Raw genomic sequence first — 461,373 nt, 5'->3', positions numbered from 1 at the left:
GAAAGGTTATTTTGTCATATTTTTAATATTTTTCAAAAATAAATAGGTATTATGTTTTTTTTAGAGACTATTTTTTAATAATTCGAAAAAAAAATTAACGCAACCGATTGTGTGTTGTTGTTTTTTATATATATTTGTTTCAATAAAGGCTTATAAATCGTTACTATTCAATAAAGAAAAAAAACGAAATAAGTTAAAAAAAACAAAAACTAACTAAACCATACTATTAACTAATTAAACCAATTATTTATGACTAACTTTTTAATTACTAAAAGCAAATCGAAATACTTTAAAAATCTGGGTTACTTGATTTTCATGTTAGTATTTTCTGCTGCGGTAAATGCTCAAACAACTGTTTCAGGAACAGTTTCAGATAGTAGTGGACCAATACCGGGAGTAAATATTATTGTAAAAGGCAGTAACATTAATACGGTTTCAAATTTTGATGGAACGTATACTATTAAAGCACCGGCAAGTGGTATTTTGGTCTATAGCTTTATAGGCTACAAAGCAAAAGAAATACCTGTTAGCAATAAAAGTAAAATTGATGTACTGCTTGAAGAAGACTTAAACAATTTGAAGGAGGTTGTAGTAGTTGGATACGGTACAATGAAAAGAGGAGATTTAACCGGAGCCGTTTCATCTATTAATAGTGCAGCCGTTTCTCAATCTGTTTCAACTACGATCGATCAGGTTTTACAAGGTCGTGCAGCAGGGGTAAACATTCAGCAAAATAATGGTGCTCCAGGTGCCAGTTCTTCAGTCCGTATTCGTGGTATTAGTTCTATTACAGGAAGTAATGAACCTATTTATGTAATTGATGGTGTTGTAATTGATGGGAATACGGGTTCTATGAATTCGAATCCATTGGCAGGTATTAACCCTGCAGATGTACTTTCTGTAGATGTTTTAAAAGATGCCTCAGCAACTGCTATCTACGGATCAAGAGCTGCAAATGGTGTAATCATGATTACTACTAAAACTGGAAAAAAAGGAGATCTAACTTTAAGTTTTGATAGTTACGTAGGTTGGCAGGAAATTCCAAAGCAACTGCAAGTTCTTAATTTAAGAGAGTATGCAACGCTTAAAAATACCAGAGCAGATCTTGGAATTGTACAACGTGACAATGCTTTTATACGACCAGATTTATTAGGCGAAGGAACAAACTGGCAAAATGAATTGTTTACAACAGCCATGATGCAGAGTTACAATTTATCTGCTTCGGGCGGAACGGATAATACTACGTATGCTTTAGGAATTGGTTACTTAGATCAGGATGGTATTGCTGTTGGATCTTCATTTAATCGTTTCAATCTTAGAGGAGTGATCGATTCTCAGGTAAAAAGCTTCTTAAAAGTAGGAGTAAATATGGCTTTAAATAAGTCTGAGCAAGTAACAACATTTAATGACGGAGCTTTAATATTAACAGCACTTAAGCAAACGCCTAATGTTGCTGCACGTAATGCTGATGGTACTTTCGATGGGCCGGATACAACAGAATTCGTTCAGAACAATCCGCTTGGTTTGGCTTTAATGAGAGACAATCACAGTGAGAATTATGGAGTGAGAGCAAATACTTATGCTGAAATTAGTTTTTCAAAAGCATTAAAATTTAAGTCACAATATTCAATCGATTATAATTTTGGAAACAATTACACATTCAATCCTTCTTATACATTTGGAGCACTTGTAAATGATGTACGTGAAGGAACCAGAACAAAATCTTTAAGTGACAACTGGATCTGGAATAATTTATTGACTTATAATAAATCATTTGGAAAACATACTGTTAATGCAATGTTAGGAGAGGAAATGCAAGAACAGCATTGGGAAAATTTATACGGATATCGCTCCGGTTATATCACAAATGGAGCTACAGATTTGAATGCGGGTGATCCTACAACTGCAAGAAACTCAAATGCAAGTATTACAAGATCGCTTAGTTCTTATTTCGGAAGAGTATTTTATTCTTTTGATGACAAATACCTTTTAACCGCAACTTTAAGAAGAGATGGTTCGTCTCAGTTTGCCAAAGACAATCGTTGGGATTGGTTTCCGTCAGCAGCTTTAGCGTGGAAAGTTTCTAATGAGAATTTCTTGAAAAATAATGAAACAATCAACAACTTGAAATTGCGCTTAGGCTGGGGTGTAGTTGGTAATCAAAGTGTTCCTGATTATGCTTATACATCTGTATACGGTACATCTGCAACCAATTGGGGAAGCGGACAAATTGCGACAAATACTGCTAATCCTAATTTAGGATGGGAAAAAACAAAATCGAGCAACATTGGTATTGATCTTGGTCTTTTTAAAAACAGAATCGAACTTGTTGCCGATGTTTATTACAAAAAAACAGATGGATTATTGCTTGATTTAGCACTTCCTGCTTATGCCGGAACATCTGGGCAAGGTTCTACTGCACCGCCAACATACAATATTGGATCTCTTGAAAATAAAGGTATCGAGTTTACGCTAAACACGATTAATATGCAAAGAAATGACTTTACATGGAAATCGAGTTTCATTTTCTCAATGAATAGAAATAAAGTGTTATCACTTAATACAGAATCGGGGGTTTATGATAGAACGCTTCAACAAGGTTCAGATGTTACTGTTGTGACAAGAACAGCAGTTGGACAGCCTATAGGACAATTTTATGGGTATAAAGTAATTGGACGTTTTGAAAAAGCAACTGATTTTTATTATAAAGACAAAGAAGGAACTGTAAAACCAACCGCTTTACCAGAAGGAATGGTAATTGGAGAAAACGGAGTTTGGATTGGCGATTATATGTTTGAAGATGTAAATAAAGATGGTATTATCAACGAAAAAGATTTAGGTTATATTGGAAATCCGAATCCTGATTTTAATTTCGGTATTAACAATTCATTCTCATTTAAAGGATTTGATATCAATATTTTGCTAACAGGTTCTTATGGTAACGAAGTAATGAATTACCAAAGACGCTGGTTAGAAAATCCTCGTGAGAATACCAATTTATTAAAATCAGCATTAGGATATGCGCAACTAGATCTTATTGATCCAAATGGACCAAATGATTACAGAAACGTACAAATTGTTGGAGGTGATCCTTATATGCCTAGAATTGGAGCTTCATCTGCTTCATCTGCTTCAAATTTTCGTTTAAGCAATCGTTTTGTAGAAGATGGGTCTTATGTAAGAGTTAAGAACATTTCTATTGCTTATAATTTGCCTAAAAGTTTATATGCTAAATGGGGAATTTCGAACATCAAAGTATATTCAAATGCGCAAAATGTATTGACATTCACAAAGTACAAGGGTTATGATCCTGAAGTAGGATCTATTAATCAAAATGCTCTTTTAACGGGCATTGATAATGGACGCTACCCGTCACCAATCATTACAACTCTTGGATTAAATGTTAATTTCTAAATCGTACAAACAATGAAAACAAAAAATATATTTCACAGAGTTCTTTTGATCACATTGCCATTTATTTGGGGAAGTTGTAGTGATTTTTTAGAAAATGAACCACAAGATAGAATTACAAAGGAGAATTTCTATAAATCTGAATCTGATTTTCAGGCAGCAACAGGGCCACTTTACAATAAAGTATGGTTCGATTTTAATGATAAATTTTATTATGGTTTAGGCGACGGACGTTCAGATAATTTGTATGCACCTTATTCTGACTATGTTTATCCATTTACAGATTTAACAGAAACCGGATTAACAGGACCGTTAGTTTCGGCTTGGGGATCATTATATAATGTAGTGCAACAATCTAATAATGTGATTATAGGTATTACAGATAGTCAGGTTAGCGCCACTGTTAAAAATAAATACATTGCTGAGGCAAGATTTATGAGAGGAACAGCCTATTGGTATTTAGCGTCACTTTGGGGAGATGTAATTATTTCTACAGATCCAAGAGAACTGGTTAAAAACCCAATTGTAAACAAAAATCCATTAAAAGATGTTTACGAATTTGCAATGCGCGATTTAGAATATGCAGCAAAATATCTTCCTGAAACAGCTGGACAATCAGGACGTTTGACAAAATACAGTGCATTCGGAATGTTATCACGTGTTTATCTATCGTATTCAGGAATTAGCGACAATCCGAACAGCGGAACTAGAAATCAGGAATATCTTGATTTGGCAAAAAAAGCAGCCGAAAAAGTAATCACTGCCGGACCTTACAAATTGATGGACAATTATGCAGATTTATTCAAAATTGATAACAATAACAATTCAGAATCTATGTTTGCGTTACAATGGGTTCCAAATGGGGATTATGGAGTAAATAATACGCAACAAGCCTATTTTGCAATAGGATCTGATGTAACCGGTGACGATGCTGCTTGGGGATATTGGACAAGAGCTTCATATAATGTTTTACAAGAGTACGAATCTAAAGATGCCCGCCGTAAAGCAACCTGGATGGGAGATGATGATTTTTATCCGGAAATCAACAAATCAAACGGAGGATATACTGTAGATCACAGTAAAGATTTCTTAACAGTAAAAAAAGGAGTTGTAGGATCAACAAAAGACAATCCTAAAACCACCCGTATGAATTCAGGGTTAAATACCTATATGTTACGTTTAGGCGAAGTATACTTAAATTATGCAGAAGCAGCTTTAGGAAATAACGCTACAACTGCCGATGCCGGTGCAATAACAGCAATAAATGCACTTCGTTTACGTGCAGGACTTGGAGCCAAAGCAACATTAACATACGCAGATATTATTCACGAAAGAAGAGTAGAGTTGTGTATGGAAGGTCAATATTGGTACGATTTAATTCGTAGAGCTTACTACAAACAACAAGAAGTTATTAACTATGTAACCGCTCAAAATAGAGGAGTTATTACGCCAATTTTGTATGATTCTGCTACAAATGCAGTTTCTGTAGATGCTTCAAAAAGTACCAGTGCACGTGCTATTGGAGTAATTGATGCAACGATTTTTACCTTGCCTTATCCTGAATCAGAACTTGTTCAGAATCCTTTATTGAGAGAGAATCCGGTTCCTTATCAGTTTACTGAGGAAAGAATAAAAGACTTATTCTAGTAGTATTAAAATAATAAATCTAAAAGAAAGATTAATATGAAATATATTTTAAATAAAAAGTATTGGGCACCCATCGCATTTCTTGGAATGATGGTTTTTAGCATGCTATTTACTGCTTGTGATAATAACGATTCTAGTGGAAAAACGATAACAATCAGTAAAGTGTTTTTAGAAGATGTAAATTCATCAGTTCCGGACAGAGAAGTAAATTTTGCCCGATTAGGACAAACGTTACGTATTGAAGGTTCAGGGTTTACAGGCTTAAAGAAAGTCTTCATTAACGGATATTCAACTTATTTTAATGTTGTTTATGTATCAGATAATTCAATGATAATCAGTGTTTCTTCAGATACACCTACAATTGAAGCAGATCCTTCAGTTCGAAACACCATTCGATTTGTAAACGATAGCAACGAAACCACTTTTACTTTTGAAATTCGATCAGGACGACCTGTTATTAATGGGATTTCAAATACGATGCCTAATGTTGGAGAAAAAATTCTTGTTGTAGGTTCTGGTTTAACTGAAGTTAAAAAAGTAGTTTTTCCCGGAAATGTTGCTGTAACAACCGGAATCACTTCTGACCCTGATGGTGAGTTTTTTACAGTAACAATGCCTAGCGGAGTTTCAGACATTGGAGGATCATTATTTGTTGAGAGTTCAAACGGAGGAGTTTATTCGCCAGCTTGTTTCAATTTCAAAAAAGGACTATTACTAAATTTCGACGGACAAGGACAACACGGATATTGGGGAACAAGTACAAGTATGATTCAACCTGCAGATTTAGAATCAACAACAATTGGAGTTGGAAATATTTCACAAGGAAAATATGTTCCGCATCGCCCGGCTCGTATTGCTTCTTTTGATCCTGCTAAAAATCGTTGCACAGAAGTTTGGACAGCAGGAAACGGAGTTGATAACTGGAGAGCACAACTAACACCTTACATTCCAGCAAATACACCACTGGATAAAGTAGCGCTTCAATTTGAAATTTATGTTCCACAAGCATGGAAAGATTCAGGATTCTTGAAGATCTGTTTAATCAATAATTTTAACGGAGGAGAATGGACAGGAGCTTGTTACAATTATGTTCCATGGATTGTTGACGGGAAATCAGTAGCTTTTCAAGCATCAAGCTGGACAACAGTTACAATTCCGTTAAATAAATTATACACGTGGTCTAAAGAAGCCTTTACATTCGAAGCTGTATTGGCGTATCGAGAAGCGGCAACGTATCAAAATTTTGGTATGTATTTCGAAAATTCTGATGTCAAATTAAAAGATGTTACAGGAGCAGCAAGCGAAGTAGAATTTCCTTCAAAAGCAACTTCAGTAAAAGTTTACACAGATAATTGGAGAATAGTTTCGTTGAATACACCGGTTTATAATGATTTTTCTAACTAAAAAAACATCAAAATGAAATTTAAATATATATTCCCTTTAATCGCTTCATCTCTATTGGTTTTGTCATCCTGCGATGATAATTTGATGGAATGGGGAAAAGACCCTGATCATGGAGCAGTAACAGGAGCAGAGCTTCCGTTAGAATTAGTTGAAAAAATTAGCCGATACGAGCCATTAAAAAACTACACCAATTTTGTTTTAGGAAACGGAATTGGAGCTGATTTGTACATGAGCGATGCAGCGTATAGAAAAATAGTAAACGAGAACTTTGATGAGGTTACTCCGGGTTATGCGATGAAACATGGCGCAATGGTAAATGCCAAAGGCGAAATAAATTTTGCAACTATTGATGCTTTTATAGCAGAAACAAAAAAAGCAGGACTAAAAGTTTTTGGACATACTTTAGTTTGGCATTCCAACCAAAATGCAAGTTATTTAAACGGTCTTATTGCTCCAACTGTAATTCCAGGTTCTAGCGGAACTAACATATTGGATGTAGCAGGTTTAAAAAGCGGAGCCTTTACCAACTGGGCAAGAAATAATCCAGGAAAAGGAATCACTGTAATCGATAATACAGGATTAGCAAGCGCCACAAAAGCAATTCAATTGGCTTCAAGTGCAACATCAGCACAACCTTATAGTTTACAATTAACATCGCCAAATGTACCAATTGTAACGGGACATAATTATGAAATTTCTTTTTACATTAAATCAGATGTAGCAGGAAAAGGACGTCTTTCTTTTGGTTCGACATTGACAAATCAATATCCATACAAAGATTGGTATAATACCGGAGGTAGTTTTACCGAAGCTTTTGCTACAACATCAGCATGGCAACAAGTTAAAATTAAACTGGCTCCTGGAGATTTTAAAGCAGGAAGCACAACTTTTCAGTTTAATTTAGATTTAGGATATCTTCCAAATGTTACCTATTTAATCGATGTAAACACAATAGCCGTTGTCGATCTTGATGCAGCTACAGGCGTTGTAAATTTAGTTTCAAACGGAACTTTTAATTCAGGAATTACTGGCTGGACAAAAGCTAACGGAGCAACAGATGCATTAAGTGCTGCAACTTCAGCAAATGCTTACGAAGGAGCTGGCGCGATGAAAGTTGTAAATGCAGTTTCTGATGCTGCAAATCAATGGAAAACACAAATTAATGCTCTTTTCACTTCGACGATGACATCTGGAAAAGATTATACAATTTCGTATATGATTAAATCTGATGCAACTGGTTCTGTAAGATGTTCAACAACAGGAACAACAGCTCACTATCAAGGAGATCAGGCTACATCGACAACATGGAAATTGGTTGAATGGAAGTTTACCGGAAATGGTACTGAAACTGGTTTGAACTTCGATTTAGGAGGAACTGCAGGAACATATTATATTGACAATGTAGTAGTAACTTCTGGCGCAGTGGCCGGAGGAGGAGCAACAGCGCCAATTACTATAGACAAAACCGATGCTGAAAAAACAAAATTGATCGGCATTGCAATGGAAGACTGGATTTCTAAAATGATGACACATTACAAAACCAGCGTTTTTGCTTGGGATGTTGTAAATGAGCCAATGAAAGAAGACGGAACATTGAGAAATGGTACAGAAGGCGATACAGCAACAGATTATTTTTCTTGGATAAAATACTTAGGAAAAGATTACGCGGTAACAGCCTTTAAATTGGCTCGTCAGTACGGAAATACAACTGATAAATTGTTTATTAATGATTATAATTTAGAGTCCAGATTAGATAAATGCGACGGAATAATCAATTACGTAGCTTATATCGAAAGTCAAGGTGCTAAAGTTGACGGAATTGGAACTCAGATGCATATTGGTTTAACCACAGATAAAGATAAAATTGCTCAGATGTTTCAAAAACTGGCAGCATCAGGAAAATTGATTAAAATTTCTGAATTAGATGTGAGATTGGGAACAAAAACGCCAACAGTAGCGCAACAAGCTGCTCAGGCTGATATGTATCAATATGTTGTAGATACTTATAAAAAATACATTCCGGCAGCACAACAATACGGGATTACAATTTGGGGTGTTTCGGATAGTGTAAAAGAGCATGAATTTTGGCTTCCTGACGAATCTCCAAACCTTTGGGATGCCAACTATGTTCGTAAGCATGCTTATAAAGGAACAGCAGATGGTCTTGCAGGAAAAGATGTAAGTAAAGACTTTTCAGGAGAATTAGTAAAAAAATAATTTTTACCCACAAATAAATCCGTAGTAGGAATCTAGAAATAGATTTGTACTATGGATTATTTATTTTCTTAACTTTTGCAATCTCATTTAATGCTTTGCAAAGAGTAAAACGGATTTTTAATATTAAAATAATTAAGAATGTTTGATTTTCGAAAGAACACATTTCTTTTACTGCTATTACTGGTTGCACAGTTTGGATATTCGCAGGAAAAAATACCAAGCCTTCAGAAAAAAGGAAACAAAACACAATTAATAGTCAACGGAAAACCTTTTATAATACTTGGCGGCGAATTAGGAAACTCTTCGGCAACAAGTATGGAAAGTATGGAGCCTATTTGGTCAAAGTTGACCGATATGAATCTGAATACCGTTTTAACGCCTATTTATTGGGAATTAATAGAAGCGGAAGAAGGTAAATTTGATTTTTCTTTAGTGGATGATTTAATTCTGAAAGCAAGAAAAGAAAAACTAAAACTGGTATTTCTTTGGTTTGGATCCTGGAAAAACAGTATGTCAAGTCATGCACCGGAATGGGTAAAATTAAACCAGAAAAAATATCCAAGAGTAAAAGACGATAAAGGTAAAAGTCATGAAATATTATGCCCTTTTAGCGAAGATAATCTGCAAGCCGATTTAAATGCATTTCAAAAATTGATGTTGCACATAAAAGATTTTGATCAAAAAGAGCAAACCGTCATTATGGTTCAGGTCGAAAATGAAATTGGAATGCTGCCAACCGCCAGAGATTATCACCCGTTAGCAAATACTGCTTTCAAAAAAGAAGTGCCACAGGAATTACTAAAATATTTGCAGAAAAATAAAGAACAATTAGTTCCTGAGTTTTTAGAAATATGGAAAAAAAACGGTTTTAAAACTTCAGGAAATTGGGAACAAATTTTCGGAAAAGGATTGGCTACCGATGAAATTTTTATGGCGTGGTATTTTGCAAAATTTACCAATAAAGTAGCTAAAGCAGGAAAAGACAATTATGCAATACCAATGTTTGTAAACGCAGCCTTAAACGCAGCCGAGAAAAAACCGGGAGAATATCCAAGTGCGGGCCCGTTACCACATGTAATGGATATTTGGAAAGCAGCAGGAACTTCAATAGATTTTCTTTCTCCGGATTTTTACAATCCATTATTTAAACATTGGAATGACTTGTTTACACGTCAGGGAGATCCGTTATTTATACCGGAACATCGTTTTGATGCCAGTGCACCATTCAAAGGTTTATATGCGATTGGGCATTATGAGGCAATTGGTTTTTCGCCTTTTTCTATAGAATCAGTCTCTGATGCTAAAAAAGAGCCGCTGGGTAAAATTTATGATGTAGTAAAACAACTTACGCCTGTTATTGAAGCTAATAAAGGTCAGGGTAAAATTGATGGAGTTTTGTTAGACAAAGAAAATCAATTGCAAATAATTCAATTAGGCAATTACGAATTTACCTTTAAACACGATTACACCTTAAATTGGTCAGACGGCGCAAAAGAAGAAGTTTGGCCAATGTCAAGTGCGATTATTATTCAAATAGGAACAGATGAATTTTACATTGCCGGCTCTGGAATTGTAGTCACTTTTAAACCTATAAAAAACACCAATCTTAATGTTGGAATTTTAAAAACCGATCAGGGAAATTTTGAAAACGGAGTTTGGAAAACCATCCGACATTTTAATGGAGATCAAACTCATCAGGGCAGACATATTAGAATTTCAGTAGGCGATTACGAAATTCAAAAAGTAAAATTATATATTTATGAATAGGGCTATTCTAACAGTCCCGAAGCCTCAGGATAAAACCTGTTAGGTATGATTTTTTGTTCGCCACGAATTACGCGAATGAACACGAATTATATTTTATTGAAGAAAAAGGAATCTGCTTAATCTGCCAAATCTACGAGAAAAAAACAGGGATAGATATAATTATAAAAATCAGCGTAAATCTGTTTTATCTGTTTAACCAGTGGGCAAAAAAATATATCAAATCAAATGAAAAAAAAAATAATATTAGTTACATTACTTTTGAGTATTAGCGTAAATGCTCAAATAAAACTCCCACGTTTAATAAGCGATGGAATGATTTTGCAACGCGATACTAAAGTAAAAATTTGGGGTTGGGCTTCTCCAAAAGAAAAAATTCAACTCGATTTCAATCATAAAACATACAAGACCGAAACTAACGCGGAAGGAAAATGGACGATTGTTCTTCCTTCTCAAAAAGCGGGAGGTCCGTATAAATTGACTTTAAAAGGAAGCAACACAATTGTACTCAAAAATATTCTTTTTGGAGACGTTTGGGTTTGTTCAGGACAATCGAATATGGAGCTCCCGATGGATCGTTTAAAAGATAAATATAAAGAAGTTATTGCTAAAGCAGAAAATCCAAACATCAGACAATTTTTAGTACCCGATCAATATTATTTTGCCAATGAAAAAGAAGATTTTATTTCGGGAGAATGGGTTTCGGCAAATTCAGTAAGCGTTTTGCAATTTTCTGGTGTTGCTTATTTCTTCGCTTTAGAAATTTATGAAAAGTATAAAATTCCGATAGGTTTAATCAATTCGGCTTTAGGAGGTTCTCCGGCAGAATCTTGGATTAGCGAGGAAAGTGTAAAGAAATTTCCGGATTATTATCAGGAATATTTGAAGTATAAAGATGGAAAATTAGAAGTTCAAATCGACCAAAAAGATAAAAAAGTAAGTAACGATTGGTACAAATTGGCCAACAATTCGGATCTCGGATTAAAAAACAATTGGTCAAATCCGGAGTTTAATGATACCGATTGGAAAACAATGAATGTTCCGGGATATTGGGCAGATAATCAGTTAGGAAACATAAATGGAGTAGTTTGGTTTAGAAAAGAATTTTTGCTTCCGAAAGTTAAAGAAAACACAGCGAAACTTATTTTAGGACGTATTGTCGATGCAGATTCGGTTTATGTAAACGGACAATTTGTGGGTACAACTTCATATCAATATCCGCCAAGAATATATTCTTTTAATGCCAATATTTTAAAAGAAGGTAAAAATGAAATTGCTGTTCGAGTAATCAACAATTCCGGAAAAGGAGGTTTTGTTTTAGACAAACCTTACGAACTTGTTTTAGGAAAAGACACATTAGATTTAAAAGGATTATGGAAATATGAATTAGGAGCAAAAATGCTGCCTTTGCCAGGACAGACTTTTGTACGATGGAAACCCGTTGGACTTTATAATGCGATGATTGCGCCTTTAAAAAATTATTCAATAAAAGGTGTACTTTGGTATCAGGGAGAGTCAAGTACGAAAAAGCCATCAGAATATTTTTCATTAATGGAAACTTTAATTGCAAATTGGAGCACACAATGGCAACAGCCTAAATTGCCTTTTTTGGTAGTGCAACTTACCAATTTTATGGATCCTAAAACAGAACCTGTCGAAAGTAGTTGGGCGGCGTTAAGACAACAGCAATTAAACATTTTAGCGATACCCAACACAGGATTGGCGGTAACAATCGATCTTGGAGAATGGAACGATATTCACCCATTAAATAAATATGATGTAGGGAAAAGACTCTCTTTGCAAGCAAGAAAAATAGTATATGGCGAGAAAAATTTAGTTGCTTCTGGACCGCTTTTTAAATCAATGGAGCAAAAAGGGAATAAGCTAATTTTAAGTTTTACAGATATAGGATCAGGTTTATTAGCGAAAGATAATGCCGCTTTAAAAGGTTTTGCGATTGCCAATAATGACGGAAAGTTTGTGTGGGCAAATGCAACAATCGAAGGTGATAAAATTGTAGTTTGGAATGACGCAATCAGCAATCCGTCAAAAGTGAGATATGCTTGGGCAGATAATCCTGTAGAAGCTAATTTGTACAACAAAGAAAACTTACCGGCTTCACCTTTTGAATCGGATTTAAGCAAGAAAAAATAGTTGAGGTTTTATAAATAAATAAAAAAAGGGGAAATCTCATCGTTTTGAGATTTCCCCTTTTTAATTGGAGTTTAGAATTTAAAGTTTTATATATTAATTTATTCCTCCTCCTAAAGCTTTGTAAAGTAAAACTTGTGAATCGGCATTTTTTAATTGAATGTCAACAAAATCTAATTCAGCCTGAAGTTTGTTTTTTTGAGCACTAATTATCTCCAGATAATTGGCATATCCACTCAAATACAAATCATTCGAAACATTCACAGCTATTTCAAGATGTTCAATTTCTTTCGATTTATACGCTAAAACATCTTGGAAAGCTTCAGTTCGATGTAACAACGCACTTAGCTCATTATAAGCAGTAGTAACCGTATTTTGATACTGAAGAAAAGAAATTTGTTGCTTTTTGTTCGCAATAAAAAATTCCTGTTTAATTAAGCCTTTATTAAAAATCGGAGCTGAAAGACCGCCAAGCAATTGCCACGCGAGAGATTCACTGTTAAAAAATGTAGAGAACGAAAAAGAGTTAAGTCCGCCATAAGCACCCAGATTCAAAGTTGGAAAAAAAGCAGCACGAGCAGCCTTCGCATCCGCATTTGTAGCTGCTAACTCATAATAAGCTTCAGACACATCAGGTCTCTTATGAATGATAGAATCCACACTTATCTTCTGATTTAAAACTTCAAGATGTCCAGATAGAAATGTTGAACTTCTTTCAACATTTCCGCCATATTCACCTAAAAGATTCAATAATGCTTTTTCGGTTTGATCAATGCTTAAATCTAATTGTTTCGCTTCGGCAAGAATGTTGTTGTTTTGAGCGTTAAATTGCTGTACAGCCAATTCAGTAGCTTTTCCCACCGATCTTTGTGCTGAAATAATATCAAGAGCACGCTGCTGAGTAACTAGATTTTTTTTATAAATAAGAGCTTGATTATCAAGTGCAATAAGTTTGTAATAAAGCGATGCAATATCACTAAGCAGTCTTGTTTGCAACAATCTCATTCCTTCTTGCGATGCAAAAAAACGTTCGCGAGCCGCCTTTTTTCGATTGCTTAATTTCCCCCATATATCAGCTTCCCAAGATAGCTTTCCAGCCAGAAATAAATTTGGAGTTACATCAGTAGCAATTCTTTGTTTGTCTTTTATATTTTGTGACAAGTTAGTGTCAAAATTCCCTACACCTTCCATGGTATATTTACCATAATGTGTTCCAGAAGCATCTGTCTGAATTTCAAAAGACGGTAACAAGGCAAGTTTTGCCACTTTTAGATGAGAATTGGCAATTGCTATTCTTTCCTGCATGATCAAATAGTCCGGATTTTGAGCAATCGCTTTGTCTAATAATTTCTCTAATAAAGGATCTTTAAAGTAAGTATCGGTTTTTAAAGGAATAAAAGCGTCAAGATTTTCTGCTGATTTTTTTCGTTTAGCATCAAAATTCTCAGGTAATGTTTTTGCTTTTTGCTGTTCTGCCACCTTAGGGGCAGAACAAGCTGATAATACAACAACAAAAGCTATTATTAGAATAGAATTTGAGTTGTTTCTCATAAAATTCCATAAAGAATTTACGATTTTAGGAGATTTATTGAGTGATTTTTTCATTGTTTAAAGTTATTTTTTCATTGCTTTTTCAAGTTTTGCAAAAAGGATATAAAGGCCGGGAATAATTATAAGTCCAAAAATGGTACCTATCAACATTCCTCCGGCAGCAGCGGTACCAATAGATCGGTTACCAATTGCACCGGCTCCTGAGGCAATACACAAAGGAATAAGTCCTGATATAAAAGCAAATGAAGTCATTAAAATAGGCCTGAAACGAAGTCTTGCGCCTTCGATTGCTGCTTCGGTAATATCTTGTCCTAGTTTGTTTTGAGCCATGGCAAATTCTACAATCAGAATGGCATTTTTGGCTAGCAGTCCTATAAGCATGACTAAAGCAACCTGAGCATAAATATTATTGTCTAACCCCACAGCAAGAAGCGCAAGATAAGAGCCAAAAACACCAACAGGAAGTGATAGAAGTACTGGAAAAGGAAGCAGTAAACTTTCATATTGAGCAGCAAGCAATAAGTAAACAAACAGCAAGCATAGGGCAAAAATGTAGATCGTTTGATTTCCAGATAGAATTTCCTCACGCGTCATACCAGACCATTCAAGTTCAAACTTGTTAGGAAGCTTTTCGGCCGCAAGTTTCTCTACAGCTGCGATGGCTTCACCAGAGCTGTAACCTGCAGCAGGTTCTCCGTTAATCATTGCTGACATGTACATATTATAACGTGTTAGCACTTCAGGACCGTATACGCGTTCTAATTTTACAAATGTTGAAAACGGAACCATTTCGCCAGCGTCATTTTTAAGATACATATCTAAGATGCTTTCAGGATTCTTTCTAAACTCTGGTCCTGCTTGTACCATTACTTTATACATTTGAGAAAAACGAATAAAGTTTGTAGCATAAAAAGATCCCAACATCGTTTGTAGCGTAGACATGGCATTCTCTACAGAAACTCCTTTTTTTGCTGCCATATCGTAATCAATATGGATTAAATACTGAGGGAAAGTAGCATCAAAACTAGTGAATGAATTTTGTATTTCAGGTGAAGCATTTAATTCTTTTATAAAGTTTTTAGTAACTTCATCCGTATTACTTATCGGACCTCCAGATTTATCAAGAATACGCAATTCAAAACCGCTGGTATTACCAAATCCAGGAACAGTTGGCGGTGCGAAAATCTCAATCTGAGCATCTGAAATGCCTTTTGTTTTTTGAGTTAATTGTGTAATGAATTCATTAACAGATATATTCCGATCGCTCCAGTCTTTCAGATTTATCATCCCCATTCCATACGAAGCTCCGGCGATTTCAGTTACAATACTATAACCTGCAAGTGTAGTAACATTATCAACACCTTCAATTTGTTTCGCAATGCGAGTAACTTCGTCAAGCACTTTTTCAGTTCGTTCTACAGTTGCACCTTGTGGCGTTGTAACACTAACATATACCATTCCCTGATCCTCCGATGGAATAAATCCTGAAGGTAAAAATCGAGACGTTCCCCACGTAAGAATACAAAATAGAACCAAAAGACCTACAGTTATAGAGCTTCGATCTGCAAATTTTGAAAGTACTCTGATATATTTTGAAGTGATATTATCAAACCATTTATTGAATCCGGCAAAGAAACGATCTAATAACGAAGTCTTCTTTTTGTTAGGATCGTGCGGTCTTAGCATAATAGCACATAAAGCAGGAGTAAGGGTAAGCGCGTTGATACCTGAGATTACAATACTAATTGCCATCGTTAGTGAGAACTGCCTGTAGAAAACCCCGACAGGCCCGCTCAGGAAAGCTACAGGTATAAACACGGCAGCCATTACAATGGTAATCGCAATAACGGCACCAGTGATTTCTTTCATGGCACTTATAGTTGCCGGTAGAGGATCCATATGTTCTTCAGTAATTTTGACGTGCACGGCTTCGACGACTACAATGGCGTTATCGACGACAATTCCGATCGATAATACCAAGGCAAAAAGAGTCAGCAGGTTTATAGAGAAACCCATCATAGACATAAAAGTAAAAGAGCCAATAAGCGCGACAGGTACTGCCAACACTGGAATAAGAGTAGAGCGCCAGTCTTGAAGAAATATAAAAACAACAAAAGCGACAAGAATAAAAGCCTCTATAAGTGTTTTTAAAACCTCGTCGATTGATGCATCCAGAAAACGAGAAACGTCATAAGCGATATTGTAATTCATCCCGGGAGGAAAAGATGTTCCTTTTAGCTCTGCCATTTTTTCTTTTACGCTGGCAATTACTTCGGAAGCATTAGAGCCCGGACGTTGTTTCAACATAATCGAAGCCGATGGTTTTCCGTCTGTTTTCGAAACCATTCCGTAGCTCATAGATCCCAATTCTATTTTTGAGATATCTTTTAATTTTAGAATCGTTCCATCAGGATTTGCTCTAATTGGGATTTCTTCATATTGTTTAGGTTCAAAAAATTTCCCGCCATACTTTATAACATATTGTAATTGGCTGTCCAGTTGTCCGGATCCTTCACCAACTTTACCCGGAGCGGCCGAAATGTTTTGCTTTTGCAACGAACTAATCACTTCGTTTGCTGCAATGTTGTACGAAAGCATCTTTTGCGGATCAAGCCATACTCTCATCGAGTACTCTTTTTGTCCCATAATTTCAGCACGCCCTACACCGTCAATACGTTTTAGTTCCTGAAGAATATTAATATCAGTAAAATTGAAAATAAACTGTTCGTCCTGAATTTTATCCGTACTGGTAACGTTAAGATACATCAACATACTATTGACTTCTTTTTCAGTAGTTACACCGGCCCGAATTACCTCTTCGGGAAGTTCGTCAAGTATTGTTGTAACACGATTTTGTACGTTAACAGCAGCTAAATCGGGATCGGTTCCTACTTCAAAGAAAACCTGAATAAGTGTTAATCCATCGTTTGATGTTACGGTCGACATATAGGTCATTCCAGGTACACCATTTATAGCACGTTCTAAAGGGAGCGCGACGGCATTGGCGGAAACCTCTGCGTTCGCACCTGTATATTTGGCTGTAACGGTTACAGATGGCGGAACAATATCGGGAAATTGGGTTATGGGAAGCTGGAACAAAGCCAGTAATCCCAAAAGAACTATCATAACCGAGATGATTAATGACAATATTTTTCTTTTGATAAATAACTCTATCATTATATTTTTTTTAGATCAATAATTAAATAATTGTTTGCAGGTTTAAAATCTATATCTGTTTGATGTTGATTTTATCGCCGTCTCTCAATGATTGTGTACCTTCTTGTACAATTAGGTCATTGCTTTTTAGACCGTCGTTTAAGATATAGACATCATCAAGAGTGCTTCCAATTGTAATATTGGTCATTTTAACTATTCCATCTTTTTTTACCACAAATACATATTGTTTGTCCTGAATCGAAAAAACAGCTTTCTGCGGAATTAAAATCGCATTGGTTTTAGGTTCTGAAATAATTAATTTTCCAGAAGTTCCATGTTTTATAAAACCTTGTGGATTGTGAAATTTTGCTTTGTATTGAATAGACCCCGTTTGTCTGTCAATTTCTCCATCAGCGGTTCTTAGTTCTCCCTTTTTGTCGTAAACCATTCCGTTTGGCAATACGAGTTTAATATCACCTTGTGCGTTAAGAGTTTTATCTTCCATCATTTGGAAATAAGTATTCTCAGGAATAGAGAAATAAGCGTAAACGTCGTCTAGTTGAGAAACAGTTGTCAAAAGCGAACCATTTTCGACCAAACTTCCTTCTTTAAATGGAATTCTGTCCACCGTTCCGTCAAATGGTGCACGAATTGTGGTAAAACTAATTTGCTGATTAATTGCTTTTCTTTCTGCAGCAGCGTGAGCCAATTTCGCAGCAGCGGCATCATTTTTCGCTTTAGATAATTCTAATTCTTTATCAGCAATTACTTTTTTATTGAAAAGGGTTTGAGCTTGTTCCAATTCTACAGTTGCAATTCTTAAATCGGCTTTTGCACTTTTGTAAACGGCTTCAGCTTTTAAAAGTTGTATTTGAAGTTCGACGTCGCTTATTTTGAATAAGATTTGTCCTTTTGTTACTTTCTGTCCTTCGCTTACATACACTTTTTCAAGTAATCCCGGAATTCTAACGTGAATTTCTACATTGTTTTTAGCGTGTACATCGGCAACAAATTTGCTCGAAACGATGGTGTCTTTTAAGGTAACTTTATAGACAGGAAGTGTTTTTATGTTGCTGGAATCCTTTTTGGATTTATCGCCACACGAGACTAAAACGAACAACGATAAAGCGAGTAACAGGAATTTATTTTTATAAATATTCATGATGAGGTTTTAAAATTTTGAATAAATAGATCATCTCCCTAATACTGAATACTGGGAGTTTGAATCTTGAATTTGTTTCTGATTACGATCAGAATGAAAAATGATAATGTATTAGGATGCTTCATTTTGAATGAAGAACCGTTTTGGAAAATGTTTTTATATTTAAGATTAATTCATGTAGTATAGGTGCATGAAAATTTTCTCAGAGATTATCTGAAAAAAATAAAAACAACGAAATTCTGTAATCTAGAAAAGTTGGTACAAATGCAAGTGAGTGTGCCTTTGAACCTGATATAGTGAAGCTATACCATATATTAAGCTTTTTTTATAAAGCTTAAAATTTACTAAGTTGCTAAAATAGGGAGCTTTGATCGTACTTTGTTCTAAAGTAGTCGCTCTGGCTTTTATTTTCTTTTTGAGTTTGTAATGAATCTCTAGATTTTTAGAAGAAGAAAAATCTGAAGAATGGATAAGTAGGTCATCAGCAGCAACGCTGTCAAGAGTAATACAACTACTAAAATGTATAGGTTGCTGATACGTTTCGGTGCCCTTAAAAAAAGAAAGCAGCGATAGTAAAATGATATATACGAACTTAGTAGGTTTCATTGACAGTACGGCAGGATTATATTTGTTATCCCAAAAACAAGATTTATAATCGTGATAACGCGCCAAATATAGTAATTGAGAAATTATTGTATCTTAAATTTTCTTTAAAAAAATGTTTTGATTACTCTTATTTAAAGATTGATTTAGTTCAGAGCATTTTATATTTTCTTTAATTTATTAAATATGTCTTGCTTTGTGATATTGATTTCTGGTAAAAAAGATATTGAGTAATGAATGTCGTCATTCTGCTTTAACTATTTTGACATGGAGCTAGATGTTCCAGTAGTATCTTTTAATTCAAAATTAGGGTCGTTTTGAACTTAATACAGAACGGTGCTTAATCTCGCTCCATTCTTGTTGGGATTGTTTTTTATGTCTAACCTCTTTATTTGGAAGTTTTACAGATAAACATTGAGATGTAAAACGACAAAACCCCTAACATTTGTTAGGGGTTTTGAGTTTAGCGGAGAAAGAGGTTCCGTTGTTTTTATGTCAATCCCAGTAAATACAAGGGCTACTATAATATTAATTAAAAGAGGGTCACCTATAGGGTCACTTAACTTTCAGCGTATAAATCATTACGATGTAAAGATAGGAATATCTTTTTAAATGAGTAATTTACAATACTCATTTTGTAAAGATTTGGAAGTCTTAATGAGGCTTACCTAGTTTTTAAAATTAGTTGTACCAACTATTTTTTGATGAAGATGAGGCAGTACTTAAGCACTTCATAACCCATTTATCGTTTCTTGAAAACATAAAATAGTTCAAGTTAATTATCAATCTCCTAATACAAAATTAGAACAGATTAACTAAAGATTTAAAGGGACTAAAACTAAATAGTATATAAAGTGATTATCTATGTCTTATAATTGACAACTTATATAAAGAAGGTATAATGGCAAAAAAAAGAAAGATAATTGGTTCGATTTTTCCTGAAAAGCTAACTTTTGACAAATAGAATATCGAACCACAAGAAGTAATGAAGTACTTAGAGTTATGGTGTTATTTTATAACTAATCATATGTTTTCTGACTTGTACCAAGATGTGACCTTCTTGGTACAAAATTGGAACCTTTTGCTAGAAGATTTCATAATTTTAAGCGACTTGACACAGGTTTGAAAAGAAAACATTTGATTTCTAATGTTCACAAAATAAAATTCAACCTTATTAAAACAGTTTATACAGGAGAACTATAAACTTAAACGAATCAACTATAAAAATCATTCGGATTTTTTGAATTTTCAAGATTTTGAATGAAATATTGAAGGTTTAAAGAAATGATTAAATGGCACCACTTTATTTCCTTACTCTTCTACATTTTTCATTTTCATTAATAAAGAATAAGCTCCTTTTATCACTATTGTTACTGTTTTTAAATCGTTGGAAACAATTTCAGTTAATCCATTTTCTGAATTTCTAATTGCCACTTCCTTCATTTCAAATTGTTTATTTTCGGTGTTCTCAAATTATAGAAATATCAAAACTTGCAGTTAAATTACATCAACTAATGGTAAATTCAAAGTTTTGCCATACAAAATTCAATAATTTAAAATAAAACCTGCGCCAAAGCCCATATCGCTATCATAGTGAGAGGATAGAGAACCCCATCTGGTAATTATATAGCGCAACCCTGCCATATATTCCTTGTCTGTATTCCACATTAAATTCATTCGAAGTCTTTTAGAAACTGGGATGTCCTTACGTTCAAACTGTAATCTGACTTTACCATCTGTGAAAACCTCTGCCTGTGCTACTATTAACATTGGAAGGGTATAGTTGACCCCTAGACTTACTACTGCACGTTTATCTTTAGTATTTTTTTGTCCAAAGAGATTTTTTTCCTGTTCATCTTCTCCCATTTTTCGATATCTCCAGTCAAATCCTATAAATGGCATTAACCATTGCATTTTTCCAATATATCGACCAATGTGTGTTTCAGTTTCATAACCATGCATATCATTGTATCCTAATCTCCATTCGGTTCCAATACTCCAGCGCGTACTTTGATACATTGCTTCACCATCATTTCCATTGGTTGCAAAATCATTCTCTGCCATAAAATGAAATTTCCTGTCGTCTGCAAAGAGTTTTCGTTGTGCTAATTTTGGGTCTGGAATTTCAGGGTTGGCAGGTTGGTTTTCGTAGGTAAAAACCCTTCCCATTCCGCTCATCATATGGTATAAAATATGGCAGTGAAAAAACCAGTCCCCATCTACGTTGGCATTAAATTCCAGCGTATCTGTTTCCATCGGCATTATATCAATCACATTTTTTAACGGTGCATACTCTCCTTGGCCATTAAGGACTCTGAAGTCATGACCATGTAAGTGCATTGGATGGCGCATCATTGAATTATTATGTAAAACGATGCGTACATTTTCGCCTTTTTTAATTAATATTTTATCAGATTCAGAAACTACCTTATTGTCCAAACTCCAGACATATCGATTCATGTTACCGGTAAGTTCAAATTTTAGTTCTTTAATTGGGGCGTTTTCAGGAAGTGTTGTTTTGGTAGGCGATTTAAGCATTGCATAATTTAGAGTTGTAATATCTGAAAGCGCATTGGCATTGTATTGCTCAGCATCCATTTTCATACCATCCATCTTTGTATTGGTTTTAGGCTTGGTTTCACCCGTGATTTCGGGATACATCACTACATTCATATCCATTTTATTAAGGCTCATGCTCATGCCCATATCATCCAGATCTCCATTCATTTTCATCATACCGTTCATCATCTTCATTCCTTCGAAATATTTAAGCTTTGGCAGGGGTGCCGCTAATTGCTTAGCCCCGCTGCCAATGTACAGGGAGGTAGATTTTGTGCGGTCTTCCGGTGTTGCCAAAAACTCATAAGCTGTTTTGTCAGCTGGAACGGTTACAATTATGTCATAGGTTTCAGAAACTGCAATAATTAATCGATCGACCTCAACTGGTTCTACGTCATTTCCATCATTGGCCACAACCGTAATTTTCCCACCGGCATAGGTAAGCCAAAAGTAGGTTGATGCACCTCCATTGGAAACCCGTAGCCGGACTTTATCACCTGCTTTAAATTGAGAAAGCTGATTTTCATTTTTTCCGTTGATTAAAAATTTGTCGTAATAAACATCACTGACATCCATCGCATTCATTCGCTTCCATTCATTTTTTATTTTGTCCTTAAAATACCCTTGCTTTATAGCTTCAGCATAACTTTGTGTGGTCCCTTTTTTAATAGCAAACCAGTCCGATGCATTGTGCAGCAGTCGGTGTACATTTTCAGGTTTCATATCTGTCCATTCACTCAATACTATGGGAACAGAAGGCAGATCATCGATTCCTTTACGGAAAGTTGGATCATCTGTTCTTTTATTCATTATAAAAGAGCCGTACATGCCTATCTGTTCTTGTAGTTCCGTATGGCTGTGGTACCAATGTGTGCCATGCTGAATAATGGGAAAAGTATATAGATGCGTGGTATGGGGTTTAATTGGCATTTGAGTTAGATTTGGCACACCATCATATTGATTAGGTAAGAATAAGCCATGCCAATGCAGGGAAGTATCTTCATCAAGCTCATTGTGAACATAGATTTCAGCGATATCTCCTTCTGTAAAAGTCAGGGTAGGCATGGGTATTTGTCCATTCACGGCTATAGCCCTTTTTGTTTTTCCTGTAAAATTTACAATTGTATCTCTGATATACAGGTCATATCGAACCACACGTGGCTGTGCGTTATTTTCTTCAGGTTTTTTTTGAGCAATTGTACTATTATTGTTGTCCTGTATTGCTGTATTTCCGTGGTCAGTTTGTTTCTTGGGAATGTCTTTATGCTGCGATATTTTTGTTTGCTTTTTTGTTTTTTCCGGAACTAGTTTCATACCGCACTTTGGGCAGTTTCCCGGTTTGGATTCATGAATATCAGGATGCATTGGACAAGTATAGGTAGTAGGATTTGACTCTTCTTTCGCTGGCTTTTTATCCATTTCCATTGTTTTCATATCCTGCGCCTGAATTAGGACAGGAAGCATGATAGATACGAGTATTGTCAGTATATTTTTCATATTGCTTTTTTAAAGAATAGTGTTCTGTTATTTTTTTTTCATCTCTTTCAACTTGGCTTTCATCTGTGTAATTTCAGCCTGTTGCGCTTTTATAATGTCTTGGGCAAGTTGACTTATTTCTGGATCGTGAAGAGAAGCCTCCTGAGCCATGAGAATTGCCGCCGCATGGTGTGGTATCATTGATTTTAAGAATTGTTTATCATCAACAGCTGCTTGCTGTCTGATGCAGGAAAAAAAAATGATTGCGGCAAGGCTGCCTGTTATAATTAACATTATGTTCCATTTTTTATTCATATACATACTACCCATTACAATAATCTCAATTACGAGCATTGGCATTGTCATTAGTCCTGCCATGTAAAATTGGTTTACATTGGGAATGACATTAGCAAAAATATCGACCATCGAATACATTAGTATGTACATAGAAATAAATGACAATACGATCATAAGGGCTAATTTTTTGTACATTTTGGAGTCTGCCTCTTTAGAATGCTGCTGTGTTGCGTGTTCCATTTTCATATTTTTAGCTTTAAAAGTTATTTTGATTTATCTATTTCCCTGAACAAAACAAGTCTAATGTTATTATAACACTATATCGGCTTAAATGGCAAGGATTTTTTTATGCTCCTGTAGTTTTCAATGTGATATTGTAATACTTATTATTTATTTACTTTTAAGTAATAATTGTAACTCTTCAATCTGATTTTTTAATTTTTCAGTACCCTTCATTTTTTTCTGTTCTGCAATTGTTAAGGCTTTTTTTGCTGCCTCAATAGCATTGGGATAATCCTTCAGTTCTAAAGATACTTTCTGTCTTAAAGTGGGATAATAAAAATTTTCGGGATCCAATTTTTCAGCCTCAGCTAACCAGGATACTGCTTGGTTATTTGCTCTTCCCGTGGTTGAATAATAATTTGCTGCCTGAAACAATAAAGTAGCATTTTGACTTTTCTCTTTAATAATATATTTGTCAATTAGGGCTAAAATTTCTTTGTCAGCTTTGCTTTTCATTGGTATTTTAACCATAGTATTTTCCCATTCTATTTTAAGGAAACCTTCCCCTTTACTATTGATATCGTTTAATTCGATAGTAAAAGTTTCGTAAAAATTAGTCGTTTTTTCTGTGGGAACGCTAAAACGCATAACATCTTTTTTCTCATCATAGCCAGTTTCTCCATGTAAAGTAATATCACTATTTATGATGATAGTCCACTCATTTTCAGAAGGAATTGAAAATATAGAATAGGTTCCTGTTTTTAAAATATTTTCTCCAAAGGTGATGTCCTCATTAGTACTGATGGTCGTGCAGTCACTGGCACCTGTTCGCCATAGTTTACCAAAGGGCACCAATTCACCAAATATTTTTCGTTCTCTTGCCAAGGGTCTGCTATAGGCCATTTTAATTGTTGAACTTCCGATTTCTTGTTGAAATGATGCCGAAGGACTTGCAGGAGTGAGTTTAATTTGAACTTTTTCTTGTGCAAAAATTAATAATGATTGCATAATAATGAAGCTCAGTAGAATTATTTTTTTCATAATTTTTTAATTTTAATTTTAAATTGATTTTGATATTTTTTCCATTATTGAATGGTCTGTTCCAAACTTGCAAATCGCATCGCAATTAGCTCTTAGTTCAGAAAACAGGATGTATTTTATATTCATTTTAGAATTTTTTATAACAGGTCTATTTAGCTGCAGAACTACATCCTTTTCACGGTTATTTGGAATAATAATATAAAAAACTTCTTGACCGCTTGATAGGGTGAAGTATAGGTCAGATAACCGCAGTATGCCTGAGTAGATACTGGTGCTCTTTTCCACTTCAAAGGCTCCTATAATTTTATTTGTACCTTTTTTGAACCAGAGTACATCAATAAGCTTGATCGTATTTTGAGTATCCTTGTCTGTAGGCAGCTCAGGGAATTTTCCAAGTGAAATAAAGGAGAAATTTTGTCCATTAAATGATTTGTTTTTATCATTGCTTGCCGGGGTAACATCGAACCCCAGAGAAATGCCTATTTTTAGCAGATGGTATTGCATCTCACTATGCAGATTTTCCTCCAGTTTTTCTTCGAGTATTTCTTTTTGACGCTTGTGTACGTTTTTTTCGAATCTTGAACGTTCTGCCTCGCTTAAATACTCATCGTTACCGATTAGCATTTTCTGAGTTCCAATTTCAAAACACAATCCTGCAATGGCACCCAAATCATTTGACAGCTGAGATTTATGCAAAGTGTTAGTTTCCATCAAAGTTTCTCTTATTTTAAGATATTCTGTCCAACTTCCCAATTTTTTTTTGTCTTTAAAAAGAAAATTAAAACCATTGAGAATAGCAGTGTTGAATGGCGGGAACCAGGTTGGGTGTATGAAATACAAAATACTGGCAACCGCAGGCCCTAATCCTTTAATTTTTAATTCATCGAGTTTTATGATTTCTTTTACAACCTGCTCTTCAGACTTGGCATTGATACAATTTTCAAGGAATTGACCGAAAGCCAATTTATTGTTTTGATTTTCATAGATATCGGGAATGCGCAATTTGGGTTTCCAATAAAACGGATGGGAAACACCTGCAAAGACTTGTTTTTGTTCAGCAATGCAACTCAGAACAAATTCTAAGCTGCTTTCTTTAAAATCATTAGGAAAGGTTTTCTTTTTAATATCCTCAATGACTTGTAAAACACCGCGTCTTATAGTCCGAAATGCCTTTAACCGTTGGTTGTTATCTATAAACCAGGTATTATAGACACTTTCGTTATCGTTTTTATACTGCAGAATAATTTGTCCTAGATTGGTCATTTGTTTTTATAATAAATTATTATTCTTTAGAGTTTTAAGCTTCTCAATCGCAATGCATTGACAATAACAGATACCGAGCTAAAACTCATTGCCAGGGCAGCAATCATAGGAGAAAGTAATATTCCGAAAAACGGATATAAAACTCCCGCAGCTACTGGTACGCCTAAGACATTATAAATAAAAGCAAAGAATAGGTTTTGCTTGATGTTGCGCATTACAGCGTGGCTCAGATTTTTTGCTTTTACAATTCCTTGCAAATCTCCTTTTACCAAAGTAATCTTGGCACTTTCTATCGCAACATCTGTTCCTGTTCCCATCGCAATGCCAATGTCCGATTGTGCCAAAGCTGGCGCATCGTTAATACCATCTCCTGCCATAGCCACAACTTTTCCTTCAGCTTGTAATTTTTCTATTACTTTTAATTTGTCTTCCGGTAAACAACCTGCTTGGAAAGAGGTTAAATGCAACTCGTCAGCAACAGCTTTGGCAGTATTTACATTATCTCCCGTAAGCATAATTACTTCAACTCCTTGACGCATTAATTCTTTTATAGCAGCAGCACTGGTTTCTTTTATAGCATCGGTTATCGTTACAAATCCCACTACGTTCTTATCTACAGCGATATAAGAAACTGTTTTTCCTAATTTTTGTTCGGCAATAATTTTCTCTTCAATTGTGGCAGATATAGCTGCGCCTACTTGCTCCATTAATTTTTTATTCCCTAATGCGATCTTTTTATCAATAGCAGTTCCAATAACTCCTTTTCCTGCAATATTTTCAAAATCATCGACTTTCGTTAAAGAGACATTCTTTGCTTTTGCAAATTTTACTACTGCTTGTGCTAAAGGATGTTCGCTATACTGATTTAAAGAAGCAATGTATTGCAACAGTTCATCTTCTGAATATTGAAATGCAACAATTTTTTCTACCGAAGGTTTCCCTTCTGTAATTGTTCCTGTTTTATCAGTAATCAGAACATTTACCTTATCCATTTTTTCTAAAGCTTCAGCATTTTTTATCAGAATTCCCGATTGAGCGCCTTTTCCAACTCCTACCATTACAGACATGGGCGTTGCCAATCCTAAAGCACAAGGACAGGCAATAATTAATACCGCAATGGCATTTATAAACCCATAGACCAATGCCGGTTCGGGACCAAATTTTGCCCAAATGAAAAAGGTAAGAATGGAAATTACAACAACAATTGGTACAAAATATTTAGCAATACTATCGGCTAGTTTTTGAATTGGTGCTCTGGAACGACTTGCATTATTAACCATCTGTATAATTTGCGAAAGCAAGGTTTCCGAACCAACTTTTTCGGCAATCATGATAAATGATTTGTTTCCGTTTATAGTTCCTGAAGACACCATATCGCCTATTTTTTTATCTACAGGAATTGGTTCACCGGTAATCATCGATTCGTCTATTGTACTTTCACCATCGGTTATTTTCCCATCCACAGGAATTTTATCTCCGGGTTTTACCCGTAATAAATTACCTTTTTTTATATCATGGATTGAGATTACTTTATCACCGCCATCAATTACCAAAGTAGCTTCGGTAGGAGCCAATTTTAATAATTCTTTTATAGCACCACTGGTTTGACTGTGCGCTCTGGCTTCAAGCAATTGTCCTAATAAAACCAAAGTCAGAATAACTGTTGTGGCCTCGAAGTACAATAGTACTGTTCCGTGCTGGGTCTTAAATTCACTTGGAAAAATGTCTGGAAAAAACATTCCAACTAAACTAAATAAAAATGCCACTCCTGTACCAATTCCGATAAGGGTAAACATATTTAAATTCCATGTGATTATTGATTTCCATGCTCGTACAAAAAATACCCAGCAGGCATAAAAGACAACAGGAAGTGATAAAATAAGCTGTACCCAATTCCATTTAGCCGCATCCATTAGTTGAAGTAGAGGATTGTTGTGTGCCATTTCTATCATGGCAATGGCGAAAACAGGAACTGTAAATACAACCGCTATTTTCATTTTCTTAACCAAACCCTTATAAATCCTTTGTTCTTCGCTTTCGCTTGGTTCCATTGGTACTAGATCCATCCCGCAAATAGGACATGATCCTGGCGCATTGGTTATAATTTCCGGATGCATAGAGCATGTGTATTGCTGAACCTGAACAACGGCTGGTTCTTGTACCAAATGCATTCCGCATACAGGACAATCTCCCGGTTTATCATACATTTTATCGCCTTCACAATGCATCGGGCAATAGTATTTTCCACCCGCATCATTATGAGGCGCAGCTAACTTTTTATGATCACGATCGTTAGCAGTACTACAGCATGATTTCTCTGCTGTTTTTTCTTGCGAATGAGTCGTGTGGGTCATTTCAATGGTGTACTTTCCAACCGCAGTCAATGCTTCCTGCAGTTGCTCGGTCGCAATATGTTTTTCCATTATAATGGTTGCCAATGGGGGATCTAGAGTGACATTTGCCTTTACTCCCTCCACAGCATTTAATGTTTTTTCTACTTTCGTACGACATCCATCGCAAGTCATTCCCGATATTGTATAGGTGTGTGTCATAAGGTTATTTTTTTTACAGTTTAGAAGCGTTATTTACTTAATATATAGAAAGTTAGTGTTTTTTTTTTAGTAAACGTGTGATTTCAATTTACTTAAAATGACTTGTTGTTCATCAGCTGTTACAGCTTATTGTAAAACACTGAAAAATAATTACAAATAGTTATGTATTTAGATTCTAATTATTTAATTATTTCTTTCACCTCACCACACTTGAGCATTTTTTCTCCAAAGTAAGGATTACGCACTTCTTTGGTAGGACTAATCCATACGGCTCCTTTATTGTCGAAAGCCATTGGACAATATTCCACGTATAGTTCAGCCTCGGCCATTCCTGCTTTTTTTAGCAAGGCAACCATTTCATTGCTTAGTTTAGAATAAGCAGCCCGCTGCTTTTCAATATCAGGAGCTGAAACGATTGATGCAGCGCTTGCTGCAAGATTACTGCTGTTGCTAATTTCCCGTGCTCCCGCTTCAATCGCATTGGCTGCCAGTTTTGCTTCCCCGAGATTATCTTGGGTAAGGGCTACTGTTAAATGGGCATACTGGCTGTATATCGCATTTAAGACATCATCATTTATCCTGATTTCGGCTTCCTTTGAAATTGGGACAGAAGTTTCACTATCCTTAGGATTCTCTTGCTTTTTGTTTTCATTATTACCGCAGGCAATAAGTAAGAAGATTGATAATATTTGGATTCCTATTTTGATTATTTTTTTCATCGTCTGTTGTGAGATTGGTTATTACATTTTCATTCCTGACATTGGGTTTTTACCTTTCTTTAATATAAATTCACTGTACAGGAGATAGGCGCCAGATGCAACAACGACATCACCTTTTTTTAATCCGCTAGTAATTTCGACTTCATCGAAGGTTTCCGAACCAATCGCCACCATTCTAGGCTGATATTTGCCTTTTCCAATTTCAATCCAAACATGTGTGCCGCTTCCGTCTCTTATAACAGCATCCACAGGTATGGTCAATTTCATTTTCTGTTCTGAGGAAGGCAGTAAAACAATTGCCTGCTGACCTGCCTGCCATTGATTGTTTGGATTGGCAATAGTACCACGCAGCTGTATTATCTGCTTACTTGTTTGCAGGGCAGGATTTATAAAATCTACGGTCATTGTTTGGGGCTGATCTTCATAACCCGAGACTATAACTTTAACCTTTTGGCCGGTTTTAATTTTACCTGCATCGGCTGGATAAACATCAGCTTCGACCCATAAACGATTGTAATCTTCTAATTTCATAATAGAGGCTCCTTCTGCTACATATTGGCCTTCTGTAATGGAAAGTTCTGCAACTATTCCTGAGTTTGGAGAATAATAATCAACATAAGGGGATGCTTTTTGTTTTTTGAATAATTCATTAAGCTGGGCTTCGGACTGACCGTACAATAATAGTTTTTGTTTTGCAGCACTTTTTATTTGGGCAAAGCGTTTATCCTCGGCAAAGCTTGTGGCCTGTGCTGTGGCGATGAGGTACTCCTGTTGCAGGGCTGATAGCTGCTCTGAATATATTCTGTATAAAGGCTGGCCTTTTTGAACGGGAACACCAGTTTCTTTTACATACAACTCTTCAATCCTTCCTGCCACTCGGCTTGAGATGTAAATAGTTTGCTCAGGGTCAGTAACCAAACGTCCATTGAGACGGGAAGAATTTGAAAATTCATTTTCTCCGGCAGTTATTGTAGTCAAATTGGCTAGAGCTTGCTGGCTTGGCCCCAAGGTTAGAAAGTCCTGTGAGTTGTTTTTTTCGAAGGGCACTAAATCCATTCCACAGATTGGGCATGAGCCAGGACTATCTTTTACAATTTGCGGATGCATGGGACAGGTATAGGTTTGAACTTTTTCCTGACTGACTTTTTTTTCTTCTTTTTGGGCACATGCTGTAAATAGAAGTGGAAAAACCATTGCAATGAGCAAAATAGTACGAATTATTGATTTACTGTTCATGACTTAATTTTTTAATTTATTTTCTGAAGCTATCTTGATAAAACTCTCACTGTCTATCATATAGGCCGCATTGCCAGCAATACCCCAATCACTGATGTCTTGATCTATTAGGACCATTCCATCAGCATTGTTTTTCGTTTTAACTTCTCTGGGAACAAAGACGTCTTTTTCTTTTTTGAAAACGATGGATTTATTTCCTAGATTGAGAACGGCACTTTGCGGGAGCCACCAGCCTTTGCTGACAATAGGAATGGTTGCAGTTACTAATTTTCCAGTTTGAAATTTATTATCCTGCAAATAAATCCTTGCTATAGTAAAGTTGCTTCCCTCTTTAAAGACGGGCTGAATGAGTCCGACAGTACCAGTATATACGGTTTGCTTATCTGATGGTTCATAAAACACCAGTTTTTGTCCTTTTTTAATCTGGGGTGATACCGATGGATCAAAAGCAAACTCAGCGATAAGGTTTTTGTTGGTATAGATTGTAAAGAGTGATTGTCCAGCACCGATATATTGCCCTTCTCTTAGCATAATAGCAGAGGCAGCAGGGGTAGATGCGCTATTATTTGATGCTGCATTGCCACTTGAGCCCATAGCGCCCATGCCATCATCTGACACCGAGCTTTGAGGTGAAGCCGAAGGAGCTGCTGCAGAAGCGTTTGCTGTCGCAGTATTGTCTAAGATGTACCCGGTGGCATTACTGTAAACAGGAATGCGATAGGAAATTTTACCTGTCTTTAATACCTGTTGTATTTGTTTCTGCTGCATACCTAGCAGAGACAGTCTCTCTTTTGCTTTTTGAAGCATCGGATTGTTTGCATCAGATTGATAAATAAACAACAATTCTCTTTGCGCGGCAGCAAGGTCAGGTGAATAGATTTCCATGATTAGCTGTCCTTTTTTTATGGGCTGGTAATTGTACTTAATCAGCAGGCGCTCAATCCTTCCGCTTACCCTGCTGGAAATGCTGGTCTGCTCACGGGTATCGTAGGTAATAATTCCTTGTACCTGCAGAGAGAATATTTTAGTACCTCCCTGAGGTTTTATGACAGATATATTAGAAACGACCTGTTCATTGACGGGTTTTAAAAGGTGTTTCAGGCTGCTGTCTATAGCTGTTTCCGTACCAGGGGTATGTCTTGGAACCAATTCCATACCGCATATTGGGCAGCTGCCGGGCTTATCCTGAATAACTTCAGGATGCATCGGACAGGTATATTCCTGATTTGTAACATGCTGATGTGATGGCTTACTGTTATACTCGGTTTTCTTGTTACAGGCTGTCAATAATAATATCGAAACGAATAACAATGCGACTAACTTAGCGATAGAGTTCTTTTTCATAATCGACAATCATTTGATATAGTTTTAATTTTTCATCTAATAAGTTATTCTGCAGCATATTTAAAGCTTCCCAGGAGTCAATTACTACAGGAATCTGCAGTTTGTTTTCCTGATAGTTCAGAAAGTTTACATCCAGGGACTTTTGCATAGAAGGGATTATTTTTGTTTCGAGTCCCTGAATCCTTTTTTGCATGGTCAGTATTTCGTATTGCATACCATATAACATACCTTGGGTTTCCTGCAGCATGGCGGATTTCTCTTTCTCCATAGCCTGTACATTGTATTGCATTGCTTTGACATCTGATTTATACATTTTTGAAGACCAGGGAGCAATAGGAATAGACATCATTGCCATTACCGAATAGGCTTTGGGCATCATTTTATCAAAAGAATTCATATGATCAAACTGGATTTTAAAAGAGGGATTTTTTTCTGCTTTCATGGCCTCAATACTAAGCTGCATCGATTCAATTCCAGCATCCATCTTCTTGATATCTCCACGTACCCCTGCAAGGCTTGTGGTGTCGTGTAAAGCTGGGTTGAAGACAGGATTAATACTCGTGTCTATGGCAAAATCAGCATTGCCGGGCTGGTTCATCAAGCTGTTGAGCCATGCTCTTGCTTTTGCAATTTCACCTTCCTGCATGCGGACCATATTTTTGTTTTCTTCAATCCTTGCGTCGATCTTGTATACATTACCCAATTGCGACTGGTTGTAGGGATAGCGCACTTCCTCAATCTTTTTCATGGTCAGCATTATCTTTTCGTTCTGATCCAAAACTTTCATTCGCTGTTCGGCCACCATCCAGCTGTAGTAGAGCTGTTTGGCCTTCGATTTATAGTCGTTAAGGGTAACGGCACGGGTAGCGTTCTCAATGTTTCCTTGGGACTGGATGAATTTTTTCTTCTTGTTTAGCTTTCCTACATTGGGGATGTCCTGTTCAATTCTGAACATTAAAGATCCTTTGTCGCGGTCATCCATAACCTCCTGAAAGGGATAGGGGGTCATAAAAGTTCCCACACCCACCATTGGTGCCATCCATGCCGTTGCGGCATCGCCAGTGTACTTGTATCCTTCTGCCTTTAAACTATAGCTTTGCAGGAGCACATTTTTTTTATCAATCCTTTGAAGGATTGTATCAAGAGACAAGACCTGTTTGGTCTGGCTCCATAGCTGTATGGGCAGTAAAAGCAATAGTACTGCCAGTATTTTAATGTTTGACATCATGTACTTCGAGTTTGCCATATTTTCTTAGTTCATATTCTTTGGACATTAGGAAAATAAGCGGGGTTACTAATAAGATATGCACGGCAGAGGTAAATACACCGCCAATCATAGGCAATACAATTGGTTTCATTACATCCATTCCAACACCATTGGACCACAGGACAGGTACTAATCCGAATAATGAGACGCAAACGGTCATTAGTTTTGGGCGCAATCGTTTTGCGGCGCCGTGTACCACATATTCCCTGAGATCTTCTTTAGTGATGGTTTCCCTTGAGTTTCCTTTGGCCCGGATAAGTTGCTCCATGGCATCATTGAGATAGATAACCATCACAATTCCGGTTTCCACGGCAATTCCAAAAAGGGCAATAAAACCTACTGCTACCGCCACTGATAGATTGACATCCCAGAAAAAAATGATATAGGCACCTCCAATTAAAGCAAAAGGAACTGTTATAAGGCTTAAAAAGGCTTCCCTAAGGGAATTAAAGGCAAAATAGAGGGCGAAGAAAATAATAAGCAATACTAGCGGCGCAATGACTTTAAGGGTCTTTTCTCCGCTGATCAGGTTCTCATATTGTCCGCTCCATTCTATAAAGTACCCCTCAGGAAGTATGTTTTTGGCGCTTTCCAATTTTTTCATGGCTTCCTGTACGGTTCCTCCCATATCACGATCACGTATATTGAACATGACTGCTCCGCGAAGGAGTGCATTTTCAGAACTGATCATTGGCGGTCCGTCTACGAATTTAATATCAGCAACGGCAGATAATGGCACTTCTCCAAAGGCAGGAGACTGTAAGGGAATGCGTTTAATGCGTTCCACGCTATTTCTATAATCCTGGGCCATACGCACACTTATTGAAAAACGTCTTCGTCCTTCAACAGTATTGCCAATGGATGCACCACCTAAAGCAAATTCCACGGTTTGGTTCACATCATCCACGGTTAGGCCATATCGGGCCAATTCCTGGCGATTAACATCAACATCAAGGTATTTGCCTCCGGTAATAGGATCCACAAATAAATCAGATACTCCCGGAGTTCCTTCTAAAGCCATTTTCACCCTTTCAGATACACGAGCAATGGTGTCGAGATTTTGTCCGTAGACTTTAATTCCTACATCGGTACGAATTCCTGTTGCCAGCATATTGATTCGGTTGATAATGGGCTGTGTCCAGCCGTTTACTACACCAGGTATCTGGAGTTTGGTATCGAGTTCCTTAATAATATCTTTTTTATCTATTCCTTCACGCCACTGTGATTTTGGTTTTAGCATGATAATGGTCTCAATCATGCTCATTGGGGAATTATCCGTAGCTGTGTTAGCTCGCCCTGCCTTACCCAAAACACTTTCTACTTCAGGAACCGATTTGATTATTTTATCCTGTACCTGCAAAATGCGTTTGATTTCTCCATTAGATACATCAGGGAGGGTAACAGGCATAAATAAAATACTCTGTTCATCCAATGGAGGCATGAACTCCGTTCCGAGCCGCATCAATAATGGAATAGAAATCAATAATGCCAGAATATTGACTGCAAGAGTTGTTTTTCTCCATTTCAGAACCCAGCGTATAATTGGCTCATAACCTCTTTCCAAAAAGCGATTTACTGGATGTGCATCGGTTGGACGGAATTTTCCTTTCATAAAAAAAGAAATCAGTACCGGAGCTAATGTAAGTACCAACAGGGCATCCACAATCAGTATGAATGTTTTTGTAAAGGCTAAAGGATGGAATAGTTTTCCTTCCTGTCCGGTAAGCATAAACACAGGCAAGAAAGAGGTAATTATAATTACAGTGGCAAAGAACACCCCACGGGAAACCTGCTTGCTGCTTTTCTCAATTATTTTGAGTCTTTCCTCTTCGGATATCCACTGTGGTTTTTTGCGAAATATATTTTTAATTCTTTTCATCAGAGTTTGTTTCATTTTTTTGTTCAGATTCCCATTGTGCATACCGTTGCGAGAGATGCTGGTAGGCGTTTTCACTCATAATAATACCGTTGTCAACTATTACTCCAATGGCAAGTGCTATACCGGTAAGGGACATAATATTGGAGGATATGTCAAAGGCATTGAGCAGTATGAAACTTGCTGCAATGGTAATTGGTATCTGGATGATAATACTCAGTGCACTGCGCCAGTGAAAAAGAAAAATAATAACGATAAGCGACACTACAAGCATTTCTTCAATTAAGGTACGCTTAACCGAATCAATAGATTCTTTAATCAGATGTCCCCGGTCATATACAATATTGAATTTTACCCCTTTTGGGAGCCCTTTAGCAACTTCCTTCATTTTTTCTTTCACATTATCAATTACAGCATCTGCGTTTTCACCATAACGCATCACTACTATACCGCCAACGACTTCGCCTGTGCCATTATGATCAAAGATTCCCAATCGGGTTTCCCCGCTCATCTGGACAGTTCCTATATCGCTGACTTTTATAGGAATGCCATTTTGGTTTTTCAGTGGGATATCCTCAATCTCTTTGATGGATTTCAGATAACCGGATGTCTTAATGATATAACCAATATCACTCATGTCGAATTTTCTTCCGCCGCTTTCATTATTATTGGCACGTACAGCACTTATAACCTCCGGGACAGACAGCTTATAATATAGCAGTTTGTTTGGATCAATGGTAACCTGGTATTCTTTTTGAAATCCTCCAAAAGAAGCAATTTCACTCACTCCGGGAACATTTTGCAAAGCAAACTTGACGTACCAGTCCTGTAGGGCTCTTTGTTCGCCAAGGTCAACACCGGGTGCCTCCAAAGTATACCAGAGTATATGCCCAACCCCAGTTCCATCGGGTCCTAATTGCGGGGCAACTCCTTTGGGCAAGGTGCTGCTAATAGTACTGAGCCTTTCCAGTACTCTTGATCTTGCCCAGTATACATCAACATCATCTTCAAAAATGACATAAATAAAACTCATACCAAACATGGAAGCAGCTCTTACATATTTAATTTTGGGCAATCCCTGAAGGTTGGTAACCAAGGGATAGGTGATCTGGTCTTCAACGAGCTGTGGAGCACGTCCCATCCATTCTGTAAAAACGATTACCTGATTTTCAGATAAATCGGGAATAGCATCAATAGGATTTTTTTGAATAGAGATGATACCCCATACAAATATTCCTGCTGATAATAGTAAAACGATATAACGGTTGCGCAGCGACCATTCTATTAATTTGTGTACCATAGATTTAATTTATTTGTGCAAGACTATCGCTTACTTTTTCAATCCAATTGAGCAGTTGTTCTTTCTGAACAGTATTCAGCACTGCATTTTTATGGATCAGCGTATAGGAAGCCAAAGGCATTTCGTTAGCTTTTATCTGCTTGGCAATTCGGTCTAATTTATTTTCCTGTTTTCGTTTGGAATAACTTCCCCATTGGCTAAAATTCAAATTTTCTTTACCCTTAGTAATATGCCCCTCCATGAAAGTACGTGCCGGCTGTATGTAGGAGTACCATGGATATTGCGTGTTGCTGCTGTGACAATCATAACAGGAAGTCTGAAGAATCGTTTGTACATTTTTGGGAATGGGATAGACTCTCGAAATGTGAATTGGTAAAACCTGCCCGTAATCGGAATTTCGGGCAGGCTGATACAATTGCATCAGTAGAAAAATAATTAACCCAATAAAAAGAATCTTTCTGATGAATCGTTTCATTTTACAATTGTTTTTTCATTGAACCGCAGGTAAGCATTTTGGAACCATAGTAAGGGTTTTTTATCTCTTTTGTTTCACTAATCCAGATAGCTCCTTTTCCTCCATCATACATAGGACAAGAATCCTGGTATAGTGTTTTTGGAGCTCCAAAAGTCTTGATCAAATCATTTACGTCTTTACTCAGTAGGGCAAAATGCTCTCTTTGATGCTCAATATTGCCACCATTAGCCCCAATATGTTCTGCATGCTCTTTGGCGTCGTCAGCTATATCAAGATATGCTGCTTTGGATTTTGGATCTATCGATTTTACATTTACGCTTTTGAAAGTCGCATACAATGCTTTTCCAGCTTTAGCAGCTCCGTTGGTGTCATCTTTTGCAAGTGCATTTTTTAATGCTAAATAATTTGCTACAATTTGTTCAGTTGAAAATTTAGTTTCTGTTTTTTTGCTTTGTGCATTACCTGAAACCATTACAAATACCATAACTATGGCTGAAAGAATTACATTTTTCATTTTTATTAAATTTTAATTGTTAAAAAAAAGGGTACTATTGATGTTTCTGAAAATATGTCTATCAACTTACTTACATGAAAAGACATATCATAAGTGACTATTTGGTTAAAGAACGGATCAAAGGGCAGTCTAAAAAATTAGATGCATTTTTTCCATTTCAATAAATTCGGAACATCAATAGTCACCGTAACATTGAGTGGTCATTATGTAAATAACCCGATATATTTAGAAGTAGTTAACTGCTTTACAGTTCTTTTTTCATAGAACCACAGGTTAACATTTTTTTACCTTGATATGGATTTTTGATTTCCTTGGTTTCGCTTATCCAAATAGCTCCTTTACCACCATCATACATAGGGCAAAAATCTTGATACAATTTTTGCTCTGATTTGAAAGATTTTATCAAATCATTCATGTCTTTACTTAACATGGCAAAATGCTCTCTTTGGTGTTCGATATTTCCACCGTTAGCTCCAATATGTTCTGCGTGTTCTTTAGCATCATCAGCAATATCAAGATATTCTGTCTTTAATTTCGCATCTATTGAATTGGGATTTACATTATTAAAAATTGCATACAATGCTTGTCCGGCATTTGCAGCTCCTTTTGTATCATCTTTGGTTAATGCATTTTTTAAAGTCAGATAATTGCTCACAATTTCGTTTATAGAAAATGTTGCTTGAGCAGCTTGAGTTGTTTTTACCTCTGCGCTTTTTTCAGTAGTTTCCTTTACTGGCTCGGTTAATTCCATTCCGCATTTGGAACATTTGTCTCCTTTTTTTCCTGTAACTTCAGGATGCATGGAACAGGCATACAATTGTGAATCACTCTGAGTTGTCCCGGAAGCAGCTTCAGGAGCTGTAGTTTCCTTGTTTTTTGAATTACAGGCTGTAAGTACAACTGCCATTATAAGGGTCGAGAAAATTATTTTTTTCATTTTTTTTAGTTTTTGATCTCTTATAAATGTTGTTTTGTCCAACATTCTTTTATTTGAGTGTTATACGAATTATTCTTTTTTTGATTGTGCAAATTCAATCTCCAATTGGCATTTCGAATACCTTTTAGGATAGGATTTACATTTTGAGCACCAACCCATTGGGTTTTCGTCCTACATTAATAGTTTTAGAGACAGTGTGATTTGATACGTTAACTACAGAGACTGTATTAGCTGTCTGATTGGTCACATATGCTGTATTGCCATCCGCTGTAAATGTTATTGCATGGGCACCGGCGCCAGTAATAAATACACCTCCATGCATCCACATCATCATGGTCTGGTCCCAAGTCCAATAATGTACTTTTGCATTAACAGGATCGCTTACCCAAAGTTCTTTCTTATTGCCATTGTGAGACGCTATACCGGGCATAAATCCTAAATCAATGGTTTGATCTACAGCATCCGTTGCCACATTGATTACCGAGATAGATTGCCCGTCTTCATTATCAACATACATTCGGGCATCGCTTCCTGTCCAAGCACCCACAGGGTTTAACCCTACAGCAACAGTGGCTGTAACTTGTTTGGTTGTCGAATTTATAACTGACACAGTATTATCATCTCCATTAGCAACATAAGCCTTAGTGCCGTCAGAAGAAAAGGTAAGCTCAGCAGGCATCATGCCCACTCCAATGGTGTTTTTCAATGTATATGTTAAGGCATCATAAACCAGAACTTTTCCATTCATGTCCATTTGAGGCACCCAAATTTCTAAACCATTTGGACTATAGATCGTGTTATGGTTCATCATTGGCAGGTTAATGTTTTTTACAGTTGTTCCATTGACGGCATCAATTACTAGGAGTTTACCAGTCATTCCTTCCATGCCGACAGTATGACCGGCAGAGAAGTCCATTCCGGGTACACCAATGGCCAGGTGATTAGAATGTAAAGAAATGTGGTGAGGCCACATGATCATATCAGTGCCGGTTCCCATAAGGCTGACGGTCTCTGTAACTTCATTGGTTGCCAATTTGATTACTGAAATTGTGCCGTCCTGACCATTGACCACATATGCGGCAGGATAGTTTATATTCAATTTTGGATCGGACATATTCATATCATCCGATTTACTGCAAGAAGACAGCCATAGGGTTCCTAAGATTAATGCTCCAAGAATTGAAGTACCTGTAATTATATTTTTCATTTTTTGATTTGGGATTATTTGATTGTTTCTATAGTTGAGCCACAGCTTAGCATCTGGGAACCGTAATACGGATTCTTGATACCACTTTCTTTACTGAGCCAATTCGCATCAACCATTGGGCAATGATTATAATAAACAGGTTGTGGCTGATTGGTAGTTTTTATAAGATCGTAAGTGTTTTTAGATAAGCTTTTAAAGGATTCTCTTTGTTTCTTAATATCTTGGGTTTCAGAAATGTTTTTTGCATCTGTAGCTAAACTTTTCATTACGTTCATCCATGCAGTATGTTCTTTTGGTTTTAGGTTGTCCATTTTAACGGCATTGATTGCAGTGAGAAGCTCTTTAGATTTGATTGCAGTAGTCTTGGAATCTGTTTTCACTAAAGCATCTTTTAGCTCAAAGTAGTTGTCGAAAATTGTTTTAAATGGACTATCTTGTTGTGCATCTGGACGAACTGCGGTTGTATGCTGGGAATGATCCATTTTCTCCATATCCATTTTTGATTCTTTCATTGGGACAGCCACCTTATTTGTTCTTTCATATTGGCAGCATTTTGGAAGTTTTGCATAGGCATCGGCAGGAGCTAAAAATTGCTCGCTGTCATATCCCGCTAAGGCAATCCGTTTTAGGATCTCATCTTGATTTGTTTTCTTCTGGTTGTAGGTAATTGCCGCAATTTTGGTATTTTCATCCCAGTTTACCGAAACGATATTTTTGATGTTTCCTGCTTTTTCAATAGTAGTTTTGCACATTTCACAATTACCATAAATTTTTGCGTTTATAACTTTTGCGTTTTTTATAGGTGCGGCGAAGCTTACGATAGATAGCAATATAGTAATTGCCATCAATCCTTTTTGAATTGATTTCATTTTAATATGTATTTGAAGTGAATGAAGGCTTTGAGAATTAAGCATATACCCCGAGGCATATAGACTATGATTCTATAAAAAGCGAAAAATAAAAATGATGAAGCGTAGAACTGCTTCCTTTTTTGACACACTTATGGCTATCAAAAAAGGTGTTTAGCTTATTTTAGGGATAAGCCAAATGGAATAGAAACCCGATAAAATTGAGGTTTCTGAATTGTAGAATTTTTGTTTTTGAGAAAAAAGACTCAACGTATTGTTTTTGAATTCTAGTTCGCTCAAAAGGGAAATACTTCCATTACATACTGAAGCACAACCACACATTGAATGTCCGCATTTTCCGCCACAACCATCATGATTTTTGTCACCTGAATGATTTGTTTTAGAACAACAATCATCTTTATCAGGTTTAGAAGTTTCTTTTGTGCAAGAATGATCGACCACAATTTTTTCACAAGCAAAACTATTTGTTGGCATTAGGAATAAGCCAAGCATAACAATTAATATGATGTGAAATCGGTTCATATGAAAGTACTAGTAAAGACAAAGTTACTTATATTTTTTTAATTTTAACAAAAAAAATGTTAAAACCGCTATTACAATCAAAGTTTGACTAAAATGCAAAATTAATTACTTTAGATTTCTCTGAACTTGACAACTAAAATAGCTCCAAACAAAACATTGATTAATATGATTCTTAAAGTTTTGAAACTTTACCCGAGTTGGAACATCTTAAACAAAAAATAAGTAACTTACCTCATTTTATCATTAGGAAATTAAAATTGAAATCGTAGAACAATACGTGCCTCTTTCGATACGTATTCTTTTGAAAGAGTATATCTTGCATATTCTAAAACTTCATCTTTTGTATTCATACGGCATTTAATATGGACAAAAAAGATACTCCACACATCTGCTATCGCCGCTTCCCAGAGCGTAGCAAGACCACTGGCATCAGGAATTAAAACAATTCCCTTTATTACAAAAGTCAACGCTATATTTTGCCAGACGATTTTTTTAGTTTTCTTTCCTAATATGAATGGTAATCGAAGTTTACTTAACCTGTCATCCTGAATTACTACATCAGCGGTTTCAATTTAGGCATCGCAGACCACATTGTAAAATTTTCATGGATGATATTGGAGAGCCTATAAAAAAGCATTCGATTTTTTTTTAAATTTTCTATTGACTCCATACAATTAATTGTATACTTTTATAATGTGAAATTTCTGAACTTCATATTAACAATCTATCTGCTAAGCCTGCCGTGTTTTACCTGCGCCGATACGCAGACGCCAATTCTTGTTTCATCATGCCCTGGAATAGTACAACATCTCAATTTTAGCAAGGATACGACCTCACACAACTCAAAAAATGATTTATGCTCACCTTTATGCTGTTGTGCCTGCTGCGGTATTCATGTTGTAACTGTTGTAGAAAATCAGCCTATTGATTTTCCTATTATCTCTCATGAAATTTTGCCTCAGATTTCCCTCTACCAATCACTTTTAACGTCAAGCTTCTTTGGAAGCATTTGGCAGCCTCCACAGATTATCTCATAAAATTATCTATTGTGGCAACTCTACTTCAGTAATGTGTATCGTTATAATTATGTAATATTATTAATTATACAAGCCACACAATTAATTTGAGTAAATATGTTTTTACCGCGAATAACACCAGCATCATTTTGATTTCGTTGAATTGGAGCTTTTAAAGTGCTTAGATAAAAAATGACATCATTGACCTTAGCAGTTGAGATTTCAGGATCAATTTCTAAATTAGAATAATGATCAATGGGATTAAAGACTGATGTAATTCCCATATCCTGATTGTAGGCATTGACTGTTTGATGCAATAAATCATAAGCGGAGGCTTTTTTGCCATACCTTCCAATATATTTTCCATTTTGAGATATCGTATTTGCACCAGTAATAGAATAATTGGGAATACTAATCCAATTTACGGTACCCGAAATTCCGTCGTTATCTGAGTCTCCAGGATCTGTCATAGCCAATATGTCCGCGTCTGAAACATATTGTAAAAAACCAAGTCCGGTAATGGCAGGAGGGGTAAACCTTGAAAAAGTAGCACCTGCAGGAATCTCTTCAGGCAGAAAACCCGGCAAAGCACGATTTTGAAGCTGAGGACCTCCCTGATCCAGAAACTTGTTACCGGTGTCATCCACTTGTCCGAAACGAACCAGACTTGTAAACAGATGTCCTTTGCCGTCTCCGGCATGACACTTAATACAGCTTGTGCCAACAAACGTTGATCCTAAGCCCGTAGCCCTGGTAAAAACTTCCTTGACTGCGATATCACCGCGTAAAAATTGCGAAGCTTCCGACGCAGATAATCCGTCAATTGGGCCGTCTAATAAATCATCATCAGCAGGAAGGTCGACATACGATGCTTCGCATGATAATAACATTAAGGATGATATTATCAGTAACAAAGATTTGTTTAAAAATAAATTTATATAGTACATCTTTTGATTTTTAGACAAATCTAAATATTTTTTTAATCAAACAATATTTTATGTATGAATATTTGTAAAAAAATTAGAAAGCTAATTATCTTATAGAAAAAGTGCCTAAAAATATTTTAATTTGTAACTTTTGCTATATATTGAGAATGCTTACTTTCTTTAAAAATTAAATTGTAGCTGGTTTAGAATAACAATCTAAGATCTTAATTTTTTGTTATTTATTAAATCTTAGTTTAATCTTAAGGAACCACTTTGAATTATGACGTAAATTAGTATAAATGAATACAGGTGCCGTTTAGTAATTGATTTTCAGGTATTTGTAAGGCTAATTTATTAATTAAATATATACATTATGAACACAGAAAAAAAAGAGGGGCATGTACATCCGGAACATGACAAACATAAGGAACATCACCAGCATCCGGAACATCATGAAGGAGAACAGGGAAAAAATCATCCGGAACATCATGATGAATTAGAACACCACGATGAAAAAGAACATCATAAAGAAGGTGAGCATCATAAACAAAGCAAATAAAAGTAGAGAATGCCAAAAAGTCCCCTTATAGTCTTTTGATTAAAGGGGCTTTTTTTATCTGCTTATATTATTAAATTTCCGGATTTTATAAAATATAAATTACTTTTCTTTTTCTTTTTTTTGTAAATTTACAATAATGACTTATCAGAAATCTATTTTCGTAATCTTGTTGGCGGTACATTTACTGACCGTACTTTTCATTCCCTGCATCGATATGGAAATTTCTAGCAGTGGCGGGAGGACAGTAGTTTCCGAACAAAGAAGTGCTGGCTGTGATAGTAATAAAGAATTATGCTGTTCAGTCTGCCACTGTATTACCTGTAAGTGTGATATTTCTCTTCCAATCAACAGTATGCTAGTTTTTCCCATTAGCATTGTGATTACCGATACTAATTTAATAGTATATCAATCCTTGAGGTCTGATTACCTTAGTTCAATATGGCAGCCACCGCAAGAGCGGGGTGAGGCATAGCCAAAATGTCTTTCACTTACAGGACACAATCCCTTGGGGAGAATTGTCTGCATATTGATACAATACATGCTTGGTTAGCTTATTGAATCAGTATGTCAGCACAATTTATCTATATACTGTGCCATCTATCTTTATTTTTCTGTTTATTAAAATGAATTGCGGATTATGTTCGCAAGTTATTTTAGGGTCGCTGAATAAAATGCACAAACATTTGGCAGGTTTTCAGATAAACACTTTTAAAATCAGGGAGCCCTAAATCTCCAACAATTAATTACCGTCTTAAAAATGAATATTCTAATAATTGATGACCAACCAAAATTTGTAAACTTCCTGCGCATTGGACTCGAGGAAGCAGGACATTTTGTCCATACCGCTGAGGATGGTAAGGAAGGGGTTCTTAGAGCAGCTACAAGAAACTATGACTTGATTCTTCTGAACTGGATTCTTCCTACGGTTGCGGGGATAGAAGTATGCCAGGCAATCCGTGTATCCGATACCCAGACGCCTATAATTTTTCTCACCACAAAAGATACACTCGAGGACACCATCGTTGCCCTGGAGCATGGAGCTAATGATTATATAAAAAAGCCGTTTAGTCTTGAGGAATTAATTTCAAGAATTATGGCATATGAAAGAAAAGCACAAAATTCAGAGCGCGAATACTGGCTTTCAGATATAAATATAAAAATGAATACTTATAAAGTTTTTAAATCAGGTCGAGAGGTTCTACTGACGCGTAAAGAATTTCTGCTGCTGGCTTATCTGCTGCGGCATAAAGGACAAGTATGTTCTCGCGTAGATATTATTAAGGAGGTATGGAGTTCAGACTATGAGTATGACGCAGGCATTATTGATGTTTTTATGAGTAATATAAGAAAAAAACTCCGGATCTCTGCTACCGATGAAAGACTTCGGACTGTAAGAGGTGTCGGTTTTATTGCTAATGAATCTTAAAATAATCAATCAATATTCTACGGGAGTTGATTAAATAATTTAAATTAAATATTTTGAAATCAAAGATAATTTGGATGAGCAAGATTGACAGTAACCTTCGATTATATATATCATTATCCATTGGTGCTGCTATGTTTTTTATGTTGGAAAATACTGAAAAAGCATCCGTACATTGGATGGCTTCATGGCTTGCTTTCTCTGGCGCCTATCTTCTTTTATGCTGGATGACAATTTTAAGCTGTCATCCTAAAGATTTGCATAAAATTGCAGAGAAGCAGGATTCAGGTCGCTCTTTAATTATGATACTGATTTTGATGGCTTCCATAATTAGTTTGATTGCTATTGTTTTGTTTTATAGGACTTCAGGTGAAATGAAAGGAACTGAATTGCTTATTCATATTTTACTTACGGTTTTCTCAGCCATATTGGCCTGGTGGCTGGTTCACACGACTTTTACATTTAAATACGCACATTTATACTATGCTGTGGGAGAAGAAAAAGCTGGGAGGCGTGTATTTGGAGGTCTGAATTTTCCTGAAGACAATACGCCGGATTATTTAGATTTTTGTTATTTTTCGTTTGTTCTGGGAACCACATTTCAGGTATCCGATGTTAGTATCACGGCAAGGCATATCAGGAGAATAGTTTTACTGCATGGTATGCTTTCCTTTTTTTTTAATACTATTATTTTGGCCCTAAGTATTAACATAATAGGCGGTTTGATCCAAAAGTAGTCCTATTCTTAGATATAAAAGGATCAAATAATGACTTTTTTATAAAGATGGAATTCATAATTAAAATTAATACTGAAAACTTTACGGTAAATGGCTATCTCAAATATAAAGTATGAATCGTATAGCAAAGGTTTTTGAGTAACTATTTTTGAGAGGCTTTAGAGTAATTTATCATTGGCCTTACCTTAATCTAGCATCAAACAGTTTTATTTGTAAAAGAACAGATATGGTTTAATTTATTGCCAATTTGTGCGGGCTGTCTAACAGTATTTCAAAAAAAAGATTGTAGTAATCTGAAAATAATATACTGGGGAATTATTTTTTATCAAATATAGGACCCCTCTGGATGCATTAATGGCTTTATGCATCCAGATATGGCACTATTATATTGGACAATACATATTCCCGGATAATTTCAATGATAATGTAATATTTATGAATATTTAATCATTTTGTAAATAATAATATCCATTTAGAGATTTCTTCGGATTTAATTCTATTTACACTCTTACCTCATTTTTACAATTAATCTCCGGAAAAAGGAAATTATGGATTTCAAGTTTTCAAAGATATAAATAATACCGAAGATCAAACTTATTATAAGTGATACAAAATTATAGTTGCTTTTTCCTTGCATTAACTGACAGGAAATTTCAAACACAAAGAAAATAAAAAATGTACTGCAGAGACGCCCGGTTTCACTCTTTCTTATTTTTTTCCAGTTAAAAGGTGAGTGTGACTTTTTATACAGCCAGACATTAGGAAGTATTGCAGGTACTTTTTCAGCCCAGCGAGAGTATTTAAAACCAAACGTACTTTTTAATTGCCTTTCTTTTGCCATCATTATTCTTTCAAGATATATAAAATATAAAAGTGCAAAGGCAAAGATGAACCAAAAGTCACCAGTGATGACAATCATTCCAAGCCATATTATAAAATTGCCTAAATACAAAGGATGCCTGACCATCGAATAAGTACCAGAGCTATAATGATTAGATGCACTTGTTTTTTTATGTTCATGTGTTGGAATACTGGGAGTGTAACCTACGGTGAGTATTCTAATGGTGCATCCTAGAAGGCTTATTGCCAGGCATAAATATTCAAATAAGCTTTCAAAAGGTGATTGTCTTAAGATTAACCCATTTGGATTTTTTTCAGACTTAAGCAGTAATAAATAACCTATAAGAAGCATAATGTGGGGAAATGTTTTCCCGTATTTAAGCAGCCATATACTTTGTTTCTCGAATTCTTCCTGAAGTGCCATAATTATTAGTATTACAAGAATTGATATAGGAATGTAAGCAAGTGATGATATAGAAATTTGCATTGCTGAAAATTAGTTTGTAAGGCTAGAGTATGTTTTATCTGCCTAATTTTTAAGATAATAATGGTATAAATACATCATCGATATAACGATGCCTGCAATAATTACCAGAATAGCAAAAAATATAGCAAGATCCCGCAATCTTTTCATGGACTTGGAAGTTTTCCTGCTGTAGCGGGAATGACTCTTGTATACCGGCTGTTTTCCTTTTTTCATTTGTAAAATTTTTAAAGTTATACATTCTTGATATAGGTTATCTTAAAGTAATTTCTCTTATGGCTCTGGACCAATTGGATGGGATTTGGTGAAGAATCATAGTAATAGACGAAAAAAACTGCATTAGGTGTGTACTGGTACTTTTTTTTCTGCAATTAATTTGTAATTAGAATTATTTCAATAATTTATTGGTAAAAAAATGATCTGCCGTCTGATACCATGCAATCGTTTCTTTTAGAAAAACCCTGTCCATGGGTATTTCCAATAGACTGTTGTCTTCTTTTTTCCATTTGTAAAACGACTGTCTTTTTTGATCGGATAGGATCATTACTTTATTTCTCTTCATCAAGGCTAGTTTTCGGTACGTTCCCAAAAAAGCACGTTGTTCAAATGAATTCTTTAAGACGTCTTTACCAAAAAAATTGGTCTGATAGCTCCAGTTCATAACGCCAAAAAGAGTAGGAAAGATGTCTATTTGCGAACACAATTTTGGAATCTTTTGGTTTTGAGATGCTGGAAGATTTATAATTATGGCTGGAATATGGTAGTTGGCTACATCAATGGCATCTTTTCCTGCACTGCTGGCACAGTGATCACCGATTATGACAAAAATGGTATTTTTATACCATTCTTTTTTGGAAGCTTTTTTAAATAATTCCCGAAGTGCAAAATCAGTATATTTTACGGCTCCTTCACGGCTTGTTCCCGAAGGTATGTCAATTTTTCCTGAGGGATATGTATAAGGTCTGTGGTTGGAGGTTGTCATGATAAAATTAAAGAATGGAACACCTTTTGTATATTGTTTGTCGGCAACACTTAACATTTTATTATAGATATCCTCATCGCAAATACCCCAGGCATTTTCAAATGTAATTTCATGGTCCTCAATATTATTTCTGACGGTTCTAATCTGGTCACTTAGCACACTTCCACGTCCACGGTCATAAATAGTAAAACCATTACCGCCGAAATAGGAATTCATATTGTCAAAATAGCCATCCCCGCCGTAAAAGAAATTACAATCGTATTGTTTTTCCTTAAAGACGCTGGCGACAGTAAAGAGATTTTGGTTTTCAGGTCTTTTTACAATACTTTGCCCAGGAGTTGGAGGGATTGATAATGTCACAGCTTCCATTCCGCGGACAGTTCTTGTCCCGGTGGCAAAAATATTTTCAAAAAAAATGCTTTTTTGAGCCAGACTGTCCATAAAGGGTGTGATATCCTTCTCATTTCCAAATTCTTTAAGAAAACTGGCACTAAGGCTCTCCACCAGGATAAAAACAACATTTCTTTTTGATGATAATTTCAGAGAGTCATTAATCTTTCTATGTATTGAAGGATATTTACCCGTAAAGCTGGCATTTGAATCTGACAGTTTACTTCGAACCAATTTAAAAGCCTTGTCATCATCAATTGAAGTATAAAATTCATCATACTTCATTTGATTGTTGCGAAAGGCCGCAAAGAAAGAATAAATTCCAGATTTTGAAATTTCAGAATTATAACGGTTAGCAGACCACTCTGCCTGTGCATTTGAAATGTAAGAAGTAAAGAATGCCATAATAACTACAGTTATGGATAAAAAGGCTATTCTAGTGGAAGGTTTGGCGATAAACTCAAAAGTTTTTCGAAATGATTCCCGCCATTTAAAGATCAAAATGATGATCAAGGAGATTAGAACGGTTCCTCCAATTAAGAGTGGCATCGGATATGACTCTTCGATATTGGCCACTACCTCATGGGTATAGATCAGGTAGTCAACAGCAATAAAATTGAATCTAGTTCTGAATTCGTCCCAAAATGTAATTTCGGCAAAAAAAACTAATACCAATATAAATACGATAAGAAATGTGAAGAGCCAGATTAGGATTTTATCAGTATATGTTCCAATCCATTTATTAGGCATAACTGCATAGTATAGCACTGCTGGAAATATAAGAAAGGAAATTGCTCCTATATCATAAAAAAGTCCGGTAAAAAGTGTTCGAAGCAGGTCCAATATCTTCCATGAAACTTCCTGATACTGCCATATAAAAAATAAGAGCCGCAAAAGAAATGAAGCAGATATAAAAAATAAGATTAAATCCCTTATAAGGGCGTATCTTGGTGATAAAAATTGTTTATAAAACATATGATGTATCTTTTTAATTAAAAATTAGAGTTCTATTCGTATGTACTAAAAATTGTACAACAATATTTACTGTCGCTAAAAGACATTGTAAGGCAATTCAAAAAATAGCAATCGGCATACAAGCAACTTTTTTAGTGCTTTTTATTTATTGAGGCTTGGACTTAAAAATAATGGGAGTGCTTTACATTATGCCCAAATCACAATTTTTCAAAAGCCATTTTTTTTTGAATCTCAATGTTGTAGACGTAGATTAATAATATCATAATCGAATCAGGTATTTAATTTAGTATGCAACAAAGTTTGTATGATTTTTTTCTGATCTTAAAACCTCGGTGTGAAGTGCCATACACTTAAACTTTTCTTGTCTTAGTCTAATTCAAATGCATTCTTATGAATCAAAGTGAGCAGAAATTAAAAATAATTAAGCCGCAAGATCAAATCATCCTAAAAAAATAGATTCAACCTTAAGGAAGTTTTCGTAAAGGCAGAATTTCTCTCCAAAAAACAAGCAGTACAAATACATGTCAGCCGCCAGATATTGTTATAATAATCAATGTTGCATCAATTTGTTTAATTACATCAGTTCATCATACCCAGTATTAAAAATAACAGGAAACCAAGAAAAAAACAGGCTGTCTGGATTGGCGACTCTTTTTCTTCATGAGCCTCAGTCAGCAGTTCTTCTGTTACAAGAAACAGCAAGGCCGCTAAACCAAATGAAAGCAGTAATTCTAATAATTCCTGAGACAGGTGAGAAAGTAAAGTTATTCCCAAGAGCGCTCCAATAAAGAAGGTCAGGCCAAGTCCTGCCAAAATCAAAAAGTTTTCTGACTTTGAAAAGCTGCTTTTGCGACAGGCTATCACTACGGCCAGCCCTAAAGAAAATGTTTCCAAACCCAGCGCAACAGAAAGCAGTATTCCTTCCTTCTTGCCAGCGGCAAACCCAATACCAAGCAAAAGCCCATCAATAATTAAATCAATGATTAGAGCACTAAGCAGGCCGAATGGCAGCCGATCTTTATTTTCATTTAGCGCATTTTCTGTTTTTTGGTTTCTTTCTGTAAAATACTTTACAAAAAGCATTAAAACAATCCCCATGCTAAAACCTATTCCAACCTCAATAGGCAGATGATTTTTAACAATATCAGGTAAAAGTTCCACAGCTACTACAGAAAAAACAACACCCGCAGCAAAATGTAAAATGGAACTGCGAATTACACCGCCAGGATTTTTGTAAAGTCCGACAGCCCCTCCAGCGATTATGGTTATTACGGGTAAAAATGCATATCCTAAAATTTCAGAAAGTATTTCCACTGCTGTATATTTTATTTAATATTAACATATCTGTTTCCAGTTGCACTAAATTTGCCTTCCAGGCCTGCTGATCATGATTTGTCGCTTTTTGATCAGCTTACATCCCAGTTGGTTTGATCATCTTTTGTATTTGTCCTTTTACTATTCTCTTAAAGACCGCTTATTTATCCTCTTCATGGTTATTTGTTTAAGATAAAACAGTCTGCAGGACAAATGTTTGTCACTACGGCCACTAGCAAAACTAATGGCAGTATATGACAATTTAGACCAGCTCGGAATTCTGAGCTTATAAAGAACTGTGTATCGGGCGGGGTGTTAATCTTCTTCGCCGCTGTTTTTCATTTTCGACAGTAAATCATAAGCGCCATTAATAACTATTTTAAGGTTTTTATAATCAGTCTGTTCATCAAAAATGATTTCAGTATAGTTCAATTCTGAGATTCCTGTTTTAACTTTCATTAATTTAAAACGGTTTACATTACCATGCTTATCTTTTGTCTGGCCATCTGCTACAAAGATATATTTACTTCCTTCGAATTCCACAACAGCTTTTGAAACTACTGCAGGGGCCTGTGAGCTCCCGCTCTCAACGAGGGCTTTAAGATACATACCGGGCAAGAGATTCTTATCATTCTGATCTAATTTACAGTGGATCTGCACCGTTCTTTCTGCACTGATTTCTCTACCGATTAAAGTTACAGTAGCGGTTCTTTCTTTCGTTTCATTTGCAAGTGTGAACCTTACTTTTTGACCTATTTGAAGTTTTGGAACATCTTTTTCAAATACGGTAAGTTCAGCGTGAAGATTTCCCGTGTCGGCAATTTTAAAGAGAACATCTTCAGAATTTACAAAAGCGCCAATATTTGTATTTACTTGGGTCACATACCCATTTATCGGTGAATATAATGGAATTGAGCTTTGTATAGTTCCCTTTTCAAGGCTTGAAATATTGACATTCATTAACTGCAGTTTTGATTTAAGCCCTGCAACGCGTGCGCGGACACTCTCATATTCTGATTTGGATTTCTGTAATGTTTTTAACGCATTAACATTTTCTTTCGACAATTGCAGCTGACGATCATAATCCTGTTTCAAATAGTTCAACTGGCTTTTAAGATCGATATAATCCTGCTGAGGCTGTATATAATCAGGGTTTTGCATCATGGCCACGAGCTGGCCTTTGCTTACTTTCATTCCCTGTAACAATGTTGTACTCTTCACAAAGCCTCCAAACGGTGTAGATATGGAAACAAGATTCTGCGGAGGAACATCAAGTATGCCATTTACCTTGGTAGTGCCACTTAGCGCTTTTGATTCAATGGAGCCGAGTTCGATAGCTGCTGAATTATATTGCTCTGCGGTAATCTCTACAATGTCTGCCTGTGCTGCAGGTTTTGCCTCAGCTGCAGCAGGCTCTGATTCCTTGGTCTTATCGCCGCATGCTGTAAACAGAGTTACAGCTAAAAATAACATAGATGTTTTATATAGAATATTCATATTTTTTGATTTTATCTTGATAATTGGTTTGTTCCTGAAAGGTATTCCAACAGGGAAATACTCAGGTTGTATTGTAAAATTGCTGACAAATAATTCTCCTGGATTCCTGTGGCGGTCCTTAAATTAAAAAGATTTTCGGCATAACTGATATCACCATTTTTGTATGCGCTTTCACTTTTGTTTAAGAGTAGTTCAGCATTTGGCAAGCCAGATGTTAGATAGTAATCAATACTTGTTTTATTTTTCATGTATTCCTGCGAGGCCTGCTCAAACTGTCCTTTTATCGTTATCTGTTGACTCTCCAGTGTTTTAGAAGCTACCTGAGTATTAATTTCGGCCGCTTTTACTCTTGAACTGTATGAGCCAAAGAAAATTGGTAAAGAGATACCGGCCTGAAACCCCTGAAACCTGTCGCCTGAACGGGCGAGCTCGGTTCCCGAAGCATTAAGAGGAGAACCTATAAGGGATTGATTAAAATAACCAAAGGTTAGATCGGGCAGTGCTTTTGTTTTCTGTACTCTTTTTTGAAGTTTTGCAACCTCGATCTGTTGCTGTATAAATGCCAATGAAGGATTTGAAGATGCAAGTGCAGCATTATCCACCGCTGTATAATCGGAGAGTACTAAAGTTTTATCTGCAATAGCTATACGCTCGCTGCTTCCCAGTAATGCTTGAAGCTGAGAAAGATAAATTTCAATATTTGCCTCGTCCTGTCTTAAAACATTCCGTGTCTCGTTTAGTTGTGTCTCAGCAGTGCTTTGTTCCAAGAGGGTACTTTCCCCTGTTTCGAAGCGCAGTTTTGCTGATTTAAGGAAGCCGGAAAATATACTGTCCTGCTTTCTCAGAAGGGCCTGCCTAGCATACAAATACTGTAAATTTGTATATGTGTTTCTGATACGGTAGATTAGTTCATTTTTAGTGATATTGGTTCTTAACTCACTACTTTTTACCAACGCATTTCCTAATGCTGCATTTGCTCCAAAGACAGTAGGAAAAGGAATAGTCTGGGATACAGCAAAATTTTTATCGTTTTTTACATAGCTGTTGTATTGTCCAAATTGACCTGAAATTTCAGTTTTTGGGATTTCTACAGCAGATTTTTTCAGCTGTTGCTGATAGTTAATATCCAATTGTGAGATGAGTACTTCGCGGTTGTTTCGCAATCCCTCTTCGATAGACTGTTCTAAGGTTAAGGTCTTATTTTGTGCTGTAGCAAAATTAGCTGTAAGCACCAAAACAATAATGGCTACTGTTGGATTTATCTTCATAGCTTTCTTATTAAATTTTTCAAACCATATATAAAGTATTGGCAGGACCAATAAAGTAAGCAGCGTTGCAGTAAATAAACCGCCTATTACAACTGTCGCCAGAGGTTTTTGCACTTCTCCTCCACTACCATGGGATAGAGCCATTGGCAAAAATCCAAGTGAAGCCACAAGGGCTGTCATTACTACGGGCCTTAGCCTGACAGAAGTTCCCTTTATAACGATTTGTTTCAGGTCATCCATACCTTCTCTCTTCAGGAGATTAAATTCGGCAATCAGTACGATACCATTTAATACTGCAACACCAAAGAGAGCGATAAACCCGACTCCAGCGGAAATACTAAACGGCATGCCTCGCATCCATAAGGCAAATATACCTCCAATGGCTGATAAAGGAATGGCAGTAAATATTAGCAATGCCTGCTTAACGGAACCAAAAGCAAAGAACAATAATAAAAATATCAGCATAAGCGATGCAGGTACAGCAATAGTCAGACGTTCTTTTGCAGCCTGCAGATTTTCAAATGTACCTCCATAAGTAGGATAATAACCTGATTCGAATTTAACCTGTGTGTCTATTTTTTTCTGAATTTCAGCAACAACACTCTCTACATCCCTTCCACGCACATTAAAGCCGACAATAATTCTTCTTTTGGCATCTTCTCTCTGTATCTGGTTTGGACCTTCTTTAAAACTAACATTGGCAAGCTGATCTAAAGGAATCTGATTTCCATTAGGGGCAGTAATAAAGAGGTTTTTTATATCATCGATCGACTGTCGATTTTCTTTTCCAAGTCTTACTACCAGACTGAATCTTTTCTCGCCTTCAAAAACCAGTCCTGCGGCTTCACCGGCAAAGGCCGAGCGAATCGCTGTATTTACGTCTTCTACATTTAGACCAAACTGTGCTATTTTATCTCTTTGAAAGCCAATTACAATTTGTGGCAGCCCCGAAACCTGCTCCACATAAATGTCCTCTGCACCATTGATTTTACCCGCTATTGAACCTATTTGTTTAGCGTATTTGGATAGTTTATCTAAATCTTCACCAAATATTTTAATGGCCACGTCCTGTTTTACACCTGAAATTAATTCATTGGAACGCATTTGAATCGGCTGTTGGAATCCAAAAGTGGCTCCTGCTATATTTTCTTCAAGTTTTTTCTGCATCAATTCTGCGAGTTCGGCTGAATTGTCAGCACTTGTCCACTCACTTTTATCTTTTAAGATAACCATCATATCACATGCTTCTACAGGCATGGGGTCGGTAGGAATCTCAGAAGAACCAATCTTACCAATAACTTCCTTTACTTCAGGAAAATTATCTTTAAGTACCTTAGCTGTTTTTTGTGTTGTTTCAATGGTCTGAGAAAGGCTGCTGCCGGTCAGAACTCTAAGTTCTACAGCAAAATCGCCTTCTTCGAGAGTCGGAATAAATTCGGCTCCGAGATAAGTAAACACGATCATGCTTAATACCAGCATTCCAACGGCAATCCCCACTATAATAGCTTTGGAGCGAAGTGCAAAAGCCAAAATCGGTGTATAAGCCCTTTGTATAGCATTAACAATCCGATCTGAAATGTTTTCCTTTACAGCTACTTTTTTGCTTAAAAATAGCGCACTCATAACAGGCACGTAAGTCAATGAAAGTATAAAAGCTCCCAATATTGCAAAAGATACTGTTTGTGCCATAGGCCTGAACATTTTGCCTTCTACGCCTACCAATACCAGAATTGGTAGATATACGATAAGAATCACGATTTGACCAAAGGCAGCAGAACTCATCATTTTACGCGCATTACTCATAACGCTGTGATCCATCTGTTCTTGTGTAAGGACCTGACCCTTATGTTTGACATGCAGATAATGCATTGTGGCCTCTATAATAATGACGGCTCCATCTACAATTAATCCAAAATCAATTGCACCCAGGCTCATCAAATTGCCATCGACACCAAAGAGATTCATAAGGCATATAGCAAATAGCATAGCCAGTGGGATTACAGATGCCACAATAAGTCCGGCTCTCAAATTTCCTAAAAGCAATACCAAGACAAATATTACAATAAGGGCTCCTTCTGCAAGATTTTTGGTAACTGTGCCGATAGCATTGTCAACCAATTTAGTCCTGTCTAAGAAAGGTTCTATAGTAACACCTTCCGGCAACGTTTTTTTAATCTGCTCCATTCGGGTTTTTACATTCCCAATTACTTTGGATGCATTGGCCCCTTTTAGCATCAAAACAATTCCGCCGACCACTTCACCTTCATCGTTTCTTGTCATTGCACCATACCGGGTAGCTGCCCCAATATTAACCTCGGCGACATTTCGAATTAAAACAGGAGTACTGTTAGCATTGGTTTTAACGACAATGTTTTCAATATCATCAACATTATTGATTAAACCCTCGCTTCGAATGAAGTAGGCATTTGGTTTTTTATCAATATAGGCTCCGCCCGTATTTTGGTTGTTTTTCTCAAGTGCTTGAAAGACATCATTTATACTGATGTTCATACTACGCAGTTTGTCAGGATTAAGGGTTATTTCATATTGTTTAAGAAAACCTCCAAAGCTGCTGACATCAGCGATACCGTCAACTCCTAAGAGCTGTCTTCGCACAATCCAGTCCTGAATGGTACGAAGCTCTGTGGCATTATACTTTTTTTCCTGTCCTTTTTTAGGATGCAGTACGTATTGGTAGATCTCACCTAAGCCGGTTGAAACGGGAGCCATCTGCGGCAATCCCATACCAGGAGGAATTTGTTCGCTTGCTTCGCTAAGACGTTCTGCAACTTGCTGTCTTGCCCAGTAGATATCAATATTTTCCTTAAAAACAACAGTAACAACTGACAAGCCGAAACGGCTGAAAGAGCGAACTTCCTCTATGTCTTTAATAGTTGCCATTGTCTGTTCCACAGGAAAGGTGACAAAGCGTTCAATATCTTCTGCTCCGTTGCTTGGAGAACTGGTTAGGATTTGTACCTGATTGTTTGTAATGTCAGGGACAGCATCAATAGGTAGCTGTCTGACGGAATAAATTCCCCAGATTATTAAGGCTAAGACCATAAGCCCAATAATCAATTTGTTCTTTATAGAGAACTGGATGATTTTGTTTAACATGAATGAAAATTTAGTTAAATGACGATAAATAGTATGGCATGATGCCACAACGAATCACTTCGATCAGATCGAAAATACAAAAGTCATTTAACTAATTTTGGGCGGTTGCCAGATGGAACCGTGAAAACGGGAGTAAGCTACTGAAACGTAGCTTTGTTGTTTTTTTCTTATAGGTGAACTTGCGATCACTTCTTTTGCGATCTGGCTATCAAAATCCAAACAAAGAATGGTTCTGCAGCAATTACAGGTGCAAAACGGAGAACAATCATCTTTACTTTGTTTTTTATGTGAAGAAGAATCTAAGAAGGAAACATGTGAAGTACTCAAGGCATTACTCTGACTATCGGCACATGGAATGGCCGAAAGGGTGATGAAAATCAGAGTTAATATGGTGCATATGTATTTCACGAAAGCAAAAATACATAATTATATAATATGGATGCAGATAATTGTTTTTTTTTATTATAAGCAGGAATCCATTTTAAATTATACAGTTCAACTTTCTACATTTTTTCCAGATTAAGCACAATAACTTAATACAGGTGACAACAGATAATTTAGAAAATAATGTAGCAGCAGTATCCGATTTAGAACACATTTATAAAAAAATTATGGATCCATACTATTTGTATGAACCCATAATTTTTAAAATTCCGTAATCTTTTTGCATTTGTTTACTGAAAATAGTAAGATGCCATTTTTTATATCAAGCTAGTTCTCTCAGATCAATAAAATTTTCAGTAATAAATGTTAGATTTTTAATCTTTGGATCCTAACGGCATTAAGTATAGCTAAGAGCGATACCCCAACATCAGCAATAACAGCTTCCCAAAGGGTAGCAACCCCCCCGGCGCCTAATGCCAACACTATTACCTTTACGACCATTGCCAGGATAATATTCTGCCAAACAATTTTTTTTGTAAGTTTTCCAATTTTTATGGACGTAACGATCTTAGAGGGCTGGTCATTTTGTATGACAATGTCAGCAGTTTCGATTGTGGCATCACTGCCCAGTCCACCCATGGCAATTCCGGCATCTGCCAATGCTACAACAGGAGCATCATTGACGCCGTCACCGACAAAAGCAATTTTCTTTCCTTCATTTTTCAGCGCTGTAACTTTTTCTACTTTTCCTTCCGGCAGCAAATCTCCGTACGCATTGTCAATGCCCAGGTTTCTGGCAACTTCATCGACAACGGTTTGCTTATCACCGGAAAGCATTACAGTTTGTATTTTTAATTCATGTAAATCTTTGATGGCCTGTAAGGCATCTTCTTTTATTTTATCTGCGATCGTTATATGTCCTGCATACTTTTTATCAAGGGAGAGTACTACAATAGTATATACTATCGCATCAATTTCGGCAGGATATTCGATACCAAATTTTTTCATGAGTTTTGTATTTCCGGCAAGGACTTCCTTGCCGGCTATGGTTCCTTTGAGTCCATGGCCGGATATTTCTTCCACGTTGGAAATTTCTATACCTTTAATTGAATCCTTCCCGGCATGTTCCACAACGGCAAGTCCAATAGGGTGTGTGGACTGGCTTTCAATAGCTGCGGCATATTTAAGAAGCTCCTCCTGGGGAATTTCTTTTGATTTGATATCCTGCACTTTAAATATACCTTCAGTAAGAGTGCCTGTTTTATCCATGACAACTACATTAATTTCAGTCATTACATCAAGAAAATTTGAACCTTTAAAAAGTATGCCATTTCTTGATGCCAGTCCGATTCCACCGAAATACCCAAGTGGTATCGAAACCACAAGAGCACAAGGACAGCTTATGACCAAGAACACTAAGGCTCTGTAAAACCATACATTGAAAACATAAGGATCTACGAAGAAAAAAGGAACAAAACACACTGCGAGCGCCAGGGTAAAAACAATAGGAGTATAAATTTTGGCAAACCTGCTGATGAATAACTGTGTTTGCGATTTGCGCGATGTGGCATCCTGAACCATTTCCAAAATTTTACTTAGCTTGCTATCCTGAAAAAGTGAGGTTACCTTGATTTGGGAAACGGTATTTAAATTGATCATACCAGCGTATATCTTTTCTCCTTTATTTTTGGTGTCAGGTTTGCTTTCTCCTGTGAGTGCTGCTGTGTTAAATGAAGCTTTTTCAGAAAGCAGTTCGCCATCCAAAGCCACTTTTTCACCAGGCTTTATTTGTATAATCTCTTCTGGTTTTACTTCTTTGGGATCCACGACTACAAAACTGCCATCTCTTTGAACAGCAACCTTATCAGGCCTGATGTCCAGAAGTGCCTGAATGCTTCTTTTGGCGCGGTTAACTGCAGCATCCTGAAACCACTCGCCTACCGAATAAAACGCCATCACAGCAACACCTTCACTATAAGACCCAATTGCAAATGCCCCAATCGTGGCAACGCTCATCAGGAAAAATTCGTTAAAAAAATCAAATCGTTTAGCTTTTCTGTAAGCCATATAAAGTACATTGTAGCCTGAAAGGAGATAAGCGGCAGAAAAAATTATAAGGTTGGCAGGGAATGGCGGGACAAACTCAAAGCCAAATTCAAGTACTAACATTGCCACCAGTATTATAATGGCAAGTAACAGCTGCCAGTGGCTTTTCCATCCCGAATCCGTATCAGTTGCATTATGGTCGTGACCATCATCATCTGTATGTATTGTTTGTTGCTTTTCCGGAGCTGCTTTATCGTGCTCAGCATGATTGCTAAGTTGGTCTCCGGCCTGAAAATCTGAATTATTGCTGTTTTCAATCATAATATCTGTTTTTAAATAGTGTGAAATTCATTTCACAATGTTAATCTAAGTTAATTAATGTAATAATAATTGTCTGGTGCCAGCGGCGGTATGGCAGTATCACTGCATATTTCTTTGATGTTATTTTCAATCACGGAGCTTAATGCACTCATGGGTACATCGGTTGGACTGTTTTCGAATGGGTCCTGCATAATGATTGCAGTTTTTTCTACTCCTATGAGCATTGAGGCTACAACTATGGTTAGAAAAATTTCAAGGATAGGAAAGTTATCTTCAAGTCCAAAAGGAAGTATGGAGATTAAGACGTAAATTAGAAAGTGAATCAGTAAGCTGTATGACTTTGGAAATACGGTATTTTTAATTCTTTCACATTTTCCCATTGCATCGTTCAGACGTGCAATGGTCGTGTCGATCTGTACCTGCTTGTTATCGTTTATCTGGTAGGTTTTGCAGATTAAGGCAAGCTGGTCTGCGTGCCTGTTGAGAAGTTCGGCGGGAATATTATTGGCCGTAATTTTATGTTGTTCTAAATAGTGCAGCACTTTCTCAGAGAAAGGGATCTTTCTCAGGCTCTCTGACAAGGCATAGCACCAAATAGTCTGTCTTTGTGCAAATTCTTTAAGTTCTCTCTGATATTCCAGCTCAGGTAAAAACTGCTTGATCTGTCGAAGAAGTGTTCTGGAATCATTTACAATTTCTCCCCATACTTTCCGTGCCTCCCACCAGCGCTCATAGGATTGCGCCGTCCTGAAAGCCAGAAGTAATGCCACTATAGTGCCCATTATGCCGGTTATAGGGAGAGGTATGGCAATCTGCCTGAGTATGGTCACGTGATCCAGTGTGCCTATTAAAACCGCATAGATCACTATGGCAGTAATATCAAGCCAGATGGATCTGAAAAAATAGATTATTGAATCTTTATTGTTTTTAACTAACATAGTATGAACTTTCTTTAATGATTAATTCATGTAGGTATTTCAGATGAAGATTCTGTCCAAAGTTTTCCTGACTACCTTATTATTTATTATAGTAGTATATTTTAAGGATGACCTATAAGTTTTCATCATGGTTATATTTTATCTTTTTTTTCCATCTTACATACCATTTTTGATGATGCAGTGAGAGCAGGTAGTATAAAGCAGCGGAACTTGCCACAGCAATAAGGTACATGTTAAGGCCCACAGCTACGCCTACAGCAGAAGTACACCAAACTGTAGCGGCTGTTGTTAGTCCATGTGACGAATTGGCATGATTGTTCCTGTATATGATTCCTGCACCAAGGAACCCCACACCGGTAACAATATTGGCTATTACCCTTGACGCGGCTGCAGGATCATTGGCTAAATGAACCGTGATGGAGGTAAACAGAGTAGCTCCAATGCAGACTGCTGCATAAGTTCGTACTCCTGCATCATGGTCATGTCGCTCTCTGTCCAGACCAATCAGAAATCCTAAAATAAACGAAACAATTATTTTGATAAGTATTGCAAGTTCTGTGTTAATATCCATATGTATCTAAATTAAGAATTAATTTCCAGCTATAAAAATTTCTTTCATTCCTTTGGAAACCAAATACTGATAAAGTTTATCTGGTCGTGTAACCAATTTTCTCAGAGCATTTTGATTGTTGAAAATGTACGACGATTTTAATGTGGCAAACCAGGTACCGCCCTTTTATTTATATGTTTTTCTTTTCACAACCCTGTCATAGGCAAGTGAATTTATGTCTTCGCCACGATTCTTTTCCCCTGTTTCTGAAGTATCGAAAGCTTATCCTTGTTGTTTCTGAGGCAAATTGTTAACAGGCATATATTTAAACAAAGTAATGCAGCTTTTATTTTCATTTTTAGCAGTGATTGTGCCGTTGTCATCTAAAGGTGCGAGTACATAATGTTTTGCTTAGTTTTGCATATTGAATATCATCGTACTTCTATTTTAGGCTTTCTAATATGTAATTTAAAGATACTGTCTTTGCATCACGGCTACATCAAATAACAGTGTAATGAAATAATATCCTTCGATTATATTATGTGCGACAGAGAAATGACGTATTCTTGTGCTACTTGTAAAAAAGAATAAAATAGAAATCATCACGATAAAATAATTTAGAAAAGGGCAAAGGGTTATCTTTTTACTTTCTTTGGATACAGTAGATTTGAATCGGTTATTTCCCGTGTACACCCTTTTTTTGATACTGTCCAAATATAATTATTATAACATAATTATACACCTTCCTGACCTAGAGTCGCCATAATAAATTAATATTATGAAATAATCTGTGGAGGCTGCCAAATGCTTCCAAAGAAGCTTGACGTTAAAAGCGATTGGTAGTTGGAAACCTGAGGTGAAATTTTATGAAGTACAATAGTAAAATCAATAGGCTCCTTTTCTACAGCACTAACAATGCCACAACAGGCACAACAGCATAAGGGCGAGCATAAATCATTTTTTGTGTTGTGTGAAGTTGTATCCTTGCTAAAATTGAGCTGTTTCACTATTCCAGAGGATGATGAAACAACAATTTGCATCTGCGTATCTGCGCAGGTAAAACACGGCAGGCTTAGCAGATAGATTGTTAATATGAAGTTGAGAAATTTCACATTATAAAAGTATACAATTAATTTTATTGAGTCAATAGAAAACTAGAAAAAAACCCTAGTACCTATTTTTTATCGTGACTTGATCTTATTTTGAACTGCTTTTTCCGTTATGATGAGATTATGTTTGATTAGTAAACGCTTAAAGTTGTTATGTTTGATGTTGTTTCTTAGATGATAGCATAAATGTTCCACTTATATATGCCGGGGGAATTTAGAATGCGAGAATTTGATGATAAGAAACTAACATATGTATAAAACCTAGAGACGTGTTAATAGATTATTAAAGATGTCTGAAAATAAAAATATTAAAACGGAACAACATCATTAGCTATATTGCGATTGCGTAATGAGCAATATAGCTAATGATGTTGTTCCGTTTTAAAGCGCCCCGCAATTGCCCGACCAGAGGAAGCCCAATTGCGGGGCGGCGGGCATTAGCCTACCGCTATAGGTTCTAACCTAAAAGTGCCAAGATTCAGAAAAAATCCTCTCTGAGCAGTCATTCCTTCACGAAATAATTTCCATAGTAGTGATGCCCCCATACTGGCAAGTGTCGCATTAATAAATAAATCCTGTTTTTCAAGTGCCTCGGCAAGCGAACAACTCGGCTCATTGTTATCGCTCTGTACTTGCAGTAATTCCTTAAATTCATCGGTTACCATCGGAAGACTCGGTACAGTCCTGTATAGTTTGGAATCAGGCTGTTGGATTTCCGTGATTGTTGAGAGTATCGCCTGTCCTGTATTTTGAGCGTTGCCGAGATCAAGCCAATAGAGGGATTTGGTACGCTCAAAATCGCTGTTCCCATTACTATTCAGCAGGAAATCTGCAATATCAAAACGTGCCGATACGGTATCAACACAACTAATGTAAATATTTGCCCTGCCACGATTGGGCAGGGATTTCAGATTAGCTGTTGAAAATTGCTCTGTTACGGCTTTCCAATTCGTTCCAAAAAAGCGATTGATACGATTTATAAGTGCTACTGCTTTGGGAAGCCCAACCTCAGCATCTGCAAAAAGCTGTCGTCCCTGATTGGCATTAGTGACTACATCATCATCGAACAAATTAACCTGTAGTCCAGGATGTCCCAAGGCTATAAGGCTGTGGTTCATTCTTGCGAGTTCAGTGAGCATCCTGCTTCCTGTTCCTCCTGCTCCAATAAGATTTACCGTTATGGGATTGGCTGGGTTTATCAGGTAATTGTGCCCGTAATGTATGGCGCTTTGTGTATTCATGATAGTAATTTTTTAAGAGTTAAACCATTTTTGATTAGGGATTTTATGGGAAACGGTTTACCGCTACCCACCAATTTCTGCCAAAGCTGTATGATGTTTCCTTTTACAGGACTTGTATTTCCAATGAGATGACTGAAATAGCTTTTAAAGAAATACTGCTCCCATGACTGCATGAAATCTTGTAAATGACAATCTGCTTTTATATCAACTTTCACTGTACCCATGCATACCCTTCCATCATTATATAAATTAAAAAAGGGTGCATGATACAGTGCTGTCTGTTCGTTTATTATTTTGTCTGCAACCATTGCATAGATATACAGGGTGTTTTTGGAGGCTTTCCATAATAAAGGCGGTACAAATGCTTCTGCGTTTGGGATTGCTAAACTCTCCACAAAAAACAAACTGACTTTTTGGGCAGGGGTGTACCAAATAGCAGAACCATCATGGTCGGGATTCAAATGCAGTACATTTTTTGGAAGCAGTCCTGATGGTTTTAGAAATTTACGTGTGAGTTCTTCTGAAGTATCAAGGGCACTGGCAAGCTGTGTGCTTTCTTTAAGGCTTAAGGGATGGGCGTTTATGGGACAGCCATTTTTATCCATATCATAGGCTTCCACATAAATGGATTTTTCAGCGGAGTTTTTCTGATAGACCACAAAGGCTTTTACAGGATTGTATAATGTCCCGAATTGTTGAGTTATATCTTTCATGGCATATTATTTAAAAGGGTGCATAAATCATTTAAAAGAGGAAACAGCCTACACTCGAAATCGAGCGCTTTATGGGTTAACTCGTTTTGGGTATCATAGATTTGCAGGAGTGAAGGCTCTTCTATTTCGGAGCATTCGTTCAATTCATCATTGATTACCCGTGCAATATTCTCATAGAGTTGTCCATCAGTCTCTGCTATAAAGGAAATGTACTCTTCTGCTCTTATAATTCCTTCTTCACTTTCAAACACCTCATTGGAGGTATTTTGAAAAATTGTACCCGAAGGATATTCGAGCATTAGTGCCAATGCTTGTTTGGCAACACTCAGGCAGTCTTTTTCGAAACTGTTATTGAATTTATAACTGCCTATGCGTTTTTCAAAGACACTCAAATGATAGGGATTGTAGATTTTACGGTGCATAACATCTCCATAGTATGAAGCCGTGTTTAATTCTGAAATCATACTATTTCCGTTTTCAGACTCTTCATCTTCCAATTCATCAATCAATCATTCTTCCATACATTCATAGTGGTAATAAAGATAACTATTGTCTTCCCTGTAATAGGGAATCCCTGCAATATGGTAGAGATAGGCAAAAACAGAGAGCAGTAATTCTGCAGTTTGTTTCTGTTTCCTGTCCTGCAATAGCTTATATAAAGGCAGTACAGGAATATAGTACAGCGTATTGCACGTGTTATAAATATGCTTGGTTGCTAATTTTACACAGCCATTATTACACTGCATAATGGACAATTCAATATCGCGACCCAAACTGTTCAACTGCTTCTGAGCATGGCAATGTGCTAATAATATATTATAGGGATAGGATTTGCCTGTAGTATCCAAAACCTCAAAACCATACAATCCTGTCAGGAGAGCAAGAGAATTAAAAAAATCATTTTCTACCTGAAATTGGTCGGGTATTTTTTTACCCATTTCGAACAAGGGCAGAAAAGAATGTCTTAAAAAACCATCGGCAGGAGTTCGAGCGGAGCGGAACTGTTCGGGTTCTTTTTTACTTGGTGTGCATCGGGCAGTCGGTCTGTATTTTCTGCGAATTCCCCTAACTGTCTGTATAGTCTGCATAACTTTTTGTTTTTGGGCAGTTTGATATTGCCTGTTATCGTTTGTGTTTTCATGGTTTATCCTTTTGTACCTATTTGTGATATGAATTTGTACTGCAGGGCATCGTCATTTATAACAGGTCCCTCTATGGATGCCGTGGTTAAAATCGGATAGGTCTGGGCATAAAAATTGAGTACCGCTTCGGGACTGAATGAGGGGGATGGGTCGGCGAGTTTAATCTCCTGATCTTTATCCCTGAAGATAAAGATGCGCTCTAGGGTCGTAGCTGTTAACATGGCTGTTCGGTTTTAGGGTCATTGAAAAGGTCTATGGGGAACTTATCGGAAAGCTCTGCTTTTCGGGCATAAATGATGTCCTTGTACTCGGGATACAGGTCAGCAGACGGCACTTTCATCCACGCTTCTTTAAATTTTCCTGCGGTTTCAAGTTCCTCTGCTTTTTTCATGGCTGATTCGTACTGTTTCTGCATTTCTGCTTTTTCTTTGCCCATTTTCAGAATGTTGTCTTTTTCCATCTGTGAACTCACTTTTGCTTGTTCCTTTTCTTTGAGGAACTGTTCCATATTGGCAAAAAGCTGTGCCGTATCTTGTACAGGCTCTGTAATCGCTTCAAAAAATCCGTTGTCGAGTTCCTCCGCCGTGCCTTTTAGTAAAATAGGTGGTACTTTTTTTCGGGCATCATCGCCAATGTCATCGTTAAAAAACAATACCGATACAATGAGTCTGTCCGTTTCTTCCCTTGCTATGTTTATTTTCCAATTCCCTGCGACCTGCAGGGAAAGGATTGATTTGAAAAAATTGGTTTCCATTGCTTTACTCTTTAGTTTGTTCTACATCTAAATCACTAATTTTCATTAGCTTCTCATACATATCCTGCCAATAGGCTTGCCGTTTTTCATCAAACTTTTCAAAGAGTTTGTCTTCATGGGCAAAATTCCTGAAGTAGTCTGCCTGTTTTATCGCTTCGGATAAATTGGTAACCTCAAATTTTTCTCCGTTTTTATCTTCTATCTGTATCATGATATCAGGGTTTAAAAGGACAGGCAGGAACTGCCTGTCCTGATTAGCTAATTCAGAATCAAGGCGTCCGAGCCTTTATTTGCAAAATCCACACAAAGGTTAAAAGCAGACTGTGTGCGAATCTGTCCTGTACCACCCATCAAAAGGGAAGTTAATTTAGCCTCTTCATCTTTGTAATTTCTAACATTCTGAAAATATCCTGTGATTGCATTGTAAGCCCCAAAGACAGTTCCTTTGGTGGTCTTCATCAGTTGTGTGGGGTTGCTCATGGCATATTCAAATGCGCTATCGACCATATTGGTAAAACAAGTAGATAATTCGTCTTCCCTGCCATTTTGTATAGTTTTGAGCACTTCTTTACTCGGAACAAGGGCGGACTGTATCAGTTTTTTCACTTCATTGTCCGTTATTCGGATTTTTGTCCAATGGTTAAAAATGGATTCCATTTGCGAAGCCAGCATATCTGATATACCCATTACTTTGTGCGCCTGTTCCAAACGCTGTTTGGCATTTGAGGTATGGCGAATACGCACGGTATTGGTCTTATTGTTCATAGCGGCATTCAGGGTATTGTTGCATACGATACGGATAGGGGTGAATGCTGCGGTTATGCTTCCGCTTCCGTCATGGGAAGTCGTTAAGAACAAGTATTTCTCAATCAAATCATCGTTACCCACCCTTATATAATCGGGCAGTTTAGCTGTTATAAAGATTCGTTCCCCTTTTCCGAGCGCCCCTGCGGTTTCGTATAGGATACCGTCACCGCCAACAATGCTGTCAAAAAAAGAAAAGGCGTCCCTGTTTTGTACGATTTGGTAGTCTTTGCCCACTACACCGAGTACGGCATCATTATCGGTGCGCACCGTACTGAAGTAATTTGGTACTTCTATATTATTATGAACGATTTCATTATCCAAAATAATTTCGGCAGAACCGGCTGTGAAAATCTTACGTTTTTCTATTTCATAATCCAAACCTGCGTGCTGAATTGCCTCGGCGCTCGTGGGGTAATCGGTAATGATCTGCCCCAAATTGTGCCATGCTTTTTGCTTAGTGCTGAAAAAACTGTGTTTTCCTGTGTGTTCGTTGTAATTAATATTGTGTGCCATGATATTATATTTTAAGTGATTGTGATAGAATTAAAAAGGTACGTCCTGTGCTTTTTTTGATTTCTTTTCCTTTACTGCTGAATTGGCATGGGAGGTATCTTCTTTTTTGGGAAAAACCAAAATTTTAATGTTATTGGTGTGAAAAGTCAGCGTTCCTACCGCCACGCCTTCGCTGTTATTGTATACATTGATGCCAATACGCCCAAAGAGCTGTACAAGGGTTCCTTTTTTAAGCCACTGTGCTGTTTTAGCATTCAGCCAATAGGAGCAATTGATATAGGTAACTACTTCCTTTACTTCGGTACTGCCCTTAGGTTTGTAATTGTCATTGATGGCAATGCTGAAATTGACCACTTGTTTTTCGCTGTTCACTTTTTGAACTACTGCATCTGCTGTTAATCGTCCTGTGATTTCCATAATTTTAATTTTTAAAGATTACTACTGTTTTAGTTTCTCTCTAATCCTGCTCCCACAAAAATTGTTTTCAAAACGAAAAAACGGGAAAAAAGAAAGCAAGATGTAAGTGGCTTAAGGATGGGTAAGTGCTATAAGTCCCGAAGGGTGGCAAGGGGAGCGCCGCCATTATGCGCACGAGGCATGCTTAAGTCACTATCTTAGCTGCCCTTTTAGTCCGTTTCGAGTGAAAGCTATAAGTTAAAACTTTGAAGTATCTTTAAAAGAAAGTTTAAATCGAAAGACAAAAGCCGGATGAAAGCTAAAAAAAAAAGAGGCAGTCTATTTTTAGACTGCCTCTTTGTGTATTAATTAAATGTTGTTTTTCTACTCGTCTTTAAAAGAGAGCCAAAGTATTGTTTTGATAATCATATTTTTAGACTACCAATATTATTCACTAACCAAGTTAGTCAATTCTTTACAAACTGATTTCAAAAGTTCTACAACCTTTATTTCATTGGATAAAGCATAACTATAAAAATTAAATTTTGGATCCCAGGTAAGTTTATGGTTTTCCAATATTTCTCCAATGCTTGTATCATAATCAGATTGCTTTTTATCTCCTTTTGATTTATTAAAAACTATAAAATATTTATTTGAATCATGTGATTTATAGATCTCAAATTGATACTGTTTTCTCTTATAGACCCAATCATAAAGATGAATACCTGAGATATCATCTGTACTTTTTATTTCCATATGAGTAACAAAACGAAAAGGAGTAAAATGCTGAAGCTCCGGCTCAATGTATTTTAAATACAAATTATAAGTGAACATTTCCTTATGTCTATGATTTCTTTGCGAATGCATGAGAAGGTAAATCTCTTCATCAGATTTAAAATCTATATATCCCTGAGAACAATACGTAATTAAATCTTCATTTGTTATAAAGTTTTTTCTCCAATCTTTTGGAACTGCCTTTACAATACTGCTCAATGCTTTTTCTACATCCGTCGTGTTGAATTTTACATCATCAAACAATTCTTTCACATAATTTCTCTTGGCTTTCCAATGTTTTTTTTCCTCTTCTTTTGAGTTAACCGGCGGTAAACGAAGTAATCTTTTCCAACTGTAATCTCTTAAATTCTTATTTGTGCTCAAAAAATTATAACGCGAGTAGGAATTTATTAAGTAATCGCCTTTGGTCAGCACTGCTCTTTCCAGTTTAAAATCACTATTTTTATCTGTATGTAAAAGATTAAAAAGACTTAAAGATTTGTTTTTATAATTTACAAATTCTGTTAAATATTTATTATCATCATGTTCTGCCCAATTGCAGCTTTCCATTTCTTCATAATACTCCAAAACACCAGCAAATTCAAACATAAAAGCTATTTGTCCTGCAAAATATTTATGCTGTTCAGCACTTTCAATCTCTTGTTTCCAAAGGTCTGATTTTAGTATTAAATGTGCCTTTATTTTTTCTTCCTGAACCTGACGACCAAGAAAGAAGTCTATTTTATTATCATTCGAGGTTAAAAATTTTAGAATATCATTACTGAAAGGCACTATTTTTTCGATTGATTTTATAGCAGTGCCAACATCTTCAGCTTTGTCAAAATTCGTGTTTTCTGTTAAATTAAAGATTACTCTCATCCATTGAAATAATCCCGACAAATCGTCTTTATTGAGAATTAGAAATCTTAAGTAAGCATGAAACTGAACTATTTGAGGTAATTTCAAATTGAATTGTAAAACGTCTTCAAAGTTTTTTGCTTCATTAAAATAAAAATTATCTCCTAGATGTTCCTTTATTTTATGATTGCCATTTTCTAAGGTATTAAAAGCATCTATCAAATATTTGATCGCTTCACCAGAGAGAACGTCAAAGCTTTTGTATTTGTAAAATGAAATAGTATCTGAATAGTCATCACGTTTTTTAGCAACACTAGTTCCTATTAAATATTCTAATACTTCACTGTTGTTATTTGCTGTATCAATTGCAAATTGGGATAACATAATGGTCCTAATGAAATTCATCAGTTCGTCATCAAAAGTATGGATGTCGCCTTTTAAATCCCGGTACTGCCAAAATAAATTTGCCCAGGCTGTATCAATTTTAAACGAAAAGTATTCTTTAGGAGTTACATCAGTTAGTTTATCCTTAAAAGATAGTTGATATTGCTTATCCAAATTCAATTTTGAACCTGCTATGTGCTGCTCGAATTTGGCTTTAAAATTCTCATAAGATGTCAATGTTTTACCCCTGGAATTCATCTTTATGTATAAATCTTCAGTGAGCTTAAATTCTCCCAAATCAAGATACAAAAAAGTAATAATAGGCTTTTCAATATTTATTAGTCTATCATAGAAATATTCTTTATTTTGAAATTTATCATGGATAGCATCAAGCATCACCAGCATTGATTGGATAGTAGGGTCATAAGACCAAGAAAGAAAGTACCAACCGCAATCTTTTATCGTTTTAGATAAACTGTTTTTTAACCCTTTATCTGGTTTTAACAGATTTGAAAGATCTATTGGGTTTTCTAATAAAGCATCACAAAATTCAGCGGAACTGGTACGTGTTAAATAAGAAAACCTTGATTTATTTTTATGTTTTATTACTTCTTTAAATTCTTCAATATTTTTAGAAGCTACAGCCAAATACCAATGCAACAAAAACAAAGTCGTTAGTCTCTGCTGACCATCTAATGGAATAAATTTTTGAATGTTCCCTTCTATTTCGGTGCTTCCATATACGAAATCTAAATCCCTGTTTGGAATATCGTCTTCTAAATAATCATGTAATGCCTGAAGAAAAAGTTCTCTTACTTCAAAAGTAGATTTTCTGCCCTGTGCGTAATCTCGTTGAATAATAGGGATTTCTATATTATAATTATTCCCTATAAATAACTGAACAAAGGATAATCTTTTACCTTGTAATAATGTATCATTTTGACTCATCTTCTATTCTTTAACCGTTAAATAATCCCCTAATATTTCTTTTATAGTTTCCAAATAATCAATGGCATCTTTTTGATTCCAGTACATATTATTATCAGAGTGCCTGGTGTAGTATTTTAGAAACACATTTTTAGTACAAATCGGCACAAAGATTCCATTTTTATCATTTTCAATAATTCGTTTTCTTTTAATGAAAAACATAGCATTCCCATAACTTCGGTTTGTTACATCATCGAGTAAAGTAAGGTTGGAAATGTTATCAATCTGACCGTTTTCTTTTTCTATGTAAAGTTCAAGAACCTCTTCGTAGACTTCCTGAAAAAGTTCGTCGTTTACGTGTTCGCTCTCTAAAATAGTTACTAATTTATTTGCGATTGTTTTTGTGATATCTTTTAATATTTCTATTTTTTCTTTTTGAGCATTTATCTGGGATATTCCTCTTTCATTAAAAACATCCGAAGCATATCCATACAAACCTGTATAAAACTCTAAAATATCAATAGCCCAAGATTTTCGGTCTTTGGGGCTTATTGTTTTATCTGATTGTGAATTGATGTGTTCAATATCCCAATTGTCTGATTTGTATTTGTCGAACGGAAAACGCATATCGGCTTCTTTAGTCGCTAAAATGGTTTGGATGTTAAACAGTAATAATATCATTCTGATTTCATAAGGATTTTGACCATACTCCAAAGATTCGATCTGGATGCTGCTTAGTCTGTCTTTTATTTCTGTTTTAAGATGTTCTTTAAACACCGTTTTGCTAAGTTTATCAGATGTTTTTTTGAGTTCGTTTATGTCTGCCTTATATTCTATCAAGAATCCTATTAAATGATATAAATCCCGTTCGCTGTACCATTCTTCGATGGTTAGGAAATATTTCTTGACTTTGAGCCAAAGTCCATCCACATCCAGAATACCTTTGTTTCGTATTTTATCAGCGGTAAATTCATCTTGAAATTTATTGAATGTAAAATGGTCTTCGTTCTCTTTTTTCTTTTCGTGAATTAAATCAAAAATGTATTCAATTCGGTTTTCATACTGCATGTTATTTTTTGTACTGTATATAAAATGCCAAAATGAATCGTTTTGCAGCTTTTTTTCCATTGCATCCCATTCTGAAGCTATTTGAAGTTGTTTAAGTGTAGCTTTATCTTCAAAATTGTCTTTTTGAAGGAATAATGCTTTTACTAACTCTGCATTGGTTAATGGAATTTTTCCAATGTTGATACGTGTAAAAATATCAATAGAATCAGTACTATCATCATTTACTTCATACCAGATTACTTTGGTATTATTGAGTAGAATAGATTCGAAATCGTTGATGAAATTTTGCTTTCCTTTAAACCATTCTCTTATGGCTGAATAGGCTTCATGAATGAAATAGTAGTCGATATTATCATTTTTTTCGGCATCGTTAATATCAGCTAAGTATTTTTTACTGTCGGTTCTTGTTTGATATTCCAGCGAGAAAACGGGGTTTCTAAACTCTTCGGAAAAGCGTTTATTAAAAAAACTTAAGATAATATAGATGGTTGTTAGTCTTTGCTGTCCATCAATAAGTTCCCACGCAATAGCGGAGCTATTGTCCGGCTTTGTAACAACCACAGGCTGTAAACAATAAAACTCTTCCTTTTTAGGGTCTTTATTTCTAAAATCCCAAATATCTGCAAGCAAAGCTTTGACTTGAATATCAGTCCATCTATAGCCTCTTTGATAAGAAGGAATATAGAACTCTTCATTTAGAAGTTCAAAAATTGATTTTAATTTTAAGGTATTATTGTTCATAAATATTTTATTTTTATTATTGCTTTGATAGATTTTAAAGACTTCTTAATTATTCAATCATTTTAAGTTTTAAAACGGTAAAGACTCATAAAATACAATTTTTAAAAGCCCGTTTATGATGCACTGCTTTTACATTTGCTAATGTAAAGAATGTTCAAACAATAAAAGAAGGAAAACCGTAATGCATTGTATTATTAGCTGACTAACTTGCTGCTTTTGTGCTAAAATATAATTAGTTAACAACTTAGACCTATTTTTTTTAAGTAAAAAAAGAGTTTGTTTAATTCGATTGTAAACATTAATCGATTAACCAGCAATATATGTGAAATATGAATGAAAATTTAATTGAAGAATTGGTAAAAATTGAAAACAAATATCTTCCAATCATTAAAATCTTAGAAATAAATCCTGTTTATAAAAAATTATATAGAGGTTTTATAACCATTCAAAGTAAAATCAATCATAATCCGGAACTATTATTACTTGGGATAAATCCAGGTGATGGTGCTTTTAAGGAACTTAAATCCAAAGAGGGTTTTCCAAAAAGAATAATAAGTGATCCCGTTTACTTAAAAAGCTTAAACCTAGACTGGTTTAAAAAGGGCAATGCCAGAGGAGAGTTTATAGAAAAGAAGTGGTATGGGTATCATTGGTTTGAAAAAACAAAAAAAATAAACAATTCATTCCCATCACGTATGATTGATATTTTATATTCTTATAGTGAAAAATTACATCCTGATAAAAAGCATGATATCAGAAAACTTAATGATTTAATTGAAAATGACGTCCATAATAAAATCGTCTATACGAATATCTGTCCAATTGCTACTGTATCTATAAAAGAACTAAAGGAAATTTTCAATCTACTTTCAAAAGAAAAAAACATTGCAGAAATAATAGGAACTAAAGATAAAGTTACATCAGGTATGGTAAAAAATTTCTTCAGACAAAGAATGATTGATACTATCAATGTTATAAAACCAAAGGCTATTGTTTTATTAGGATACTCCGCCTATCAAGATTTGACACTTCTAAATGATTACAAAGGACAAAATGTATTCATAAACGAAGTTAAATTGAGAAAAAATGATCAAACTAAATATAGAATTATCAGCTTTTCCAGACAAGGAAATTGGTCACCTTTGATAGATGAGATAACTAACGCGATTATAGAACAGATAAAATAGGATTAAGGATAAGATCTTACTTTAGCTTTGGATCCTATCTTGTAATTGCTTGGGTAATATAAAATTATTCATTCGGATATTCCTTGATATTGCGCTCAACTCTCTTTTCATTTTGGAACCATCCGAATTGTAAAGCTAAAGCTTGCAAATATTTTTCTGCACCAAGAGTCATTTCGGTAGCCTGAAATAATCCAAATTTCCATTGCTTCATTCCCCTGGAAGCAGCAAGCATCACGATTTTATTATCTTTTTTGAAGTAGGAATATAGTTGCTGGGCACTAAACAATATTGCATCAATTTCTTTTTCATCCCTTTCTTTGGGATAGTATACAAAAAGAAACCCTATGCCATTGAATACTGTATATCTTCTAGCCAAAACATCTTGGTTGCCTTCATACTTGTTTACGAGTTCAAATAAACTATTTGCCATGATTCTTCTCTCAAACCGGCTCATGGTCATAAATTCTTTTGCTAATAGTTCTCCATTTTCCAGTGGTAATACATCAGTATTTACTAAGCGATCGATAAAATAGCTGTTCTCTTCTTCTATTTTTTTTAAAATCACGTCTTTGTTAGCATGATATCTTTGCCATTTTCCTTGTAATGATTTTGTGAAATTTTCAAAATCTTTTAGTAATTCCTCGGGAAACTCCCTTGCATTCATCAGGTACTGTGCTATTAAATCTTTTTCGCTGCAATTACAACAAAGCCCCTTATTGGCAATAAGCAATTCTTCTCGTGCTATTAAATATTCCGTCAGATCTTTGATTGTATCGAATTCAAAAATGATAGTTTCAAAGGTTTGTCGATTGAATATGTTAACGGTACCCTTGACTTGATCATGGTCAATAAAGTCATAGTTTTCAAAATCTTCGCCAACACTAACAGTGATTTTGAATATATTCTTATAGTCATTAGGTTCAAATTTTCTATCACCTTGCAGAACATGCTGCAAGACTATTTCTTTAGAGCCAAACAATTTTCTCTGTGCTCCGAACAATTGTTTAGATGATTTTTCAACAACTCTTTTTAAGAATCGTTCGTAATTGCCATTAACATTATAGTTTTTAACCGAAATAATAATCGCCGTATCAAAAAATAGAATAAGTAAGTCACAAATCTCTTTTTTGTCACCAGTCATATCCATCGGATTGGGGTAACACCAATATTTTAGATAAGATGTTTCTGCAAGTTTTGTTACGAAATTCTCACCTTCAATGCCTTTATCTATGATTTCTTCTGATTCCATTTTATTGATTTTAATTCACTATTTCTGTTTTTGTTTCATTCTTATAAACCTTTCGCTATCTGCAAATGGATTACTATTTACAACAATATTCTGTATCAATTAAAAAAAGATTTTTTTTGCTATAAAAATAGAAAACTAAATTTTACAGTATTATTCTTTATAGGTTTCCAAATACTTAATTGTATTTGCCAGTATTTCCTGAACTCTAGGATGGTCAAAAGTTTTATTATCACTTTTAAAGGTTGCTTCTATTCCTTTTTTAGTATTCTCAAAAGCTTCTTGATTTAACTTCCCTTTATTTATGTGAAGGGCATATTCTTCTCCAATATCTGGGTAAGGCTTTTTATAAGGTACCTTATAAAGCTTTGCAAATGGCTCTAAGAATTTTACAATATCAGTTTGATCAGAGATATTTTCAATTACAGTGTGATCAATGACGGAACCTGACCAACTTAAATTATCACCTTTAATGTGAGCATTCGCTAATCCTTTTCCATAAATCATGTTAGCACTATAAATTGAGCCAACAGTATTTGTCTTTTTCCCAGAAATCATTTCCAACTCGTCACAATATATCACTCCTCTTATTGGGAAATTATAGAGAATCTCCTGCCAGTTAAATCGGTGAGCTACGATTAACAATTCTTCAAGGCTTTCAATACTATCATCGTTAGTCCAGAAAATGACTGTATCCGAAATATTTAAGCAGTTAATTCTTGTTTGGCTCGTGTCAGATAAAATTCGGCCATTCTCAGGCTCATGGTATTTTCCTTGGCCTAACGCCATTTCTATATCTCTTAATATATGTATTACCCGCCCTTTTAAATATGTACTATCGTTATTAAGAATAAACTCTTTATAACCCAGGAAGTCAAAATATGCAATGTATCTTTTCATATCGTCTTGTTTCTTATTATTGATTTTTTTTAAATTATAGATAACTTTTCTAACAAATTTAACTATACTTTACATGTAAAAAGACAATAAATCCAATTCCTAAATAAAAAAAATTCGAAGGAAACGAATTAGGCGAATTTTTAAAAGAATTCGATCTTTTTCTAAATATGAACCTAAAAATCTTTACCATAATTTGAGTATGCTTTTAAGAAGTATTGATGAATTTATTAATCTACAATACGAAATAGATGATGACGTTACATGTGAAGAATTTATTGAGCGTAAATTTCTTAATTCAAAAAATATAAATGTTAAAATAAATCGTGTAGTTTCTGCTTAAGCAAATACTTATCTGGTAGTTGAATCTTATATTCAGCTACCATGGTAGGAGATAGACTTCTACTTAAAGCATATTCTACCACTGCATGGTCTTGGTCTTTGCATAATAAAATACCAATACTTGGGTTTTCATTCTGCTTTTTCACATCCCGGTCTAATGCTTCTAGATAAAAATTTAACTGCCCAAGATGTTCCGGTTTAAACTTATCTGATTTTAATTCAAATGCTACCAGACATTGTAAGCCTCTGTGATAAAAAACCAGATCAATATAAAAATCACTATGTCCCACCTGCACTTTATACTCTTCTGCGATAAATAGAAAATCCTTACCGAGTTCAAGTATAAAATTTTTCATCTGATTAATCAGGCCTTTTTGCAAGTCACTCTCAGTATAGGTTTCAGAAAGGTTTAAAAAATCAAATATATAGCTGTCCTTAAATGTATTTGTGATATCAGGATGTAATTCTCTCATCACTGATGAGACTTTTGAATTTCCAATCATTGTTCTTTCAAAAACACCGCTGTTTATCTGCCTTTCCAATTCCCGCGAACTAAATTTTTCCTGACTTGAGAGACGCAGGTAAAATTCCTGTTCTTCGATTGACTTGGTCCTATTTAAAATGATGAGATTATTGGTCCAGCTAATTTCTCTCAGCAGTGCTGAGAGTTTTGGAAAAGCTTTATAAGTCTGATAAAACTGCTTCATTCTCCAAAGATTCTTATCCGAAAATCCCTTTAAATCCGGTTCGCTTTTCTGCAGAAAATCGGCCAGTTCTTTCACAACTGATTTTCCCCATTCTTCAGTTTCAATACGATTTTGGATATACTGTCCAATATTCCAATACAGATTAATCATTTCAGTGTTAACTGCTGTAATAGCATTTGATCTGGATTGTTTTATTAATTGGATTATATCGGTAAATTGTTCCTGTATCATTATTTCTGATTTTAATTTATTATCACTTCTTAATTACTAAATGACTTAGTTCAATATCATTTAATAGTCTTTCCTTTTCTGAATAAATAATATCCTTGATGTCCTTTTTTATCTGTAGATAATTGCGCTGTACCATTGCATTATCAACTTTGCGAATAATAGGAATATCAACATATTGATCCTGTTCTTTTTTTAATGCTTCATGGTCATTTACTATTTCAGAATGAAATGTTTTGAGTTCAATTTTACAATCAGGATCATCCGCTACCATACCCACGAATTCACCAGAACTAAGTCCGGAAATTTTGGATGGAGGCACTGCCGATTCCAATTGTTTGGATCGGCTTATAGAAGTATCTCCGCTATTAATGGAAAGGCTTTCCCTGTCCTGCATAATTTTTCCGAAACGCTCGGATAATTGTTTGGCTGTATCTCCAGTAACCTGTCCGCTGATGAGGTTTCCAACAATATTCATAATCACATCCGCCTGTTCTCGTCCATAATCTTTACGCAACTGGCTAAAATCCTGAATACCCAAACAAGTTGCTACTTTATTGCTCCGAGCTGTGGCAATCAAACTGTCCATATTGTTTAGATAAATGGTTGGAAATTCATCAAATATCAGACTGCTTTTTTGTTTCTTTTTTTGATTCACTTGCTTTACCAATCGGTTAACATATAGTGATAATACAGCTCCATATATTTGGATTTTTTGCGGATTATTGCCCATGCATACGATCTTAGGATCGTCCGGATTATTGATGTCCAATGTGAAGTCACTACCCGATAAAACATAATACAATTGTGGAGAGGAAAGCCGTGCCATGGCAATTTTTGCAGAAGCAATTTGCCCCTCTAATTGGTCCATAACATTATTTAGGTAGGCATTCACAAAGGGATTAATGAGTACTTCGATTTCTTTTTCAGTCCTAAGCAGGGTAAAGAGACTATCATAATCTTCCTGCATGAGTTCAATTACATGGGGAAGGGTGCAGAATTCGCCGTCTTTATATTTTCGTAAATACCATATTATGGCTGATAGAAAATTAATCGGTGATTCCACAAAAAAATCACCTTGTCTTTTGATCCATTCCCTGTTGAGTCCCAGCAAAATAGTGCGTGCTGATTCTGAAGCATCCGTAATATCACTCATACCTGATGGCTCTAAAGGATTACACCGATTGGTTCGGGTCAAATCGTCAAAATTAATGACATAAAACTGAGGTAATTTCGGATATTGATGTTTGTATTTAAGCCAGCTATTATAGACAATTCTGGTCAGGTCATCAAACTTGAAATCATAGACAAACATGGTGAATTGTTTACGGATGTGCTGGGTAATGACATGGCGTATGACGAAATAAGATTTCCCAGATCCTGGTGTGCCTGAAACCAGCAGTCCCCTAAAAGGATTAATAATATTTATCCAGCTGTCCCTTATCTTATCCTTTAAATGATATTTGGCAGGCAGATTAATAGAATATTCATTCTCCAGAAGTCTTTCTTCCTGAGGAAAGGTTTCATTTTCTTTATTAAAAACATCCTTGCTGTTGAGCCTGTTTTTTAAAATACGTGATAATAATGTACCACCGGAAAGCATTAGAAGAAAGCCACTGGAGGTTATGGTCATGTAGGCAATTGCTGCCAGCAAAAGTTCAATTTTCAGGTATAATGAAAGATAACTTATAAAGTAAATCAGAATCCCCGTAATGATGTAGGCGAAAGCTGTTTTGTAATTCAGTTTTTCATCTTTTCGCCCTTTAGCTCCAATTAGTGAGATTATTAAAAATCCCAGTGCAAAGAGTTTGGATTTATGAAAATTATTGAATAATCCCGTATGATAAATATTGCCCATAATTTTATCACTAAAGCCGCTGACAAGATGCCACTGCTGAAAGGCAGCATAGCAGTAATAATAAAAATGGATTGTTAAAATAATGATGCTGATAAGTCTTGTCATATCCAAGATTTTTCTCAGCGCCTGTTCGTTTTCTCCTGTCTGCATAGCCATGATTTCAAGTTTTATCGATTATTAGACTGTCCTCTTCTTTTTTTCTTTTTGTTTCTCAGTTCGTATGGAAGGTAATTAGCCGTCTGTTCTGATTGAGTGAGCATCTCTGCTAACTGCCCCATTATTGTACTGGATCCCATGTATTTGTTATCCCTAAAATCATCACCAAACAGTGTTGCAATGATTTCCGACTTTGGTGCTTCAAATGTTATTTCGTGTAATTTTTCACTAACCAAATTTGTCATTTTTGGCTCGGTCACATTAATGGAGCCACAGCGTTCCTGTATTGCTTTTGCACTGTATTGTTTACCTAGTGTACTGCCATTAAAAACACATTTTGTGGTATGGTCCACATAGGTAATTCCATAAAGTAATCCTTCTTCGTTTTTCCTTAAAACAGTATTAATTCCATCTTTTTGCAGTACTTGAACTAGCTCAGTTAGCGATATTTTACTCCTCAAAAATGCCATATCAATGGCATTTTTTACCCTTCTTATATCTGAGGCTTCATTTGTTTTATTAGACGCAAATTTTTCTTCTAAAAATTTCAGTGTCGGCTTGTTGTAAAAGAGACTGGCTTTTATAGGGACTCCGATAGGTTTACCGTCATCATCAAGTATTCTATACATCAGTCCTTTTGCTCTAAACATTTTTGAATCTTCATTGCCCCGGTCTGCTAAAACATTGTATTGTTTGAGCACTGCATTTAGTTCTGGAAAGCTGGCGTACTTATACGATGAAAGCACCTGACCCAGTACATTTGTAATAGCCTTTTTCGATTCGCTCCGCCCGTATTGAATCTTTTGTGAGTTGATTGGCTTAAGCGTAAAATCAGTACTGTTTTTATTCCCTTGCGCCTTAACAAGTCTAAAGTGTTCTTCGATTTCTTTTCTTGCCGGTTCAGATCGGTTTTTACCAATATTTTGCATGTCAATTCTTTTACCATCCCTTCGCACATTTATGGATATTAGATGGATGTGCGGATGTCCGGAATCATGATGCTGATATACCAGATAAGGCTGCTGGCCAAATCCGATTTTTTCCATATAAGTATCCGCGATAGCCATTAATTTTTCCTTGGAATGATTTTCAGACGGATCAAAGTTGATTGAAATATGCACACTGTTTCGCTTTACATTTTCATTTAGTTCCAGCTGTTTTAAAAAGCGGTTCAGTTTTACGTTAAATCCCATTTTATCAATATCAATGGGATAATTTCCGGCACCTATACACTCTGCCACATTTTCTTTTACTTTGCTTTCATTGTAATAGAAAACCTTTTCGATAGAGTATCCTGTTTTTATGATCGCAACCATTTTTCCGAGATTTTCCGGATGTAATTTTTGATTTCATCAATCTTATCAAAAAGGATTTTTTTATCCAGTTCAGCACTTATAATCCATATTTTAAATTCCGGAATTTGATTTAGTGTATGTAGTTTTTTTACTGCCTGATTGAAGTTGTTTCCAATGCCGTTTAATTGCTTAAATAACTGAATCATTTCATGGATCATTTCATCTAAAGACTGATTCCTGTAAATGGTGGTTATAGGTTTCTCAAATAGGTGTCTGCGAATGTAATCACTTAGCTTGCGGCAAGTACTGGCTTTCCATTTTTTCTCTATTTTCGCATACTCTTCAGGTGTAAAGCGTAACCCGACAATGCGTGTTCTGTTTGAATTTTCTCTTTTCATCATCTCTCTTTTTCATTATCATCAAACTCTTTTGATCCTTCCCCTATAACTGCTCACGAGTTCCGAGTGTAGAGCAGCAAGAAGGCTGTTGTTTAACAACAGGACATCTTGCCGATTGCAGGAACGTTGCAATCTTGCTGATACTTTAAGATGTTCTTTAGACATTCTAATATTTCTAAAACACTCAAAACTTAAATTTATCTTTTTACAAAATATTTTTATATTATGTTGATGTATTAATTCTAGTATTCCGGAAATTCAATGACCTATACATTAAGTAATTAAAGTTTCAATATCGTTTTATAAAATCTGTTTCATTTTATTTTAGAACTCAAGGAAAGTGCACACTGCATAAAATTCAGAACTATTATAACTGGGTAGCAATTATGCAAATTTATTTTCCGAATTTTAGATTGAAAACGTGCTCTTTCAAAGCAATAAACCAATTCTAAAACAACAAAATCCTGACTGTTTTAAGGAAGGTTTTTGATTGCTCATTTTGATCTTTATTGTTTGTTTCAGAGACAAAATTAAGTAAGCGAAATGGATTTTACCTATGATGGACATATTATGTCCATGAGACTTTAATACTGGCTTTATACCTTTGTATAAATAAATTATTAATTAAAACGTGAAGATTATGACAACAAATGATGTGGCCAAGGTTTTTGATACTGTGCTTAGTATCCCTGGTATGAATGATGCAGTGAAGATTGATATGAAAATTTCACGAAAAAATGTATTGCTATTAAACCATATTATTGAACGAGGATTATCTGCTAAGGACAATGATAAACCATCCATTCTTATGACTAGTATTCAGGAAGAAAATCTTCAGGAGTTAAAACTATTTGGAGAGGAATGTTTACAAAAAGCCGGGCTGATTGAACTCAGTGAAAAACTAAGAGTACTTGGCGATATAATAAAGTAGCGATAGTTAAAAAAAACAGCAAATTACTTTGATGCCAATAGAAATTATTTTTCTAATGGCATCTTTTTTATTATAAACTACACCTTATCCTTTTTTTAACTACGATTGAATGTTATTGAAAAATCTTGGCAGGTTTTTGATAATAATTTATATCAGCAAGTGATTTAATTTTGTCCATATTATTGTAAATCAATTTTTTAATTACAAATTATTAATTGATGTTCCAATAAAAATTATTTGTTCCTGTAAATAGGTTTTTAAATAAACCTCACCTAAAGAATTGAGATTATTTTAAAATAGGATTAATTATTTATCAATATCAAATGAAAACAAATACAAACTTTAAGAAACTAATTTTGGATACAATTTGTTTATTGTTTGCACTTCTTTTTACGTATGCCGCAGCAAGTAAACTATTTGATTTTGAAAATTTTAGAATACAATTAGGGCAATCGCCATTATTGAGCTCTTTTGCAGATTGGATCTCTATAACTGTACCTGTGTCAGAATTTATCATAGCGTTTGTGTTACTTCTTAAAAGGTTCAGATTAGCAGGTCTTTATGCGGCTTATATGCTTATGATAATGTTTACAGCTTACATTTATATTATTTTGAATTTCAGCTCTTTTGTACCGTGTTCCTGTGGCGGAATACTGGAAAAAATGACATGGGAAGAACATCTGATTTTCAATATTTGTTTTGTCATTTTAGCAGTAATTGGTATTGCATTTAATCCTGAAAAGAGCATTTTAATAATTGACAAATCTGGAATCATGGGCTATAAATTAAAAATTATTATTTTACTGATTTGCACTGTCTTTGGCTGTGGTATTGTTGTTTTATTGTTTAATCGTTCCGAGCATATGATTCATTATGAAAATAAGTTTATTCGACGATTTCCACAGCATGCTGCCCAAGAAATACATCAGGCTGATTTAATCTATAATTCCTATTATTTTGCAGGAAGCAGTAACGGTAAAATATATCTGGGTAATTATACAGCACCTTTGCAGATAATGGAGCTTGATTCTGCATTGAAGACAAGAAAAATTTACCGCATAGAATTAAAACAGCAGCAGCTTGATTTTAGTTCCCCGCAAATAAGAGTAAAAGACCAGAACTTTTATGTTTTTGAAGGCGTTGTTCCTTATATATTTAAAGGAAATACAGCCAGCTGGAAAGCTTCTTTACGAATAAACAGCGGATACTATTTTTCACACTTAGAGCCAATGGATTCTGTGAATATGGCTATTCGTTATATGAAACCAAAAAAAGGAGAAAGTCTTATGGGAACTTTAAACTTATCTGATACTACAAAGGTAAAATATGCACCATTGTTATTGCAAAAACAGTTTGACGGCATATTCGATACCGATGGGAGTTTTCATTTCAGTGGTCAGCTCAATAAAATAGTGTATGTCTATCTCTACCGGAACCAGTACATTGTTTCAGACAAAGATCTTAATTTAGATTACAGAGGCAATACTATTGATACTGTAAGCCACGCTCAGATCAAATTAGAAAAGCTTAAAAACAGCAACATGAAAACCTTTTCCAAACCGCCACTCATAGTGAATAAATTGAGTGCTGTGGAAGGTAATCTATTGTATGTGAATTCCGCTTTACCGGGTTTGTATGAGTCAGAAGATATTTGGAAAACAGCGAGTATCATAGACGTATATGATCTTACCAATAAAACATACCGTTCGAGTTTTCCAATCTACAATATTGGTAAAAAAACAATAAGAAGTATATATGTGTCAAACAATTATTTTTATGCACTTATTGGTGAAAAAATAGTATGTTACAAACTTCGTGAACATCTTAAGCAGAGCAGTCCTGTGATTAAATAAAGTGAAATGGTAATGATTAAAAATATATCGCGCGATGTCAGGGGCAAGATCGAAAACCTGTAAAAAAGAGTAGGTCATAATGATTTAATATTTTTTATTATGAAAAGAAATTTTTTAAAAGGAATCATGATGCCGGCGGCAGTCGTGATTCTAGGTGTGGGTGGTGCATTTGCGACTACCTCAATGAGCAGTACAAAAGGAATTGCCGATGTACAGGGCTATAGATATGTCTCACAAGCTGAGCCATGTCGCGCTGAAGTGATGTGTAGTAATGTTTTCAATTCTACCATCTGTACATCAGGCAGTAATCAGTTGTTTGGTAAACCTACCCCAAATGCAGCAAATTGTGATCTTCCTTTGTATAAAATCCCTAACTAACTAATAATTAGTATTGGGATTATTTTTAAAATGCAATGCAGTTCTAACATATTGTAGAACTGCATTGTTCTTTAATTTCTTTTTATTGGTTTTCCTTATTCTGGCTCAAACCATTGTGGTTTTTTATTACCCTTCATATAATATCCAAACCACTCTGACATTTTTTGTGTTAAATCTATTTGATTTTCTTGTCCTCGTATAACATGACTTTCTTTTGGATAAAGCAGCATAATATGCTCTTTTTGGAGTCTTCTCAGCGCCAGATAAAATTCCATTGTCTGATATGGATTAACTTGTGAATCCTCTGCTCCTGTATAGGACAATAATGGAGTATTCACATTTGATGCAAAATGTATAGGTGAATTTTTCTGATAGGCTTTATAATCTTCAAAAAGTGTTTTTCTCATGCGAAACTGCTGGTATTCATAACGCCAACTGTTCATGTTTTTATGTCCCCAATTTACTGACAAATAACTACTGGTTAAATCTGAGACACCGGAACCGGCTACGGCAGCTGCAAAAATATTTGTTTGGGTGATAATAAAAAAGGCTTCATAACCGCCGTAAGAATGCCCAATCAATCCCATTTTAGTTTTATCAATTGAGGCTGTTGCTATCGCACTATTGGCAGCAGCAACTACGCAATCTGTAGCAGAATATCCAGGATTTCCCATTTGGTATACAATATCCGGTAATAAAACAAAATAGCCCAAGCTTGTAAAATAAGTCACATTAAATGCAGAACCATTCATTAGGGTAGGATTTACATAACTATGAAGTGCTTTTGTCTGCTTTTGATATATGCTTACAAGCATCGGATATTTTTGCTGTGGATTATAATCAAAAGGATAAAACAATACCCCTTTTAAATGAATTCCATTAGTATTTTTATAAGTGATAAGCTGTGATTTCCCCCAGCCATAATCATTATGTTGCGGATTGCTTTTATAAATAATCTTTGGCTGAGTATTGCCATTTTTGATAAACAGGGTCGGCGGCTCATTGAAATCTTCCTGAACATATATAAAAGAATTGATTGCATTTGCTTTATATAGTGAACTGATCAATTTTGGCTTATAAATTATGGATCGTAATTTTTTATTTTTATCTAAGATGAAATACCCAGATTTGTTATTGTTAATTGTTTGTACTTTGAATATTAAATCCGAATAAATATCTATCATTTTGCCTTTGGATGCGATATGATTTATATTCCCTTTATCAGTATCGACTAGTCTGAGAACCTGATCATTTTCCCTGCCCAAGGTTATTTTTTTTGCAGATTCTCCAGTAGTTTTAAATTGCCAGAGATCAAATTCATCATACAGCAAGACGAATTCATCATTGGCAGTGAATCCAGCATATCCATACGGATTCGGTTCGTCGGGTTCATCATTGGAATTGTCATAAAAAGAAATATTCGTTTTTAATGTCATGTTGGTATGGATACCTGTTTCAATAGAATAAATCCACCAATTACACTCCTTAAAATAAACTATAAATTTGCCGGAAGGGGAAAAATATAACTTCCCTGACGTAGATGACTGCTGTGTTAAAAATGGTGTCTTGATATTCTTTTTTAAATCCAAAAGATAATAGTCCCTATCAGCTTCCTGTTTAAAGGTAGGTTTATTACTATCTGGATTATAGACAAGAGCAAATTCCTGGTTTGTACCCAATATCACAACAGAATGCCTGTCATCTGCAATTTCTGAAAAATGCCTGTTTTGAGGTTCCCAGCAAACAAGCCTTGGATTATCCTGAACTGTACCATAACTGTGTCTAAAAGGAAATAACTCTTTGTCGGCTGCATTCCAAACCTGTACATCCAAATCATTTTTCACAGCATTTTGATCGTGTCTTTTTTTAATCATAAAAAAGACTCTAGTCCCATCATCTGAAATCCCTAGTGATGAAGTATAATTGGCATCCAGAATTTGACCTTCCCTCCAGTTTTTTTCAACTGTAGTGTTATATTGAAAAAGCTGTTTGTCTTCAATTTTGTAAAACAAAACGGTATCGGCTGTAAATGATTTTGCTGTAACTAAACGGCCAACAAAGGCAATCGATTTTCCCTGTGCCTGCCAGATTATATTTTCAAATTGTCTTTCCTTATTTTGGACTACTGTAGTTTTGGTTATTTCTTTTCCCAATGTAAGCAGACCAACTGTATTTTTGTCTGATTCCGAACTGCAATAGCCTAACATATTGTAATTGGGATTCATACTATATGAATTTACATTATCGATATTCTCAATTACATTTCCACTGAGATCTTTAATAATAATTTTCGTTTTACCTTCCGTTTCGTTACAATACAGGATTACATAATAACCATTATTTGAGAAAGTAAAATCCTGTACATTACTGGTATGTTGAATTTTACCAGTTTTTAAATCAATAAGTTGAAATAGGTTCTCAGCTGTCAAACATCCAAACCAATCCTCAGCTATAAACTTTCCACTGTAGCCTTTTGCAAAAGCAAAGGTCTTTTCAGTTTTGGTATTTTTAACGAAAAGTGTATCTAATCCCGATTCATATCCAAGCGAATAGCTCACCCAATTGCCATGATCTGAAATAGCCTCCGCTTTAAGGGTACTCCATAAATGAAAGTCTGCCTCGGTGAGCTGTATTGTTTTTTGAACCTGTCCGTTTACCGGACAGGTCATCAAAAACAAAATAATACTAATCCAAATTATTCTGCTGTTGTAAATAATTGTACTCATCAGTATCCTGAATTTTGTGGTTTTAAATTTGGGTTGAGATTCAGTTCTACTTCAGGAATTGGAAATAATGCATCATGTGTATCCCAGCCGGTTTTTACCACTGATAAAACAGACTGAATTTTGTTAAAGCGTTTTAAGTCAAAAAAACGGTGTCCGAATTCGGTAAATAATTCCAACTGTCTTTCCTGCAATATCGCATCAAGGATTTCAGCTTGGGTAATTGCTGTGGTATCTAGCAGTCCTGCTTTTTTTCTTATCTTATTCAAGTCTTCTTTGGCTCCTATTAAATCGCCTGACTGTGCCCTTGCTTCGGCACGTATCAGATATATTTCTGCAAGACGAAAAATGATGGAATACTCTTTTGATGAATCAGTCCCGGTATATTTGTATTTAAAAGGATGATACCAGGTCGTTGTACCATCGGTAACTGCTTTTACCCAATGTGTTTTTCGAAGGTCATTTACAGTAAACGCCGACATAAAACCATCGGTAAGTGCGGACAAAGGCGGTGGGCCGATGGTAAAATTAAATGTAACACTCTCTAGTGTATTGCCTCCGCTAAAACCTGGTGCCAACTGCCAAATAGTGGATGTACTCTCTTTGAGAAAAATTTCATCAAGATCATCTTCGTAAATATACAGTCCCGTATTGTTCATTACAGCCGATGCCTCATTAGAGGCTTCATCCCATAATCCTGCATACAGATCCACTCGCGCTAATAAAGCATGGGCAGCATATCTATTAGGCCGCACTCGGTCTTGCGAAATATAACTTTCAGGCAGAAGCTGTATTGCCTGTTCTAAATCGTTTTTAACGCTGGTATAGACATTATTTACAGACATCTTCTTTGCATTACGATTTTGCACATAATCCGTAAAGGTAATGTATGGGACATCGCCAAATAAATTGGTGAGATAAAAGTGAAGCAGTGCTCGTACAAAAAGCGCTTCGCCTTTTAATTGTTTTTTGTCAGTTTCAGGTAAATGAACAGATTTCTCTATACCTTCTATAACGGCATTGGCAGCATAAATTTGATTGTAACTGCTATCCCACAATCCTTTTACTTGTGTATTGGAGGCAATCAGCGAATTGTTGTAGAAGGCAACGGTACTATTTTGCGGATCTCCGTAAAATTTAAATTCATCAGTATAGTTTCCAAGTAAATGAGAGAGCCCTGATGCTGAGCCTGTGAGTAAACTGGCATCCCTTATTTTGGAATAAATATCAGTCATTGCAGCATTGGCAGTCGCTTTTTCCTCAAAAACAGCATTGGCAGTAAGCTGTGAGCCCGGCAAATCGACTTCTACAAAATTATCACAAGAACTTATCATCATCAGAGATACGATCAGACATGATGGCGAAAAAATAGATTTCCAAAGGTTAGGAATAAAATTTCCTGCATGTAAATTATTTATATTGAAATTTTTCATGGTTTTTATTTTAAGTTAAAAACTAAACTGAATTCCTGCAGAAAGGACTTGCAGTGGTGGTAAATAACCTGAAGATTTGAACTCAGGGTCAGCACCGTCATATTTTGTAAAAGTCAATACATTCTGTCCCTCAAAGAATACTTTGCATTGCAATTCTTTCAATGGCAATTCATAGGACAATGAAATGTTTTTCAGACGAACAAAAGAGGCATCACTGATTACCCCGTCACTTTCAAAATGTTTGTAGTAGGCATCCACAGCGGCGCTGTTTGTTCCATCAGTATAGATTGGAAAGGGCGTACTATCGCCAACTTGTTGCCAATGGTTTAGTGCTGCTTTAGGTTGATTTGCCGAAGAACCCGGAACTCCAAAATAAATGGATTCGTTGTAATTAATTTGTTTTACAAACTGGAAAAGAAAATCCAATTGCAAGCGTTTGTATCTAAGGGTATTTTGCAACCCGCCATAGTACTGGGGGCTAAAATCTTTTATCGTTTTTTTATCTTCTCTTCCTGATAGCTGTCCGTCACCATTTACATCTTCATAAGTATAAATGCCTGTTTGTTTGTCCACTCCTGTAAAGTGATAGACTTTCTGAATGTTAAGTGACTGACCAATTATATATTGATTTGCGTAAGTAGAACTTTCCAGATCCGGGAATTTTAGCAGTTTATTCTGGGCTACGGTAAGATTAATATTGGTACTCCAGTTAAAGTCTTTTCTTTGAAAGTTCACTGTGCGCAGTGTCAATTCTATTCCTCTGTTTTGCACTGTGGCATCAAGATTGGCTTGTAAGGTGGAAAAACCAGTTGTACCGGGCAGTGGTATTCCTGTTAATTGGTTGGAAGATTTGTTGTTGTACCAAGATGCAGTCAGGAACAACCGATCATTAAGAAAACCTGTTTCGAGTGCAACTTCAAATTTTCTATTGGTTTCCCATCCAAATTTAGGATTGAAGAGTCTGGTAGGTTGTAGTCCAACAGTACCTCCGTAATTAATTCCTGTAGAAGCATAGGTGTCAAGATATTGGTAATCTCCAATTTGGTCATTACCGGTAATTCCATAACTTGCCCTTAGTTTTCCAAAACTTAAAAATGTACTGTTTTTAAATACGTTTTCTTTGGAAAATAGCCATGCAGCACCAACTGCTCCAAATGTTGCAAATTGATCCCCTGGACCAAATCGGCTTGATCCATCCCTTCTCCCGGTAAGATTCAGGATATATTTTTCACGCCAGTTATAGTTTGCTCTTGCAAAAAAAGCTTGATATTTATACTCGGTTTCATCACTTACCATAGTAAAAATATTGGATGCTGAGGAGAGGTTATAAATCAGACTATTGCTGGAAAATCCCGAAGCATACTGTACCAGTTGATTGCTTTGTTGTGCTTGGAATGTACTTCCTACTAGTATATCAAGTTTTCCTTGTCCAATGGTTTTATTCCAATTCAGCTGAGGTTCAATAATCCATGATTTGCGATCTGCACCACTTGCAATCAGTGTTGAGAATTCAGGACCTAATCCAAAAGCGGGATTGTATCTTGTAGATGGATTGGCGGTGTTTTCTGAATTATCAAGTGTAGTATATCCAAAACTTGATTTAAGCTCCAGATTATCGGTTAACTTATAAGATAACATCGCATTTGCAATCAAGTCATTGGTGTTGGATTCGTATTTTCCTTCAAGATTTCTAAGTGGATTGTTAAAAGTGTTGTTTTCCCAATTCAGGGTGCCATCGACATTATAAAGTGATGGTGCATTAGGTGACATGTTTACGGCTTCCCGCATTAAATCCAGTCGGGGCTGGTTATTATTTTGCATGGTATAACCTACTGAGGCATTGACTCTGAATTTTTTATTTTCAGATTCATGGTTTACGTTCAGATGCAGATTTCCTTTTTTATAATTAAAATTGCCTGGGAAAACGGTGGTTTGTTTATTAAGATTCCCGCTTAATAATAATTGCGTCTGATCAGAACCTCCAGAAAGGGATGTTTGAATATCGGTGATTACAGCTGTACCGCCAAGCAGTTCTTTTTGCCAGTCTATATTTCGGTTTTGGTCCCATGTCCCATTTACATCGTAAGCATAATCAGGAATTGGAGAAATCCCGTCATTGGCAAATGCTTCTTTTCGCATATTGAGATACTCTTGGGTATTCATAAGATCCATAAAGCGTGTTACGGTTCCTGTGCCAGTGGAAAGCCTGGCCGCAAATTTGGTTTTTCCTGATTTACCTTTTTTGGTGGTAACAAGCACCACGCCGTTTGCACCACGAGAACCGTAGATAGACGTTGCATCGGCATCTTTGAGTACCTCTATACTTTCGATTTGGTCGGGATTTATACTGTTCAGTGGACTTGGCTGTGTGGGTAGTACCGCCGAATTTATTCCCGTACCAATAGGATCTGAAGAATAGGGGACTCCATCAATAATGTATAGTGGATTGTTTCCATTAGTCCGTAAACTGTTCTGTCCGCGTATCTGAATGTCAAATCCCCCTCCAGGAACCCCTGTAGTCTGAACAATACTTACTCCTGCCATTCGTCCCTGCATGGTCGCCAGTACATTGGTAACGGGTTGGTTCTCTATATCTTTGGAAGTTATTTTGGCTATACTTCCGGTACGTTCACTTTGTTTTACAGAATAATACCCTGCATTCACACGAACTTCCTGTAAGGTTGTAGTGTCATAAATCAATTGGACATCTACTGTTTTACGCCCGCTTATTGGTACGCCCACAGTTTTAAAACCTATAAACGAAACCATTAAGGTATCGGCAGCTGAGGCAGAAATGCTATACTGACCGCTGTAATCTGAAATTGCAGAAACACCTGTTTTATTTTTAACAGCAATAGTTACCCCGGGCAAAGGATTCCTGCCATCGGTGACGGTTCCCTGAATTTGGTTTTGCTGAAAAACAGAAATGATTTTCCGATTGTACGATTTGGCAAAAAGAGATGAGAAAGACAAACAAAGCCATATAAAAAACAGGCAATAAAAAGCTTTCCCATCCTTGTAAAATGAAAAAATATTCATAATATTGGATTGGTTAGTTAAACGAAGATTTGATTAGCTACGGTCCTCTATACTAGTTTGATCGCCTGATAGAGGGCCATTTTTTATGCATTAAGTAAACGGCTTAATAGGCATAATGAAGATTTTGTTTAATACACAGGCAATGATAGTTTTAAAAAGTTCGATTTTCTTGTTGCGAAACTTTTAAAAATTAAGAAGAGTGATTTGCTATGAATAATAAGAGAGTTATAACCATAAAAAAGGCGCGGAACTCAACTTAAACGCTTTCAAGGTACTGGTATACCCTACGCACGAATAAGTGAGCCCACGCCATAAGACGTGAGCATCTTACTTATCATCTCGAGCGTTTAAAAATTACCAGTTTTTGAAAACGAGATTCAAAGCGAATGCTTCAAATATTTTTATATGAAGAGTCGCAAATATAATTTATTATGAACAAATATAACAAAATATTTCATAATTCGGATTTAAATCCGAATTATTTTATCCTCTTGGGATTTACTTTGTTAAGATGAAGAGTACAAACCGTATTATTGTTGACTATATAAAGGATGAATGGGTTAGCAAAGCTAAGTCCCAGAGTTCTTTTGCTGTAGAACATAATCTTGATGAAAAAACTGTCAGAAGTATAAAAAATGATCCAAATTACAATATAAGTTTTGAAACGATAAATAAGATCTGTGAGGCAAAAAATTTGAAACTATCAGAATTTTTTAAATTAACGGGATTATAAAAAATATGAAGATGCTCTAAGCATCTTTTTTTATGCCGAATTGAATTTAAAAACAGGTATTTATACGGTAGTCATTTCAATAGCAAAAGAATTATTTTGCGACTTATTAATCTATCGGATTACGGAAAGCCTTAAATAAGTAAAGGATATTATACGGCGACAGTGCCGATCTAGAAACATTTATATCAGTTAAACAATAAGACTTAAAAGCTACATTGTGCTAATATCGGTTTGTCAGTAGAAAATGAGAAGTTAAGCTATATAAAAGTTAACAATAAAGAACATTTAACTTTAAATTTTATAAATATGAGCAATCAAAGACCACCAAACGGACCAAGTACAACAGGCAATTCTTCTGGAAAAGGAAGAGGAAATAATCCTCCAAGTAAACCTTCTAAACCTTCAACACCTAAAACTTCTAAATAAATTTAGAGTAAAATCAACTAACAAACATTGGTTCAAAGAAATATCAGTAAAGTAAAAAGATGCCAAATTGGTATCTTTTTTTATGCTTAATAAAAATTTAAAACAGGTATTTATACTGTATAATTTTATTTCTTAAATAAGTATTTTTATGCTAAAAATAAGTGGATTAACAAAAAATGTAAGTCAAAATAAATTTTAGTATAATTATTATTTAAGAGTATTTTTTGCTAATCTAGATAACGATTAATCATAAAATCAATTATATGGACAATCCCTTTTATATGCAGCCAGAACTTCGATATGGTGCTCCGGTTTGCGATGAGATTTTAACTGGTAGGTTTTTTACCATTGGATATTCTTGGTACTTTAGACAAGCAAAATGGACATTGGAAATTATAAACAGAAATAGTTATCTTGTAGACACTGTGCTTACACCAGTTGAAAGACTAGATAATTTTAGAGCGGATATAAGAATTCCAAAACGATTTAGGGCAGGTTTGGATGAATATAGAGGCAGTGGATATGATAGAGGGCATCTTGTGTCAAGTGCAAATCAAATTAATCAAGCAATTCAAAATAGTGAAACCTTCTTACTATCCAATATGACTCCTCAAAAAAAAGAGTTAAATCGAGTCATGTGGAGCAAATTAGAAGAAAAAGTAAGAGTACTTAATGCTAAACCAGAAATTTTAGAAACGTATGTTCTATCAGCACCGGTATTCTATTTTCAAAGACCGATCGAAACAATAGGAACACCTGATGATTTAGGAATAGATATTCCTATACCTCATGCTTTTATTAAAAGTATTCTTGCCGAAGATGTTAAGGGTAGATTGTCTCTATGGACTTTCTTAATGGAAAATAAAGAATTAACTGGAAAAATTGAAGATTATTTAGTAAAAACTTATGATGCAGAACAACTTGTAGGTGGACGTTTTTGGGATAGAATAGGTGGTACTGACATGCACGATCAAAAGAGAATAATAACAGCGATTTGGGATTATTAAAAGATTTTTTTAAGATTAGGAAAACAAAAAAGATTAAAAAAGGTTTTGTATGTTTGATATTGGTATTAATCAAGGTTTAAAACAAATCTATAAGTTAAGTCAGTTAAATCCATTCTATATTATTTATAGTAGTCTGCAAAAAAAAAATTAAAAAAACACTTATGTCAGGAATTAGAGCGTATACATTTAGAGAAGGAGATAGATCAGAATACTTAGCAAATTATCTATTGTCTGGATTAGGTATAGTTACTCCAGTACCGAGACAAGAAGATACGGGATTTGATTTCTATTGTCAACTTGCTGATCAAGAAAATGGAAATTTAAGCTTTGGTTTTCCTTTTATTTTACAAACAAAAAGTGACACAAGTTCAATAACTCATGGAAATGAAGATCCAAAAACCTGGAAAAAAGAGAATATTGAATGGCTGAATCGCTTAAAACTACCTTTATTCTTTGGTGTTGTAAATAAAAAAGATATGGTAATTAATATATATAATTGCTCAGCCTTGCGCTTTATTTTTATTGAAAATCCTGATGCATCAGTTATTGAATTTAAACCAAGAGATAAATATTCAACAGATGATGTATCAAGACCAGCAAGGACAAAATTAGATAAATTTCCTGATGATAATTCAAAAGGTGATGGATATAAATATACAGTTGATTTAGGTAATCCATTAATTTCAATAAGTAATGAAGATATTTATGATAAAAATATACTTAAGTTTAAAAAAGATATTTTAAGAAATATGATAGCAATGGAACAGCTTAACGACTTATATAAAAATCTTGCGGTACCTCATTTCCATTGGTCATTAAATATTGAAACGAATATTAGCTTTAAAGCAGGTTGGATATATTTGACAAGTGATAATCCAACCTCAATTCAAAATCATTTTAGAACTTTAGGTCCTGCATTAATTTCTTTAGCACTAAATTCTTTTACTTGTGGCCAACAAGAATTAATTGATAACTTAAAACCATTAATAAAACAAATTCCTGAAGAATATATAACTCAAGCGCTTAAAGATAAAAATCCAGACATTTTTATATAAGCTATAACTAACAGGAGCTAATCTCTAAACGGATAACTTTTAAACAGAATTAGGTTTTGCGAAACGATAATTCATGGTCATTTGCTAAATAAGCTAATAAGTTAATTCCTCATTAAATCGAACATTGTAATAATCTTCTAAAAAATCATCTATAATATTCTTATCGGGTTCGTTGATAAGAAAATGGATCTCATTTTTAGTAAAATTTGGAATTCCAAAATTATTTATATAATTTCCATTTAAAGAATAATAATTTGCAGAATATGGTTTACTTGTGGTTTTTATATAGAACCAAAATAAACGCGATTCTAATATCTTTTTGATTAATTGCATTTCTTCATTGGAATGTCCTACAATTGCTTGACCATTATAAAATAACAAATCATCATCACCACTTATAAGATAACTAGGTGTTATGTCGGAAAACTTGGGAAAAAATAATTTATTACCGACTTTTTCTAAAGATTGTGTTCTTCCAAAGGCAAACCATTTTTCATAGTTTCCTTTTCCTTTATCTCTTTTTGATAATTCTTCTTTCTTTTTCTTCAAATATTGATATGCATAGGGAAATGTATCTTGCAAGAACTCTTCTTGTAAAGCCTTTGGTTTCCTTTCATTGTCATAGGGAAATAATACTTTTTCCCTTACCTCATCAAAATTAATACTTCTACTTAATTTGTTTGAGTTAAGAATATCTTTGCATATCCCTTTTTCGATAGGATATAAATTTCCATTCTGAAGGTATAAGAATTCATCATCTTCCGCAACGGGTTTAAAAATATAAAGATCATTCCGTAATGTAGCAATACCATGTCTTGTCTTATAAATTTCTCCGAATGGAGTCCCTACAGATTCTATGCGAGATATAACTTCATTATTATTTAGATTCCAACCTTTTTTTGCATCTAAATTTCTATAATTAACTCTAGAGTATAGACTCCTATTTCCTGGTAATTCCTTTTTAATTGATTTGTAATATTCAACAAAATTTTGCTCATTGTTTTCTAAAAAGCATATACATGTGTAAGTACTTTTCGATTTAAATATCTGAAGTGTACCAAAATCAATGATTCTAATAGAAGCTCTATTATCTTCAAAATACTTTCTTAAAGCTCTTCCATTTAAGCTTTTAAAAAATGAATTCATTGTAATATAGCCTAGAATTCCATCAACGGCAAGATTTTCATAACCAATCTGAAAGAATGGAATATACAGATCTGGATTACCAGAATTACAAACGGACCAATTCTGTAGATTTTCCTTTATTACATCTTCCAAATTTCTTGCACAAACATAAGGAGGATTTCCAAGTATGACTTGAAATCCTTGAAAATCATTATATAGGTCCTGCCATTTAAAAGTTAACGCATCTCCTTCATATAAATTAAACTTAAACTCATCAACATCTTCTCCCTCTGACAATGCTAATAAACACAATAAAATTTTACTACGAGTTATAGAATATTTCTGAATATCAAGTCCAAAAATTTGATTTTGAAAAATAACCTGATAATTATGGCCTGTTCGTCTTTTAATCTCTTTTGCTGCATTATATAAAAATCCACTACAACCACATGAAATATCCGCAATTTTAGCATTGATAAGTTGGTTGCCTACTTTTTTGAAAGTTTGTGAAATGATATAAGAACGAATTTCTAAAGGTGTATAAATTGCACCATTTACAATTCTATCAGATGGAGAAATAACAAATTCAAAAAGCTCAATTAAATCTTCAAGTTCAAACTTTAATATTTCTTGATTGACTATTGAAACAAATTTGTTTAGGCTAGAATATTCCTCAGTATTAGCCTCTAAAATTTCATACTGTTTCAAAAAAATATTATTATTAATTCTTAAATTATTGACTTTTATAAAAGTGGAAACAATAAGTCTATCTACTTCTAATGGAAGAGTAGAATATGATTTTAAAAATTTTAAGACTTGTTGTTTCATTAATTATTGATTTGTTTTTAAATAATCAAGATAAATAGTAAATTCCTCTGCTAATTCACTATGGATTATTCTTAAATCATTTTTTATTTTAATGTTATTGGGATTATTAATTGCAACTCGTAATTTATTCAACCTATTAAGAATTTCATCAAGTTTCCATATTATCCTATATCTAGAAAGACCTAATTTTAGTTTATCAAACATATAGTTAGCTTCTTTAGAATTTGCCTTAGCTGCAATTGAACCATCTGCATTTCTTTCAAAATGTTCATTAAAGTCAATATTGCAAGGATCTAAATAATCCCCTTCATCATCAGATTTCAAAATGTTTACATATGAGCAACAATAGACTAAATTACCATAATCCGTTTCTAATGCTGGATTTTTTGAAAATGGTTTAAAATGGTCAATATGAAAAGTATTTTTTCCACCAAACCAAAAATCTCTACAATCTGTATAACCACATTTTGAACTAAAATCTTCTGCTAAATATTTTTTAAAACTTCTATAATTAGCATAAGTTTTTGTACAAGTACGTACCGGTGTATGTTCTCTAAATCTAATTACTGCCATCATCTAACTTTTTAAGAAGTTCATCCACTTTGTCAAGCATACTATCTAATTTTTCTGAATTAGAAAATGATTTGAATTCAGATGGTATAATATTCTGTGCGTCAATTGATCTTTCTAAAAAATCATCAAGTTCAATAATTCTTCGTTCAATATCAAAATTAGCATTACCGTTTTTCCTAGCTTCAATTAATTCAGCTAATTCACTTTGAGCATTTTGAATTCTTGATTTATAATGTTCAATCTGTTTAACAAGTCTATCTGTAAATTTAACTTTTGCCTTTGTATCCTCAATTTCAGTAGTCATTAGACTTTTTGTGTAAACTAAGTTTACATCTTCACTGTCACTCACCGCATCTTGATCTTTCGCTGTCAATACAAAACATGGAAACTTATTCCTAATAGAAAGAAAATCTTCAACTAATTCTACACCATTATAAGGGACATTATATCCTAACGCACCAATATTTTCATTAAGCAAAAAATCACTAACTATTACATCAGGATTGATTTTAATTATTTTATCAATCATTTCTTCTTTATCACCTAAAGGTAATTGAGTGATAACTTCAAAAATGTTGTTACTATTAGTATCATCAATATAATTCAAGAAGTTTTCTATTTGTTCTTGATCTTCATCGATATAAAGTAATCTATACATAATCTTTTTATTTATTATATTTAATTGGGAAAGTTATTCTTAGACCGAAACCAACTTCCGGATATAGAAGTCTAATATTACCATCGTTTTCATTAACAATAGATTTAATTAACCACATACCTAGACCTGTTCCTTCTTCCTCACCGGTATACAGATTTCTTCTAGTTGTAAACAAAGGCTCGAAAATCTTTTCAGGTTCAGTTATATCCTTTGAAAGACCTGGTCCATTATCGATATAATCAATAACTATATTTTTTTCATTTTGATTTATTTTTACTTTAATTTGCCTTGGTCTATTCTCTTTTGAGATTATGAAAGCATCTATAGAATTCACTAATAAATTATTAAAAATGCTATCTAAGTCAATTTCAAAAACCCTCATATTTACTTCTTCAACTTCTGAGAGATCGTAATTAATTCCTTTCTCGTTTAATACAGTAAGCCAATCATTCTTATAATTTGTGAAATATGGTTTAAAAGAAAGTTGTCTTCTTGTCCTTTTGTCTTTTCTTGTCGCTCCTAATGAAAAATTAAGCCAATTTTGAATTTTAACATCCTGAAGTTTAATACGTTCTATTAGCTTAAAAGGATTCTTTCTATCTTCAATGTTATCATAATCACTTTCAACTATTTTACTTACTAAAAGGTTTTTCAAACGATCTGTTCTTACTGCCAACATGTCATTTAATTTACTCAAATCATGACTAAAAGATGCTAGAACTATTCCACTACTTGCTAAAGCTCTCAGCATTTTTTGCTCTTCTTTTAATTTTTCTATTTCTTCTTCTTTTCTATCTAATTCACTTGCAAGAATTTCTTTCTCCTTTTCTGATTCAGTTTCTTGTGAATTACTAGTTTCATTTAATGGCGTCGGATTATTTGCTGACGCTTCTTTTTTAGCTCTACTTTTTGCTAATATTTCATTTTTAAGTTTTTCTGCTTTTTCCCGATCTCTTTCAGGACCATACTTTATATCGTCATAATCTGACATCTCTCTGGCTATGTAAGCTCTGTCTTTTTCGAATTCTGCTATGATTTGAGTTAATAAAAGCGTAAAAATTCGAAAGGTTTTATTTTCTTGTAAACCTTCACGACTTGACTTATCTTCAAAATCAACATTTGTTAAACGAGATATATTTACAGCTCCGGCAACATTATCAGGTTCAACTTTGTATCCACCTTCTTTCTTTGCTACACTTGCAGGACTTTGTGTCTTTCGACTCCCTAAACCTAACCAGTCAAAGGCAACATTATTTACTTCACCGTATGGTCTTACTCTAAAATTATCTCTTACAAGTTTAACTCCTCCGAATTTGTTCAGCCAATCCTTTCTGTTATTTGACATGAAACCTCTTGTAAAGAATTTTTTTGTATCAATAGAATTGGACTGTCTTTTTAAGAAATAAAATGAAAATCTAAATAATCCTATATTCTTGAAAGTATTATCTTCATCTATATCTTTATAACCTTTTAATAATTCCGCGAAAGTTGTTGATTTTTCCCAATATCCTTTAATGAAATCACTCTTACGGTAATTTTCTTTTTGTAATGCCGCTCTTTCGAAAAAATCATTAGGAATTAATTCTACCGCATATTCATTTCTAAATATTTTTATTTTTACGTTTTGGTTGTCATCAGCTACGGCAACTAACTTATAATCAAAATCATCACAAACTGAGCCTAAAACTTCACCATATTTTGATTTAGTCAAAGAACTAAAAAGAAATATTTCAAAATCTCCAACCTCTTTTGGAGGTACTAATACTTCTAAGTCATTGAATACTTGTTCAACAAAATAGTCGTCCCAATTATCTCTTAAGTTTGTTATTTTTAGAATTGTTCCAAATTTAAACTCTTTTTCAGATTCTATCTTTGACAAATCAATATCTGGTATCTTTTTTATTAGTTCTTCCTTAATAGAAATTGATTGTAATCCAGTTAATATTGCTCCAACTTTATCAATAGTCTTAAAATCACCTTCGAAATCTTCCCAATTAACTAGCCAATTATAACCTGTAAAATTTGTCAAGGTTTCATTAATATCAGTATCTGGTTTATGAACATTAGGATTTGAATTAAAAATAGTTGTCATTTCACATTTACCTCCCAATTTGTCTAATGCAAACCTGCCAATACCTTTAGCTCCTGATTTTACTCTGCCTTTTTTTGTAAAGATATCATTAGCTTTATTATCTGTACCAATTGTCATCCAATGTTCTCTTATTATATTTTGAGTCATTCCTTCACCAAAATCAATAATGTAGAGTGCTGAGAATTCTGAAATGATATTTTTAAAAGCTAGTTTCTTTTCTTCATCTAATTCAGTATCTATTATATAATCACCTTCTTCGTTTCTCTTATAAACTTCGTTTAGTTGCTCGTCAGAAACCCCTAAATTCAAAAGCCCATTAAAGTGCTCTTCATCAATTTCGTTTAAAATGGAAGAATATTTATTATCAAAATAAACTATACAAACTTTACTATCAGCATCATAAGCATTTTTTACAAGTTCGATAATTGCTCCTTTCGAAGTAGCAACATTCTCTCTACCTATAAGCCTTGCAGTCCTAGCAGAAACTCTAAACGGAATAACGATATTTTCTGGATTAAGATTTTCCATCAATTATTTATCATTTATTAATTCAAAAATATTAATTTTTAATAATTCAGAGATTTTAACCAATGTATTTAAGTTTGGCTATACGTCATTTGTACACCATCGAGAAATAGTAGCTTCATTTTTCCCTAATTGCTCAGCTAATCATTTACTAGTTAAGTTTTTTTCTGCTAACACAGCCTTTAGTCTATGTAATTGCTTTTTTACTCATGAAAATTGCATATTATGCAAATGTATTCAATGTTGAACAATTACCATATTAATATTTTACATTAAATTATTTTATAAGTTTTTTAGTTATACCAAATGTAAATACAATATCTTTTCCATTACTTTCAATGATAGTGAATAATTGAACTGTCGATGATGACATATTGACAAGGATAATTAATTATTGATATTTATATTAATTATTTTCAAGTTTCTTTTTGAAAGCAAAATCAATTTTGAAATGTGAAGTAATCTTTTTTTACCTAAAATATAAGTTCGGCAAAAAAAGAATTAATTGCCAATGTTATATAGTTGTCTTAAAATAAAACTTGCAATGAAACATACATAAAGTATTGTAATTAAAATTAAAAACAGGTATTTATACTGGACAATTTTATTAATGAAAAGAATTAATTTGCTAATAAAAAATACTGTTATGGAAAACCGTAAAAGATAGATTTTTCCAATTATTACTTTTATAAAAATTTTAATTAAAAATAATTAATTATGAAGAGATTTACTGTTAGAGTGCAACTACATACTAAAGAGGGTAAGCAATATGAATTAGACTCTGATACTTATAAAGTCTTACATGCTGCAATGGAAGATTTAGGCTTTACTAAAACAATACAATCAACTACTGGGAAAACCCATGATTTACCTTCAGCAGAATACAATTATATATCAAGCGATGATTCTATCACAAAACATGACATATTGGGAGCAGCTAAAAAAGCTGGTAAGGCTACTGGACAAAATTTTTCAATTTTAGTAAATCCTATTGCGGATGTTGGCAGATGCTGGTACAACCTCGATGAAACCGAAGAAAGTGAAGATTAGTTCTAATACAATGTGGCGCAGAATTTGCTTAAATAACAAGCTAAACGACTAAAAGGTAAAAGTTTCAGACTTCAAAAATTTAAAAAAGGGCTGCGTTTATAAAACTATAAAACAGCCCTTTACAGTAAGAATGAATTATTTTTTAGATTCTTCGATAGAAATTTTTCTAAACTCTTTTAAAAGTTTTTCAATTTCTAAAGTTGATTTACGAGCTCTAGCTCCCGCTGCTTTAACACCTTTATCAATTAATGATTCAGATTCTATTTTAAATGTTTCGATTTCGGCGTTTATTTTTGCTACTAAATCTTTCATGATATTTTTTTTAAATTTAAGATGGCAAAAGTAAAGTTTTGCTTTTTTATAAAGCAACTTTACGACAAAAATTAGAAAAATTTTAATTCGTATTTCCTGAATTACTGAACCTCATTTTCTTGTGACATCTTATTTAGTTCTTCAATAAAATAAGACGTTGGACACCCGGCTTCTGCAAAAAAAGCCTGAGTAAATGTTTTAGTACTGCTAAAGCCAACTTCTTCAGCCAATGCACTATTGGAATATTTTCTTATTCTACTATCCTCTTTTAACAACTTTATTAGATAATTGATTTTAAGATCAGCAATGTATCTCACAAATTTCTTTCCTCTGTATTGATAAATTATCTGTGATAAATATTTTGGATTGGAATTGAAGATAGCCGCAAGCTTTGCGGAAGTTAGGTCTTTTACTAGAAATTTTTTATCCTTTTCAAATTTTTCCAATTGCTTAAGTATATCTGCAATAGTATCTTTATTTATATTTCCAATTCCCTTACTTACATTTTTGACTTCCACTTTAGAAACGGACTCATTTTTTGCCATCAATTCCTCAAATTTTTGCCTGTAAACATTCTTATTTCTGATATGCCTGTAAGCAATGAATGATACGATTAAAAATAATACTAATACGATACCAGTAAAAATGAAATCATTATACTTCCTCTGATTAAACAAATCTTCAATATCCTGCTTATCTTTTAGTAATACTTTCGTGTCATACACTTTGTGAACTCTGCCGGAAAGATAGATGAACTTGTTGTCTAATATACTGTCTGCCTTTAATAACTTATCCGTATAGTAGAGCTGTTTATGAAGATCTTTTTTAGATTTATAATACTTTAATAGTAACTCGTAGTTCTGCCGTAGATCCGGGCGTATATACTCTTTATCATCAAAAATCTTGTCAACTTTAAAAAAATATGGCAAAGCCATTTCAGGTTTGTGAAGATTCCAGTAGCTTTTACCAATATAAAAATATCCAACAGACTCATTACCAAAATCTTTATTTTTCTTTATAGATGGAATTGCATAATTAATTTTTTTTATAGCTTCTGCATAGTTGTTTTTAAAGTACTGATTGATGCCTTCTGAATGAATGAAGTAATCTTTAACTTCATTATTGTCTAATCTTATTCCTTCCTGAATACCTTTTTCATTTATTTCAGAACATAAGCCGTAATTACCAATTCTGTTATAACACAAACCGAGTAAATGCAATGAATTTAAGTATGCTCTTGAATTCTTTTCATTAAAATAATCAATGCATTCAGTATAGAGAGAAATTGCCTCATCATAGAATCCGAGATAGTACTTTACACCAGCAATATTATATTTAACCTTATAAGTCAGATACTTGTCGCTGGTTTTCGAAATATAATTATCGGCTACAAGATAATTATCAAGAGCATGTTTATGTTTTTTCTGTCCATAGTAAACAATTCCTTTTGAAAGATAAGCAGAGCCAATAAGAGCATTATCATTGGCTTTTTTAGCAGTATAAATCATACTGTCAGCATATACTAATTTTAATTTTTCAGGAGAATAGAATAAATAATTTTTATATCCATTTACAATTTCCTTGGAATTTTTATCCGTTTTTGCCTTGTTCAAAAAGTATTGAAGATAATATGCTTGTTTTATTTTATCCTCAGCCGTAGCTTCTATACATTCAAAAAGGTAATCATAACTTTTTCTTTTAAGCGTATCGAAAATTTTCGATTCCATTTCCTGCGCATACAATTGATTTCCAAAGCAAAGAATTACTAATAATATATAATTTTTAATCATAAGTTAAAGTAAAAAATGAGACATTATTTGATGTGAAAATGCATTTTTATCAGCGAAAAACACTATTTGGTAAAAATAATATTGTGTTTTGTTCAAAACAGTATCAGTAATAACGCAATGCATTGATAATTAGTGTGTTTTTGATTAAAAAAGGTGTGTCGATTTTCGGAAAATCGATACCCTAAATTCGGAAAATCCACATACAACGTTTTGCAAATCAAAAAATCTACTTCTAGATTTGTTTCGAATTCAATAGCAAAAAACATTTGGCATCGTGCCGGATTAAAGTTCTGCTAACCCGGGTGAAATGAACTGACTGAAAAAAAACAGTCTTTACATTTAACACTTTTAATCATGAAAAATCTTTTATTATTGCTAGTTGTATTAGCATCACTACTTGTTTCTTGTACCAGTGAGAGTATTGATAATACTAAAATTTTAGATGATGGTCTTATTGAAAATAAATTTAAAAAAACAGTAAAGCTACTTCAGACACTAAGTCCTGAAAATCCGGCTAATGAATATGACATAGCAGGTAAAATACATAATGACATCCTTGATGTTTACTTGTCTGGAAATTATAATTTCAATACGATTGCTCAAATCAGCCAAAAAGTAGATTCTATCTCGGTTCTGAATAACGATCTATTAAATATGGCAACAAGTCTTCCCTGCAACTTTCAGGAAATTCAAGAAATTGTCGATGATCCTCAAATAAAATTAGAGCAGGCGATTGCATATTCCTCAATGACAAATGCCGCTAAAATTTCTCTTTCCAACTTTATGGATTCCATACTGTTATGGGAAACTAATGAATATGCTATCATTCATCAATCCATAGTCTCATTCGAGGCTTCCGTTATATCCAACACACAGTTTAGCAATGAGGATAAGAGAATCATTCTCACGACTTCCTCTATAGCAAGATATTCATCGTATTATGCTAAAGAACGCAAAGATAAGGATTGGGAGACTTCTGTTGGAAATCGTGTTGGAGCGGTACAAGGTGCAGTAGCAAATTCTTCAACTGCGATTAATAAATCAATAGTGACAGGACTCATAATTCAAAATCTCCAAACAGAATAGTTATGTATATAACTGAGTCGATTGAAAAACAATTGCAATATGTGTATTGCGTGTTTTTGATTCTTTTCAATATTGTGAGCCTTTATTTCATCATAGATCTTTTATCCTATGATGAAATAATAGGCTATTTAACCGATGGCGGGATAAAAACTGATTCTCCCCGAAAATTGGCATATCTATTTTTTGTAAACGGCATTTCAAATTTATTTTTCGTTTGCGTTTCATTGATGGCCAGATTATTTGATAAGTAATACTTTCTAGTACAATTAAACATTTTAAAGCGCTTATTTTGGCATCTCTAAAATCAAAATATAACCCATCAGGCTTACAAGTCTACATCTTCGAAACGTTCTCCTCCAGAATTGCTTTTAAAGAATCAATTATGTTGAATCGATTTACCGTTTTGATTATAAATTCCGGAGCAGTATGCCTGTTGGTCAACAGTAAAAAGATTCATTTATTTATCAACGAACTAATCGTTATTCCAAAAAAGTCTATTTGTGAAGTTTTAATAATGAGCAATCAATTGCAGATTTGCCAGCTTTCATTCTCTTCGGAGTTTGCTTTTACTAATAGTATAAGATGGCCGCACATAGGATATTTTGAATTTTTTATTGCAAAAAATACTTCCAAGATTTTTCTCAAAAATAAAGAAATTGGATTACTTGTAGATTTACTTAAATTAATCAATAGTAAGGTCAGAAGTTCAAATAAGAATATTTTGAAAAAAGAAACATTGCTTTTGAGTTTTAATCTTTTCCTTTACGAACTGGCTGGAACATATTATCGATCATCCTGGTATGATAATGTCAAACATACCGGTAATGAAAAAATAGTTATCCATTTTTTTAGGTTATTAGAACTAAACTGTAGAAAAGAACACAGTGTGAAATTCTATGCAAATAGCCTAAATGTTTCTACAGGACATCTTACTAAAACTGTCAAACGGATTACGGAAATCACAGCGAAACAATGCATAGAAAATGCAATCATTCTGGAGGCCAAAATCCTGCTTCAAAATAATGATTTAACCATTTTATATATTTCAGAAGAACTGAAATTTGCCAATACTTCTTTTTTCAGTACTTTTTTTAAGAAGCATACTTCCCTGTCTCCTTCCGAATACCGTTTACAATTAAATTTCAATTAAATACTAATATAATAAATGTTTTGACTGGGTTAAGAATGTTCTATAAGTAATGATTTAGAGTACTGTCGATTGCAAGTCGAGAGAAATATTTACTAAATAAAAGTAAAAGAAATGACTCAAACCTATCTTTTAGAATGGATGGACTTAACGGTGACTTCAACCCTTAATCCTAACAAAACCGATCTTACTATGATTTCTCCAATTCAATCAAGAGAGATTATTGAAAAAGCAAATGAACAAACATTTTTTATTCAATCACAGTTTACTGTACAGGTTTTTTCACTTACTAAGGAGAAACAGATAAAAATTTTAGTTGGAAATTATTATTCCACATTACTATTTCTTTTAGACAAAATCACAGAAATAAATAATAGTAGCGATTTACAGAGAGATAATCTAAAAGAAGTAACAACTACTTTAATATCCTGTTTGAATGAATTAATAATTTTTGTAGAATCAAGATTCTCAAACTATTTAACTGCCCCTTTTCAAATTGTTGAAAGGAAGACAACTAGTCCGATAGTAGTGAATGCCCTTTCTGGTAAAGTTTTATGTAAACTTTCAACCGATCAAACAGCCTTAATATTAAGGGCATCCGATGAATTAAAAATTCTTATTTCAAAATCAATGAATCATTTATTTAAAACAATAGTTCCTTTTTTATCCACTCCAAACAAAGTAGATCTGTCTTATAATGCCATGCGGAGCAAAGCTTATGTTTTTGAAGAAAGGGATAAGCAAATAGCAATTGAAACATTGGAACGCATGATCAAACAGATCAAAGAATATTAATAATTTAAAATTTAAAAACATGAAAAAGCTATCTTATATTTTAACTACAGTGATTTTAATAATCACAAGCTGTGAGCCTAAAAAGCTGGATGAGAAATTGGCTACTGCTCTTATTTTGGAAAAAAAACATTTTCCTACTATTGTAAGCCATGATATTTTCTGCGGTGATCCGACGCATGCTTATACCATTTTCAAATCCGGACTCGTAGAAAAAGGATTTGTAAAAGTACTTCAAACCAGAAAATTTGGTGATACAACTTCGTTTGTGAGTTTTACTCCTGCAGCAAAACCGTATTTACTACATACACCAGCAGATGATAAAATGAGTAAAATACAGCGCGTAAAAGTAGCTGATGAAGAATTTGGAGCAATCAAAGAAATAAGGATGATGAGCACTGGTAATAAGGCAATTGTAGAATACACTACAATTCGAAGAAAGAATATTTTTGCTGCTGCCATTAAAAATGGTTTGAAAGACACACTCAATCATGAAGTATATTTTATACTAACAGATGATGGCTGGAAGCTCATGGATAAAAAATCGGAAATTGAGTTTTTATCTTATTAAGATAGAAATTACGATCCTAAAACGATTTATTTTATCATCAATTTGGCCTCCCACTTGGGAGGCTTTTTCATTTTTTAGTTTTTTTTTAGTTTTTTTCTCCTTGATTTTACTAGGGGTTCAACGGGGTACAACGGGGGTACAACAAAAAGTTGTACTTGTGGCAATTTCATCTGTATCGTTTCTTTGCCTTGTAATGATGAAGATCCGGAATTGGAATTGTCCATTTACTAGGATCGAAACTAATGTAGAACGATAAAATGATGAGGTATGTTTACAAACATTTCATGGGGTAATTACATAGTTGTAGTTATTCTGCTATTGGCAAGCTGGTATTTATTTGTTGTATTTCGATTTTATTTTGATGAACTCAAAGAAATTATAACAGGAAAGCGGAAACTTCAATTCCGTGGATTTGAAAATGCAATCTACCAAGATATTGAACCCAAATTAAAGGATCATGATTCTCCTGAACTGACTTCAAACCAAACTTCTTTTGGAGAATTTGACACCACTTTTCAGGACGTTGATGTTTTGGTGGCAAGATTAAAAACTTTTATTGCAGATGCTGCAAAGAAAAAATTAGTCAAAAAAGAATTTACCTATTATCTGCAGCTTCTCCTAAGAGAATTTCCTTCAGTGAAAAATTCCCCTTTTAATTCTTCGATAAGCGAATTGATAGTCTCAGAATGTGAGAAACTCGAATCAATTACTTTAACCCAGAAGGAAGCAGAAGCCCTTTGGGAATAAACTATAAAACAACATAACGGAGGAATCGCCCCTGTCCATCCCGGCGCAGTAGGACAGATGTAACAGGAAAGTGGAACTGTGACAGCGGCTACACCTCCGTTTTTTATCTGATTTTTTAAACTTTAAAATAAATGTGCGATGAAAAAATGGAACTGGAATTTTAAAAAGTTTATTGAGCAAAAAACAAAAGGTATCTGTATGCTTCTGGCACAATTGCTTTTTGTAATAAGTTATGAAACCTATGCCCAGGATGGCCTGGCAGGAATTAACGAAGCCAACCAACAAGTTCGAAGTTACTTTGATGCAGGAACGGAACTAATGTATGCAGTAGGAGCGTTACTCGGATTAATAGGTGCTGTGAAAGTATATCAAAAATGGAATGCAGGTGATCCCGATACCGGAAAAGTAGCGGCAGCCTGGTTTGGAAGTTGTGTTTTTCTGGTGGTAGTGGCTACCGTAATCAAATCCTTCTTTGGGATTTAAAACATATCGCTATGGAAGATTTACTCAAAGAAAAGTTATGGTTTTATATTATCCATAACAATCCCGATTTGATGTTTACACTACAGGAAGATTATAGTGTATTGGATTATCTCAATGAGAAAATAAGTAGTGTAAAATTCATATTAGAGGATATGTTATCTGATGGTACACCTCAATATATCATCGAAGAAATCTGTCTCAATGTACTTACCGAAGATCTGAAACCTTCCCGGTTTTTATATATCCGCTCCCTGCTTTCAGATGAGTTTTATAAAACCTATGCCGCTTTTCAGGAATCAGGTATCCTGACCTATGAGGTAATCAACCTTATGGAAAGCTGCAGGCCTATTTTTGAAACCATTGGTTTTACTAAAGAAAATGAAGAAGATCCCACTTTGAGAAATGCCCTTATTGGTCAGATTGCTGACTATCTGAATTGAGCTATTTATAGCATGTAGTATGAAAAGGAGTAATTATGGCTTACAATCTATCCCAAAAACTAAGTGCCAATATCAAGGCGATTACCATTGCAATGCAATGGCAGCAAGGTGATGCTTTATCGGCAGAAGCAGTTGACGCGCTTAAGGCATATGCCGGCTTCGGAGGTATCAAGGCTGTATTATACCCAAATGGCACTACCGAAGACTGGATAAAATCCGGCGCTACTAAAGAAGATCTGAAGCTGCATCCGGAAATGACACGTCTACATGCAATACTGCAGGAACACTATTCTGAAAAAGATTATAATTCAGTTGTTTCTTCACTTCGTAATAGTGTCCTTACCGCATTTTATACACCGGAAATAGTACCGAGCACCTTGTACACTGCTTTGGAAGAACAAGGTATTAATCCTAAAAGATTATACGAGCCATCAGCAGGATCAGGCATTTTTATCACTGAAGCAGACAGTGCATTTTCAAGTTTGGAACAAATTACTGCTGTGGAAAAAGACCAATTAAGCGGACTGGTACTTTCAGCATTAAACAGTACACTTTCAACCCAAAATACCACTCATGTAATAGGACTGGAAGAAGCTCCAACAAATGATAACGGCAGTTATGATCTTGTGGTCAGCAATATTCCTTTTGGTAATTTTTCTGTGTATGACGAAACCTATCCCGATAAAACGATTTCAGGAAAAATCCACAATTACTTCTTTGCTAAAGGACTGGACAAACTGGCTGATGGTGGTCTTATGGCATACATAACTACAGACGGTTTTTTGAACAGTCCTTCCAATCAGAGTGTACGAGCATATCTTTTTCAAAAAGCAGATTTTGTGAGTGTCGCAGTTATGCCTGACAACCTAATGAAAGAAACAGGAAACACCGATGCTCCAAATCATTTGCTTATCGTCCAAAAAAATGGAAACAAAGAAAGGCTGTCAGACAATGAAAATGAACTGCTGCAAACCGTTGAACTCGAAAATGAATTTGGAAAATACAGTATTAATAAATATCTGCACAATAGAGAAGAGCTCATAATTGGGAATGAAATACAAGCCGGTAAAAACCAATACGGACAGGCGCACCAAAGCGTGAGACAAAACGGTGATATTAATTCTATTGGAAACCGTCTTGTAGAAAATATTACCAAAGGATTAAAAGAAAACTTTAACCCGGAACGCTTTGAACAGGCTCAAAAAACAGAGATAGTTCAGCCCGCTGAAGCAATCGGGCAAAAATTCTCTTATCTACCCATGCCTGAGAGTAAAGCAAGCGGTATTTCAGTGCAGCTTGGCTTGTTTGATACTGTGCCTGCAGAGAATATCAACCGTGCTATGGATTACATCAATCCTCTCGATGAAACTGTAGTGGATAAAAAAACAGCACGAATACTCAGTACCATACGCACTAATGATAATCCCTCGCATGAAAATGTAGTGCTTATCGCTGCTAAACAAAACAAGTCCAATCGGTATTTGTATAAATTATATTCGAATGTAAAAGAAATAGATGGCTTTTCAGCGAATTGGATGAATGGCGGATTACTGCCGCATGAGTTATTGGCTTTATCCAATACCCTTCAATACTATAATCACAAGTATATTTATGAAGGAGATAAAACCCTTGAACCTGCTTTTAACCTTGAAAAAAGACTTTATGAAGAAGTTGCTTCATTGAAATCTTTTTATACAGAAGGTACTCTGGTTAGAGTTGGAGAATCCGTTGGAATTATCAGTAATATCAATGAGCAGCACAAACAAGCCTTTTTCCAACCATTAGTATCACAAGGTAATCTGAAATTCTATGATTCCTATATTGCTATTCGGGATCATTATCTGGAATTGTTTGAGAAAGAGCAATCAGATAAAGCTGGCAGTGAACAGGTTCGGAAAAATCTGGATGAGCAGTATACCAAATTTGTTTCCCACTATGGTATTTTGAACGGTGCTGAGAATCGCAGGTTAATCATGCATGATTCCGCTTTCGGTTTCACCATTCTTTCTTCATTGGAACGTAAAGAAGGCGAACGTTATGTGAAGTCGGATATTTTAATAGAATCTGTAGTAAAACAGCAAGAGCGCTATTATACAGATGATCCTGTTGAAGCGCTGGCCCGAAGTCTGAATGAAAAAGGAGCTGTTGACTTAGGATTTATAACTGCTGCAACAGGACTTGAACAAAACGAGGTTATAGAACGTCTGAACCATCATATCTATTTGAATCCTACAGATCAGAATTGGGAAACTTCAGACCTCTATTTAAGCGGCAATGTTGTAGAAAAGTTACAACAGGCTAAACAGGCTGTGCAGCTATATCCTGAAAACACGCAATATTACAAAGGATTGAAGGCACTTGAAAAAGTACAGCCAGAGCTTATCCCTTTTGAATTACTCGATTTCAATCTTGGCGAGCGATGGATTCCGAACCGATACTATGAAAGTTTTGCCGGAAAATTATTTGACCAGCCAACTGAAATTAATTATTTCCCATCACTGGATACCTTTAAAGTAAGTACAGGTCAAAATACCAAAATAGACAGAGAATTTTCGGTGACTCCAAAAAGCGGCAGAACCACTTATGGCTACACAATATTGGAGCACGCCCTCGAAAATACGGCTCCTTTTTTTACCTATGAAGTTGAGGGAGCAGGTGGCAAACCCATTCGACTGCCCGATAATGAAGCTATTCAGCTTGCCCATCAAAAAATTGAAAACATCCGTAATGGTTTTATTGAGTGGCTGCAGGAATTGCCAATAAATGACAAAAATGAATTGGAAAATCTCTATAACAATACGTTTAATTGTTACGTATTGCGAGAATATAATGGAAGTCATTTGAGCTTTCCGGGTTTGGATAAAAAAGCCCTGGAGATTGAAGACTTGTACAGTTCTCAGAAAAATGCAGCATGGCGTATCATTCAGAACCGTGGCGCTTTAATCGATCATGAGGTTGGACTTGGAAAAACATTAACCATGATTGTGGCTGCCAATGAAATGAAACGATTAGGGATTATTCATAAACCTGCAATACTGGCATTGAATGCCAATGTAAATCAAATTGCAGCAACCTATCGAAAGGCTTATCCCAATGCACGAATATTGGCACCTGGTGAAAATGATTTTACCCCGGCCAAAAGAATGAGACTCTTCCATGAGATTAAAAATAACAATTGGGACTGTATCATTTTAACCCACGATCAGTTTGGTAAAATTCCGCAGTCACCCGAAATACAAAAAGAGATCTTACAAAATGAGTTGGATAATATAGAACGGGACCTTGATACAGCCAGAGATCTGGGAGGCGATATCTCCAAGAAAATATTAAAGGGTCTTGAAATACGAAAAAATAATCTGGACGGCAGACTAAAAACACTGCTAAAAGATATAGAAGATAAAAAGGACAGCGGCATCAACTTTAAAGAAATGGGTATCGATCATTTGTTTGTAGATGAATCTCACAAATTCAAAAACCTGACTTTCACTACCCGTCATGACCGTGTTGCCGGAATTGGAAATATGCAGGGAAGCCAAAAGGCACTTAATATGTTATTTGCGGTACGCACGCTTCAGGAAAAATTCGATTCGGATCTGTGTGTAACCTTTCTTTCCGGCACTCCAATATCCAATAGTCTGACAGAAATGTACCTGCTTTTCAAATACCTGCGCCCTAAAGAAATGGAACGCCAGCATATTGAAAACTTTGACGGGTGGGCAGCTGTTTTTGCCAGAAAAACGACTGATTTTGAATTTTCTGTCACCAATGAGATTATTGCCAAGGAGCGTTTTCGCCATTTTATTAAAGTTCCGGAACTGGCACTGTTTTATAATGAGATTACCGATTACAAAACAGCCAAACATATTGATCTGGACAAACCTGACATTGAGGAACGGCTTATCAATATCAGCCCTACACCTGAGCAAAGTGAGTTTATTACCCAGCTCATGCAGTTTGCCAAAACAGGTAATGCGACACTTATCGGCAGGGCACCCCTTACCACGCAGGAAGATAAAGGCAGGATGCTTATAGCTACTAATTACGCTAAAAAAATGGCCGCCGATATGAGGCTGATAAATGAAGGATATGGTGATCATCCGAATAATAAAGTGAATACATGCGCCAGAAATGTGGCTGAAATTTATCAGGCTTCCATCGAGCATAAAGGTACTCAGATTATTTTTTCGGATATCGGGACACCCAAGCCGGATGACTTTAATATGTACGATGCCCTTAAAGAAAAACTGGTAAGGGATTTTAATATCCCGGCTCACGAGATTACCTATATACACGACTGGACTGATAAGAAGAAGCCAGAGTTGTTTTCTAAAATGAATACCGGTGAGATACGTATTCTTTTGGGCAGTACAGAAAAAGCAGGTACCGGGCTTAATGTGCAGAAGCGTGTTGTGGCAATGCATCATATGGATATTCCCTGGAGACCATCAGATCTGGGACAACGCAACGGCCGGGGCAGCAGGCAAGGTAATGAAGTCGCCAAACAGCATTATGGGAATAAAGTAAAAAATTTCATCTATGCAACAGAGCAATCCCTGGACAATTACAAATTCAATCTACTCAAGAACAAACAGACTTTTATCAGTCAGATGAAAAACTGTGAACTTAATGTGAGGACTATTGATGAGGGGGCCATGGATGAGCAAAGTGGAATGAACTTTTCAGAATATATCGCAGTATTATCAGGTGATACTTCATTACTGGAAAAATCAAAATTGGAGAAAAAAGTAACGGTAATGGAAAGCCTTAAAAAAGCACATTACAAGGAGATTTCCAGAACTAAATATCAGGTTGAATACCTAATGGAGGAAAAAGGAATCACCTCTAGAACACTGGACAAACTAACTGCAGATCACAGTTTTTACAAAAACAATCTGAAGTATGAGCCTGATGGTTCCAAAGCAAATCCTATAGAGTTGTATGACTGCAAGACAGCAGATCCTGAAAGTATCGGCAAAGAAATTATCCTGCTCTATAAAAACTGGAAACCTCCCGAAGGAGAAAACCAGGCCAAACAAATTGGGAAGTTATATGATTTTGGACTCTATATAAAAAGAGAACGTGAAGCCTATCAAAATGATGGTTTGTACCAGTACCGTTACTCCAACAGCTTTTATGCACAACGTTTGGAAGATGGTATTAAATATACTTCCAATGGAGGAACTCCAAATGTGGATAATCCTAAATTGGCAGCCCGTCATTTTCTAAATGCTATTGATAAGGTGGAACACCTCACGGCAAAATACCAAAAGTCCCTGAATGATATTGAAAACCAACTGCCGGAATTACAAAAATTAACCACAAGAGTATTTAGTCAGGAAGATGAGCTGCAAAAAATGAAAAGCGACCTCTTTAGTCTGGAAAGGGAAATTGCCCTGAAAATTCAGGAGAACCAATTGAAAGAAGCCAATCCTCAAGAGGCTAGTCTCAGTAATGAAACAAAATTAACGGTTACAGCCCCGGTAATTCAACTGCCAATAAAGAACAGTGAGGAATCACAAGGTCTCAAAGTGGCAGAAAGTAATACTGATAAATGGCAGGAGCGCTCATTTTCAGAAATGAGACGCAGCAGCAGGATGAAATTTTAAAATAAATACCATGTCAAACAGTGTGTATCAAATCAACAAAGGAATTAACCAGAGCATCGAGTTCAAAGGTTTAAAGGCACAATACATCTGGTATTTGGGTGGTGGCGTAATTGTGCTTATGATACTGTTTGCAATTATGTACATAGCCGGATTACCCTCTTTAATCTGTATCGGAATTATTGGTATTTCAGGAACATTGTGGGTTTTGAAAATATATAAAATGAGCCATCAATACGGTCAATATGGAATGATGAAAGCTTTAGCGAAACGACAGATTCCAAAAGCTGTGAAATCGCAAAGCAGAAAAATATTTATGATGAAGAAATAGAATTTGCTCAGCATTAGCTGAGCGGTAAAAAAAAGGATGATGGAAAAGATGATAGATGATATTTTACCAATTATGGATGTAGAGCACGATTGCATCCTGTCCAAACAAGGCGATGTGACAGTAGTGTTTAAAGCAGAACTGCCCGAAATATTTACCTTGTCGGATCAGGAATACGAAGCATTTCATCAGGCGTGGCTTAAAGCAATAAAGCTGCTTCCGAAATTTAGTGTATTCCATAAACAGGACTGGTTTATAGACAGCAAGTTTGAGCCCGATTTTACAAGCGAAGACTCCAGTTTTCTTACCCGAAGCAGTGAACGCTTTTTTAACGAACGTCCCTTTCTGGATCATTCCTGTTACATTTTTTTAACCAAAAAACCGGTAGGAAGAAAAACGTCAAGTTCCCTATTTTCAAATTTATTGAGAGCTTCTATTGTTCCTGAAGAAACATTAAAAGCACAGTTGCGCCAAGAATTTATTGACAGTACCGGACAATTCAGACGCATACTGGAAGACAGTGGTTTTGTCAAATTGACCCGCCTTGGTAATGATGAACTTAAAAGCCACAGCAGAAAAATCGGTATCATTGAACAATATTGTTTTTTGTCTGAAAAACAAAACTCATTTGTTTTTAAAGACATTGCTTTTGATGATGGCCTGCAGGTAGGAGACAAACACTGCCAGATTTATACTTTGGGGGATGCAGCTGATCTACCGGCATTATGTGGTTCCCGAATTAACTACGATAGATATTCAACCGACAAAACCAAGTTCAGTATTGGATTTGCTTCGACTCTGGGGCAATTACTTTCCTGCAACCATATTTACAATCAATATATTTTCATAGAGGATTTCCAGAAAACACTGCAAAAACTCGAAAGTAAAAGACTGCGATTACAATCTTTATCAGCCTACAGCAGGGAGAACCTGATTGCCCGTGATGCTACCAATGATTTTCTTAATGAGGCTATCAGCCAGCAGCGACTGCCTGTAAAGGCACATTTTAATGTACTGATCTGGACGGAGAATAAAGAAGAACTCAAAGATTTAAAAAACAAAGTTTCTTCAGCACTAGCTCAGATGGATGCCGCTGCAAAACAGGAAACAGTAGGCGCAGCACAAATCTTTTGGGCAGGAATTCCCGGGAATTCCGCAGATTTCCCAATGAATGACACCTTCGATACGTTCACAGAACAAGCGACATGCTTCCTGAATCTGGAAACCGGTTATCGTTCTTCCCTTAGTCCAAATGGAATTCGCTTAGGAGACCGTTTGACAGGAAAACCGGTTCATGTTGACATTAGTGATGAGCCTGTTAAGATGGGTATTTGTACCAATAGGAACAAATTCATACTGGGGCCATCTGGAAGCGGAAAGTCGTTTTTTACCAACCATATGGTTAGAAGTTACTATGAGCAGGGAACCCATGTTGTACTTGTTGATGTTGGACACAGCTACAAAGGATTGTGTGATATGGTAAAGGGCTACTACTTTACCTATGATGAAAAGAACCCTATTAGGTTTAATCCATTTTATATCAGTGAAGGCGACTTGCTTGATACCGAGAAAAAAGAAAGTATTAAAACACTCTTATTGGCACTTTGGAAAAAAGACAATGAAACATTCAATAGAAGTGAATATGTAGCACTGTCCAACGCACTTCAATTGTATTATGAAAAGTTAGATAGCAATTCTGATTTGTTTCCTTGCTTTGACAGTTTTTATGAATTTCTAAAAAATGAGTTTGTATCCATATTAGAGGGTGACAAGGTAAAGGAAAAGGATTTTGATGTAAACAATTTTCTGTACGTACTGCGTCCTTACTACAAGGGAGGAGAATTTGATTACTTGCTCAATGCTACCGAGAATCTGGATCTGTTAAAAGAACGTTTTATTGTTTTTGAACTCGATAATATCAAAGACCATCCGATACTCTTTCCAGTAGTGACCATCATTATAATGGAAGTCTTTATCAGTAAAATGCGCAAGCTTAAAGGAGTCCGAAAAATGATCCTGATTGAAGAAGCCTGGAAAGCTATTGCCAAGGAAGGAATGGCAGAATATATTCGGTATTTATTCAAGACTGTTCGTAAATTCTTTGGGGAAGCCATTGTAGTGACTCAGGAAGTAGAAGATATTATATCCTCTCCGGTCGTTAAACAGGCTATTATCAATAACAGTGACTGCAAAATACTACTGGACCAAAGTAAGTATCAAAATAAGTTCGAACAGATTCAGGAACTGCTTGGGCTTACCGAAAAAGAAAAGGCACTCGTACTATCGGTAAACAAAGCCAATGATCCTGATAAGAAATACAAAGAAGTGTTTATCTCCCTTGGAGGTATGCAGTCTAAAGTATACCGCACCGAGGTATCCCTTGAGGAGTATTATGCCTACACAACTGAAGAAACTGAAAAAGTAAAAGTACAGGCGTATGCTAAGAAATTTGATGGAGACATCAGAAAAGGCATTGCGGCACTTGCTAATGACTTAAGAGCATAAAAAATATAAAAACTAAACAACAATACTTATGAAAACAAAAAAGAAAATCATGATTTGCCTGTTGTGCTTTTTACTGATCAGCACTCCGGCAAGACCGGCAACGGTTGCAGCAATACCGATTTTAGAAATCGTAAAAGCGGTTGCCAAAAAGGTAATTAAGGCTATTGACCTAAGGATCCAAAAACTGCAGAACAAAACGATCTGGCTGCAGAATGCGCAGAAAAAAATAGAAAATATCCTCTCCAAACTAAAGTTGGATGAGATTTCCGATTGGACTGAGAAACAAAAAGAACTCTATAAGAATTATTACGAGGAACTGGCAAAAGTTAAATCCATTATTACCTATTACCAGCGTATCAAAGATATCAGTGAAAAGCAGGTTCGTTTGGTAGATGAATACGAAAGAGCATGGAACCTGTTTCAAAAAGATGCTCATTTTAATTCCAGCGAACTCGATTATATGCAAAGTGTGTATTCCGGAATACTCGATGAAAGCCTGAAAAACATCGATCAGATTTTCCTTGTATTGGATTCTTTTACCACACAGATGAGTGATGCCAAAAGACTAGAGATTATAAATGCTGCTGCAGATCAGATTGATGCTAATTATGATGACCTGACGCTCTTCAACAGACAGAATATACTACTGAGCCTTCAAAGAGCCAAAACAGAGCATGATGTCAAATCCGTTAAACAATTTTACGGAATTCCGTAAACAAGTAATAAAATCATGAAAAAGATATTTTTAGTAGTGCTTTTTACTGCACTGGCCACAGGGAATCTTCATGCACAGGCCAAACAGCAAAGGATGCTTTTAGAGCAAATAGCAGCCCTGCAAGTCTATATCGGATATGCTCAAAAAGGCTATTCGGCAGTCAAAAAAGGACTCAATACCATAGGAGATTTCAAACGTGGAGAATTTAATCTTCATACCGATTATCTGAATTCTCTTAAGACAGTCAATCCCAAAATAAAAAAGTATGCCAGGGTAACGGAAATTATAGGGCTCCAGACAAAAATCATGAAAAGCTACAAGACATTACATCAGCAAATCCGGCAGGATGATTTGTTTCATGGAGATGAAGTCGATTATATCAGAAGGGTCTTTGAAAGGTTAATCAAAAATTGTGATACCAATCTGGATGAGCTTCTAACAATCGTTACGGACGGAAAGTTAGAGATGAAAGATGACGAGCGAATGAAACGCATTGATATAATTTACCAGAATATGCTGGATAACTATACTTTCTCTGAGAGCTTCAGTAATGAAACTAAAATCCTGGCTGTATCAAAAGCAACCGAATTGAAAGAAGCAAAAAACAGCCGTGTCGTAAACGGCATTAATACTGATTTGCCATGAAAAAATTATTGATTATAGGAATTGTGTTTACCGGATTGCTATTTCCATCCCAGATAACCGCTCAAAAACAGGAAATCCAGCAATTGATTTTGAACATAGAGAAGTTAGCCCAGTTCAAACAGATTTTAAAGGATATGAAAAGGGGCTATGAAATACTAAGTGGAGGTTATAATACGGTAAAAGATTTGTCTGAAGGAAATTTCAACCTTCATGAAACATTTCTTGATGCGCTCATGCAGGTTAGCCCCACAGTTAAGAATTACAGGCGTATTGGTGACATTGTGAATTATCAGGTGCTGCTGGTAAAAGAATACAAGTCCGCTTTTAGCCGCTTTAGGGACAGTAAAAATTTTAATGCTGAAGAAATTGCCTATTTCGAAAGGGTATACAATAATCTTTTTAAGCAAAGTCTTAGAAATCTTGATGAACTGACCTCTGTGATTACCGCAAATAAAATGCGAATGTCTGATGATGAAAGGCTGGCCGCTATTGACAAAATATATGCAGATATGCAGGACAAACTTTTGTTTTTGAGAAACTTCAACAATAATACGACTGTACTGATTTTACAGCGTGCAAAAGAGCGAAATGATACCCGCGCAATGCGCAGTATTTATAAGTTAAATAACTAAATATCCACTGTTATGATAAAGATAAATAAGCAAATAATAATTGTTCTTCCTGCAATGATATTGCCATTTACGATCCAGGCACAAGGAATTGCAGACGACATGAACGGCCTGCATAGTGTACTGGAACAACTGTATGATGAAATGATGCCTTTATGCAGTAACCTAATTGGCGTCGGACAAGGACTTGCCGGTTTTGCAGCTATGTGGTATATCGCCTCAAGAGTCTGGCGACATATTGCCAGTGCTGAACCTATAGATTTTTATCCACTATTTCGTCCGTTTGTTATCGGATTTTGCATTATGATTTTTCCCTCTGTCCTCTATATGATTAATGGTGTCATGAAACCTACTGTTACAGCAACTGCTGCAATGGTGGAAGGATCGAATAAAGCGATTGAAAGACTGCTTAAAGAAAAGGAAGAAGCACTCAAAGAAACAGATCCCTGGAAAATGTATGTGGGTTCAACAGGAAGCGGCGATCAGGATAAATGGTACCGATACACACATGATGATGCAGATCCTAGTGGGCAGGGAATGCTGGATGGTATTGGAAATGACATCAAATTTGCCATGAGCAAAGCTTCTTATAATTTCCGAAATTCAGTAAAAGAATGGATGAGCGAGGTACTGCGTGTATTATTTGAAGCGGCTTCCCTGTGCATCGACACACTTCGGACTTTTCAATTGGTCGTACTTTCTATTTTAGGTCCAATCGTTTTTGGCATTTCGGTCTTCGATGGTTTTCAACACACCCTTACCGTCTGGCTGGCACGTTACATCAATATCTATCTGTGGCTTCCCGTGGCTAACATATTTGGAAGCATCATCGGAAAAATTCAGGAAAATATGCTCAAAATTGATATTGCGCAAGCAGGAGAATATGGAGATACTTTCTTTAGCAGAACTGATGTTGCCTATCTGGTCTTTATGATTATTGGGATTATAGGCTATTTCACTGTCCCTTCTGTTGCTAATTACATTGTTCATGCCGGAGGTGGCGGTGCACTCGGACAAAAAGTAACCAGTATGTTTAGTAATTCAACAACTTCCCTTGTCAATACTACATCTCAAGGAACTACAATGGTAGCGGATGCTATGGGGAATGCTGCCGGTCGTATGTACCAAAGCATGTCTGATTCCGGTAATTCTGCGCCTTACTTCAAGGACAAGGACAATTATATGGCTGAAAAATTAAAAGGTAAATCTTAACCCTAAATTCCAAGTTTATGTTTAGCAAAATGAAAAATATTGACACTGCCTTTCGGCATGTCCGCGGTTTTACCCTGCTGGTCATTACGGGATGTATTTTAATTAGCTGCTTTGCGCTTTATAAGAGTTTCTCGCTGGTATCTCAAATGCAAAACAAGGTTTATATACTGGCTAATGGAAAAGCACTTGAAGCCTATGCTTCAGACCGAAAAGACAATATACCTGTAGAGGCAAGGGATCATGTAAAAACGTTTCATAAGCTGTTTTTTACACTTGACCCTGATGATAAAGTCATTAAAAGCAATGTAACAAAGGCTCTTTATCTGGCGGATGACAGTGCAAAACGAGTCTATGATGATTTAAAGGAAAACGGTTATTACTCCGGTATTATATCAGGGAACGTCAGCCAGACGATACAGATTGACAGTGTGAGTATTGACCTTAACAACTATCCGTATGGATTCCGATGTTATGCTACTCAAAATATCATCCGTACCACGAGTATTGCCCATCGAAACCTTATAACGGAAGGCAACCTTCGTAATGTATCGAGAAGTGACAACAATCCCCATGGCTTTTTAATCGAGCGTTGGAATACTATTGAGAATCGGGACATAAGTACCGAAAACAGAAAATAATAAAGCTGCACATCATGAAATTCACTTCTAAACGAAATAGCAAAAAAAGCGATGCTCTTGCAACTGCTAAAAATAATCTATGGAAAAAATTTGATCAGGCTAATCTGCGATTGCAGTATAAATGCGCCAATTGGCTGGAACGCAAAACAGCTCATTTTACACGTCTTAACTGGATTGTGATTCTGTTGTGTTTTACTGTATTTACAACTGGCTGCAGTATATACCTGATCGTTAATAGTTTTTCAGGTAATAAAAATAGGAATATAACAGTAACCCCGATTACCAAACCAACCAATCTGGTACCCACAAAAGAAAAGCCTCTTGAACTCAATACAATTATTAGCGAAACTGAATTTGAAAAAATCACAAGTTTTCGGAGGTATATGGATAGTCTGGGTCGCAGTCCGACAGGAAAAAAAACGCATGACAGCATTGTATTAAATCGTCCCGGACTTCTGGACAGTTTAACAATAATAGAGAATTATTATTACTCACATCTTAAAAATTAATATCATGGAACAAAACACAAAATCATTAAAGGCCTTAAAACATCGTAAGATGCTCTTGGTACTGCCAATATTGGCGTTGCCATTTCTAACTGCCCTATTTTGGGTATTGGGAGGTGGAAAAATGGATGCTGCCAACTCAGCAGCACCACAGCAAAAAGGTTTTAATCTAAAACTTCCCAATGCGAACCTGAAAGAAGGACTTCCGCTCGATAAAATGAATTACTATGATCTGGCTGCTCTTGATTCAGCAAAGCTTGATGAACTTATTAAAAGAGATCCCAACTATTTGAGCCAGTCTTTTCAGATTGATTCAACCGAAGACAGCAGTGCTGTTACTCAGAGAAAAGAGCGACATGGTTTAAATAAATCCGTTTATCGCGATCCGAACGAAGAAAAAGTACATCAAAAATTGGAAGCATTGCAAAAAGCAATCAATACACCAGTAGCAGTTCCGGAGCAAAATAAAGATTATGTAAAAATTGCAAAATCGAATGAAACGGCAATGCATTCCAATGATGTGGACAGGCTGGAACAAATGATGCAATCCATGAATGAAGAGCAGGAAAGTCAGGATCCGGAACTGCAGCAACTCGGTGGAATGCTGGAGAGTATTTTGGATATCCAACATCCCAACAGGGTACAGGAAAAATTGAAAAAAGCGTCCGAGGCTCAGCGTGGACAAGTCTTTACTATTTCAACCAAGGAGTATGAAGATCCTGTTTCTTCTTTACAAAACAAAACATTGAACAGTTCTGAGTACAAACAGAATGGTTTTTACTCTTTAGACGAACTCGAAAATGATGATTTAATGCAGAATGCTGTAGAAGCCATTATTCATGAAACACAAACAATTGTAAATGGCTCCACAGTTAAGTTCAGACTCATGAATGACATATTTATAAATGGCATTAAAATTCCAAAAGACAATTTTTTGTTTGGAACAGCTTCCTTAAAAGGAGAACGATTAACTATCAATATTACTAGTATCAGATACAACAACTCCCTATTCCCAGTAGACTTGTCGGTTTATGATATGGATGGACTTGTTGGTATATATATCCCGGGAGCCATTAATCGTGATGTTGCCAAAGCCTCGGCTGATCGCTCCATGCAAACTTTGGGAGTTGCATCATTAGACGATTCTTGGGGAGCCCAGGCAGCGGGTGCAGGAATTGAAGCGGCTAAAAGTCTGCTAAGCAAAAAAGTAAAACTGGTTAAAGTAGTTGTAAAAGCAGGTTATAAGGTACTGTTGCATGATGAAAAACAGAAACAAAAAGATTCCAATTAAAAACTAAAAATGATACAGATGAAAAATTTTAAACTATTGTTGATGGGCCATTTATTATTTATGACCATCGGTGTATTGGCACAGCAAACAGGTAAAAACCGTTTATATAAAACGGAATCGGACTCCTTAATGATAGCCTATTCAAAAACGACCAATCTTGTATTTCCTTTTGCCATAAAAAGTGTCGACAAGGGAAGCCCCGACATATTGGTTCAAAAGGCTAAAGGTCTTGAAAACATCCTTCAGGTTAAGGCTGCCCAAAAAGGATTTTTTCAGACCAATCTTACGGTCGTGACTGCAGATGGTAAACTCTACTCTTTCGTGCTGGACTATAATGAAGATTTCCCGCAGCTGAATCTTACGCTGAATAAAACTAAGCCAGATGGACAGGAAATTTATTTTTCAGATGAAATTATTAATGATCAGGATATTGAGGAATATTCAAAATTAGCGCTATACGACAAAAATAAGCTGCGAGGTCAAAGGAAAAGTAACTATGATATTGATTTTAGGCTCAATGGAATTTTTATTCGTGACGAAGTAATGTATTACAGGATAAAAGTAACCAACAATTCTAAAATCAATTATGAGATCGACCAGCTTCGCTTTTTTATTCGCGACACTAAAAAAATAAAACGTACTGCTTCACAGGAAATCGAAATTACACCAGTTTATATACTGAATGATATTGATAAAATTCAAGCTGAAACAGAAAACATCTTTGTGTTTGCGCTGCCAAAATTTACAATTCCGGAAAAAAAATATTTAGCCATACAACTCATGGAGAAAAATGGCGGCAGACATTTAGAAGAACATGTCAAGAATACAAAACTGGTACAGGTGACTATACTTCCCAAACTATAAACTATTTAATAATTAAAAAATTGAAATCATGAACGAGAAAAATTTTGAATACTTACGCGACCAGTTAAAGTACACTGGTTTTGGAGATGCATTAGAATCTGAATTAAAAGAAAAAATGCAGAAAGAAGAACCTAATTTCACTTTGACACATAATACGCAATATGGTAATGATACTCCTGCAGCTACATTAAATTTCAATAAGTCAAAAGAAAGCGATATGTATTTCTTTAATTCTTATAAAGTGGAATTGCAAAAAGAGAATTCCAAAGAAAATTTGGAGCAAACCTTTTATATCAATAAAGGCAGCAACATCACCATGAAAGAAGCTTACAATCTTATGGAAGGCAGATCAGTAAACAAAGATCTTACCAACAAGGAGGGAGAAATTTACAACGTTTGGCTTCAAATCGATTTTAAACAGTCCGAATCTAATGGAAACTTTAAACTAAACCATTACCATCAGAATTACGGCTATGATTTAGAAGCAACACTCTCCAAACATCCGATTAAAGAACTGGAAACCCCAAAATATAAAGAAGACCTGATCAATTCTTTGAAAAAGGGAAACCTGCAATCCGCTACTTTCCAAAAAGAAGGAAATGAGATTAAGCAGTATATTGAAGCCAGCCCACAATTCAAGACAATTAATGTATATGACAGCAATTTGCAGCGCATTGATAATCGTAAGTCTAAAGAAGAAAAGCAATCCGAAAGCCAGCAAACTTCCGAAAAACAGGGCAGTAAAAAGCAAAACCAAACTACTGATGATGATGGACCAGAAGTGCCAAAGGAAGCTAAGAAGAAAAAGAAAAGTCAATCCATGTAATCAATAATGATGAACGAACAACTTCCCATAAACAGAGTAGAGATGGAATTGAACCAGTGGCGCTCCAGGGAAGAGCGTTTTAGTAAACTGTTTAATTTTAGTCTTTCCAATAATAGGTCACTGATCAAAGAAAAGCTGCATCATTACGAGCGAATTGGAACAAAGTATAAGGGCAGCAAAAATATTGAGGAACGTTTTGCTTTGCAGATGCTCAAGCAGGAAAAGGACAAGATTCTAAAACAGCTTTATCCTAATTTATTGGTAAGACTCATTCGTAAACTAGTTGTCGCACCGCTTATAGATCAAATTGCAGTGCGTAAGGATGTAAAAGAAGAGCAGAAGAATAACCAAGCGCTGTGCGATCAGGTGCAGCGTATTGGTTTTAAAGATTTGTCAAATCAAATTGATGAGCAAATCAAACAAGGTCACGAGCAATTTACTATTCCGGTTTCCTATTACGTCAACGAAAAAGAACGACTGGATCATGAGTTGTCTTTTGTTAAAGACCAAAGTGGAAAGTATCAATTTGAAGGTTATAAAGCTAGTCTAAATAATGAGTTAAAACCTGAAGAAAACAGGAATCAGTACTTCAAAGTTGAGCAAGAAAATTCTGTTGACACAACACAGGCTTATAATTTGTTGGCAGGGCGAGCGGTTCAAAAGGAAAAAACTTGGATACAACTAGATCTTAACGACAAAGATGCTAGTGGAAATCATAGAATCAAAGAATTTCATTCCGGATACGGTTATGATCTTGTAAAAGCCGTACAACAACTTCCTTTAAAGGAATTATCAAATAAAACTCAAGCCGATAAACTAAAGAATGATTTAAAACAAGGAAATCGGCTGCCTGTAACCTTGATTAAAAATGGAAATGAACATCGATTTTATATTGAAGCAAATCCTCAGTTTAAATCGGTAAACATTTATGATGAGCATTCCAGAAAAATTACGCTATCAACAGCATTGGGTAATAAAACAATGGAAACTGTAAAACAAATACAAAAAACGAATGAGAGCCAGCAGGTGAAACATTCGAAACAGAATGGCATGCGTATAAGCTGAGAAACTGAAATATGAAAACACTAAAACCTTTATCTGATTTTTTTACGGCAATAGAAAAAGATTACCGTATTAGTATCACTCATATTGGTATATATGCTGCATTGCTTCAATTTCGGGTAGAAAGAGGTTTTGTTAATCCTATTGAGGTCTATAGATATGAAATTATGAAGTTAGCGAAGATAACAGGGCCTGTTACCTATCATAAATGTATGCGTGAACTAAATGAGTATGGTTACATTAATTATCTGCCAAAACGCAATAGAAACCAGAGAAGTACGATTTATTTCAATTCTTAGCAGTAATGCTACAGAAATAAAATTGCAAAAAAGAGTATAGTATGAAAAAGTTAACTTTTGAAGAACTTCCTGATGCAGTTGAAAAACTGTATGAGAAGATGAAAGAAATAGAAAGATTTTTTGAATATAATAAAACTAATCTTAAAAAAAAGAACTTACCTCTGTATAACTTAACCAAAGAAAAATGCAGTACTTATTTAAGCAAGGGTGATTTGGCCCAGCTTTTTTATATTCTTATGGATGAGAAAATTTTCTTTTTTGATGATCACAATCAAAAGTCGAATAGAAGTAAAGTCCAGCTTTTTGTAGAAGAAAATTTTACTTATAAAGGAGATTCCGGAAATCAAACTACTATTGATACAATAAGCAAGCAGTTTTCTGAGTCAAAGGGATTTACTTATAAAGACAAACAGATAAAATTTCTTGAGAGTATTATTAATACACTTGAAAAGCGGAAACACAAACTGATTGGCTGGTAATCTTTGTTATTTAAAATACGATACTAAAAATTAACGATTATGTCTAAAGAAGGTAATAAAACAAAAATTTCTTACATAACAGCAATCAAACAATTGCTAGATCCTTTGTATGTAAGACTAGAAAAAATAGATTCTAAGATAAAAGGGAGCAATACAAAAGACAGCCTAAGATATTACAGAAATGAAGATCTAAAGAAAATATTTGGATTGTCAAATAATACCATCATAAAATACCGTCAAACCGGGATACTTCCTTATACTAAGCTAGGCGATATTTACTTATACGAATCAAATAAAATAGAAAAAATACTTAGCGAAAATCAGACGTAATCTTATTTTTTGAGAGCCGAAATTAACCGCTAATGTAATAAAAGGCAGAAGGATTCTAATTGCGAATTCTTCTGCCTCTTTGATTAATGATTTGTAAGTATTTGAAATTGAAAACTTATTCAAGTATATTTTTGTTTTAATTTTGACATATCCTCCATGATGTTTATATCCAGTACCTTAGCATAATGCTGAGTCTGTTTAATGTTAGTATGCCCCATCATTGCCGAAACATTCTCTATTCTTACCCCATTTCCTAAAGTCACCGTTGTCGCAAATGTATGTCTTGCTACATACCAAGTGAGGTGTTTATCGATACCGCACAAATCAGCAATCTCCTTAAGATAAGCATTCATTTTTTGATTTGATAACTTTGGGATCAACCCAATTTGCATATTTCTGTATTTGTTAATAATTGCCAAAGTGGGAGGGAGAATGGGAACATTTGCTCTAATTGTTGTTTTTGCTCTATTGGTCATGATCCAGAGATTATCCTTTCCATCAGAAGATATATTATTGGAGGTAAGATTGGCAGCATCTACAGGAGCATAGCCTGTGTAACAGCTAAATAAAAATACATCTTTAACTTTTTCCAGACGTTGTGCTGAAAATTTTTTGCTTTCAATTAAGTTTAATTCTTCCTGTGTAAGAAATACAGCGTCGGTTACATGCAGTTTACCATCGTATAGATTAAATGGATCTTTTTCTATTATTCCCATTCTGATACTGTATTTACAGGCTGTTTTGTACATTCGCATATACTTTACTACTGAATTATTTTTAATGCCTGTTTTGCCTTTAAAACGGCTGTCATATTTAAGAAATGATTCAAGGTTGTAAACATAAGCACTGTTTACTTCAAACAGAGGAATATCTTGTATTCCATACTGTTTTGTCATAAAAGTGATGAGCAAATCTTTTGCACGCTCATATTTCTGGTAGGATGCTTTCGATCGTTCTCCTGCATTGACCTTTTTTTTAAAGAACTCATTGTGCTTATTCATAATTTCGATTAAGCTTACACAATTTTCTTTTACGACTGTCTCTCCTTTAAATTCATCTTTGAGTAATTGTAAAGAAAAATCCTGATCGATTTTAAGAAGTTCATTGAATTTCTTTTCCATACCAATAAGAAAAAGATCCAAGGCATTCTTGATTACTTTTTCTTTTTCAAGCTTGAGAACACATCTTAAGTTGTCAGTAAACTGCCATCTCTCTTTTAAGATCGATTTACCCGACGCCATAGTTATGGATTGTTTCTTGTACGAAATACGGGCATAAATTGGAGATTCTCCACTTTTGTTGAATTTACCTGCTTTGAGATAAAAAATTACTTTTAACATAACTCACAATTTTAAATTAATAATCAAATTGATTTAAAATCGCTGAAAGTTTGTAGTGTTTTCAGGGAATTCCCGGGCAATTCACTTTTTTTAGTGACCCTTTTTTTGCTTTTTTTTGCGAAAAAAAATAGGGGTCACTCATAGGGTCACCGTACTTTGATAATATATGTGTTTTTTGACAAGTGACAAAAAACGAAAAAGCCTTTAAATACTTGTATTTAAAGGCTTTTGACTTTTAAAGTTTCTTTTGAAACTTCTACTGGCGGAGAAAGAGGGATTCGAACCCCCGGACCTGTTACAGTCAACAGTTTTCAAGACTGCCGCATTCGACCGCTCTGCCATTTCTCCAGTATGTTGCGATCATTTGCTGATTGCGAGTGCAAATATAAGATGCTTTTTCGGTTCTGAAAACTTTTTTTAGACTTTTTTTTAGACTTTTTTTAAATAATTTTCAAGTGTCTAATTATCAGTATTTATGAAAAAGAGATTTGAAAAAAAATTATTCTAAATCGTCTAAAACTGGTACTGGTTTTTTGTTTTCATCAACAGCGACAAACGAAAAAGTTCCTGAAACTACGGTTTCGCGAAGCTCAGAATACATTTGTTCCATGAAAATATCAACGTGAATTTTACAACTTGTTCTTCCAACGCTTACCACTTTGGCTACCAATTCGATTAAAGTTCCAGCCGGAATTGCTTTTTTAAAGTCAATTTGACCAGTCGAAATCGTTACGACCTTCTTTCTGCTGAATCTCGTGGCGCAAATAAAAGCAACTTCGTCCATAAGATGAAGTGCCGTACCTCCAAATAAAGTATCATAATGATTTGTCGTACTCGGAAAAACCGCTTTAAAAATATGCGTTTCTGATTTTATGATTCTTTCTTCTAGTGTACCCATGTATTAGTAGCTTACGTATTCAGTAATTTCAAGTCCGTATCCAATCATTCCAACACGTTTTGTTTGTTCTGTATTAGAAACTAATCTAATTTTAGAAATATCAATATCATGCAAGATTTGAGCTCCAATTCCGTAATCTTTACTATCAATGATTACTTTTGGTGCTTTCATAATACCTTCAGCCTGCAATGTTTTAAGTTCAGCAATTCTATTCAATAGATTTACCGCAGTCATATCCTGATTAATGAATAAAACAGCGCCTTTACCGTTTTCATTAATTACTTTAAACATATCGTCTAATTGTTGCTCTGCATTATTAGTTAAAGTACCTAATAAGTCATTGTTGACCTGCGAAGAATTGATTCTTGTTAAGATTGGTTCTCCAAGGTTCCAGGTTCCTTTAGTTAAAGCAATATGAATTTGTTTGTTTGTAGTTTGTTCGTAAGCACGTAATCTGAAAGTTCCAAAACGAGTTTCGATATCAAAGTCTTCTTTTTTAACGATCAAACTATCGTGTTGCATTCTGTAGGCAACTAAATCTTCGATCGAAACTAATTTTAAATTAAATTTCTTCGCCACTTTTACCAATTCCGGCAAACGTGACATAGTTCCGTCCTCGTTTAAGATTTCGCAAATAACCCCAGCTGATTTAAATCCAGCCAATCTTGCAAAATCAATAGCGGCCTCCGTATGGCCAGTTCTTCTTAAAACACCACCTTGTTTGGCAACCAAGGGAAAAATATGCCCAGGTCTTGCTAATTCATGTGGTTTAATATTTGAATCTGTCAATGCAAGTACAGTTTTAGATCTGTCTGATGCTGAAATTCCCGTTGTTACTCCATGTCCTTTTAAATCTACAGAAACAGTAAACGCAGTTTCCATATGATCTGTATTGTTGGTAACCATTGGTCTTAAATCCAATTCTTTGCAACGACTTTCTGTTAATGGAGCGCAAATTAAACCGCGTCCGTGAGTCGCCATAAAATTGATCATTTCAGGAGTTACTTTTTCGGCTGCAGCCAAAAAATCACCTTCATTCTCACGATCTTCATCATCTACTACAATGATTACTTTACCTTGACGAATATCTTCTATAGCTTCTTCAATGGTATTCAGTTGTATTTTTGTTGTTGACATAGTTATTTTTGATTTTGAGCAGGGAAAAACCGCTCGGAAATTTTTTGAAATAGTTGTAGTATTGGCGTTGTAATTGCATCAAAGTTGATCAATCCGTTATCGTTTGTAGCGCGATAAGTAAGTAGGACTGCTAAGGGCAATAGTATAAAAGAAGACATCCATGAACCCATAAACGGACTGATTCCACCTTCTTGTGAAAGTCTTTTTCCAAAAGTATTGATGAAATGGAAAGTGATGAAAATCAAAACAGCAAAGACAATAGGTAAACCAAGTCCGCCTTTTCTGATAATAGCGCCTAACGGAGCTCCAATAAAAAACATTAAGAAGCAGGCAAAAGCAATAACAAACTTCTCATATAAAGCAGTTAGATGTTTGTTTATTTCTCTTTCCTTGTCTTTTAAGTCTTTTTGAGTTGTTTCAATCGAATAAATATTGCTGGTTACATTGCTGCTAGCCATTCTTAGAATTTCCGATTTTTGCTTGTTTGTGTATAAGGATAAAAGATTGTCAGGTAAAGGTTTTTTCTTTTTATCTGTTTTTATTGGCACTGGAGATTTCCTAATTCCAACACGCTGATTGATGTTTTCTGAAAAAGAAATTATCTCATTATCCAGATTTTTGTTTAAAGAATCTAAAGTGTAACGCAATTCGTTGACATTCAACATTGCGTTGGTGCTTCCCGGGTTATCTTTATCTTCATCAACTTTATTTAATTCAGATAAATCAATATTGATGATTTGCTTTTTAAAAGCCCCTTTTATGAAAGGCAATTTAGCGCGATCTTCATATTTTTTTGGCGTAACATCTTGATAGTAATATCCGTCATTTAAAACTAATTTTAAAATACTGGATTTTTCATTACTCATTAATTTTCCGCTTTTTGCCTTTATAACAGTTTTGTTTTCACCGCTAGTACTAGGCTTTTCGTGAATTGTAACACCGGTTAGATTATTTCCGTTTTCGCCGGATTTTTTATTGACTTTAATATTATAAAAGCCAACATCATTAAATTGACCCTCTGCAATTGCCATTGCAGGTTTTGCTTGAGCGATATTTTTTCGGAAATTAATAAATTTATATTCAGCGTATGGAATGACATTATTGGCAAACCAAAAGGCTACAATACTTAAGACAAATATAAAGACAATTAAAACCCGCATTGCTCTCTGCAGTGATATTCCGGATGATTTCATCGCTGCGAACTCATAGTTTTCGGCTAAATTTCCGAAAGTCATAATAGATGCCAGTAAAACCGATAGTGGTAAAACCAAAGGAATAATTCGTGGCATCGAGAACAGAAGGAATTTTAAAACCAATATCAAATCAAGGTCTTTACCTGCAAGTTCAGAGATAAAAAGCCAAACGGTTTGAAGTATGAATATAAAAAAAAGGATTACGAATACCGTAGTAAACGTAATCAGAAATGTTTTTAGTAAGTATTTGTCTAAAATTTTCAACCTTGAATTAATCTAATTTGTTGATGTAGTATTTCGGGTATTTGCTCGCTACAAATGTAAATTGATTTTTTGATAAAGGCTGATTGGTTTTAAAAGAATTAACGGTTAAAGTGGTTTTTGTTCCATTTTTTCCAGTTTCAATCAAATTATAGATGTGTTTTGTTTGAACATCAATACCTAAAAGAATCTCTTTTCTTTGATCTTTTGAATTTGTAGGAGCTAATTTAATGTACTGAATTTTTCTTCCCTTAACATTTTGAACAATATCCATATTGTATTTATAGCCTGAATTGAAGAAAGTCAGCATTTTTGATGGCGTGATAGCATTATCATCTTTCTCGTTTACTTTTGAAACGGTAACTTCTTCATCTTCCGGGTTTATAGTGTATGTTTTTTGACCATCAAAAATCTTAGTAACTCCCATAAAATTCAATACGTATTGATTGCCTTTCATAGTCACATTTCCTTTACTGTCTTGATTGATATTTTCTTTAGCGTTGTTTAAAGAATATTTAAAATCAATAACAATATTGTCGTAGCTTTTTATTTTAGAAGTTACTTCGTTCAATAAATCTTTTGCTTTTTTATCCTGAGCCTGAATAGAAGTGAAGCTCAAAAGCAATAAAACTGCAATTTGCAAGCACTTTTTAGTCATCTTAGTAATAGAATTGTTTTGGATTTCCTGAATTTTTGTTTTCATGATGGGGTTAATTTTGTTCATTATTAAAAAATTGATCAAGAGCACTTAAGTCAGATATGTTCACACTTCTTGCTTTACTGCCTTCAAAAGGTCCAACAATTCCGGCTGCTTCCAGCTGATCGATCAAACGACCGGCTCTGTTGTAGCCCAATTTTAATTTTCTTTGCAGTAATGAAGCAGAACCTTGCTGTGCATTGACAATAATTTCAGCAGCTTCTCTAAATAAGGTATCTCTGTCGGAAATATCCATATCAAGATTAATGCCAGTTTCTTCCCCAACGAACTCAGGAAGTAAATAAGCAGTCGCATATGCTTTTTGTGAACCAATAAATTCCGTGATTTTTTCAACCTCAGGAGTGTCAATGAATGCGCACTGTACACGAACCACATCATTTCCGTTAGTGTATAATAAATCTCCTCGTCCAATTAACTGATCAGCTCCTTGTGTGTCTAAAATCGTTCTGGAGTCAATTTTTGAAGTTACTCTAAAGGCAATTCTTGCCGGGAAATTCGCTTTAATTAAACCGGTAATAACATTTACGGATGGTCTTTGTGTTGCAATGATTAAGTGAATACCAATAGCACGAGCCAATTGAGCCAAACGGGCAATCGGAATTTCAACTTCTTTACCAGCAGTCATAATCAAATCGGCAAACTCATCGACAACCAATATAATGTATGGTAAAAATCTGTGACCTGCTTCTGGATTTAATTTTCGAGCTCTGAATTTTTCGTTGTATTCTTTAATATTACGAACCATTGCATCTTTCAGTAATGAATAACGGTTATCCATTTCAACGCAAAGTGAGTTTAAGGTGTTTACCACCTTTGCATTGTCTGTAATAATAGCGTCGTCAGTATCTGGAAGCTTGGCTAAATAGTGTCTTTCAATTTTATTGAATAATGTTAACTCTACTTTTTTGGGATCCACCAAAACGAATTTTACTTCGGCTGGATGTTTTTTGTATAAAAGTGATGTTAAAACGGCATTTAATCCAACTGATTTTCCTTGTCCTGTAGCACCCGCCATCAATAAGTGAGGCATTTTGGCTAAATCGACAACAAAAGTTTCGTTCGAAATGGTTTTTCCTAAAGCAATTGGTAGTTCCATTTCAGCTTCCTGAAATTTCGCCGATCCAATCACGCTTTTCATCGAAACCATTGTTGGGTTTTTGTTAGGAACCTCAATACCAATTGTTCCTTTTCCTGGAATTGGAGCAATGATACGAATTCCTAATGCCGAAAGTGATAAGGCAATATCGTCTTCTAAACTCTTAATTTTAGAAATTCTGATTCCGGCTTCCGGTACAATTTCGTATAAAGTTACAGATGGACCAACAGTTGCTTTAATCTGTGCGATTTCAATTTTATAGTTACGAAGTGTATCTACAATTTTGTTTTTGTTTTCTTCTAATTCTTCCTGATTAATCGTAATTCCTCCAGTCGAATACTCTTTCAATAAATCGATGGTTGGGAATTTGTAATTCGATAAATCTAATGTAGGATCAAATAATCCGAAATCAGCGACCAAACGCGAAGCCAGATTTTCTTCGATAATATCTTCTTCTTCCGCTTTTTCAATAACGAATTCTTCCGTATGAACTGTAGTAGGAGCTACTGTTGCCGGTTTGATATCCATTTGAACTGGTTTTACAACCGGATTCAAATCAATTTCAGATGAATTTGAAATTGTTGGTTTTAAAGCTTCTTTATTGATTTCGAATTGTGTAACATCAGATTTTAAGTGAATATTATCTAATTCAGGATCTTCCTCAATAGCAAATTCTTCTAAATTGTAAGCGCTTTCAGGTTGCTGAGGCGTTTTTATAGAATTTAATTCTGATTTGAATTCTTTTTTGGTAGAATCAAAATACGATTGAATCTTTTCAGGTGACAATTTAATTTTAAAAATCAGATAAACGATTAATCCGAAAAGCAGTGTCAGTAAAGTTCCTGTTTTTCCAATGTAATCCTGAAGAAATAAATTAAGTTCATACCCAATTGTTCCGCCTAATTCAGGTGCTGAAGTAGCAAAAAATCCAAATAGGACAGAGACGATAATGATGGCAAATAAATCCCAAAACCAAATGCTTTTTAGTTTTTTTGTTGACATTTCTAAAGCCAGAAATAATCCGGTTAAGAAAAATAAACGAACTAATACAAAAGAGGCCAGACCGAAACCTCTGTATACAATGAGATCAGCGAGATAAGCCCCGAATTTCCCAAGCCAGTTTTCTACAATTTCTGTACGATCACCAAGCTGGCTTACTGAGCTTTGGTCAGATTGCCATTGTCCGTTGACGTAAAAAGAAATAAATGCAACTAATAATGCAACTGAAAAGAGTACCAAAAGGCATCCCAAAACAAATTTTTGTTGTTTGGTTAATTTCCAAGATTTTATCGTCTCAGCTTTTGATTCGTTTTTTTTGTCTGAAGTTTCTTTTTTGGTTGTTTTTGCCATTCTTGCGTTTCCTAATGCCTATATAAATTTGGGTATATAAATAATCAAGCCTATTGCTATTGCTGTCATTGCGGCAAAAAATACTGCTCCAGCAGCAATATCTTTAATAAAACCGATTCTTTCATGATAGTTGGGGTGAATAAAATCAGCGATTTTTTCAACCGCTGTATTCAATCCTTCAACACTTAAAACCAAACCGATTGCCAATGTTTGACAAAGCCATTCCGTTTGTGAAATATGAAAATAGAATCCGGCAATGGTCATTATAATTCCCAATGAGAATTGAACCATAATGCTGTGTTCTGTTCGAATAAGTTTTACGGCTCCGTTAAAAGCATAAGACATGCTTTTAAGTCGGCCGGTAACAAAAGTATTATCTTTTTGAAATTCCATTTATTGGTATTATAGTGCTGCTAAAGCTGCTTCGTAATTTGGTTCGTTTGCAATTTCAGCAACTTGTTCAGTATGTGTGATTTTTCCGTTTTCATCAACAACAATAATAGCTCTTGAGTGTAAACCTGTTAAAGGTCCGTCAACGATTTCTAAACCATTTGTTTTACCAAAAGTTCCAGCTTGAAAATCAGATAAGTTTACTACATTTTCTAATCCTTCAGCTCCACAAAAACGTTTTTGAGCAAATGGTAAATCTCTGGAAATACATAAAACAGTAGTGTTTTCTAAATTACTGGCACTTTCGTTGAATTTTCTAACTGAAGTAGCGCAAGTTCCTGTATCAACACTTGGAAAAATGTTTAAAACTAATTTTTTTCCTGCGAAGTTACTTAATGAAGCAACTGATAAATCGTTTTGTACTAATTTGAAATCAGCTAGTTGTGAACCAACTGTTGGTAATTCGCCTGATGTATGAACTGGATTTCCTCCTAATGTTATTGAAGCCATGATTTTTAATTTTTTGTGAGGTTCAAAAGTAAGGATTAATATTTGAATCTAAAAGTATTTGTTGTGGTTGTGAACAGAATTAGGCGAGTTTTAAGATTAGCGTAAATTCGGGTTGATACACAAAGATTTTACAGGTTTAAACGGGTTTGTTTGATTTAAATTGTGAAAGGTTTGGTTCTTATTTTTGTCTGTCTGAGCGGAGTCGAAGGAGCGTAAGTGGCTCGACAAAGAAGCTCGCTAATGATTGTGGAATTGCTTTATGGAGTTTCTGGTGTGATCTCTCCTCTGTCGAGATGACAAAATCGAGGTTATGGTTACGAAAATGTCCGCGAGAGGGATAGGAGCAGGCTACCGAAGTAGCGCGGATAGCCCGACAGCATTTGAGAAAGTGGGCGAATCGAGACAAAGTATGTTAGCCCACTTTTTTAAATGGTTTCTCGCCCAAATGATGATTTTAATGCATAAAAAAAACGCCCTCTTGGAATGAAAGCGTTTTTTAAGTCATGTTTTTTTTATCTGTAATGCTCGATTATTTATCGATCGAACCTAAAACACGTTTCATGAACGCATTTAGAGCTTCTTTTTTGTCTGTGCCCTGAACTACCATTTTGTGTACTTCAAGCGCACCGTACATATTTGAAATTAATTCACCAATTACATCTAATTCTTCATCTTTTAGAGACGGAATTTCAGTCATTGCTTCCAGAACTTCAATCGTTTCAATGATATAATCTTGATCGTTCTCTTCGATAAATTGGGTTAATTGCTTTATTACGGGTAATTTCATGTTTAGATTTCTTAGATTTTTAGACATTCTTAGACTTCTTAGACTTTCTTTAAAATTTTTAAAACATCTAAGAAGTCTAAAAATCTAAGCAAGTCTAAATGGTCTATTTACGCAATTGCGTTTACCAAGTCGATTAAAACTTCTTGTTTGTTGGTTTGAGTTTCTCCAACTAATTTTCCGTTTACAAAAGTTGCAAATGTTGGCAAGTTGCTTACATTGGCTAATTTTCTTGATTCCGGAGAATTTTCTGCATCTACCAAAACAAAAGTGATAGCTTCATTTTCTGTGGCTAATTTTTTGAATTTTGGTTTCATAATACGGCAATTTCCACACCATGAAGCTGAATATTGTACTACTACTTTTTCGTTTTTAGCAACTAAATCTGCTAACGTATCTTCGTTTAAGTCGATTAACATATCTTTTATTTTTTAAGGTTCTGAGGTTCTGAGATGCTAAGGTTCTAAGTTTTTTAGATACTTGCGTCAGCCTCTTTGATAATTTTAGGCAGTAAGATTTTAAGTTACTAAGGTTTTAAGAATAAATCTTAGAACCTTAGCACCTTATTATCTTAGAATCTTTAAAAAAATTAGTTTGCGCTCAAGTACTCAGCAGTACTTAATCTGTCAGCGCTCATAGCTTCTTTTCCAGCTTCCCAGTTTGCAGGACAAACTTCGCCTTTTTCTTGAATATGAGTATAAGCATCAACCATACGTAAGTATTCGTTTACGTTACGACCTAATGGCATATCGTTTACACTTTCGTGGAAGATTTTTCCAGTTTCGTCAATAAGGTAAGTAGCTCTGTAAGTTACGTTTGAACCTTCGATGATGACTGAGTCAGTTTCTTCGCTGTATTCTGTAGAATCGATATCTAAAATTCCTAAAATGTTAGATAAGTTACGGTTAGTGTCTGCCAAGATTGGGTAAGTTACACCTTCGATTCCACCGTTGTTTTTTGGAGTGTTTAACCAAGCAAAGTGTACTTCGTTTGTGTCGCATGAAGCTCCGATTACGATCGTATTTCTTTTTTCAAATTCTGGTAAAGCAGCTTGAAAGGCGTGTAATTCAGTTGGGCATACAAAAGTGAAATCTTTTGGGTACCAAAACAATAATACTTTTTTGTTGTTATTTACTGCTTCTTCAAAGATGTTGATTTTCAAGTTATCACCCATTTCTGAGATAGCATCTACTGCAATACTTGGGAATTTTTTTCCTACTAAAGACATATTTTTCGTTTTAAAGTTAAAATTTATTTCTGGTGCAAAAGTAGGGCATAAGTACATGTTCTTACAATAAGATGTAATTATTAATATTTATTAAGTGATAGTATTTGTTTATAGTTTGAAATAGATTTGCTGTAACTTATTGGAGTTCAATATTTACGGGTAAACTTCCAATGCAATTACTATTTTTAAGAAATTGAATTCCTGCATTTTTTTGAAATTCTTCAAAATCCTGATACACCTGAATAAGTCCTGAAGCCTTTGTGAGATTTGGAATAATAGGTAAAACATACGGATTTCCGAAAACGTAAAGAATGCATTTTTTGGTTTGAAGCAAATGAGATAGCAATTCTAGAATTTCATCATTAATTTCAAAATTGTTCATTGGTTTTGCTTTCGGAACAAATAATGAGATAATAATGGTTTCGAAGTTTTCTAAATCTTTTTTAATTGTAGAAACATCTGAAACTTCGAGATTCTCAAAAGCAAATTCTGGCGAAGTTAATTCTGAATTTAAGGTTTTAAAGAAAGTATTCTCAATATCTTTATACAAACTCAATTTAGCTAATTTGTTATCTTTTTGAGATTCAAAAGCCAATTCAGTATTCGAATTGTCAATAATTTTAGTGATAGAATTTTGGGCAATTTCAAGATTTAATGCCGAAGTTTTTTCGAAGTCTAATGCTCCTGAAGTAAAATTATTTTCAGACAGAATTCCAACTTTTTCTTTGGCTTTCATGATTCGGTTGAAACTTTCATCGATTCTTTTCGGTGAAGCATTTTTAAGGATTGCTTGAATTCCTTCCGGAACATTTTCTGCAAAACATAAAACATCGTTTCCTGCGTTGAAAGCTTCCCATTCCAGTTCGCCTTTTGTTTCGTATAATTTAGAAACGCTATGCATGTTTAAGGCATCAGAAATGACTAAACCATCATATCCTAATTGCTCACGTAAAAGTGTCTCGATAATTGGTTTTGATAAAGTAGCCGATGTATTTTTTCCATCATTTAAACTCGGAACTGCTAAATGTCCAATCATTATCGAATCGACATTATTTTCGATTCCTTTAATAAATGGGTATAATTCATTTGCCATTAATTCTTCCAGAGTTTCATTTAAAACCGGCAATCCCAAATGCGAATCAACATTGGTGTTTCCGTGCCCGGGAAAGTGTTTTAGACATCCTAAAACGCCAACATCCGACATTCCTTTTAGATATTCAACAGCAAAATCGGCAACTTTTTCTTTGTTTTCACCAAAAGAGCGATAACCAATAACGGGATTATTTGGGTTGTTATTGATGTCTGCCAAAGGAGATAAATTGTATTGAATTCCCGCAGCTTTTAAATCTAATCCAATTTGTTTTCCAACTTCGTAAACTAAAGCTGATTTGTTTTCCGGCAAAGCACCAAGTGTAATTGCATACGGATATTGAGGTGTTTTTTCAATACGCATTGCCAAACCCCATTCGGCATCAATACTGATTAAAAGTGGAGTAGGAGCAGCTTTTTGATAACGAACAATCAAATCTTTTATTTTTTGATAACTATCATCATTAAAAACAATTTTTTTCTTGCTTTCGTAATTCGTTGCAGCACTGGCGCGGCTATGAAAAAAAGTCAATCCGCCAATGTTGTGCTCTTTTATTAAGCGTTCTGTTTCCTGAATATTTTCTTCAGTATCGTTGATGAAAACAGCAGGAAAAAAGAATTGTCCCACTTTTTGTTTTAATGTTTGAGTTGTAATGTTCATTATTATAAAGTCTTTTTCATGCAAACGCTATTATCCATTTTTTCATAGGGTGGATAATTTGCAATTATAGTATAATCTTGTTTTTGATATAAATTAATGGCTTCCGGCTGATTTTTGCCTGTTTCCAGAATCGTGTAAGTGTAGTTTACTTCTTTAGCCCAATGTTCTAATTCGGTCAAAACCTTCGATGCAATTCCTTTTTTTCTAAAATCAGGATGTACAAACATACGCTTGATTTCGACTGTGTCATTTTCTTTTTCTCTAAAAGCGCCACAACCTACAGCAACATTATTTTCGTAAAAAACGATAACGTGTTTTATTTTATCGGTTTTATTAAATTGGTTGTAAAATGCGTGATCTTCGCCATCTCTAATTGCTAAATCTTGATCTAATAAAACTACCAGATTTATAAAATCAATATCATCAGAGTTTGTTCTTTTTAAGCTAGTCATGATATATGCGGTAAAATTTATGCTTATTTAAGCTTGCTTTTCTTTTGTTTGGCAAGTTGTGTTTTGGTATGTAAGGCTTTTTCAAGTCGGTTTTTAAAACGGAAAAGTTTTGGCAAACCTTCCAGTCGGTCTTCTAAAGTAATTTCTTCAAAAATAATAATAGCTTTTTCTAAAACCCGAATTTCATTGTCCAGATCAATCTGGTTTTTATAGATTGTTGCCAATCGATCGTAAGGATGATTTCCCTTAAAACCTTCGGTAATGTTTTCTTCGTATAACGCAATTGCTTTTTCAATTTCTCCTGCTTTCTCCAATTCAATTGCTTTCAGGTTACGTTCAACCTGCATGTTTTCATTGATTTTCATGGGCGTTATATTGTATAGCTGTTACTCTATTTTTTTACCGAAATCTTTTGGGAAATCCAAAAATCTTGAAAGTATCAAACCTGGAATTGTAGCCAGTAATACCCAAATAAAGAAATGTTCATAACCCAAATATTTTTGTATAAAACCACTTAACATTCCCGGAAGCATCATTCCTAATGCCATAAAACCAGTCGCAAGCGCATAATGAGCTGTTTTTGATTCTCCTTCAGCAACATATATTAAATACATCATAAAACCGGTGAAACCAAAACCGTATCCAAATTGTTCAAGAATAACAGTAATACACGTATAAAGATTAAGAGGAGAATTAATTTCGAAAAAATAGAAATTTAAGTGAAGATGAAAAATCGCTTCAGGCTGAAAATGAGCCAATCCGATAAAACCAATAATAGGAAGGTGCATGGCAAGAAACATAGGCAGCATCCATTTGGTAAGACCATGTTTAGAGATTGCAATACCTCCTAAAATTCCTCCAATAGTCAGAGCAAAAATTCCTAAAGTTCCGTAGATTATTCCAACCGCTTCAGTGTCTAGCCCCATTCCGCCCAGTTCTTTTCCATCAAGTAAAAAAGGGCTCAACATTTTAAGAAGTTGAGATTCGCCAAGTCTGAAAACAAGGATGAAAGCCAGAATTATTCCAATTTGTTTTTTTTGAAAGAAACTTACAAATATAGTTCCAAAGCTTTGCTGACGCGCTTTATCTTTACTTTCTAATGTATGTATTTCATTTTTTGGAGTAAAGATAAAATTGTAAACTGTAATAAATGTCATCAATAAACCAACAAAAATCATGGTGTACGACCAGGCTTTTGTGTTGTCTCCATATTTATGTTCCAAATAACCGGCAAACAAAACGATTAATCCATTTCCGGCAAGCATTGAAAGTCGGTAAAAAGTGCTTCTGATTCCAAGGAAAAAAGATTGTTGCTCTTTCGGTAAAACCAATAAATAAAAACCATCACTCGCAATATCATTAGACGCCGAAGCAAAGGCGGCGACCCAAAATATCGCTAAAGTCATAAAGAAAAATCCATTTGTTGGAATGGTAAATCCGACCAATAAAAAAGCAATCGAAATTAATAACTGCATTGATAAAAACCATTTTCTTTTGGTTCCCGTTAATTCAATAAACGGACTCCAAAGTGGTTTTATCACCCATGGTAAGTACAATAAACTAGTGTAAACTCCAATGTCTTCATTTGTAATTCCCAGGTTTTTGTACATAATTACAGAAACTGAGATGATTACGGCGTATGGAAGGCCTGACGCAAAATTTAGAAGCGGAATCCAGAACCAAGGTTTATTATCTGTTTTCATTAGGTTGAGCTGGTGAATAGATTTTAAATGTCTTTTTTAAGTCGATAAAAGTAGGAGTACTTTCGTTTGCAAAATAGTCAATAAATGTTACAGCACAAGCTTTATATTGATTGATTTTTTCTGCAGGAATAGAAAATGAAATCAGTCCGTCTTTTTCAGAAACATAAATTTTATCGATTATTTTAGTTGCATCATTAACATCTACTTTTGAGATATGTTCACCTCCGTAAATCACTATATAACGCAGCTTTGTGTTTAATGGAGATTTAATATTAAAAGAGTATTTAGTAGAGTCTTTTTGATATTCTTCGACGACCGGCGTATCAATAATAATGTGTTTTAAATTTGGAACTGCAGCCGGAAGTGCAGGATATTTATATTGATTATCGGCTAAAAGACGAACGATATCGAAGTTTTTATTCATGAACCATTTGGCACTATAATAAGCGCTTCCTGATACATTCTTGAAACTTCTTGCAAAATCGACCTGCGTTGGAATTTCATTGATGTAGTTCCAGCTTTTATCACTATCACCTCTAATTTTGTAAGTGGCATGACCAATATAAATTGCAGTATTATTGGAGTTTTCAGACCACCATTTTACTAATTTTGAGTAAGAAGCTCTTGTGTTATTCATGCTCCAGTACAATTGTGGCAAAATGTAATCGATCCATTTTTGATCCATCCATAAAACAGGATCAGCATATAAATCGTCGTAATTAGAAGTCGATTGTGTTTCAGAACCTTTTGGATCGACAGATTTATTTCTCCAAACTCCAAACGGACTTATTCCGAATTGCACCCATGGTTTACTTGCTTTTATAGTAGTCGAAATCGTATGTACAAAGTTGCTCACATTTGCACGACGCCAATCAGAAAGACTTAGACCTGCACCATATTTTCTAAACGAAGCGGTATCATTAAAAGCTTTTCCTGCAACGGTATAAGGATAAAAATAATCATCAAAATGAATCGCATCGATATCGTATTTATCGACAACTTCTTTTACAACTTTTGTCAAATGAGCCTGAACTTCCGGTAAAGCAGGATTGTAATATATTTTTCCGCCGTATTCGATCATCCATTCCGGATGTTTGAAAACGTCATGATTAGGACTCAATTGTTGTTTGTTTAAATCGAAAGTCGCTCGATACGGATTCAGCCACGCATGAAATTCAAAACCTCTTTTGTGCGCTTCCTCAATCATCCAGGCCAATGCATCATAATAAGGGTTAGGAGCCTGACCTTCTTTACCGGTTAAAAATCGTGACCAGGGCGCCAGTTCTGATGGATACAAAGCATCACCAACACTTCTAACCTGAACAATTACAGCGTTATAATTTAATTTTTTGTAAGCTTCTAAAATTTCAAGATAATCAGCTTTTTCTTTTTCAACGCCGTCAATTGAAGTTTTTGGCCAGTCGATGTTCACAACGGTAGCAATCCAGACACCTCTAAATTCGTTTTTAGGATGTAATGTTTTTTCTTGTGCTGCGGATTTCCATCCAAAGAAAACTAAGAATAGTATAGAGAAAAGTACTTGCTGATTTTTATGCATTTCAATCTTTTTTAACAGAAACCAAAAATAGTTTTTTTAGCGGATTATAATAAACAATTCATAAATTATAATCTTAACGTTATTTTGGTGGGTTTCATATAATTGTTTTACTCTTTATAAGAGAAAGGTGTGAACTTAAATTTTGTAATTTGCGTTATGTGATTTTTCTAAACACATAGATACATAGTTTTCTTTGTCAAAAAAGACGTTTCACTTGCCTAAACACACATAGCTATGTGATAAAATCTAGATTTTTTAAACCACCTTATCGTCTAAATTTAAATCTATGTATCTATGTGTTTAAAATATTCGTTGTGTTTTTTTGCCACAAATTTTTCGAATTATTTCGTTTCTATTCTTTGGCAAAAAATCTGCTTAATCTGTGTGAGAAAATTTTAAGCCACAGATTAAAGGATTAAAAGGATTAAAAAATCTGTGCTAATCTTTTTAATCTGTGGCAAAAAAATCAAATAATTCGCTGCAAAAAAAAATTGTGCCTTAGCGTTTTTGTGGCAAATCCTTTTTTTAGTCAGGAAAAGAAATTTTCCCCATTGTAACAGAAGGAATTCCTTTTTTTGAGCCAAAATTATAATCTCCGCCTGCAACAGTTTCATTGGCTAGAACGGCAAATAAAACCGCTTCTTTCGCATCGCTTAAAATACCCAAATCATCGCTTTTGTAAAACTGAGAAGGTAACAATTCCTTGAGCCATTTTACCAATAGCGGATTATTTGTTCCGCCGCCTGACATATAGATTTTGAAATCTTCTATTGGCGTTCCAGTATTTTTTACGACAAACAGAATCGCTTCGGCTATAGTTTCTGCACTCAGGCGTGTTAAAGTGGCGAGCAAATCTGGTACCGAAATCGCTGTAAGATTGGCTTTTGAAAGTGCTTTTTGTACAAACTCAAAATTGAATAATTCCTGACCAATGGTTTTTGGAAAGCTTTTCTGGAAAAAAGCATCCTTTTTTAATTCAGTCAAAAGATCTTGATTTGCGATTCCGCTTTGAGCGATTTCGGCATCTTTATCGTAGCTTTTTTCAGGGAAATAATGTTTGGTATAAATGTCAATTAAAGTATTTGCAGTTCCGGTATCGGTAACAAAAACTTCATCGGCGTTTAGAGAAGCGGGCAAATATGTAAAATTTGCTATTCCGCCCATATTGAGCATAATTCGGTTTTCGTCTTTTTTGCTAAATAGTAAATAATCTCCATAAACCGCCAAAGGTGCACCTTCGCCACCTGCAGCAACATGTTTTTGTCTGAAATCAGATAAAGTAATAATTCCCGTTTTAACAGCAATATGATCACCATCGCCAATTTGTAAAGTAGCATTGGGGAATTTTTCCTGCTGATGTAAAAACTTTGGTGCGTGCAAAACTGTTTGTCCGTGCGAAGCAATTAAATCTACTTCTTGCGCGGGAATATTCCATTTATTTAGACAATCTTTTACCATTCCGGCGTGTAGAATTCCGATCCATTCGTTTAATAAAGCGAAATGCTGAAAATCGACAGTTTTCTTGGCAAACACTTTACGGATTTCATTTTTAATATCTTCACTATAATTGATCGTTTCGAATTCAAGGATTTTTACAACGGAGTTTTCGCCCGCGCCAGAAATAGCACAAAGTGCGATATCAAGTCCGTCTAGTGAAGTTCCAGACATTAAACCTATTATTTTTCGGGTCTCTTTTTGAGCGATTTCGTAAAGAGCGTTTATGTTTTTATTCATTAAAATGAGGTTTTGAAGAAGTGTTTTATTTAGTAACGCTAAAATCAGATTATTTTGGATATAAATGTAGAGAAAAACAGATTTTTTTATTTTTTATAATTTAAAATCATGCTTTTGGCAAATAAATAACAATTTCATCGTTCATGTTTTTATTGCGTAATATCTGATGAAAATTGATGAAATTTGTTCCCTTTTATTATATTTGCTTTAAACCAATTAAACCTAAAATTATGTTTGTTATACTACCTATTATTGTCATATTTATACTCTTATGGATCTTTTACTATAATTCCCTAATCGGAAAAAGAAATCAGGTAACCAATGCTTTTTCGGCAATTGATGTAATGTTGAAGAAACGTTTTGATTTAATTCCGAATCTGGTTGAAATTGTAAAACAATATACAGATTACGAACAAAGTACTTTAACCAAAATCGTTGAGCTTCGCGCAAAAGCTGTTTCAGGTTCGATTAGCGATACCGAAAAAGCGAGTTTAGATGCTCAATTGAGTGCTAGTGTAAAAGGTTTAATGGTAAATGTTGAAAATTATCCTGATTTAAAAGCGAACGCTAGTTTTACAAATCTTCAAAGTACGTGGACCGAAAGTGAAGAACAAATCGCAGCTGCAAGACGAACATACAATGCTGTAGTAACAGATTATAACAATGCTATTATGATGTTTCCAGGGAATTTATTTGCAGGTATGTTAAGTTATAAACCAATCGAAGTTTTGGCAACGGCTGAAGAAGAGCGTAAAAATATTAGTGCAAAAGAGCTTTTTAATAATTAATGGATTCAGAAATTACCAATGATGTTGCCTTTCAAGAGGTCTTAAATACATTAGAGGTCGACCGACAAAAAATTGCGTCAACCTACACGATTTGTTATGTAATATTTGGTATTGCAGTACTTGTTATTGTAGGAGGTTTGCTTATTGGACTTGCAACGATGGCTGTTTTATTAAGTTTAATTCCAATAATTGTTGGCGCAGTCATGTATTTTCAAATAGATGGTGATGCGAAAAAATACAAAGCGGCTTTTAAAAATAATGTTGTCGCACCAGCATTAAAAAAGGTAAACGAAAGTCTGTCTTTTGTACCTCAAAGTGGGCTTCCGGAAGGTGAATTTATAAGTTCGGAGCTTTTTACAACAGAACCGGATCGTTATAAAACACAGGATTTAATAAGCGGAATTGTCGATAAAACTTCTTTCTCGTTTGCCGAAGTTCACGCCGAATATAAAACGGAAACGCAAACCAAAAACGGAACCCGAACGGAATGGCATACCATTTTTAAGGGAATTATTTTTGTAGCCGATTTTAATAAAAACTTTGAAGTTTCGACTGTTGTACGGCCTAAAGATTTTGGAAATGCTGTTGGCGCATGGTTTTCTAAAAATTTATTCAGTTTTGGGAATAATGAAATTGTACAATTAGAAAACACAGCTTTTGATGATAAGTTTGTTACCTATTCCAGAAATCAAATTGAAGCCAGATATATTTTAACGCCCGCCATGATGGAAAGAATTTTGAACTTAAACAGTAAATCAGACGAAACCATTTCGCTCTCATTTATAAGTTCTAAAATGTATGCCGCATTTCCTTTAGATACCAATTATTTTGAAGCGCCAATTCATTCTTCGCTTTTAGTTCCTGATTTACTTACTGCAGATCTTTCTATCGTTCAATTCATGCAGGATATTGTTCATGAAATGGATTTGAATACCAGGATTTGGGGGAAGGGGTGATTTTTAAATTTAAAATAATTAGTTGTGTTTATACTATTAAGATTTATGAGAAAATGAGACAAATTGGTGTGCAATTTATAATTTCAAGCAGTATTATTCTCATAATTGCGATATTCGCTTTTTTTCATTCTCCAGCTATATTTGCAATGTTTTTTGTACCGGTGTTACTTTTTGTTACTTTGGCAAATGTGCTTTTTTCGGGCATTATTTATTACATAAATAATAATTTATCAATATTTGTTTCGATATTTATTTTTATAATAAGTTGTTGGCTTTTAAAAGTAATTAATAGTAACTATTATGAATATAGTAATTATGAGAATTGGCAATTTTATAATCATCAACAAATTATATCTACTAAATTAGATTTGATTATAGGGGAGAATTTATTCGGTTTTCAGTTCTTTTTATTTATGATTTTGCTTAATTTGTTTTCTGGTTTTGTTACATTTTTAATGAATTACTTTAGAGAAAGAAAAAAAACAAATTGAATTTAGTAGAATAAGATTATCAAGTTTGATTTAAGGTTTACTAGTACAATAAAATTATAATTTAAAATATGAAAATAATACGCTTTCATTTCGTTATACTGTTTTTAATAACAATTAATATGGCAGCTCAGGAAAAGATAGAAAGGATATTTAATGAAGTAGAATTTAAACCTGATAAAATTTTGCTAGAGAAAAGGGAAGCTTTTAATTATCAAAAAGATGGAAATCATTTTTTGGTTTTGGATTTAAACAATAACGAATTGATTATTGGAGATATTACTTCTTTAGGTGATGGTAAATTTAGTAGTGTAATTACTTTTGTTGCAGAAAATAAGAAGTTTTCTAATGCTAAAATTATTGGTAGATCAGATCTGTTTTTTGCAATGTTAAATAATAACGTTATCAATAAAGAGTTTAAAATAGATCCTGAAAAGCTGGAAGTCTTTTTTGCAAAGTATAATGAATTGAAATAATGTTTGTTTAGCTTAAATCACATTTTTTCGATAGCGCGGATTTGCAATCCGTGCCCATAAAGTATATAATTTTTCAGCTTTTATTGTATCAAATCTTCGCGGACAGTGATTGCAAATCCGCGCTATCTTTGAAAAAAAATGAGTAGATTTAAAAATATAGATGCAAAGTTAGTTGATTTAGCAAACAAACTTAATGGTAGGTTGACTAAAGATAGGCCTAGTTATCCGGAAGCATTAAGAACATTTGAAGAACGAAGAATTGACTGGGTAGAAAATGACATAATGAAAGCCATTATAATTCAGCCAAATTTTGAAATAAATGGTGTGAACTCAAATATTTGGAATTTTATAAATCTTGCTACTTATGACGATGGTTTTTCAATTTCAAATCCAAAATGGATAGAGGTATTAGTTGATCAAAAAGATTTTAGTTTTATTGATGATAATATTGACAATTTACTTTTAAAGTCTGAAGAGAATTTATCTAATATTTCAATCAAAGATTTAGTTTAAATTTAATATATGTATACTTATGGTTTTTCGTAAAAAATCTATAAAACCCGATCGCGCAGATTTACTCTCAATCGTTAGCGCGGATTTGCAATCCGTGCCCGCAAAGATTGGACACAATGCAAATCAAAAAAAATCAATTGTCGTTGATGTTTTCTAGAAGGCTATAGATTTTTTTCAAAACAAATCTAACAAAACAACATCTAAATCATTTTCTAAGTCTGAATAATTCCTTGCCGAACTAAAATAATAATCTTCAGCCAAACTGACAGTTTTGTCTTTTACAGGATTATTATGGATGTAATCTATTTTTTGTTTAATAAATTTATTGCTGTAAATATGTTCTGCATGATAGCCATTTTGCCATACTTTATAAGTCTGGTTCTTTTTTAAATGTTCACATGACTTTTGAAAATATTCCAACATCCATTCTCTTCTGCTTTCAGGTTCATCTATTATAGTCTGTATTATTTTTTTTGATGTAAATTTTTTAAAATCTCTAATAATATCAGATAATACAAAACCATGCGTTCCTTTGCAGAGCAAATGAATATGGCTGCTCATAATACAATAGGCATAAATTTCTAAACCTTTATTTGCCTGACAATACTTTAAAGCACTTATTAAGACGTTTTTCTGATTTAGTCTTGTAAATATATCTATCCATCCTACAGCAGTTACAGTTATAAAATATGCTTCCTCAGTTGTTGTTGCTTTGTATTTTGTCGACACGTTCTTTTTTCCTATAAAAATAAAAAAAATATAGAGGAAAGTTTCACTTTTTATTTGTGGGGTTTTGAAGGAATTACTTTGCGGGCACGGATTGCAAATCCGCGCTATCGTTGCGGATATAAATCTAAGCGATCGGGTTTTACGGTGTCCCAAACTATTAAAATAGAATTCATGTTAGCCGCGCTGTGCGAAGTCTCCCGACTTCGTACCCGTTCCAATGATTCAAACATTTTTTTTTAATTTGTTTGATTATCGTTATCGCTACAAAGTCGGGAGACTTCGCAGAGCGCCGAAAAGAAAACCTCTGAACCTTTGCACCTCTGAACCTAAAAAAAAACTTATTTTTGTACTCTACAAATTAAGCAAAAATGTCATTAAGTAAGGAGTTAGAACAATTATCAGCATCATTAGAAGGAACACTTTTATACGATGATCTTCATAAAACGCTTTATTCAACCGATGCTTCGGTGTATCGTATTCGGCCAAAAGCGGTTGCAGTGCCAAAAACGATAGAAGATATTAGTAAACTAATTAAGTTTGCGGCAAAGCATCAGATTTCGATTACGCCAAGAACTGCCGGAACTTCGCTTGCCGGACAAACGGTTGGTGACGGAATTGTGGTGGATGTTTCGAAAAACTTTACCAAAATCCTGAATTTTGACGCAATAAAAAAAACGGTTACAGTTCAGCCTGGAGTAATTCGCGATGAACTGAATTTATTTTTAAAACCTCACGGCGTATTCTTCGGACCAAATACTTCAACCACAAACCGTTGTATGATTGGCGGAATGGTGGGAAATAATTCTTCGGGAACTACTTCGATCAGGTATGGTGTTACGCGCGATAAAATTGTAGAAATCAAAGGACTTTTAAGCGATGGTTCTGAAGTGGTTTTTAACGAACTGACTTCGGCGGAATTTATCGAAAAAACCAAAGGAGATACTTTAGAAAATAAAATATATAAAAGTCTTTATGACGAACTTTCGGTAAAGGCAACGCAGGATGAAATTATAAAAGAGTTTCCAAAACCCGAAATTCACAGACGAAATACAGGTTATGCCGTTGATATTCTGTTAAAATCGGATTTGTTTGGCGGAACGGAACCCACAATTAACGTTGGAAAATTACTGTGCGGAAGCGAAGGAACTTTAGCTTTCACAACTGAAATTACGTTAAAAGTTGACGATTTACCACCAGCCAATAATATTATGGTTGTGGCGCATTATCACAGCATTCAGGAATCGTTGGAATCTGTTGTAGTAGCGATGAAACATCATTTGTACACTTGCGAAATGATCGACGACACGATTTTAGATTGTACGAAAACAAGTCGTGAACACATTAAAAACAGATTCTTTTTGGTTGGAGAACCCAAAGCGATAATGATGTTTGAAGTCGCCTCGAATGACGCACAAGATGCCGAAAATCAGGCAAATGCTTTGGTGGCTGATTTAGAGAAAAATAACTTTGGTTATGCTCTTGTGAAAATTTACGGAGCCGATATCGAGAAAGTAAACGAACTTAGAAAAGCCGGTCTTGGACTTTTAGGAAGTATTGTTGGCGATGATAAAGCGGCCGATTCTATTGAAGATACAGCGGTTGAATTGAGCGATTTACCAGCTTATATTGCGGAGTTTTCGGCAATGATGTTGCGTCACGGACAAGGTGCGATTTATTATGCGCACGCGGGTGCGGGAGAACTGCATTTGCGTCCGGTTTTGAATTTGAAGAAAACATCTGACCTTAAATTATTCAGAACCATTGCGACCGATGTGGCGATTTTGGTGAAAAAATACAGAGGTTCGTTAAGCGGTGAACACGGCGACGGAATTGTACGCGGAGAGTTTATTCCGTATATGATTGGCGAAACGAATTATGAATTGCTGAAGCGAATTAAGTTGGCGTTTGACCCGAATTCGGTTTTGAATATCGGGAAGATTGTAAACGCTTTAAAAATGGATGAAAATCATCGTGTGATTTCGGGTCGGGTAGAACCGGATATTAAAACATTTCAGGATTTTTCGGATAGTTTAGGGATTTTGCGTGCTGCCGAAAAATGTAACGGTTCCGGCGATTGTCGAAAATTGCCGTCGGCGGGAGGAGCAATGTGTCCGAGTTATCGTGCGACCAAAAATGAAAAAGAAACAACGCGTGCGAGAGCGAATGCGTTACGTGAATATTTGACGTATTCTGAGAAAGAAAACAAATTCGACCAGAAAGAATTATACGAAGTTTTTGAATTGTGTGTAAGCTGTAAAGCCTGCGCCAGTGAATGTCCGAGTAATGTGGATGTAGCAACTTTAAAAGCCGAATTTTTATACCAATATCAAAAAGCAAATGGATTCTCAACGCGAAATAAGATTTTTGCACACAACGCAAAACTGAATAAAATGGGAAGTTTGTTTCCGTCGATTACGAACTTTATTTCGAATCAGTCGCTGGTTAAAAAATCAATGGGAATTGCGCCGGAAAGGCAAGTTCCGCTTTTAGCGAAAAAGACATTCAAAAAATGGTATGAGAATCATAAACCACAACAAAACAATTTCCCGAACGGACAAGTGTATTTGTTTAATGATGAATTCACGAATTATTACGACGTAAATATCGGAATCGATGCTTTTGAATTATTGACGAAATTAGGTTATGAAGTTGTAGTCGTAGATCACGAAGAAAGCGGAAGAACTTATTTGTCTAAAGGATTTCTGGAAGAAGCCAAGAAAATTGCGAATGCCAACGTAAATATATTCAAAGATTTAATTTCTGCGAAAGCGCCATTAATTGGGATAGAACCTTCGGCAATTTTGACATTTAGAGATGAATATTTGCGTTTGGCAGATGATAAAGAAAGTGCTGAAAAAGTAGCACAAAGCGCTTTTACAATCGAAGAATTCTTTAAAAAGGAAATTATCGACGGTAAAATAAAATCAGATTCATTTTCAGAAGAAAAGAAAGAAATTAAAATTCACGGACATTGTCATCAGAAATCTTTGAGTTCTGTCGAAGCAACTTTTGCGATGTTGAATTTACCAGCTAATAATATGGTTACCATTTACAACTCAGGTTGTTGCGGAATGGCGGGATCTTTTGGTTACGAAAAAGAACATTATCAGGTTAGTATGCAAATGGGAGAAGATACTCTATTTCCTAAAGTAAGAGCAACTGCACAAAACGTAAAAATTGCCGCAGCAGGAACAAGTTGTCGTCATCAAATTTTTGATGGAACAAATAGAGAAGCACAACATCCGGTGAGTATCTTAAGAAGCAGTTTAAAGTAAAAGAATGTTCGCCACGAATTTCACAAATGAGCACGAATTTTTTGTTTCTAATCTTTATGCAAAAAATATCTGCTTAATATGCCAAATTTGCGTGAGAAAAAGTTTAGCCACAGATTAAAAGAATTAAAAAGATTTTTGTTTCACGCAGATTCTGCAGATTTGAGCAGATTAAAAATAAATAAAATTTGCGTATATCTGCTTAAATCTGCAGAATCTGCGTGAAAGAATCTGAGGTAATCTTTTAATCTGTGGCAAAAAAGAATTCGAGAAATTTGTGTAATTCGTGGCGAAAAAAAATACCATTAAAACAAAATCGTTTTATATATTTGAAATCAGGATAATTTTTGCATTATTTGCAAAATAAAACCATAAAATCCGAACTAAATTAATTTTTAATAGCAAAACATATATGGCATTATCAGGATTATTCCGAAAAAAAACGGTACAAGATATTCTCAAACAAGTTGCGAAAAACGATGCAGACGGTCATAATGCATTAGGAAAGCATTTGACAACAAGGGATTTAACTGCTTTTGGAATCGCTGCAATTGTTGGAGCCGGAATTTTTAGTACTATCGGAAAAGCCAGTGCAGATGGTGGCCCTGCTGTTATATTTTTGTTTTTATTTACAGCTCTTGCGTGTAGTTTTGCTGCATTTGCTTACGCCGAATTTGCTTCGATGGTTCCTGTTTCAGGAAGTGCTTATACCTATTCATATGTTGCTTTTGGAGAAATTATTGCCTGGATAATTGGTTGGGCTTTAATCATGGAATATGCCGTTGGAAATATAACGGTCGCGATATCATGGAGTGATTATTTTACGGGACTGCTCCAGAGTGGCGGTATTCATCTCCCACAATGGATTCAGATGGATTATCTAACCGCTTCAAACGGATTTAAAGATGCTACAGCTTTAATGCAAGGCGGAAAATCATTCGAAAATTTAAGTACAGGTTTACAAGCTTCTTACACAGCCTGGACAACGGCACCAACAATAGGTTCTTTTCATTTTGTGGCCGATTTACCAGCTTTATTCATTATTATTTTGATTACAGCTTTGGTTTACAGAGGAATGAAAGAATCTCGTAATGCAAGTAATTTAATGGTTATTGTAAAACTTTGCATTGTACTTTTGGTAATTGCAGTAGGAGTTTTTTATGTAGATACTGCCAACTGGCATCCGTTTGCACCAAATGGAGTTAGCGGAGTTCTAAAAGGAGTTTCGGCTGTTTTCTTTGCTTATATTGGTTTCGATGCTATTTCTACAACTGCCGAAGAATGTAAAAATCCACAGCGTGATTTACCGCGCGGTATGATGTGGGCAATTATCATTTGTACTATTTTATATATTGCCATAGCATTGGTTTTAACCGGAATGGTGCGTTATAACGAATTGAATGTTGGTGATCCTCTTGCGTTTGTTTTCGATAAATTAAACCTAAAATGGATGTCCGGAATTATTGCCGTAAGTGCGGTAGTGGCTATGGCAAGTGTTTTATTGGTTTTTCAGATGGGTCAGCCTCGTATCTGGATGAGTATGAGTCGTGATGGTTTATTGCCAAAGAAATTTTCTACCGTTCACCCAAAATTCAAAACACCATCATTTGCTACCGTTGTAACCGGTTTTGTGGTTGCAGTTCCAGCTTTATTTTTGAATTTGACAATGGTTACGGATTTATGCAGTATCGGAACTTTATTTGCCTTTGTATTGGTTTGTGCAGGAGTTTTGGTTTTACAAAATAAACCCGATATTCCAAGAGGAAAATTCAAAACACCATATGTAAATTCAAAATATATTCTACCAGTTTTAATGATTGCAGGATTGTATTATGCTTTTGCTTACAATAACAAAGCAACAATGGCTTTCATAAATAATGAGGCGCAAACAAACGATGCAACAACAATTATTACGTCTTTAGATAAAGAACAATCTGCAAAAGTTTTTAATTATTTAGAAAGTATCGACGTTCACAATAAAACTGCCGAAACATCAGATTTAGAGCATTTATTAAGTCAATACCAAGACGATGAAGCAAAATATACTGAAGTTGTAAAAGGTTTGCCAATCAGCGATTCATTAAAATACGAATCAGGTTTTAGTTTATTCAAACACAAAATTCCGATGTGGATTTTCTTATTCGTTTTAGTTGGACTAGCAGTTTGGGCTTTCAGAAAAAATCTTTCTTTAATTCCACTTTTAGGACTTATTTGCTGTCTTTATATGATGGCAGAATTAAGTGTTTGGAACTGGATTTACTTTACGATCTGGTTATTATTAGGGTTGATTATTTACTTTACTTTTAGTAGAAAAAATAGTAAGCTGAATTTTAAAGAAGCTTAGACAATTATAAATTGTGAATTATAAATTGGAAAGCCGTTTTGAAGATGATTTCAAAACGGCTTTTTTGTTCTTCTTTATTTTATATAAAAAAATATTTTTTAGAGGTTTTTTCTTATGTTTGTGCCTGATGAAATTTTTAATTTAATTTTTTTGTAAATGGGTTTTCTGGATAAATTATTTGGTAAAAAAGATATGCCAATAGAGTCTAATAATGATTTTTGGGATTGGTTTTTAAAAAATGAAAAAGAGTTTTTTAAAGTTGTTCAAAACGGACAAAATATACACCAGGAATTTTTTAGTAAACTTTCGCCAAAACTGGATGAAATCCACGAAGACATTTATTTTCTAACAGGAATGTTTGATAAACAAACTGCTGAGTTGATTTTAACACCTGACGGAGTCATTAGAAATATTTATGTAATTGAAGAACTTGTTAAAGCGGCTCCTGTAATTGAAGGTTGGAGATTTACGGCTCTTAAACCAGCTTCAGATATAAAAGATCTTAGTTTTAATTATGAGAACTTTCAATTCAATTCTGGGAATTTAAAATTTTATCCCAACATACATAAAAGTTATCCGGATGAAATCGATCTGACTATTGTTTATGATCATTTTGAAGAAGACAAAATAGCACCGATAACGAATGGAATTTATCTTTTTTTAGATAATTATTTAGGCGAATTGCATTCAGTTACTTTGATTGATAATTTGAGAGTTGTTGGAAAAAATGAAATTTCAGAAGAATTAATTCCGATAGAAAAATTAAAAGATTATCTAATTTGGAGAGAAAAAGAATTTGTTGAGAAGTACGAAGGTATTAGACATGATACAGAAAATGATTCTTACGCAGGTTTTGAAGCAAATAGAGAAGACAATGGTGTTCTTATTGCAATTATAAATACGGATGTTTTGAAATGGGATAAAAAAGCATCGCATCCTTGGATTCTTTCTGTTGAAGTTTTATTTGATGGTACAAAGAATAATGGAATGCCAGATGATAAAACCTATAAAATGTTAGGCGACATTGAAGATGAACTAATGGTCGATTTGAGAGATCGTGATGGTTATTTGAATATTGGAAGAGAGACAACCAATAATAAGAGAAAAGTTTATTTTGCCTGTAAAGAATTCAGAAAACCGCCAAAAGTTTTAGACACTATAATCAAAAAATACGGTCAAAATCTTGAAATAAGTTACGAGATTTATAAAGACAAATATTGGCAGTCTTTTAGTCACTACGAGCAAAATTAGATAATTAAAGCCGTTCTGAAATTCAGGACGGCTTTTTTGTGAATTTCGAGGATTTACAGGATGAAAGATTTCTATTTCAGAAATAAAAAATCCGCTTAGAGAAAGATCTCCAGCGGATTTAAACAAACTAATAAAAAATCGTGCAAATTTATTTATAAAGAAATGTTTTGCTTTTATAAGGAACCGTAGTTTTTTTCGCGCAGATCCTGCAGATATAGCACATTCATTTTATAGAATTCTACAACAGATTGGCATAATGAGCTAAATCTGCGTGAAAAAAAACTTTAGTGAATCTTTGTGAAACAATAATTTATAGCACCCCAAGTTCCACCATACATTCCTTCATCATTTCGTAAGTACGCTGAATATCATTATCCAAACCAATCGAGAATCGTATTAAACCATCAGTTAATCCCATTTCGTGCTGTTCTTCTAACGGAATTTCGCTCGAAGTAGAAGTTCCCGGCGCACTAAACAATGTTTTGTAAAATCCTAAACTTACTGCCAAATATCCTAGATTTCTGGCCTGCATTAATTCCATTAGTTCATTGGCTTTAGCCAAAGTTCCAACATCAATAGTCAGCATTCCGCCAAAACCATATTCCGGATTAATCATTGTTTTATATAGCGCATGACTCGGATGACTTTTCAATCCCGGATAAACCGTTTTTAAACCGTCTTTTTCAAATTTATCGGCAAGAACGTGCGCATTATGACTATGCTGCTTAATTCTAATGTGTAAAGTTCTCAGGTTTTTCATCACAGATGCTGAGCGTAAACTGTCCATAGTTGGTCCTAAAAGCATGCTTGCGCCAGAATTTACATTCTTCAACGAATTAATAAATTCTTTCGATGCACAAGTTACACCGCCAACCGTATCACTGCTTCCGTTAATGTATTTTGTTAAGCTATGAATTACAATATCAGCACCAAGTTTTGCAGGAGAGACGGACAAGGGCGAAAATGTATTATCGACAACCAGTTTCAAATTATGTTTTTTGGCGATTGTAGCTAAACCTGCAATATCTGCAACTTCAAGTAGCGGATTACTTACCGTTTCACAATATAAAACTTTCGTTTTTGGTGTAATTGCCGCCTCTACAATATCTAATTTAGTAATGTCTACAAAGCTTGTTTCAATGCCAAAACGTGGCGTGAAATTCTTCAAAAAAGCATAAGTTCCGCCGTAGATTGTTCTACTCGAAACAATATGATCACCCGCGCCGCAAAGCTGTAATAGAGTAGGCGTAATAGCGCCCATTCCTGAAGCAGAAACATTTGCCGTTTCCGTTCCTTCCATCGCTGCCAAAGCCTGATCCAGATAAAGATTACTTGGCGACGAATGACGCGAATACAAATAACAGCCTTCCATATTTCCTTCAAAAGTGTCAAACATCGTTTTGGCCGAAAGAAAAGTATAAGTCGAAGAATCAGAAATTGATGGATTCACACCACCAAATTCCCCAAAGTATTGCAAATCCTGAATTTTGTCAGCCGGATTAAAGTCTTCCATTTTTAGTTAGTTTTTGTTTGTTTCAAGTTCTTAGCGCGTTTTCAAAAGAAATTCTATTCAAAATAACAGACAATTAGAAAATTAATCAATAAGTGAGTTAATAATTAGAATTTAAAACTATTAAAACTTATTTATAGAGATTATTATTCTAAATTTGGATAACGAAACCCAATTTGCTAGATTTTCTTTCATTTCAAATACCATAAAAATGATTTTAGACGCCACAGATAAAAAACTTCTTGTTTTATTACAAACCGATAGTAAAAAAACAACCAAAGAATTGTCCTTAAAACTCAATCTTTCTGTAACAGCAGTTTACGAAAGAATCAAAAAACTAGAACGCGAAGGAATCATTAAAAACTACGTAGCACTTGTTGATAAAACCAAAATCGACAGAGGATTTGTAGTTTTCTGTCATTTAAAACTTATTCAACACACTAAGGAATTTTTAACCAAATTCGAAAGCGAAGTTATCAAGCTCAACGAAGTGCTGGAATGTCATCATGTAAGCGGCGATTACGATTACATCCTGAAAGTTTTAGTAAAAGATATGGAAGAATACAGAGAGTTTCTTGTAACCAAATTAACAAGCTTGCAGCACATTGGCAGTACACAAAGTATGTTTATGATTAGCGAAGTGAAGAATTCGACAGTGATTTTTTGAGGAAGGTTGAAAGGTTGAGAGGTTCAAAGATGCAGAGGTTTGCCGTAAGGAATTACAGCAGTGCGTCTAATGTCCAGTTTATCATTTCGACTGAAAGGAGAAATTATATTAGTGAGTTAATAAAGATTATGACGATGCTTTGTTGAGTTTCGTGTGCGATTTCTCCTTTCAGTCGAAATGACATTATTGCGATACAATCGTTCCTTAAAAATTAACTTTGCGACTCTGCGTCTTTGCGAGACAAAAAAACTTAGCGTTCCTTTGCATAAATCTTCGCGAACTTTGCGGTTAAATCCCGACCCAAAATTTCACACAAAAAACATTGAAAATTAAACTTTAAACAAAACTTTATTCCTTAATTTTGTATCGCTAAAAATAAAATAGACAAACTATGAGTTCATTTGACGTAGTCATTATAGGTTCAGGTCCTGGCGGATATGTATCAGCAATTCGTTGCGCACAATTAGGTTTCAAAACTGCTATTGTAGAAAAATATAGTTCATTAGGCGGAACTTGCCTTAACGTAGGTTGTATTCCTTCAAAAGCATTATTATCGTCTTCTCATCATTATGCTGAAATTGCTCATTTTGCAGATCACGGAATCGAAGTTTCTGGAGATGTAAAAATCAATTTAGAGAAAATGATCGCGCGCAAGCAAGCAGTTGTAGATCAAACCGTAGGTGGAATCAACTACTTAATGGATAAAAATAAAATTACTGTTTTCAATGGTTTAGGTTCTTTCGTAGACGCAACGCACATTGCAGTTGCAAAAGCTGACGGAACATCTGAAACTATTGAAGCAAAATATACTGTAATCGCTACAGGTTCAAAACCATCTTCTTTACCATTTATCAAAATTGATAAAGAAAGAATCATTACTTCTACGGAAGCTTTGGCTTTAAAAGAAGTTCCAAAACACTTAGTAATTATTGGTGGTGGAGTTATCGGAATCGAGCTTGGACAAGTTTACTTGCGTTTAGGAGCTCAGGTTTCTGTGGTTGAATTCATGGACAGAATCATTCCGGGAATGGATGCTTCATTGTCTAAAGAATTAACTAAAGTATTGAAAAAACAAGGAATGAAATTCTATGTTTCTCACAAAGTAAAATCTGTAGAAAGAAACGGTGATGCAGTTACTGTTCAAGCTGAAAATGCAAAAGGAGAAACGATTACTTTAGAAGGAGATTATTCATTAGTTTCTGTTGGTCGTCGTCCTTACACAGACGGATTAAACGCTGACAAAGCGGGAGTTAAAATTTCAGATAGAGGACAAGTTGAAGTAAACGACCATTTACAAACTAATGTTCCTAATATTTATGCAATTGGTGATGTTGTTCGTGGAGCAATGTTAGCGCACAAAGCAGAAGAAGAAGGAACTATGGTTGCTGAAATCTTGGCTGGTCAAAAACCGCATATCGACTATAACTTAATTCCTGGTGTAGTTTACACTTGGCCGGAAGTTGCTGCAGTTGGACAAACTGAAGAGCAAGTTAAGGCTTCTGGAACAGAATATAAAGTTGGAAGTTTTCCTTTCAAAGCTTTAGGTCGTGCAAGAGCAAGTGGAGATTTAGACGGATTCGTAAAAATCATCGCTGATGCTAAAACTGATGAGGTTTTAGGAGTGCACATGATTGGAGCGCGTACTGCAGATTTAATTGCTGAGGCGGTTACTGCAATGGAATTCAAAGCATCTGCTGAAGACATTTCAAGAATGAGTCACGCACACCCAACTTTTGCAGAAGCGGTAAAAGAAGCGGCTTTAGCAGCTACTGATAATAGAGCATTACACGTATAATTTAAATACGTTTTTAAATAGTAAACCCGACATTTTAAAGTGTCGGGTTTTTTTATTGTTTCATTATTTTAAAAATATAATAGGTTTCTTGGTTTTTCAAATAAACACTATAGGTTTGATTTTCTTCGTTAAATATCTTATAGAGATATTTTTCACCTTTAACACTTAAGTTTCCTCTGGAAAAATTATTACTTTCAATAAATTCTAATTCAAATTGACAATTACTTTTTTTTCTATAATACAATTTTGAATATGTATTGTCCTCAAATTTTTCTATCCATAAATCATCAGTTAAAGTAACTTCTACTTTTTTGCCATCATTTTCAACATAATAATATTTTGAAATTTTATCAAAATGATTGCATTGTTCTTTAGATATGTTAATTATTGGTTCTTTATTTTGCTCGCCATAACCATTTAAGAATGGTTCGGCAGGAAAAAGAGTTTTAAATTCATCGCAATTTTTTAGTAATCGATAATAGATCTGAGTAAATATTTTTTTTTGAATTATAGTGTCATTAAATCTTGATAAGTATGGAAAGATATAAGACTTTTCCATTGTATTCATTCTTATTTCATTGTCCAGATTTTTATTTTGGACTAATGATTTGCAGATTTCAATATTTAAAGAATCTATAGATTTTACCGATTGAGATCTGGAAAAATTAATGCAAAGTAAAAAAATTAAGAGTAGGTATTTTTTCATTTAAAGTCACAAAATTATTTAATCAAATATAATCGTTTAGTATAGGTATGTGTTGATTTTGAATCTGTTTTTTTTTACAGTCAGAAAAGTATAGAAATTAATAATAATTTCGTAAATTAGATGTGTTGTTCTGATATCGTCTTTGATATCATTGAAACTATAGCGTAAATAGAACTACAATTCAGATTTAGAAAGTATTAATTGCTTTTATAGTATACATAACTGCCAAATATTCGCATTTTAAAAGTTAATAACAGGGGCTATAATGTCAAAAAAGACAAGTGGGAAGAAAGCATCGGGAAAGCCAAGTTCGTCAAAAAGGACAACATTGGAATGCTTAAGGTCTCATTTTTTGGTCCTTTTTATTCTGGATATAACGTAATTGCCGTGGATCCGGATTATAAATACGCGCTTGTATCAGGTGAAAGTTTAAAATACATGTGGATACTTTCAAGAGAAACTACGATTCCTGAAAGTATAAAAGCAGATTATCTTATAAAAGCTCAGAAAATAGGATATAAAGTTTCAGAATTGGTATGGGTAAAACATGATAAAGTAAACATAAAAAAAACCGACATTTAAAAAATGCCGGTTTTTTTTATGTTTAAACGAAAATAAATTATCTGGTAAAAACTGTTCTGTAATTATCCCAATATCTATGAATTAAAAATAAATTGGCTAAGAATAATAGACCAGCTACAGGTAAAGTTGCAGGAGACATGAAATAATTAATAAACAAAATATTAATAGTAATTGGTAAAATTAAGATATTGGCAAGAGTTACATAACGTCCCGTTACAAAAGCAATCCCGCAAATCAATTCGACAGACTTGGCTAACGGCATCAAATATTTTGAAGCAACAAGCCCAGTGTTAAAAGCCTTAAAATCGTCATTGGTTACTGGTTCAGCCGGCATTAGGTGAAAGAAAAAACTAATAGAAGCAAAAAGCAGTAAAAGACCAATCAAAACGCGGACAATAATGGTAGCAATTTTCATAATACTGAAGATTTTTAATAGGTTAAAAAAGAATAATTTATTTTTAGAAAAATTAATAATCTGAATTCTCTAATAAAACGAAAATCAATTTGTAAAACCATTCTATTGAGAATTTTACAATCTTTACAACCCTATTTTGGGATTATAATAATGCTATATCAAATATAACGATTTTTTTCGTTTTAAATTGCTGCTTTATTAACACTTTTCTTATTTCTTGTAGTATTTTTTATAAAGGAAAAATCCACCAAAACCAATCAGAATAAATGGCCAAAGATTGATAATAAATACAAATATTGTTTCAAGAATGTACCAGCCATTTTTTAACGAATCAAGAATCTGAATGCCTAAATTTGGTTTGTAAGCATTGCTGTTTTTTTCGCTTGCCATTATTTCTTGTTTCACCGTTTCATTTTGATAAAGCTGCAGCGTGATTGTGCTAAAGTTAATCTGATCTTGTAAGGACAAATTATCGATCGTACGATTGTCATTTGCTTCTTTTTGATTGGCCAAGGTATTCTCGGCCTCCATAATATCATTTATTTTTTTTCCTTTAGAATCAATTGCTTTTTCAACTCTTTTTTCTGTAGTAGCGCTTCTTTTTTGCGAAAGTTGATTGGCTAACATCTTTAACGAAACATCATCAGCCTTAATAACTCTAAAATCAAGAAAGTCAATTTGTTTTGCTATAGTTTTAATTACCGTATCGAGCTGTGTGTTAGGAACACGAATCGTAATGTTGTTCTCAACCGTATATTTAGTCGTTTCAAGCGTACTGTCCTGACTTATTTTAGTTTTAATTTGGTCATGAATGTTGCTTTGTAAGTTGGTATATGTAACAAAACCTCCAAATTTTTGAGTGGCATTTTCAATTGCATAAGTAGACTTGACGACATTTTTAACCTTAAATTTAATATCAGCAGTTCTAATAAATTTTTGTTTGCTGTCTTTTTTTTCTACCGCTGCCGATGATGAAACCGCCGCGCTGTCTGCTGAAACTTTCATATCTGCCGATTCTCCGTACGAAGAATTATCAGCTTTTTTGCAAGAAAATAATAATGTGATGATTACTGCAAAGGTCAGTCCTAATTTTGCAATTGTTTTCATAAAGGTTTTAAGATTTGATTAATAAATAAAGTTTTTGATTTTATTAATAATGCTTTTGTGTTAAAAAGCTATTTTAATAATAAGTGTTAATTCGATATACTAAAAAGTGTGCCAATAATTTTTGAGTATTATTTTATTGAAGGATTTTTTTTGTCGTAATTTTGAACTCTAAAAAATATTTATTTTTGAGAGTTTCCATTCATAAACATATTTCAAATCCAGAGCACTTTAAACAACAACTTTTAAGCTGGTCGCAACAATTTCGCGAGGTCGTTTTTTTGGATAGCAATTTATATCCGCAAGAATATTCCAGTTTCGATTGTGCATTGGCTGTGGATGCCTTTACGTCTTTAAAAACCGATTTTCATAATGCTTTTGATGATTTAAAACAATATCAGCAAACTACTAAGGATTGGCTTTTTGGTTATTTGACATACGATTTAAAAAATGATGTAGAAGTACTAAAATCGGCTAATTTTGATGGTTTAAATTTTCCGGATTTATTTTTCTTTCAGCCAAAAAAACTTTTTTTATTAAAAGGAGATCAGCTTGAAATTCAATATTTATTACTTTGTGATGATGAGGTCGAAGATGATTTTGAAGAGATTACAGAAAGTAATTTTGAACCATTTGTCACGCTGAGCGGAGTCGAAGGGGCGGGAGAAGTACAACAACGTATTTCAAAAGAATTATATGTTGAAAAAGTAAGGAAAATGCTCGAACATATTCATAAAGGAGATATGTATGAAGCTAATTTTTGTATGGAATTTTTTGCTGAAAATGCGATTATAAATCCGTTGGAAAAATTTCAGAAACTAAACGCAATTTCGCAAGCACCGTTTTCGGTTTTCTTTAAAAATAATAAGCAGTATGTGCTTTCTGCTTCTCCCGAGCGTTATCTGAAAAAAGTGGGAGAAAGTATCATTTCTCAGCCGATAAAAGGAACTTCAAAACGTTCTTCAAATCCTGTCGAAGACGAAAAATCAAAACAATTTCTGGAATCAGATGCAAAAGAGCGTGCCGAAAATATCATGATTACTGATTTGGTTCGCAATGATTTGTCGCATACCGCACAAAAAGGGTCGGTTGAGGTTGTGGAACTTTGCAAAATCTATTCGTTTCTGCAAGTACATCAAATGATCTCGACCATAACTTCAAAATTAGATGCTCAATATTCGCCTATAGATGTTTTAAGGACTACTTTTCCAATGGGAAGTATGACGGGAGCACCAAAGATTTCGGTAATGAAAATCATCGAAAATCTCGAAGAAACCAAACGTGGTTTGTACAGCGGATCAATTGGGTATTTTACTCCGGAAGGAGACTTTGATTTTAATGTCGTAATTAGAAGTATTTTGTACAATCAGGAAAATAAATATGTTTCGTTCTCTGTTGGGAGCGCCATTACATCACAATCAATTCCTGAAAAAGAATATGAAGAATGTTTGTTGAAGGCTAAGGCGATGCATGAAGTTTTGCAGTAAAAAAAAAATAGCCTCAGATTAAAGGATTAAAATGATTTTGTTTCACGCAGATTCTGCAGATTAAAGCAGATTTTGTTCGGTTTTATTAAAGATAATTTGTGTGAATCTGCTTAAATCTTTTTAGATCTGCGTGAAATTCACATAAAAGAATCTGTGCGAATCATTTTAATCAGTGGCAAAAAAATATGACGCTTAACAATTCATTTAAAAATAGATCGAATTTAATTTTTTACATTTATCGAATGCTTTTAAAATTTCAAAATCATATCACTTCCAGATTTCCATTTTTGGAAAATAAAAAATTATTTCTAGCCGTTAGCGGAGGTTTAGATAGTATGGTTTTATTGCATTTATTGCAACAATTTCCTTATGAAATAGCCGTTTTGCATTGTAATTTTCAGCTTCGTGGATTAGAGAGTTTCGGCGATCAGGATTTTATTAAAAACTATTGCGATCAAAATAATATTCCGGTTTTTATTACTCAATTTGATACTGAGGCTTTTGCTAAAGATTATAAATTGTCAACGCAGGTTGCAGCTCGCGAGTTGCGCTACAGCTGGTTTTATGAACTTTTGGAAAGCGAGAATTTCGATTATATTTTAACAGCACATCATGCTGATGATAATCTGGAAACCTTTATTATCAATTTAACCAGAGGAACTGGATTAGATGGATTAACCGGAATTCCTGAAGAAAATGATAAAATTATTCGTCCGCTTTTGCCTTTTTCAAGAGAAGACATTTTAAAATATGCTGAGGAAAATAGCATAGAATGGCGTGAAGATAGCAGTAATGCATCGAATAAATATTTAAGAAATAAAATTCGACACGATTTAGTTCCGATACTAAAAGAGATCAATCCAAATTTTTTGAATGCTTTTCAGAAAACGCAATCTTATTTACAGGAATCACAGGAAATGGTTGAAGATGCATCAATTATGATTTATCAACAAGTTGCAAAAGAAGTAGAAGATGATATTCATTTCGATTTAAATCAGCTTAAAAAATTACCCAATTATAAATCGTATTTGTATCAATGGCTGAATGAATTTGGATTTTTGGCTTGGAATGATATTTATGATTTAGTAGACGGACAATCAGGAAAACAAGTGCTTTCGGCTGAATTTAGATTGCTAAAAAATAGAGAGACCTTGATTTTAAGTCCGATTTCTGAAATAGAAGAGAGGGAAGAATTTGAGATTAATGAAAGCGATAAAGAAGTTAATTTTCCCTTAAAATTGAAGCTTTGTAACGTAGGTCACATAACAATAGATTCAAATAAAGCTATATTTGTCGACGCTGAAAAAATCCAGTTTCCTTTGATTTTACGTAAATGGAATGAAGGAGATGTTTTTCATCCATTTGGGATGGATGGGAAGTCTAAAAAAGTTAGTAAACTTTTTAAAGATGAAAAATTATCTCTGATTGAAAAAGAAAAAACATGGATTCTGTGTTCAAATAATCAAATTGTATGGGTTGTTGGAATCAGACAGGATGAGCGCTTTAGAATTGAAAACACCACAAATCGAATACTTAAAATAGAATTACAATCATGAACTTTAATCAACACCATCAAACGATAATGTCTAAAAACATCTGGAATAAATCTGTTCTGTTTTTACTGTTTTTCTTGTTTGCTTTTGCGAAAGGAAATGCTCAAATCCTGGAACCTGTAAAATGGACTGCTAAAATTGAAAAGAAAGCGGGAAATAATGCTGTTTTAATTTTTGATGGAGCGATTGAAAAAGATTGGCATATGTATTCTCAGTTTACTCCTGAAGGCGGGCCTCTTGCATTAGAAATTACATTTAAAAATCAGAAAGGAAATTACAACTTAGTAGGAAAAGCCAAAGAAGGAAAAACCAAAACAGCATTTAATGATGTTTTTGGTGTTAATGAAACTTTTTTTGAAGGCAAAGCACATATCGAGCAGGAAATTACGATCATTAATCCGAATTTAAAAACGGTTGATGTTGATTTTGATTTTCAGGTTTGTAAAGAAGTTTGTATCAATTCAAGTAAAAAATTCTCGATTGCTATTCCTTCAAATTTTAAAATGGACGCAGTTGCGGCTGTATCTGAATCAAAATTAGATGAAACAAAAGTTGCTGTTGCTGTTGATACTGCAAAAGAGGTTGTAGAAGCTGCAAAAGTAGAACCAGTAAAATCAGATGTTGCTGAAACTGCGAATGAAGAAAAAATTCCTGCTCCTGCGCCGTCAAGAAGTTTATGGTCGATATTTTTTATTGCTTTTATCTCGGGATTCGCTGCGTTGTTAACGCCGTGTGTTTTTCCGATGATCCCAATGACAGTGAGTTTCTTTACGAAACAAAGTAAAAGTAGAGCAAAAGGTATTCGTAATGCGATTATTTACGGACTTTCGATTATTGCTATTTATGTTATTTTAGGATTAATTGTTACTAAAATATTTGGAGCAGATGCGCTAAATGCACTTTCTACAGATGTTTGGTTCAATTTAATTTTCTTCGTGATATTGATCGTTTTTGCAACTTCATTTTTAGGAGCTTTCGAAATTATGTTGCCTAATTCATGGGCAAATAAAGCTGATCAACAAGCAGACAGAGGCGGAATAATTGGAATATTGTTCATGGCTTTGGCTCTTGCAATTGTTTCATTTTCATGTACCGGACCAATTGTTGGAACGTTATTGGTTGAAGCAGCTTCAAACGGGGGAATAGCTCCGGTTGTTGGAATGTTAGGGTTTTCATCAGCATTAGCTTTACCATTTATGTTGTTTGCTATGTTCCCGGGTTGGTTGAACTCATTGCCAAAATCTGGTGGATGGTTAAACACTGTGAAAGTAGTTTTAGGATTTTTAGAACTGGCTTTAGCATTTAAATTCTTGTCAAATGCTGATTTGGTTTTACAATTGCATTTACTGGAAAGAGAAGTTTTCTTAGCCATTTGGATTGCTATTTTTGGAACTTTGGCGTTCTATTTATTCGGAAAAATTACATTACCACACGACAGTCCGTCAAATCATATTTCGGTTGGAAGATTGTCATTTGGTTTATTAGTATTGACTTTTACTATTTATTTAATTCCTGGACTTTGGGGAGCACCTTTAAAATTAATCAGCGCATTTCCTCCTCCAATGCAGTACAGCGAAAGTCCTTTAGGACTTGGAGGTTCTACAGCTTCAATTGGCGGTAGTGTTGGTGAAATAAAAGGGATGCCTGATGGTGCAGAATTAGGACCTCACGGAATTATGGTTTTTCATGACTACGAAGATGGTGTAGCGTATGCAAAATCAATCAACAAACCAATTATGCTTGATTTTACTGGCTATGCTTGTGTGAATTGTAGAAAAATGGAAAACAATGTTTGGTCTGATCCTACAGTTTTACCCATCTTAAAAAATGATGTGGTTTTAATTTCTCTTTACGTTGATGACAAACGTGAGTTGCCAAAAGAAGAGCAATTTGTGACTAAATCTGGTGATAAAATTATTACAGTTGGTGATAAATGGACTGATTTTATGATTTCAAAATATAAAACTAATACACAGCCATTATATATTATAACTGACTTAGAAGGTAACAACTTAAACAGTTATAAACCTACAATTAGTTACGTTAGTACTGAAGAATATTTAGAGTGGTTAAAAGAAGGAATTGTGAATTTTAAGTAAAGAATAAAGAGAAAAGAATAAAGAGAAAAGAATAAAGAGAAAAGAATAAAGAGAAAAGAATAAAGAATAAAGAATAAAGAATAAAGAATAAAGAATTATAGTTTATAATCTACAATCATAAATCTATTCTCTTTATTCTATTATCTACAATCTAATAAAAGGTTAATTCAAAGTAAAAAGCACTCTAAGTTTAGACTTAAAGTGCTTTTTTTGGTTAATAGGAAATTGGTTTTGGTTTGTTTTTTATAAGAATTCTCCGTGTTGAGAAATATCTAGACCTAATTCTTCTTTTTCTTCAGTAACTCTTAGTGGAGTAATTTTATTTACAACAAAGAATAAAATATAAGATCCTACAAAAGCAAAGATAGAAACGGCAATTAAAGCAGTTAATTGGTTGATGAATAAAGTTGGAGATCCGAAAATCAAACCTTGATTATCGCCAACCGCAGGGTTGATTGCTTTTGAAGCAAAAACACCAGTTAATAACATTCCTACCATACCACCAACACCGTGGCAAGCAAAAACATCTAATGCATCATCAATTTTTCCTTTAGGGAATTTACTAACGACAAGGTTACTTACAATTGCAGAAAAAGCTCCGATGAAAATTGCGTGAGGAATACTAACGAAACCAGCCGCAGGAGTAATTGCAACAAGACCTACAACAGCTCCAATACATGCTCCAAGTGCAGATAATTTGTGACCTAAAATTTTATCAAGGAAAACCCAAGCCATTGCAGCAGCGGCAGCAGCTACAGTTGTGGTTCCTAAAGCCTGAACAGCTAAACCGTTTGCTCCTAATGCAGAACCTGCATTGAAACCAAACCATCCAAACCATAATAAACCTGTTCCTAATAATACATAAGTAATTCTTGCAGGATTTACTTTTTGAACTTTTCTTTTACCTAAGAAGATCGCTCCGGCTAATGCAGCCCAACCAGCACTCATATGTACAACTGTTCCACCAGCGAAATCTAATACTCCCATTTTAAAGAAAACTCCATCAGGATGCCATGTCATATGTGCTAAAGGAGAGTAAATGAATATGATAAATAAAACCATAAACAATAAATAAGCCCAGAAACGTACACGTTCTGCAAATGCACCAGTAATCAATGCCGGTGTAATGATGGCGAATTTTGCTTGAAATAATGCGAATAACATAAAAGGGATTGTTGGGGCAAGACTCCAAGCAGTATTAGTGCCAACACCTTGAAAGAATAAGTTTGAAGTAGGGTCTCCAATGATTCCTCCAATAGTAGGTCCAAATGCTAATCCGAAAGCTACAATAACCCATAAAATAGTAACAATTACCATTGCCATAAAACTTTGAAGCATAGTACTGATAACGTTTTTCTTACCTACCATTCCTCCGTAGAAAAATCCTAATCCTGGTGTCATAAGTAATACAAATGCAGTTGCTACGATCATCCAAGCTGTATCTCCTGTGTCAAACTTTACAGCTTCAGCCGGAATTGGGTTGTCTGTTAAGATGAAGTTTGATATAAAGGTTAGTACCAAAATAGTGATAAGAATCACACTTAAAATAATTTTTCGCATAGTTATTTAGTTTTAAATTTTTTATAAAAGTATAAAATCATTCGACATCCCTATAAAAAATAGGGTAATGTGTTTAACTTTTGTTAAATTTAGAATTTAACCCCCTATATTTTGCGTGTATTTGTTAAAATGAACTTAAAATTTATAATTTATTAATCTAAAATTTGAAAAACAATTGTTTCTGAGGCTTTGTTAACATAAAATCGAGATAATATTTTTGTTTTTAAGACTAATTCTGCTCGAAAATTCAAAGAATTGCGCTAAATGGTTTTTATTTTGCATAAAAAAGGCATCAAATGAATTTTTCAAATGATGCCTTTTTTCGCGAAAAAGTTTAATTATTTCTGGTTGTACTTTGTTTTGAATTTATCATTCAATTTGGTTTGGAAAGTTTCTAAATTAATGGTTCTTCCCTGAATAAATGCACTGGTTAATTTATTTGTTCTCATGTCGAGTGCGTCACCTTCGGAGATAAAAAGGGTCGCATCTTTGCCAGTTTCTAATGTACCACAAGTTGCATCGATGCCTAATAATTTAGCGGTATTTGAGGTAATAAGTTGTAAAGCTTTTTCTTTATCTAAGCCAAAAGCAGCACAAGTTCCGGCTAAAAACGGAAGATTTCGTACACTCATACGTTCGTGATCTCCGCTATTTTCAAGACCAACTACAATACCTTTATCAATTAATATTTTTGCCATTTTATAAGGAAGGTTTACGTCCTGATCATCACTTGTAGGCATATCATGAACGCGTCTCAGGAAAACGCCAACATTGTACTTTTGTAATACATCAGTAGCTTTGTAAGCTTCAAAACCTCCAACAATAACAATCTTTTTAATTTGATTATTAGCAGCTAACTGAATCGCATCTACAATTTGTTTTTCTTCGTCTGCATGAATATAGAGCGTTTGAGTTCCGTCAAAAAGCCCTTTTGTAGCTTCCATAACAATGTTTCTTTCTTTCGCAGCATCTTTATTGTAAGCATTTGCGTTTACCAGGAAAGCAACAATTTCTTCAACCTGTTTTGGATAATCTTTATTGGCTTCAATAATCCCGGGTTCAAACCATGATCCGGATCTTTTAAAGCCAGATGGAAAATTAAGGTGAATTCCGTCATTCTCTTTTATAATAGCATCTTTCCAGCTCCAAGCATCTAATTGGACTACTGAAGATGTTCCTGAAATTCGGCCTCCTCGAGGAGTTACTTGTGCTATAAGTACACCATTTGGACGAACGGTTTCAACTACTTTCGATTCAGAATTATATGCAATAATACTTCTCACATTCGGATTAAAACTTCCAATTTCTTCCTGATCGTCGGATGATTTCACTGCATCAATTTCGACCAATCCTAATGTTGCATTAGGAACAATAAATCCCGGGTAAACGTGTTTACCGCTGGCATCAATCGTAGTATCATAAGCATTTGCAGCAAGTCTGATGGTTGTAGCGTCTGCAACTAAAGTAATTTTTCCGTCTTTAAATCCAATAGCACTATTTTGAATTACAGTTCCGTTACCTAAATGAGCGGTAGCATTTAAAATCAAAATCGATTTGGTTTGTTTTGATGCGGGTATTTGTTGTGCTTTTATTTGTAGCGAAGTACAAATTAGGAACAACATTATATAGATGTTTTTATTTATCATGTTATCTGTTTTTATCTTTACGAATTGTCTAAAGCAGTTATTATTGTTCCAAAGTGTCACAGTGATATTCTTTTTTCTCCTTTTTGGCAGGTTGCTGTGTGCTCATTCCTTTGTTTTTTTCTTGAAGCATTTGCCCAATCAGCAAGCTTCTTTCTTTAGTAATAGAAGATTGTTTTTCAGCATCCTTTTCAATATCAAAATAGGTAACACCTTCAATAATTGTTTTTTCCACTTTGGCATAAATCGATAAAGGATTATCGCTCCAAAGTACAACGTCAGCATCTTTACCAATTTTAAGACTTCCTACTTTATCATCGATATGCAGTAATTTTGCAGGATTTAGAGTTACAAATTTCCAAGCATCCTCTTCAGAGATGTTTCCGTATTTAACTGCTTTTGCAGCTTCCTGATTTAGTCTTCTTGACATTTCGGCGTCATCAGAATTATAAGCAACAACTAATCCTTCATTATGCATAATTGGTCCGTTAAACGGAATGGCATCATTTACTTCAAATTTATAAGCCCACCAATCAGAGAATGTAGAAGCTCCAACTCCGTGTTCTTTCATTTTATCGGCTACTTTATATCCTTCAAGAATATGAGTAAAAGTATTTACTCTGAAATTAAATTTCTCAGTTACATTCATCAACATTAAAATTTCAGATTCTACATAAGAATGACAAGTAATGAAACGCTCTTTGTTGATAATTTCAGCTAAAGTTTGTAATTCTAAATCCACACGTGGTGCTTTTCCTTTTTTAGAACCGCTATTGAATTTTTTCCAGCTTTCGTCATATTCTTTTGCACGTTGAAAATAATCAGTAAAGACCTGTTCAACACCCATTCTGGTTTGAGGAAAACGAGTTGGATTATCAATTCCCCAATTGGCTTGTTTTACATTTTCACCTAAAGCAAATTTGATAAATTTAGGTTGATTTTTGTATAGCATTTCTTCGGGAGCAGAACCCCATTTCCATTTTACAATGGCAGAACGGCCACCAATTGGATTTGCAGATCCGTGTAGTAATTGAGAAATTGTTACACCTCCTGCAAGATCTCTGTAGATATTAATGTCTTCAGAGTTTACAACATCCTGAATAGTTACTTCGGCAGTCGAATTATGCCCACTCTCGTTTACACCTCTTGAAATAGCGATGTGAGAATGCTCGTCGATAATTCCGCTTGTGATATGTTTTCCTTTTGCATCAACAACGATAGCAGAGGCATCTGAAAGATTTTTTCCAATCGCCGAGATTTTCCCATTCTTAATTAAAACATCAGATTCGGTTAAAATGCCTTCTTTCTCATTTGTCCAAACCGTAGCATTTTTAAATAATATAGTTTGGGCGGTTAGTTTTTTCGAATCACCAAAAGCAACATTCGGATATGTCGTTGGAATAATAGGATTTGGTTTTTCTACTTTAGAAGAATCTTTTACAGCCACAAAAGCACTCGTTTTTAAAGCCGTCCAAATCAATTCTTCACCGTTTGATAATACTGCTTTTCCAGATAAGTTTTCCGGCTTTTCGATAAAACCTGTTAAACGTGTAAAATTAGATTTAATAGAATCTGAAGGTTTAATCAGAAGTGAAATACAATTTTTGGAAACGGCAAAAGTGTTGTTTACTTTTTTAGTATCGGCAGTTGTTATTTCAGATTTTGGAGCTTCAGCAGTTCCGTCAATTTTCCATTTATAAGTTTCTTTTCCAACCGTTAAGTCGTAATTTCCTCGAATATCTTTAGCATTGATATCATTAACCACATATTTAGTTCCTTGAACCCAGTTTTCATACAGAACTGTTTTCTCATCAAAGATTTCTCCTGAAGTAATAACAAAGTTTGCATAACTGCCTGTTTTTAAACTTCCAACTTCATTGCTTTTTCCTAAAATTGCAGCCGGAATTGTTGTTAAAGCCTCCAGAGCTTTTGTCTTATCAAAACCATATTTAATAGCTTTCAATAGATTAGGTTTAAAATCTTCAGTCTTTTTTAATTTGTCTGTTGTCAGGGCAAAAACAACTCCGTTGTCCGAAAGAACTTTTAAGTTTGTAGGTGCCTGATTCCAAAAACGCATATCAGTCAATTCAATTTGATTGGATAAATACGGATTTGAAACATCATAAGCTTCAGGGAAACTGATTGGAATAATAAATTTAGCATTGGTGTTTTTAATCTCGTCAATTCTTTCGAACTCATTTCCGCTTCCTTTTAGAACATAGTTAAGGCCGAATTCCTTGGCTATTTTAGCCGCTCTCAAGCTGTTCAGTTTGTCTTCTGTAGCAAAAATTTGAACTAACTTTTCATTATTAGCCAAAGCCTCTAAGGATAAATCTTTAGTTTCTGAATTGCCTTTTTTGTACCAGTCCAAATCCAAATACATTTGACGTAACAAAGCCATCATCCCCATTAAGGAACTTGGATATGCCTGATTGGTTAGGACACTTCTTGTAAACGCAAAATGATTGGTGACTTTATTTCCAATAATTTGTTTGCTGTTTTCGGTATTATTCAGCGCTACTAAAATTCCGGTTCCCTGAGCGACCCCATCTGGAATATGAGTGCCAACAACACCAAAACCTGCTTTTAATAATTCTTCTGCTTTAGGTTGGTCGTATTTAAAAGTTTCATACGAGTTTACTTCAGGGCGAATACTTTCGTTCCAGTAATAACCAACTCTTTTGGTATCGTACAAAGGATCACGAGCGCCTCCGGAATTATTTTTTGGTTTTTGAATTCCAAAACTGGTATAAATATCAATAAACGAAGGGTAGATTGTTTTTCCTGCAAGATCAATAGCAATGCTATTTTTTGGGATTGCAATATTATTTCCAACGGCAACAACTTTACCATCCTGAATGAGTAAAGTTCCTTTTTCGATTTTTTGAGTTGGAGTTACATAAATCGTGGCATTCGTAAAAACTGTATAATTTTTGTTTTTGTTTTGCACGCTTTCATTAATAGGGAAATAATCTTGAGCGTACGTTTTTGTTAAAAAAACACTCAAAAAGAGTAGGAGTAGGACTTTTTTCATAGTTTATTTGCAAATTTGTTGCTAAAAATATGAAATATATGTTATACGGGATTTATTTTAAATAAGTTTTTTCTTTATTTCAATAAGTTTTTAATTAAACCTTTGATCAATAGCGTCAATATAATCCTATGAAAAATTATATTAGTATAAAATGAAGAATTATTAATCTGGAAAAAAGTATAAATCAATTTGTTGTAGATTTATTATTGCCGGAAATTGCGCACAGCTGTTTTCTCTTAAGAAAAATGTGCTAATTGATTTGAAGTACTTAAATGTTAAATTGGTTTGGAACTCGCAAAAGTGGATTATTACTCTATGTTTTTTTCGATGTAATTAGAACTTAATAAATACAAAGCTCCCATATACTTAATATTAAAAGAAACTAAATCGCCAACTTTATATTTTTTTGAAGAACTCGAAATATCAATTACCAACATATCAGAGCTGGCATCGACTATTGTAATTTCCTGATCTACTGCTTCTAAATATTGTGGTTGCATATCGAGTAATCCGATATCCAGAATAGCTCTTAAAGAAGTTCCTCCAAAATCTTCGGTATCATTCATAGAGAACGTATTTCCAGCGACATTTTCGCCAAGTTCTCCTGTCGGAATATCTGGTTTTTCGGTTATTTCTATGATTTCGGCAAAAAGCTTAAAGACGTCATTGTGCATACCTTTAATAGTTTCGCCGGTAAATAAATCTTTTCCAAAAAATAATGCTTCACCAATTCTAAAATGATTTACATCCATTGGTCTGGCATTTTTAAGTAATAAAGGTATCGCAACAGATGTTCCGCCAGAAACCCAAGGAATTGTAATGCCGAATTTCGCTTCGATAAGTTGTTTATACAAACTCAACTGGATTAGTTTATCCTGAGTTGGCATTACGCCGCTTAGACAATTTAAGTTGGTACCAATTCCTAGAATTTCAATATTTGGCATACTTATAATTGAGCCATAAAATTCGATTAAATCTTCGCCCATAACACCTTCGCGCAAATCTCCCATTTCGATCATAATGATGATTTTATGAGTTTTGTTTTGCTTTTTAGCTTCGTCTGAAAGCATTTGAATGGTATAAATTTCGGTATTAAAACTTACATCGGCATATTTTACAATATTTGGAATACTTCGTTTTGCTGGCGGTTTTATGTAAACGGTTTGAATAGTAGGATCAAGCGATTTTATTTTCTTTAAATTACTTACTCGGGAATCATGTATTTCTTTGACTCCCAATGAAATGATTTCTTTTAGGTAAATTTTGTTTCCACATAAAAGTTTCGATACAACTCCCCATTGAATGTTTTTTAATTCAAAAAGTGAATTCAGGAAAGTGTAATTTTCTTTTAGTTTCTTACGGTATAATTTTATGAATGCCATTTGGCTTTTTTTTATTGAATTTATTAATTCGGGTTTATTTAATTAACCTCATTTCAAGATATTTATTCGTAAATCCGAGTTTTTCGTATAATTTTTTAGCAGGATTGTCGGGCTCTACGTGTAGCGCAATATTTCCTTCGGCAACAGCAATGGCTTTCTCCATTAGTTTTTTTCCATATCCTTTTCCTCTTTCCGAATTGTCAACAGCAATATATACCAGAAGGTTCTCAGGAATAAAATCTTTCATTCCAGTATTGTTTAAAACCACAGCTCCAACAATTTTCTGATTTTCTAGTCCAATAACGATATTACCTCCTTTGTTCGGATTCATTGCATAGGCAATACATTTAAGAATATCATCTATTTCGTCACCATATTGTTCCAAATGAATGTGTAAAAAAGCAGCAATAATTTCGGGTGTATATGTCTCGTCTGGTCCAGTAATTGGATTAATTAATTTAAATTCCATTGTTTAAATTTTTAGATTATTTGTACTGATAGTAAAATTTCAGCAGATAAAAAGATGCAAAATCAATTGCAGTAAGATTCCTAGAACTAGAAATCGAATTTTTCGATAGAAATCGATGATATTTTCGCAAGATAAGCATAAATACTGGTTAAATCCCAATAAAATATGGTCTTTTTGTTTTTTAGCCTTTTGTGACGTTTTTCAAATTATAATTATTTGTACTATTTTAACTGTTAAATAAAATTAAATTTAGTAGTTTTAAAAATATTTAATGAGAAGATTTTATGTTAGTAAAAGTTTACGGAAGTGCTGTTTTTGGAGTAGAAGCAACGACTATAACAGTCGAAGTACACATGGATAAAGGAATTGGTTATCACTTAGTTGGATTGCCGGACAATGCAATAAAAGAAAGTAGTTATCGAATTGCTGCCGCTCTTAAAAACAACGGATTAAGTTTACCGGGAAAAAAAATAACCATCAATATGGCACCCGCTGATCTTCGAAAAGAGGGTTCTGCTTATGACTTGCCTTTGGCAATGGGGATTTTAGTTGCTTCAGATCAGATAAAAGCTCCGGAAATTGATCAGTACATTATTATGGGAGAACTTTCTCTAGACGGAAGTTTGCAACCCATTCGTGGTGCATTGCCAATTGCTATAAAAGCAAAAGAAGAAGGATATAAAGGTTTCTTTCTTCCGATTCAAAATGCAAAAGAGGCTGCTATAGTTACCGGTTTGGATGTTTACGGAGTTGAGAAGCTACAGGAAGTAATTGATTTTTTTGCCGGAAAAGGAACTCTTGAACCAACTATAATTGATACAAGAGCTGAATTTTATAAAACCTTGGACTTTCCAGAGTTTGATTTTTCTGATGTTCGTGGACAGGAAAGTATAAAACGTTGTATGGAAATTGCCGCAGCCGGAGGTCACAACATTATTTTAATTGGTCCGCCCGGAGCAGGAAAAACAATGTTGGCAAAAAGAGTTCCAAGTATTTTGCCGCCAATGACTTTGCGTGAAGCTTTAGAAACAACTAAAATTCATAGTGTCGCCGGAAAATTAAAAGAAGTAGGGTTAATGAATCAAAGGCCTTTTAGAAGCCCGCATCATACTATTTCGAATGTTGCGCTTGTAGGAGGTGGAAGTTATCCTCAGCCAGGTGAAATTTCTATGGCGCACAACGGAGTTTTATTTTTGGATGAATTGCCAGAATTCAAACGCGATGTTTTAGAGGTGATGCGTCAGCCGCTTGAAGATCGGGAAGTCACTATTTCGAGAGCTAAATTTACGGTAACTTATCCCTCGTCGTTTATGTTGGTGGCTAGTATGAACCCAAGTCCAAGCGGTTTTTTTAATGATCCAAGTATGCCAAATACGTCATCTCCACATGAAATGCAGCGCTATTTGAGTAAAATTTCGGGTCCATTATTAGACCGAATTGATATTCATATTGAAGTTACACCGGTTCCTTTCGAAAAATTAGCCGACGATCGAAAAGCTGAAAGTAGTGTAGAAATTCGAAAACGAGTTACCGCAGCGCGCGAAATTCAAACCAAGCGATTTGAAGAAATGGAAAACATACATTACAATGCTCAAATGAGCAGTAAATTAATTCGGGAGTTTTGTGCGCTTGACGATCAATCGAAAGAATTGTTAAAAACGGCTATGGAACGACTCAATCTTTCTGCACGAGCTTACGATAGAATTTTGAAAGTTTCGAGAACTATTGCCGACTTAGACAATGCACCAACTGTAGTTTCTCAACACATTGCCGAAGCTATTCAATACAGAAGTTTGGATCGTGATGGTTGGTTGGGGTAGCACTTTAGAAGATTATTAACCGCAAAGTACGTTAAGGTTTAATTTTGTATCACTAACAGAAAACACAAAGTTCACAAAGCTGAATCTACAAATAGCTTTGTGAACTTTGTGTTTTATAAAATTGTGTATAGAAAAACTTTGCGTGCTTTGAGGTTAAATATTACTCAAATTTCAAATTTGCATTTCTTGACATTAAATAAGAAGTAAGTTTTTTTATTTTGCCATTTTGCATTTCAAAAACATCACAAAAAACCGCGTCTAGAATATTGCCATTTTTCATGTTTCCCTGAACAGCACCTTCGGCAATAACAATATCATTTTCTTCAACCAGTTTTACGATTTGAATTGTAGGGCTCCCAACAAAATTGTCATTTTCAATTTCTTTATCAAAAGCTTCTTTTCCAACATGCTGATAAATTCCTGGCATTTCCCAAATGATATCATCAGTCAGGCAAGCCAAAATTCGTTTATGGTCACTTACTCTAAAAGCATCCATGTATTCGTTTACAGTTTGTTTATTTAGTGTCATAATCAGAGAATTAAATTTAAAATTACTGATTTTTAGAGATATACCAAAAACTCATTTTTCTTCTTGTTGTAAAACCTAGTTTCTCATAAAGCTTAATTGCGCCAATGTTACTTTCTACAACATGCAAAAACGGAATTTTATCTTGATCGAAAATTCTATTGACAACATGAGCGATTAACTGTTTTGCATAACCTTTTCCGGTGTGATCAGGATGCGTAATTATGGCGCTGACTTCTGTAAAACGATCCATTTTCATGCGTTCTCCGGTAATTGCAATTAATTGCTCGCCTTTGAAAATTCCAAAATAATCGCCCAATAAAGGAGTTTTATCTTTAAAATATCCAGGCTGAACTAAATTCACCAAATCACATAATGCTTCATTATGTTTTTCAGTAAGCTTGACGATCTCCACTTCAATAGGTAATTCAATTTTTTCATGAACAATCATTTGAAGACAAACTAATTCTTTTTCAACTTTCAAAAAATCAGGAAGAGAAGGCTGGTCTCCAACGATAAAAAGACTTTCGGTTAACGCTGCATATTGATTTGCTGCATCTTTGGTGCTTTCAAGTTGAATAAAACCTCCAAACGGGCAATAATCAGGATTGTAGAATTTTGTATTTCCGTAATCAATAGCAAATTCGGTATGAACTTCTGACAAGGAATTCCAAACCGGATTATCTAATTTATATTCTTCTGTACTTTTCATTATTAATGACTTTATTTTATTCTTTAGGTTTTGGATATAAAACTCTAAATGAATTAGAAACTGCCGGATGTAAAATAGTAGCGTGGTTTTCGAGAGGTAAGTAATCAAAATATACTTTTACATTTTTGCTTTTAGTAGCTTTAATTTTCTCAGCAAGCAAATTAGCATCAACTTCCATTACTCTCGGAATTTCGGTTGGAGTAAGTCCTTCCTTTCCAACGGCAATATAAATATCAGTTGGCTGATTAAAATTTTCCTGAAAAATGGCAGAATCTTGATTTAACAAAGAACCATTATTCCACCATAAACTTGGACTAACGATAATGTATTTATTGAAAAGGTTTGGTTTCTTCAATAAGATTTCTGTTTCTAATAATCCGCCTAAAGATTGTCCAATAATCGTTTTAGAATTGGTTGTTTTGTATTTTTTATCTATAAAAGGCTGTAATTCTTTCTCAATAAAAGCAATAAATTTATCGGAATGTCCCGAAGTTGGAAAACGTTTTTGATCTTTTTCAATAGTTGTCGGAAACGTAAAATCTCTTCTTCTGTCAACAGTAGCAATTCCAACCACTATTGATTTTGGAACCTGATCTACCCATTCAAAACTATTAAATTGTACCAATCCGGAAATATGAATAAAATCTTCATCAGCAGAACCATCCAATAAATAAATTACAGGATATTTTGTAGCGTCGTTTGAGTTGTAACCTTCGGGAAGATAGATATTCAGGATTCTTTTTTCATTCAGTTCTTTCGATTGAATTTCGTCAATAACTCCTAATACAAAAGGTTTATTACTTTCTGTTGATTTGGATTTATTGGTTTGGCTAAAAATTAAAGTTGGAGTAAATAATAAAAAGAGAAAGGCAATGTATTTATTCATTTTGGAGTATTTAATTGGTATTATTGTTTTGTATTATTTTGGATTGTAAAATTTTCTCTAAATCTATGATGTTTTTTTTATTTCAAATCTGTCAGTGTAGATTTTACCAAGGCATGGTTTAGAATAGGAAAAGTTTGTAGTGCCAAATTTAAAAGATTTTTCTGGTTCAATTTCATTTAGAATGATAGACTAATTCTTCAAATGGGAGAAGTTTTTTTAATCATATAAAAAAGTATTTTTTCAAATCGAAAAAGCAAGTTTATAATTGTAAATGAACAGCAATATATTACAATTATTACTAAAATTTAGGTATTCGGAAAAAAATAAAAACCCCGATCGCCTTTTGGAGAACGGGATTAATAGCTATAAAACATATTTTTATTACCCTTTCGAAGCAAAAATTTTGTCTAGACCTTCCAGAGCAATCGTAAATCCTTCTTTGAAACCCATTTCGATAATTTTTTCGATATCGGCTAAGTTTTCGTGTTTAATCGCAATATCAACGAAGGTAGAACTTCCTTGTTCTGAAAAGTTTACATTCCAATCAGAACGTGGGAAATCAGGATTTAGATTTCCTTCTTTATCGCAAAAAGCATCCAGATATTTAAAATTTGTTTTTGGCGTAATCGAAGTAAAATCGGCTATAGCCCAATGCTCTTCACCTTCAGGACCAACCATCGCATAAAGTCTGCGTCCGCCTTCTTTAAATTCCATGCTCTTTGTTTTGGACTTCCACGGAGATGGCGCCCACCATTGGTCTAATATTTCAGCCTCAGTCCAAGCCGACCAAACATTGGCAAGCGATGCGCTGAACTCACGTTTTACATTTACCGTTTTGTTTTCTTTGTTTACAGTAAAATTCATCAAAAGATTAGATTTCATTTTTTTATTTTTTAGATTATTAATGTTTAAACTAATGAATTGAAAAGGTTTTTATTTTCGTGCTTCAAAGATTTTATCTAAGCTTGCCATTGTCACTGTGATTCCTTCCTTGAATCCCATTTCAATTAATTTTTCTAATTCTGCAAGGCTATCTCGTTTAATTGCAATATCAACAAATGTCGAATTATCTTGTTCAGAGAAAGATACGTCCCAGTAAGAACTTGCAAAAATTGAATTAGGATTCCCTTCCGGGTCGCAAAAAGTAGCAGAGTATTTAAAATTTGTTTTTGGCGAAATTGAAGTGTAATCAAAAGTACTCCAACGTTCTTCACCTTCTAAACCAACCATGGCATACAATCTTCGACCGCCTTCTTTAAATTCCATACTTTTTGTTTGAGATCTGAATGGGGCAGGAGCCCACCATTGGTCTAATATTTCAGCTTCTGTCCAAGCTGACCAAACGTCTGACAAAGGAGCGTTAAACTCACGTTTGATGTTTACTGTTTTGTTTTCTTTGTCTACCGTAAAATTCATTAAAAGATTAGATTTCATTTTCTTTAGATTTTAAATTCATCAATACTTGGTCTAATTGACTAAAACGGCTTTCCCAGATTTGTTTAAATTGTTCCATCCATTGGTCAACTTCTTTCATTTTATCAATTTTAAGTTGGTAATAAATTTCTCTGCCAACTTTTGTTTCGTTTAACAACTCACATTCGTTGAGGATTTTAATGTGTTTAGAAACGGCTTGTCTTGTCGTATTAAATTGTTCTGCAATTGCATTTGGTGTCAAAGCATTACTGGCAATCAATACTAAAATTGCTCTCCGAGTCGGGTCGGCAATCGCTTGAAAAATATCTCGTTTCATTTTTAAATTATTTTAATACGCAACTAATCAGTTGCAAATATACGCAACTTTTTGGTTGCACGATGTTTTTTCATTGTTTTTTTAATTTGGTTGTAAAAAAAAAGATGCACATTTGTGCATCTTTACATTTTGTATTTAATCTATTTGCATTCCGCTTTCGGCATCAAATTGTTTTCTTTCGCTTTCGGACATTCGGTTTCTTAGAACTTTTATGGTATAACCTCCAAATAATTTTCCGTTTTCAATATACATCCAGTCGCTAATATTTTTATTATCCACATTTATTGTGTCTCCAATTTTATAGTCCGTAATATATTCGGGTTCATTATCTAAAACTCCTGTATATTTCCCCTCTTTAAATTCAACATTACTTAACCAAATATGCTCAGTATTCTGTTGATTTTTAAATTTAACTTTTAAGGATTTAACTTCAATTTTTGGATTGGTTAATGCGGTGTTGAAATCGGCTAAACTTTGATTGGCTTTTTTTATTGCCTCAGTCATTTCTTTATCATTGCCTTCAACGTTGTAAATGTCAGGTTGGTTTTCTCTTTCAACTTTGTCTGATTTTTTACAGCTTATAAGACAAAAGATAATTGATGCAATTAGAATTTTGGTTTTCATCGTAGTTATTTTAATTTAAATAGTAAAGTGTTTATCCTCTAAATTTATTTCGAACAATAATGTCTTTAAGTCTTGCTTTTAAATCTTCACCTGTATCAAAAACCATTTGTTCGTTGTTTGGAAAAGGAACCGGACGTCTATCAAAATAATTCAAATAATTATCTTCACAAGCATTTCGATCACCTTTATATCTGGAGTAAATATTCTCAAAAATAAATTCGCTGCTTACAGGAAACGATTGTAATAATTGATTCGTTTTTAGATCAACGTAATCTACTTTTGCCGTTATCTGACACGATTTAAATTGTCTGAATTCGTATATTTTTGCACGGAGTATTCTATAATTATCCACTTTTATTTCTTTGCCAAGGCTATCTTTAACAGGTCTTCCGCGGCCATCCAAAAGCGTTTTTACACCGTCTTTAATCTGTCTTTCCTTACTGAATTCTTTCTCTTTAATTTGTTCTGGCGAAATATTAATTTGGACAAAATTGATAATCAAACTATAATCGTACGAAACATTTTTTTGTCGCGCGCTATGATAAACCGTCCATTTATCGTTTAAACCGTAGGTTTTAAAATCCAGTAAATCATCCTGAAGCTGCCTCGGAATCACCATATTGGTTTCATTTGTAGCATAAACATCAACGAAATCAGTTCCTTTATACAAGGCATCACTCATTAATTTTTTAGTATTCTTATATCCTGGATTAATACTTTCCAGATAGAAAAAATCATCATAAGCCTTTCTGAAATCCAATTTGTTATTCGATTTTAAAAGCGTTGATGCATTTTCATATAAATACTTCGACAGCGCATTTTTACTGCTTACAATCTCATTTGAATAATTATCAAACGGAAAAGAAGCATTTTTTCCCAGTTTCAATAAAGGCAATGGTAATAAAGGTCTAATTTTTTCCTGACGATTATTCAGCTGTAAATAGGTGTTATAAATACGCTCTGCATTTGCAGGATTTGCTTCTTTATTCATCAAATCAAGATTGCGTAAATCTCTGTCTTTTCCTTTTGCAAAAGCCTCTTCGAGCAAATAGACATAATCCTGTTTTCCTTTCGAATCTTTTTTAGTTCTCAAAGCCTCGACAGCTCGGTCTATTGCGCCATCATAATTGCCATCGCTAATTAATGATTGAGTAGTTTTTACGCCGCACGACGAAAGTGCCAAAAATAATATTGAAAACAGTAAAGTAATTTTTTTCATTCTAAAGACCAATTGATTTTGAAGGTGTAAATATATCGGTTTTTAGATAAATTCAGATAAGGTAATTTTTAAATTTATGAAGCAGTAATTTCCGTTTTCATAATAAGCATCCGTCCCGCTTTCTCCTTTATCTCTCCATTTCATTACGAGGATATCGGCTTTATCGGGGCTAGATTAGAAATTTTGTTTTTCATAAGAAATAGAGTAAGAAAATTTAATTACAGAGATTTCTGCTAATGCTCAGGTTATCATGTTTGTTTATTAAAAATTCTACATTCCGGGCCAGTATAGAACATTAAATTTATGTCCGTCCGGATCAGAAAAACCAAAAGTATATCCTTGTTGGTATTTTGACGGTTCGAGGAAAATTTTTCCTCCGGCCTTTCTAACTTCCTCAGCCCATTGATCGACTTCTTCAATGTTCTTTGCTGATAGACTGAATATAATTTCATTTCCGGTAGATAAATCTGCTACTTTAGGAACAAACTTTTCAAGCTGTTCTTTTACAAAAAAGTGAATTATAAAATTTTCATCTCCAAAAATAAAGCTTCGTAATTCGTTATTTGTATTATGGCCGTTTGGTTTAAAACCCAAATCAGTATAGAATTTAGTAGTTCGGTCTAAATTTTCTACGCCCATATTGGCCCATATTTTTTTAGTTTCCATATAATTCATTTTAAAAATTAGAATTCAATTCCGGTCATAAAATAATCGGACAATAAATTTATGAAATTTTAAACTGAAAATTATAGAAATGGAGATGTATGGCAATGCATCTAGCTTTTGGTAGAATATTATTTTACCTGTTTTCTAATTTTTACCTGGTAAATAATTTCCCAAAAGACAATTGAAAAAACAGCATTGGCAAATATGGCTGTTTTTACCTGATAAGGATCATACTTTAAAAGCAAGTGTAAGTTTGTAAACTTCACGGCCAAGAATAGGCTTAAAGCCGCAATTGCGATAGATAAGATTATATTTAGCAAAGGTGTCCACTTTAAAGCGAAGAAAGTATAAAGTATGTTTAAAACAGCAAAACCACAGCCTAAAGTTACATACGGATCCGTTTTTAATGTTTCACCCAATGTAAGTAAAGATGAAGTTGTTGAAAGATATAAGAAGAATAAGATTGAATAAATTAAAATTCGGATTTGAGGTTTCATTTTGATATTTTTTTTGTGTAACAAAATTACAAATTAAAAATGAAGCTGGGATTAGTATGGAATTGAATTATGTTTTGTATATACTTATGCTAGCGCGAGTGTCCCGCTCGTGACTGCAATGTTTTTTTAGTTTTTCATAGGGCTTGCATGTCTAGTGTTCACGAGCGGGACGCTCGCGCCAGCAGCGGGGTGTTATTCATCATCTTTGAGATACCTGCTGTCAAAATAAATCTTGTATTCCATTGTATTTTTTTCTTTATAAAGGTCTCCAGTTTTTTTGTCTTTCATTTCAACAAAGTAATCTTCGCTTAAAAAATCGACACAGCCATAAATATGTTTACGATCAGATTTATTGTTGGGTAATCTGTTGAGAACAAGTTTTGAAGTTCTTGTATAAACGAGTATTTCGCTTTTAGCATCTACCTGTTCTCTACTTGTAAAATAAGAGGGATAACCCCAAGACATGCGTAATTTTACTTCGGCAGTTTTGTTTGGAAACACTTTAGCAACGAAACCATATCTTTGAAATCTAGAGCCAAAGCCACCTTTAATAATAAGTGTATCATTTTTGTAATAATGATTGCACATAAAGTCTTTTTTTGTAAAATCATTTTTTAGATGATCATAAAATATAGTGTCTTCAACCATATTTTTTCCTCTATAAACTGTTCCATAAATAGAATCTATCGCATATTGTGATCCGTTGTTTGTTGTATTTATATTTTCAAGAGCCAACGCTTTTATTTTTGGGTCTAAAATTATTTTGATTGTTTTTTGAGAATAAATAAAACTTACTGATAAGACAAAAAATAATGTGAGTAGATTTAATTTCATAGGTTTAAAATTTGGATTGGAATTTTGGTTGTGCACAAAAAAAGCACAAAATAAAAATATATTTGTGCTTTCGTAAAATTTATTATTGAGGAATTATTTTCCTTTTAGTAATTTTTCTAAATATTCGTTTTTGTCTTTTTCAACTTGAACTAAGCGTTCGTAAAGTTCGACAACTTTATCAAGTGGATTGAAGTTACAAGAATTATTGGTTATAAAACTTCCCGTAACAGATTCATTAAAAGTATTAAAATAGTTAAATACATTTTCTTCTGAAAAACTTTTAATAGCTTCTACCGTAACACCAAGTGCTTCTGCAATATTAGCAAGTTTAATTTCGTCAATCGTTTCGCTTCCTTCAATACCAGAAATAGCCTGCTGATTTGTACCAATTGCCTGCGCAAGTGCTTCCTGCTTCATACCTCGAAGTTCCCTGATTCGGCTTATGTTTCTGCCGATATGTTTTGGTTTTGCTGTTGTGCTCATAATTTCAAAGGTATTTATTTTTTTTGATTTTATTGAAGAGTAAATATATGATTTTTCTGAGGAGATTTGTTATTCGAAGTTTCAGTTTTCAAGTCTCAATTATCCACAATCTTGTCATTTCGACGGAGGAGAAATCTTCACAAGAAACTCTACAAAGAATGGAAATGTTGCACAGAGATTTGCTTATGAAGTCATACAAACAAATAATTCAAAAAATCCAGATTTGGATTAATAGTCTTAATTAATTCGATTTTCTTTTCTCTTCGCCAGTCTTTTACTTCTTTTTCACGAGAAATTGCTTCTTGAATCCAAGTAAACTTTTCATAATACAGCAAGAATGTAACATTGTACTTTGATGCAAAGGTTTTGTTTCCGTTTGTGTTGCTTTCTGTATGTTGACTTAAACGAATTCTCAAATTATTAGTAACTCCAGTATATAAAACAGTTTTAGATTTGTTGGTTATTATGTATAAGTAGTAAGTATGATAGCCTTCTTGTAATTGCATTTAAATTATTTTTGGCTAAAGATAAAAATATTTTAAGAATTTTCTTATGTTTTAATTTGTTGTGATATGCTTTGTAGAGCTTCTTGCGAAGATTTCTCCTTACGTCGAAATGACAAAACTGACTTGTTTCTTTGTGTATGTTGCTTCTGAAGCCTCGAAATCGCTCAGTCTGACAAACGTTAAAAGACTAAAACAAAAAAATCCCGCCTCAATTAAGAAACGGGATTAATATAGATATTCTCTTTTTTTTTATTTTAAACTGTTGCAGCAACTTCTTGTGGCAACGGAATTTGATTGGTAAGTAAATCTTCAAAAGTTTCTTGTTTACGAATTAAGATTCCCTGACCGTCTTTCCATAAAACTTCGGCCGGTTTGTATCTTGAATTGTAGTTCGAAGCCATTGAGAAACAATATGCTCCGGCGTTTCTGAAAGCAAGGACATCACCTTCTGTAATTTGTGAAATTTTGCGGTTATTGGCAAAAGTATCCGTTTCGCAAATGTATCCTACAACAGAGTAAAAACGCTCTTTTCCTTTTGGGTTTGAGATGTTTTCGATATGGTGTGAAGAACCGTAAAACATAGGACGAATTAAGTGGTTGAAACCACTATCTATTCCTGCAAAAACTGTTGAAGTTGTTTGTTTTACTACGTTTACTTTTGCTAAGAAGAAACCTGCTTCGCTCACTAGGAATTTTCCCGGTTCGAAAATTAAGGTTAAATCTTTACCATATTCTGCGCAGAATGAGTTGAATCTTTTTGATAATTTTTTACCTAATTCTTCGATATCTGTTTCGATGTCGTCTTTTTTGTAAGGTACTTTGAATCCGCTTCCGAAATCTAAGAATTGTAAATCTTTGAAATGTTTAGCAGTATCAAACAAGATTTCAGCAGCATACAAGAATACTTCGATATCTAAAATATCAGATCCTGTGTGCATATGAATTCCAACAATGCTCATTTTTGTATTCTCAACAATTCGCAAGATATGTGGAATCTGGTGAACAGAAATTCCAAATTTACTATCGATATGTCCTACCGAAATATTTGCGTTTCCGCCTGCCATTACGTGTGGGTTGATACGAATACATACTGGAATATTAGGGTGTTTTGTCCCAAATTGCTCCAGAATAGATAAGTTGTCAATATTGATTTGAACACCCATTGCGGCAACTTCTTCGATTTCTTCAAGAGAAACTCCGTTTGGTGTAAAAAAGATTTTTTCAGGTTCATAGCCAGCATGAAGTCCTAATAAAACTTCTTGAATAGATACAGTATCTAAACCAGACCCCATGTTCTTTAATAACTGAAGAATCGCAACGTTAGACAATGCCTTCATGGCATAATTAACTCTCAAGTTTTCTACCTTAGAGAAAGCTTTAGTTAATCTGTTGTACTGAGATTGGATTTTTTCGGCATCATAAACATATAATGGACTTCCAAATTGGTCTGCTAACTGCAGTAAATCTTTTGCTTGCATTTTTAAACTATTTTGGACAAATTTATTACACTTTTGACTAACTGCAAATTAATTGTAGAAAAATAACAAATTATAACAAATTGTTTAATTTTAAACAAAAAGTTGCTTATTTTAGATTTTTATAAAACTTTTTTGAAGGTACTGAGTTCCTAAGGTTCTAAGATACTAAGTTTTTGTTGAAGATTGTTTAATGAGTAATTTTTTTTGCCACAGATTAAAAAGATTAAAAAGGATTTTTTTGTCACGAATTTTACAAAATTCACAAATTTTTACAGGCTTTGATTTTTTAATAATTCGTGAAATTCGACGCAGAAAAAGAATATAAATCTGTGGCAAAAAAAATAGCTGCTAAGACTCTAAGCTGCTAAGTGAATAAGTAAAAAAACTTAGAATCTTAGAAACTTAGTGCCTTAGCAGCTTAGTTAGTGTGTTGTTATAAGAAAATTAAAGACTTGGTAAGTCTCCGTTTCCTTTGGTTGGTAAGTTGGTATATCCCATTAAGAACATATCAACTTCTCTTGCAGCTTCGCGACCTTCTGAAATAGCCCATACAATTAATGATTGTCCTCTTCTCATATCACCAGCGGTGAAAATGTGTGGAACGTTTGTTTGATAATTTGTAGCTTTATAGTTGCTTCTCATATCTAATTCAAGACCTAATTGCTCGCTTAAAGTTTTCTCAGGACCTGTAAATCCTAATGCTAATAAAGCTAAATCGCAAGGCCAGATTTTTTCAGAACCTTCTTTTTCGATTAATTCAGGACGTTGACCTGGAGTCATTTTCCATTGCACTTCAACGGTTTTTAAACCTACTAATTCTCCTTTTTCGTTCGCAAGGAATTCCTTAGTATTGATCAACCAGTTTCTGTCGCAACCTTCTTCGTGAGAAGATGACGTTTTTAACTGCAAAGGCCAGAAAGGCCAAGGCGTAGACTCACTTCTTCCAACTGGAGGTTTTGGTAAAATCTCAAAATTTGTTACCGATTTTGCTCCGTGTCTGTTTGATGTTCCAACGCAGTCAGAACCCGTATCTCCACCACCAATTACGATAACATCTTTTCCGGTTGCTTTAACCTGATCCGGAATTGATTCTCCGTATAAAACTTTAGTTTGTTGCGTAAGAAAATCCATTGCCTGAACAACGCCTTTGCTTTCGATACCTTTAGTTGGCAAACTTCTTCTTTCAGTTGCTCCACCGCATAATACGATAGAATCAAAAGAATTTAATTCTTCAACGCTAAAGTTAACTCCAACATTTACATTGGTTTTAAAAGTGATTCCTTCAGCTTCAAGGATTAATACACGTCTGTCGATGATTCCTTTTTCAAGTTTGAAATTCGGAATTCCGTAACGTAATAAACCTCCAATAGCATTGTCTCTTTCAAAAACAGTTACGGTGTGACCTGCTCTGTTTAATTGCTGAGCAGCTGCTAATCCTGCAGGACCTGAACCAATAACGGCTACAGTTTTTCCTGTTCTGGTTAGTGGTGCTTGTGGTTTGATCCAACCTTCAGCAAAACCTCTTTCGATGATGTTTTTCTCGATGTTTTCGATCGCAACAGGCTCTTTAATGATTCCTAATACACATGATTTCTCACATGGAGCAGGGCATAAGCGACCTGTAAATTCCGGAAAGTTATTAGTCGATTGTAAAATCTCTAATGCACTTTGCCATTCTTCCTGATGTACCATGTCGTTGAAATCAGGAATTAAATTTCCTAATGGACAAGAACTGTGGCAAAAAGGAATACCGCAATCCATACATCTTGAACCTTGTTCTTTTATTTTATCTTTTGCTAACGGAATAGTGAATTCGTTGTAGTTTGAAACACGTTCTAGTACTGCTAAATTACTTTCGTCGGCTCTGTTATATTCTTTAAATCCGCCTATTTTACCCATGACATTTTTATTAAATTTAGTTGTGAGATATGAGATGTGAGAAGTAAGTTGAAAAAACTCAAACTTAGTACCTTTGCACCTTTGTAACTCAGAACCTTTTAATCAGCTATTAATTCTTCTATTTTTTTCTCTTCTGCAATTCGTTGTAATGCTTTTTTGTAATCAGTTGGCATTACTTTTACGAAATGTTTCTGTTGATTTTCCCAGTCTGCTAAAATTCTTTTTGCTAATGGACTGCTAGTGTACAATGAATGGTTTTTGATCAATCGTCTTAGTTTGGTCACATCCTCTTCTTCGATCGGATCAAAGGCAACCATTTCCATGTTGCATAAAGTTGCGTCAAATTGTTGATTTGGATCGTAAACATAAGCAACACCACCGCTCATACCAGCTGCGAAGTTTCTTCCTGTTTTTCCTAAAACAACCACTGTACCACCTGTCATGTACTCACATCCGTGATCTCCAATTCCTTCAACAACCGCAGTTGCTCCAGAATTTCTTACACAAAAACGCTCTCCAGCCATACCATTAATATAAGCCTCTCCGGTAATAGCTCCATAAAGGGCAACGTTACCAATAATGATATTTTCTTCAGGTTTGAAGGTTGCAGTAGGAGGGACTTTGATGATCAATTTTCCTCCAGATAATCCTTTTCCTAAATAATCATTACAGTTTCCGTGAATTTTAAACGACAATCCGTTTGTTGCAAAAGCACCAAAACTTTGTCCGGCAGAACCTTCAAAATCAACTAAAATAGTGTCATCAGGTAATCCTTGTGCGCCGTATATTTTTGAGATTTCATTACTCAAAATAGCACCTACAGAACGGTCTGTATTTTTAATTTTAAATGTAACTCTTGTTTTTTCTTTTCTATAAATAGATGGAATAGCTTCTTTGATGATTGCAAAATCCAATACGTTTTCAAGTTGGTGATCTTGTTCCGTTGTATTGTGAATCGGTTCTGTTTTTGCTTTTTCCGGCTTGTATAGAATAGAAGACAGGTCTAAACCATTTGCTTTATAATGTTTGATAGCTTTGTTCACATTTAATTTTTGTGACTGACCTACCATTTCTTTCAATGTTCTGAAACCTAACTGAGCCATGATTTCTCTTAACTCTTCAGCAATAAAATACATGAAGTTGATGACGTGCTCTGGAGTTCCTTTGAAATTTTTTCTCAATTCAGGATCCTGAGTTGCGATACCAACCGGACAAGTATTTAAGTGACAAGCTCTCATCATAATACAACCAGAAGCTACAAGTGGAGCAGTAGCAAAACCAAATTCTTCAGCTCCTAATAATGCAGCGATAGCTACGTCACGACCCGTTTTCAATTGTCCGTCACATTCAAGAACTACACGGCTTCTTAAATCATTTAAGATCAAAGTTTGTTGTGCTTCAGCTAATCCAAGTTCCCACGGAATACCTGTGTGTTGCAATGAAGTTAATGGTGCAGCACCAGTTCCTCCATCATAACCTGAAATTAAGATAACGTCAGCTTTTGCTTTGGCAACACCGGCAGCAATTGTTCCAACTCCAACTTCAGAAACTAATTTTACGTTTACACGTGCTTCACGATTGGCATTTTTTAAGTCGAAAATCAACTGAGATAAATCCTCAATAGAGTAAATGTCGTGGTGAGGCGGAGGCGAAATCAAACCTACATAAGGTGTAGAGTTTCTAGTTTCAGCAATCCAAGGCACCACTTTTTCTCCAGGTAATTGTCCACCTTCTCCAGGTTTAGCACCTTGAGCCATTTTAATCTGGATTTCTTTAGCATTTGTCAAATAGTTGATTGAAACACCAAAACGTCCTGATGCCACTTGTTTGATGGCACTGTTTCTAGAATCTCCGTTAATTTCTTTCTGGAAACGTTTTGGATCTTCTCCACCTTCTCCAGAGTTACTTTTTCCGCCAATTCTGTTCATTGCAATCGCTAAATTCTCGTGTGCTTCTCTACTGATAGATCCGTAAGACATCGCACCAGTTTTGAATTTCTTTACAATTTCTGTCCAAGGTTCTACTTCATCAATAGAAATTGGATCTAAATTATTGAATTCGAATAAACCTCTAATAGTCATTAGGTTTGAGCTTTGCTCATTCACCATATCAGAGTATTCTTTATAGCTTTCAGGACTATTCAAACGAACTGCCTGTTGTAATTTAGAAATAGTTGTCGGATTGAACATGTGTTTTTCTCCGCCACGTCTCCATCTGTAAATACCTCCAATTTCTAAAGGCAATAAGTTGGCAATTTTAGAATTTGGAAATGCTTTTTGGAAACGTTTCTTCACTTCTTTTTCTACTTCAATCAAACCAATTCCTTCAATTCTAGAAGGTGTGTATGGGAAGTATTTCGAAGTAAAAGTTTTGTTTAATCCCAAAATCTCGAAAATCTGAGCTGCTCTATACGAATGTAAAGTAGAGATACCAATTTTGTTCATGATTTTAAGGATTCCTTTTGCAATCGCTTTATTGTAATTTACAATTGCATAATCTGCTTTTACACCTGTAATGAATCCTTGGTTAACCTGATCGTGAATGATCTCGTTTACCATGTATGGATTGATTGCACTTGCACCGTATCCAAATAATAAAGCAAAATGATGTGGCTCACGAGGTTCTGCAGATTCGATTATGATTCCGAATTTAGAACGAACCTGTAAAATGTTTAATGAGTGGTGAATGTAAGAACAAGCCAATAACATTGGGATTGGAGCAAATTCTTCGCTTACACCTCTATCTGATAAAATGATGATATTACATCCTTCAGAAACTGCTTTAAACGTCGCATCAACACATTTTTCAAGCGCGCGCTCTAAACCGTTAACTCCTTTTTCTATTTTATATAAAGTAGAAATAGTAGCCGATTTGAAATCTGCGTGATCAATGTTTCTTATTTTATCCAAATCCTCGTTAGAGATAACAGGATTTTGGATTTTTAGTTTTTTACATTGCTTAGATTCAATTTCAAAAATATTGAAATCTCCACCAATTGCTAAACTGATATCAGTAATAATTTCTTCACGAATACCATCCAAAGGCGGGTTGGTAACCTGAGCAAATAATTGTTTGAAATAGTTGTACAACAATTGAGGTTGCTCTGATAAAACAGCCAATGGAGTATCGTTACCCATAGAGCTGATAGCTTCAGCACCTTGGCCTCCCATTGGGTTAATGATTGTTTTTAAATCCTCAATAGTATATCCAAATAAACGTTGTCTGGTCTGGAAATCTAATTTCTCAACCGGAGTTGGATTATTGGTATATGGAATTTTAGATAATTGTAATAAATTCTCATCGATCCATTCCTGGTACGGACGTTTTGTTACAATTGCTTTTTTAATTTCATCATCTTCAATAATACGACCTTCATTCATGTCTACCAAGAACATTTTTCCTGGTTCTAAACGACCGTGTTGTACTACATCTTCTGGTTCAACATCCAATACACCAATTTCTGATGACATGATTACGAAACCACTTTTTGTTAAAGTATAACGAGAAGGACGCAATCCGTTTCTGTCTAACAATGCACCAATTACGTTTCCGTCAGTAAACGGAATAGAAGCTGGACCATCCCAAGGCTCCATAATGCAAGAGTTGAATTCGTAGAAAGCTCTTTTTTCAGGTGACATTGTTTGGTGTTTTTCCCAAGCTTCAGGAACCACCATCATCATTGCTTCCGGTAATGAACGGCCTGTCATTAATAAAAGTTCAACCACCATATCCATAGAAGCAGAATCTGATTTTCCTTCTAAGATAATTGGGAATAATTTTTTGATGTCATCTCCAAAAATTTTGCTTTCCATAAGCTCTTCACGAGCACGCATACGGCTAACATTTCCACGAAGTGTATTGATCTCACCATTATGACACATGTATCTAAATGGCTGAGCTAATTCCCATGAAGGGAAAGTATTTGTAGAGAAACGTTGGTGAACTAACGCCAAACGAGTCACTAAATCTGGATCTTTTAAGTCAACATAATAGCGGCTGATGTCTTCTGGCATCAATAGACCTTTATATATTATGGTAGTTGTCGATAAACTAGAGAAATAAAACATATGACTTTCAGAGGTTTTAGATCCTCTAATAGCGTGTTCAGCAATTTTTCTAGCTGCAAAAAGTTTTGCATTAAATTCATTTTCAGTTAAATCCTGTCCGTTTTTAGAAACGAAAACTTGTTTAACTGTTGGTTCTTTTTCTGCGGCAATCTGCCCTAAATTTTCAACTTCAACAGGTACGTCTCTCCAACCTAGAATCTTTAAATTCTGATCCTTAATAGTTGATTCGAAAGCGTTGATGCAAAAAGAAACCTGGTTTTTGCTTTTTGGTAAAAAAACCATTCCTACTGCATACTCACGTGTTTCAGGGATTTCAAAATCACATACTTTTTTAAAGAAATCATGCGGAATGTCAAATAAAATTCCAGCCCCGTCTCCAGTTCTTCCATCAGAACTAACGGCACCACGATGTTCCAATTTAATTAAGATGTCTAATGCTTTGTGAATAATATCATTTGATTTAATACCATTCAAATTACAAATAAATCCTGCACCACAATTGTCGTGTTCAAATTCAGGCAAATAAAGCCCTTGTTCTTTAACTTTCATTCTTGATATTTTTTCTACAAAAATAAAGATTTCGTTAAACATAATGTATTGAAATTATAATTTGACTTACATTTTTGTTGTAATATTAGAAAAACGCTTCTTAAATGATAATAATTTTATTTAAAGCATTGCGAAATGTCAAAATCACAATTTGTTTTAAATTATATTAGGAAAAATCGACGCTTAGGTGCTGAAACCGCTGTATTTTTTGTTAAATCTCAAACGATATAGTGATTTTAAGTTAACATTTTACGTGCAATTGTTTAACGTTTTTTTGGCTTTGAAAGCGATTATTAATTTACATATCAAATTGACTCATTTTTAATTGAAAAAGATTTTACTATTAAGTTGAATTTTGCTACTTTTGTCGCACTTTTATTCTGAAATAAATTCAGAACCAGACAAATTCTATATTATGAACATACACGAATATCAAGGAAAAGAAATTTTAGCTAGCTACGGAGTACGCATTCAACGCGGAATTGTGGCTAATAATGCGGTTGAAGCTGTGGCTGCTGCAAAACAATTAACTGCCGAAACTGGTACAGGATGGCATGTGATAAAAGCACAAATTCACGCAGGTGGACGTGGAAAAGGTGGTGGAGTTAAGTTGGCTAAAAACTTGCAACAAGTTGAAGAAATTGCAGGACAAATCATCGGAATGCAATTGATTACACCTCAAACTTCTGCAGAAGGTAAAAAAGTAAACAAAATTTTAGTTGCTGAAGATGTTTACTATCCTGGTGAAAGTGAAACTTCTGAATTTTATGTTTCTGTTTTATTGAATAGAGCAACAGGACGCAACATGATTATGTATTCTACTGAAGGTGGAATGGATATTGAAGAAGTTGCTGAGCACACTCCACACTTAATTTTTACTGAAGAAGTAGATCCTTCTGTTGGATTACAAGGTTTTCAAGCAAGAAGAATTGCTTTTAACTTAGGTCTTTCTGGAAATGCTTTCAAAGAAATGGTGAAATTCATCGACGCACTTTACAATGCTTACATTGGTTCTGATGCTTCTATGTTTGAAATCAACCCGGTTTTGAAAACTTCAGACAATAAAATTATGGCTGTTGATGCTAAAGTAAATATCGATGATAACGCTTTATACAGACAACCAAAATATGCTGAGATGAGAGATATCCGTGAGGAGAATCCAATCGAAGTTGAAGCTAAAGAAGTAGGATTGAACTATGTAGATCTTGACGGTACTGTAGGATGTATGGTAAACGGAGCAGGTCTTGCAATGGCAACTATGGATTTAATTAAATATGCTGGTTTTGAGCCTGCTAACTTCTTAGACGTTGGTGGAACTGCTGATGCGAAACGTGTTGAAACTGCTTTCCGTATTATCTTAAAAGATCCTAACGTAAAAGCTATTTTGATCAATATTTTCGGTGGAATCGTTCGTTGTGACCGTGTGGCGCAAGGAGTTGTTGATGCTTACAAAAATATGGGAGACGCTATCAATGTGCCAATTATCGTTCGTTTGCAAGGAACAAATGCTGAAATTGCAAAAGAATTAATTGACAACTCTGGTATGCCAATCTTATCAGCTGTTCAATTTCAAGAAGCTGCTGATCAAGTTAAAGCTGCATTATCTTAATCAAATAAGATATCAATTATATAGAAAATCCTTCCGATCATTCGGAGGGATTTTTTTTTTTTGAATTGTTTTTAGCGTGAGGAGATTTAACCGCAAAGTTTGCAAAGTTTTTAATGTAAGATTCTATATAAATGCAAGGTTCGCAAAGCTATACTTGATAAAGCTTTGCGAACTTTGCGGTAAAGTTTCCGCTGCGAATTCACGAATTAATACGAGTAAAAATCTTTTTAATCTGTGGCTAAAAATACTTTGTGATCTTTGCGTAAATCCTTGCGTGCTTTGCGGTTAAATTTCTTTACAGCTTGAAAACTACTTCAAAACCGTTGCCAATTCTACAATTTCAAAGTCAGGATTATGTACTACAAATTCTCTAATCATTTCAGTATGACCTGCGCCTAATAAAACCATTATTTTATCGTCTTTACTTTCTGTAAGTTTCGTAATCAAAGCATACATATAAAGATTTCTTCGGTACCATTCTGAAACTAAAAATGCACCCACAAAATTATCTGTTTTACCACCTTTTATTGCCGTTTGAAGATACCAACTAAGATCTGGTTTATTGACATCTAAAAGTAATTGGGTCAAAGAATACTTTGTAATTTTTGCGTTGAAATCTGTTTCGTAATTTTTCATGCTTTCTTCATTCTTCTTGATTAGATCAAGCTGATTATCAACTTTCATTTCTTTAACCAAACTATCATATGGAAAATCAGTTTCGTTGTAATCAATTGCATATAATTTTTTATGACCTAATTTTTTAGCAGATCTTAGAGCTACTTGTACTCTTTCATCTGAATCATTCTTAAGCAAACTATCAGTATTTTTAGCAAAAAATTGATCTAGTTTGGCTTGTTTTTTGTAATTCCACTCCACAAAAATTTTATCAGGACCAAATTTTTTAATCTTATCGGTAATGTTTTCCAGTTCTTTTTGGCTTTTGTCTGTCATGACATTAAAAGTATTTACTTTAGCAACGTCAAGTCCTGGATTTTCAAAATGAAAACTTCCGAATAATAATATTTGTTTCTTTTTTGTTTGAGCAAATGTCAAGTTAAATGTAGTTAGTACTAGTAATAGAATAATTTTTTGCATGATGATTTTGTGTTTTAAATTCATTGCAAATGTATTAGAGGAATTGAAGTGCTTTTTCGATTTTTGACAAACACCAAGTTCCATATTATAAACACTCAAAATTCTTGATTGAAAAATTTGATGTATTGTTTTTGATAGTTCATCACAGAAAATATAGGTTTTATATAAATATAGTATTCATGTAAAGTCATAGTTGTATTTTTGAAATAACAACAACATTATTATGAAGCTAAAGATTCCCTTTTATTATCATATTCTTCTTTTTTTAGGTTTGTTTTTTACCTTTTATCTCTGGGATATTGGAGTAAGTAATCGAAAATTGGATGCTGTTTTCAGCAGTATGTATTTCTTTTTTAATGCGGGTTTTGTTCTGTCTATTTTCGTTGTCTATCTTTTGAATTTTTATGTTTTTTGTGATTGGTTTTTGAACAGAAAAAGGATTTTGCTCTATTTTTTGAGTATTCCTGTTTCGCTACTAGTTTTTGCGGGAGTCCGTTATTTTTTGCAGGAAGTTGTTGTGTTTGAAATTACCGGAATTCATAATTATGCAGAAGAAACGCGTGAAATTGGGTATTATATTAGGGATAATTTTTTCTTCGGATTGCCGGCCGTTATTTTAAGTGCATTAAGTTATTTATTTTGGCAATTTCAGGATACTTACAAGCAAAATCAGGAATTGTTATTAGAAAATAAAAAAGCACAACTTCAAATGTTGAAATCCCAGGTAAGTCCGCATTTTTTATTTAATACTTTAAATTCCTTCTACAGCCAATTGGTTTTGAAAGATGATAAAATGGCTTCAGATATTTTAGTCTTGTCAGATTTGCTTCGTTATGTCATTACAGAGACAGAAAAGGATGAGGTATTGCTTTCTAAAGAGATTCAGTTTGTGCAAAACTACATTCATTTACAGCAAAAAAGATTTGAAGATCAGTTGTATTTAGACTTTGAAATTGAAGGCAGTTATTCAGCTGAAAAAATCCTTTCATCGGCTTTAATTCATTTTATAGAAAATGTTTTCAAACATGGAAGATTGAATAATCCTGAAGAAAAAGCATTTATTTCGATCAAAATAAAGCAGGACTTTTTAGAGCTGTCAACCTTTAATTATAATGTGGGAGGAGAGAATTACTCATCAACCGGAATTGGTTTTGAGAATCTGACCAAACGTTTAGAATATACTTACAAGGATCAATTTGTACTTGAAAAAACAGCAGAAAATAATACCTTTAAAACCTATTTAAAAATACCGTTAAAAAAATAATATGAAGTTTAAATGTATCATTGTTGATGATGAACCGCCAGCAACGCGAATTTTAGAAAATTATATTGGAAAAGTTTCTTTTTTGGAAAATGTAGGTGTTTTTAATGATTCCTTAAAAGCATTAGAATTTTTAAATACGCAAAGTGTTGATGTTATTTTTTTAGATATCCAAATGCCACAATTAACTGGCTTGCAGATTTCGAGAATAATTTCAAAAGATATAAAAGTCATTTTTACAACAGCTTATCCTGATTTTGCTTTAGAAGGTTTTGAATTGAATGCAGTTGATTATTTATTAAAGCCAATTGCCTTTGAGCGGTTTTATCAAGCAGTGTCAAAACTGAATACAGACTCTAAAACCGAAGTTGTAACGAATGATTCGTCTGATTTTATTTTTGTAAAAACGGATGGTAAAAATAAATTTCAGAAGCTATTTTTATATGAAATTTTGTACGTAGAAAGTCTTCAGAATTATGTTTGTATTCATACTTTGAAACAACAAATTATTACGCATTCGTCTTTAAAAAACGTAATTGAGTCACTTCCTGAAAAAGACTTTATTCAGATACATAAATCGTTTGTAGTTGCTTTAAAACAAATTGAATCTACAGATAGTTTTTCGGTTTTTATCAATGCAAAGGAATTGCCAATTGGAGCGACTTTTAAAGATGCTTTTTTCGAAAGAATTGATCAGAATAAAATATAGAAATTTCGTTTGACAATGGTTTAACCGCAAAGAGCGCAAAGATTTTTTATATAGGTTTAAATAAAAACGCAAAGTTCGCAAAGCTTGATCAATTTTGCTTTGCGAACTTTGCGTTTACTAAGCGCAATAAAGGAAAAGGCCTTTGCGGTTAAATAGTAACTATTTCTTATTCTTACCGTTTTTATAAACCACTTTTTCTACAACTTGAATTTTTGGTGTTGTTTTAGAATTGTTTTTCTTGAAAGGTTTTTTAGCCGCAGCTCCTGTTTTAGAAGGAGCTTTATCGCCTCTTCCTTTTTCAGCATCTTTTGCGCTAGCTTTAAATTCAGGTCTTTCTTTGGTGTTATCTTTCTTCGGAATTTCAGCTTTATGTTTGGCTAAAACGTCATTCGGATTTTTCGGGTTTTCTTTCGTGCCTCTTAAATGAATTACTAATCCGTTTAAGAAATTACGTAAAACCTGATCACCACATTCCATGTAATTTTCATGATCTTCGGCTCTAAAAAAAGCTCCCAATTCTGATTTTGTAATTCTAAAATCTACTAATTCTAAAATTTCAACTATTTGGTCGTCACGGAGCATCAAAGCCACGCGAAGTTTTTTTAGGATATCGTTGTTCGTCATTGTTTAATTTTTTACAAAGGTACGTTTTTAAAGTAATTTGATTATGATTTATTAATGTAGGCTGAGTTTTTTTGCCCCGAATTTCACGAATTTTCACGAATTCCGTTGTGTTTAAAATTTAATTCGTGAAAATTTGTGTAATTCGAGGTAAACTTTTTTGCTCTCAGTTAGAATTATATTCGTTAATGATGGATGTTAATTTATCCAAATCTTCGCGAAGATGATTCGCTGTAACCACAATTCGATTTAGATTACCGGCATTTTTCTGATATTTAAAACTAGCAATAATGATTTTATGCGATTTTAGAATTTCAATAATACGATCATCTTTTAAATAAATTAAAGGATACGTTTTATCAAATTTTATAGAGTCGTGTTTAATTAGTTTTTGGTCAATATAATCGAGATTCCCAAGTAATTTTTGATGTTGAGTTTTGTAAAGAGTTTCGGCATCGGCTAGAGTTTGAACAAATGCAGGATTCATTCCGGCCGCAGAAACAAAAATATCCTGTGTTTTTATTTGATTGATAAAAGAAGTGTCGCTAGCAATAACTCCACCACTTAAACCGAAAGCTTTTCCTAAAGAAGAAACCATGATTTTTCGTTTAATTGGGAGATTAACGTTAGAGTAAATTCCACAGCCATTTTTACCTAAAATCCCGAGAGAATGCGATTCATCAATAAGAAGCGTGACTTCTTTATGATTAGGAATTTCTTTTAATATTGATAAATCAATTGCTTTGGTTTGAAATCCTGAAACGGCATCAGTTAAAATTGTGATTCTTTCCGATTTAGAATCTAATAAACGTGCGTTTATTTTATTATCGATAAAGATTGGTAAACTATCTTGTACCTGAATTGCAGTGTGATTGTTCGGAAAATGAAAGAATAAATAGGTTTGTTTCTTTAATTCTTCAATTACCAATTTTCCAGCCAGCATTCCTGATGAGACAGTAATTGTGGCTTCTGCTTTAATATGTTTGGCTAAAAAATCTTCCCCATTTTTGTAAGCTGTCAGTTGTATATTGGCACTTCTTGAACTTCCGTAATTTGTTCCCCATTTTAAGATGTTTTTAATGACCAATTCCTGAAAAGATTTATTGGTCGGTAAACCCAAATAGGCTGTTCCTCCAAAATACAAGTATTCTTCGTGATCGATTTCAATAGTTCTATCCGGAAATTGATTGACATTCATAACAATTACAATAAGGTTACACCAGTTCCATTAAGATCAGAGTAATGAATAACACCGTTTTTTATCGTTACACCGGTTGCAATATCTTCCGCTAGAAGCAATGCTCCATCCATGTCAACATAATCTAATTGAGGTAGTAAATGTGCAATTGCCGAAATTCCAACAGTTGATTCAGTCATACAGCCAACCATTGTTTTTAAGCCTAATTTTTTAGCTTCTTCGATCATGCGTTTTCCTGGAGTTAAACCACCGCATTTTACCAATTTTACATTTACGCCGTGAAAATGATTATGACATCTTGAAACATCTTCTTCGATAATACAACTTTCGTCTGCAATAATAGGTAAAACAGAATGTTTGAAAACTTCTTTGTGGGCTTCCCAATTGTCTGCTTTCATTGGTTGTTCAAGAAATTCAACGCCTAGTTTTTTTAATTCAATGGCATTGTTAATTGTTTCTTCAACTCCCCAGCCGCAGTTGGCGTCAATTCTAAAAATAGCGTCGGTATGTTTACGGAGTTCTTTTACAATGGCAATATCTTCTTTGGTTCCCAATTTAATTTTATAAATAGGCCAAGGAAGTTCCTGCATTTTTGAAACCATTTTTTCTATAGATGCAATTCCAATAGTATAATCTGTAAGCGGATTTTTCTCAGTGGTATAATTCCATAATTCGTATAGTTTTTTGCCTTTTTTACGTGCATATAAATCATTATAAGCCAAATCTAAAGCGCATAAAGCAAACATATCATGTTTTAAATATGGATAGATTTTTGCCCAAAAAACATCAGGAGTTTCATCTTCAGAATCTTCAATTATACTTCGGAATCTTTCCAAGTCTTTCATCATCATTGGAACAGTTGTTTTGTAATACGGATTTGAAGTTGCTTCTCCAAAACCGGAATATCCATCACTTTGCAATTCAACAATCAAAGAAGGTTGAAAATCAATTGATTCTCTTGAAATCGTAAAAGTGTGTTTTAGTTTTAAGTTGTATTCTCTTAAAATTAGTTTCATGATTGTATGATTGTTTTTTTATTTTAGTATCCAAGCCATAGCACTGCATTTACAAAATTATCTCGCCACAATTTTTCATTGTGCTCGCCGCCTTTGACAATTTTTGTTTTGTTGAGATGCAGACAATAACAGCGTTTCTTGTCCAATAAACGTTCCATTTTTTTTATATCGTTCACCATATCATCACTTTCTTTGTCTCCACATAAAAAATAAATTTTGGTTTTAATTTTAGGCGTTTGTTCTGTTAGGGTATAAATATCATTCGAAAACCAGAATGAAGGTGAAAAAATACCTGCTTTTCCAAATGTTTCCGGGTATTTTAGAATCGCATAATAGGAGACCAATCCGCCAAGAGAACTTCCCATAATAATGGTGTTTTTGGCTTTTGTTTTGGTTCTGTAGTTTTTATCGATGTAAGGTTTTAATGTTTTTACAATGAAATCGAGATAATTATTAGCATTTCCACCACCATATTTTTCATTTTTAAAAGGCGTTAATTCGTCTATGCGTTTGTCATTTCCATGCTCGATTCCAACAACAATTACTTGCGCTTTTAAACTGTCCAGCTTTTCATCAACATTCCATTCACCAGAATAAGAAGTTTTTTTATCAAACAAATTTTGAGCATCATGCATATAGATGACGCTGTATTTTTTTTTGGCTGTTGAGGAATAATTTTCAGGAAGGTAAATCCAGATTTTTTTAGTGGTTTTAAGTTGTGGCGCTTCAATCGTAAAAGTAGATACGTTTTTTGAAGCGGTACTTTCTTGCGAAAACACAATAGAGGTTAACGATAAAAGTATAAAAAAGAAAAATCCTCTAATCATGAGATTCTTTGCGTTTTAGTTTTAAAAACAATATTTTAGCTAAAAATAATAAATTGATGAATACCGAGACAGAAAAGAGAAGTTTACTTTTAGAAATGATTGCTTTTTCGACCGTTGACGGGCAATTGCATAAAAGAGAGTATGACTTTTTGTGGTTGGTTGCTCAGGAATTAAATATTGAATACGCCGTTTTTAAAGATTTGTTTCATCAGGAAAATACGACTGTAATCATAAAATCAGAGTTTCAACGTATTCAACAGTTTTACAGATTGGCTTTGATTATGTATTGCGACGGTATTTTGCATGAAAAAGAAGCAAAGGCAATTCAGCAAATTGCGATTGAAATGGGATTGAATCCAACGGCAGTAAAGCGTGTTTTAGATTTAATGGAAAAAGCACCAAACGCTATGATTGACCCTAAAATACTTTTGAAAGTATTTCAGGAACAACACAATTAATTTAGGACGGTAATAAACCAAAGTATTTTAAAATCTTGTTTTATTTTTTTGAAGATTGAAATTTTGGATGACCTGTATGAGCATAAGCAAAACTTATAACGTCGCTTGATTTTTCGATTGTTTTTGTCGAGCTGTCACCCATTCCGTGACCTGCCTCAAAATCAGTAAAGAAAAGTATTGGATTGCCGGATGCATTTGCATTTTGAAGTGAAGCTGCAAATTTTGCCGGTTCCCACGCAATCACACGCGGATCATTCATCCCGGCTGTGATTAATGTTGCAGGATAAGAAGTGCCTTTTTTAATATGGTGATAGGAATCCATTTCTAGTAAGGCTTTAAATTCTACTGGATCTTTTACAGTTCCAAATTCTGGAATATTGGCAGGACCACTTGGAGATGTTTCTGACCGAATTGTGTTGAATGCCCCAACTTGTGGAATTGCAGCTGCGAATAAATCTGGTCGTTCTGTAATCGCTCTGCCAATTAGAATTCCGCCAGCACTTGCGCTCCAAATTGCAATTCTTTTTGGTGATGTATATTTTTCCTGAATTAAGTATTCTGCTGTTGCAATCAAATCTTTCCAGGTATTGGGCTTAGTTGTTTTAAAACCTGCTTTGTGCCATGCTTCTCCTAATTCGCCGCCGCCTCGAACATGTGTAATAACATAAACGCCGCCATAGGTGCAATAAGGCAATGCAAGTCCCGGGCTAAAACGAGGTTCCATTGATATTCCGTATGCTCCATATCCCATCATTAAAACAGGATTGTTTCCGTTAAGTTTTATGTTTTTATCGTAAATAATAGAAACAGGAACCTTTACTCCGTCATGCGAGACAATTGTAACCTCTTTGGAAATGATATTTTTAAATTCCGGATATTCAATTTGTTTTGTTAAAGGCTGAAAAGTAAATGTATTGGTAGATGGATTGTATAAATAACGTTTCATTGGAGAGGTCCAGCCTGAAAATGTCATCCAGATATCGCTTTTGTTTTCGCTTATGGTTAAAAAAGAAATAGAACCAGCTTGAAACGGTAACTTTAGCTCGATTGGATTTGGTTTTCCTTTTGCTAAAAAATATACTTTTGCCTGAACACCATTTTCTGTAAGTGAATAATACAAACCGTCTTTCGTGATCGTAAAATTTGTTATGTTTCCGTTTTTAGGTTCTTCCACAATTGTGATCGAATTTTTTATTTCTGGATGCAAAATGGGGGCTTTAAGAATTTTGAAATTGGACGCATTTTTAAAAGTTAAGTAATAAATAAACTCTTTGTCCAGAAGATAATTAGTGACTTCGTCGCTTTTATCAACTAGCATTTTCCATTTTGCAGGAACAAAATTGTCTTTAAAATCAGTCGCATACAATTTAATCCTATTGTCTACTGTAAGAACTAGGCCGTAGTTTTTATTCGAATTTTTATGATAAAGACTTAAAGGAAATTCTTCTGCCGTAATATTTAGTTCGGGATTAGTAGTATTCGAAAAGTATTCCATGTCCTTATTAGGGTCTTCTCCTAATTTATGGTAATACACTTTACCATTTAACAACCTGTTTGGATTAGTGATATTAGAAGAATTTAATCTTTCATACGTAAATGAATTTCCATCCGGCATCCATGAAGGAGTACTGTACCAGCATCTGTCGAACACTTCAGGATATAATTTTCCATCTGCGTTTACAATGACTAATTCAGCACTTTCAGAGCCGCTTGGGGCAATTTCCAGCGCTACTTTATCTCCTTTTTCATTGGGAGTTATAGTGCTTATATTGTAATTTATTCCCGTTGATTTTTTATAAGTTTCGGGATCAAAAAGTAATTTTTCGACTCCTTTATATCCGATTCTATGGTACAATTTACCGTTTTCTTGATTGGCATTGCGTTTCAAATAGAAATAATTATTGTTTTCGGTAATTTGAAGGTCAGTAATAGTGCTCTCTTTCCTTGCGTCTAGTGCTTGTAGTTTTTTAATAAGATTTTGACGTTCACTAACTTCATTTAATTTTTCTCTTGCATATGTAGCATTAGATTTCATCCAATCAATCACATTTGGGTCTTTTAAGTCTTCGAGATATCGATAAGGATCTTCTACCTTTTCTCCAAAATAATCGTCGGTAACAATTTTCTCTAATGCAGGCTGTGGTTTAGTTTGCCCAAAATTGTATACTATTGAACCTAAAAGAGAAGCAATAGTCAAAGTGAATTTAGTGTTCATAATTTGTCTAGTTTAGAAGTAAGACTAAAATACCAGGTAGATTATGGACGCGTAAATTTATAAAATTATTTTAAATAATTAATAACTAGATAGTTGTATTTTTTTTATGCTAATTGTTCTTGTAGTTTTTTAATGTCATCACGCAATTTTGCGGCTTGTAAAAAGTCTAACTCTTTTGCCGCTTTTTCCATAGATTTTCGTTTTTCACGAATCATTTTTTCTAATTCCGGTTTAGATAAATAGGCTGTTTCTGGTTCAGCTGCGGCCAATAAAGTATGACCTAATTCATATTCAACCAATGGATTTTTTGTAAAAGCGCTATCGATTTTTTTATTTAAAGCCTGTGGTGTTATTCCGTGTTCAGTATTATAGTTGATTTGTTTGGTTCGGCGATAATTGGTTTCATCGATTGTTTTTTGCATACTTGCCGTAATTTTATCTGCATACATTATGGCTTTTCCGTTTAAATTTCTTGCGGCACGACCAATAGTTTGTGTCAAAGATCTGTGACTTCTAAGAAAACCTTCTTTATCAGCATCCAAAATTGCTACAAGTGAAACTTCAGGCAAATCAAGACCTTCACGAAGTAAGTTAACTCCAATTAAGACATCAAAAATACCTTTTCGTAAATCCTGCATAATTTCGATACGTTCAAGAGTATCAACATCTGAGTGAATATAACGACAACGAATATTTACTTTAGTCAGGTATTTTGCCAATTCCTCTGCCATTCTCTTGGTCAAAGTAGTTACTAAAACTCTTTCATCCAGCTCACAACGAACATGTATTTCCTCGATTAAATCATCTATCTGATTTAAACTTGGTCTTATTTCTATAATTGGATCTAATAACCCCGTTGGGCGGATAACTTGTTCAACATAAACTCCATCAGTTTTTTGTAATTCATAGTCGGCAGGTGTTGCAGATACATAAATTACCTGATTTTGCATGGCTTCAAATTCTTCAAATTTCAAAGGTCTGTTGTCCATTGCGGCAGGTAAACGGAAACCATATTCTACAAGGTTTTCTTTACGGCTTCTGTCACCTCCATACATAGCGTGAACCTGCGAAATAGTAACGTGACTTTCATCAACAACCATCAAATAATCATCTGGAAAGTAATCTAATAAACAAAAAGGTCTTGTTCCGGCTTCTCTTCCGTCAAGATAGCGCGAGTAATTTTCAATTCCTGAGCAATATCCTAATTCACGAATCATTTCCAAATCGAAATTGGTACGTTCCTCAAGACGTTTTGCTTCAAGGTGTTTTCCGATTTCTTTAAAATAATCAACTTGTTTTACCAGATCTTGTTGAATTTCCCAAATAGCATTTTGCAAAACATCTGGTGAAGTCACAAACATATTGGCGGGATAAATAGTGAGTCTTTTGAATTTCTCAATGACTTGTGAAGTCTTGGCATCAAATGATTCTATTTCTTCGATTTCATCTCCAAAAAAGTGAATTCTAAAAGCATCATCGGCATAACTTGGATACACTTCGACTGTATCGCCTTTTATTCTAAAAGTTCCCGGTGTAAAGTCAGCTTCAGTTCTGGCGTATAAACTTTGTACTAAACTGTGTAATAATTTTGTTCTTGAAATTACCTGATCTCTCGAAATCTCGATGACATTTTTCTGAAATTCAACTGGATTTCCAATACCATACAAACACGAAACCGAAGCGACTACTAAAATATCTCGTCGCCCTGAAAGCAGAGAAGAGGTAGTGCTTAGACGCATCTTTTCGAGCTCTTCATTGATAGATAAATCTTTTTCGATGAAAACCCCTGTTACAGGCATAAAAGCTTCGGGCTGATAATAATCGTAGTACGAAACGAAGTATTCTACTGCATTGTTAGGGAAAAACTGTTTGAACTCAGAATATAACTGAGCTGCCAAAGTTTTGTTGTGTGCTAAAACCAAAGTTGGTTTTTGAACTTCCTGAATAACGTTTGCAACCGTAAATGTTTTTCCGGATCCTGTAACCCCTAATAAAGTCTGATATTTTTCGCCATCTCTGATACCTTGAGAAAGCTTTTCAATAGCTTGAGGCTGATCACCTTTTGGACTATATTCTGAGGATACTTGGAAATTCATTTTTGAATGATGAAAGGATTAGTTTTGTAAAGATACAAAGTTTGATTTCTATAAAATAATTACAAGAAAATTATAATTGATTGAATTACTCTAAAAAATCAATCATAGCATTATTAACCGTTTTAGACTGATCAATAGATAAAAAATGTCCCGCATCTTTTATCGTTTGGGTTTTACTGTTGGTTAGGTATTTGTTGGCTCTTTCTAAACTTTCTTCTGAATTGATGACATCGTGATCTCCAATTAAAACTAAAACCGGATTTGCAATCGATTTTAATTCATCATCTGAAAAAGGGGTCATTTTTAGCATACTTGAATTTGATTTAGCATATTTATTGGCTAGATAAAATTGTCTTTTATAAATGGGACTAATTTTTTCAGGATGAGTAGAAAATGTTGTCAATGTTTTGCTGAATTTTTTTTCGCTCGGAAAAAGTTTTAAAAGTAAAGCAGATGATGTTTTTCTTGGTTTATCAATAAATTTGAAGGTTTGCGCCGGACTTAATAAAACTATTTTATCAATTGAATTTCCTTTTTGAGTTGCCAGTAAAGTGGCGATCCAGCCACCACGGGAAGCTCCGATAATATCAAATTTCTTTAATTTATAATGATCAAAGATTTCTTTGTAAAAGATTGCAATTTCTTCTGAGGAAAGTGGTTTTGAGGTTAAAGTCGATTTTCCGGGCTCCATTATAAAATCAATAGCATATATGCGATGATTTTTGGCTAAAGGTTTAATGTTTGGATACCACATTGTAGAACTGGCGTCCATTCCGTGGATTAGAACTAAATCTTTTCCGTTTTTTGGGCCTGCAACAACAATATGTGCCGTTCCGTAAGTCGTTTTTATGTTTTCTTCAGAATAGGGAATATCCCATAGTTTTAAAGCTTTGTCGTACGAATTTAGATAGGCTTGTTTTTCATTTTTTGTTTTAAAAACATAGTCATCAAATTTTATTTTTTTAGAAGAAGCGCAACTAACAAATAAAAATAAAAGGGAAAATCTGAATAGTAATTTTGACACACTCATAAAGTTCAATTTACTCTAAAGGTACGGAAATTGCAAGCTGAAAAAGTATCAGAATTTTGTTTTAAAGTATTATAATTATACTGTTTTGCTTTTTGCGGTAAGATGGTAGACTTGCACTAAAGCTAAAATAGCGTTTGGAATAATAACTGGTAAAAGCCATTGGTTAACATCTCTGTAATCCTTTAAAAAGATACCGTAGATTACAAAACAGATACATCCAAACATATTAATAAATCGGATTGTTTTGAGGTCTTTTAGTAAAAAACCTCCGACAATAAAAAATGATGCGAGATAACCAATATATTCTGCCATGATTTTAGATTAATTGCTTTAGAGTAAATTTACCAAAAACAAATAATAAAATCAATGTTTTGTGTTGAAAATCAGTATTTTATATTGTCCATTTTTCTTGCTGAGCTTCAGTCAAAAATGTCCAGGCAACGATTCTGCTGGTTTTTTGACCTTGCGCCATATCAATTGTTTTGATGGAAGAGGCATTTACTTTATTCAGCGTTTTATAAATGCTTGAAAGATTTTCTCTTTTTGAAACCAAAGTGGTAAACCATAAACATTGCATAGCATACTTTGCACTTTCGTAGATCATTTGTGTTACAAAACCAATTTCGCCGCCATCGCACCATAGTTCGGCATTGTGACCGCCAAAGTTTAAAACAGGGTTTGTTGTTTTCTTTTCTTTTGTTAAGTTCGAAACTTTACGTACAGTACTTTGATTCGCATCTTCGGCCGAAGAGTGAAATGGAGGATTGCACATCGTAAATGTAAAACGATCTTCGGGCGTGATGATGTTTTTGAAAATGAATCGAGACTCAGTTTGCTGCTGTAAACTTATAGCATCAATTAACTTTGGATTTGCTTCGATAATTTTACTGCAATTTTCGATCGCTTTTTCATCAATATCAGTTCCAACAAAACTCCAGTCGTAAATGGCATTCCCTAAAATAGGGTAAATGCAATTGGCGCCTGTTCCTATATCTAAACCTAAAACTGATGATCCTAACGGAATAACTCCGTTATTGGTTTCAGCTAATAAATCGGCCAAATAATGAATGTAATCTGTTCGACCAGGAATTGGAGGGCAAAGATAATTTTTTGGAATATCCCAGTTTTGAATGTCGTAATAGGTTTGTAATAATGCTTTGTTAAGCGCTTTTACAGACAAGGGATTGCTGAAATCGATCGTTTCAATTCCGTGAATATTTATGGCAACATGCGATTTTAGTTCTGGACAATTCGCGATCAGGAGTTCGAAATCATAACGGGAACGATGAAGATTTCGAGGATGTAAATTGTTTTTTTCGGAATTGTCTGTTGCTTTCATTTTGTAAATTTCCGTGCAAAGATAGTCATTCCTTTTTGGAGGAAAGGGTAATTATGAAAATGATTGTTCTAGCCCTGATGGAAGCGATATCCTTTTGTGCCGGTGTTCGGCATAAAAGATATAGCGGACAGCAGGAAATAGCTCCTAATCCATACACTCCATTAGCAACAAATCGCCATTTGTATGGGTAATGCTAATCAAACCGTCTTCAAGAACGGCATTGCTGCTGCCGGTTCTATAGCCAATAGTTAATGTGTCGTTTTGTAAAGGATATTGTAAATTGGTAGAAGTAATTCCGCTAACAACGCCAATTGGAATCAATGAAATGGGTGTTTTTGTGGTATACCATTTTTCGAATTTGCGGGGTAACAAGAAAATTTTTGAATGATCATCCAGAATAACAATTTTAAGTAAATTGCGATATTGAACAAGACTTGTGAGATTTGTAATGGTATGATCTGCACGTTTTCCGGTTGCCCAAACCACGTTTACGGCAGGGATTTTTCGATCGATCAAGTAATCAAAAGCTTTCTCCAGATCAGTTTTGTTTTGGTCTGGTGTGTGAACTATTTCGATAGGATATTGTGATGTTTTGTAAATTTCAGGATTAAAACCTCTATCGAAATCTCCTAAGAGCACGTCGACTTTAATTCCTAATTCAACAACTCTTTCCATCGCCGAATCTAGCACAATAACCAAAGGCGACCATTCGAGTAATTGTCCTAATAATTCGGGATTACAGGCGGCTCCGTTAGCAATTATTAAAGCGGGTTCCTGATCGTCGCGGACTATATGGTGTGATGACATGCTACTTTTTTTTGAATGTGTTGCAAATGTACGAAAGTTATGGGTCTTGAATAAAAAGGTTTTTAATCATTAAGAGATGAAGAAAAATGAAGCTTTTTCTTGTGAGTTATTTTTCTTGCCACAGATTGTTAAGATTAAAAAGATTTTAAATATAAATGTTTTGCCATTAAGAGATTAAGAAAAGTTAAGTCGAAATCTCTTAATGGTTAAAAACTATTTTGTTGCTTTAAAAGCTGTAGCATCAACTTCGATTAACATTCCTTCAATGGCTAATTGAGGTACAGGTATTAGTGTACTTGCAGGAAATGGTTTGTTTTTCCATACTTTTCTAATTTCTTCATTCCATATTTTTAGTTTTTCTGGTGAATGATCTACAATTAAAATGGTGATTTTCATGACGTTTTCCGGTTTTAGATTGTAGTTTTCAAGAACCGTTTCGATGTTTTTTAGCACTGTTTGAGTTTGTTCTCTAAAGCTATTGCTTAAAGTGTGTTCTTTTCCTAAGCCTCCGCTTTGTCCGGAAATATAAACAAATTCGCCTGGTGTCGAAACTGACGATGCATGGCTAAAACCATAAGGAGTTGGGTCGAATAGAGAAGAGGGGTTTTTGAAAGTTTGCGCTTTTATGGTAAGTGCGCAAAGAGAAAATAGAGCAAAAAGAAAATGTTTCATGTTTTCGAAATTTTGAATTAATTGATTGCGAAATTCGCTTAATTCTAATTTCTAAACCTTTACATATGTTGAGGGTTTTGAGAAAAGTTTATATTCTCAGTCGCAGTATTTACTGTAAATTGCAACTGCGACTAAAAACTAAACTAACCTTCTGTGATAATTAATTTGTCCTAAATGATAGGCTAGATGTGTTGCAAGATGAACGAAGAAGAAACCTGTTGTCATTTCTTTTTCGAAAACAATTTGTGGATAAATGGCTTTTAAATCATCTTCGGTTAAAGAATCTAGCGTATTATTAACAACTAAAATGGTATCGTTTATTTTACTGATTAATTCCGGTCTTGGAACATCTTTTAACGAAAATTCCAGAGGACGATTTCGAATATAACCTGTTGTGCCGATCTCAGCTCCAATATATGTATTTATGTTTCCGATAAGATGCAGGCAAAGATTTCCTGCCGAATTGGAAATATTTTTATCGATTATCCAAATTTGACTTTCGTTTTGATACGATTCGATTTCAACTTTTAATTTGTTAAGATCCCGGTTAAAAAGGGATTTTAGAGTTTCGATTAGCATAATTCTACAGTTTACTTGTTATCGGGATCCAGATTTCTTCCTGAGAATTGGGATCATCTTTTTTATATTGATCTCCCATTACAGCAAAATGAGGTCTTTCATCGACCGTATATTCTGAATTTGGTAACCATTCCACAAAAATAGAATGATAGGTTGTATGAGCTTCAGTTGCTGGCCCTTTATGAATAAAAACGGCATATAATCCGGTTGGAATTATTAATTTTTCCATTCTTATTGGAATTTCATCAAAGTTAGAAACTTCGACTGCAGCCCATTTTTGAAAATTATTGTTGGGATCAAAATTGTCAAAATGATTTAAAGGAAAAACTTCTAGTGAATATAAATTGGAATCAATTGTATTGTTGATTTCTTTGCGTCTAGGCATAAAACGGTTCCATAACTGAAAAGTTTTATTTTCGATAAACGACATATCGATGTGTTTACCAATAAGTTTTTTTTCTTTTAGAATTTCAATTCTAGGTTCCATTGTAGTGATTATTGAATTTTATATTTTTTAGTGTCTGTTTCGCTAATTGAAAAATAACCCAATGGATAATTTGCTTTATCAGTTGTGTTAATGATATTTCCTTTTACTGTTGCCGGAGGTGATTGAAATGGTCCGCCAACATTGCTTCCTGCTATGCTGACTAAAATGCTCATGTAATTGTAATATTGTTTTGAAATTCCGTAATGTGTGATTTCAATTTCATTTCCAATCTCTAAATCATCATCATCTGATTGACTAAAATATTCGTTTCCCTGAAAGAATTTATCTTCAGCAACATAATACGTTGAGGTAATTTTATTGGAATAGACATATTTGTACAAATAAAAATTATCCACATTAGGCGGATCGTTATAATAAGCCCGAACTTCGATATCAGTTCCTGTAATGCCTCCGTCATTCTTTTGTTCTATGCGGGATATAGGCGCGATAGATTTCATTATTTCAGTTGCGGTATAAGTATTTCCAGCACTAATTACCGTCAATGTGTATGTTTCGTCAATGACAGGTTTAAAGTTTGAGCAAACATATCGACCGGTTTTTGCAACTTCATTAAAATTGAATTGCTCGTTTTGGCTGTTTTTTACAAAAACTGTTGCACCTGAAACGGTTGGAATTACATTTTGAAAAAAGCCTGTTGTTGTCGTTAATTTTATGGTTTGCTGTTTTCCGGTTGTTCCTTTTTGCCAGTTTAAAGCAGCTTCGATTACCAGTTTTGGAGGAGCTGTGTCTAAATTAACATCAACAACTTCTTCACAGCTTGTGAAGAAAATCGATATAAAAAGTACGAGTAATAAGGTTGCTTTTTTCATGCTATATCTTTTTTTTCTTTTTACAGAAAGTTGTTTTAAAATTTGAAATTATAACTAACGGCTGGTACAATTCCGAAAATCGAGGTTTGCACTGCTTCGTTTACGCCAGTGTCAACATTCTGACGAAAGTTTATCGAAGCTGCGTTATGGCGGTTGTACAAATTATAAATACTAAAAACCCATTCGCCTTTCCAGTTTCTGTCTTTGTTTTTTCTGGGTGTTAAGGTTGCCGAAACATCTAAATGATGATAAGCAGGTAATCGGTTTTCATTACGTAAACCATAACTAGGAACGGTAATTCCTAAGTATTCATATTGTCCGTTTGGATACGTAACAGGTTGACCTGATTGTAAGGCGAAGTTGGCTCCAAAAGACCATTTTTCGTTTAAATTATAAGCAGATGTAATAGCCAAATTGTGTGTTTTATCGTAAGCAGAACTGTACCATTGCCCGTTGTTAATTCCGATTTCTTCAGGAGTTCTTCCCGGAGTTTGTTGTTGTGATTTTGATAACGTATAAGAAATCCATCCGTTCAGCTTGCCTTCATTTTTCTTCAGCATAAATTCTAAACCGTAAGCGCGCATTCTTCCGTTCAAAATTACTTGTTCGATAGCATCGTTGGCAATTAAATCGGCACCATCGATATAATCTAGTCTGTTTTGAATTTTTTTATAATAGGCTTCAACTTCTACAGAATAAGCTCCGTTGTTGATATTTCTGAAATAACCCAACGCGACCTGATCTGCAATTTGTGGTTTTATATAATTATCACTCGGCATCCAAACGTCCAGCGGAGTAGGCGATGAGGTATTAGAAATCAATTGAAGATATTGTGCCATGCGGTTATAACTTGCTTTAACCGATTGATCATCATTTAATTGATATGAAACTGAAAAGCGAGGCTCTAAATTATTGTAATTCTGAATGACTTTATTTTTGCCGAAATATTTAGTTGAGGTTGGTGTGCCTTTTTCATAAATCTGCATATCAGTATTGAAAATAACGGGCTCATTATTATCGTAATAATTGATTGTAGAAGAACCTAAACGATAAAATAAACTATAACGCAATCCATAAGCAACAGTAATTTTTTTAGAAAGTTGATTTTCTGCGTCTATATAAACAGATGGCTCAAAAGCATATTTTCGGTCTAATTGATCCGGATTAATTCCTGAAGTTTCGTTACTTGGTTTAATGGTTCCAGGGTTAAATTCGTAGTAGATTCCGTTTAAACCATAATTTAATTTGAATTTATCTGAGATGTAGTTTTTAAAATCGTACTTGATATTGTAATTCTTGATTCCCGAATCCCATTTGAAACCTACAAAATCCAGATCGAGACCATAATAGTAATCGCTATAAATCAAGGATAAATTGGCAAACAATTTATCAGAGTACAAATGATTCCAACGCAAGTTTAAAGTTGAATTTCCGTAGATATTCGTAAAACTTTTATTTAAGCTAAAGACATCGCGACCAAAATAACCGGATAAATACAAACTGTTATTTTCGTTTAGTTTATAACTCAATTTGGTATTTAAATCATAAAAATAGGCCGAATTGTCTTTTTGCTTTTCAGATAATTTTAAAAATAAATGTGCATAAGAAGCTCTTCCTCCAATTAAAAAAGAACCTTTATCTTTTACAAGAGGACCTTCGGCAAGAATACGGCTCGAAATCAGTCCAATTCCACCATTTACATGAAATTCTTTGCTGTTACCATCTTTCTGGTAAATATCTAAAACAGATGAAGCTCTTCCGCCATAGCGAGCAGGAATTCCGCCTTTGTATAATTTTAAATCTTTAATTGCATCAGGATTAAAAACCGAGAAAAAACCAAATACGTGCGACGAATTAAAAATGGTTGCTTCGTCTAATAAAATCAAATTCTGATCAGCTCCACCACCGCGAACATTAAATCCCGAAGCGCCTTCGCCGGCATTGGTAACTCCCGGAAGTAATAAAATCGATTTTAAAACATCGACTTCGCCCATAACAACTGGCATTTTTTTTATGGTAGCAATAGAAAGTTTATTGGCACTCATTTCTGGCGATTTGATATTGATTTTACCTTTATTGTCAGTAATTACAACTTCTTGAAGTTCTTCGCCGCTTTCGCTTATTGCAAAATTGTTTTTGGTGTTTTGATTTAAATTTATTGTTTTTTGAATGGTTTGATAACCTACATAACTAATTTCTATTTGATGTTCGCCTTTAGGAACAGTAAGGGAATAAAAGCCATATTCGTTAGTTGTAGTTCCGATTTTTAGAGCAGGAATATAAATATTTACACCAATTAAAGTTTCATTATTTTTAAAGTCGGTTATGGTACCGCTTAAAGTAAATTTTTCTTGCGAAAATGAAGTTAAAGACGTCAAAAAAAGAATAAGGAGTATGCCAATTTTTTTTGTAATCATTGTCTTGGTTTTGGTTTACAAGGTTAAGAATTCTTACTAAATATTGACGCACAACGATTGTTAAACATTAGTTAAGATAAAAAAAGACAACCATTTAGGTTGTCTTTTGATAGTAATTTAACAAGATTCACCTCGAAGAGTGTGCATCTCTAAAATGTATTATTTTATTTTAGCAATAATCGAGTTGAATGTTGCACTAGGACGCATTGCTTTACTCACTAATTCAGGAGTTGGCTGGTAATATCCTCCAAGAACTTGAGGTTTTCCTTGCGCACCAATTAATTCAGCATCAATTTTAGCTTCGTTAGCTTCAAATTCAGCAGCAATTGGAGTGAAAATTGCTTTCAATTCAGCATCTTTGTTTTGAGCAGCTAATGCTTGTGCCCAATAAAATGCTAAATAAAAATGAGAACCACGGTTGTCAATTTGACCTACTTTACGTGCTGGAGATTTATCGTTAGCTAAGAATTTATCGTTAGCTTCATCTAAAGTTTCAGATAAAACAATTGATTTAGAATTGTCTAAAGTTTGTCCTAAATGCTCTAATGAAGCACCAAGAGCCAAAAATTCTCCTAATGAATCCCAACGTAAGTAACCTTCCTGAGTAAATTGCTCAACGTGTTTTGGAGCAGAACCTCCTGCACCAGTTTCGAACAATCCACCACCATTCATTAACGGAACGATAGATAACATTTTAGCTGAAGTTCCTAATTCTAAAATTGGAAATAAATCAGTTAAATAATCACGTAAAACGTTTCCGGTTACAGAGATAGTATCTAAACCTTTGATGATTCTGTCTAAAGTAAATTCAGTAGCAGCAATTGGGTTTAAGATGCGGATGTCTAAGTTTACTGTATTGTAATCTTTAAGGTATTTTTGAACTTTTGCAATTAATTCTCTATCATGTGCTCTGTTTTCGTCTAACCAAAAAACAGCAGGAGTATCAGATAAACGAGCTCTGTTTACAGCTAGTTTAACCCAGTCCTGAATAGGAGCATCTTTTGCCTGACACATTCTGAAAATGTCATTAGCTTCAACCTCTTGCTCCATTAAAACATTTCCGTTTGTATCAACTACACGAACAACTCCGTCAGCATTCAATTGGAAAGTTTTGTCGTGAGATCCGTATTCTTCAGCTTTTTGAGCCATTAAACCTACGTTAGGAACACTTCCCATTGTTTTAGGATCAAAAGCACCGTGTTTTTTACAGAAATCGATAGTTGCTGTATAAATTCCTGAATAAGCGCGATCCGGGATAATAGCGATTGTATCTTGTTGTTTTCCTTCTTTGTTGTACATCTGTCCAGAAGTACGAATCATTGCCGGCATAGAAGCATCAACAATAACGTCAGAAGGAACGTGTAAGTTTGTAATTCCTTTATCAGAATTTACCATTGCAAGAGCCGGTCCGTTTTCAATTGCTTGATTGATGTCAGCTTCAACTTGAGCTTGCTCAGGTCTTCCTGCAATTTTTGCATAGATATCGCCTAAACCGTTTCTTGTGTCAATATTTAATTCAGCAAATAAAGCTTCGTATTTTTTGAAAAGATCAGCAAAATATACTTCAACGATAGCGCCAAAGATAATTGGATCTGAAACTTTCATCATTGTAGCTTTTAAATGCACAGAAAGTAAAACACCTTCGATTTTTGCTTCAGCAATTGCATCGGCAACAAAGCTTTTTAGGGCTTTTAAATGCATTACAGAACTGTCTATTATTTCACCAGCTTTAAGTGGCGTACTTGCTTTTAAAACAGTTGTAGTACCATCTTTTGCTACGAATTCAATCTTTACATCATTTGCTTCTGCAACTGTAAGTGATTTTTCACTTCCGTAGAAATCACCGTTTGGCATCGAAGCAACTTTAGTTTTTGAGTCAGCAGACCATGCACCCATCGAGTGTGGATTTGCTTTTGCAAAGTTTTTAACTGCTCTTGGAGCTCTACGGTCAGAGTTTCCTTCACGTAAAACAGGATTTACTGCAGAACCTAAAACTTTAGAGTATTTTGCTTTAATTTCCTTTTCAGCATCATTTTGAGGATCTTCAGGGAAGTTAGGAATATTGTAACCGTGTGACTGCAACTCAGCGATAGCTGCTTTCAATTGTGGTACAGATGCAGAAACGTTTGGTAATTTGATAATGTTAGCTTCAGGTTTTGTAGCTAATTGACCCAATTCTGCCAAAGCATCTCCGGTTTTTTGAGCATCTGTTAAAAACTCAGGGAAATTTGATAAAATTCTACCTGCCAAAGAGATGTCTCTAGTTTCAATTGCAATACCAGCAGTAGCAGTAAATGCTTGAACAATAGGTAAGAAAGAATAAGTCGCTAACAATGGCGCCTCATCAGTTAAGGTGTAATAGATTTTTGAATTCTGTGTCATTTTTTTTTTTTTTTTATAATCGTATCGTCAGGGAATGGCGATGTAAAAGGTATAGTCGGCTCAAAATGAGCGGAGCAAATATAATAAAAACAGTCCGAAAACGGTATAGTTTTCCTGAGAAATGCTGAAATTATCAGATTGTTATTTCGAACTCGTTTAATTGCTAAATTGGTGATTTTGGTATTAAAAAATTACAGTTTTGATGAATCATAAGTAAAAGCAGAACATTTCGAAAATAGAAAATACTACGATTGTACAAAATCATTTAAGTTTTGCTTGTTTTTGTATGAAAAATTGTATTTTTGACTAAAATGCAATAGGCATATAACAAATGTAAGATACATTGTTTAATATGTTTTTTACTTGTTGTTTATTATTACGCTTAATTATTATCTTTGAATTATGAGCACACTAACAAAACCAAATCATATAGGGCGAAAAATTAGCCGTATTCGTGAACTTCGAGATATGAAGCAAGAGGCTTTGGCACAGGCTTTAGGAACAAACCAACAAGCTATTTCTGCTATTGAAAACAGTGAAACGATAGATGATGAAAAACTGGCAGAAGTAGCAAAAGCCCTTGGTGTAACTGTTGAAGCAATTAAAAACTTTTCAGAAGACAATATGATTAATTATTTTAATAATTTCCATGATAACAGTTTTACGAATGGAGCATTCAATGCAAATCATTGTACTTTCAATCCATTAGATAAATTGATTGAAACTTTTCAGGAAAAAGAAAAGCTTTACGAACGTTTACTACAAGCTGAAAAAGACAAAATCGAATATTTGGAAAAACTATTAAAAAAATAGAATACCAATTTTTATTAAAATACAAACCGATGCTTTATGAGTATCGGTTTTTTTGTTTTGGGCGTGTCCCTCCGGGTCGGGCTATCCGTTTCAAGTCCTCGCACTTCCTTCGTCAGGCTGTGGGCTTTCCACTTCTATCCCTCACGCAAACCGTAAAACAAGAACTTTTTGGTTATTAAGGGTAATTATCTCCACAATCTTATAAACCCGACAGGTTTTTAAAACCTGTCGGATTTGACGTAAACAAGAACTTGTCGTTTAGCTTGTCATTTCGACGGAGGAGAAATCTCCGCAAGAAACTCGACAAAGATTGGCGACTTTAGGAACGGAGCTTCTCGTGAAGATTTCTCCTTCGTCGAAATGACATAAATGCTTAAAACCTGTCGGGTTTGGCGTAAACTAAAAGCTCTTATGGAAATGATTGCCCTAGCCCCGATAGAAGTGGAAATCCTTTTGTGTAATGAAATGGAGCAAAAGATTGTAACGAATAGCGGGATTAGCTCCTAAAAAAGATTTGACATTAAAATCAAGCATAAAAAAAACTCGTTTCAAATAAATGAAACGAGCTTTTTTATAACAAAGAGATAAATGATTATCTTCTTTTATCTTTAATCTTAGCTTTTTTACCAGTAAGTTCTCTGAAGTAGAAAATTCTAGCTCTACGTACAGCTCCTTTTTTGTTGATTTCAATTTTTTGTAAAGCTGGTAAGTTTACTGGGAAGATACGCTCAACTCCAATAGCTCCTGACATTTTACGAATAGTAAAAGTTTCTGTGTTACCAGAACCTCTTCTTTGAATAACAACTCCTTTGAAAAACTGAGTTCTTGTTTTTTCACCCTCTTTAATTTCGTAGAAAACTGTGATAGTATCTCCAGCTCCAAAAACAGGGAAATCTTTTTTAGCAACTAATTCGGTTTGAACGAATTTCATTAAATCTGCCATGATATCTTATAATTATGGTTTTTTATATAGAGCAACATTCACGGATCTCGCCAGAGGTTAGTCTAATTCGGGTGCAAATGTAGAAAATAATTATGAATTATAAATTGTAAATTGTAAATTATTTTAACTTGTTGATAAAATGACAGTTAAGGTTTGTTTTGTTTCAGGTTTCAAGTTTCAGGTTGTTGTGATCGATAGTTTTAACTTGAAACAAAAATAACATGAAACTTGAAACTTAATCCTGCCCTTCGAGAAGGTCAGGTCGTCTGTTCTTAGTATGTTCATACGCCATATCTTCGCGCCATTTGTCAATTTTTGCAAAATGACCGCTGGTTAAAACTTCTGGAACTTTCCATCCTTTATAATCGGCCGGTCTTGTGTAAATTGGTCCGGAAAGTAAATTGTCCTGAAAACTATCTGTTAAAGCTGAAGTTTCATCACTTAAAACACCAGGAATTAATCGGATTAAGGCATCAGATAAAACCAAAGCGCCTAATTCTCCTCCAGATAAAACATAATCTCCAATAGAAATTTCTTTTGTAATAAAATGATCACGTACACGTTGATCTACACCTTTATAGTGACCACACAAAATGATGATATTTTCATACATCGACATTGTATTAGCCATTTTTTGGTTTAGCGTTTCTCCGTCAGGCGACATATATATAATCTCGTCATATTCACGTTCACTTTTCAAATGTGTAATACAGGCATCAATAGGCTGTACAGTCATTACCATTCCAGCGCCACCGCCAAACGGATAATCGTCGACACTTTTTTGTTTGTTTGTAGTATAATCTCGTAAATTATGAAAATGTACTTCAACCAGACCTTTGTCTATGGCACGTTTCATAATTGAAGCCTCAAACGGGCTTCTTAATAATTCAGGCAAAATCGTAATAATGTCAATTCGCATTTTTTTTCTTCAAGAGTTCTAAGCCGCAAAGATACAAAGTTAATATTTGAGAAGTTTAAAGATTTAAAAATTGAGAAATGAAAGTTTTAAATTCCTTTCAAGGCCCTATTTATATGACATCTTTAAGTTATTTTGTTTAATTAACGAATTGATAAACATTATTATATTTATTTGTGAATAAAACCACTTATTTTAGCTTTAATTAGCAGCCAAAACGAACGATTATAAAAAGAATTATGAAGAGAAAATTACTATTAATGACATTGCTTATTGCAATTGTATCATGTGCAGACATGAAAAACACCTCAGAAAACTGGGTTGGTAAAACAAAAAACAGCCTGATAAAAAATTGGGGTCCGCCAGTAAGATATATGGATGACGGTAAGAAAGGCGAAGTACTTGTTTATGCACAGCAAATTTATGCAAACTCTGGAAATGTTGAAGGTTCTAGAATCGCAGGCCCAAACTATTGGAGTTATTCATATGTGTATGTTGATAAAGATGGGAAAATCTATTCTTATAAAAATGAAAAGCAAAAAAGCCCTCCGCAGCAAATAGTACTAAATAAATAATTTTGTTTCCTCATCAGTTTTATTTTCAAAGAGCTAAAATGGAGTCTTTTAAAGATTTTTTATTATATTTAAATTTCTTAGAGACTGATTTTTAATTATTTAAATAAAAAAAAACTGATGAGGAAAATAACGATAATACTCTTTGTAGCTTTTACACTTGCATCTTGTAACAATCAAAATCAATCAAAAATTATGGAAACTAGTAAAAATGAAAAAATAGTTAAACAATATTTTGAACATTTCAATAATCATGATTGGAAAAAAATGGCGGAAATGTATACTGAAACCGTCGATTTTAAAGATCCCTCATTAGGGCAAGGTATCGTAAAACAATCGCGTAAACAAATTGAAGACAAGTACGCAGACTTGCATAAAGTTTTTCCTGACTTACACGATAAAGTAATTCAAATTTATCCTTCTGGAGAAAAGCATATTATTGTTGAATTTGTTTCAACTGGAACTGCACCTGATAACTCGAAATTTGAGCTCCCAATTTGTACCATTTTTACCATCGAAAACGGACTAATTACTAAAGATTTTACTTATTTCGATAATTTTGAGGAAAATTAATGAAAAAAATAACCTTCTTTCTACTTGTATTATTTTGTTCCTGCAACAAAGAAAAAATAAAGGAAACTCCGAAAGAGGCTTCAAAAGAAATTCCCAAAGAAGCACCGTATTTTAAGCAAATTAAAAGTAATGATGTTAAAATGGCTGAACCTGTTTATGGAGATTGGTTGTTTTCCAGAAAAGAAAAAGGGCAAACTTTTGAACAATATTTTTTATCTAAACATATCGTTCCAACAAAAGAGGCAAATATTATTTATATAAGGCCTATTGGGAATTTTAATGCTTTGCAAAAGAAACAAATTCAGCTTACCAATGAATATTTGGAAATTTATTTTCAATTAAAAACAAAAACTTTAGAACCTATTTCTAATGATGTAGTTCCAAATTCAGCCCGAAGAATGATTGCCGAAGGTCATGAACAGTTATTGGCGGGTTATCTTTTAAATGATGTATTGAAAGAAGATAAACCTTTAAACAGGATTGCTTTAATGGGGCTTTCAGAATTGGATTTATATCCTAAGCCAGAATGGAATTATGTTTTTGGTTTGGCTTCCTATCGTGATAAGGTGGGCGTGAGTTCAATTTACAGATTGCAAGATGGGGAATTAACTGCTGAAAATTTTAATCTGTGTTTATCACGATTGCTTAAAATAAGCTCTCATGAAATCGGACATATGTTTGGCTTGCATCATTGTACGAATGCAGATTGTGTTATGAATGGTACTAATAGTATGGGAGAGACAGACAGGCATTCGATAAGATTATGCTCTGTTTGCCAAAGAAAACTGAATTCCTGTATACCATATGATAATAAAAAAAGATTAACGGATTTAGAAAAATATTTTAAAAAGAATGACTTAACCGACGGATTTGATTTGATGAAAAAGGATATTGGAGTTATTCAATAAATGGAAATGAAAAAAATGAAAATACTTGCTATAACAGGCAGCACGAGAAATAACTCAAGCAATTATAAAATTATAAAATTTATTTCAGAAAACATAAAATCTGAATTTGATGTTGAGATTTTCGAAGATTTGGCCGGAATTCCACATTTTAACCCGGATTTAGATACAGAGAATCCACCGGAACAGATTGTTTCTTTTAGAAATAAAATTATTGAGGCTGACGGAATTATTATTTGTACTCCGGAATATGTTTTTAGTTTACCCGGAAGTTTGAAAAATGTATTGGAATGGTGTGTTTCGACTACTATTTTCTCGAATAAAACGACTGGTTTAATAACCGCTTCCGCTTCTGGCGAAATGGCCCACGATCAGCTTTCGTTAATAATGAAAACACTTGAAGCTAAATTCGAAAATAGCACTCAACTTTTAATACAAGGGATTCGCGGAAAAATTAATGATGAAGGAGAAATTACAAATAAAGAAACAGAAATAGCGCTTCAAAACTTTATAAGAAATTTTGAAAGTCAATATAAAAAATGATCACAAGAAGAAATTTTATTATAAATACCAGCATGGCAGCAACAGCGGTTCTAGCTGTGCCATCATTAGCATTTACTATGAATAAAAAAGAAATTGGGTTACAATTATACACATTGCGTGATGAAATTTCTAAAGATGTAAAATCAACTTTAGAAAAAGTCGCAGCGACAGGATTTACAACAGTTGAGACTTATGGATTTTCGATAAAAGATCAGTTTTGGGGATTGTCTGCAATTGCGCTTAAAAAAGTATTAGATGCAAACCATTTAAAAGCAGTAAGCGGGCATTATAATTTAGGAAGTTTTTTATACGATGGAAATACCGCAGAGCTTGTTGCTGCAATTGAAGCCGCGAAAATTTTAAAAAATGAGTTCCTTACAATTCCGTGGATTGATGAACCCTTTCGTAGAAATATAGAAGATTATAAAAAGATTGCTGCACGTTTAAATGAAGCAGCAAAAATGTGTCAAAAAGCGGGTTTGAAGCTAGCATATCATAATCATGATTTTGAATTTCAAAAACACGACGGAGTGACAGGTTATGAGATTTTATTGCAAGAAACAGATAAAGATCTAGTGTGTTTTGAATTAGATTTATATTGGGTAGTTCGTTCTGGAAATGATCCGATTAAATTGTTTACCGAAAATCGTGAGCGTTTTAAAATGTGGCATGTAAAAGATATGGATAAAATTAATCCGGCTTTAAATGCTGAAATTGGCTCTGGATCAATTGATTTTAAAACCATTTTTAAGGAAATAAAACAATCGGGAATGAAACATTTTTTTGTGGAACAAGAGAATAATTATAAAGGAGATTCGTTTGAATCTATTAAAATAAGTTATGATTTTATCTCTAAAAATTTGACCTAAAATAAAACAATCAAAAACATTATTTTTGTAGCAATTCAATAAAAAAAAATAAATATGCAAAGTTTCGGAACAAGCAAAGAATTTATAAAAGGAGATGAAATCGAGTGGGAAGTAGTTGGAGAAGGAATCAAACGTAAGATTCTTGCATTTGATGATCGAGTGATGTTGGTAAATGTTCATTTTGAAAAAGGAGGAATTGGTACTTTACACGAACATTATCATACACAAGTAACGTACGTTTCCAGCGGTAAATTTGATGTAACTATTAACGGTGTTACACAAACTTTAAAAGAAGGAGACAGTTTCTATATTCCGCCTCACGCTATTCATGGGGTAGTTTGTTTAGAAAGCGGACTTTTAACAGATGTATTTAGTCCTATTCGTGAAGATTTTATGCAATCATAATGTTTGAAAACCTGCGTAATATCTAAAATTAAGGTGTGATTTACTTTAAGGTTTGAAAAATTTATACTTTTTTTAAAGTTTTGATTAAGATTAGATCGGTATTTTTGCAAAATGAATTTATCCAAAACGAATGTCTTATTTATGGCAGCTTGCACTGGACTTATAGTTGCAAATCTTTATTACTGCCAGCCTTTAATTGTTTTAATTGCCAACGAATTTAAAATTCCGGAAGCTAATGCGGGAACAATAACGTATTTAACCCAGGCGGGTTACGCTATCGGACTGTTTTTTATGGTTCCGCTAGGCGACAAAATCGAGCGTAAAAAGCAAATTTTGATGACTACTTTTGCATCTGTAATTGCCTTAATTATTGCAGCAACCGCAAAAAGCTTTTTTCTTTTGCAAATTGCCTCTTTACTTATCGGGATCACCTCAATTGTACCACAGCTTATTTTGCCTTTGGCAGCTTCCTTAAGCGCACCGGAGCAACGAGGTAAAGTGGTAGGAACAATAATGAGCGGTTTACTTGTTGGTATTTTGCTTTCAAGAACTTTAAGCGGATTTATTGGTCAGTATTTAGGCTGGAGATCGATGTTTTATATCGCCGCTGGAATTTGTTTATTGATCTTTTTTGTAATTCAGAAAAAATTCCCGGTTAACAAACCTCAGTTTCAAGGTTCTTATGGGCAATTGCTCGGATCTTTATTTACACTTATAAAGACACAACCGGTTTTGCGTGAAGCGACAATGATTAATGTGTTTAGTTTTGCTCAATTTGGAGCATTCTGGACTACAATGGTTTTATTGCTTTCAGGAGAACCTTTTCATTTTAATAGTGCTACAATTGGATTATTTGGTATTGTTGGTGCTTCAGGAGCTTTGGCGGCACCGCTTGTTGGTAAAATGGGAGATAAAGGTGGTTCAAGAGTAGCGGTAGGTTACGGCTGTTTGTTGATTTTAATAAGCTTTTTAGTTTTTTATTTTTCAATGGAAAGTGTTATCGGAATCGCGATCGGAATTGTGTTTATTGACATCGGAATTCAAGGTGTTCACATTTCAAATCAAACCAGAGTTTATTCATTATTGCCGGAAGCGCGAAATAGATTAAATACCGTATTTATGTCGTTTAGTTTTTTAGGAACTGCGGCTGGATCTGCTTACGGTTTATTTTTGTGGAAACTTGGAGGATGGCATGCAGTAACTATCGGATGCGTTGTTTTGTCAGCATTAGCATTTACAGTTTACGGACTTACTTATAAATCAAAATCTAAAAAATAGAAAGCACAAATTGATATAAAATTAATTTGTAAATTTGCAATTAAATTAAAAATAACAACAATGGAAAACGGAATATACGCTAAATTCAATACTAGTAAAGGTTCGATTTTAGTAAAACTAACACACGACTTAACACCTGGAACTGTAGGGAATTTTGTAGCTCTTGCAGAAGGAAATATGGAGAATAAAGTAAAACCTCAAGGACAAAAATTCTATGATGGATTAACATTCCATAGAGTAATTCCTGATTTTATGATTCAAGGTGGGTGTCCAAAAGGAACAGGAACTGGAGATCCAGGTTATAAATTTGATGATGAATTTCACCCAAGCTTAAAACACGATCGTCCGGGAGTATTAGCGATGGCAAATTCAGGACCAGTAAGTAATGGTTCTCAATTTTACATTACTCACGTTCCAACTTCTTGGTTAGATAATAAACATACTGTATTTGGTCATGTAATTGAAGGTCAGGATATCGTTGATGCAGTTGCTCAAGGTGATGCATTAGAAAGTGTTGAAATTTTAAGAGTTGGAGAAGAAGCTGAAAAATTCAATGCAATCGAAGCTTTTGTTGGTTTAAAAGGTGCTCGTCTAAAAAGAGATGCAGCTTTAAAGGCAGAATCTGAAGCAAAAATGGAGCAATTAGCTGCAGGTTTTGATAAAACAGATAGTGGTTTACGCTACAAAATGATTCAAAAAGGAGACGGTAAAAAAGCGGAATCTGGTAAAACAGTTGCAGTTCATTACGAAGGATCTTTAGAAAACGGAAAAGTTTTTGATTCATCTTACCCGCGTAAAAAACCAATCGAATTTAGATTAGGTCAAGGTCAGGTTATCGAAGGATGGGATGAAGGTATTGCTTTATTACAAGTAGGAGACAAAGCTCGTTTCGTAATTCCATCTGATTTAGCTTACGGAGCTGCTGGAGCAGGAGGAGTTATTCCACCAAACGCAACTTTGATTTTTGATGTTGAATTAATGGAAGTTAAATAAGAATATTAGATACAATTTAGTATTGTTTTAAATAATAATCCCATTCGCCAGCCGAATGGGATTTTTTTTATATTTACTTAAAAATATAGAAAAATAATGAAAGCAAAAATTTTAATCCTAGCTGCTGTAGTGTTGCTTTTAGCATCTTGTAGTACTAAAAAATCAGCGCCAGCTACTCCGGCGACTCCAACTGTAACTGAAGCTGCAAAAGCTACAGAACTAACACCTGAATTAGCAGAAGGTAAAAACTTGTATGAAAACAGTTGTGCAAGATGCCACAAATTATTTGAACCAAAGAAATTCACTCAGGAAGAGTGGAAACCAATTTTAGTAAAAATGCAGAAAAAAGCGAAGTTAGATGATACTCAAATGGCTTCGATTTCAAATTATATAACTTCTCAATTGTAAGAAGTTCTTATTGTAGAAGTATAAAAACTATTCGATAATTGATTTATTGGATAGTTTTTTTTGTTTAAAATAGAACATAAAAAAACACCGTCACGAGTGAGGTGTTTAGTGAAATTAAGAAATGCTTTCAGAAGTATTGCTAACCGCAATTATTTTTAAAGTTTTTATTCCGGCCGGTAATTCCCAGTCAACTTCGTCATTCTCTTTAAAGCCAATAATTGCTACGCTTAAAGGCGCCAGAATTGAAATTTTTCCTTCTTTTACGTCAGAAGAGGAAGGCAGGACAATTTGAATCTTCATTTGTTTGTTTGCCTTTACATCTTCAATTGTTACATACGAATTGATTCTTATAATGGAGTTGTCCAATTCGCTTTCTTTGCTAATTACAGCACGATCTAATTCTTGCGAAAGCTGATTCGCTTCTTTAGCGTTTGTTGAGTTTTTACTTTTAGAGATCAATTCTCTTAAAAAATGATAATCTGTTTTACAGAAAGTGGGTGTTGGTTTCATAACTATGTTTTGTTTTTATTATTAATTTATTTTGAATGTAAAATGTTCGTGTGACTTCTTTACAGGAATATAAAAGCATAATACTTTTCCCAATTGCATATATGCAAGTTGGGTTTTATAGTGTAATTATGTTTTTGGAATTTTTTGATTGAAAAAACCAGAAAATTATTCGAGAGAGAATTTACTCTTTCAAATAAAATAAATGATTAAATCGTGGTATAAATCCTCCGCCTGAAAGAAGAAATTGAAATAGACGGAGGCCTAATTGATAAAGGCCTTACTATGTGAAATAAATACAGCAGTTAGCGGTTTTCTTGTAAAAGAAAACAACAACATAAAAACTGTAAATATATTTATAGTGCTCACAATGAGTAGAATTAATTTGATCTGCAAAGATACGCAAACTTTTTTAATAGTCGAGATTGTTTATTTCCATTTGATATTGCAGCCAATACTAGGCTTTTGAATCTCGTTCAAACTTCGGTTGTAAATAAGAGCATCAATGGCGCTGCGAAGATTACTTCCGCTTAATGGAATTCCGTTTCCGGGTCTTGAATCGTCCAATTGGCCGCGGTAAAACAATCGATTTTGATTATCGAACAAATAAAAATCCGGCGTGCAGGCAGCATCATAAGCTTTGGCAACTTCCTGAGTTTCGTCGAATAAATAAGGGAAATCTATTTTGTTTTTAAAAGCAAACTCAGTCATTAATTCTGGCGAATCCTCGGGGTGTTTTTCAATATCATTGCTCGAAATCGCAACAACACCAAGTCCTTGTACACGATAATCATTAGCAATCATAATAACTTCTTTAATCACATGAAGCACAAAAGGACAATGATTACAGATGAACATGACAAGTGTACCTTTTGATCCTTTCAAATCTTTAAAAGAATATTCATTATTAGAATTGGTATCTTTAAGACGAAAATCTGGAGCAATTGTTCCTAACGGAACCATATTTGATGGAGTTCGTGCCATTTTTTTTAAGAATAAGTTATTCAAATTTAACTTTTAAATTCTGTAAAAAAAAGCGCACAAGTATAAAAAAATACCTAAAGCGGATTTTATTTGAAAATGTAAAATTCTTTAGGTATTTCTTTGTGATTTAAGAGTTTAAAAAATCTAGTAAATCTTTATTTAGTTTGTCTTTTGCAGTGTAAAATAAGCCATGTGGAGCACCATCATAAACTATGAAAGTATTATTTTCAATTGCTTTGGCTGTTTTTTCGGAACTAATTTCAATTGGAACATTTTTATCATCATTTCCATGAATGATTAAAGTGGGAACTTTAATAGTGTGAAGTTCATCTCTAAAATCGGTAGTATTTAAAGATTCTGCACATTTTAAGGTTGCTCTTGGCGAAGCTAAAGCACATAAATTCCTGTAGTATTCCAATAAAGGTGTGCTTAAGGGTTTGTTGATAATGTTGATACCAAAAAATATTTTACCAAAGTTATCCAAAAAGCCAATTCTGTCTTCTTTAATTGCTGCTGCTGCTGCATCACCTTTTTCCTTTGGGCGTCCTTCAGGATTGTCCTCTGTTTTTGCTAAAAATGGAATAATGGAAGAAATCAAAACAGCTTTAGAAATACCTTTCCCTTTGTATTTACTAAAGTAGCGAACAACCTCGCCACCGCCCATTGAGAACCCAACAAGTGTAACATTCTCTAGTTGAAGTTGCTCAATAATTTCCTTTAAATCGTCAGTCAAAGTGTCATAATCATAGCCATTATAAGGTTGCGATGATTTACCAAAGCCACGTCGATCGTAAGCAATTACGCGATAATTATTTTCGACTAAAAAATCGATTTGATATTCCCACATTTCATTAGAAAGAGGCCATCCATGAATTAAAATTACAGGATCTCCTTTTCCATAATCTTTTACGTATAGCTTTACATTTCTTGCGGTTTCTATATATTTATCAGTGTTTTGTTCGAGAATATCAAATTCAGAATCTCTAAGAGATTGGCTGGCATTTATTAAACTATTTTCCATTTTTATATGTCTTTAAAGTTAGCTTGGCAATTTTATGTAAAATTAGAAGCTGAATAAAAAAAACGGTTATAGAATTAGTGGTTATAATTACAAAATTAATAGGTTTGTAATTGAACAACATTGAAATACAAAAATGGATTTAACCTGGAACGAATTTGAAAGAACCGATATGCGTATCGGAACTATTATAGAAGTTAACGATTTTCCTGAAGCTAGAAAACCTGCTTACCAACTAACAATAGATTTTGGTGCCGAAATTGGTGTTAGAAAATCATCGGCACAAATTACAAAACGTTATCAAAAAGATGATTTGCTAAACAGACAAATTGTAGCTGTTGTCAATTTCCCTAAAAAACAAATAGGTAAATTTATGAGTGAATGTCTGGTTCTTGGTGCCGTAGGTGAGGAGGGCGATGTGATTTTACTGGCTCCGGATTTTAAAATAGAAAACGGACTTAGGATTGGGTAGATTCGTTTTCAGTCTGCTACAGATAAATTTAACCGCAAAGTTCGCAAGGTTTTTTATTGTAAAGCATTAATAGAAAAAACAAAGTTCGCAAAGCTTTGTGTTATAACTTTGCGAACCTTGCGTAAATCATTGTGAACTTTGCGGTTAAATTCCTTTCAAAGGGAGGCTGAAAACTGTGACTGAAAACTAAAAATTAAGAGACTTTCTCTATTAATTGCTGTAATATCAATTGCCCTTCTTCCCAATATCTTAGATCAGAATCGGAGTTGATGTGCCCTTGTTGACCCACATTTACAAAATCACTTCCCCACATTTCCGCAAAATATTCTTTTCTTTCAAAAGAAGCATAAGGATCATTCTCGCTTGCAACGACAATTGACGGAAACGGTAATTTATAAAGAGGCATCGGAGAGAAATTTCGAATAATTTCAGGTGTATGTTGAGGTGAATCTACATCGGCAGGAGCAACTAATAAGGCGCCAATAATATTTTTATTGTTGCTGGTTTCAGCCCAATGTAACACTAATGAAACTGCCAGACTGTGTGCCACTAAAATGGTTGGACGATCTAGTTTTGCAACTTCTTCGTTTAATCTTTCAAGCCATTCTTCACGAATAGGCTCGTCCCAATTATCCTGAATTAAACGTATAGAATTTTCAAATTTTTTATGCCAAAAGGTTTGCCAGTGTTTGTCTCCGGAATTTCCAAGTCCGGGCAGAATTAATAGGTTTGTTTCCATTGCCGTGGATTATTTTTATTAAAGATTATTTTTTAAAAGATCTAGAAATCTAATAGTCTAAAGATCTAAAAACGAAATTTAAATATATAAAAAAAGTCCAAAATGCAAAACATATTGGACTTGTACTTTTTAAAAAGTTATTGAGGACTAAATATCGTCAAAATCTATATCAGTAAAACTAGATCTTTGTCCTTCAGGTTTATCAGAACCGTATTCTTTTTTAAAATCTTTTTGGTGTCTTTCAGAAATTACTTCTTCGCCCTTGTGGTTCAAGACATATGAAGTCATTTCTTCTAGTATTTCGGCAAAAGCACTAAAATCTTCTTTGTACAAGTAAATTTTGTGTTTTTTAAAATGAAAAGAACCATCTTCTTCAGTAAATTTTTTACTTTCAGTAATTGTGATATAATAATCGTCAGCTTTAGTAGCTCTCACATCAAAGAAATAAGTTCTTCTTCCTGCTCGTAATACTTTAGAAAAAATCTCTTCTTTTTCTAACATGTCATTTTCTCTCATAATACGTTCTATCATTTTTGGAATTAATAGTACTCAAAAATCATAAAAAATTATCTATTACGCAACAATTAAAGTAATTCTTTTTCCGAAAGTTGTTTTAAATATAAAGAAGAATAATAGCCGCCTTGATTTATTAATTGATTATGAGAGCCTTGTTGTATAATTTTTCCGTCTTCCAGAATGATAATTTTATCTGCATTTTTTGCTGATGATACACGATGGCTTACAATAATAGTTGTTTTGTCTTTACAAATTTCGAATAAATTGTTCAATATTGTTTCTTCTGTTTCGGTATCTACAGCCGATAAACAATCATCAAAAAGAAGAATTGCAGGGTTTTTTATAATCGCTCTTGCAATAGACACACGCTGCTTTTGCCCGCCTGAAAGTGTGATTCCTCTTTCACCTAAAATAGTGTCGTATTGTTTGTTGAATGCCATAATATTGTCATGAACTACAGCATTTTTAGCCGCTGTAATTACTTCTTCGTCTGTAGCATTTTGATTACCAAATTTAATGTTGTTTTTAATAGTGTCTGAAAACAGGAAGGCGTCCTGAGGTACAATTCCGATATTATTTCGCAAATCATTTAAGTTCAAAGAACTGATTTCATTTTGATCAATTGTGATTCTTCCTTCGGTAACATCATACAAACGAGAAATTAAAGATAAGATCGTCGATTTTCCAGAACCGGTTTTTCCTAAAATGGCTAAAGTTTCCCCTTTTTTTACTGTAAAAGTTACATTTTTTAAAGCTTCAATATTGGTGTCTTCATAAGTATAACTTACATTTTCAAAAGCTATTGAACCTTGAATGTCTGAAGCGTTTTCGTTTTTATTTTTTATTTCCGGTTCAAGTTTCAAAAATTCATTCAAACGTTTTTGAGAAGCTTCAGCTTCCTGAACCATTGATGAAACCCAACCTAATGAAGCAACAGGCCAAGTAAGCATATTTACATATAAAATAAACTCCGCAATCGTTCCTATATTAGCAATCGTTCCGTTGATATACATTACACCTCCAAAATAGATTACCACCAAATTACTGATTCCGATCAAGGCAATCATTAATGGTCCAAATAGCGATTGAACTTTAGCTAAATCTAAGCTCTTTTTTTTGCTTTCATCCGCAAGAGCGACCATGTTGTTTTGATGTTGGTTTTCTAATGAATATGCTTTTATAACACGAATTCCTGAAAATATTTCCTGTGAAAAACTTGATACTTTCGATAAGTATTGCTGAAAAGTAGTACTTCGTTTATTGATTTCTGAGCTTAATTTAAAAATACAATACGACAATATTGGTAAAGGTAAGATTGTGTATAAAGTAAGCAAAGGCGAAACATTATACATATATATGATAACAATGGCAAAACGGATAAAAGTATTAATAGTGTACATAACAGCCGGACCAACATACATACGAACTTTAGAGACATCTTCGCTAATACGATTCATTAAATCTCCCGTACGGTTTTGCTTGTAGAAATTCTGTGAAAGATTCTCATATTGCTTAAAAACCTCATTTTTTAAATCGAATTCAATATGACGCGACATTACTATTAAAGTCTGACGCATTAAAAAGGTTAAAAATCCTGCTACAATTGTTGTAGCAATGATTAACAGGACGTTATGAACTAAACCTTGACGATAAGAATCGATTACAACTTGAGAAGCTTGCTGTGCTTCAGGAAGTTTATCAAATTTTTCAATAGCATTTAAAGACTTACTAATAAGCTTTGGAGTGAATAAAGAGAATATTTGTGCGATTATAGTGATTAAAATTCCTAATGAGAAACTATATTTATATTTGATGAAATATTTGTTTAAATAGCTTAATTCTTTCATTTTTTTAAGAGATTCAATGATGAAATGTTTTGATTTTGTAAATTATTATGAATAAAAATTAACGGAAAGTATAATTTTGTCAAAACAAAACGATTGTTATATTGTTATTTTAAAGATAAAAAATTAGCACATGTATATTTTTTGTTTAAGTTTGAGATGTCTTTTTGACAAATTCATAATTTATAACTAATAAATACTATCGCTATGGATGCAACTTTCGCAACTGGAAAGGAACTTCAAAAAATGGATCCTGTTTTTGGCCAATTATCTTTTGATGATCACGAACAAATTGTTTTTTGCAATGACAAAGATACGGGTTTAAAAGCAATTATTGGTATTCATAATTCGGTTATGGGGCCAGCTTTAGGAGGTACAAGAATGTGGAATTACAATACTGAATGGGAAGCATTAAACGATGTTTTGCGTCTTTCAAGAGGTATGACATATAAATCTGCCATTACCGGATTAAATATTGGTGGAGGTAAAGCAGTAATTATTGGAGATGCTAAAACGCAAAAGACTCCTGAATTAATGCGTAAGTTTGGTGAGTTTGTTCACTCTTTAGGAGGTAGATATATTACGGCTGAGGATGTTGGAATGGAAACTAAAGATATGGACACTGTTAGAGATGTAACGCCTTATGTTACAGGAATCTCTGAAGAAAGAGGTGGTTCAGGAAATCCTTCTCCAATAACAGCTTACGGTGTTTATTTAGGAATGAAAGCTGCAGCTAAAAGTCAGTTTGGTACTGATGTATTAGATGGTAAAAAAGTTTTGGTTCAAGGAATTGGTCACGTAGGGGAAGCTTTGGTTGAATATTTGACTAAAGAAGGTGCAATTGTTACTATTACAGATATCAACGAAGAAAAATTACTTCAGGTAGCTGCAAAATACAATGCAACAATTTACACAGGTAACGATTTGTATACTGCAGATGTAGATATCTATGCACCATGTGCAATGGGAGCAATCATTAACGATGATACAGTAAACAAAATTAAAGCTAAGGTTATTGCTGGTGCAGCCAACAATCAATTAGCTGATGAGAATGTTCACGGTTTAAGATTGCAGGAAAGAGGTATTTTATATGCTCCGGATTTCTTAATCAATGCTGGTGGAATTATCAATGTTTATGCTGAATTAGAGCATTATGGTAAGGCTGAAATCATGACAAAAACAGAAAACATCTATAATACTACTTTAGAAATTATCGATTATGCTGTGAAAAATGGAATGACAACTCATAAAGCTGCACTTACAATTGCTCAAAATCGTATTGATTTGAGAAAAATTGAAAATGCTGCTAAGAAATAATATTTAGTTTACAGTTTACAGTCTCAGTCCCAGTTTTTAAAATTGCGACTGAGGCTTTTTTTATGCGCTACGATTGAAAGCTGAGACTGAAAGCTGAGACTTTTTTTATGCGGTTTGATTAATATTTAAAATTGCGACTGAAAACTGTGACTTTTTTACGAATTAATTTTAATATCAACTGCGAAATTCCTATTTTTGCAGACTAATTTTTAAATGTTCTTACAAGGTGGTAAATAGAAGACACATACGCGTTAAAGTAATGCAATCCATTTATGCAATGCATCAGAGCGGTTCTGATAATATGGAAAAAGAAGAGAAATTTCTTTTTTACAGCATTGATAATATTCAGGACTTATATCTTATAATGCTTTCTTCATTGATTGAAATTTGCAAAAAAGAATCTGTTTTTTTACATCTTTCAAGTAAAAAACATCTTGCAACTGCTGCAGAACGTAATCCAAATGAAAAATTTATCAATAATAAAATTTTTCAACTTCTTGCCGAAAGTAATTCGCTTAGTATTGCTTTAGAAAATCGTAAAATCAACAACTGGTCTTTAAATGATGATTATATCATTTTACTTTTAAATGATATTAAGGCAAGTGATTTGTATGTAAAATACATGAGCACTACAACAAATACGTTCGAAGAAGACAGACAATTTGTAATTGATTTGTTTGCTGAAGTAATTGTTCCAAATGAAAAATTATATGAGTATTTAGAAGACGATAAATTAACATGGGTTGATGATATTCCGGTTGTAAATACACACATTATTAAGCAGTTAAAAGCAATTAAAACACAAGATCCGGACGATTTTAGAGTGCCAAAATTGTACAAAGATGTTGAAGATAAAGATTTTGCAAAAGATTTGTTCAGAAGAACAGTTTTAAATGAATCTGTTTTAGCAAAAGAATATGACGATAAAACACCAAACTGGGATAGTGAAAGGATTGCCGAAATTGATACAATCATTCTTAAAATGGCAATTTGTGAGTTCTTGAAATTCCCTTCAATTCCAGTAAAAGTAACTCTTAACGAATATTTAGAAATTGCGAAAGAGTATTCTACACCAAAAAGTAGTATTTTTATCAACGGAATTTTAGATAATCTTGTAAAAGAACTTACTGCTAATAAAAAGATGATTAAAGTTGGTAGAGGTTTAATGTAATTTTTAAATAAATTTCAACTTTATGTCACTCTGAGCGAAGTCAAAGAGTAAAATATTAATAATAAATCAAAAAACAGAATTTAAATTATGGGACAATTAACTCAATTTGCGCCATTTCTATTGATGTTCGTGGTAATCTATTTCTTTATGATCAGACCACAACAAAAAAGAGCAAAAAACGAAAAAGAATTTGAAAGCAGCCTGAAAGTAGGTGATAAAATAATTACAAAAAGTGGTTTTCACGGTAAAGTAGTTGAACTTGGTGAAACAAGTGTTATTATTGAAACAATGTCTGGAAAATTAAAAATTGAGCGTTCAGCTATTTCTATGGAAATGAGTGCTGCTTTGAATAAAAAAGCATAATTTTTTTTAAATACAATCCCGAAGCCTCGGGATAAATCCCAAATTCTAATTTAGAATTTGGGATTTTTTTTTGCGGAAAGTATTGTCATTTCGACCGAAGGGAGAAATTACACTCGCTGATCGACAAAGATTGGTAAAGCGTATTGCAGAGTTTCTTGTGTGATTTCTCCCTTCGGTCGAAATGATAATAGTTTGATTATAAAGAAAAACCTTTTTCAAAGTTTAAAACTTTGAAAAAGGTTTTGTTTTGAAATAAAAAAGGAATTTAAATTTACCTGTATTTATCATTCAGCCCAATATTCCCTAAAATCATCGGAATCACTTTTTCGATTCTTAATAATTTTGTTTTCTCTTGTTTAGCAGTTTCAATATATTCGAGAAACTCATATTGTTTATAAGGACTGAATTTTTGAAAAGCTTCAGCTAGAATTGGATTTTTATCCATTTCTTTTTGAAGAAGTTCAGAAATTATAGCTTCTTTTTTAGTTGGTTTTATGACTTTTCCTTGTTTTTCGTTCTCAATCGCTTCTAGAATATATTCTAAAACTTCAGCTTCATTTACGTCTTCTTTTGATGTAAATCGCCATTGACGCAAGGATTTTGTTTTGTCTTCCTGAGCGTTGATAAGTCTTTTTTTATCATCCTTCAGGAAAACGCCATTAAAAAACCAAATCGTAAAATAATCTTTAAAACCGCCAATTCCGATTACGTTTTTGTTGTTGTAGACATAAACAGGGCCACCCCATTTTATGGTTTCAACGAGTTCAGTTTTATCAATAATAGATTTCAGGAAAAGAAGTTCTTCTTCCCAATTGTTTACTTTGTCCCAAACGTGTTTTTTATCAGAAGTTGGTTCCAATTTATTTTTTTCTATTAGGTTTTTCAGCTACATCAAAAATACCTGGAATTGCTGTTAATTCAGCAATTTTTACAATTACATCTGTAGCTTTTTGAATGCTTTCTGCCGGTACGTATTCGTATTTTCCATGAAAGTTATGACCACCTGCAAAAATGTTTGGGCAAGGTAATCCCATGAATGACAATTGCGATCCGTCAGTTCCGCCACGAATTGGTTTTATGATAGGTTTAATATCTAATTCTCTCATGGCTTTTTCGGCAATATCAACGATATGTTTTACCGGAAGCACCTTTTCTTTCATATTATAATACTGATCTTTTACTTCAGCAATTACAATATCTTCACCAAATTGTTTAGCGAATTTTTTATTTATTTTTTTTGCGATTTTTCCAATTAGATCTTTTCTTTTTTCGAATTTCTTCTTGTTGTGATCGCGAATAATTAATTCTAAAACAGTTTCTTCTATATTTCCTGTTAAGTGGTGAACATGGAAAAAACCTTCATAACCTTTTGTTTCCTGTGGAGTTTCTCCTTTTGGAAGTTCATTGATGAAATCGTTGGCAATCAACATCGAATTGATCATTTTTCCTTTGGCGTAACCAGGATGAACGCTTTTTCCTTTGAAAATGATTTTAGCTCCTGCCGCATTAAAATTTTCATATTCTAATTCGCCAATCTGGCTTCCATCCATAGTGTATGCCCATTGAGCGCCAAATTTTTCAACATCAAAATGATGTGCACCGCGACCAATTTCTTCATCTGGAGTAAAACCAATTCTGATTTTTCCGTGTTTAATTTCAGGATGCTGAACTAGGTACTCCATTGCCGAAACAATTTCAGTAATTCCAGCTTTATCATCGGCTCCTAATAAAGTAGTTCCGTCAGTAGTAATGATAGTTTGTCCTTTGTATTGTAATAAATCTTTGAAATAACCAGGAGACAAAACGATGTTTTTTTCGGCGTTTAAGATGATATCTTTCCCGTCGTAATTCTCAATAATTTGTGGTTTTACATTAGCACCACTAAAATCTGGTGAAGTATCAAAATGCGAAACAAAACCTATTGTCGGAACTTCGTGTTCCACATTACTTGGTAAAGTTGCCATGATATAGGCTTTATCATCTATAGTAACATCTTCTAAACCAATTGATTTTAATTCTTCAACTAATTTATTGGCAAGATTCCATTGTTTTTCAGTACTAGGCGTTGTTTGTGAATTTGGGTCTGATTCGGTATCAATAGTTACATAACTAATAAAACGATCTATAATATGTTGCATTTCTTTAATTTTTTAGCAAATATAGGCATTTTTTTAAGCCAATATATTTGTGATTTATCACCATAAAAAAAGGATTCTGTTCAGAATCCTTTTTTATTATTATTGTTTCCTGTTTAGATACTTTTTACGCATCTAAACCCAAGATGATTAGCTGCAGATCGTACTTCGCCTTTTCCTCTGGTTCCAACCATATAACGGGTACAATATTGATCAGTACATAAAAATGAGCCACCGCGGTGTACTTTTTTAGGCTGATCCGGCTCTGATGGATCATTGCTGGAATCAGGTCCTTGTGGATTTTTGGCTACACCATTTTTACTTAAAGTATCATAATATGTGTTACTGTACCAGTCGTTTGTCCATTCCCATACATTTCCTGCCACATCATACAATCCGTAAGAGTTTGGTGCGTATTGTTTTACAGGTGCAATTCCTTTAAAACCGTCTTCGCCGGTATCTCCATCTTTAATCGGGAAATGTCCTTGGTAAATATTGGCTTGAAACTTCCCGTTTGGTTTTAAAGTATTTCCCCAAGCGTAGATTTCTCCGGTTTTTCCACCTCTGGCAGCGAATTCCCACTCAGCTTCTGTAGGTAGTCTTTTCCCGGCCCATTTTGCGTAAGCTGCAGCATCTTCATATGCAACATGTACCACCGGATATTTTTCTTTTCCTTTTATAGAGCTTTCTGGCCCCAGAGGATGTTTCCAATCAGTTCCGCCTATATAATTCCACCATTGTAAAAAATTATTCAAATTTACTGCTGCTGCAGTTGGGCTAAAGATAACTGATCCGGCAACCAAATCTTCTTCTGCAGCGGTTGGAAATTCTTCTTTAGTTGGCTTTTGTTCTGCGACAGTAATATATCCTGTTGCTTTTACAAATTTTGCGAATTCTTCATTAGTAACTTCGGTTTCATCCATATAATAGCCATCCACGTATACACGATGAATTGGTGCGGCATCTTTTGTAACACCTTTTAAACTGCATAAACTTTCATCTTCAACATTACTTCCCATAGAAAATTCTCCTCCAGGAATCCATACCATTCCTTTTGGTGCTTTGCTGGCTGGTTTTTTCTTATTTTCAATTGTAGGTTTAAATGCCGATTCTGCTGATGCATTTGGTGTTTCGGCACAATCCATTGCTGCTAAATTTTGTTTTGGAGCAATAAGTTTAGTGTAGCCATAAGCAATTGAAATAATTGATATTGTCAGTATTGCAAAAATCCAGTAGGTTTTGTTTTTCATTATAGTTATTTTTAATCTAAATCGTGGTTGTTAATTAATTAAGGATAAAGTTAGAAAAAATAACTTTATCAAGTTCTATTTATTTTATATGGTTAGTATACTTTTATTTGTCTTTTTCAACATTAACCACTTCGTATTTGTCTTTTCCATCAACTTGTACAGGCTGATAGTAAGTTTCTCCAAATTTTACATATTTTACGTCTCCAATAGTAACTTCTTCGCCGCCTTCGGGCAATTTGTCTACTAGAGTTCCTGCGGTTGGTGCAACAACTTTATAGCTGCTACCGTCTTTTTCGTAATAAGTTCCACCGTAATAATAGTTATTGACCGTTCCGGTATTTACGGTTTCAGCGCCGCTCGGTATGTTGTTTACAGTGCCTCCAACTGGAGCGGGCACCGCCGTATAACCTCCATTTGATGATGTGTACCAAACACCTTGGTCATAATGGTATTTTTCATTTTCGACACTAACTACAATTGCTGTAACCGCTAGAGTTGCAACAAAAAATCCCCAAGGATGCCAAACTGGTCCCCAATAAAAAGGAGCATAAGGGCGTGGGTAGTAAGGATGATAACAGTTGTATCTATAACCTCCATAATGATAAGGAGGGCGTACATAAGGTCTTACTCCGGGTCTTACAACGGTATTTCGATTGTTACGAACATGTACGCTATTGTTGACGTTAATATTTATATTGTTGTTATTTCTATTAATTGTATTACCACTTATGTTGGTATTTCTGTTGTTGTTATTATTTCGATTTATTGTGTTTGAATTTGCGTTGTTTGAAGGTCGTGTAACCTTTGTTCCGGAACCATTAGTTCCTTGTCTGTTTGCAGATCTTTTGATTCCTGAATTATTAGCTTCAGATCTGTTTACAGCAGGTCTTGACTGAGTTGCAGGTCTTTCTTTTGCTGCGCCGCCTCTATGAGCACCACCGCCACGGCGTTGTGCAATACTATCAATTGAAATCAAAAAAAATGATCCCACTAAGCACATCAGTGCTGTTTTTCTAAGATTTTTTTTTATACTTTTCATTTTCAGTGTTTTATGGTTATTAAAATTATAAAAAAAATAAGAATATTTATCGAAAAAAAGAAAAAATCATTTTGGAGACAGATCAATTTCTATGTTATTTGTTCTTTTAATTATAGGATGAATTACGAAATGAAGTACCTAATTTGCCACTAGTTTGTTTAATAGATTGTTTGTTTTATGTGCAAAATGTAAATACATTCAATTGTTATATGTTTTTATTTAAAGAGATTTTTTATAAAAAAAGCAAAAAGAATAATTTTTATATGAAATGAAGATTGTAAAATGAAAATATAATTATTTGAAAAACGACTTTTTTTTTGTTTTTAACTGTTTGTTTAAAAAGGTTTTATGTGGTATTTTTAGATTGTTTTCTTTTTAGTAAAAATAAAATTATTTTAATATTTTTCTTACAAATATAATAAGTGCGATTGATATAACCAAAACTGTTTTTTATAACCTATAGACACTTTCAAGTTTTATAATTAAATTTGCAACCGAAAAAACACACAACACTCTTATGTATAAATTGATAATTCGTCCGATACTTTTTTGTTTTGATCCAGAAGAAGTACACTATTTTACTTTTTCATTTGTTAAATTCATTTCAAAAATCCCAGGAGTTTCATCAATTATAAAATCAGTTTATGAAGTAAAAGACACACGTTTAGAGCGTGAAGTTTTTGGAATTAAATTCAAAAATCCCGTTGGTCTTGCTGCAGGATTTGATAAAGATGCCAAGTTATACAAAGAACTTTCAGATTTCGGTTTTGGGTTTATAGAAATAGGAACCGTGACTCCGGTCGGTCAGGAAGGGAATCCTAAAAAACGTTTATTCCGATTAAAAGAAGATCAGGCTATTATTAACCGAATGGGGTTTAATAATGGAGGAGTTCTGGAAGCCGTAGAACGTTTGAAAAAGAATTCAGGCGTTTTGATTGGTGGAAATATCGGAAAAAACAAAGTAACGCCTAACGAAAATGCAGTTGATGATTATATCATTTGCTTTGATGCTTTGTTTGATCATGTCGATTATTTTGTTGTAAATGTAAGTTCTCCAAATACACCAAATTTAAGGGCTTTACAAGATAAAGAGCCTTTGACTGCTTTATTGCAAACATTGCAAAACAGAAATGTAGAGAAACAAAAAACAAGCACGCAGAAAATAAAACCAATTCTATTGAAAATTGCTCCCGATCTTACAAATGAGCAATTATTAGATATTATTGATATTGTAAAAACAACCCAAATCGCTGGTGTAATTGCTACAAATACAACTATTTCAAGAGACGGATTGCAATCTGAAAATCAATCTGAAATGGGTGGATTATCAGGGAAACCGTTAACGAAACGCTCAACAGAAGTAATTCGTTTTCTGTCTGAAAAAAGTAACAAAGCATTTCCAATTATTGGAGTAGGAGGAATACACTCTGCAGATGACGCGATCGAGAAATTAAATGCAGGAGCAAGTTTGGTGCAATTGTATACCGGTTTTATTTATGAAGGTCCAGCTTTGATAAAGGCAATTAATAAAAAAGTTTTAGAGCAATTGTAAAAGCCCGTGTACAATTAATCCTGTAACGATAGCAGTTCCAAAACTTATTAAAGTACCAATTAAAACATATTCAGTCAGTTTTCTGTCTTTGGCTTCTTTTAAGTCTCCAAATCTAAAAATAGATTTTGCGGCTAACAAAAATCCGATCGCTTCAAAATGTCCTGTTAAGATAAAACAGAATACAAATAGACGCTCTAATATGCCAATGTAATTTCCGGCATTGGCGAGAGAATTATCCTGATTGCTATTCTGGCTTTCAGGATTCCAGATCGAAATAATAGTTTTGATGAAAATGGATGTAGGTTTTGTAATGAATAAAATTCCAGTTACCAGAATCCAAAATTGATTACCAAATCCGTGTAACGTTATTGGTTCATTCTTGTAAATCAATACAACTCCAATTAATATCAAAATATGAGCAATTTGATCTGCGATAAACCAAGTACGTTTTGTTTTCTTTGTTTGAAAATTTAGTTTAATTAAATCGATAAAACCATGTGTAATGGCAATGAAAGCTGCATAAGGTATAAACTGAATTTCTCCAGCCAAAATTGCAGCCAGGACTCCATGAAGTAGAATATGAAGATATAAATAAATACTTTTATGTTTCTTAGCCTCCTTGTGAGAAACCCAAGAGTTAGGTTGCCATATAAAATCGCCTAATAAATGTGCTAAAAGTAGTTTTATAAATAAAATCATCATACTTTGAGTTGTTTTATTTGTGTTCTAAAATAACGATCTAAATGTAGTACCAAATCAAACTGAGCTCGTTTTTGTCTTCGGCTCACGGCTGCCTGATTAATTCCTAATTTTTGCCCCAGTTCTTCTTGAGATAAAGTAGGGTTTTCAATTGCCATGGCTACGAAGTCGGCAGGTTGTGCGAGCCAATTGTCCATAAAAGTCAAAGCAAGCTGAAGCATTAAATTTATTTTCTCATCAAAAATTGTATCGCCTGTTCGTATTGCTAACGTCACTTTTTGTTTTTTTAAAGTTTCAAAAAGCTCTCCCGAATGTATAAAGGCAGAACCATTACTTTCAGATATTCGCTCCGCATTATGCGTCTTATCACCAAAACCAATACTCATTCTCGCATCTAATTTTAATGCCTTTAAACGCGCTTTGATTAGAATAGCAGACAAGAGAGCTTCTTCAGGGGTTTTAATTTCAATTTGAAACTCGTCTCCTCTGTAAACTTCCCATTGACTTGGTGTTTCTCCAAACGGAGACAAGATTTTTTTTAAATCTTCAACCCAATCTTTCGATTTTTGTTGTCTTGACCCAATGATGTCACCTGTAATTACGCTTGTCATAAATCAAATATAATTAAAATTAAATAAACTTTACTATTACAAATATATGTAATATTTTTAGTTATTACACTTTTATGTAATATTATGTATTATTACAATATTGTGTAATAATGTAATTAATGAAAATTATAGTTTTTATTTCTTTAAAAAAGAAACTAACTTAGCTTCATAAAAGAATAAGCTTTGAGTAAAGAAATCAAGATTATCGAATGTCCTCGTGATGCTATGCAAGGTATCAAAACTTTTATTCCTACTAAAAACAAGGTTTCTTATATACAAGCTTTGCTTAGAGTTGGTTTTGATACTATTGATTTTGGAAGTTTTGTATCTCCAAAAGCCATTCCGCAAATGCAAGATACAGCCGAGGTTTTGGCACAACTTGATTTGTCGCAAACCACAAGTAAATTGCTGGCAATAATTGCAAATACACAAGGTGCGGCATTAGCAGCAGCACACGAACCGATTCAGTATTTAGGATTTCCTTTTTCTATATCTGAAAATTTTCAAATGCGAAATACTCATAAAACTATTGCTGAATCTTTAATAACACTCGAAGAAATTCTTGAGATTGCCGATAAAAAAAATAAAGAAGTTGTAACTTATCTTTCAATGGGTTTTGGAAATCCTTATGGTGATCCCTGGAACATTGAAATCGTTGGCGAATGGACAGAAAAACTAGCGGGAATGGGTGTTAAAATTTTGTCACTTTCTGACACAGTTGGAAGTTCGACGCCAGAAGTGATTACTTATCTTTTTTCCAATTTAATTCCAAAATATCCTGAAATTGAATTCGGAGCGCATTTACATACCACACCAAATAGTTGGTTCGAAAAAATTGATGCAGCAGCTAAGGCCGGCTGTACTCGTTTTGATGGAGCAATTCAGGGATTTGGCGGATGCCCAATGGCAACAGATAAACTGACAGGAAATATGCCTACAGAAAAATTGATTTCTTATTTTACAGCCAATAAAAAAACAACAGGCTTAAACTCTCTAAGTTTTGAAAGTGCCTATAATGAAGCGTCAAAATTGTTTGGAAAATTTCATTAAGAAATAACTATATTTACCTATCAAAGCAGATAATAAGTAATAACAAAATAGCGTTGTTTATTATTTAGATATAAAATAAGCCATGAAACAAACCTTTGTAAAGAGAATTTCTAGAATAGTACTTTTATCAACGTTATTCATTTCATGTTCAAGTGATCTGGATTTTGATCAACTAAAAGATCTAAAATTAGAACCTGTTTTTGTAGCCAATCTGGCTTATTTTGATGTAGCTGCAAATCAATTTGTTGATAATGGTATGGAACAGCAAATACCATTTGATGTACAAGATTTTGATGCTTTTAAAGAGAAATTTTTTAGAGATAATCTTGCTAAAGCAGAATTTAATTTCGAACTAGAAAACACCATAAATAGAGCTTTTACTCTCAATGTATTGCTCTTGAACGCTAATAATCAAATTCTCCAAACTTTAAGATTTACAATTCCCGCATATTCAGGAAGTTCAAATGTTATAAAATACCCCACAGAAGTATTTGAAAATCAAAGATTAGATTTATTAAAACAATCTACAAAAATTGGCTTTGTGATTGTAATGGCACCAGGTCCGCCATTAAGCGCAAATAGTCCGGGAAGTCTAAAATTACGTTCAAGTGCAACTGCATATATGGTAATCGAATGAGAAAAAAATACCTACTAATCATGCTGGCTCTTCAGCTAACTTGTTTCGCCCAAAACAAAGAAGTACTATACAATTTCACCGCAATTCCGCAATCATTACTTGTAAATCCAGGTGCCGATGTTTCCTATAAATACTATTTTGGAGTTCCTGTTTTATCTGGAATTTCAGCCAATATAGGATCAAGTAGTTTTTCAGCATATGATTTATTTGCAAAAAACGGAGTCGATTTTAATGATAAAGTCCGAAGCATCATTAATAATTCATCAAGCAAAGACAAAGCACAAGTCAATCAGCAACTTGAGTTATTCTCCGGAGGTTTCAGAGTAGGAGGAAAAGACAGTCAATCTTATGTTTCATTTGGTGTATATCAGGAATTTGATTTTTTAATGTACGTACCAAAAGATGAAGCTATATTAGCATTAGACGGAAATAGAGATCACATTGGCAAATCATTCAATTTAGGAGATTTAAATCTTAGAGCCGAAGCACTTTCCGTATTTCATGTTGGGTTTCATAAAAAACTAAATGAAAAACTTGTTTTAGGCGGTCGCGCAAAATTGTACTCAAGTGGAGCAAATGCTACATCAACTAAAAATTCAGGATTTATTTATACAGGACAAAGTGCAGGAACACCTAATTTGTATACCCAAACGATTTCGTCCAATTTGGAACTTAGAACCTCGGGTATTGCAACTTTTACAAAAGATGAATACGAAGGAAGTATTCCCAGTGATATTGCCCACAATACTTTTTTTAATGGTAGTTTAGGCTTAGGACTCGATGCCGGAGTTACCTATTATATTAAAGAGAATCTTCAATTGACCGCAAGTGTTGTCGATCTGGGTTTTATAAGACAATCAAAAGATATAGAAACCTTAACATATAAAGGAGAATACAAATACGAAGGCGTCAATCCTAGTTTCGATTCAACAAATGAGCCAAAAAATATTTTTGACGAATTTGATAAAGCCATTCCTCGTGACACACTTTACAATAAATACACGACTTGGAGACCAACAAAATTTTATTCCTCAATTCAATATTCGTTCGGAGAATCACGTTCTGACGAAGAGTGTAATTGTAAAGGAAAAGTTACCAGAAAATACGTCAATGCGGTAGGAGGGCAATTATTTGCAATGTCAATGCCAGTGGAGCCTTTTGTAGCTTTAACTGCTTTTTACAGACGAAGCATATTCGATAAATTAGATTTTAAAGCCACCTATACAATCGATCCATATTCAGATAAAAACATAGGTTTAGGGCTTTCAGGTACACTCGGAAAACTCAATATGTACCTTCTTGTCAATAATGTTTTGGAGTACAAAGATGTTTCAAAAGCCAATAGTATAGCATTTCAGTTTGGTTTCAATTTTGTTTTTCACGATTCAGAAGATTAATTTTTGAGTGGAATTTAAATCATAAGTTGGAATTTTGAATTTATAAAAAATGAAATTTAATTGTGAGATCTTTCCTGTAAATATAAATTTATGAATAAGTTAGTATTCAAGTTTCCAATTTATTCACTATATTTGCACGCAATTCAACTAGAAATTGCAACATGATAGCACACAACTCCAAGATTATCGGCGAAGGTTTAACTTACGACGATGTATTATTAGTACCTAACTACTCGAATGTGCTTCCTCGCGAAGTGAGTATCAAATCAAAATTCTCAAGAAATATAACGCTAAACGTTCCAATAGTATCAGCTGCTATGGATACTGTTACTGAAAGTTCTATGGCGATCGCTATGGCACAAGAGGGCGGAATTGGTGTTTTACATAAAAATATGACCATCGAGCAACAAGCTGCGAAGGTGAGAAGAGTAAAACGTGCTGAGTCAGGAATGATTATCGATCCGGTAACATTACCAATGACTTCTACGATTGCAGATGCAAAAAATGCCATGAAAGAATTCGGAATTGGCGGAATCCCAATCGTTGACGAAAACAAAATCCTAAAAGGAATCGTTACTAATCGTGATTTGCGTTTCGAGAAAAACGGAGCAAAACCAATTGCTGAGGTAATGACCAGTACAAACTTAGTTACTGTTGCTGAAGGAACTTCACTAGAACAAGCTGAAGTAGTTTTGCAAGGACATAAAATCGAAAAATTACCTGTTGTAAATGCTAACTATGAATTAGTTGGTTTAATTACTTTTAGAGATATCACTAAATTGACTCAAAAACCAATTGCAAATAAAGATGTTTTTGGTCGTTTAAGAGTAGCCGCTGCAATTGGAGTTACTGGTGATGCAGTTCAAAGAGCTGAAGCATTAGTTGCTGCAGGAGTAGATGCAATTATTATTGATACAGCACACGGACATACAGAAGGTGTAGTTAATACATTAAAAGAAGTAAAATCAAAATTCCCTCAAATAGATGTAATTGTTGGAAACATTGCGACTCCAGAAGCTGCTAAATATTTAGTTGCAAATGGTGCTGATGGTGTAAAAGTTGGAATCGGACCTGGTTCTATCTGTACAACTCGTATCGTTGCAGGTGTTGGTTTTCCTCAATTCTCAGCTGTTTTAGAAGTTGCTGCAGCTATAAAAGGAACTGGAGTTCCGGTTATCGCTGATGGTGGAATTCGTTACACTGGAGATATTCCTAAAGCAATCGCTGCAGGTGCTGACTGTGTAATGTTAGGTTCGCTTTTAGCAGGAACAAAAGAATCTCCGGGAGAAACAATTATTTTCGAAGGAAGAAAATTCAAATCGTACCGCGGAATGGGTTCTGTTGAAGCTATGCAAACGGGGTCTAAGGATCGTTACTTTCAGGATGTTGAAGACGACGTTAAAAAATTAGTTCCGGAAGGAATTGTTGGTCGTGTTCCTTACAAAGGTGAATTGAACGAAAGTATGCTTCAGTTTATTGGAGGCCTTCGCGCCGGAATGGGATATTGTGGATCAAAAGATATTCCAACTTTACAAGAAACCGGACGTTTTGTTAGAATTACGTCAAGCGGAATTACTGAAAGTCACCCACATAATGTAACTATCACAAAAGAAGCTCCAAATTATTCAAGATAATTTTAGCTTTTATTATAAAACAAAAAGGCGTAAGAATTAAATCTTACGCCTTTTTGTTTTATTTGATTTTACTAATTGTAGCTTTTTGTTTAAAGGTATTCGTCATATTCAATTTTACGGTAACATCTTCTTTTTTTAAGTCAAAATTAAATTTCATAGCCAAGATGTTTTCGTTTGTAAAATAGTTTGGAATATCATAAGTTAATTTCCCAGTTCCAGTTCCTGAAACATTAATATTGTTTTTATCAGCATCTAAAACATTAGCAGTATATACCTGATCAACATCAAAAAAAGCATTTTTGCCAACAATTTCTTTTAAATGATATGTTGTTTTGATTGACATATTAATGTTTAATCCGCCAATAGGCATGTTAAGTGGGTTATCTTGTGTAAATGATTCACCAACTTTTAACTTTTTTTCTGGCAAAGCTAACTGTTCAAATGTGCTTTGTACGATTTGAAAAACAGTATTTTTGAATGTTTCGTCAAGACCTTTTGAAACAATGGAATCTAATTTTGGTAAAGCAGTAAGCGATCCTCTTCCATAAAGAAGAGTACCGTTTGGAATAATAGTTTTTCCATTTGCATCTACAGATTTTAAGTATTCAATTACAACAGGAAAATTTCCTTCAGCGTTGATTTTTCCAGTTTTTAAAACCGATTCCATTTCTGCTGAAGTCTTTGTTATAGTTGGATTTTCTACACCTTGACTTTTTAATGCACCTAAAAGTTCTTCAGACCCTTCATAAGTAAGTTTAAATTCTGATGAAGTACTTGTTGCTTGGTCGTAACGAGTTTGCGGAGAGAATCTTAATTTAAAGTCTAAAACCTGATTTGACTGTCCGTAATTTAAAACTGTTGCGAAGATAAAAAGAAGTAAAAATTTTTTTTTCATAATGGTTTTTAATGTGGATTTTCCACTTATTTAAAAACGAAAGTAAGAAATTAAAACAACTTTGTGATTTTATTCTTTTGCTCCATATTCGCTAAATTTGGCATTCCATCCATTTTCTGAATAAGATTCTCCATGAATACCATCGCTAAGTTCAACGATATTTTCGCCATTTACAGTTATTTGAATATTGTTTTCAAAATTAGCCAATTTTTGTAATGAAAAAAGAAAATCGTGAATTGCTACATCTATACTTTTAACAACAATTTCTTTAATCAGTTCTTTTTGTGATTCATTAAATTGATTAATTTCAGTTTGTAATTTTAAATTTGATGGTGCTTTAGAGGTATTACTTAAAAGAGTTTCAGCATTCCCAATTCCTTTATCTCTTAGGTTTTTAACCAAGAGTTTTCCAAAAACATCAAGCGATTGTTTTGATTCTATAATCTTAATTGTAGTTTTAATCTTTTAAAAATATTGAAAAGTTACTCAAATTAATTTTATAAATTATTAAAACCTACTATTCAAAATATCTTCAGTCGAAACATCTGAATGTAATAATTGTTCCATTTTATAGGTCATATGTTGCGCTTCTAATGCATACCCAAACATTTTTTGCTCATAATCTGCAATCGCTGCGTCAATTGTTTCGAATTTTCCGTTGGTTAAGTTTTCTGTTAATTGAAACGCATCCATTAAACCCATATTTACACCTTCGCCTGCAAATGGAGGCATTAAGTGTGCTGCATCGCCTACAAGCGTAATATTTGAATGTTCTTTCCAAGAATCTTCTAAAGAAAATAATCGCGGCGGCAATCCTGAAAAATCTGTTGACGCTGAAAAGAGGTTTTTATAGTCGTCTCCCCAATTTTCAAAAGTCTCATTCAAAAAAGTTCTTATAGATGTATTATCTTCAAAATCAAGATTATTGTTTAAAATCCAATTTTCATTTGCTTTAAACGAAACGCCAAAATGGACAGAACCATCACGTAAAGTGTGCGTGTAAAACATTTTTTGTTCTCCCATGGCCATCACATTTCCGTTACCGTATTTAGGTTTGAAATCAGGATAATCTAGGTCCGGATTTGCAATTTCGCCCTGAATAATATAGGTTCCAGAAAGTTGAGTTTCTTTATCAGTAACAAATTTTCGGGCATTTGATCTTCCGCCGTTGGCCACAATCACAAAATCAGCAATTATTTTGGTGCCATTTTTAAATTCTAAATGATATTGATCGGCTATCTTTTCAATATGAGTTAAATGGCTGTCCCAAACAACAGTGTTTTCCTGAAGATTTTCGAGCATGATTTTTCTTAAATCATTGCGATCAATTTCCGGACGAAAATATGCATTTTCTTCGTTTGGCATTTCCTCAGCAGTTATGTTTCCATGCATATCAGCCATTTTTTCGCCTGTTGGTCTTGCGTAGCGATAAAATTCGTCCATTAGTTCCGCTTTTTGAATCGCCTTCTGTCCTGAATCCGAATGTATGTCAAGTGTTCCTCCTGAAGTTCTGGCTTGTGCGTTGATGTCTCTTTCGTATACGGTTACGTCGGCACCATTGATTTGTAAAATTCTAGCTGTTGTTAAACCAACCGGCCCGCCGCCAATGATGACGATTTTTTTATCTTTTATTAGTGAATTGCTCATGTCTTACTTAAGTAAATGTGGTTAATTTGACCGCAAATATATAAATAATAAATGAACGTTTATTCATTATTAAAAAAAATAAAAATTATAAGCTTTTAAGGTTAAGGTTGTGATAAGGTATGATTGAATTGTTTCTGGCCCTAGTGGTTTGGTTAATCATGATTTGGTAAAGGGTTTGTTTAAAAGTATTGCCTTAAAAAAAAAGATGAGCCAAACCATTTAACAAATGATTTTGGCTCATCTTAGTGATACAACTTTCTTTTTATAGAATATTTTATGGAGCAGAAGTTTCGGCTTCTCTTAATTTCTGATTTTCCAAAATTGCTTGTATAAAAGGTTGGGTTTGGGTTTCTATTTCGGCTTCAGAAATATCCAGCGCTTTTGGATTTTTGACTAACTCAAACCACGGTTTTGGTCCATCAAAATTATATTTTCCAAAAACGACAACTGGAGTTCCTTTTACTTTAACATTTTCTCGATCTTTCAAGATCCATTCATTAGCCCATTTATAAAGATACTTCGCATCATTTTCTTGTAATCTTAGGCAAGAATGCGACGCTGGATATCCCGGAAGCTCATATTGATGAAAACCAACACCCAATTTATTCTCAATATTAAAATTCCATTTTAAGTCCCATTCGTCATTAAAAGTGCTGGTTGTTTTTTCAGCTTTCCAATTGGTGAAAAATAATCCAGTTGGAGTAGGATCCTTTTTTCTACCCATATTTGTTGGGCCAGTATAAACAAGTTCGCCGTTTTCGTAAGCGGCAAAGGTTTGCGCAGGATAAGAGAAAATGATCACTTTCGTAACTTCTTCTAAGGATTTAACGTGCAAAGGAAAGGGAAGATAATAAACTAAATCACCCGTAAAATCAGCTGGAATAACGACTGAATCCATTTTGGCGAAATGTGATTTATCAGTTCTATTTAGAGCGTATGCAATACGAAGTTTAATACTATCTGCTTCATTTGATTTCAGCCATTCTTTCGTTTTTTCGAAATGGTAAGATATTGATTTGGGCTTTATATGCTCAATTGTTTTTCTAGGCTTTGCTTTAGTTTCATTCGCTTCGTTCTTTTTGCAAGAACTTATCAGAACTAAAACAACCAATAGTAAGATGTTTGATGTGTAATATAACTTTCTCATAAATCGAATTTTTATAATAGTAAAGTTATTTTTTAAATACTTAAACGAATTACACAATTTACTGATTTGGTTATTTGATTTTCATTTTTTTATTCCCAATTTTTTATTTCCTCTAATTTGATTTCATATTCAATTTTATTTCCTGATTCAAAATATTCTTTTTCAAAAATAATCTTGTTATCGTCAAATTTTAAAGGTTTTATAAAACCTTTATCTGTTCTTGACATTTGGGCAATTTTTCTGTTTTCTAAATTTATAATAGTTAATATTGTAATGGGACCTTTTTGATAATCAGTAGTTAACCATTCTTGTAGTGCTAAATATTTGGATTCGGGGTGCCATTTAAATTCAAAACCGAAAATTTTATTCTTTAAAATTAGTCCATCTAACTTGATTTGAAAATAAGGTGGTCCAAAACGAATCTCTCCTTCAAAAATAAAATCAAATGCATGCTTTTTCTCAGGAGATTTGTATGCTCCAATATTTTCTGCTTCCATATTAAACTATAGATTTTATTTCCTTTAATTCGTCGAGAATTAATTTAAAGACCTTAAGTACAGATTTTAAAATTTCCATATCATCAATTTCGCCATCTATATAATACGATAGTTCAAATTCGTTTTCCGGCAGTTCTCCTTCCCAGATTCCTTTTTGATGCGAAATTTGAATATTAACCTCTTTTTGAGATTCGAGCAGATTTCTAATTTCTTTATTTCGTAATAATGATTTTATTTTAAACTCATTATTGCTTTTAATTGTAAAAGCTTTGTCAAATTCTGGATAACCAATCTCAATATCCTGAGCTCCAAAAAGTTTTTCAATTTTCCGGACAAATCCTTCGCGATAGATTTCAAATTTAAATTATCTGTAAAAGTAATGGGGGCTACAACTCGAGTCATTTGAGTGCTGTATTTACCAGACCATAATGTGTAATTGTCAAAAATAATTTTCCAATTTTTGTAGTCAATTGTGTTTGAGTCTGAACGCCATGAATAGCCTTCTTTAAAAGTGCCATTAGTTTGTTTTGCGAATTCTTGCCAGAAATTGATTTGGTTTTTCATAAAACTTTAAGTCGATTGTTCTTTCCAAGATTTCAAAAACCATTTTCCGTTTATTTTTTCAAAATAAAAATCTGAGTAAATTCCATTATCAATTCCTCTAATCTCAACATTCATTAGATTGTTTTTTAATATATTCTTCTGACTGTATCGATCAAGCTCTCTAGTTAATGCATCTTTAGGGTAAGTGAAATCTAGTTTTGTATATTCAGACTTTGAAATAGTTCTTTCTTTAAATCCTGACTTGTTTTCCTTTATTTCTTCCATACTTTCTAAGTCAATTTCTTTGACTTTCAATGGGAATTTTACTCTGCTAATTTGAAAAAGAGAATCACGACTGAAATCTTTTAAGAAGTCTTCAAAATTTTCGTCAGCGATTTTTGAAGCTGGTTTTTTAATTTTAATATTTTCGACTTTCGGTTTTTCAAGTCTCTTATTGTCTGGCTTGATGCTTTCATTTTTGCAGTTTACAAATAAAAATGAAAGCAATAAAAGTGAAATTGCTGGCTTTGGATTCATGATCTTTTGAAAATAAATTAAATCAGACCTTTAATTTTAGCATGCTGTAATAAGATAATAGTTTTGGCATCTGTAATTTCGCCAGATTCAATCATAGCATAAGCTTCGTCAAAAGTATATTCAAGAACTTGAATGTTTTCTTGTTCAGAAGCTAATCCGCCGCCTTCGCTTACTTTCATGCTTTCGTCATACTCTCCAACAAAAAGATATAAGATCTCTGTTACAGCACCTGGCGACATATAAGTTTCTACCACTTTTTGTACTTTGCTTAAACGATATCCAGTTTCTTCTTCGGTTTCGCGAATAATAGCTTGTTCAGGATTATCCTGGTCCAAAAGTCCGGCGCAAACCTCAATCATCATTCCGCTTTTATTTCCGTTAAGGAAAGTCGGTAAACGAAATTGTCGGGTTAAAATAACTGTTTTTTTTGTAGTGTTGAATAATAAAATTCCAGCTCCGTTTCCGCGATCATAAACTTCACGGACATGAGTTTGTATTTTTTCGTTTTCTTTTTGATAGCTGAAAGTTACCTTGTTTAAGATATACCAATTGTCTGATAGTAAAGAAGTTTCGGTAATTTTTATTTCCGGATTTTTCATAAGGCAAATAAATTTGTATAAAAAAACGCCCTGATTATCAGAGCGTTTAGAGATTGTTATTTTGTTATCGTTTGCTTTCTGTCTGGCCCAACAGATACAATCTTGATTGGCACACCAACTTCAGCTTCAATAAATTCAATATATTCTTTTAACTCTGTAGGCAATTGATCGTAAGTGGTCATTCCAGTTAAATCAGCTTGCCATCCTTTAAATTCTTTATAAATAGGAGTCACATTTTCTGGCTCGATGTTATAAGGAAAGTGAGAGATATTTTGTCCTTTATAGTTGTACTCAGTACATACTTTTAAAGTTTCGAATCCAGAAAGAACGTCGCCTTTCATCATCATTAATTGAGTTACTCCGTTTACCTGAACAGCATATTTAAGAGCTACTAAGTCTAACCATCCGCAACGTCTTTGTCTTCCTGTAACAGATCCAAATTCGTTTCCAACTCTTGCCATTGTAGCACCAACTTCGTCAAAAAGTTCAGTTGGGAAAGGTCCGCTACCAACACGTGTAACGTATGCTTTAAAAATTCCGTAAACTTCTTTGATTTTATTAGGAGCAATTCCTAAACCAGTACAAGCTCCGGCAGCTGTAGTATTTGATGAAGTTACGAAAGGATAAGTTCCGAAATCAACATCTAATAAAGAACCTTGAGCTCCTTCGCATAAAATAGATTTACCAGCTTTTTGAGCTTGGTACATATATTCTTCACTGTCAATAAAATCTAATTTTTTTAATTCTTCGATAGCTTCAAAAAACTCTTTTTCAAGTTCAGCTAAGTTGTATTGAATCGCTACATCATAAAAAGCAATCATAGCTTCATGCTTGTCTGCCAATGCTCTGTAACGCTCTTTGAAATCTTCTAATTCGATATCTCCAACACGCAATCCGTTTCTACCAGTTTTGTCCATGTAAGTTGGACCAATTCCTTTTAATGTAGAACCAATTTTTGCTTTTCCTTTAGATGCTTCAGATGCTGCATCTAATAAACGGTGTGTTGGTAAGATTAAATGTGCTTTTCTCGAAATGATCAATTTACTTTTGATGTCAAGGTTGAATTTCTCTAAACCTTCAATTTCTTTTTGAAAAACTACAGGATCTATTACAACACCATTTCCGATGATGTTTATTGATTTTTTATGAAAAATTCCTGAAGGAATGGTTCTAAGTACGTGTTTAATTCCGTCAAATTCTAATGTATGTCCTGCGTTTGGTCCTCCTTGAAAACGTGCAATGATATCATAATTTGAGGTAAGAACGTCAACAATTTTCCCTTTACCTTCATCTCCCCATTGTAATCCTAGTAATAAATCTACCGTCATTCTGTTTTAATTTGCGTTGAGGCAATTTGAGTTGCCCTACTGATTAATGTAGTTAATTTTCTTTTTTTTTTATTTTGTAAATAATACCTTTTCGGGATTATTGTTTTTGCTTTTTGTTTCCGTAGAAATAAAGTGAGTGATTCGTAATTTCGATATCAAATATTTCTTCGATTGTTTTTTTGATGGTTTGAATTCTTGGATCGCAAAATTCAATCACTTCACCAGAATCAGTCATGATAATGTGATCGTGTTGTTTGTCAAAATACGATTTTTCGTAGTAAGCCTGATTTTGCCCAAATTGATGTTTTCTAACCAAAGCGCAGTCTAACAGTAACTCAATCGTGTTGTATAAAGTTGCTCTACTCACACGATAGTTCTTGTTTTTCATCTTGATATAAAGGTTTTCTATATCAAAATGTTCTTCGCTATCGTAAATTTCCTGAAGTATAGCATAACGCTCAGGAGTTTTGCGATGCCCTTTTTGTTCAAGATACATTGTAAATACATTTTTTACAATTTCTTGATTCTTAGTGTTGTCAGTTGAAATGAGTGTCATATCCGGCAAAGATAATTTTTTATTTTTAATGAATAAAAGTTTCGTGTTTAAAGTTTAGTTATAAAACCCTTATAGATAGGTTAAAAAGTTAGGTTCTATATTCTCTGGTAACTTTATCAACTCCATCAATTTTTTTAATCGCATTGATCATTTTTTTCAAAATCGTATTATTTTGAACAATAACTGCAATCTGCCCATGAAAAATTCCAGCATCTGTACTCAACGAAATGCTCTGAATATTTACGCTCATATTGTTCGATATCACTCTGGTTAATTGATTTGTAAGTCCCAAAACATCCATTCCTGTAATGTTGATAATGGCTTTGAATTCTTCTTGAGAAGAGTCAATCCATTTGGCACTCATAATACGATATGCATAGTTAGATTGCATTCCTATTGCGTTCGGACAATCCTTTTTATGCACTTTAATTCCCTCGTTTATAGTTACGAAACCAAAAACATCATCTCCCGGAATTGGGTTACAGCATGGCGAAAGTTTATAATCGAGTTTATCATGTTCCGTCCCAAAAACCAACATGTCATAATTACTACTGATTACCGGTTTATGAATATCGTCGTCTGCGGTATCTTTATTTCTTTTAATTTTATTTTTAAAGAAATTAATAAACGAGTTGCTTTTTTGAGCTGCGTAATCTTTTAATTGCTGATTTTCGATCGCACCAATTCCAACTCTGTAAAATAAATCTAAACTGGTTTTAAGTTTGAAAAAGTTAACCAATTCATTGATTACTTGTTCGCTAATTGTTATTTTTAAATGCTTAAGTTTTCTGGTAAGTAATTCTTTTCCTTCTTCAGCAATTTTCTTGGTATTCTCGTTAAGAACATTTTTAATTTTATTTTTCGCTCTCGAAGTAGTTACATACTCCAACCAGTTTACCGTTGGTTTTTGGTTGGCAGAAGTAATTACTTCGACCTGATCTCCACTTTTTAATTCATGATTTAACGGAACCAAACGCCCGTTTACACGCGTTCCTCTGGTTTTAATTCCAATCTCAGAGTGAATACTAAAGGCAAAGTCAAGAGATGTGGCGCCTTTTGGCAACGATTTGATTTCTCCTTTTGGAGTAAAGACAAAGATTTCTTTTGAATATAAATTCATTTTAAAATCTTCGACAAAATCAACCGCATTGGTTTCTTGATTTTCTAATGCTTCGCGAAGTAAATTCAACCAAACATCTAAGCCGCTTTCTTCGTTCGCGCCATTTTTATATTTGTAATGTGCTGCATAACCTTTTTCAGCAATTTCATCCATACGTTCGCTTCGAACTTGCACTTCAACCCAGCGGCCTTTTGGTCCCATAACGGTAATGTGCAAAGCTTCGTATCCTGTTGATTTTGGAGATGAAATCCAGTCACGCAAACGGCTTGGACTTGGTCTGTAATGATCTGTTACGATCGAATAGATTTTCCATGCCACAAACTTTTCGTCGTGCGGATCTGATTTGTAAACAATTCTTAAGGCAAATTTGTCATAAACTTCGTCAAAACTCACATTTTGAGCACGCATTTTTCGGCGAATCGAATAAATAGATTTCGGACGACCTTTTATAATATAATCGATACCTTCACTATCTAAAGATTTCTTTAAAACATCAGAAATGTCTTTGATATAAGCATCCTGCTCTTCTTTAGTTTCTCTAATCTTGCTTACAATATCATTGTAAACGGCCGGTTCAGTATATTTTAATCCTAAATCCTCCAACTTAGTTTTAATATTATAAAGACCTAAACGATGGGCGAGAGGAGCATAGATATAAAGTGTTTCTGAGGCAATTTTAGTTTGTTTGTATTCTGCCATCGAATCCATTGTTTGCATATTGTGCAAACGATCCGCTAATTTTATTAAAATTACGCGAACATCGTCGTTCAAAGTCAGGATCATTTTTCTAAAATTCTCTGCCTGCATTGAAGCATTCAGGTCTTTTTGAACCAATGAAATTTTAGTCAAACCTTCGACCAATTGAGCCACTTTTGGATTGAACAAACGTTCAATGTCTTCAACCGTCATTGGAGTATCTTCTACAACATCATGCAATAAAGCCGCGGCAATAGAGGTCGCTCCCAAACCAATTTCGGAGGCAACAATTTTCGCAACTGCAATAGGATGAAAGATATACGCTTCGCCAGATTTTCGTCTTTGCTCTTTATGAGCATCAACGGCAACATCAAATGCTTTACGTATAAGTTTTTTGTCGGTTGGGCTTAAAGTCTGATAACTGATTCGAAGTAATTCTTTATACTCTTGCGCAATTGCTTTATTTTCTTTTTCAATATCTATTTCTATCATAACGGCATAGTTCAAGTACTAAAAATAGGAAAAAAAAAATATATACACAAGGGAATAGAGGGTTGATTTTAGAATGAAATTATTTTGTTTCAGGTTTCAGGTTTTAAGTTTTTAAGCGCTGTTTTCACACTCAGTTTTTGACCTGAAACTTGAAACCTGAAACAAAAATTACTCTTTCGAAAAATCCAGATCCTGAAAATCGTAACTAAAATCAGTTAACTCAGAAATCGGAAGCATTTTTAAGTTGATGACTTTTCCGTTTTCATCGTATTTAAAAAGTAAATGTGCATCTGCGTGAAAAAAAGCATTATTCCATTTTACAACATAGTTTCCATCTTTATAGAAAAAGACTTCACCAGCTAATTGGGGCGAACGTTTTGAAGCAAAATATACTTTTCCTTTTTTCTCTATAATAGTAACTTCTCCAAACCAATTGTCTCTGTAAGTTCCTGTAATTTTAGAAAAATCAGTTTTTACTTTATCTTTTTTGTTTTTAGCAACAGTTGCCCAAACTTCATCAGTAACTTTATCAGCTGATTCTTCGTTGGCTTTCATTCGGTTACTGTAAACGGTTACATAATCATCCGATTTAATACCTAAATAACTGTCCTTAATTGTATTTGTAATTGCGCTAAAAGCCGCTCCGGATTGCTGATTTGTCAAAACAATAATCCCTAATCCTAATTCCGGAATCAAAGTCGTTTGCGTTACATTTCCTTCTAAACCGCCTGTGTGCGAAACTTGTTTGTATCCTTTTACATCATTTAGAAACCACCCTAAACCATATCCGTTAAAATGAGTGTTATATGGAGGTCTTGTTTTTGTTGGAATTATCGTTTGCAATTGCCACATTTCATCGTGTTCTTTTTCAGAAAACAATTGTTTGTTGTCACCGTATTTTCCGTTATTGATTTGTATAATAGCCCATTTACTCAAATCGTTTACACTTGAATAAATTCCGGCTGCTCCATCAAAAAGCTGATTTTCGTAACGCTTTATGGTTTTTAGTTTTCCATCAAGCGGAACGTGTGGTGTAATTACGTTTGTAGTATCTTTTAATCGTTTTACAGATGCGACACTATTATTCATTTCAAGAGGTTTCATGATGCGTTCTTCAACAAAGTCAGCCCAGGTTTTACCACTTACAACATGCACAATTTCGCCCGCGATAATGTACATTAAATTATCATAATCGTATTTGGTTCTAAAGCTCGAAACCGGTTTTAAATATCTTAAATTATGAATGATGTCTTGGGCTTTAAAATCGCTTCCGTCAGGCCAAATCATTAAATCTCCGGCACCAAGTCCAAGTCCGCTTCTGTGCGTTAATAAATCACGAATAGTAAATTCACGTGTTACAAAATCATCATACATTTTAAAATCCGGAAGATATTTTACCACTTTATCGTCCCATTTTATTTTGCCTTCATCCACCAACATTGCAAGAGCCGCAGATGTAAAAGCTTTACTGTTTGATGCAATTCCGAATAATGTGTTAGCGTCTACTTTTTGTTGTGTGATAACCGATTTTACGCCATAGCCTTTTGCCAAAACTACTTTTCCGTCTTTTACAATTGCAACAGCAATTCCGGGAACATCAAAAGCTTTTATAGTGCGATTTACCAACTCATCTACTTCTTGATTGGTTATTTGTGCCGAAACGGAAAAACTAAATAATAATGCTAAAAGAGATAATTTGTAATTCATAATTTAAAGTTTTGGTTTAATTAAATCCTCGTTGACGTTTGGCTTCAAAAATTAAAATAGCAGCTGCGACAGAGACATTCATGCTGTCGATTTCGCCCTGCATAGGTATAATGATATTTTGAGTAGCGGCATCGCGCCAATCCTGCGTTAATCCTGTGGCTTCTGTACCTACAACCAAAGCGGTTGGCGTAGTAAAGTCTTGTGTATGATAAGAAGTTGAATTTTGTAATGTAGCGCAGTAAAAATCAATCTTTTTTTCTTTTAAAAAAGCAATGATTTCTGCTGTAGTTCCTGTTGCAATTTGGTTTGTAAACAAACATCCTACGCTTGAGCGAACTATATTTGGATTGTATAAATCACTTTTTGGATTGGCAATTAATACGGCATCAAGATTTGCAGCATCTGCGGTTCGTAAAAGTGCACCAATATTCCCTGGTTTTTCGGGAGCTTCTGCTACTAAAATCAGCGGATTATCAGATAATTTTAAATCAGCTAATGACATTGATTTGGTTTTAGCTATTGCCAAAATACCTTCTGTAGTATCTCGATAAGCCAATTTTTGGTAAACTTCTTTGTTGATCTCAATTAATGGAACTGGGTTTTTTACCAATTTATTAATCTGATTTTCAGTTACTAATTCCGGTAAAAATAAAACCGTTTCTATTTCGTAACCGCCTTTTATTGCTAATGAAATTTCGCGTAAGCCTTCAATCAAAAATGTTCCGGTTTGTTTTCTGGCTTTCGCCTTTTCTTGTAATAATACGAGCGATTTTATAAACGGATTTTGTACTGAAGTAATTTGTTTCATTTTTTTAAGCTACTAAGGTTCTAAGGCGCTAAGGTACTGAGATTTTTTTAAAAAAGAGGCAAAGAGACATAGATGCAAAGGTCCAGAGGTTTTCTTTATGTACGGTTAAAAAATTTTGCCACGAATTACACGAATTTCCCTTAATTTTTACTCGCATTGAAGCAAAAACTAATTCACGGAAATTGGTGTAATTCGTGGCAAAAAAACTATTCTTCTTTAGGAGTGTTTTCTTCTAAAAGTGCTGTTTCTTCTTCCTGAGGTCTTGTTGTAACTTGATCTTTTTTGCCGAATAAAAATTTTCTTAACCCTGCAAAAGCTGCAGCGATTGCCAAGAATATGATTTTTCCGAATTTAGCAATGATAGCAAAGAATCCTACTTTTGCTAAAACTTTTCCTGCTACTAATCCTCCAATAGTCCAGGCCGCAACGGTATCAGTATCAGCATCGAAATCTAAATATTTGTGTCCGTCATTGAATTTTATACTTTTTAAGATTCCTGGAATACTCGCTTTTACTTCCGCAAGTTCATCCATTCCAGCTACTGCCGAAATGTTGTACATTCCTTTTCTGCCTAAAACTCTTAAATCATAATTTAAAGTATTGGCTTCATCCTTACCAAATTTTAATTCTTTTGCCCAGTGTAATACTTTTAAAGTGTTATCATAATAGGGTTTGGAAGCCCATCCAATTAATTGAACTTCTGGATAACCACCTTTTTTACGTTCTTCATTTTCTGCCTGAACGTCTTCTTTCATGGTCTTAAGTAAATCATCATAGTCGATATCGCCTGCGTCATCATCTTTTACAAAACCATCTCCCTGATAGCTAATTACAAACATCCAACTGTTTGCGTGTGTTACACCTTTACCGTCAGGAACAAGTGATCCTAAAACAGTTTTGTCTTCGGGATTACCCCATAAATTACTTAAAACGTCTTGAGTTTGCGTTGCATTCAAAAATTTAAATCCTTTAGGAACATTTAGCGTTCCATCTCCTTCCGGTAAAGTAATTTTTCCTGATTCGTATTTTAATGATTTTTCGATATTCTCATAATATGCCACAAGAGTATCTGAATTTTGAGCTGCTATTTTTGGAATAAAAAAAGCGGATAATAATAGAACTAATAAGGTTTTTTTCATTTTAGTAGATTGGTTTTGGTTGGTTTATTTAAGGTTGTTAATTTATTTTTCGAGTACTTGAGAAATCTCGTTTGCTACAGGATGATCTGTTGTAAAAGTATATCCCATAATTTTAGCGATGGTTTGCGCAATTTGTTTTTGGTACAGTTGAGAATCTGTTTTTATTTCGCCTTTTGCAGCAATTTCTGGTCCAATTGCAGCAAACCAAATTTGAGAAGCACCAACAACATCAGAGCCGTGATCTGTCCATTGTGCTTTTGTTTTATCACCGCGGCCATGATCAACAGTAATTAATAACGTTGTTTTGTTTTTGTATTGAGGGTCATTTTGTACAAAATCCCAAATTGCTGCAATCCATTTATCGACCTGATTTGCTGCATCAAGATACGATCTGTAATGTCCATGATGTGCCCATTCGTCTGTTTCGCCATAAGCGATATAAAGTACTTTTGGTTTCTTGGTTTTCAGTTCGTCCAATGCTTGATAATGGGTAAAAACATCCAGACATTCATCTTCATGAAAAGGTTTGAATGAATTATTACGCATTTCATTGAGTAACTTTTGAGTTGCTGTTGGTTTATTTCCGCCAACATTGTCAAAGGCAGAAATCACTGGAAAACCGCTTCTTTGCTCATTTAAAATTCGATCAAAAGCATCCCAGGCGCCAAATGCGGCAACTTTTCCTTTTAGTTTCGATTGTTGGTTTAAAAACTCCAAAACATTAACATTTGGATTCGCTTTATAACCATTGGAGTTTACCGCAACATCAACATTTCCAGTCATGATTTCGCTATATCCGGGATAACTGAACCAATACGGATTTGAAACATCTACTTTATTTCCTAAATCACGATTGCCATAAATTTGCCCTTTCGCAGCAATTTCAGACCATAAAAAAGGCATGATCTTTTTGCGGGATTCCTTGAAATCAGCACTGGAATATTTTTTATAAATATAAGTACTGTCGCCCTGATTGAATTTTTTATCGTTGGCAATTGCAGGATCTATTCCTTTAAAAACTTCTTGCCATCGAAAACCATCTGTGGTGATAATGATAATGTTTTCTGTTTTTTGCGCGTGAGACAAAAAGCTGGTAAAAACGAATGTGATTAGAATTATTTTTTTCATTTTTTAGAAGTTACAAAGGTTGTGAGAAACAAAGGTTCAAAGTTTTTTTTGACTATTTTTATTTATAGTAAGAATTTGATGTTTTCATAATGTTTGTAAAAGATAAAGATTTGGCTTGCGATTAATGAAAGATAAAACTCTTTAATCAGTCATTTATAAATAGTAAGGTTTCTGATTTCTGTTTCATTTTACATTTCACAAAAAACATTTCACAACTTTTACAAAATTCCTCTCGCTTTAATTTCCAAATATTTATTAATCGCGTCCAGAGTCAAATTCTCAGGCTGCGTTAAAACCGAATGTATTCCGTATTTCTTCAATTCATTGGCGATTAAGCGCTTTTCGAACATGAATTTTTCGGCAATAACTTTATCGTAGATTTCCTGAATGGTATCTGTTTTTTTATTGATAATCGCATTCAATTCAGTATTACTAAAGAAAACAACAACTAATAAATGACTCTTTGCAATTCCTTTTAAATAAGGTAATTGTCGGTTCAAACCATCCATCGTTTCAAAGTTGGTATACAAAATAATCAAACTTCTCTGGTTGATGTTTTTCTTGATATCAACATACAGACGGCTGTAATCACTCTCGAAAAAGTCAGTTTTGATGTTGTACAACGTTTCCAGAATTTTTTGCATCTGAGAAGATCTTTTCTCTGCAAAAACTCTGTTTTCTACTTTTTTAGAGAAAGAAAAAATACCTGCTTTATCTTGTTTTTTTAGAATTACGTTGGATAAAACCAAAGTCGAATTAATCGCATAATCGAGTAAACTCAAACCATCAAAAGGCATTTGCATTGAGCGGCCTTTGTCAATTGCCATATAAACTGACTGCGATTTTTCATCCTGAAATTGGTTGACCATCAAAGCGTTTTTCTTTGCGGTAGCTTTCCAGTTTAAAGTTCTAAGATCATCGCCCTGAACATATTCTTTAATTTGTTCAAATTCCATTGTATGACCAATTCGACGAATCTTTTTTATTCCATATTGATACAAATTATTCGAAAAAGCCAATAAATCATATTTTCTCAATTGAATGTAAGAGGGATATGTTGGCACCATTTGATCTTTATCGAATGAGAATCTTCTTGAAATTAGTTTTAAAGGCGAAGAAACATAAACATTCAAATAGCCAAAATAGTATTCACCGCGTTCTGTTGGACGTAAATCGTAACCAATTTCTTTTTGCTCAGAAGCTTTAATTGTTTTTTCAATTTTGAAATCACGCACTTGAAACTGAAACGGAATTTCGTCAATTATCTTAATAGAAATTTTGAAGGTGTAATGATTTTTTATGCTGATCGTCACAGGATTTAGATCTCCATTCGAAAGCTTCTCAGGTGTATTTCTTTCTGCTTCAACTCCTGTTTTTGTTAGATATAAAATTAAAATATCGAGACCAAGAAAGGTAATTAAAATCAAAACAATAAACCAAACAGCATTGTATAAATTCGGAAAAATAAAAGCACAAACAAACAGTCCAATAATGCCCAGAAGCATATAGAAAAAGAAGTTATTTAGGTAAAGACTTTTTATAAATTTCAATTTTTATTTTGTTTCAGGTTTCTTTATAGTTTCAAGTTTCACGTTCCCAGTCAATATATAAAGTTTAAACATTTATAATTAACCATTTACAATTCACAATTATCTAGGAATTTCTACTGTTTCAATAATTTGTTTGATGATTTCAGAACTCGTAATTCCTTCCATTTCACGTTCCGGAGCGACAATTACACGATGTTGTAAAACCGGAATTGCAGCTTCTTTAATATCTTCAGGAGTTACAAAATCGCGTCCGCGAATGGCAGCAAAACCTTTGGCTGCATTTAGAATCGCGATCGAAGCACGAGGAGAAGCTCCTAGATACAAAAAGGCATTTTCGCGTGTGTTTACGACAATTCGGGCAATGTATTCAAGTAAATTTTGCTCAACTCTAATTTGTTTTACTAAAGCTTGATATTCTTTTATTTCAGCTGCAGAAAGTATCGTTTTAATAGCTTCTAATTTTCCATGATCTTGCAGTAAATGCTCTCTTTGTATGATTAAAATTTCTTCGTTTAATTTTGGATAATCAATTGTTATTTTGAATAAAAAACGGTCTAATTGTGCCTCAGGCAAACGATACGTACCTTCTTGTTCGATTGGGTTTTGTGTCGCAATAACTAAAAACGGAGTTTCAAGCTGATAAGCTGATCCGTCAATTGTAATTTGACGCTCTTCCATAACCTCAAAAAGTGCTGCTTGTGTTTTAGCAGGAGCACGATTGATCTCATCAATTAAAATTAAATTAGAGAAAATCGGACCTTTTTTAAACTCAAATTCAGAATTTTTTAAATTAAAAATTGAAGTTCCTAAAATATCAGATGGCATTAAATCCGGCGTAAATTGAATTCGGCTAAAGCCAATATTCAGCGTTTTAGACAATAATTTTGCAGTAATCGTTTTGGCAACTCCCGGAACACCTTCAAGTAAAACGTGTCCGTTTGATAAAATGGCAACCAAAAGCTGATCAACCATTTTATGTTGACCTACAATTACGGTTTCGAGTTCTTTTTTAATCTCACTTACATGATCTAAAAGTGGAGTCAGATTTATTCTGGTTTCAAAATTCACATTTTCATTTGTGATTTCGGTTGCTGTTGTATTGATATCGTCCATAGTTTGGTATGTTTTCTTATTTGTTTTTTTTCCACAGATTAGAATGATTCTCACAGATTTTAAAAATCATTTTTATACTTTTAATCTATGTTAATCTTTTTAATTTAAAATTTTTTCGATAGCGTTATTAATTCTAATTAAATCTTCTTCAAGACTGCCATGATAACTTTTTCGGTGTTCGTTGATCAAATATACAAGTTCTTGAATATTAGTTACGTTTTTACCTGTTTTATGATGCAGTTTTTGAATAAAATTATCATCTAGTTTTGTGGTGTCAATTAAATATTCATTTCTGATTTTCTCTAAAAAGTAAATGATTTTTTTATCGATAAGATTTTGATGATCACCTTCCTGATAATATAAATTCCCGATGGTTTTAGTGAAATCAACTGTTAAATTTGGCAGTGGTTTTAATATCGGAACAATACGCTGTTTTCGTTTGGCGTTAAAAATGATAAAAATCAACATTCCGATTAAAAAGAAAAGCCATGCCCATTTTAATCCAGACTGACTAAAAATGTAACGCAAAGGTGACTCAGAAATGCTTTCATTATTTTGTCCTTTTGTATACCAAAAAATGTCGCCTTTTGGTAAATAGGATAAAACACTTTCGGCATATTGATAATTTTTATCTTTTAATAAATGAAAGTTTGTAAAAGCAACTGGCTGCGTATGCAAATAGAAATATCCTTGTCTATAAGGAACCTTAATATAATTGACGTGTTGGTTAATGATTTTTTTATTTGATAGCTTTCCCTGATAGCCTAAAACGATCGTATTTGCGGTATCAATTTTAGAAAAATAATCTTCTATGGTTTCCGGGAAACTATATTTTCGGGCTTTCATTTTTTTGTTAGCCAGCCAAACCTGAGTATCAGAAGCACCTTGGAAATCTGAGTTTACTTCGATTTTTAAACTATCTAATAAATAGCGAGGAAAGGTTTTCATGCTCAAAAAAGCATTGTTTCCGTGCGATACAAAATAAAAAATCTCTTTAATAGATTGTTCGTCAATCGCATTTGATTCAGATATGTTTATAAAAGTGCCTTTTATTTTATAGTTTTCCACCAGTGTATCTTCGTCATATTTTGAATCTAAATACTCGTACGGTGTCATAGTTGAAATGCGCTCAACTTTGGTCTTAAAAATGCCATTGATTTCTTTGTCAAAAACATATAATCCGTATGGAATTTTGTCATTGACAGAATAAGTTGGTCGCCAATCAATAGGTTTTGGCTGGTCGTGATCTGCTATTAAAACTAATGCTAGAATAAAAACCAGAACAGCAATATAAATTTTAAGTGTTTTACTCATTGCTAAAGGTTTTTATGGCATTCTTAAATCTGTTTTCGGCCTTTTTAAATGTAGTTTCATCAATTTCAAATTCGCCGTACCAAATATAATTGTACAAGTAGGAGAGATAGGTAAACTCTTCTTTATGAACGGGTCTTTGAAGTTCATACAAATAATCAGAATTGGTTTTTTCGATGTCCCATTCGATATAATGATTTTGCGCCATAACTTTTAAAAGCCATAGGTAATAATAACGAATCGCAATTCTTCTTTCTCCTGATTGAATGCTCTCTTTAATCAATTTGTCAAAATCTAAAAGATGAATATTCTTTTCGATATCAGAATAGTAGAGGTTTCTTTTGTTGGCATTTTTTCCAAAAATCCATTGACCTTCTTTATTAATAACTGCTTTTACGATTAAGTAAATCACAAAAATGATAATTAAAACGGCTACTGTTTTTACAAGAATTGAGACAAAACTGAATGAGGATTCCGCACTATCAAAGTGAAATAAACGTTCGAAAAGCCCTGCGAGCCATTCCATAAAACGTTGCCATAAGCCTTTTTCCGGAGCTTTTTGTTCGTAAACAAAATCGGGACCAGTATATTTTTTCTTGAAGTCTTTAGAAAATGTTTTTACTTCTACAGTACTTGAATCAACCTGAATATCTTTCTCAGTGTATTTTACTGAAGATATTTTTGGCGGTTCAGTCGTTGCCAAAGTATCCTGAGCATATGTAATGCCAGAGAATAAAATAAAAGATAGAATGATGAGGATTTTATTCATTATCAGTTCCGATTAATTCAATTTCGCTGGTCGACATTTTGTCTTCAGCACCCAAACTATAATAAATTATTCCCTGGTTTACCGTCATCATATTACTAAAGATATTACTTAATGCAAATATTAAAATAAATAATAATGAGATGAAAATGAGTAGAATTGGAGAACCATCAAATGGTTTTACATCAAAATTAGGGTTTCCTAATGCCGAAATGAAAAACACGAATATCCCAATGAAATACAAAAACATAGTTATAGATCCCTGAATCATTTGAATTATAATCATTACTAAAAAAGTTGTTCCAATTGTGGTCCAGAAATTTTCTTTCACTAAATGATAAGCATGATTTATAGATTGAAAAAAACTCATTTCTTCTGTTAAGTAACTATAAAAGCAAAAGTTTACCCATGTAAAGAAAGTAGGTATTGCAATTAATAAAAGCGGGAAGCCTATTAAAACAAAACAAAGCAGAAACATTAAAACTATCGAAATAAATAAAACCGGAACAATAATGAATATCAAGCCAATGCAAAATTTTAGAATCTTCCAAAGGTTTTGTCTAAATCCGGTTATGACATCATTTAAGGTAAAATCATTTGTCTTGTTTTTTTCTATCAATTTTAAATACACAATTGGATAAGAAGAATTAAATAATGCTAAAACTAATATTATGAGAATAAAAAGAACTATAAAACCAGCTAAAAAACCATAACTGTCATTAAAGTAATTTAAAAGATAATTGGGTTTGGCTTCGCCTAAATTATTGTCAAATACAACCTGAAAATTAATTTTCAAGAACCAATACACCAATATGCCCATAACAAGGAGAAAAACGCCATTGATAATGAAAAAGATCTTGAAAAAGTGTTTTCCAAAGATTTTAAAAAAAGTAAAAGTATCAACGATATTGTCTCCCAATTCTCGTTTTTTGTACAGTTCAAACATTATCGTGAAGTTGTTTTTTTGTGAACAATAAAAGGATAAACTAAATAGTAAAATGAAATTATCCCTAATGTAAGTAAAATAATAAAACTGCTTAACCAATTTGGCATATCAATCGAATATCGGGTTATAAAACCTTCAAGAAAGCCGGCACTAATAGTAAAAGGAAATGTACTCAGGAAGATTTTAAAACTATTCTTGAAACCAATTTTAAACGAATTCATTCTTGAAAAAGTTTTCGGAAATAAGATAGAAGCTCCCAGAATAAATCCGGCAGTAGTTTCGATTACAATGGCAAAAATTTCCATTGCGCCGTGAATCCAAATTCCGCGAACACTTTTCCAGAAAACACCTTGCTCATAAAAGAAGTATTGAAAAGATCCGAGCATAATACCATTTTGTAACGAAATATAAAAAGTACCAATCCCACCAAAAATACCGTAGATGTAACATAGCGAACCTACTTTTAAATTATTGATTGTGATACTTATAAAACTGCCCCAGTTTGTGGAAGAACCGTAAACGGCCATAGGATTACCTTTCTTAATATTTTCTAAAGTCATATTGACGTAGTAGTCTCCCAAGATTAATCGAACAAAATTTTGATCGTATTTTGCTGAAAGAACACCAATTGCAACTGTTAAAAAAAAGGATACAAAAGCATACAGTAAATAGCGTTTGTATTCGTAAACCAGCAATGGTACTTCTGTTTTAAAAAACTCCAGAAATCTATTTTTTTCGGTACGTTTGGTCTTGTAAATCTTCTGATAAATCTGCGATGCGAGGTGATTTAAGTAAATAACAGTCTTACTTTTTGGGTAATACGTTTGCGCATACGACAAGTCATTCATCATTTGAATGTACAAATTAGCTAACTCATCAGGATTTTTTTTAGCTTTACCAAAAATAGCTAGCTCGAATTCCAGCCATTTTTCTTTATTTTGTTTTATGAATGCAACTTCTCTCATTGAAGGCTAAAATATAAAATATGTCAGAATTATCTATTAATACTACACAAAATGTTAAAATTAATTTTATCGCTGCAAATATTGGCGAGAGAATTGGATCATATTTTATTGATTTAGCTATTAAATTTTCTTATGTAATAGTGGTCTCACTACTATTATTTTATGTTTTTAATTTTGAAAAAGTATTAAGTAAATTAGATTATTGGACTACTGTTGCGGTTATTTTGTTGTTATATTTTCCTTTTTTTATTTATACTTTAACCTTAGAAAGCATTTTTGAGGGGCAAACAATTGGAAAAAAACTTGTCAAAATCAAAGTGGTAAAAATTGATGGATATCAGGCTGGTTTTGGTGATTATTTAATGCGTTGGTTTTTTAGACTGGTCGATGTTTCAATTCTTGGCGGAATTATAGCTGTAATATCAGTTATCTCGAGTGAAAAAGGACAACGATTAGGTGATATGGTTGCAGGAACAGCAGTAATTACCTTAAAAAACAAAGTAGATATTAGTCATACAATTCTCGAAGAAGTAGGAGAAGCTTACGTACCAACTTATCCTTTGGTAATTAAATTATCAGATAATGATGTGCGAATTATCAAAGATACATTTCAAAATGCTGTTGCAAAAAATGATCACGAAATGATCTATAAATTAGTATCAAAAATTGAAAGTGTAACGGGAATTAAAAATCAATCAGGAGACAATATTGACTTTCTTAGAATTATCTTGAAGGATTACAGTTTTTACACGCAGAATATGTAATTGTGCGATCTGTTTAACGGTGTTTGTTGAGATTTTCGTAACTTTGTATAGCGTATAATTTGTTAGAAAAAAAATAAATTAATTATAGTAAAAAGGAGTTACCGAAAAGCCTAAGAGTAGGGAAATTTAATTGTAAATACCATGAACTCAAGAAAAGTTGTTGCCGTAATAGTAATGTTGTTCGTTTGTGTTTTATCTTTCGCTCAAGGCGGAAAAAAATTGGATAAAATAATCAAAAGAGACTACCAAATTATTGAGTGTTCAATTTCTAAAATGTCTGATAAAACTGTAGAGTATTCTTTGCCGGGAGAAACAGTGCAAATTTCGCTTGATGTAGCCCAAATTGCCAGAATTGATTTTGCCAGCGGACGTTCACAGACTTTTGATGTATCTGCAAATACTTCTACTACAAATACTTCCGGTCAGGCTGTTGCTTCCGCAGAAATGAAGCCTAATACGATTGCAGTATTGCCGATTCCGTATGTAAATTCAGGTACTTTAGAAAGTTCTGAAGAAATGGCAAAATTTGCTCAAAATGACCTTTACAACAAATTATTAGACAAATCAGCGAATCTTTTTCCTTTAACAATTCAGGATTTAAGAGTAACCAACAGTTTGTTACACAAAGCAGGAATTGATTATAAAAACATCGATGAAACTTCAATTGAAGATCTTCAAAAAATTCTGGGGGTTGACAATATTCTTGCTGCAAAAGTTTCATACACAATTACCGAAGGTTCAACTGCTTCGACTTATAACAGCGGAAGCGCTAAAGTAAGTAATGATAATAAGAAAGTAAAAACAAGTGATGTTTCGACAACAAATGCTACAACTCAAACTTATTATAATTATATGGTTTATTTTGATATGTATAAAAACGGTACAAAAATATATTCACAAAGCCGTAAACCGTTTCTAAATATAAAAGACAGTTGGATGGATTCTATTTCGTATTTATTGAAAAGAAGTCCGATTTACGTAAAAAAATAACGAATCGAGGTAACGCATTTGCAATGACCTTTGTAACTCTGCACCTTTGTAATTTATCATTTGAGAACCTAGATACTTAAAAAAGAATGTTTCACTTATTAGATCTTATCGGTACAATGGCTTTTGCTATGTCTGGCGCTTTAACGGCGATGCACAAAAAACTCGATCCGTTTGGTGTTTTTATCATAGCCTTTGTAACAGCTGTAGGTGGAGGAACGCTTCGCGATGTTTTAATTGGCAGAACACCAGTTGTTTGGATGCAGGATTTGCAATATGTTTATGTAATTATTCTGGGTTTTGGATTCGCTATTCTTTTTAGAAAAAAGTTTGATCGATTACGAACTTCATTATTTCTGTTTGACACAATTGGGCTTGGGGTTTTTACTTTAATTGGCCTTGAAAAAGGCATTATGATTGGTTTGCATCCTGTAATTTGTATTGCATTAGGAACCATGACAGCTTGCTTTGGAGGTGTTACACGAGATATTTTGTGCAACGAAATTCCAACTATATTCAGAAGAGAAATTTATGCTACGATTTGTATTTTTGGTGGAGTTGTGTTTTTTGTGCTCAAAAAATTGAATCTGGAAGATGATATTCTATATTTGGTAACATCAATTGCTATTATAACTGTCCGATTGTTAGCAGTGAAATTCAAGTGGCATTTGCCGGCATTCGAGCATAAGTAAAAATAAGCTGCAAAATTCGCAGCAGAAAAAATAAAAATCTTGACGAAATACATCATAAAAAAATACCACCAAAACGATTATGAAATCTGGAATGCATTTATCGGGTTAGCCAAAAATGCAACATTTTTATTTCATCGTGATTTCATAGAATATCATAACGATCGTTTTGATGATTTTTCGCTTTTGGTTTTTGAAGATGATAATCTAAAGGCCGTTTTACCTGCCAATATCAAAGGAAATTCGGTTTATTCTCATCAAGGACTTACCTATGGCGGTTTGGTATTTAACTCAAAGTTAAAAGGAGAAAAGGTAGAATCAATTCTAGACCATATTTTGCTTTATCTAAAAGAAAATTCCATCGAAAACCTTTACTACAAGCCAATTCCGGATTTTTATCTTCAGAGAGGGAATCAAGATGTGGACTTTTTTTTGTTTAAAAGAGGAGCAGTTTTAGAACGAAAAGAAATGAATCTGGCAATAAATTTAGAGTTGCCTTTGCAAATTTCTAAAAGTAAATTAAAGCATTTTCGAAGAATCGAAAACCTTGATTTGGATATCGTAGAAGAAAAGGATTTTGGGCCTTTTTGGGGAAAAATTTTAGAACCGAGATTATTAGAGAAATTCAATGTAAAACCAGTTCATACCAAAGAAGAAATGACCCATTTAAAACAAAAATTCCCAGAAAATATCAGGCAATATTCTGTTTATCAAAATGACGAGATTATTGCCGGAATAACTATTTTTGAGACTAAAAATGTGATAAAATCGCAATATGGGGCTACTTCTGAAAAAGGTGAACAAGTACGGGCGCTAGATTTTTTATTCATTAATCTGATCCATAAATACAAACGAAAAGGCAAACAGTTTTTTGATATGGGAATTGTAAATGAAGAAAATGAAAGCGGATATCATTCAGGTCTTTTAAAACAAAAAGAAGAATTGGGCTGTTCCGTTTATAATCAGGATTTTTATAAAATTAATATAAAATGATACCATTTCTGAATCTTAAAAAAATAAATGAACCTTACGAAACTGCATTTCAGCATAAACTGAAATTAGTTTTAAGTAACGGCTGGTATATTTTAGGGAAAGAACTGGAGACTTTTGAATTGGCTTTTGCTGAATATTGCCAAACTAAATATTGCATAGGAGTAGGAAATGGTTTTGATGCTTTAGCATTAATATTTAAAGGTTATATTCAATTAGGAAAACTTCAAAAAGGCGATGAAGTTATTGTACCCGCAAATACTTATATAGCAAGTATTCTGGCTATTTTGGCTGCAGATTTAGTTCCTGTTTTAGTTGAACCAAAATTAGAAACATACAATATTGATCCAGATTTAATTCAGGAGAAAATTACTCCAAAAACAAAAGCTATTTTAGCCGTTCATTTGTACGGACAATTGGCTGAAATGGATAAAGTAAAAGAGATCGCGATTCAAAATAATTTAATTGTTGTAGAAGATGCAGCCCAGTCTCATGGTGCGATTTTAAATTCTAATAATATTAAATCCCAAATTCCAAATTCTGATGTCACTCTAAACGAAAGCAAAGAGCTTTTAAGTGCTTCAGCTTTTAGTTTTTATCCGGGGAAAAATCTGGGTTGTTTAGGCGATGGCGGAGCAATTACTACAAATGACTCAGAATTGGCAAAAGTTCTTTTTTCGCTTCGTAATTATGGCTCCGAGAAAAAGTATTATAATGATTATGTTGGCGTAAATTCGAGATTAGACGAGCTTCAGGCTGCATTTTTGAATTTAAAGTTACCCAATTTAGACGCTGATAATGATAAACGCCGTGCAATTGCAAAACGTTATTTAGTTGAAATTAAAAATAAAAAGATAACACTTCCGTTTTGGGATTTATCAGACAATCATGTATTCCATTTGTTTGTCGTGAGAACTGAAAATAGAGAAGCATTGCAGGAATATTTAACTCAAAATAATATTCAGACCGTAATTCATTACCCGATTCCGCCACACAAGCAAAAAGCTTTTTCTTCTGAAACTTTAGGATGGGGGAATTTATCATTTCCAATTACAGAAAAAATTCACAACGAAGTTTTGAGTTTGCCAATAAGTCCCGTTTTAACAGAAGCAGAAGTGAGTTTTATTATTGAAATTTTAAATCAGTTTTAATTTGAATTCCTTTAAAAAAATAACCCAAACCACTTTGTTTAAAGTCTCCTCTTTAAACAGTTTTAGTGTTGGGCTTAAAATTGGAATTGGATTAATAACGTCTAAAATTTTAGCCGTTTTTGTTGGCCCCGGCGGAATGGCATTGGTTGGTAATTTGCGTAATTTTTTAACCTCTTTGGAGAGTATTTCAACACTTGGTTTTCAAAATGGAATAGTAAAATATGTTGCCGAAAATCAAAGAAATAAAAGTGAGTTTCAAAAAATATTGGCTACCGTTTTTATTTGTTTGGTGACCGTAGCAATTGTTTTAAGCCTTATTTTGTTCTTTTTTGCAACATTCTGGAATGAAAAAATATTCAATAACCATTTTGATTTTTCACTTGTATTTAAAGTCTTAGCGCTCGCTTTACCCTGGTATGCTGTCTCTGTTTTTTTGTTGGCTGTTTTAAATGGTTTAAGTCAGTTTAAAAAAGTAATCTGGATTAATATTATTGGAAATTTAATCGGATTATTGGCATCCGTTTTTATGATTTTGCAATTTAAAACACTTGGGGCTTTATTAGCAATTGTAATCACGCCAGCCTTATTGTTTTTTGTAACATTCTATTTCGTCAATAAAGAAATCAATTTTTTTGGATCAATACGCCTGCATTTATTCGATTTTAGAATTATAAAGAATTTGTCTTCTTATTCTTTAATGGCGTTGGTTTCGTCAGTTCTGGGACCAATTATTTTTCTTGCAATTCGGTCTAATGTGATTAAAAGTTTAGGCATAGATCAAGCTGGTTTTTGGGAAACCATGACTCGAATATCGTCTTATTATTTAATGTTTATTAGCACGATTTTAACGGTTTATTTTTTGCCAAAACTCTCAGTTGCTCAAAATAACCAGGAAACCAAAGCGATTTTTTGGAGGTTTTATAAATCAATTTTACCAGTTTTTATTTTAGGTTTAATTGTTGTTTATTTTGGAAGATTTTTTATAATCCAATTACTGTTTACTAAAGAGTTTTTACCGGTTACAACATTGTTTATCTGGCAATTAATAGGAGATATTTTTAAAGTTGCATCTCTTATTTTAGGATATAATTTTTTTGCCAAAAAACTAACCAAGGCTTTTATATTTTTCGAGATATTTTCCCTGACATTGTTGTATTTCTCAAGTCTTATTTTTATAAAATATTTTGGCTTAGAAGGCGTAGTAATGGCGCAGGCATTTGATAATTTAATGTACTTTATTGTTTTGTGTCTGTATTTTAGGAAAAGTTTATTTTAGCATGATAAATTAAATAGTATTTCAATGATTTATGCTATTTTTAGTTTTTATTGCAGTTAATCTTCTTCGGTTTATAGTGGAAATTTTTTTAATCCTATTTTTACAAAATGCTAAATATTAATTTTTTAAATAAAGAGATTAGAGTTTTAATTGGTGTTGGTTTACTGTTTCGCATTTTGTTATCAATTTTATATTTCCACGTTACTATATTTCCGGATTCTGAAGGGTATTTATTTTTAGCTGAAAAATTACTAAAACTGGATCTCAGTTTTTATAATGGAGAAAGAAGTCCTGGATATCCTTTGTTTATTTCTCTGGCCTTTGGATCTACAGTTTTGACAGTTATATATCAGATTCTTTTAGGAATTGTTACTTCAGTTTATTGGTTTAAAACAATTTTAAATTTGAAGTTTGATTCAAAATCAGCTTTGTATATTACACTATTCCTGCAAAGCTTTCTTCAAATTCATTTTTACGAAAGAATTATATTGGTCGAATCTTTGACTCTTTTTTTTGTTTCACTATTGTTTTATTTTTTATCAGCTAATTATTTAGAAAGTAAAAATTTAAAGAAAGACATTCTAATAGGTCTGATACTTGGTGTTTTGGTGCTAATTAAGCCTTTTTATGCATTTATTCCTTTTGTTGTATATGGATTCACTGTTGCGAAAAACTTTAAAATTTCAAGAATCATAAATTCTAAATTAATTATTCTGCTGTTTCCGTTGCTCTCTTATTTTGGATGGTCGTATGTCAATAAAGTAAATACGGGATATTTTGTGTCAACTACTTTTTATGGTCTTAATTTGTCTCAAAACTGCGTTTATTTTGCTGAAAAAACAACTCCTGAATACAATTGGATTGGATCAATTTACGCAAAACACAGAGATAAATTAATAGTTGAAAATAGCAAGCTCGAACCGCATCTGAAAACGGATATCGCCATGACAATCTGGGATGCACAAAGTGAATTGCTGCCCAAAACAGCTCATAGTTTTCCTAAACTATCAGAAAAACTTGGTAATTATGCTGTTGTAACTATAAAAAAGAACCCTTTGGAGTATTTAAAACAAGTTGTTTTTAGATCGTGGTTTGACTTTTGGAAACCCAAAATATATTGGGATTATAATAGCTTTTCTTTTCCGTTTGTAAACAAAGTATTTTTAGGAATATGGTATTTACAAACCATACTAATTTGGCTTTTTAAGTTGCTTTTTCTGCTCTTAATTCCGTATCATTTTATATTGTTTTTAAAGACACGCGTTATCACAAACGAACTTGTTTTTGTCACTATTATTTTTTTAACGTCTGTACTTCAGGCATTAGTTACGTACGGAGGAAATGCAAGATTTAGTTTTCCTTTTGAGTATATAATGATGCTTGTTGTTCTTTTATTTGTCAGGAAAATATTCTGAATAAAAGAAATTTACTTAACACTTGATTTCTGAGCAGTTCCAAACATCGAGATATTCTTGGGCAATTTTGGTATATTGATGTTCTTTTTCTATAAAAGCTCTTGCGCGTTTTCCAATAGCTGCAATTTCTTCAGGGTTTTCAATTAAAAAAGATAGTTCACTTACCAGATAATCTACATTTGGCAGTGCATTTATTGCCACACGTTCATGTAAATTATAATGATTCATAAATTCAGATTCGGCACCGGTAAAAACCACTTTTCCTTTGGCCATAGCCTCAAGCGCATTATATCCCTGATCATATCCAAACACCTGATCTAACAGAATATGTGCGCTGCCATAAAGGTTAATGTATTTGTTGTACGGTAGGTTTTCTGCCGAAATAATTTCGACCTTATTGCCGTATTTTTTCTTAATAATCTCCAATGCTTTTTCAAAAAAGACAGTTCCTTTTTTTATGTAACTGCTTTTATTAATTCCGATAAAAATGACTATTCTCTTAGTTGTATCTAAAGATTCAAAGACAATTTTATCTGTATTTATGGGATTCGGAATGAGCCTTTTTTCCGGTAACGGAATTTTGTAATCTAAGTCAGAAACAATGGTTGCGGAGACACTTTTATTCACATAATGATATAAATCACGGTAATTTTTTCGCGCATACTTTAATGAAAATCGAAACTCTGATTTTAGACTATTGTCCTTTAAATAAGGAGTAAGAACTGAGTACTTTAATTGATTTGTCAGCAGAAAATCAATTATAGGAGTATCTTCTCCACAAACGAGTAAAATGTTTTTTCGGTTTTGACGAAATAGTCTTTTTAATAAAAATTTAGAGAAAAAAGGATAACTTTCAATTGCATTCGAATTGATTAATTGTACAACATCATAATCTTTAAGTTTTGGTAAAAAGAACCAAAATCGAATTCCTTTTTCGGCCAATTGTAAATCAAGTTTAAAAACTCGAAATAAAGCTTTGTTTAAAAATATTAAAAGCTTGTTTTTGAGAAAATACTTTGGAAAAATGGAGTAGTCGACCGGAAATTGTTTAAAATTATCGCCCGTTCCTATAATAGTGACTTCATGTTGCAAGGCTTCTAATCCTTCTTTTAAAGAATTGTGCAACCTACTATATTCTCCTACCAAGAGTATTCTCATTTGTGCTAGAAATATTTATATTTACGTAAATATATATGAAAATGTCAAATGTTTTTTCTGAAAGTGACTTCGAAATTTTAATTGCTACAAAAGACAGAAGCAATTTAGATTTTTTGTTGCCAATGTTTCCGTATGAACATTTTTCGGCTTTCAATTTACTGATTGTAAATCAGTCCAAAAATAAGGTTTTAATATCTGATTTTGATACTGTTAAAGTTGTTAATACAGATGAAAGTGGCTTATCGAAAAGCAGGAATAAAGCAATTGAGAATGCCTCAAAAAAAATAGGTCTGATTACAGATGACGATGTTACTTTTGCAGAAAACTTTAAAAAAGATATTCTCGCGGCTTTCGAAAAAACAACAAATGCAAGTGTAATTACATTTAATCATCAAAGGATAGGAGATTCTGAATCACAAAAAAGTTGGATTACAGCTTTTAATCATGATCAGAAAAGTATTTGGAATGTGAGTTCAATCGAAATTGCGTTTAAGTTAGACGAAATAAAGAAAAATAAGATCACTTTTGATGAACATTTTGGACTTGGTTCTTTTTTTGAAACGGCAGAAGAGTTTTTGTTTTTGAAATCAGCGCTAAATAAGAATCTGAAAGTTCGTTTTAGCTCCGAAATCATTGTTTCACATCCGCAATTTTCCTCTGGAAAAAATGAAGGATCAGATGCTTTAATTTATGGCAGAGCAGCATTATTTTATAAATTGCATGGTAATTTTGCCTATATATGGCTTTTGAAATATGTGTTTTTTTTATTTAGAAAAAAGTATATTCGATTTTCAGAAATTGAAAAAAAATATAAAACAGGATTGGCTGGAATTGCTAAACTCAAAGAACTAACCAAAAATAAACTATGACCACAAACGCTGATGTTCAATTAATAGACGTTCCAAAAATTCAGGATAGACGTGGTAATCTTTCGGTTATAGAAGGTGCAACAATTCCGTTCGTTTCAAAGCGAGTGTATTATTTATACGATGTTCCGAGTGGGAGCAAACGAGGCGGGCACGCACATAAAAAGCAGCAGGAATTTTTAATTGCTTTAAGCGGCAGTTTTGATGTTATTTTGAAAGATGGAAAATCATCACAAACCGTTACACTTAATAAACCAAACTTAGGCTTGTTAATTGTAGACGGAATCTGGCGCGAATTGCGTAATTTTTCTTCGGGAGCTGTTTGTTTGGTTCTTGCTTCAGACGAATTTGATGAAGAAGATTATATCAGAGAATATAAAAGTTTCAAACTATTTAAAAACAGATGAGCCAAATCCGAGATTTGCCATTTTAAGTTTTATCTGAATTAAAAATTGCAGTAAATAGGGAGGAAGGATTAAAAGAAATCTTTTTTTGAAGCCAATTTTTTTTAAATTAATTCCACTATAATAATAGTCAAAAAGCGTTTTGTTGGAGGCAAGTTTACTTTTAATAGCAAGCGAAAACCGATTTAAATCTAAGAAATATTTCAGATCAGAATTTGTTTTTTCAAGTTCGATAAATTTCGAAAAATCCATTTTAGATTCCAGTAAATCAGGTTTTTTAGAAAGACTGTTCTCGTCATGCGTATAGCGCACCAAAACCTGCCAAATAAATAAGACAGGATAAATTAAACCAATTCTAATCCATAAATCAGTGTCTTGACCACTTTTAATAGTAGGGTCAAAAACGCCAACTTTATCAAAAACTTCTTTATTGAAAACTGTAGCCGACGTTAAAATTGCAGATTCTTTCTTGCTTGCTTTAAAGTAGTTTACAGACTCAAAATTAGATGCTTTATTGATAGAATATTGCGCTAAAAATGTGCTTTCTGATGTTTCAATCTCGATTGCAGTTGTAAATACTTTTTGTTTAATAAAGCGAGTACAATAATCAAACATTACTTTTAAAAAATCCGGATACCAATAATCATCCGCATCAAGAAATGTAATGAAATTAGCATTTGCAAAAGTAATTCCTAAATTTCGGGCAATAGAAACACCTTCATTTTTTTTGCTGTAATAGCGTATTCGCGGATCTTTAAATTGCATTAATTTTTCTTCACTTTTATCTGTAGATCCGTCATTTATTACAATAATTTCGAAATCCTGAAAAGTTTGGTCCAAGACACTTTGTATCGTATTTTCGATAAAATTTTCTTTGTTGTATAGCGGAATTATTACAGAGAAAAATGCCATTTATTTTGATTTTAAAGTGCTATAATAGCCCAAACGATATAAGTCAAAAAGGAAAAGAGAAGGTTTGTTACTTAGCAATTGTCTTAAAAATAATGGTTTTGAAATAGTAAACGCAAAAGCAATTATCGATTGAAGATAATATTTTTTTATGATTTGATAATAATGAGAAAGTTTGACATAATCTGATGAAATAAGATTCGAATCTACCAAATTTTTTAAACCCACAACGGCTTCTTCAGATTTTCTTATAAAGGTTTCACTATTTTCAATTCCTAAATGGTAAACTGGGTTTTCAATATGGACAACCTCAATTTGACTCTGCATCAATTCAAATGAAAACAAAGTGTCTTCGTGTCTCAAATTTGGAATGTTTTCATTGAAATTAACTTTCGAAAAGATACTTTTAGAAATTAAAAAATTTAAAGTCAAAAAAGATATATATGGGTTTTTACTCCTTTCAGAAGTATTTAAAGCTTCTCTTTTGGTGCCATAAATCCATCGTAAAAGCCTGTCTTTTTGAGGTTTTTTACTTTCGTATAAAATTCCCCCATAAACTATTTTTTCGTTCGGGTTAATTTTTGAAATATAAGTTGATAGAAAATTTTGATTTACAGGAATTGTATCTGCATCTAAAAAAAGTAAATTTTGATAAATTGCTTTTCCTGCAAGTAAATTCCGGATGGCACTTCGTCCAATATTTTTCTCTAAAACAGAATAATGACAATTTTTAAATTGATTAATCTTTTGGTTTTCAGACAGGAAATATTGTGAGTAATCATCTAAGCAAATGATTTCAAAAATGATATTAGATTCCAATGCTTGCTTGTACAATGTTTCAACAAGAGAGGAAACATTGTAGTTATAAACCGGAATTAAGATGGAAAGCATTACACGCTTCTTTGCACAACTTCAAAAATTCTCTCATCTTCACATTTTAGTGTTTTCGATGGGAATTTCATCAACAAAGCATAATCATGAGTTGCCATGATAATAGTTTTACCGTTGGCATTGATTTTTTTCAATACTTCTAAAACCTCTGAGCTTGTTTGCGGATCAAGATTTCCGGTTGGTTCATCGGCTAAGATAAATTCAGGATCGTTTAACAAAGCTCTTGCAATCGCAACACGCTGTTGTTCACCTCCTGAAAGTTGGTGTGGCATTTTATTTGTAAATTCTTTCATGCCAACTTTGTCCAGAACTTCATCAATTTTGCGTTCCATTCCTTCTTTGTCAACCCATCCGGTTGCTTTAAGAACAAAAAGCATGTTGTCTTTTACAGAGCGGTCCGGAAGCAATTTGAAATCCTGAAATACAATTCCAATTTTACGTCTCAAATACGGAATATCGTTTTCTTTTAAAGTAGCCAAATCAAATTCAACAATATGACCTTCACCTTCAGTTAAAGGTAAATCACCGTACAAAGTTTTCATGAAACTACTTTTTCCAGAACCAGTTTTTCCAATTATATAGATAAATTCACCATGCTGAACATCTAAATTAATATGAGATAAAATTTTTCTTCCTTCTTGATATATAGTTACTTCTTTAAGAGACAGTACGATTTGTGACATAGTAAAATTGATTTGATTGGTAAAAGTAATAAGATAACGGTTGGATTCAAAATAAATTTCAATCATTTCTGATAAAAAAATAAACCATCTAACTAATGTATGTTAATATAAACTATAACGTCGTTAAAGACTGCAGCTTAAATTACTTACAGGGTTAAATTTGAAGTTTTTTGAAAGTTTGATAACCAATATTTTGAGGTTTGAGAAGCTGTAAAATAACTGCTAATTAAAAATTTGTTCATAATAAAAGCAAGAAACGTTTCGTTATAAACGGTATAAAATGATACATTTGAATACTAAATATAATAAAAATGCGTAAACTTTCCTGGTTCTTTTTACTCCAAATAATCCTTTTTTCGACCATAGTTTCGGCACAAAAATCAGCTATATATACTTACGATTTAAAGGATTTTGACAAAGCACTGGCTTTATATAATGACAAACAATATGCTTCGGCGCAACTTATTTTTGAACACGTAAAAAATGATGCTGCAACTGAAGAAGTTCAGTCAGATTGTGCTTATTATATTGCCAATTGTGCTATTAGAACTAATAAAGCAAATGCTGATGCTTTGATGGAAAAATTCGTTAACGATTATCCAACAAGTACCAAACAAAACCAGGCTTATATTGAAGTGGCTCAATTTTTCTTCGAACAAGGAAATTATCCCAAAGCTTTACAGTGGTTTGATAAAGTTGATGAGAGTTACATGAGCAAATCTGATTCGGATAAGTTTAATTTCCAAAAAGGATACAGTTACTTTAATGCTAAAAAGAAAAAAGAAGCGACGACTTATTTTAACAAAGTGGTCAACTCTCCTGAATTTGGCTCTCAAGCCAAATATTATTTAGGATTTATGGCTTATGAAGGTGACGATTATAAGGAAGCTACCAAATATTTTGATGAAGTTTCAGGCGAAGAGAAGTACAAAGAAAAGCTTTCGTATTATCAGGCCGATATGAATTTTAAATTAGGAAGTTTTCAGAAAGCAATTGATTTGGGACAAAAGGCTATGGCGAAATCGAATGCTCTTGAAAAATCTGAATTGAATAAAATTATTGGAGAAAGTTACTTCAACTTAAAACAATACGACAAAGCGATTCCGTTTCTAGAGCAATATGCAGGTAAAAAAGGAAAATGGAATAATACTGATTTCTATCAATTAGGATACGCATATTATGAGCAAAAAGAGTATGAAAAAGCGATTTCTCAATTTAATAAAATTATTGAAGGAAAAGATTTCGTAGCTCAAAATGCTTATTATCATTTAGGTTTGGCTTATTTGAATACTGGGAAAAAGCAAGAAGCTTTAAATGCTTTTAAAAATGCTTCTGAAATGGATTTTAATACTCAAATTCAAGAAGATGCAGCTTTAAATTATGCTAAAGTAAGTTATGAAATTGGTAATGCGTACCAAACTGTTCCTGGAATTCTACTTGATTTCCTTAAAAAATATCCCAACAATTCAAGCAAATCTGAAGTAGAAAAGCTTTTGGTTGATTCTTATATATCTTCTAAAAATTATAAAGAAGCTTTGGTTTTATTAGAGAAAAATAGATCGGCAGAAAACAAAGCTGCTTATCAAAAAGTACTTTTTTACAGAGGTTTAGAATTGTACAACGAATCTAATTATACTGATGCTGCAAAAATGTTTAAAAGTGCAGTAAGCGAGCAAAAAACTCCTGAGTTCACAGCGCGTGCTACTTTCTGGAAAGCAGAAACAGAATATGTTACAGATGATTTTCAGAATGCTTTATTGAGTTACAAACAGTTTGCTGGACAAGCTGCTGCTAAAACAACTAACGAGTATAAAAATATCAATTATAATATTGGATATACTTATTTTAAATTGAAAGAATACGATTCTGCGGCTACTTCATTTCAGGCACAAATTGATAATTCTAAAGAAGATAAAGTACGTTTGAATGATTCGTATTTACGTTTAGGTGATTGTCGTTTTGTTAATTCAAAGTACAGTGCTGCAAACGAAGCTTATGCAAAAGCGATTGAATCAAAAGGAGTTGATGCTGATTATGCTCAGTTTCAAAAAGCAATTTCTTACGGATTTATGTCTAAGAATGATAAGAAAGCAGATGAGTTGAATAACTTTCTTTTAATGTATAAAAAATCAGAATACCGTGATGATGCTTTGTATGAATTAGGAAATACTTACGCAACTCAAAAGAAAAACGATCAGGCAATTAAAACTTACGATCAGTTAATTTCAGAATATAAAAACAGTTCGTTCACATCAAAAGCAATCTTGAAGCAAGGTTTGATTTACTACAACTCAGATCGTGATGAACAAGCATTGGTAAAATTCAAAAAAGTAGCGGCAGAATTCCCAAAAACACCTGAAGCTTTGGAAGCAGTTTCTACAGCAAGATTAATTTATGTTGATTCAGGAAAAGTTGATGAATATGCAACTTGGGTACGTACTTTAGACTTTGTTGCAGTTACTGATGCAGAATTGGATAATGATACTTACGATGCAGCTTTCAAGCAATACTCTCAAAATAATAGCAAACAAGCAATAACTGGATTCATTGGTTATGTGAGTAAATTTTCAAAAGGCATGCATGCACTTGAAGCTAATTTCTATTTGGCACAATTGTATTTTGCTGAAGGATCAGAAGCGAAATCGGTTGCTAATTATCAATATGTAATCGATCAGCCCAGAAGTGAATTTACAGAGCAGTCTTTAATGAAATTGGCACAGATTTTCTTAAAAGCAAAAGATTGTGATAAATCGATTCCGGTCTTGAAACGTTTAGATGATGAAGCAGATTCTGCTCAAAATAAAAGTTTTGCACAAGCTAACCTGATGAAATGTTATTACGACAAAAAAGATTATGATAATTCGGTTACATACGCTGACAAAGTATTACAAAATGCAAAAGCTGATGCCAATGTAAAAGCTGACGCGCAGATAATTGTAGCGCGCGCGGCAATGCAAACCGGTGATGAAGATAAAGCCAAAGCTGCTTATGCAAAACTTTCGGCAACATCAAAAGGAGAACTAGCAGCGGAAGCTTTGTATTACGATGCTTATTTTAAAACTAAAGAAGGCAAATTTGACGCTTCAAATGTGTCAGTGCAAAAATTAGCGAAGAATTATTCGGCTTATAAATATTACGGAGCGAAGAGTTTGGTTTTAATGGCGAAAAACTTCTACGGATTAAAAGACAGTTATCAGGCAACTTATATTTTGGATAACGTAATTAACAATTTTACTGATTATCCAGACGTGGTTGAAGAAGCTAAAAAAGAATTAAGCGCCATTAAGTTAGAAGAGTCTAAAACGAATTCATCGATTACGAAATAAGAAGCAAGAGAATAGAACATAGAACGGAAGTCTTGTCTCTTGGTTCTTTTATCTATATTCTTTAAAGAAAAAATAATGAGTATACCCTTTTATATAGTTGATGTTTTTGCTGAAAAGAAATATGCCGGAAATCAATTGGCTGTTTTTTTGGATGCAGGAAAATTAAGTTCAGAAGAAATGCAGCAAATTGCACGTGAAATTAATTTCGCAGAAAGCACTTTTGTTACAAAGCTTGATTTAGAAAATAATAAAGCAGAAATAAAAATATTTACACCCTCTCAGGAAATGCAATTCGCGGGACATCCAATAATTGGGACTTCATGGGTTTTGATGAATAAAGTATTTAATAATTCGCCGGAGAATATAAAATTGAATGTTCCGATCGGGCCAATTGCTATTCATCAATCTGAAGGTTTGATTTGGTTAAAAGCAGCGCAGCCGAAATTCTGGGATATTTTTTCGAAAGTAGATTTTACAGTATTCAGTAATCTAGAAAATCACGATTTTGAAAATCAATTTCCAATTCAGGAAGTTACAACTGGAAGTGCTTTTGTAATGGTTGGTTTAAGTAGTAAAAGAGCACTGGAAAACTTGGTTTTAGACAAAGATAAAACGGAGGTATGGCTGAAAAACAATTGCAAAACAACGCACAGAGCGTTATACTTTTATTATTTAGAAGGTTCAAAATTGTTTAGCAGAATGTTGTGTATCGAACATAATCAATTGGTAGAAGATGCTGCAACAGGAAGTGCGAGTACCTGCTTACAAGCTTTTTTACTGAAATATTATAAACCGGAAATTGATTTAATTAATTATCAGGGAGATTATATAAACCGTCCGTCTCAAATTTATTTTAAAGGAAGTTTAAGCGAGAATGAGTTTGATATTAGAATAGGAGGAAAAGCTCAGTTTGTTGCCAAAGGGGAATGGGAAGTTTAGTCGAAAGAGAATAGAATATAGAACAAAGAGTAAAGATTTAGAAAATAAAAAATAGAGTAAAGAATAATTTGAAAATTTAGAAAAGGGAGAAGTCTATATTCTTTAATCTATTTTCTTTCCTCTCAAAAAAAAGAAATATGAAAATTAATTGCCAGAATAAAATCATCGTTTTATTATTATTGTTTGTGGTCCAGCTTTCGTTTTCTCAGACTAAAAAAGAGGAAACTATAGGAACAGAAACTGTAAATGTGGTAAAACCGTATTCGCCAACGATTTCAGATGCTTTTAAAATAAAAGAAACTCCTTCGCTTGACGATACAGGTAATCAGCCTAAAGAAACTATAAAATACAGTATTTTATCAGTTCCTGTTGCTTCAACTTTTACGCCATCAAAAGGAAAAGCTGAAGGTGTGGAGAAATCTAAAAAGGAAAAATTGTTTAACAATTACGCGACTTTAGGAGTTGGGAATTACGGAACTTTAAATGCTGAATTATTTGTGAATCAGGATTTAGGGAATAATGATTATGTGGCAGGAATGTTTCGTCATCATTCGTCGCAAGGCGGAATTAGCGGTGTAGATTTAAATGATGAGTTTTATGATACGGCTTTAAATGTTGCTTACGGCGTTAACAATCGTGATATGGCTTGGAATATTGAGTTGGGCTATCAAAATCAATTGTATAATTGGTACGGTTTACCGGCAGAATTTGGTTCGACTCTGGCAGGACAAACTCGTGATGATTTGATAAGAGGAATCAATCCCAATCACTCCTATAACACAATTTCTTTAGGTGGAAACGTGGAATTTAATGAAGGGATTTTTAGTAAAATAGCAACTAAATTTACGCACTTCTCTGATAGCTTTTCTTCGTCTGAAAATCGTTTTTATGTGAAGCCTACTTTTAAAGTTGAAGTAATGGATCAATCGATTAATACCAATATTATTGTCGATCACGTAAGCGGTTCTTTTGAGCATAATTATGCTCGCGATAATACGCAACCGCTAAAATATAGTTTAACTAATTTTGGAATTGAGCCTAGTTTTGTAATTCTTGAAAACGATTGGACACTTGAATTGGGAGCTGGTTTATTTTATGGTTTAGATTCTGAGAATAGCGGAAATAAATTTTATATCTATCCAAAAGTAAATGCATCATATAAATTAGTTGGTGATTTGATGATTTTCTATACGGGAGTAAATGGTGGCTTAGAACAAAATTCATATGCCGATTTTGCAAATGAAAATCAGTTTTTATCTCCAACGCTTAACATGAGGCCTACGAATAATCAATATACTGTTTTTGCTGGTTTAAAAGGTAAATTGGCTAATAATATCAATTACAATATTACAGGTTCATATTTGAATGAAAAAGATAAAGCATTGTTTAAAGGCAATGATTATACAGAAGATTTTTCTAATCAAAATTATGCTTTTGGAAACTCTTTTGGAGTTGTTTATGATGATGTAAGAACATTTCGTTTTTATGGAGAATTAAAAGCTGATTTTTCTCAAAATGTTTCTTTTGGAATCAACGGAACTTTTAATAGTTACAAATTTGATGGTTTAGAAGCCTGGAATTTACCTTCGATGAAATTGAGTTCAAATCTGGATGTAAACATTACAAAACAATGGTATGCCGGCTTAAATGTGTTTTATGTAGGAGAACGTAAAGACATGCAATCTAATTTGGATTTAGGTACTGATCCGGTTATAACAACATTAAAAAGTTACTTTGATGCCAATGCGCATGTTGGATATAAATACAACGAACGTTTAACTTTTTTCTTAAAATTAAACAATATCGGAAATCAGGCGTATCAAAAATGGATGAATTATCCGGTTCAGGGATTTCAGGTATTAGTTGGAGGAAATTATAAATTCGATTTTTAATTTTTTTTTAACCGCAAAGCACACAAAGATTTTTATCTGGCGTTGCCTCGATAAAACATAAAGTTCGCAAAGCTCGTTTATATGAAGCTTTGCGAATTTTGCATTTTATAATTGGTAAAAATTGGTGTAATTCGGGGTAAAAAAAAATTGCAGAAGTAAAAAACCTTTGCACCTTTGTAACTTAGCACCTCAGTACCTAAAAAAAATGGAATTCAAACAAAAAATACACTCTTATTATTTGCAAATGGTTCAGGATCGAATCGATGTTTTTAGAGACATGATTTCGGCTTTGACCGAAGATTCTAAAAATGATGCCAAAGGTTCCGCCGGTGATAAGCACGAAACGGCTTTGTCGATGATGCACATCGAGCAGGAAAAACTCACCAATAAATTAAAAGAAGCTATAACTCAAAAAGCGATTTTAGATAAAATTGATGCCTCAAAAACTACTGAAAATATTATTTCTGGCAGCTTGGTAAAAGCCAACGGAATTTACTTGTATGTAAGTGTGGCACTTCCTAAAATTACAATTGACGGTATAAACGTTATTGCACTTTCGCCACAATCGCCGCTTGGTTCTCATTTAATGGGAAATAAAGTGGGGTTTGCTTTTGAGATTAATAAAACACATTATACTATTGAAAGTGTTTTGTAAGGTTTGAATATGCATACAATCTTTGTCGATTTATGAGTGCGATTTCTCCTTACATCGAAATGACAAGATTAACTAAAACAATAATTCTGGAAGTGCTTTCTTTCTTCATTTTGTGAATCTTTCAGCGATTATGTGTTATCATAGAATTTAATTTAAACATCTCTTTAAATTCTTGTGTTTTGTGCCTTAATTGAACTCGAAATTGAAATTTATAAGTTTCGGGCTTTTTTTTGTGCTAAAATTTTACATTTTACATGTAAATTAGTGAAAATGATTTAATATTTAAACTAAAATCAATATTTATGTTTTTCAATTGTAACTGATATCGCATCTTTGCCTTATCAAAATAAAATTTACAATTAAAAATATAGAATTATGTGTGGAATCGTATGTGCCTTTGATCTAAAACAAAAAGCCGAAACCTTAAGACCTCAAGTATTAGAAATGTCTAAAATCATTCGTCACCGCGGACCGGACTGGAGCGGAATTTACAGCAATGATAAAGCAATTCTTTCTCATGAGCGTTTGGCGATTGTAGATCCAGCTTCAGGAAAACAACCTTTATTTACCGAGGATAAAAAATTGGTTTTGGCTGCAAATGGCGAAATTTACAACCACAGAGAATTGCGTAAACAATTTGAAGGAAAATATAACTTTCAAACTGAAAGTGATTGCGAAGTTATTCTTGCTCTTTACAAAGAAAAAGGACCTCACTTTGTTGATGAAATGAACGGAATCTTTGGATTTGCAATTTATGATGTAGATAAAGATGAGTATTTTATCGCTCGTGACCATATGGGAATTATTCCATTATACATTGGGTGGGATCAACACGGAACTTTTTATGTAGCTTCTGAGTTGAAAGCTTTAGAAGGATATTGTACAAAAATTGAGTTATTTCCTCCGGGACATTATATGACAAGTAAAGACGGTGAATTTGTACAATGGTACAAAAGAGACTGGACAGATTATGATGCTGTAAAAGACAACGAAACAAGTATTCCTGCAATTAAAGAAGCACTTGAAGCAGCGGTTCACAGACAATTAATGAGTGATGTTCCTTACGGAGTTTTACTTTCGGGAGGTCTAGATTCGTCTATTACTTCGGCTGTAGCCAAAAAATTTGCACAAAAACGTATCGAGTCAGATGATACTACAGATGCCTGGTACCCACAATTGCACTCTTTTTCAGTAGGACTTGATGGCTCTCCTGATTTAGCTGCTGCTCAAATTGTAGCAAAACATATTGGAACTATTCACCACGAGATTAAATTTACTATTCAGGAAGGTTTAGATGCTGTGCGTGATGTAATTTATAACTTAGAAACATATGATGTAACTACTGTTAGAGCATCAACTCCAATGTGGTTAATGGCGAGAGTTATTAAATCAATGGGAATTAAAATGGTACTTTCAGGAGAAGGTGCAGATGAGTTATTTGGAGGATATTTATATTTCCACAAAGCGCCAAACGCAAGAGAATTTCACGAAGAAAACGTTCGTAAGTTAGGTAAATTACATATGTACGATTGTTTGCGTGCTAACAAAAGTTTAGCAGCATGGGGAATCGAAGGCCGTGTTCCGTTCTTAGATAAAGAATTTATGGATGTTGCAATGCGCATCAACCCACAAGATAAAATGATCAACAAAGAGCACCCAATGGAAAAATGGGTAGTTAGAAAAGCTTTTGAAGATATGTTGCCTGAAAGTGTAGCATGGAGACAAAAAGAACAATTTTCTGATGGAGTAGGATACAGCTGGATTGATACTTTGAAAGAAGTGGTAGCCAAAGAAGTTTCAGACGAACAATTGGCAAATGCTAAATACAAGTTCCCGTTGCAAACGCCAACTTCTAAAGAAGAGTATTACTATCGTTCGATTTTTGCAGAGCATTTTCCAAGTGATGCAGCGGCTTTATGTGTACCTCAGGAAGCGAGTGTGGCTTGTAGTACAAAAATCGCTTTGGAGTGGGATGAAGCTTTTAAAAACATGAATGATCCTTCTGGTAGAGCGGTTGCCAGCGTGCACGATGATGCTTACGCAAAAGCATAAACAAGAATTTTTTAGAATTAGTATATATTATTTCCAGAAGACGTTCTCAGTATTGAGAACGTTTTTCTTGTCTAAAATTGTTAAATTCTATTGTTTCAATTACTTAAAAATGATTATTATATAATTGTTTAACTTTCTTTTTTATATTTGACGATTGTTGAAGTAAAGTTAAATGGCTGATAGTAAGATGTTGTTTTTAAATAAGATCAGAAAATATGAGTTAATTTACTGTGAATACTCAGATTATAATAGTTTTAAACTTTGCATGAGGCGAGGTTAAAAGTAAAATCAATAAAAATATAGAATAGTATGTCTGGATTGTTAGCCGTGATTGGTAAAGGAAAAGACCCGCAACTTGTAAAAGAGCTTTCTAAAAGAATGTCGCATCGTGGTCCTGATGAAAGAGATTTTCGCATTATGGAAAATGGCAGTATTATTTGCCATGAAAGTTTATCGATCATTGATTTGAAATCGGGAAAACAGCCAATTCAAGGAACTAATAAAGCTTGGATGGTTCACGATGGAGAAATCTATAACTATCAGGAATTAAAAGACACCGTTTTAAAAGAACATACATTTAGAACAAAATCAGATTCAGAAGTAATTGTACACTTGTACGAAGAATTTGGATATAATTTCTGCAATAAACTTGACGGAGATTTTGCTTTTGTAATCATTGATGGTGATAATTATATAGCAGGAAGAGATCCAATTGGAGTGAAACCTTTATATTATGGATTGGATGAAAGAGGAAGGATTTATTTTTCTTCAGAAATGAAATCAATTGCGGATCAATGTAAATCATTCTCGACTTTTCCTCCGGGACACTATTATACAGCCAAAACAGGTTTTGTAAAATACTCTGATCCTGAATATGATGATCATTCTAATGCAAATCAATCATTAGATTTAGATTTAATTCGCGAAACATTGGTAGAAGCTACACGTAAACGTTTAATGAGTGAAGTGCCGGTTGGTGTTTTGCTTTCTGGAGGTTTAGATTCGTCTTTGTTGTCATCAATCGCTTCTCGATTGTTGAAAGATAATGGTGAAAAGTTACATTCATTTTCTATCGGATTAGATGCTAATTCACCTGATAATAGTGCAGCTAGAAAAGCAGCTGAATTTTTAGGTACTGAACACCATGAAATTCATTTTACCGTAGAAGAAGGTGTTCAAATTTTAGAAAAAATTATTTATCATATTGAAACATATGATATTATTTCAGTAAGATCCGGAGTTCCAATGTATTTATTGTCTAAAGCAATAGCTGATCAGGGAATTAAAGTAATTCTTTCCGGAGAAGGAGCAGATGAAATTTTTGGTGGACATTTATATTTTAGAAACGCACCATCTGCAGAAGAATTTCAGGATGAAACTATCGAAAGAGTTCAGAAGTTATTTACAGCCGATTTATTGCGCGCAGATAAAACAACAATGGCTCACGGTTTAGAAGCTAGAATACCGTTTTTAGATACTGCTTTTTTAGATGTTGCAATTCGAATTAAAACGGAAGAAAAACAGCCAAAAACGTACGACGGAATAGAAAAGTATATTTTAAGAAAAGCATTTGATACGCCAGAAGATCCTTATTTGCCAAATGAGATTTTATGGAGGCAAAAAGAGCAATTTTCTGATGGTGTTGGATATAGCTGGATAGACCAATTAATAGAGTATTGTGCTACTCAAGTTTCAGACGAGCAATTGGCAGGAGCAAGTGTAGAATTTCCGTACAATTCGCCAACTACTAAAGAAGCTTATTTTTACAGATCTATTTTTCATAAATTTTATCCACAAGTAAGTGCTGCACAAACAGTTCGAAAATGGATTCCGAAATGGCAAGAAAACCAAGATCCAAGCGGAAGAGCCAATGCAGCTCACGTAAAAGCAGATATTGAAATTTCAAAAGTTGGAATTACGGTTTAAACTTCTATTTTTAGAAATAAAACTAAAATATATAAATCCGAAACGAACATTATTCAGTGTTGTTTCGGATTTTTTTTTGATTTTAATTTTAAAATTTAAACGTTAAGACTAGCAAACAAAGGAAGCCTTCTGAAAAGTAGGAATTTGAATGTGGAATTTTCTAAAAAGTAAGTTAATTACGAATTGTTGTATTTAGGAAAAATACTATATTTGGTTACCAAAAATAACTAATCCTTAAAAACAATTTATGAGAAACTTATTGCTAAGCAGTATCTTGTACTGTTCATTTGCTACGTTGAGTTCCGTCTATGCACAAAAAACGGAGGCTCCAAAATACATTAAAAATGTCGAAGGAGTAAAAGAATATTCATTAAATAACGGACTCAAAGTTCTTTTGATTCCGGATGCTTCCCAGAGCAATATGGTTGTAAATATTGTTTATAATGTTGGTTCCAGAAATGAAGGTTATGGCGAGAAAGGTATGGCGCATTTATTAGAGCACATGCTTTTTAAAAGTACCAAGAATCTTGGCGATATTAAAAAAATGCTTTCTGATAAAGGAGGAAGTGCAAACGGGACTACTTGGTATGATCGTACTAATTATTACGAAGTTTTTCCATCAACCGATGAAAATTTAAAATGGAGTATTGAAATGGAAGCCGACAGGATGATAAACGCTACCATTTTACAAACCGATCTTGATAAAGAATTCTCTGTAGTTAGAAATGAGTTCGAAATTGGCGAAAATAATCCGGATGGAGTTTTGCAGGAACGTATACTTTCTACCGCTTACTTATGGCACAATTACGGAAATAGTACTATTGGTAGTAAAGAAGATATAGAAAGAGTAAAAGCAAATACTTTGCGCGTTTTTTATGAAAAATATTACCAGCCAGACAATTCGACTTTAATAATTGCGGGTAAATTTGATGAGCAAAAAGCTTTGCAATATGTAGGACAGTATTTTGGATCGATTCCAAAACCAAAAAGAGTTTTAGATAAAACCTATACTATAGAGCCAGCGCAGGACGGTGAGAAATTTGTAGAATTAAATAGAGCAGGAGATAGTAAAAATATTGGTGCTTTGTATCATACAGCTGCTTATGTAGATAAGGATTATGCTGCGATTGATGCTTTAGGCGAAATTCTAACAGCAGATCCATCGGGTTATTTATATAAGACTTTAGTAGAAACTCAAAAAGTATCTAGTATTTATTTTTGGCAACCAACGACGAGAGATGCCAGTTATATGTATTTTGGAATTGCGGTTCCTAATGATAAAGATGTTAAAGCAACAAAAGATTTAGTAAGAACTGAGTTGGATAAAATTGCATCGACAAAATATACTGATGAAGATGTAAGTAGAGCTAAAGCAAAAATTATAAAACAAATTGAAAGTGTTAAAAACAACACCATTTCGTTTGCTATAAATCTTACTGAAATTGTTGGAGCCGGAGATTATAGATTAGGTTTCTTGTATAGAGATGCTATTGAAAATTTAACAAAAGAAGATATTCAAAGAGTAGCCGAAAGGTATTTTAGAAGCAATAACAGAACAGTTGGGGTATTTATTCCTACTAAAGATGAACAACGCGTAAAACCTACAGAATATACAGATGAGCAGCTATTGGCCTTTACAAAAGATTATAAAGGAAAAGCTTTAGAAAAAGAAACTGCTCCATTTGAAGCTTCTATAAAAAACTTGAAACAAAATTTTGTTGAAGGAAAACTAAGTAATGGTGCAAAATACGGGTTGATAAAAAAAGAAATTAAAGGTGGTAAAGTTCAGGCTAGTTTTAAATTTCCGGTAAGTAATGAAAAAGATTTGGCAGGAAAAACGGATACAGGATCTATTTTGGCTCAATTGTTAAAAACTGGAACTAAAACCAAAACCAAAGAACAAATAAGCGATCGATTAGATCAACTGAAATCTAGTTTGAATTTTAATTATTCAGGACAAACCCTGGTAGTAAATGTCAATACTTATAAAGAGAGTTTTAAAGAGGTGATGGGAATTTTAGGTGATTTGTTGGTGAATTCAACTTTTCCGCAAAATGAATTAACTAAAACGATCAATGAGTATAATACTTATCTAGAATCAAGTTTAAATGATCCTCAATCTATTGCATTTGTAGAAGTTTCAAAACAAACAGAAAAATATTCTAAAGAAAGTATTTTTTATACGTCAACAGTTCAGGAACAAATTGATGCTTATAAAAAGATAAAACAATCTGAAATAGTTGATTTTTATAACAATATTTTAGGAGGAAACAACGGATTTGGAAGTGTAGTTGGAGATTTAGATGCTAAAACTACTGAGCAAATTTTAGAGAATACCTTTGGGAAATGGAATTCTAAATCAAAATATGTAATGGCACAGCCAACTTTTTTTGAAACTAAAAAATTAGATAAAGATTTTATTACTCCAGATAAAGAAAATGCTGTTGCAATAGGGAAAATAAGTTTTAAAATGAACTTAAAAAGTCCTGATTATCCAGCTTTTGTTATGGCAAATGAAATGTTAGGAAGCGGAGGGTTTTTAACAGCCAGAATTCCGATGCGATTAAGAGAGAAAGAAGGAATTAGTTATGGAGCGGGATCGTTTATAGATATTCCGGTTACAAACGATGCTGCATATTGGTTGTACTATGCTTTTTTAAATCCAACGAAAAAAAATGCGGTTGAAACGGCTGCTAAAGAAGAAATTTCAAAAGCATTAAAAGACGGTTTTACAGCTGAGGAATTAAAATCGAACTTAGTAAGCTGGCTTAACGAAAGAAAAACCAGATTAGGAAACGATGTGACTTTAATGGCTTTAACAAATGCTTATCTTCAATATGGGACACCACTTGATGATTATGATGCACTAGAAAGCAAAGTAAAAGCATTAAAAGTTGATGAAGTAAATACTGCTTTGAAAAAGTATTTAAGTTTAGATAAAATGACTTCTGTTTATGCAGGAGATTTTAATAAAAAATAATAAAAAGTAAATACCAATTTTCAAATTCCAAAATCCAATTGGAAGGTGATAATTTTAAAAACCGGAATGACATTCTAAATGTTTATTTCGGTTTTTTTATGTTATTCCTATTTTTAGAATTTGTAATTTGTGAAGTTTAGAATTTAAAGTTGGCTTTTGGGGTTATTTTTGTTTTTTTTAACCAGTTGTGTTAATAACTTAAGCGCTTTAAATCGTATTTTAACTGATATATAATTTGCGTTTTTATATATTTGCGTGTTAGACAATAATTACATTTTTTAGAATAAATTATATGAGCGAAGAAATCAAGAAGAACAATTATTCAGCAGATAGTATTCAGGCATTAGAAGGAATGGAGCACGTAAGAATGCGTCCATCGATGTATATTGGAGATGTAGGGGTTCGAGGGCTACATCATTTGGTTTATGAGGTTGTTGATAACTCTATTGATGAGGCAATGGGAGGACATTGTGATACCATTGGTGTTGCAATAAATGAAGACGGATCGGTAACAGTTGAAGATAACGGTCGTGGTATTCCAGTTGATTTACATAAAAAAGAAGGTGTTTCGGCACTTGAAGTAGTAATGACTAAAATTGGTGCCGGAGGTAAATTCGATAAAGATTCTTATAAAGTTTCCGGAGGTTTACACGGTGTAGGGGTTTCAGTTGTAAATGCACTTTCTGTTCATATGAAATCTACTGTTTTTAGAGACGGTAAAATCTACGAACAAGAGTACGAAAGAGGAAAGTCATTGTATCCGGTTAAACAAATTGGAGAAACAGACAAAAGAGGTACACGTCAGACTTTTTACCCTGACAATACAATCTTTACTCAAACTACAGAGTTTTCTTATGATACTTTATCAGCTCGTATGCGTGAGCTTTCTTTCTTAAACAAAGGAATCACTATTACATTTACAGACAAAAGAGAAGTAGATGAAAAAGGTGAATTTAAAGTAGAAGTTTTTCATTCAGATGAAGGCCTTAAAGAATACATTCGCTATTTAGATGGTAACCGTGAGCCAATTATCTCTCACGTAATCAGCATGGATCACGAAAAAGGTGAAATTCCGGTTGAAGTTGCCTTAATTTACAATACAAGTTATACAGAGAATATTTTCTCTTATGTAAATAATATTAATACTCACGAAGGAGGAACGCATTTACAAGGTTTTAGAAGTGGTTTGACAAGAACCCTTAAAAAATATGCAGATGCATCCGGAATGTTGGATAAGTTGAAATTCGAAATTGCGGGAGATGACTTCCGTGAAGGGTTAACAGCTATTATTTCGGTAAAAGTTGCAGAACCACAGTTCGAAGGTCAGACAAAAACAAAACTTGGAAACAGAGAAGTAGTTTCTCCGGTTTCTCAGGCAGTTGGAGAAATGTTAGAGAATTATTTGGAAGAAAATCCAAATGATGCCCGTATCATTATTCAAAAAGTAATTTTGGCTGCACAAGCGCGTCACGCTGCAAAGAAAGCACGTGAAATGGTACAGCGTAAAACCGTTATGGGTGGCGGTGGATTGCCAGGAAAACTTTCAGATTGCTCTGAGCAGGATCCTGCAAGATGTGAGGTTTACCTAGTCGAGGGAGATTCGGCTGGTGGAACAGCAAAACAAGGTCGTGACCGTGCATTTCAGGCGATTTTGCCATTACGTGGTAAGATTTTGAATGTTGAAAAAGCGATGCACCATAAAGTATTTGAGAACGAAGAGATTCGTAATATTTTTACAGCTTTAGGAGTTACCGTTGGTACTGCAGAAGACAGTAAAGCTTTAAATCTTGAAAAACTAAGATATCATAAAGTAATCATCATGTGTGATGCCGATGTCGATGGTAGTCACATTTCTACCTTAATATTAACGTTCTTCTTCCGTTTTATGAAAGAATTGATCGAAGAAGGTCACGTTTACATTGCAGCTCCGCCTTTGTACTTAGTTAAAAAAGGAAATAAAAAAGAATATGCTTGGAATGACGTTCAACGCGATCAGGCTAACGAAAGAATGGGAGGAAGTGCTGCTATTCAACGTTATAAAGGTCTTGGAGAGATGAACGCAGAACAATTGTGGGAAACTACAATGGATCCAAGTTTCAGAACATTACGTCAGGTAACTATTGATAGTCTTGCAGAAGCAGATAGAGTATTCTCAATGTTAATGGGAGATGAAGTACCGCCACGTAGAGAATTTATCGAGAAAAATGCAGTTTATGCAAACATCGATGCGTAATAAAACTTAAGGATCAATTCGTTTAATTGTTTAAATTTACTAAACGATTAAACGAATTGTCTATTTATAAAATAAACAAATTAATTAATAACCGATAAAGTATAAAATATGAAAGTTACCATTGTAGGAGCAGGAAATGTTGGAGCTACGTGTGCAGACGTTATTTCTTATAGAGGAATTGCAAGCGAAGTAGTGTTGTTGGATATTAAAGAAGGTTTTGCCGAAGGTAAAGCGTTGGATATTATGCAATGCGCCACAAATACTGGTTTTAATACCAAAGTATCTGGTGTGACCAACGACTATTCTAAAACCGCCGGAAGTGATGTAGTAGTTATTACATCAGGAATTCCGAGAAAACCAGGAATGACTCGTGAGGAATTAATAGGTATAAATGCAGGAATTGTAAAAACAGTTGCTGAAAATGTATTGAAACATTCTCCAAATACAATAATAGTTGTAGTTTCTAATCCAATGGATACTATGACTTATCTAGCTTTAAAATCAACCGGATTGCCAAAAAATAGAATTATAGGTATGGGAGGCGCATTAGATAGTTCACGTTTTAGAACGTATCTTTCGTTAGCTCTTGACAAACCTGCAAATGATATCTCGGCAATGGTTATTGGTGGTCATGGTGATACAACTATGATTCCGTTAACTCGTTTGGCATCATATAATGGAATTCCGGTTACGGAATTTCTTTCAGAAGAGGTTTTACAAAAAGTTGCTGCAGATACAATGGTTGGAGGAGCAACTCTTACAGGTCTTTTAGGTACATCAGCTTGGTATGCGCCAGGAGCTTCTGTTGCCTATTTAGTAGATAGTATTTTAAATGATCAGAAGAAAATGATCGCTTGTTCTGTTTTTGTAGAAGGAGAGTATGGGCAAAAAGATATCTGTATTGGAGTACCTTGTATAATTGGTAAAAATGGAGTAGAAGAAATTTTAGATATTCAATTAAATGACTCAGAGAAGGCTTTGTTTGCTAAAAGTGCAGATGCAGTTCGAGGAATGAATGATGCTCTAAAATCGATTTTAGTATAACGATTTTCGAAAAAAAAGGAGAAGACTGCACTTTTGCAGTCTTTTTTTTAAGATTAATTAATAAATAAATTGGTTAATCTTTTCGAGAATTATATATTTGCTCGGTTTAAAAAAAATGTTGTAATTCGTGATCTCGATTTTTTAGTTTTAAAAACTCATATCAGGGCTTATTTTATGGGACTTTAAAACAAAAACAAACAATAAAACATAATTAATTTTTAGTAATAATGCAGAATAAAGGACTTATTAAATTTTTCGCAATTCTATTTGCATTGGTAAGTATTTACCAACTTTCGTTCACTTTTGTGGCCAATAACGTCAAAAGTGAAGCTAAAGCTTTTGCAGGAGACAATCCTGACAAAGAATTAAAATATTTAGATTCTATTGGAAAAGAAAAAGTGTTAAATCTTGGTTTTACGGATTTTACTTATAATGAAGTAAAAAACAAACAACTTAATAAAGGTCTTGACTTAGAAGGAGGAATCAACGTGATTCTTCAAATTTCTGTTAAAGACGTTTTGAAAGGATTAGCAAACAACTCTAAAAATCCAGTATTTAATAAATCATTAGCTGATGCAACTGCAAATTTAGAAGGAAACAAAACCTATTTAAATAAGTTTTTTGAAGCTTTTGAGGCTAACTCAAAAGGAACGGTAAAATTAGCTTCGCCTGATATTTTTGCAAACAGAAGTTTGCAAGGAGAAGGTGGTGTAGATTTTCAAATGTCTGATGCACAAGTTCAAAAAGTAATTAAGAAAAAAGTTGATGAGTCTATCGAAAGTGCTTACAAAGTATTAAGAGAGCGTATCGACAAATTTGGTGTTACACAACCAAACATCCAAAAATTAGGAGAAACAGGAAGAATCTTAGTTGAGCTTCCAGGTGCTAAGGATGTTGATAGAATTAAAAAATTATTAGGTGGAAAAGCTCAATTAGAGTTTTGGGAAACTTATAAAATTGAAGAAATTGGAAACTTTTTAGTAGCGACTAACGAAGCTTTAAAAAAGACTGAAATCAAAAAAAATGAAACTAAAGCTGTTGTTAAAGATTCATTGAATGCTTTATTGACTGACGCTAAAGATTCTGTTGATACTAAAAAAGGAAACAATCCATTATTTGACAAAATGATCGGTCAAGGTGGTGGACCAGTTTTAGGTTATTTTGCTCCAAAAGATACAGCTGCTGTTAATTCATATTTTAAAAGAGCAGATATTAGAATTTTATTAGGTGCAGACCAACACAATGCAAAATTTGTTTGGAGTAAACCAACTAGTTTAAAAGATGCTAAAGGAAAAGAAGTTGAAGCAGTAGAATTATATGCTTTAAAAGGAAACAGAGATAACATTCCTGCTATGAGCGGTGGTGTTGTTACTGATGCAAAAGATACTTTTGACCAATTAGGAAAACCAGCTGTTTCTATGCAAATGAACAGCCAAGGTGCTAAAGTTTGGGAAGAATTAACAGGAAGAGCTTTTTCTCAAAAAGGATATATTGCTATTGTTCTTGATAATATTGTTTACTCTGCTCCTGGAGTTACTAGTGGACCAATTGCTGGTGGAAGATCTGAAATTACAGGTTCTTTTGACGTTGCTGAAACTAAAGATTTAGCTAATATTTTGAATGCGGGTAAATTACCGGCTTCTGCTGATATTATTCAATCTACTGTTGTTGGACCGTCTTTAGGTCAGGCTGCAATTGATGCTGGAACTATTTCATCTGTTTTAGGATTCTTATTAGTTTGTTTATGGATGGTATTCTATTATGGTAAAGCAGGTTGGTATGCTAACTTAGCATTATTATTAAACTTACTTTTCTTGTTTGGAATTATGGCAAGTTTTGGTTTTGTATTAACATTACCAGGTATTGCAGGTATCGTATTAACATTAGGTACTGCAGTAGATGCGAACATTATTATATTTGAAAGAGCAAAAGAAGAATTACGTGAAGGTAAATCATTGTCTGAAGCAGTTATTGCTTCTTACGGATGGCACGGAGCAATGCGTTCTATTATTGATGCGAACGTAACTCACGTTTTAACTGGAGCTATCTTGTTTATTTTTGGAACAGGACCAATTAAAGGTTTTGCTTTAACATTACTTATCGGTATCGTAACTTCAATGTTTACGTCAATCTTTATTGCCAGAATCTTTATCGATAGAAATATTGCTGGAAAAGGAGATTTAACTTTCTCTACAAATATTACTAAAAACTGGTTTACTAATTTCCACTTTGATTTTATTAAAATCAAAAAATTCACTTATATCTTCTCTTCAATTGTTGTAGTTGTAAGTTTAGTTTCTATCTTCTTCGTTAACGGATTAGATGAAGGTGTTGATTTTGTTGGAGGAAGAACTTTCCAGGTTAAATTTGAAAAACCGGTTGATGCTACTGTAATTTCTGATGAATTATCTGCTGCTTTCGGTACTCCGGTTGAAGCAAAAATATTAGGTGATGACGATCAATTAAAAATTACAACAAAATACAAAATCAAAGAAGATGGAGTAGCTGTTGATGAAGAAGTGAATCAAAAATTATACAAAGCATTAGAGAAATATTTCCCAAATGTTACTTATGATAAATTCACTAATACTTTTGACGGTAAAAAAGTTGGAGTTTTACAATCTTCTAAAGTTGGAGCTTCTATCTCTGAAGATATTAAAACAAATTCATACTGGGCTGTACTTGGTGCTATGGCTGCTATTTTCTTATACTTAATGGTATCTTTCCGTAAATGGCAATATTCATTAGGTGCGATTGCAGCGGTTGCGCATGACGTAATCTTTGTATTAGGTATTTACTCTTTATGTTATAAATTCATGCCTTTCCACATGGAAATGGATCAGCACTTTATTGCTGCGATTCTAACTGTTATTGGTTACTCAATGAATGATACTGTAATTGTATTTGATAGAGTTAGAGAGTTTATTATCGGAAACCGTAAAGGTAGTTTTGAAGATATCGTAAATGCTTCTATTAATACTACATTATCAAGAACATTGAATACGTCATTAATGATGATCATTGTATTATTAACGATGTTTATTTTTGGTGGAGAATCTATTAGAGGATTTATCTTTGCAATGTTAATTGGTATTGTTGTAGGTACTTATTCTTCATTATTTATCGCAACTCCAGTATTGGTTGATTCGATTTCTAGTGATGAGAAACATAATATCGAAGACAAGCATAATAATAAGATTTAATTATTGCTTTAATATAAAAAAAAGATCCAACGAAAGTTGGGTCTTTTTTTTGTGCTATATTTAGACCGGTAAAGTGTTATTTATGAGTAGAAAATTACTGTTGGTTATAATGTTTCTTTTAGTGGTATTGAAAGCTGTAGGTCAGGATAAAAAAAATGATTTGGCGATTGGTTTTAATTATGGTTTTGGGAGTGAATTCAGTAATAGAAACTATTCCTTTACAAATCACTTTTATAAAATTGAGTTGTATTATCGAATAAAAAAAGCGAAGCATTTTCAGTATGAAATAGTAGTTCAGCCGGAAGTCAATTTTGCAACACATCAATTATTAAATTTCTATTTTGTAAAGCCTGAAACACCAAATTATATTGAGAAAAGAGATGAATATACCAAGTTGAAAGATATTCATGAATATGTATTAAATATTGGTTTTTTGGTAAGAAAGCCAATTGGTAAAGTCTTGTCTATTTATGCTTTAGGAAGTGTTGGTCCGATGATTACTGATACTGAGACTGAAAGAATGTCAAATGGGTTTGCTTTTGCAGATGTTTTAGCTATTGGTTTTTCAGCTAAGATGAATCAGTTTCGATTAGATGTTCGTCCAAGTGTCAGGCATGTTTCTAACGCTGGGCTGAATAGCGAAAATGCAGGCTACAATACTAAAAATATTGAAATTGGTATTTCCTATTGTTTATAAAAAAAAACGCTCAATATCATCGGATATTGAGCGTTTTTATATTTAAAATAATTTTTTAAGATGCTGCTAAAGGATTTCTCTGCGCTCTAATGATAAAGAAAAGACCAATAATGATAAAAGGTATACTTAACCATTGACCTGTAGAGAATATTCCTCCTAATAATTCATTTCCGAATCCGCCTTGGCTTTCTTTTACAGATTCTACTACAAAACGAACAACGAATAAAAGAACCAGGAATAATCCAAATAAAAGTCCTGATTTAAGCCTTGCGTTTGTTTTCCAGTACAAGAAGAACAAAATGGCAAAGACAAAAATATAGCTAATTCCTTCGTATAATTGTGTAGGATGTTTTGCTGGAACTTGTGCTAATAAATCGGCAAATTTAGGATCTGTTACAATTGCTGTATATGCAGCTTTTGGATCAGCTATTTGCGTTGCATTGACTGCTTCTGATTTACTAAAGGTATCGTGTAAAAAACGAATTCCAAATGCAGAATTGGTTTCGTGTCCGATGATTTCAGAATTGAAAAAATTTCCAAGACGAACAAAAATTGCTCCACTGGCAACAGGAATTACAACGCGATCAAGAATCCATAATAATGGACGTTTTAAGATCTTTTTGCTGTAATAATACATTGCAATTATAATGGAGATTGCTGCACCATGACTGGCTAATCCTTGAAATCCTGTAAATTCAAATTTTGGTTCAAATCTAACTGGTAAAAATATTTCAAGTAAATGATTTCTGAAATATTCCCAGTCATAAAAAAAGACATGTCCTAAGCGAGCTCCAATTAAAGTAGCTAAAACAGTCCATACAAATAAAGAATCTAATTTTTCAATAGATTCATTTTCGCGTTCGAAAATCTTTTTCATTATGAACCAGCCTAAACCAAAAGCAATTACGAACATTAAACTGTAATAGCGAATCATAAAAAATCCTAAATCAATTCCTTCCGAAGGATTCCAAATGACATTTAAGGAGTGTGACATATATTAAAATGTTTTTTTGTTTTGTAAAAATAAATATTAAAAGTAAAGTTCTCCTTTATAAAAAGTTAATGTTTGTGTGAACATTTCTTTTCAGGAACCGGATCGTAGCCAGTTTTCCCCCAAGGATGGCAACTCAAAATACGTTTCATTCCAAGGTAACCGCCATAAAACAATCCGTGCGTTTGTAGGGCTTGAATCATATAGGTCGAACAAGTTGGTTCAAATCTGCAACTTGCCGGTGTAAATGGCGAAATTGCAGTTTGATAAAAGCGAACTAATAAAACAAATGGAGTAATTACTTTCATGATTTATTAGAAAATGAATTAATTATATTGAGAAGCTAGTGCCTTCTTTTCCGTCTTTTAATTGAATACCTAAAGCGATCAGCTGATCGCGGATTTGGTCAGAAAGCGCAAAGTTCTTATCAGCTCTGGCTTGGTTTCTCATTCCGATAAGCATGTTTACAGCACCTTCTAACTTATCGTTATTGCTGTCGGCAGCTTTCTCATCGCTTAAGCCTAAAACATCAAAAACAAAAGCATTAATTGCAGTTTCGAATGCGCTTAAGTCTTCAGCAGAAAGTGTTTCTTTACCTTCTTTCAATAAATTGATGTAACGAACACCTTCAAATAATTGCGCAATTAATATTGGCGTATTAAAATCATCGTTCATTGCATCGTAGCACAGTTGTTTCCAAGATGAAATATCAATTGAGCTTGTTTTGCTTGCTGCAATACTTGGTAAAGCATCTACAGCTTCCATTAATCTTTTATAACCTTTTTCAGCAGCTACAATGGCATCATCAGAAAAATCTAAGATACTTCTGTAATGAGCTTGCAACATGAAAAAACGTGTTACAGAAGCTGAAAAAGCTTTGCTTAAAATGGTATTGTTTCCACTTAGAATCTCACCTGGTAAAATATTATTTCCAGTAGATTTTGCCATTTTTTTTCCGTTTAAGGTAAGCATGTTGGCGTGCATCCAATAATTTACTGGAGATTGTCCTGTACAAGCTTCGTTCTGAGCAATTTCACATTCGTGATGAGGGAATTTTAAATCCATTCCGCCACCATGAATATCAAAATGATTCCCAAGATATTTTGTACTCATTGCTGTACATTCAAGATGCCAACCCGGAAAACCATCACTCCAAGGCGAAGGCCATCTCATTATGTGTTCCGGTTCAGCCTTTTTCCAAAGTGCAAAATCCTGTGGATTTCTTTTATCAGATTGTCCATCAAGATCACGTGTGTTAGCAAGCATGTCTTCAATATTTCGACCGCTTAAAACTCCGTAATTATTGGTTTCGTTGTATTTTACAACATCAAAATAAACCGATCCATTGGCTTCATATCCAATTCCGGTGTCGATAATTTTTTTGATGATTTCGATTTGTTCGATAATGTGCCCTGTTGCCGTTGGCTCAATGCTTGGTGGTAAAAAGTTGAATGACTTCAAAATGTCGTGAAAATCTACCGTATAGCGCTGAACAACCTCCATTGGCTCTAATTGTTCCAAACGAGCTTTTTTGGCAATTTTATCTTCACCTTCATCAACATCATCTACAATGTGTCCAACATCAGTAATGTTTCGAACGTAGCGAACTTTATAATTAAGGTGTAAAAAATACCTGAATATAACGTCAAAAGACATAAAAGTTCTCACATTTCCTAAGTGTACATTGCTATAAACCGTAGGTCCGCAAACATACATTCCAACATTTCCTTCATGAATTGGGTTGAAATTTTCTTTTTCACCAGAAAGTGAATTGTATATTTTTAGGGGTTGACTGCTATATAGTGGCATATTTGTTTTTACTGTTTAACCGTTTATTCGTTTAATTGTTGATTTTTTTAATTGTTACTTGTTCAATCGGAAATTAAGAATCATGATGCAGCGATTTAACAAATTAACGATTTACCGATTCAACTAAAACTGAGTTTCTAGTTTGATGTAATCAAGAAATTCTCTTCTAGTTTGAGGATCTTTGAATTTTCCACCAAATTCAGACGTTACAGTGCTGCTTTCGATATCTTTAATTCCTCTTGAGTTTACACAAAGGTGTTTTGCGTCAATAACACAGGCAACATCTTCAGTTCCTAAGGCTTTTTGTAATTCCTGAACAATTTGCATAGTCAAACGCTCTTGAACCTGAGGTCTTTTTGCATAATATTCTACAATACGGTTCATTTTAGATAAACCAATAACTCTTCCGCTAGAAATATAAGCTACGTGCGCTCTTCCTATGATAGGTAACAAATGGTGTTCGCAGGTTGAATAAAGCGTAATGTTTTTCTCAACTAACATTTCGCCATATTTATAATTATTGTCGAAAGTAGATGCTTTTGGTTTTTTTGTTGGGTTAAGACCACCAAAAATTTCCTTTACGAACATTTTTGCTACTCTGTTTGGAGTTCCTTTTAAACTGTCATCAGTCAAATCCATTCCTAAAGTTTGCAGGATGTTTTCGACATCTTTTTTTATTTTTTCTATTTTTTCTTCGTCACTTAGATCAAATGCGTCCTCTCTTACAGGGTTTTGTGCATTATTGCTAAAATGACTGTCTCCTATTTCGTCTAAAAAATCTTCGTTATTTATCATTAAAAACTACTATTAGTATGGGTATATCTATTTAAGGCGGTAAAGATAATTAATAAAAAGGAAACCTTTTCTATCGTTTTTACTATTTAATTGCCTCTTTTTGGATATAATTTAAATTAAAACTCAAATGCAACTTTTTTAAAACACAAAAGACAATAACGTATAGGTTATTGTCTTTTCATGATTTTATTTTTGTCAATTACTTTTTGTTGTAAACCAAAAGTGCTTCTTTTAAAATATTTACAGCAGTAACTAGGTCTTTTTTATTTAAGACATAAGCAATCCTTACTTGATTTAATCCCATTCCAGGAGTCGAATAGAACCCGGCAGCAGGAGCAACCATGACAGTTTCGCCATTAAGATTATAACTTTCAAGAAGCCATTGTGCAAAATCATCTGCATTATCTATTGGCAATTGTGCAATACAATAGAAAGCGCCTTTTGGTTTTGTAACAATAACTCCTTCGATCTTATTTAATTCGGTAATTAGAGTATCTCGGCGGCCTTTATATTCTGCAATTACTTCATCAAAATAACTTTGTGGAGTGTCTATGGCAGCTTCACAAGCAATTTGTTCAATTGTTGGCGGACTTAAGCGTGCCTGAGCAAATTTCATAACGGTTGCCAAAACGTCTTTGTTTTTAGTAACCAGGCAACCAATTCTTGCGCCACACATACTGTAGCGTTTTGAAACAGAATCTACCATGATTACGTTTTGTTGTACCTCTTCAAGATTCATTACAGAATAATGAATATCGTCTCCGTCGTACAAAAACTCGCGGTAAACTTCGTCAGCAATTAAATATAAATCGTGTTTTTTGATTAAACCCGCTAGTTGTTTGATTTCGGCTTCTGAATATAAATAACCCGTTGGATTACCAGGATTACAAATTAAAATTGCTTTAGTTCTAGGAGTGATTAATTTCTCTACATCCTCAATACTCGGCAGTGCAAAACCAGTTTCGATTGTCGAAATAACAGGAACTACTACCGCACTTGTTGATGAGGCGAAAGCGTGATAATTAGCATAAAAAGGCTCAGGAATAATGATTTCATCTCCTGGATCTGTAATTGTGGCCAACGCAAATAATAAGGCTTCAGAGCCACCAGTAGTAATAATGATGTCTTCAGAGTTAACATTTACATTTTGGCGTTGGTAAAATTGAGCTAATTTTTTTCTATAACTTTCATATCCAGCAGATGGACTGTATTCGATAATAGTTCTGTCAATATTTTTTACCGCCTCGATGGCCACTTCGGGTGTCTTGATATCCGGTTGACCAATGTTTAAGTGATACACTTTAAGTCCTTTTTTCTTTGCAGAATCTGCATAAGGAGCAAGCTTGCGTATCGGTGATTCGGGCATGTTTCTGCCTTTGTGAGAAATTGTTGGCATGAGTTTTATTATTGAAGTGCAAATTTGCATTTTTTTTTCGAATTTAACGTAAACATTACGGGTACTTATTAAAATGTAACAATTATCAATATTTTTAGTAATTTTATCATAAAATATTATCAATGAAAAAATATTTCATGTTGTTTTTTGGGCTTTTGACAGCTTTTTCACTTCAGGCACAAGACAATTTCGTAATCGAAAAGAGTGCTTCCAAGGTTACTATTCCTTTTAAATTGATTAATAACCTTGTTTTTATACCAATTAAGGTAAACGGCATCGAATTAAATTTCTTGTTAGATTCAGGAGTCGAAGAGACAATCTTGTTTAGTATGGAAGAAAAACAAGAAGTTAGTTTTAAGAATGTAGAGAAAATTAAACTTCGTGGATTAGGAAGTGAAGAAGAAATAGAAGGGCTAAAATCGACGAACAATATATTAGAAACTCATGGTTTAAAATCGGAGAATCATTTACTTTATATTATATTAGATCAGAGTTTTAATTTGTCTTCACATATTGGAATTCCAGTAAATGGTATTATTGGATATAAATTTTTCAGAAATAATTTAGTTGAGATTAATTACCAAAAAAAGAAGATTTATGTTCATGCTAATACTGACGAAATTCATAAAAAATTAGATAAAAAGTTCAAAGAAGTTCCTATTACTATCGAAAGATCTAAACCTTATATCATAGCTACAGCCGTTGTAGATAGCGTAGATATACCTGCAAAATTGCTGATTGATATTGGAAACAGTGATGCTTTTTGGATTTTTGAAAACAGTAAAATTAAATTGCCTAAAAAAAACTTTCCTGATTTTTTAGGAAAAGGTTTTAGTGGCGATATTGAGGGACATCGCGCAAAAATTGGAAAAATTTCTATCGATGAGTTTAATTTCAAAAAACCAATTGTGTCTTTTCCTGATTCAAGTTCTATTCGAAATGTAAAAATGGTACCGGGCCGAATAGGTTCAGTAGGAGGTGAAGTTTTAAAACGATTTACAGTGGTTTTAGATTATGCTGATAAAACGTTATATCTTAGAAAAAACAGCAAATTTTCTGAACCCTTTACTTATAATAAAAGTGGAATCACAATTCAGCACAATGGACTTCAATGGGTGCAAGAAACAGTTCATTTAGAGACGGTAAAGGTTGCTACTTCATTAGATGATATAGAAGCGAATAATAAAAAAGACGGAGATTTTAAATACAAATTTTCATTAAAACCGGTATATGAAATTGTAAATATTCGTAAGAACTCAGCCGCAGAACGTTGCGGATTACAAAAAGGAGATATTATTGTAAGTATAAATAAAACAATACCTTATAAATATACTTTACAGCAGATAAATACGCTTTTAAAATCAGAAGAAGATATTTGGATAAATATGGAAGTAGAGCGAAATAGTTTGCTTTTGAAATTCAGATTTAAGCTGGAAGACGAATTGTAAAAAAAAAGGAAAACAATAATTTATGCAATCATGAATAAAAAGCAATTGTATTGTAATTCGTTCTTTTTATTTATTTAAAATTTGTGAAAAATTAACTACTAATTTATGTTTTTACTTATTTAACACTATTATTTTATTATGTTTATAAAAAATATTGTTTATGGTTAAAAACTACATTAATTTCTTACAATTTGTATTGTTTTTCGTTGTTTTATCAGTTTTACCTTCAAAAATTAGTGCTCAGTGCGCCGGAAGTGATGTGCAAAAAATAATTTGTGACATTGAAAATCCAAGCTATAAAAACTTATCGTTATTTTCGTTACTAGGTGGTTCTCCAATTCCCGGCGGTACCTGGTCTGACGATAATAAGTTGCGGGGGTTAGATCCAGCAACGGGAATTTTAGATGCACAGCTCATTACTAGCGGAGGGACTTATCATTATACGTATACTGCTCCTGCCACCGCAGGATGCTTAAATGATAAAGCAGTTATTACACTTGTAATTGGAGCATATGCAGGAGTTGGATCACAGGCAACAGTTTGTAGTGAATCTGGTAGTTTTAATCTTTTTAATGCATTTGACGGTACCGTTATGGGGCCACATTCAAATGGAAGATGGACCAATAGTTCCGGTCAATACGTAACATCATCATTGAGTGTTGGGAAGGTCGATCAAAAAACGACTCTTCAGTTTACGTATACCGTACCTCCTGTACTCGAATGTTCTGCGACTGCAAAGTCAGTCGATGTATTGGTAACTATTTTAAGAAGACCACAAACAGGAACTGCATCCAATCTAACCCTATGCGGAACTACAGGTTTAGCGGGCTATACTGATTTAGATTTGAATGATTTGCTTACTGGAGAAGATGCTGGAGGTGAGTGGGAAGGTCTGGGGTTAACTTCAGTTACGGATCATAAGATTAATCTTCAGGACGTGTTCAATACCTATGGAGCACATGAATATACTTATAAATATACTGTTTTGGCTGTTCCTGACAATAATATTTGTCAAGACAGAACTATTCCTGTAACAATTACACTCGAAAAAAGACTGGATTTTACTGGAGCGAAAGTGGTAGTTTCTAAAGATATTTGCGAATCAGACATTCCTTCAGCGACCTATTCGGCAGAAATAACGCAAGGACCGGACTTTATTCCTGACGGAGAATATAATGTTAGTTTTAGTGTTGTCGGGCCAATATCCGGTTCACAAACAGTAAAAGCAAATTTTGTAAATGGAGTATTAAATTTTCCAATTCGATCGTCTTATTTTCAGCGCGTTGGAAAGTTTACAATAACTATTACAAATATAGTTTCGACATCCAGCAGAAATTCTTGCGTAAATATTTTTAGTCCATTCGCAACAGATTTAACAATTTACCCTTTACCACGTTTAGATGGAGGGACATTAACAACAAGTCCGATTTGTCAGAATGAAGCAGCAACTATTCAAATTAATGCTGCTCAATTGCTTGATGGGGATTATAGTATCACATACATTATAAACGGTGATAATTCGGCAACAGCGCAGACGGCAGATTTAACAGCCACAGGCGGAAAAGGAACTTTCGAAATTCCGGGAAATCTTAATGTAAAAAGCGGATTGTCAGTTATTACAATTCTTAACATTATCAATATTACAAATCCTGCACCACAATGCAGCAATACAGCAAATGTGGTTGGAAATCTATATGTTAATCCGTTGCCTAATGTGACGGCTGTAAAAATTGCAGTTGATGACAATTGTTTTAATGAACAATTTACTGCTAAAGTATCTGGTTTAGGAAATCTGACTGCAGCTAAACTTTCATATGTGCTTTCAGATAGTAATGTTTCGGCATTGCAAACAGTTGATTTAGCTATTGTAAACGGCAATGCAAGTTTTTCTGTTCCGCCAGGATTGCTATTAAATTCGGGTTCAACTACAATATCAGCAAGTGGTTTGACGAATACAACTACAGGCTGTACAAGTGCATTGAATATTTCAGATGTTTTTTTAGTGAATGCTTTGCCTGTAGCGCCAGTTGCCGGAAATCAGCCTTTTTGTAAAGTCGATCGAGCTACAATTGCCAATTTAACTCCACATGGAAATCAGTATAAATGGTATATTTCTGATGCTTCAACAACAGCTTTGGCAGATACTTATCTTTTAAAATCAGAAGATTATTATCTAAGAGAATTTTCTGCTGCAGGATGTAAGTCACCATCAACTAAAATTACGGTTGTAGTAAACGATACGCCGGCTCCGATTTTAAATCCGGATGGGAAAGATTTTTGTGGTTTAAAAAATCCAACAATTTCAGATTTATCAAAAGTAACCAATGTAGCTTCAACGGTGGCGTGGTACGATGCTGTTGATAACGGAAATTTATTGACTTCGAGTACATTACTTGTCGATAAACAGACTTATTTTGGTTTTGATCTTTCAGGTACAACAAATTGTATTTCTGAGAATTATTTAGAAGTTACGGTGTCATTACTCGATTGTGATACCTCAGAATATAAGTTTTTTATTCCTGACGGATTTTCGCCAAATGGTGACAATGTGAATGATACGTTCAGAATTCCTGATATTGAATTTTTATACCCGGATTATACGCTTGAAATTTTTAATAGATATGGGAATGTAATGTTTAAAGGAAATAAAAATAAGTCCGATTGGGATGGAAAAAATTCTGAAGCTGCCGGTTTTGGTGACGGAATTGCGCCAAACGGAGTCTATTTTTATATTATCAATTTTAATAAAGATAATAGAAAAGCTCAGCAAGGCCGACTTTACCTAAACAGATAATTCCTTTTTTATATTATTTATATAATTTTCAAATGAAAAAAATACTACTTTTTATATCTTTTCTCTTTTACATTACATCAGCCTCAGCGCAACAAGATCCGGAATACACGCATTATATGTACAATATGAGTGTAGTGAATCCTGCGTATGCAACAGGAGTTCCGGCAATGTTGAATCTTGGAGGATTGTACAGAACACAATGGGTTGGAGCTGTTGGAGCGCCAAAAACTTTTACTTTCTTTGGGCATACTGCTGTGACTGATAAAGTCGAGGTAGGACTTTCGTTAGTTTCAGACGATATTGGCGATGGGGCAAAAAAGGAGAATAATTTTTATGCTGACTTTGCATATGTTTTAAATCTAGGCGGAAAAAATAAACTTTCGTTAGGTTTAAAAGCTGGTTTTACTTCCTTACAAACCAATTTTAATGGATTTAAATTTAGTGATGCGGCTACAGATTTGGCTTTCGCCGAAAATATAAACGTAACAAAACCAAATATTGGAGTTGGAGCGTATTATTTTAGAGATAATTTTTATGTGGGATTGTCTGTTCCAAATTTATTAAGTTCCAAACATATCGAAGAGAAATCAGGAATTAATGCGTACGGATCAGAAAGTATTCATACTTTTTTAACTGCCGGATATGTTTTTCAGATCAACGACATGGTAAAGTTTAAACCCGCTTTTATGTCAAAATTTGTAACCGGAGCACCAATTTCTGTAGATCTTACGGCCAATGTATTGTACAATAACAAATTCGAATTGGGTGCTGCTTACAGAGTTAATGATGCCGTAAGTGCTTTAATGAATATTAATGTTACGCCTTCGTTGAGAGTGGGTTATGCTTATGATCATACACTTTCGAATATGGGACAGTTTAATTCCGGGACACACGAAATCATGTTGCTCTTTAATTTGGATTTATTAGGAAAAGGATATGATAAATCACCAAGATTCTTCTAATATGAAAAATATGAAAAAACTACTCGTTATTGTATTCGTATTTTCAATACAGTTTATAAATGCTCAAGATCTCGAATTGGCAAGAGCCAAACGATTTTTCGATAAAACTTTTTATAGCGAATCAATTGTTTTATATGAAAAGTTAGTTCAGGAAAAACCTTCTCAGGAAGTTATTAAAAACCTTGCCGACTCTTATTTTTATACCAATGATTTAATAAAAGCGCAACGCTATTACAGGCTTTTAATTAAAAATTATAATAATGATTTAGATCGTAATTATTATTTCAGATATGCACAAACCTTAAAAGCAAGCAATAGTAATGATGATGCTAATGCGGCTTTAAAAGAATATTATTCAAGATCTGCAAATGCAAATGATGTTGTAAATTTTGAAAAGGATATTAAAGTCCTGGAAAATGTAACAGCAATAGGAAAACGATTTGAGATTAGAAACCTGGCAATAAACACACCTAATTCTGAGTTTGGAGCTGTAAAGTACAATGATAATTTGGTTTTTGCAGGAGTTAAATTGAAACCCGGATTATTTGATAAAAAGTTCAAATGGGATAATGAAACCTATTTGAATTTAGTTTCAATTCCTTTAAAAAACATTAATTCAGCTGATTCTGTAGTACATTATTTTTCGAAAGAATTAAAAACCGGAATGCACGAATCGAATGCTGTTTTTACAAAAGATGGTAAAACGATTTATTTTACCCGAAATAATTCTAAAAAAGGAAGTAAGAAAACAAACGATCAGAAAATTTCGAATCTTCAAATTTTTAAAGCCGAATTGGTTGATGGTAAATGGACAAATGTGACATCACTTCCGTTTAATAGTTCTAATTATTCGGTAGAACATCCCGCTTTAAGCACCGATGAGAAAGTATTGTATTTTGCTTCAGATATGCCGGGAAGTTTGGGTTCATTCGACATTTATTCGGTAAACATAAATAAAGGCGCATTTGATACGCCAAAAAACTTAGGTCCAATTGTTAATACAGAAAAAAGAGAACAATTTCCGTTCGCATCCGCAGACAATAAACTGTATTTTTCGTCAGATGGTCATTTAGGATACGGTTCACTTGATGTTTTTGTATCAGAAATTAACGGAAATGAATACTCAAAACCCATAAATATCGGTTTACCGTTAAACTCCAATTTAGACGATTTTTCATTTAATATAGATTCAAATACAAAAGAAGGATATTTTGCTTCGAATAGAGAAGGAGGAAAAGGAAGCGACGATATTTATCAGTTCAAAGAAATAAAAGAGCTATTAGTAGAAGATTGTAAACAGTTCATTGTTGGAATAATTACAGATATTGATACCAAATTTGCTTTAGAAAATGCAATTGTAACATTACAAGATTCAGATAAAAAAATATTGAAAACCGCTGTAACAGGAACAGACGGAAAATTCAGTTTTACAGTAGCTTGCGAGAGTTCGTTTACCGTTTCGAGTTCTAAAGAAAAATACACAACTGAATCCAGATCAGTTTCTTCTGGGAAAATCAGAAATGTGAGCAATGATGGATCTATGGCATTAAAGTCTTTAGAAAACATAAAGCAAGAAGAAAAGATAATTGCCGAAAATAAGCGAAAGCAAGAAATTATTATAGAAGAAGAAAATAAGAAAAAAGAAGCACTCGTAGCAATTGAATTAAAACAAAAAGAGAAAAAAGCCAAAGAAGCTGAAGTTGTCGCCGCCGAGGTTAGAAAGAATGAAAAGGTAAAACAGATTTTAGAGAAAGAAAAAGATGTTATCAAAGATAAAGACAGATTGATTATTAAAACAGATCCTATTTATTTTGATTACGATTTATGGTACATCCGAAAAGAATCTAAAGTAGTTTTAGGAAGAGTTGTAGAACTAATGAAGAAATATCCTGAAATGGTTATTGAAATAGGATCGCACACAGATTCAAGAGGTAATTTGAAATATAATGAAGAATTATCTCAAAAAAGAGCCAATTCTACTAGAGAATTTATCATAGAATCAGGTATAAATGCTAAAAGAGTTCAGGCAAAAGGTTACGGAGAATCAGTGCCAATTATAAAATGTAAAACAGATGAAGCCTGCTCAGAAGAAGAGCATGAGTTGAATAGAAGGTCTGAATTTGTGATTAAGAATTTATAAAGTGGAAAATTTTGCAAAAAACTTTCTGTTGATTTCTTTTTTATTAATTTTATAAAATAACCGTGAAATAAAATATTGAAATATGAAAAATCTAGTTTTGCCTTGTCTGCTTGTAATCTGTATTGGGTTCCAAAGTTGTAAAAATGAAGAAAAACAAAAAGAAGCCGAAGCCGCAAAAGCTGAAGGTGAAAAGATTGTAAGTACTGAATGCTACAAAGCTATTTACGAAAAAGATACTATCGATTTAAAATTGAATACTTTAAAAAATGGTAAAATATCTGGAGATATGGTGATGAAAGTAGCTCCTAAAACAGTAAAAACTGGTGAGGTTGCAGGTGAATTTCATGGTGATACATTATTTGTAGACTATACTTTTAAGGATTCAGCGACTAAAGATCAAATCTTTAAAAACCCAATGGCGCTTTTAAAACGTGACAAACAGCTTATTTTAGGAAACGGAACGATGCAAACAACAATGGGGGTTACCTATATTGTAAAAGATAAGCCAATCGATTTTGAGCGTGTAAAGTATAAATTCGATCCAACAGAATGTAAAAAATAAGAAAGTTAAATTAACAACTAAAAAAAAAGCCGTTCCTTAAATAAGAAACGGCTTTTGCTATTTTTAGATTTTCGTTTTTTTTATAAAACTTCGCCTTTAATTTTTAAGGCAACTCTACCGTCAGGATAGTTGACAGCATTAGTTTCAACTGTAATTGTTTTACGAATTGGTCCAGAAACCATGTTGTATTTTACATCGATTTTACCTTTTTTTCCAGGCATAACTGCTGCGGCAGGTTTTGTAACAACAATAGAACTTACAGTAGATTCGGCACCTGTAATTAAAAGAGGAGCGTCACCTGTGTTTGTAAATTCAAAAGAGCGAACTCCGTTATCACTTTTTGAAATTTTTCCATAATCAATCGTATTGTCTTGGGCTGCAAATTCAATTTTTGGGCCGTTTTGTGCATAACCTATTGCGCTAAACAATACGACTGCAATAAAAGAGGCTACATTTTTCATTTGAAATTGTTTTTAAGTTGTAAGTAAATATACTTTGTTTTAATTAATACACAAATTATTATTTCTCTTTTTATACTGTACTTAATTATTTACTTTTGCTGTCAGTTATAATTACAAAAATTGAACCAAACTTTTGTTTAATTGTTTAATCGTTAATTTGTTTAATCGAATGATGATTTGTAAATGTTGCCAAAAACAAAAACAATTAGACAGTTAAATGAATCAATAATTAAATAATTAAAGCAAATTAACGATTAAACATATCCACGATAAAATGAGTATTCCAGCACAATTTGACGCTAAAACGATCGAGAATAAATGGTATGATTACTGGATGAAAAATAATTATTTTCATTCAGAACCAGATCATAGAACACCTTATACAATTGTAATTCCGCCGCCAAACGTCACAGGAGTCTTGCACATGGGACATATGTTGAACAATACGATTCAGGATGTTTTAATTCGTCGTGCACGTCTTAAAGGTTTTAATGCTTGTTGGGTTCCGGGAACAGATCACGCATCTATTGCAACTGAAGCAAAAGTTGTAGCAAAACTAAAAGCGGAAGGAATCAATAAAAATGATTTAACTCGTGAAGAATTTCTTGCGCACGCTTGGGAATGGACTGATAAATACGGTGGAGTAATCTTAGATCAGCTTAAAAAACTAGGAGCTTCTTGCGACTGGGAAAGAACCAAATTTACGATGGATCCTGATATGTCAGCATCTGTAATTAAATCGTTTGTAGACTTATATAATAAAGGATTAATCTACAGAGGTTACCGAATGGTAAACTGGGATCCTGAAGCTAAAACAACTTTATCTGACGAAGAAGTTATTTACGAAGAACAACAAGGGAAATTATTTTTCTTAAAATATAAAATTGAAGGTTCAGAAGATTTTCTGACCATTGCAACAACACGTCCGGAAACAATTTTTGGAGATACAGCAATTTGTATCAATCCGAATGATGAGCGTTTTACACATTTAAAAGGTAAAAGCGCCATCGTTCCTATTTGCGGTCGAGTAATTCCAATTATCGAAGATGAATATGTAGATGTTGAATTCGGAACAGGATGTTTGAAAGTAACTCCTGCTCACGATATGAATGATAAAACGCTAGGAGAGAAGCACAATCTTGAAATCGTTGATATTTTTAACGAAGATGCTACATTAAATAGTTTCGGATTGCATTATCAAGGAAAAGATCGTTTTGTTGTTCGTACCGAAATTGCAAAAGAATTAGAAGAAATTGGAGCTTTGGCAAAAACCGAAATCCATTTGAATAAAGTTGGAACATCAGAAAGAACCAAAGCAGTAATCGAACCAAGATTATCTGACCAATGGTTTTTGAAGATGGAAGATTTAGTAAAACCGGCAATCAAATCTGTTTTGGTTGATGGCGATATCAAATTACACCCAAAACGTTTCGAAAATACTTACGCGCATTGGTTAAACAATATTCGTGATTGGAATATTTCTCGTCAATTATGGTGGGGACAACAAATTCCTGCTTATTATTACGGAGACGGAAAAGAAGATTTCGTAGTTGCTGAAAACATTGAAGATGCTTTAGTTTTAGCTAAAGAAAGAACCAACAACCAACAACTAACAACCGACAGCCTTAAACAGGATGTTGACGCCTTAGATACTTGGTTTTCATCTTGGTTATGGCCAATGTCAGTTTTTGGTGGAATCATGGATCCGGAAAGTGCAGATTATAAATATTATTATCCAACAAATGACTTGGTGACAGGTCCGGATATTTTATTTTTCTGGGTTGCGAGAATGATTATTGCAGGTTATGAATATGCAGGCGAAAAACCATTTACAAATGTATATTTAACTGGTTTAGTTCGTGATAAACAACGTCGTAAAATGTCTAAATCATTAGGGAATTCTCCTGATCCTTTAGACTTGATCGAAAAATTTGGTGCAGACGGTGTTCGTGTAGGATTGCTTTTAAGCGCGTCTGCAGGAAACGATATTATGTTTGATGAAGAATTATGTAATCAAGGAAAAGCGTTTTCAAATAAGATTTGGAATGCCTTTAAATTGATTAAAGGTTGGGAAGTTTCAGAAACTATTCCACAACCGGAATCATCAAAAGTTGCAATCGAATGGTACGAAGCAAAGTTGCAGCAAACATTAGTTGATATTGAAGATAATTTTGAAAAATACAGAATTTCAGATTCATTAATGGCAATTTACAAATTGGTTTGGGATGATTTCTGTTCTTGGTTTTTAGAGATGATCAAACCAGCGTATCAACAACCAATTGATAAAGCTACGTTTGATAAAGCCATCGAAATGTTAGAAAGTAACCTTAAATTGCTTCATCCTTTCATGCCTTTCTTAACGGAGGAAATTTGGCAGATATTGGCAGAAAGAACTCCAGAAGAAGCTTTAATTGTTTCGACATGGCCAGAATTAAAACCATTTAATGCGAGCTTAATCTCTGATTTTGAAAATACAATCGAGGTTATCTCAGGAATTAGAACTATCAGAAAAGATAAAAATATTCCGTTTAAAGATGCTATTGAATTAAAAGCAATCAACAGCGAGAATATCTCGACTTATTTTGATTCAATCGTAACTAAATTAGGTAATATTTCGGCTTTCGAATATGTTACAGCTAAAGTAGATGGAGCGTTATCTTTCCGTGTAAAATCTAATGAATATTTCATTCCAATTTCAGGAAATATAAACGTTGAAGAAGAAATTGCAAAACTTAACGCAGAGTTAGTTTACACGCAAGGTTTCTTAAAATCAGTTCAGGCAAAATTATCGAACGAGAAATTTGTTGCCGGAGCGCCAGAGAAAGTCTTAGCAAATGAAAAACAAAAAGAAGCCGATGCTTTAGCAAAAATTGCTACAATCGAGCAAAGTATTGCTGGTTTGAAATAAAGCTTAAGTCTGTTTAAATAAAAAATCCCAATACTGAAATTTTTCAGAATTGGGATTTTTTATTTTTTAGTGCACCAATAATAAATTAATAATAAGTATATGTTTTTTCTATAACATATCGGGTGACGTTGTTGTTGTCATAATGATGACGTTTTTCTTTTGGGTAGCCATCTGTATTAAGATCGTAACTATAGCGCTTAGTTTCAGTGAAAATTGAGTTTATTTGTTCGCTAAAAAATGATACATTCTTAGAATTATTAATGTCTTTAATATCAAAATGCCTGTTGAAAACATTTTCAAATGAGTCTGTGAAGTACAATTTGTCAAACCCGGTTATGTTTTTATATATATTAGGACTGGTGTCGTATTCGTAATTAAGAGTAGATGTAATGATGTCTTTAGAGTTGAATTTTTCTCTTTTTATAATGTTGCCATTATCGAAATATATTTTTACTCTTCGAGAAGAATCGCTTAGTACCCAATTGTTATTAGAATAATTATAAATATAAATTTCTACAAGATTTTCGGAGGTGTAATTATAGATGTACTTAGTTTGATTCATCGCGGGAAAAATAGTTCCGCTATTCGTGTTTTTAAAAATGGCAGTTTTTAGTTTGTTATTTTCATAAGTGTATGCTGTACTAACGTAAAGCTCATTATTTATATACCCATCTTCTTGAGTTATTAAATCTCCAGTGTAAGTGTAGCTAATTTTATAAACTCCAACATTAATACCAATTGTTGTAGCTTCTTTGATTTTAAATCCATCGTAAGTAAATGTTGTCGACGAACCACTTGAAGGATTTATCTCCAGAATTGATTGGATTAGAGGCGTAGTGTTTACTTTTATCGGTTCTTTTGGTTCTATTGTTTCTATCGATTCTTTTATTTCATTTTCTGAACAGGAGGTAATGATTAATAATGATAATAATCCAATTAGGGATGTTAGTTTGTTCATTTGGAGTTTGTTTTATGAAAATCAGGTATTTGTTATTGTATTTTAAATAAAGAAATTAAAATAAAAAACAACTATAAATCCAGCAAATGTAATTAAAAGTATAATAAAAAAAGAGTGTTTTACTTGAGAAAACTTACGTTATGAATTTGATTTCAGGTCGTTTTATTTATTTTCTGTTTCTTGTTAAAACCAAAAACAAAGGATAAGAAATAACCGTTATCCCCACAATAATTCCAAAACTTTTAGGGTCGCTATATATAAATCCAATTAGTAATGCTAATGAAACTATAATCGCTAAAATAGTTGTCCACGGATACCAAAAAGAGCGATAAGGTCTGGGTAAATTAGGTTCTGAGGATCTTAGTTTTAAAAGTGAACAATACGCCAATCCCCAAACAATAATAGAAGTAAAGGCGGCAAATGAAAATAAGACTTCGAAAGAGCCAATGCAAATTAAAAATAAACTAAATACTGATGAAACTAAAAGCGCAACAATTGGAGTTCCGCCTTTGTTTACAGTTGTTCCTTTTTCGATAAAAAAGCCATCACGGCTTAGTCCGTATAAGATTCTTGGCGGAATCATCATAAAAGCATTTAGAATACTGATTAAAGAGAAAATCGAAATTACTGTAACGATAATTGCACCATTTTTCCCAAAAATAATATTAGCAACATCGGCTGCAGCCAAATTAGATTTTGCTACGTTTTCGACTGGTAAAACATAAAAAAAGGCAACATTTATTAAAACATAAATGGCTATTACCAGTAAAACTCCGCTAAACAATGATTTCGGAATGTTTTTGCCCGGATTGTCATTTTCTTCAGCAAAAAAGCAAACGCCGTTCCATCCATTATAAGTTCCGATGATAAGCTGAAGTGATTTAAAAAAGCCCAATAACAAACCTATTTGTACCGCAGCATTGTCTTTTGGAATTGGTGCTAATTTCACGCCCGAATACATAAAACAAGCCACAACTAACGCGAAAAAGCAAATGACTTTTAACAAACTGGTAATTTGTTGAATTGTACTTCCATTTTTTACTCCGCTTAGATGTAATAATACAAAAGCAATGAGTAGAGAAATGGCCATTTCGGTCGAATAGGTTTTAAGAGTTGGAAATAAAATAATAATATATTCACTAATTACAATGCAGTAAAAAGCAGGCGGAATTGCATTGGTAATATAATCGAACCAACCCGAAAGGAAACCTGCATAATTACCAAAAGCCTTTTTGATATAATTGTAAGATCCTCCGGCTTTAGGAAGCATTGTTGCGAGTTCGGCGTATGAGTTAGCGCCTATTAAGACAAATAATCCACCAAAAAGCCAGGAAACAATAATGAGCCAATAATTGTCTAACATTGCCGCAATTGTGCCAGGAGTTCGTAAAATTCCAACTCCAATGGTTCCTCCAATTAATACAGCAATATTGAAGCTGAATCCTAAAGTTTTTTGCAATTGGTTCTTTTTGGAATCTGACATGTTTTAGATTTTTTGTTCGGAATTATTAAGACAGTAAAAGTAACACAATTAATACACTTTCTATTTTCAAAACAAAAAACCTCGTCTATTGCTAAACGAGGTCTTTTGAAGTAAAAAATCTAATTCAAATATTTTAAAACTTGTATCTTAGGCTTGTCATGATTTGACGAGGTGCAATTGGATTCACACTATAATTTTCGTGAACAGTATAATTCAATTCATTTGTAATGTTTGATAATCTACATAAGATTGAAATTTTTCTCCATTCGTATCCAACAGAAGCATCAATAGTTGTGTAACCTTTTAACGGAATATCACGATCTCTGATTGTTACGATATACGCTGGATCTGGTTTTGGATTTGCAGGTGTTGGTTTAACAGCTGTCCATAAATAATCATCATTCCAACCTCCTGTGCGGTCACCCACATAGTTTGCAATAGCTCCAAAAGCCAATCCTTTTAATAAACCACTAGGCAATTTGTAGAAAAAGCTCAAATTTGCAGTGTTTTTTGGAGTTCTTGCTAAAATATCTCCAACTACAAGACTACCGTTTGTCCCAGATGATTTCGATACTTTAGTTTCATTAAAGCTATAACCGGCCATAATATTTAACCCTTCTACCGGTTGAGCAGTGATATCTATTTCAACTCCTTTTCCTTTTGTTGCACCTACTAATTCTTTTAAAGTTGTAGTAGTATTTTGTGTAACACCATCAGCTAAAAACTGAGCAGTTTGTGCTAAGTTATTATTAGATATTTGATATAATGTAACGTTTGTACTCAAAAGACCTTTCCAGAAATCTTTCTTGATTCCTACTTCATATTGGTCTATAATAGATGGATCTAAAGGCTTTAAATCTACCGTTGTTCCTGTATTAGGAGTAAAAGAGTTCGAGTAACTTGCAAACAAAGACATATCTTTTGTTGGTTGAATTACCAATCCGGCTTTAGGTGAATAAGCTCTGTTTAAAGTTTTAGCACTTGTAACTGGTGTAGAATTATCAAGACTAGTTGTAATAGCATCTACTCCGTTAACTTTTCCTATTACTTCTTTAGAAGTTGTAACATCACTTTCTTGCCATGACCAACGTATTCCTCCTAAAACTTTTATATAATCAGTAACTGAAATTAAATCTTGTGCATATGCACCAAAACGCTTCGTATTTGTAGTCGCTAACTGAGTTGCTCTTGTTGGATAAGGTACATTTAAACTCTGTGTACTATAATCGTAATTAAAAAGATTGATTGCAGTAGCTTCAGTAGTAATGGCTACTGTAGAAGTTGGTGTTGCATAAAAACCAAAAGTGTAATTAGGAGCCATAGAATCTTCATAGTCAACTCCGGTAAATATTTGGTGTTTGATTTTACCTGTATTAAAGGTTCCTTGTAAACTTAATTGATCAGCAAATATTTGTTCTGCTCCATCAGCTTTTGTTAAACCACGTTTCCAATTTCCATTGGCTTCAACTGTACTCAATTGCGCTGTAGAAGTTTGTGTTCTGCGGTAAGATTGATAAGAAGAATTAAAGTTTAATTTCCAGTTTTTATTGAAATCATGATTGAATAATAATGACGCACTAGAAGATTTTGTATTAGCTGTTGACCAAAGTGCTCCGAAAAATTCGTTACGCGGTAAATCTAAGATTGTTTTTCCAACGATTCCAGTACCAAAATCAGGAGTCCAATCGGCGCTTAAATAATCTCCTTGTAATGTAATTTGAGTCTTATCGCTTAGTTTAAATAAAAACGAAGGATTGATATAAATACGCTCATTTTTTACATAATCTCTAAAGCTTTCTGAGTTTTCGTAAGAAGCGATAAATCGGTAAGCTATAGACTTGTTTAATGGTCCGTAAATATCTAAAGATGGTTTGTAGAAAGAATAACTTCCCATTTGCATGGATAGTTCACCACCTTGTGTAAACTTTGGAGTTTTGGTTACTAAATTCATGATTCCACCGGGAGCAACGTTTCCGTATAATAAAGCGGATCCTCCTTTTAAGAATTCTACTTTTTCTAGAGATGAAACTTCTGGTATTGAACCTGCGTTGTAACGAAAACCATTTTTAAACATATTGTTCGCACTCATATCATATCCTCTGGAAAAGAATGATTCCTGAGCACCACCACGAGCAGATCCAACATAAACTCCGTTTAGGTTTTTTACAACTTCACTTAATCTAATTGCTTGTTGCTCTTCTATTACTTCGCTTCCAATAATTTGAACGCTTTGTGGTAAGTCCATTACTTTAATTCCTGAACGAGCCGCTTCAATTGGTTTTTTAGGCTTATTTGTTGTAATTAAAACCTCGTTTAGAGCTTCTCCTTTTTTGTTCTTTACAGTATCATTTATAGTTGAAGTGTTTTCTGCCCTTGCATATTCCTGACTATAAGATGCAAAACTTATCAAAGACAAGGCAAGTAGTAAATTATATTTCATGGTTTTATTTAGATTTAATAAAAATAACTTTTTGCAAATATAAGGTCACATATATGTTTTAACAAAATTTATTAAGAAGTTTTATTCCTTAAAATTACCTTAATGTTTCATTAAGATTACATTAAAATTTTGTGTTTCTCATTTTTAATATTTACTAAGTAGAGTTGTTCTAAATAACAATGACAGCATATAGCAAGGAAAATTGTGGATAAGCGAAAAAAAACCTTGCTCAGGTGAACAAGGTTTAATTAATAAGATTATGGGGGAAAAATGGAACTATGAAATGATTATTTAACAGAAATTAAGTAAGTAGCCATTTTCCAGATTTCGTCATATTTTTTGCCGTTATGATCTCCGGCAGCTTTTTCAGTATAAGCAAATTCGACCATATAATTTCCTGGCCAGATTGGTGTAAATGAAATTTCTCCGTTTTCATTACTCCATAATTCTTTTTCCCAGCCATTTGGAGCAATTACTTTCATTTTTTGCTCTTTCGCTATTTTACCTTCATATAAGGCATTCACATTTACTTTAGTATTTTGTTTGGCAGTTTGTACATCTTTAGAAAATAAGCTAATAATGTTTGTGTTTGCTATTGCTTCATTTCCTTTAGCAGTATTTCCAACTGTTACTGTAGCGCTTGAATTATAATCTAAAACCATAGTTCCGTACACGTCTTTTACTTTGTGATGCATTACAATTGTGTAAACACCATCTTCATCTGGCGTAAAAAAGGCTTGATACTTATTTTCTAAAGCTTTTACTGTTAGTTTAGTTTCTTTTTTTGATGGACTTATAACAACCAAAGTAAAATCTTTTAGATCAGAAAACCATTTGTCTGCTTTTGTAATATCATTATCTGAAAACTCTCCAAAGTAAACTGAAATTTCTTGTGCTTTTCCTTTTGTTCCGGTTGCTTTTGTTTCGATCCATAGAGCATGAGCGAACAATGTAGGACTAGCAACTAACATTAAAAATAAAAATGTTATTGACTTTAAAGTTTTAAGTTTCATAGTATTTAATTAACGGGTTAATATTTATTTAGACAAATGTAAAGTTTAAAATTAATTTCACAATATTTATTTAGAATAAATATGAATAATATTCTTTTAAGAACTTCAGCTGCACCTGAAAATTAGAAAGGAGAATCTTCAGATAGATTGACTTTAAAAGCTTAATTTTGCAGTCTGAAAAAATGAAACTCTCCTCATGATTTTACCTTTCTTTAAAAAAATTAAAAATACCCCCAGAGGATTCCGTATAGCAAATACGGTGTTTTTTTTCCTTTCAGGATTTGGGTATTCTTCCTGGGTATCGAGAATTCCACATATACAAGCACAATTACACTTATCTGAAGCTGAATTTGGAGCAGTTTTATTTGCTTTTCCAATTGGTTTGATGCTAACAATGCCGTTTACAGGAAAACTGTTAAATAAATACAGCAGCCGATATGTCATGTTATTAGGTGCAATCATGTTTAATATTGTACTTTCTTTACCGGGTTTAGTTGCCTTTGTATGGCAGCTGGTCATTGTACTTTTAATATTTGGCGCATCTCGTAATATTTTCAATTTATCGATTAATGCACAGTCTCTTGAAGTTCAAAAATTATATCCAAAATCGATTATAACTCGTTTTCACGCGGTTTGGAGTATTGCTGTTTTTTCTGGAGCTGGTTTAGGTTATGTAATGGTAACTCAACATATTGCGCCATCACATCATTTATTGGGAGTAAGTGTTTTTATGTTGGCTCTTACGGCTTGTTTTTATCCAATGAGTATTCATAATGAGCCCGTTCCTGTTAAAAAGAAGTTCTTTTCTATGCCGGAAAAAAATCTGGTTAAGTTTGCCTTGATTTGTTTTGTTTCTATGGCTTGCGAAAATACAATGTACGATTGGAGTGGTATTTATTTCGAAAATATATTAAAAGCTTCTCCAAAATTAACCAGTGCCGCATTTGTATTTTTTGCATCAGCTGTAACTTTAGGACGCTTGTTTGGAGATTATGGCGTAATGAAATTTGGTACCAAACGAATTCTATTTTATAGTGGTATTTTAATCACAGTAGGATTCGGTATTTGTTTTATTCTGCCTTATGCTTATCCAACTATTTTTGGTTACGTTTTAATCGGATTTGGGGTTTCCTGCGTTGTTCCATTAGTATTTAGTATTGCCGGAAGATCTACAACATTGAGTAGTGGTTCTGCCTTAACCTCAATTTCAACAATTGGCTATCTTGGTTTTTTACTTGTTCCGCCAATGGTAGGTTTTATTTCTGAATACCTAAGTATGAAATGGGCATTTTTAGTAATGGCACTTCTTGGAATACTGATGATCTTTATGGTGAATAAAATAGGGGAGAATGAATAGCTTTTTTTGGAGGTTCTAAGATACTGAGTTGCTGAGGTACTAAGTTTCTTCTAATTGCTAACTCTGATGTGTGCCTACTCGTGAGCTTTTTTTTCTATCGACTGGACTGAAGTCCAGCCCTACAATATTGGGCAAATAGATTGTTCTTTTTTCTGTTTTTAGAATTCTGGAGGAACATATTATATTGTCGTAACGTCTTGAAGCTTCGGGATTAATCCGTTGGAATGTTTCATGAATATTTATGAAATTCAAACCTGAGTTAAAAAGATATAAGTATTTAAAAGTATTTTAGCGATATAGATATCTTACTATTTCTTCTTTTTCTTTATCATAAAAATACCCATCATTAAAAAAGTCATTTTTTAAGTTCACATCATAATTCTTTTCAAGATGTTGGATAATTTCTAAAAAGGAGAGTAGTGTTTTTCTCGAATGTTTGCAATTTATATAAAACAACTCCGTCTCAATGCCATCTTTTATGCAGAAGAATCTAAAATCAAAAGTACTATAAGAAATCAAAGCTCCTTTATCAAATCTATTGTATTTAAAAACAAATGAAGAAATACCATTTTTGATTAAATCAATTATAAAGTTCTTCGTCTCATTGTGTTTGCTATATCCGTTATACAATTCTTGTTTAGAATTTCTTAAATCTATGTCTGGCATCGGTTGGTTTTTCAGGATTTACGTATAGCAACACTTTAAGATTGAAATTTGGACTATCTAGCATTATCGGAATCTTACTTTGATAAACATATTTTTGATCGCTGTAGAAGTATTCAACAATTGGAACATAATATGTTTTTTTTATCTCTGGAGTACTAGGGCTTCCATTAGTATCGCGCCATCTTATTCTTTCTTCAAAAGAAACAATATCATTCTCAATTGATACAAAAGACTTAGGGATAAATGAATTTTTAAGATATAAGATTATACCAGCTAAAATGCACAAACCAAAAAAGGAAAAAATTAGAATTATGAACATAAGTACAAACTAATTTATTACTTCTTCGTCATTACAAATTTTTCTGCACTTGGTTTTCCTTGTAAATTTCCAGAAATCTCCGCCGTTAAAGTATTATTGGCACCTTTTGTATACGTGATTTTTTGAGGATAATCGTGTTTTGGATTTTCGAAAACCAATTGTTTGTCTGATTCTGCAGTTGATGGAAATTCAACTGGTTTGTCATCGTTTTGACCTTTTACAGTGGCGATATAAGTTAGTGTTTCGCCTTTTTGAGATAATAGAATACTTTCGAAATGAATAGTATCTTTTCCTTTTATAAAGTACGATGCTGCACTAAAAGTACTGTCGTTTAATTTTTCCCAGTTTTCAGTTAATACACCATCTGGCGAAGTGTTTTCCCATTTTCCTATTAACCAGTCCGCTATTTTTATTTTATCTTTTTCAACAGATTCCTTTTTTTGACAAGAAACAACTGCTAATACAAGCATTAAAAGAGTAATTTTCTGAAACATATATTTTGATTTTTTGGTGTTAGATTGAAAGGCTAATTTATAAAATAGTTTGCCACAAATTTCACAAATTTACACGAATTGATTTTTGAAACTTGCCACAGATTAAAAGGATTAAAATGATTTTTGTTTCACGCAGATTCTGCTGATTTGAGCAGATTTAATTTTGATTTAGAATTATACAAATCAGCTAAGATCAGCTTAAATCTTTTTTAAATCTGCGTGAAACAGAATTCGCGAAAATTTGGGGCAAAAAAACCGTGAAAAAAACTAAACGCTTTCCTGTAAAATCGAATAAACAAGTTCTTTCGTTGGTTTTTGATCTTTTAGTTTGGCTCTAACATCATCAAAAGTAACTTTAAAATCGCAACCCAATTTATAATCGCCACAACCGTAAGCCGTTTTTCCTTTCATTACAGTTCCTTTTTTACATTTCGGACACGTTAAAGCGTCTGATGTAACTTCCGGTTTTGCTTTCGGAGTTACTTTCTTAGGTTCTAATTTGAGTTTGTAATTCTCTTCAAAACGAATCAAACCTTCTACCGTTTCAGAATCCATTTTAAAGCCTTTTATATTGACAGTCGATCCTTTTTGAACTAAGCGTAAATATTGACTTTCAGAAATCTTTTTTCCTTCAAAAGTATTAGGCAATAGAAAATCACAACCAGCTTTATAATTGCTGCATCCGTAAGCAGATTTCCCTTTTATAAGATTTCCTTTTTTACATTTTGGACAAACTTCTGCCAAAATTCCTGCGGCTTTCTTTTTTTCTACTTTTACAACTTCCTTTTGAACAGTTGCAGCGTGTGAAATATTGGCGTGTCTGGTTTCGCTTCGCACTTCAGTGACCAAAGCTTCAACCATTCGTTTCATGTTTTTGATGAATGCTCCGGCTGTAAAAGTTCCTTTTTCGATATCTTTCAACTGCTTTTCCCAAGACCCCGTTAATTCCGCCGACTTGATTAACTCATTCTGAATTGTATCAATTAGCTGAATTCCTGTTGGAGTAGGTAAAACCTGTTTTTTGTTTCGGACAATGTATTGACGTTTAAAAAGCGTTTCAATAATATTCGCTCGTGTCGACGGACGCCCAATACCGTTCTCTTTCATTAATTCGCGCAAATCTTCGTCATCGACTTGTTTTCCTGCGGTTTCCATGGCGCGCAGTAAAGTTGCCTCAGTAAACTGATTGGGTGGTTTGGTTTCTTTTTCTAAAAACGAAGGTTCGTGCGGGCCTTTTTCCCCCACAACGAAATTGGGTAATAAATCGGCTTCTTTTTCTTTGGCATTCGGATCTTCAAATACAACTCGGAAGCCTTTCTTTAAGATCACTTTTCCAGTGGTTTTAAAATGTACATCGGCAGCTTTTCCAATTACGGTTGTATTGGCAACCAAACAATCGTCATAAAACACAGCAATAAAACGTTTTGTAATAATATCATACACTTGCTGTTGATTGTATTGCAAATTGCTTTCTATTCCGGTTGGTATAATCGCGTGGTGATCCGTAACTTTTTTATCGTTGAAAACCTTAGGCGATTTTTTTATCTTTTTTTCTAAAAGTGGTTGCGTTAACGCTGCATATTTGGTTAGTTTTTGCAGAATTCCCGGCACTTTAGGATAAATATCGTTTGGTAAAAATGTAGTATCAACTCTGGGGTATGTAACTACTTTTTGCTCGTACAAAGTTTGCACAATTTTAAGCGTTTCATCTGCTGAAAATCCAAATTTTGTATTGCAATAAACCTGTAAACCTGTTAAATCAAATAGTTTTGGAGCATATTCGTTTCCGTTCTTTTTATCGATAGAAACAATTTCGAAATCACTTTCTTTTACTTTATTGGCTAAAAGTTCTCCGTCTTCTTTTTTCAGAAAACGACCTTCTTCATAACTAAAAAGGGTTTCTCTATATAAAGTTTGTAATTCCCAATATGGTTGAGGTTTAAAGTTCTCGATTTCTTTCCAGCGATCTACAACCATTGCCAGTGTAGGCGTTTGCACGCGGCCAATAGACAAAACTTGTTTGTATCCACCGTGTTTTACGGTATACAAACGCGTAGCATTCATTCCCAAAAGCCAATCGCCAATTGCCCTTGAAAATCCGGCGTAGAATAAATTATCGTAGTTCGCTGAGGGTTTTAAATTATCAAAACCTTCTTTTATAGCTTCAGTTGTTAAAGACGAAATCCATAAACGCTGTACTTCGCCTTTATAATTGGCTTCGTTCATTACCCAACGCTGAATCAATTCTCCTTCTTGCCCGGCATCCCCACAGTTTATAACTACTTCGGCTTTGTCGAACAGACTTTTTACAATTTTAAATTGCTTTTGAATTCCTGAATTTTCAACTACTTTGGTTTCAAATTTTTCAGGAAGCATGGGCAGATTATTCAAATCCCAGCTTTTCCAGTGTGGTTTGTAATCGTTAGGTTCTTTTAAGGTACATAAATGTCCAAAAGTGTAGGTTACAGCATAACCGTTTCCTTCAAAATATCCATCGTGTTTGGTATTGGCTCCCAAAACGGATGCGATTTCTCGTGCTACACTTGGTTTTTCAGCAATACAGACCTTCATTTTTCTCCTTCTTAATTAAAGGCGAAATTAAGGATTTAGAATTTGGTATCGAAATGAAATCTTATGGAATTACGAATACGCGATCTAATGAGTCTTTGCGAGGAACGAAGCATTTGCACTAACTATAAGCAAGCTTGTTCATTAAAAAGATATACTGTTTGAGATTGCTTTATTCCTCCCAAAAACTATAGCTTTAATATAGTCTATATCGTCGCATCCTTATATAATTTAAAAGAATGTAAATTGCAATTCCGATTATAACATAAAAAGTGATTTTAAAATAAATTCCCAAATAAAAAGAAATAAATTGATCCTTATAATACTCTTTAGGGGCGTTTCTTAAAAAAAGATTATTGGTTAATTTACTTCTATAAAGTGGTTGTTGATCTAAATTCGAACGAAGATATTCTTGTTCGCCAACTGCTAATCTTACTTTAGAATTATTACTTAATAATCTTCCTTCGATAACAAAAACCGGCATTCCGTTATCTATTCCTGTATCTTCATAAGCTCTATCTATCAACATAGCATCATTAGCCATGTACAATTTTTTATTTTTAAAGCTTTTAATGTTTTCATATTCTTTAAAATATTGATTAGTATAAACATCAAAAAAAGTTACCGTTACAGATATCATTATATTGCCAATTGCAAAGATGACAGCAAATATCACTAAGACATTCTTCATAAGTTTATTGTTTTATTCGAGTTTTTTTTTTTTTTTTCTGTTCATGCAATGTTTGGAAAATGAAAAACGCATAATCTTGTACTCCACAAAGATTGATTTTTTCTGATTATAAAAAAGCCCCAAAAAATATTTTCTTGAGGCTTTTTTATTTAGTGTTTTAATCTTGCGAGATACTTGTAAATTGTATGTCTCTTTAGACTTTAAAAATAGCAATTTTTCGCAGCCAGCTAATTTCTGATTCTAAAAATTGAAGTGTAGTTTTAACTATTTTGTCACTTTTGTCTCTAGGATTTTTAGTTACAAATCTCGCTTTAGAATTATTGAAATCTAATGTGTATTTGTCATCAAAATCTTCTTTTTTGTTTGAAGAAAAAGTAACCAAATTGTCTTTCACACTCCATTTTCCTTTTCCATATTTGTTCACTTCAGGTGGAGTTGCACCTTGCAGTTTTGTATACCAATGAAATTCGAATGTTCCGTCTTGATTTAAAGTCAATTTATATTCAATGATATGTTTTCCTTCTTCACCAAGCGAACGTGCATAATCGCCTACAATCTGGTTCGATTGCGCAAATAAAGTAAGATTAAAAATTAAAAGTAAAGCGGTGATGGTTAATTTCATAGTTATGGTTTTAATTTGTTACTGGTTTTTTTACTCTTGGTTCTTGTTCTTCAGATTTTCTTTTTAAAATAAACAAAATAACAAGAATCGGTATCAATGTAATTTGAAAATAAATACTGCCAATAGCGTTATCTCTTTCGGCAGTCATAGCTTTTTCATTGCCTAAAAAAACTTCGTCGTTAATTGTACTTTTCCAGACTTTAATTCCCTTTACTTTTTTAACGATTATTTCGCCAGTATTATAGTCATAACGCGATCTGTAAATCCTATCCAGAATGTCATACGTACAGGTTATCTCTCTTTTTTCTTTAGAATTTAGTAGATTACCTTTAATGATTGTATAATCTTTATGAGTAGGAGTAGAGCCTGGACTTGATGATATTTGTGTTTCGATATAAGCGGTATCGACCACGAAAAACACTTTTTGAAGGTATTTTTCAGGATTGTTTAAAGCTTTATAATTTTGATAAGGAGCTTTAAAAATTCCCACAACATCGTTATTTATAAAACCATGTACCAAGAATATCGTAACATTGAGTAGAGAAAATGCGAGATGAGTTAATAATACATATTTGAAATATTTATATTTTTTGAAAAAAGGATGGTTTTTTAGATTCATTTTTCTAATGCTGCTGGTTTTTTTTGTTTGTTGGTAGCAATTTTTTAGGTTAGTAAGAGCTTAAAATTTATTTAAAAGATTTCATAAAATTGTAACTCATAATATATCCAGCATTTTCATTTTGATAATTAAGACCTGCCGTATAAAGATGATTGTTGATGTAAGAGCTGTAAAATTCCTGAGTTAAAATTAGAGCATCGGTTTTAGGATGATACAAATGGACTACTATTTTATTAAAGTTGTATTTGCCTAGTTTTAAATCACTATTTGCAATATCATATTTCATTCCTTTACCAGAATAGGTTTCGTCGAGTAATTTAAGCATGAAAGCTTTGTACTCTTCAAACGTCATCTTTTTTTTGCCTACTAAAGATTCGTAGTTAGCACTAAAAATATTGTATTTGTCCTTTTCAAAACTGATTAGAGTAGTAGTAGCGCGACTAACATTTTTTCCTTCTGTGCTATGTTCTTTCATAGCTTCGTAACCTTTGTCTTCTAATTCTTTCGCTCTTTCTTTAGATGTTATTGTAAAGCCTTCCGGAATTTCAATTTGCCAATCGAACAAGTTGCATTTGTACTTGTTATCTTCAATTTTTCCAGTTTCCTGATCTCCAATTATTAACTCTTCTTTAATCGGCGGAGGATTAACTTTTTTTTGCTGACAAAAGGAATGTAAGGGAACAAAAGTTAGCAATAAAAAACTAAAATATATTTTTTTCATAATGTTTGGTTCGTTTACTTAGAAATGCTGATAGTATTGCTTACAAATCTAGATTATTTTTGAGAATATTAAGAATGATTTAGATTCGTGTTTTTAGTAATAAAATCAATTGCTAATTTTACTTTTTCGGGTTTTGTCAATCTCAAAATCTTTTTTTGATTAACAGAGTTTTGATCAGCCATAAATACTGAAAAACTATTTACCGAATAATTTAAATTTGGTTCCCAATTATGAAAACTCCTACGGTTGTATGAATAGTTGTAATTTGTTGAAAGTTTTCCTGTTATTACAGAAAGTTGCTGAAAATTGGATGTTTCAATTAACTTTTTTCTCAATGGAAATCCAAATAGGAAAACAGCATTGTAAAGTTTTTGATTTTCTATTAATAAACCTTTTTTTGTAAATAAAATGGCAATGAATATAAGGTTCAAAACAAATAAAACAAATTCAATTCTGTAATACGATTTCAATTCAACAGAGTTTAACATACCAAGAAAAAACATTCCAGTAATAAAAGTCAAAATAATCAGATTTTGAAACTGTCTAAAATCTAAATTTCTTTCTAAAATAATCTTCATATTATATTTATTACTCGTAAGCTCGTTTTAGCATGGAGTTTTTTCTGTTACGGTTAGACATTAAAAATTATAATCAAAAAGATAAAAAATCCAAATGATATAACTCCAATCATATGATTGAACGAGCTGTTTTCATCCTTTTTTTTATTGCTTCCGGTTGGTGACCAAATACTCGAAAATGTTGTAAAGTCATTATTGTTTAGTAAACATTTTAAATTCAAATAAAGAAGTCTAGTTGAAGCTCCTAAAAACTCCAATATAATTCGACCAGATAGTATTGCTATAAAATCCATCCTAATAATTTGTTTATTTATAGCTAATGTTATTGATTACTTTTTATTTAGATCGTGTTCGCGAGCAAGACACGAACGCTGGAATAACTTTAAATACCACTTTATTTTTTGTTTTTTATGGGGATATATTTATTTTTTAAATCTAAATCCATGTAGTAGATCGAATTATTGCCTAATACTCTTACATACATTTTTGCTTTATTTCTATTTTCAACTTTTGAATCATCCAATACTTCTTTGGAGGTATAATCAAGCCATCTTATCATTATTTTCGTTTGAGGTTTAATGATCCATTCCATTTTAGCTACATCAAGAACGCCACTAAATTTGATACAACCAGACATGTTTGCATCTAACCCAAAATGGTCGCCCGTAGCAGGATAATCTGCCAATTCTCCTTTTAATTTTACTTCACCATTCATGTTCATATAGGCGCTTTGTTCAAGTAATTTTTCACAGGAATTATTAGTATCAGCATTTACGATAAACCAAGTATCATTTTCATTTGTTGCCAAACTATTGATATAAATCTTGTCATAAATAAAATCAAAATGAGGTATAGTGTTTCCGTCTGTATCAATAATGCCATATTTGGTGATATTGTTTTCTATTTTTTTTGCGGCTATTGCATAATAATTTCCTTTGTATTTAAACGGAGTTACTTGCGGAATTTGGTATAAAGAAACATAAATATTAGAATATCTTAATAGTTCACCATCTCCATTAACGGCAAAACCTTTAAAGCCATTTTCATAAACGACCTCGGGGCCGTTTCTTTTAGAAGATTCTCCACTAATATCTCTAATTTGTGGTACTAAATCATTATTGGGCTGTTCTGGTTTAATAATTTTAATTTGAAAATTTTTTGGGTTAATTTCGAACTCAAAATCTTTATAGCGACCCTTCATAATTGGACTAAAAAGATTTGTAATTCGCAAGTTCTTGGTTGGTTCCAGTATTGTTTTTTTTGTGCTGGCATCGATTAAACCAGTTTTTTCGCCAATTTCAAAAGGCAAAACATTTTGCAGGTTTTTTTTATCTGCTTTTGCAAATAAACCAGCTATTTCTTGTTTAATATTTTTTGAGTTTTGACTTAAACAAATTAGCGGAATGGTTAAAAAAATAATAATGAGGGCTTTTAGTTTTTGCATGAGTTTTTATTTGTTTTGTGGTATTTATGTTTCATTGTTGTTATTTTATTAATAACATAGCTTATGCTTTCAAGCAGAAAACCAATGCCAGTGCGGACTTTGATGTTCTGGAATTATAATTTTTCAGAAAAAACGTTTAGCAAGCGGTCTTATCGCTCCTTTGTTTTATTCAATTTCGATGTATTCAGATTTTCCTTTCTCGCTTCCGTTCGTTAGCCATTCCCAGTCCAAAGACAATTTGATTTTGCCATTCTCTGTCAACTCAATTTGTGCTAATGCTCTGCCTGCTTTCAACTCATTATCTGTTGTTAAACATTGGTAAAGCATGTTTAATTTGTCGTCTTTTAACTCCGCAATAATTTTTCCGTATTTTATAGATCCTCCAAAATAATCGGCAGTTACGAGATTGTCGTCTTGTTTGTAATTAAAAATGGTTTCGGTATTTACTTGTCCATTTTCAGAGTTTTGAACAAGAGCAAATCTTTTATTATTAAAGTCAAATTTTTTCATTTTGCGTTTTGGTTTTATTTCAATTGAATAGTCTTGGTTAGAGAATTTATCAGATTTAATCTGCTTACACAAAGATTGATTTTTTCTTATTATAAATGTAAAAAAGCTACAAAAATATTTTCTTGTAGCTTTTTTTTATTCCGATAACGCTGATTTGCAATCCGTGCCCACAAAGATTGGTTTTTTTAGCTTTAAGGATCTGTCTTGTTTTTTATTGTTATGGGCATGGATTGCAAATTCGCACTATCGAGAGTAAAGACATATCCGTGCCATCTGGTTTATTTATGACTATTGTAGTGATTACTTTTTTATTTTGATTGTGTTCACGAGCGGGACGCCCGCGCCAGCGGAGTTTTGATCGCTTGCACGAGCGGAGCGCTCACATGAGGTTTAAATCTTACGTAGACTCATTAACTGTTCTGCGAATTACGTTTTTTAATTTCGGAATCTATTTGACTTAGAAAAATTAAAATAGGAATTATTGTAGTAACGGCAAGAGTCAACAGCGTAAAAATTAACTTGTATTTTGGTATACTAACGATCCAGGTCAGAATAAGAATCCATAAAATGCCTAACCCGATAATAATTATTTTTAACGCTTTTTTATTCTTAGTTAGTTCTTTTAAACTAGACTCTGATACTGATTTATTTCTCATAATGAAAAAGTTAAAACTCAGCACAAAAAAAAGTAATAGATTTTAAATTCATTTTACACTTTAGTGTAGTTTTTAGTATTTTTATAAGATGGAAAATGAAAAAAAATCTTTACTCAACCGCAACAAAATAGAAGCCACATCAGAGGCCGACAAATTTCAGTTTGGTAATTATTTGGAAGTGGTAAAATCTTTTGCGAAAATAACGTATCAAAGTATTTATGTAATCGATTATGAAGAAATGAAGTTCGAATATGTGTCCAATAATCCTTTGTTTTTGTGTGGTTTTTCTGCCGAAGAAGTTCTTGAAATGGGGTATGAGTTCTATTTTAATAATGTTCCAAAAGAAGATCTGGAGTTATTAAGTACCATTAACAGTGCCGGATTTGATTTTTATGATAAACTGCCTAACAATGACGAACGAAAATTATACAGCATATCTTATGATTTTCATTTAAAAGGGAAACATGACAAACCCATTCTTATTAATCATAAACTGACGCCTCTTTTTCTTAATCAGGAAGGAGCAGTTTGGAAATCGTTGTGTCTGGTCTCTATTTCACACAATAAAAAAGCCGGAAACATTATTATAAACAAACAGGGTTCAGATACTTTGTGGAAATTTGATTTATCTGCTAAAGTCTGGATTGCAAAAAACAAATCAAAATTAAAAGACAAAGAATTAGAAATACTTCGGTTATATGCTCAGGGTTTAACCATAAATCAGATTGCCGAAAAAATGTTTGTTTCTCCCGATACGATAAAATATTACAGAAGAAAAATTTTTGAAGCTTTTGAAGTTAAAAATTTCACCGAAGCGCTTTCTTTTGCTAAAGACAATAAAATTATTTGAAATTGATTTTGATTGCGTTCACGAGCGGGATTTTCGGTTGTATACAATCGCTTGTATACGATAACTTAAAAGTAAAGTATTACTTGTAGTTTCGTTTCGATGAAAATTAACGACAAGAATAAATACAATTCAATAATGGAAACAGCTGATAATACAAACGCCCTTTCAAAAGAAACTGAAAAGAAACTAATCGATTTTTTCAATAGGTCGGTTGACCCAAAAGTAATGGCTAAGTCAATAAGGCAACTAAATTATATAATTGCTTTAGGATTAATGAGAGAGCATGAAACACTTCAAAACAATATAATAAATCTAGAAAATAGTTTTTATTGGTTGAATGAACTAGCCGAAGTTTTAAATCCTTATTTGGATGTTGAATAAATTTCTCAAGCTAGCGCGAGCGTCCCGCTCGTGCCTGTAAAGTTTAAGAAATTGATTTAAATTGTGTTCACGAGCGGGGCGCTCGCTTGCGCTGTGCGAAGTCTCCCGACTTCGTACCCACATGCCATATCCGTTTTGTATTTTTGCGTTATAATAAAGTTTACTATCCTATGAAAGTAAAATGCTTTAAAAATAGTATTTGCTTATTGGACCGGGTACGAAGTCGGGAGACTTCGCACAGCGATCGCGATTATGGTAACACTTCGTAGAGCTGGGAGATAGCGCGGATTTGCAATCCGTGCCCGCAAAGATTTATATTTTTAGACTAAAAATATAAAAAAAACTACATGATTTTTGTAGCTTTTTCACTTCTAATGATTGTATTATTTCTCACTGTTGCGGGCACGGATTGCAAATCCGCGCTATCGAATGTGAACACATATCTGCGCGATCGGTTTTTTTTAGCTTTAAGTATTTGCCTTGTTTCTCATTGTTGCGGGCACGGATTGCAAATCCGCGCTATCGAACGTGAAAACATATCCGCGTCATCTGGGTTGCAAATCCGCGCTATCGAACGTGAAAACATATCCGCGTCATCTGGGATATATATCTGCGCTATCTGGTTATTCTAGAAAAATTATCGGTTATCATTTGGCGAATAATTTACAAACCTCAGAAACGATTCAAGCTTTAAAAATGGCAATATCAAATCTTTCAGAAGAATCTAAAGATGAATTACAACTGATACATCATTCAGATAGAGGGACGCAATATTGCAGTAATGAATATGTGAGGCTGTTAGAAGCCAATAACATTGGTATTAGCATGACAGAAAATGGAGATCCTTTAGAAAATGCAATAGCAGAACGAGTTAATGGCATTATAAAAGAAGAATATTTAGATGATTATCAAGTTGATAATGCACAAGAGGTTAAAGAATTATTAGACGCGGTTATTAAGTTATATAATAACGAAAGGCCTTATATGAGCATAGGAAACCTTACACCAAACTATGTGCATCAAAACAATATAAAAATTGAAAAATTATGGAAGAATTATTATGTAAAAAGTCCTACTATTGTAAACGAATAGCAGGACTAAAATATAGTTGTAAATCTATTTTAGGATTAAGTGTAAATATGTAAACTTTTTTCAGGACGAGACAATATTACGTTCACGAGCGAGATGCTCGCGCCAGCGTTGAACTTTTTGGATAACCAAATGACTATTTAGATATTTTTTTATTCGATTTGTTTGTCTATTAAATCAAAGACGGTTTGAATAGGTACACACACCGTATAACCAGAATTAGTTAATTCGGTATTTGTAATATGTTCGCGATTACTATACCATTTTGTAACAAAGGGAATATATTTTGAAACTATTCCAATTATTCTATAATATCCATCTTCTCCATACTCAACGATTGGTCCTCCGCTATTTCCAAAATAGGTAGGACAGTCAATAATAAAAGTATTTTTATGAATTCCAGCAATTATACCTTTTCTCAATAATGGTTTACTGCTATCAAAATCTTCGTTTATTTTCATTCCTAATGAAGTGGGGTAGCCCATTAAAAAAACATCATTACCGATTTTAATTTCATTTAAGCCACGAGTTGCTTCCTTATCAAGGGAAACTAATCGGGCATTCACCGGTAGGGAGACTTCAGATAAATAACTTTCCCAAAGTAGTTGTGTTGGTCTTTTTTGCTCTTTTTTTTCGTACTTAAGAGGTGTTTCTTTAGAGTATAATTTCTTAAATTCCGCTAGTTTAATTATTGCAATATCATTTATTTTATCATATTTACAATATGCCTTTTCTAAATCTATACTTAATATTACAGGTTCATCATTATTATTTGCATTTTGGCAAGTCATTATTAAACGAGTAGCTCTTAATTTATAGTTCTCATCAAATAATACATGTCTAGCCGTAGTAAGATAATTACAATTATTATATTTTAATCTAAAACCAGAACCGTAAGATTTTCCTTCATCTAAACTAAGTAACACTGAATAATATAAGTTATCATTTGGTAATACATTTCTTGTTTGCATAATATTTCTCTTATAATTAATAACTAATATGGATGTATAAAATAAAGTTTCTCCAAATAGCTTAATAAATGAGATATTTATAGGATAGTTTTATCTAGCTATTTGAGTCTTTTTTCAAACCTACTCACTTTTGTTTTAACAACCTTACGGAAAACCGTAAAAGCTTTTATAAAGCCAAATACGTCTAATCCTGATTGAAGTAAAAAAGACCTTTTGTAAAGCTTTAGCGGAGTAAAAGATTACTTCGTCAGTTCGCTATCGCTCGTGTGTAACGCATAGCAGGAAATAGCTCCAAAAAACAACCCTAATTCCACCAAAAATCTCCATCAAAAAACACAAAAAATCAATAATAGAATTTTCAACAAAAATTTCGTAAATTTGCACTCCAATAAAAGGAATTAGAAAATGTTAGATAGACTTCAAATAGTAAAACAACGTTTTGACGAGATTTCAGATTTAATTATCCAGCCGGATGTTATTGCTGATCAAAAACGTTATGTGCAATTGAATCAAGAGTACAAAAACTTGAAAGCATTGGCTGAAAAGCGTGATGAATATGTGCTTTTGATGGCTAATATAGATGAGGCAAACGAAATTATTGCTGATGGAAGTGATGCAGATATGACCGAAATGGCCAAAATGCAGCTAGATGAAGCAAAAGATAGATTGCCGGAACTTGAGGAAGAAATCAAGTTTATGTTGATCCCTAAAGATCCTGAAGATGCTAAAAACGTGATGGTCGAGATTCGTGCAGGTACGGGTGGAGATGAAGCGAGTATTTTTGCGGGAGATTTATTTAGAATGTATACCAAATATTGTGAAAATCAAGGTTGGAGAACTTCTGTAGTAGATATGAACGAAGGAACTTCTGGTGGTTTTAAAGAGGTTATTTTTGAAGTTACCGGAGAAGATGTTTACGGAACTTTGAAGTTTGAAGCTGGTGTTCACCGTGTACAACGTGTTCCTCAGACAGAGACTCAAGGTCGTGTACATACATCGGCAGCTACTGTAATGGTTTTACCGGAAGCAGAAGAGTTTGATGTACAAATCGATATGAACGATGTCCGTGTAGATTTCTTCTGTTCGTCTGGACCTGGAGGACAATCTGTAAATACTACGAAATCGGCGGTACGTTTAACGCACATTCCAACAGGATTAGTGGCGCAATGTCAGGATCAGAAATCGCAACATAAAAATAAAGATAAAGCGTTAACGGTTTTACGTTCTCGTTTATACGAACAAGAATTGGCTAAGAAGGAGGCTGAAGATGCTACAAAACGTACATCTCAGGTAAGTTCTGGTGACCGATCTGCTAAGATTCGTACTTACAACTACGCTCAGGGTCGTGTAACAGATCACAGAGTTGGTTTGACTCTTTACGATCTAGGAAACATCATGAACGGAGATATCCAAAAAATTGTTGCCGAATTACAATTGGTTAACAATATGGAGAAATTGAAAGAGGCTTCAGAAGTATTTTAATTTGAAGGGGCTAAGGTTCTTAGATACTAAGGTGCTAAGGCTTCAAAGTTAAGAGTAAGAAGTTTATATAGGATTAAAAAAAAGCTGTTTCACAATTCGTGAAACAGCTTTTTTTTTACTTAGCCCCTTAGCATCTAGTACCTCAGAACCTAAAAAAAAGAGATTATTTCAATCGAAATAATCTCTTTTCTGATTTTCAAAGTCTCCTACGTCTTCAAAGCTATGTCTTTGAGTCTAAAAAAAACTCAGAACCTTATTATCTCAGAACCTTAGAACCTTAAAAGAAAATATATAGTGAAGGATATTAACTCTTTAACCGTTTGTTTAAAATAGAAAAACGTATAAAGAAAGTTAGATACCTAGAAATACTCTTGTGAATTCAAAACATTTATAGAGATTTGAGTACATGTAAACACCATTTTTTAATACTATTTCGGTTAACTTTTCCATAATACATAAATTTAAGTTGTACAATTACTCTCTTGATAATTTTATGATGATTCCGTTCGTGTGGGTTCATGCGGTTTCGAAACTAAATTGGTTACTACAAGCTGTAATAATGAACCAAAGACATTTTTGACTTTTGAATGGCTTTTGCCAACAACAAATCTTTTTGCCAGATAACCAATTCCAATACTTATAGCCGATTGGGCTAAATGGCTCTTGAAACCCACAGTTTGGTTGATTTCTTCGACAGTGTTTCTAATGAGATTAAGAGGCTTTAAATTCTCTTTAATATCGTCTATTTCATCTTTAATAGCGCACCATTCGGCGTCCTGTCGGTTTTCTAATAACTGAATCTTCTGATCTAATGAATCAATGCTATAAATAGTTTCCATAACAGTCTTTTTTAGTTGATCAATTAGTTTAAATCAGGTTTAGTGTCTTTTTTAGTTTCTTTTAAAATGCTGGAAACAATCATGTTTCCAATTGGCGTTTTAATGAGTTTGTGCTGCGATTTGTGCAGTACAATGGCAACTATTAAGTAGAAGAGGGCAATGATGAAAAAACCATAATAATACTCTCCAAGCTGTTTTCCAATCCATAAACTAATCCCTATATTGAGGAACAGGGTAAAAAATGCAACAACGGCGCCAACTGCGATCCTTGATGTTAATGTTGATAAAACATCTGCCGATGCTGATACTGTTTTGAGCTTAATTAATTCTAAGCTCGTTTTAGTATAGTTTTCGGCTTTTTCATAAAGATTTAGGTTCTCGTCTGTTGTTGCATTTGATTCCATGATATAGGGTATTTATGGTTTAAAAATTTCACTTTTTAATAGTTCGTTTTTATTGTTTTTGCTTCATCTTTAATAGTATTGAAGTCTTCTTTTGCCTGACTGAATTTTGCTTTTCCTTCTTCAAGAATTTCTTTTCCGTTTGACGAAATTGTATGAACAATATCATCAAGTTTGGTTTTCAGATTGTCTTTGTAATCTTTTGATTTATCTGAGATTTTTTTTCTTGTATTCGAACCTTTATCCGGTGCAAACAAAACTCCTAAAAATGCTCCTGCAGCTGCAGCTCCTAAAATTCCTAAAATTGTGTTACTCGTTTTCATAATATTTGATTTAGTGATTTAATAAAGTATTTAATAATTTGTTGATTTTAAATTTCGCGACCCTTAATAAGCCTAAAAAGTATCGCAATAACAGCAATGACTAATAAGATGTGAATAATGCTTCCGAGGCTGTAAACAAAGAAACCTAAAGCCCACAGAATAACTAAAATAACGGCGATTGTATATAATAAATTTGACATGGCGTATATGATTTGTGATTAATAATTAATTGTTTTCTTAATTTAATTTATACGAAAGGTATAAAGTCAAATTGCTGTTTTTTGCATCCGGAAAAGTATAAGTTGTCCCGGCAACGGTTCTTTCTTTTCCAACAGTTGTCAATCCGTAATTGTAACGTAAACCAATACTAATTGGATTAAAATCAACTCCTACACCGGCTGATAAACCAGCATCAAATTTGTTCAAATCATCAGTATTAATTTCCTGATCAAAACTTATGTCTCCGTCTCCTGTAACTTTAGAACTTACCAGATAAGAGGCATATCCACCGGCGTGTACGTTAAAGTTTTTCGTAATATTAACTCTCACTAACAAAGGAACTTCGATATAGTTTAATCTAAATTTTGCGTTTCCTGTAGCAAAAGCATTGTTGTAATCTAATTCGGCACCTTTTGTAGTAAACAAAATCTCCGGCTGAATTGCGATAAAATCAGAAATTGGTAATGTGGCATATACACCGGCGTTAAAACCGTATAAAACATTGTCGTCATTGGCATCGTTAGAATATAAATTCGACATGTTAAATCCTCCTTTAACCCCAAATTCGGTATTTACATTATTGTCCTGAGCGTGCAGCATTCCAAACGAAGCTGTCAAAAAAAGTGTTAAGGCGCATAAAAAATTTGATTGCATTTTCATAGTTAAAAAATTTAGTTAATAATGATTGTATCGGCGTTTAGATAATTATTTTTTTTATTTTTTCGGTTTCTCTTAAAAACTGATATTGTTCCGGTAAATACTGTAATACAAGTTTTAAAATGGTTTGATCATTCGTTTCTTTTGATATTGATTCAAACAAATTAATTTGTTCCTGCAATGATTGCTGCATTGAGTTTAAATAAGCTTGATTGAAACTCATTTCATTGGCATCGATCAAATCATACAAATCTCTTTTGTGAGTGGCGTTGATTTCAGTAATAATAATGAGCTTTCTGTTGGCTAATTTTGTTACTTCCTGCAATAATTGATTTTGATGAACTTCAATTCTTTTGCTTACTTCTTGTATTGTACTATCAGAACTTTTTTGTTGTGCAATTTGACTTTTCGAAATAATAGTTTGACTCACATTTGCTGTTGCAATAAAAAAAAAGGCTTCGATTTCTTCTTTATCATTTTTGGCAAAAGCTTCATTTTTTAAAGAACTTTCTACCGGATTATTTTTTTTGCATGATGAAACAAAAATCATAAGGGCTACTAAAAAAAGGGCTCTTAAAATTGTTGCTTTTACTCTGGGCATTGCTTTCATTATTACTTCATAAAGTATTACATTACAAAGATGGCAACGAATACAATATTTTGCTTTACAGCATAAAAAAGAAACGTTATATAATTCCCATAAAGGATTTATATAACGCTAATTATGTAAAGTTTAAGTCTCTTTTTTGAAAGGCTAATCCGGAAGGAAAATGGTAAATACAGAACCTTGATTTGGATTACTGTCGGCAAGAATATAACCTTTATGATTGTCTACAATTTTTTTACAAATAGCAAGACCAATTCCTGTTCCCGGATAATCTGTTTTGGAATGCAAACGCTGAAATAAAACGAAAATAGTTTCCTTAAATTGAGGATCAAAACCCATTCCGTTATCGGTGAAAGTGATTTTATGGTATTTTTTGACATTCTGATCCAGTAAATCAGGATAATCCTCAGCGGTCACTTTTTGACTTTCAATTGTAATTTCAGGCGCAATATTAGGCTGACTGTATTTTAGAGAATTTCCAATCAGGTTAATGAAAAGCTGCTCGATCTGATACGGAATAACGGCTAATTTTGGTAATTTCGTCGAAGTAATAATTGCTTTTTTCTCCTCAATTATCTCCGTCAGTTCCGCTTCGGCATTTTCCAGTAATTCGTTTAAGCTCGATTTTATAAACTCCTTTTTAGTTGTATTTGTTCTTGAGAATAAAAGTAAATCATCAATTAAAACACGCATTCTTTTTGCCGAAACTTCAATTTTGGCAATATAATCTCTTGCGCTTTGTGACATAACTGCTTTATCAGCATCTGAAACCCGAGAGATAAAGGTTTGAATTTTTCGTAAAGGTTCTTGCAAATCGTGACTGGCAACATGGTTGAAAGAAGCTAACTCTTTATTGCTTTTTTCAAGTTCTCTGTTTCGTTCCTGAAGTTCAATATTGAGTAAATGCTCGTCTGTAATATCAAAATTAATTCCCAGTAAAATTTTACTTCCTTGTTGATCCGTTAATAATTTTCCGGTGGTTTTAAAATACCTGATTTCATGATTTGGAAGCATAATTTTATAATAAACAAAAGGCAATTGTCTATTACTAAGAATTCCGTCCATAGATTTTTTAACGGTTTCCTTATCATCAGGATGAACAAAATCCAGGAAAGTATCTTTTTCCGGTACAAATGCATTTGGTTCATAACCCAACAAACGGTATTGATTGTCTGAATAATCAATTTTTGAAGTGTCTAAATCCCATTGCCAGGTACTAAATTTACCAATAATTTCAGATTCGGCGATTAATCCGCTCGAGATCAAAAGTTTTTTATTGTACACTTTCAGGCGTTCAAAATCACGGCTAATTTGTCTGTAAGCCAATAAAATAAAACTTAAAGCAACAAGAAATAATGAAATAGAGAAAATAGGGCTTAACGAAATTTCGGCATCGTAAATTTTTAATCTATTGGCTAGATAATTCTTCTCGATATCATTCATTTCGTCAACCTGAAAACGAATATTTTCCATTAGAATTCGACCTCCAAACATATGATTATCGAGTTTTCGTTTATCATATGTTTTGGGATCACTGTATTTTAGGCAATTTTCAAAAGAGACAAAACGCTGAATGATGAGTTTGAATAACTTTTGAAGATTTTTTTGCTGTTTTGGATTATCAGCAGTTAGTTTTTTTAAGGTAATAAATGAAGTATTTACCTTGTCTCGCGAATAAATATAAGGCGTCAGGAAACGGGCATTTCGCGTAATGATATAACCACGCTGACCAGTTTCAGCATCTTTAATCGCCGACATTAACCGCTCTAATTGAATGTTTATTTCGTACGTATGCATAACCACTTTACTGGATTCATCTAAATCCCGATTGTGTTTGTATGCAATAGAAGAAAGAAATAACAGAATGAAAACTGCGATTACAAAAATAACTCTCAAAGAGTTTGAAGAATTAAAATTTGGGATCCATTTCATCGGTATTCTATTATTTTAGTCGAAGCAAAAAATTGTCACGATTTAGCCCAGAGGTATGATAGTGCCAGTTTACTGTCACAACTTCATTAATTATTTTTTTAAGCGTATTAAAATCGCTTGGTTTTTTAATGTAAATATTAGCACCCTGAACAAAAGTATCTTCAATATCTTCTTCAGATGAAGAAGTAGAATAGATCGCAATAATGATGTTTTTTAAATGTTCTGTTTTCTTGATCTCGATTAAACATTCTTTACCCGTTTTTTTTGGCATATTCAAATCCAGAAACAAAATGTCCGGCAGTTTATTATCCGGATTCATCAAATGATCCATCAATTGCATTCCGTCATGAACAAAATCTACGTTCGTCTGAATTTTTATTTCTTCAAAAGCATCGTTAAAAAAAAGGCGATCATCCTCATCGTCATCGGCCAATAAAATGTATAATGCGTTTTTTTGCATTTTAGTGTGGTATTTGGGTTTTATTTTAAATTTTCTCTTCGTTTCTTAATAATACGCTGAAAAGCTGACGGAGTAATTCCTGTTGTGTTTTTAAACTGCGTACTTAAGTGTGCAACACTCGAGTAATTAAGTAAAAACGCAATTTCGGTCAAACTCATTTCATTAATAATAATTAATTGTTTCGCTCTTTCGATTTTTTGTAAAATGATAAAATTCTCAATAGAAGAATAGGTGACCTCCGAAAAAACATTCGACAGATACCCGTAACTATGATTTAGTTTCTCAGCTAAAAACACAGAACTTTTGTAATTATTGTTGTCTTCCATAAAGACAAGTTCAATAATAGCATCTTTTATTTTTTGAACCAATACACTTTTTTGATTTTCTACAATTTCAAATCCGCATGGGCTCAATTTATTTTTTAAAGATTCGAGTGCATCAGCATCAAGATTATCATTAATCTCAATTTCGCCAAATCCCAGACTTGTAAAATTTACATTGTGCTGATCCAGATTGTGTTTTAAAAAAAGTGAGCAAATGGTGTTGATATCGAACTTTATAAATAGTTTCATTTTATCGAAATTTGGTTAAAGATAATTAATTTATTTTTGGTTATGTTATTGAACATTTGTTAGAAATATGCTAATATTAAAAAAACGAGCATAAATTTTCAAAAAAATACCGTCTAATATTTCTATTAGACGGTATTCCCGATTGAGTCAGAAAGGGTTACAAATCTGATAGAAGCTTTTGAAACTCTTCTTTTGTTTTTCCTAATTTTTGCTGAAGTTTACCATACATTTCATCTTCTTTACCTTCAGCATGCATCAAATCGTCATCTGTCAGATCAGCGAATTTTTGTTTTAATTTTCCTTTTAACTCATTCCAATTTCCTTTTATCTCTGTAGTATTCATGATTGTATTTTTTTATGTATTAATAGTATTGTAAAGTTGCAAAATGTTGACCAGTTATTTGTTACATCACTTTTGCTGCGTTTTGCATAATTCACATTTTATACGTTTTATACTTGATAACGTCGTAATACCCAAGCCATTTTTTCGTGTTCCTGTAATAAACCTGTAATAAAATCTGCAGAGCCAATGTCATTATTTTCATTTTCGAAAATCGGAATATAAGCTCTAAACTCAGTAACCAATTGTTCATGGTTTTCCAGAAGTTCTTCAAGCATATGCTTTTGCGAAGCATATTCTTTAGGTGATTCTTTAAGTGTAGAATTTTCGATAAACTCCTTCATTGTGCCAATTGTTTTTTCGCCAAGTTGACTAATGCGTTCAGCAACTTCATCAATATTCGCTTCTAAAATTCGATATTGTTCTTCAAACAATTTATGCAATTCCATAAAGCTGTTTCCTGAAATGTTCCAGTGAAATTTTCTCGTTTTCACATATAGAGTCATTTCGTTTGATAAAATCGTAGCCAATATAGCCGCGCTTTTTTTTAATTTCTGAGGAGTTATTCCAATATGTAGAGTCATAATTGCTTGATATAAGGTTTGTTATCAAAAATAGAAAAGAAGCAATTTATTTTTCTTACATAATTTGTTTAAGATGTTACATGAATTCAATGTTCGCTTAACCTGTTTGTAATTCTAAAAGTGTAGTTTTGCCGCCGAATTTACCTAATAAAACCAAATTTTAATGAAAAAAACTTTACTTAGTTTATTACTTATTGCAATTACATTTTCGGCCAAATCCCAGTCCTATTTGGGTTATACTCATGACAATTACGCAGGAGTTCAAAGTGTACTTTTTAACCCGGCTTCTATTGCCGATTCTCGTTTTAAAACCGATATCAATTTGTTTTCTGTCAGCGGTTCTGTAGCAAACGATTTATATGGAGTTCGTCTTTTTGATGTTTATAAAAAAGGATATGATTTTGATAATCAGTCTGTAATGACACCAAAAAACAACAATAAGGGTATCGCTAATTTCGATATTATGGGACCGTCATTTATGTTTAATATCGCTCCCAAACATACTATTGCTGTATTTACAAGAGGAAGATCTCTTACGAACTTAAGAGACATAAACGGAAACCTTGTAGACAAAGTAAAAGATGGTCTTGACGAAGCAAGCGATTTTAATTTTAATGCAGGAAATGCCCATGGAGCTTCGAACACTTGGGGAGAACTTGGACTTTCGTATGCCGCTGTTTTGTACCAAAAAAATCAGCATTTTCTAAAAGGAGGTTTGACAGCCAAATATTTACAAGGTGGTGTAAACGGGTATACAAAAGCAAATAATGTTAGTGTTGTATACAACGAAAATACAGTAAATCCCGAACAAGGAACGCTGGTTTCGACAGGACAACTTACTGTTGGAACAAGCCAGGACTTTGAAGCAAAAGAAGATTACGAATTTAATTCGGGGTCAAACGGATTTGGATTAGATTTTGGATTGGTTTACGAATGGAGACCAGATTATGATCAATACGATTTAAGTAAAGCCAAACCTGCCGACAACAATTTTAGAGATTTAAATAAATACAAGTTGCGTTTTGGAATATCAGTTACTGATATTGGATCAATCAATTATAAAAATGCAAGACAGGATACCTATAATGTAAATGGTACAATCACACAGGAAATGATTAATGATGCAGGTAACTTCTACGATTTCCTTAACGAGCATTATACCAAAATATCTTCTACAAAAGGAGCGATGAGAATGAATTTGCCTACAGCTTTGCATGCTGACGTAGATTGGAATATGTACAAAAAATTCTATTTGAATCTTAATGGAGATATCAATATGGTACCTGCAGATCGATTAAATGGTTACGGAATTGCAGATCGTATAACATTGACACCTCGTTATGAGACAAGATGGTTTAGTTTTTACGTTCCAATGACTTATATGGAGTACAGCGGAATGCAGGTTGGTTCAGGATTAAGAGTTGGAGCTTTCTTTATAGGTTCAGGTTCTGTTTTGACAAATTTAGTTTCGAAAGAATCAAAAGCTGCTGATTTTCACCTTGGGGTAAAAATTCCTGTTTATGAAAAGAAATTCAAAGACACAGATGAAGACGGCGTTATAGACAAAGAAGATGCTTGTAGAAAAGTAGCCGGTCCGGCAGAAAATAACGGATGTCCTTGGCCAGATGCTGATAAAGATGGTGTTTTTGACAAAGATGATACTTGCCCGAATGTTGCAGGTCCGGCAGAGAATAAAGGATGTCCTTGGAAAGATTCTGACGGAGATACTTTATTAGATAATGTAGATGCTTGTCCTTCAGTTGCAGGTCCGGTAGAAAATAAAGGTTGCCCTTGGCCAGATACAGACGGAGACGGAGTTTTTGATAAAGATGATGCTTGCCCAACTGTTGCAGGTTTAGCAGAGAATAATGGTTGTCCAAATTTAGACGCAGACAAAGACGGAGTTCCTGATAATGTTGATGAATGCCCACTAATTGCAGGTCCTGCTGATAATAAAGGTTGTCCAAAAGTAACTAAAGCAACATTAGCACAATTAAAAGTAGAAGCAAGATCAATTTTCTTCAACACAGGAAAAGCGACTTTAAGTGACGCTAGAAAAGGGGAGACTTCAGGAAGATTAGATGCAATTAAAGAGATCTTGAAAAACTATCCAAATGCTAAATTTGCTATTAACGGACATACAGATAATGTAGGAAATGCAAAAGCAAATCAGAAATTATCTGAAGCCAGAGCAAAAGTGGTAATGGATGCGCTAATTGAAAAAGGAGTAAATCCAGCAAATTTAACTTCGCAGGGATTTGGTGCTACAAAACCAGTAAAATCTAATAAAACTGCTGCAGGAAGAGCAGAAAACAGAAGAACAGAAATTGTTTACTTAGGTAATTTATAATCCTAAACTGAATATAAAACCAAAAAGCCATTCGTAATTGAATGGCTTTTTTTATTTTTGCGTACTTCTAAAAAAGAATTACTTCTGATGCATTAGAAGAACTAAAAAAACAAGAATGACAACACAACAACTACACGAACAAATTCTTTCAAAAAAATCATTTTTATGCGTTGGATTAGATCCTGATCTAACCAAAATACCGCCTCATTTATTAGAAACCGAAGATCCTATTTTCGAATTCAATAAAGCGATAATTGATGCAACACATGATTTGACCGTTGGATACAAACCAAACACCGCTTTTTTTGAAGCATATGGTATAAAAGGATGGATTTCATTGCAAAAAACAATCAATTATATCAACGAAAAATTTCCTGAAATGTTCACTATTGCCGATGCAAAACGTGGCGATATCGGAAATACTTCAAGCATGTACGCAAAAGCATTTTTTGAAGATTTGAATTTTGATAGTGTAACCGTGGCACCTTATATGGGAAAGGATTCAGTGGAGCCTTTTCTTGCTTTCGAAAACAAACATACTATTATGTTAGCTTTGACTTCTAACGAAGGAGCTTTTGATTTTCAGACCTTAACTACAAACGGAAAAGAATTATACAAACAAGTTTTAGAAACTTCTAAAACATGGAAAAACAGCCACAATTTAATGTATGTTGTTGGCGCAACTAAAGCAGAATATTTTACAGAAATCAGAAAAATTGTTCCGGACAGTTTCTTATTAGTTCCCGGAATTGGCGCTCAAGGCGGAAGTCTTTCTGAAGTTTGCAAATACGGAATGAATGATAAAGTAGGTTTATTGGTAAACTCTGCAAGAGCAATTATCTATGCTTCTAATGGAACTGATTTTGCCGAAAAGGCTAGGGAAGAAGCCTTGAAAGTACAACAAGAAATGGAAGAGATTATTCGTTTAAAGTTTCAGGTTTAAAGTTTCAAGTTTTCTTTGCTTTGAACATAATTTAACCGCAAAGTTCGCAAAGCTAAATCAACACAAAGCTTTGCGAACTTTATGTTTATTAAGCGCAATCCATAACAAAAAAACCTTGCGAACTTTGCGGTTAAATCAACACAATCCAATAACCTGAAACAAAATAAACGTGAAACAATTAACAGATCAAATAGGAAATATTCATTCTTTTGAAACTGCTCCAAAAAGAATTATTTCGCTGGTTCCATCTCAAACTGAATTGCTTTATGATTTAGGTTTGGAAGATAAAATAATAGGAATCACGAAGTTTTGTGTGCATCCGTTTCATTTAAAATCTACCAAGAAAACTGTTGGCGGAACCAAGAAAATTCATTTCGAAAAAATAAAATTACTGCAACCGGATATTATCATTTGTAACAAAGAAGAAAATACAGTTGAGATTGTAGATCAATTAAGCACAATTTGCCCGGTTTGGGTAACCAATATAGTTACTATAGAAGATAATTTCAAGATGATTTTAGATTTTGGACAACTCTTCAATTGCAGAACCGAAGCACAAAAATGGAATGATAAATTGACTTTCGCCCTGAGTGATTTCAAAAAGTATGTTGAAGATATTTCGGTAAAAAAAGCTGCTTATTTTATTTGGAAAAACCCATTTATGGTGGCGGGAAATGACACCTATATTAATGAGTTATTAAAATTGAATCATTTCTCGAATATATACGAAGACAAAGGCCGATATCCTGAAATTGAACTCAAAAAAATGCGTTTAGAAGGCGATCCTGATTTGGTTTTTCTTTCTTCTGAGCCTTATCCGTTTAAAGAAGAAGACGCTTTCGAAATTGGACGTTTTACACATCATGCCAAAACTGTTTTCGTCGATGGCGAAATGTTTTCCTGGCACGGAAGCAGATTACTAAAAGCTTTCCCTTATTTCAAAATACTACACGAAAGACTTAGAAATTAGTTTCAGGTTATTGGATTGTGTTAATTTAACCGTAAAGTTTGTAAAGTTTTGTGTAAAAAACTTTGCGAACCTTGCGTAAATCTTTGCGCTCTCTGCGTTTAAACTAAGTTCAAAGTAAAGCAACCTGAAACAAAGAAAACCTGAAACAAAGAAGACAAAAATCTATATAAAAAAAGAATGCCGACATCTCAAAGACGCCGGCATTATTTAACTAACCAAAACCAAAATAATAAATAACCAGTTTATTACATTACAAAGATCCGACTTAAATCGATCTTATGGTGTTAAGGTCTTGTTATTACTTTGTTGAATATAAGTTAATATCAAAAATCTTATGGCTTTGTATAAGGTTTTGCTTGAGTAAAATTTAGGCTTTTTGTGGTAAAACTAACCACAAAGTAAAGAAACCTGAAACCTGAAACAAAAAAACACAAACTGATATAAAAAAAGAATGCCGGCATCTCGAAGACGCCGGCATCATTTAACTAACCAAAACCAAAATAATAAATAACCAGTTTATTACAGTACAAAGATCTAACATATATGAATGTTTTGCTGTTAAGGTTTTGTTATTACTTTGTTGGACATAAGTTAAGATTTTTTAAGACGCCATTCTGAGCTTTCTGTAACGTTAAATAAGTTTTGATTATTAAAATATAATAACAATCAATTTTGTTTATGAATATGATAAAGATAAGTTTGTATATTTGATAAAACATTAAATATCAGCAATATGGATTCAAACAAAAAATTAACAACTGCAACGGGAACTCCGGTTCCAGACAATCAAAACATTCAAACAGCCGGACCTCGTGGACCTGTTTTGTTACAAGATTTTTGGTTTTTAGAAAAGATGGCCCATTTTGATCGTGAAGTAATTCCGGAGCGTAGAATGCATGCAAAAGGTTCTGGTGCTTACGGAACTTTTACTGTAACTCATGATATTACAAAATATACTAGAGCCGATTTATTTTCACAAATTGGTAAAAAAACCGAAATGTTTGCGCGTTTTTCAACTGTTGCAGGAGAAAGAGGTGCCGCTGATGCCGAAAGAGATATTCGTGGCTTTGCCCTGAAATTTTATACAAATGAAGGAAATTGGGATTTGGTAGGAAATAATACACCCGTTTTCTTTTTCCGTGATCCAATGAAATTTCCAGACCTAAATCACGCGGTAAAACGTGATCCAAAAACCAATTTAAGAAGTGCTGATAACAATTGGGATTTTTGGACCTTATTACCCGAAGCTTTACACCAAATTACTATTGTAATGAGTGATAGAGGAATACCAAGATCGTACAGACAAATGCACGGATTTGGTAGTCATACTTTTAGTTTTCTAAATGCTCAAAACGAGAGACATTACGTTAAATTTCATTTTGTAACACAACAAGGAATTGATAATCTTTCTGATGAAGAAGCCGCTAAATTAGTTGGCGGCGACAGAGAAAGTCACCAAAGAGATTTATTTGATGCAATTGAAGAAGGAAACTTTCCAAAATGGAAAATGTTCATTCAGATTATGACAGAGGAGCAAGCGGAAAATTACCGTTTTCATCCTTTTGATTTGACTAAAGTTTGGTTGAAAAAAGATTATCCACTAATTCCCGTTGGAGAATTCGAATTAAACAAAAATCCTGAAAACTATTTTGCCGAGGTAGAACAAGCTGCTTTTAATCCTGCACACGTGCCTCCTGGAATTAGTTTTTCACCGGATAAAATGCTGCAAGCCCGTTTGTTTTCTTATGGAGATGCACACCGTTATCGTTTAGGAGTTAACAATTATCAGATTCCTGTAAACTCGTCAAGATGTCCTTATAATACTTTTCATAGAGATGGAGCAATGCGTGTAGACGGAAACAATGGAAGTCGTATTCATTATGAGCCAAATAGTTTTGGAGAATGGCAAGAACAGCCAGAGTTTAAAGAGCCACCTTTAAAACTTCATGGTGATGCTTGGGCACATAATTTCAGAGAAGATGATAATGACTATTTTACACAGCCAGGTTTGTTATTCAATTTATTGACAGATGAGAAAAAACAATTATTGTTTAAAAATACTGCAGGTCAAGTAGGAGGAGCACAAAAGTTTATTCAAATTCGTCACATCAGAAATTGCTATAAAGCAGATCCTGCATATGGAGAAGGGGTAGCGAATGCCCTGGGCTTAACTATGGATGAAGTAAATAACTTTTCTGATCCAAGATTGTTGATTGAGGTGAAGTAAGGTTTAAAGGTGCAAAGATTCAAAGAGACAAAGGTTCAAAGAACATGCGATGAAAAATCTTTGATACTTTTAGATTTAAGCAAATAGAAAACCCGACAGATTTTTTTAATCTGTCGGGTTTGTTTTATTTAAGAAAAAGCCTTTGAGCCTTTGCAACTCTGCACCTTTGAATCTAAGAAAAAACAACTGTTTTATTACTATAAACCATTGTTTTACGTTCAGCATGTAATTTTATAGCGCGAGCCAAAACAATACGCTCCAAGTCACGTCCTTTCATGATAAAATCATCAACAGAATGTATGTGCGAAACTCTCGCAATATCCTGTTCAATAATTGGACCTTCATCTAATTCGGCAGTAACATAATGGCTTGTTGCACCAATAATCTTCACACCACGCTTAAAAGCCGAATGATAGGGTTTTGCACCTGGAAATGCCGGTAAAAAGGAATGGTGAATGTTGATGATTCTATTTTTGTAAAGCGAAATCAAGTTTGGCGTAATAATTTGCATATAACGCGCCAAAACAATAAAGTTGATTTGGTATTTTTCTAATAATTCAATTTGTCTGGCTTCACCTTCGTCCTTAATTTCTTTGGTAAAAGGAACACAATGAAACGGAATATCAAAACGTTCTGCAATCGATCTTAAATCATTGTGATTACTTATAATAACCGGAATTTCGACATTCAGTTCGCCTGCGCTGTAACGACCTAAAATGTCAAACAAGCAATGATCGTATTTTGAGACAAACAAAGCCATTTTAGGTTTTTGTTCCTGATTGTATAAATCCCAGGACATATCAAAAGCAGATGCAATATTTTGTTCAAAGTCAGCTTTAAAGCCTTCAAGTGTAGTATTTGGATTGGTAAATTCACATTCCAATCGCATAAAAAACACATTTTGTTCTACATCAACGTGTTGATCAATGTAGGTAATATTTCCTTCTACTTTAGCAATAAAAGTAGTCACCGTTGCAATAATTGCTTTTTGATCCTTACAATGAATCAGAATGGTTATTTTTTGCATTTCAAGTTTTTTTGGTTGGTTAACCGCAAAGTCCGCAAAGTTTTTTCAACCTCAGAACCTCTGCATCTTTGTCCCTCAGAACCTTCGTAAAAGTTACTTTTTGTCCTGCATTGCAAACACACTTTTTAGTAAAGGTGTTGTTCTTGCATTAATATTAGTACGAATATCTTTTTCTTCGACAGCAATCATTTTAAAAACCCCTGCCAGAGCTTGGTTTGTTGTATAATCGGTCAAATCTGGGTTTACTTTTTTAACTAACGGAAGCGTGTTGTATTTGTTGATGATATTTTTCCAAACTACATCAGCACCAACTTTTTCGAAAGAACTTTTTATCACCGGATTAAATTTTCCGTACAAAGCCGTTGTTGTGCCATTTTGCAAGTAAGTTGTTGCTGCACTTTCATTGCCTAATAAAATATTTTTCGCATCTGTAAAAGACATATTTTTTACCGCCGAAACAAAGATTGGAGTAGCTTCTTTTACAGCATCTTCAGCTGCACGGTTTAACATTTTTACACCTTCATCAGCCAGTGAGCTCAAACCTACTCTTCGTAAAGTAGCGTCTACTTTTTGTAATTCGGCAGGCATAAGAATTTTTACAGCTTCATTTTTATAAAAACCATCAACAGCGGTTAGTTTAGTCACTTGTTGTGTAATTCCTTTATTCAGAGCTTCTTTTAATCCAGATGCAATATCAACACCGCCAACTCCTGAAATTTTTGTAGATAATTTGGATATTTTTTGAGTTAAAGTTTCTTTCACCTGAGCATGAGAACCAAGAGAAAATACAAGCGCTAAAATTAAAATCTTTTTCATTAAGTAGTTTTATAAGTTTCAAAAATACTACTTATTCAAAAACAAAGCCACAATTTTATTTGAGCAGTAGAAACAATTTGTTTTATAATTAACAATAGCTCTGGTATTCGTTGCAAACGAAGTTTACTAAAGATCAAATAGCATCAATATTAGGTGCAGTAATCTTTTGCTTTGCGATTAAATCAGTTTTTTCTTTTTCTCCATTCTTGAATACTGTTTTCGAAGAAAGATTTGATTTGATCTTTTTTGCCATCAACACTAACCTGAAATGTTTTATTGTCTTTTGTTGTAATCAAAATATACGGAGCAAAAGTTAGTCCGGAATTGTATATCGTGTCAATTTTTACAATGTTCTTATAATAGGCAAAGTCTATTTTGTTTTTCTTTGCATCTCGCTTATCGATCCAATAAGATGCAACTCTTTTATTCGTATAAAAGTTTCCTGCGACTTCGTTTTTAAACTCACTATAAAATTGATAAATAGTTTCGTCGTCGTCCAGAATTTTTAAACTTTTTATACGATTAATGTCATCTTGAGATAAAGTTTTATGATTCTCAATTTTGTTGCACGAAAAAAGAAATAATAAGAGCGTTATAGTGATGTATTTGCTCATATTATTTACTTCTTCAATAAATCAACTTCTTCTTTTGTCTTCTCGATATAAACAGATTTTACGCTGTATTTCCAAATTCCTCTTTTTTCGGCAACAATAAAAATAGTTCCTTTTCCTTTTGAGCCTTTTATCGGAATTTGTAAATCGCAATTTCCGGTATTATTACTTAGACTAATATTACCAGAAGTCATTCCGTCTTCTTCAATTGGTTTTCCAAGCTTTTCTGTTACGACTTTGTTGTGTTGTACTTCGGTCATAACTTCTTTATAAACATCAGAATCTGTCATCATCGAGGTGACTCCAAAGAAAATTCCAACAATAAATAAAACAAAAAGAAGCACAATACTTAAGCAGCCTGTTGGTACAAGCCATTTCCAGTTTCTATCCCACCAACTTTTTCTAACAATTAATTCGTTTGAATCTTCCATAGTTTTAAAATTATTGCTTTTTTTCGATTTGATACGGCCAATCAATAAATGTTAAAAGTAAGGAATTTAGCTTGTTTTATAAATTCGATTTTAAAACTTTTTTATAAAAATAAAACAGCCCTTAATTGTTTATGCGTTTTGTAAATAGTGTAAATCAGGAGTATAAGTTGGATTGTTATAGTTTAAATCTTCTAAAATGACTTGTGTATAATCATTTCCTCCTCTTATTAAATAGTACATCGATTTAATGACATATATAGGACCAAAAGGAAAGATGCGCCAGCCCACTGATAAATTAATTAAAAAGTGTTTTAAGGCATATTTAAAAGTATATTCATTTGGGCGAACGAAATAGATATTAGAACTTTTTATTCTCTTTACTAATCTTGAAATGGAGTAAGGAAAAATGACAAATTTTCCACCTTGCTGAATTAATACATTAATTTCAAACATAGTAAGTCCTTCTGTATTATTTGTCTTCATAACGAGCTTTCTTTAATTATAAATAGTGGTGAATTATTTTGCAAAGGTCGAACAATGTAGCAGTATTTTTTAGGACGCAAAAGTTTTAAGATTAATAACTTAAGGTTTTTTTTAAGACAAAAAAAATCGGAAACTCGTCTAAACAAGTCTCCGATTACAGGTTCTTTTTGATTTTATAGTTTGTTTGAGGCAAGTATATTTTTTGGAAAAGTAATTTTGTTTAAATCACTATCACTGTCTTTTTCATAAACATCCTGATAGAAACAAATTTCATCAGAATCATTTACCCAGGCTGTAAAGTATGTAATGTAGATTGGTACTTTATTAGGCAATTTAAATGTAGTTTCTTCAGTACCTTCCATAGCTTTGTCAATTCTTTCTGCAGTCCATTCAGGATAATCTTTTAGCATTGCAATCGCAAGTTCTTTGGCTTTACTCACATTTACACAACCGTGGCTGAAAGTTCTTTTATCGAAATCAAATAATGTTTTGGCAGGAGTATCGTGCATATAAATATCATCTGGATTTGGAAAAATAAATTTCACAAGACCTAATGAATTTTCAGGACCGGGTTTTTGTCTTACTTGGCCATTTATGATTTCCATATTATGTTCGGCCAAATAGTTTTTATCGACAGCTATTTTTGATTTTAATTCGTTGTCGACAATACTTTGTGGAACGGTCCAATAAGGGCTAAAAACAACTTTGTCAATAGAACCGTTAAAAATGGTTGTTTTAGTTAATGGAGTACCAACAAAGACTTTTGATTCAAGTTCTACTTTACCATTTTTTACATAAACCAACTCAAACGACGGAACGTTAACCATAATGTATTCTTTGTCAGTCAGCAATTTTTGAGAAATTGATTTGCAACGTTCCATATTAATGGTAATCCTTCTTATTTTTTCTTCAATACTTTCGTTTAGGTCTTTAATATGATCTTCAGTAATAATATAATTTGGTTTTAACCCATTACGCAATTTATATTTCATTACACCATCCATTAATTCCTGATCATAAAAATCGCTTTTAGAATCATTTTTTAAATCTCCCATGATAAACAATCTATTTCTAATCTCAGCCACTGTAATTGATTTTTCGTCAGGTCTGATATCTTTATAAGGAGTAGCAAGAGTCATTGGTTTCCAAGAATCTTCGGCCGCTATTTTTTTATATTTTTTTAAAGCATTTTGCAATTTGTTGTACTGATTAAAAAGTATTGTACTGTTTTCTTCTTCTAAAGCAGATTTAGTAGATAAAGTATCTGAATTAGATTTTGAAGATTTTTCATTTAAATTATTTTTTTCAATACTATTAAAAGAAGACATGAAAAAACTAAGAGATAAAATTAGGCTAAGTGAATATAATGTTTTCATTTTTTTAAATTTTTACGGTGTTACTTTTGTGTTCAAGCTTTGGCAAAAATTTGGGGTTTTTCTATACAGCTAAATTACTTTACAATGTTGTTTTACAGGTTATTAGATTGTGTTCAAATGTTGCGAAATTGCCATGTTTGTAGGTTTTATATCTATATATCAATTCATTGCCTAAATTGTTACCCCATATAATAAAAAAATAATTATTTTTTATGTTAACATAAAGCTATTACGATAATCAAATATTAAAATATTTTGTAAATTGCTCCCTTAAAATTATCATATTCATAAAATGGAACAACAAATACCATATATTCCTAAAAATAAAGTAAGAATTGTCACTGCAGCTTCTCTTTTTGACGGACATGATGCAGCGATCAATATCATGCGCCGTATAATTCAGTCAACAGGAGTCGAAGTAATTCATTTAGGTCACGACCGAAGTGTTGAAGAAGTGGTAAATACTGCCATTCAGGAAGATGCCAATGCTATTGCAATGACATCATATCAAGGTGGTCACAATGAATACTTTAAATATATGTATGACTTGCTTCATGAAAAAGGAGCGGGGCATATTAAGATTTTTGGTGGTGGAGGCGGAGTGATTCTTCCAAGTGAAATTTCAGAATTACATGAATATGGTATTACAAGAATTTATTCTCCAGATGATGGACGTTCTTTAGGTTTACAAGGAATGATTAATGATTTGGTAGAACGTTCAGATTATCCTATTGGAGATAAACTAAACGGAGAAATTGATCATATCGAAAATAAAGTTCCAACGGCAATTGCACGTTTAATATCGGCCGCTGAGAATTTCCCTGAAATTGCAAAACCGGTTTTCGATAAAATTCACGAAAGCAATGCTAATTCTAAAATTCCGGTTTTAGGAATTACAGGAACGGGTGGAGCCGGAAAATCATCTTTGGTTGATGAATTAGTTCGTCGATTTTTAATTGATTTCCCAGAAAAAACAATCGGGTTAATTTCTGTCGATCCTTCTAAACGTAAAACAGGAGGAGCGCTTTTAGGAGACAGAATCCGTATGAATGCCATAAATAATCCTCGTGTATATATGCGTTCGCTGGCAACACGTCAGTCAAATTTGGCATTGTCAAAATATGTTGCCGAAGCGATTCAGGTTTTGAAAGCCGCAAAATATGATTTGATTATTTTGGAAACTTCTGGAATCGGGCAATCTGATACTGAGATTATGGATCATTCTGATGTATCCTTATATGTAATGACACCCGAGTTTGGAGCGGCAACACAATTAGAGAAAATCGACATGCTTGATTTTGCTGATTTGGTGGCTTTAAACAAATTTGACAAAAGAGGTGCATTAGACGCCATTCGCGATGTAAAAAAACAATACCAACGCAACCATAATTTATGGGATAAAAATCCTGATGAAATGCCGGTTTTCGGAACTATTGCTTCTCAATTTAACGATCCGGGAATGAACACGCTTTATAAAGCGATCATGGATAAAATTGTAGAGAAAACAGCATCCGAATTGAAATCGACTTTTCAGATTACGAAAGAAATGAGTGAGAAAATCTACGTGATTCCTCCTCACAGAACGCGTTATTTGTCTGAAATTGCTGAGAATAACAGATCTTATGATGAAATTGCTGTTTCGCAACAAAAAGTAGCTCAGAAATTATACGGAATTTTCAAAACTATAGAATCGGTTTCAGGGAAAATTCCGCAGATAAATAAAGCAGGAATTGAGGATTCGACCGTTTTACCAAGCGCAGTCGAAGCACACGACGAAAACAGAATCTTCTTGAATCTTTTACTAAATCAATTCGATAAAGTAAAAATGGATTTAGATCCGTACAATTGGGAAATTATCCTGAATTGGGATGAAAAGGTAAACAAATACAAAAATCCAGTTTACACCTTTAAAGTTCGTGATAAAGAAATTAAAATCGCGACACATACAGAGAGTTTATCGCACTTACAAATACCAAAAATAGCTTTGCCTAAATACGAAGCTTGGGGCGATATTTTGCGTTGGAATTTACAGGAAAATGTTCCTGGAGAATTTCCGTTTGCATCAGGATTATATCCGTTTAAACGTGAAGGCGAAGATCCGTCGAGAATGTTTGCGGGCGAGGGCGGACCGGAAAGAACCAACAAACGTTTTCATTATGTGAGCGCGGGATTACCTGCAAAACGACTTTCGACCGCTTTTGATAGTGTGACTTTATACGGAAACGACCCAGATTTACGCCCGGATATTTACGGAAAAATTGGAAATGCAGGAGTTTCGATTTGTTGTCTTGACGATGCTAAAAAGCTGTATTCAGGTTTCGATTTAGTACATGCTTTAACATCTGTAAGTATGACGATAAATGGGCCAGCGCCAATGTTGTTAGGCTTTTTTATGAATGCGGCGATCGATCAGCAATGCGAATATTACATCAAAGCGAACGATTTAGAAAAAGAAGTTGAAGCCAAAATCAACAAAATCTATAAGGAAAAAGGAACAGAGCGCCCTAAATATCAAGGTGATTTACCCGAAGGAAACAACGGTTTAGGATTAATGCTTTTGGGAGTTACAGGCGATGAGGTTTTACCTTTGGAAGTTTATAACGAGATAAAAGCTAAAACATTATCGCAAGTTCGTGGTACGGTTCAAGCCGATATTTTGAAAGAAGATCAGGCGCAAAACACTTGTATTTTCTCGACCGAATTTGCTTTGCGATTAATGGGTGACGTTCAGGAATATTTTATTACCAAAAACGTTCGTAATTTTTATTCGGTTTCGATTTCTGGATATCATATTGCCGAGGCGGGAGCAAACCCAATTACGCAATTGGCTTTTACGCTTTCGAATGGTTTCACTTACGTGGAATATTATTTGAGCCGCGGAATGAGCATCAACGATTTTGGACCAAACTTATCGTTCTTCTTTTCGAACGGAGTAGATCCAGAATATTCGGTAATTGGTCGCGTGGCACGTAAGATTTGGGCAAAAGCCATGAAAAACAAATACGGAGCCAACGAAAGAGCACAGATGCTAAAATATCATATTCAAACTTCTGGACGCTCATTACACGCTCAGGAAATTGATTTTAATGATATTAGAACGACTTTGCAAGCTTTGTATGCGATTTACGATAACTGTAATTCATTGCACACCAATGCTTACGATGAAGCGATTACAACACCAACTGAAGAATCTGTTCGTAGAGCAATGGCGATTCAGTTGATTATTAATAAAGAATTAGGTTTAGCCAAAAACGAAAACCCAATACAAGGTTCGTTCATCATTGAAGAATTGACAGATTTAGTTGAAGCAGCCGTTCTGCAAGAATTTGACCGAATCACAGAGCGTGGCGGAGTTTTAGGTGCAATGGAAACGATGTACCAACGTTCGAAAATTCAGGAAGAAAGTTTGTATTACGAAACCTTAAAACACAACGGAGATTTTCCAATTGTGGGCGTAAATACTTTCTTGAGTTCAAAAGGTTCACCAACGGTAATTCCGGCAGAAGTTATTCGCGCCACCGAAGAAGAAAAACAATATCAAATAACCATGCTCGATAACTTACACCAGTTTCACGAAGCAAAAGTAAACGAGCATTTAAACAAACTACAAGAAGCCGCCATTAAAAACGAAAACTTATTCGACCACTTAATGGAAGCTACAAAAGTTTGCTCGCTTGGTCAGATTACTTCGGCATTGTTTGAAGTTGGCGGTCAATATAGAAGGAATATGTAGAAATTTTTTTTGTCTTATAAAAAAAAACGCATTTGATCACATATCAAATGCGTTTTTTTATGAATAATTATTTCTTTTAAAATGCGACAGTATTTGTATGATAAATCATCATATATTTGTTTTTTTTAAATAATTAACCTCAAATACTGAATGAAGACAAAATTACTTTTATTTTTTTTAGCCTTTTTAACAATACAGATAAATGCTCAACAACAAATTCATACTTTTATAAGTACACCGTCGACTTTCAAAATATTTAATGATAAAATCATATTTTATGGTAATCAAGATGATACTGGTAGAGAGTTGTGGCTTAGCGATGGAACTTCTTCAAATACAAAGATTTTAAAAGATATATACCCAGGTGCAGAACAATCAGTAAAATTGGGTTCGGCAATTTTAAATAATAAATTTTACTTTATAGCCAAAGATGAAAGTTCTGAAGGCGAAATATGGGAGACTGATGGTACTGATTCTGGAACTAAAAAAGTTACAAATTTTATTAATGGAAGAACTTTAAAACTTACGACAGTAGGGGATAAAATATTTTTTCTAGTCCGTTTGGAAACAGATAAATTTCAAATTTGGAAAACAGACGGAACAACAAACGGAACAGTATTTATTAAGGAAATTTCGGATTATTGGAATGATTCTACATTTGAAGGTAAGTGTAATGATACTTTTATATTTACAATTCAAGTAGCTTCAACCATGAACTCTAGGGTATGGCGAAGCGACGGAACATCTGATGGAACTTTTCCGATAACTCAGCAAATGGATGGAAATGGATCTGATTCTGGAGGAACACCTGGATTTAGTCAATATATAGTACACAATAATAAGCTATATTTTGTTACTAGATATTTTTTATATGAAACAGATGGAACTCTTGGAAATACTAAAATTATTGGTAATGTTTGGAACGCACAAAATAATATCGTAGAACACAGTAATGTTATTGAAGCAAATAATAAACTATATTTTATGTTTTATTCATCTGCTTTAAACAAATTGTCAATATGGAAGTTTGATGATAGTAATAAAAGTGTAATTGAAATTTATGTTAACCAAAGCAATAAATATTTTACTCCTTCTAATTTTTCGAAAACAGATGATTCGTTACTTTTCTGTGCATCAAATGCAAGTGGAAACACATCATTATTATCTTTAAACCTTAATAATTATTCTGTAAGAGATTTGAAAGAACTAGCAACTAATGATGTGCAAAGGTCTGATTTCTTTTTTGTTCCAATATGGGATCCAGCTAAAATTTATAAAATTAAGCAAGGTGAGTATTTTATTACCTCAGGTGTTGACGAAAAATTTTTAAGAAAGGGATGGATTGCGAATAATAATTTGAATACTATTGAAAATGTTAGTGCGCTCGATAATGTAACACAAGCTATTGTTTTTAAAGACAATTTATATTACGGAAAGAATAATATATTCTGGAAGTACAGCAATAATTTAAGTACTCCTATAGTTGGAAACAAATCGCCATTGGTATTTTTCCCAAATCCTTCAACTAACTTTATAAATGTCCAAGCCAGAAATGATAATCAAGTTGAAAGTGTTCAAATTTTTGACTTAAATGGTAGATTAGTGACTAATGAATCTGATTTTGCCAATGATAAAATTGATGTTTCGAAACTAAGTCCCGGAACCTATGTTTTAAAAGCTAAAGTTGATGGAAGTGAAATATCAAAGAAAATAATAAAAAACTAAAGAATATAAAAGCAGCTCCATTTAGAGCTGCTTTTATTTAGGTAGATAAAAGTTTAGTTTTAAAATAGTTCCGAAGGAACAAAGCCATATTGTAGGGATGGATTTTAATCCGTTCATGACAAAGAAATTCCATACCGTTTGTCATTTCGACCGAAGGGAGAAATCACACTCGGAGCTCGACAAAGTAAATTACCAATCGGTCGAAATGACAATATTGTGGTTGATTTTAAAGGGATTAATTTCTTTGACAAAATATCATTCATTAACCATATTTTCAACATCACTCAAAAATTCAAGTTCATCCAGAGGAATCATTTGTAGAATGGTTTCAAGAATTAGGCTCACATTTATAGCATCGTTTTTCTTGTTTTTTGCATTATGCATATCGTGATCAAGTGCCAGAATTGATAATTTTAGCATATCGGTAATTAGGCAACCGAGTTCGAAGTAGTTTATAATCTTGATTTTAAATGTATAAGCTTCAGATTTGTCGTTGGCGGGTTTTAAGGTTTGAAAATGTAGAGTGGTTAATTGTTTAAGTCTTGCTAAAGTTTCAGTTTCATTGTTTTCCATGGCATGTATTTTTTATTTGTATCTTGTTAATCGTTTTTATAGTTAAATTTCTATAAATTTATTATAATAAAAATCTTACTTTTGTTTAACTCGGCGAAGAAAGGAATAGATTATTGCGTTCCAAATCATTTTCAGCCGTATTGTACAGCGATAAATATGTTTTTTACGGATTACGAGTTATTACACTTAATTATTATCTTTGAATTATGAGCACACTTACAAAACCAAATCATATAGGCCGAAAAATAAGCCGTATTCGTGAACTTCGAGATATGAAACAGGAAGCTTTGGCGCAAGCTTTAGGAACAAACCAACAAGCGGTTTCGGCTATAGAAAATAGCGAAACAATTGATGAAGCAAAACTTATCGAAGTGGCGAAAGCACTTGGTGTAACGGTTGAAGCGATTAAGAATTTTTCAGAAGAAGCTGCGATTAATTATTTCAATACTTTCAATGAAAGTCCTAATAATTATTTTGGACTTAATAATTGTACTTTCAATCCATTAGATAAATTAATGGAAACTGTAGAAGAAAATAAAAATCTTTACGAACGTTTGCTTCAGGCAGAAAAAGACAAGATCGAATATTTAGAAAAATTATTAAAAGGAAAATAATATTCTCCATAGAGATTTATTCATAAAAAGCATCAGCCACGGTTGGTGCTTTTCTGTTTTATTGCAAAAAGCAAAACTTAGTAACGAAAGACTTTCGTTTATCGATTGCGTTTTTTTACTAAATTTAGGTTTACTGAATTAAAGCGATCATGACAATTCAAGAATATTTAGAAAGAATAGAAACTTTAAACAAAGCCGAAAATCTTGACAGAGATTCTGATTTGGGACGTATTGCTGTTAAGATTGTTTTGGATTGTAAGCAGAATTATTTTGATTTCTTTTCGCTAACGGAAAAAGATAATGAAGCAATATTTTCGATCAATCTCGAAATTGCAGATAAAATTGCACAAAGTTTAGGCTTGATATTTTTAAATCAAAAAGAAACAGGAAATGTCTGTTTTGCTAATAGCGATGAGGTTCGACCAGAATTCAGGCAGAGTTTTACAACAATAGATTTGTTAGATTATATTTTTGCAATGATGCATCATAACAAAGATTTGCAAAAGATTCCGATTCCGTTAGATACTCTGCATTTTTGGAAATTAGTCCAATTTGGAAAAGATTTAAGGATTAAAGAAGCTCTATAAAATAAAAAAAGCAGCTCTTGGAAGGAGCTGCTTTCACTGTTAAGCAAAAAACAATTAACGTCTAAAAGCTGGGCTTTTGTTTACTGATTCGTCAAGTTTTACAGTTTTTACTTTCTTAGCTGCAAGTTTGATTTCGTGTTTCTCAACTTTACCATTTTCAGTTACTTCTAATAAATAAGTTCCGGCTGGATGACCTTCTAAACTTATTGTTTTAGAAACTTCTAATTTGTTTGCTGCAGATTCTCCTGCATACACTAAATTATGATTTTCATCATAAATAGAATAAATTGATTTTTCGACAGTGTTTAAAGAAAAGCTAATTACTTTTCCGTTACCAGTAATTATATTCAAAATATAATCACCTTTTCCATCAATTGCATAGGTAAAAATTGTGGTTAGAAAAACGGCTACAACCAAGCCCATTTTGGCAAATTTTGTCATGTTTTTTTAATTGTTTATTACTATTTGTGGAACATGCAAAACTACAAATAGAAATTTAATTTTATGCAAAAACAATTCATTTTTTGAATTGTAAATTGCTGAATTAAAGATGCTTCTGTGTTTTGTCTGAAGAATGTACGTAATTACTGGGGTCTTGGATGTTTTTCTACTGATTTTTTTTAATGGTTTAAAAATCAGTTGTTTGTATTTATTAAGAATAGTTTTCCAAAAAATAGAAGTGTAATAAATGAAAGGTAAAAATTGGGCATAAAAAAACAGCTCAATAACCACAAAGAGCTGTTTTAAACGTAATGTTTTATACTAACTATCTAACCTCACTTTTATACTGTATAAGTATAACTTTTTAGCGTACTGCTACGCTTGTATTTTTGGCAGAAAAACCTGCTTTGTAAACTGATGAAACCGCTTTTTTTGATAGTACTGTTTTATCATCAGTAATTGTAATTTCGTGTCTCACTTTTTTTACATTATCTTCAACTTCTAAGAAGTAAGTTCCCGCAGGAAATTCTTCTAAGCTAAAAGTTCTCAAAATTCCATCTTTGCCAGAAGCATTTTCAGAATAGATCAAACTACCGTCTTTATCGTAAATTGCCAGGCTTGCTTTTTGCAGTTTGTTTAGTGCAAACGTAATTTGCTTACCATTAGTTTTTATTACATGAAGATTAAAATCTTCATTCCCGTCGATTGCATAAGTACTTAATCCTGTAAAAAGCACTGCACATACTAAACTTAATTTTAAAATCTTTTTCATGACATTTGTTTTTTAGATTAATAGTTCTAATTCTCTGATGCTAAATTACTTATGATATAGATGCTTTTGCACAACTCTATTTTCCAATTTCGATGCTATATTCTCATTTACGAAACCGTTATAGGTTAAAATTTGAATTATATTTATCGTTTTCGTTAAATCGGTTATTATTTTTCAACGTTTCGCGTAAATTAAGATAATGTAAATTTATCTTTCTTTCTTACAAAAAGAGATATCTTATTTTAGTGTATGTAGATTTTTACCGCAAAGATTTTACCGCAAAGTGCGCGAAGGTTTTTTTAATGTAAGGTTTTATACAAAACGGATCCCGAAGACTCGGGACGCAAAGCTTTGTGTTGAGTTAGGTTTACCTACTTAACCTGAAGTTTTTTTACCGCAAAGTGCGCGAAGGTTTTTTTAATGTATGATTTTATACCAAACGCATCCCGAAGACTCAGGACGCAAAGCTTTGCGTTGAAACAGCTTTGCGAACTTTGCGTTTTTTTAGACGTATGGTAAAATATAACTTTGCGCACTTTGCGGTTAAATCTCATTTCAATTAAAAGTTGCGTTGAAATAGCTTTGCGTCCCGAGTCTTCGGGATGCGTTTTTTTAGACGTATGGTAAAATATAACTTTGCGCACTTTGCGGTTAAATCTCATTTCAATTAAAAGTTGCGTTGAAATAGTTTTTCGAACTTTTCGTGCTTTGCGGTTAAATCTTCATAGTTAAATCCTTAAGTAAAGAGCAAAAAAAAACAGCTCAATAACCACAAAGAGCTGTTTCAAAACAATCACGTTTTTAACTTTACTAACTATCTAACCTCATTTTTATACTTTATGAGAGTATAAACTTTTTTAGCGTACTGCTACGCTTGAATTTTGAGCAGAAGAACCTGCTTTATTTACTGATGAAATTGCTTTTGTTGATAATACAGATGAACTATCAGTAATTGTAATTTCGTGTCTTACTTTTTTAAGTCCATCTTCAACTTCTAAGAAATACGTTCCTGCTGGAAATTCTTCTAAGCTAAAAGTTCTTAGGATTCCTTCTTTTCCTGAAGCATTTTCAGAATAGATTAAAGAACCATTTTTTTCATAAATACTTAAACTTGCTTTTTGTACCTGATTTAAGGCAAACGTAATTACTTTTCCGTCAGCTTTTAAAACATGAAGGTTAAAGTCGCTATTTACATTTCCGTTATCGTTTCCATCAATTGCATAAGTGCTCATTCCTGATAAAAGTACTGCACATACTAAACTTAATTTTATAATCTTTTTCATAAGTATCTTTCTTTAAATTATTAGTTTAATTTTCTGATGCTAAATTACTTCAGAATGTGTTGTTTTTTCACAACTCTATTTTCCAATTTATGTGCTGTATTCTCATTTACGAAACCGTTATAGGTTAAAATTTGAATTATTATAGGTGTTTTTGTTAATTAGGCTATTATTTTTCAAGTATTTGTAAATGTTAACATTTTTCAGAAACGTGTATTATTCTTACATAAATGTTATATGTCTATTAAAATGGTAGAATTAATACGATTAATTAAAAAAATGAGGAAAAAAAATATTAGTCATTTAAAAAATTGCTTAAATGCGATAATTTTTCAATTTGCATTTTGTTTGTTTTTGTGATAAATCCTTATTTACGAAACCGTTATAGGTTAATTTTTGAATTATATTAGGTGTTTTTGTTAAATTTGCTATTATTTTTTAAAGATTTTATCATGAAGACAATTGCCCCAGCTCTTGAAGTGATATCTAACTCATACGGAAGTTCTTTTACCTACACCAAACACGCTCAAAAGGCCAATAGTAAAGCTCATTTATGGCATTATCATCCAGAAATTGAGCTGGTTTATATAAACGGTGGAGCAGGGAAAAGACAAATAGGAAGCCATGTTTCTTATTATACCAATGGCAGTTTGATATTAATAGGCGCCAATTTGCCACATTGCGGATTTACAAATGAACAAACGGGAAATATCAATGAAACCGTGATTCATATTAAACCTGAATTTTTAGGGAATGATTTTTTTGTTGCTCCCGAAATGAGAAAGGTTCAAAATCTTTTTAGTCAGGCTAAAGGAGGAATCGCTTTTGGCGGAACAACTAAAAAAGAAATTGGTAAGAAAATCGAGATGATGGAAAATCAACTTCCGTTTGAGCGTTTGCTTACACTTTTGAGTATTTTAGATGAATTAGATTCTTCTGAAGATTACACGGTACTTAATGCCGATGGTTTTTCGCTAGAATTGCAAACACAGGATAACGATCGTATTAATGTGATCTTTAATTATGTGAAAGATCATTTTCAGGAATCAATTGCGATAGATGAAGTTTCGAATTTGGTGAGTATGACGACGCCTTCTTTTTGTCGTTACTTTAAGAAGATTTCGAATAAGACTTTTACAGAGTTTGTAAACGAATATAGATTAGTACACGCGTCAAAATTATTGGCCGAAAAACCCATTAGTATAAATGAAGTATGTTACGAAAGCGGTTTTAATAACTTTAGTCACTTTAGTAAATCATTCAAGCAATATACGGGTAAAAGCGCATCGCAATATCGCCATGAACACAAGATTATAATTAGTTAGTTTTTTTGCCACAGATTGCACAGATTTAAATGATTTGTTTAATTCAGATTCTACGGCGATCTATATTAGTTAAAGTTTGTGTTACGTAGCTTTTAAAGCAGTAATCTATAGAATCATTTTAATCTGTGGCAAAAACAAACATACAAATCCGACTGGTGAAAAACTGGTCGGATTTTTCATATAATATATTCAGAAAAAGGTATATTTACAATCCCAAAACTGAAAAAATATAAATATGAAAAACTTTAAAATCTTAGTATTTGCTGTTCTTTTATGCGTTTCGTCAATGAGTTACGCCGCAAAAGTAGATACTTTGCAAGTTGCAAGTACAGCCATGAGCAAAACCTACAAAGCTGCGGTTGTTTTACCTAATTCTTATGCAAAAAGCAAATCGGCATTTCCGGTGATGTATTTATTGCATGGAGCCTACGGACACTTTGGTGATTGGTTAAAAAATACGCCGAACAAAAAGTTAGTTCAAAATTTATCCGATCAATACAATATTATTATCGTGATGCCAGAAGGCGAAACTTTTAGTTTCTATTTGGATAGTCCGGTAAATAAAGGAAGTCAGTTCGAAACTTTTATCACACAAGAAGTAATTCAGAAAGTAGATAAAACTTATAGAACGATAAGTAATAGAAACGGAAGAGTAATTACGGGACTTTCAATGGGAGGTCATGGCGCTTTGTATCTATCTGCAAAACATCCTGATTTATTTTGTGCAGCCGGAAGTATGAGTGGAGCGGTAGATATGAGTACAATGCTCAATCGTGAATCATCTGCGCAAGTAGTAAAATTGATGCAGCCCGTTTTTGGAGACAAAAGTGACAACTCAGAAATGTATGCGCAATATGCAGTAATGGGTATGTTGGATAAAATTAAAGCGAACAAATTACCCTTAATTATAGATTGTGGTGTCGATGATTTCTTGATAGAACCTAATAGAGAATTACACAGAAGATTGGTTTATAATAAGGTAGATCATGATTATACTGAACGTCCAGGAGCACATACTTGGGATTATTGGGAAAATTCACTACCTTTCCATGTATTATTTTTTAACAAAATATTGCTTAAAAACCAGCAAGTTGTAAAAAAATCATGAAATTTTTAATCTCAAACTGAGCTAAAATCATTTTTTGGTTTGGTTTTTGGAATACCTTTATAAATCTTAAAAAATAAAAATTATGAAAAAGATACTTACCCTTTTTGCAGTCGTTGGACTTTTCGCGTTTTCAAGTTGTGAAGGACCAGAAGGGCCTCCGGGACAAGATGCTTTAATGCCTGAAGCATTTGAAATTAAAAACGTTAATTTAGGGAAATTTGCTGATAATGAATATAATTTAAAAAGCACATTTCAATTTGAAGTTGGAGGACCTTTGTTTGATGACGAAACTGTTTTGATTTATCGATTAACGGGTACTATTGATTCAAGTACTCCAATTTGGCAATTAATACCAAACACTGTTTATTTTGATAATGGTACCAGATTAAGTTACGATTTTGATTTTAGTAAAATTGACTTTGTTATTACAGCTAAAGGAAATTATAATTTGTCGAGTACTCCTGGTTATATAAATAATCAGACTTTTAGAGTTGTAATTGTACCATCAAAGTTGGCTGCTTCTGTAAATAAAAACAATTATTTAGAAGTGATGGCAGCTGCAAAATTAAGTGAAAGTCAAATACAGAAAGTTAATTTGTAGATAATAAAACATATAATCATAAAAAAAAGGAAATCGTAAGATTTCCTTTTTTTATGAATATATATCAAGAAGTTTATTCTTCTAGTTTGGCTTCTTCTTCGGTTTTACCATATTTTAAAGAAACCAAGATTCCCACTAAAAGTGCAAATGCAATGAAGGCTAATGATGCCCATTCTGGTACGTGAATAAAATCATGAAGAATCATTTTTAATCCTACGAAAGTCAAAATCGCAATTAAACTGTATTCTAAGAAACTGAATTTTGCCAGCATATTTGCTAAGAAGAAGTACATAGAACGTAATCCTAAAATAGCAAAGATGTTTGAACTAAATACTAAAAATGGGTCAGATGTAATGGCAAGAATTGCCGGAACGCTGTCAATAGCAAATAGAACATCCATAACTTCAATTACAATAAGAGCTACAAATAAAGGAGTAGCTGCTTTTTTTGCTGTTTTGGTAGAGATGAAAAATTTCTCACCACTCATTTCAGAAGTCATCGGAATAATTTTTCCTAATGTTTTATATACAAAAGAATCTTTAGGCTGAAAATCTTCATCTTCACCTGAGAATAACATTTTAAGTGCAGTAAAAATTAAGAAAGCACCAAATAAATAGGTCATCCAGGTAAACTTATTGATTAGCATTACACCAAAGAAAATCATTAAACCACGGAAAACGATTGCTCCTAAAATTCCCCAAAACAAAACACGGTGTTGGTATTTTTGAGGTATTTTGAAGGAAGCAAAAATAATAGCAATCACAAAGATATTATCGATACTTAATGATAGCTCAATTAAATAACCCGTAATAAACTTCATTGAAGCCACTGCAGGTTTCAAATTGTCGGGATTTGCAATGTAATCTGTAGTGTATAGCCAATAGATTACTCCTGAAAAAAGGAATGACATTGTTACCCAGATCAGTGTCCATTTGCTCGCTTCTTTAGTGCTAATAATATGTGGGTTTTTGTTAAAAACACCCAAGTCTAAAGCAAGAATAAGCATTACTGCTATTAAAAAGAAAATCCAAACCATTATGATATTTTTTTAAATGATGTACAAAGATAGTTTTTGAAGTTTAACTTAAAAATTAATTATTAGAAACTTAGTCTAAAATTTTACGATGATTTTTGTTGTAACTTTTTGTCGCATTGAATGAAGTCGAAATGTTCAATGTTTACAAAATTATCGCATTTTTTGTTATCCTGAGGAACGAGGAATCTTTGCAAGAAACTAACACAAAGTATTTCTCTAGATTGCCAAAGTACTCATAGAGATCCCTCGTTCCTCGGGATGGCAATGATTGTAATTGTTTTTTTATTTAGTTTAGTTTGTTATTTCGACCAAAGGGAGAAATCACACTAGAGACTTCGCATGCTATGTCGCCAATCTTTGTCGAGTTACGCGTGTGATTTCTCCCTTTGGTCGAAATGGACAAGACTGTATCAAAAAAAAAGTGTCACCAATTAAGATGACACTCTTTTGAGTATAATTTGAACTATGAATTATAGTGCTGATTTTACAGTTTTGATAATTCTAGCAGCAATTTTGTATGGATCTCCGTTTGAAGCTGGTCTTCTGTCTTCTAACCAGCCTTTCCAACCTTTTTGAACCGTAATTAACGGGATTCTGATTGAAGCTCCTCTATCAGAAATTCCGTAAGAGAAATCGTGGATAGATGCAGTTTCATGTTTACCAGTTAAACGTAAGTCATTGTAAGCTCCGTAAACAGCAATGTGTTCAGCAGTTACAGGACGGAAAGCCTCACAGATTCTTTCGTAAGTTGCTTGGTCTCCACATGTTCTTAATACTTCGTTAGAGAAGTTAGCATGCATTCCTGAACCATTCCAGTCTGTATCTCCAAGTGGTTTTGGGTGATACTCGATATAGTAACCATATTTTTCAGTCAAACGATCTAATAAATATCTTGCAATCCAGATTTCATCTCCGGCTTTTTTAGCACCTTTAGCAAATAATTGGAATTCCCATTGTCCGCAAGCAACCTCTTGGTTGATACCTTCAAAGTTAAGTCCTGCAGCAATACATAAATCAGCATGCTCTTCTACTAATTTTCTTCCGTGTGTGTTTTTTCCACCTACAGAACAGTAGTACATACCTTGTGGAGCAGGATAACCTCCAACAGGGAAACCTAATGGCAATAAAGTTTTAGTATCCATGATGAAATACTCTTGTTCGAAACCAAACCAAAAATCATCATTATCATCATCAATTGTAGCTCTACCGTTAGAAGGGTGCGGTGCTCCGTCAGCATACATAACTTCAGACATAACTAAGTATCCATTGATACGAGTTGGGTCAGGGTAAATTGCAACAGGAACTAGTAGACAGTCTGAAGATCCACCTTCAGCTTGTTTTGTTGATGAACCATCAAATGACCAATTTCCAAGTTCTTCTAATGTTCCTTTGAAATTTTCATGCTCTTCAACTTTAGTTTTACTTCTAAGATTTTGAGTTGGTTCATATCCATCTAACCAAATGTACTCTAACTTAATTTTAGCCATAATAATATAAATTAATTTTTTTGTTTTTTTCGTTGGGTCAAATATAGATTTATTTTTTTAGCCGTAAAAATTAGGGGGGTATTTTGTTTAGTGAAGTATTATTTTTTAGATAAGCGCAAATTTGTTAGGGGTATATTTTTAAAAAAGCAATTTTTAACACCATTAAAAAATAAATTCGTAAAAATTACACCAGTTTTTTGGATTTCGTGATTAAGGAATTGTGAAAAAATGTTTATTTAATGAATAATACTGATGTATTTTGTTACATTTCTTGAAATCAAATTCATTATTCTTTGAAAAAAGCGTCTTCTGTTGAAAAATCGTCGTATAAAATTCTGAAATCTATGTTTTAAATCACCTGTTTAATTGTTTATATTTGTTCCTCTTTTTTTAATGAAAATTATTACGAATTTTAAATTTATATACATGTCAACATTACGTTTCCAAGCTTTACAAGAAGCTTCTACAAGAAAGCCAGTACATTTTGAAGAAATTGATAGAAAATCTAACATTTTTGGTTCAAATGTGTTTAATGAGAAAGCAATGAAGCAGTACTTAACTTCGGATGCTTTAAAAGGAGTAAGAGATGCGGTTCAACATGGAACTAAAATAGACAGAAAACTGGCAGATTATATTGCCATGGGAATGAAAGAATGGGCTCTTGCCAAAGGTGTTACACATTATACACACTGGTTTCAGCCTCTTACAGGAACAACAGCTGAAAAACATGATGCATTTTTTGAAGTTTCGTACGATGGAAGTGATCCTGTAGAAAAATTTGGTGGTGCACAATTGGTACAACAAGAACCAGATGCATCTAGTTTTCCTAACGGAGGAATTAGAAATACATTCGAAGCAAGAGGTTACACAGCTTGGGATCCAACATCTCCGGCATTTATATATGGAACAACTTTGTGTATTCCTACTGTATTTATTGCTTACACAGGAGAAGCTTTAGATAATAAGATTCCTTTATTAAGAGCATTGTCTGCAATTGATGAAGCGGCTACAGAAGTATGTCGTTATTTTGATAAAAACGTTAAGAAAGTAACTGCAACTTTAGGTTGGGAGCAGGAATATTTCTTGATAGATAAAGCTTTAGCAAATTCACGTCCGGATTTAATGATGACAGGTCGTACTTTATTAGGACATACATCTGCAAAAGGGCAACAATTAGACGATCATTATTTTGGTTCTATTCCAACGCGTGCCTTAACGTACATGAGAGATTTAGAGCAAGAATGTATGTTATTGGGAATTCCGGTAAAAACGCGTCACAATGAGGTTGCGCCAAATCAGTTTGAGTTGGCTCCAATTTTCGAAGAAACAAATCTTGCCGTAGATCATAACTCTTTATTAATGGATGTAATGCAAAAAGTTGCTGAGCGTCATGATTTTAAAGTTTTATTTCACGAAAAACCATTCAAAGGTGTAAACGGTTCAGGAAAACACAATAACTGGTCGCTGGCAACAGATACAGGAGTTAATTTATTGAGTCCGAGTAAAACGCCAATGAGTAACTTACAGTTTTTAACTTTCTTTATTAATACGATAAAAGCGGTAAATGATTACGAAACTTTATTGAGAGCTTCTATCGCAACAGCAAGTAATGATCATAGGCTAGGAGCTAACGAAGCGCCGCCGGCAATTATTTCAGTTTTTATTGGAGCGCAATTAACCAAAGTTTTATCCGAATTAGAAAGTGTAACTACAGGAAAACTATCTCCGGAAGAAAAAACTGACCTGAAACTGAATGTAGTTGGGAAAATTCCAGACGTTCTTTTGGATAATACAGATAGAAACAGAACTTCGCCTTTTGCCTTTACAGGAAACAAGTTTGAGTTTAGAGCTGTAGGTTCAAATTCGAACTGTTCTAATTCAATGACTACTTTAAATGCAATTGTAGCCAAACAATTAAAAGACTTTAAAATTGAAGTAGATGCTTTAATTGAGTCTAAAGACATGAAAAAAGATGACGCTATCTTTAATGTTTTAAGAGAATACATCAAACAATCTAAAAAGATCCTTTTTGAAGGTGACGGATATAGCGAAGCTTGGGAAAAAGAAGCCGCTAAAAGAGGTTTAAGCAATTTTAAAACTACTCCGGAGGCAATTAAAGCCAAAGTTTCGAAACAAGCATTTGAATTGTTTGAAGAATTAGGCATTATGAATCATGTTGAAGTTGAAGCGCGTTACGAAATAGAGTTGGAAGAATACACTAAGAAAATTCAGATCGAAGGAAGAATTTTAGGAGATATTTCAAGAAATCACGTTATTCCAACAGCAATTCGTTATCAGAATACTTTAATTGAAAACGTAAAAGGTTTAAAAGAAATCTTCGGAAAAGAGTTTGAAACTATTGCTAAAGAACAGATTGTTTTAATAAAAGAAATTTCCGGTCATATAGAAGGAATCAATTCTAAGGTATTGGCAATGACAGATGAAAGAAGAACAGCCAATCATTTAACTGATGCTCAAAAAATGGCAGAAGCATATTGTAATAAAGTAAAACCTTATTTTGAAGACATTCGTAATCACTGTGATAAATTAGAATTATTAGTAGATGATGAAAGTTGGACACTAACCAAATACAGAGAATTATTGTTTACGAAGTAATATTTGATCGAAATATCGTTAAAGCCTGTCTCAATAAGACAGGCTTTTTTTTGTGATAATGTTAAAAAAACACTTATCATATTGTTATTATGGTATTTGTTTAGGGGTAAAATTGAATTAATTTCAGTATGAAGCTTTTTTCTTACTAACAAAAAAAATAAAACCAGTAGTTCATCGAGATAGTTTTACAGTTCATCGAAAAGGCTTTAATATATTGTAAAATAGGTGTTTATACTTGTTTTGGTTTTCGAGAAGTTTTCTAATTTTGATCAGGAAGAAAGGAAATAAACGTTCTTATTTTATTTTCAAATGACGATTTTGATGGTATGATTTTCCCCAAATTACACTAGCCTACATAATAATTTGTATTAATAACCAATTAAATATATTTATTATGAAAAAAGTAATTTTGAGCATCTCCGCGATGCTTTTTGTTAGTGCATTTGGAACCGCACAAATTCTACCAGGTACTATTGCTCCAAACACAAGTTATGTAAACCAGACAGGTTCTAGTCAGGATGCTTTTGTTCATCAAATAGGAACCGCTCAAAGTTCTAGTGTGAAACAAATGAATTGGGATAATACTTCGCAAGTTTTTCAAGGTGTGAATCCTGGACAAATGACAGTTTTGGGAGTTAACATTTCTCATGACAACTTAGCAGAAGTAGTACAAAATGGAGAACAAAACATTGCTTACATTTCTCAAAACAACTGGAGAAATAAAGCTTACCAAACTCAAGTTGGAAATAAAAATGATGCAACTATCTGGCAAGATGAAACAAATGTTTCTTATGGACTTTTTACAGGTAACTTAAAAGGTGAAGATAAAGCAACGCAAAAACAAACTGGTAATAGCAACAAAGCAACAATTGATCAGGGAACCAGCGGAAATACATTGCCAACTGCAGCTGTATTTACTGGAATGGCGGCTTTATCAACTTCAGTACCAGCTTCTCCTCACGGAAGAAACGATGCTACTCAAACACAAAATGGAAAATTTGGTGAAGCATATGCAAGCCAAGGAGGTTTAGATAACGAATCAAACCAAACTCAAACTAGTGGAGCTTTTGCAACAGCTACTTCTAAAAATGTGTCAAATCATTATCAATTTGGAAATGACAATTTAGCTACCTCTACTCAAACAGGTTACAGAAATATTGAAAATGTATTACAAGAAGGTAACGGAAATAAATCTTACGGAACACAAAGTGCTGCATCAATTTTGTCTACAGGAAATGCAAGTGTAGTAATTCAACAAGGTAATATGAATTTATCTAATGTGATTCAAAGTAATTAAGGTTACTTAAAATATTTAAACATGGACAGCTAAATTCGTTTAGCTGTCATGTTTTAAAACCATAGAAAAAATGAAAACTAATCTATTATATATTTTTCTTTTAGTACTTTTTTCTGTGTTTGTTAGAGGACAAGAAAAAGAGGAAACTTCAGGTTTTAAAGCTTATAGTTCATCAGTATTTGATTCTAAAGATACCGCTTTAAGTATAGTATCATCTATAAATAAAAAAAGTACAGATCAATTACAATTAGAACAAGTGCAACAATTTTCACAAGGCGTATTGATTCAGCAGATAGGGAATTACAATGCAGTCAGAGCAGATGTTAATGCACAAAAAGTTAATGTTTCAGTTTTCCAAAAAGGAGATTTTAATGATTTATCATTAGTGAAAGATGCTAAAACGATATCTCAGAATATATCTCAACAAGGAAAAAATAATAGTATTTCAGATTATTCATATAGAACGAATTATGATGTTAAAACAGAAATGATTCAGAAAGGGAACGATCAAAAAATACAGAGTTATGGCACAAATTCTATTTCTAAAGACATGAAAATTACTCAAAACGGAAATGGAGCTACTGTGATTATTTTAAACAAATTAAACTAAAAGAAATGCAATTTTTATTCAGATATATTCTCTTGAGTTTTTTGTTAGTTAGTTCTGTTTTGATGGGGCAGATTTCTGTTCCTCAAAATCAGATAAAAGCAAAAATAGATGTTGAGAAAATAGAAGATAACTTTAAAATTACCGGTATGGCAGAAAACCTTACTGATGTTATTAAAAGTGCTTCTTATAGATTATCTGTAATAAAAAATAATGATAAAAGTAATAATCAGTCTAATAATGCTCAAGTAGGGCTTTTTACACTAGAACCAAATGAAGTTAAAAAATTATCGACCACTCAGGTTAATGTGAGTGCAGATGATGAAGTTATTGTGTTGTTGTTATTTTATGACGAAGACAAAGAAATAATAGCAAAAGACAGAGTGGTTCTGGGTGAAGAAAAAAAAAAGATGATGTAATAATTATGCCCGCCGATGGATTTGAGTTAAGAGGTATTATAACCGATGATACTAAAACCAAAATGGGAAAAGATTTTTACGATAAGTATTATTACAAGTACAATGATATTGGAATAAATGCAAAAAAAATAGTTGTAATAACTGAAGAATATAGTTTTGGAAGAAACACAAAAATAACCGTTTCGATAGACAACACGGTTATTTATGATTTTTTAGTACGACCAGACGATGAATTTTTAGAAGCTGTAGCTCAGGAATCAATCAATGCAACTATCTATTATTTAAAAGATTTAGAAAAGCAACGCAAATATTTCACTCAGTATTAATTTTATTATTAAGGTCATGAAATTTATTTTAAGCCTCTCACTATTTCTTCTGCTTTCACCGTTCGTCAGATCACAAGCATTGGTTTACAAGCCTGTAAATCCTGCTTTTGGAGGTGATACTTTTAATTATCAGTGGCTCTTGAGCAGCGCTGAATCTCAAAATAAATTAAAAGATAAAACAGAAGCTACGCCGCAAAAAACAGATCTGGAGCAATTTAAAGCAAGTTTAAATGCCCAGTTGTTAAGTCAGATTTCAAGCTCGCTTTATAAACAACAATTTGGAACAGATGGTCTTTCTGTAGGTTCATACACCTTTGGAAGTTATTCAGTCGATATCTATCCTTCGTCTGAAGGTTTATCGGTAAATATTTTAGATACAACTACAGGAGAACAGACGCAAGTAATCATTCCAAATAAACAATAATGAGAGTATATAACTACTTAATTCTGTTACTTGTCCTTTTATTTTCAGGTTGTGGTGCTTTTTATAATCAGCCAACCGGAGTAGAAAAAGCCGTTCTGGGTGAAAGCACACCAGCAACTTCTCTATTAAAAGAACTTCCAAAACCTAAAGAGCAAATTGTGGTTGGAGTTTACAAATTTAGAGACCAAACAGGACAATATAAACCTCAGGAAAACGGAAGCAATTTTAGTACTGCTGTGACTCAGGGTGCAACTTCGATTTTGCTAAAAGCCTTAGAAGATTCTAAATGGTTTATACCAATCGAACGTGAAAATATTGGAAACTTATTGCAGGAAAGAAATCTTATTCGGTCAACAAGACAAGAATATTCGAAAAATGCAAATCCAAATGAACCGCAATTAACGCCGCTGTTATATGCAGGAGTTTTGTTAGAAGGCGGAATTATTTCGTATGATTCTAATATTATAACAGGAGGTTTTGGAGCTCGATATTTTGGTACAGGAGGTTCTATAAAATACCGTCAGGATCGCGTAACGATTTACCTGAGAATGGTTTCAACTTCAAACGGAAAAATTTTAAAATCAGTTTATATTTCAAAAACAATTTTGTCACAGGCAATAGACGAAAGTTTGTTTAAATATGTAAGTTTTAAAAGACTTTTAGAAGTAGAAACAGGGTATACAACAAATGAACCCGTTCATATGGCAGTTACTGAAGCGATAGAAAAAGCAGTACAATCTCTGGTTTTAGAAGGAATTCAGGATAATATATGGCAAGCAGATGCAACACCGTCAGATTTAGCTATTGCAATGAAAAGATATGAAACCGAAAACGAAGTGGCAGACCGTACAGCATTATACGGGAGAGATCTTGAACCAAGACGTTCTAAATTTGCTATCGAAATTTCGGGCGGAACCTCACTTATTGATGGCGATTATGCAAATCCGGTATTAAAACCAATGGGACGAGGAGCTTTAAAATATTTTATTACGCACGGTCTTAATATAAGCGCGTCTACAAATGCAGTTATTCTGGCTAATAAAGATATAATTGATGTAGGGTATTTGACTTATGATCTAAATCTGGAGCTTCTTCTTCTTCCAAAAGATAAATTTAGTCCTTATGTATATGGAGGTGGAGGTTTTGGAATGAATAAGAAGTCTGAAAACACACATTCAAAAATACAATTTGGCGCGGGTGTAGAATATCTGGTTTCTAATTCAGTCGGAATCAAATTGTTTGGAGAATATGATATTAATTTTTCAGACAATATAGATTATCTCGTGGCCGGAGTTAGAGACGATTACTACTATAAATTCGGACTAGGACTTACCTATTATTTTTCGAGTAATAAAAACAAGAGTAAAAAATAGCATGTTGAATAATTTAAAACACAGATGATGAATAACTTATATTTAAAATTATGTTTTCTTTTTTTTATTGTGCTAAGTTCTTGCAGCGAAGAAAAAGTAGACCAAGTAGAGTATGGAACTGTTATAGGGCGGGTAGTGATAGCAGATACCTTTGAGCCAATGGAAAATGTAAAAATTACTTCAAGTCCTACTTCAGGAACTATTTTTACAGATGTAGAAGGAAAATTTGTAATGAACAAAGTAAAAGTAGGAGAGTACTCCTTTCAGGCTCAAAAAGACGGTTATGTTGCAAAATTCGAATCGGTAACAGTGAGCGCCAGTAATGCATCAGAAATTATATTCGAGCTAAAAAAAGCAACAGCAAATAATAAACCGCCGGCAATTCCTGTGTTAACGACACCAACAGATAATGCCATAAACCAGAATATTGCGCTCGATCTTGTCTGGACCGCAACAGATCCTGATAACGATGCACTTACTTTTACAGTTACTTTACGAAATGATGCTAATACTGATGTAAAGATATTTTCAGATATTAAAGACAAAAAACTATCGTTGACAGGACTATTGTATGGTGTTAAATACTTTTGGCAAGTAAAAGCGAATGATGGAATAAATGTAGATATTTTGAGCGCAGTAAGTTCATTTACCACATCAACATTCCCGACTACAAGATATTTAGGAGTTAATAAAGTGGGCGAGAACAATGTGATCTATTCTATTGACGATGCCAGTAATAAATACAGACTTACAAGTTTAGAGACCAACAGCTGGAAGCCGCGAAGAAATACACAGGCCAAAAAAATAGCTTTTATAAGATCTAGCGGTGGACAGAATCATATTTATACGATGAATGAAGATGGTTCCGGAATTACAAAAATCACAAACTCAGTTCCAATAGCAGGTTTTAATTCAGATTATATAGGCTTCAGTTGGAATACCTCAGGAAGTGAAATTATTTATCCGAATTTTGATAAACTGTACAAAATTAATAGCAGCGGAAGTGGTTTGACGCAAATCTATAAAACACCAAATGGTAAGTTTATATCAGAGTGTGATTGGAGCAATGACGGAACAAAAATTGCCTTAAAAGTCAATGATGTTAACGGTTATAATGTAGAAATTTATGTAATAGATACATCTGGTAATATAATTTTTCAAGTACTTTCAGGATATAAAGGAGCTGTAAGCGGATTGAACTTCTCGATAACCGGTCAAAAGCTGCTTTATTCCAGAGATATCTCAGAATATGAAGATCAAAATTACAGACAGCTCGATCTCAGAATTTTTGAATACAATTTGGCAACATCAACCGCAACCTCAATTGTTAGCGGAAAACCATCAGGAACAAATGATTATGATGCAAGATATTCGCCAAATGAAGCAGAAATTATTTTTACTAACACCTCAAATGACGGCGTCTCTATAAAAAATATCGTAAAAAGTGGTATCTCAACCGTAGATTCACGAGCCACTTTATTTGGAGGATACTTTATGCCAGACTGGGAATAACCTAAAAGATCAATTTTTTTATAACCAATTTTATTGCAGAAAATCGGCAGTGATATAAAACTGCCGATTTTTTTTGTGAATCAGACATACGAATCAACCTAAGAATTAAAAAAAGAGATTATCTTTGCACCACATCAACACAAACTAAGTTTCATGAGTTCAGATTCTAGCAAAAGGTACGCACAAAGAGGTGTTTCGGCATCAAAAGAAGACGTACACAACGCCATAAAAAATATCGATAAAGGTTTATTTCCTCAAGCATTTTGTAAAATTGTTCCTGATTATTTGACTCAGGACGAAGAGCATTGTTTAATTATGCATGCTGACGGTGCCGGTACAAAATCATCATTAGCCTATATGTATTGGAAAGAGACTGGAGATATTTCAGTTTGGAAAGGAATCGCTCAAGATGCATTAATCATGAACATCGATGATTTATTATGTGTTGGAGCAACAGATAATATCTTGCTTTCATCAACTATCGGAAGAAATAAAAACTTAATTCCTGCAGAAGTTATTTCGGCCATCATCAACGGTACCGAAGAATTAATAAACGAATTAAAATCATTCGGAGTAACCATTCATTCAACAGGAGGAGAAACTGCCGATGTTGGAGATGTAGTTCGTACTATAATTGTAGATTCAACCGTAACTGCACGTATGAAACGCTCAGATGTTGTCGATAATGCAAATATCAAAGCCGGAGACGTAATTGTTGGATTGACCTCTTTTGGTCAGGCAACTTACGAAAAAAGCTATAATGGCGGAATGGGAAGTAATGGTTTAACATCTGCCCGTCACGACGTTTTTGGTAAATATTTAGCCAAAAAATATCCTGAAAGTTATGATGCGCTAGTACCGGAAGAATTGATTTATTCAGGTCAGGTAAATTTAACTGATACCGTTGAAAACAGTCCAATAAACGCTGGTCAATTAGTACTTTCTCCAACGAGAACTTACGCGCCAATTATCAAGAAAATTTTAGACACTTACACACCAAACGAAATTCACGGAATGGTGCATTGTAGTGGAGGAGCACAAACTAAAATTTTACATTTCGTTCAAAATTTACACATTATAAAAGATAATTTATTTCCGGTTCCACCATTGTTCAAGTTAATTCAGGAGCAATCAAAAACAGATTGGAAAGAAATGTATCAGGTTTTCAATTGCGGTCACCGTATGGAAATTTATGTTCCTGAAAATATCGCACAAGATATTATTGCGATTTCAAAATCATTCAATGTCGATGCACAAATCGTAGGTAGAGTAGAAGTAGCCGATGCTAAAAAACTTACTATTACCAGTGAATACGGTACATTCGAATATTAATTTTTTTAAGTTACAAAGTTACAGTCCCGAAGTTTCGGGACTGAGTTGCAAAGGTTTTATATACTGGAGTATACAGCAGAACCTTTTTTATTAATAATTAGCTTTTTTAGGAGCTAATCCCGCTATCCGTTGCAATCTTTTGCTTTTTAAAGAAAAAAGTAAAAGGATTTTCACTTCTATCGGGGCTAAAAAATACCAAGCTATGTACGAATTACTTTTTTGGAGATATTTAGAAGAAGTTTACTTAAACCACCAAGAGGTTTATGAAGCTCTTGTAGAAAGAGAAGATGTCGAGGGTCTGGAAACACTTCCAGTTGAGGTAATCATGAACAGAATTGCTTCAGTATTCTCACAATGGGAAAGAGTTGACGAAAACAGCTGGAAAAACAATTCAGGAAAAGGAGCTTTTCAAGTAATAACAACACCACAAAGTGTAAAAATCGACTGCTACGGAACCGAAGGCAAAACGATGAACAAGTTAGTTGAGGTGATGGAAGAATTCAAATGTCCGTTGTACGATCCGCAAGTTCCGGAACGTTACGATGAAATGAGTGAGTAAAACTTCAATATAAATTTTAGATAGATTTACAGCTAATGGATTTCAATTTCTCAGACAATATTATTTTAGAAGACAATTTGGTTTTATTACGTTCTTTGCAAGAATCAGATGTCGATAATTTATTAGAAATTTCAATCAATGAACCAGAGACCTGGAAATATTCATTAGTTGGAGCAGATGGAAAAGAAAACCTGATCAAGTATATTCAAGCAGCTATAAAAGCAAGAGAAAATCAAAAAGAATTTCCTTTTATAGTTTTCGATAAAAAATCTCAAAAATACGCAGGTTCAACACGTTTTTACGATATGAATCTCGAATTCAAAACACTACAATTAGGTTTTACCTGGTATGGTTCTGCCTTTAGAGGAACCGGACTCAACAAACATTGTAAATTCTTACTATTACAATTTGCTTTCGAAACGCTGGGAATGGAGCGAGTAGAATTCCGTGCCGATAATAATAACGAACGAAGTGTTGCCGCCATGAAAAGTATCGGTTGTAAAGTCGAAGGCGTTTTACGAAGTCATATGCCAACTGCAAATAGCGATGTGCGTCGTGATTCAATAGTTTTAAGTATTCTTAGAAACGAATGGTTTGATGAGGTTAAAGAGAATTTAAAGCAAAAGCTTTAAAATAAAAAAAGAGCCAAAGGCTCGAGCAATATTGTTGAGCTGTCCCGTACCGAAGCTTCGGAATTGGTATTAATTCAGTAAAAAATAGCAGTTAATTTCTATCCATCTTTCAATAGTAAGTCTTGTTCTTTTCTCATTTTTACGACCAATTGATCAATATAAATTTGTGTTTTTTTAGGTAATAAATTCCAATTTTTATCTTTCTTAAAACTTCTGCAATCATCTAAATCACATTCGACAGCACGAATTACATATTTTTGATTTTTATAAAACGTGATAATTTTTACGCGTCTGATTTCGTCATACTCTGTTCTCGTTCCATAAACTAATATAGGATCTATATAGCCATCGCCATCAAGATCTTTTGTGCTACAATATTTTGTCCAGAACCAGATTGTAGTTTCTTTAGGAATATAATCTTCAAGTAAATCGTTAATCCTCCATTTTTCTAAAAATCCACCGTGATCATTCATCACACAAATTGCCTGAATTTTCGTGTTTAACGTGTCTTTTTTAAAAATAGTTTTTTTGTTTTCGCATAAAAGCAATTCATATACGCCGCTTTTATCTGAATATTCAAATGCTTTATAAATTGGAAAATCTGAAACGACATCAAGTTCTCTTTGTACAATTTCTTCCTTTGTTAATTTATAACTTTCTACTTTTTGAGAAAAGCCAAATATCGAGTAAGAAAGAACTAGAAATAAAATATATCTTTTCATGTATGAATTGCATTTTTACTGAATCAAAGATATTTAAAACCTTTTTAGGTTAGAGAAATTAATATTTTTTAAAAGCATATTTTATTGTAATTTTCTAATCTGAAAATAATATTAAATCGTTTTAGCAATAAAACATTACTATTATAACTGCAAAGTAATGATCTAAAAAATATCTGATGAATAGTATAAATAGCAAAAGACTTCTCTTAGCGTTCTCCATTTTAATACTTGGTTTAGCCAATGAAATAAGAGCACAGAAAAAAACAGCTGAAAAACGAAACTTAATTCAGTATGTAGATCCAATGATTGGTACGGCCAAAATGGGACATACTTATCCCGGAGCAACAGTTCCGTTTGGTAGCGTGCAACTAAGCCCGGAAACAGATACAATTGCCTATAGTTTAAACGGAAAATACAATGGTGATGTCTATAAATATTGTGCAGGATATCAATATGAAGACAAAACAATTGTTGGTTTCAGTCACACTCATTTTAGCGGAACCGGACATTCAGACCTAGGGGATTTCCTGATTATGCCAACAACCGGAAAACTACAATTGAATCCGGGTATAGCTTCAAAACCATTATCAGGATATCGATCGGCATTTTCTCATGCAACCGAAAAAGCAGAACCTGCGTATTACAGCGTCTTTTTAGAAGACCATAAAATCAAAGCCGAACTTACGGCGACTACGCGTGTAGGAATGCACCAATACACATTTCCAAAGTCTAATGAAGCACATATAATCTTAGATTTAACTTCCGGAATTTACAATTATGACAAAAAGAATGTCTGGACATTTGTTCGCGTTGAAAATGATACCTTGATAACAGGTTATAGGCAGACAAATGGTTGGGCAAGGACCAGAACCGTTTATTTTGCTATGTCTTTTAGCAAACCAATTAAAAGCTACGGACAAGCAACTCAGGAAAAAAGTGTGTACAAAGGTTTTTGGGGAAGATTTGATCAAACCAAGAATTTCCCTGAAATGGCAGGTCAGAACCTAAAATTGTTTTTCGATTTTGATGCCTCAGAAGGAGAAAAAATCAAAATTAAAATGGCGCTTTCGCCGGTAAGTTCTGCCGGAGCATTAGAAAACATGAAAAAAGAAGTTCCGGGTTGGGATTTCGAAAAAGTAAAAAAACAAAGTCAGGAAGTTTGGAATAATGAGCTGAATAAAATTCAGATAGAAACTATTCAAAAAGAAGACTTGGTGAATTTCTATACGTCTATGTATCATGCATTTTTAGGACCAACAGAATATATGGATCTAGACGGAAATTACAAAGGTTTGGATATGAATGTTCATAAGGCCGAGAACTTTAAAAATTACACCAGTTATTCGTTATGGGATACCTATAGAGCTTTACATCCGTTATTTAATTTGGTGCAGCCCACACGAAATTCAGATATGATAAGTTCAATGTTAGCACATTCATATCAAAGTGTGCATAAAATGTTGCCAATATGGTCGCATTATGCCAACGAAAATTGGTGTATGATTGGATATCATTCGGTTTCTGTAATTGCCGATGCGATTGTAAAAGGCAATGGAAACTTTGATCCTGAAAAAGCCCTTCAGGCTTGCGTAAATACGGCTAAAGTTCCTTATTATGACGGATTAGAGTATTACATGAAAATGGGATATGTTCCTGAAGACAAAAACGGTTCTTCGGTTTCTAAAACTTTAGAATATGCTTATGATGATTGGGCGATTGCACAAGCGGCAAAGAAATTAGGCAAAACAGATATTTATAATGAATTCATTGAAAGATCTAAAAATTACAAAAATGTTTACGATGCTAAAACAGGTTTTATGCGTCCTAAATTAAACGACGGAACTTTCAAAAAAGAATTTGATCCACTTGATACCCACGGACAAGGTTTTATTGAAGGAAATTCATGGAATTACAGTTTATATGTTCCTCAAGATCCTGCCGAAATGATAAAAATGATGGGAGGAAACGATAAGTTTAATGTTCGTTTAGATTCATTGTTCAGCATGCATTTGCCTGATAAATATTTTGAAAATACTGAAGACATTACCAGAGATGGAATCATCGGGAATTATGTGCATGGAAACGAGCCTTCACACCATGTAGTTTATTTGTACGATTGGACAAATTCTCCTTGGAAAGCACAAGACAAAATAAGAATGATCCTGAAAAAAATGTACCGTAATGGAGCTGATGGTTTAGGCGGAAATGATGATTTTGGGCAAATGAGTGCTTGGTACATTTTTAGCAGTTTGGGATTTTATCCGGTTGCACCCGGTTCTGATGAATATGCTTTGGGAAGTCCGCTGGTCAAAAAAGCTGTTTTTAATTTAGAAAACGGAAAGCAATTTGAAGTCGAAACTGTAAATCAATCTGATGAAAATGTTTTTGTGAGCAAAGTGCTTTTAAATGGAAAACAATTAAATAAACCTTTCCTAAAACATTCAGATGTAATAAACGGAGGAAAAATTACTTTTTATATGAGCAGTAAGCCAAATAAGAAACAATATTAATATTAGTTTTATATGTGTCACCCTGAGCGAAGTCGAAGGGCTTCATAACGAAAAGGGCTTCGACTTCGCTCAGCCTGACAATGTGCACGATTAAAATTCGAGAAAATTAGTGTAATTCGTGGCGAAAAAAAATATTAAAAAAGAATCGTCATGAAGTTTGCAAAAACTTCACGAAATTTGCACTTTAAATAAAAGTAAATATGAAAATAAATCTAAAATCAGGAATTGATAAATTGCTTTTCGGAATGAAGCAAAACGATGTTACAGCTGCTTTAGGAAAGCCTGATAAAAATTATGTAGATGAAGATGATAATGTGATTTTTGTGTATAATGCACATAAAATCAGATTGACTTTTTATCATGAAGAAGACTTGAAATTAGGTTATTTAGTGGCTTCAAGCAATGATTTAGAAGTTTTTGGATTCAAACTAATTGGAAGAAAAATTGCTGATGTAAAGAAAGATTTTGCTGCAAAGGGAATTACAAAATTTACTCAGGAAACTTTTGATACTTTTGAGAATTACTTCAACGAAGACAACTGGTTCATTCTTCAAACTGAATTTGATGAAGTTGTAAAATTCGAAATTGGAGCTATCATCAACGAAAAAGACGAATTTGATTGGAAATTTCCTGTTAAGAAATAAATACAATATTTGTCAGACTGAGCGAAGTCGAAGTCGCGTTTGCTGAATCACTTTGCGAAAATACGACTTCGCTCAGTCTGACAGATCAAATACAATCTGATTAAAAACATAAAAAAACCGACAATCACTTGTCGGTTTTTTATTTTGAGTCAAAAAGAAATTATCCTTTCAACCATGCATTTTTAAGTTTTTCTTTTGTAGTATCGGTTGCTTTAAAAGTCTCTTTTTCTTCAAATGGTACTTTCACAGTTCCTTTTATGTTTTGTTCTTTTCCATCACGTTTTATTTTAACTGTAATAGGATCATTTTCTTTCCAGTTTTCACTTTCAGTAATCAAATCATAAATGTTATCTAAGTTGTATGTTTTACCATTTACAGCAATGATTTGGTCACCAGCTTTTAAGTTTAAATTAGTAAAAAACACATTTAATTCGCCAGGACGAACGCTTATCGCTTTGGTTGCTTTGTCAACACCAATATATGGAGTTTGTCCTTTTATGAAAATTGCACCTGGAACTTTTTCAGATGCTTTTGTTACACCAACTTTAGCCAAATAAAAATCATAAGGAATTGGAGTTGTTCCGGCAACATATTTATTTAAGAATTCACCAACTTCAGGATAAGTTAATTCTGTAATTTTTGCAAAAAGTTCATTGTCATTAAATGGTTTTTCAACACCATATTCATCAGATAATTTGTGCATTAGATCTAAAATTCCTCTTTCTCCATTGCTTTTTTCTCTGATAATAATGTCAATACACATTCCAATTAAAGCTCCTTTTTGATATACATTTAAGTATTGATCTTTGTAGGGTTGGTCTAAAACATTTTTACTCATTACAGTAAATGACATTGTATCATTTAGCTCTTTTGATTGCTCAATTTTATCAGCAATACGAGTATAAAATTCAGACTCGTCGATTAAACCTTGATTGATTTGGAAAAGATTGGCAAAATATTCAGTTACACCTTCATACATCCATAAATGCTCCGACATTTTTGGTGCATTATAATCAAAAAACTGAATTTCTTTTGAGTGAATGGTTAATGGAGTTACAATATGGAAAAACTCGTGTGAAACAACGTCTTTCATTGATTCTACTAATTTTTCTTTTGGTATAGATTCCGGTAAAACAACTGTAGTCGCTGTTGGATGCTCTAAAGCTCCAAAACCATGCGCATCATCTTTTGCCATAGTTGACAAGTACAATAAAACAGAATATTTTTTAGTCGCGTTTACTTTTCCTAAAAAGTTTTTTTGCGCTGTCATCATCGTTTTCATTTCCGGCGTAATACTTTCAGCAGTAAATTTTCCTGTTGGAGAGTAAACTGCAATCAGGATATCCATTCCATTTACATTAAATGTAGTGTAGTCTGGTTTAGAATACATAATAGGATTTTCGACCAAAACAGCATAACGAGGAGTCGTAAAAACGTCGCTAGTTTTGCTGGCATCTTCATCATTCATTGAAGTAGCTCCCCAAAGTGTTTCAGGATGTGTAATTGTAACTTTGTAAGGAGTGTCTAATTTATCTTGAAAATAACCTACAAAACCGTGCGTGTTAACCATGAAGTTAACTCCTGCGTTGATATTGGTTCCAGCAGGTGAAAAAACGTCATCATTACCAAATCCGGTTCCTTTTTCAGTGTCGAAAGTATCACCAACTAAATAAGTAACTTTTTTTAATTTTTTTGCATCAGAAATAGACCATGAATTATCATCAATTCTTTTTACAGTCAAAGAATTTCCTTTGGCATCAAAAGCTTTAAAACCATCTGAATATTTACCGTAGTTATCTGTAGAATAAGTTCCAGGAACTGTTTTCGGAATACTGTAAATAACTTCGTCAGTTTTTATTTGTGGAGGCGTAACAGTAACCAAAACCTTATCGTCTTTTACATCAACAAGATTTATATTTACCTCTACGACGTTGTTTTTTGCGGCACCGGTTGAGCTTCCGGTTTTACAGCTCCAAAGCGTTACAGCAAGAGCTAAGGTGTAAAGAATTTTTTTCATTTATTCGAGTTTAGTTATTGCTATTTGACTTACAAGATGTAAAAAAGTTACATTGAACTTAAAAATATAAAAAAAACTCCTGAATTTCAGGAGTTCTGTTTTAGTCTAGCTTGTTTTTTATATAATATTTACCATCCAAATCTTCATCAAAATCATCTATTTTAACTTGTTTTGGTTTTGGTTTATTTGCAATTGCCTTCTTCTTCCACATCTCAAATTTTTCAAGAGGCATTTTCTTTTTCAAGATTTCCAGTACTTCTTTTTCTGCCAATCCAAATTCTTTTTTAATGATCTCAAATGGATTTTTTTCTTCTAAAGCTAACGAAACAAGTCTTTCCGTTTGTTCCCAATTCAATTCTTTGCGGTTACTCTTTTTCATCACGTGAAAATTAATTCAAAATAGGGGTTAATGATTAATAGATTGATTTTCAATTTAAGTATCAATATTAATAAAAAAAATAATTACTTGGTTAGATGAGGGATGTTTTTTTTAAGGATTTTAACTGTTTTTTGCAGATCTTGATTTTTGAAACGGAATTTGTAATAAATTTTTCAATTTATTGTTTTCTTCGGGAGCCATATGCGTGTCTACTCCATATACTAATTCTTCTTTGGGTAACGTTGTAAAAGTGCCAAAAAGGCGATCCCATATTGAAAAAATGTTTCCGTAATTACTATCTGTATAAGGTAAAACATAGTGATGATGTACCTTATGCATATTTGGCGAAATAATAAAATAGCTCAATAAAACATCTAATTTACGGGGTAAAGAAATATTAGCATGATTAAATTGTGAAAAGATTACAGATAGGCTCTGGTATAGGAAAACCATCCACATGGGACTTCCTACAATTAAGACGCCTAGAGTTGTAAAAATAAACCGAATGATACTTTCGCCCGGATGATGTCTGTTCGCCGTTGTAGTATCGATCCAGGTATCTGTATGATGAATTAAATGAAATCGCCATAAAAACTTTATTTTGTGCTGAATATAATGTGCTAAATATGCACCAATTAAATCTAATAAAAGTAAACCTGTCAGAGTGTATAACCAAATTGGTAATTCTGGTAACGATTGTAAAATGCCAAAGTGATTTTCTGTTGTCCAGTTTGCTGTTTTGATTAAAATAAATGCCAAAACAAAATTGACGATAATCGTAGTGAAGGTTAAAAAGAAATTGATTCCGGCATGCTGCCATTTTTTGTACTTCATCCGGAATAAAGGAAAAGTATTTTCGATCAGCCAAAAGATTGTAATTCCTCCAACCAGAATTAAACTTCTATGCGTAGACGGAATCGTACTGAAATAAGCAATTATATCATTCATAAAAATAAAATTAAATAGGATAGAAGCACCAATTGAGGAATTCTGCTAAAGGAAAAAGAGAAAACCGAATATTAAAATATCTGATTTTCTCTTTTAAAAGTTGTTATGCGATTGAATGATTTATGCTTTTTTGACCAAACTAATGATAAATAGCAAAACCCAGGCTCCACCAACAGCAATTATAATTTGCCATAAAAGTCCGCCGCCACCAATACCAAATTTACCAGCGATCCAGCCGCCAATAAATCCACCAATTATTCCAACGATAATGTTACCAATTAATCCAAAACCTGCGCCTTTCCAAACTTGGCCTGCTAACCAACCTGATATCGCTCCAATAAGTAGAAAATATAAAAATTCCATATGATATAATTTTAAGGGTTAAAATTAAAGTTGATTACGCTTCAGCGTGATTTTGTAATAATGTTTTATAAATAAATCCGGCTACAATAGCACCTAGAATTGGGGCTACCCAAAACAGCCAAACTTGAGACAATGGTTCTCCGCCAGTAAAAATTGCTTGAGATAACGATCTGGCAGGATTCACAGAAGTATTTGTAATTGGAATACTGATTAAGTGAATTAACGTTAAGGCTAAACCAATTGCAATTCCGGCAAATCTTCCGTTTGCAAATTTATCGGTTGCACCTAAAATAACTAATAAGAAAAATAATGTCAATACAAACTCAGCGATAAAAGCAGATTGTAATGAATACCCATCAGGCGAAAATGCCCCATAACCATTTGATGCAAAAGCTCCGGCTTGTGTGTTGTTAATTACATTTCCTGCTTTACCTGACCAAATGATAAATAAAGTACCGGCTGCAGCAAGTGCACCCACACATTGTGAAATAATGTACGGTAAAAGGTCTTTGGCAGGAAATCTACCTCCGGCCCATAAACCAAATGATACGGCTGGATTAAAGTGTCCGCCAGAAATGTGCCCAACAGCATATGCCATTGTTAGAACTGTTAAACCAAAGGCCAATGCTACTCCGGCAAAGCCAATTCCTAAATTAGGAATTCCTGCTGCAAAAAGTGCGCTTCCACAACCTCCAAAAACTAGCCAATAAGTTCCAAAAAACTCTGCAAATAATTTTTTCATAATAAATAATTTTAATTAATAGTTGATCGTTAAAGGGTATATTGGTATGCCCAAAAAATCAGAACTAACTGTAAGGGCAAACGTACAAATAAAATCCATTTTGGTAAATTAAAACTTGCTTTTTTATTTTGAAACATAAATAAATTTGCTGGAAACACAGCTACTAACAGTGCAATGATTCCCCAAGCTGCAAAACGTGTTGTAATAGAAAGAGTTAGGAGTACACCTAATATGATCTCAGACGCTCCGCTTAAAATATTTATTAAATTAGGGTTTTTAAAATAAGGTGGGATTATTTTAAGATACATTTTAGGGTTCCTAAAATGATTGATTCCGGCAATTATATAAAGAAAAGCCATCAAATATAAATGCCAAGATAAATTCATGATATATTATTGTTTATCACGAATTTATAAAAAAATTAACAATTATTGCATTACAAGGCTCTTTTTTTTAAGCCTATTCAAAACAGGCTAGTTTTTACGTTTAAAATTTACGTTCATAATAATAATGGCAAGGATGATTAAAACAATTCCGACCCATTGAATTAGGATGACTTTTTCATTTAATAAAACGAAAGCCATCATTACAGAAACAGGAAGTTCAAGTGCAGAAACAATACTTCCTAGACCAATACCAGTTAAAGGGAAACCTATATTCATCAACATTGGAGGAATAATTGTTCCAAAAAGAGCAAGTATAATTCCCCATTTTGCAAAAATGCTCAGGTTAAAAGGTGTTATTTGAGTAGCAAATGCAAAAGAAAATACAATTATTGCACCTCCTAAAAGCATATATAGGCTACGTTGCGCAGATGAGATTTCTGTAGCTACACGATTTGCAGTAAACATAGTTGTAGTAAAAGACGCGGCAGCACAAACTCCCCACGCAATACCTCTCCAATCTAATTGTATTTCATTATTAAGAATGTTTGTCGCCAGAACAGTTCCGATAAGTACAATAAATACGGCGATCACTTTTTGTTTTGAAGGTAGTTTTTTTTCTAAAATCATTTCCAGTAAAACACCCATCCATACCGTTTGCATCAATAGAACGATACCAATAGAAACTGGAATGTATTTTACTGCTAAATAATAAAACAAACTTGTCATTCCTAATGATGTACCGGCAAGCATTAAACTGAAGATATTTTTTGGTGTAGCTTTTACAACATTTTCTTTATGTTTTATTTTCTGGAAGGCATTTATAAGTAAAATACCAAGAATTCCGAGTACAAATTGAGAGGTTGTTACTTCGGCAGTAGTAAATCCTTCAGAGTAAGCCATTTTTACAAAAGTGGCTAACATTCCGTAAGTTGTGGCTCCTAAAGCAACGAAAAATACTCCTTTTAATACGTGATTTTGTGACATCTTAACTTGTTTATTTTAAAAATTAAAGCCGGCAAAGGTAAGTTATTTTGTTTAGGATTTGATAGAAAATATGTATAAACGTTGGTATTACTTTGTTTTTGCTCTTTTATGAAGTTCTAAAATTGAAGAATTGACAGAATCATCATAAACAAAAAAACCGCCAAAATATTTTTTTGGCGGTTCATTTTATGTCTGATAAAGAAGTTAAAACTACTTTACAGGTTGCTCTTTGTAAGTTTCAATTTCAAAAACTAAAGTTGCGTTTGGCGGAATAACTCCTCCGGCGCCTTTTTCTCCATAAGCTAGATTTGACGGAAGAAAGAATATTGCTTTTTCTCCATCAGTCATCATGTCTAAAGCTTCGATAAAACCAGGAATCATCCCATCTTTTTTACCCACAGCAAAAGGAAAAGCCTGATAGCCTTTTTGAGCATCGCGGTTTGCATCATATTGACCGTATGCCTTTGCTACGTTAGCGATACTGCTGTCAAAAAGTTTTCCGTCTTCAAAATATCCTGCATAATGAAAATAAATATTTGATCCTTCAGCACCTTTAATACCAGTTCCTTTTTGTGTAATAACATATTTTAAACCAGATGCTGTTGTAGTTGCTTTGGCTTTAGTAGCGGCAAAATATGCTGCTTTTTGAGTAACTACTTTTTGACCTTCAGCTTTTTTAGCCTCTTGTTTTTTAACATCATCAGCCAGGACTTTTACTGCATCAAATTTTTTAGCCGCTACACCTTTGCGGGTAATGGTTATTTTTGTCATGATATCATCCTGAACAATTTTATTTACATTGTCCATTCCTGAAACTACATGACCAAAAATAGTATGTTTTCCGTTTAACCATGGAGTTTCTTTATGTGTGATAAAGAATTGACTTCCGTTTGTCGCAGGTCCGGAATTAGCCATTGCTAAAACGCCACCTTTTTCGAATTTTAATTCTTCAACAAATTCGTCTTTAAATGCATATCCGGGACCTCCTGAACCATTTCCGTCAGGATCTCCTCCTTGAATCATAAAATCATTGATAACTCTATGAAATTTTAAACCATCATAAAATGGCTTTCCCTTAAGTTTTTCCACTTTTACATTAGGATTAGTACCTTCAGCCAAAGAAATAAAGTTTGCAACAGTTACCGGCGTTTTTATGTATTCTAAAGATACGACGATATCGCCTTTTGTTGTAGAAATTGTAGCAAAGATACCGTCATTAGGATTTGCTGGAGCTGCTGCTTTTACTTTTGCTGCAGGAGCTTTTGGTTTAGTAACCGGTTTTTTTGTCGTTTGTGCTTGGATGTTTACCATTGCCAAACAAAATAAAAATAGAAATTTAAACTTCATGAGTTCTGAATTTATGTCTATGTTGTTCTTTAAAAATTTATTGTGGCTTTTCTAATAATTGAATTTCGAAAATAATATTAGCATTTGGCGGAATTACATCTCCCGCACCTGTTGGTCCGTATGCCAAATGAGATGGAATAAATAATATTGCTTTATCTCCAAATGAAAGTTGTTCAATTCCTTCAATAAATCCCGGAATCATACCGTCTTTACGACCTGCTTGAAATGGAATTGGCTGGTAACCTTTTTGTTCTGCTCTCGCTGCATCAAATTTCCCAAAAGCTTTATTCACTTCTTCAACGCTTGAGTCAAACAAAGTTCCGTTTTCTAAGAAACCTGAATAATTGATATATATCTGAGCTCCGGTTGCTGGTTTTTTACCTGTACCTTTTTCAGTAATTAAAAACTCTAAACCTGAACTTGTTTTAGTTGTTTTTGGCTTAACGGAAGCAAAATAAGCTACTTTCTCTGCTTGAACTCCGGTGTATTTACTTTTTTCTTTTGCGATTTCTGAAAAATAGTCATGAAATGTTTTCACAGCATCAAACTTTTTAGCTGCTTCACCATTTCTGATGATTTTTACAGAAACAACTTTATCATCTTGTTTTACTTGGTTTACTACTTCTTGACCTTTTTCAACTACATGACCAAAAATTGTATGTTTTCCGTCTAACCAAGGAGTTTCAACATGTGTGATGAAAAACTGACTGCTGTTTGTTCCCGGGCCGTTATTTGCCATTGCCAAAACACCTGCTTTGTCAAATTTTAAATCGGTGATTTCATCTTTAAATTTGTATCCTGTGTCTCCAGAACCAGTTCCTTCAGGATCTCCTGTTTGAATCATGAAACCATCAATCACTCTATGAAATTTTAAACCGTCATAAAAAGGTTTATTTTTTAAGTAATCTTTTGTTACAAACTCATTTTTACCTTCTGCTAAGGTTACAAAATTAGCTACTGTTACAGGTGCTTTTTTATAATCTAACTCAACAATAATATGGCCTTTATTGGTTTCAATGTCGGCATATAAACCATCAGGTAAGTTGCTGTGTTCGTCCTTACAAGAATAAAATGAGCCAACGGCTAATAGTAATAATAAAATACTTTTTTTCATTTTTAAAATGTTGTTTTTTATGGGTTTATTGTATCTTTTTTAGTTTGAGTTGGAGCTTTTGGAGCTATTGTTTTTGGAGCTTGTCCAACAACTGTTGCTGGTTTCGCAGCTGGGTCCGGAACAAAATTACGTAGTGTAACAGTGCAGATCAATGGTTGATTGGTTCCAATTTTTTTATTGTCTCCATGGTATCCGTAAGCAATATGAGACGGAAACAAGAAAGTAACAGTTTCATTTTTTTTCATGTACTTAATTCCGTCGCGCAATCCCATCATGATGTCTTGCTTGTCAACATAATAAGTTTGCGGGCCAATATCAGCCTCAGAATAAATAATTTTTCCGTTAATATCTTTAACTTCTAAATTAAAATAAGCAATGTCTCCTTGTTTAGGAGTTGCAGTTTCTGTAGCGCTTTTTTCATCATATGTAAACCAATATCCTTTTCTTGTAGCGTAATATTTTACTTTAGGATTGTTTTTGATGATTTTTTTGATAACATCTTCTTCATTGGCTACCAGTTTTTTATTTCGGTCAACTGATGTTTTCATAAAAGTGCCGGAAGCCTGTGAAATAGGTCTTCTAGCTTCTTCATGTTGTTTACAGCTAACAAATAAAACAGCAAAAAGTAGGATGTAAATGCTTTGTTTTAAGTAGTTCATAATTGAGTTATATTTTTAGTTTATTGACTAAATCTTCAAATTTATTCAAGGTTTCTTCCATCGAAACGTCAGATCGTCCACCGGCGGCATTACTATGTCCGCCGCCATTAAAGTGATCTCTTGCAAATTGGTTAACATCAAATCCACCTTGAGAGCGGAAAGATATTTTGATGATTTTCTCGTCTTTATTTTCGATAAAAATAGCAGTAAAAACGATACCTTTTATGCTTAAACCATAATTAACAATTCCCTCAGTATCACCTTTTACGTAATTGAAAGAATCCAGTTCGTTCTGTGTAAGCGAAGTATATGATGTTTTGTGTTCCTCAAGAACTTTTAAATTCTGTAAAGCACGACCTAATAATTGCAAACGGCTGTACGAGCTATTATCAAATAATAAAACAGGAATTTGAGTGTTTTCAACTCCTAAATCGATCAATTCTGCGATAATTCGGTGTGTGTTTCCTGTTGTTCCGGGAAAACGAAACGAACCAGAATCAGTCAAAATTCCCGTATAAATGCAAGTGGCAATTGTTTTGTCTAAATCTTCTTTTTTATCTAAAAATGAAATGAAATTATACACCATTTCGCAAGTAGATCCAAATGAAGTATCTGAATACATAAAAGCAGCATAATCATCCGGTTTTTGATGATGATCAATCATAATGAATGGAGCAGTTAGTTTTGCTAAAGTATGTTCCATTTCACCAGTACGATGAAAAGCATTAAAATCGAGTGTAAAAATTAACTCTGCTTCTTGTAATATTTTAGTACAATTTTCAGTGTCTTTTTCAAATATTTTTACTGTTTCAGAACCAGGAAGCCAAGCTAAGAAATCGGGAAAATCGTTTGGAGCAATCACGGTTGGCTGGTGATTGTTTTTTAATAAAAAGTGGTATAAGGCTAAGGTTGAACCCATAGCATCGCCGTCAGGACCTCTATGCGGAATTATGGCGATTTTCTTTGGGCTTGCGAGTAATAATTGTATCGCTTGAATATCTTGTATTTTCATAGTGTGCGAATTTACATTTTTTTAATGTAATGTTGAAATCATTTTGCAGATTAACACACTTTTATAAGTTTGCAGTCGCAGTTAACAGTCGCAGTTTGCAGTCACACTTTACAGTTTATAGTTTCGGTTTTTAGTATTTGGAATTGCGTCGACTTTGAAAATAAAAAAACATCTGGAGATGAAACTGATTCGCTAGAGTGAACGGACAGATTTAAGCAGATTTTTTATGTCGGTACGTTTAAGTTCTTTAGAAACAAATCAATTTGAAGTTTTAGTGCAAACTGACATAGTAAACTGTGACTTTACATTGTGACTGAAAACTACATTAAAGCCATTTTTGATACAATTTATACTTAGCGCCCTTTACAATTTGCGATTTATAAATCCCCACAGAACCTGATGAGAAGTATGCAACTGTACATGCGATCGCAATAAAAAGTCCAGGTTGTATTCCAAAAAGTTCGATTCCCATAATGGTACAAGCTATAGGGGTATGAGTAGCGCCAGAAAACACGGCTACAAATCCCATTCCTGCTAAAAGGGCAATTGGCATTGGAATTATGAAAAATAATGAACTGCCTAAAGCTGCGCCAATAAAAAACAACGGTGTTACTTCGCCTCCTTTAAAACCGGCACCTAAAGTAAATCCAGTAAAGAGAATTTTAAGAAGAAAATCATACCATGCATTTGGATGATTAAAGGAGTCAACTATAAAAGGAACACCAAGACCAGAAAATTGTGTGAATCCAAATCCAGCAAATGCGATAGCTAAAATGATTCCTCCAACAAACGGTCGCAAAGGCGGGTATTTGATGGCTTTTGAGAAAAGAGAACTCCAAAAATGGGTACTTCTTGCGAATAATAAAGCAGCCAAACCAGATAAAAGCCCTAAAAATACAGTATAAAGTAAACTACTGAAAGTAAATTCTGGAACAATAGGAATGCTGTAATGAGTATGTTTTACCTGCCAAAATTCTACTGTAAAGTAAGCCGCATAAGCTACCAAAAACGATAAAAGAATGCTTTTGAAATTGATCTTGCTGAAATATAACACTTCCAACGCAAAAATAGCGCCTGCTAAAGGAGTTCCGAAAACGGATGCAAAACCAGCGCTAATTCCGAGAATAATTAGAATTTTTCGTTCGGCATTGTCTAAATTGAAAATTTTAGTGAATTGATCGGCAATTGCGCCACCCATTTGAACAGCAGTACCTTCTCGGCCTGCAGAACCTCCAAATAAGTGTGTAAGCAAGGTTCCTAAAAGTACCAAAGGAGCCATTTTAAACGGAATAACTTTTTTAGGATTGTCGTATTCTTCGAGTAGTAAATTATTGCCTTTTACCACAGATTCGCCCCAATAGTAATAACTCAACCCAACTAATAATCCACCGAAAGGCAAAAACCAGATAATCCAATCATGTTGGATTCTAAATTGTGTAACCCATTCCAGAGAAACTAAGAAAAAGGCAGAAGCAGAGCCAGACAAAATACCTATCAAAATACAAATGAGAATCCATTTGAAAGTTGCGAAAAGTATTTGTTCTGGGGTCTGAGAAGTCATTAAATTTAAGGTGTTTTTTTAGCCACGAATTTCACGAATCAACACGAATTTTAAAATCGTTATCAAAACTAATGTTTTTAAATCTTTTAATCCGTAGCAAAAAAATAATTCGCAAAAATTAGTAAAATTCGTAGCAAAAAAAATATAGCTACTGAATTACAGCTGTAAATTCAATTTCAACTAAATATTCAGGTGCAACCAATTTGCTGATTTCATAAAATCCGGTTGTAGGTTTTACATCTTTAAAAAATGCAGAGTGTGCTCTGGCTACTTCTTCAAACGAAGTAATGTCAGTAGTGAAAATGCGGGTTCTGATAACGTCTTTCATTCCCACATTTAGATCTTCTAAAACTTTTTCAACGCGTTCTAAGATATTATAAGTCTGAGCATAAGCGTCATCAGCTTTTACTTTTTCTCCATCAACAATGGCCACAGTTCCTGAAACTTCAATAATATTGCCAATTCTTACCGCACGGCAATATCCCATTTTGTCCTCCCAAGGTGATCCTGTTAAGATGTTTTCTCTTTTCATTTTTTATGTTTTTTTGAATTGTTTTTACATTTTTAAAAACAAATTCTGGTTCGTTAATTTCGTTGCAATTTATAAAATATGAAGATGAAAAGGGATGTAATTAGTTTGAAATCACTTCGTAAATCATTCTTTTTTGTGATATTTTGACCAATACAACAATTTGTAAAAGTTTAATCAAACGCAAAGATGATTTTTTTATCGCCACAGATTTCACAGATTTTAAGGATTATTTATTTATGTGAAGTTATTGTCATAAATTTCGATTAATTTCCACCAATTTGATTCCTATAAATTTATGAAATCGCTTCGCCTATTCACTATCGCTCGGGTAGTGGCAAAAAAAGCATATATCATTTTAATCTGTGAAATCTGTGGCAAAAAAATAATGCATTTAGCTCCTTATTCAATTTGAAACTGTTCGTAAAGTCTGAGTTTATTTTGAGTCGCTGTAAGATTTTGTTGCAGCACTTCAATTTTGTTTAATAAGTTTGCGATAGCATCAATACCTTCAATGTTGATTTTGAGATCATAATGCAAACGAATCATTTTTTCGACAGCAGGTAACTGTTCCGGCTGCAAATATTCATCTTCTTCGAGAATAACAATTTTTACTAAACCAAAATTGTGTAATTCTGTTATAAATGAATTTTCAATTTCGTGATACAAACAAAACTGTTTTATTTGAATTAAGTCTTTATTATTCATGTTTTCTTAATTTAGCTAATTCTTCGAATAATTCTTTTTCTTTTACAGATAATTTGGTTGGAATTTTTAAAGTATACGTAATATATAAATCGCCAAATTGATTCTCTTTTTTATACACCGGGAATCCTTTTCCTTTTAATTTTACTTTAGTTCCGGGTTGAGTTTCAGGAGCGACTTTTATTTTTACTTTTCCATCAAAAGTGTTCACATAAATTTCTCCTCCTAAAATAGCAGTATATAAATCCAGATCAACATCGGCATATAAATTATTGCCTTCTCGTTTAAAATCGGAGTCATTTTCAATTAAAAACGTAATATATAAATCTCCATTTGGACCTCCGTTTGCACCAGGCGCACCATGATTTGGAATTTTTATAATCTGACCGTTTTCTACACCTGCAGGAATTGTAATTCTAATATTCTTACCGTTTACACTCAGATTTTGTTTGTGGGTAGTGTAGGCTGATTTTAAATCTAATTGTAATTCGGCATTAAAATCTTGTCCTCTGTATTTGGCTTTGCCTCTTGAACTTCTTCCGGCTGAACCATACATCGAATTAAAAAAATCTGAAAAATCACTTCCAGAAAAATCTCCACCAAAATCAGAATAGCTTTGGCCACCTTGTTGTTGTCGGGAATATTGCTGCTGATTTGGGTCGTAACCCGCTTTCTCAAATTCATCAGCATGTTTCCAGTCTTTTCCGTACTTATCGTATTTTTTACGATTTTCAGGATTGCTTAAAACTTCATTGGCTTCATTTATTTCCTTGAATTTTTTTTCAGCTTCTTTATCATTCGGATTCAAATCAGGATGATACTTTCGAGCTAGTTTTCGATATGCTTTTTTGATTTCGGCTTCTGTTGCCGTTTTCGTAATTTCTAATACTTTATAATAGTCAATGTAGTCCATTTGCTTGTATTTTTTAATAAAGGTAAATTAAAATATTGAAGTTAGGAATAAGTTGTTAATTATCAAAATGATGTAGGATTTTTTAAGATAAATCTTTCGTTTTAAGTTTTTCGATATTTTTGAATATTATTTTTTTTGATTTTTAATGTTGCACTTTTGGCAGGTTTTTTGATTCTAAAAAAATGCCTAATATATTGTTATAATAGTCTTAAAGTTGTAGCGCCTAACTAAATTATACTATTTTTGTGATGCTATACTCTGATTTTATAAAAGTTATAAAAGCCCCATTCGATAATATTTTTTCAATGAAGCAAATTTTATTTTTCATATTATTTTTTACAGCTGTCACAGTATCAGCACAGACTGAATTTGGTACAAAATTCAAACCTATTGCAGCACCAAAATTTGGAGCAAAACCCAAAAAGACACCTATTCCGGAAGTAAAAGATCCGCAAGCAGATAATTTAGATATGCCAAGTATTAAGGTGCCAAATGTTTTTGATCATACCAGTATTACTCCAAAATCTCAATTGCAAATAGGAGTAGAGAAAAGCAAGTTCACGATGTCGACAGAAACAGATTTTGCTAATCCCGGCGATCGTTTTGTACCAAAAATGGAGAAAGATTTAGACAAAGCTTTAAAAGATGCAGGTCTGAAAGAAGGACGCGGAACATTGGTAAAAAGGAATATTTCGTTAGGAGACTTTAGAACAAAATCGCAATACTTTATTGTGAAATTCCGTGATTTTGGTGCCATCGACGGCGATTTAGTAAAAGTATCATCAAATGATAAAGTAATAAGAGATCAGTTGTTTTTAGATGCCAGTTTTAAAGATGTAAAAATTATGTTGGTAGATGGCTTTAATAAATTAGATTTCGAAGCTCTAAATATTGGAACCTTAGGCGGGAATACTGCCGAAATTCAGGTTTACGATGATAAAGGACAATTAGTAACCAATGATTATTGGGACAATCTTGCCGCCGGATTTAAGGCATCAATTATTGTTACGAAAGAGTAGTTTCTTAGAGGTTCTAAGTTGCTAAGATACTAAGGCTCTGAGTTTTTTTTTGTTCAGTAAATCTTACTTAGAACCTTAGCGTCTCAGAGCCTTAGTATCTTAGATTAGAAAGGATCCGCAGTTACTCTAAACTTTATTTCTGCTTTCAAGGTTACATCTTTTGTAAGTGTTTCTTTTAGGGTCACCTTAGTTCTGATTTTATATTTATCAGCCTTAATGTATTGGTCTAATTTTTTATCAGTACAAATCAAATCAATCATATTTGTTGTTGCATTTACATTGTCTTGATAGGCCAATTCTATTTCGTCAGAATCTGTTGTTGAAATATACAGGTGAACAGATTTTAAAAAAGTAAAAGTTTTGTCTGAGGGATCTGTGATCGATAACTTTAGAGATCTTAGTTTTACATCTTTTACTAAACTTGCCTTCGTTTTATTGTTTTCAAATTGGGACGATGAATTGGTTGTAACATCGGGAGTAATTATTTCTGAGGGTAAATTGATTGGTGACGTACTTTTTATTTTTATAGATGTCTCATTCGAGATACTAAAGCTTAGTAAATCATCAACAGCACTACAAGAAGCTAGTGATAAGGATAACAAAAGGGCAATTGTAATAATTTTTGATTTCATAAATATAGTTTTTTCTTCAAGTACGAATTTCTTATAGATTTGGATTTTCTTTTTCAGGTTCAAAGTTACAAAGGTTCAGAGGTTCAAAGAAAAAACTATGCTTAAAGATTTTAAAAACTTTGAACCTTTGCAACTTTGTTTCGAAACTTCGGGATTGTGCTTAAAAATCGTAAGGCTAAAAAAAAATATTTTTTTAGCCTTACGATTTTTCAAATTCGAATATAAAAAGTATTTTTGCGCATGCAACACAACGTACTTATTTTAGATTTCGGATCGCAATATACTCAGCTTATTGCGCGTAGAGTTCGCGAATTAAATATATTCTGCGAAATTTTCCCTTACAATCACTTTCCTAGTGATTTATCACCTTATAAAGCCGTAATATTAGGAGGAAGCCCATTTTCTGTTCGTGCAGAAGACGCTCCACATCCTGATTTATCTCAAATTAGAGGCAAACTACCTATGTTGGCGGTTTGTTACGGAGCACAATACTTAGCTCATTTTAGTGGAGGTGAAGTAGCAGCTTCGAACACCAGAGAATATGGTAGAGCTAATTTATCTTATATTAAAGAAGGTGAAACTTTCTTTAATGGAGTTTCAGAAAACAGCCAGGTTTGGATGAGTCATAGTGATAGTATCAAGGCTTTACCAACAAATGCAGTTAAATTAGCAAGTACGCATGACGTAGAATATGCTGCTTATAAAATTGAAGGCGAAACAACTTATGCTATACAATATCATCCAGAAGTTTTTCACTCTACTGATGGATCAAAAATGCTAAAAAACTTTTTAGTAGATATTGCTGAAGTTCCTCAAAACTTTACACCAAATGCTTTCGTTGAAGAAATGGTGGGCGAATTAAAAGAGAAATTAGGTAATGATAAAGTAGTTTTAGGATTGTCAGGCGGAGTAGATTCTACTGTAGCGGCAGTTTTATTACACCAGGCAATTGGAAAAAACTTATACTGTATTTTTGTAAATAACGGTTTACTTCGTAAAAACGAATTCCAAAACGTATTGGATCAATACAAAGGAATGGGATTGAATGTAAAAGGAGTAGATGCCGGAGATCGTTTCTTGAGCGAATTAGCAGGAATTAGTGACCCTGAAACCAAACGTAAAACAATTGGTCGTGTATTTATCGAAGTTTTTGATGATGAATCACACTTAATCGAAGACGTAAAATGGTTGGCGCAAGGAACTATTTATCCTGACGTAATCGAATCAGTTTCGGTAAAAGGACCATCGGCAACTATTAAATCGCACCATAATGTAGGTGGATTGCCGGATTATATGAAATTAAAAATTGTAGAACCACTTAGAATGTTGTTTAAAGACGAAGTTCGTAGAGTTGGGGCTACTTTAGGAATAGATCCTGAATTATTAGGAAGGCATCCTTTTCCGGGTCCAGGATTATCAATTAGAATTTTAGGAGATATTACTCCAGAGAAAGTTCAGATCTTGCAAGATGTTGACGCTGTTTTTATCGACGGATTAAAATCTTGGGGATTGTATGATAAAGTTTGGCAGGCTGGAGCAATTTTACTTCCTGTAAACAGCGTTGGTGTTATGGGTGATGAGCGTACTTATGAGAAAGTAGTAGCGCTGAGAGCTGTTGAATCTACAGATGGTATGACGGCTGACTGGGTTCATTTACCATATGATTTCTTAATGAAAGTGTCTAATGACATTATAAATAAAGTAAAAGGAGTGAATCGTGTAGTTTACGATATCAGCTCAAAACCGCCAGCAACAATTGAGTGGGAATAGTATTGATTCTCATTTAAATATTTAATAGAAATGCCCATATTTTTTATATGGGCATTTCTATTTTTATGAAAGTTTCGAAGATAATTTCATTAGAAGAAATGATGCATGAACTCATGGAAAACCCTCTTAGAGAGGAGAAAACAGTAAAGTTTGAAGTTTATAATAATCTTAAAGAAGTTTCAAACAGCTATTACTTAGTTTTAGGTATATTTACAGACTCAACATTGAGAGATAAGTTCATTATGAAACTCATTGACTCTGGTGATTTTAACACTAGTTTCTTTTTTAATATCAACAGTCTTTCGTACTATGTTTACTCAGATTAGTACCAAAATATGGAAGAAGTTTTGTATCAATGCAAGAAAAAGGAAGAAGATGAGTTATATAAAGAAGTTATTATTGCTAAGGTAGAAATTGATCTGAGAGAATAATTACCACTAAATTAACAAGTGGCAAGAATCTTGATTTAAAGAGAAATTACTAACTTGTTTTGAATTAGAAATTAAATTGTTTTAAGCCTTATTATGAAATATTATTCAACATTATTGTCATTAGTTTTTTTTGTAACCAGTACTGCATTTTCGCAAGAAAAAGTGGTTAAATACACGGTTTCAAGCGGGGAAACTATTAACCAAATTGCTGTAAAATTTAAGGTTACACCTTATGATATTTATTCTTTAAATCCAGATGCTAGAAATGGTGTAAAACCTAATACGGTTTTATTAATTCCTACCAATGGTGCAAAAACAACTGTTAAAGCAGAAACTGTTGTGGCAAAACCCGCAGGAAATTCAAAAGAAGTTATTCATGAGGTACAGCCAAAAGAAACTTTTTATAGTATCGAAAAAAAATATGGCATTTCTGACGAAGCTTTGAAAGCCGCAAATCCTTTTTTGGTGAAGGATGGTGTTCAAATTGGACAAAAATTGGTGATTCCGGCAAAAGGAGCATTAGTAAAAACTCCTGTAGTTAATAAAGTAGTTAGTGAAAAAGCAAAAGAAAAATATGTGTATCATGATGTTTTAGCAAAAGAAACTAAATTTTCAATAGCTAAAAAGTATAATACTACTATTGAAGATTTAGAAAAAAGAAATCCTGAAATTGTTTCAAATTTACCAATAGGATATCGTTTGACTATAAAAGGAACGGCTCCAAAAACCGAAACTTCGGCTGCACCCGTAACTAATACTGTAAAACCTGCTGAACCTAAAAAAACAACTGAAACTCCTAAAAAAGCAGTTTCTTATATGGAATATCAGGTAAAACCAAAAGAAACTTTTTATAGTTTAGGCAGAACTTTTCATATAAGTCAAGAAGAATTAACCGCTTTAAATCCGTTTCTTGCTGAAGGAGTTAAAGAAGGAATGGTTTTAAAAGTTCCTGCAGGATATTTGGCACCAGCGCCTATTATCGCACAGCAGCAACCTGTTGAAAAAGCGATTGAAAATACCAATACAGGTGGTATACAAATTGTAGATAAAGTGAAATCTGAAACAGTTTCGGCTAATCCTGAAATAGTTGAGTTGACTAAGAAAAGAGGACAAACTGATCGTAAGAAATTAGTTTTACTATTGCCTTTCAACTTAGCAAAAATGCAAAACGATACAACAAGCACTGCAAATCGAATTAAAAGTGATAAGTTTTTGAATATGACTTTGGATTTTTATTCAGGTGCGATGATGGCAATAGACTCTGCTAAAACATTAAAATTGCCAATTGATGTGGCGATTTATGATTCTCAGGAAACTAAAAATAGCTCTAATGTTTCGAGTTTGATAGCTCAGAATAAATTGCAGGATGCAGACGCTATTATTGGACCATTTTATCAAAGTAATGCAGAATCTACGGCAAACACATTGCGTTTGTACAATGTTCCGGTGATTTCGCCATTGTCTAAAGATAAAGCAAACCCGATTGATAATTTGTACCAGACAATTCCATCAAATGATGTCGTTCGAAATGCCGTTTTTGATTTTATGCGTGCGAAAAACGGGAATATTGTTGCCGTTGTGGATAAGAAGAAAGAATCAGTTATAAGTTATATTAAACAGAATCAAAAAGGGGTTGTTTTTGCCGGTTTAACAGAAACTGGTGGTTTAGATGTTGCTAGTTTAAAGAGTTTATTATTACCAAATAGAATGAATTATGTGGTAATGGAAACGGCAAATACTGCAATGGTTAAAACGACAATTAAAGCTTTGATTGATGCACAAAAAACATGTCAGGTGCAATTAGTAATCTTAGAACCAAACAGTACACTTGATACTGACGAAATTAGTTTTGACAATTTGGTAAAACTAAAATTAATGTATCCGTCTGTAACTCGTGAAAGTGATGAAGCTGCTGTTTTAATTTTTGAAAAAGAGTATAGACTGAAAAATAAAGTAAATCCAAATACTTATGCGACACGCGGATTCGATGTAACTTTTGATACAATGATGCGTTTAGTACAAGGAAAAACATATCAGGAAACAGCAGATTTAATGACAACTGAGCAAGTTGATAATAAATTTCAGTTTTATAAAAAAGAAGATGGTGGGCACGCAAACAAAGGTGTTTACATATTATATTACGATAGTGATTTAACTTTAAAAGTAGCAAATTAATGACATCAAAAGTAACCTATTTAGGAGATTTAAGAACAAAATCAATTCATGTGCAATCAGGTAGTGAAATCATCTCTGATGCGCCAGTAGATAATAACGGAAAAGGAGAGGCGTTTTCTCCAACAGATACAGTTGCCAATGCTTTAGCAAGCTGTATGTTGACTATTATGGGAATCAAAGCACGCGATTTGAATGTAGATTTTACTGGTTCGACGGCAGAAGTAACTAAAATAATGAATGCTGAACCAAGAAGAATTGGGGCAATTGAAATTGTTTTTGATATGCAAGGTGTTGAAGATGAAAAAAGCAGAATTATTCTTGAGCGAGCAGGTATGACTTGCCCCGTTTTTTTGAGTTTAAGTTCAGAAATTGAAAAGAAAATTACTTTTAACTGGAAGTAATTTTTAGAATTTATATGTAACGAAAAAACCATTCATGTAAATGAATGGTTTTTTGTTTTTAAATAATTACGTCTAAAAGAGTTACTGTCCTTTTTCAGGTTTTAGATCTTCTAAAATTGGAGTCGCAATAGATTTTACTTCTTTTTGAATTGTTTCATTTTTCTGTTCAAAAATCACAATATTATTTTTGCCTTTTTTAAGCCAGCAACCCGGTAAATATAGCGTTTGTTGTGGACCAACACTCCAGTAACGACCAATATTGATTCCGTTTATAAAAACGATTCCTTTACCAAAGTCGCGCATGTCCAGAAAAGTATCTCCGGTTTTTTTAAGATCGAAAGTTCCTTGATATAGAGTAGGACGATTTATCTTTCCAGAGTTTTTATAAGATTCTAAATTAGGTTCTGAAGCCATTGGCAATTGATACATTTTCCAATCTCCGGTAATTGTTTCTCCATTGATAATAACAGGGCTAATGATTCCTTTATTGTTCGCATTAATTTGAGAACCATAGTTAATGCGTCCCATATTTTCGACAACAATATCTAAAGTAGCATTAAAGGGAACATCAATTTCGCAATCGTATTTTTTATAATAACGATTTAATTCAGCTACTTTTTTGCCATTTACATATACGATTGCATAATCACGTAATCCGTTTAGTTCTAGTTTTCCACTAATAGGCTGTGTGAATCTTTTGCTGTACCAAACATAACCATCGCCTTGATTTAGTTGTTCGAATGACAAAGGATTGTCGTTTATAACGGGCGTAATTTTAGCTTTTAAATCGGCTAAATCAACCACTTTTGTTAAGGCAATTTTCGGAATTGTTATGACAGCTATTTTTTCTGGAACTGCAGGAGTTTCGTTTGTTTTTAATATTTCTCTTAACGCATTGTATTTTGGAGTTGCCCAACCGGCTTCGCTAATTGGAGCGTCATAATCGTATGACGTCATATCGGGTTGAATGTCGTGCTCTTTGTCATAGTTTGCGCCTGATGTAAACCCAAAATTAGTGCCGCCATGTACCATATAATAATTGAATGAAACCTGGTTGTCGAGATATTTTTGCGTTAGACGAACGGTTTCTTCCGGAGTTTGTGTTGGGAATGGCTCTGCCCAATGATCTAACCAACCCGGATAAAATTCGGCAACCATATAAGGCCCTTGTCCGTTATTGAATTGATTGACTACAGTTTTTAACTTGGCAATATCACTTTCACCATTTGCAGTTGGCAATGCGCCAGGCAAAGCACCTCCTTCAAATAGCCAACTTCCATCTGAAGTAAAAAAGGGAACTTCAAAACCGATGTCTTTTAATTGCTGAAAAACCGCGGCACTATATTTTTTATGTTCTTCTAATGGTACATCTTTGCGTTGTACAACATAAGAGCCAAATTCATTTTCGCCCTGAACCATAATAATTGGCCCGCCTTTGGTAATTTGTAAATCCTTAACCTGATTGTACAGTTCAGTAAAATAAGCTTTTGTTGCTGTTAGATATTCCTTGTTATTGCCACGAATAACCATATTTGGAACGTTTTGTAAAAACCATGGATAGCCTCCAAATTCCCATTCTGCACAAACGTAAGGGCCTGGACGAAGAATAACTAATAAACCTTCTTCCTGAGCTATTTTAATATATTCGGCTAAGTTTTTGTTTCCGGTTTTAAAATCCCAAACTCCGGGAGCAATTTCATGATAGTTCCAAAATACATATGTCGCAACGGCATTTAATCCCATTGCTTTCATCATTTTCAAGCGATGACGCCAATATTGTTGTGGAATACGTGAATAATGCATTTCGCCAGAATGAATTTGAACTGGTTTTCCATTCAATAGAAAATTCCCTTCACTTATTGCGAAAGTTTGTTTTTGTTGCGCTTTTACAAGTGAAACAGTAAACATTGAAAACAGAATTATAAGGTATATTTTTCTCATTTTGATTTTCATTTAGAATTGTTATAAAACAAGCAAGAGGGCACCATGACTTGCCCTCTAACTTTCTTTCAACTAACCAATAAAATTTTATTCTGAAAACTCTAACTTTTGTAATTTGTTCCAGCCTCCACGAGTGAAATCAGGAATTTCTACCGGAGCAGAACCGTTATCAAGTGAGATTTCTGTTAATGGACCTAAACAAGACCATTCAGCTAAATCGTATACATCCATATCTAACGGAAGTCCTTTTTGTAAACAGTGAATCAAACGATAATCCATAACGAAATCCATTCCGCCGTGACCACCAACTTTTTTAGCTTGCTCTTCAATGTTTTTTACAATTGGGTGTTTGTATTTTTCCATTAATGCTTTTTTAACTTCTTCAGGAACGAATGAGTGTGCACTTAATTTTTCGTGATTTGGTTTTACATCATCTCCTAATTCCTTACCATCTAAAGCATAACCTTCTAACGGATATTTGTTAGCAAAACCTTTTGTTCCGCTTAATTGGTACATTCTGCTGTATGGACGAGGTGAAGTAACATCGTGTTGAATTTGGATTGTTTTTCCGTTTTCAGTACGAATCATTGTCATTGTGTGATCTCCATTTCTGAAATCTTTAATTTCCTGACCTGATTTTTCTTTAATGTAAGCAGGACTTCCAACTGCTTTTGTATCCATAGAAACTAAGAAATTCATTTTATCACCACGGTGAATATTCAAAGCCTGACAAGCTGGCCCCATACCGTGTGTTGCGTAGATATCACCACGGTGTTTGATGTTGTAATCCATTCTCCAGTTGTTCCAGTATTCTCCCCAGAAAGGTTGAAGACCGTGAATGTAAGAACCTTCAGCATGAAGAATTTCTCCAAACAAACCTTGTTGTGCCATGTTTAAAGTAGTAAGCTCAAAAAAGTCATACACACAGTTTTCAAGTTGCATACAGTGTTTACGAGTTTTTTCTGAAGTATCGATAAGATCCCAGATTTCTTTCATTGTCATTGCGCCTGGAACTTCAATAGCAACGTGTTTTCCGTCTTTCATTGCCTGAACACCAATTTGCGCATGGTGTTTCCAATCAGTAGCGATGTACACCAAATCAACATTTGGTAATGCTGTTACTTTTTTCCATGCATTTTCATCTCCAAAAAATTCTTGTGCTTTAGGAAGCCCGGCTTTTGTTAAAATTTCGTTTGCCGATTGTGTGTTTTTTTCAGTCATATCACAAAGTGCAACGATTTCTACACCAGGTATGTGTGTCATACGCTCTACAGCTCCTGGGCCACGCATTCCTAAACCAATAAAAGCGACACGAACTGTTGGAATAGGAGCAGTTGCTAAACGCAAGACATCTTGTTGTCCTTTTGCACGTGCGGGAGTTTTGGTTTTAATCATTTGAGCCGAGGCAATTGTCCATCCAAACAAAAGACAAGCGACTAACATGAATTTTAAAATACTAGTTCTCATAATTTAAATAATTTGATTTGAAATGATGATAATCGAAATAGGATTATCGGAAAAATTGTTTTTGTTGTGTTGTTGTTTAGTTTTAAAAATATACCTGTTTAAGGTAAATTAGTAAAATTTATTTCGGGCTTTTTATTTGTCAAAGTTCTTGTGAAAATTGTCTTTGGCGGTGTGTTGTTATTAAAAAAGCCTCCGTTTTTTAAATAAAATGACTCTTTGTCAAGTCCGCCTGCATAATCCATTCGGTATTCTTTTACGCCTGTATTATCTGTTGTAAAACGAGCTGAATTTATTTCTGTCCAAACACCTTTATCATCGCAAATCCATTGATTATTGAATAAGATTTTACGAGATAAATCTCCTTGTTCCGGAATAAAATTTTCTAAAAATGAATGAAATCTTTTTAAATACGTATTGGTTTCCGGACGATTAAAACTAGCAATTAAAAGCCATTTTTTAAGCTCTGGAGCATAAAAATAAGCAGTATAATTGGTACTATTGTTATTTTGAGGAATTCCGTGAAGTAAAAACTTATAAGTGTTTCCGGCTTTCCAATTGTATTTCAGATAGCTTTGCCCTCCAGATCCTTCGTTTCCGAATTCTCCGGTATGAACATTTTCTCCTTTTTTAAGCATTTTAATTTTATGAGTTTCAGGAATACTGGCAGGATCATCTGTTGTGAACGGACTCCAAACGGAGAATAAAACTCTTCGTTCAGTTGCAGAGTTAACCTGAATTCCAAAGTAGCCTTCGCCAAAACCATTTGCCATAAAGTAAGACCCAATTTTGTCTTCATTTACAGGAACAGTAAGTTCGTTGTAATACCATTCGGCATTTGTAGTTTCAGGCACTTGATAATTTAAATGTACCGATGGTCCGCGACGTCCCCAGTGATAAAAGTTTCCTTCATTATTTGGGACATAAGAGATTTTACCATCATAGTCTACACTCGAAATAGTTAGACGATTAATAGATGGAAATTGCCTTCCGGTTTTGCTGATTCCTTTTATTTTGATAGCAACATAACCTTCTTTATTAATTTTCCAACTTCCAATAGTAACTGCTTTTTTTGAAGTGTCAAATTTTACTTTTTTGGATTCGTTATTAATTGAGAATTCGATTTCTGATTTTCCGTCAACGATTACTGATTCTTCAACTGTAATTTGGAATGTTCCCGGTTTGTAAATTCTAAAATAAGCTGTGAAAAATTCTCCGGAGTTTGTCCAGTTTTCTATACCATTATCTGTAATTGTATTGCTTTCTTCTACATGTTTAGAACTGTAAGCATTACCGGCCAGAGGTAAGGAAATTGAAGTTTTTGGACTCTCTATGGGATCATTTTTAGTACTATTCTCATTATTGTCAGGATAACAAAAAGACATTAATAATGAAGCCAGTGATAAGTAAAATAAGTTTTTCATTATATAGATAATTAGTTTCTTTTCTTCTTTTTGAATTACCTCTCTAATCAATACAATTAGAGAGGCTTCAAAAAACAAAAACCTAAAAAATTATGGATTTTGTGTCAAAGTTCCAGGATACGCATTAATCTCCGATTGAGGAATATATTGTACCACTCTTGGGCTTGTAGCCGGCCAGTCTACCATTGGTAAATGTGGACCAGGATAACGGCGTGTCATTGTTTGACCATTTCTATAAACATCATAACCACGATGTGCTTCAAAAGCTAATTCTAACTGACGTTCTTCGTCTACACGCTGTATTGCATTCGTATTGTCTAATGATGTATAACTTCCGCCCACAATTGATCTTTCACGAATAATATTTAAGTTCGTTAAAGCACTGTTGTAATCACCTTTTTTAACGTAGGCTTCTGCCATATTCAAATACAACTCATCTAATTTTGAGATAGGAGGAGAGTATAGGTGAGAATCATTATTTTGTAAAGAACATTTTGTGACGTAATACATTGGATATACACGATTTAATAACATCATATAGTCTTTTTCTCCTGTGTAAGTTTTGCCTTCGTATACAATTGAATACTGATTTTCGGCTGCGTTTACTACTGTTAAGTTATAATCTGTAGTTCCAATTGTAATATAATATGAACCGTTAGATTTTGTTTTAAGCGGCTGTTGCATGTAATTATATCCAGTTTGCGTGCCGCCAGTATTTTTAATGTCGTAAATAAAACGGAATGCCTGAGTTTTGGTTCCAGCTTCATCCGTATCGTATTGCGGATCAATAAAAGCCCAGCGAGCATCTTTCTTTAAACCTGATTTTCTTAATAAATCCAGGTATTTTGCACTAGCATACATTTCGCCCCATCCCTGACCTTGAATATTAGCATACATACCGCCAATCCCGTAATAATGATCATATCCTGAAAACTCTGAAGCTACACGTTTAACAGCAAAAATAGTCTCTGTTTGTTCGTCAGAATCTGGTGCATAAGTATTAGATTTCATAAAACCTTCACGGCTTAATAATTTGTATTTTCCGCTATTGATTACTTTATTAGCGTACTCGATAGATAGTGTTGCGTAATCCTGATTCGGATTTTCATACGTACCACTCATATACAAATATACTCTCGAAAGCATTGCCTGAGCAGCTTCTTTAGTCGCATATGTTGCAGATCTGTCAACAGTCATTAAAGATTCTGCCTTTTTCAAGTCACTAATAGCTTGTGCATAAGTATCTTTTACTGTTGATCTGTCTGGTAATGTAAGATTGATTAAATCTGCCGGAACACCATTTACAATTGGTACACCTAAATTAGTTTCTGGTGACTGTGCATAAGGTCTTCCGTAAGCACGACATAAATAAAAATAAACCATACCTCTCAAATAGTAAGCTTCACCTAATTGCTGGTCAACAGCAGGGCTTTGTCCTTCAGTCATAATCTTCATTAAATCACTCGATTGTGAGATTATTTTGTAACTGTTGTTCCAAAAAACAGATAGTCTATCATTGTCTGGAATATGCTGGTAGGAAATAAAAGAGTAAAATGCATCTGTAGATGTTCCTCTAATCATGATGTTATCACCAGGATATTCTCCAACTCTGTGCATAACATCAGACCAGCCTTTTAATTGTGCATAACAGCCATTTAATAAAACTTCTACGGCCGCTATTTTATCTTCTTCAATTTTGTCTTTTGTGTATGCATTAAACGGTTCTCTGTCTAAGTCACATGAGGACAGAAAACTAATTACCATACATAATATAAATATCTTTTTCATGATTCTGTTTTATAGAGTTAAGTTAAGTCCTAATACAATTTTACGTGTTGAAGGATATACTTGTGTTGCAACACCCGTAATAGTGTATTGTTGGTTTGCCGAATTATAAGTTGGAGGTAGTTCAGGATCAACGCCAGAATAATGGCTAATAGTGAACAAGTTCTCTCCAGCGATGTATAATCTTAAATTTGAAATATGAAGACGCTCAATTGATAAATTATAACCAAAAGTGATACTTCTCATTTTTAAGTATGTACCTGTTTCTAAGAAACGTGAAGATGCTTTGTTTGATTGGCTATTGTTATCATAAAGTGCCTGCGGATGTGTTGCAATATCACCTGGTTTTTCCCAACGACTCCATCCACTATGAAGTTTCATTTGGTTTCTATCATTATAAGCACCATCTGAATCAAATTCTGCTCTTGCATAATTGTAAATCTCACCTCCAACTGAATAACTAAAAATAGCAGCAAAATCAAAATTCTTGTAATTTACACTTGTTGAGAATCCTCCAAAAAAGTCGGGAGTATAAGCTCCTATTACTTTTCTATTTTTAGAAGCTTCACCATAATCGCTTGTTTTTACACGTGCGCCCGAAGCATCTGTAGTGAACCATTGTGGTTTTCCGTTTTCAGGATTAACACCAGCCCATTCCGTTAAATACCAACTGTCAACATCTTTTCCGGGAGTTAATAATTTTGATGCAGAGCCAGCAGCTCCGCTACCATCTCCAACAATAATTTGTTGTTTATCTCCGTATAGACTTGTTACTTTATTTTTATTAGTTCCAATATTAGCATCTACAGACCAGCTCAGGTTTTCATTTTTAATGATATCAACATTAACAGAAGCTTCAAAACCTTTATTGTTTACCGCACCTACGTTTCTCCAAATGCTGTTAATTCCAATTACTCCCGGAAGTGGTACTTGATATAATAACCCAGAAGTATTTTTATTGTAATAATCTAAAGTAATATTTACTCGTTTAAAGAAGCTTACATCTACACCAACACCACCTGTAAAAGTTTTTTCCCAACTTAAATCAGGGTTTGCCAATTGTGAGATTAACGCTCCGGGGCTTTCGTTATAACTGCTTTTCGAGAAAGAATATAAAGGCAGGTGAGGGTACAAACTGTTTGGTCTGTTTCCTACTGAACCATAACTTGCTCTAAGTTTTAAGTTGTTGATATAATCTGCATGAAAGAATGCTTCATTATGAATGTTCCATCCTCCACTTATTGAGTAAAAGTTACCATACTGTGCATTTTTTCCAAAGTTTGATGCTCCGTCACGACGGAATGAAACCTGTGCTAAATAACGATTATCGTACGAGTAATTTACATTTGATAATAAAGACTGTACAGCCCATTGTGATCTTCCGCCAGCTACCTTTTCAGGAACTGCGGCAGCATCAGGAGCTACAATTCCGGGAGGAATTCCCGTTGCAATTGCCTGACTAAATTTTTTATTGTACTCATTCCACTCATAACCGGCAACGGCATTAAAAGAATGTTTGTTGAATGTTTTATTGAATTTCACCAATTGATTGGTATAGATCCTGTTATAAGTATCAAAGTTGTCTTCTATTCTACCTTTTACTGAAACTCCATTTGCTGATCTTGGATCTGTATAATAACTCGAATTTGAGTTTCCAAAAATGTAATTGTTTACAGATGAAAAAGTCAACCAACTTGTAAATTTAACATCAAAATCAAGATTTGTTCGAACAGTATAGGTTTCAGATTCACCATAATTCCACTGTAAATCATATAAGTAGTTTGATCCGGTTGTGTTTACCCAAGTTGGGTTTGGTGCATTTCCTACTAATGAGCCATCTGGTAAATATGGGCTGTCCCAAGGCATATTTGCATACAGAGCATATACATCATGTTGTTTGTCTAAAGTAGATTCTCTGGTTAAATTTACCTGAGGTCTTAATGTAAACCAACTGCTTGGTTTGTATTCAAACTTCATAAGACCACTGTATTTTTTGTAGTCGTAGCCTTTAATAGCTCCAGTTTCATTGTAAACACCAACAGAAACATAACTTTTAAAGTTTTCGCCACCACCGCTAAATGATAAGTTGTAATCTTGAGCAATACCCGTTTGAGTTGCATTATCCCACCAGTCAAAGTTTTTGTTTCTTAATTCAGGTTTCCACCACCAAACGTTTTGAAAAGTTTCTTTGTTCGCAAATGAATCATATAAATCATATAATTCAGCGCCATTCATAATTTTGAAATTTCCATTGTTTATGGTAGTCATAGCAGTTTTTGCAGAAAAGTTAATGGTAGATTTTCCGTTTTTTCCACTTTTTGTAGTTACTACAATTACACCATTTGCTCCTTGAGATCCATAAACAGCTGTAGAAGCTGCATCTTTAAGAACGGTTAGAGTTTCGATATCTGCCGGATTCACATTTGCAGAAGTATTCCCCACAATAACTCCGTCAATTACCCATAAAGGATCTGTGCTACCGTTAACAGTTGTTCTACCTCTAATAATTACTTTAGCTGCAGCTCCCGGCTGTCCGCCACCTGTATTTACAAATACACCAGTGGCTTTTCCTGCCAACATATTTTCAACATTAGGCGTGGTTACGTCTACGATTTTTTTATTGTCTAAAGTCTGTAATGATCCGGTCAGACTTTCTTTTTTTACTTTGCTGTATCCAACTACGACAACTTCGTCCATTTGTTGGCCGGCTTCTTTCATTACCACTTTTAAAATACCATTTCCTGCGGGCATTTCCAGATCTTGCATCCCTAAAAATGTGAAGACCAATACAGCGCTTTCATTTGGTACTTCAATAGCAAAACTTCCGTCCATATCAGTTTGAACTCCTTTTGTTGTGCCTTTTATAATAACATTTACTCCAGGAACCGGAATTCCTTTTTCATCAACAACTTTACCTTTTACTATTTTTTGAAATGCTACAAAACTAGTTTCGCTTTTCGAAATTTCTTCTGAAGCTGCTGCAGTGGTATCTTGAAAACTTAAAGCCAACAAAGAAAGTAATGTCGTTTTTAAAGTTTTTTCAAGTACAGTATGCAACCTGAAATTTCTAGGTTTTTTTGAGAATGTTTCTTTCATACTCTTGATTTGGTTTTGGTTAAAGAATGTGTTTTTTGTTTGGTTGTTTTTTATTCAAAAAAATAAATTTTCAACCTTGATTTTTTACTTTTTAAACGAACATAATGCCGATTAAAAGGTTTAAAAAAGAGCGAAAAATCTGGCTCTATTTTTAGATTATTTGACGAAACTATCGATTATATTTTTACTAACCAAGAAAAAACACAAAAAATGTGCTCGAACACACAAAATAAGTGTTCTCGAGCACATAAAATTGCATTAAACGCTTTTTTAAATTTAAAATAATAAGATATTTTTAAAATAAAGTACAAAAAAATGCGTACTTTATTTTAGGGGTATATGTAGTGATTGTGTTTAATTGTTAAATAATGCGAAATGGTGATCTGTATTTATGATAATATCGCAATCATTGATAAATAATTTTGACAATAAATATGTTTTTTTAGTGAAGTGAAAACGAGTGTTTTTTTGCTGGTTTATTCATTTTGAATCTGTTTTTTAATGCCTTAAAAGCATTGACTTTTTGCAATAATGGTGTCGAATTATTTCGTTTAAAAAAAAGTACCTTAAAGTGTTTTTTTGAAGTTTTTAAATTTTTTGAAACATGTAATTTATTGCTTTTTAAAATTTATTATTTTTTGAGAATCGGGTATCAAATTTTAAGGAAAAATAAAAGTTTTTAATTGCTTTGAAAATGAATGATATTAAGTCGTTTTTTTGTGTTTAGAAGTCATTTATTGCAATTGTATCAAATGATATTGAATCGTTAAAAAATGATTTTAAAATGCTTTAATAATTTTCTGGTGACTAAAAAAAGGTTAATGAGATTTGGCCGTTAATAAAAAAGTCATTCAAAACAGATTTTACCTAAATCTACTTTGAATGACTTTATTGTTTTGTTTTTGAACGGTATAGACTTTTTCTGAAAGTTATATTTGTTTTCAGGAATGTGTTAAATTGTTTTTTTGCTAATTATACTCGACGCGAGTTAAGTTTAATTTTATTTTGCAATATCAATGCTCAACTCAGAGTTTTTTAAGTCTAATTCCTCACGTTTCATTCCTTTTAAAAGAATGTTTTTTCCGAGTACTTCTTTACCAAATTTATTTCCGCTGATTGCTACATTTTTACAAGCCTCAAGCCTGAAATTTTGTTTTTCAGGATATAAGGGAGTAAATGCAAAACTACGCTTGATTGTATTGTTTTTGAAGCTTAATCCGTCAACAGATACGGCATAAAGAATAGGATAGTCTGATGGATTAAAACTGTTGTTTTCGATTTTTATATTTTTGTGAAATGACTTTAAAGCGTTTGGCTCAGGAATTTCAGGATAAATGCTGATTATAGCTTCACAGAATTGATAGGGAGACGAATTACAAGGAAATCTAAATTCGTTATTTTTGATTGTAATGTCTTTTACAGCGCCACTTTCGTACCAATAATTAGCATCTCCTGCGATAAGAATTGCAGAACCGCTGGTTTCGAAAATATTGTTCTCAATTATCACTTTTCCGGGAGTAGAGATCAGATAACCACGTGCGCGATTACTGCCCACAAAACAATTAGTAATCGTTGCATTTGGCGTCCAGCTTAAATTTTCTAAAACAAAATTAGCATCTATATTGGCGGGGATTTTCTCTTTAAACCTGATGATGAAATGATCAACATCCAGAGGTTCAAAACTTGAAACGGTTCCATAGGATAAAGTTCCCATTTCTTTCTTTTCAATAAAGCCAACTTTATCACCAGCGACTGCCCACAATAATCCATGAGACATATCTTGCCCAAACTTGCATTTTACAGCATATTCATCTACTTTTTCGGTTACAGGAACATAAGTTCCGTGAATGTTAATCGGATCGTCCATTAAGCCTTGTGCATCGCAATTATCAATGATAATTTCGCCTTTGCATCCCATAAAATGTAATCCGTCATCATGACCGCTCAAATAGCGATTTTTATGTGGATTTGGAATCATATTGACGTTTCTCATTTCTATATTTTCGCAGTATTGAGATAAAATCCCTAGACCGGAAGTGTGATATACATTAATGTTTTCCAGTTTGGTATTTTTGCTATGAAACAAAAACATTCCGGCATGATCTCGTGTTCCGTGTCTTAGTATTAAGAAGTTGCCAACTGTGGGAGTTTTAGTAAAATTACCTTCCATTAAAACAAATCCGGGTTTTATTTCGCTGTACTTTACATTTTTAAAATCTCCTTTTACGCAGCCATTGTCGCCTGTATTTGCTGGGATGATATGTTTTTTGTCAAATTCAATTAACCACGAGCCGCCAGATAACGCCCAATTTTCTTTTGCATTTTCGCCAACGAAAGTCAGCCCTTTTTCATGGATTTTATAAGGAGATTGAGTAATGTCAATCTTCATTAAGATATGTTTTGCATCAGCTTCCAAAACTTCAGCTTCAGAAGTTAATGGAACGTTCCAATCTATATTTACATTTTTGATTGTAATATTTTCGGCATTGTCCAGAGTAAAAGGCTGAATATGTTCGTGATACACAAAATCAGATTGTTGTGCATCGATGGTAATATTCTTTTTCTGCTTAATAAGAATTGCTAATTTTCTGGAATCAGCATCATAAGTATTGCTTTCGTAATACGTTTTGAAATATTTAGCATCCGGATAGAAATCATAACGTCCTTTTGGAAAAATTATTTGTACAGATTCATTGCCTAATCCTTCAATAAGTTGATTGACTTTGGCAGTTAAGTTCTCTTTAGTATTGGCAATAATACCATAATCTTTAACATTTATTTTTTTGACTTTGTTTTGCGCGTTGCAAACCGTGAAAATAGAAAGTAGGGCGTATGTTAAAAAAAGTTTTTGCATTTTTTAGAGGCTGTTTATTTCTAAAATGTTGATTATTAAAAGTAACGGTGCATAATAAAGGCTTAAGTTCATCTTTATTACACACCGTATTTTATTTTAATAAAAAGGTTTTAAGCTAATTATTTTTGACTGCTAAATTTTTTGATTAGCGGAGTTACGTGTTTTTTCGTGTCTTCGTCAAGTGATGATAATGCTTTTTCTGATTCATCAGTTGAGAATTTTGACAATCCGAATATTCCACCAGCAATTACATTATACGATTGATTTTTAATACTTTCCTGCATTAATCCTTTATAAGAAGCATCACCAGTAGACGCTAATTTTACAATAGCAGCCGCTCTGCTAGCCGTTTTTTTGTCATTTTTAGCTATGTTAAGTAAGCTTTTTAATGCGGCTTCTTTAATTTGATTATCACTTAAATCAATTGCTTTAATGCTCAAGATTCTTAAATCATCTTGTTGATCTTCCAGACCTGCCAAAAGTATTAATTGTGCTTCGTGGCTTTTATCATTTGCAGCATATTTTATGGCCTCAATTCTATTATAATATGTTGGAGCATTTTTGTATTGAAACAAATAATCGGCAACTTTTTTGTTATCTAAAACCTGACCAACTAAAATTTTATCAGGATCAAGGTCTACAAAATTCGGTTGAGCAGGAACATCAAAACTGAAATTTTGTTCTCTTTTATCAATCAAAATATCCTTTCTTATTTTGGTTCCGTTTACGTAGAAATCTACTTTTAAAGGCAAGCTAAAGGTTTGTGTTGCATTGTCCTGAACTTGTTTTACTGCAATTGTCGCTTTTCCGTTTGCAAAGCCATATTCAACATTCAAAATCGGATTTCCGCCCTGATAATACCATTGGTTAAAATACGGACTCCAGTCTTTTCCGGTAACATCTTCCATTGCCAAACGCAATTGATGTGTTTCTCCACTCTTTAAAGCATTGGTTGTTAAATAACGATTTAATGATTTAAAAAATGCAGCGTCGCCCATTTGGTTTTTTATTGCATATAGTATAATAGAACCTTTTGAGTAGCTAATATTATCAAACATATCATCTCTGTTCTTGTAGTAAAAACGAGCTAAAGGCGGACTGACTCCATTTTTAGAAGAGCGTAAACAGTTCTGTAATTTTTCATAACGAGATCTGTCTTCAGCATCTTGTCCTGCATCGTGACCGTGCCAAAGGACTTCACCAAAAGTGGCAAAAGATTCGTTCATTGTTAAGTTTGACCAAGATTCAGCCGTTACATAATCACCAAACCATTGGTGAAAAAGTTCGTGAGCAATGGTGCTTTCCTGATTATCGTCAATTAATTCTCTTGCAGTTTTCTGTACATATTCGCCGTGCAAAGTAGCCGATGTATTTTCCATTGCACCAGAAACGTAATCTCTGGCAACAATTTGCGCATATTTTACCCAAGGATATTCGACACCTAACATTTTGCTGTAGAAATTCATCATATCGGGTGTTTTTCCAAATATTTGTTTCGCGTATGGAGCATATTTTGGCTCTAAATAATAGCTAACTTCTTTTCCGTTATATGTGTCTTTATAGATTTTAAAATCTCCAACAGCCATCATGAACAAATAAGGAGAATGTGGTAAATCCATTTTCCAGATATCAGTACGAGTGCCATTTGCATTTGGTTTTTGCGAAGCTAATTTTCCATTAGATAAAGTGGTGTACTTAGCATCAACCGTCATAGCAATTTCAGAGGTTGTTTTTTGATTTGGTTTGTCAATAGTTGGAAACCAGGCAGATGATGCTTCAGTTTCACCTTGTGTCCAAATCTGGATTGGTTTGTCGTCTTTTCCGTCAGGATTTATAAAGTACAAGCCTTTTGCATCTGTTATTGCTTTGCTTCCTTTTACTTTTAACTCATCAGGTTTTGCAGTATAATCGATAAAAATGGTATAATTCTCTGTGCTTTTATACTTTCTATTTAAAGTAATAAAAAGCTGTTCACCATCATTAGTGAATTTTAAAGACGTTTTTGATTTTCCCTGAATAATGGCAATTTCTTTAATATCCATTCCTTTTGCGTCCAGCGTCAGCGAATCCGTTTCGTAAAAGTGTGGTTTTAAAGTAAGCCATTCTTTTCCGTATAAATATCTCTTACCATAATCAAAAGACACATCTAGTTTTGTGTGTACTAAGTCATTTACTTTTAATGCTGTTACTCTATAAGTAGATGATTCGTCTTTATTTTGATCGGCATTTTGGGCTTCTATATTTTGGCATGCTAGTAAAACGATGCTAAAAAGGGAACATTTTAAAAATAGTTTGTTCATTTTATTCGATTTAGAATGATTGTTTTTTATTGAATTACAGATATTTATTCTGTAGTTCGAGTATTTATATTTTAAAGTTTTTCTATAATTCTAACTTCACCGTCTTTTTCATCTTCTGATAAAATAGTAGATTGTTTATTAGTATAAACTTGTAAACTCCATTGCACAATTTTGTTGTCCGGATATAATTTGGCCTGATTTTGCAACCATTCTTCTGCTTTTTGAGCTGATGAAGTTTTTTCGATCGCCCAAGCCGAAATCAATTGGTTTGCCGGTAAAAAATTCATTACAGTATTGTCAATTTTTGGATTAAAAGTAATGATTTTTTGTAATGATTTGTTTGCTGTTTCATTATCGCCCAAACTGGTATAACATTGATAGTCCAGCCAATTTTCAAGTCTTTCATCAATATCTTCATCATAAGGTTTTCCAACGCCTAAATTTTCCGGAAACAGTTTTGCATCGGCAATAAATTGTAAAGCTTTTTTGTATTGTTTGCTTTTCATTTGTGCCAAAGCCTGCATCAATTTAGCTTCATGATACAATTGTCGTCCTGCAATGGCACCTTCAAATGGAAGAATTTCAAGTTTAGTAAGAAATGCGTCTGCAGCAGCATATTTTTTATTGAGTAATAACGTTTTAGCGTACAACATACCAAAAACATAATTTTCAGTATGGCGTTTGTAAAAAGGTTCTGCAATAGCCAGAGCTTTGTCATATTGCTTTTGAACGATATAATGTTCTGCTAACAATTTAGGATATCGCCAACTCTCATTATCCAATTTAATGGCTTGTTGTAAACTCGTTATTACCAATTGAGAATCGTCTTTTATCAAAGCTGCCTTTGAAGCATAAAAAGCGGGATCATTTGGTTTTGTACCACATTGCATGAATAAGTCTTTAGCTTTTGAAATATTGTTGCGATTCCATTCGATTAAAGCTAAATGATATTTCAATTGCCATTGATCGTTTTTCTTAATTAAATCTTCAAGAATAATTGCTGTTTCTCCACGGAATGGAAAACTAGTTCCAGGCTTAATTTTACTTAAATCAACAGGGCTATTTTCTAAAAATGCTTTCCAATATATAATTTCAGCATTAGGAACCGCAAGAGCAAAAACTTTCAAAGCCTCATCTTTACGGCCCAGATGCTGGTACCAGATTCCTAATTCAAGATAAGTTTGTTCTGGCATTTCGTTTCGAATCAGCGATGTAAAATGTTGTTTTGCTGCAGCTGAGTTTTCCCAAAGAAATCTTTCAAAATCAGCAAAATGATTCAAAGGATCGACTTTAGTAATCGCATTTAATATTTCAGAGGCTTTACTAGAATTATTTTGCAAGCGATATAGCACAGCCAGCACTTGCAAACCTTCTAAATTGAATTGATTATTTAGCAGACTTTTTTTAGCATATTCAATTGCTTTCGCCTGATTTTTTTCGGTAAAATAAAGTTTACTTAAAGCGGTGTAAGCAGGACTGCGAAATTCGACACTTGCAGCCGCAATATCAAATCCATCTTTTGCGTCTGTAGTATTTCCTGAATGCAAGTTGGCAAGACCATAATAATAATTGGCAGCAGGATCATAAGTGTTTATTGCCAAAGCTTTACTTGCAGTAGCAATTGCTTTATTATATTCGAGTTTACGAATTTGTACAGCTGCCAAATCAGACAGAGCAGGAGCGTAGTTTGGATCTTTTTGAAGACAAGCTGTTAGTTTTTCTTCTGCTTTTATATAATCTTTAAAACTGATATAATTTTTCCCCTGAAGGTATAATCCATAAACCGAATTGTTGTCAAAATCTTTTGGAATTTCTAAAGGTCGGTTTAAGTTTCCGTCTTCCGGAGCCGAATTCCAAACCAATTTATTGTCAGCAAGTACAAAGCGCAATTTATTTTGATCAACTGCAACTTGAATTGAATCTTTGAATACTTCCAATGTATTTACCGAAATATTTTTAGAATAGACTTTCTTATCATTATCAAAAACTTCAATTTTTTCATTTAATTTTTGAAGTGGTGAGAAATAGATTTTCAACCAGCCATTCTCGTTTTTTATATTAACGGCACCATAATTATTGGCTTTTACAAAACCTTTTGTTTGTTTTACCGGAAACCAATATTCTGTCCAAGTGTCTGTTTGATACGGCGCAAAAGAGCGTTGTTTAAAAGGCGTGTAATTACTGCCTTCACTTGCTTGATTGAATAATCTTCCGCTTTGTACTTCTACATATTGACCGTCAGTATCGGTTAGTAATTTTTCCCAAATCATCCCTTGTTGAGACAATCCCCAAATCCAGATTTTTTTACCCGGTTTATCATCATAATTGCCATAGCGCCCCATTCCAAAATCTTCATTGTGGTAATAACCTCCAAAGAAATCATTGTATTTGCCAAAAACATGATATGATTTATAACCGCCAAAATCATTGTTTTTATAAAATGATAAATCTTTACCATTTTCTTTGTCAATTGGCCAGTTGTTGTGTTCGCCATTATGGCCAATGTAGCTTTGTCCTGGATATATAAATTGTAAATCTGTAGCTGCTTTAATACCGGTATTCATCCAGGTATAATAAGGTTGTTCTGCTTCGGTTGAGTTAAACCAAAAAGAACTAGTGGTAAAATAAGCTTTGTCTTTTGGTAAATTGATGTCTAATTTCCAAGAAGTACGAGTTAGTAAATCGAGTACGCCAATAATACAACTAACACTTCCGTCTTCTCTTGTAATAGTGGTGTAATCGACCGGAGTTGCACAATTTGGAGTGTGTCCAATAATACCATAATTACCTTCAACACCGCCACTTGTCCACGGACCACGCATGGCAATATCTCTAAATTTGATAACATGATTGTTGTAAATGATATCTTTTCCGGTTGATTTTTCTATCGCCGACCAAACTTTTCCTCCAATTTCCGGAAGTATTGTTAGTTTGATATAATCGTTTTCCAACTCAATTACTTTCCATTCTTTTTGTACAGGCTTATCCGTAAAACCGTCAAATCTAAAGTAAGGATAAAACTTTGTATCTGGTTTAGGAATTGGATCTGGGTCTGCAAACGGATATGTAGTGAATACTTTTTTGTATTCCTTTATTGTTGGTTGATTTTGGGCATTTACAAAAAGGCTTCCAAAGAGTAAAATTGATAAGAAAGGCTTAAGTTTCATATGGAGAGCAATTTATTTGTGGTTATTTTTTTTGCCGCAGATTTCACAGATTAAAATGATTTTTTTGAATCTATGTTAATCTGTGAAATCTGTGGCATTAATTTATTCTCAATTTTGTCATTTCGAGGAACGAGAAATCACACAAGAAACTCTGCGTGGTAAATCGTTAATCTTTGTCGATTTACTCGTGTGATTTCTCCTCCGTCGAAATGACAAACTAGGAGGTCAATCGTTACAAATTAGACTAATATTATTGCCTTACTTGACAATCAACAACCATCCTTTTCCTTTTGCTACAGGTATTTCATCTTGTGCGGTAAAAGTTTTTGCAGGTTGGAAATTAGCTACTTCAGGAGCGGTAATTGTGGCTTTCGCAGGATTGATTCCCAGTTTTTTCCAGTCGATATTCAATTTTACTTTTACATCAGAATCTGCCCAACTTGCAATAGAAATTAAAGCTGTTCCGTTCTTTTTGTAAACCGTTGCCAAAACTTTATCGTTAGTTGTTTTTACCGGACAGTTTTCACTCCAATATCCAATCATTTCAGAACCTTTGATTCCAAAAGAATCCCATAATTTCCAGATTGCTCTTGGATCTGCGTTATCACTCCACGGAAGTCTGTTTGTCATTCCGTAAACCATTCCTCTCCAAGGATTTCCTCCATCCTGAAGCATTTCTCCCATTAATCCAAAAGGGATTCCGCTTACTTCAGTCAAGAAAAAGTCAGGTTGGTTTTTTTCATAATCAAAATATTCTCCAAACCAAAGTTTATTGATGTACGGAAAGTGCTCCATGTATAAGTTGGCACTATTGTTAAATCCGTCACTTTTATTGTATTGATTTGCACTGTGCAAATCGATAATTCCAGGGTGCCCATCTTTAGTAAGCACTCTTTTAATACGTTTCATTGTGATTCTGTCAAAAGCAACATCATCAAGATAAATACCGTCAATACCAACGTTTTGAGTTAACCAATTCATACCTTCAACATAATAATTATGCCAGCGGTTCATACCACTATTTACAATTGCAGCATCTTTAATTTCAGGAACAAACCAAGCTGCGATGTAATCGTCGCCAACGTGTTCTTGCAACCAAGAGAATCCACCACCTTTTCCTGGAGAATAAATTTCGTGACCTAAACTTTTCAATGCAAAAGTCTCATAAGCTTTATTCGAAACTTCTCTTACTGTGTTGTAGATTTTTACTTTCAATCCTTTTTCGTGCGCTTCATCGATATACGTTTTCATCTTTTTAAATTCGATAAAAGGATAATTGATATATGGATTTATTGCATTGGCATGGTGAATATTGATTACAGTTGCTCCAGTTTTTGCAATGGTATCGATTGGACTGTATTTGTGATAAAATTTATTGTCCCATTGAAAATCAGTGTCTATTTTGTGGAAAGGCGTGATTAATAAAGTAAAGTTGTAATACAAAACATCTCCCTTTTTCATGCTGCGCGCTCCGCTATATGCATTTACCAAAACAGATTTTTGGTTTGGAGTGATTGTAATTCCCCCTTTGTTTTCGTTACCCCAAGAAGTTGGTAATAATAAAGGTTTTTGCAAATAGAAATTGGTATTTAACGGACGGCTGTATTTTTCATCTCTTAAAGAAAATTGCAATCCTGAATTTACATTTCCAATCCATGCGCCATCTTGATTTTTATGTGCTACATCCCATTTCCAGTCAAAAGTTGCAGGACGATCTCCACCTTTTTGACCTAATCCCATCATGTATTTTGCCGAAGTTGGCTGAATAGGCATTTGGAAATTAATGTCATTGAAGGTAACATCTTCAAGAGCGGTAACTTTAACGGTATAATGTAAAAAACCATCAAATTCAATTGAAGCATTCACATCCATTTGTACCGATTTTGATGTTGAAGTACTTTCCCAAGCGACAGTTCCAGCTTCTTTTTTAGTGAATTTTAGTCCTGTATTTTTCCATTGTGCAACTTCTTTTCCTGACGCATCTACAAAATGAAATGCAAATGGAGCGCTCAAAATATTATTCGCTTTTGTACCAATGGTTGTCATTTCAGGAGTAAAATAGGTTTGAATTTGAGAAGGAAAACCATCTGAACCTAAAACTAATTTTCTTCCTAGTAAAGATATTTCAGCATCTTTTACGACTAGTGGAGTGTATGGCGCGATAACAGTATTTTCCTGAGCTAAAGTTGAGTTTAACCATTTTAAACGAGTCATTTTTTCAGGGCTATCTATTCCTCCATTTTTCGTTACTTCATTTTTTACAGTTATCTGAAGCGTGATTGCTGTAGATTTTCCGGCAGCAGTAACGGTTGCTTTTCCAGTATAAGTTCCTGCAGCAGTGGTTTGAGGAACATCAATTCCGCACCACATTGCTTGTACTTTTCCTTTTGAAACCGAAACTGTATTTGTGAAAACAGATCCATCATATTTAACACCGTCAGTATTAATACAGCTTATGTTTTTTGCCGAAATGGTTTCTCCATTACTGTTCTTTAAATCTGAAAAGGTAATTTTTACATTGCTTAAATCCTGCAATGCGTAAACACCTAATTGAAAAGCCAGATATTCGCCTTTTAAAGCGGTATCAGAAAAAGTATTTTGTACTCCTTTTTGTATCCATCTTTGCGGTAAATCATTTTTCATTCGGATAGAATATATTCTGTCTTCCGGGAAAACTAAGAATGGATTACCACTGTTTTTAGCAATAATAGCTGCGGTTTCAGCAGCAGTTGCAATAACATCCATTGGATAAAAACTATTGAAAGCATTTATACTTTGAATTTCTGTTACCGTACAATTGTCAGTCAAATTTGTTTTGATTTTAGACAGCCATTGCGCATCCGCTTTATTTTCTGGTTTTGCATATACTCCTTTAAGATAGTTTGCAGTACCTTCATCTATATAAGGCATATAATACACGTAATAGGTTCCTTTTCCAGAAATAGGTTCAAAGAAAATAGTTCCGTTTTCTCTATTGATATTTTCCGTTTTTGTATTTAGGATTTCTTTTCCTGAAGCATCTTGAACAATAATTTTTTTGAGTTCAGGATTTTCATCTCTTCTGCGCCATTCGATAGTAGTTTTAGCAACATTTCCAGTACCGGAAAATGCAACTACAACACGATGATTTCCTAACTGATTAGGATTCCAGCTGTCTTTACCATCTGTATATTTTATTTGTTGCGCAGCCAACGGAATACTGAAAATGCAAAGGCACATAATCAAGATTCTACTCAAAATTTGTCTGTTTTTTAGGTTTGATTTCATTGTTTTAATATTCAGGTTATAGGGTATTCTTAATTTAAAAGTTAGTAAACGGCTTTCCATCCATTCTTTTTCCAGTAGGCGATAATAGGTTTGTATGGACCATATTTATGTTGCTCTGCTGAAAAATTATCTATAAAAGGACTGTGGGCATAATCAATAGGTTTTCCCATTTTGTTAGGATAATCTAATGTTTTTGGGTTTGGTCTTGTATGTATGGCATCATCATTTACATATGCAGCAATATCAAGCGCTTCAGCATCTGTAAGGTATGGTTTTCCGACAGTCACTTTATCATATGGCATATTGCTTTTTAGCCATTGCGCTTGTTTAATAACTCTATGCATACTTGAACCTGGTTGATAAGCATAATTTCCCCAAAGAGGCGGGTAGGTGTAACCTGATTTGTCGGCATTGTATTGTCCTTCGCCGTTATTTCCATGACAACGGGCACAGTTTTCGGTAAAAAGTGCTTTTCCTCTTTCTGGACTAGCTGCGACATCAGGAAATTCAATTTCTAAGTTTTTAGCGCCTTTATAATCTCCATCTTTTGGAACAAATTTGCTGATCCATTTGAAGTATGATAAAAATGCCACCATTTCTTTTCCGTCAAGCGGAAGTGGTTTTCCTGAATGTGGGCGCATTACACAATTGTTTACACGTTCAGCAAGTGTGAGGACTTTATTTTCACGTCCGCGATATTGCGGGTAATTATCATGAGACGACATTAAATTAAAGGCGTACGGCTTTGTACCTGCATCCTGATGGCAATTGGTACAATTCATTTTGTTACCCAAATATTTTCCGTTGATTCCATTTGGACCAATATAATAGGCCGTTTTTATCATTAATTCTCTTCCGTACCGAACTGATTTTCCAAATTCATCATCAGGAATTTTAGAAGTATCAATTGTAATATAACCTTCATCCTCAGCTTCAGTCGTCTTTGCGGCTAATGTTTGAGAATTTGAAGTATTGCAAGAGTTGAAAACAACAATTGGCAGTGCTGAAAATAGACCAATAAGAATTATTTTTTTCATGGTAGAAAATTTTAATCTGACATTCGTAATAATAAAAAAGGGATCAGGAATGTCAATGTTTTTTAATTTAAAAGAAAAGGTTTCATGTTTTCTTCCGGAATAAACTCTGTGCGATAAGGAGGAATTTCAGACTCTAAAGCCCAAAGTAATACTCCTTTTTTATTGGTTAAAACTGTGATGTGTCTTTTTGAACAACAAACCAAAACAGTTTCTTTATCAATCATATAGGCACTTCCCATTCGGTCATTATAAATGTCTTTTGGCAAGTTGATGTGAAAATCCAATTTTACGTTTTTTCCTTTTTCATCTACTTTTAAAGCAAAAACCGAAGATTGTTTTTTATCGACTCCATTATCAAAAAAGAGTAAACTTCCGTCTTGGTTAATATGTGCGGCGTGTGCTTGAGAGAAATCGGTGTCTTTAGACATATTCATATTTCCGCCTTTTCCTAGTTTCCAGATTACTTTTCCGGTTTTAGAGTCTACTTTCCAAATTTGACCGTTGTTATAAAAAGAGATTAGAAAATTTCCATCTTTATCATAATTCAGACTGTTGGCGTGTGTCCAGTCTTTTTTTGTTTTTAATATAGCTTTATCTTTCATAGGATCTAGGTCGTCAAAGACGCTCCATTTCCAGATTTGTTTTCCTTTTTTATCTAAAATTAGAATCCCGTCTCCGTTTATGGTATCATTCTTTTTTCCTCCAATAGAAGTTAAATCCATAATTTTTTGATCGACGGTTAAGGTTACAATTTCGTTTGCCGATTTTTTAATGATTTCATGGTGAATGACTTGTTTAAAATCACCTTGTCCTTTTTTAATATGCGTTAAAGTATCGCCTTGTAAATTGATTTCGAGAATTTCGCTTCCGTAACTTGTTGGTTCATCATTTTTTCCAAGAATAGCAATAATGCTTTGTTCTTTTGTAAAATGGGTAACTTTAAATCCTGTTCCTTCAACAGTATGATACCATCTTAAATTGCCTTTGTAATCTACAATGTAAGCGACTCCGGGCGTTTCTCTTTTAGCCAAAAGCATAAAGCCTTTTTTGAAATTTTGAGGTAAAAGTTCTGGTTTTGGAATATTTGCTTTGAATTGTTTTTGAAGCCATTCCGGCAATGTTCGAGATTTGAATGTGTATACTTTACTGGTGTCTTTTTCTTGTCCCTGAACGGTTACTAGCTGATAACTGTAATTGGTTTCGGGCGTGATATTGATTAACACTAAGGAGTGGGTAAGGCCTTTTTTTGAAATTGGAGTAGTTATTTTATTTTTTTGTCCATTTTTATCAGACCAATATTCTGCAAATACCTGTACATCGTCATTCGTAGTAACATCGATTTGAATTTTCAATTCGTTGTTGCCATGAATCCCAATAATGATATTCTTGATTTGATTGCCCTGATTTTTAGAACAGCTTACGATTGTAAGTAGTGCCAAAATAAAACTCCATTTTATTACTATTTTTTTGATCATTTGAAAGGCTTCTTTAATGAAACAGAAAAGTGTTTTTTTGTATAAAAAATCAAGAACAGGCAGTATTAAACTGCCTATTCCTGATTTAGCATTCTTTATTGTCTATCAGCATTACTTAACTTAGGGTTAAGATCGACCTGACTTTGTGGATATGTATAATATTTGTTTTGTGGCATTTTAACTTGTGCAGCTTCACCAACTCTAAGGTGATATGCATTTACAAGAACATCGTATTTGTTCATTCTAATTAAATCGGCACGACGTTTTCCTTCATAAAAAAGTTCCCATCCTCTTTCTTGCAAAATTGCATCTCTCAAAGTAGCTTGTGTGTAATTTGCTAAAATCAGAAGTTTTGCGTGTGATCTTCCTTTAACTTGGTTAATAAGATCAATTGCTTCCTGAGTTGGACCACTAATTTCGTTTAAGGCTTCGGCTCTGCTTAGTAAAACATCTGCATAACGTAAAATGTTTACACTATGACCGTCATAATATGTTGTCGTTTCATCGTCGGCATATTTTCTGGTTGCAACGTCTGGCATATAAAGTACGCCCGCTGGTGGCTGCGCTCCCAAACTTGGTGCCTGTTTATGCAACAAACCATCGCTACCCATAAACTCTGGGAAGAAACATTTTTTTCTATCATCTTCGTCGCCAAAAGTGTTGTAGAAATCCCAGTTTACAGTATAATATTGCCATCTGTTTTGTACAACCGGGTGATCCGTTGGTCCAAAGTGATTTAATAATTCAGTACCGTTTGTATTGGCATCGCTTAATGATGAAAAGATGTTTTCACTGCACCATTTGTTACTTTCTTTAAATAATCCTAAGTACGACGGATATAGACTGTATTCGTTCAGGCTCATTACTTGTTGTGTCAAAGTAGCAACTTTTGGCCAATCGTGACTGCGTAAGTATAGTTTTGCCAATAAGGTAAGTGCTGCACCTTTTGTTGCGCGACCTACATCGTTTGTACTGTAAATTGCATTTTGTTTGTAGTTTACCGGTAAAACATCGGCAGCTTCATTTAACTGTTTGATTATGAAAGCATCAATTTCTTCTACAGATGATGGTGGTGTTTGGTCTAAATACCCCGGATTTCCTAAGTTGGCTTCTGTAATCAAAATTACTGGTCCCCAAGAATCTGTTAAATCCATATAAGCAGATGCTCTTAAAAACTTAGCTTCGGCTATAAATTGTGCTTTTTCTGCTGCCGTAATGCCCGCCATTGGTGTAATGTTAAAAATAGCACTATTGGCATTCGCAATTAACTTATACATCGCGTTCCAGTCTTCTTTAAGCAAACCATTAGTAGAACTCCAGGTTCCTAAAGACAATTGTCCCGGATCTCCACCAAATTGGCAATGTCCTAAATCTGTAGCAATATCAGTCAAAGCAAAGTGACGTGTTGCCCAGTACGAAAAGTTATCTCCTACAGATGGCCCTTTTAGGCGACCATAAATTGAGTTGATCGCTGCAACGGCATCCGATTTGGTTTGGTATCCGTTGGTGTTGGTTAAATTACTATATACCGTAGGATCAAGATCCTGATTGCACGAAATTTGTGCACCAGCGGTAAGTAAAAGTAATAGAATTGTATATTTTTTCATTTTAATAAATTTAGTGTTACTAAAAAAGCTTTTTAGACTAGTGAATTGCGATTTTTATTCCTAAAATAAATGTTCTTGAAGCTGGGAATGAGTTAAAATCGATTCCTCCACCTAAGTTTTGTTTGGTGGCGTTATCAGCAGTAAAGTGTCCATTTATCTCAGGATCGTTTCCAGAATAATTGGTGATCGTTAATAAATTTTGTCCAATAGCATACAATCTGATACTATCTATAAATTTTGTTGGTTTTAAAAGACTTTCCGGAATCGTATATCCAATAGAAACGTTTTTCAAACGAATGTATGAAGCATCTTCAACAAATTTTGAGTTTACGTAGCTTCCGTATTTGCTTTTGTAATATCCGTCTCTAGGAATATCCGTGTTTTCATTTGTTCCGGCAACCCAACGGTTTAAGGCATCTGTACTTGTTGACGATTCGCCAACCATTTTGGTCATGTTGTAAACTGAATAATCAAAAGCACCTTGAAAGAAGATATTCAAATCAAAATTTCCATATCTAAAATCATTATTCAAACCGGCAGTGTAGTGTGGAGTTGAATTTCCTAAATACGTTCTGTCATCTGCATTGATAATTCCGTCTCCATTAACATCAACATATTTTGGATCTCCTGCTACAGAAAGTGGCTGAGCGGTATATGTTTCTCCGGTTTTTATTACTCCTGCATATTTATATCCAAATAATTCTCCCATTTCTTTACCAGGAACTAATCTTGTAAATTCTTGTCCAGAAACAGTACCACTTGGGTTAGAAGTATTTGTACTAATGATTTTTACATTATCAGCAAGTGAAATAATTTCTTGTTTGTTGTACGCCATATTTAATGATGTAGTCCAGGTAAATTTATCATTTCTGAAATTTGTGCTTGTAATACCCAACTCGATACCTCTGTTTTGAATTACTCCAGAGTTTATTCTTTGTGTATCAAATCCCCACCATCCACCAACAGGAACGTTTAAAAGAGCATCTGTAGTTCTTTTTTCGTACACATCGATTGTAGCAGTAAGTTTGTCATTAAAGAACCCTATATCTAAACCAATATTAGTTTGAGCTGTTTGTTCCCATTTTAGGTTCGGGTTTGCTAAGTTTGCTGGTTCAGTACCACCCACAAAATTACCTTCGCCAATTGTTACTCCCCAAGAAGTTAAACGGTTCATATAAGCATAATCACCAATACCGTCATTACCTGTAAGACCGTAACTTACTCTCAATTTTAGATCAGAAAAAGTATTTAATTTTTGAATAAAAGATTCGTTAGACATTTTCCAGGCAATTGCTCCAGAAGGGAAGATTCCGAATTTATTATTTGGTCCAAAACGAGACGAACCATCTTTTCTTATCGTGAAGGAAAGCAAGTATTTGTCATCAAAACCATAATTTAAACGACTAAAATAAGAAGTCAGTTTAGTTTCTGTTTTCTCAGTTTCAGGTTTCAAATAAACTGCTGCACCTTGAAGATTGTAATACGTTAGCAAGTCATTAGAAAAACCAGAACCAGAAGCTTTCATTCTTTCGTAAGTATCTTTTTGGTTCGATGTACCAATCATTGCCGAAATAGCGTGTCTCTCTTTTACAGTAAATTTATACGTTAAATATTGCTCTGTACTCCATCTAAAATAAGTTTTGTTTTCTTCAGAACCAGTTCCGTTAAGGGCCGCTCCGGCAACCAAAGTTCTAGGAGTGTATTTACCTTGAATGTTTTCCTGCCACTCAGATCCTGCACCAAAATGGTACGTTAAACCTTTTATGATTTCATAATCCATAAACATATTACCGTTTACCAATCTGTTAATAGTGTGATCAGTTGGTTCCAGTAAAAGTGCCAAAGCATTATCTCTTCCTTGATATTTGTAATAAGTACCGTCAGCATTATAAATAGGAAGATTAGGCGCAGCAGTTTGTAGTGAGTACATAGGAGATAAAATATTATCGCCAAAATCACTGTTATGACCTTCACTTGCAGCACCATAAATGTTAACGCCGATAGTTAATTTATCACTAAATTTTTTCTCAGCGCCCGTTCTCACAGAATATCTTGTAAAATCGGTATTTTCTAATGCACCTGTTTGTTTTAAATAGTTTCCGGAAAGAAAGAATTTAGAAGTTTTATCGCTTCCGCTAAAGTTAATTGTTCTGTTTAAAACTTCACCCGGACGTGTTGCTGCTTTAAACCAATTGGTATTGGCTACCGGAAAACTTGAAGGGAAAACTGGCGGTCTTCCATTTTCTTTTGCAATAGCGTTTTGAATGTCAGCATATTGCTGTCCGTTTAGCAAAGAAGGTTCTTTGATGATGTTTTGAAAACCATCTGAAATCTCCGCTTCAATTTGCATTTTTCCAGATTTTCCTTTTTTAGTAGTAATCAAAATTACCCCATTTCCACCACGAGCACCATAAATGGCGGTAGACGAAGCATCTTTCAAGATCTGAATATTCTCGATATCGTTTGGACTAATTTGTGCACCAGTACTGGTAATAAATCCATCAACAACATACAAAGGCGCATTTGAAGTATTAAGAGAGTTTCCTCCTCTAATTACAATCGATGGGCTACTTCCGGGAGCATAACTGTTTTGTTGCACCTGAACTCCAGAAGCACGACCTTGCAAAGCTTGTCCAACGTTAGCAATCGTTCCACCCAAGTTTAAGTTGTCTTTACCAATAGAACTTACAGAACCTGTAAGATCTTTTTTCTTCGATTTTCCGTATCCAATTACAACTTCTTCTAATTTTTGTCCAACTTCTTTCATGACAATTTTTAGAGGAGAACTGCTTATAGCTACTTCCTGATCTTCCATACCAATGTAAGTAATGATAAGTTTAGTAGCATTGTCCGGAACAGAAATGGCAAAACTTCCGTCTACATCAGTTTGAACACCGGTAGTCGTACCTTTTACAATAATATTTGCCCCCGCAATAGGAAGTCCATTTTGATCAGTTACTTTTCCTTTCACCGTTTTTTCAAAAAACAAAGTAGTATTGTTTTTGGTTGGTGTTTTTATTGACGAAGCCGCTGAAGCTTGAAATGTAAAAACTAATAGTGAAAGAAGAGTGAGTTTAATTTCTTTACTAGCTAGATTGTTAATCCGAAAATCTCTAGGTTTTTTTTGGGTTAATAATTTCATACTTAAATTGGGTTTGGTTAATGATTAATTTGTTTTTTTTCGTTTGTAAGTTTTTGATTTCTTTTTTGTTGCGTTCTTTTTTTAGTTTTTAATTTATCGTCTTATTAAATGGTTTTAAATAAAAGAAGAGCTGTTTCTCTTTTCGGCCTGTTTCCGCCACTTTGACTCGTTTTCGAAAGATTAAAGACTGTTAAAAAAGAACTTATTTAACTTAGTTTTAAGATTAATACTAAACGAAACTATTGATTATATTTTTATTAAACAAGAAAAAGCACAAAAAATGTGCTCGAACACACGAATTTTATGTTCTCGAGCACATAAATTTGTGCGAAATGTTTTTTTTGACTTAAATTTGTGCGATTATTGTAAAATATTTAAGTGATAAACAAGTCTCTCTTTTTAGTGTTTTATAGGTGTTGGATGTAAATCGAAAGAATAATAGAGGTTGTTTGTATAAAATGTTAGGAATTTATCAAATCAAAAGCCGGTTTATTGGTAATTAAATAGTGTTTTATTATTGCTTTTCTTACTAATAAAATCAGGTTTGTAGAAAAATATTTCTGGAAGTAGGGATTCTTTTTCTTCGTTTAAAGTACATTCGTAGTACGGAAAAAAAAGCAACCGAAAAAGTTGGTATTTTACATTATTTCTCTGTTTTCTAAAAACAAAAAATTAACAAAAATTAACATTTCAATTATGAAAGAATATCAAGTAAAATTAATTAGTAAAAATGAAGGAAACTTCAACAAAAGTTTGGATGTTGGTTTTTGGGAAGAAGCAAATTGCTTGACTGATTTTTGTTCTCCGTGGGAAGAAAGTGCAATTTCGAAAATTGAATTCAGAGCGCTTTGGGATACCGAAAACTTCTATTTTAAATTTAGAGTTTTTGATATTAATATTTACCTGGATAAAAAAGATGATAGTTTTGAGAGTATCGGAAATTCAGATAGGGTAGAGCTGTTTTTCAGAACAAACGATTCTTTAAATCCTTACTACTGTTTAGAAATGGATACTTCAGGAAGACTAATGGATTTTAAAGCACGTCCGAATAAAGATTTTGATTTTAATTGGAAATGGCCTAAAAAAGATTTAGACTTGGAAACAGCAAAAGATGAAGTCTCATTTACGGTTCAAGGCCGAATTAGTATACAGTCACTAACAGAGTTAAATTTAATTCAGAACAATAGTATTGAAGCAGGGGTTTTTAGAGCTAAATTTTCGCTTGCCGAAAATCTGCAATATGAGCCAACCTGGATTCCATGGGTAAACCCAAATACCGAAACGCCTAATTTTCATATTGCTTCTTCTTTTGGGAAGTTTAAGTTGTTGTAGGGGGAGGTTCAAAGGTTCAAAGGAACAAAGGTTCAAAGGAACAAAGATTCAAAGGAACAAAGATTCAAAGGTTCAAAGGAGCAAAGGTTGAACGTAAAATTGTTATTTCGACCGAAGGGAGAAATCGCACTAGAAATTCCGCAAAGAGAATTACTAGTCTTTGTCGAGTAACTCGTGTTATTTCTCCCTTCGGTCGAAATGACAAATTATAACTTAAAAAAAAATTTGCGACTTTGCGAGAAATAAAAAAGCTTAAGGTTTTTGTGGTAGATGATTACGACACATAAAAAGAAGCATTCTCTACATTGATAATATCAATAGGTAATAAAATGGTCTCCGGAATGTCTTTTCTAAATAAAAAATGCTCTACTAAAGTACTAACGCCTAAATAAGCTTGTCTTTTTTGATTTTGGTGAATTAAAAAATGTACCAATCCCTGATTTAAAAAGTTTACATTCTTTTCGACTAAATCGTAACCAATAATGGCAATTTTTTTATTCTTTAAAGGAGATAAGATTGAAGCAATTTGATAGGCTTTAGAAGTTGTTATGAAAATTCCTTTCAGGTTTGGATTTTCTTCTAAAAATGCTGAAAACTTACTTTCAACATTCGGATGCTTTAGTTTTAAAGTAGTGATAGAAAAACCAGGAATCTTTTTTTCATCAAAATAATTCCTGAAACCTTTTTCTTTTTCCTGCATGTGAACGGCATTTTTAAGGCTCTCATCAATATGTATAATTGCGATTTGGCCATCAGTTACAATAAGGTTCATTAAACTCGCAGCTACACGCCCGCTTTTATTTAAATCCTGTCCAACAAAACTCTTAATAGATTCCCCTTCAATTTGATTATTAAAAGTATTCACTATAATATTCAATTCGTCGTATTGCTTTACAATCTCTAGCGTTTCTTTATGAAATAAAGGAGCAATTAAAACTGCATCAGGAGATTTTCCGATGATGGTTTCATTTGTATTTAAAAAAGATTTAGTGCTTTCAGGGTTAAAATAATGCGTTTCAATGATAACACTGTACACTTTGAATTCGGTTATTGCTTCTTGAATCCCATTTACGCAGGGAAGCCAGTAAGGATCAATTTCCGGATCAGGAAGTAAAACACAAATGCGATAAACTTTTGTGTTTTTTAAATTACGGGCAATTAAGTTGGGTTCGTAGTTGATAACGTTTAAGACTTCGTTAATTTTGTCTAAAGCCGTTGGAGAAACTTTTCCTCTGTTATGCAAAACTCTGTCTACGGTTCCTTTAGAAACTCCAGCCATTTTTGCTATGTCCTTAATTGTGTACTTTTTATCCATATAAGCAAATATAGAAACTTTGATTTAATAATTTAAAAAATGGTGCAATAAATATTTAGTGTGCTCGAGAACATTATATTGGTGTGTTCGAGCACATTTCTTGTTTTTTTCTTGTTTTATAAAAATATAATATATAGTTTCGTAGAATCAAAACCCAAAAAAATAAATAAATCCATAACCAAATTACATTGTAATCGTTTGTTTTGCAATGTTTTATTATAAAATTTTCAAGTGAGAAAAATTACTTCATTAGCCCCAGGTCGAACATGTCTCTTTGGAGATCATCAGGATTATTTAGGATTGCCGGTTATAGCCTGTGCAATCGATCGAAATATAAAACTAACCGCAGAACAAAATGACTCTGGCAAATTTGTTCTAAATATGATCGATATTGACGAAGTTCGGATCATTAATATTGATGCAACTTTTGAAATATTGGAGCCGCGCGATTATTTTGCGTCTTCACTTAGAGTGTTGCGCAGGTATGGTTGTATTCCCAATGTAGGTTACGATATTACAGTAACAGGAGATATTCCAATCAATTCCGGAACATCAAGTTCATCAGCTTTATTAATGGCCTGGATACGATTCCTGGTTGCGGCTTTTGGAGTTGATCGCGAAGTTACACCAGAATTTATTTCAAAAGTTGGATACGAATCTGAAGTTTTAGAGCACGGAGAACCAGGCGGAATGATGGATCATTTTAGTATTGGAGTGGGTAATGTGGTTTATATCAATACCAAAGAACCTTTTTCTTATAACATTATTAGAACAGACTTAAAAGGGCTTATTACAGGAGTTTCCGGAGTTCCAAAGGAGACAATTGGATTAATAGGCGAAATTAAAGGTAATGCCTTAATGTCTATTGGTATTGTAAAACAAAATTTTCCGGACTTTGATCTGAATACTTCTGAAATTGGAGATATTGATCGTTATCGAAATTGTTTGCCAGATAGATTGATTCCGTTTTTTGAAGCCGCATTAAAAAATTACCATTACACAAAAGAAGCTTTAAAAGAGTTTGAGAAACCAGTTTTAGATCTTAAAAAAATTGGCGTATTAATGAATCAGCATCATGAAGTTTTACGAGATTTATTAAAAATAACAGTGCCGCGAATTGATGATATGATCAACGCAGCCTTGCGTGCAGGTGCTTATGGCGCAAAAATTGTAGGCTCAGGCGGTGGTGGAAGTATCGTTGTTATTGCTGATCCCGAAAAAGAGAATTTGGTTATAGAAGCCATTTTAAAAGCTGGAGCCCTGGAAGCTTATGCGGTAAACGTAGATCCGGGAGCAAGAATCATTGAAAATATTCAAATTTAAAATATAAGTATGCACAACAATTTAATCATTCTTGCGGGTGGAGCGTCATCCCGTATGAAAAAAGAAGCTGTTTTAGATAATTTATCACCAGAAGAAATAGCACAGGCAAATGAGAGAAGTAAAGGCTTAATTGGCGTTGGATCAAGTGGAAGGCCTTTGTTGGATTACCTTTTGTTGAATGCTAAAAAAGCAGGATATAAAAATATTTACATCATTATTGGTGAACAAGGAGAGTTGTTTAAAGAATTCTACGGAAGTCAAAACGTGGATAATGATTTTCATGGACTTAACATTTCATTTGCGATACAATATATTCCTGAAGGAAGAGTAAAACCTTTTGGTACGGCCGATGCTTTATTTCAGGCAGTAGAGCAATTTCCGGAACTAAATTCTCAACAATATTCAGTTTGTAATAGTGATAATTTATATTCAGCAGAAGCTTTATTGGCATTGAGAGAAACCATTAGTCCAAATGCCTTTATTGCGTATGATCGCGATGCTTTAGAGTTTCCTTCTGAAAGAATTTCCCGTTTTGCAATTGCTAAATTAGATCAGAACAATCAGTTATTAGATATTTTAGAAAAGCCATCGGCTGATGTTTTAAATGATTATAAAGATGTTGAAGGCAAAATTAGAGTAAGTATGAATGCTTTTAAATTTAACGGAAGTACTTTAAATACTCATTTAAAAAATTGTCCTGTTCATCCTGAAAGAGATGAGAAAGAACTTCCAACAGTCCTTTTGAATTCAGTAAAAGAAAATCCAAATACAACCTTAGGAATCCCTTTTTCAGAGCATGTTCCAGATTTAACAGCGAAAGAAGATATTGCAGATGTTAAAGAATATTTGCAGCGATATTATCCGGTTTTAGACTGGAATGCTTAGAAAACAATCAAAAATTGAGATCTAATTTACGGCACTTGCAAATTTTTTTAAGCCCTTTCGGTATTTTTTGCAATTTTTATGCATATATTTGCATAAAAATTGCAATATAGTTCCTGAAGAGTTGGTGCTAATTTAGATTCGAAAAACCAATAATCTATTAATAATCAACCAAAAAGTATTATGTCAAACATTGAAAATGTGTTACAAATAGAAAAAAGGAGTACAATTATTCCGATGATAATTTTAACTGCATTATTTTTTATTCTGGGTTTTGTTACCTGGTTAAATGGTCCTTTAATTCCATTTTTTGAGTTAGCATGTGAGCTGACCTCTTCTCAGGCATATTTTGTAACTTTTGCATTTTACATTGCTTATTTCGTTATGGCAATTCCGTCATCTTGGGTAATTGAGAAAGTAGGTTACAAAAACGGTATTTCATTAGGATTATTAATCATTGCTTCCGGTGCATTTATGTTTTATCCGGCGGCTGAAAGTAGAACTTTTCTATTATTTTTAATTGCATTATTTATAATGGGAACAGGATTGGCGATTTTGCAAACAGCGTCAAATCCTTATGTAGTTGTAATAGGTCCGAGAGAAAGTGCTGCGGCCAGAATTAGTGTTTTAGGGATCGCAAATAAATTGGCAGGATTTGTAGCGCCATTGATATTGACAGCTTTGGTATTGTCTAATATGCAAGAGTTTACCGCAGATAAAATTGCCTTATTGGATTCTGTTTCAAAAACAAATGCGCTAAATTCTCTTGCGTTACAATTGCAAAGACCTTATCTTTATATGGGATTGATTATTACCGTTTTAGCTTTGTTGGTAAAGCTGTCACCGCTCCCGGAAATTGATTTGGATGAAGATGGAAATGTAACTCAAATGAGTGTTTTTAAGCAAATTAAAAACGCATTCAAACGACCACAATTGGTTTTAGGGGTAATTACTTTAATGCTTTATTTGGCTGCTGAAGTTTTAGCTGGAGATTCAATAGGAGGATTTGGAAAACAACTTGGAGTTTATGGTGATGATGGGAATTTTTATTTGAAATTAACCTCTTTCACGATGTCAGCAATGGTTGTGGGATATATATTAGGAATTACATTAATACCAAAATATCTTTCGCAAGTAACAGCTTTAAAGGCTTCAGGAGCTTTGGGTTTAATTTTGGTTCTTTCAATAGTTTTGATTTCTCCAAAAACAATGATTCAGTTACCAGGGATTCCAAATTTACCAATTGTAATTCTTTTAGTAGCATTATTAGGTTTGGCAAATGCACTTTGCTGGCCGGCGATTTGGCCAATGGCACTTGAAGATTTGGGAGGATATACTAAAATAGGAAGCGCAATTTTGATTATGGGAATTATTGGAGGAGCAATTTTTCCTTTGTTCTACGGAATGATCACAGAAAATATTAACGCATCAAATATAGCAAACGGAACCGTTGAAATTTCAAAAAGCGGAAATCAAATAGCATATTTAATGTTGATACCATCTTATTTAATGATTCTTTTTTATGCTATAAAAGGTCATAAATATCGAAGCTGGTAAATGGAACGATAGCAATTAAAAAAAATACTATATCATGTTAAAAAGTAAAATAGACAAAGCGACAGGGTTCGAAAAACGATTTGAAAACATCAATACAGTTGTTTTTGAAAATTCTGGCGAAGCATCAAAAGCAGTAGCTCAGGAAATTGCAACTTTAATTCAATCCAAGCAAAAAGAAAACAAACCTTGTATTTTAGGTCTTGCAACCGGTTCTTCTCCAAAAGGATTATATGCAGAGTTAGTACGTTTGCATAAAGAAGAAGGCTTGAGTTTTAAGAATGTAATTAGTTTTAATTTGGATGAATATTATCCAATGGAGCCAAATTCAATCAATAGCTATGTTCGTTTTATGAAAGAATTGCTATTTGATCACGTTGATATTTTACCTGAAAATGCTCATGTTCCGGACGGACTTTTAACAAAAGAACAAATTGCAGATTATTGCCATGATTACGAAGCTAAAATTGAAGCTTTAGGCGGAATTGATTTGCAAATTCTGGGAATTGGAGGAAACGGACATATTGGTTTTAACGAGTCTGGGTCATTACAAAACTCTAAAACTCGTTTAGTTGCTCTGGATCACATTACAAGAGTAGCTGCAAGTAAAGATTTCTTCGGATTAAGTAATACACCAAGAACTGCAATTACACTTGGAGTTAAAAAAATCATGGAAGCTAAACAAGTTATTTTGATGGCTTGGGGAGAAGGAAAAGCGAATATTGTTGGTAAATCTGTTGAAGGTGAAGTAACAAATCAAATTCCTGCATCTTTTTTGCAAGAACATAATAATGCAGTTTTTGTTTTAGATAAAGAAGCTTCTTCAAAACTAACAAGAATCAACAAACCATGGTTGGTAGAAAAAGTAGTTTGGACTGATAAATTAACTAGAAAAGCGGTTTTAGGATTGGCTCTTCAGCTTAAAAAACCAATCTTAATGCTTACCGATGCTGATTATATCGAAAACGGAATGAGCGATTTATTAGCAGATTCTGGTCCGGCTTACGACATCAATATTAATATTTTCAATAAATTACAAAATACAATTACCGGTTGGCCAGGCGGGAAACCAAATGCAGATGATACAAATCGTCCTGAAAGAGCAGAGCCAGCTAGAAAACGTGTATTGATTTTTAGTCCACATCCAGATGATGATATTATCAGTATGGGAGGAACCTTCATGCGTTTGCAAGAACAAGGACATGAAGTACACGTAGCATATCAAACCTCTGGAAATATTGCTGTTGCTGATGATGAAGCATTGCGTTTTGCAAGATTCGTAATTGATTACAACGAGAAATTCGGAATCAAAAGTACTGAAGCAGATAATATCTATAAAAAAGCACAGACATTTTTAGAAAATAAAAAGAACAGTGAAATTGATATTCCTGAAGTTCGTTATATTAAAGGATTAATCAGAAAAGGAGAAGCAAGATCAACAAGTCATTTTGTTGGTTTAACAGATGACCAGATTCATTTTATGGAATTGCCATTTTATGAAACTGGAACTATCGAAAAGAAACCAATCGGACAAGAAGATATTCAATTGACAATGGATTTAATTGAAAAAATTAAGCCGCATCAAATATATGCAGCAGGAGATTTAGCAGATCCACACGGAACTCATAAAGTTTGTCTGGATGCTATTTTTGAAGCAGTAAAAGCTTTAAAACCAAAATCATTTATGGATGATTGTTGGTTATGGTTGTACCGTGGAGCTTGGCAGGAATGGGGGATTGATGAAGTAGAAATGGCTGTGCCAATGAGTCCAGATCAGGTTTTAGCAAAACGTCACGGAATCTTCAAACATCAATCTCAAAAAGATGGTGTTGTTTTTCAAGGAACAGATGCCAGAGAATTTTGGCAGAGAGCAGAAGATAGAAATGCAGAAACAGCAGCTTTATATCATCAATTAGGTTTAGCGACTTATGCAGCGATGGAAGCTTTTGTGAGATGGCACTATTAAGATGTTATCCCGAGGCTTCGGGACTGAGATGCTAAGATTCTAAGTTTTTAGCTTTTCTAAAATATTCGCCACGAATTCACGAATTATAGTCAAATTAATTCGTGAATTCGTGGCGAAATCATTTAAATCCTTTTAATCTATGGCAAAAGAATAAAATAAATAATAGCTTTGCGCCAACAAGAAGCAAGAGAAAGTCTATAATCTATTCTCTTGCTTCTTTTTTCTTTACAAAAATGGAACAGGACAAAAAACTTCTCATAAAATTAGCTCATACCAAAATGCCTTTCGGGAAATACGAAGGTCGTTTTTTAATAGATTTACCTGAATACTATGTAGTTTGGTATCATAATAAAGGTTTTCCAAATGGTGAGTTAGGACAACAATTAGCGCTTATCTACGAATTGAAACTAAATGGATTGGAAGAATTGATTCGAAATATTAAGAAACAATATCCGAAACCTATTAAATAGTAAGAAAAATCTTTTGCTATTTCGTTTTTTTTATTTATGTTTGATATATAAAAATATTATAATTTTTAAAAATAAATTGATACCACAAATTCAAGTCTGAATGTATACATGTGTACAAGTCATTATTTTTAAATCATAATATTTAATACATAAAAATATTATAATTTATTAAAACAAGTTGATACCACAGAATTCAAGCCTGAATTTTTAAATGTGTACAAATCAACGTTTTGAAAATTATAATATTTTTTTTTGTACCCAAAGTTACTTCAAAAGTGAATATTACTCATTGTTATGGGAAATTCCCATAGCATTCCACATTCATGTTTTTTAAATTCAACAGTTGATTTTTTATGAAAAAAAATCTTTTAGCATCCATCGTAATAAATGTACTATTACTGATTTTAGTTGCGCTATTATTTAAAGAATATTCGAAAGCGAAAGCTGAATTATGCTTTTTTAAAGAACATAATATTGTTTCTGAAAAAAATAAGGATGTCATTAAAATTGATAAAGCTGATCCGGTTTATATTTATAATTCTAGAAAATTCCCATGTGATAAAGATAATGGCTCTGGATTGGGTTATGCAATCTGTACTTTTGAGAGACTTCAATTTGCTGACAGTCTTCTAAATAATGTTGTAAAAAATAGAGTAAAAGAATTTGATGATTTTATTAAACGCAATAAAGAAGGAGCTGAGAAAGCACAGGATAATACGTATTTTGTAAATTGTTTAAGGATTAATCTTGCAGCAAAAGAAAACTTTATTAAGTCTCAAAAAGTTTGGGAAGAAATGAGATCACTAAATTCTGAAGATGTTAAATTAGGATGTGATGGAGGTTCTGGTTGTACTGGAATTACAAATGATGCCGAAATAAAATATGTTTTAGAACGAATTGAAAAAATAAAAATTGGAGGTCCATGTTTTTAGTAATTTTCAACTATAGTTAACATGAAATCATAAAATTTAATGCTGGATTTTCAGAACATTAGATATGAAATCTCATCTAATGTTCTGAAAATCTTTCATTTTATAAAAATTGATGTTAAAAAAGATCTTTAAAATGCAATAACTCTAAAAATCTAAAAATCTTACGTCTAAATTATCCAATTAAATTTGTACTTTTGCCAAGTTTTTTACACAACTACAATACAAACAACAACAGAATGAATCAAACAAAATATATTTTTGTTACAGGCGGTGTGACTTCTTCATTAGGAAAAGGTATTATCGCGGCATCTTTAGCAAAATTGTTACAAGGAAGAGGATATCGTACAACTATTCAAAAATTTGATCCGTATATAAATGTGGATCCGGGTACGTTGAATCCATACGAACATGGTGAATGTTATGTAACGGATGATGGTGCTGAAACAGATTTAGATTTAGGTCACTATGAGCGTTTCTTGAATGTTCCTACTTCTCAGGCAAATAATGTTACAACAGGAAGAGTTTATCTTTCAGTAATTGAAAAGGAAAGAAGAGGAGAATTTTTAGGAAAAACAGTTCAGGTTGTTCCTCATATTACAAATGAAATCAAAGACAGAATGCAATTGCTTGGTAAATCTGGCGATTATGACATTGTTATTACTGAAATTGGAGGAACTGTTGGTGATATTGAGTCGTTACCTTATATTGAGTCTGTTCGTCAATTGGTTTGGGAATTGGGTGAAAATAACGGAATCGTTATTCATTTAACATTAGTTCCTTATTTGGCTGCTGCAGGTGAGTTGAAAACAAAACCGACTCAACACTCGGTAAAAACTTTGATGGAAAGTGGTATCAAAGCCGATATCTTGGTTTGTAGAACCGAGCATGAACTTTCAGATGAGTTACGTAATAAATTAGCGTTGTTTTGTAATGTAAAAAGAGAAGCTGTAATTCAGTCTATCGATGCATCAACAATATACGAAGTTCCAAATTTAATGCTTGAAGAAGGATTAGATGTTGTGGCTTTGAAAAAATTAGATTTACCTAAAAAAGCAGCTCCGGATTTGAAAAACTGGAATACTTTTTTACGCAGATTAAAAAATCCAAAGCATACTGTAAATATTGGTTTGATTGGAAAATACGTAGAAATGCAAGATTGTTACAAATCTATTTTAGAGGCATTTATCCATGCTGGAGCTTCAAACGAAACTAAAGTAAATGTTATTTCTATTCATTCTGAACATATTAATAGTGATAATGTTGCTGAAAAACTAGGGCCTCTTGATGGAGTTTTAGTTGCGCCTGGATTTGGAGAAAGAGGTATTGAAGGAAAAATTGAAGCTGTTCGTTATGCACGTGAAAATAATATTCCGTTTTTCGGAATTTGTTTAGGAATGCAAATGTCAGTTATCGAGTATTCCAGAAATATTTTAGGTTATAAAGAAGCAAATTCAACAGAGATGAACGAGAATACACCTCATCCGGTTGTGAATTTGATGGAAGAGCAAAAAACAGTTACGGATAAAGGTGGAACAATGCGTCTTGGAGCTTGGAAATGTGATATTAAACCAAACACATTAGCGCATAAAATTTACGGACAAACGACTATTTCAGAGCGTCACCGTCACCGTTATGAGTATAATAACAAATACGCAGACGAATTACAAAAAGCTGGTTTAAAAGCTTCAGGAGTAAATCCGGATACAGGTTTAGTAGAAATAGTAGAACTTGAAAATCATCCGTTTTTTATTGGAGTACAATACCATCCTGAATACAAAAGTACGGTTGCAAACCCGCATCCAATTTTTGTAAATTTTGTAGCAGCTGCAGTAAATACGCATAAAAAATAATAATTAATTCTGAGAGGATGTAACGTTTGAGTCAAACTCATAACTAATAGCCTTAAACGAATAACCTTTTTTAAATTATAATGGAAGAAAAAAAATTTGATCTTAATTCAATCATTGGTTTTGTATTGATATTTGGAATTTTGATTTGGATTATGTACCAAAATCAGCCTTCTGATAAAGAGATTGCTGCTGAAAAAGCGAAGAAAGAATTAGTAGCAAAACAAGAAGCGCAAGCTCAGTCTGATAAAACTAAAACAGCAGTTTTACCAGTTGCAACAACACCCGGAGATACAGTTCAGTTAGCACAATTGCAAAAAACTTTAGGTGGTTTTGCTTATTCAGCTACACTTCCATCTGCAAAAGAAGGTTTTACAACTATTGAAAACGAAAAGATGATACTGAAAATCGCCAATAAAGGTGGTTATATAGTTGAGGCTAAGTTGAAAGAATTCAAAAGGTTTGAGAAAAATTCAGGACAATTAGTAGAATTAATCAAAGACAATAATTCTCATTTAAATATTCAGTTGCAAACGACAGATAACAGAACTTTAAATTCTAAAGATCTTTATTTTGAGCCAACCTTAACTAAAAACGGAGCAGATCAAATCTTGTCTATGCGTTTGAAAGCTGGTCCAAATGAATTTTTAGAATATAAATATATCTTAAAAGCAAACGATTATTTAGTTGGTTTTGATGTTCGTTCTCAAGGATTAAATAAAGTTTTAAATTCTTCTAAACCATTGGATTTAGTTTGGGATTTGAAAACCAACAGAAATGAAAAAAGTGTTTCTATTGAAAAGCGTTATGCAGAAATTCAATATGAGTACGGTGATAAAAAATACAACTATGTAAGTCCAAATGGGGTTGGAAAAGAAGAAACACCTGAAAAAGTAAGTTATATTGCTTTTAAGCAACACTTTTTTACTACCATTTTATCTACTGATAAAGCATTCGAGAAATCGAAGTTACAATCTGATGATTTAGTAAAGGATGAAAAAATAGATACTAACTATATTAAACAATTTAAAGCAACTGTTCCTTTAGCTTTCACAAACGGAGAAGTTGATTATAAAATGAGTTGGTATATTGGGCCATCTGATTATAAAACTTTAAAATCATACGATAAAAATTTCGAAAAAATTATTCCATTAGGTTGGGGGATTTTTGGATGGATCAATAAATGGATCTTTATTCCATTATTCGGATTCTTGAGTTCTACAGTAGGATTATCATTAGGAATTGCAATTATCATTTTTACGATTATCATCAAATTGGCCATGTCGCCAATTACATATAAATCATTCTTGTCGCAGGCTAAAATGAAAGTTTTACGTCCTGAAATTACAGAGTTGGGTGAAAAATTCAAAAAAGACCCAATGAAGAAACAGCAAGAAACAATGAAGTTGTATAATAAAGCAGGAGTAAACCCTATGGCAGGATGTATTCCGGCATTGATTCAGCTTCCGTTTATGTATGCGTCATTCCAGTTCTTTCCGTCAGCTTTTGAGTTAAGACAAAAAAGTTTCCTTTGGGCAGACGATTTATCATCATTTGATGCTGTGGTAAAATTACCATTCCACATTCCGTTGTACGGAGATCACATTAGTTTGTTTCCAATTTTGGCAGCGATTGCGATTTTCTTCTATATGAAAATGACATCTGGAGATCAACAAATGGCAGCGCCTCAACAAGAAGGTATGCCGGATATGGCAAAAATGATGAAAATCATGATTTACGTTTCGCCATTAATGATGTTAATTTTCTTTAATAGTTATGGTGCAGGTTTGAGTTTGTATAACTTTATCTCTAACTTAATTACAATCGGAATTATGTTTGTAATTAAAAACTACATTGTAGATACAGATAAAATCCATGCTCAAATTCAAGAAAATAAATTGAAAGAGCCTAAAAAACAAAGCAAGTTTCAACAACGTCTTCAAGATGTGATGGAGCAGCAAGAAGCTGCAAAAAAACAGAATAAAAAATAATTTTTTATATAATAAATAGAAAACCGCTGTTGTGAAAACAGCGGTTTTTTTATGCTTAAAATTTAGGTAACAATACTTTGTCAATGACATGAATGATTCCATTTGAGCATTGAACATCCGTGGCTGTTATATTACTGATTCGTCCATTTGTATCAGTGATTTTTGCTCCTCCTGTCAAGCCAATTGTGAAATTTTGTCCAGCAAAAGTGTTTACTACTTGTCCATTTGTTAAAGAAGTTGAAAGGACATTGGCGCCAGCGACCACATGATATTTTAGAGTTGTTTCTAAAACATTTGCTGGAATGGCAGCAAGTCCTGAATATCCGGTTTCAGTTAGGAAACTTGTGAAAGCAGTATTGGTTGGCGCAAAAACTGTGAAAGGCGAGCTAGCTGTTCCGGATAAAATTCCTGCAAATCCAGACGATGGATTGTAAGTTAAAGCGGCCACAAGAGTCGTAAAGTTTTTATTTGCAATGGCGTGATTAACAATTGTAGGCAGCCCAATTACACCATCAACAACATGAATAATACCGTTTGAAGCTTCTATGTCAGCATTTGTTACAGTTGCACCTCCATTTGTTTTTCCACCGTTAATATCAATTCCTGATCCTTTTTCTAAGTACATACTTAATGTGTTTGAAGTCGATGCGCTTCCCTTGGCTAGAGTTTTTACATAGCCCGTTGCAATTTCAGTTGATTTTACTTTTGTGTTTAAAACATGATTGAGTAATATTTCTTTTAAAGCAGCAACAGGAACCGCATTTAAATTTTCATAGCCTTTAGCACTTAAAAAAGCACTAAAAGCTGTGTTTGTAGGAGCAAAAACGGTATAAGTACCGGAAGAATTCAGTGTAGTTGATAGATTTGCTTTTTCTAAAGCAGCAACTAATGAGCTTAAATTAGGATTTGCTTTCGCGATTGAAACGATCGTTTGTGATTGTTGAGATGAATCATCACTATCGTTGTTGTTGCATGAAATACTGACGAAAGCAATTAATGCTAATACAGCAATTAATTTAATTTTGATTGTTTTCATAATATAGTTTTTTTTCGTTTGTTAGTACTAAGTTATTTATTTTGTTTAACAAAAACTTATAAAAGTTAAACAATTATTAAGTTTGGCAATAATTTAACTATTTTGTTTAGTGTTTTATATTGTTGATTTATAGTTGATTAATTTCGTTTTTATTGTGTTTTGAGAACTTTTTCAGTATTTTGATTGTAATAGCAAGCTTAAACAAAAATTAAAATGAATATTATGTATGTAAAGCCTCAATTAAACTCAAAATGGTCATACTTTTGCGATACTAAAAATCAATTTTTGTTGTTATATAGAAAAATGAATTATGAAATATTTTTGGATTTTACTTTTTATTAGTGCCGTAGCCTTTTCTCAAGATTTTAATAAAGTAGATGCTAACGGAAAAAAAGACGGAGTTTGGAAAGGATCTTACGAAGTTTCAAAGCGTTCCCGTTATGAAGGAACTTTTAGTCACGGAAAAGAAACTGGTTTGTTTAAGTTTTTTGATGATACTAAAAAAGGTGATGTCATAGCAACACGCGATTTTACTGCTAATGACGGAAGTTCGTATACTATTTTTTATGATCAGAATAAAAATAAAGTAAGCGAGGGAAAAGAAATTGGTAAAGCGCATGAAGGAGAATGGAAGTATTATCATAAAGCTTCTAAAGCATTGATGACTCTTGAAAATTATAAAAATGGTAAGTTAGAAGGTGCAAGAACGGTGTATTATCCAAACTCAAAAATTGCTGAAGAAGTAACTTATAAAGACGGCTTAAAAGACGGAATTTATAAGAAATACGGACAAAACGGAATTCTTTTAGAACAAAGTACTTATAAAAAGGACGAATATAATGGTGACGCCGTTTTTTATGATGCCGATGGAGTTGTAGCTTCAAAAGGGAAATTTGTAAACGGTAAAAAAGCAAATATGTGGCAGTTTTACTTAAAAGGTAAATTAACCAAAGAAGTAAATATGAGCGACCCAAAAAGCAGTTATAAAGTCGATTCAAAACCTAAAATGAATTAGATTTTACGCTTTTTAGATTACTGCGTTTTTGTAGAATAAGTTTTATCTACAACGTCATTACATAAACTAATCAAAACTACTGCAATTATCAAAAATAGGGCTTATCTTTGCATCCTTGTAAAAATATAAACGATTTAGAATGAAACGTGTAGTTGTTGGACTTTCTGGTGGAGTAGATTCGAGTGTTGCTGCTTATTTATTGCAACAACAAGGATACGAAGTTATTGGGCTTTTTATGAAAAACTGGCACGATGATTCGGTTACTATATCTAACGAATGTCCTTGGTTAGAAGATAGTAATGACGCTCTATTGGTAGCTGAAAAACTTGGAATACCGTTTCAAACTGTCGATTTAAGCGAAGAATACAAAGAAAAAATCGTTGACTATATGTTTAACGAATACGAAAAAGGGAGAACTCCAAATCCTGACGTACTTTGTAACCGCGAAATCAAATTTGATGTTTTCATGAAGATTGCTTTAAGTCTTGGTGCAGATTATGTTGCAACAGGTCATTATTGTCAAAAAAATGAAATTGAAGTTGATGGAAAACCAATGTATCAATTGATTGCCGGAGCCGACATCAACAAAGATCAATCGTATTTTTTATGCCAATTATCGCAAGATCAATTGTCAAAAGCATTGTTTCCAATTGGTGCGTTAACAAAACCTGAAGTTCGTGAAATCGCCGCTGAAATGGAATTGGTAACAGCCGAAAAGAAAGATTCTCAAGGATTATGTTTTATCGGGAAAGTTCGATTGCCTGAATTTTTACAGCAAAAATTGCAACCAAAAGAAGGTAAGATTATTCAAATCGATAAAAACGATCCAATTTATACTGTTGAAAAACCAGCTGGATTATCTTTAGAAGAAGAATTAAAAATAGAAGCTCAAAAGCCTGCTTATCTTCCAACAATGGGAAAAGTAATGGGAAATCATCAGGGAGCACACTATTTTACAAACGGACAAAGAAAAGGATTAAATGTTGGCGGAACTACAGATCCGTTATTTGTCATTGCTACAGATGTTGATACAAATACAATTTATACTGGTTTAACGAGCAATCATCCTGGATTGTTTAAAAAAGCACTATTCGTTGATAAATCTGAGGTACACTGGATTCGTACTGATTTGACTTTAAAAGTTGGAGAAACATTAGAAGTTATGGCGAGAATTCGTTACCGTCAACCTTTGCAAAAAGCAACTTTACATCAATTTGAAGACAGAATGTACGTTCGTTTTGATGAGCCTCAATCAGCAATTACTGAAGGTCAGTTTGTGGCTTGGTATTTTGATGACGAATTAGTTGGTTCGGGAGTAATTTCTTAGTTTTATACTTTCTTAAAAAGGTTTGGCCTTTTAAAAAAAGTATATCATGAAGTATAATTTCGTGTTTCTTTTATTGCTATTTTCTTCTGTGATGTTTTCGCAAGAAGATGCTTGGGTCTACTTTAAAGATAAACCAAATGCACAAGTCTATTTAGATAATCCACTAAACATGCTTTCAGTTCGATCTTTAGAGAGAAGAACTAATCAAAATATTGGGCTGAATAGTACTGATGTACCTGTAGAAGTATCATATGTAAATCAAGTAAAATCGAGTACAGGAATTGTTGTTTTAGCAAAATCAAAATGGTTAAATGCACTTCATATTAAAGGAACTCAATCTAATGTTTTAGCTCTTAAATCGTTTCCATTTGTAGATAAAGTTGTTTTTGCAGACAAAATCTTAAATAATACTTCTAAAAAAGTTTCGGTAAATCAGATTAATCAAACTAATGATAAGCTTAAAACGACAATCGATTATGCTTATGGATCATCGGCAAATCAAATCCAAATGCTTAACGGACAGGTTTTGCATCAACAGAATAAAACCGGATCAGGTAAAATAATTGCTGTTTTAGATGCAGGATTTCCGGGTGTAAATACAACTCAGCCATTTAAAAAACTAATTGATAATAAACAGATTTTAGGAGGATACGACTTCGTTAATAGAAATGAAAATTTCTATACGGGTGACAGCCATGGAACTATGGTACTTTCGACAATGGGTGGATACAAAGAGAACGCTCTGGTTGGTACTGCTCCTGATGCTTCGTATTATTTGTTTATAACAGAATATGATCCTACAGAAACTCCTGTAGAAGAGTCTTATTGGGTAGAAGCTGCAGAGAAAGCAGATAGTTTAGGAGTTGATATCATAACAACCTCATTAGGTTATTTTGCTTTTGATGCCCCAAATTATAGCCATACTTATAGCGATATGAATGGTTCAACAAATTTTATTTCGCGTGGTGCCGAAATTGCGTTTAGTAAAGGGATAATTGTAGTAGCTTCTGCAGGAAATGAAGGGACTAAAGCAGAGCCTCATATTGGAGCACCGGCAGATGCTGTTTCTGTAATTACTGTTGGCGCAGTTACAGTGTCAAAAACGAAATCTAGCTTTAGTTCTATAGGACCAAGTTTTGATGGGAGAATAAAACCTGATGTTATGGCTTTGGGAAGCTCGGCAGTTGTTTCAGATACCTCTGGAAATATCGGAGTGGCAGATGGAACTTCATTTTCGTGCCCAATTATGGCTGGAATGATTGCTTGTTTATGGCAAGCTTTTCCGTTGAAAACAAATAAAGAAATTCGACAAATGGTTTTAGCATCTGCAGATCGATATACTTCTCCCAACAATAGTTATGGCTACGGAATTCCAAATTTCGGAGCTAATACATTAGGATTAGAAGCCTTTGAATCTTCTTCACCTCTTTTTTCTGTGTTTCCAAATCCGGCTCAAACAACAATTTCGTTTTTGTTCGATAGTAACACGGCTTTTGTCTCAATTTATTCCGTTTTGGGACAAAAACTAATGGAGAAACAAATTACCAGTCAAAACCCAAATCTTTCTGTTGAAACTCTTAAAAGCGGATTGTATTTTTATACTTTTGATGCTGACGGTTTGCACAAAACGGGAAAGATAATCAAACAATAATAGCATTTTTGAATGAATAGAATCACAAAACTTTTTAATATAAAATATCCAATTGTTCAAGGTGGAATGATTTGGAATAGTGGATATAAATTGGCTTCAGCCGTAAGTAATGCAGGAGGTTTAGGACTTATAGGAGCCGGATCGATGTATCCTGAAGTATTGCGAGAGCATATTCAGAAATGTAAAAAAGCTACTGATAAACCTTTTGGAGTCAATATTCCGATGTTATATCCAAATATTGAAGAAATAATGAATATTGTGTTAGAAGAGGGTGTAAAAATAATTTTTACTTCTGCAGGAAATCCTAAAACCTGGACTTCTTTTTTGAAAGAGAAAGGAATTACCGTTGTTCATGTTGTGAGTAGTAGTGTTTTTGCCTTAAAAGCACAAGAAGCGGGAGTCGATGCCATTGTTGCCGAAGGTTTTGAGGCAGGTGGACACAATGGTCGCGATGAAACGACTACACTAACGCTAATTCCGATGGTGAAGGAGAAAATTCAAATTCCTATTATAGCAGCTGGCGGAATTGCTACCGGAAGAGGAATGCTTGCTACGATGATTTTAGGAGCGGATGGCGTACAGGTTGGAAGTCGTTTTGCAGCTTCGATAGAATCATCTGCACACAATAATTTCAAGGAAACTATAGTTAAGGTTAAAGAAGGGGATACACAATTGACTTTGAAAGAATTAGCGCCGGTGCGTTTGGTGAAAAATAAGTTTTACAACGATGTACAGGAGTTATATGAAAAATGCCCTTCAAAGGAAGATTTAGCGCAACTGTTAGGCAGAGCAAGAGCAAAAAAAGGAATGTTTGAAGGTGACCTTGATGAAGGCGAACTGGAAATAGGGCAAATTGCCGGATTAATTCATGAGATTTTGCCAGTTGAACAAATTATTCAAGAAATGATCGCTGATTTTGAAGTTGCTTGTCAAGAAAAAGCTAAATTTGAGTTTTAATTACCTGCTAGAAATATAACATGAATTCCATACGCACTTATATATTATTACTTTTTTTAGGATTTGGTTTGCAACAAGTTCAAAGCCAGTCGTATCACTTTAAAACATCTGGATTTAGTGTTTTAGAGAAAAACGAAAGAGGAAAATGGGGCGAATGGTCGAATCTTGATTTGGTTAATTTGTCAGTAATTTTAGATACCAATAAACATAGAATTGTCGTGTATTCTCAAGAAATACAACTTTTTAGTATTTTAGATTATATAGAAAGAGAAGAAAATGATACTGACATTGTTTACTCATTTATGTGCAAAGACAACGATGGAAAAAATTGCAAGCTTTCAATAATCACCAGAAAAAAACAAGATTATCGTAAACAGCTTTATATCAATTATGATGATCACATAATTTTATATAATATTTTTACGGTCTGATTTTTCACGAACATAAAGTTTATCATAAACCCGACAGATTTTTAAAATCTGTCGGGTTTAATTTTTTATATTAAAATATAAAATAAGTATTATCTTAGATCTGCACAAAATCAATAACTTACGATATGGATCAGGATCAAATCAATCTTAAAAGAACAGCCAGAATTGCGGGTTTAATCTATTTCTGTATTCTTGTTACTGGTGTTTTTGGTATTATGTATGTACCCATGCAATTAATTGATTCTGGTAATTTACCACTTACATTTCGAACTATTTTACGTCATGAATTTTTGTTCCGTGCTGGAATAATGAGCAATTTAGTCTGCCAGACTTTGTTTGTATTCTTAGTGTTGCAGCTTTACAAATTGTTTCAGCAAGTGAGTAAACATTTGGTAAGAACAATGTTTGCCTTAGTAATTGTTGGTGTTCCTATAGCTTTTTTAATCATCTTCAATCAGTTGTTTGCTTTGTTGTTGTTGAAAGAAGATTTTATGAAAGGTTTTCCTCCCGCTCAATTACAATCGTTGATAATGGCATTTCTTAAAATGTACAATTATGGAAATGTAGTTATCGGAATCTTTTGGGGACTTTGGCTAATTCCTTTCGGTCAATTAGTGTGTAGATCTGGTTTTATACCTAAATTTTTAGGCATATTATTAATTATTGGGGGATGCGCTTATGTGGTTGATGCTTTTACTTTTGTACTATTCCCAAGCTATCATTATTCAATTACGGGAATTATTGTTGGATTAACGTCTTCTGTAGCTGAACTTGCGATCATTTTGTGGCTGTTAATTAAAGGTGTTAGAAAAGTTGTATCTTAAGTTTAATAACGAAAAAAATATAAAAATATAAACCCTACAGGTTTTAAAACTTGTAGGGTTTACTATATAAAAAAAAACGTAGCACCTTAGCATCTAATTACCTTAGTATCTTTTATTAAGAATCAATATCCTTAATAAACTCATCATACTCTAAATAAAACATTTCAAGAGCGTTCATTTTTTCGAAAAAGAATTCAAAAATAGTATCCCAATTATTGCGGTTACTAAAACCTACACCTTGAATTTCAGTCCAAATTCGGCTAATGGTTTTACCACTTTCCAGAGTATAATTTTTTTCAAAGACCAGATCTTTAATGAATTCTTCTTCCAGAATGTTTTTTAAAGCTTCGATTTTTTCAAAATAAGCAGTTCGTTTTTCGTCGCTCCTTTGTTCGATATCAATAAATACTTGTGCTTTTTTATTGTCAACATAAAATTTAAAAGAGAAGTCTTTAATCTTCGTGTCATAAAGAACCCATTTACGTGGGTATTTTTCGGCGAAAGCCACCCAAAACTCTCTTTTTATTCTTTGTGATTCTTCTTTACTGTACATTTTTATGGCTTTGGTTTTAGAAAACTTGTAGAAACGCGTTTTCTAGAGTATATTTATATTTTATTTGAAAGTACAAAAATAAACTTTGCTTATGGATTTTCAAGATTTTTTGCAATATGTTCCTAATTTAATTCCTATTGAATTACCGGCAACGTTAGCGCATATAAAAATGGCTCCTAAAGAAAGAATAGAAGCACTAAAAAACCTTGATTTTAAAGCAGAGAATCCAAGAATTGCTGCGGTGATGATGCTATTTTATCCCAAAAATGAAAAAACGCATTTGGTTTTAATCGTCAGAAATGCTTACAATGGAGTCCATTCGTCACAAATAGCTTTTCCTGGAGGAAAATATGAAAGTACAGATGCAGATTACGCTCAAACAGCATTGAGAGAAACGCACGAGGAAGTAGGTATTGCGCCAAATAAAATTGAAGTAATTAAACATTTTTCTCCAATGTATATTCCGCCAAGTAATTTTTTGGTACATCCTTTTTTAGGAATTTCAAAAGAAGAGCTTATGTTTTATCCGGATATTCGGGAAGTTGCTGATATTATAGAGTTACCGCTTTCGGTTTTTCTAGACGATGAAATTATTATCGAAGCCACATTGTCAACTTCTTACGGTAATAATATTTTAGTTCCGGCATTTAATATTCAAAATCATGTCGTTTGGGGAGCGACTGCTATGATATTAAGTGAATTGCGAGATGTTTTAAATATCGCTTTTGCAGAAAATACGTAAAAATTTAAAATTAACAATTTGATATTCATTATAATAACAATTTCTTTCCGAAATAGTTTATTAGTATTGCTAAAAGAATAATTTTTGTATGTTTGCGTCCTAACAAAAAAACACAATAAACAGCTATGGGATTGTTTAAACGAAATCCTTTTGGACATATATTATTCATCAAGAAATGGTTAATCCGAATTTTGGGTGCCATGACTCACCGAAGATATAGAGGTTTTAATGATTTGCAGATCGAAGGATCTGAAATTATTAAATCATTGCCAGATACAAATGTCTTGTTTATATCAAATCATCAAACTTATTTTGCTGATGTTGTAGCGATGTTTCATGTGTTTAACGCAAGTTTAAGTGGACGTCAGGATAATATTAAGAATATTGGTTATTTGTGGCAGCCCAAAATGAATATCTATTACGTTGCCGCCAAAGAAACAATGCAAGCTGGTTTGTTGCCAAGAATTTTAGCTTATGTTGGTGCTATTACGGTCGAGAGAACTTGGAGAGCAAAAGGTGTTGATGTTACAGAGAAACGTGATGTGAACCCAAATGATACCGAAAACATTAGAATTGCGCTTGAAGATGGATGGGTAATCACATTTCCGCAAGGAACAACAAAATCGTTTAAACCCGTTCGTAAGGGAACGGCGCATATTATTAAACAGCATAAACCAATTGTAATTCCGATTGTAATTGACGGTTTCCGTCGTTCATTTGATAAAAAAGGATTGCGAATGAAGAAAAAAGGAATTCTACAATCATTTATTATCAAAGAACCTCTTGATATTGATTATGAAAATGATACTATCGAAGAAATCGTTGAAAAAGTAGAATACGCAATCGAACAACATCCATCGTTTTTAAAAGTTATTCCAGCCGAAGAAATCAAAGTGCAGGAAGAACTTAATAAACTGAGAAGATGGGATTACTAGATGTTTTTTTTGTTTCAAGTTTTTTTTGTTTCAAGTTCAAGTTTTTGTTTGTACTGAGAACCTTAGTAACTAAGATTTTTGAAAAAAAACTTTGAATCTTTGCTACTCTGTACCTTTGAACCTTTTCTAAAAATCAATTTTCTTCAACTCTTTGTAATTTGCGTACAATCTGCGTAATAATGTTCCGTATAATAATCTGTAAATACACCAGAACATTCCGAAGAAAGCAAATATCATTACTATTAAAATTCCAATAGTAACAAACATTGCTTGGCCATTCATTGCTAGTTTTTCTCTGAAAAATTCCATATCGGGATTGTATACAAAAACAATAAAATAGCTCAATATTGAGATTATTACAATCATTCCAAGGTTGTACCATACGTAATATTGAACCGTTTTTCTGGTTCTTAAAATGGCACTCATTAGTGATTTTGTTGCTACAGTTGTTGAAATTGTTTTGTAATTTTTATAAAAAAGAATTACAAAAATCAGTGCAACAATATAATTGAAGTAGGTCAGAATATCAAGAGTTAGTACTATTTCCGGATGGTTCATCTTTCGTAGTAATTCATCAGTATTGATGAATAAATTTGAAAAAGTCCAAAATGAAATTTCTAAAATACTGAAAATCAAAATCCACTTCACAGTCGAAGAGGATTTTTTGTGAATCATTTTGTAGATTTCCTTTTCAGAAATTTGTTCAAAAGAATTTGAGTTCTTTTTCCAGTCTTTTTTTAATAAATCCAGTTCTTTCATAATAATTTTTAAGGATTTAGTATTTTTTTAAGTTTCCCTTTAATTCTGTTCATTTTCACGCGTGCATTCACTTCGCTGATCCCTAAGGTCTCGGCTATTTCTTGATAATCTTTGTCTTCTAAATACATAAAAACTAATGCTTTTTCGATGTCATTAAGCTGATAAACGGCTTTATACATCAATTTAATCTGTTCTTCCTCTTCATAATTGTAGTCAACATCTTTTACGAAATGCTGATGGCTTTCATATTCTACTGTCGATATGGTTCGTTTGGTTTTTCTGTATAAGGTAATTGCGGTATTTAAAGCAACACGATACGTCCAGGTCGAAAATTTACTGTCGCCTCTAAATTTAGGATACGCTTTCCAGAGCTGAATTGTTATTTCCTGAAACAAGTCTTTGTGAGCGTCTTCTCCAGCAGTATATAATCTACAAATTTTGTG

At 33.7% G+C, this 461,373-nt stretch carries 389 protein-coding genes, 1 tRNA gene and 2 pseudogenes (1 of these 392 running past the window's edge); 154 read left to right on the top strand and 238 right to left on the bottom strand.

The window, feature by feature from the left end; translation table 11 throughout:
* Nucleotides 1-249: 249 nt before the first annotated feature.
* The 6 genes from ACHRVZ_RS05880 to ACHRVZ_RS05855 all read left to right on the top strand — a co-directional run bounded on the left by ACHRVZ_RS05880 (nucleotide 250) and on the right by ACHRVZ_RS05855 (nucleotide 12,597).
* The gene (locus ACHRVZ_RS05880) at nucleotides 250-3,414 is read left to right on the top strand and encodes a SusC/RagA family TonB-linked outer membrane protein (protein WP_395421260.1); all 3,165 of its coding nucleotides are present in this window, start codon (nucleotides 250-252) and stop codon (nucleotides 3,412-3,414) included.
* Nucleotides 3,415-3,426: 12 nt separating this feature from the next.
* Nucleotides 3,427-5,058, top strand: coding sequence for a RagB/SusD family nutrient uptake outer membrane protein (locus ACHRVZ_RS05875; protein WP_395421258.1), 1,632 nt, complete (start codon nucleotides 3,427-3,429; stop codon nucleotides 5,056-5,058).
* Nucleotides 5,059-5,094: 36 nt separating this feature from the next.
* Nucleotides 5,095-6,462: a glycan-binding surface protein gene (locus tag ACHRVZ_RS05870; RefSeq protein ID WP_395421257.1), complete on the top strand. Its 1,368-nt coding sequence runs from the start codon at nucleotides 5,095-5,097 to the stop codon at nucleotides 6,460-6,462.
* A gap of 12 nt (nucleotides 6,463-6,474) precedes the next feature.
* Complete coding sequence (locus tag ACHRVZ_RS05865) at nucleotides 6,475-8,679, top strand: endo-1,4-beta-xylanase (protein ID WP_395421256.1); 2,205 nt, start codon at nucleotides 6,475-6,477, stop codon at nucleotides 8,677-8,679.
* A gap of 138 nt (nucleotides 8,680-8,817) precedes the next feature.
* Nucleotides 8,818-10,446, top strand: coding sequence for a DUF5597 domain-containing protein (locus ACHRVZ_RS05860; RefSeq protein ID WP_395421255.1), 1,629 nt, complete (start codon nucleotides 8,818-8,820; stop codon nucleotides 10,444-10,446).
* Between the two features lie 225 nt (nucleotides 10,447-10,671).
* Nucleotides 10,672-12,597, top strand: coding sequence for a sialate O-acetylesterase (locus ACHRVZ_RS05855; protein ID WP_395421254.1), 1,926 nt, complete (start codon nucleotides 10,672-10,674; stop codon nucleotides 12,595-12,597).
* Nucleotides 12,598-12,690: 93 nt separating this feature from the next.
* Here ACHRVZ_RS05855 and ACHRVZ_RS05850 read toward each other — a convergent pair whose 3' ends face one another.
* The 23 genes and pseudogenes from ACHRVZ_RS05850 to ACHRVZ_RS05740 all read right to left on the bottom strand — a co-directional run bounded on the left by ACHRVZ_RS05850 (nucleotide 12,691) and on the right by ACHRVZ_RS05740 (nucleotide 42,648).
* Nucleotides 12,691-14,199, bottom strand: coding sequence for a TolC family protein (locus tag ACHRVZ_RS05850; protein ID WP_395421253.1), 1,509 nt, complete (start codon nucleotides 14,197-14,199; stop codon nucleotides 12,691-12,693).
* A 9-nt stretch (nucleotides 14,200-14,208) separates the two neighbouring features.
* Nucleotides 14,209-17,322 (bottom strand): efflux RND transporter permease subunit, encoded by a 3,114-nt coding sequence (locus ACHRVZ_RS05845; protein ID WP_395421252.1) that lies wholly within the window; start codon nucleotides 17,320-17,322, stop codon nucleotides 14,209-14,211.
* A gap of 49 nt (nucleotides 17,323-17,371) precedes the next feature.
* Complete coding sequence (locus ACHRVZ_RS05840; protein ID WP_395421251.1) at nucleotides 17,372-18,463, bottom strand: efflux RND transporter periplasmic adaptor subunit; 1,092 nt, start codon at nucleotides 18,461-18,463, stop codon at nucleotides 17,372-17,374.
* 1,914 nt (nucleotides 18,464-20,377) lie between these two features.
* Entirely contained in the window at nucleotides 20,378-20,509 is a 132-nt protein-coding gene (locus ACHRVZ_RS05835) for a hypothetical protein (RefSeq protein ID WP_395421249.1), read from the bottom strand.
* Nucleotides 20,510-20,611: 102 nt separating this feature from the next.
* Nucleotides 20,612-23,122: a multicopper oxidase domain-containing protein gene (locus ACHRVZ_RS05830; RefSeq protein ID WP_035650012.1), complete on the bottom strand. Its 2,511-nt coding sequence runs from the start codon at nucleotides 23,120-23,122 to the stop codon at nucleotides 20,612-20,614.
* 27 nt (nucleotides 23,123-23,149) lie between these two features.
* On the bottom strand, nucleotides 23,150-23,638 hold the full coding sequence (locus tag ACHRVZ_RS05825) for a DUF305 domain-containing protein (RefSeq protein WP_238567995.1): 489 nt from the start codon (nucleotides 23,636-23,638) through the stop codon (nucleotides 23,150-23,152).
* 150 nt (nucleotides 23,639-23,788) lie between these two features.
* Nucleotides 23,789-24,661: a DUF2911 domain-containing protein gene (locus tag ACHRVZ_RS05820; RefSeq protein WP_395421248.1), complete on the bottom strand. Its 873-nt coding sequence runs from the start codon at nucleotides 24,659-24,661 to the stop codon at nucleotides 23,789-23,791.
* A gap of 18 nt (nucleotides 24,662-24,679) precedes the next feature.
* Complete coding sequence (locus ACHRVZ_RS05815; protein ID WP_230039746.1) at nucleotides 24,680-25,924, bottom strand: hypothetical protein; 1,245 nt, start codon at nucleotides 25,922-25,924, stop codon at nucleotides 24,680-24,682.
* Nucleotides 25,925-25,950: 26 nt separating this feature from the next.
* Nucleotides 25,951-28,476, bottom strand: coding sequence for a heavy metal translocating P-type ATPase (locus ACHRVZ_RS05810; protein ID WP_395421246.1), 2,526 nt, complete (start codon nucleotides 28,474-28,476; stop codon nucleotides 25,951-25,953).
* Nucleotides 28,477-28,655: 179 nt separating this feature from the next.
* Nucleotides 28,656-29,195, bottom strand: a complete 540-nt coding sequence (locus ACHRVZ_RS05805; RefSeq protein ID WP_035650025.1) for a DUF3347 domain-containing protein — start codon at nucleotides 29,193-29,195, stop codon at nucleotides 28,656-28,658.
* A 21-nt stretch (nucleotides 29,196-29,216) separates the two neighbouring features.
* Nucleotides 29,217-30,431, bottom strand: coding sequence for an efflux RND transporter periplasmic adaptor subunit (locus tag ACHRVZ_RS05800; protein ID WP_035650027.1), 1,215 nt, complete (start codon nucleotides 30,429-30,431; stop codon nucleotides 29,217-29,219).
* A 3-nt stretch (nucleotides 30,432-30,434) separates the two neighbouring features.
* Entirely contained in the window at nucleotides 30,435-31,775 is a 1,341-nt protein-coding gene (locus ACHRVZ_RS05795; RefSeq protein WP_035650029.1) for an efflux RND transporter periplasmic adaptor subunit, read from the bottom strand.
* Nucleotides 31,753-33,003 carry a TolC family protein gene (locus ACHRVZ_RS05790; RefSeq protein ID WP_395421245.1) on the bottom strand — a complete coding sequence of 417 codons (1,251 nt, stop codon included), beginning with the start codon at nucleotides 33,001-33,003 and terminating at the stop codon, nucleotides 31,753-31,755. Before ACHRVZ_RS05790 ends, ACHRVZ_RS05795 begins: the two co-directional genes overlap by 23 nt.
* Complete coding sequence (locus ACHRVZ_RS05785; RefSeq protein ID WP_260402251.1) at nucleotides 32,987-34,936, bottom strand: efflux RND transporter permease subunit; 1,950 nt, start codon at nucleotides 34,934-34,936, stop codon at nucleotides 32,987-32,989. Before ACHRVZ_RS05785 ends, ACHRVZ_RS05790 begins: the two co-directional genes overlap by 17 nt.
* On the bottom strand, nucleotides 34,908-36,218 hold the full coding sequence (locus tag ACHRVZ_RS05780; RefSeq protein ID WP_035650031.1) for an efflux RND transporter permease subunit: 1,311 nt from the start codon (nucleotides 36,216-36,218) through the stop codon (nucleotides 34,908-34,910). The genes ACHRVZ_RS05785 and ACHRVZ_RS05780 overlap by 29 nt, the downstream gene beginning before the upstream one ends.
* Before the next feature lie 4 nt (nucleotides 36,219-36,222).
* Complete coding sequence (locus ACHRVZ_RS05775; protein WP_035650032.1) at nucleotides 36,223-36,693, bottom strand: heme-binding domain-containing protein; 471 nt, start codon at nucleotides 36,691-36,693, stop codon at nucleotides 36,223-36,225.
* A gap of 1 nt (nucleotide 36,694) precedes the next feature.
* Nucleotides 36,695-37,207, bottom strand: coding sequence for a DUF3347 domain-containing protein (locus tag ACHRVZ_RS05770; protein ID WP_035650034.1), 513 nt, complete (start codon nucleotides 37,205-37,207; stop codon nucleotides 36,695-36,697).
* A 244-nt stretch (nucleotides 37,208-37,451) separates the two neighbouring features.
* Entirely contained in the window at nucleotides 37,452-38,144 is a 693-nt protein-coding gene (locus ACHRVZ_RS05765; protein ID WP_395421243.1) for a DUF3347 domain-containing protein, read from the bottom strand.
* Between the two features lie 136 nt (nucleotides 38,145-38,280).
* Nucleotides 38,281-38,952 carry a hypothetical protein gene (locus tag ACHRVZ_RS05760; protein WP_395421241.1) on the bottom strand — a complete coding sequence of 224 codons (672 nt, stop codon included), beginning with the start codon at nucleotides 38,950-38,952 and terminating at the stop codon, nucleotides 38,281-38,283.
* A 413-nt stretch (nucleotides 38,953-39,365) separates the two neighbouring features.
* Nucleotides 39,366-40,220: a DUF3347 domain-containing protein gene (locus ACHRVZ_RS05755; RefSeq protein ID WP_395421240.1), complete on the bottom strand. Its 855-nt coding sequence runs from the start codon at nucleotides 40,218-40,220 to the stop codon at nucleotides 39,366-39,368.
* Between the two features lie 153 nt (nucleotides 40,221-40,373).
* Nucleotides 40,374-40,742: a hypothetical protein gene (locus ACHRVZ_RS05750; protein WP_131425747.1), complete on the bottom strand. Its 369-nt coding sequence runs from the start codon at nucleotides 40,740-40,742 to the stop codon at nucleotides 40,374-40,376.
* 346 nt (nucleotides 40,743-41,088) lie between these two features.
* A pseudogene (locus tag ACHRVZ_RS05745) lies at nucleotides 41,089-41,314 on the bottom strand (heavy metal translocating P-type ATPase); the annotation flags it as partial.
* Between the two features lie 512 nt (nucleotides 41,315-41,826).
* A complete protein-coding gene (locus ACHRVZ_RS05740; protein WP_395421239.1) occupies nucleotides 41,827-42,648 on the bottom strand; it encodes a di-heme oxidoredictase family protein in 822 nt (273 codons plus the stop codon).
* A 409-nt stretch (nucleotides 42,649-43,057) separates the two neighbouring features.
* Here ACHRVZ_RS05740 and ACHRVZ_RS05735 point away from each other — a divergent pair, with 409 nt between their 5' ends.
* From ACHRVZ_RS05735 to ACHRVZ_RS05725, 3 genes are all read left to right on the top strand, one after another.
* A complete protein-coding gene (locus ACHRVZ_RS05735) occupies nucleotides 43,058-43,243 on the top strand; it encodes a hypothetical protein (protein WP_395421238.1) in 186 nt (61 codons plus the stop codon).
* Nucleotides 43,244-44,000: 757 nt separating this feature from the next.
* On the top strand, nucleotides 44,001-44,669 hold the full coding sequence (locus ACHRVZ_RS05730; RefSeq protein WP_395421237.1) for a response regulator transcription factor: 669 nt from the start codon (nucleotides 44,001-44,003) through the stop codon (nucleotides 44,667-44,669).
* Between the two features lie 74 nt (nucleotides 44,670-44,743).
* Nucleotides 44,744-45,403, top strand: a complete 660-nt coding sequence (locus tag ACHRVZ_RS05725) for a DUF1345 domain-containing protein (protein WP_395421236.1) — start codon at nucleotides 44,744-44,746, stop codon at nucleotides 45,401-45,403.
* A gap of 508 nt (nucleotides 45,404-45,911) precedes the next feature.
* On the opposite strand, the gene ACHRVZ_RS05720 is transcribed toward ACHRVZ_RS05725, so the two are convergent.
* From ACHRVZ_RS05720 to ACHRVZ_RS05625, 20 genes are all read right to left on the bottom strand, one after another.
* The gene (locus ACHRVZ_RS05720) at nucleotides 45,912-46,667 is read right to left on the bottom strand and encodes a methyltransferase family protein (protein ID WP_395421235.1); all 756 of its coding nucleotides are present in this window, start codon (nucleotides 46,665-46,667) and stop codon (nucleotides 45,912-45,914) included.
* Between the two features lie 448 nt (nucleotides 46,668-47,115).
* Nucleotides 47,116-48,849 (bottom strand): LTA synthase family protein, encoded by a 1,734-nt coding sequence (locus tag ACHRVZ_RS05715; protein WP_395421234.1) that lies wholly within the window; start codon nucleotides 48,847-48,849, stop codon nucleotides 47,116-47,118.
* An 804-nt stretch (nucleotides 48,850-49,653) separates the two neighbouring features.
* Entirely contained in the window at nucleotides 49,654-50,388 is a 735-nt protein-coding gene (locus ACHRVZ_RS05710) for a ZIP family metal transporter (protein WP_395421233.1), read from the bottom strand.
* A 315-nt stretch (nucleotides 50,389-50,703) separates the two neighbouring features.
* Nucleotides 50,704-51,885: an efflux RND transporter periplasmic adaptor subunit gene (locus ACHRVZ_RS05705; protein ID WP_395421231.1), complete on the bottom strand. Its 1,182-nt coding sequence runs from the start codon at nucleotides 51,883-51,885 to the stop codon at nucleotides 50,704-50,706.
* A gap of 11 nt (nucleotides 51,886-51,896) precedes the next feature.
* Entirely contained in the window at nucleotides 51,897-56,270 is a 4,374-nt protein-coding gene (locus tag ACHRVZ_RS05700; RefSeq protein WP_395421230.1) for a CusA/CzcA family heavy metal efflux RND transporter, read from the bottom strand.
* Between the two features lie 87 nt (nucleotides 56,271-56,357).
* Nucleotides 56,358-56,678, bottom strand: a complete 321-nt coding sequence (locus tag ACHRVZ_RS05695) for a DUF6660 family protein (RefSeq protein ID WP_395421229.1) — start codon at nucleotides 56,676-56,678, stop codon at nucleotides 56,358-56,360.
* A 342-nt stretch (nucleotides 56,679-57,020) separates the two neighbouring features.
* Entirely contained in the window at nucleotides 57,021-59,021 is a 2,001-nt protein-coding gene (locus tag ACHRVZ_RS05690; RefSeq protein WP_395421228.1) for a heavy metal translocating P-type ATPase, read from the bottom strand.
* Between the two features lie 50 nt (nucleotides 59,022-59,071).
* Complete coding sequence (locus ACHRVZ_RS05685; protein WP_395421227.1) at nucleotides 59,072-59,959, bottom strand: bestrophin family protein; 888 nt, start codon at nucleotides 59,957-59,959, stop codon at nucleotides 59,072-59,074.
* 112 nt (nucleotides 59,960-60,071) lie between these two features.
* The gene (locus ACHRVZ_RS05680; RefSeq protein WP_395421226.1) at nucleotides 60,072-60,530 is read right to left on the bottom strand and encodes an MgtC/SapB family protein; all 459 of its coding nucleotides are present in this window, start codon (nucleotides 60,528-60,530) and stop codon (nucleotides 60,072-60,074) included.
* A gap of 1,525 nt (nucleotides 60,531-62,055) precedes the next feature.
* Nucleotides 62,056-62,859, bottom strand: a complete 804-nt coding sequence (locus tag ACHRVZ_RS05675; RefSeq protein WP_395421224.1) for a PRTRC system ThiF family protein — start codon at nucleotides 62,857-62,859, stop codon at nucleotides 62,056-62,058.
* Nucleotides 62,856-63,572 (bottom strand): PRTRC system protein B, encoded by a 717-nt coding sequence (locus tag ACHRVZ_RS05670; protein ID WP_395421223.1) that lies wholly within the window; start codon nucleotides 63,570-63,572, stop codon nucleotides 62,856-62,858. Before ACHRVZ_RS05670 ends, ACHRVZ_RS05675 begins: the two co-directional genes overlap by 4 nt.
* Complete coding sequence (locus tag ACHRVZ_RS05665; protein WP_395421222.1) at nucleotides 63,569-64,036, bottom strand: hypothetical protein; 468 nt, start codon at nucleotides 64,034-64,036, stop codon at nucleotides 63,569-63,571. Before ACHRVZ_RS05665 ends, ACHRVZ_RS05670 begins: the two co-directional genes overlap by 4 nt.
* A 45-nt stretch (nucleotides 64,037-64,081) precedes the next feature.
* Nucleotides 64,082-64,660, bottom strand: coding sequence for a hypothetical protein (locus tag ACHRVZ_RS05660; protein WP_395421221.1), 579 nt, complete (start codon nucleotides 64,658-64,660; stop codon nucleotides 64,082-64,084).
* Nucleotides 64,661-64,716: 56 nt separating this feature from the next.
* The gene (locus ACHRVZ_RS05655; protein WP_395421220.1) at nucleotides 64,717-64,935 is read right to left on the bottom strand and encodes a PRTRC system protein C; all 219 of its coding nucleotides are present in this window, start codon (nucleotides 64,933-64,935) and stop codon (nucleotides 64,717-64,719) included.
* Complete coding sequence (locus ACHRVZ_RS05650) at nucleotides 64,929-65,468, bottom strand: prtrc system protein e (RefSeq protein ID WP_395421219.1); 540 nt, start codon at nucleotides 65,466-65,468, stop codon at nucleotides 64,929-64,931. The genes ACHRVZ_RS05655 and ACHRVZ_RS05650 overlap by 7 nt, the downstream gene beginning before the upstream one ends.
* A 4-nt stretch (nucleotides 65,469-65,472) precedes the next feature.
* Entirely contained in the window at nucleotides 65,473-65,679 is a 207-nt protein-coding gene (locus tag ACHRVZ_RS05645; RefSeq protein ID WP_395421218.1) for a hypothetical protein, read from the bottom strand.
* Between the two features lie 47 nt (nucleotides 65,680-65,726).
* The gene (locus tag ACHRVZ_RS05640) at nucleotides 65,727-66,788 is read right to left on the bottom strand and encodes a DUF932 domain-containing protein (RefSeq protein WP_395421217.1); all 1,062 of its coding nucleotides are present in this window, start codon (nucleotides 66,786-66,788) and stop codon (nucleotides 65,727-65,729) included.
* A 30-nt stretch (nucleotides 66,789-66,818) separates the two neighbouring features.
* A complete protein-coding gene (locus tag ACHRVZ_RS05635; protein ID WP_395421216.1) occupies nucleotides 66,819-67,205 on the bottom strand; it encodes a single-stranded DNA-binding protein in 387 nt (128 codons plus the stop codon).
* Nucleotides 67,206-67,631: 426 nt separating this feature from the next.
* Complete coding sequence (locus ACHRVZ_RS05630; RefSeq protein WP_395421215.1) at nucleotides 67,632-70,148, bottom strand: DUF262 domain-containing protein; 2,517 nt, start codon at nucleotides 70,146-70,148, stop codon at nucleotides 67,632-67,634.
* A gap of 3 nt (nucleotides 70,149-70,151) precedes the next feature.
* A complete protein-coding gene (locus ACHRVZ_RS05625) occupies nucleotides 70,152-71,936 on the bottom strand; it encodes a DUF262 domain-containing protein (protein ID WP_395421213.1) in 1,785 nt (594 codons plus the stop codon).
* Between the two features lie 329 nt (nucleotides 71,937-72,265).
* On the opposite strand from ACHRVZ_RS05625, the gene ACHRVZ_RS05620 reads away from it, so the two are divergent.
* On the top strand, nucleotides 72,266-73,123 hold the full coding sequence (locus tag ACHRVZ_RS05620) for a hypothetical protein (protein ID WP_395421212.1): 858 nt from the start codon (nucleotides 72,266-72,268) through the stop codon (nucleotides 73,121-73,123).
* Between the two features lie 64 nt (nucleotides 73,124-73,187).
* Here ACHRVZ_RS05620 and ACHRVZ_RS05615 read toward each other — a convergent pair whose 3' ends face one another.
* From ACHRVZ_RS05615 to ACHRVZ_RS05590, 6 genes are all read right to left on the bottom strand, one after another.
* Nucleotides 73,188-74,372: a hypothetical protein gene (locus tag ACHRVZ_RS05615; protein ID WP_395421211.1), complete on the bottom strand. Its 1,185-nt coding sequence runs from the start codon at nucleotides 74,370-74,372 to the stop codon at nucleotides 73,188-73,190.
* Between the two features lie 150 nt (nucleotides 74,373-74,522).
* Entirely contained in the window at nucleotides 74,523-75,269 is a 747-nt protein-coding gene (locus ACHRVZ_RS05610) for a hypothetical protein (RefSeq protein WP_395421210.1), read from the bottom strand.
* Between the two features lie 311 nt (nucleotides 75,270-75,580).
* A complete protein-coding gene (locus tag ACHRVZ_RS05605) occupies nucleotides 75,581-76,543 on the bottom strand; it encodes a YhcG family protein (protein WP_395421298.1) in 963 nt (320 codons plus the stop codon).
* A gap of 25 nt (nucleotides 76,544-76,568) precedes the next feature.
* Nucleotides 76,569-78,551 carry a conjugal transfer protein MobC gene (gene mobC / locus ACHRVZ_RS05600; RefSeq protein WP_395421297.1) on the bottom strand — a complete coding sequence of 661 codons (1,983 nt, stop codon included), beginning with the start codon at nucleotides 78,549-78,551 and terminating at the stop codon, nucleotides 76,569-76,571.
* Between the two features lie 17 nt (nucleotides 78,552-78,568).
* Entirely contained in the window at nucleotides 78,569-79,873 is a 1,305-nt protein-coding gene (locus ACHRVZ_RS05595) for a relaxase/mobilization nuclease domain-containing protein (RefSeq protein ID WP_395421209.1), read from the bottom strand.
* Nucleotides 79,858-80,253 (bottom strand): plasmid mobilization protein, encoded by a 396-nt coding sequence (locus ACHRVZ_RS05590; protein ID WP_395421208.1) that lies wholly within the window; start codon nucleotides 80,251-80,253, stop codon nucleotides 79,858-79,860. Before ACHRVZ_RS05590 ends, ACHRVZ_RS05595 begins: the two co-directional genes overlap by 16 nt.
* A gap of 637 nt (nucleotides 80,254-80,890) precedes the next feature.
* Between ACHRVZ_RS05590 and ACHRVZ_RS05585 the strand changes: the two genes are divergently transcribed.
* The 3 genes from ACHRVZ_RS05585 to ACHRVZ_RS05575 all read left to right on the top strand — a co-directional run bounded on the left by ACHRVZ_RS05585 (nucleotide 80,891) and on the right by ACHRVZ_RS05575 (nucleotide 83,412).
* Complete coding sequence (locus ACHRVZ_RS05585) at nucleotides 80,891-81,181, top strand: hypothetical protein (protein ID WP_395421207.1); 291 nt, start codon at nucleotides 80,891-80,893, stop codon at nucleotides 81,179-81,181.
* A 323-nt stretch (nucleotides 81,182-81,504) separates the two neighbouring features.
* Entirely contained in the window at nucleotides 81,505-83,034 is a 1,530-nt protein-coding gene (locus tag ACHRVZ_RS05580) for a DoxX family protein (RefSeq protein ID WP_395421206.1), read from the top strand.
* Between the two features lie 99 nt (nucleotides 83,035-83,133).
* Entirely contained in the window at nucleotides 83,134-83,412 is a 279-nt protein-coding gene (locus ACHRVZ_RS05575; protein WP_395421205.1) for a DUF6520 family protein, read from the top strand.
* 95 nt (nucleotides 83,413-83,507) lie between these two features.
* Here ACHRVZ_RS05575 and ACHRVZ_RS05570 read toward each other — a convergent pair whose 3' ends face one another.
* The 3 genes from ACHRVZ_RS05570 to ACHRVZ_RS05560 are packed head-to-tail and all read right to left on the bottom strand — an operon-like array spanning nucleotide 83,508 to nucleotide 90,607.
* Nucleotides 83,508-86,138, bottom strand: coding sequence for an alpha/beta hydrolase family protein (locus ACHRVZ_RS05570; RefSeq protein WP_395421204.1), 2,631 nt, complete (start codon nucleotides 86,136-86,138; stop codon nucleotides 83,508-83,510).
* Complete coding sequence (locus ACHRVZ_RS05565; protein ID WP_395421203.1) at nucleotides 86,138-87,568, bottom strand: RagB/SusD family nutrient uptake outer membrane protein; 1,431 nt, start codon at nucleotides 87,566-87,568, stop codon at nucleotides 86,138-86,140. The genes ACHRVZ_RS05570 and ACHRVZ_RS05565 overlap by 1 nt, the downstream gene beginning before the upstream one ends.
* A gap of 15 nt (nucleotides 87,569-87,583) precedes the next feature.
* Nucleotides 87,584-90,607, bottom strand: a complete 3,024-nt coding sequence (locus ACHRVZ_RS05560; RefSeq protein WP_395421202.1) for a SusC/RagA family TonB-linked outer membrane protein — start codon at nucleotides 90,605-90,607, stop codon at nucleotides 87,584-87,586.
* 511 nt (nucleotides 90,608-91,118) lie between these two features.
* Here ACHRVZ_RS05560 and ACHRVZ_RS05555 point away from each other — a divergent pair.
* The 3 genes from ACHRVZ_RS05555 (at nucleotide 91,119) to ACHRVZ_RS05545 (ending at nucleotide 93,828) form a co-directional block, all read left to right on the top strand.
* Nucleotides 91,119-91,340, top strand: a complete 222-nt coding sequence (locus ACHRVZ_RS05555; RefSeq protein ID WP_073409934.1) for a helix-turn-helix transcriptional regulator — start codon at nucleotides 91,119-91,121, stop codon at nucleotides 91,338-91,340.
* 689 nt (nucleotides 91,341-92,029) lie between these two features.
* Nucleotides 92,030-92,773: a DNA/RNA non-specific endonuclease gene (locus ACHRVZ_RS05550; protein ID WP_395421201.1), complete on the top strand. Its 744-nt coding sequence runs from the start codon at nucleotides 92,030-92,032 to the stop codon at nucleotides 92,771-92,773.
* Nucleotides 92,774-92,934: 161 nt separating this feature from the next.
* Nucleotides 92,935-93,828 (top strand): hypothetical protein, encoded by an 894-nt coding sequence (locus tag ACHRVZ_RS05545; RefSeq protein WP_395421199.1) that lies wholly within the window; start codon nucleotides 92,935-92,937, stop codon nucleotides 93,826-93,828.
* Nucleotides 93,829-93,921: 93 nt separating this feature from the next.
* Here the strand turns inward: ACHRVZ_RS05545 and ACHRVZ_RS05540 are convergent, their stop codons facing one another.
* From ACHRVZ_RS05540 to ACHRVZ_RS05525, 4 genes are read right to left on the bottom strand one after another with little or no spacing between them, the layout of a single operon-like run.
* Nucleotides 93,922-95,781 carry a class I SAM-dependent DNA methyltransferase gene (locus ACHRVZ_RS05540; RefSeq protein ID WP_395421198.1) on the bottom strand — a complete coding sequence of 620 codons (1,860 nt, stop codon included), beginning with the start codon at nucleotides 95,779-95,781 and terminating at the stop codon, nucleotides 93,922-93,924.
* Between the two features lie 3 nt (nucleotides 95,782-95,784).
* Nucleotides 95,785-96,354, bottom strand: coding sequence for a hypothetical protein (locus tag ACHRVZ_RS05535; RefSeq protein WP_395421197.1), 570 nt, complete (start codon nucleotides 96,352-96,354; stop codon nucleotides 95,785-95,787).
* Nucleotides 96,341-97,012, bottom strand: a complete 672-nt coding sequence (locus ACHRVZ_RS05530; RefSeq protein ID WP_395421196.1) for a hypothetical protein — start codon at nucleotides 97,010-97,012, stop codon at nucleotides 96,341-96,343. The genes ACHRVZ_RS05535 and ACHRVZ_RS05530 overlap by 14 nt, the downstream gene beginning before the upstream one ends.
* A gap of 7 nt (nucleotides 97,013-97,019) precedes the next feature.
* Nucleotides 97,020-99,632, bottom strand: coding sequence for an ATP-binding protein (locus ACHRVZ_RS05525; protein ID WP_395421195.1), 2,613 nt, complete (start codon nucleotides 99,630-99,632; stop codon nucleotides 97,020-97,022).
* Between the two features lie 714 nt (nucleotides 99,633-100,346).
* Between ACHRVZ_RS05525 and ACHRVZ_RS05520 the strand changes: the two genes are divergently transcribed.
* Nucleotides 100,347-100,679 (top strand): hypothetical protein, encoded by a 333-nt coding sequence (locus ACHRVZ_RS05520; RefSeq protein WP_395421194.1) that lies wholly within the window; start codon nucleotides 100,347-100,349, stop codon nucleotides 100,677-100,679.
* A gap of 135 nt (nucleotides 100,680-100,814) precedes the next feature.
* Here ACHRVZ_RS05520 and ACHRVZ_RS05515 read toward each other — a convergent pair whose 3' ends face one another.
* Nucleotides 100,815-100,991, bottom strand: coding sequence for a histone H1 (locus ACHRVZ_RS05515; protein ID WP_395421193.1), 177 nt, complete (start codon nucleotides 100,989-100,991; stop codon nucleotides 100,815-100,817).
* 101 nt (nucleotides 100,992-101,092) lie between these two features.
* Nucleotides 101,093-102,781, bottom strand: a complete 1,689-nt coding sequence (locus tag ACHRVZ_RS05510; RefSeq protein WP_395421191.1) for a tetratricopeptide repeat protein — start codon at nucleotides 102,779-102,781, stop codon at nucleotides 101,093-101,095.
* Nucleotides 102,782-103,135: 354 nt separating this feature from the next.
* Here ACHRVZ_RS05510 and ACHRVZ_RS05505 point away from each other — a divergent pair, with 354 nt between their 5' ends.
* The 23 genes from ACHRVZ_RS05505 (at nucleotide 103,136) to ACHRVZ_RS05395 (ending at nucleotide 125,979) form a co-directional block, all read left to right on the top strand.
* A complete protein-coding gene (locus tag ACHRVZ_RS05505) occupies nucleotides 103,136-103,867 on the top strand; it encodes a hypothetical protein (RefSeq protein ID WP_395421190.1) in 732 nt (243 codons plus the stop codon).
* Between the two features lie 382 nt (nucleotides 103,868-104,249).
* Nucleotides 104,250-105,017, top strand: coding sequence for a helix-turn-helix domain-containing protein (locus tag ACHRVZ_RS05500; RefSeq protein ID WP_395421189.1), 768 nt, complete (start codon nucleotides 104,250-104,252; stop codon nucleotides 105,015-105,017).
* Between the two features lie 111 nt (nucleotides 105,018-105,128).
* The gene (locus ACHRVZ_RS05495) at nucleotides 105,129-105,809 is read left to right on the top strand and encodes a hypothetical protein (RefSeq protein WP_395421188.1); all 681 of its coding nucleotides are present in this window, start codon (nucleotides 105,129-105,131) and stop codon (nucleotides 105,807-105,809) included.
* 19 nt (nucleotides 105,810-105,828) lie between these two features.
* Entirely contained in the window at nucleotides 105,829-106,377 is a 549-nt protein-coding gene (locus ACHRVZ_RS05490; RefSeq protein WP_395421187.1) for a hypothetical protein, read from the top strand.
* A 267-nt stretch (nucleotides 106,378-106,644) separates the two neighbouring features.
* A complete protein-coding gene (locus ACHRVZ_RS05485) occupies nucleotides 106,645-107,124 on the top strand; it encodes a hypothetical protein (RefSeq protein ID WP_395421185.1) in 480 nt (159 codons plus the stop codon).
* 198 nt (nucleotides 107,125-107,322) lie between these two features.
* Nucleotides 107,323-107,607: a DUF4134 domain-containing protein gene (locus ACHRVZ_RS05480; protein ID WP_198529594.1), complete on the top strand. Its 285-nt coding sequence runs from the start codon at nucleotides 107,323-107,325 to the stop codon at nucleotides 107,605-107,607.
* Between the two features lie 11 nt (nucleotides 107,608-107,618).
* Nucleotides 107,619-108,047 (top strand): DUF1896 family protein, encoded by a 429-nt coding sequence (locus ACHRVZ_RS05475; RefSeq protein WP_395421184.1) that lies wholly within the window; start codon nucleotides 107,619-107,621, stop codon nucleotides 108,045-108,047.
* Between the two features lie 35 nt (nucleotides 108,048-108,082).
* Nucleotides 108,083-113,653 carry an Eco57I restriction-modification methylase domain-containing protein gene (locus ACHRVZ_RS05470; protein ID WP_395421183.1) on the top strand — a complete coding sequence of 1,857 codons (5,571 nt, stop codon included), beginning with the start codon at nucleotides 108,083-108,085 and terminating at the stop codon, nucleotides 113,651-113,653.
* A 10-nt stretch (nucleotides 113,654-113,663) separates the two neighbouring features.
* A complete protein-coding gene (locus ACHRVZ_RS05465; protein WP_065450749.1) occupies nucleotides 113,664-113,981 on the top strand; it encodes a DUF4133 domain-containing protein in 318 nt (105 codons plus the stop codon).
* Nucleotides 113,982-114,020: 39 nt separating this feature from the next.
* Nucleotides 114,021-116,483, top strand: a complete 2,463-nt coding sequence (locus ACHRVZ_RS05460; protein ID WP_395421182.1) for a TraG family conjugative transposon ATPase — start codon at nucleotides 114,021-114,023, stop codon at nucleotides 116,481-116,483.
* A 28-nt stretch (nucleotides 116,484-116,511) separates the two neighbouring features.
* Complete coding sequence (locus ACHRVZ_RS05455) at nucleotides 116,512-117,198, top strand: conjugal transfer protein TraI (protein WP_089056807.1); 687 nt, start codon at nucleotides 116,512-116,514, stop codon at nucleotides 117,196-117,198.
* Between the two features lie 15 nt (nucleotides 117,199-117,213).
* Entirely contained in the window at nucleotides 117,214-117,843 is a 630-nt protein-coding gene (locus tag ACHRVZ_RS05450; protein WP_395421181.1) for a hypothetical protein, read from the top strand.
* Nucleotides 117,840-118,475 (top strand): TerB family tellurite resistance protein, encoded by a 636-nt coding sequence (locus ACHRVZ_RS05445; RefSeq protein WP_395421180.1) that lies wholly within the window; start codon nucleotides 117,840-117,842, stop codon nucleotides 118,473-118,475. The genes ACHRVZ_RS05450 and ACHRVZ_RS05445 overlap by 4 nt, the downstream gene beginning before the upstream one ends.
* A gap of 12 nt (nucleotides 118,476-118,487) precedes the next feature.
* Entirely contained in the window at nucleotides 118,488-119,684 is a 1,197-nt protein-coding gene (gene traJ, locus ACHRVZ_RS05440; protein WP_395421179.1) for a conjugative transposon protein TraJ, read from the top strand.
* A 17-nt stretch (nucleotides 119,685-119,701) separates the two neighbouring features.
* A complete protein-coding gene (gene traK / locus ACHRVZ_RS05435; protein WP_395421178.1) occupies nucleotides 119,702-120,322 on the top strand; it encodes a conjugative transposon protein TraK in 621 nt (206 codons plus the stop codon).
* A gap of 14 nt (nucleotides 120,323-120,336) precedes the next feature.
* Entirely contained in the window at nucleotides 120,337-120,831 is a 495-nt protein-coding gene (locus ACHRVZ_RS05430) for a hypothetical protein (RefSeq protein ID WP_395421177.1), read from the top strand.
* 49 nt (nucleotides 120,832-120,880) lie between these two features.
* On the top strand, nucleotides 120,881-122,119 hold the full coding sequence (gene traM / locus ACHRVZ_RS05425) for a conjugative transposon protein TraM (RefSeq protein WP_395421176.1): 1,239 nt from the start codon (nucleotides 120,881-120,883) through the stop codon (nucleotides 122,117-122,119).
* Between the two features lie 9 nt (nucleotides 122,120-122,128).
* On the top strand, nucleotides 122,129-122,983 hold the full coding sequence (traN, locus tag ACHRVZ_RS05420) for a conjugative transposon protein TraN (RefSeq protein WP_395421175.1): 855 nt from the start codon (nucleotides 122,129-122,131) through the stop codon (nucleotides 122,981-122,983).
* Nucleotides 122,984-123,011: 28 nt separating this feature from the next.
* Nucleotides 123,012-123,809 carry a hypothetical protein gene (locus tag ACHRVZ_RS05415; RefSeq protein WP_395421174.1) on the top strand — a complete coding sequence of 266 codons (798 nt, stop codon included), beginning with the start codon at nucleotides 123,012-123,014 and terminating at the stop codon, nucleotides 123,807-123,809.
* Between the two features lie 6 nt (nucleotides 123,810-123,815).
* Nucleotides 123,816-124,874, top strand: a complete 1,059-nt coding sequence (locus ACHRVZ_RS05410) for a hypothetical protein (protein ID WP_395421172.1) — start codon at nucleotides 123,816-123,818, stop codon at nucleotides 124,872-124,874.
* Between the two features lie 11 nt (nucleotides 124,875-124,885).
* The gene (locus ACHRVZ_RS05405) at nucleotides 124,886-125,170 is read left to right on the top strand and encodes a hypothetical protein (protein ID WP_089056797.1); all 285 of its coding nucleotides are present in this window, start codon (nucleotides 124,886-124,888) and stop codon (nucleotides 125,168-125,170) included.
* A gap of 41 nt (nucleotides 125,171-125,211) precedes the next feature.
* Nucleotides 125,212-125,649 carry a hypothetical protein gene (locus tag ACHRVZ_RS05400; RefSeq protein ID WP_395421171.1) on the top strand — a complete coding sequence of 146 codons (438 nt, stop codon included), beginning with the start codon at nucleotides 125,212-125,214 and terminating at the stop codon, nucleotides 125,647-125,649.
* Nucleotides 125,650-125,688: 39 nt separating this feature from the next.
* Nucleotides 125,689-125,979, top strand: coding sequence for a helix-turn-helix domain-containing protein (locus ACHRVZ_RS05395; protein ID WP_089056795.1), 291 nt, complete (start codon nucleotides 125,689-125,691; stop codon nucleotides 125,977-125,979).
* Nucleotides 125,980-126,098: 119 nt separating this feature from the next.
* Here ACHRVZ_RS05395 and ACHRVZ_RS05390 read toward each other — a convergent pair whose 3' ends face one another.
* From ACHRVZ_RS05390 to ACHRVZ_RS05305, 18 genes are all read right to left on the bottom strand, one after another.
* Nucleotides 126,099-127,319, bottom strand: coding sequence for a phage integrase SAM-like domain-containing protein (locus tag ACHRVZ_RS05390; protein WP_395421170.1), 1,221 nt, complete (start codon nucleotides 127,317-127,319; stop codon nucleotides 126,099-126,101).
* A 260-nt stretch (nucleotides 127,320-127,579) separates the two neighbouring features.
* A tRNA-Ser gene (locus tag ACHRVZ_RS05385) sits at nucleotides 127,580-127,667 on the bottom strand.
* Nucleotides 127,668-127,818: 151 nt separating this feature from the next.
* On the bottom strand, nucleotides 127,819-128,217 hold the full coding sequence (locus ACHRVZ_RS05380; protein ID WP_041519134.1) for an acyl-CoA thioesterase: 399 nt from the start codon (nucleotides 128,215-128,217) through the stop codon (nucleotides 127,819-127,821).
* 3 nt (nucleotides 128,218-128,220) lie between these two features.
* Nucleotides 128,221-129,354 carry a 3,4-dihydroxy-2-butanone-4-phosphate synthase gene (gene ribB, locus ACHRVZ_RS05375; protein ID WP_041519135.1) on the bottom strand — a complete coding sequence of 378 codons (1,134 nt, stop codon included), beginning with the start codon at nucleotides 129,352-129,354 and terminating at the stop codon, nucleotides 128,221-128,223.
* Nucleotides 129,355-129,356: 2 nt separating this feature from the next.
* Nucleotides 129,357-130,811 carry an LptF/LptG family permease gene (locus tag ACHRVZ_RS05370; protein ID WP_395421169.1) on the bottom strand — a complete coding sequence of 485 codons (1,455 nt, stop codon included), beginning with the start codon at nucleotides 130,809-130,811 and terminating at the stop codon, nucleotides 129,357-129,359.
* Between the two features lie 7 nt (nucleotides 130,812-130,818).
* On the bottom strand, nucleotides 130,819-131,511 hold the full coding sequence (locus ACHRVZ_RS05365; protein ID WP_395421168.1) for an outer membrane lipoprotein carrier protein LolA: 693 nt from the start codon (nucleotides 131,509-131,511) through the stop codon (nucleotides 130,819-130,821).
* Nucleotides 131,512-131,518: 7 nt separating this feature from the next.
* On the bottom strand, nucleotides 131,519-133,972 hold the full coding sequence (locus ACHRVZ_RS05360) for a DNA translocase FtsK (protein WP_395421167.1): 2,454 nt from the start codon (nucleotides 133,970-133,972) through the stop codon (nucleotides 131,519-131,521).
* Nucleotides 133,973-133,990: 18 nt separating this feature from the next.
* Nucleotides 133,991-134,365, bottom strand: a complete 375-nt coding sequence (locus tag ACHRVZ_RS05355; protein WP_395421166.1) for a diacylglycerol kinase — start codon at nucleotides 134,363-134,365, stop codon at nucleotides 133,991-133,993.
* A gap of 9 nt (nucleotides 134,366-134,374) precedes the next feature.
* Entirely contained in the window at nucleotides 134,375-134,872 is a 498-nt protein-coding gene (tpx, locus tag ACHRVZ_RS05350; protein ID WP_395421165.1) for a thiol peroxidase, read from the bottom strand.
* A 529-nt stretch (nucleotides 134,873-135,401) separates the two neighbouring features.
* Entirely contained in the window at nucleotides 135,402-135,659 is a 258-nt protein-coding gene (locus ACHRVZ_RS05345; RefSeq protein WP_017495510.1) for a DUF6952 family protein, read from the bottom strand.
* Between the two features lie 107 nt (nucleotides 135,660-135,766).
* The gene (locus ACHRVZ_RS05340; protein WP_041519142.1) at nucleotides 135,767-136,075 is read right to left on the bottom strand and encodes a co-chaperone YbbN; all 309 of its coding nucleotides are present in this window, start codon (nucleotides 136,073-136,075) and stop codon (nucleotides 135,767-135,769) included.
* A gap of 170 nt (nucleotides 136,076-136,245) precedes the next feature.
* Nucleotides 136,246-136,884 (bottom strand): peroxiredoxin, encoded by a 639-nt coding sequence (locus tag ACHRVZ_RS05335; protein ID WP_041519144.1) that lies wholly within the window; start codon nucleotides 136,882-136,884, stop codon nucleotides 136,246-136,248.
* Between the two features lie 136 nt (nucleotides 136,885-137,020).
* Nucleotides 137,021-138,634: a glycoside hydrolase family 3 protein gene (locus ACHRVZ_RS05330; RefSeq protein ID WP_395421164.1), complete on the bottom strand. Its 1,614-nt coding sequence runs from the start codon at nucleotides 138,632-138,634 to the stop codon at nucleotides 137,021-137,023.
* 2 nt (nucleotides 138,635-138,636) lie between these two features.
* Nucleotides 138,637-139,086 carry a GNAT family N-acetyltransferase gene (locus ACHRVZ_RS05325; protein WP_395421163.1) on the bottom strand — a complete coding sequence of 150 codons (450 nt, stop codon included), beginning with the start codon at nucleotides 139,084-139,086 and terminating at the stop codon, nucleotides 138,637-138,639.
* A 23-nt stretch (nucleotides 139,087-139,109) separates the two neighbouring features.
* Nucleotides 139,110-139,451 carry a hypothetical protein gene (locus ACHRVZ_RS05320; RefSeq protein ID WP_395421161.1) on the bottom strand — a complete coding sequence of 114 codons (342 nt, stop codon included), beginning with the start codon at nucleotides 139,449-139,451 and terminating at the stop codon, nucleotides 139,110-139,112.
* 21 nt (nucleotides 139,452-139,472) lie between these two features.
* Nucleotides 139,473-140,789, bottom strand: a complete 1,317-nt coding sequence (locus ACHRVZ_RS05315; protein ID WP_395421160.1) for an MFS transporter — start codon at nucleotides 140,787-140,789, stop codon at nucleotides 139,473-139,475.
* Nucleotides 140,776-142,347: a glycoside hydrolase family 10 protein gene (locus ACHRVZ_RS05310; protein ID WP_395421159.1), complete on the bottom strand. Its 1,572-nt coding sequence runs from the start codon at nucleotides 142,345-142,347 to the stop codon at nucleotides 140,776-140,778. The genes ACHRVZ_RS05315 and ACHRVZ_RS05310 overlap by 14 nt, the downstream gene beginning before the upstream one ends.
* A 525-nt stretch (nucleotides 142,348-142,872) precedes the next feature.
* Entirely contained in the window at nucleotides 142,873-144,081 is a 1,209-nt protein-coding gene (locus ACHRVZ_RS05305) for an anhydro-N-acetylmuramic acid kinase (RefSeq protein ID WP_395421158.1), read from the bottom strand.
* Nucleotides 144,082-144,311: 230 nt separating this feature from the next.
* On the opposite strand from ACHRVZ_RS05305, the gene ACHRVZ_RS05300 reads away from it, so the two are divergent.
* From ACHRVZ_RS05300 to ACHRVZ_RS05285, 4 genes are all read left to right on the top strand, one after another.
* Entirely contained in the window at nucleotides 144,312-144,869 is a 558-nt protein-coding gene (locus ACHRVZ_RS05300; protein WP_395421157.1) for a LemA family protein, read from the top strand.
* Nucleotides 144,869-145,825: a DUF3137 domain-containing protein gene (locus ACHRVZ_RS05295; protein WP_395421156.1), complete on the top strand. Its 957-nt coding sequence runs from the start codon at nucleotides 144,869-144,871 to the stop codon at nucleotides 145,823-145,825. Before ACHRVZ_RS05300 ends, ACHRVZ_RS05295 begins: the two co-directional genes overlap by 1 nt.
* Nucleotides 145,826-146,435: 610 nt before the next feature.
* Nucleotides 146,436-146,789 (top strand): hypothetical protein, encoded by a 354-nt coding sequence (locus ACHRVZ_RS05290; protein WP_395421155.1) that lies wholly within the window; start codon nucleotides 146,436-146,438, stop codon nucleotides 146,787-146,789.
* Nucleotides 146,790-146,927: 138 nt separating this feature from the next.
* Nucleotides 146,928-147,302, top strand: coding sequence for a hypothetical protein (locus ACHRVZ_RS05285; RefSeq protein ID WP_395421154.1), 375 nt, complete (start codon nucleotides 146,928-146,930; stop codon nucleotides 147,300-147,302).
* A gap of 174 nt (nucleotides 147,303-147,476) precedes the next feature.
* Here the strand turns inward: ACHRVZ_RS05285 and ACHRVZ_RS05280 are convergent, their stop codons facing one another.
* Nucleotides 147,477-148,031: an REP-associated tyrosine transposase gene (locus ACHRVZ_RS05280; protein ID WP_395421153.1), complete on the bottom strand. Its 555-nt coding sequence runs from the start codon at nucleotides 148,029-148,031 to the stop codon at nucleotides 147,477-147,479.
* 368 nt (nucleotides 148,032-148,399) lie between these two features.
* Here ACHRVZ_RS05280 and ACHRVZ_RS05275 point away from each other — a divergent pair, with 368 nt between their 5' ends.
* The 3 genes from ACHRVZ_RS05275 to ACHRVZ_RS05265 all read left to right on the top strand — a co-directional run bounded on the left by ACHRVZ_RS05275 (nucleotide 148,400) and on the right by ACHRVZ_RS05265 (nucleotide 154,898).
* Nucleotides 148,400-151,306 carry an FAD-binding and (Fe-S)-binding domain-containing protein gene (locus ACHRVZ_RS05275; protein ID WP_395421152.1) on the top strand — a complete coding sequence of 969 codons (2,907 nt, stop codon included), beginning with the start codon at nucleotides 148,400-148,402 and terminating at the stop codon, nucleotides 151,304-151,306.
* 409 nt (nucleotides 151,307-151,715) lie between these two features.
* A complete protein-coding gene (locus tag ACHRVZ_RS05270; RefSeq protein ID WP_395421150.1) occupies nucleotides 151,716-153,647 on the top strand; it encodes an amino acid permease in 1,932 nt (643 codons plus the stop codon).
* A 156-nt stretch (nucleotides 153,648-153,803) separates the two neighbouring features.
* Complete coding sequence (locus ACHRVZ_RS05265) at nucleotides 153,804-154,898, top strand: DUF695 domain-containing protein (protein WP_395421147.1); 1,095 nt, start codon at nucleotides 153,804-153,806, stop codon at nucleotides 154,896-154,898.
* A gap of 310 nt (nucleotides 154,899-155,208) precedes the next feature.
* On the opposite strand, the gene ACHRVZ_RS05260 is transcribed toward ACHRVZ_RS05265, so the two are convergent.
* Nucleotides 155,209-156,411, bottom strand: a complete 1,203-nt coding sequence (locus ACHRVZ_RS05260; RefSeq protein WP_395421145.1) for an aminotransferase class I/II-fold pyridoxal phosphate-dependent enzyme — start codon at nucleotides 156,409-156,411, stop codon at nucleotides 155,209-155,211.
* 208 nt (nucleotides 156,412-156,619) lie between these two features.
* On the opposite strand from ACHRVZ_RS05260, the gene ACHRVZ_RS05255 reads away from it, so the two are divergent.
* Nucleotides 156,620-157,075 (top strand): Lrp/AsnC family transcriptional regulator, encoded by a 456-nt coding sequence (locus ACHRVZ_RS05255; protein WP_395421144.1) that lies wholly within the window; start codon nucleotides 156,620-156,622, stop codon nucleotides 157,073-157,075.
* A 391-nt stretch (nucleotides 157,076-157,466) separates the two neighbouring features.
* On the top strand, nucleotides 157,467-158,870 hold the full coding sequence (gene lpdA / locus ACHRVZ_RS05250; protein ID WP_395421143.1) for a dihydrolipoyl dehydrogenase: 1,404 nt from the start codon (nucleotides 157,467-157,469) through the stop codon (nucleotides 158,868-158,870).
* Between the two features lie 52 nt (nucleotides 158,871-158,922).
* Here the strand turns inward: lpdA and ACHRVZ_RS05245 are convergent, their stop codons facing one another.
* Nucleotides 158,923-159,429, bottom strand: a complete 507-nt coding sequence (locus tag ACHRVZ_RS05245; protein WP_395421141.1) for a hypothetical protein — start codon at nucleotides 159,427-159,429, stop codon at nucleotides 158,923-158,925.
* A gap of 387 nt (nucleotides 159,430-159,816) precedes the next feature.
* Between ACHRVZ_RS05245 and ACHRVZ_RS05240 the strand changes: the two are divergent.
* A pseudogene (locus tag ACHRVZ_RS05240) lies at nucleotides 159,817-160,158 on the top strand (lipocalin family protein); the annotation flags it as partial.
* A gap of 37 nt (nucleotides 160,159-160,195) precedes the next feature.
* Here the strand turns inward: ACHRVZ_RS05240 and ACHRVZ_RS05235 are convergent.
* Both ACHRVZ_RS05235 and ACHRVZ_RS05230 read right to left on the bottom strand, forming a co-directional pair.
* On the bottom strand, nucleotides 160,196-160,573 hold the full coding sequence (locus ACHRVZ_RS05235) for a DoxX family membrane protein (RefSeq protein ID WP_395421140.1): 378 nt from the start codon (nucleotides 160,571-160,573) through the stop codon (nucleotides 160,196-160,198).
* 210 nt (nucleotides 160,574-160,783) lie between these two features.
* Nucleotides 160,784-161,680 (bottom strand): DUF4349 domain-containing protein, encoded by an 897-nt coding sequence (locus ACHRVZ_RS05230; protein ID WP_395421138.1) that lies wholly within the window; start codon nucleotides 161,678-161,680, stop codon nucleotides 160,784-160,786.
* 185 nt (nucleotides 161,681-161,865) lie between these two features.
* On the opposite strand from ACHRVZ_RS05230, the gene ACHRVZ_RS05225 reads away from it, so the two are divergent.
* The 3 genes from ACHRVZ_RS05225 (at nucleotide 161,866) to ACHRVZ_RS05215 (ending at nucleotide 166,816) form a co-directional block, all read left to right on the top strand.
* Complete coding sequence (locus tag ACHRVZ_RS05225) at nucleotides 161,866-163,164, top strand: anthranilate synthase component I family protein (protein WP_395421137.1); 1,299 nt, start codon at nucleotides 161,866-161,868, stop codon at nucleotides 163,162-163,164.
* Between the two features lie 242 nt (nucleotides 163,165-163,406).
* Entirely contained in the window at nucleotides 163,407-164,720 is a 1,314-nt protein-coding gene (tilS, locus tag ACHRVZ_RS05220; protein WP_395421136.1) for a tRNA lysidine(34) synthetase TilS, read from the top strand.
* A complete protein-coding gene (locus ACHRVZ_RS05215) occupies nucleotides 164,717-166,816 on the top strand; it encodes a cytochrome c biogenesis protein CcdA (RefSeq protein WP_395421135.1) in 2,100 nt (699 codons plus the stop codon). The genes tilS and ACHRVZ_RS05215 overlap by 4 nt, the downstream gene beginning before the upstream one ends.
* Nucleotides 166,817-167,059: 243 nt before the next feature.
* On the opposite strand, the gene ACHRVZ_RS05210 is transcribed toward ACHRVZ_RS05215, so the two are convergent.
* The 5 genes from ACHRVZ_RS05210 to ACHRVZ_RS05190 form a co-directional block, all read right to left on the bottom strand.
* Nucleotides 167,060-168,376 (bottom strand): ammonium transporter, encoded by a 1,317-nt coding sequence (locus tag ACHRVZ_RS05210; RefSeq protein WP_395421134.1) that lies wholly within the window; start codon nucleotides 168,374-168,376, stop codon nucleotides 167,060-167,062.
* A gap of 338 nt (nucleotides 168,377-168,714) precedes the next feature.
* The gene (locus ACHRVZ_RS05205) at nucleotides 168,715-170,022 is read right to left on the bottom strand and encodes an amidohydrolase family protein (RefSeq protein WP_395421133.1); all 1,308 of its coding nucleotides are present in this window, start codon (nucleotides 170,020-170,022) and stop codon (nucleotides 168,715-168,717) included.
* Between the two features lie 40 nt (nucleotides 170,023-170,062).
* Nucleotides 170,063-173,053 carry an amidohydrolase family protein gene (locus ACHRVZ_RS05200; RefSeq protein WP_395421132.1) on the bottom strand — a complete coding sequence of 997 codons (2,991 nt, stop codon included), beginning with the start codon at nucleotides 173,051-173,053 and terminating at the stop codon, nucleotides 170,063-170,065.
* Between the two features lie 308 nt (nucleotides 173,054-173,361).
* Nucleotides 173,362-174,435, bottom strand: coding sequence for an alanine/ornithine racemase family PLP-dependent enzyme (locus tag ACHRVZ_RS05195; protein ID WP_395421131.1), 1,074 nt, complete (start codon nucleotides 174,433-174,435; stop codon nucleotides 173,362-173,364).
* 34 nt (nucleotides 174,436-174,469) lie between these two features.
* The gene (locus ACHRVZ_RS05190; RefSeq protein ID WP_395421130.1) at nucleotides 174,470-174,904 is read right to left on the bottom strand and encodes a GNAT family N-acetyltransferase; all 435 of its coding nucleotides are present in this window, start codon (nucleotides 174,902-174,904) and stop codon (nucleotides 174,470-174,472) included.
* Between the two features lie 284 nt (nucleotides 174,905-175,188).
* Here ACHRVZ_RS05190 and ACHRVZ_RS05185 point away from each other — a divergent pair, with 284 nt between their 5' ends.
* Nucleotides 175,189-176,724: a YifB family Mg chelatase-like AAA ATPase gene (locus tag ACHRVZ_RS05185; RefSeq protein WP_395421129.1), complete on the top strand. Its 1,536-nt coding sequence runs from the start codon at nucleotides 175,189-175,191 to the stop codon at nucleotides 176,722-176,724.
* Nucleotides 176,725-176,884: 160 nt separating this feature from the next.
* On the opposite strand, the gene ACHRVZ_RS05180 is transcribed toward ACHRVZ_RS05185, so the two are convergent.
* From ACHRVZ_RS05180 to gltB, 16 genes are all read right to left on the bottom strand, one after another.
* Nucleotides 176,885-177,253, bottom strand: coding sequence for a nuclear transport factor 2 family protein (locus ACHRVZ_RS05180; RefSeq protein ID WP_395421128.1), 369 nt, complete (start codon nucleotides 177,251-177,253; stop codon nucleotides 176,885-176,887).
* 22 nt (nucleotides 177,254-177,275) lie between these two features.
* Nucleotides 177,276-177,962 (bottom strand): GNAT family N-acetyltransferase, encoded by a 687-nt coding sequence (locus ACHRVZ_RS05175; RefSeq protein ID WP_395421127.1) that lies wholly within the window; start codon nucleotides 177,960-177,962, stop codon nucleotides 177,276-177,278.
* Between the two features lie 16 nt (nucleotides 177,963-177,978).
* A complete protein-coding gene (locus ACHRVZ_RS05170) occupies nucleotides 177,979-178,848 on the bottom strand; it encodes an alpha/beta hydrolase (protein WP_395421126.1) in 870 nt (289 codons plus the stop codon).
* A gap of 381 nt (nucleotides 178,849-179,229) precedes the next feature.
* Nucleotides 179,230-179,730: an SRPBCC domain-containing protein gene (locus ACHRVZ_RS05165; protein WP_395421125.1), complete on the bottom strand. Its 501-nt coding sequence runs from the start codon at nucleotides 179,728-179,730 to the stop codon at nucleotides 179,230-179,232.
* Between the two features lie 51 nt (nucleotides 179,731-179,781).
* Nucleotides 179,782-180,282, bottom strand: coding sequence for an SRPBCC domain-containing protein (locus ACHRVZ_RS05160; RefSeq protein ID WP_395421124.1), 501 nt, complete (start codon nucleotides 180,280-180,282; stop codon nucleotides 179,782-179,784).
* Nucleotides 180,272-180,598, bottom strand: a complete 327-nt coding sequence (locus ACHRVZ_RS05155; protein WP_395421123.1) for an ArsR/SmtB family transcription factor — start codon at nucleotides 180,596-180,598, stop codon at nucleotides 180,272-180,274. Before ACHRVZ_RS05155 ends, ACHRVZ_RS05160 begins: the two co-directional genes overlap by 11 nt.
* A gap of 135 nt (nucleotides 180,599-180,733) precedes the next feature.
* The gene (locus ACHRVZ_RS05150; RefSeq protein ID WP_395421122.1) at nucleotides 180,734-181,222 is read right to left on the bottom strand and encodes a YegJ family protein; all 489 of its coding nucleotides are present in this window, start codon (nucleotides 181,220-181,222) and stop codon (nucleotides 180,734-180,736) included.
* 31 nt (nucleotides 181,223-181,253) lie between these two features.
* On the bottom strand, nucleotides 181,254-182,441 hold the full coding sequence (locus ACHRVZ_RS05145) for a hypothetical protein (protein WP_395421121.1): 1,188 nt from the start codon (nucleotides 182,439-182,441) through the stop codon (nucleotides 181,254-181,256).
* 270 nt (nucleotides 182,442-182,711) lie between these two features.
* Complete coding sequence (locus tag ACHRVZ_RS05140; protein ID WP_395421120.1) at nucleotides 182,712-183,107, bottom strand: VOC family protein; 396 nt, start codon at nucleotides 183,105-183,107, stop codon at nucleotides 182,712-182,714.
* Nucleotides 183,108-183,235: 128 nt separating this feature from the next.
* Nucleotides 183,236-183,604, bottom strand: a complete 369-nt coding sequence (locus ACHRVZ_RS05135; protein WP_395421119.1) for a hypothetical protein — start codon at nucleotides 183,602-183,604, stop codon at nucleotides 183,236-183,238.
* Between the two features lie 192 nt (nucleotides 183,605-183,796).
* Entirely contained in the window at nucleotides 183,797-184,438 is a 642-nt protein-coding gene (locus ACHRVZ_RS05130) for a hypothetical protein (RefSeq protein WP_395421118.1), read from the bottom strand.
* Nucleotides 184,439-184,531: 93 nt separating this feature from the next.
* A complete protein-coding gene (locus ACHRVZ_RS05125; RefSeq protein WP_395421117.1) occupies nucleotides 184,532-184,921 on the bottom strand; it encodes a helix-turn-helix domain-containing protein in 390 nt (129 codons plus the stop codon).
* A 191-nt stretch (nucleotides 184,922-185,112) separates the two neighbouring features.
* The gene (locus ACHRVZ_RS05120) at nucleotides 185,113-185,427 is read right to left on the bottom strand and encodes a GIY-YIG nuclease family protein (protein ID WP_395421115.1); all 315 of its coding nucleotides are present in this window, start codon (nucleotides 185,425-185,427) and stop codon (nucleotides 185,113-185,115) included.
* Nucleotides 185,428-185,681: 254 nt separating this feature from the next.
* Entirely contained in the window at nucleotides 185,682-186,905 is a 1,224-nt protein-coding gene (gene lysA, locus ACHRVZ_RS05115) for a diaminopimelate decarboxylase (RefSeq protein WP_395421114.1), read from the bottom strand.
* 444 nt (nucleotides 186,906-187,349) lie between these two features.
* A complete protein-coding gene (locus ACHRVZ_RS05110; protein WP_395421112.1) occupies nucleotides 187,350-188,804 on the bottom strand; it encodes a glutamate synthase subunit beta in 1,455 nt (484 codons plus the stop codon).
* Nucleotides 188,805-188,902: 98 nt separating this feature from the next.
* Nucleotides 188,903-193,420, bottom strand: a complete 4,518-nt coding sequence (gene gltB, locus ACHRVZ_RS05105) for a glutamate synthase large subunit (RefSeq protein ID WP_395421111.1) — start codon at nucleotides 193,418-193,420, stop codon at nucleotides 188,903-188,905.
* 415 nt (nucleotides 193,421-193,835) lie between these two features.
* On the opposite strand from gltB, the gene sucC reads away from it, so the two are divergent.
* A complete protein-coding gene (gene sucC / locus ACHRVZ_RS05100; protein WP_395421109.1) occupies nucleotides 193,836-195,029 on the top strand; it encodes an ADP-forming succinate--CoA ligase subunit beta in 1,194 nt (397 codons plus the stop codon).
* 309 nt (nucleotides 195,030-195,338) lie between these two features.
* Here sucC and ACHRVZ_RS05095 read toward each other — a convergent pair whose 3' ends face one another.
* Complete coding sequence (locus ACHRVZ_RS05095) at nucleotides 195,339-196,148, bottom strand: DUF5694 domain-containing protein (RefSeq protein WP_395421108.1); 810 nt, start codon at nucleotides 196,146-196,148, stop codon at nucleotides 195,339-195,341.
* 199 nt (nucleotides 196,149-196,347) lie between these two features.
* Here ACHRVZ_RS05095 and ACHRVZ_RS05090 point away from each other — a divergent pair, with 199 nt between their 5' ends.
* Both ACHRVZ_RS05090 and ACHRVZ_RS05085 read left to right on the top strand, forming a co-directional pair.
* Nucleotides 196,348-197,388: a sensor histidine kinase gene (locus ACHRVZ_RS05090; RefSeq protein ID WP_395421106.1), complete on the top strand. Its 1,041-nt coding sequence runs from the start codon at nucleotides 196,348-196,350 to the stop codon at nucleotides 197,386-197,388.
* 1 nt (nucleotide 197,389) lies between these two features.
* Nucleotides 197,390-198,094, top strand: coding sequence for a LytR/AlgR family response regulator transcription factor (locus ACHRVZ_RS05085; protein ID WP_395421105.1), 705 nt, complete (start codon nucleotides 197,390-197,392; stop codon nucleotides 198,092-198,094).
* Nucleotides 198,095-198,253: 159 nt separating this feature from the next.
* On the opposite strand, the gene ACHRVZ_RS05080 is transcribed toward ACHRVZ_RS05085, so the two are convergent.
* From ACHRVZ_RS05080 to ACHRVZ_RS05065, 4 genes are all read right to left on the bottom strand, one after another.
* The gene (locus tag ACHRVZ_RS05080; RefSeq protein ID WP_395421103.1) at nucleotides 198,254-198,718 is read right to left on the bottom strand and encodes a DUF1456 family protein; all 465 of its coding nucleotides are present in this window, start codon (nucleotides 198,716-198,718) and stop codon (nucleotides 198,254-198,256) included.
* A gap of 163 nt (nucleotides 198,719-198,881) precedes the next feature.
* Nucleotides 198,882-199,913, bottom strand: coding sequence for an aminotransferase class I/II-fold pyridoxal phosphate-dependent enzyme (locus ACHRVZ_RS05075; RefSeq protein ID WP_395421101.1), 1,032 nt, complete (start codon nucleotides 199,911-199,913; stop codon nucleotides 198,882-198,884).
* Between the two features lie 5 nt (nucleotides 199,914-199,918).
* A complete protein-coding gene (locus ACHRVZ_RS05070; RefSeq protein WP_395421099.1) occupies nucleotides 199,919-200,929 on the bottom strand; it encodes a dipeptide epimerase in 1,011 nt (336 codons plus the stop codon).
* Nucleotides 200,930-200,952: 23 nt separating this feature from the next.
* The gene (locus ACHRVZ_RS05065) at nucleotides 200,953-201,756 is read right to left on the bottom strand and encodes an alpha/beta hydrolase (protein ID WP_395421097.1); all 804 of its coding nucleotides are present in this window, start codon (nucleotides 201,754-201,756) and stop codon (nucleotides 200,953-200,955) included.
* A 56-nt stretch (nucleotides 201,757-201,812) separates the two neighbouring features.
* Between ACHRVZ_RS05065 and ACHRVZ_RS05060 the strand changes: the two genes are divergently transcribed.
* Nucleotides 201,813-202,214, top strand: a complete 402-nt coding sequence (locus ACHRVZ_RS05060) for an excinuclease ABC subunit B (protein ID WP_395421095.1) — start codon at nucleotides 201,813-201,815, stop codon at nucleotides 202,212-202,214.
* 40 nt (nucleotides 202,215-202,254) lie between these two features.
* Here the strand turns inward: ACHRVZ_RS05060 and ACHRVZ_RS05055 are convergent, their stop codons facing one another.
* From ACHRVZ_RS05055 to ACHRVZ_RS05000, 12 genes are all read right to left on the bottom strand, one after another.
* A complete protein-coding gene (locus tag ACHRVZ_RS05055; protein WP_395421094.1) occupies nucleotides 202,255-204,429 on the bottom strand; it encodes a prolyl oligopeptidase family serine peptidase in 2,175 nt (724 codons plus the stop codon).
* Between the two features lie 104 nt (nucleotides 204,430-204,533).
* Entirely contained in the window at nucleotides 204,534-206,525 is a 1,992-nt protein-coding gene (gene uvrB / locus ACHRVZ_RS05050; RefSeq protein WP_395421093.1) for an excinuclease ABC subunit UvrB, read from the bottom strand.
* An 85-nt stretch (nucleotides 206,526-206,610) separates the two neighbouring features.
* Nucleotides 206,611-207,555, bottom strand: a complete 945-nt coding sequence (locus tag ACHRVZ_RS05045; RefSeq protein ID WP_395421092.1) for an alpha/beta fold hydrolase — start codon at nucleotides 207,553-207,555, stop codon at nucleotides 206,611-206,613.
* Nucleotides 207,556-207,630: 75 nt separating this feature from the next.
* Nucleotides 207,631-207,867 (bottom strand): uroporphyrinogen decarboxylase, encoded by a 237-nt coding sequence (locus ACHRVZ_RS05040; protein ID WP_395421091.1) that lies wholly within the window; start codon nucleotides 207,865-207,867, stop codon nucleotides 207,631-207,633.
* Nucleotides 207,868-207,946: 79 nt separating this feature from the next.
* Nucleotides 207,947-208,894 (bottom strand): 23S rRNA (adenine(1618)-N(6))-methyltransferase RlmF, encoded by a 948-nt coding sequence (gene rlmF, locus ACHRVZ_RS05035; RefSeq protein ID WP_395421090.1) that lies wholly within the window; start codon nucleotides 208,892-208,894, stop codon nucleotides 207,947-207,949.
* A gap of 144 nt (nucleotides 208,895-209,038) precedes the next feature.
* Nucleotides 209,039-209,701 carry a thiamine diphosphokinase gene (locus ACHRVZ_RS05030; protein ID WP_395421089.1) on the bottom strand — a complete coding sequence of 221 codons (663 nt, stop codon included), beginning with the start codon at nucleotides 209,699-209,701 and terminating at the stop codon, nucleotides 209,039-209,041.
* Nucleotides 209,702-209,914: 213 nt separating this feature from the next.
* On the bottom strand, nucleotides 209,915-210,373 hold the full coding sequence (locus ACHRVZ_RS05025) for a RidA family protein (protein WP_395421088.1): 459 nt from the start codon (nucleotides 210,371-210,373) through the stop codon (nucleotides 209,915-209,917).
* A 138-nt stretch (nucleotides 210,374-210,511) separates the two neighbouring features.
* Nucleotides 210,512-210,952 carry a DinB family protein gene (locus ACHRVZ_RS05020; protein WP_395421087.1) on the bottom strand — a complete coding sequence of 147 codons (441 nt, stop codon included), beginning with the start codon at nucleotides 210,950-210,952 and terminating at the stop codon, nucleotides 210,512-210,514.
* A gap of 4 nt (nucleotides 210,953-210,956) precedes the next feature.
* Entirely contained in the window at nucleotides 210,957-211,439 is a 483-nt protein-coding gene (locus tag ACHRVZ_RS05015; protein WP_395421086.1) for a GyrI-like domain-containing protein, read from the bottom strand.
* Between the two features lie 8 nt (nucleotides 211,440-211,447).
* Nucleotides 211,448-212,269 (bottom strand): DUF4249 domain-containing protein, encoded by an 822-nt coding sequence (locus ACHRVZ_RS05010; protein ID WP_395421085.1) that lies wholly within the window; start codon nucleotides 212,267-212,269, stop codon nucleotides 211,448-211,450.
* Nucleotides 212,270-212,304: 35 nt separating this feature from the next.
* On the bottom strand, nucleotides 212,305-214,686 hold the full coding sequence (locus tag ACHRVZ_RS05005; RefSeq protein WP_395421084.1) for a TonB-dependent receptor domain-containing protein: 2,382 nt from the start codon (nucleotides 214,684-214,686) through the stop codon (nucleotides 212,305-212,307).
* 159 nt (nucleotides 214,687-214,845) lie between these two features.
* A complete protein-coding gene (locus ACHRVZ_RS05000; RefSeq protein ID WP_395421083.1) occupies nucleotides 214,846-217,068 on the bottom strand; it encodes an NADP-dependent isocitrate dehydrogenase in 2,223 nt (740 codons plus the stop codon).
* A gap of 402 nt (nucleotides 217,069-217,470) precedes the next feature.
* Here ACHRVZ_RS05000 and ACHRVZ_RS04995 point away from each other — a divergent pair, with 402 nt between their 5' ends.
* The gene (locus ACHRVZ_RS04995; protein WP_395421082.1) at nucleotides 217,471-217,881 is read left to right on the top strand and encodes a helix-turn-helix domain-containing protein; all 411 of its coding nucleotides are present in this window, start codon (nucleotides 217,471-217,473) and stop codon (nucleotides 217,879-217,881) included.
* A 592-nt stretch (nucleotides 217,882-218,473) separates the two neighbouring features.
* Here the strand turns inward: ACHRVZ_RS04995 and rplS are convergent.
* Both rplS and trmD read right to left on the bottom strand, forming a co-directional pair.
* The gene (gene rplS, locus ACHRVZ_RS04990; RefSeq protein ID WP_007804248.1) at nucleotides 218,474-218,824 is read right to left on the bottom strand and encodes a 50S ribosomal protein L19; all 351 of its coding nucleotides are present in this window, start codon (nucleotides 218,822-218,824) and stop codon (nucleotides 218,474-218,476) included.
* Between the two features lie 235 nt (nucleotides 218,825-219,059).
* The gene (gene trmD / locus ACHRVZ_RS04985; RefSeq protein ID WP_395421081.1) at nucleotides 219,060-219,743 is read right to left on the bottom strand and encodes a tRNA (guanosine(37)-N1)-methyltransferase TrmD; all 684 of its coding nucleotides are present in this window, start codon (nucleotides 219,741-219,743) and stop codon (nucleotides 219,060-219,062) included.
* A gap of 236 nt (nucleotides 219,744-219,979) precedes the next feature.
* Here trmD and ACHRVZ_RS04980 point away from each other — a divergent pair, with 236 nt between their 5' ends.
* The 9 genes from ACHRVZ_RS04980 to ACHRVZ_RS04940 all read left to right on the top strand — a co-directional run bounded on the left by ACHRVZ_RS04980 (nucleotide 219,980) and on the right by ACHRVZ_RS04940 (nucleotide 226,286).
* Nucleotides 219,980-220,315 carry a hypothetical protein gene (locus tag ACHRVZ_RS04980; RefSeq protein WP_395421080.1) on the top strand — a complete coding sequence of 112 codons (336 nt, stop codon included), beginning with the start codon at nucleotides 219,980-219,982 and terminating at the stop codon, nucleotides 220,313-220,315.
* Between the two features lie 192 nt (nucleotides 220,316-220,507).
* The gene (locus ACHRVZ_RS04975) at nucleotides 220,508-220,885 is read left to right on the top strand and encodes a nuclear transport factor 2 family protein (RefSeq protein WP_395421079.1); all 378 of its coding nucleotides are present in this window, start codon (nucleotides 220,508-220,510) and stop codon (nucleotides 220,883-220,885) included.
* Nucleotides 220,885-221,793, top strand: a complete 909-nt coding sequence (locus ACHRVZ_RS04970; protein WP_395421078.1) for an archaemetzincin — start codon at nucleotides 220,885-220,887, stop codon at nucleotides 221,791-221,793. Before ACHRVZ_RS04975 ends, ACHRVZ_RS04970 begins: the two co-directional genes overlap by 1 nt.
* Before the next feature lie 15 nt (nucleotides 221,794-221,808).
* On the top strand, nucleotides 221,809-222,333 hold the full coding sequence (locus tag ACHRVZ_RS04965) for an NADPH-dependent FMN reductase (protein ID WP_395421077.1): 525 nt from the start codon (nucleotides 221,809-221,811) through the stop codon (nucleotides 222,331-222,333).
* A complete protein-coding gene (locus tag ACHRVZ_RS04960; RefSeq protein ID WP_395421076.1) occupies nucleotides 222,330-223,202 on the top strand; it encodes a sugar phosphate isomerase/epimerase family protein in 873 nt (290 codons plus the stop codon). The genes ACHRVZ_RS04965 and ACHRVZ_RS04960 overlap by 4 nt, the downstream gene beginning before the upstream one ends.
* A 54-nt stretch (nucleotides 223,203-223,256) precedes the next feature.
* Nucleotides 223,257-223,607: a cupin domain-containing protein gene (locus ACHRVZ_RS04955; protein WP_395421075.1), complete on the top strand. Its 351-nt coding sequence runs from the start codon at nucleotides 223,257-223,259 to the stop codon at nucleotides 223,605-223,607.
* A gap of 141 nt (nucleotides 223,608-223,748) precedes the next feature.
* Nucleotides 223,749-224,885, top strand: a complete 1,137-nt coding sequence (locus tag ACHRVZ_RS04950) for an MFS transporter (RefSeq protein ID WP_395421074.1) — start codon at nucleotides 223,749-223,751, stop codon at nucleotides 224,883-224,885.
* Between the two features lie 60 nt (nucleotides 224,886-224,945).
* Nucleotides 224,946-225,878 (top strand): peptidylprolyl isomerase, encoded by a 933-nt coding sequence (locus ACHRVZ_RS04945; protein WP_395421073.1) that lies wholly within the window; start codon nucleotides 224,946-224,948, stop codon nucleotides 225,876-225,878.
* A 96-nt stretch (nucleotides 225,879-225,974) separates the two neighbouring features.
* The gene (locus ACHRVZ_RS04940) at nucleotides 225,975-226,286 is read left to right on the top strand and encodes a cytochrome c (protein ID WP_395421071.1); all 312 of its coding nucleotides are present in this window, start codon (nucleotides 225,975-225,977) and stop codon (nucleotides 226,284-226,286) included.
* Nucleotides 226,287-226,400: 114 nt separating this feature from the next.
* Here ACHRVZ_RS04940 and ACHRVZ_RS04935 read toward each other — a convergent pair whose 3' ends face one another.
* The 3 genes from ACHRVZ_RS04935 to ACHRVZ_RS04925 all read right to left on the bottom strand — a co-directional run bounded on the left by ACHRVZ_RS04935 (nucleotide 226,401) and on the right by ACHRVZ_RS04925 (nucleotide 228,798).
* Nucleotides 226,401-226,796, bottom strand: a complete 396-nt coding sequence (locus ACHRVZ_RS04935; RefSeq protein WP_395421070.1) for a GreA/GreB family elongation factor — start codon at nucleotides 226,794-226,796, stop codon at nucleotides 226,401-226,403.
* A gap of 426 nt (nucleotides 226,797-227,222) precedes the next feature.
* A complete protein-coding gene (locus tag ACHRVZ_RS04930) occupies nucleotides 227,223-227,777 on the bottom strand; it encodes a thioredoxin family protein (RefSeq protein ID WP_395421068.1) in 555 nt (184 codons plus the stop codon).
* A gap of 127 nt (nucleotides 227,778-227,904) precedes the next feature.
* Nucleotides 227,905-228,798, bottom strand: a complete 894-nt coding sequence (locus ACHRVZ_RS04925) for an alpha/beta fold hydrolase (protein ID WP_395421066.1) — start codon at nucleotides 228,796-228,798, stop codon at nucleotides 227,905-227,907.
* Nucleotides 228,799-228,931: 133 nt separating this feature from the next.
* On the opposite strand from ACHRVZ_RS04925, the gene ACHRVZ_RS04920 reads away from it, so the two are divergent.
* Entirely contained in the window at nucleotides 228,932-229,267 is a 336-nt protein-coding gene (locus ACHRVZ_RS04920) for a tRNA-binding protein (protein WP_395421064.1), read from the top strand.
* 193 nt (nucleotides 229,268-229,460) lie between these two features.
* On the opposite strand, the gene ACHRVZ_RS04915 is transcribed toward ACHRVZ_RS04920, so the two are convergent.
* The 3 genes from ACHRVZ_RS04915 to ACHRVZ_RS04905 all read right to left on the bottom strand — a co-directional run bounded on the left by ACHRVZ_RS04915 (nucleotide 229,461) and on the right by ACHRVZ_RS04905 (nucleotide 232,369).
* Entirely contained in the window at nucleotides 229,461-230,006 is a 546-nt protein-coding gene (locus ACHRVZ_RS04915) for an RBBP9/YdeN family alpha/beta hydrolase (protein WP_395421062.1), read from the bottom strand.
* A gap of 147 nt (nucleotides 230,007-230,153) precedes the next feature.
* Nucleotides 230,154-230,522, bottom strand: coding sequence for a PUR family DNA/RNA-binding protein (locus ACHRVZ_RS04910; RefSeq protein WP_029268690.1), 369 nt, complete (start codon nucleotides 230,520-230,522; stop codon nucleotides 230,154-230,156).
* A 68-nt stretch (nucleotides 230,523-230,590) separates the two neighbouring features.
* Nucleotides 230,591-232,369 (bottom strand): ABC transporter ATP-binding protein, encoded by a 1,779-nt coding sequence (locus ACHRVZ_RS04905; protein WP_395421061.1) that lies wholly within the window; start codon nucleotides 232,367-232,369, stop codon nucleotides 230,591-230,593.
* Nucleotides 232,370-232,573: 204 nt separating this feature from the next.
* Here ACHRVZ_RS04905 and ACHRVZ_RS04900 point away from each other — a divergent pair, with 204 nt between their 5' ends.
* From ACHRVZ_RS04900 to yajC, 3 genes are all read left to right on the top strand, one after another.
* Nucleotides 232,574-233,683, top strand: coding sequence for a Glu/Leu/Phe/Val dehydrogenase (locus ACHRVZ_RS04900; protein ID WP_395421060.1), 1,110 nt, complete (start codon nucleotides 232,574-232,576; stop codon nucleotides 233,681-233,683).
* A gap of 259 nt (nucleotides 233,684-233,942) precedes the next feature.
* The gene (gene nusB / locus ACHRVZ_RS04895) at nucleotides 233,943-234,854 is read left to right on the top strand and encodes a transcription antitermination factor NusB (protein ID WP_395421296.1); all 912 of its coding nucleotides are present in this window, start codon (nucleotides 233,943-233,945) and stop codon (nucleotides 234,852-234,854) included.
* Between the two features lie 87 nt (nucleotides 234,855-234,941).
* Complete coding sequence (gene yajC / locus ACHRVZ_RS04890) at nucleotides 234,942-235,217, top strand: preprotein translocase subunit YajC (protein ID WP_395421059.1); 276 nt, start codon at nucleotides 234,942-234,944, stop codon at nucleotides 235,215-235,217.
* Nucleotides 235,218-235,488: 271 nt separating this feature from the next.
* Here the strand turns inward: yajC and ACHRVZ_RS04885 are convergent, their stop codons facing one another.
* From ACHRVZ_RS04885 to ACHRVZ_RS04870, 4 genes are all read right to left on the bottom strand, one after another.
* Entirely contained in the window at nucleotides 235,489-236,076 is a 588-nt protein-coding gene (locus ACHRVZ_RS04885) for a YdeI family protein (protein WP_395421058.1), read from the bottom strand.
* Between the two features lies 1 nt (nucleotide 236,077).
* On the bottom strand, nucleotides 236,078-237,355 hold the full coding sequence (pepT, locus tag ACHRVZ_RS04880; RefSeq protein ID WP_395421057.1) for a peptidase T: 1,278 nt from the start codon (nucleotides 237,353-237,355) through the stop codon (nucleotides 236,078-236,080).
* Nucleotides 237,356-237,468: 113 nt separating this feature from the next.
* Complete coding sequence (locus ACHRVZ_RS04875) at nucleotides 237,469-238,602, bottom strand: formylglycine-generating enzyme family protein (RefSeq protein ID WP_395421056.1); 1,134 nt, start codon at nucleotides 238,600-238,602, stop codon at nucleotides 237,469-237,471.
* Nucleotides 238,603-238,705: 103 nt separating this feature from the next.
* Nucleotides 238,706-239,641 carry a DUF6515 family protein gene (locus ACHRVZ_RS04870; protein WP_395421055.1) on the bottom strand — a complete coding sequence of 312 codons (936 nt, stop codon included), beginning with the start codon at nucleotides 239,639-239,641 and terminating at the stop codon, nucleotides 238,706-238,708.
* 517 nt (nucleotides 239,642-240,158) lie between these two features.
* Here ACHRVZ_RS04870 and ACHRVZ_RS04865 point away from each other — a divergent pair.
* Nucleotides 240,159-241,193 (top strand): quinone-dependent dihydroorotate dehydrogenase, encoded by a 1,035-nt coding sequence (locus ACHRVZ_RS04865; protein WP_395421054.1) that lies wholly within the window; start codon nucleotides 240,159-240,161, stop codon nucleotides 241,191-241,193.
* Here ACHRVZ_RS04865 and ACHRVZ_RS04860 read toward each other — a convergent pair.
* Together ACHRVZ_RS04860 and ACHRVZ_RS04855 are read right to left on the bottom strand one after the other, a co-directional pair.
* A complete protein-coding gene (locus tag ACHRVZ_RS04860) occupies nucleotides 241,179-241,892 on the bottom strand; it encodes a DUF3307 domain-containing protein (protein WP_395421295.1) in 714 nt (237 codons plus the stop codon). The two genes, ACHRVZ_RS04865 and ACHRVZ_RS04860, sit on opposite strands and share 15 nt — an antisense overlap.
* Nucleotides 241,892-242,503, bottom strand: coding sequence for a SatD family protein (locus tag ACHRVZ_RS04855; protein WP_395421053.1), 612 nt, complete (start codon nucleotides 242,501-242,503; stop codon nucleotides 241,892-241,894). The genes ACHRVZ_RS04860 and ACHRVZ_RS04855 overlap by 1 nt, the downstream gene beginning before the upstream one ends.
* A 183-nt stretch (nucleotides 242,504-242,686) precedes the next feature.
* On the opposite strand from ACHRVZ_RS04855, the gene ACHRVZ_RS04850 reads away from it, so the two are divergent.
* From ACHRVZ_RS04850 to guaB, 4 genes are all read left to right on the top strand, one after another.
* Complete coding sequence (locus ACHRVZ_RS04850) at nucleotides 242,687-243,553, top strand: hydroxymethylglutaryl-CoA lyase (RefSeq protein ID WP_395421052.1); 867 nt, start codon at nucleotides 242,687-242,689, stop codon at nucleotides 243,551-243,553.
* 82 nt (nucleotides 243,554-243,635) lie between these two features.
* Nucleotides 243,636-244,190 carry a hypothetical protein gene (locus tag ACHRVZ_RS04845; protein WP_395421051.1) on the top strand — a complete coding sequence of 185 codons (555 nt, stop codon included), beginning with the start codon at nucleotides 243,636-243,638 and terminating at the stop codon, nucleotides 244,188-244,190.
* On the top strand, nucleotides 244,187-245,587 hold the full coding sequence (locus ACHRVZ_RS04840) for a DUF5723 family protein (RefSeq protein WP_395421050.1): 1,401 nt from the start codon (nucleotides 244,187-244,189) through the stop codon (nucleotides 245,585-245,587). Before ACHRVZ_RS04845 ends, ACHRVZ_RS04840 begins: the two co-directional genes overlap by 4 nt.
* A 161-nt stretch (nucleotides 245,588-245,748) precedes the next feature.
* Nucleotides 245,749-247,221, top strand: a complete 1,473-nt coding sequence (gene guaB, locus ACHRVZ_RS04835) for an IMP dehydrogenase (RefSeq protein ID WP_041519716.1) — start codon at nucleotides 245,749-245,751, stop codon at nucleotides 247,219-247,221.
* A 58-nt stretch (nucleotides 247,222-247,279) separates the two neighbouring features.
* Here guaB and ACHRVZ_RS04830 read toward each other — a convergent pair whose 3' ends face one another.
* The 21 genes from ACHRVZ_RS04830 to ACHRVZ_RS04730 form a co-directional block, all read right to left on the bottom strand.
* The gene (locus ACHRVZ_RS04830) at nucleotides 247,280-248,116 is read right to left on the bottom strand and encodes a hypothetical protein (protein ID WP_395421049.1); all 837 of its coding nucleotides are present in this window, start codon (nucleotides 248,114-248,116) and stop codon (nucleotides 247,280-247,282) included.
* A gap of 69 nt (nucleotides 248,117-248,185) precedes the next feature.
* Nucleotides 248,186-248,518, bottom strand: coding sequence for a DUF6547 family protein (locus ACHRVZ_RS04825; RefSeq protein ID WP_395421048.1), 333 nt, complete (start codon nucleotides 248,516-248,518; stop codon nucleotides 248,186-248,188).
* A gap of 105 nt (nucleotides 248,519-248,623) precedes the next feature.
* A complete protein-coding gene (locus ACHRVZ_RS04820) occupies nucleotides 248,624-249,763 on the bottom strand; it encodes an FAD-dependent oxidoreductase (protein WP_395421047.1) in 1,140 nt (379 codons plus the stop codon).
* Nucleotides 249,764-250,037: 274 nt separating this feature from the next.
* Nucleotides 250,038-250,910: a L,D-transpeptidase gene (locus tag ACHRVZ_RS04815; protein WP_395421046.1), complete on the bottom strand. Its 873-nt coding sequence runs from the start codon at nucleotides 250,908-250,910 to the stop codon at nucleotides 250,038-250,040.
* Nucleotides 250,911-250,999: 89 nt separating this feature from the next.
* Nucleotides 251,000-251,407 (bottom strand): hypothetical protein, encoded by a 408-nt coding sequence (locus tag ACHRVZ_RS04810; RefSeq protein ID WP_395421045.1) that lies wholly within the window; start codon nucleotides 251,405-251,407, stop codon nucleotides 251,000-251,002.
* Nucleotides 251,408-251,638: 231 nt separating this feature from the next.
* Nucleotides 251,639-251,971, bottom strand: coding sequence for a hypothetical protein (locus tag ACHRVZ_RS04805; protein ID WP_395421044.1), 333 nt, complete (start codon nucleotides 251,969-251,971; stop codon nucleotides 251,639-251,641).
* A 6-nt stretch (nucleotides 251,972-251,977) separates the two neighbouring features.
* The gene (locus ACHRVZ_RS04800) at nucleotides 251,978-252,487 is read right to left on the bottom strand and encodes a DUF4348 domain-containing protein (protein WP_395421043.1); all 510 of its coding nucleotides are present in this window, start codon (nucleotides 252,485-252,487) and stop codon (nucleotides 251,978-251,980) included.
* Between the two features lie 17 nt (nucleotides 252,488-252,504).
* The gene (locus ACHRVZ_RS04795) at nucleotides 252,505-253,086 is read right to left on the bottom strand and encodes an NUDIX domain-containing protein (protein ID WP_395421042.1); all 582 of its coding nucleotides are present in this window, start codon (nucleotides 253,084-253,086) and stop codon (nucleotides 252,505-252,507) included.
* A gap of 56 nt (nucleotides 253,087-253,142) precedes the next feature.
* On the bottom strand, nucleotides 253,143-254,414 hold the full coding sequence (locus tag ACHRVZ_RS04790; RefSeq protein ID WP_395421041.1) for an adenylosuccinate synthase: 1,272 nt from the start codon (nucleotides 254,412-254,414) through the stop codon (nucleotides 253,143-253,145).
* Nucleotides 254,415-254,511: 97 nt separating this feature from the next.
* Nucleotides 254,512-254,970 (bottom strand): Fur family transcriptional regulator, encoded by a 459-nt coding sequence (locus ACHRVZ_RS04785; RefSeq protein WP_026981862.1) that lies wholly within the window; start codon nucleotides 254,968-254,970, stop codon nucleotides 254,512-254,514.
* Nucleotides 254,971-255,058: 88 nt separating this feature from the next.
* Nucleotides 255,059-257,278, bottom strand: coding sequence for a RelA/SpoT family protein (locus ACHRVZ_RS04780; RefSeq protein WP_395421040.1), 2,220 nt, complete (start codon nucleotides 257,276-257,278; stop codon nucleotides 255,059-255,061).
* Between the two features lie 168 nt (nucleotides 257,279-257,446).
* Nucleotides 257,447-258,985: a serine hydrolase gene (locus ACHRVZ_RS04775; protein WP_395421039.1), complete on the bottom strand. Its 1,539-nt coding sequence runs from the start codon at nucleotides 258,983-258,985 to the stop codon at nucleotides 257,447-257,449.
* Between the two features lie 16 nt (nucleotides 258,986-259,001).
* Nucleotides 259,002-259,793 carry a TrmH family RNA methyltransferase gene (locus tag ACHRVZ_RS04770; protein ID WP_395421038.1) on the bottom strand — a complete coding sequence of 264 codons (792 nt, stop codon included), beginning with the start codon at nucleotides 259,791-259,793 and terminating at the stop codon, nucleotides 259,002-259,004.
* A 206-nt stretch (nucleotides 259,794-259,999) separates the two neighbouring features.
* Nucleotides 260,000-260,932: a DUF2167 domain-containing protein gene (locus ACHRVZ_RS04765; protein ID WP_395421037.1), complete on the bottom strand. Its 933-nt coding sequence runs from the start codon at nucleotides 260,930-260,932 to the stop codon at nucleotides 260,000-260,002.
* A gap of 42 nt (nucleotides 260,933-260,974) precedes the next feature.
* Entirely contained in the window at nucleotides 260,975-262,060 is a 1,086-nt protein-coding gene (locus ACHRVZ_RS04760) for a phosphoglyceromutase (protein ID WP_395421036.1), read from the bottom strand.
* Nucleotides 262,061-262,278: 218 nt separating this feature from the next.
* Nucleotides 262,279-263,565 carry a DUF58 domain-containing protein gene (locus ACHRVZ_RS04755; protein ID WP_395421293.1) on the bottom strand — a complete coding sequence of 429 codons (1,287 nt, stop codon included), beginning with the start codon at nucleotides 263,563-263,565 and terminating at the stop codon, nucleotides 262,279-262,281.
* Between the two features lie 144 nt (nucleotides 263,566-263,709).
* Entirely contained in the window at nucleotides 263,710-264,723 is a 1,014-nt protein-coding gene (locus ACHRVZ_RS04750) for an AAA family ATPase (RefSeq protein ID WP_395421035.1), read from the bottom strand.
* A gap of 99 nt (nucleotides 264,724-264,822) precedes the next feature.
* Nucleotides 264,823-266,037, bottom strand: a complete 1,215-nt coding sequence (locus ACHRVZ_RS04745; protein ID WP_395421034.1) for a DUF4350 domain-containing protein — start codon at nucleotides 266,035-266,037, stop codon at nucleotides 264,823-264,825.
* The gene (locus ACHRVZ_RS04740; RefSeq protein ID WP_395421033.1) at nucleotides 266,030-266,803 is read right to left on the bottom strand and encodes a DUF4129 domain-containing protein; all 774 of its coding nucleotides are present in this window, start codon (nucleotides 266,801-266,803) and stop codon (nucleotides 266,030-266,032) included. Before ACHRVZ_RS04740 ends, ACHRVZ_RS04745 begins: the two co-directional genes overlap by 8 nt.
* A complete protein-coding gene (locus ACHRVZ_RS04735) occupies nucleotides 266,796-267,746 on the bottom strand; it encodes a hypothetical protein (protein WP_395421032.1) in 951 nt (316 codons plus the stop codon). Before ACHRVZ_RS04735 ends, ACHRVZ_RS04740 begins: the two co-directional genes overlap by 8 nt.
* The gene (locus ACHRVZ_RS04730; RefSeq protein ID WP_395421031.1) at nucleotides 267,746-268,711 is read right to left on the bottom strand and encodes a stage II sporulation protein M; all 966 of its coding nucleotides are present in this window, start codon (nucleotides 268,709-268,711) and stop codon (nucleotides 267,746-267,748) included. The genes ACHRVZ_RS04735 and ACHRVZ_RS04730 overlap by 1 nt, the downstream gene beginning before the upstream one ends.
* A gap of 20 nt (nucleotides 268,712-268,731) precedes the next feature.
* Between ACHRVZ_RS04730 and ACHRVZ_RS04725 the strand changes: the two genes are divergently transcribed.
* The 7 genes from ACHRVZ_RS04725 to ACHRVZ_RS04695 all read left to right on the top strand — a co-directional run bounded on the left by ACHRVZ_RS04725 (nucleotide 268,732) and on the right by ACHRVZ_RS04695 (nucleotide 275,983).
* Nucleotides 268,732-269,475: an RDD family protein gene (locus ACHRVZ_RS04725; protein WP_395421030.1), complete on the top strand. Its 744-nt coding sequence runs from the start codon at nucleotides 268,732-268,734 to the stop codon at nucleotides 269,473-269,475.
* Nucleotides 269,476-269,616: 141 nt separating this feature from the next.
* Complete coding sequence (locus tag ACHRVZ_RS04720; RefSeq protein ID WP_395421029.1) at nucleotides 269,617-270,465, top strand: hypothetical protein; 849 nt, start codon at nucleotides 269,617-269,619, stop codon at nucleotides 270,463-270,465.
* An 86-nt stretch (nucleotides 270,466-270,551) separates the two neighbouring features.
* On the top strand, nucleotides 270,552-271,154 hold the full coding sequence (locus tag ACHRVZ_RS04715) for a trimeric intracellular cation channel family protein (protein WP_395421028.1): 603 nt from the start codon (nucleotides 270,552-270,554) through the stop codon (nucleotides 271,152-271,154).
* Nucleotides 271,155-271,193: 39 nt separating this feature from the next.
* Nucleotides 271,194-272,144 (top strand): GNAT family N-acetyltransferase, encoded by a 951-nt coding sequence (locus ACHRVZ_RS04710; RefSeq protein WP_395421027.1) that lies wholly within the window; start codon nucleotides 271,194-271,196, stop codon nucleotides 272,142-272,144.
* Complete coding sequence (locus ACHRVZ_RS04705) at nucleotides 272,141-273,292, top strand: DegT/DnrJ/EryC1/StrS family aminotransferase (protein WP_395421026.1); 1,152 nt, start codon at nucleotides 272,141-272,143, stop codon at nucleotides 273,290-273,292. Before ACHRVZ_RS04710 ends, ACHRVZ_RS04705 begins: the two co-directional genes overlap by 4 nt.
* A 1-nt stretch (nucleotide 273,293) precedes the next feature.
* Complete coding sequence (locus tag ACHRVZ_RS04700) at nucleotides 273,294-274,568, top strand: O-antigen translocase (protein ID WP_395421025.1); 1,275 nt, start codon at nucleotides 273,294-273,296, stop codon at nucleotides 274,566-274,568.
* Nucleotides 274,569-274,675: 107 nt separating this feature from the next.
* On the top strand, nucleotides 274,676-275,983 hold the full coding sequence (locus tag ACHRVZ_RS04695; protein WP_395421024.1) for a hypothetical protein: 1,308 nt from the start codon (nucleotides 274,676-274,678) through the stop codon (nucleotides 275,981-275,983).
* Between the two features lie 15 nt (nucleotides 275,984-275,998).
* On the opposite strand, the gene ACHRVZ_RS04690 is transcribed toward ACHRVZ_RS04695, so the two are convergent.
* On the bottom strand, nucleotides 275,999-277,141 hold the full coding sequence (locus tag ACHRVZ_RS04690; RefSeq protein ID WP_395421023.1) for a glycosyltransferase: 1,143 nt from the start codon (nucleotides 277,139-277,141) through the stop codon (nucleotides 275,999-276,001).
* Nucleotides 277,142-277,182: 41 nt separating this feature from the next.
* Between ACHRVZ_RS04690 and ACHRVZ_RS04685 the strand changes: the two genes are divergently transcribed.
* Nucleotides 277,183-278,010, top strand: coding sequence for a glycosyltransferase (locus ACHRVZ_RS04685; RefSeq protein WP_395421022.1), 828 nt, complete (start codon nucleotides 277,183-277,185; stop codon nucleotides 278,008-278,010).
* Nucleotides 278,007-278,414 carry a sugar 3,4-ketoisomerase gene (locus ACHRVZ_RS04680; RefSeq protein ID WP_395421021.1) on the top strand — a complete coding sequence of 136 codons (408 nt, stop codon included), beginning with the start codon at nucleotides 278,007-278,009 and terminating at the stop codon, nucleotides 278,412-278,414. Before ACHRVZ_RS04685 ends, ACHRVZ_RS04680 begins: the two co-directional genes overlap by 4 nt.
* Here the strand turns inward: ACHRVZ_RS04680 and ACHRVZ_RS04675 are convergent.
* The 3 genes from ACHRVZ_RS04675 to ACHRVZ_RS04665 are packed head-to-tail and all read right to left on the bottom strand — an operon-like array spanning nucleotide 278,397 to nucleotide 280,894.
* Entirely contained in the window at nucleotides 278,397-279,323 is a 927-nt protein-coding gene (locus ACHRVZ_RS04675) for a glycosyltransferase family 2 protein (RefSeq protein ID WP_395421020.1), read from the bottom strand. The two genes, ACHRVZ_RS04680 and ACHRVZ_RS04675, sit on opposite strands and share 18 nt — an antisense overlap.
* Nucleotides 279,324-280,211, bottom strand: a complete 888-nt coding sequence (locus ACHRVZ_RS04670) for a glycosyltransferase family 2 protein (protein WP_395421019.1) — start codon at nucleotides 280,209-280,211, stop codon at nucleotides 279,324-279,326.
* On the bottom strand, nucleotides 280,211-280,894 hold the full coding sequence (locus ACHRVZ_RS04665; RefSeq protein WP_395421018.1) for a cell division ATP-binding protein FtsE: 684 nt from the start codon (nucleotides 280,892-280,894) through the stop codon (nucleotides 280,211-280,213). Before ACHRVZ_RS04665 ends, ACHRVZ_RS04670 begins: the two co-directional genes overlap by 1 nt.
* Before the next feature lie 311 nt (nucleotides 280,895-281,205).
* Here ACHRVZ_RS04665 and ACHRVZ_RS04660 point away from each other — a divergent pair, with 311 nt between their 5' ends.
* From ACHRVZ_RS04660 to ACHRVZ_RS04610, 11 genes are all read left to right on the top strand, one after another.
* Nucleotides 281,206-284,220: a tetratricopeptide repeat protein gene (locus ACHRVZ_RS04660; RefSeq protein WP_395421017.1), complete on the top strand. Its 3,015-nt coding sequence runs from the start codon at nucleotides 281,206-281,208 to the stop codon at nucleotides 284,218-284,220.
* A gap of 75 nt (nucleotides 284,221-284,295) precedes the next feature.
* Nucleotides 284,296-285,159, top strand: a complete 864-nt coding sequence (locus ACHRVZ_RS04655) for a PhzF family phenazine biosynthesis protein (protein WP_395421016.1) — start codon at nucleotides 284,296-284,298, stop codon at nucleotides 285,157-285,159.
* Nucleotides 285,160-285,296: 137 nt separating this feature from the next.
* A complete protein-coding gene (locus ACHRVZ_RS04650) occupies nucleotides 285,297-287,051 on the top strand; it encodes a TonB-dependent receptor (protein ID WP_395421015.1) in 1,755 nt (584 codons plus the stop codon).
* Between the two features lie 205 nt (nucleotides 287,052-287,256).
* Entirely contained in the window at nucleotides 287,257-287,706 is a 450-nt protein-coding gene (locus tag ACHRVZ_RS04645) for a hypothetical protein (RefSeq protein ID WP_395421014.1), read from the top strand.
* 375 nt (nucleotides 287,707-288,081) lie between these two features.
* A complete protein-coding gene (gene asnB, locus ACHRVZ_RS04640; RefSeq protein ID WP_395421013.1) occupies nucleotides 288,082-289,758 on the top strand; it encodes an asparagine synthase B in 1,677 nt (558 codons plus the stop codon).
* 309 nt (nucleotides 289,759-290,067) lie between these two features.
* Complete coding sequence (gene asnB, locus ACHRVZ_RS04635) at nucleotides 290,068-291,684, top strand: asparagine synthase B (RefSeq protein WP_395421012.1); 1,617 nt, start codon at nucleotides 290,068-290,070, stop codon at nucleotides 291,682-291,684.
* Between the two features lie 247 nt (nucleotides 291,685-291,931).
* Nucleotides 291,932-294,664, top strand: a complete 2,733-nt coding sequence (locus tag ACHRVZ_RS04630; protein ID WP_395421011.1) for a M16 family metallopeptidase — start codon at nucleotides 291,932-291,934, stop codon at nucleotides 294,662-294,664.
* 292 nt (nucleotides 294,665-294,956) lie between these two features.
* Nucleotides 294,957-296,897: a DNA topoisomerase (ATP-hydrolyzing) subunit B gene (gene gyrB / locus ACHRVZ_RS04625; RefSeq protein ID WP_395421010.1), complete on the top strand. Its 1,941-nt coding sequence runs from the start codon at nucleotides 294,957-294,959 to the stop codon at nucleotides 296,895-296,897.
* A gap of 108 nt (nucleotides 296,898-297,005) precedes the next feature.
* A complete protein-coding gene (mdh, locus tag ACHRVZ_RS04620) occupies nucleotides 297,006-297,941 on the top strand; it encodes a malate dehydrogenase (RefSeq protein ID WP_395421009.1) in 936 nt (311 codons plus the stop codon).
* Between the two features lie 227 nt (nucleotides 297,942-298,168).
* Nucleotides 298,169-301,144, top strand: coding sequence for a protein translocase subunit SecDF (gene secDF / locus ACHRVZ_RS04615; protein ID WP_395421008.1), 2,976 nt, complete (start codon nucleotides 298,169-298,171; stop codon nucleotides 301,142-301,144).
* A gap of 82 nt (nucleotides 301,145-301,226) precedes the next feature.
* On the top strand, nucleotides 301,227-301,841 hold the full coding sequence (locus ACHRVZ_RS04610; protein WP_395421007.1) for an acyloxyacyl hydrolase: 615 nt from the start codon (nucleotides 301,227-301,229) through the stop codon (nucleotides 301,839-301,841).
* Nucleotides 301,842-301,896: 55 nt separating this feature from the next.
* On the opposite strand, the gene lgt is transcribed toward ACHRVZ_RS04610, so the two are convergent.
* The 5 genes from lgt to ACHRVZ_RS04585 all read right to left on the bottom strand — a co-directional run bounded on the left by lgt (nucleotide 301,897) and on the right by ACHRVZ_RS04585 (nucleotide 306,832).
* Nucleotides 301,897-302,835 carry a prolipoprotein diacylglyceryl transferase gene (gene lgt, locus ACHRVZ_RS04605; RefSeq protein WP_395421006.1) on the bottom strand — a complete coding sequence of 313 codons (939 nt, stop codon included), beginning with the start codon at nucleotides 302,833-302,835 and terminating at the stop codon, nucleotides 301,897-301,899.
* 65 nt (nucleotides 302,836-302,900) lie between these two features.
* Nucleotides 302,901-303,140, bottom strand: a complete 240-nt coding sequence (gene yidD, locus ACHRVZ_RS04600; protein ID WP_395421005.1) for a membrane protein insertion efficiency factor YidD — start codon at nucleotides 303,138-303,140, stop codon at nucleotides 302,901-302,903.
* 22 nt (nucleotides 303,141-303,162) lie between these two features.
* Nucleotides 303,163-304,641, bottom strand: a complete 1,479-nt coding sequence (gene cysS / locus ACHRVZ_RS04595) for a cysteine--tRNA ligase (protein WP_395421004.1) — start codon at nucleotides 304,639-304,641, stop codon at nucleotides 303,163-303,165.
* Nucleotides 304,642-304,764: 123 nt separating this feature from the next.
* Complete coding sequence (folE, locus tag ACHRVZ_RS04590) at nucleotides 304,765-305,436, bottom strand: GTP cyclohydrolase I FolE (RefSeq protein ID WP_395421003.1); 672 nt, start codon at nucleotides 305,434-305,436, stop codon at nucleotides 304,765-304,767.
* A 199-nt stretch (nucleotides 305,437-305,635) separates the two neighbouring features.
* Complete coding sequence (locus tag ACHRVZ_RS04585) at nucleotides 305,636-306,832, bottom strand: pyridoxal phosphate-dependent aminotransferase (RefSeq protein ID WP_395421002.1); 1,197 nt, start codon at nucleotides 306,830-306,832, stop codon at nucleotides 305,636-305,638.
* A gap of 122 nt (nucleotides 306,833-306,954) precedes the next feature.
* On the opposite strand from ACHRVZ_RS04585, the gene ACHRVZ_RS04580 reads away from it, so the two are divergent.
* From ACHRVZ_RS04580 to ACHRVZ_RS04560, 5 genes are all read left to right on the top strand, one after another.
* The gene (locus ACHRVZ_RS04580; protein ID WP_395421001.1) at nucleotides 306,955-308,280 is read left to right on the top strand and encodes a PDZ domain-containing protein; all 1,326 of its coding nucleotides are present in this window, start codon (nucleotides 306,955-306,957) and stop codon (nucleotides 308,278-308,280) included.
* A gap of 160 nt (nucleotides 308,281-308,440) precedes the next feature.
* Nucleotides 308,441-311,074, top strand: a complete 2,634-nt coding sequence (locus ACHRVZ_RS04575) for a gliding motility-associated C-terminal domain-containing protein (protein WP_395421000.1) — start codon at nucleotides 308,441-308,443, stop codon at nucleotides 311,072-311,074.
* A gap of 32 nt (nucleotides 311,075-311,106) precedes the next feature.
* On the top strand, nucleotides 311,107-312,036 hold the full coding sequence (locus ACHRVZ_RS04570) for a type IX secretion system membrane protein PorP/SprF (protein WP_395420999.1): 930 nt from the start codon (nucleotides 311,107-311,109) through the stop codon (nucleotides 312,034-312,036).
* A gap of 10 nt (nucleotides 312,037-312,046) precedes the next feature.
* Nucleotides 312,047-314,176 (top strand): OmpA family protein, encoded by a 2,130-nt coding sequence (locus tag ACHRVZ_RS04565; RefSeq protein WP_395420998.1) that lies wholly within the window; start codon nucleotides 312,047-312,049, stop codon nucleotides 314,174-314,176.
* 82 nt (nucleotides 314,177-314,258) lie between these two features.
* Nucleotides 314,259-314,738, top strand: a complete 480-nt coding sequence (locus ACHRVZ_RS04560) for a hypothetical protein (protein ID WP_395420997.1) — start codon at nucleotides 314,259-314,261, stop codon at nucleotides 314,736-314,738.
* Between the two features lie 80 nt (nucleotides 314,739-314,818).
* Here ACHRVZ_RS04560 and ACHRVZ_RS04555 read toward each other — a convergent pair whose 3' ends face one another.
* Nucleotides 314,819-315,199, bottom strand: coding sequence for a DUF1573 domain-containing protein (locus ACHRVZ_RS04555; protein WP_395420996.1), 381 nt, complete (start codon nucleotides 315,197-315,199; stop codon nucleotides 314,819-314,821).
* A 274-nt stretch (nucleotides 315,200-315,473) separates the two neighbouring features.
* Here ACHRVZ_RS04555 and ACHRVZ_RS04550 point away from each other — a divergent pair, with 274 nt between their 5' ends.
* Entirely contained in the window at nucleotides 315,474-318,107 is a 2,634-nt protein-coding gene (locus ACHRVZ_RS04550; protein WP_395420995.1) for a valine--tRNA ligase, read from the top strand.
* An 85-nt stretch (nucleotides 318,108-318,192) separates the two neighbouring features.
* On the opposite strand, the gene ACHRVZ_RS04545 is transcribed toward ACHRVZ_RS04550, so the two are convergent.
* The 4 genes from ACHRVZ_RS04545 to ACHRVZ_RS04530 form a co-directional block, all read right to left on the bottom strand.
* Entirely contained in the window at nucleotides 318,193-319,065 is an 873-nt protein-coding gene (locus ACHRVZ_RS04545; RefSeq protein ID WP_395420994.1) for a hypothetical protein, read from the bottom strand.
* 166 nt (nucleotides 319,066-319,231) lie between these two features.
* Nucleotides 319,232-320,548 (bottom strand): APC family permease, encoded by a 1,317-nt coding sequence (locus ACHRVZ_RS04540; RefSeq protein ID WP_395420993.1) that lies wholly within the window; start codon nucleotides 320,546-320,548, stop codon nucleotides 319,232-319,234.
* A gap of 133 nt (nucleotides 320,549-320,681) precedes the next feature.
* Nucleotides 320,682-322,988 carry a TonB-dependent siderophore receptor gene (locus ACHRVZ_RS04535; RefSeq protein WP_395420992.1) on the bottom strand — a complete coding sequence of 769 codons (2,307 nt, stop codon included), beginning with the start codon at nucleotides 322,986-322,988 and terminating at the stop codon, nucleotides 320,682-320,684.
* 287 nt (nucleotides 322,989-323,275) lie between these two features.
* A complete protein-coding gene (locus tag ACHRVZ_RS04530) occupies nucleotides 323,276-324,001 on the bottom strand; it encodes a DUF4198 domain-containing protein (protein WP_395420991.1) in 726 nt (241 codons plus the stop codon).
* 196 nt (nucleotides 324,002-324,197) lie between these two features.
* Between ACHRVZ_RS04530 and ACHRVZ_RS04525 the strand changes: the two genes are divergently transcribed.
* Nucleotides 324,198-325,358, top strand: coding sequence for an MFS transporter (locus tag ACHRVZ_RS04525; protein WP_395420990.1), 1,161 nt, complete (start codon nucleotides 324,198-324,200; stop codon nucleotides 325,356-325,358).
* A gap of 288 nt (nucleotides 325,359-325,646) precedes the next feature.
* On the opposite strand, the gene ACHRVZ_RS04520 is transcribed toward ACHRVZ_RS04525, so the two are convergent.
* The 11 genes from ACHRVZ_RS04520 to ACHRVZ_RS04470 all read right to left on the bottom strand — a co-directional run bounded on the left by ACHRVZ_RS04520 (nucleotide 325,647) and on the right by ACHRVZ_RS04470 (nucleotide 334,590).
* A complete protein-coding gene (locus tag ACHRVZ_RS04520) occupies nucleotides 325,647-326,024 on the bottom strand; it encodes a hypothetical protein (RefSeq protein WP_395420989.1) in 378 nt (125 codons plus the stop codon).
* Nucleotides 325,996-326,343, bottom strand: coding sequence for a hypothetical protein (locus ACHRVZ_RS04515; RefSeq protein ID WP_395420988.1), 348 nt, complete (start codon nucleotides 326,341-326,343; stop codon nucleotides 325,996-325,998). Before ACHRVZ_RS04515 ends, ACHRVZ_RS04520 begins: the two co-directional genes overlap by 29 nt.
* A 17-nt stretch (nucleotides 326,344-326,360) precedes the next feature.
* The gene (locus ACHRVZ_RS04510; protein WP_395420987.1) at nucleotides 326,361-326,837 is read right to left on the bottom strand and encodes a DUF6265 family protein; all 477 of its coding nucleotides are present in this window, start codon (nucleotides 326,835-326,837) and stop codon (nucleotides 326,361-326,363) included.
* Between the two features lie 267 nt (nucleotides 326,838-327,104).
* Nucleotides 327,105-329,408, bottom strand: a complete 2,304-nt coding sequence (locus ACHRVZ_RS04505) for a DNA topoisomerase 3 (protein ID WP_395420986.1) — start codon at nucleotides 329,406-329,408, stop codon at nucleotides 327,105-327,107.
* 193 nt (nucleotides 329,409-329,601) lie between these two features.
* Nucleotides 329,602-330,096, bottom strand: a complete 495-nt coding sequence (locus ACHRVZ_RS04500) for a hypothetical protein (protein WP_395420985.1) — start codon at nucleotides 330,094-330,096, stop codon at nucleotides 329,602-329,604.
* Nucleotides 330,097-330,289: 193 nt separating this feature from the next.
* On the bottom strand, nucleotides 330,290-330,718 hold the full coding sequence (locus ACHRVZ_RS04495; RefSeq protein ID WP_395420984.1) for a copper resistance protein NlpE N-terminal domain-containing protein: 429 nt from the start codon (nucleotides 330,716-330,718) through the stop codon (nucleotides 330,290-330,292).
* Nucleotides 330,719-330,728: 10 nt separating this feature from the next.
* Nucleotides 330,729-331,337, bottom strand: coding sequence for a hypothetical protein (locus ACHRVZ_RS04490; RefSeq protein WP_395420983.1), 609 nt, complete (start codon nucleotides 331,335-331,337; stop codon nucleotides 330,729-330,731).
* Between the two features lie 67 nt (nucleotides 331,338-331,404).
* Nucleotides 331,405-332,058, bottom strand: a complete 654-nt coding sequence (locus ACHRVZ_RS04485; RefSeq protein WP_395420982.1) for a hypothetical protein — start codon at nucleotides 332,056-332,058, stop codon at nucleotides 331,405-331,407.
* Between the two features lie 68 nt (nucleotides 332,059-332,126).
* Entirely contained in the window at nucleotides 332,127-332,636 is a 510-nt protein-coding gene (locus ACHRVZ_RS04480) for a hypothetical protein (protein WP_395420981.1), read from the bottom strand.
* A gap of 394 nt (nucleotides 332,637-333,030) precedes the next feature.
* Nucleotides 333,031-334,080 carry a hypothetical protein gene (locus tag ACHRVZ_RS04475; protein ID WP_395420980.1) on the bottom strand — a complete coding sequence of 350 codons (1,050 nt, stop codon included), beginning with the start codon at nucleotides 334,078-334,080 and terminating at the stop codon, nucleotides 333,031-333,033.
* A 165-nt stretch (nucleotides 334,081-334,245) separates the two neighbouring features.
* A complete protein-coding gene (locus ACHRVZ_RS04470; RefSeq protein WP_395420979.1) occupies nucleotides 334,246-334,590 on the bottom strand; it encodes a hypothetical protein in 345 nt (114 codons plus the stop codon).
* A 744-nt stretch (nucleotides 334,591-335,334) separates the two neighbouring features.
* On the opposite strand from ACHRVZ_RS04470, the gene ACHRVZ_RS04465 reads away from it, so the two are divergent.
* The 3 genes from ACHRVZ_RS04465 to ACHRVZ_RS04455 all read left to right on the top strand — a co-directional run bounded on the left by ACHRVZ_RS04465 (nucleotide 335,335) and on the right by ACHRVZ_RS04455 (nucleotide 337,569).
* A complete protein-coding gene (locus tag ACHRVZ_RS04465; RefSeq protein ID WP_395420978.1) occupies nucleotides 335,335-336,096 on the top strand; it encodes a response regulator transcription factor in 762 nt (253 codons plus the stop codon).
* Between the two features lie 99 nt (nucleotides 336,097-336,195).
* The gene (locus tag ACHRVZ_RS04460; protein ID WP_395420977.1) at nucleotides 336,196-336,477 is read left to right on the top strand and encodes a hypothetical protein; all 282 of its coding nucleotides are present in this window, start codon (nucleotides 336,196-336,198) and stop codon (nucleotides 336,475-336,477) included.
* A gap of 576 nt (nucleotides 336,478-337,053) precedes the next feature.
* A complete protein-coding gene (locus ACHRVZ_RS04455) occupies nucleotides 337,054-337,569 on the top strand; it encodes a transposase (RefSeq protein ID WP_395420976.1) in 516 nt (171 codons plus the stop codon).
* 149 nt (nucleotides 337,570-337,718) lie between these two features.
* On the opposite strand, the gene ACHRVZ_RS04450 is transcribed toward ACHRVZ_RS04455, so the two are convergent.
* Nucleotides 337,719-338,537: a trypsin-like peptidase domain-containing protein gene (locus tag ACHRVZ_RS04450; RefSeq protein WP_395420975.1), complete on the bottom strand. Its 819-nt coding sequence runs from the start codon at nucleotides 338,535-338,537 to the stop codon at nucleotides 337,719-337,721.
* Between the two features lie 405 nt (nucleotides 338,538-338,942).
* On the opposite strand from ACHRVZ_RS04450, the gene prfA reads away from it, so the two are divergent.
* Nucleotides 338,943-340,019, top strand: coding sequence for a peptide chain release factor 1 (prfA, locus tag ACHRVZ_RS04445; RefSeq protein ID WP_395420974.1), 1,077 nt, complete (start codon nucleotides 338,943-338,945; stop codon nucleotides 340,017-340,019).
* 491 nt (nucleotides 340,020-340,510) lie between these two features.
* Here prfA and ACHRVZ_RS04440 read toward each other — a convergent pair whose 3' ends face one another.
* The 11 genes from ACHRVZ_RS04440 to ACHRVZ_RS04390 all read right to left on the bottom strand — a co-directional run bounded on the left by ACHRVZ_RS04440 (nucleotide 340,511) and on the right by ACHRVZ_RS04390 (nucleotide 346,953).
* Complete coding sequence (locus ACHRVZ_RS04440; RefSeq protein WP_395420973.1) at nucleotides 340,511-340,858, bottom strand: hypothetical protein; 348 nt, start codon at nucleotides 340,856-340,858, stop codon at nucleotides 340,511-340,513.
* 23 nt (nucleotides 340,859-340,881) lie between these two features.
* The gene (locus tag ACHRVZ_RS04435) at nucleotides 340,882-341,262 is read right to left on the bottom strand and encodes a hypothetical protein (protein ID WP_395420972.1); all 381 of its coding nucleotides are present in this window, start codon (nucleotides 341,260-341,262) and stop codon (nucleotides 340,882-340,884) included.
* Between the two features lie 35 nt (nucleotides 341,263-341,297).
* Nucleotides 341,298-341,582, bottom strand: coding sequence for a YtxH domain-containing protein (locus ACHRVZ_RS04430; RefSeq protein WP_395420971.1), 285 nt, complete (start codon nucleotides 341,580-341,582; stop codon nucleotides 341,298-341,300).
* A gap of 47 nt (nucleotides 341,583-341,629) precedes the next feature.
* On the bottom strand, nucleotides 341,630-341,782 hold the full coding sequence (locus tag ACHRVZ_RS04425) for a lmo0937 family membrane protein (RefSeq protein ID WP_115098685.1): 153 nt from the start codon (nucleotides 341,780-341,782) through the stop codon (nucleotides 341,630-341,632).
* A gap of 37 nt (nucleotides 341,783-341,819) precedes the next feature.
* Entirely contained in the window at nucleotides 341,820-342,461 is a 642-nt protein-coding gene (locus tag ACHRVZ_RS04420; RefSeq protein ID WP_395420970.1) for a porin family protein, read from the bottom strand.
* Between the two features lie 37 nt (nucleotides 342,462-342,498).
* Entirely contained in the window at nucleotides 342,499-343,068 is a 570-nt protein-coding gene (locus tag ACHRVZ_RS04415) for a DUF4142 domain-containing protein (protein ID WP_395420969.1), read from the bottom strand.
* Between the two features lie 144 nt (nucleotides 343,069-343,212).
* Complete coding sequence (locus tag ACHRVZ_RS04410; RefSeq protein ID WP_395420968.1) at nucleotides 343,213-344,997, bottom strand: CHASE3 domain-containing protein; 1,785 nt, start codon at nucleotides 344,995-344,997, stop codon at nucleotides 343,213-343,215.
* A 10-nt stretch (nucleotides 344,998-345,007) separates the two neighbouring features.
* Complete coding sequence (locus ACHRVZ_RS04405) at nucleotides 345,008-345,457, bottom strand: response regulator (protein WP_395420967.1); 450 nt, start codon at nucleotides 345,455-345,457, stop codon at nucleotides 345,008-345,010.
* Nucleotides 345,458-345,477: 20 nt separating this feature from the next.
* On the bottom strand, nucleotides 345,478-346,029 hold the full coding sequence (locus ACHRVZ_RS04400; protein ID WP_395420966.1) for a helix-turn-helix domain-containing protein: 552 nt from the start codon (nucleotides 346,027-346,029) through the stop codon (nucleotides 345,478-345,480).
* 157 nt (nucleotides 346,030-346,186) lie between these two features.
* The gene (locus ACHRVZ_RS04395; RefSeq protein WP_395420965.1) at nucleotides 346,187-346,372 is read right to left on the bottom strand and encodes a CsbD family protein; all 186 of its coding nucleotides are present in this window, start codon (nucleotides 346,370-346,372) and stop codon (nucleotides 346,187-346,189) included.
* A 107-nt stretch (nucleotides 346,373-346,479) separates the two neighbouring features.
* A complete protein-coding gene (locus ACHRVZ_RS04390) occupies nucleotides 346,480-346,953 on the bottom strand; it encodes a Dps family protein (RefSeq protein ID WP_395420964.1) in 474 nt (157 codons plus the stop codon).
* A gap of 163 nt (nucleotides 346,954-347,116) precedes the next feature.
* Between ACHRVZ_RS04390 and ACHRVZ_RS04385 the strand changes: the two genes are divergently transcribed.
* The 4 genes from ACHRVZ_RS04385 to ACHRVZ_RS04370 all read left to right on the top strand — a co-directional run bounded on the left by ACHRVZ_RS04385 (nucleotide 347,117) and on the right by ACHRVZ_RS04370 (nucleotide 353,443).
* Nucleotides 347,117-349,303, top strand: coding sequence for a DUF5723 family protein (locus ACHRVZ_RS04385; RefSeq protein ID WP_395420963.1), 2,187 nt, complete (start codon nucleotides 347,117-347,119; stop codon nucleotides 349,301-349,303).
* Between the two features lie 115 nt (nucleotides 349,304-349,418).
* Entirely contained in the window at nucleotides 349,419-350,246 is an 828-nt protein-coding gene (gene pyrF / locus ACHRVZ_RS04380; RefSeq protein ID WP_395420962.1) for an orotidine-5'-phosphate decarboxylase, read from the top strand.
* Between the two features lie 169 nt (nucleotides 350,247-350,415).
* Complete coding sequence (locus ACHRVZ_RS04375; RefSeq protein ID WP_395420961.1) at nucleotides 350,416-351,216, top strand: ABC transporter substrate-binding protein; 801 nt, start codon at nucleotides 350,416-350,418, stop codon at nucleotides 351,214-351,216.
* A 733-nt stretch (nucleotides 351,217-351,949) separates the two neighbouring features.
* Nucleotides 351,950-353,443: a catalase gene (locus ACHRVZ_RS04370; RefSeq protein ID WP_395420960.1), complete on the top strand. Its 1,494-nt coding sequence runs from the start codon at nucleotides 351,950-351,952 to the stop codon at nucleotides 353,441-353,443.
* Nucleotides 353,444-353,615: 172 nt separating this feature from the next.
* Here ACHRVZ_RS04370 and purU read toward each other — a convergent pair whose 3' ends face one another.
* The 6 genes from purU to ACHRVZ_RS04340 form a co-directional block, all read right to left on the bottom strand.
* A complete protein-coding gene (gene purU, locus ACHRVZ_RS04365) occupies nucleotides 353,616-354,470 on the bottom strand; it encodes a formyltetrahydrofolate deformylase (RefSeq protein ID WP_395420959.1) in 855 nt (284 codons plus the stop codon).
* A 93-nt stretch (nucleotides 354,471-354,563) separates the two neighbouring features.
* Complete coding sequence (locus tag ACHRVZ_RS04360) at nucleotides 354,564-355,286, bottom strand: DUF4197 domain-containing protein (protein WP_395420958.1); 723 nt, start codon at nucleotides 355,284-355,286, stop codon at nucleotides 354,564-354,566.
* Nucleotides 355,287-355,468: 182 nt separating this feature from the next.
* Nucleotides 355,469-355,900 carry a hypothetical protein gene (locus ACHRVZ_RS04355; RefSeq protein WP_395420957.1) on the bottom strand — a complete coding sequence of 144 codons (432 nt, stop codon included), beginning with the start codon at nucleotides 355,898-355,900 and terminating at the stop codon, nucleotides 355,469-355,471.
* A gap of 5 nt (nucleotides 355,901-355,905) precedes the next feature.
* Nucleotides 355,906-356,328 (bottom strand): cytochrome c oxidase assembly factor Coa1 family protein, encoded by a 423-nt coding sequence (locus tag ACHRVZ_RS04350; protein ID WP_395420956.1) that lies wholly within the window; start codon nucleotides 356,326-356,328, stop codon nucleotides 355,906-355,908.
* 129 nt (nucleotides 356,329-356,457) lie between these two features.
* A complete protein-coding gene (locus ACHRVZ_RS04345; protein ID WP_395420955.1) occupies nucleotides 356,458-356,811 on the bottom strand; it encodes a hypothetical protein in 354 nt (117 codons plus the stop codon).
* A 173-nt stretch (nucleotides 356,812-356,984) separates the two neighbouring features.
* Nucleotides 356,985-358,187 (bottom strand): L,D-transpeptidase family protein, encoded by a 1,203-nt coding sequence (locus tag ACHRVZ_RS04340; protein WP_395420954.1) that lies wholly within the window; start codon nucleotides 358,185-358,187, stop codon nucleotides 356,985-356,987.
* 292 nt (nucleotides 358,188-358,479) lie between these two features.
* On the opposite strand from ACHRVZ_RS04340, the gene ACHRVZ_RS04335 reads away from it, so the two are divergent.
* Both ACHRVZ_RS04335 and ACHRVZ_RS04330 read left to right on the top strand, forming a co-directional pair.
* Nucleotides 358,480-361,920 carry a methylmalonyl-CoA mutase family protein gene (locus ACHRVZ_RS04335; protein ID WP_395420953.1) on the top strand — a complete coding sequence of 1,147 codons (3,441 nt, stop codon included), beginning with the start codon at nucleotides 358,480-358,482 and terminating at the stop codon, nucleotides 361,918-361,920.
* A 150-nt stretch (nucleotides 361,921-362,070) separates the two neighbouring features.
* Nucleotides 362,071-363,645: a T9SS type A sorting domain-containing protein gene (locus ACHRVZ_RS04330; protein WP_395420952.1), complete on the top strand. Its 1,575-nt coding sequence runs from the start codon at nucleotides 362,071-362,073 to the stop codon at nucleotides 363,643-363,645.
* A 255-nt stretch (nucleotides 363,646-363,900) separates the two neighbouring features.
* Here the strand turns inward: ACHRVZ_RS04330 and ACHRVZ_RS04325 are convergent, their stop codons facing one another.
* Nucleotides 363,901-364,218, bottom strand: coding sequence for a hypothetical protein (locus tag ACHRVZ_RS04325; protein WP_395420951.1), 318 nt, complete (start codon nucleotides 364,216-364,218; stop codon nucleotides 363,901-363,903).
* Between the two features lie 206 nt (nucleotides 364,219-364,424).
* On the opposite strand from ACHRVZ_RS04325, the gene ACHRVZ_RS04320 reads away from it, so the two are divergent.
* Both ACHRVZ_RS04320 and ACHRVZ_RS04315 read left to right on the top strand, forming a co-directional pair.
* Nucleotides 364,425-364,832: a helix-turn-helix domain-containing protein gene (locus ACHRVZ_RS04320; protein WP_395420950.1), complete on the top strand. Its 408-nt coding sequence runs from the start codon at nucleotides 364,425-364,427 to the stop codon at nucleotides 364,830-364,832.
* A 149-nt stretch (nucleotides 364,833-364,981) separates the two neighbouring features.
* A complete protein-coding gene (locus ACHRVZ_RS04315; protein WP_395420949.1) occupies nucleotides 364,982-365,419 on the top strand; it encodes a hypothetical protein in 438 nt (145 codons plus the stop codon).
* A gap of 54 nt (nucleotides 365,420-365,473) precedes the next feature.
* Here ACHRVZ_RS04315 and ACHRVZ_RS04310 read toward each other — a convergent pair whose 3' ends face one another.
* From ACHRVZ_RS04310 to ACHRVZ_RS04300, 3 genes are all read right to left on the bottom strand, one after another.
* Nucleotides 365,474-365,860 carry a secretion protein gene (locus ACHRVZ_RS04310; RefSeq protein ID WP_395420948.1) on the bottom strand — a complete coding sequence of 129 codons (387 nt, stop codon included), beginning with the start codon at nucleotides 365,858-365,860 and terminating at the stop codon, nucleotides 365,474-365,476.
* A gap of 364 nt (nucleotides 365,861-366,224) precedes the next feature.
* The gene (locus ACHRVZ_RS04305; protein WP_395420947.1) at nucleotides 366,225-366,632 is read right to left on the bottom strand and encodes a T9SS type A sorting domain-containing protein; all 408 of its coding nucleotides are present in this window, start codon (nucleotides 366,630-366,632) and stop codon (nucleotides 366,225-366,227) included.
* 857 nt (nucleotides 366,633-367,489) lie between these two features.
* Complete coding sequence (locus ACHRVZ_RS04300; protein ID WP_395420946.1) at nucleotides 367,490-367,915, bottom strand: secretion protein; 426 nt, start codon at nucleotides 367,913-367,915, stop codon at nucleotides 367,490-367,492.
* A gap of 449 nt (nucleotides 367,916-368,364) precedes the next feature.
* On the opposite strand from ACHRVZ_RS04300, the gene ACHRVZ_RS04295 reads away from it, so the two are divergent.
* The 3 genes from ACHRVZ_RS04295 (at nucleotide 368,365) to ACHRVZ_RS04285 (ending at nucleotide 370,946) form a co-directional block, all read left to right on the top strand.
* A complete protein-coding gene (locus ACHRVZ_RS04295) occupies nucleotides 368,365-369,237 on the top strand; it encodes an AraC family transcriptional regulator (RefSeq protein WP_395420945.1) in 873 nt (290 codons plus the stop codon).
* A 235-nt stretch (nucleotides 369,238-369,472) separates the two neighbouring features.
* A complete protein-coding gene (locus tag ACHRVZ_RS04290; protein ID WP_395420944.1) occupies nucleotides 369,473-370,345 on the top strand; it encodes an alpha/beta hydrolase in 873 nt (290 codons plus the stop codon).
* A gap of 82 nt (nucleotides 370,346-370,427) precedes the next feature.
* Nucleotides 370,428-370,946 (top strand): hypothetical protein, encoded by a 519-nt coding sequence (locus ACHRVZ_RS04285; protein ID WP_395420943.1) that lies wholly within the window; start codon nucleotides 370,428-370,430, stop codon nucleotides 370,944-370,946.
* Nucleotides 370,947-371,019: 73 nt separating this feature from the next.
* On the opposite strand, the gene ACHRVZ_RS04280 is transcribed toward ACHRVZ_RS04285, so the two are convergent.
* The gene (locus ACHRVZ_RS04280; RefSeq protein WP_395421292.1) at nucleotides 371,020-371,985 is read right to left on the bottom strand and encodes a TerC family protein; all 966 of its coding nucleotides are present in this window, start codon (nucleotides 371,983-371,985) and stop codon (nucleotides 371,020-371,022) included.
* 467 nt (nucleotides 371,986-372,452) lie between these two features.
* Nucleotides 372,453-373,469, bottom strand: coding sequence for a glutamine synthetase beta-grasp domain-containing protein (locus ACHRVZ_RS04275; RefSeq protein WP_395420942.1), 1,017 nt, complete (start codon nucleotides 373,467-373,469; stop codon nucleotides 372,453-372,455).
* Between the two features lie 426 nt (nucleotides 373,470-373,895).
* Here ACHRVZ_RS04275 and ACHRVZ_RS04270 point away from each other — a divergent pair, with 426 nt between their 5' ends.
* The 11 genes from ACHRVZ_RS04270 (at nucleotide 373,896) to ACHRVZ_RS04220 (ending at nucleotide 384,566) form a co-directional block, all read left to right on the top strand.
* A complete protein-coding gene (locus tag ACHRVZ_RS04270; RefSeq protein ID WP_395420941.1) occupies nucleotides 373,896-376,085 on the top strand; it encodes a glutamine synthetase III in 2,190 nt (729 codons plus the stop codon).
* Nucleotides 376,086-376,479: 394 nt separating this feature from the next.
* Nucleotides 376,480-377,382, top strand: coding sequence for a hypothetical protein (locus ACHRVZ_RS04265; protein ID WP_395420940.1), 903 nt, complete (start codon nucleotides 376,480-376,482; stop codon nucleotides 377,380-377,382).
* A 70-nt stretch (nucleotides 377,383-377,452) separates the two neighbouring features.
* A complete protein-coding gene (locus ACHRVZ_RS04260) occupies nucleotides 377,453-377,992 on the top strand; it encodes a hypothetical protein (protein ID WP_395420939.1) in 540 nt (179 codons plus the stop codon).
* A gap of 5 nt (nucleotides 377,993-377,997) precedes the next feature.
* The gene (csgH, locus tag ACHRVZ_RS04255) at nucleotides 377,998-378,408 is read left to right on the top strand and encodes a curli-like amyloid fiber formation chaperone CsgH (RefSeq protein ID WP_395420938.1); all 411 of its coding nucleotides are present in this window, start codon (nucleotides 377,998-378,000) and stop codon (nucleotides 378,406-378,408) included.
* A gap of 5 nt (nucleotides 378,409-378,413) precedes the next feature.
* Nucleotides 378,414-378,734 (top strand): CsgE family curli-type amyloid fiber assembly protein, encoded by a 321-nt coding sequence (locus ACHRVZ_RS04250; RefSeq protein ID WP_395420937.1) that lies wholly within the window; start codon nucleotides 378,414-378,416, stop codon nucleotides 378,732-378,734.
* A gap of 16 nt (nucleotides 378,735-378,750) precedes the next feature.
* Nucleotides 378,751-379,158: a curli production assembly/transport component CsgF gene (locus ACHRVZ_RS04245; RefSeq protein WP_395420935.1), complete on the top strand. Its 408-nt coding sequence runs from the start codon at nucleotides 378,751-378,753 to the stop codon at nucleotides 379,156-379,158.
* Entirely contained in the window at nucleotides 379,158-380,531 is a 1,374-nt protein-coding gene (locus ACHRVZ_RS04240; RefSeq protein ID WP_395420934.1) for a CsgG/HfaB family protein, read from the top strand. The genes ACHRVZ_RS04245 and ACHRVZ_RS04240 overlap by 1 nt, the downstream gene beginning before the upstream one ends.
* A gap of 24 nt (nucleotides 380,532-380,555) precedes the next feature.
* Nucleotides 380,556-382,043 carry a carboxypeptidase regulatory-like domain-containing protein gene (locus ACHRVZ_RS04235; protein WP_395420933.1) on the top strand — a complete coding sequence of 496 codons (1,488 nt, stop codon included), beginning with the start codon at nucleotides 380,556-380,558 and terminating at the stop codon, nucleotides 382,041-382,043.
* Between the two features lie 153 nt (nucleotides 382,044-382,196).
* Complete coding sequence (locus ACHRVZ_RS04230; RefSeq protein ID WP_395420932.1) at nucleotides 382,197-383,375, top strand: AIR synthase related protein; 1,179 nt, start codon at nucleotides 382,197-382,199, stop codon at nucleotides 383,373-383,375.
* A 202-nt stretch (nucleotides 383,376-383,577) separates the two neighbouring features.
* Entirely contained in the window at nucleotides 383,578-383,934 is a 357-nt protein-coding gene (locus ACHRVZ_RS04225) for a hypothetical protein (RefSeq protein ID WP_395420931.1), read from the top strand.
* Between the two features lie 35 nt (nucleotides 383,935-383,969).
* Nucleotides 383,970-384,566: a GNAT family N-acetyltransferase gene (locus ACHRVZ_RS04220; RefSeq protein ID WP_395420930.1), complete on the top strand. Its 597-nt coding sequence runs from the start codon at nucleotides 383,970-383,972 to the stop codon at nucleotides 384,564-384,566.
* A 98-nt stretch (nucleotides 384,567-384,664) separates the two neighbouring features.
* On the opposite strand, the gene ACHRVZ_RS04215 is transcribed toward ACHRVZ_RS04220, so the two are convergent.
* Entirely contained in the window at nucleotides 384,665-385,288 is a 624-nt protein-coding gene (locus tag ACHRVZ_RS04215; RefSeq protein ID WP_395420929.1) for a M949_RS01915 family surface polysaccharide biosynthesis protein, read from the bottom strand.
* 176 nt (nucleotides 385,289-385,464) lie between these two features.
* Here ACHRVZ_RS04215 and ACHRVZ_RS04210 point away from each other — a divergent pair, with 176 nt between their 5' ends.
* Nucleotides 385,465-387,798 (top strand): GH92 family glycosyl hydrolase, encoded by a 2,334-nt coding sequence (locus tag ACHRVZ_RS04210; RefSeq protein ID WP_395420928.1) that lies wholly within the window; start codon nucleotides 385,465-385,467, stop codon nucleotides 387,796-387,798.
* A gap of 200 nt (nucleotides 387,799-387,998) precedes the next feature.
* Nucleotides 387,999-388,442 (top strand): hypothetical protein, encoded by a 444-nt coding sequence (locus tag ACHRVZ_RS04205; protein ID WP_395420927.1) that lies wholly within the window; start codon nucleotides 387,999-388,001, stop codon nucleotides 388,440-388,442.
* A gap of 160 nt (nucleotides 388,443-388,602) precedes the next feature.
* On the opposite strand, the gene ACHRVZ_RS04200 is transcribed toward ACHRVZ_RS04205, so the two are convergent.
* From ACHRVZ_RS04200 to ACHRVZ_RS04130, 15 genes are all read right to left on the bottom strand, one after another.
* Nucleotides 388,603-390,459 (bottom strand): peptidase M61, encoded by a 1,857-nt coding sequence (locus ACHRVZ_RS04200; RefSeq protein WP_395420926.1) that lies wholly within the window; start codon nucleotides 390,457-390,459, stop codon nucleotides 388,603-388,605.
* Nucleotides 390,460-390,559: 100 nt separating this feature from the next.
* Nucleotides 390,560-390,838, bottom strand: coding sequence for a DUF2805 domain-containing protein (locus ACHRVZ_RS04195; RefSeq protein WP_395420925.1), 279 nt, complete (start codon nucleotides 390,836-390,838; stop codon nucleotides 390,560-390,562).
* 120 nt (nucleotides 390,839-390,958) lie between these two features.
* Complete coding sequence (locus ACHRVZ_RS04190; protein WP_395420924.1) at nucleotides 390,959-391,786, bottom strand: sterol desaturase family protein; 828 nt, start codon at nucleotides 391,784-391,786, stop codon at nucleotides 390,959-390,961.
* Between the two features lie 120 nt (nucleotides 391,787-391,906).
* The gene (locus ACHRVZ_RS04185; protein ID WP_395420923.1) at nucleotides 391,907-392,149 is read right to left on the bottom strand and encodes a GlsB/YeaQ/YmgE family stress response membrane protein; all 243 of its coding nucleotides are present in this window, start codon (nucleotides 392,147-392,149) and stop codon (nucleotides 391,907-391,909) included.
* Nucleotides 392,150-392,183: 34 nt separating this feature from the next.
* Entirely contained in the window at nucleotides 392,184-392,891 is a 708-nt protein-coding gene (gene aqpZ, locus ACHRVZ_RS04180; protein ID WP_395420922.1) for an aquaporin Z, read from the bottom strand.
* A 29-nt stretch (nucleotides 392,892-392,920) separates the two neighbouring features.
* Entirely contained in the window at nucleotides 392,921-393,277 is a 357-nt protein-coding gene (locus ACHRVZ_RS04175) for a DoxX family membrane protein (RefSeq protein WP_395420921.1), read from the bottom strand.
* 87 nt (nucleotides 393,278-393,364) lie between these two features.
* Complete coding sequence (locus tag ACHRVZ_RS04170) at nucleotides 393,365-394,261, bottom strand: EamA family transporter (protein WP_395420920.1); 897 nt, start codon at nucleotides 394,259-394,261, stop codon at nucleotides 393,365-393,367.
* A gap of 210 nt (nucleotides 394,262-394,471) precedes the next feature.
* Entirely contained in the window at nucleotides 394,472-395,608 is a 1,137-nt protein-coding gene (locus ACHRVZ_RS04165; protein WP_395420919.1) for a peptidylprolyl isomerase, read from the bottom strand.
* 37 nt (nucleotides 395,609-395,645) lie between these two features.
* On the bottom strand, nucleotides 395,646-396,722 hold the full coding sequence (locus tag ACHRVZ_RS04160; RefSeq protein WP_395420918.1) for a peptidylprolyl isomerase: 1,077 nt from the start codon (nucleotides 396,720-396,722) through the stop codon (nucleotides 395,646-395,648).
* Nucleotides 396,723-396,739: 17 nt separating this feature from the next.
* Complete coding sequence (gene gldI, locus ACHRVZ_RS04155; RefSeq protein ID WP_395420917.1) at nucleotides 396,740-397,381, bottom strand: gliding motility-associated peptidyl-prolyl isomerase GldI; 642 nt, start codon at nucleotides 397,379-397,381, stop codon at nucleotides 396,740-396,742.
* A 7-nt stretch (nucleotides 397,382-397,388) separates the two neighbouring features.
* Nucleotides 397,389-398,393, bottom strand: a complete 1,005-nt coding sequence (locus tag ACHRVZ_RS04150) for a bifunctional oligoribonuclease/PAP phosphatase NrnA (protein WP_395420916.1) — start codon at nucleotides 398,391-398,393, stop codon at nucleotides 397,389-397,391.
* 325 nt (nucleotides 398,394-398,718) lie between these two features.
* Nucleotides 398,719-399,954 (bottom strand): chloride channel protein, encoded by a 1,236-nt coding sequence (locus ACHRVZ_RS04145; protein WP_395420915.1) that lies wholly within the window; start codon nucleotides 399,952-399,954, stop codon nucleotides 398,719-398,721.
* A gap of 148 nt (nucleotides 399,955-400,102) precedes the next feature.
* Nucleotides 400,103-400,486, bottom strand: a complete 384-nt coding sequence (locus ACHRVZ_RS04140) for a RidA family protein (RefSeq protein WP_395420914.1) — start codon at nucleotides 400,484-400,486, stop codon at nucleotides 400,103-400,105.
* A 399-nt stretch (nucleotides 400,487-400,885) separates the two neighbouring features.
* Nucleotides 400,886-401,191, bottom strand: a complete 306-nt coding sequence (locus ACHRVZ_RS04135) for a chaperone modulator CbpM (protein ID WP_395420913.1) — start codon at nucleotides 401,189-401,191, stop codon at nucleotides 400,886-400,888.
* Nucleotides 401,184-402,101 carry a DnaJ C-terminal domain-containing protein gene (locus tag ACHRVZ_RS04130; RefSeq protein WP_395420912.1) on the bottom strand — a complete coding sequence of 306 codons (918 nt, stop codon included), beginning with the start codon at nucleotides 402,099-402,101 and terminating at the stop codon, nucleotides 401,184-401,186. The genes ACHRVZ_RS04135 and ACHRVZ_RS04130 overlap by 8 nt, the downstream gene beginning before the upstream one ends.
* A gap of 305 nt (nucleotides 402,102-402,406) precedes the next feature.
* Between ACHRVZ_RS04130 and ACHRVZ_RS04125 the strand changes: the two genes are divergently transcribed.
* The gene (locus ACHRVZ_RS04125) at nucleotides 402,407-403,120 is read left to right on the top strand and encodes a hypothetical protein (RefSeq protein WP_395420911.1); all 714 of its coding nucleotides are present in this window, start codon (nucleotides 402,407-402,409) and stop codon (nucleotides 403,118-403,120) included.
* Nucleotides 403,121-403,224: 104 nt separating this feature from the next.
* Here ACHRVZ_RS04125 and ACHRVZ_RS04120 read toward each other — a convergent pair whose 3' ends face one another.
* Nucleotides 403,225-403,752 carry a hypothetical protein gene (locus tag ACHRVZ_RS04120; RefSeq protein WP_395420910.1) on the bottom strand — a complete coding sequence of 176 codons (528 nt, stop codon included), beginning with the start codon at nucleotides 403,750-403,752 and terminating at the stop codon, nucleotides 403,225-403,227.
* A gap of 240 nt (nucleotides 403,753-403,992) precedes the next feature.
* Here ACHRVZ_RS04120 and guaA point away from each other — a divergent pair, with 240 nt between their 5' ends.
* The 4 genes from guaA (at nucleotide 403,993) to ACHRVZ_RS04100 (ending at nucleotide 408,529) form a co-directional block, all read left to right on the top strand.
* The gene (gene guaA, locus ACHRVZ_RS04115; protein ID WP_041519335.1) at nucleotides 403,993-405,522 is read left to right on the top strand and encodes a glutamine-hydrolyzing GMP synthase; all 1,530 of its coding nucleotides are present in this window, start codon (nucleotides 403,993-403,995) and stop codon (nucleotides 405,520-405,522) included.
* Between the two features lie 47 nt (nucleotides 405,523-405,569).
* Nucleotides 405,570-405,848: a hypothetical protein gene (locus ACHRVZ_RS04110; RefSeq protein WP_395420909.1), complete on the top strand. Its 279-nt coding sequence runs from the start codon at nucleotides 405,570-405,572 to the stop codon at nucleotides 405,846-405,848.
* Between the two features lie 198 nt (nucleotides 405,849-406,046).
* Nucleotides 406,047-408,128 (top strand): LysM peptidoglycan-binding domain-containing protein, encoded by a 2,082-nt coding sequence (locus tag ACHRVZ_RS04105; protein WP_395420908.1) that lies wholly within the window; start codon nucleotides 406,047-406,049, stop codon nucleotides 408,126-408,128.
* Nucleotides 408,128-408,529 (top strand): OsmC family protein, encoded by a 402-nt coding sequence (locus ACHRVZ_RS04100; RefSeq protein ID WP_395420907.1) that lies wholly within the window; start codon nucleotides 408,128-408,130, stop codon nucleotides 408,527-408,529. Before ACHRVZ_RS04105 ends, ACHRVZ_RS04100 begins: the two co-directional genes overlap by 1 nt.
* 81 nt (nucleotides 408,530-408,610) lie before the next feature.
* Here ACHRVZ_RS04100 and ACHRVZ_RS04095 read toward each other — a convergent pair whose 3' ends face one another.
* From ACHRVZ_RS04095 to ACHRVZ_RS04035, 13 genes are all read right to left on the bottom strand, one after another.
* Complete coding sequence (locus tag ACHRVZ_RS04095) at nucleotides 408,611-410,470, bottom strand: beta-galactosidase family protein (protein WP_395420906.1); 1,860 nt, start codon at nucleotides 410,468-410,470, stop codon at nucleotides 408,611-408,613.
* 87 nt (nucleotides 410,471-410,557) lie between these two features.
* A complete protein-coding gene (locus ACHRVZ_RS04090) occupies nucleotides 410,558-411,913 on the bottom strand; it encodes a Gfo/Idh/MocA family protein (RefSeq protein ID WP_395421291.1) in 1,356 nt (451 codons plus the stop codon).
* Between the two features lie 122 nt (nucleotides 411,914-412,035).
* Entirely contained in the window at nucleotides 412,036-413,358 is a 1,323-nt protein-coding gene (locus ACHRVZ_RS04085; RefSeq protein ID WP_395420905.1) for a DUF3472 domain-containing protein, read from the bottom strand.
* Between the two features lie 90 nt (nucleotides 413,359-413,448).
* Nucleotides 413,449-415,146, bottom strand: a complete 1,698-nt coding sequence (locus ACHRVZ_RS04080; protein ID WP_395420904.1) for a RagB/SusD family nutrient uptake outer membrane protein — start codon at nucleotides 415,144-415,146, stop codon at nucleotides 413,449-413,451.
* 9 nt (nucleotides 415,147-415,155) lie between these two features.
* Entirely contained in the window at nucleotides 415,156-418,239 is a 3,084-nt protein-coding gene (locus ACHRVZ_RS04075) for a SusC/RagA family TonB-linked outer membrane protein (RefSeq protein WP_395420903.1), read from the bottom strand.
* A 1,000-nt stretch (nucleotides 418,240-419,239) separates the two neighbouring features.
* On the bottom strand, nucleotides 419,240-421,093 hold the full coding sequence (locus ACHRVZ_RS04070; RefSeq protein WP_395420902.1) for a hypothetical protein: 1,854 nt from the start codon (nucleotides 421,091-421,093) through the stop codon (nucleotides 419,240-419,242).
* A gap of 119 nt (nucleotides 421,094-421,212) precedes the next feature.
* Nucleotides 421,213-423,393, bottom strand: a complete 2,181-nt coding sequence (locus ACHRVZ_RS04065; protein WP_395420901.1) for a M1 family metallopeptidase — start codon at nucleotides 423,391-423,393, stop codon at nucleotides 421,213-421,215.
* Between the two features lie 71 nt (nucleotides 423,394-423,464).
* On the bottom strand, nucleotides 423,465-426,560 hold the full coding sequence (locus tag ACHRVZ_RS04060; protein WP_395420900.1) for a DUF5107 domain-containing protein: 3,096 nt from the start codon (nucleotides 426,558-426,560) through the stop codon (nucleotides 423,465-423,467).
* A 258-nt stretch (nucleotides 426,561-426,818) separates the two neighbouring features.
* On the bottom strand, nucleotides 426,819-429,827 hold the full coding sequence (locus ACHRVZ_RS04055) for a glycoside hydrolase domain-containing protein (protein WP_395420899.1): 3,009 nt from the start codon (nucleotides 429,825-429,827) through the stop codon (nucleotides 426,819-426,821).
* Nucleotides 429,828-429,868: 41 nt separating this feature from the next.
* Nucleotides 429,869-430,864 carry a c-type cytochrome gene (locus tag ACHRVZ_RS04050; protein WP_395420898.1) on the bottom strand — a complete coding sequence of 332 codons (996 nt, stop codon included), beginning with the start codon at nucleotides 430,862-430,864 and terminating at the stop codon, nucleotides 429,869-429,871.
* A gap of 62 nt (nucleotides 430,865-430,926) precedes the next feature.
* Nucleotides 430,927-432,339 carry an aryl-sulfate sulfotransferase gene (locus ACHRVZ_RS04045; RefSeq protein WP_395420897.1) on the bottom strand — a complete coding sequence of 471 codons (1,413 nt, stop codon included), beginning with the start codon at nucleotides 432,337-432,339 and terminating at the stop codon, nucleotides 430,927-430,929.
* Nucleotides 432,340-432,434: 95 nt separating this feature from the next.
* Nucleotides 432,435-433,946 carry a RagB/SusD family nutrient uptake outer membrane protein gene (locus ACHRVZ_RS04040; RefSeq protein ID WP_395420896.1) on the bottom strand — a complete coding sequence of 504 codons (1,512 nt, stop codon included), beginning with the start codon at nucleotides 433,944-433,946 and terminating at the stop codon, nucleotides 432,435-432,437.
* 37 nt (nucleotides 433,947-433,983) lie between these two features.
* Complete coding sequence (locus ACHRVZ_RS04035; protein ID WP_395420895.1) at nucleotides 433,984-437,088, bottom strand: SusC/RagA family TonB-linked outer membrane protein; 3,105 nt, start codon at nucleotides 437,086-437,088, stop codon at nucleotides 433,984-433,986.
* Between the two features lie 696 nt (nucleotides 437,089-437,784).
* Between ACHRVZ_RS04035 and ACHRVZ_RS04030 the strand changes: the two genes are divergently transcribed.
* On the top strand, nucleotides 437,785-438,420 hold the full coding sequence (locus ACHRVZ_RS04030) for a sugar-binding protein (protein ID WP_395420894.1): 636 nt from the start codon (nucleotides 437,785-437,787) through the stop codon (nucleotides 438,418-438,420).
* Between the two features lie 274 nt (nucleotides 438,421-438,694).
* On the opposite strand, the gene ACHRVZ_RS04025 is transcribed toward ACHRVZ_RS04030, so the two are convergent.
* The gene (locus tag ACHRVZ_RS04025; protein WP_395420893.1) at nucleotides 438,695-439,735 is read right to left on the bottom strand and encodes a LacI family DNA-binding transcriptional regulator; all 1,041 of its coding nucleotides are present in this window, start codon (nucleotides 439,733-439,735) and stop codon (nucleotides 438,695-438,697) included.
* 231 nt (nucleotides 439,736-439,966) lie between these two features.
* Between ACHRVZ_RS04025 and ACHRVZ_RS04020 the strand changes: the two genes are divergently transcribed.
* The 8 genes from ACHRVZ_RS04020 (at nucleotide 439,967) to yidC (ending at nucleotide 450,700) form a co-directional block, all read left to right on the top strand.
* Entirely contained in the window at nucleotides 439,967-441,058 is a 1,092-nt protein-coding gene (locus ACHRVZ_RS04020; RefSeq protein ID WP_395420892.1) for a mevalonate kinase, read from the top strand.
* Between the two features lie 9 nt (nucleotides 441,059-441,067).
* Nucleotides 441,068-441,943 carry a sugar phosphate nucleotidyltransferase gene (locus ACHRVZ_RS04015; protein ID WP_395420891.1) on the top strand — a complete coding sequence of 292 codons (876 nt, stop codon included), beginning with the start codon at nucleotides 441,068-441,070 and terminating at the stop codon, nucleotides 441,941-441,943.
* 180 nt (nucleotides 441,944-442,123) lie between these two features.
* Entirely contained in the window at nucleotides 442,124-443,497 is a 1,374-nt protein-coding gene (locus tag ACHRVZ_RS04010) for a sugar MFS transporter (RefSeq protein WP_395420890.1), read from the top strand.
* Nucleotides 443,498-443,531: 34 nt separating this feature from the next.
* A complete protein-coding gene (nagB, locus tag ACHRVZ_RS04005; RefSeq protein WP_395420889.1) occupies nucleotides 443,532-445,460 on the top strand; it encodes a glucosamine-6-phosphate deaminase in 1,929 nt (642 codons plus the stop codon).
* A gap of 233 nt (nucleotides 445,461-445,693) precedes the next feature.
* The gene (locus ACHRVZ_RS04000; protein WP_074656841.1) at nucleotides 445,694-445,930 is read left to right on the top strand and encodes a DUF3820 family protein; all 237 of its coding nucleotides are present in this window, start codon (nucleotides 445,694-445,696) and stop codon (nucleotides 445,928-445,930) included.
* A gap of 353 nt (nucleotides 445,931-446,283) precedes the next feature.
* Complete coding sequence (locus ACHRVZ_RS03995; protein WP_395420888.1) at nucleotides 446,284-446,862, top strand: hypothetical protein; 579 nt, start codon at nucleotides 446,284-446,286, stop codon at nucleotides 446,860-446,862.
* Nucleotides 446,863-447,098: 236 nt separating this feature from the next.
* Nucleotides 447,099-448,712, top strand: coding sequence for a CTP synthase (locus ACHRVZ_RS03990; protein WP_395420887.1), 1,614 nt, complete (start codon nucleotides 447,099-447,101; stop codon nucleotides 448,710-448,712).
* A gap of 80 nt (nucleotides 448,713-448,792) precedes the next feature.
* The gene (gene yidC / locus ACHRVZ_RS03985) at nucleotides 448,793-450,700 is read left to right on the top strand and encodes a membrane protein insertase YidC (RefSeq protein WP_395420886.1); all 1,908 of its coding nucleotides are present in this window, start codon (nucleotides 448,793-448,795) and stop codon (nucleotides 450,698-450,700) included.
* A gap of 55 nt (nucleotides 450,701-450,755) precedes the next feature.
* On the opposite strand, the gene ACHRVZ_RS03980 is transcribed toward yidC, so the two are convergent.
* Nucleotides 450,756-451,736 (bottom strand): fasciclin domain-containing protein, encoded by a 981-nt coding sequence (locus tag ACHRVZ_RS03980; RefSeq protein WP_395420885.1) that lies wholly within the window; start codon nucleotides 451,734-451,736, stop codon nucleotides 450,756-450,758.
* 310 nt (nucleotides 451,737-452,046) lie between these two features.
* On the opposite strand from ACHRVZ_RS03980, the gene ACHRVZ_RS03975 reads away from it, so the two are divergent.
* The 6 genes from ACHRVZ_RS03975 to ACHRVZ_RS03950 all read left to right on the top strand — a co-directional run bounded on the left by ACHRVZ_RS03975 (nucleotide 452,047) and on the right by ACHRVZ_RS03950 (nucleotide 457,941).
* Nucleotides 452,047-452,751, top strand: coding sequence for a toxin-antitoxin system YwqK family antitoxin (locus ACHRVZ_RS03975; protein WP_395420884.1), 705 nt, complete (start codon nucleotides 452,047-452,049; stop codon nucleotides 452,749-452,751).
* A 139-nt stretch (nucleotides 452,752-452,890) separates the two neighbouring features.
* Nucleotides 452,891-454,078 (top strand): tRNA 2-thiouridine(34) synthase MnmA, encoded by a 1,188-nt coding sequence (mnmA, locus tag ACHRVZ_RS03970; protein WP_395420883.1) that lies wholly within the window; start codon nucleotides 452,891-452,893, stop codon nucleotides 454,076-454,078.
* 46 nt (nucleotides 454,079-454,124) lie between these two features.
* Nucleotides 454,125-455,729 (top strand): S8 family serine peptidase, encoded by a 1,605-nt coding sequence (locus ACHRVZ_RS03965; protein WP_395420882.1) that lies wholly within the window; start codon nucleotides 454,125-454,127, stop codon nucleotides 455,727-455,729.
* Nucleotides 455,730-455,741: 12 nt separating this feature from the next.
* Nucleotides 455,742-456,686, top strand: coding sequence for an NAD(P)H-dependent flavin oxidoreductase (locus tag ACHRVZ_RS03960; RefSeq protein WP_395420881.1), 945 nt, complete (start codon nucleotides 455,742-455,744; stop codon nucleotides 456,684-456,686).
* Nucleotides 456,687-456,706: 20 nt separating this feature from the next.
* Nucleotides 456,707-457,117: a hypothetical protein gene (locus ACHRVZ_RS03955; RefSeq protein WP_395420880.1), complete on the top strand. Its 411-nt coding sequence runs from the start codon at nucleotides 456,707-456,709 to the stop codon at nucleotides 457,115-457,117.
* A gap of 125 nt (nucleotides 457,118-457,242) precedes the next feature.
* Nucleotides 457,243-457,941: a DUF4386 domain-containing protein gene (locus ACHRVZ_RS03950; protein ID WP_395420879.1), complete on the top strand. Its 699-nt coding sequence runs from the start codon at nucleotides 457,243-457,245 to the stop codon at nucleotides 457,939-457,941.
* A gap of 115 nt (nucleotides 457,942-458,056) precedes the next feature.
* On the opposite strand, the gene ACHRVZ_RS03945 is transcribed toward ACHRVZ_RS03950, so the two are convergent.
* The gene (locus ACHRVZ_RS03945; RefSeq protein WP_395420878.1) at nucleotides 458,057-458,494 is read right to left on the bottom strand and encodes a DUF4268 domain-containing protein; all 438 of its coding nucleotides are present in this window, start codon (nucleotides 458,492-458,494) and stop codon (nucleotides 458,057-458,059) included.
* Between the two features lie 91 nt (nucleotides 458,495-458,585).
* Here ACHRVZ_RS03945 and ACHRVZ_RS03940 point away from each other — a divergent pair, with 91 nt between their 5' ends.
* Both ACHRVZ_RS03940 and ACHRVZ_RS03935 read left to right on the top strand, forming a co-directional pair.
* Nucleotides 458,586-459,236 carry an NUDIX hydrolase gene (locus tag ACHRVZ_RS03940; protein ID WP_395420877.1) on the top strand — a complete coding sequence of 217 codons (651 nt, stop codon included), beginning with the start codon at nucleotides 458,586-458,588 and terminating at the stop codon, nucleotides 459,234-459,236.
* 125 nt (nucleotides 459,237-459,361) lie between these two features.
* Complete coding sequence (locus ACHRVZ_RS03935) at nucleotides 459,362-460,171, top strand: lysophospholipid acyltransferase family protein (RefSeq protein WP_395420876.1); 810 nt, start codon at nucleotides 459,362-459,364, stop codon at nucleotides 460,169-460,171.
* Nucleotides 460,172-460,297: 126 nt separating this feature from the next.
* On the opposite strand, the gene ACHRVZ_RS03930 is transcribed toward ACHRVZ_RS03935, so the two are convergent.
* Together ACHRVZ_RS03930 and ACHRVZ_RS03925 are read right to left on the bottom strand one after the other, a co-directional pair.
* Nucleotides 460,298-460,930: a hypothetical protein gene (locus ACHRVZ_RS03930; protein ID WP_395420875.1), complete on the bottom strand. Its 633-nt coding sequence runs from the start codon at nucleotides 460,928-460,930 to the stop codon at nucleotides 460,298-460,300.
* A gap of 8 nt (nucleotides 460,931-460,938) precedes the next feature.
* Nucleotides 460,939-461,373 carry the 3' portion of an RNA polymerase sigma factor gene (locus ACHRVZ_RS03925; protein ID WP_395420874.1) on the bottom strand. Its footprint extends 60 nt past the window's final position, so only the last 435 of its 495 coding nucleotides appear in the window; its start codon lies beyond the right edge, outside the window; its stop codon occupies nucleotides 460,939-460,941.

The sequence above is a fragment of the Flavobacterium sp. FlaQc-57 genome (assembly GCF_044007395.1).
Classification (GTDB): Bacteria; Bacteroidota; Bacteroidia; order Flavobacteriales; family Flavobacteriaceae; genus Flavobacterium.
The sequence above is the reverse complement of the archived record's forward strand: the minus strand, read 5'-3'. Positions and strand labels throughout refer to the sequence as shown.

What these genes read in the sequence shown, in the direction of transcription:
- ACHRVZ_RS05880 (WP_395421260.1), top strand. Translation starts at nt 250, where the DNA reads ATGACTAACTTTTTAATTACTAAAAGCAAATCGAAATACTTTAAAAAT.
- ACHRVZ_RS05875 (WP_395421258.1), top strand. Translation starts at nt 3,427, where the DNA reads ATGAAAACAAAAAATATATTTCACAGAGTTCTTTTGATCACATTGCCA.
- ACHRVZ_RS05870 (WP_395421257.1), top strand. Translation starts at nt 5,095, where the DNA reads ATGAAATATATTTTAAATAAAAAGTATTGGGCACCCATCGCATTTCTT.
- ACHRVZ_RS05865 (WP_395421256.1), top strand. Translation starts at nt 6,475, where the DNA reads ATGAAATTTAAATATATATTCCCTTTAATCGCTTCATCTCTATTGGTT.
- ACHRVZ_RS05860 (WP_395421255.1), top strand. Translation starts at nt 8,818, where the DNA reads ATGTTTGATTTTCGAAAGAACACATTTCTTTTACTGCTATTACTGGTT.
- ACHRVZ_RS05855 (WP_395421254.1), top strand. Translation starts at nt 10,672, where the DNA reads ATGAAAAAAAAAATAATATTAGTTACATTACTTTTGAGTATTAGCGTA.
- ACHRVZ_RS05850 (WP_395421253.1), bottom strand. Translation starts at nt 14,199, where the DNA reads ATGAAAAAATCACTCAATAAATCTCCTAAAATCGTAAATTCTTTATGG.
- ACHRVZ_RS05845 (WP_395421252.1), bottom strand. Translation starts at nt 17,322, where the DNA reads ATGATAGAGTTATTTATCAAAAGAAAAATATTGTCATTAATCATCTCG.
- ACHRVZ_RS05840 (WP_395421251.1), bottom strand. Translation starts at nt 18,463, where the DNA reads ATGAATATTTATAAAAATAAATTCCTGTTACTCGCTTTATCGTTGTTC.
- ACHRVZ_RS05835 (WP_395421249.1), bottom strand. Translation starts at nt 20,509, where the DNA reads ATGAAGGAAGTGGCAATTAGAAATTCAGAAAATGGATTAACTGAAATT.
- ACHRVZ_RS05830 (WP_035650012.1), bottom strand. Translation starts at nt 23,122, where the DNA reads ATGAAAAATATACTGACAATACTCGTATCTATCATGCTTCCTGTCCTA.
- ACHRVZ_RS05825 (WP_238567995.1), bottom strand. Translation starts at nt 23,638, where the DNA reads ATGGAACACGCAACACAGCAGCATTCTAAAGAGGCAGACTCCAAAATG.
- ACHRVZ_RS05820 (WP_395421248.1), bottom strand. Translation starts at nt 24,661, where the DNA reads ATGAAAAAAATAATTCTACTGAGCTTCATTATTATGCAATCATTATTA.
- ACHRVZ_RS05815 (WP_230039746.1), bottom strand. Translation starts at nt 25,924, where the DNA reads ATGACCAATCTAGGACAAATTATTCTGCAGTATAAAAACGATAACGAA.
- ACHRVZ_RS05810 (WP_395421246.1), bottom strand. Translation starts at nt 28,476, where the DNA reads ATGACACACACCTATACAATATCGGGAATGACTTGCGATGGATGTCGT.
- ACHRVZ_RS05805 (WP_035650025.1), bottom strand. Translation starts at nt 29,195, where the DNA reads ATGAAAAAAATAATCAAAATAGGAATCCAAATATTATCAATCTTCTTA.
- ACHRVZ_RS05800 (WP_035650027.1), bottom strand. Translation starts at nt 30,431, where the DNA reads ATGAACAGTAAATCAATAATTCGTACTATTTTGCTCATTGCAATGGTT.
- ACHRVZ_RS05795 (WP_035650029.1), bottom strand. Translation starts at nt 31,775, where the DNA reads ATGAAAAAGAACTCTATCGCTAAGTTAGTCGCATTGTTATTCGTTTCG.
- ACHRVZ_RS05790 (WP_395421245.1), bottom strand. Translation starts at nt 33,003, where the DNA reads ATGATGTCAAACATTAAAATACTGGCAGTACTATTGCTTTTACTGCCC.
- ACHRVZ_RS05785 (WP_260402251.1), bottom strand. Translation starts at nt 34,936, where the DNA reads ATGAAACAAACTCTGATGAAAAGAATTAAAAATATATTTCGCAAAAAA.
- ACHRVZ_RS05780 (WP_035650031.1), bottom strand. Translation starts at nt 36,218, where the DNA reads ATGGTACACAAATTAATAGAATGGTCGCTGCGCAACCGTTATATCGTT.
- ACHRVZ_RS05775 (WP_035650032.1), bottom strand. Translation starts at nt 36,693, where the DNA reads ATGAAACGATTCATCAGAAAGATTCTTTTTATTGGGTTAATTATTTTT.
- ACHRVZ_RS05770 (WP_035650034.1), bottom strand. Translation starts at nt 37,207, where the DNA reads ATGAAAAATGTAATTCTTTCAGCCATAGTTATGGTATTTGTAATGGTT.
- ACHRVZ_RS05765 (WP_395421243.1), bottom strand. Translation starts at nt 38,144, where the DNA reads ATGAAAAAAATAATTTTCTCGACCCTTATAATGGCAGTTGTACTTACA.
- ACHRVZ_RS05760 (WP_395421241.1), bottom strand. Translation starts at nt 38,952, where the DNA reads ATGAACCATAACACGATCTATAGTCCAAATGGTTTAGAAATTTGGGTG.
- ACHRVZ_RS05755 (WP_395421240.1), bottom strand. Translation starts at nt 40,220, where the DNA reads ATGAAATCAATTCAAAAAGGATTGATGGCAATTACTATATTGCTATCT.
- ACHRVZ_RS05750 (WP_131425747.1), bottom strand. Translation starts at nt 40,742, where the DNA reads ATGAACCGATTTCACATCATATTAATTGTTATGCTTGGCTTATTCCTA.
- ACHRVZ_RS05740 (WP_395421239.1), bottom strand. Translation starts at nt 42,648, where the DNA reads ATGTTATTATCATGCGAAGCATCGTATGTCGACCTTCCTGCTGATGAT.
- ACHRVZ_RS05735 (WP_395421238.1), top strand. Translation starts at nt 43,058, where the DNA reads ATGAACACAGAAAAAAAAGAGGGGCATGTACATCCGGAACATGACAAA.
- ACHRVZ_RS05730 (WP_395421237.1), top strand. Translation starts at nt 44,001, where the DNA reads ATGAATATTCTAATAATTGATGACCAACCAAAATTTGTAAACTTCCTG.
- ACHRVZ_RS05725 (WP_395421236.1), top strand. Translation starts at nt 44,744, where the DNA reads ATGAGCAAGATTGACAGTAACCTTCGATTATATATATCATTATCCATT.
- ACHRVZ_RS05720 (WP_395421235.1), bottom strand. Translation starts at nt 46,667, where the DNA reads ATGGCACTTCAGGAAGAATTCGAGAAACAAAGTATATGGCTGCTTAAA.
- ACHRVZ_RS05715 (WP_395421234.1), bottom strand. Translation starts at nt 48,849, where the DNA reads ATGCCTAATAAATGGATTGGAACATATACTGATAAAATCCTAATCTGG.
- ACHRVZ_RS05705 (WP_395421231.1), bottom strand. Translation starts at nt 51,885, where the DNA reads ATGAATATTCTATATAAAACATCTATGTTATTTTTAGCTGTAACTCTG.
- ACHRVZ_RS05700 (WP_395421230.1), bottom strand. Translation starts at nt 56,270, where the DNA reads ATGTTAAACAAAATCATCCAGTTCTCTATAAAGAACAAATTGATTATT.
- ACHRVZ_RS05690 (WP_395421228.1), bottom strand. Translation starts at nt 59,021, where the DNA reads ATGATTGAAAACAGCAATAATTCAGATTTTCAGGCCGGAGACCAACTT.
- ACHRVZ_RS05685 (WP_395421227.1), bottom strand. Translation starts at nt 59,959, where the DNA reads ATGTTAGTTAAAAACAATAAAGATTCAATAATCTATTTTTTCAGATCC.
- ACHRVZ_RS05680 (WP_395421226.1), bottom strand. Translation starts at nt 60,530, where the DNA reads ATGGATATTAACACAGAACTTGCAATACTTATCAAAATAATTGTTTCG.
- ACHRVZ_RS05675 (WP_395421224.1), bottom strand. Translation starts at nt 62,859, where the DNA reads ATGAATACACAAAGCGCCATACATTACGGGCACAATTACCTGATAAAC.
- ACHRVZ_RS05670 (WP_395421223.1), bottom strand. Translation starts at nt 63,572, where the DNA reads ATGAAAGATATAACTCAACAATTCGGGACATTATACAATCCTGTAAAA.
- ACHRVZ_RS05665 (WP_395421222.1), bottom strand. Translation starts at nt 64,036, where the DNA reads ATGATTTCAGAATTAAACACGGCTTCATACTATGGAGATGTTATGCAC.
- ACHRVZ_RS05660 (WP_395421221.1), bottom strand. Translation starts at nt 64,660, where the DNA reads ATGCAGACTATACAGACAGTTAGGGGAATTCGCAGAAAATACAGACCG.
- ACHRVZ_RS05655 (WP_395421220.1), bottom strand. Translation starts at nt 64,935, where the DNA reads ATGTTAACAGCTACGACCCTAGAGCGCATCTTTATCTTCAGGGATAAA.
- ACHRVZ_RS05650 (WP_395421219.1), bottom strand. Translation starts at nt 65,468, where the DNA reads ATGGAAACCAATTTTTTCAAATCAATCCTTTCCCTGCAGGTCGCAGGG.
- ACHRVZ_RS05645 (WP_395421218.1), bottom strand. Translation starts at nt 65,679, where the DNA reads ATGATACAGATAGAAGATAAAAACGGAGAAAAATTTGAGGTTACCAAT.
- ACHRVZ_RS05640 (WP_395421217.1), bottom strand. Translation starts at nt 66,788, where the DNA reads ATGGCACACAATATTAATTACAACGAACACACAGGAAAACACAGTTTT.
- ACHRVZ_RS05635 (WP_395421216.1), bottom strand. Translation starts at nt 67,205, where the DNA reads ATGGAAATCACAGGACGATTAACAGCAGATGCAGTAGTTCAAAAAGTG.
- ACHRVZ_RS05630 (WP_395421215.1), bottom strand. Translation starts at nt 70,148, where the DNA reads ATGAGTCAAAATGATACATTATTACAAGGTAAAAGATTATCCTTTGTT.
- ACHRVZ_RS05625 (WP_395421213.1), bottom strand. Translation starts at nt 71,936, where the DNA reads ATGAACAATAATACCTTAAAATTAAAATCAATTTTTGAACTTCTAAAT.
- ACHRVZ_RS05620 (WP_395421212.1), top strand. Translation starts at nt 72,266, where the DNA reads ATGAATGAAAATTTAATTGAAGAATTGGTAAAAATTGAAAACAAATAT.
- ACHRVZ_RS05615 (WP_395421211.1), bottom strand. Translation starts at nt 74,372, where the DNA reads ATGGAATCAGAAGAAATCATAGATAAAGGCATTGAAGGTGAGAATTTC.
- ACHRVZ_RS05610 (WP_395421210.1), bottom strand. Translation starts at nt 75,269, where the DNA reads ATGAAAAGATACATTGCATATTTTGACTTCCTGGGTTATAAAGAGTTT.
- mobC (WP_395421297.1), bottom strand. Translation starts at nt 78,551, where the DNA reads ATGCAGACAGGAGAAAACGAACAGGCGCTGAGAAAAATCTTGGATATG.
- ACHRVZ_RS05595 (WP_395421209.1), bottom strand. Translation starts at nt 79,873, where the DNA reads ATGGTTGCGATCATAAAAACAGGATACTCTATCGAAAAGGTTTTCTAT.
- ACHRVZ_RS05590 (WP_395421208.1), bottom strand. Translation starts at nt 80,253, where the DNA reads ATGATGAAAAGAGAAAATTCAAACAGAACACGCATTGTCGGGTTACGC.
- ACHRVZ_RS05585 (WP_395421207.1), top strand. Translation starts at nt 80,891, where the DNA reads ATGACAACAAATGATGTGGCCAAGGTTTTTGATACTGTGCTTAGTATC.
- ACHRVZ_RS05580 (WP_395421206.1), top strand. Translation starts at nt 81,505, where the DNA reads ATGAAAACAAATACAAACTTTAAGAAACTAATTTTGGATACAATTTGT.
- ACHRVZ_RS05575 (WP_395421205.1), top strand. Translation starts at nt 83,134, where the DNA reads ATGAAAAGAAATTTTTTAAAAGGAATCATGATGCCGGCGGCAGTCGTG.
- ACHRVZ_RS05570 (WP_395421204.1), bottom strand. Translation starts at nt 86,138, where the DNA reads ATGAGTACAATTATTTACAACAGCAGAATAATTTGGATTAGTATTATT.
- ACHRVZ_RS05565 (WP_395421203.1), bottom strand. Translation starts at nt 87,568, where the DNA reads ATGAAAAATTTCAATATAAATAATTTACATGCAGGAAATTTTATTCCT.
- ACHRVZ_RS05560 (WP_395421202.1), bottom strand. Translation starts at nt 90,607, where the DNA reads ATGAATATTTTTTCATTTTACAAGGATGGGAAAGCTTTTTATTGCCTG.
- ACHRVZ_RS05555 (WP_073409934.1), top strand. Translation starts at nt 91,119, where the DNA reads ATGAAGAGTACAAACCGTATTATTGTTGACTATATAAAGGATGAATGG.
- ACHRVZ_RS05550 (WP_395421201.1), top strand. Translation starts at nt 92,030, where the DNA reads ATGGACAATCCCTTTTATATGCAGCCAGAACTTCGATATGGTGCTCCG.
- ACHRVZ_RS05545 (WP_395421199.1), top strand. Translation starts at nt 92,935, where the DNA reads ATGTCAGGAATTAGAGCGTATACATTTAGAGAAGGAGATAGATCAGAA.
- ACHRVZ_RS05540 (WP_395421198.1), bottom strand. Translation starts at nt 95,781, where the DNA reads ATGAAACAACAAGTCTTAAAATTTTTAAAATCATATTCTACTCTTCCA.
- ACHRVZ_RS05535 (WP_395421197.1), bottom strand. Translation starts at nt 96,354, where the DNA reads ATGGCAGTAATTAGATTTAGAGAACATACACCGGTACGTACTTGTACA.
- ACHRVZ_RS05530 (WP_395421196.1), bottom strand. Translation starts at nt 97,012, where the DNA reads ATGTATAGATTACTTTATATCGATGAAGATCAAGAACAAATAGAAAAC.
- ACHRVZ_RS05525 (WP_395421195.1), bottom strand. Translation starts at nt 99,632, where the DNA reads ATGGAAAATCTTAATCCAGAAAATATCGTTATTCCGTTTAGAGTTTCT.
- ACHRVZ_RS05520 (WP_395421194.1), top strand. Translation starts at nt 100,347, where the DNA reads ATGAAGAGATTTACTGTTAGAGTGCAACTACATACTAAAGAGGGTAAG.
- ACHRVZ_RS05515 (WP_395421193.1), bottom strand. Translation starts at nt 100,991, where the DNA reads ATGAAAGATTTAGTAGCAAAAATAAACGCCGAAATCGAAACATTTAAA.
- ACHRVZ_RS05510 (WP_395421191.1), bottom strand. Translation starts at nt 102,781, where the DNA reads ATGATTAAAAATTATATATTATTAGTAATTCTTTGCTTTGGAAATCAA.
- ACHRVZ_RS05505 (WP_395421190.1), top strand. Translation starts at nt 103,136, where the DNA reads ATGAAAAATCTTTTATTATTGCTAGTTGTATTAGCATCACTACTTGTT.
- ACHRVZ_RS05500 (WP_395421189.1), top strand. Translation starts at nt 104,250, where the DNA reads ATGTTGAATCGATTTACCGTTTTGATTATAAATTCCGGAGCAGTATGC.
- ACHRVZ_RS05495 (WP_395421188.1), top strand. Translation starts at nt 105,129, where the DNA reads ATGACTCAAACCTATCTTTTAGAATGGATGGACTTAACGGTGACTTCA.
- ACHRVZ_RS05490 (WP_395421187.1), top strand. Translation starts at nt 105,829, where the DNA reads ATGAAAAAGCTATCTTATATTTTAACTACAGTGATTTTAATAATCACA.
- ACHRVZ_RS05485 (WP_395421185.1), top strand. Translation starts at nt 106,645, where the DNA reads ATGTTTACAAACATTTCATGGGGTAATTACATAGTTGTAGTTATTCTG.
- ACHRVZ_RS05480 (WP_198529594.1), top strand. Translation starts at nt 107,323, where the DNA reads ATGCTTCTGGCACAATTGCTTTTTGTAATAAGTTATGAAACCTATGCC.
- ACHRVZ_RS05475 (WP_395421184.1), top strand. Translation starts at nt 107,619, where the DNA reads ATGGAAGATTTACTCAAAGAAAAGTTATGGTTTTATATTATCCATAAC.
- ACHRVZ_RS05470 (WP_395421183.1), top strand. Translation starts at nt 108,083, where the DNA reads ATGGCTTACAATCTATCCCAAAAACTAAGTGCCAATATCAAGGCGATT.
- ACHRVZ_RS05465 (WP_065450749.1), top strand. Translation starts at nt 113,664, where the DNA reads ATGTCAAACAGTGTGTATCAAATCAACAAAGGAATTAACCAGAGCATC.
- ACHRVZ_RS05460 (WP_395421182.1), top strand. Translation starts at nt 114,021, where the DNA reads ATGGAAAAGATGATAGATGATATTTTACCAATTATGGATGTAGAGCAC.
- ACHRVZ_RS05455 (WP_089056807.1), top strand. Translation starts at nt 116,512, where the DNA reads ATGAAAACAAAAAAGAAAATCATGATTTGCCTGTTGTGCTTTTTACTG.
- ACHRVZ_RS05450 (WP_395421181.1), top strand. Translation starts at nt 117,214, where the DNA reads ATGAAAAAGATATTTTTAGTAGTGCTTTTTACTGCACTGGCCACAGGG.
- ACHRVZ_RS05445 (WP_395421180.1), top strand. Translation starts at nt 117,840, where the DNA reads ATGAAAAAATTATTGATTATAGGAATTGTGTTTACCGGATTGCTATTT.
- traJ (WP_395421179.1), top strand. Translation starts at nt 118,488, where the DNA reads ATGATAAAGATAAATAAGCAAATAATAATTGTTCTTCCTGCAATGATA.
- traK (WP_395421178.1), top strand. Translation starts at nt 119,702, where the DNA reads ATGTTTAGCAAAATGAAAAATATTGACACTGCCTTTCGGCATGTCCGC.
- ACHRVZ_RS05430 (WP_395421177.1), top strand. Translation starts at nt 120,337, where the DNA reads ATGAAATTCACTTCTAAACGAAATAGCAAAAAAAGCGATGCTCTTGCA.
- traM (WP_395421176.1), top strand. Translation starts at nt 120,881, where the DNA reads ATGCTCTTGGTACTGCCAATATTGGCGTTGCCATTTCTAACTGCCCTA.
- traN (WP_395421175.1), top strand. Translation starts at nt 122,129, where the DNA reads ATGATACAGATGAAAAATTTTAAACTATTGTTGATGGGCCATTTATTA.
- ACHRVZ_RS05415 (WP_395421174.1), top strand. Translation starts at nt 123,012, where the DNA reads ATGAACGAGAAAAATTTTGAATACTTACGCGACCAGTTAAAGTACACT.
- ACHRVZ_RS05410 (WP_395421172.1), top strand. Translation starts at nt 123,816, where the DNA reads ATGATGAACGAACAACTTCCCATAAACAGAGTAGAGATGGAATTGAAC.
- ACHRVZ_RS05405 (WP_089056797.1), top strand. Translation starts at nt 124,886, where the DNA reads ATGAAAACACTAAAACCTTTATCTGATTTTTTTACGGCAATAGAAAAA.
- ACHRVZ_RS05400 (WP_395421171.1), top strand. Translation starts at nt 125,212, where the DNA reads ATGAAAAAGTTAACTTTTGAAGAACTTCCTGATGCAGTTGAAAAACTG.
- ACHRVZ_RS05395 (WP_089056795.1), top strand. Translation starts at nt 125,689, where the DNA reads ATGTCTAAAGAAGGTAATAAAACAAAAATTTCTTACATAACAGCAATC.
- ACHRVZ_RS05390 (WP_395421170.1), bottom strand. Translation starts at nt 127,319, where the DNA reads ATGTTAAAAGTAATTTTTTATCTCAAAGCAGGTAAATTCAACAAAAGT.
- ACHRVZ_RS05380 (WP_041519134.1), bottom strand. Translation starts at nt 128,217, where the DNA reads ATGGGTACACTAGAAGAAAGAATCATAAAATCAGAAACGCATATTTTT.
- ribB (WP_041519135.1), bottom strand. Translation starts at nt 129,354, where the DNA reads ATGTCAACAACAAAAATACAACTGAATACCATTGAAGAAGCTATAGAA.
- ACHRVZ_RS05365 (WP_395421168.1), bottom strand. Translation starts at nt 131,511, where the DNA reads ATGAAAACAAAAATTCAGGAAATCCAAAACAATTCTATTACTAAGATG.
- ACHRVZ_RS05360 (WP_395421167.1), bottom strand. Translation starts at nt 133,972, where the DNA reads ATGGCAAAAACAACCAAAAAAGAAACTTCAGACAAAAAAAACGAATCA.
- ACHRVZ_RS05355 (WP_395421166.1), bottom strand. Translation starts at nt 134,365, where the DNA reads ATGGAATTTCAAAAAGATAATACTTTTGTTACCGGCCGACTTAAAAGC.
- tpx (WP_395421165.1), bottom strand. Translation starts at nt 134,872, where the DNA reads ATGGCTTCAATAACATTAGGAGGAAATCCAGTTCATACATCAGGCGAA.
- ACHRVZ_RS05345 (WP_017495510.1), bottom strand. Translation starts at nt 135,659, where the DNA reads ATGAAATTACCCGTAATAAAGCAATTAACCCAATTTATCGAAGAGAAC.
- ACHRVZ_RS05340 (WP_041519142.1), bottom strand. Translation starts at nt 136,075, where the DNA reads ATGTTAATCGACTTAAACGAAGATACGTTAGCAGATTTAGTTGCTAAA.
- ACHRVZ_RS05335 (WP_041519144.1), bottom strand. Translation starts at nt 136,884, where the DNA reads ATGTCTTTAGTAGGAAAAAAATTCCCAAGTATTGCAGTAGATGCTATC.
- ACHRVZ_RS05330 (WP_395421164.1), bottom strand. Translation starts at nt 138,634, where the DNA reads ATGAACATTACAACTCAAACATTAAAACAAAAAGTGGGACAATTCTTT.
- ACHRVZ_RS05325 (WP_395421163.1), bottom strand. Translation starts at nt 139,086, where the DNA reads ATGACTAGCTTAAAAAGAACAAACTCTGATGATATTGATTTTATAAAT.
- ACHRVZ_RS05320 (WP_395421161.1), bottom strand. Translation starts at nt 139,451, where the DNA reads ATGAAAATCAATGAAAACATGCAGGTTGAACGTAACCTGAAAGCAATT.
- ACHRVZ_RS05315 (WP_395421160.1), bottom strand. Translation starts at nt 140,789, where the DNA reads ATGAAAACAGATAATAAACCTTGGTTCTGGATTCCGCTTCTAAATTTT.
- ACHRVZ_RS05310 (WP_395421159.1), bottom strand. Translation starts at nt 142,347, where the DNA reads ATGCATAAAAATCAGCAAGTACTTTTCTCTATACTATTCTTAGTTTTC.
- ACHRVZ_RS05305 (WP_395421158.1), bottom strand. Translation starts at nt 144,081, where the DNA reads ATGAATAAAAACATAAACGCTCTTTACGAAATCGCTCAAAAAGAGACC.
- ACHRVZ_RS05300 (WP_395421157.1), top strand. Translation starts at nt 144,312, where the DNA reads ATGTTTGTTATACTACCTATTATTGTCATATTTATACTCTTATGGATC.
- ACHRVZ_RS05295 (WP_395421156.1), top strand. Translation starts at nt 144,869, where the DNA reads ATGGATTCAGAAATTACCAATGATGTTGCCTTTCAAGAGGTCTTAAAT.
- ACHRVZ_RS05290 (WP_395421155.1), top strand. Translation starts at nt 146,436, where the DNA reads ATGGCAGCTCAGGAAAAGATAGAAAGGATATTTAATGAAGTAGAATTT.
- ACHRVZ_RS05285 (WP_395421154.1), top strand. Translation starts at nt 146,928, where the DNA reads ATGAGTAGATTTAAAAATATAGATGCAAAGTTAGTTGATTTAGCAAAC.
- ACHRVZ_RS05275 (WP_395421152.1), top strand. Translation starts at nt 148,400, where the DNA reads ATGTCATTAAGTAAGGAGTTAGAACAATTATCAGCATCATTAGAAGGA.
- ACHRVZ_RS05270 (WP_395421150.1), top strand. Translation starts at nt 151,716, where the DNA reads ATGGCATTATCAGGATTATTCCGAAAAAAAACGGTACAAGATATTCTC.
- ACHRVZ_RS05265 (WP_395421147.1), top strand. Translation starts at nt 153,804, where the DNA reads ATGGGTTTTCTGGATAAATTATTTGGTAAAAAAGATATGCCAATAGAG.
- ACHRVZ_RS05260 (WP_395421145.1), bottom strand. Translation starts at nt 156,411, where the DNA reads ATGGAAGACTTTAATCCGGCTGACAAAATTCAGGATTTGCAATACTTT.
- ACHRVZ_RS05255 (WP_395421144.1), top strand. Translation starts at nt 156,620, where the DNA reads ATGATTTTAGACGCCACAGATAAAAAACTTCTTGTTTTATTACAAACC.
- lpdA (WP_395421143.1), top strand. Translation starts at nt 157,467, where the DNA reads ATGAGTTCATTTGACGTAGTCATTATAGGTTCAGGTCCTGGCGGATAT.
- ACHRVZ_RS05245 (WP_395421141.1), bottom strand. Translation starts at nt 159,429, where the DNA reads ATGGAAAAGTCTTATATCTTTCCATACTTATCAAGATTTAATGACACT.
- ACHRVZ_RS05235 (WP_395421140.1), bottom strand. Translation starts at nt 160,573, where the DNA reads ATGAAAATTGCTACCATTATTGTCCGCGTTTTGATTGGTCTTTTACTG.
- ACHRVZ_RS05230 (WP_395421138.1), bottom strand. Translation starts at nt 161,680, where the DNA reads ATGAAAACAATTGCAAAATTAGGACTGACCTTTGCAGTAATCATCACA.
- tilS (WP_395421136.1), top strand. Translation starts at nt 163,407, where the DNA reads ATGCTTTTAAAATTTCAAAATCATATCACTTCCAGATTTCCATTTTTG.
- ACHRVZ_RS05215 (WP_395421135.1), top strand. Translation starts at nt 164,717, where the DNA reads ATGAACTTTAATCAACACCATCAAACGATAATGTCTAAAAACATCTGG.
- ACHRVZ_RS05210 (WP_395421134.1), bottom strand. Translation starts at nt 168,376, where the DNA reads ATGCGAAAAATTATTTTAAGTGTGATTCTTATCACTATTTTGGTACTA.
- ACHRVZ_RS05205 (WP_395421133.1), bottom strand. Translation starts at nt 170,022, where the DNA reads ATGATAAATAAAAACATCTATATAATGTTGTTCCTAATTTGTACTTCG.
- ACHRVZ_RS05200 (WP_395421132.1), bottom strand. Translation starts at nt 173,053, where the DNA reads ATGAAAAAAGTCCTACTCCTACTCTTTTTGAGTGTTTTTTTAACAAAA.
- ACHRVZ_RS05195 (WP_395421131.1), bottom strand. Translation starts at nt 174,435, where the DNA reads ATGGCATTCATAAAATTATACCGTAAGAAACTAAAAGAAAATTACACT.
- ACHRVZ_RS05190 (WP_395421130.1), bottom strand. Translation starts at nt 174,904, where the DNA reads ATGGAATTTAAATTAATTAATCCAATTACTGGACCAGACGAGACATAT.
- ACHRVZ_RS05185 (WP_395421129.1), top strand. Translation starts at nt 175,189, where the DNA reads ATGTTAGTAAAAGTTTACGGAAGTGCTGTTTTTGGAGTAGAAGCAACG.
- ACHRVZ_RS05180 (WP_395421128.1), bottom strand. Translation starts at nt 177,253, where the DNA reads ATGACACTAAATAAACAAACTGTAAACGAATACATGGATGCTTTTAGA.
- ACHRVZ_RS05175 (WP_395421127.1), bottom strand. Translation starts at nt 177,962, where the DNA reads ATGAAAAGTACAGAAGAATATAAATTAGATAATCCGGTTTGGAATTCC.
- ACHRVZ_RS05170 (WP_395421126.1), bottom strand. Translation starts at nt 178,848, where the DNA reads ATGAATAAATACATTGCCTTTCTCTTTTTATTATTTACTCCAACTTTA.
- ACHRVZ_RS05165 (WP_395421125.1), bottom strand. Translation starts at nt 179,730, where the DNA reads ATGAAATCTAATCTTTTGATGAATTTTACTGTAAACAAAGAAAACAAA.
- ACHRVZ_RS05160 (WP_395421124.1), bottom strand. Translation starts at nt 180,282, where the DNA reads ATGAAATCTAATCTTTTAATGAATTTTACGGTAGACAAAGAAAACAAA.
- ACHRVZ_RS05155 (WP_395421123.1), bottom strand. Translation starts at nt 180,598, where the DNA reads ATGAAACGAGATATTTTTCAAGCGATTGCCGACCCGACTCGGAGAGCA.
- ACHRVZ_RS05150 (WP_395421122.1), bottom strand. Translation starts at nt 181,222, where the DNA reads ATGAAAACCAAAATTCTAATTGCATCAATTATCTTTTGTCTTATAAGC.
- ACHRVZ_RS05145 (WP_395421121.1), bottom strand. Translation starts at nt 182,441, where the DNA reads ATGAAAAAAATTACTTTACTGTTTTCAATATTATTTTTGGCACTTTCG.
- ACHRVZ_RS05140 (WP_395421120.1), bottom strand. Translation starts at nt 183,107, where the DNA reads ATGGAAACTAAAAAAATATGGGCCAATATGGGCGTAGAAAATTTAGAC.
- ACHRVZ_RS05135 (WP_395421119.1), bottom strand. Translation starts at nt 183,604, where the DNA reads ATGAAACCTCAAATCCGAATTTTAATTTATTCAATCTTATTCTTCTTA.
- ACHRVZ_RS05130 (WP_395421118.1), bottom strand. Translation starts at nt 184,438, where the DNA reads ATGAAATTAAATCTACTCACATTATTTTTTGTCTTATCAGTAAGTTTT.
- ACHRVZ_RS05125 (WP_395421117.1), bottom strand. Translation starts at nt 184,921, where the DNA reads ATGAGCACAACAGCAAAACCAAAACATATCGGCAGAAACATAAGCCGA.
- ACHRVZ_RS05120 (WP_395421115.1), bottom strand. Translation starts at nt 185,427, where the DNA reads ATGCAATTACAAGAAGGCTATCATACTTACTACTTATACATAATAACC.
- lysA (WP_395421114.1), bottom strand. Translation starts at nt 186,905, where the DNA reads ATGCAAGCAAAAGATTTACTGCAGTTAGCAGACCAATTTGGAAGTCCA.
- ACHRVZ_RS05110 (WP_395421112.1), bottom strand. Translation starts at nt 188,804, where the DNA reads ATGGGTAAAATAGGCGGATTTAAAGAATATAACAGAGCCGACGAAAGT.
- gltB (WP_395421111.1), bottom strand. Translation starts at nt 193,420, where the DNA reads ATGAAAGTTAAAGAACAAGGGCTTTATTTGCCTGAATTTGAACACGAC.
- sucC (WP_395421109.1), top strand. Translation starts at nt 193,836, where the DNA reads ATGAACATACACGAATATCAAGGAAAAGAAATTTTAGCTAGCTACGGA.
- ACHRVZ_RS05095 (WP_395421108.1), bottom strand. Translation starts at nt 196,148, where the DNA reads ATGAATTTAAAACACAAAATCATCATGCAAAAAATTATTCTATTACTA.
- ACHRVZ_RS05090 (WP_395421106.1), top strand. Translation starts at nt 196,348, where the DNA reads ATGAAGCTAAAGATTCCCTTTTATTATCATATTCTTCTTTTTTTAGGT.
- ACHRVZ_RS05085 (WP_395421105.1), top strand. Translation starts at nt 197,390, where the DNA reads ATGAAGTTTAAATGTATCATTGTTGATGATGAACCGCCAGCAACGCGA.
- ACHRVZ_RS05080 (WP_395421103.1), bottom strand. Translation starts at nt 198,718, where the DNA reads ATGACGAACAACGATATCCTAAAAAAACTTCGCGTGGCTTTGATGCTC.
- ACHRVZ_RS05075 (WP_395421101.1), bottom strand. Translation starts at nt 199,913, where the DNA reads ATGAATGTCAATCAATTTCCGGATAGAACTATTGAAATCGATCACGAA.
- ACHRVZ_RS05070 (WP_395421099.1), bottom strand. Translation starts at nt 200,929, where the DNA reads ATGAAACTAATTTTAAGAGAATACAACTTAAAACTAAAACACACTTTT.
- ACHRVZ_RS05065 (WP_395421097.1), bottom strand. Translation starts at nt 201,756, where the DNA reads ATGATTAGAGGATTTTTCTTTTTTATACTTTTATCGTTAACCTCTATT.
- ACHRVZ_RS05060 (WP_395421095.1), top strand. Translation starts at nt 201,813, where the DNA reads ATGAATACCGAGACAGAAAAGAGAAGTTTACTTTTAGAAATGATTGCT.
- ACHRVZ_RS05055 (WP_395421094.1), bottom strand. Translation starts at nt 204,429, where the DNA reads ATGAACACTAAATTCACTTTGACTATTGCTTCTCTTTTAGGTTCAATA.
- uvrB (WP_395421093.1), bottom strand. Translation starts at nt 206,525, where the DNA reads ATGAATTTCCAAGTATCCTCAGAATATAGTCCAAAAGGTGATCAGCCT.
- ACHRVZ_RS05045 (WP_395421092.1), bottom strand. Translation starts at nt 207,555, where the DNA reads ATGAGTGTGTCAAAATTACTATTCAGATTTTCCCTTTTATTTTTATTT.
- ACHRVZ_RS05040 (WP_395421091.1), bottom strand. Translation starts at nt 207,867, where the DNA reads ATGGCAGAATATATTGGTTATCTCGCATCATTTTTTATTGTCGGAGGT.
- rlmF (WP_395421090.1), bottom strand. Translation starts at nt 208,894, where the DNA reads ATGAAAGCAACAGACAATTCCGAAAAAAACAATTTACATCCTCGAAAT.
- ACHRVZ_RS05030 (WP_395421089.1), bottom strand. Translation starts at nt 209,701, where the DNA reads ATGTCATCACACCATATAGTCCGCGACGATCAGGAACCCGCTTTAATA.
- ACHRVZ_RS05025 (WP_395421088.1), bottom strand. Translation starts at nt 210,373, where the DNA reads ATGAAACATTTTCTTTTTGCTCTATTTTCTCTTTGCGCACTTACCATA.
- ACHRVZ_RS05020 (WP_395421087.1), bottom strand. Translation starts at nt 210,952, where the DNA reads ATGCTAATCGAAACTCTAAAATCCCTTTTTAACCGGGATCTTAACAAA.
- ACHRVZ_RS05015 (WP_395421086.1), bottom strand. Translation starts at nt 211,439, where the DNA reads ATGGAACCTAGAATTGAAATTCTAAAAGAAAAAAAACTTATTGGTAAA.
- ACHRVZ_RS05010 (WP_395421085.1), bottom strand. Translation starts at nt 212,269, where the DNA reads ATGAAAAAAGCAACCTTATTACTCGTACTTTTTATATCGATTTTCTTC.
- ACHRVZ_RS05005 (WP_395421084.1), bottom strand. Translation starts at nt 214,686, where the DNA reads ATGATTACAAAAAAAATTGGCATACTCCTTATTCTTTTTTTGACGTCT.
- ACHRVZ_RS05000 (WP_395421083.1), bottom strand. Translation starts at nt 217,068, where the DNA reads ATGACACAGAATTCAAAAATCTATTACACCTTAACTGATGAGGCGCCA.
- ACHRVZ_RS04995 (WP_395421082.1), top strand. Translation starts at nt 217,471, where the DNA reads ATGAGCACACTAACAAAACCAAATCATATAGGGCGAAAAATTAGCCGT.
- rplS (WP_007804248.1), bottom strand. Translation starts at nt 218,824, where the DNA reads ATGGCAGATTTAATGAAATTCGTTCAAACCGAATTAGTTGCTAAAAAA.
- trmD (WP_395421081.1), bottom strand. Translation starts at nt 219,743, where the DNA reads ATGCGAATTGACATTATTACGATTTTGCCTGAATTATTAAGAAGCCCG.
- ACHRVZ_RS04980 (WP_395421080.1), top strand. Translation starts at nt 219,980, where the DNA reads ATGAAGAGAAAATTACTATTAATGACATTGCTTATTGCAATTGTATCA.
- ACHRVZ_RS04975 (WP_395421079.1), top strand. Translation starts at nt 220,508, where the DNA reads ATGGAAACTAGTAAAAATGAAAAAATAGTTAAACAATATTTTGAACAT.
- ACHRVZ_RS04970 (WP_395421078.1), top strand. Translation starts at nt 220,885, where the DNA reads ATGAAAAAAATAACCTTCTTTCTACTTGTATTATTTTGTTCCTGCAAC.
- ACHRVZ_RS04965 (WP_395421077.1), top strand. Translation starts at nt 221,809, where the DNA reads ATGAAAATACTTGCTATAACAGGCAGCACGAGAAATAACTCAAGCAAT.
- ACHRVZ_RS04960 (WP_395421076.1), top strand. Translation starts at nt 222,330, where the DNA reads ATGATCACAAGAAGAAATTTTATTATAAATACCAGCATGGCAGCAACA.
- ACHRVZ_RS04955 (WP_395421075.1), top strand. Translation starts at nt 223,257, where the DNA reads ATGCAAAGTTTCGGAACAAGCAAAGAATTTATAAAAGGAGATGAAATC.
- ACHRVZ_RS04950 (WP_395421074.1), top strand. Translation starts at nt 223,749, where the DNA reads ATGGCAGCTTGCACTGGACTTATAGTTGCAAATCTTTATTACTGCCAG.
- ACHRVZ_RS04945 (WP_395421073.1), top strand. Translation starts at nt 224,946, where the DNA reads ATGGAAAACGGAATATACGCTAAATTCAATACTAGTAAAGGTTCGATT.
- ACHRVZ_RS04940 (WP_395421071.1), top strand. Translation starts at nt 225,975, where the DNA reads ATGAAAGCAAAAATTTTAATCCTAGCTGCTGTAGTGTTGCTTTTAGCA.
- ACHRVZ_RS04935 (WP_395421070.1), bottom strand. Translation starts at nt 226,796, where the DNA reads ATGAAACCAACACCCACTTTCTGTAAAACAGATTATCATTTTTTAAGA.
- ACHRVZ_RS04930 (WP_395421068.1), bottom strand. Translation starts at nt 227,777, where the DNA reads ATGGCACGAACTCCATCAAATATGGTTCCGTTAGGAACAATTGCTCCA.
- ACHRVZ_RS04925 (WP_395421066.1), bottom strand. Translation starts at nt 228,798, where the DNA reads ATGGAAAATAGTTTAATAAATGCCAGCCAATCTCTTAGAGATTCTGAA.
- ACHRVZ_RS04920 (WP_395421064.1), top strand. Translation starts at nt 228,932, where the DNA reads ATGGATTTAACCTGGAACGAATTTGAAAGAACCGATATGCGTATCGGA.
- ACHRVZ_RS04915 (WP_395421062.1), bottom strand. Translation starts at nt 230,006, where the DNA reads ATGGAAACAAACCTATTAATTCTGCCCGGACTTGGAAATTCCGGAGAC.
- ACHRVZ_RS04910 (WP_029268690.1), bottom strand. Translation starts at nt 230,522, where the DNA reads ATGAGAGAAAATGACATGTTAGAAAAAGAAGAGATTTTTTCTAAAGTA.
- ACHRVZ_RS04905 (WP_395421061.1), bottom strand. Translation starts at nt 232,369, where the DNA reads ATGAAAGAATTAAGCTATTTAAACAAATATTTCATCAAATATAAATAT.
- ACHRVZ_RS04900 (WP_395421060.1), top strand. Translation starts at nt 232,574, where the DNA reads ATGGATGCAACTTTCGCAACTGGAAAGGAACTTCAAAAAATGGATCCT.
- nusB (WP_395421296.1), top strand. Translation starts at nt 233,943, where the DNA reads ATGCAATCCATTTATGCAATGCATCAGAGCGGTTCTGATAATATGGAA.
- yajC (WP_395421059.1), top strand. Translation starts at nt 234,942, where the DNA reads ATGGGACAATTAACTCAATTTGCGCCATTTCTATTGATGTTCGTGGTA.
- pepT (WP_395421057.1), bottom strand. Translation starts at nt 237,355, where the DNA reads ATGCAACATATTATAGATCGTTTTATTAGTTATGTAACTATTGATACC.
- ACHRVZ_RS04875 (WP_395421056.1), bottom strand. Translation starts at nt 238,602, where the DNA reads ATGAAAAACAAAACCTACTGGATTTTTGCAATACTGACAATATCAATT.
- ACHRVZ_RS04870 (WP_395421055.1), bottom strand. Translation starts at nt 239,641, where the DNA reads ATGAAAAGTATAAAAAAAAATCTTAGAAAAACAGCACTGATGTGCTTA.
- ACHRVZ_RS04865 (WP_395421054.1), top strand. Translation starts at nt 240,159, where the DNA reads ATGTATAAATTGATAATTCGTCCGATACTTTTTTGTTTTGATCCAGAA.
- ACHRVZ_RS04860 (WP_395421295.1), bottom strand. Translation starts at nt 241,892, where the DNA reads ATGATTTTATTTATAAAACTACTTTTAGCACATTTATTAGGCGATTTT.
- ACHRVZ_RS04855 (WP_395421053.1), bottom strand. Translation starts at nt 242,503, where the DNA reads ATGACAAGCGTAATTACAGGTGACATCATTGGGTCAAGACAACAAAAA.
- ACHRVZ_RS04845 (WP_395421051.1), top strand. Translation starts at nt 243,636, where the DNA reads ATGAAACAAACCTTTGTAAAGAGAATTTCTAGAATAGTACTTTTATCA.
- ACHRVZ_RS04840 (WP_395421050.1), top strand. Translation starts at nt 244,187, where the DNA reads ATGAGAAAAAAATACCTACTAATCATGCTGGCTCTTCAGCTAACTTGT.
- guaB (WP_041519716.1), top strand. Translation starts at nt 245,749, where the DNA reads ATGATAGCACACAACTCCAAGATTATCGGCGAAGGTTTAACTTACGAC.
- ACHRVZ_RS04830 (WP_395421049.1), bottom strand. Translation starts at nt 248,116, where the DNA reads ATGAAAAAAAAATTTTTACTTCTTTTTATCTTCGCAACAGTTTTAAAT.
- ACHRVZ_RS04820 (WP_395421047.1), bottom strand. Translation starts at nt 249,763, where the DNA reads ATGAGCAATTCACTAATAAAAGATAAAAAAATCGTCATCATTGGCGGC.
- ACHRVZ_RS04815 (WP_395421046.1), bottom strand. Translation starts at nt 250,910, where the DNA reads ATGAGAAAGTTATATTACACATCAAACATCTTACTATTGGTTGTTTTA.
- ACHRVZ_RS04810 (WP_395421045.1), bottom strand. Translation starts at nt 251,407, where the DNA reads ATGGAAGCAGAAAATATTGGAGCATACAAATCTCCTGAGAAAAAGCAT.
- ACHRVZ_RS04805 (WP_395421044.1), bottom strand. Translation starts at nt 251,971, where the DNA reads ATGAAAAACCAAATCAATTTCTGGCAAGAATTCGCAAAACAAACTAAT.
- ACHRVZ_RS04800 (WP_395421043.1), bottom strand. Translation starts at nt 252,487, where the DNA reads ATGAATCCAAAGCCAGCAATTTCACTTTTATTGCTTTCATTTTTATTT.
- ACHRVZ_RS04795 (WP_395421042.1), bottom strand. Translation starts at nt 253,086, where the DNA reads ATGAAAAATCCGGAAATAAAAATTACCGAAACTTCTTTACTATCAGAC.
- ACHRVZ_RS04790 (WP_395421041.1), bottom strand. Translation starts at nt 254,414, where the DNA reads ATGACGGTAGATTTATTACTAGGATTACAATGGGGAGATGAAGGTAAA.
- ACHRVZ_RS04785 (WP_026981862.1), bottom strand. Translation starts at nt 254,970, where the DNA reads ATGACACTCATTTCAACTGACAACACTAAGAATCAAGAAATTGTAAAA.
- ACHRVZ_RS04780 (WP_395421040.1), bottom strand. Translation starts at nt 257,278, where the DNA reads ATGATAGAAATAGATATTGAAAAAGAAAATAAAGCAATTGCGCAAGAG.
- ACHRVZ_RS04775 (WP_395421039.1), bottom strand. Translation starts at nt 258,985, where the DNA reads ATGAATTACAAATTATCTCTTTTAGCATTATTATTTAGTTTTTCCGTT.
- ACHRVZ_RS04770 (WP_395421038.1), bottom strand. Translation starts at nt 259,793, where the DNA reads ATGAAACAAATTACTTCAGTACAAAATCCGTTTATAAAATCGCTCGTA.
- ACHRVZ_RS04765 (WP_395421037.1), bottom strand. Translation starts at nt 260,932, where the DNA reads ATGAAAAAAACCTTATTAGTTCTATTATTATCCGCTTTTTTTATTCCA.
- ACHRVZ_RS04760 (WP_395421036.1), bottom strand. Translation starts at nt 262,060, where the DNA reads ATGAAAAAAATAATTCTAATCACATTCGTTTTTACCAGCTTTTTGTCT.
- ACHRVZ_RS04755 (WP_395421293.1), bottom strand. Translation starts at nt 263,565, where the DNA reads ATGCTTCTGGGCATTATTGGACTGTTTGTTTGTGCTTTTATTTTTCCG.
- ACHRVZ_RS04750 (WP_395421035.1), bottom strand. Translation starts at nt 264,723, where the DNA reads ATGGACGATATCAATACAACAGCAACCGAAATCACAAATGAAAATGTG.
- ACHRVZ_RS04745 (WP_395421034.1), bottom strand. Translation starts at nt 266,037, where the DNA reads ATGAGTAAAACACTTAAAATTTATATTGCTGTTCTGGTTTTTATTCTA.
- ACHRVZ_RS04740 (WP_395421033.1), bottom strand. Translation starts at nt 266,803, where the DNA reads ATGAATAAAATCCTCATCATTCTATCTTTTATTTTATTCTCTGGCATT.
- ACHRVZ_RS04735 (WP_395421032.1), bottom strand. Translation starts at nt 267,746, where the DNA reads ATGTTTGAACTGTACAAAAAACGAGAATTGGGAGACAATATCGTTGAT.
- ACHRVZ_RS04730 (WP_395421031.1), bottom strand. Translation starts at nt 268,711, where the DNA reads ATGAGAGAAGTTGCATTCATAAAACAAAATAAAGAAAAATGGCTGGAA.
- ACHRVZ_RS04725 (WP_395421030.1), top strand. Translation starts at nt 268,732, where the DNA reads ATGTCAGAATTATCTATTAATACTACACAAAATGTTAAAATTAATTTT.
- ACHRVZ_RS04720 (WP_395421029.1), top strand. Translation starts at nt 269,617, where the DNA reads ATGAACTCAAGAAAAGTTGTTGCCGTAATAGTAATGTTGTTCGTTTGT.
- ACHRVZ_RS04715 (WP_395421028.1), top strand. Translation starts at nt 270,552, where the DNA reads ATGTTTCACTTATTAGATCTTATCGGTACAATGGCTTTTGCTATGTCT.
- ACHRVZ_RS04705 (WP_395421026.1), top strand. Translation starts at nt 272,141, where the DNA reads ATGATACCATTTCTGAATCTTAAAAAAATAAATGAACCTTACGAAACT.
- ACHRVZ_RS04695 (WP_395421024.1), top strand. Translation starts at nt 274,676, where the DNA reads ATGCTAAATATTAATTTTTTAAATAAAGAGATTAGAGTTTTAATTGGT.
- ACHRVZ_RS04690 (WP_395421023.1), bottom strand. Translation starts at nt 277,141, where the DNA reads ATGAGAATACTCTTGGTAGGAGAATATAGTAGGTTGCACAATTCTTTA.
- ACHRVZ_RS04685 (WP_395421022.1), top strand. Translation starts at nt 277,183, where the DNA reads ATGTCAAATGTTTTTTCTGAAAGTGACTTCGAAATTTTAATTGCTACA.
- ACHRVZ_RS04680 (WP_395421021.1), top strand. Translation starts at nt 278,007, where the DNA reads ATGACCACAAACGCTGATGTTCAATTAATAGACGTTCCAAAAATTCAG.
- ACHRVZ_RS04675 (WP_395421020.1), bottom strand. Translation starts at nt 279,323, where the DNA reads ATGGCATTTTTCTCTGTAATAATTCCGCTATACAACAAAGAAAATTTT.
- ACHRVZ_RS04670 (WP_395421019.1), bottom strand. Translation starts at nt 280,211, where the DNA reads ATGCTTTCCATCTTAATTCCGGTTTATAACTACAATGTTTCCTCTCTT.
- ACHRVZ_RS04665 (WP_395421018.1), bottom strand. Translation starts at nt 280,894, where the DNA reads ATGTCACAAATCGTACTGTCTCTTAAAGAAGTAACTATATATCAAGAA.
- ACHRVZ_RS04660 (WP_395421017.1), top strand. Translation starts at nt 281,206, where the DNA reads ATGCGTAAACTTTCCTGGTTCTTTTTACTCCAAATAATCCTTTTTTCG.
- ACHRVZ_RS04655 (WP_395421016.1), top strand. Translation starts at nt 284,296, where the DNA reads ATGAGTATACCCTTTTATATAGTTGATGTTTTTGCTGAAAAGAAATAT.
- ACHRVZ_RS04650 (WP_395421015.1), top strand. Translation starts at nt 285,297, where the DNA reads ATGAAAATTAATTGCCAGAATAAAATCATCGTTTTATTATTATTGTTT.
- ACHRVZ_RS04645 (WP_395421014.1), top strand. Translation starts at nt 287,257, where the DNA reads ATGGAATTCAAACAAAAAATACACTCTTATTATTTGCAAATGGTTCAG.
- asnB (WP_395421013.1), top strand. Translation starts at nt 288,082, where the DNA reads ATGTGTGGAATCGTATGTGCCTTTGATCTAAAACAAAAAGCCGAAACC.
- asnB (WP_395421012.1), top strand. Translation starts at nt 290,068, where the DNA reads ATGTCTGGATTGTTAGCCGTGATTGGTAAAGGAAAAGACCCGCAACTT.
- ACHRVZ_RS04630 (WP_395421011.1), top strand. Translation starts at nt 291,932, where the DNA reads ATGAGAAACTTATTGCTAAGCAGTATCTTGTACTGTTCATTTGCTACG.
- gyrB (WP_395421010.1), top strand. Translation starts at nt 294,957, where the DNA reads ATGAGCGAAGAAATCAAGAAGAACAATTATTCAGCAGATAGTATTCAG.
- mdh (WP_395421009.1), top strand. Translation starts at nt 297,006, where the DNA reads ATGAAAGTTACCATTGTAGGAGCAGGAAATGTTGGAGCTACGTGTGCA.
- secDF (WP_395421008.1), top strand. Translation starts at nt 298,169, where the DNA reads ATGCAGAATAAAGGACTTATTAAATTTTTCGCAATTCTATTTGCATTG.
- ACHRVZ_RS04610 (WP_395421007.1), top strand. Translation starts at nt 301,227, where the DNA reads ATGAGTAGAAAATTACTGTTGGTTATAATGTTTCTTTTAGTGGTATTG.
- lgt (WP_395421006.1), bottom strand. Translation starts at nt 302,835, where the DNA reads ATGTCACACTCCTTAAATGTCATTTGGAATCCTTCGGAAGGAATTGAT.
- yidD (WP_395421005.1), bottom strand. Translation starts at nt 303,140, where the DNA reads ATGAAAGTAATTACTCCATTTGTTTTATTAGTTCGCTTTTATCAAACT.
- cysS (WP_395421004.1), bottom strand. Translation starts at nt 304,641, where the DNA reads ATGCCACTATATAGCAGTCAACCCCTAAAAATATACAATTCACTTTCT.
- folE (WP_395421003.1), bottom strand. Translation starts at nt 305,436, where the DNA reads ATGATAAATAACGAAGATTTTTTAGACGAAATAGGAGACAGTCATTTT.
- ACHRVZ_RS04585 (WP_395421002.1), bottom strand. Translation starts at nt 306,832, where the DNA reads ATGCCAACAATTTCTCACAAAGGCAGAAACATGCCCGAATCACCGATA.
- ACHRVZ_RS04580 (WP_395421001.1), top strand. Translation starts at nt 306,955, where the DNA reads ATGAAAAAATATTTCATGTTGTTTTTTGGGCTTTTGACAGCTTTTTCA.
- ACHRVZ_RS04575 (WP_395421000.1), top strand. Translation starts at nt 308,441, where the DNA reads ATGGTTAAAAACTACATTAATTTCTTACAATTTGTATTGTTTTTCGTT.
- ACHRVZ_RS04570 (WP_395420999.1), top strand. Translation starts at nt 311,107, where the DNA reads ATGAAAAAAATACTACTTTTTATATCTTTTCTCTTTTACATTACATCA.
- ACHRVZ_RS04565 (WP_395420998.1), top strand. Translation starts at nt 312,047, where the DNA reads ATGAAAAAACTACTCGTTATTGTATTCGTATTTTCAATACAGTTTATA.
- ACHRVZ_RS04560 (WP_395420997.1), top strand. Translation starts at nt 314,259, where the DNA reads ATGAAAAATCTAGTTTTGCCTTGTCTGCTTGTAATCTGTATTGGGTTC.
- ACHRVZ_RS04555 (WP_395420996.1), bottom strand. Translation starts at nt 315,199, where the DNA reads ATGAAAAATGTAGCCTCTTTTATTGCAGTCGTATTGTTTAGCGCAATA.
- ACHRVZ_RS04550 (WP_395420995.1), top strand. Translation starts at nt 315,474, where the DNA reads ATGAGTATTCCAGCACAATTTGACGCTAAAACGATCGAGAATAAATGG.
- ACHRVZ_RS04545 (WP_395420994.1), bottom strand. Translation starts at nt 319,065, where the DNA reads ATGAACAAACTAACATCCCTAATTGGATTATTATCATTATTAATCATT.
- ACHRVZ_RS04540 (WP_395420993.1), bottom strand. Translation starts at nt 320,548, where the DNA reads ATGTCAGATTCCAAAAAGAACCAATTGCAAAAAACTTTAGGATTCAGC.
- ACHRVZ_RS04535 (WP_395420992.1), bottom strand. Translation starts at nt 322,988, where the DNA reads ATGAAATATAATTTACTACTTGCCTTGTCTTTGATAAGTTTTGCATCT.
- ACHRVZ_RS04530 (WP_395420991.1), bottom strand. Translation starts at nt 324,001, where the DNA reads ATGAAACTTAAAACTTTAAAGTCAATAACATTTTTATTTTTAATGTTA.
- ACHRVZ_RS04525 (WP_395420990.1), top strand. Translation starts at nt 324,198, where the DNA reads ATGATTTTACCTTTCTTTAAAAAAATTAAAAATACCCCCAGAGGATTC.
- ACHRVZ_RS04520 (WP_395420989.1), bottom strand. Translation starts at nt 326,024, where the DNA reads ATGCCAGACATAGATTTAAGAAATTCTAAACAAGAATTGTATAACGGA.
- ACHRVZ_RS04515 (WP_395420988.1), bottom strand. Translation starts at nt 326,343, where the DNA reads ATGTTCATAATTCTAATTTTTTCCTTTTTTGGTTTGTGCATTTTAGCT.
- ACHRVZ_RS04510 (WP_395420987.1), bottom strand. Translation starts at nt 326,837, where the DNA reads ATGTTTCAGAAAATTACTCTTTTAATGCTTGTATTAGCAGTTGTTTCT.
- ACHRVZ_RS04505 (WP_395420986.1), bottom strand. Translation starts at nt 329,408, where the DNA reads ATGAAGGTCTGTATTGCTGAAAAACCAAGTGTAGCACGAGAAATCGCA.
- ACHRVZ_RS04500 (WP_395420985.1), bottom strand. Translation starts at nt 330,096, where the DNA reads ATGAAGAATGTCTTAGTGATATTTGCTGTCATCTTTGCAATTGGCAAT.
- ACHRVZ_RS04495 (WP_395420984.1), bottom strand. Translation starts at nt 330,718, where the DNA reads ATGAAATTAACCATCACCGCTTTACTTTTAATTTTTAATCTTACTTTA.
- ACHRVZ_RS04490 (WP_395420983.1), bottom strand. Translation starts at nt 331,337, where the DNA reads ATGAATCTAAAAAACCATCCTTTTTTCAAAAAATATAAATATTTCAAA.
- ACHRVZ_RS04485 (WP_395420982.1), bottom strand. Translation starts at nt 332,058, where the DNA reads ATGAAAAAAATATATTTTAGTTTTTTATTGCTAACTTTTGTTCCCTTA.
- ACHRVZ_RS04480 (WP_395420981.1), bottom strand. Translation starts at nt 332,636, where the DNA reads ATGAAGATTATTTTAGAAAGAAATTTAGATTTTAGACAGTTTCAAAAT.
- ACHRVZ_RS04475 (WP_395420980.1), bottom strand. Translation starts at nt 334,080, where the DNA reads ATGCAAAAACTAAAAGCCCTCATTATTATTTTTTTAACCATTCCGCTA.
- ACHRVZ_RS04470 (WP_395420979.1), bottom strand. Translation starts at nt 334,590, where the DNA reads ATGAAAAAATTTGACTTTAATAATAAAAGATTTGCTCTTGTTCAAAAC.
- ACHRVZ_RS04465 (WP_395420978.1), top strand. Translation starts at nt 335,335, where the DNA reads ATGGAAAATGAAAAAAAATCTTTACTCAACCGCAACAAAATAGAAGCC.
- ACHRVZ_RS04460 (WP_395420977.1), top strand. Translation starts at nt 336,196, where the DNA reads ATGAAAATTAACGACAAGAATAAATACAATTCAATAATGGAAACAGCT.
- ACHRVZ_RS04450 (WP_395420975.1), bottom strand. Translation starts at nt 338,537, where the DNA reads ATGCAAACAAGAAATGTATTACCAAATGATAACTTATATTATTCAGTG.
- prfA (WP_395420974.1), top strand. Translation starts at nt 338,943, where the DNA reads ATGTTAGATAGACTTCAAATAGTAAAACAACGTTTTGACGAGATTTCA.
- ACHRVZ_RS04440 (WP_395420973.1), bottom strand. Translation starts at nt 340,858, where the DNA reads ATGGAAACTATTTATAGCATTGATTCATTAGATCAGAAGATTCAGTTA.
- ACHRVZ_RS04435 (WP_395420972.1), bottom strand. Translation starts at nt 341,262, where the DNA reads ATGGAATCAAATGCAACAACAGACGAGAACCTAAATCTTTATGAAAAA.
- ACHRVZ_RS04430 (WP_395420971.1), bottom strand. Translation starts at nt 341,582, where the DNA reads ATGAAAACGAGTAACACAATTTTAGGAATTTTAGGAGCTGCAGCTGCA.
- ACHRVZ_RS04425 (WP_115098685.1), bottom strand. Translation starts at nt 341,782, where the DNA reads ATGTCAAATTTATTATATACAATCGCCGTTATTTTAGTTATTCTGTGG.
- ACHRVZ_RS04420 (WP_395420970.1), bottom strand. Translation starts at nt 342,461, where the DNA reads ATGAAAATGCAATCAAATTTTTTATGCGCCTTAACACTTTTTTTGACA.
- ACHRVZ_RS04415 (WP_395420969.1), bottom strand. Translation starts at nt 343,068, where the DNA reads ATGAAAGCAATGCCCAGAGTAAAAGCAACAATTTTAAGAGCCCTTTTT.
- ACHRVZ_RS04410 (WP_395420968.1), bottom strand. Translation starts at nt 344,997, where the DNA reads ATGAAATGGATCCCAAATTTTAATTCTTCAAACTCTTTGAGAGTTATT.
- ACHRVZ_RS04405 (WP_395420967.1), bottom strand. Translation starts at nt 345,457, where the DNA reads ATGCAAAAAAACGCATTATACATTTTATTGGCCGATGACGATGAGGAT.
- ACHRVZ_RS04400 (WP_395420966.1), bottom strand. Translation starts at nt 346,029, where the DNA reads ATGAAACTATTTATAAAGTTCGATATCAACACCATTTGCTCACTTTTT.
- ACHRVZ_RS04395 (WP_395420965.1), bottom strand. Translation starts at nt 346,372, where the DNA reads ATGAATACTACAGAGATAAAAGGAAATTGGAATGAGTTAAAAGGAAAA.
- ACHRVZ_RS04390 (WP_395420964.1), bottom strand. Translation starts at nt 346,953, where the DNA reads ATGACTCTACATATTGGAATAACTCCTCAGAAATTAAAAAAAAGCGCG.
- ACHRVZ_RS04385 (WP_395420963.1), top strand. Translation starts at nt 347,117, where the DNA reads ATGAAAAAAACTTTACTTAGTTTATTACTTATTGCAATTACATTTTCG.
- pyrF (WP_395420962.1), top strand. Translation starts at nt 349,419, where the DNA reads ATGACAACACAACAACTACACGAACAAATTCTTTCAAAAAAATCATTT.
- ACHRVZ_RS04370 (WP_395420960.1), top strand. Translation starts at nt 351,950, where the DNA reads ATGGATTCAAACAAAAAATTAACAACTGCAACGGGAACTCCGGTTCCA.
- purU (WP_395420959.1), bottom strand. Translation starts at nt 354,470, where the DNA reads ATGCAAAAAATAACCATTCTGATTCATTGTAAGGATCAAAAAGCAATT.
- ACHRVZ_RS04360 (WP_395420958.1), bottom strand. Translation starts at nt 355,286, where the DNA reads ATGAAAAAGATTTTAATTTTAGCGCTTGTATTTTCTCTTGGTTCTCAT.
- ACHRVZ_RS04355 (WP_395420957.1), bottom strand. Translation starts at nt 355,900, where the DNA reads ATGAGCAAATACATCACTATAACGCTCTTATTATTTCTTTTTTCGTGC.
- ACHRVZ_RS04350 (WP_395420956.1), bottom strand. Translation starts at nt 356,328, where the DNA reads ATGGAAGATTCAAACGAATTAATTGTTAGAAAAAGTTGGTGGGATAGA.
- ACHRVZ_RS04345 (WP_395420955.1), bottom strand. Translation starts at nt 356,811, where the DNA reads ATGAAGACAAATAATACAGAAGGACTTACTATGTTTGAAATTAATGTA.
- ACHRVZ_RS04340 (WP_395420954.1), bottom strand. Translation starts at nt 358,187, where the DNA reads ATGAAAACATTATATTCACTTAGCCTAATTTTATCTCTTAGTTTTTTC.
- ACHRVZ_RS04335 (WP_395420953.1), top strand. Translation starts at nt 358,480, where the DNA reads ATGGAACAACAAATACCATATATTCCTAAAAATAAAGTAAGAATTGTC.
- ACHRVZ_RS04330 (WP_395420952.1), top strand. Translation starts at nt 362,071, where the DNA reads ATGAAGACAAAATTACTTTTATTTTTTTTAGCCTTTTTAACAATACAG.
- ACHRVZ_RS04325 (WP_395420951.1), bottom strand. Translation starts at nt 364,218, where the DNA reads ATGGAAAACAATGAAACTGAAACTTTAGCAAGACTTAAACAATTAACC.
- ACHRVZ_RS04320 (WP_395420950.1), top strand. Translation starts at nt 364,425, where the DNA reads ATGAGCACACTTACAAAACCAAATCATATAGGCCGAAAAATAAGCCGT.
- ACHRVZ_RS04315 (WP_395420949.1), top strand. Translation starts at nt 364,982, where the DNA reads ATGACAATTCAAGAATATTTAGAAAGAATAGAAACTTTAAACAAAGCC.
- ACHRVZ_RS04310 (WP_395420948.1), bottom strand. Translation starts at nt 365,860, where the DNA reads ATGACAAAATTTGCCAAAATGGGCTTGGTTGTAGCCGTTTTTCTAACC.
- ACHRVZ_RS04305 (WP_395420947.1), bottom strand. Translation starts at nt 366,632, where the DNA reads ATGAAAAAGATTTTAAAATTAAGTTTAGTATGTGCAGTGCTTTTTACA.
- ACHRVZ_RS04300 (WP_395420946.1), bottom strand. Translation starts at nt 367,915, where the DNA reads ATGAAAAAGATTATAAAATTAAGTTTAGTATGTGCAGTACTTTTATCA.
- ACHRVZ_RS04295 (WP_395420945.1), top strand. Translation starts at nt 368,365, where the DNA reads ATGAAGACAATTGCCCCAGCTCTTGAAGTGATATCTAACTCATACGGA.
- ACHRVZ_RS04290 (WP_395420944.1), top strand. Translation starts at nt 369,473, where the DNA reads ATGAAAAACTTTAAAATCTTAGTATTTGCTGTTCTTTTATGCGTTTCG.
- ACHRVZ_RS04285 (WP_395420943.1), top strand. Translation starts at nt 370,428, where the DNA reads ATGAAAAAGATACTTACCCTTTTTGCAGTCGTTGGACTTTTCGCGTTT.
- ACHRVZ_RS04275 (WP_395420942.1), bottom strand. Translation starts at nt 373,469, where the DNA reads ATGGCTAAAATTAAGTTAGAGTACATTTGGTTAGATGGATATGAACCA.
- ACHRVZ_RS04270 (WP_395420941.1), top strand. Translation starts at nt 373,896, where the DNA reads ATGTCAACATTACGTTTCCAAGCTTTACAAGAAGCTTCTACAAGAAAG.
- ACHRVZ_RS04265 (WP_395420940.1), top strand. Translation starts at nt 376,480, where the DNA reads ATGAAAAAAGTAATTTTGAGCATCTCCGCGATGCTTTTTGTTAGTGCA.
- ACHRVZ_RS04260 (WP_395420939.1), top strand. Translation starts at nt 377,453, where the DNA reads ATGAAAACTAATCTATTATATATTTTTCTTTTAGTACTTTTTTCTGTG.
- csgH (WP_395420938.1), top strand. Translation starts at nt 377,998, where the DNA reads ATGCAATTTTTATTCAGATATATTCTCTTGAGTTTTTTGTTAGTTAGT.
- ACHRVZ_RS04250 (WP_395420937.1), top strand. Translation starts at nt 378,414, where the DNA reads ATGCCCGCCGATGGATTTGAGTTAAGAGGTATTATAACCGATGATACT.
- ACHRVZ_RS04245 (WP_395420935.1), top strand. Translation starts at nt 378,751, where the DNA reads ATGAAATTTATTTTAAGCCTCTCACTATTTCTTCTGCTTTCACCGTTC.
- ACHRVZ_RS04240 (WP_395420934.1), top strand. Translation starts at nt 379,158, where the DNA reads ATGAGAGTATATAACTACTTAATTCTGTTACTTGTCCTTTTATTTTCA.
- ACHRVZ_RS04235 (WP_395420933.1), top strand. Translation starts at nt 380,556, where the DNA reads ATGATGAATAACTTATATTTAAAATTATGTTTTCTTTTTTTTATTGTG.
- ACHRVZ_RS04230 (WP_395420932.1), top strand. Translation starts at nt 382,197, where the DNA reads ATGAGTTCAGATTCTAGCAAAAGGTACGCACAAAGAGGTGTTTCGGCA.
- ACHRVZ_RS04225 (WP_395420931.1), top strand. Translation starts at nt 383,578, where the DNA reads ATGTACGAATTACTTTTTTGGAGATATTTAGAAGAAGTTTACTTAAAC.
- ACHRVZ_RS04220 (WP_395420930.1), top strand. Translation starts at nt 383,970, where the DNA reads ATGGATTTCAATTTCTCAGACAATATTATTTTAGAAGACAATTTGGTT.
- ACHRVZ_RS04215 (WP_395420929.1), bottom strand. Translation starts at nt 385,288, where the DNA reads ATGAAAAGATATATTTTATTTCTAGTTCTTTCTTACTCGATATTTGGC.
- ACHRVZ_RS04210 (WP_395420928.1), top strand. Translation starts at nt 385,465, where the DNA reads ATGAATAGTATAAATAGCAAAAGACTTCTCTTAGCGTTCTCCATTTTA.
- ACHRVZ_RS04205 (WP_395420927.1), top strand. Translation starts at nt 387,999, where the DNA reads ATGAAAATAAATCTAAAATCAGGAATTGATAAATTGCTTTTCGGAATG.
- ACHRVZ_RS04200 (WP_395420926.1), bottom strand. Translation starts at nt 390,459, where the DNA reads ATGAAAAAAATTCTTTACACCTTAGCTCTTGCTGTAACGCTTTGGAGC.
- ACHRVZ_RS04195 (WP_395420925.1), bottom strand. Translation starts at nt 390,838, where the DNA reads ATGAAAAAGAGTAACCGCAAAGAATTGAATTGGGAACAAACGGAAAGA.
- ACHRVZ_RS04190 (WP_395420924.1), bottom strand. Translation starts at nt 391,786, where the DNA reads ATGAATGATATAATTGCTTATTTCAGTACGATTCCGTCTACGCATAGA.
- ACHRVZ_RS04185 (WP_395420923.1), bottom strand. Translation starts at nt 392,149, where the DNA reads ATGGAATTTTTATATTTTCTACTTATTGGAGCGATATCAGGTTGGTTA.
- aqpZ (WP_395420922.1), bottom strand. Translation starts at nt 392,891, where the DNA reads ATGAAAAAATTATTTGCAGAGTTTTTTGGAACTTATTGGCTAGTTTTT.
- ACHRVZ_RS04175 (WP_395420921.1), bottom strand. Translation starts at nt 393,277, where the DNA reads ATGAATTTATCTTGGCATTTATATTTGATGGCTTTTCTTTATATAATT.
- ACHRVZ_RS04170 (WP_395420920.1), bottom strand. Translation starts at nt 394,261, where the DNA reads ATGTCACAAAATCACGTATTAAAAGGAGTATTTTTCGTTGCTTTAGGA.
- ACHRVZ_RS04165 (WP_395420919.1), bottom strand. Translation starts at nt 395,608, where the DNA reads ATGAAGTTTAAATTTCTATTTTTATTTTGTTTGGCAATGGTAAACATC.
- ACHRVZ_RS04160 (WP_395420918.1), bottom strand. Translation starts at nt 396,722, where the DNA reads ATGAAAAAAAGTATTTTATTATTACTATTAGCCGTTGGCTCATTTTAT.
- gldI (WP_395420917.1), bottom strand. Translation starts at nt 397,381, where the DNA reads ATGAACTACTTAAAACAAAGCATTTACATCCTACTTTTTGCTGTTTTA.
- ACHRVZ_RS04150 (WP_395420916.1), bottom strand. Translation starts at nt 398,393, where the DNA reads ATGAAAATACAAGATATTCAAGCGATACAATTATTACTCGCAAGCCCA.
- ACHRVZ_RS04145 (WP_395420915.1), bottom strand. Translation starts at nt 399,954, where the DNA reads ATGACTTCTCAGACCCCAGAACAAATACTTTTCGCAACTTTCAAATGG.
- ACHRVZ_RS04140 (WP_395420914.1), bottom strand. Translation starts at nt 400,486, where the DNA reads ATGAAAAGAGAAAACATCTTAACAGGATCACCTTGGGAGGACAAAATG.
- ACHRVZ_RS04135 (WP_395420913.1), bottom strand. Translation starts at nt 401,191, where the DNA reads ATGAATAATAAAGACTTAATTCAAATAAAACAGTTTTGTTTGTATCAC.
- ACHRVZ_RS04130 (WP_395420912.1), bottom strand. Translation starts at nt 402,101, where the DNA reads ATGGACTACATTGACTATTATAAAGTATTAGAAATTACGAAAACGGCA.
- ACHRVZ_RS04125 (WP_395420911.1), top strand. Translation starts at nt 402,407, where the DNA reads ATGAAGCAAATTTTATTTTTCATATTATTTTTTACAGCTGTCACAGTA.
- ACHRVZ_RS04120 (WP_395420910.1), bottom strand. Translation starts at nt 403,752, where the DNA reads ATGAAATCAAAAATTATTACAATTGCCCTTTTGTTATCCTTATCACTA.
- guaA (WP_041519335.1), top strand. Translation starts at nt 403,993, where the DNA reads ATGCAACACAACGTACTTATTTTAGATTTCGGATCGCAATATACTCAG.
- ACHRVZ_RS04110 (WP_395420909.1), top strand. Translation starts at nt 405,570, where the DNA reads ATGGGCATTTCTATTTTTATGAAAGTTTCGAAGATAATTTCATTAGAA.
- ACHRVZ_RS04105 (WP_395420908.1), top strand. Translation starts at nt 406,047, where the DNA reads ATGAAATATTATTCAACATTATTGTCATTAGTTTTTTTTGTAACCAGT.
- ACHRVZ_RS04100 (WP_395420907.1), top strand. Translation starts at nt 408,128, where the DNA reads ATGACATCAAAAGTAACCTATTTAGGAGATTTAAGAACAAAATCAATT.
- ACHRVZ_RS04095 (WP_395420906.1), bottom strand. Translation starts at nt 410,470, where the DNA reads ATGAGAAAAATATACCTTATAATTCTGTTTTCAATGTTTACTGTTTCA.
- ACHRVZ_RS04090 (WP_395421291.1), bottom strand. Translation starts at nt 411,913, where the DNA reads ATGTTAGTCGCTTGTCTTTTGTTTGGATGGACAATTGCCTCGGCTCAA.
- ACHRVZ_RS04085 (WP_395420905.1), bottom strand. Translation starts at nt 413,358, where the DNA reads ATGAAAAACTTATTTTACTTATCACTGGCTTCATTATTAATGTCTTTT.
- ACHRVZ_RS04080 (WP_395420904.1), bottom strand. Translation starts at nt 415,146, where the DNA reads ATGAAAAAGATATTTATATTATGTATGGTAATTAGTTTTCTGTCCTCA.
- ACHRVZ_RS04075 (WP_395420903.1), bottom strand. Translation starts at nt 418,239, where the DNA reads ATGAAAGAAACATTCTCAAAAAAACCTAGAAATTTCAGGTTGCATACT.
- ACHRVZ_RS04070 (WP_395420902.1), bottom strand. Translation starts at nt 421,093, where the DNA reads ATGCAAAAACTTTTTTTAACATACGCCCTACTTTCTATTTTCACGGTT.
- ACHRVZ_RS04065 (WP_395420901.1), bottom strand. Translation starts at nt 423,393, where the DNA reads ATGAACAAACTATTTTTAAAATGTTCCCTTTTTAGCATCGTTTTACTA.
- ACHRVZ_RS04060 (WP_395420900.1), bottom strand. Translation starts at nt 426,560, where the DNA reads ATGAAACTTAAGCCTTTCTTATCAATTTTACTCTTTGGAAGCCTTTTT.
- ACHRVZ_RS04055 (WP_395420899.1), bottom strand. Translation starts at nt 429,827, where the DNA reads ATGAAATCAAACCTAAAAAACAGACAAATTTTGAGTAGAATCTTGATT.
- ACHRVZ_RS04050 (WP_395420898.1), bottom strand. Translation starts at nt 430,864, where the DNA reads ATGAAAAAAATAATTCTTATTGGTCTATTTTCAGCACTGCCAATTGTT.
- ACHRVZ_RS04045 (WP_395420897.1), bottom strand. Translation starts at nt 432,339, where the DNA reads ATGATCAAAAAAATAGTAATAAAATGGAGTTTTATTTTGGCACTACTT.
- ACHRVZ_RS04040 (WP_395420896.1), bottom strand. Translation starts at nt 433,946, where the DNA reads ATGAAAAAATATACAATTCTATTACTTTTACTTACCGCTGGTGCACAA.
- ACHRVZ_RS04035 (WP_395420895.1), bottom strand. Translation starts at nt 437,088, where the DNA reads ATGAAATTATTAACCCAAAAAAAACCTAGAGATTTTCGGATTAACAAT.
- ACHRVZ_RS04030 (WP_395420894.1), top strand. Translation starts at nt 437,785, where the DNA reads ATGAAAGAATATCAAGTAAAATTAATTAGTAAAAATGAAGGAAACTTC.
- ACHRVZ_RS04025 (WP_395420893.1), bottom strand. Translation starts at nt 439,735, where the DNA reads ATGGATAAAAAGTACACAATTAAGGACATAGCAAAAATGGCTGGAGTT.
- ACHRVZ_RS04015 (WP_395420891.1), top strand. Translation starts at nt 441,068, where the DNA reads ATGCACAACAATTTAATCATTCTTGCGGGTGGAGCGTCATCCCGTATG.
- ACHRVZ_RS04010 (WP_395420890.1), top strand. Translation starts at nt 442,124, where the DNA reads ATGTCAAACATTGAAAATGTGTTACAAATAGAAAAAAGGAGTACAATT.
- nagB (WP_395420889.1), top strand. Translation starts at nt 443,532, where the DNA reads ATGTTAAAAAGTAAAATAGACAAAGCGACAGGGTTCGAAAAACGATTT.
- ACHRVZ_RS04000 (WP_074656841.1), top strand. Translation starts at nt 445,694, where the DNA reads ATGGAACAGGACAAAAAACTTCTCATAAAATTAGCTCATACCAAAATG.
- ACHRVZ_RS03995 (WP_395420888.1), top strand. Translation starts at nt 446,284, where the DNA reads ATGAAAAAAAATCTTTTAGCATCCATCGTAATAAATGTACTATTACTG.
- ACHRVZ_RS03990 (WP_395420887.1), top strand. Translation starts at nt 447,099, where the DNA reads ATGAATCAAACAAAATATATTTTTGTTACAGGCGGTGTGACTTCTTCA.
- yidC (WP_395420886.1), top strand. Translation starts at nt 448,793, where the DNA reads ATGGAAGAAAAAAAATTTGATCTTAATTCAATCATTGGTTTTGTATTG.
- ACHRVZ_RS03980 (WP_395420885.1), bottom strand. Translation starts at nt 451,736, where the DNA reads ATGAAAACAATCAAAATTAAATTAATTGCTGTATTAGCATTAATTGCT.
- ACHRVZ_RS03975 (WP_395420884.1), top strand. Translation starts at nt 452,047, where the DNA reads ATGAAATATTTTTGGATTTTACTTTTTATTAGTGCCGTAGCCTTTTCT.
- mnmA (WP_395420883.1), top strand. Translation starts at nt 452,891, where the DNA reads ATGAAACGTGTAGTTGTTGGACTTTCTGGTGGAGTAGATTCGAGTGTT.
- ACHRVZ_RS03965 (WP_395420882.1), top strand. Translation starts at nt 454,125, where the DNA reads ATGAAGTATAATTTCGTGTTTCTTTTATTGCTATTTTCTTCTGTGATG.
- ACHRVZ_RS03960 (WP_395420881.1), top strand. Translation starts at nt 455,742, where the DNA reads ATGAATAGAATCACAAAACTTTTTAATATAAAATATCCAATTGTTCAA.
- ACHRVZ_RS03955 (WP_395420880.1), top strand. Translation starts at nt 456,707, where the DNA reads ATGAATTCCATACGCACTTATATATTATTACTTTTTTTAGGATTTGGT.
- ACHRVZ_RS03950 (WP_395420879.1), top strand. Translation starts at nt 457,243, where the DNA reads ATGGATCAGGATCAAATCAATCTTAAAAGAACAGCCAGAATTGCGGGT.
- ACHRVZ_RS03945 (WP_395420878.1), bottom strand. Translation starts at nt 458,494, where the DNA reads ATGTACAGTAAAGAAGAATCACAAAGAATAAAAAGAGAGTTTTGGGTG.
- ACHRVZ_RS03940 (WP_395420877.1), top strand. Translation starts at nt 458,586, where the DNA reads ATGGATTTTCAAGATTTTTTGCAATATGTTCCTAATTTAATTCCTATT.
- ACHRVZ_RS03935 (WP_395420876.1), top strand. Translation starts at nt 459,362, where the DNA reads ATGGGATTGTTTAAACGAAATCCTTTTGGACATATATTATTCATCAAG.
- ACHRVZ_RS03930 (WP_395420875.1), bottom strand. Translation starts at nt 460,930, where the DNA reads ATGAAAGAACTGGATTTATTAAAAAAAGACTGGAAAAAGAACTCAAAT.